Origin of the sequence: Arthrobacter sp. zg-Y919 (assembly GCF_030142045.1) — a bacterium.
In the GTDB taxonomy this organism is placed as follows: domain Bacteria; phylum Actinomycetota; class Actinomycetes; order Actinomycetales; family Micrococcaceae; genus Arthrobacter_B.
Genome location: NZ_CP126242.1, coordinates 1541848 through 2003220 on the forward strand (window position 1 = coordinate 1541848; position 461373 = coordinate 2003220).

The 461373-nt window shown below is 66.1% G+C and carries 409 protein-coding genes, 9 tRNA genes, 3 rRNA genes, 2 pseudogenes and 2 riboswitches (1 of these 425 only partly in view); of the genes and pseudogenes, 161 read left to right on the top strand and 262 right to left on the bottom strand.

Going from position 1 to position 461373, the window contains the following annotated elements:
• Positions 1–263: the 5' end (the start) of a heme o synthase gene (locus QNO10_RS07315; RefSeq protein ID WP_283995878.1), read on the bottom strand. The gene continues 676 nt to the left of window position 1, outside the view; the window shows 263 of its 939 coding nt (coding positions 1–263); its start codon is at positions 261–263; the stop codon falls past the left edge of the window.
• Positions 264–723: 460 nt separating this feature from the next.
• Here QNO10_RS07315 and tkt point away from each other — a divergent pair, with 460 nt between their 5' ends.
• Genes tkt through pgl form a run of 6 tightly spaced genes read left to right on the top strand, consistent with a single transcriptional unit; the run spans position 724 to position 8985 of the window.
• Entirely contained in the window at positions 724–2913 is a 2190-nt protein-coding gene (gene tkt, locus QNO10_RS07320) for a transketolase (protein WP_229948278.1), read from the top strand.
• Positions 2914–2939: 26 nt separating this feature from the next.
• The gene (gene tal / locus QNO10_RS07325; RefSeq protein WP_229948276.1) at positions 2940–4055 is read left to right on the top strand and encodes a transaldolase; all 1116 of its coding nucleotides are present in this window, start codon (positions 2940–2942) and stop codon (positions 4053–4055) included.
• A gap of 6 nt (positions 4056–4061) precedes the next feature.
• Positions 4062–5690 (top strand): phosphoglucose isomerase-related protein, encoded by a 1629-nt coding sequence (locus QNO10_RS07330; RefSeq protein ID WP_229948274.1) that lies wholly within the window; start codon positions 4062–4064, stop codon positions 5688–5690.
• A complete protein-coding gene (zwf, locus tag QNO10_RS07335; RefSeq protein ID WP_229948272.1) occupies positions 5691–7235 on the top strand; it encodes a glucose-6-phosphate dehydrogenase in 1545 nt (514 codons plus the stop codon).
• Positions 7232–8167 (top strand): glucose-6-phosphate dehydrogenase assembly protein OpcA, encoded by a 936-nt coding sequence (locus QNO10_RS07340; RefSeq protein WP_229948270.1) that lies wholly within the window; start codon positions 7232–7234, stop codon positions 8165–8167. Before zwf ends, QNO10_RS07340 begins: the two co-directional genes overlap by 4 nt.
• On the top strand, positions 8164–8985 hold the full coding sequence (gene pgl, locus QNO10_RS07345) for a 6-phosphogluconolactonase (protein ID WP_229948267.1): 822 nt from the start codon (positions 8164–8166) through the stop codon (positions 8983–8985). Before QNO10_RS07340 ends, pgl begins: the two co-directional genes overlap by 4 nt.
• Positions 8986–9093: 108 nt before the next feature.
• Here pgl and secG read toward each other — a convergent pair whose 3' ends face one another.
• The 9 genes from secG to uvrC form a co-directional block, all read right to left on the bottom strand.
• Entirely contained in the window at positions 9094–9345 is a 252-nt protein-coding gene (gene secG / locus QNO10_RS07350) for a preprotein translocase subunit SecG (protein ID WP_227921719.1), read from the bottom strand.
• A gap of 61 nt (positions 9346–9406) precedes the next feature.
• The gene (gene tpiA / locus QNO10_RS07355; protein ID WP_229948264.1) at positions 9407–10222 is read right to left on the bottom strand and encodes a triose-phosphate isomerase; all 816 of its coding nucleotides are present in this window, start codon (positions 10220–10222) and stop codon (positions 9407–9409) included.
• A 100-nt stretch (positions 10223–10322) separates the two neighbouring features.
• Positions 10323–11549 carry a phosphoglycerate kinase gene (locus tag QNO10_RS07360; RefSeq protein WP_229948262.1) on the bottom strand — a complete coding sequence of 409 codons (1227 nt, stop codon included), beginning with the start codon at positions 11547–11549 and terminating at the stop codon, positions 10323–10325.
• Between the two features lie 22 nt (positions 11550–11571).
• Positions 11572–12576 (bottom strand): type I glyceraldehyde-3-phosphate dehydrogenase, encoded by a 1005-nt coding sequence (gap, locus tag QNO10_RS07365; protein WP_229948259.1) that lies wholly within the window; start codon positions 12574–12576, stop codon positions 11572–11574.
• Between the two features lie 239 nt (positions 12577–12815).
• The gene (locus tag QNO10_RS07370; RefSeq protein WP_229948256.1) at positions 12816–13442 is read right to left on the bottom strand and encodes a superoxide dismutase; all 627 of its coding nucleotides are present in this window, start codon (positions 13440–13442) and stop codon (positions 12816–12818) included.
• A 125-nt stretch (positions 13443–13567) separates the two neighbouring features.
• On the bottom strand, positions 13568–14548 hold the full coding sequence (gene whiA / locus QNO10_RS07375; protein WP_229948254.1) for a DNA-binding protein WhiA: 981 nt from the start codon (positions 14546–14548) through the stop codon (positions 13568–13570).
• Between the two features lie 10 nt (positions 14549–14558).
• Positions 14559–15581: a gluconeogenesis factor YvcK family protein gene (locus tag QNO10_RS07380; RefSeq protein WP_229948250.1), complete on the bottom strand. Its 1023-nt coding sequence runs from the start codon at positions 15579–15581 to the stop codon at positions 14559–14561.
• A complete protein-coding gene (gene rapZ, locus QNO10_RS07385) occupies positions 15581–16480 on the bottom strand; it encodes an RNase adapter RapZ (protein ID WP_229948248.1) in 900 nt (299 codons plus the stop codon). The genes QNO10_RS07380 and rapZ overlap by 1 nt, the downstream gene beginning before the upstream one ends.
• A gap of 81 nt (positions 16481–16561) precedes the next feature.
• The gene (uvrC, locus tag QNO10_RS07390) at positions 16562–18568 is read right to left on the bottom strand and encodes an excinuclease ABC subunit UvrC (protein WP_229948245.1); all 2007 of its coding nucleotides are present in this window, start codon (positions 18566–18568) and stop codon (positions 16562–16564) included.
• Between the two features lie 120 nt (positions 18569–18688).
• On the opposite strand from uvrC, the gene QNO10_RS07395 reads away from it, so the two are divergent.
• Both QNO10_RS07395 and QNO10_RS07400 read left to right on the top strand, forming a co-directional pair.
• Complete coding sequence (locus QNO10_RS07395; protein WP_229948242.1) at positions 18689–20416, top strand: SNIPE associated domain-containing protein; 1728 nt, start codon at positions 18689–18691, stop codon at positions 20414–20416.
• Between the two features lie 281 nt (positions 20417–20697).
• On the top strand, positions 20698–21759 hold the full coding sequence (locus tag QNO10_RS07400; RefSeq protein WP_231707487.1) for a DUF2510 domain-containing protein: 1062 nt from the start codon (positions 20698–20700) through the stop codon (positions 21757–21759).
• A gap of 44 nt (positions 21760–21803) precedes the next feature.
• Here QNO10_RS07400 and QNO10_RS07405 read toward each other — a convergent pair whose 3' ends face one another.
• The 7 genes from QNO10_RS07405 to QNO10_RS07435 form a co-directional block, all read right to left on the bottom strand.
• On the bottom strand, positions 21804–22472 hold the full coding sequence (locus QNO10_RS07405; RefSeq protein ID WP_229948236.1) for a lysophospholipid acyltransferase family protein: 669 nt from the start codon (positions 22470–22472) through the stop codon (positions 21804–21806).
• Positions 22459–23157 carry an HAD hydrolase-like protein gene (locus tag QNO10_RS07410; protein ID WP_229948234.1) on the bottom strand — a complete coding sequence of 233 codons (699 nt, stop codon included), beginning with the start codon at positions 23155–23157 and terminating at the stop codon, positions 22459–22461. The genes QNO10_RS07405 and QNO10_RS07410 overlap by 14 nt, the downstream gene beginning before the upstream one ends.
• 155 nt (positions 23158–23312) lie before the next feature.
• Positions 23313–26216: an excinuclease ABC subunit UvrA gene (gene uvrA, locus QNO10_RS07415; RefSeq protein WP_229948232.1), complete on the bottom strand. Its 2904-nt coding sequence runs from the start codon at positions 26214–26216 to the stop codon at positions 23313–23315.
• A 101-nt stretch (positions 26217–26317) separates the two neighbouring features.
• Positions 26318–26965, bottom strand: coding sequence for a hypothetical protein (locus QNO10_RS07420; protein ID WP_229948231.1), 648 nt, complete (start codon positions 26963–26965; stop codon positions 26318–26320).
• Positions 26966–27173: 208 nt separating this feature from the next.
• Positions 27174–27590 carry a GntR family transcriptional regulator gene (locus QNO10_RS07425; RefSeq protein WP_229948230.1) on the bottom strand — a complete coding sequence of 139 codons (417 nt, stop codon included), beginning with the start codon at positions 27588–27590 and terminating at the stop codon, positions 27174–27176.
• Between the two features lie 9 nt (positions 27591–27599).
• On the bottom strand, positions 27600–29594 hold the full coding sequence (locus QNO10_RS07430; protein WP_229948228.1) for an ABC transporter ATP-binding protein: 1995 nt from the start codon (positions 29592–29594) through the stop codon (positions 27600–27602).
• Positions 29591–31324, bottom strand: coding sequence for an ABC transporter ATP-binding protein (locus tag QNO10_RS07435; protein WP_229948226.1), 1734 nt, complete (start codon positions 31322–31324; stop codon positions 29591–29593). The genes QNO10_RS07430 and QNO10_RS07435 overlap by 4 nt, the downstream gene beginning before the upstream one ends.
• Positions 31325–31396: 72 nt before the next feature.
• On the opposite strand from QNO10_RS07435, the gene QNO10_RS07440 reads away from it, so the two are divergent.
• Together QNO10_RS07440 and QNO10_RS07445 are read left to right on the top strand one after the other, a co-directional pair.
• Complete coding sequence (locus tag QNO10_RS07440; RefSeq protein ID WP_229948224.1) at positions 31397–32035, top strand: MBL fold metallo-hydrolase; 639 nt, start codon at positions 31397–31399, stop codon at positions 32033–32035.
• 87 nt (positions 32036–32122) lie between these two features.
• On the top strand, positions 32123–33538 hold the full coding sequence (locus QNO10_RS07445; RefSeq protein WP_229948222.1) for an APC family permease: 1416 nt from the start codon (positions 32123–32125) through the stop codon (positions 33536–33538).
• On the opposite strand, the gene QNO10_RS07450 is transcribed toward QNO10_RS07445, so the two are convergent.
• Positions 33513–34292: a trans-aconitate 2-methyltransferase gene (locus QNO10_RS07450; RefSeq protein WP_229948220.1), complete on the bottom strand. Its 780-nt coding sequence runs from the start codon at positions 34290–34292 to the stop codon at positions 33513–33515. The two genes, QNO10_RS07445 and QNO10_RS07450, sit on opposite strands and share 26 nt — an antisense overlap.
• Positions 34293–34367: 75 nt before the next feature.
• Between QNO10_RS07450 and QNO10_RS07455 the strand changes: the two genes are divergently transcribed.
• The 3 genes from QNO10_RS07455 to QNO10_RS07465 are packed head-to-tail and all read left to right on the top strand — an operon-like array spanning position 34368 to position 38744.
• Positions 34368–36908: a DEAD/DEAH box helicase gene (locus QNO10_RS07455; protein WP_229948218.1), complete on the top strand. Its 2541-nt coding sequence runs from the start codon at positions 34368–34370 to the stop codon at positions 36906–36908.
• Between the two features lie 10 nt (positions 36909–36918).
• Entirely contained in the window at positions 36919–37431 is a 513-nt protein-coding gene (locus QNO10_RS07460; protein ID WP_229948214.1) for a GNAT family N-acetyltransferase, read from the top strand.
• The gene (locus tag QNO10_RS07465; RefSeq protein WP_229948212.1) at positions 37428–38744 is read left to right on the top strand and encodes an alpha/beta fold hydrolase; all 1317 of its coding nucleotides are present in this window, start codon (positions 37428–37430) and stop codon (positions 38742–38744) included. Before QNO10_RS07460 ends, QNO10_RS07465 begins: the two co-directional genes overlap by 4 nt.
• A 54-nt stretch (positions 38745–38798) precedes the next feature.
• On the opposite strand, the gene QNO10_RS07470 is transcribed toward QNO10_RS07465, so the two are convergent.
• The 4 genes from QNO10_RS07470 to coaE form a co-directional block, all read right to left on the bottom strand.
• Positions 38799–38981, bottom strand: a complete 183-nt coding sequence (locus tag QNO10_RS07470; RefSeq protein WP_229948210.1) for a hypothetical protein — start codon at positions 38979–38981, stop codon at positions 38799–38801.
• The gene (locus tag QNO10_RS07475) at positions 38944–39408 is read right to left on the bottom strand and encodes a hypothetical protein (protein WP_229948207.1); all 465 of its coding nucleotides are present in this window, start codon (positions 39406–39408) and stop codon (positions 38944–38946) included. Before QNO10_RS07475 ends, QNO10_RS07470 begins: the two co-directional genes overlap by 38 nt.
• 48 nt (positions 39409–39456) lie before the next feature.
• Positions 39457–41535 carry an excinuclease ABC subunit UvrB gene (uvrB, locus tag QNO10_RS07480; RefSeq protein WP_229948205.1) on the bottom strand — a complete coding sequence of 693 codons (2079 nt, stop codon included), beginning with the start codon at positions 41533–41535 and terminating at the stop codon, positions 39457–39459.
• 83 nt (positions 41536–41618) lie between these two features.
• A complete protein-coding gene (gene coaE, locus QNO10_RS07485; RefSeq protein WP_331460329.1) occupies positions 41619–42239 on the bottom strand; it encodes a dephospho-CoA kinase in 621 nt (206 codons plus the stop codon).
• A 56-nt stretch (positions 42240–42295) separates the two neighbouring features.
• On the opposite strand from coaE, the gene QNO10_RS07490 reads away from it, so the two are divergent.
• The 7 genes from QNO10_RS07490 to QNO10_RS07520 all read left to right on the top strand — a co-directional run bounded on the left by QNO10_RS07490 (position 42296) and on the right by QNO10_RS07520 (position 50244).
• Positions 42296–42973: an IMPACT family protein gene (locus QNO10_RS07490; protein ID WP_229948203.1), complete on the top strand. Its 678-nt coding sequence runs from the start codon at positions 42296–42298 to the stop codon at positions 42971–42973.
• Positions 42966–44144: a class I SAM-dependent methyltransferase gene (locus QNO10_RS07495; protein WP_229948201.1), complete on the top strand. Its 1179-nt coding sequence runs from the start codon at positions 42966–42968 to the stop codon at positions 44142–44144. The genes QNO10_RS07490 and QNO10_RS07495 overlap by 8 nt, the downstream gene beginning before the upstream one ends.
• A gap of 301 nt (positions 44145–44445) precedes the next feature.
• Positions 44446–45705, top strand: coding sequence for an ABC transporter substrate-binding protein (locus tag QNO10_RS07500; protein ID WP_229948898.1), 1260 nt, complete (start codon positions 44446–44448; stop codon positions 45703–45705).
• 64 nt (positions 45706–45769) lie between these two features.
• The gene (locus tag QNO10_RS07505) at positions 45770–46774 is read left to right on the top strand and encodes a carbohydrate ABC transporter permease (protein WP_229948199.1); all 1005 of its coding nucleotides are present in this window, start codon (positions 45770–45772) and stop codon (positions 46772–46774) included.
• Positions 46775–46815: 41 nt separating this feature from the next.
• Positions 46816–47703, top strand: a complete 888-nt coding sequence (locus QNO10_RS07510; RefSeq protein ID WP_442860254.1) for a carbohydrate ABC transporter permease — start codon at positions 46816–46818, stop codon at positions 47701–47703.
• Positions 47703–49160 (top strand): GH1 family beta-glucosidase, encoded by a 1458-nt coding sequence (locus QNO10_RS07515; protein WP_229948197.1) that lies wholly within the window; start codon positions 47703–47705, stop codon positions 49158–49160. The genes QNO10_RS07510 and QNO10_RS07515 overlap by 1 nt, the downstream gene beginning before the upstream one ends.
• 70 nt (positions 49161–49230) lie before the next feature.
• Positions 49231–50244 carry a LacI family DNA-binding transcriptional regulator gene (locus QNO10_RS07520; RefSeq protein ID WP_229948194.1) on the top strand — a complete coding sequence of 338 codons (1014 nt, stop codon included), beginning with the start codon at positions 49231–49233 and terminating at the stop codon, positions 50242–50244.
• 137 nt (positions 50245–50381) lie between these two features.
• Here QNO10_RS07520 and rpsA read toward each other — a convergent pair whose 3' ends face one another.
• The 3 genes from rpsA to polA all read right to left on the bottom strand — a co-directional run bounded on the left by rpsA (position 50382) and on the right by polA (position 56113).
• On the bottom strand, positions 50382–51854 hold the full coding sequence (gene rpsA, locus QNO10_RS07525; protein WP_229948192.1) for a 30S ribosomal protein S1: 1473 nt from the start codon (positions 51852–51854) through the stop codon (positions 50382–50384).
• A 267-nt stretch (positions 51855–52121) separates the two neighbouring features.
• Positions 52122–53444 (bottom strand): GNAT family N-acetyltransferase, encoded by a 1323-nt coding sequence (locus QNO10_RS07530; RefSeq protein WP_229948190.1) that lies wholly within the window; start codon positions 53442–53444, stop codon positions 52122–52124.
• A 35-nt stretch (positions 53445–53479) separates the two neighbouring features.
• Positions 53480–56113, bottom strand: a complete 2634-nt coding sequence (gene polA, locus QNO10_RS07535; protein WP_229948894.1) for a DNA polymerase I — start codon at positions 56111–56113, stop codon at positions 53480–53482.
• Between the two features lie 202 nt (positions 56114–56315).
• Between polA and QNO10_RS07540 the strand changes: the two genes are divergently transcribed.
• The gene (locus tag QNO10_RS07540; RefSeq protein ID WP_229948188.1) at positions 56316–56804 is read left to right on the top strand and encodes a hotdog fold thioesterase; all 489 of its coding nucleotides are present in this window, start codon (positions 56316–56318) and stop codon (positions 56802–56804) included.
• On the opposite strand, the gene QNO10_RS07545 is transcribed toward QNO10_RS07540, so the two are convergent.
• On the bottom strand, positions 56801–57316 hold the full coding sequence (locus QNO10_RS07545) for a dihydrofolate reductase family protein (RefSeq protein ID WP_229948186.1): 516 nt from the start codon (positions 57314–57316) through the stop codon (positions 56801–56803). The genes QNO10_RS07540 and QNO10_RS07545 overlap by 4 nt on opposite strands.
• A gap of 188 nt (positions 57317–57504) precedes the next feature.
• Between QNO10_RS07545 and QNO10_RS07550 the strand changes: the two genes are divergently transcribed.
• Positions 57505–58578, top strand: a complete 1074-nt coding sequence (locus tag QNO10_RS07550; protein WP_229948891.1) for an alkene reductase — start codon at positions 57505–57507, stop codon at positions 58576–58578.
• Positions 58579–58646: 68 nt separating this feature from the next.
• On the opposite strand, the gene QNO10_RS07555 is transcribed toward QNO10_RS07550, so the two are convergent.
• From QNO10_RS07555 to QNO10_RS07570, 4 genes are all read right to left on the bottom strand, one after another.
• Positions 58647–58889 carry a hypothetical protein gene (locus QNO10_RS07555; RefSeq protein ID WP_231707466.1) on the bottom strand — a complete coding sequence of 81 codons (243 nt, stop codon included), beginning with the start codon at positions 58887–58889 and terminating at the stop codon, positions 58647–58649.
• On the bottom strand, positions 58886–60175 hold the full coding sequence (locus QNO10_RS07560) for an inorganic phosphate transporter (protein WP_229948184.1): 1290 nt from the start codon (positions 60173–60175) through the stop codon (positions 58886–58888). Before QNO10_RS07560 ends, QNO10_RS07555 begins: the two co-directional genes overlap by 4 nt.
• A 163-nt stretch (positions 60176–60338) precedes the next feature.
• A complete protein-coding gene (locus QNO10_RS07565) occupies positions 60339–62348 on the bottom strand; it encodes an MFS transporter (protein WP_229948182.1) in 2010 nt (669 codons plus the stop codon).
• Between the two features lie 35 nt (positions 62349–62383).
• Positions 62384–62794, bottom strand: a complete 411-nt coding sequence (locus QNO10_RS07570; protein WP_229948180.1) for an Hsp20/alpha crystallin family protein — start codon at positions 62792–62794, stop codon at positions 62384–62386.
• Between the two features lie 336 nt (positions 62795–63130).
• On the opposite strand from QNO10_RS07570, the gene gad reads away from it, so the two are divergent.
• The 3 genes from gad to glsA are packed head-to-tail and all read left to right on the top strand — an operon-like array spanning position 63131 to position 67202.
• Complete coding sequence (gene gad / locus QNO10_RS07575; RefSeq protein WP_229948178.1) at positions 63131–64510, top strand: glutamate decarboxylase; 1380 nt, start codon at positions 63131–63133, stop codon at positions 64508–64510.
• A 38-nt stretch (positions 64511–64548) separates the two neighbouring features.
• Positions 64549–66255 (top strand): glutamine/gamma-aminobutyrate antiporter GadC, encoded by a 1707-nt coding sequence (gadC, locus tag QNO10_RS07580; RefSeq protein WP_229948175.1) that lies wholly within the window; start codon positions 64549–64551, stop codon positions 66253–66255.
• A complete protein-coding gene (glsA, locus tag QNO10_RS07585) occupies positions 66252–67202 on the top strand; it encodes a glutaminase A (protein WP_229948173.1) in 951 nt (316 codons plus the stop codon). The genes gadC and glsA overlap by 4 nt, the downstream gene beginning before the upstream one ends.
• Here glsA and QNO10_RS07590 read toward each other — a convergent pair whose 3' ends face one another.
• From QNO10_RS07590 to QNO10_RS07600, 3 genes are read right to left on the bottom strand one after another with little or no spacing between them, the layout of a single operon-like run.
• Positions 67203–67958 carry an IclR family transcriptional regulator domain-containing protein gene (locus tag QNO10_RS07590; protein WP_229948171.1) on the bottom strand — a complete coding sequence of 252 codons (756 nt, stop codon included), beginning with the start codon at positions 67956–67958 and terminating at the stop codon, positions 67203–67205.
• Complete coding sequence (locus tag QNO10_RS07595; protein ID WP_229948169.1) at positions 67959–69845, bottom strand: bifunctional sugar phosphate isomerase/epimerase/4-hydroxyphenylpyruvate dioxygenase family protein; 1887 nt, start codon at positions 69843–69845, stop codon at positions 67959–67961. It lies immediately after the preceding gene.
• A gap of 18 nt (positions 69846–69863) precedes the next feature.
• Positions 69864–70736 carry a shikimate dehydrogenase gene (locus QNO10_RS07600; RefSeq protein WP_229948168.1) on the bottom strand — a complete coding sequence of 291 codons (873 nt, stop codon included), beginning with the start codon at positions 70734–70736 and terminating at the stop codon, positions 69864–69866.
• A gap of 284 nt (positions 70737–71020) precedes the next feature.
• On the opposite strand from QNO10_RS07600, the gene QNO10_RS07605 reads away from it, so the two are divergent.
• Positions 71021–72367, top strand: a complete 1347-nt coding sequence (locus QNO10_RS07605; protein ID WP_229948165.1) for an MFS transporter — start codon at positions 71021–71023, stop codon at positions 72365–72367.
• Positions 72368–72442: 75 nt separating this feature from the next.
• On the opposite strand, the gene QNO10_RS07610 is transcribed toward QNO10_RS07605, so the two are convergent.
• The gene (locus QNO10_RS07610; RefSeq protein WP_229948163.1) at positions 72443–74101 is read right to left on the bottom strand and encodes an ABC1 kinase family protein; all 1659 of its coding nucleotides are present in this window, start codon (positions 74099–74101) and stop codon (positions 72443–72445) included.
• A 197-nt stretch (positions 74102–74298) separates the two neighbouring features.
• Between QNO10_RS07610 and QNO10_RS07615 the strand changes: the two genes are divergently transcribed.
• Entirely contained in the window at positions 74299–76608 is a 2310-nt protein-coding gene (locus QNO10_RS07615) for a glycoside hydrolase family 3 C-terminal domain-containing protein (protein ID WP_229948161.1), read from the top strand.
• Here the strand turns inward: QNO10_RS07615 and QNO10_RS07620 are convergent.
• Complete coding sequence (locus tag QNO10_RS07620; RefSeq protein WP_284162171.1) at positions 76605–77672, bottom strand: glycosyltransferase family protein; 1068 nt, start codon at positions 77670–77672, stop codon at positions 76605–76607. The two genes, QNO10_RS07615 and QNO10_RS07620, sit on opposite strands and share 4 nt — an antisense overlap.
• A gap of 126 nt (positions 77673–77798) precedes the next feature.
• On the opposite strand from QNO10_RS07620, the gene QNO10_RS07625 reads away from it, so the two are divergent.
• Positions 77799–78704, top strand: coding sequence for a glycosyltransferase family 2 protein (locus QNO10_RS07625; RefSeq protein WP_229948155.1), 906 nt, complete (start codon positions 77799–77801; stop codon positions 78702–78704).
• On the opposite strand, the gene QNO10_RS07630 is transcribed toward QNO10_RS07625, so the two are convergent.
• The 9 genes from QNO10_RS07630 to QNO10_RS07670 all read right to left on the bottom strand — a co-directional run bounded on the left by QNO10_RS07630 (position 78688) and on the right by QNO10_RS07670 (position 89298).
• A complete protein-coding gene (locus QNO10_RS07630) occupies positions 78688–79812 on the bottom strand; it encodes a glycosyltransferase (protein ID WP_229948153.1) in 1125 nt (374 codons plus the stop codon). The two genes, QNO10_RS07625 and QNO10_RS07630, sit on opposite strands and share 17 nt — an antisense overlap.
• A gap of 10 nt (positions 79813–79822) precedes the next feature.
• The gene (locus tag QNO10_RS07635) at positions 79823–80974 is read right to left on the bottom strand and encodes a glycosyltransferase (RefSeq protein WP_229948152.1); all 1152 of its coding nucleotides are present in this window, start codon (positions 80972–80974) and stop codon (positions 79823–79825) included.
• Between the two features lie 76 nt (positions 80975–81050).
• A complete protein-coding gene (locus tag QNO10_RS07640) occupies positions 81051–81500 on the bottom strand; it encodes an acyl-CoA thioesterase (RefSeq protein WP_229948151.1) in 450 nt (149 codons plus the stop codon).
• A gap of 115 nt (positions 81501–81615) precedes the next feature.
• Positions 81616–82392 (bottom strand): hypothetical protein, encoded by a 777-nt coding sequence (locus QNO10_RS07645; protein ID WP_229948150.1) that lies wholly within the window; start codon positions 82390–82392, stop codon positions 81616–81618.
• A 14-nt stretch (positions 82393–82406) separates the two neighbouring features.
• Positions 82407–83969 (bottom strand): DUF4389 domain-containing protein, encoded by a 1563-nt coding sequence (locus tag QNO10_RS07650; protein ID WP_229948149.1) that lies wholly within the window; start codon positions 83967–83969, stop codon positions 82407–82409.
• Positions 83970–84006: 37 nt separating this feature from the next.
• On the bottom strand, positions 84007–85407 hold the full coding sequence (lpdA, locus tag QNO10_RS07655) for a dihydrolipoyl dehydrogenase (RefSeq protein ID WP_229948148.1): 1401 nt from the start codon (positions 85405–85407) through the stop codon (positions 84007–84009).
• A gap of 96 nt (positions 85408–85503) precedes the next feature.
• Positions 85504–87021 (bottom strand): carboxylesterase/lipase family protein, encoded by a 1518-nt coding sequence (locus tag QNO10_RS07660; RefSeq protein WP_229948147.1) that lies wholly within the window; start codon positions 87019–87021, stop codon positions 85504–85506.
• Between the two features lie 143 nt (positions 87022–87164).
• Positions 87165–87392, bottom strand: coding sequence for a hypothetical protein (locus tag QNO10_RS07665; RefSeq protein ID WP_229948145.1), 228 nt, complete (start codon positions 87390–87392; stop codon positions 87165–87167).
• A 268-nt stretch (positions 87393–87660) separates the two neighbouring features.
• A complete protein-coding gene (locus QNO10_RS07670; RefSeq protein WP_229948143.1) occupies positions 87661–89298 on the bottom strand; it encodes an ABC-F family ATP-binding cassette domain-containing protein in 1638 nt (545 codons plus the stop codon).
• 85 nt (positions 89299–89383) lie between these two features.
• Between QNO10_RS07670 and QNO10_RS07675 the strand changes: the two genes are divergently transcribed.
• Positions 89384–90271, top strand: coding sequence for an arginase family protein (locus QNO10_RS07675; protein WP_229948141.1), 888 nt, complete (start codon positions 89384–89386; stop codon positions 90269–90271).
• A gap of 17 nt (positions 90272–90288) precedes the next feature.
• On the opposite strand, the gene QNO10_RS07680 is transcribed toward QNO10_RS07675, so the two are convergent.
• Positions 90289–91806: a carboxylesterase/lipase family protein gene (locus QNO10_RS07680; protein WP_229948139.1), complete on the bottom strand. Its 1518-nt coding sequence runs from the start codon at positions 91804–91806 to the stop codon at positions 90289–90291.
• Between the two features lie 190 nt (positions 91807–91996).
• On the opposite strand from QNO10_RS07680, the gene QNO10_RS07685 reads away from it, so the two are divergent.
• Together QNO10_RS07685 and QNO10_RS07690 are read left to right on the top strand one after the other, a co-directional pair.
• The gene (locus tag QNO10_RS07685) at positions 91997–92650 is read left to right on the top strand and encodes an SDR family oxidoreductase (RefSeq protein ID WP_229948138.1); all 654 of its coding nucleotides are present in this window, start codon (positions 91997–91999) and stop codon (positions 92648–92650) included.
• Positions 92651–92721: 71 nt separating this feature from the next.
• Entirely contained in the window at positions 92722–93561 is an 840-nt protein-coding gene (locus tag QNO10_RS07690; protein ID WP_229948136.1) for an SDR family oxidoreductase, read from the top strand.
• Positions 93562–93640: 79 nt separating this feature from the next.
• Here the strand turns inward: QNO10_RS07690 and QNO10_RS07695 are convergent, their stop codons facing one another.
• Positions 93641–94423, bottom strand: a complete 783-nt coding sequence (locus QNO10_RS07695) for a lysophospholipid acyltransferase family protein (protein WP_229948134.1) — start codon at positions 94421–94423, stop codon at positions 93641–93643.
• Between the two features lie 198 nt (positions 94424–94621).
• Here QNO10_RS07695 and QNO10_RS07700 point away from each other — a divergent pair, with 198 nt between their 5' ends.
• Complete coding sequence (locus QNO10_RS07700; RefSeq protein ID WP_331460328.1) at positions 94622–95578, top strand: alpha/beta fold hydrolase; 957 nt, start codon at positions 94622–94624, stop codon at positions 95576–95578.
• Here QNO10_RS07700 and QNO10_RS07705 read toward each other — a convergent pair.
• A complete protein-coding gene (locus QNO10_RS07705; RefSeq protein ID WP_229948132.1) occupies positions 95538–96302 on the bottom strand; it encodes a glycosyltransferase family A protein in 765 nt (254 codons plus the stop codon). The genes QNO10_RS07700 and QNO10_RS07705 overlap by 41 nt on opposite strands.
• A 224-nt stretch (positions 96303–96526) precedes the next feature.
• Between QNO10_RS07705 and QNO10_RS07710 the strand changes: the two genes are divergently transcribed.
• Both QNO10_RS07710 and QNO10_RS07715 read left to right on the top strand, forming a co-directional pair.
• On the top strand, positions 96527–97579 hold the full coding sequence (locus QNO10_RS07710; RefSeq protein ID WP_229948130.1) for a YeeE/YedE family protein: 1053 nt from the start codon (positions 96527–96529) through the stop codon (positions 97577–97579).
• 46 nt (positions 97580–97625) lie between these two features.
• Complete coding sequence (locus QNO10_RS07715) at positions 97626–97853, top strand: sulfurtransferase TusA family protein (protein ID WP_229948129.1); 228 nt, start codon at positions 97626–97628, stop codon at positions 97851–97853.
• 34 nt (positions 97854–97887) lie between these two features.
• Here the strand turns inward: QNO10_RS07715 and ligD are convergent, their stop codons facing one another.
• Entirely contained in the window at positions 97888–98910 is a 1023-nt protein-coding gene (gene ligD / locus QNO10_RS07720; protein ID WP_229948128.1) for a non-homologous end-joining DNA ligase, read from the bottom strand.
• Between the two features lie 47 nt (positions 98911–98957).
• Positions 98958–100178 carry an MFS transporter gene (locus QNO10_RS07725; RefSeq protein WP_229948126.1) on the bottom strand — a complete coding sequence of 407 codons (1221 nt, stop codon included), beginning with the start codon at positions 100176–100178 and terminating at the stop codon, positions 98958–98960.
• Between the two features lie 321 nt (positions 100179–100499).
• Positions 100500–100647: riboswitch (cyclic di-AMP (ydaO/yuaA leader) on the top strand.
• A gap of 4 nt (positions 100648–100651) precedes the next feature.
• Between QNO10_RS07725 and QNO10_RS07730 the strand changes: the two genes are divergently transcribed.
• Complete coding sequence (locus QNO10_RS07730; protein ID WP_229948124.1) at positions 100652–101542, top strand: LysM peptidoglycan-binding domain-containing protein; 891 nt, start codon at positions 100652–100654, stop codon at positions 101540–101542.
• A gap of 142 nt (positions 101543–101684) precedes the next feature.
• Here the strand turns inward: QNO10_RS07730 and QNO10_RS07735 are convergent, their stop codons facing one another.
• The 6 genes from QNO10_RS07735 to QNO10_RS07760 all read right to left on the bottom strand — a co-directional run bounded on the left by QNO10_RS07735 (position 101685) and on the right by QNO10_RS07760 (position 109624).
• On the bottom strand, positions 101685–102359 hold the full coding sequence (locus QNO10_RS07735) for a response regulator (protein ID WP_229948121.1): 675 nt from the start codon (positions 102357–102359) through the stop codon (positions 101685–101687).
• On the bottom strand, positions 102356–104890 hold the full coding sequence (locus tag QNO10_RS07740; RefSeq protein ID WP_229948119.1) for an ATP-binding protein: 2535 nt from the start codon (positions 104888–104890) through the stop codon (positions 102356–102358). The genes QNO10_RS07735 and QNO10_RS07740 overlap by 4 nt, the downstream gene beginning before the upstream one ends.
• Positions 104891–104893: 3 nt before the next feature.
• Positions 104894–105502, bottom strand: a complete 609-nt coding sequence (gene kdpC, locus QNO10_RS07745; RefSeq protein ID WP_229948117.1) for a potassium-transporting ATPase subunit KdpC — start codon at positions 105500–105502, stop codon at positions 104894–104896.
• Between the two features lie 66 nt (positions 105503–105568).
• Positions 105569–107725, bottom strand: coding sequence for a potassium-transporting ATPase subunit KdpB (gene kdpB, locus QNO10_RS07750; protein ID WP_229948115.1), 2157 nt, complete (start codon positions 107723–107725; stop codon positions 105569–105571).
• 2 nt (positions 107726–107727) lie between these two features.
• Positions 107728–109389, bottom strand: coding sequence for a potassium-transporting ATPase subunit KdpA (kdpA, locus tag QNO10_RS07755; RefSeq protein ID WP_229948112.1), 1662 nt, complete (start codon positions 109387–109389; stop codon positions 107728–107730).
• A gap of 85 nt (positions 109390–109474) precedes the next feature.
• On the bottom strand, positions 109475–109624 hold the full coding sequence (locus QNO10_RS07760; protein WP_229948110.1) for a hypothetical protein: 150 nt from the start codon (positions 109622–109624) through the stop codon (positions 109475–109477).
• 169 nt (positions 109625–109793) lie between these two features.
• Here QNO10_RS07760 and QNO10_RS07765 point away from each other — a divergent pair, with 169 nt between their 5' ends.
• The gene (locus QNO10_RS07765; RefSeq protein WP_229948108.1) at positions 109794–110513 is read left to right on the top strand and encodes a TetR/AcrR family transcriptional regulator; all 720 of its coding nucleotides are present in this window, start codon (positions 109794–109796) and stop codon (positions 110511–110513) included.
• Entirely contained in the window at positions 110497–111246 is a 750-nt protein-coding gene (locus QNO10_RS07770) for an SDR family NAD(P)-dependent oxidoreductase (RefSeq protein ID WP_229948106.1), read from the top strand. The genes QNO10_RS07765 and QNO10_RS07770 overlap by 17 nt, the downstream gene beginning before the upstream one ends.
• Here the strand turns inward: QNO10_RS07770 and QNO10_RS07775 are convergent.
• The 5 genes from QNO10_RS07775 to QNO10_RS07795 form a co-directional block, all read right to left on the bottom strand.
• Positions 111243–112610 (bottom strand): alpha-amylase family glycosyl hydrolase, encoded by a 1368-nt coding sequence (locus QNO10_RS07775; protein ID WP_229948104.1) that lies wholly within the window; start codon positions 112608–112610, stop codon positions 111243–111245. The two genes, QNO10_RS07770 and QNO10_RS07775, sit on opposite strands and share 4 nt — an antisense overlap.
• 137 nt (positions 112611–112747) lie before the next feature.
• Positions 112748–114838, bottom strand: coding sequence for a transglycosylase domain-containing protein (locus QNO10_RS07780; RefSeq protein WP_229948102.1), 2091 nt, complete (start codon positions 114836–114838; stop codon positions 112748–112750).
• Positions 114839–115025: 187 nt separating this feature from the next.
• Entirely contained in the window at positions 115026–115553 is a 528-nt protein-coding gene (locus QNO10_RS07785) for an ester cyclase (protein WP_229948100.1), read from the bottom strand.
• A gap of 299 nt (positions 115554–115852) precedes the next feature.
• Positions 115853–117484 (bottom strand): ribonuclease J, encoded by a 1632-nt coding sequence (locus QNO10_RS07790; protein WP_229948089.1) that lies wholly within the window; start codon positions 117482–117484, stop codon positions 115853–115855.
• 277 nt (positions 117485–117761) lie between these two features.
• Positions 117762–117995: a zinc-ribbon domain-containing protein gene (locus QNO10_RS07795; RefSeq protein ID WP_229948087.1), complete on the bottom strand. Its 234-nt coding sequence runs from the start codon at positions 117993–117995 to the stop codon at positions 117762–117764.
• A gap of 96 nt (positions 117996–118091) precedes the next feature.
• Between QNO10_RS07795 and QNO10_RS07800 the strand changes: the two genes are divergently transcribed.
• The 5 genes from QNO10_RS07800 to QNO10_RS07820 all read left to right on the top strand — a co-directional run bounded on the left by QNO10_RS07800 (position 118092) and on the right by QNO10_RS07820 (position 124634).
• Positions 118092–119057 carry a glycosyltransferase family 2 protein gene (locus QNO10_RS07800; protein ID WP_229948085.1) on the top strand — a complete coding sequence of 322 codons (966 nt, stop codon included), beginning with the start codon at positions 118092–118094 and terminating at the stop codon, positions 119055–119057.
• Between the two features lie 312 nt (positions 119058–119369).
• Entirely contained in the window at positions 119370–120899 is a 1530-nt protein-coding gene (locus QNO10_RS07805; RefSeq protein ID WP_229948083.1) for an HNH endonuclease, read from the top strand.
• 82 nt (positions 120900–120981) lie between these two features.
• The gene (locus QNO10_RS07810) at positions 120982–121602 is read left to right on the top strand and encodes an L-threonylcarbamoyladenylate synthase (RefSeq protein ID WP_229948081.1); all 621 of its coding nucleotides are present in this window, start codon (positions 120982–120984) and stop codon (positions 121600–121602) included.
• Between the two features lie 110 nt (positions 121603–121712).
• Entirely contained in the window at positions 121713–124040 is a 2328-nt protein-coding gene (locus QNO10_RS07815; RefSeq protein ID WP_229948079.1) for an alkaline phosphatase, read from the top strand.
• 48 nt (positions 124041–124088) lie between these two features.
• Entirely contained in the window at positions 124089–124634 is a 546-nt protein-coding gene (locus tag QNO10_RS07820) for an SRPBCC family protein (protein WP_229948077.1), read from the top strand.
• Here the strand turns inward: QNO10_RS07820 and QNO10_RS07825 are convergent.
• The 5 genes from QNO10_RS07825 to QNO10_RS07845 form a co-directional block, all read right to left on the bottom strand.
• Positions 124583–125314, bottom strand: a complete 732-nt coding sequence (locus QNO10_RS07825; protein ID WP_229948075.1) for a YqjF family protein — start codon at positions 125312–125314, stop codon at positions 124583–124585. The two genes, QNO10_RS07820 and QNO10_RS07825, sit on opposite strands and share 52 nt — an antisense overlap.
• A 38-nt stretch (positions 125315–125352) precedes the next feature.
• Complete coding sequence (locus QNO10_RS07830; RefSeq protein WP_229948073.1) at positions 125353–126657, bottom strand: cation:proton antiporter; 1305 nt, start codon at positions 126655–126657, stop codon at positions 125353–125355.
• A gap of 63 nt (positions 126658–126720) precedes the next feature.
• The gene (locus QNO10_RS07835; protein WP_229948071.1) at positions 126721–128310 is read right to left on the bottom strand and encodes an ABC-F family ATP-binding cassette domain-containing protein; all 1590 of its coding nucleotides are present in this window, start codon (positions 128308–128310) and stop codon (positions 126721–126723) included.
• A 103-nt stretch (positions 128311–128413) separates the two neighbouring features.
• Positions 128414–128698: a hypothetical protein gene (locus tag QNO10_RS07840; RefSeq protein WP_229948069.1), complete on the bottom strand. Its 285-nt coding sequence runs from the start codon at positions 128696–128698 to the stop codon at positions 128414–128416.
• A gap of 128 nt (positions 128699–128826) precedes the next feature.
• A complete protein-coding gene (locus QNO10_RS07845; protein WP_229948067.1) occupies positions 128827–129279 on the bottom strand; it encodes a Fur family transcriptional regulator in 453 nt (150 codons plus the stop codon).
• Between the two features lie 176 nt (positions 129280–129455).
• Between QNO10_RS07845 and QNO10_RS07850 the strand changes: the two genes are divergently transcribed.
• From QNO10_RS07850 to QNO10_RS07865, 4 genes are all read left to right on the top strand, one after another.
• Entirely contained in the window at positions 129456–130058 is a 603-nt protein-coding gene (locus QNO10_RS07850; protein ID WP_229948065.1) for a maleylpyruvate isomerase family mycothiol-dependent enzyme, read from the top strand.
• Between the two features lie 47 nt (positions 130059–130105).
• The gene (locus QNO10_RS07855) at positions 130106–130570 is read left to right on the top strand and encodes a GatB/YqeY domain-containing protein (RefSeq protein WP_229948063.1); all 465 of its coding nucleotides are present in this window, start codon (positions 130106–130108) and stop codon (positions 130568–130570) included.
• Positions 130571–130638: 68 nt separating this feature from the next.
• Entirely contained in the window at positions 130639–131229 is a 591-nt protein-coding gene (locus QNO10_RS07860; protein WP_229948060.1) for a TetR/AcrR family transcriptional regulator, read from the top strand.
• A 66-nt stretch (positions 131230–131295) separates the two neighbouring features.
• Complete coding sequence (locus QNO10_RS07865; protein WP_229948058.1) at positions 131296–132117, top strand: SMP-30/gluconolactonase/LRE family protein; 822 nt, start codon at positions 131296–131298, stop codon at positions 132115–132117.
• A 38-nt stretch (positions 132118–132155) separates the two neighbouring features.
• Here QNO10_RS07865 and QNO10_RS07870 read toward each other — a convergent pair whose 3' ends face one another.
• The gene (locus QNO10_RS07870) at positions 132156–133385 is read right to left on the bottom strand and encodes an acyl-CoA dehydrogenase family protein (protein ID WP_229948055.1); all 1230 of its coding nucleotides are present in this window, start codon (positions 133383–133385) and stop codon (positions 132156–132158) included.
• A gap of 133 nt (positions 133386–133518) precedes the next feature.
• On the opposite strand from QNO10_RS07870, the gene QNO10_RS07875 reads away from it, so the two are divergent.
• Positions 133519–134055 carry a GNAT family N-acetyltransferase gene (locus QNO10_RS07875; RefSeq protein ID WP_229948053.1) on the top strand — a complete coding sequence of 179 codons (537 nt, stop codon included), beginning with the start codon at positions 133519–133521 and terminating at the stop codon, positions 134053–134055.
• A gap of 7 nt (positions 134056–134062) precedes the next feature.
• Here the strand turns inward: QNO10_RS07875 and QNO10_RS07880 are convergent, their stop codons facing one another.
• Positions 134063–135502: an MDR family MFS transporter gene (locus QNO10_RS07880; RefSeq protein ID WP_229948097.1), complete on the bottom strand. Its 1440-nt coding sequence runs from the start codon at positions 135500–135502 to the stop codon at positions 134063–134065.
• A gap of 66 nt (positions 135503–135568) precedes the next feature.
• Between QNO10_RS07880 and QNO10_RS07885 the strand changes: the two genes are divergently transcribed.
• Positions 135569–135736 carry a hypothetical protein gene (locus tag QNO10_RS07885; RefSeq protein WP_229948051.1) on the top strand — a complete coding sequence of 56 codons (168 nt, stop codon included), beginning with the start codon at positions 135569–135571 and terminating at the stop codon, positions 135734–135736.
• A gap of 19 nt (positions 135737–135755) precedes the next feature.
• Here the strand turns inward: QNO10_RS07885 and QNO10_RS07890 are convergent, their stop codons facing one another.
• The gene (locus tag QNO10_RS07890) at positions 135756–136082 is read right to left on the bottom strand and encodes a hypothetical protein (protein WP_229948049.1); all 327 of its coding nucleotides are present in this window, start codon (positions 136080–136082) and stop codon (positions 135756–135758) included.
• An 11-nt stretch (positions 136083–136093) separates the two neighbouring features.
• Complete coding sequence (locus tag QNO10_RS07895; protein WP_229948046.1) at positions 136094–137674, bottom strand: Na+/H+ antiporter; 1581 nt, start codon at positions 137672–137674, stop codon at positions 136094–136096.
• A 400-nt stretch (positions 137675–138074) separates the two neighbouring features.
• Between QNO10_RS07895 and QNO10_RS07900 the strand changes: the two genes are divergently transcribed.
• Entirely contained in the window at positions 138075–139247 is a 1173-nt protein-coding gene (locus QNO10_RS07900; protein ID WP_229948043.1) for a cupin domain-containing protein, read from the top strand.
• 56 nt (positions 139248–139303) lie between these two features.
• On the opposite strand, the gene hrpB is transcribed toward QNO10_RS07900, so the two are convergent.
• Positions 139304–141934: an ATP-dependent helicase HrpB gene (hrpB, locus tag QNO10_RS07905; RefSeq protein ID WP_229948039.1), complete on the bottom strand. Its 2631-nt coding sequence runs from the start codon at positions 141932–141934 to the stop codon at positions 139304–139306.
• 83 nt (positions 141935–142017) lie between these two features.
• Between hrpB and QNO10_RS07910 the strand changes: the two genes are divergently transcribed.
• Positions 142018–142509 carry a CarD family transcriptional regulator gene (locus QNO10_RS07910; protein WP_229948037.1) on the top strand — a complete coding sequence of 164 codons (492 nt, stop codon included), beginning with the start codon at positions 142018–142020 and terminating at the stop codon, positions 142507–142509.
• Between the two features lie 85 nt (positions 142510–142594).
• Here the strand turns inward: QNO10_RS07910 and QNO10_RS07915 are convergent, their stop codons facing one another.
• Positions 142595–144376: a glycerol-3-phosphate dehydrogenase/oxidase gene (locus QNO10_RS07915; RefSeq protein WP_442860247.1), complete on the bottom strand. Its 1782-nt coding sequence runs from the start codon at positions 144374–144376 to the stop codon at positions 142595–142597.
• A gap of 204 nt (positions 144377–144580) precedes the next feature.
• Between QNO10_RS07915 and QNO10_RS07920 the strand changes: the two genes are divergently transcribed.
• Positions 144581–145489, top strand: coding sequence for a sugar-binding transcriptional regulator (locus QNO10_RS07920; protein WP_229948093.1), 909 nt, complete (start codon positions 144581–144583; stop codon positions 145487–145489).
• A gap of 48 nt (positions 145490–145537) precedes the next feature.
• Complete coding sequence (locus tag QNO10_RS07925; protein ID WP_229948036.1) at positions 145538–146095, top strand: DUF4334 domain-containing protein; 558 nt, start codon at positions 145538–145540, stop codon at positions 146093–146095.
• Positions 146096–146168: 73 nt separating this feature from the next.
• Here QNO10_RS07925 and QNO10_RS07930 read toward each other — a convergent pair whose 3' ends face one another.
• The 13 genes from QNO10_RS07930 to QNO10_RS07990 all read right to left on the bottom strand — a co-directional run bounded on the left by QNO10_RS07930 (position 146169) and on the right by QNO10_RS07990 (position 159996).
• Positions 146169–147158 carry an HNH endonuclease signature motif containing protein gene (locus QNO10_RS07930; RefSeq protein ID WP_349665748.1) on the bottom strand — a complete coding sequence of 330 codons (990 nt, stop codon included), beginning with the start codon at positions 147156–147158 and terminating at the stop codon, positions 146169–146171.
• Between the two features lie 787 nt (positions 147159–147945).
• Complete coding sequence (locus QNO10_RS07935; protein ID WP_229948035.1) at positions 147946–148341, bottom strand: hypothetical protein; 396 nt, start codon at positions 148339–148341, stop codon at positions 147946–147948.
• A gap of 76 nt (positions 148342–148417) precedes the next feature.
• Complete coding sequence (locus QNO10_RS07940; protein WP_229948033.1) at positions 148418–149245, bottom strand: SDR family NAD(P)-dependent oxidoreductase; 828 nt, start codon at positions 149243–149245, stop codon at positions 148418–148420.
• 72 nt (positions 149246–149317) lie between these two features.
• On the bottom strand, positions 149318–150259 hold the full coding sequence (sigJ, locus tag QNO10_RS07945) for an RNA polymerase sigma factor SigJ (RefSeq protein ID WP_229948031.1): 942 nt from the start codon (positions 150257–150259) through the stop codon (positions 149318–149320).
• Positions 150199–151353, bottom strand: coding sequence for an NAD(P)/FAD-dependent oxidoreductase (locus QNO10_RS07950; RefSeq protein ID WP_229948028.1), 1155 nt, complete (start codon positions 151351–151353; stop codon positions 150199–150201). The genes sigJ and QNO10_RS07950 overlap by 61 nt, the downstream gene beginning before the upstream one ends.
• An 85-nt stretch (positions 151354–151438) precedes the next feature.
• Positions 151439–151756 carry a transcriptional regulator gene (locus QNO10_RS07955; RefSeq protein WP_229948026.1) on the bottom strand — a complete coding sequence of 106 codons (318 nt, stop codon included), beginning with the start codon at positions 151754–151756 and terminating at the stop codon, positions 151439–151441.
• Positions 151749–152225 carry a hypothetical protein gene (locus tag QNO10_RS07960; RefSeq protein ID WP_229948022.1) on the bottom strand — a complete coding sequence of 159 codons (477 nt, stop codon included), beginning with the start codon at positions 152223–152225 and terminating at the stop codon, positions 151749–151751. Before QNO10_RS07960 ends, QNO10_RS07955 begins: the two co-directional genes overlap by 8 nt.
• Positions 152226–152273: 48 nt before the next feature.
• Positions 152274–153011 carry a M15 family metallopeptidase gene (locus tag QNO10_RS07965; RefSeq protein ID WP_229948020.1) on the bottom strand — a complete coding sequence of 246 codons (738 nt, stop codon included), beginning with the start codon at positions 153009–153011 and terminating at the stop codon, positions 152274–152276.
• 75 nt (positions 153012–153086) lie between these two features.
• Positions 153087–154100: a galactofuranose ABC transporter, permease protein YjfF gene (yjfF, locus tag QNO10_RS07970; RefSeq protein ID WP_229948018.1), complete on the bottom strand. Its 1014-nt coding sequence runs from the start codon at positions 154098–154100 to the stop codon at positions 153087–153089.
• A complete protein-coding gene (locus tag QNO10_RS07975; RefSeq protein WP_229948016.1) occupies positions 154100–155131 on the bottom strand; it encodes an ABC transporter permease in 1032 nt (343 codons plus the stop codon). Before QNO10_RS07975 ends, yjfF begins: the two co-directional genes overlap by 1 nt.
• The gene (locus QNO10_RS07980) at positions 155128–156651 is read right to left on the bottom strand and encodes a sugar ABC transporter ATP-binding protein (RefSeq protein WP_229948015.1); all 1524 of its coding nucleotides are present in this window, start codon (positions 156649–156651) and stop codon (positions 155128–155130) included. The genes QNO10_RS07975 and QNO10_RS07980 overlap by 4 nt, the downstream gene beginning before the upstream one ends.
• Before the next feature lie 2 nt (positions 156652–156653).
• On the bottom strand, positions 156654–157616 hold the full coding sequence (locus QNO10_RS07985) for an ABC transporter substrate-binding protein (protein ID WP_229948013.1): 963 nt from the start codon (positions 157614–157616) through the stop codon (positions 156654–156656).
• Between the two features lie 202 nt (positions 157617–157818).
• Entirely contained in the window at positions 157819–159996 is a 2178-nt protein-coding gene (locus QNO10_RS07990; RefSeq protein ID WP_229947975.1) for an ABC transporter permease, read from the bottom strand.
• Positions 159997–160153: 157 nt separating this feature from the next.
• Here QNO10_RS07990 and QNO10_RS07995 point away from each other — a divergent pair, with 157 nt between their 5' ends.
• Positions 160154–160816, top strand: a complete 663-nt coding sequence (locus QNO10_RS07995; RefSeq protein WP_229947973.1) for a TetR/AcrR family transcriptional regulator — start codon at positions 160154–160156, stop codon at positions 160814–160816.
• On the opposite strand, the gene QNO10_RS08000 is transcribed toward QNO10_RS07995, so the two are convergent.
• On the bottom strand, positions 160813–161787 hold the full coding sequence (locus QNO10_RS08000) for an NAD(P)/FAD-dependent oxidoreductase (RefSeq protein WP_229947972.1): 975 nt from the start codon (positions 161785–161787) through the stop codon (positions 160813–160815). The two genes, QNO10_RS07995 and QNO10_RS08000, sit on opposite strands and share 4 nt — an antisense overlap.
• A gap of 161 nt (positions 161788–161948) precedes the next feature.
• Here QNO10_RS08000 and QNO10_RS08005 point away from each other — a divergent pair, with 161 nt between their 5' ends.
• Positions 161949–162533: a helix-turn-helix domain-containing protein gene (locus QNO10_RS08005; RefSeq protein WP_229947971.1), complete on the top strand. Its 585-nt coding sequence runs from the start codon at positions 161949–161951 to the stop codon at positions 162531–162533.
• A gap of 22 nt (positions 162534–162555) precedes the next feature.
• Here the strand turns inward: QNO10_RS08005 and QNO10_RS08010 are convergent, their stop codons facing one another.
• From QNO10_RS08010 to QNO10_RS08020, 3 genes are all read right to left on the bottom strand, one after another.
• Complete coding sequence (locus QNO10_RS08010; RefSeq protein ID WP_229947970.1) at positions 162556–163968, bottom strand: YhgE/Pip domain-containing protein; 1413 nt, start codon at positions 163966–163968, stop codon at positions 162556–162558.
• Positions 163969–164244: 276 nt separating this feature from the next.
• Complete coding sequence (locus QNO10_RS08015; RefSeq protein ID WP_229947969.1) at positions 164245–164715, bottom strand: NUDIX hydrolase; 471 nt, start codon at positions 164713–164715, stop codon at positions 164245–164247.
• Entirely contained in the window at positions 164712–165188 is a 477-nt protein-coding gene (locus QNO10_RS08020) for an NUDIX hydrolase (RefSeq protein ID WP_229947966.1), read from the bottom strand. Before QNO10_RS08020 ends, QNO10_RS08015 begins: the two co-directional genes overlap by 4 nt.
• A 116-nt stretch (positions 165189–165304) precedes the next feature.
• On the opposite strand from QNO10_RS08020, the gene QNO10_RS08025 reads away from it, so the two are divergent.
• On the top strand, positions 165305–166243 hold the full coding sequence (locus QNO10_RS08025) for a 5'-3' exonuclease (RefSeq protein WP_229947964.1): 939 nt from the start codon (positions 165305–165307) through the stop codon (positions 166241–166243).
• Positions 166244–166301: 58 nt separating this feature from the next.
• Here the strand turns inward: QNO10_RS08025 and QNO10_RS08030 are convergent.
• Positions 166302–166386 (bottom strand) — tRNA-Leu (locus tag QNO10_RS08030).
• A 124-nt stretch (positions 166387–166510) separates the two neighbouring features.
• On the opposite strand from QNO10_RS08030, the gene QNO10_RS08035 reads away from it, so the two are divergent.
• Positions 166511–167155 carry an ANTAR domain-containing response regulator gene (locus QNO10_RS08035; protein WP_283995876.1) on the top strand — a complete coding sequence of 215 codons (645 nt, stop codon included), beginning with the start codon at positions 166511–166513 and terminating at the stop codon, positions 167153–167155.
• 92 nt (positions 167156–167247) lie between these two features.
• Here QNO10_RS08035 and pyk read toward each other — a convergent pair whose 3' ends face one another.
• The 15 genes from pyk to hisI all read right to left on the bottom strand — a co-directional run bounded on the left by pyk (position 167248) and on the right by hisI (position 184838).
• Complete coding sequence (pyk, locus tag QNO10_RS08040) at positions 167248–168759, bottom strand: pyruvate kinase (protein ID WP_229947962.1); 1512 nt, start codon at positions 168757–168759, stop codon at positions 167248–167250.
• Positions 168760–168841: 82 nt separating this feature from the next.
• On the bottom strand, positions 168842–169600 hold the full coding sequence (locus QNO10_RS08045; protein WP_229947960.1) for an ABC transporter permease: 759 nt from the start codon (positions 169598–169600) through the stop codon (positions 168842–168844).
• On the bottom strand, positions 169597–170418 hold the full coding sequence (locus tag QNO10_RS08050) for an ABC transporter ATP-binding protein (RefSeq protein WP_229947958.1): 822 nt from the start codon (positions 170416–170418) through the stop codon (positions 169597–169599). The genes QNO10_RS08045 and QNO10_RS08050 overlap by 4 nt, the downstream gene beginning before the upstream one ends.
• A gap of 21 nt (positions 170419–170439) precedes the next feature.
• Positions 170440–170802 (bottom strand): DUF1048 domain-containing protein, encoded by a 363-nt coding sequence (locus QNO10_RS08055; RefSeq protein ID WP_229947956.1) that lies wholly within the window; start codon positions 170800–170802, stop codon positions 170440–170442.
• Positions 170802–171155: a PadR family transcriptional regulator gene (locus QNO10_RS08060; protein ID WP_229947954.1), complete on the bottom strand. Its 354-nt coding sequence runs from the start codon at positions 171153–171155 to the stop codon at positions 170802–170804. The genes QNO10_RS08055 and QNO10_RS08060 overlap by 1 nt, the downstream gene beginning before the upstream one ends.
• A 167-nt stretch (positions 171156–171322) precedes the next feature.
• Positions 171323–172780 carry a glutamate synthase subunit beta gene (locus tag QNO10_RS08065; RefSeq protein ID WP_229947951.1) on the bottom strand — a complete coding sequence of 486 codons (1458 nt, stop codon included), beginning with the start codon at positions 172778–172780 and terminating at the stop codon, positions 171323–171325.
• Positions 172773–177362 carry a glutamate synthase large subunit gene (gene gltB / locus QNO10_RS08070; protein WP_229947950.1) on the bottom strand — a complete coding sequence of 1530 codons (4590 nt, stop codon included), beginning with the start codon at positions 177360–177362 and terminating at the stop codon, positions 172773–172775. Before gltB ends, QNO10_RS08065 begins: the two co-directional genes overlap by 8 nt.
• Before the next feature lie 262 nt (positions 177363–177624).
• Entirely contained in the window at positions 177625–178659 is a 1035-nt protein-coding gene (gene lgt / locus QNO10_RS08075; protein WP_229947947.1) for a prolipoprotein diacylglyceryl transferase, read from the bottom strand.
• Positions 178656–179465 carry a tryptophan synthase subunit alpha gene (trpA, locus tag QNO10_RS08080; protein ID WP_229947945.1) on the bottom strand — a complete coding sequence of 270 codons (810 nt, stop codon included), beginning with the start codon at positions 179463–179465 and terminating at the stop codon, positions 178656–178658. Before trpA ends, lgt begins: the two co-directional genes overlap by 4 nt.
• Positions 179462–180820, bottom strand: a complete 1359-nt coding sequence (gene trpB, locus QNO10_RS08085) for a tryptophan synthase subunit beta (protein ID WP_229947943.1) — start codon at positions 180818–180820, stop codon at positions 179462–179464. Before trpB ends, trpA begins: the two co-directional genes overlap by 4 nt.
• A 65-nt stretch (positions 180821–180885) precedes the next feature.
• On the bottom strand, positions 180886–181722 hold the full coding sequence (gene trpC / locus QNO10_RS08090; RefSeq protein WP_229947942.1) for an indole-3-glycerol phosphate synthase TrpC: 837 nt from the start codon (positions 181720–181722) through the stop codon (positions 180886–180888).
• Positions 181723–182013: an HGxxPAAW family protein gene (locus tag QNO10_RS08095; RefSeq protein WP_229947941.1), complete on the bottom strand. Its 291-nt coding sequence runs from the start codon at positions 182011–182013 to the stop codon at positions 181723–181725.
• Positions 182014–182123: 110 nt separating this feature from the next.
• The gene (locus QNO10_RS08100) at positions 182124–182819 is read right to left on the bottom strand and encodes a Trp biosynthesis-associated membrane protein (RefSeq protein ID WP_229947940.1); all 696 of its coding nucleotides are present in this window, start codon (positions 182817–182819) and stop codon (positions 182124–182126) included.
• Positions 182816–184417, bottom strand: a complete 1602-nt coding sequence (locus tag QNO10_RS08105; protein ID WP_229947939.1) for an anthranilate synthase component I — start codon at positions 184415–184417, stop codon at positions 182816–182818. The genes QNO10_RS08100 and QNO10_RS08105 overlap by 4 nt, the downstream gene beginning before the upstream one ends.
• A 40-nt stretch (positions 184418–184457) precedes the next feature.
• Positions 184458–184838 (bottom strand): phosphoribosyl-AMP cyclohydrolase, encoded by a 381-nt coding sequence (hisI, locus tag QNO10_RS08110; RefSeq protein WP_229947938.1) that lies wholly within the window; start codon positions 184836–184838, stop codon positions 184458–184460.
• A 100-nt stretch (positions 184839–184938) separates the two neighbouring features.
• Between hisI and QNO10_RS08115 the strand changes: the two genes are divergently transcribed.
• Complete coding sequence (locus QNO10_RS08115) at positions 184939–185583, top strand: TIGR03085 family metal-binding protein (RefSeq protein WP_229948005.1); 645 nt, start codon at positions 184939–184941, stop codon at positions 185581–185583.
• A gap of 203 nt (positions 185584–185786) precedes the next feature.
• On the opposite strand, the gene QNO10_RS08120 is transcribed toward QNO10_RS08115, so the two are convergent.
• The 3 genes from QNO10_RS08120 to QNO10_RS08130 form a co-directional block, all read right to left on the bottom strand.
• Positions 185787–186806 carry a DUF808 domain-containing protein gene (locus QNO10_RS08120; protein ID WP_229947937.1) on the bottom strand — a complete coding sequence of 340 codons (1020 nt, stop codon included), beginning with the start codon at positions 186804–186806 and terminating at the stop codon, positions 185787–185789.
• A 236-nt stretch (positions 186807–187042) separates the two neighbouring features.
• The gene (locus QNO10_RS08125) at positions 187043–188083 is read right to left on the bottom strand and encodes an NAD(P)-dependent alcohol dehydrogenase (protein WP_229947935.1); all 1041 of its coding nucleotides are present in this window, start codon (positions 188081–188083) and stop codon (positions 187043–187045) included.
• A 113-nt stretch (positions 188084–188196) separates the two neighbouring features.
• Complete coding sequence (locus QNO10_RS08130; protein ID WP_229947933.1) at positions 188197–189390, bottom strand: MFS transporter; 1194 nt, start codon at positions 189388–189390, stop codon at positions 188197–188199.
• A gap of 131 nt (positions 189391–189521) precedes the next feature.
• Between QNO10_RS08130 and QNO10_RS08135 the strand changes: the two genes are divergently transcribed.
• Positions 189522–190016, top strand: a complete 495-nt coding sequence (locus QNO10_RS08135; RefSeq protein ID WP_229947929.1) for a hypothetical protein — start codon at positions 189522–189524, stop codon at positions 190014–190016.
• A gap of 62 nt (positions 190017–190078) precedes the next feature.
• Here QNO10_RS08135 and QNO10_RS08140 read toward each other — a convergent pair whose 3' ends face one another.
• The 5 genes from QNO10_RS08140 to QNO10_RS08160 form a co-directional block, all read right to left on the bottom strand.
• Entirely contained in the window at positions 190079–190459 is a 381-nt protein-coding gene (locus QNO10_RS08140) for a VOC family protein (RefSeq protein WP_229947927.1), read from the bottom strand.
• A 44-nt stretch (positions 190460–190503) separates the two neighbouring features.
• Positions 190504–190989 (bottom strand): GNAT family N-acetyltransferase, encoded by a 486-nt coding sequence (locus tag QNO10_RS08145; protein WP_229947925.1) that lies wholly within the window; start codon positions 190987–190989, stop codon positions 190504–190506.
• 115 nt (positions 190990–191104) lie between these two features.
• Positions 191105–191875, bottom strand: a complete 771-nt coding sequence (gene hisF / locus QNO10_RS08150) for an imidazole glycerol phosphate synthase subunit HisF (protein ID WP_229947922.1) — start codon at positions 191873–191875, stop codon at positions 191105–191107.
• Positions 191876–191887: 12 nt separating this feature from the next.
• Positions 191888–192730, bottom strand: coding sequence for an ATP phosphoribosyltransferase (gene hisG, locus QNO10_RS08155; RefSeq protein ID WP_229947920.1), 843 nt, complete (start codon positions 192728–192730; stop codon positions 191888–191890).
• A gap of 95 nt (positions 192731–192825) precedes the next feature.
• Positions 192826–193089, bottom strand: a complete 264-nt coding sequence (locus QNO10_RS08160; RefSeq protein ID WP_152218540.1) for a phosphoribosyl-ATP diphosphatase — start codon at positions 193087–193089, stop codon at positions 192826–192828.
• A 438-nt stretch (positions 193090–193527) separates the two neighbouring features.
• On the opposite strand from QNO10_RS08160, the gene QNO10_RS08165 reads away from it, so the two are divergent.
• From QNO10_RS08165 to QNO10_RS08180, 4 genes and pseudogenes are all read left to right on the top strand, one after another.
• A complete protein-coding gene (locus tag QNO10_RS08165; RefSeq protein WP_229947918.1) occupies positions 193528–195348 on the top strand; it encodes a DUF262 domain-containing protein in 1821 nt (606 codons plus the stop codon).
• Between the two features lie 130 nt (positions 195349–195478).
• Positions 195479–195716, top strand: a pseudogene (locus tag QNO10_RS08170) (helix-turn-helix domain-containing protein); the annotation flags it as partial.
• A 210-nt stretch (positions 195717–195926) separates the two neighbouring features.
• Positions 195927–196334, top strand: a complete 408-nt coding sequence (locus QNO10_RS08175) for a YciI family protein (RefSeq protein WP_229947916.1) — start codon at positions 195927–195929, stop codon at positions 196332–196334.
• Between the two features lie 6 nt (positions 196335–196340).
• On the top strand, positions 196341–197510 hold the full coding sequence (locus tag QNO10_RS08180; RefSeq protein ID WP_229947914.1) for an RNA polymerase sigma factor: 1170 nt from the start codon (positions 196341–196343) through the stop codon (positions 197508–197510).
• 6 nt (positions 197511–197516) lie between these two features.
• On the opposite strand, the gene QNO10_RS08185 is transcribed toward QNO10_RS08180, so the two are convergent.
• A complete protein-coding gene (locus QNO10_RS08185; RefSeq protein WP_229947913.1) occupies positions 197517–197789 on the bottom strand; it encodes a hypothetical protein in 273 nt (90 codons plus the stop codon).
• Between the two features lie 260 nt (positions 197790–198049).
• Here QNO10_RS08185 and QNO10_RS08190 point away from each other — a divergent pair, with 260 nt between their 5' ends.
• Genes QNO10_RS08190 through QNO10_RS08200 form a run of 3 tightly spaced genes read left to right on the top strand, consistent with a single transcriptional unit; the run spans position 198050 to position 199740 of the window.
• Complete coding sequence (locus QNO10_RS08190) at positions 198050–198619, top strand: hypothetical protein (protein WP_229947911.1); 570 nt, start codon at positions 198050–198052, stop codon at positions 198617–198619.
• A 53-nt stretch (positions 198620–198672) separates the two neighbouring features.
• Positions 198673–199179: a hypothetical protein gene (locus QNO10_RS08195; protein WP_229947909.1), complete on the top strand. Its 507-nt coding sequence runs from the start codon at positions 198673–198675 to the stop codon at positions 199177–199179.
• On the top strand, positions 199180–199740 hold the full coding sequence (locus QNO10_RS08200; RefSeq protein ID WP_229947907.1) for an RES family NAD+ phosphorylase: 561 nt from the start codon (positions 199180–199182) through the stop codon (positions 199738–199740).
• 17 nt (positions 199741–199757) lie between these two features.
• Here the strand turns inward: QNO10_RS08200 and QNO10_RS08205 are convergent, their stop codons facing one another.
• Together QNO10_RS08205 and QNO10_RS08210 are read right to left on the bottom strand one after the other, a co-directional pair.
• A complete protein-coding gene (locus QNO10_RS08205; RefSeq protein WP_229947904.1) occupies positions 199758–199997 on the bottom strand; it encodes a helix-turn-helix domain-containing protein in 240 nt (79 codons plus the stop codon).
• Complete coding sequence (locus QNO10_RS08210; RefSeq protein WP_229947902.1) at positions 199997–200632, bottom strand: hypothetical protein; 636 nt, start codon at positions 200630–200632, stop codon at positions 199997–199999. The genes QNO10_RS08205 and QNO10_RS08210 overlap by 1 nt, the downstream gene beginning before the upstream one ends.
• Before the next feature lie 168 nt (positions 200633–200800).
• On the opposite strand from QNO10_RS08210, the gene QNO10_RS08215 reads away from it, so the two are divergent.
• A complete protein-coding gene (locus tag QNO10_RS08215; protein WP_229947900.1) occupies positions 200801–201106 on the top strand; it encodes a hypothetical protein in 306 nt (101 codons plus the stop codon).
• A gap of 151 nt (positions 201107–201257) precedes the next feature.
• On the opposite strand, the gene QNO10_RS08220 is transcribed toward QNO10_RS08215, so the two are convergent.
• The 4 genes from QNO10_RS08220 to QNO10_RS08235 form a co-directional block, all read right to left on the bottom strand.
• Positions 201258–201563, bottom strand: coding sequence for an EthD family reductase (locus QNO10_RS08220; RefSeq protein ID WP_229947898.1), 306 nt, complete (start codon positions 201561–201563; stop codon positions 201258–201260).
• Positions 201564–201630: 67 nt separating this feature from the next.
• Positions 201631–203070: a dihydrolipoyl dehydrogenase family protein gene (locus QNO10_RS08225; RefSeq protein WP_229947895.1), complete on the bottom strand. Its 1440-nt coding sequence runs from the start codon at positions 203068–203070 to the stop codon at positions 201631–201633.
• Positions 203067–203627: a hypothetical protein gene (locus QNO10_RS08230; protein WP_229947893.1), complete on the bottom strand. Its 561-nt coding sequence runs from the start codon at positions 203625–203627 to the stop codon at positions 203067–203069. The genes QNO10_RS08225 and QNO10_RS08230 overlap by 4 nt, the downstream gene beginning before the upstream one ends.
• Before the next feature lie 55 nt (positions 203628–203682).
• A complete protein-coding gene (locus QNO10_RS08235) occupies positions 203683–204435 on the bottom strand; it encodes an alpha/beta hydrolase (RefSeq protein ID WP_229947882.1) in 753 nt (250 codons plus the stop codon).
• A 141-nt stretch (positions 204436–204576) separates the two neighbouring features.
• Here QNO10_RS08235 and QNO10_RS08240 point away from each other — a divergent pair, with 141 nt between their 5' ends.
• Positions 204577–205149, top strand: coding sequence for a TetR/AcrR family transcriptional regulator (locus QNO10_RS08240; RefSeq protein WP_229947880.1), 573 nt, complete (start codon positions 204577–204579; stop codon positions 205147–205149).
• A gap of 78 nt (positions 205150–205227) precedes the next feature.
• On the opposite strand, the gene QNO10_RS08245 is transcribed toward QNO10_RS08240, so the two are convergent.
• Positions 205228–206322: an NAD(P)-dependent alcohol dehydrogenase gene (locus QNO10_RS08245; protein WP_229947877.1), complete on the bottom strand. Its 1095-nt coding sequence runs from the start codon at positions 206320–206322 to the stop codon at positions 205228–205230.
• A gap of 192 nt (positions 206323–206514) precedes the next feature.
• On the opposite strand from QNO10_RS08245, the gene QNO10_RS08250 reads away from it, so the two are divergent.
• The gene (locus tag QNO10_RS08250) at positions 206515–207537 is read left to right on the top strand and encodes an NADPH:quinone reductase (RefSeq protein ID WP_229947875.1); all 1023 of its coding nucleotides are present in this window, start codon (positions 206515–206517) and stop codon (positions 207535–207537) included.
• A 71-nt stretch (positions 207538–207608) separates the two neighbouring features.
• Here QNO10_RS08250 and QNO10_RS08255 read toward each other — a convergent pair whose 3' ends face one another.
• The 3 genes from QNO10_RS08255 to QNO10_RS08265 form a co-directional block, all read right to left on the bottom strand.
• Positions 207609–208175: a hypothetical protein gene (locus tag QNO10_RS08255; protein ID WP_229947872.1), complete on the bottom strand. Its 567-nt coding sequence runs from the start codon at positions 208173–208175 to the stop codon at positions 207609–207611.
• 136 nt (positions 208176–208311) lie between these two features.
• Positions 208312–209160 (bottom strand): MerR family transcriptional regulator, encoded by an 849-nt coding sequence (locus QNO10_RS08260; RefSeq protein WP_229947870.1) that lies wholly within the window; start codon positions 209158–209160, stop codon positions 208312–208314.
• 162 nt (positions 209161–209322) lie between these two features.
• Complete coding sequence (locus QNO10_RS08265; protein ID WP_229947869.1) at positions 209323–210183, bottom strand: alpha/beta fold hydrolase; 861 nt, start codon at positions 210181–210183, stop codon at positions 209323–209325.
• Between the two features lie 83 nt (positions 210184–210266).
• Between QNO10_RS08265 and QNO10_RS08270 the strand changes: the two genes are divergently transcribed.
• The gene (locus QNO10_RS08270) at positions 210267–210773 is read left to right on the top strand and encodes a CGNR zinc finger domain-containing protein (RefSeq protein ID WP_229947865.1); all 507 of its coding nucleotides are present in this window, start codon (positions 210267–210269) and stop codon (positions 210771–210773) included.
• 137 nt (positions 210774–210910) lie between these two features.
• On the opposite strand, the gene QNO10_RS08275 is transcribed toward QNO10_RS08270, so the two are convergent.
• From QNO10_RS08275 to arsB, 5 genes are read right to left on the bottom strand one after another with little or no spacing between them, the layout of a single operon-like run.
• Positions 210911–211228, bottom strand: coding sequence for a DMT family transporter (locus QNO10_RS08275; RefSeq protein ID WP_229947864.1), 318 nt, complete (start codon positions 211226–211228; stop codon positions 210911–210913).
• Entirely contained in the window at positions 211228–211584 is a 357-nt protein-coding gene (locus tag QNO10_RS08280) for a DMT family transporter (protein WP_229947861.1), read from the bottom strand. Before QNO10_RS08280 ends, QNO10_RS08275 begins: the two co-directional genes overlap by 1 nt.
• Before the next feature lie 55 nt (positions 211585–211639).
• Positions 211640–213193 (bottom strand): FAD-dependent oxidoreductase, encoded by a 1554-nt coding sequence (locus tag QNO10_RS08285; RefSeq protein WP_229947859.1) that lies wholly within the window; start codon positions 213191–213193, stop codon positions 211640–211642.
• 18 nt (positions 213194–213211) lie between these two features.
• Entirely contained in the window at positions 213212–213628 is a 417-nt protein-coding gene (locus QNO10_RS08290) for an arsenate reductase ArsC (RefSeq protein ID WP_229947856.1), read from the bottom strand.
• Entirely contained in the window at positions 213625–214737 is a 1113-nt protein-coding gene (arsB, locus tag QNO10_RS08295) for an ACR3 family arsenite efflux transporter (RefSeq protein ID WP_283995875.1), read from the bottom strand. The genes QNO10_RS08290 and arsB overlap by 4 nt, the downstream gene beginning before the upstream one ends.
• A gap of 126 nt (positions 214738–214863) precedes the next feature.
• Between arsB and QNO10_RS08300 the strand changes: the two genes are divergently transcribed.
• Entirely contained in the window at positions 214864–215214 is a 351-nt protein-coding gene (locus QNO10_RS08300) for an ArsR/SmtB family transcription factor (RefSeq protein ID WP_229947854.1), read from the top strand.
• Positions 215215–215219: 5 nt separating this feature from the next.
• On the top strand, positions 215220–215753 hold the full coding sequence (locus tag QNO10_RS08305) for a GNAT family N-acetyltransferase (protein WP_229947851.1): 534 nt from the start codon (positions 215220–215222) through the stop codon (positions 215751–215753).
• A gap of 61 nt (positions 215754–215814) precedes the next feature.
• Here the strand turns inward: QNO10_RS08305 and QNO10_RS08310 are convergent, their stop codons facing one another.
• From QNO10_RS08310 to QNO10_RS08360, 11 genes are all read right to left on the bottom strand, one after another.
• Complete coding sequence (locus QNO10_RS08310) at positions 215815–217128, bottom strand: SGNH/GDSL hydrolase family protein (protein ID WP_229947850.1); 1314 nt, start codon at positions 217126–217128, stop codon at positions 215815–215817.
• A 91-nt stretch (positions 217129–217219) separates the two neighbouring features.
• The gene (locus QNO10_RS08315) at positions 217220–218314 is read right to left on the bottom strand and encodes a DNA alkylation repair protein (protein ID WP_229947849.1); all 1095 of its coding nucleotides are present in this window, start codon (positions 218312–218314) and stop codon (positions 217220–217222) included.
• A 48-nt stretch (positions 218315–218362) separates the two neighbouring features.
• Positions 218363–218770 carry a DUF1801 domain-containing protein gene (locus tag QNO10_RS08320; RefSeq protein WP_229947848.1) on the bottom strand — a complete coding sequence of 136 codons (408 nt, stop codon included), beginning with the start codon at positions 218768–218770 and terminating at the stop codon, positions 218363–218365.
• A 35-nt stretch (positions 218771–218805) separates the two neighbouring features.
• Complete coding sequence (pnuC, locus tag QNO10_RS08325; RefSeq protein WP_229947845.1) at positions 218806–219489, bottom strand: nicotinamide riboside transporter PnuC; 684 nt, start codon at positions 219487–219489, stop codon at positions 218806–218808.
• A gap of 133 nt (positions 219490–219622) precedes the next feature.
• Positions 219623–219768: riboswitch (FMN riboswitch) on the bottom strand.
• Positions 219769–219777: 9 nt separating this feature from the next.
• Positions 219778–220446, bottom strand: coding sequence for a ribulose-phosphate 3-epimerase (rpe, locus tag QNO10_RS08330; RefSeq protein WP_229947841.1), 669 nt, complete (start codon positions 220444–220446; stop codon positions 219778–219780).
• 11 nt (positions 220447–220457) lie between these two features.
• Positions 220458–221960, bottom strand: a complete 1503-nt coding sequence (locus tag QNO10_RS08335; RefSeq protein ID WP_229947838.1) for an RsmB/NOP family class I SAM-dependent RNA methyltransferase — start codon at positions 221958–221960, stop codon at positions 220458–220460.
• Positions 221957–222892, bottom strand: coding sequence for a methionyl-tRNA formyltransferase (gene fmt, locus QNO10_RS08340; protein ID WP_229947835.1), 936 nt, complete (start codon positions 222890–222892; stop codon positions 221957–221959). Before fmt ends, QNO10_RS08335 begins: the two co-directional genes overlap by 4 nt.
• 5 nt (positions 222893–222897) lie before the next feature.
• Entirely contained in the window at positions 222898–223500 is a 603-nt protein-coding gene (def, locus tag QNO10_RS08345) for a peptide deformylase (protein ID WP_229947832.1), read from the bottom strand.
• 73 nt (positions 223501–223573) lie between these two features.
• On the bottom strand, positions 223574–224530 hold the full coding sequence (locus QNO10_RS08350; RefSeq protein ID WP_229947830.1) for a PD-(D/E)XK nuclease family protein: 957 nt from the start codon (positions 224528–224530) through the stop codon (positions 223574–223576).
• 88 nt (positions 224531–224618) lie between these two features.
• Complete coding sequence (locus QNO10_RS08355) at positions 224619–225284, bottom strand: MBL fold metallo-hydrolase (protein ID WP_229947828.1); 666 nt, start codon at positions 225282–225284, stop codon at positions 224619–224621.
• A gap of 140 nt (positions 225285–225424) precedes the next feature.
• A tRNA-Val gene (locus QNO10_RS08360) sits at positions 225425–225499 on the bottom strand.
• Positions 225500–225724: 225 nt separating this feature from the next.
• Between QNO10_RS08360 and QNO10_RS08365 the strand changes: the two genes are divergently transcribed.
• The 8 genes from QNO10_RS08365 (at position 225725) to QNO10_RS08400 (ending at position 228115) form a co-directional block, all read left to right on the top strand.
• A tRNA-Gly gene (locus tag QNO10_RS08365) sits at positions 225725–225798 on the top strand.
• A gap of 68 nt (positions 225799–225866) precedes the next feature.
• A tRNA-Cys gene (locus QNO10_RS08370) sits at positions 225867–225940 on the top strand.
• A 34-nt stretch (positions 225941–225974) separates the two neighbouring features.
• Positions 225975–226046 (top strand) — tRNA-Val (locus QNO10_RS08375).
• A 28-nt stretch (positions 226047–226074) separates the two neighbouring features.
• A tRNA-Gly gene (locus QNO10_RS08380) sits at positions 226075–226148 on the top strand.
• Between the two features lie 56 nt (positions 226149–226204).
• Positions 226205–226276: transfer RNA gene (locus QNO10_RS08385), tRNA-Val, on the top strand.
• A gap of 25 nt (positions 226277–226301) precedes the next feature.
• Positions 226302–226375 (top strand) — tRNA-Gly (locus QNO10_RS08390).
• 302 nt (positions 226376–226677) lie between these two features.
• A complete protein-coding gene (locus QNO10_RS08395; protein WP_229947826.1) occupies positions 226678–226959 on the top strand; it encodes a hypothetical protein in 282 nt (93 codons plus the stop codon).
• 178 nt (positions 226960–227137) lie between these two features.
• Positions 227138–228115, top strand: coding sequence for a GNAT family N-acetyltransferase (locus QNO10_RS08400; protein WP_229947824.1), 978 nt, complete (start codon positions 227138–227140; stop codon positions 228113–228115).
• Here the strand turns inward: QNO10_RS08400 and QNO10_RS08405 are convergent.
• From QNO10_RS08405 to QNO10_RS08415, 3 genes are all read right to left on the bottom strand, one after another.
• On the bottom strand, positions 228105–228602 hold the full coding sequence (locus tag QNO10_RS08405) for an SRPBCC domain-containing protein (protein ID WP_229947822.1): 498 nt from the start codon (positions 228600–228602) through the stop codon (positions 228105–228107). The genes QNO10_RS08400 and QNO10_RS08405 overlap by 11 nt on opposite strands.
• A gap of 86 nt (positions 228603–228688) precedes the next feature.
• A complete protein-coding gene (locus tag QNO10_RS08410) occupies positions 228689–229273 on the bottom strand; it encodes a DUF8817 family protein (RefSeq protein ID WP_229947820.1) in 585 nt (194 codons plus the stop codon).
• Between the two features lie 48 nt (positions 229274–229321).
• Positions 229322–229843, bottom strand: a complete 522-nt coding sequence (locus QNO10_RS08415) for a hypothetical protein (protein ID WP_229947818.1) — start codon at positions 229841–229843, stop codon at positions 229322–229324.
• Positions 229844–229913: 70 nt separating this feature from the next.
• Between QNO10_RS08415 and QNO10_RS08420 the strand changes: the two genes are divergently transcribed.
• The 3 genes from QNO10_RS08420 (at position 229914) to QNO10_RS08430 (ending at position 232624) form a co-directional block, all read left to right on the top strand.
• A complete protein-coding gene (locus QNO10_RS08420; protein ID WP_229947816.1) occupies positions 229914–230771 on the top strand; it encodes an SDR family oxidoreductase in 858 nt (285 codons plus the stop codon).
• Between the two features lie 215 nt (positions 230772–230986).
• Positions 230987–232264 carry a ScyD/ScyE family protein gene (locus QNO10_RS08425; protein ID WP_229947814.1) on the top strand — a complete coding sequence of 426 codons (1278 nt, stop codon included), beginning with the start codon at positions 230987–230989 and terminating at the stop codon, positions 232262–232264.
• 105 nt (positions 232265–232369) lie between these two features.
• The gene (locus tag QNO10_RS08430; RefSeq protein ID WP_229947812.1) at positions 232370–232624 is read left to right on the top strand and encodes an antitoxin; all 255 of its coding nucleotides are present in this window, start codon (positions 232370–232372) and stop codon (positions 232622–232624) included.
• A gap of 80 nt (positions 232625–232704) precedes the next feature.
• On the opposite strand, the gene zapE is transcribed toward QNO10_RS08430, so the two are convergent.
• The gene (gene zapE, locus QNO10_RS08435; protein WP_229947809.1) at positions 232705–233742 is read right to left on the bottom strand and encodes a cell division protein ZapE; all 1038 of its coding nucleotides are present in this window, start codon (positions 233740–233742) and stop codon (positions 232705–232707) included.
• A 575-nt stretch (positions 233743–234317) separates the two neighbouring features.
• Entirely contained in the window at positions 234318–235967 is a 1650-nt protein-coding gene (locus tag QNO10_RS08440; RefSeq protein ID WP_229947807.1) for an HNH endonuclease, read from the bottom strand.
• Positions 235968–236316: 349 nt separating this feature from the next.
• Between QNO10_RS08440 and QNO10_RS08445 the strand changes: the two genes are divergently transcribed.
• From QNO10_RS08445 to ybaK, 3 genes are read left to right on the top strand one after another with little or no spacing between them, the layout of a single operon-like run.
• Entirely contained in the window at positions 236317–237216 is a 900-nt protein-coding gene (locus QNO10_RS08445) for a sulfurtransferase (protein WP_229947805.1), read from the top strand.
• Positions 237217–237246: 30 nt separating this feature from the next.
• A complete protein-coding gene (locus tag QNO10_RS08450; RefSeq protein WP_229947803.1) occupies positions 237247–237711 on the top strand; it encodes a SufE family protein in 465 nt (154 codons plus the stop codon).
• Between the two features lie 52 nt (positions 237712–237763).
• Positions 237764–238273 (top strand): Cys-tRNA(Pro) deacylase, encoded by a 510-nt coding sequence (gene ybaK, locus QNO10_RS08455; RefSeq protein WP_229947801.1) that lies wholly within the window; start codon positions 237764–237766, stop codon positions 238271–238273.
• A gap of 48 nt (positions 238274–238321) precedes the next feature.
• Here ybaK and QNO10_RS08460 read toward each other — a convergent pair whose 3' ends face one another.
• Entirely contained in the window at positions 238322–239050 is a 729-nt protein-coding gene (locus QNO10_RS08460) for a class I SAM-dependent methyltransferase (RefSeq protein ID WP_229947799.1), read from the bottom strand.
• A 432-nt stretch (positions 239051–239482) separates the two neighbouring features.
• On the opposite strand from QNO10_RS08460, the gene QNO10_RS08465 reads away from it, so the two are divergent.
• Together QNO10_RS08465 and QNO10_RS08470 are read left to right on the top strand one after the other, a co-directional pair.
• Positions 239483–239695 carry a hypothetical protein gene (locus QNO10_RS08465; protein ID WP_229947797.1) on the top strand — a complete coding sequence of 71 codons (213 nt, stop codon included), beginning with the start codon at positions 239483–239485 and terminating at the stop codon, positions 239693–239695.
• Between the two features lie 139 nt (positions 239696–239834).
• Positions 239835–240578 carry a CPBP family intramembrane glutamic endopeptidase gene (locus QNO10_RS08470; RefSeq protein WP_229947794.1) on the top strand — a complete coding sequence of 248 codons (744 nt, stop codon included), beginning with the start codon at positions 239835–239837 and terminating at the stop codon, positions 240576–240578.
• A gap of 21 nt (positions 240579–240599) precedes the next feature.
• Here QNO10_RS08470 and QNO10_RS08475 read toward each other — a convergent pair whose 3' ends face one another.
• Positions 240600–241862 carry an alpha/beta hydrolase family protein gene (locus QNO10_RS08475; protein ID WP_229947791.1) on the bottom strand — a complete coding sequence of 421 codons (1263 nt, stop codon included), beginning with the start codon at positions 241860–241862 and terminating at the stop codon, positions 240600–240602.
• Positions 241863–241956: 94 nt separating this feature from the next.
• Here QNO10_RS08475 and QNO10_RS08480 point away from each other — a divergent pair, with 94 nt between their 5' ends.
• The 13 genes from QNO10_RS08480 (at position 241957) to QNO10_RS08540 (ending at position 251844) form a co-directional block, all read left to right on the top strand.
• Positions 241957–242448 carry a putative universal stress family protein gene (locus QNO10_RS08480; protein WP_229947789.1) on the top strand — a complete coding sequence of 164 codons (492 nt, stop codon included), beginning with the start codon at positions 241957–241959 and terminating at the stop codon, positions 242446–242448.
• Positions 242449–242462: 14 nt separating this feature from the next.
• Complete coding sequence (gene msrB / locus QNO10_RS08485; RefSeq protein WP_229947786.1) at positions 242463–242909, top strand: peptide-methionine (R)-S-oxide reductase MsrB; 447 nt, start codon at positions 242463–242465, stop codon at positions 242907–242909.
• Positions 242910–242915: 6 nt separating this feature from the next.
• Entirely contained in the window at positions 242916–243464 is a 549-nt protein-coding gene (locus QNO10_RS08490; RefSeq protein ID WP_229947785.1) for a flavin reductase family protein, read from the top strand.
• Between the two features lie 158 nt (positions 243465–243622).
• Positions 243623–243943 (top strand): ferritin family protein, encoded by a 321-nt coding sequence (locus tag QNO10_RS08495; protein WP_229947784.1) that lies wholly within the window; start codon positions 243623–243625, stop codon positions 243941–243943.
• Between the two features lie 37 nt (positions 243944–243980).
• Complete coding sequence (locus tag QNO10_RS08500; RefSeq protein ID WP_229947783.1) at positions 243981–244424, top strand: hypothetical protein; 444 nt, start codon at positions 243981–243983, stop codon at positions 244422–244424.
• Complete coding sequence (locus QNO10_RS08505; protein ID WP_229947782.1) at positions 244424–245413, top strand: hypothetical protein; 990 nt, start codon at positions 244424–244426, stop codon at positions 245411–245413. Before QNO10_RS08500 ends, QNO10_RS08505 begins: the two co-directional genes overlap by 1 nt.
• Positions 245400–246719 (top strand): V-type ATPase 116kDa subunit family protein, encoded by a 1320-nt coding sequence (locus tag QNO10_RS08510; protein ID WP_229947781.1) that lies wholly within the window; start codon positions 245400–245402, stop codon positions 246717–246719. Before QNO10_RS08505 ends, QNO10_RS08510 begins: the two co-directional genes overlap by 14 nt.
• On the top strand, positions 246716–247168 hold the full coding sequence (locus QNO10_RS08515) for an ATP synthase subunit C (protein ID WP_229947780.1): 453 nt from the start codon (positions 246716–246718) through the stop codon (positions 247166–247168). Before QNO10_RS08510 ends, QNO10_RS08515 begins: the two co-directional genes overlap by 4 nt.
• Positions 247165–247398: a hypothetical protein gene (locus tag QNO10_RS08520; protein WP_229947778.1), complete on the top strand. Its 234-nt coding sequence runs from the start codon at positions 247165–247167 to the stop codon at positions 247396–247398. The genes QNO10_RS08515 and QNO10_RS08520 overlap by 4 nt, the downstream gene beginning before the upstream one ends.
• Positions 247395–247922 carry a V-type ATP synthase subunit E family protein gene (locus tag QNO10_RS08525; RefSeq protein ID WP_229947776.1) on the top strand — a complete coding sequence of 176 codons (528 nt, stop codon included), beginning with the start codon at positions 247395–247397 and terminating at the stop codon, positions 247920–247922. The genes QNO10_RS08520 and QNO10_RS08525 overlap by 4 nt, the downstream gene beginning before the upstream one ends.
• Entirely contained in the window at positions 247907–249748 is a 1842-nt protein-coding gene (locus QNO10_RS08530; protein ID WP_231707409.1) for a V-type ATP synthase subunit A, read from the top strand. The genes QNO10_RS08525 and QNO10_RS08530 overlap by 16 nt, the downstream gene beginning before the upstream one ends.
• Entirely contained in the window at positions 249741–251147 is a 1407-nt protein-coding gene (locus QNO10_RS08535; RefSeq protein ID WP_229947773.1) for a V-type ATP synthase subunit B, read from the top strand. The genes QNO10_RS08530 and QNO10_RS08535 overlap by 8 nt, the downstream gene beginning before the upstream one ends.
• Before the next feature lie 97 nt (positions 251148–251244).
• Complete coding sequence (locus QNO10_RS08540) at positions 251245–251844, top strand: V-type ATP synthase subunit D (protein ID WP_229947772.1); 600 nt, start codon at positions 251245–251247, stop codon at positions 251842–251844.
• A gap of 122 nt (positions 251845–251966) precedes the next feature.
• On the opposite strand, the gene QNO10_RS08545 is transcribed toward QNO10_RS08540, so the two are convergent.
• Complete coding sequence (locus QNO10_RS08545; protein ID WP_229947770.1) at positions 251967–253133, bottom strand: acetyl-CoA C-acetyltransferase; 1167 nt, start codon at positions 253131–253133, stop codon at positions 251967–251969.
• Between the two features lie 313 nt (positions 253134–253446).
• On the opposite strand from QNO10_RS08545, the gene QNO10_RS08550 reads away from it, so the two are divergent.
• From QNO10_RS08550 to QNO10_RS08585, 8 genes are all read left to right on the top strand, one after another.
• On the top strand, positions 253447–255078 hold the full coding sequence (locus QNO10_RS08550) for a peptide chain release factor 3 (protein ID WP_229947768.1): 1632 nt from the start codon (positions 253447–253449) through the stop codon (positions 255076–255078).
• 704 nt (positions 255079–255782) lie between these two features.
• Positions 255783–257192 carry a DUF6421 family protein gene (locus tag QNO10_RS08555; RefSeq protein WP_229947766.1) on the top strand — a complete coding sequence of 470 codons (1410 nt, stop codon included), beginning with the start codon at positions 255783–255785 and terminating at the stop codon, positions 257190–257192.
• The gene (locus QNO10_RS08560; RefSeq protein WP_229947764.1) at positions 257189–257956 is read left to right on the top strand and encodes an SDR family oxidoreductase; all 768 of its coding nucleotides are present in this window, start codon (positions 257189–257191) and stop codon (positions 257954–257956) included. The genes QNO10_RS08555 and QNO10_RS08560 overlap by 4 nt, the downstream gene beginning before the upstream one ends.
• 35 nt (positions 257957–257991) lie before the next feature.
• The gene (locus QNO10_RS08565) at positions 257992–259074 is read left to right on the top strand and encodes a threonine aldolase family protein (protein WP_229947762.1); all 1083 of its coding nucleotides are present in this window, start codon (positions 257992–257994) and stop codon (positions 259072–259074) included.
• Between the two features lie 122 nt (positions 259075–259196).
• On the top strand, positions 259197–259820 hold the full coding sequence (locus tag QNO10_RS08570; protein ID WP_229948002.1) for a DUF3000 domain-containing protein: 624 nt from the start codon (positions 259197–259199) through the stop codon (positions 259818–259820).
• A gap of 82 nt (positions 259821–259902) precedes the next feature.
• Positions 259903–261240 carry an HRDC domain-containing protein gene (locus QNO10_RS08575; protein ID WP_229947760.1) on the top strand — a complete coding sequence of 446 codons (1338 nt, stop codon included), beginning with the start codon at positions 259903–259905 and terminating at the stop codon, positions 261238–261240.
• A gap of 137 nt (positions 261241–261377) precedes the next feature.
• On the top strand, positions 261378–261914 hold the full coding sequence (locus QNO10_RS08580) for a GNAT family N-acetyltransferase (RefSeq protein WP_229947759.1): 537 nt from the start codon (positions 261378–261380) through the stop codon (positions 261912–261914).
• Positions 261915–262024: 110 nt separating this feature from the next.
• Positions 262025–262258: a hypothetical protein gene (locus QNO10_RS08585; RefSeq protein ID WP_229947757.1), complete on the top strand. Its 234-nt coding sequence runs from the start codon at positions 262025–262027 to the stop codon at positions 262256–262258.
• A gap of 129 nt (positions 262259–262387) precedes the next feature.
• Here QNO10_RS08585 and QNO10_RS08590 read toward each other — a convergent pair whose 3' ends face one another.
• Together QNO10_RS08590 and QNO10_RS08595 are read right to left on the bottom strand one after the other, a co-directional pair.
• The gene (locus QNO10_RS08590) at positions 262388–262657 is read right to left on the bottom strand and encodes a GlsB/YeaQ/YmgE family stress response membrane protein (RefSeq protein ID WP_229947755.1); all 270 of its coding nucleotides are present in this window, start codon (positions 262655–262657) and stop codon (positions 262388–262390) included.
• 204 nt (positions 262658–262861) lie between these two features.
• A complete protein-coding gene (locus tag QNO10_RS08595) occupies positions 262862–264655 on the bottom strand; it encodes a bifunctional metallophosphatase/5'-nucleotidase (protein ID WP_229947752.1) in 1794 nt (597 codons plus the stop codon).
• Positions 264656–264859: 204 nt separating this feature from the next.
• On the opposite strand from QNO10_RS08595, the gene QNO10_RS08600 reads away from it, so the two are divergent.
• Positions 264860–266680: an immune inhibitor A domain-containing protein gene (locus QNO10_RS08600; RefSeq protein ID WP_229947751.1), complete on the top strand. Its 1821-nt coding sequence runs from the start codon at positions 264860–264862 to the stop codon at positions 266678–266680.
• A gap of 206 nt (positions 266681–266886) precedes the next feature.
• Here the strand turns inward: QNO10_RS08600 and QNO10_RS08605 are convergent, their stop codons facing one another.
• Both QNO10_RS08605 and QNO10_RS08610 read right to left on the bottom strand, forming a co-directional pair.
• On the bottom strand, positions 266887–267408 hold the full coding sequence (locus QNO10_RS08605; RefSeq protein ID WP_229947750.1) for a GNAT family N-acetyltransferase: 522 nt from the start codon (positions 267406–267408) through the stop codon (positions 266887–266889).
• Between the two features lie 9 nt (positions 267409–267417).
• Positions 267418–267966 carry a GNAT family N-acetyltransferase gene (locus QNO10_RS08610; RefSeq protein WP_229947746.1) on the bottom strand — a complete coding sequence of 183 codons (549 nt, stop codon included), beginning with the start codon at positions 267964–267966 and terminating at the stop codon, positions 267418–267420.
• A 293-nt stretch (positions 267967–268259) separates the two neighbouring features.
• On the opposite strand from QNO10_RS08610, the gene QNO10_RS08615 reads away from it, so the two are divergent.
• A complete protein-coding gene (locus QNO10_RS08615) occupies positions 268260–268811 on the top strand; it encodes a hypothetical protein (protein ID WP_229947738.1) in 552 nt (183 codons plus the stop codon).
• Positions 268812–268867: 56 nt separating this feature from the next.
• Complete coding sequence (locus QNO10_RS08620; protein WP_229947736.1) at positions 268868–269326, top strand: PGPGW domain-containing protein; 459 nt, start codon at positions 268868–268870, stop codon at positions 269324–269326.
• 41 nt (positions 269327–269367) lie between these two features.
• Here the strand turns inward: QNO10_RS08620 and uvrA (QNO10_RS08625) are convergent, their stop codons facing one another.
• Both uvrA (QNO10_RS08625) and QNO10_RS08630 read right to left on the bottom strand, forming a co-directional pair.
• On the bottom strand, positions 269368–271893 hold the full coding sequence (gene uvrA, locus QNO10_RS08625; RefSeq protein ID WP_229947734.1) for an excinuclease ABC subunit UvrA: 2526 nt from the start codon (positions 271891–271893) through the stop codon (positions 269368–269370).
• Positions 271894–271903: 10 nt separating this feature from the next.
• Complete coding sequence (locus QNO10_RS08630; RefSeq protein WP_229947731.1) at positions 271904–272923, bottom strand: alpha/beta hydrolase fold domain-containing protein; 1020 nt, start codon at positions 272921–272923, stop codon at positions 271904–271906.
• A gap of 214 nt (positions 272924–273137) precedes the next feature.
• Here QNO10_RS08630 and QNO10_RS08635 point away from each other — a divergent pair, with 214 nt between their 5' ends.
• The 4 genes from QNO10_RS08635 (at position 273138) to QNO10_RS08650 (ending at position 277254) form a co-directional block, all read left to right on the top strand.
• Positions 273138–274352 (top strand): thiolase family protein, encoded by a 1215-nt coding sequence (locus tag QNO10_RS08635; RefSeq protein WP_442860246.1) that lies wholly within the window; start codon positions 273138–273140, stop codon positions 274350–274352.
• Entirely contained in the window at positions 274352–276487 is a 2136-nt protein-coding gene (locus QNO10_RS08640; protein ID WP_229947727.1) for a 3-hydroxyacyl-CoA dehydrogenase NAD-binding domain-containing protein, read from the top strand. The genes QNO10_RS08635 and QNO10_RS08640 overlap by 1 nt, the downstream gene beginning before the upstream one ends.
• 215 nt (positions 276488–276702) lie before the next feature.
• Positions 276703–276939 (top strand): hypothetical protein, encoded by a 237-nt coding sequence (locus tag QNO10_RS08645; RefSeq protein ID WP_229947725.1) that lies wholly within the window; start codon positions 276703–276705, stop codon positions 276937–276939.
• Positions 276940–276963: 24 nt separating this feature from the next.
• Positions 276964–277254, top strand: a complete 291-nt coding sequence (locus tag QNO10_RS08650) for a DUF4287 domain-containing protein (RefSeq protein WP_229947722.1) — start codon at positions 276964–276966, stop codon at positions 277252–277254.
• Positions 277255–277565: 311 nt separating this feature from the next.
• Here the strand turns inward: QNO10_RS08650 and QNO10_RS08655 are convergent, their stop codons facing one another.
• The 6 genes from QNO10_RS08655 to QNO10_RS08680 form a co-directional block, all read right to left on the bottom strand.
• On the bottom strand, positions 277566–278543 hold the full coding sequence (locus QNO10_RS08655) for an aldo/keto reductase (RefSeq protein ID WP_229947720.1): 978 nt from the start codon (positions 278541–278543) through the stop codon (positions 277566–277568).
• A 145-nt stretch (positions 278544–278688) separates the two neighbouring features.
• Positions 278689–279003, bottom strand: a complete 315-nt coding sequence (locus QNO10_RS08660; RefSeq protein WP_229947718.1) for a hypothetical protein — start codon at positions 279001–279003, stop codon at positions 278689–278691.
• A gap of 49 nt (positions 279004–279052) precedes the next feature.
• Positions 279053–279910, bottom strand: a complete 858-nt coding sequence (locus QNO10_RS08665) for an SDR family oxidoreductase (protein ID WP_229947715.1) — start codon at positions 279908–279910, stop codon at positions 279053–279055.
• Positions 279911–279956: 46 nt separating this feature from the next.
• A complete protein-coding gene (gene dxs / locus QNO10_RS08670; protein WP_229947713.1) occupies positions 279957–281930 on the bottom strand; it encodes a 1-deoxy-D-xylulose-5-phosphate synthase in 1974 nt (657 codons plus the stop codon).
• Positions 281931–282101: 171 nt separating this feature from the next.
• Positions 282102–284927 (bottom strand): aconitate hydratase, encoded by a 2826-nt coding sequence (locus QNO10_RS08675; protein ID WP_229947711.1) that lies wholly within the window; start codon positions 284925–284927, stop codon positions 282102–282104.
• A gap of 321 nt (positions 284928–285248) precedes the next feature.
• Positions 285249–286538 (bottom strand): class I SAM-dependent RNA methyltransferase, encoded by a 1290-nt coding sequence (locus tag QNO10_RS08680; RefSeq protein ID WP_229947709.1) that lies wholly within the window; start codon positions 286536–286538, stop codon positions 285249–285251.
• 199 nt (positions 286539–286737) lie between these two features.
• Between QNO10_RS08680 and QNO10_RS08685 the strand changes: the two genes are divergently transcribed.
• Complete coding sequence (locus tag QNO10_RS08685; protein WP_229947707.1) at positions 286738–287412, top strand: potassium channel family protein; 675 nt, start codon at positions 286738–286740, stop codon at positions 287410–287412.
• Complete coding sequence (locus tag QNO10_RS08690) at positions 287409–288197, top strand: potassium channel family protein (RefSeq protein ID WP_229947705.1); 789 nt, start codon at positions 287409–287411, stop codon at positions 288195–288197. Before QNO10_RS08685 ends, QNO10_RS08690 begins: the two co-directional genes overlap by 4 nt.
• Here QNO10_RS08690 and QNO10_RS08695 read toward each other — a convergent pair.
• The 4 genes from QNO10_RS08695 to dut all read right to left on the bottom strand — a co-directional run bounded on the left by QNO10_RS08695 (position 288092) and on the right by dut (position 290489).
• The gene (locus QNO10_RS08695) at positions 288092–288823 is read right to left on the bottom strand and encodes a DUF3159 domain-containing protein (protein ID WP_229947703.1); all 732 of its coding nucleotides are present in this window, start codon (positions 288821–288823) and stop codon (positions 288092–288094) included. The genes QNO10_RS08690 and QNO10_RS08695 overlap by 106 nt on opposite strands.
• Entirely contained in the window at positions 288820–289161 is a 342-nt protein-coding gene (locus QNO10_RS08700) for a single stranded DNA-binding domain-containing protein (RefSeq protein ID WP_229947701.1), read from the bottom strand. Before QNO10_RS08700 ends, QNO10_RS08695 begins: the two co-directional genes overlap by 4 nt.
• Before the next feature lie 3 nt (positions 289162–289164).
• The gene (locus tag QNO10_RS08705) at positions 289165–289905 is read right to left on the bottom strand and encodes a DUF3710 domain-containing protein (RefSeq protein WP_229947699.1); all 741 of its coding nucleotides are present in this window, start codon (positions 289903–289905) and stop codon (positions 289165–289167) included.
• A gap of 89 nt (positions 289906–289994) precedes the next feature.
• The gene (gene dut / locus QNO10_RS08710) at positions 289995–290489 is read right to left on the bottom strand and encodes a dUTP diphosphatase (protein WP_229948001.1); all 495 of its coding nucleotides are present in this window, start codon (positions 290487–290489) and stop codon (positions 289995–289997) included.
• 216 nt (positions 290490–290705) lie between these two features.
• Here dut and QNO10_RS08715 point away from each other — a divergent pair, with 216 nt between their 5' ends.
• Positions 290706–291176, top strand: a complete 471-nt coding sequence (locus tag QNO10_RS08715) for a DUF3093 domain-containing protein (protein WP_229947697.1) — start codon at positions 290706–290708, stop codon at positions 291174–291176.
• A gap of 1 nt (position 291177) precedes the next feature.
• Here QNO10_RS08715 and QNO10_RS08720 read toward each other — a convergent pair whose 3' ends face one another.
• Complete coding sequence (locus QNO10_RS08720) at positions 291178–291477, bottom strand: DUF4193 domain-containing protein (RefSeq protein WP_229947694.1); 300 nt, start codon at positions 291475–291477, stop codon at positions 291178–291180.
• Between the two features lie 314 nt (positions 291478–291791).
• Between QNO10_RS08720 and sepH the strand changes: the two genes are divergently transcribed.
• Together sepH and QNO10_RS08730 are read left to right on the top strand one after the other, a co-directional pair.
• Positions 291792–293108, top strand: coding sequence for a septation protein SepH (gene sepH, locus QNO10_RS08725; RefSeq protein WP_229947690.1), 1317 nt, complete (start codon positions 291792–291794; stop codon positions 293106–293108).
• 122 nt (positions 293109–293230) lie between these two features.
• Positions 293231–293956 carry an NADPH-dependent F420 reductase gene (locus QNO10_RS08730; protein WP_229947688.1) on the top strand — a complete coding sequence of 242 codons (726 nt, stop codon included), beginning with the start codon at positions 293231–293233 and terminating at the stop codon, positions 293954–293956.
• Between the two features lie 13 nt (positions 293957–293969).
• Here the strand turns inward: QNO10_RS08730 and QNO10_RS08735 are convergent, their stop codons facing one another.
• The 4 genes from QNO10_RS08735 to QNO10_RS08750 all read right to left on the bottom strand — a co-directional run bounded on the left by QNO10_RS08735 (position 293970) and on the right by QNO10_RS08750 (position 299433).
• Positions 293970–294794: a thymidine kinase gene (locus QNO10_RS08735; RefSeq protein ID WP_229947686.1), complete on the bottom strand. Its 825-nt coding sequence runs from the start codon at positions 294792–294794 to the stop codon at positions 293970–293972.
• Between the two features lie 2 nt (positions 294795–294796).
• Positions 294797–296029, bottom strand: a complete 1233-nt coding sequence (locus tag QNO10_RS08740) for an alkaline phosphatase family protein (protein ID WP_229947684.1) — start codon at positions 296027–296029, stop codon at positions 294797–294799.
• Positions 296010–296684: a DUF5998 family protein gene (locus QNO10_RS08745; protein ID WP_229947682.1), complete on the bottom strand. Its 675-nt coding sequence runs from the start codon at positions 296682–296684 to the stop codon at positions 296010–296012. Before QNO10_RS08745 ends, QNO10_RS08740 begins: the two co-directional genes overlap by 20 nt.
• Before the next feature lie 61 nt (positions 296685–296745).
• A complete protein-coding gene (locus tag QNO10_RS08750; protein ID WP_229947681.1) occupies positions 296746–299433 on the bottom strand; it encodes a bifunctional acetate--CoA ligase family protein/GNAT family N-acetyltransferase in 2688 nt (895 codons plus the stop codon).
• Between the two features lie 154 nt (positions 299434–299587).
• Here QNO10_RS08750 and QNO10_RS08755 point away from each other — a divergent pair, with 154 nt between their 5' ends.
• On the top strand, positions 299588–302086 hold the full coding sequence (locus tag QNO10_RS08755) for a DNA gyrase/topoisomerase IV subunit A (protein WP_229947679.1): 2499 nt from the start codon (positions 299588–299590) through the stop codon (positions 302084–302086).
• Positions 302087–302194: 108 nt separating this feature from the next.
• On the opposite strand, the gene QNO10_RS08760 is transcribed toward QNO10_RS08755, so the two are convergent.
• The 3 genes from QNO10_RS08760 to QNO10_RS08770 are packed head-to-tail and all read right to left on the bottom strand — an operon-like array spanning position 302195 to position 305225.
• Complete coding sequence (locus tag QNO10_RS08760; RefSeq protein ID WP_229947678.1) at positions 302195–304501, bottom strand: heavy metal translocating P-type ATPase; 2307 nt, start codon at positions 304499–304501, stop codon at positions 302195–302197.
• 60 nt (positions 304502–304561) lie between these two features.
• Complete coding sequence (locus QNO10_RS08765) at positions 304562–304786, bottom strand: heavy-metal-associated domain-containing protein (protein ID WP_229947677.1); 225 nt, start codon at positions 304784–304786, stop codon at positions 304562–304564.
• A gap of 58 nt (positions 304787–304844) precedes the next feature.
• Positions 304845–305225 carry a metal-sensitive transcriptional regulator gene (locus QNO10_RS08770; RefSeq protein WP_229947676.1) on the bottom strand — a complete coding sequence of 127 codons (381 nt, stop codon included), beginning with the start codon at positions 305223–305225 and terminating at the stop codon, positions 304845–304847.
• Between the two features lie 118 nt (positions 305226–305343).
• On the opposite strand from QNO10_RS08770, the gene QNO10_RS08775 reads away from it, so the two are divergent.
• Positions 305344–306039, top strand: a complete 696-nt coding sequence (locus tag QNO10_RS08775) for a metal-dependent transcriptional regulator (protein WP_229947674.1) — start codon at positions 305344–305346, stop codon at positions 306037–306039.
• A 27-nt stretch (positions 306040–306066) separates the two neighbouring features.
• Here QNO10_RS08775 and QNO10_RS08780 read toward each other — a convergent pair whose 3' ends face one another.
• The 4 genes from QNO10_RS08780 to QNO10_RS08795 form a co-directional block, all read right to left on the bottom strand.
• Positions 306067–307059, bottom strand: coding sequence for a GNAT family N-acetyltransferase (locus QNO10_RS08780; protein ID WP_229947669.1), 993 nt, complete (start codon positions 307057–307059; stop codon positions 306067–306069).
• 9 nt (positions 307060–307068) lie between these two features.
• The gene (cydD, locus tag QNO10_RS08785) at positions 307069–310506 is read right to left on the bottom strand and encodes a thiol reductant ABC exporter subunit CydD (RefSeq protein WP_229947667.1); all 3438 of its coding nucleotides are present in this window, start codon (positions 310504–310506) and stop codon (positions 307069–307071) included.
• Complete coding sequence (cydB, locus tag QNO10_RS08790; protein WP_229947665.1) at positions 310503–311519, bottom strand: cytochrome d ubiquinol oxidase subunit II; 1017 nt, start codon at positions 311517–311519, stop codon at positions 310503–310505. Before cydB ends, cydD begins: the two co-directional genes overlap by 4 nt.
• Positions 311520–311618: 99 nt before the next feature.
• A complete protein-coding gene (locus tag QNO10_RS08795) occupies positions 311619–313220 on the bottom strand; it encodes a cytochrome ubiquinol oxidase subunit I (protein WP_229947663.1) in 1602 nt (533 codons plus the stop codon).
• A 183-nt stretch (positions 313221–313403) separates the two neighbouring features.
• On the opposite strand from QNO10_RS08795, the gene QNO10_RS08800 reads away from it, so the two are divergent.
• Both QNO10_RS08800 and QNO10_RS08805 read left to right on the top strand, forming a co-directional pair.
• On the top strand, positions 313404–313769 hold the full coding sequence (locus QNO10_RS08800) for a BlaI/MecI/CopY family transcriptional regulator (RefSeq protein ID WP_229947661.1): 366 nt from the start codon (positions 313404–313406) through the stop codon (positions 313767–313769).
• A gap of 14 nt (positions 313770–313783) precedes the next feature.
• The gene (locus tag QNO10_RS08805; RefSeq protein ID WP_229947659.1) at positions 313784–314743 is read left to right on the top strand and encodes a M56 family metallopeptidase; all 960 of its coding nucleotides are present in this window, start codon (positions 313784–313786) and stop codon (positions 314741–314743) included.
• A 42-nt stretch (positions 314744–314785) separates the two neighbouring features.
• Here the strand turns inward: QNO10_RS08805 and QNO10_RS08810 are convergent, their stop codons facing one another.
• Entirely contained in the window at positions 314786–316897 is a 2112-nt protein-coding gene (locus QNO10_RS08810) for a DNA gyrase/topoisomerase IV subunit B (protein WP_229947656.1), read from the bottom strand.
• Positions 316898–317134: 237 nt separating this feature from the next.
• Here QNO10_RS08810 and QNO10_RS08815 point away from each other — a divergent pair, with 237 nt between their 5' ends.
• Complete coding sequence (locus QNO10_RS08815; protein ID WP_229947654.1) at positions 317135–317356, top strand: DUF7455 domain-containing protein; 222 nt, start codon at positions 317135–317137, stop codon at positions 317354–317356.
• 267 nt (positions 317357–317623) lie between these two features.
• Here QNO10_RS08815 and QNO10_RS08820 read toward each other — a convergent pair whose 3' ends face one another.
• From QNO10_RS08820 to QNO10_RS08845, 6 genes are all read right to left on the bottom strand, one after another.
• Positions 317624–318910, bottom strand: a complete 1287-nt coding sequence (locus QNO10_RS08820; protein WP_229947652.1) for an RNA polymerase sigma factor — start codon at positions 318908–318910, stop codon at positions 317624–317626.
• A 249-nt stretch (positions 318911–319159) separates the two neighbouring features.
• The gene (locus QNO10_RS08825) at positions 319160–320467 is read right to left on the bottom strand and encodes a DUF4192 domain-containing protein (protein WP_229947650.1); all 1308 of its coding nucleotides are present in this window, start codon (positions 320465–320467) and stop codon (positions 319160–319162) included.
• 155 nt (positions 320468–320622) lie between these two features.
• Entirely contained in the window at positions 320623–321378 is a 756-nt protein-coding gene (locus tag QNO10_RS08830; protein ID WP_229947647.1) for an ABC transporter permease, read from the bottom strand.
• A gap of 10 nt (positions 321379–321388) precedes the next feature.
• Positions 321389–322147 carry an ABC transporter ATP-binding protein gene (locus QNO10_RS08835; protein ID WP_229947644.1) on the bottom strand — a complete coding sequence of 253 codons (759 nt, stop codon included), beginning with the start codon at positions 322145–322147 and terminating at the stop codon, positions 321389–321391.
• Positions 322148–322205: 58 nt separating this feature from the next.
• Positions 322206–323543: an MFS transporter gene (locus QNO10_RS08840; RefSeq protein WP_229947642.1), complete on the bottom strand. Its 1338-nt coding sequence runs from the start codon at positions 323541–323543 to the stop codon at positions 322206–322208.
• Positions 323544–323582: 39 nt separating this feature from the next.
• The gene (locus QNO10_RS08845; protein ID WP_229947640.1) at positions 323583–324641 is read right to left on the bottom strand and encodes a proteasome assembly chaperone family protein; all 1059 of its coding nucleotides are present in this window, start codon (positions 324639–324641) and stop codon (positions 323583–323585) included.
• A gap of 234 nt (positions 324642–324875) precedes the next feature.
• Here QNO10_RS08845 and QNO10_RS08850 point away from each other — a divergent pair, with 234 nt between their 5' ends.
• The 5 genes from QNO10_RS08850 to QNO10_RS08870 all read left to right on the top strand — a co-directional run bounded on the left by QNO10_RS08850 (position 324876) and on the right by QNO10_RS08870 (position 330922).
• On the top strand, positions 324876–326405 hold the full coding sequence (locus QNO10_RS08850) for a leucyl aminopeptidase (protein ID WP_229947635.1): 1530 nt from the start codon (positions 324876–324878) through the stop codon (positions 326403–326405).
• Between the two features lie 189 nt (positions 326406–326594).
• Positions 326595–327977, top strand: coding sequence for a dihydrolipoyl dehydrogenase (lpdA, locus tag QNO10_RS08855; protein ID WP_229947634.1), 1383 nt, complete (start codon positions 326595–326597; stop codon positions 327975–327977).
• A gap of 122 nt (positions 327978–328099) precedes the next feature.
• Positions 328100–329884, top strand: a complete 1785-nt coding sequence (gene sucB / locus QNO10_RS08860; RefSeq protein WP_229947632.1) for a 2-oxoglutarate dehydrogenase, E2 component, dihydrolipoamide succinyltransferase — start codon at positions 328100–328102, stop codon at positions 329882–329884.
• Between the two features lie 179 nt (positions 329885–330063).
• Complete coding sequence (locus QNO10_RS08865; protein ID WP_229947630.1) at positions 330064–330411, top strand: hypothetical protein; 348 nt, start codon at positions 330064–330066, stop codon at positions 330409–330411.
• A gap of 82 nt (positions 330412–330493) precedes the next feature.
• Complete coding sequence (locus tag QNO10_RS08870; RefSeq protein ID WP_229947629.1) at positions 330494–330922, top strand: OsmC family protein; 429 nt, start codon at positions 330494–330496, stop codon at positions 330920–330922.
• A gap of 81 nt (positions 330923–331003) precedes the next feature.
• Here the strand turns inward: QNO10_RS08870 and QNO10_RS08875 are convergent, their stop codons facing one another.
• Both QNO10_RS08875 and QNO10_RS08880 read right to left on the bottom strand, forming a co-directional pair.
• On the bottom strand, positions 331004–334579 hold the full coding sequence (locus QNO10_RS08875; protein ID WP_229947626.1) for a S41 family peptidase: 3576 nt from the start codon (positions 334577–334579) through the stop codon (positions 331004–331006).
• A gap of 48 nt (positions 334580–334627) precedes the next feature.
• Positions 334628–336301: a serine/threonine-protein kinase gene (locus QNO10_RS08880; protein ID WP_229947624.1), complete on the bottom strand. Its 1674-nt coding sequence runs from the start codon at positions 336299–336301 to the stop codon at positions 334628–334630.
• 188 nt (positions 336302–336489) lie between these two features.
• Between QNO10_RS08880 and lipB the strand changes: the two genes are divergently transcribed.
• The 3 genes from lipB (at position 336490) to QNO10_RS08895 (ending at position 339083) form a co-directional block, all read left to right on the top strand.
• Positions 336490–337218 carry a lipoyl(octanoyl) transferase LipB gene (lipB, locus tag QNO10_RS08885; protein ID WP_229947622.1) on the top strand — a complete coding sequence of 243 codons (729 nt, stop codon included), beginning with the start codon at positions 336490–336492 and terminating at the stop codon, positions 337216–337218.
• Positions 337215–338219 carry a lipoyl synthase gene (lipA, locus tag QNO10_RS08890; protein ID WP_229947620.1) on the top strand — a complete coding sequence of 335 codons (1005 nt, stop codon included), beginning with the start codon at positions 337215–337217 and terminating at the stop codon, positions 338217–338219. Before lipB ends, lipA begins: the two co-directional genes overlap by 4 nt.
• 111 nt (positions 338220–338330) lie before the next feature.
• The gene (locus QNO10_RS08895; RefSeq protein WP_229947618.1) at positions 338331–339083 is read left to right on the top strand and encodes a DUF4191 domain-containing protein; all 753 of its coding nucleotides are present in this window, start codon (positions 338331–338333) and stop codon (positions 339081–339083) included.
• A gap of 119 nt (positions 339084–339202) precedes the next feature.
• On the opposite strand, the gene QNO10_RS08900 is transcribed toward QNO10_RS08895, so the two are convergent.
• Both QNO10_RS08900 and QNO10_RS08905 read right to left on the bottom strand, forming a co-directional pair.
• Positions 339203–340225 carry a Rossmann-fold NAD(P)-binding domain-containing protein gene (locus QNO10_RS08900; protein ID WP_229947616.1) on the bottom strand — a complete coding sequence of 341 codons (1023 nt, stop codon included), beginning with the start codon at positions 340223–340225 and terminating at the stop codon, positions 339203–339205.
• Between the two features lie 38 nt (positions 340226–340263).
• Positions 340264–340704: an RDD family protein gene (locus tag QNO10_RS08905; RefSeq protein ID WP_229947615.1), complete on the bottom strand. Its 441-nt coding sequence runs from the start codon at positions 340702–340704 to the stop codon at positions 340264–340266.
• Between the two features lie 246 nt (positions 340705–340950).
• Between QNO10_RS08905 and glnA the strand changes: the two genes are divergently transcribed.
• Both glnA and QNO10_RS08915 read left to right on the top strand, forming a co-directional pair.
• A complete protein-coding gene (gene glnA / locus QNO10_RS08910; RefSeq protein WP_229947613.1) occupies positions 340951–342375 on the top strand; it encodes a type I glutamate--ammonia ligase in 1425 nt (474 codons plus the stop codon).
• A 167-nt stretch (positions 342376–342542) separates the two neighbouring features.
• Complete coding sequence (locus QNO10_RS08915; protein WP_331460327.1) at positions 342543–343025, top strand: tetratricopeptide repeat protein; 483 nt, start codon at positions 342543–342545, stop codon at positions 343023–343025.
• Positions 343026–343098: 73 nt separating this feature from the next.
• Here the strand turns inward: QNO10_RS08915 and QNO10_RS08920 are convergent, their stop codons facing one another.
• A complete protein-coding gene (locus QNO10_RS08920) occupies positions 343099–343752 on the bottom strand; it encodes a hypothetical protein (RefSeq protein ID WP_229947609.1) in 654 nt (217 codons plus the stop codon).
• A 118-nt stretch (positions 343753–343870) separates the two neighbouring features.
• On the bottom strand, positions 343871–344047 hold the full coding sequence (locus tag QNO10_RS08925) for a hypothetical protein (protein ID WP_229947607.1): 177 nt from the start codon (positions 344045–344047) through the stop codon (positions 343871–343873).
• Positions 344048–344323: 276 nt separating this feature from the next.
• Between QNO10_RS08925 and QNO10_RS08930 the strand changes: the two genes are divergently transcribed.
• Together QNO10_RS08930 and QNO10_RS08935 are read left to right on the top strand one after the other, a co-directional pair.
• Entirely contained in the window at positions 344324–344995 is a 672-nt protein-coding gene (locus QNO10_RS08930) for an alpha/beta hydrolase family protein (RefSeq protein WP_229947605.1), read from the top strand.
• Between the two features lie 56 nt (positions 344996–345051).
• Positions 345052–345933 carry an alpha/beta hydrolase fold domain-containing protein gene (locus QNO10_RS08935; protein WP_229947603.1) on the top strand — a complete coding sequence of 294 codons (882 nt, stop codon included), beginning with the start codon at positions 345052–345054 and terminating at the stop codon, positions 345931–345933.
• A gap of 139 nt (positions 345934–346072) precedes the next feature.
• Here QNO10_RS08935 and QNO10_RS08940 read toward each other — a convergent pair whose 3' ends face one another.
• From QNO10_RS08940 to QNO10_RS08965, 6 genes are all read right to left on the bottom strand, one after another.
• A complete protein-coding gene (locus QNO10_RS08940; RefSeq protein ID WP_229947601.1) occupies positions 346073–347596 on the bottom strand; it encodes an HNH endonuclease in 1524 nt (507 codons plus the stop codon).
• A gap of 531 nt (positions 347597–348127) precedes the next feature.
• Positions 348128–348859 (bottom strand): NUDIX hydrolase, encoded by a 732-nt coding sequence (locus QNO10_RS08945; RefSeq protein WP_229947600.1) that lies wholly within the window; start codon positions 348857–348859, stop codon positions 348128–348130.
• 55 nt (positions 348860–348914) lie between these two features.
• Complete coding sequence (locus tag QNO10_RS08950; RefSeq protein WP_229947598.1) at positions 348915–349643, bottom strand: amino acid ABC transporter ATP-binding protein; 729 nt, start codon at positions 349641–349643, stop codon at positions 348915–348917.
• Entirely contained in the window at positions 349640–351100 is a 1461-nt protein-coding gene (locus QNO10_RS08955; RefSeq protein WP_229947595.1) for an amino acid ABC transporter substrate-binding protein/permease, read from the bottom strand. Before QNO10_RS08955 ends, QNO10_RS08950 begins: the two co-directional genes overlap by 4 nt.
• Positions 351101–351210: 110 nt before the next feature.
• Positions 351211–354225, bottom strand: a complete 3015-nt coding sequence (locus QNO10_RS08960) for a bifunctional [glutamine synthetase] adenylyltransferase/[glutamine synthetase]-adenylyl-L-tyrosine phosphorylase (RefSeq protein ID WP_229947997.1) — start codon at positions 354223–354225, stop codon at positions 351211–351213.
• 25 nt (positions 354226–354250) lie between these two features.
• Positions 354251–355591 (bottom strand): glutamine synthetase family protein, encoded by a 1341-nt coding sequence (locus tag QNO10_RS08965; RefSeq protein ID WP_229947593.1) that lies wholly within the window; start codon positions 355589–355591, stop codon positions 354251–354253.
• A gap of 165 nt (positions 355592–355756) precedes the next feature.
• Here QNO10_RS08965 and panB point away from each other — a divergent pair, with 165 nt between their 5' ends.
• The gene (gene panB / locus QNO10_RS08970) at positions 355757–356623 is read left to right on the top strand and encodes a 3-methyl-2-oxobutanoate hydroxymethyltransferase (RefSeq protein WP_229947591.1); all 867 of its coding nucleotides are present in this window, start codon (positions 355757–355759) and stop codon (positions 356621–356623) included.
• A 52-nt stretch (positions 356624–356675) separates the two neighbouring features.
• Here panB and QNO10_RS08975 read toward each other — a convergent pair whose 3' ends face one another.
• Positions 356676–356840, bottom strand: a complete 165-nt coding sequence (locus QNO10_RS08975; protein WP_229947589.1) for an SPOR domain-containing protein — start codon at positions 356838–356840, stop codon at positions 356676–356678.
• A gap of 87 nt (positions 356841–356927) precedes the next feature.
• On the opposite strand from QNO10_RS08975, the gene map reads away from it, so the two are divergent.
• Both map and ppgK read left to right on the top strand, forming a co-directional pair.
• Positions 356928–357806, top strand: a complete 879-nt coding sequence (map, locus tag QNO10_RS08980; protein WP_229947587.1) for a type I methionyl aminopeptidase — start codon at positions 356928–356930, stop codon at positions 357804–357806.
• Between the two features lie 37 nt (positions 357807–357843).
• Complete coding sequence (gene ppgK, locus QNO10_RS08985) at positions 357844–358647, top strand: polyphosphate--glucose phosphotransferase (protein ID WP_229947585.1); 804 nt, start codon at positions 357844–357846, stop codon at positions 358645–358647.
• Positions 358648–358737: 90 nt separating this feature from the next.
• Here ppgK and nrdR read toward each other — a convergent pair whose 3' ends face one another.
• The 3 genes from nrdR to QNO10_RS09000 form a co-directional block, all read right to left on the bottom strand.
• A complete protein-coding gene (nrdR, locus tag QNO10_RS08990) occupies positions 358738–359238 on the bottom strand; it encodes a transcriptional regulator NrdR (RefSeq protein WP_229947575.1) in 501 nt (166 codons plus the stop codon).
• A 135-nt stretch (positions 359239–359373) separates the two neighbouring features.
• A complete protein-coding gene (gene hisD, locus QNO10_RS08995) occupies positions 359374–360723 on the bottom strand; it encodes a histidinol dehydrogenase (protein ID WP_229947572.1) in 1350 nt (449 codons plus the stop codon).
• 51 nt (positions 360724–360774) lie between these two features.
• Complete coding sequence (locus QNO10_RS09000; protein WP_229947570.1) at positions 360775–361413, bottom strand: TetR/AcrR family transcriptional regulator; 639 nt, start codon at positions 361411–361413, stop codon at positions 360775–360777.
• 122 nt (positions 361414–361535) lie between these two features.
• On the opposite strand from QNO10_RS09000, the gene QNO10_RS09005 reads away from it, so the two are divergent.
• Positions 361536–363038 (top strand): YhgE/Pip domain-containing protein, encoded by a 1503-nt coding sequence (locus QNO10_RS09005; protein ID WP_229947568.1) that lies wholly within the window; start codon positions 361536–361538, stop codon positions 363036–363038.
• A 12-nt stretch (positions 363039–363050) separates the two neighbouring features.
• Here QNO10_RS09005 and dnaE read toward each other — a convergent pair whose 3' ends face one another.
• The 23 genes from dnaE to dinB form a co-directional block, all read right to left on the bottom strand.
• Entirely contained in the window at positions 363051–366590 is a 3540-nt protein-coding gene (dnaE, locus tag QNO10_RS09010) for a DNA polymerase III subunit alpha (RefSeq protein ID WP_283995873.1), read from the bottom strand.
• Positions 366591–366661: 71 nt separating this feature from the next.
• A complete protein-coding gene (locus QNO10_RS09015; RefSeq protein WP_229947567.1) occupies positions 366662–367597 on the bottom strand; it encodes an RluA family pseudouridine synthase in 936 nt (311 codons plus the stop codon).
• A complete protein-coding gene (gene lspA / locus QNO10_RS09020; protein ID WP_229947565.1) occupies positions 367594–368181 on the bottom strand; it encodes a signal peptidase II in 588 nt (195 codons plus the stop codon). The genes QNO10_RS09015 and lspA overlap by 4 nt, the downstream gene beginning before the upstream one ends.
• A gap of 219 nt (positions 368182–368400) precedes the next feature.
• Positions 368401–369057, bottom strand: a complete 657-nt coding sequence (locus QNO10_RS09025) for a DivIVA domain-containing protein (protein ID WP_229947564.1) — start codon at positions 369055–369057, stop codon at positions 368401–368403.
• 156 nt (positions 369058–369213) lie between these two features.
• Positions 369214–369504 (bottom strand): YggT family protein, encoded by a 291-nt coding sequence (locus QNO10_RS09030; RefSeq protein ID WP_227922585.1) that lies wholly within the window; start codon positions 369502–369504, stop codon positions 369214–369216.
• A gap of 64 nt (positions 369505–369568) precedes the next feature.
• A complete protein-coding gene (locus QNO10_RS09035) occupies positions 369569–370099 on the bottom strand; it encodes a cell division protein SepF (protein WP_229947561.1) in 531 nt (176 codons plus the stop codon).
• A gap of 95 nt (positions 370100–370194) precedes the next feature.
• Positions 370195–370941: a YggS family pyridoxal phosphate-dependent enzyme gene (locus QNO10_RS09040; RefSeq protein WP_229947559.1), complete on the bottom strand. Its 747-nt coding sequence runs from the start codon at positions 370939–370941 to the stop codon at positions 370195–370197.
• Positions 370942–371017: 76 nt separating this feature from the next.
• The gene (locus QNO10_RS09045; protein WP_331460326.1) at positions 371018–371737 is read right to left on the bottom strand and encodes a purine nucleoside phosphorylase YfiH/LACC1 family protein; all 720 of its coding nucleotides are present in this window, start codon (positions 371735–371737) and stop codon (positions 371018–371020) included.
• Positions 371738–371792: 55 nt separating this feature from the next.
• Positions 371793–372989, bottom strand: a complete 1197-nt coding sequence (gene ftsZ, locus QNO10_RS09050) for a cell division protein FtsZ (protein ID WP_229947558.1) — start codon at positions 372987–372989, stop codon at positions 371793–371795.
• Positions 372990–373381: 392 nt separating this feature from the next.
• Entirely contained in the window at positions 373382–374545 is a 1164-nt protein-coding gene (locus QNO10_RS09055; protein WP_229947556.1) for a cell division protein FtsQ/DivIB, read from the bottom strand.
• Positions 374535–375968 (bottom strand): UDP-N-acetylmuramate--L-alanine ligase, encoded by a 1434-nt coding sequence (gene murC / locus QNO10_RS09060; RefSeq protein WP_229947554.1) that lies wholly within the window; start codon positions 375966–375968, stop codon positions 374535–374537. Before murC ends, QNO10_RS09055 begins: the two co-directional genes overlap by 11 nt.
• Positions 375965–377074, bottom strand: a complete 1110-nt coding sequence (gene murG / locus QNO10_RS09065) for an undecaprenyldiphospho-muramoylpentapeptide beta-N-acetylglucosaminyltransferase (RefSeq protein WP_229947552.1) — start codon at positions 377072–377074, stop codon at positions 375965–375967. The genes murC and murG overlap by 4 nt, the downstream gene beginning before the upstream one ends.
• Positions 377071–378444: a putative lipid II flippase FtsW gene (ftsW, locus tag QNO10_RS09070; protein WP_229947550.1), complete on the bottom strand. Its 1374-nt coding sequence runs from the start codon at positions 378442–378444 to the stop codon at positions 377071–377073. Before ftsW ends, murG begins: the two co-directional genes overlap by 4 nt.
• A 1-nt stretch (position 378445) precedes the next feature.
• Positions 378446–380011: a UDP-N-acetylmuramoyl-L-alanine--D-glutamate ligase gene (gene murD / locus QNO10_RS09075; protein ID WP_442860243.1), complete on the bottom strand. Its 1566-nt coding sequence runs from the start codon at positions 380009–380011 to the stop codon at positions 378446–378448.
• Entirely contained in the window at positions 379993–381096 is a 1104-nt protein-coding gene (gene mraY, locus QNO10_RS09080) for a phospho-N-acetylmuramoyl-pentapeptide-transferase (RefSeq protein ID WP_229947546.1), read from the bottom strand. Before mraY ends, murD begins: the two co-directional genes overlap by 19 nt.
• Positions 381093–382595, bottom strand: a complete 1503-nt coding sequence (locus QNO10_RS09085) for a UDP-N-acetylmuramoyl-tripeptide--D-alanyl-D-alanine ligase (protein ID WP_229947544.1) — start codon at positions 382593–382595, stop codon at positions 381093–381095. Before QNO10_RS09085 ends, mraY begins: the two co-directional genes overlap by 4 nt.
• A 6-nt stretch (positions 382596–382601) precedes the next feature.
• Positions 382602–384227 (bottom strand): UDP-N-acetylmuramoyl-L-alanyl-D-glutamate--2,6-diaminopimelate ligase, encoded by a 1626-nt coding sequence (locus QNO10_RS09090; RefSeq protein WP_442860245.1) that lies wholly within the window; start codon positions 384225–384227, stop codon positions 382602–382604.
• A 22-nt stretch (positions 384228–384249) separates the two neighbouring features.
• Positions 384250–386031 carry a peptidoglycan D,D-transpeptidase FtsI family protein gene (locus tag QNO10_RS09095; RefSeq protein WP_229947541.1) on the bottom strand — a complete coding sequence of 594 codons (1782 nt, stop codon included), beginning with the start codon at positions 386029–386031 and terminating at the stop codon, positions 384250–384252.
• A 46-nt stretch (positions 386032–386077) separates the two neighbouring features.
• A complete protein-coding gene (gene ftsL / locus QNO10_RS09100; RefSeq protein WP_229947539.1) occupies positions 386078–386824 on the bottom strand; it encodes a cell division protein FtsL in 747 nt (248 codons plus the stop codon).
• The gene (rsmH, locus tag QNO10_RS09105) at positions 386824–387822 is read right to left on the bottom strand and encodes a 16S rRNA (cytosine(1402)-N(4))-methyltransferase RsmH (RefSeq protein ID WP_229947537.1); all 999 of its coding nucleotides are present in this window, start codon (positions 387820–387822) and stop codon (positions 386824–386826) included. Before rsmH ends, ftsL begins: the two co-directional genes overlap by 1 nt.
• Before the next feature lie 188 nt (positions 387823–388010).
• Positions 388011–388442, bottom strand: a complete 432-nt coding sequence (gene mraZ, locus QNO10_RS09110) for a division/cell wall cluster transcriptional repressor MraZ (protein WP_229947991.1) — start codon at positions 388440–388442, stop codon at positions 388011–388013.
• Positions 388443–388747: 305 nt separating this feature from the next.
• Positions 388748–389122: an SCO2097 family morphological protein gene (locus QNO10_RS09115; protein WP_229947536.1), complete on the bottom strand. Its 375-nt coding sequence runs from the start codon at positions 389120–389122 to the stop codon at positions 388748–388750.
• A gap of 141 nt (positions 389123–389263) precedes the next feature.
• Positions 389264–390559, bottom strand: coding sequence for a DNA polymerase IV (gene dinB, locus QNO10_RS09120; protein WP_283995871.1), 1296 nt, complete (start codon positions 390557–390559; stop codon positions 389264–389266).
• Between the two features lie 143 nt (positions 390560–390702).
• On the opposite strand from dinB, the gene QNO10_RS09125 reads away from it, so the two are divergent.
• Positions 390703–391203, top strand: a complete 501-nt coding sequence (locus tag QNO10_RS09125) for a hypothetical protein (RefSeq protein WP_229947534.1) — start codon at positions 390703–390705, stop codon at positions 391201–391203.
• A gap of 41 nt (positions 391204–391244) precedes the next feature.
• The gene (locus QNO10_RS09130; protein ID WP_229947987.1) at positions 391245–392306 is read left to right on the top strand and encodes a polyprenyl synthetase family protein; all 1062 of its coding nucleotides are present in this window, start codon (positions 391245–391247) and stop codon (positions 392304–392306) included.
• 95 nt (positions 392307–392401) lie between these two features.
• Here QNO10_RS09130 and QNO10_RS09135 read toward each other — a convergent pair whose 3' ends face one another.
• A complete protein-coding gene (locus QNO10_RS09135) occupies positions 392402–392755 on the bottom strand; it encodes an Rv2175c family DNA-binding protein (RefSeq protein ID WP_229947532.1) in 354 nt (117 codons plus the stop codon).
• 258 nt (positions 392756–393013) lie between these two features.
• Here QNO10_RS09135 and QNO10_RS09140 point away from each other — a divergent pair, with 258 nt between their 5' ends.
• Both QNO10_RS09140 and QNO10_RS09145 read left to right on the top strand, forming a co-directional pair.
• Positions 393014–394384, top strand: a complete 1371-nt coding sequence (locus tag QNO10_RS09140; RefSeq protein WP_229947529.1) for a LysM peptidoglycan-binding domain-containing protein — start codon at positions 393014–393016, stop codon at positions 394382–394384.
• Positions 394385–394480: 96 nt separating this feature from the next.
• Entirely contained in the window at positions 394481–396622 is a 2142-nt protein-coding gene (locus QNO10_RS09145) for a Stk1 family PASTA domain-containing Ser/Thr kinase (protein ID WP_284162183.1), read from the top strand.
• A 49-nt stretch (positions 396623–396671) separates the two neighbouring features.
• Here QNO10_RS09145 and QNO10_RS09150 read toward each other — a convergent pair whose 3' ends face one another.
• Entirely contained in the window at positions 396672–398033 is a 1362-nt protein-coding gene (locus tag QNO10_RS09150; protein ID WP_229947983.1) for a class II 3-deoxy-7-phosphoheptulonate synthase, read from the bottom strand.
• Between the two features lie 562 nt (positions 398034–398595).
• Positions 398596–399276, bottom strand: a pseudogene (locus tag QNO10_RS09155) (lysophospholipid acyltransferase family protein); the annotation flags it as partial.
• Between the two features lie 167 nt (positions 399277–399443).
• Here QNO10_RS09155 and QNO10_RS09160 point away from each other — a divergent pair.
• Both QNO10_RS09160 and QNO10_RS09165 read left to right on the top strand, forming a co-directional pair.
• On the top strand, positions 399444–400208 hold the full coding sequence (locus QNO10_RS09160; RefSeq protein ID WP_229947528.1) for an alpha/beta hydrolase: 765 nt from the start codon (positions 399444–399446) through the stop codon (positions 400206–400208).
• Positions 400205–400747 carry a hypothetical protein gene (locus tag QNO10_RS09165; RefSeq protein ID WP_229947527.1) on the top strand — a complete coding sequence of 181 codons (543 nt, stop codon included), beginning with the start codon at positions 400205–400207 and terminating at the stop codon, positions 400745–400747. Before QNO10_RS09160 ends, QNO10_RS09165 begins: the two co-directional genes overlap by 4 nt.
• Before the next feature lie 25 nt (positions 400748–400772).
• On the opposite strand, the gene QNO10_RS09170 is transcribed toward QNO10_RS09165, so the two are convergent.
• The gene (locus QNO10_RS09170; protein WP_229947981.1) at positions 400773–401753 is read right to left on the bottom strand and encodes an ROK family glucokinase; all 981 of its coding nucleotides are present in this window, start codon (positions 401751–401753) and stop codon (positions 400773–400775) included.
• Positions 401754–401988: 235 nt separating this feature from the next.
• On the opposite strand from QNO10_RS09170, the gene QNO10_RS09175 reads away from it, so the two are divergent.
• A complete protein-coding gene (locus QNO10_RS09175) occupies positions 401989–403797 on the top strand; it encodes an AMP-dependent synthetase/ligase (RefSeq protein WP_229947524.1) in 1809 nt (602 codons plus the stop codon).
• Positions 403798–403840: 43 nt separating this feature from the next.
• Here QNO10_RS09175 and QNO10_RS09180 read toward each other — a convergent pair whose 3' ends face one another.
• Both QNO10_RS09180 and QNO10_RS09185 read right to left on the bottom strand, forming a co-directional pair.
• Positions 403841–405268, bottom strand: a complete 1428-nt coding sequence (locus tag QNO10_RS09180) for a mycothione reductase (RefSeq protein ID WP_229947521.1) — start codon at positions 405266–405268, stop codon at positions 403841–403843.
• 60 nt (positions 405269–405328) lie between these two features.
• Positions 405329–408727, bottom strand: coding sequence for a pyruvate carboxylase (locus tag QNO10_RS09185; protein ID WP_229947520.1), 3399 nt, complete (start codon positions 408725–408727; stop codon positions 405329–405331).
• A gap of 255 nt (positions 408728–408982) precedes the next feature.
• Here QNO10_RS09185 and QNO10_RS09190 point away from each other — a divergent pair, with 255 nt between their 5' ends.
• The gene (locus QNO10_RS09190) at positions 408983–409825 is read left to right on the top strand and encodes a ParA family protein (protein WP_229947519.1); all 843 of its coding nucleotides are present in this window, start codon (positions 408983–408985) and stop codon (positions 409823–409825) included.
• A gap of 80 nt (positions 409826–409905) precedes the next feature.
• Here QNO10_RS09190 and QNO10_RS09195 read toward each other — a convergent pair whose 3' ends face one another.
• From QNO10_RS09195 to erm, 5 genes are all read right to left on the bottom strand, one after another.
• Complete coding sequence (locus QNO10_RS09195; RefSeq protein WP_283995870.1) at positions 409906–410493, bottom strand: MerR family transcriptional regulator; 588 nt, start codon at positions 410491–410493, stop codon at positions 409906–409908.
• 190 nt (positions 410494–410683) lie between these two features.
• A complete protein-coding gene (locus tag QNO10_RS09200; protein WP_229947518.1) occupies positions 410684–411178 on the bottom strand; it encodes a bifunctional nuclease family protein in 495 nt (164 codons plus the stop codon).
• A 1-nt stretch (position 411179) separates the two neighbouring features.
• On the bottom strand, positions 411180–411929 hold the full coding sequence (gene ftsR, locus QNO10_RS09205; protein ID WP_229947517.1) for a transcriptional regulator FtsR: 750 nt from the start codon (positions 411927–411929) through the stop codon (positions 411180–411182).
• Positions 411930–411966: 37 nt separating this feature from the next.
• A complete protein-coding gene (locus QNO10_RS09210; protein WP_229947516.1) occupies positions 411967–412437 on the bottom strand; it encodes an FHA domain-containing protein in 471 nt (156 codons plus the stop codon).
• Positions 412438–412637: 200 nt separating this feature from the next.
• Positions 412638–413453 (bottom strand): 23S ribosomal RNA methyltransferase Erm, encoded by an 816-nt coding sequence (gene erm / locus QNO10_RS09215; RefSeq protein WP_229947515.1) that lies wholly within the window; start codon positions 413451–413453, stop codon positions 412638–412640.
• A 448-nt stretch (positions 413454–413901) separates the two neighbouring features.
• On the opposite strand from erm, the gene QNO10_RS09220 reads away from it, so the two are divergent.
• Positions 413902–414750, top strand: coding sequence for a hypothetical protein (locus QNO10_RS09220; RefSeq protein WP_229947514.1), 849 nt, complete (start codon positions 413902–413904; stop codon positions 414748–414750).
• A gap of 36 nt (positions 414751–414786) precedes the next feature.
• On the opposite strand, the gene QNO10_RS09225 is transcribed toward QNO10_RS09220, so the two are convergent.
• Both QNO10_RS09225 and QNO10_RS09230 read right to left on the bottom strand, forming a co-directional pair.
• A complete protein-coding gene (locus tag QNO10_RS09225) occupies positions 414787–415203 on the bottom strand; it encodes a VOC family protein (protein WP_229947511.1) in 417 nt (138 codons plus the stop codon).
• On the bottom strand, positions 415193–415882 hold the full coding sequence (locus tag QNO10_RS09230) for a dihydrofolate reductase family protein (RefSeq protein ID WP_229947509.1): 690 nt from the start codon (positions 415880–415882) through the stop codon (positions 415193–415195). Before QNO10_RS09230 ends, QNO10_RS09225 begins: the two co-directional genes overlap by 11 nt.
• A 166-nt stretch (positions 415883–416048) precedes the next feature.
• Between QNO10_RS09230 and QNO10_RS09235 the strand changes: the two genes are divergently transcribed.
• The gene (locus QNO10_RS09235; protein WP_229947507.1) at positions 416049–416627 is read left to right on the top strand and encodes a GNAT family N-acetyltransferase; all 579 of its coding nucleotides are present in this window, start codon (positions 416049–416051) and stop codon (positions 416625–416627) included.
• On the opposite strand, the gene QNO10_RS09240 is transcribed toward QNO10_RS09235, so the two are convergent.
• Positions 416624–417766 (bottom strand): PQQ-dependent sugar dehydrogenase, encoded by a 1143-nt coding sequence (locus QNO10_RS09240; protein WP_229947505.1) that lies wholly within the window; start codon positions 417764–417766, stop codon positions 416624–416626. The two genes, QNO10_RS09235 and QNO10_RS09240, sit on opposite strands and share 4 nt — an antisense overlap.
• A gap of 170 nt (positions 417767–417936) precedes the next feature.
• Between QNO10_RS09240 and QNO10_RS09245 the strand changes: the two genes are divergently transcribed.
• On the top strand, positions 417937–418458 hold the full coding sequence (locus QNO10_RS09245; protein ID WP_229947504.1) for an alpha/beta fold hydrolase: 522 nt from the start codon (positions 417937–417939) through the stop codon (positions 418456–418458).
• 16 nt (positions 418459–418474) lie between these two features.
• Here the strand turns inward: QNO10_RS09245 and QNO10_RS09250 are convergent, their stop codons facing one another.
• The gene (locus QNO10_RS09250; protein ID WP_229947502.1) at positions 418475–421201 is read right to left on the bottom strand and encodes an ATP-binding protein; all 2727 of its coding nucleotides are present in this window, start codon (positions 421199–421201) and stop codon (positions 418475–418477) included.
• A gap of 275 nt (positions 421202–421476) precedes the next feature.
• Here QNO10_RS09250 and QNO10_RS09255 point away from each other — a divergent pair, with 275 nt between their 5' ends.
• Positions 421477–422061: a small multidrug efflux protein gene (locus tag QNO10_RS09255; RefSeq protein ID WP_229947500.1), complete on the top strand. Its 585-nt coding sequence runs from the start codon at positions 421477–421479 to the stop codon at positions 422059–422061.
• A gap of 89 nt (positions 422062–422150) precedes the next feature.
• Complete coding sequence (locus QNO10_RS09260; RefSeq protein WP_229947497.1) at positions 422151–422792, top strand: hypothetical protein; 642 nt, start codon at positions 422151–422153, stop codon at positions 422790–422792.
• Positions 422793–422887: 95 nt separating this feature from the next.
• Here QNO10_RS09260 and QNO10_RS09265 read toward each other — a convergent pair.
• From QNO10_RS09265 to QNO10_RS09305, 9 genes are all read right to left on the bottom strand, one after another.
• Positions 422888–422961 (bottom strand) — tRNA-Pro (locus tag QNO10_RS09265).
• Between the two features lie 317 nt (positions 422962–423278).
• A complete protein-coding gene (der, locus tag QNO10_RS09270; protein ID WP_229947495.1) occupies positions 423279–424841 on the bottom strand; it encodes a ribosome biogenesis GTPase Der in 1563 nt (520 codons plus the stop codon).
• A 169-nt stretch (positions 424842–425010) separates the two neighbouring features.
• Positions 425011–425712 carry a (d)CMP kinase gene (gene cmk, locus QNO10_RS09275; protein WP_229947493.1) on the bottom strand — a complete coding sequence of 234 codons (702 nt, stop codon included), beginning with the start codon at positions 425710–425712 and terminating at the stop codon, positions 425011–425013.
• Positions 425709–426818: a prephenate dehydrogenase gene (locus tag QNO10_RS09280; RefSeq protein ID WP_229947491.1), complete on the bottom strand. Its 1110-nt coding sequence runs from the start codon at positions 426816–426818 to the stop codon at positions 425709–425711. Before QNO10_RS09280 ends, cmk begins: the two co-directional genes overlap by 4 nt.
• 3 nt (positions 426819–426821) lie before the next feature.
• On the bottom strand, positions 426822–428021 hold the full coding sequence (locus QNO10_RS09285) for a pseudouridine synthase (protein ID WP_229947489.1): 1200 nt from the start codon (positions 428019–428021) through the stop codon (positions 426822–426824).
• Between the two features lie 24 nt (positions 428022–428045).
• Entirely contained in the window at positions 428046–428687 is a 642-nt protein-coding gene (gene scpB, locus QNO10_RS09290; RefSeq protein ID WP_229947488.1) for an SMC-Scp complex subunit ScpB, read from the bottom strand.
• Positions 428684–429664 (bottom strand): segregation and condensation protein A, encoded by a 981-nt coding sequence (locus QNO10_RS09295; RefSeq protein WP_442860242.1) that lies wholly within the window; start codon positions 429662–429664, stop codon positions 428684–428686. Before QNO10_RS09295 ends, scpB begins: the two co-directional genes overlap by 4 nt.
• Positions 429642–430535 (bottom strand): ParA family protein, encoded by an 894-nt coding sequence (locus QNO10_RS09300; RefSeq protein ID WP_229947486.1) that lies wholly within the window; start codon positions 430533–430535, stop codon positions 429642–429644. Before QNO10_RS09300 ends, QNO10_RS09295 begins: the two co-directional genes overlap by 23 nt.
• A 279-nt stretch (positions 430536–430814) precedes the next feature.
• A complete protein-coding gene (locus QNO10_RS09305; RefSeq protein WP_229947484.1) occupies positions 430815–432242 on the bottom strand; it encodes a cation:dicarboxylate symporter family transporter in 1428 nt (475 codons plus the stop codon).
• Between the two features lie 133 nt (positions 432243–432375).
• Here QNO10_RS09305 and QNO10_RS09310 point away from each other — a divergent pair, with 133 nt between their 5' ends.
• Positions 432376–433995: a sensor histidine kinase gene (locus tag QNO10_RS09310; protein ID WP_229947482.1), complete on the top strand. Its 1620-nt coding sequence runs from the start codon at positions 432376–432378 to the stop codon at positions 433993–433995.
• Positions 433992–434717: a response regulator gene (locus tag QNO10_RS09315; protein ID WP_229947480.1), complete on the top strand. Its 726-nt coding sequence runs from the start codon at positions 433992–433994 to the stop codon at positions 434715–434717. The genes QNO10_RS09310 and QNO10_RS09315 overlap by 4 nt, the downstream gene beginning before the upstream one ends.
• A gap of 19 nt (positions 434718–434736) precedes the next feature.
• On the opposite strand, the gene QNO10_RS09320 is transcribed toward QNO10_RS09315, so the two are convergent.
• Entirely contained in the window at positions 434737–436653 is a 1917-nt protein-coding gene (locus QNO10_RS09320) for an AMP-binding protein (RefSeq protein WP_229947477.1), read from the bottom strand.
• Between the two features lie 94 nt (positions 436654–436747).
• Complete coding sequence (locus tag QNO10_RS09325) at positions 436748–436888, bottom strand: hypothetical protein (RefSeq protein WP_229947473.1); 141 nt, start codon at positions 436886–436888, stop codon at positions 436748–436750.
• Positions 436889–437100: 212 nt separating this feature from the next.
• Here QNO10_RS09325 and QNO10_RS09330 point away from each other — a divergent pair, with 212 nt between their 5' ends.
• Genes QNO10_RS09330 through QNO10_RS09345 form a run of 4 tightly spaced genes read left to right on the top strand, consistent with a single transcriptional unit; the run spans position 437101 to position 441377 of the window.
• Positions 437101–437781, top strand: coding sequence for a GntR family transcriptional regulator (locus QNO10_RS09330; RefSeq protein ID WP_229947471.1), 681 nt, complete (start codon positions 437101–437103; stop codon positions 437779–437781).
• Positions 437778–439295: an MmgE/PrpD family protein gene (locus tag QNO10_RS09335; protein WP_229947469.1), complete on the top strand. Its 1518-nt coding sequence runs from the start codon at positions 437778–437780 to the stop codon at positions 439293–439295. The genes QNO10_RS09330 and QNO10_RS09335 overlap by 4 nt, the downstream gene beginning before the upstream one ends.
• Positions 439296–440201, top strand: coding sequence for a methylisocitrate lyase (gene prpB / locus QNO10_RS09340; protein ID WP_229947466.1), 906 nt, complete (start codon positions 439296–439298; stop codon positions 440199–440201).
• Positions 440202–440243: 42 nt separating this feature from the next.
• The gene (locus QNO10_RS09345; RefSeq protein WP_229947464.1) at positions 440244–441377 is read left to right on the top strand and encodes a bifunctional 2-methylcitrate synthase/citrate synthase; all 1134 of its coding nucleotides are present in this window, start codon (positions 440244–440246) and stop codon (positions 441375–441377) included.
• A gap of 65 nt (positions 441378–441442) precedes the next feature.
• On the opposite strand, the gene QNO10_RS09350 is transcribed toward QNO10_RS09345, so the two are convergent.
• From QNO10_RS09350 to QNO10_RS09395, 10 genes are all read right to left on the bottom strand, one after another.
• Positions 441443–441940 carry an 8-oxo-dGTP diphosphatase gene (locus tag QNO10_RS09350; protein ID WP_283995869.1) on the bottom strand — a complete coding sequence of 166 codons (498 nt, stop codon included), beginning with the start codon at positions 441938–441940 and terminating at the stop codon, positions 441443–441445.
• Positions 441940–442902, bottom strand: a complete 963-nt coding sequence (gene xerD / locus QNO10_RS09355) for a site-specific tyrosine recombinase XerD (RefSeq protein ID WP_229947977.1) — start codon at positions 442900–442902, stop codon at positions 441940–441942. Before xerD ends, QNO10_RS09350 begins: the two co-directional genes overlap by 1 nt.
• Before the next feature lie 308 nt (positions 442903–443210).
• Positions 443211–443879 carry an NUDIX domain-containing protein gene (locus QNO10_RS09360; RefSeq protein WP_229947460.1) on the bottom strand — a complete coding sequence of 223 codons (669 nt, stop codon included), beginning with the start codon at positions 443877–443879 and terminating at the stop codon, positions 443211–443213.
• Between the two features lie 4 nt (positions 443880–443883).
• Positions 443884–445578 (bottom strand): CTP synthase, encoded by a 1695-nt coding sequence (gene pyrG, locus QNO10_RS09365; protein WP_283995868.1) that lies wholly within the window; start codon positions 445576–445578, stop codon positions 443884–443886.
• 46 nt (positions 445579–445624) lie between these two features.
• Positions 445625–447346 carry a DNA repair protein RecN gene (recN, locus tag QNO10_RS09370; protein WP_229947456.1) on the bottom strand — a complete coding sequence of 574 codons (1722 nt, stop codon included), beginning with the start codon at positions 447344–447346 and terminating at the stop codon, positions 445625–445627.
• Positions 447343–448401, bottom strand: coding sequence for an NAD kinase (locus tag QNO10_RS09375; protein ID WP_229947454.1), 1059 nt, complete (start codon positions 448399–448401; stop codon positions 447343–447345). The genes recN and QNO10_RS09375 overlap by 4 nt, the downstream gene beginning before the upstream one ends.
• Positions 448402–448453: 52 nt before the next feature.
• Positions 448454–449314 (bottom strand): TlyA family RNA methyltransferase, encoded by an 861-nt coding sequence (locus QNO10_RS09380; protein ID WP_229947453.1) that lies wholly within the window; start codon positions 449312–449314, stop codon positions 448454–448456.
• A 2-nt stretch (positions 449315–449316) separates the two neighbouring features.
• A complete protein-coding gene (locus QNO10_RS09385; RefSeq protein WP_229947452.1) occupies positions 449317–449565 on the bottom strand; it encodes a hypothetical protein in 249 nt (82 codons plus the stop codon).
• A gap of 63 nt (positions 449566–449628) precedes the next feature.
• On the bottom strand, positions 449629–450630 hold the full coding sequence (locus QNO10_RS09390) for an HAD-IIA family hydrolase (RefSeq protein WP_229947451.1): 1002 nt from the start codon (positions 450628–450630) through the stop codon (positions 449629–449631).
• Complete coding sequence (locus QNO10_RS09395; protein WP_229947450.1) at positions 450620–451456, bottom strand: tetratricopeptide repeat protein; 837 nt, start codon at positions 451454–451456, stop codon at positions 450620–450622. Before QNO10_RS09395 ends, QNO10_RS09390 begins: the two co-directional genes overlap by 11 nt.
• 213 nt (positions 451457–451669) lie before the next feature.
• Here QNO10_RS09395 and QNO10_RS09400 point away from each other — a divergent pair, with 213 nt between their 5' ends.
• Complete coding sequence (locus QNO10_RS09400) at positions 451670–452611, top strand: hypothetical protein (protein WP_229947449.1); 942 nt, start codon at positions 451670–451672, stop codon at positions 452609–452611.
• Positions 452612–453193: 582 nt separating this feature from the next.
• Here QNO10_RS09400 and rrf read toward each other — a convergent pair.
• The 5 genes from rrf to QNO10_RS09425 form a co-directional block, all read right to left on the bottom strand.
• Positions 453194–453310, bottom strand: a 5S ribosomal RNA gene (gene rrf, locus QNO10_RS09405).
• Between the two features lie 275 nt (positions 453311–453585).
• Positions 453586–456720: ribosomal RNA gene (locus QNO10_RS09410) — 23S ribosomal RNA — on the bottom strand.
• A 518-nt stretch (positions 456721–457238) separates the two neighbouring features.
• A 16S ribosomal RNA gene (locus QNO10_RS09415) occupies positions 457239–458765 on the bottom strand.
• Together the 16S, 23S and 5S rRNA genes form the textbook arrangement of a ribosomal RNA operon.
• 648 nt (positions 458766–459413) lie before the next feature.
• Positions 459414–460208, bottom strand: coding sequence for an MBL fold metallo-hydrolase (locus tag QNO10_RS09420; protein WP_229950834.1), 795 nt, complete (start codon positions 460206–460208; stop codon positions 459414–459416).
• Between the two features lie 6 nt (positions 460209–460214).
• Complete coding sequence (locus QNO10_RS09425) at positions 460215–461321, bottom strand: branched-chain amino acid aminotransferase (RefSeq protein ID WP_229950832.1); 1107 nt, start codon at positions 461319–461321, stop codon at positions 460215–460217.
• Between the last annotated feature and the right edge of the window lie 52 nt (positions 461322–461373).

Genomic DNA, 461373 nt, shown 5'->3' on the forward strand with positions numbered 1-461373 from the left:
CGCTTCATGAGCTTGTCCATGTCGCGGTCGATGTAGCAGTTGAAGGCACCTGCGCTGCCTGCAGCAAGGGCACCGCCGACCATCGTGGCCAGGATCAGGCCCAGGGACGGAAGTCCCTGCTCGGCGAAGATCATGGTGGGCAGGGTGGTCACGAGCAGGAGTTCGATGACGCGCGGTTTGGTGAGCGCCACGTAAGCCCGGACCTTGCGGCCCGCCGTCATCTTCCCCGTGTGGACCGGGGACTCGGCATGCTGGGTAGTCACGAAGCGATCACTTTATCCAATCTGGAACGAAAAAGTCCGTCCTCATCATAACCTCTATCGGCTGTAGAAATCGAAGCATGGAATACGCATGGGCGCATCCGTCTCTACTCAGTCCCCGCCGCCCCCGCACACAGGTGGACAACCTGCGGCCAGGGCGGCAGGAAGCAGGCTTAGACGATAAGGTTGGAAGTGAGCTGTCCCGCAGGCGATAACCCAGCAATAACCTGCCAATATCACTGCCGGACGGGAAAAGTAACAAGCACTATGTAAGCAGTATCCGCGGCTCTGCTGTGGAATGCGGAACAAGTTATGCCGTGAACGCGGTATGGATTTGCGTCTGCCGTTGGTTGTAGTGGTAAAGGAACCGGACGCACCCCGTTCACGGGGGCATCCGGGCATGTCCGGCAGCTGTATGGCGCCGGTTATCTGCAGAGAGAGGGGCCCGGTAAACGTGCCACATATGGAAGAGCAAGAACTGATCTGGACCGAGACCGACCGCAAGGCAGTGGACACCGTCCGTGTCCTCGCAGCCGACGCCGTCGAAAAGGTCGGCAACGGCCACCCCGGCACGGCCATGAGCCTGGCCCCGGCCGCCTACCTTCTATTCCAGAAGGTCATGCGCCATGATCCGTCCGATCCGCAGTGGATCGGACGCGACCGCTTCGTCCTGTCCCCCGGGCACACTTCCCTGACCCTGTACATTGAGCTCTTCCTCTCCGGCTACGGCCTGGAACTCGAAGACCTGCAGTCCCTGCGTACCTGGGGTTCCAAGACTCCCGGCCACCCGGAATACCGCCACACCGACGGCGTCGAAATCACCACCGGACCGCTGGGCCAGGGCCTTGCCTCCTCCGTCGGCTTCGCGTTTGCCCAGCGCCGGCTGCGCGGCCTCCTGGACGCCGACGCCGCCGAGGGCACCAGCCCGTTCGACCACACCATCTGGGTCATTGCGTCCGACGGCGACCTCCAGGAAGGCGTCACGGCCGAGGCTTCCTCGCTGGCCGGCCACCAGGAACTCGGCAACCTCGTGGTGATTTACGACGAGAACCACATCTCGATCGAAGACGACACCGACATTGCCTTCACCGAAGACGTGCTGAAGCGCTACGAAGCCTACGGCTGGCACACCCAGCGGGTGGACTGGACCAAGACCGGCGACTACGTCGAAGACGTCCACGAGCTGTACAACGCCCTGATGGCGGCCAAGGCCGAAACGAACCGGCCCTCGATCATCTCCCTGCGCACCATCATCGGCTGGCCTGCACCCAACAAGCAGAACACCGGCAAGATCCACGGCTCCGCCCTGGGCACCGACGAAGTGGCAGCACTGAAGGAAACGCTGGGCTTCGACCCGGCCAAGAACTTCGACGTCGACCCCGAGGTCCTCGAGCACGCCCGGCAGGCAGTAGCCCGCGGCGCCGAGGCCCACCAGAAGTGGAACGAAGGCTTCAAGGCCTGGGAAGAAGCCAACACCGAAGGCTCCGCCCTGCTGGCCCGCCTCGAAAAGGGCGAGCTCCCCGAGGGCTGGGAAGCATCGCTGCCCGTCTTCGAAGCCGGCAAGGACATGTCCACCCGTGCCGCGTCCGGCAAGGTCCTCTCCGCCATCGGCCCGGCACTGCCGGAACTCTGGGGCGGCTCCGCCGACCTCGCCGAGTCCAACAACACCACCATCGAAGGATCGCCCTCCTTCATTCCCGCCGGGAAGCAGACCAACGCCTGGTCCGGCAACCCGTACGGCCGCGTGCTGCACTTCGGCATCCGCGAACACGCCGCGGCGTCGATCGTCAACGGCATCACGATGCACAGCAACACCCGGGCCTTCTCCGGTACGTTCCTGATCTTCAGCGACTACCAGCGCCCGGCCATCCGCCTCGGCGCCCTGATGGGCGTCCCTGCCATCTATGTCTGGACCCACGACTCCATCGGCCTGGGCGAAGACGGACCCACCCACCAGCCGGTGGAACAGCTGGCCTCCCTCCGCGCGATCCCGGGGCTCGACGTCGTCCGCCCGGGTGACGCGAACGAGGTGGCCGTCGCTTGGCGGACCATCCTGGAGAACACCGAGAACCCGGCCGGCATTGTGCTCACCCGCCAGAACATCCCCACCTACGCCCGTGGCGAGGGTGCGGCCACGGCCACCGAGTTCGGTTCCGCCGAAGGGGCGGCACGCGGCGGTTACATCCTCGCCGAAGCCGTCCGCGACGGCAGCGTCGTTACCCCGGACGTCATCCTGGTCGGCACCGGCTCCGAGGTGCAGCTTGCTGTTGAGGCCCGCGAAGCCCTCGCCGCCGAAGGCGTAGCTGCCCGCGTGGTCTCGATGCCGAGCATCGAATGGTTCAACAAGCAGGACAAGGAATACCGCGAGTCCGTCCTGCCGAAGGACATCCGCGCCCGGGTTTCCGTCGAAGCGGGCATTGCCCTCGGCTGGCGCGAGATCGTCGGCGACGCCGGCCGCAGCGTCTCCCTGGAGCACTTCGGCGCATCGGCCGACTACAAGACACTGTTCCGCGAATTCGGCATCACCGCCGACGCCGTGGCCCAGGCTGCGCGCGACTCCCTCGCCGCTGCCGGCGGCAACGGATCCGCCCCCGACGGCACCACCGGCGCCGCTTCCGGAGCGCAGTCCACCGAGACCGGCGACCAGCAGTAACCCCCTGATCTAAAGGAGCATCACCAATGACTTCCACTCCCACAGCCCGGCTTTCCGAAGCCGGTGTCTCCATCTGGCTGGACGACCTCTCCCGCGAACGGATTGTCTCCGGTTCGCTGAAGAAGCTCATCGATGAGCGGAACGTGGTCGGTGTGACCACGAACCCGAGCATCTTCGCCGCAGCACTGGCCAACGGCGCGTCCTACGCCGCCCAGGTGCAGCAGCTCTCGCGCTCGGGCGCCGACGTCGACAAGTCCGTCTTCGAAATCACGACCGACGACGTCATCCAGGCCTGCGACCTCTTCGCACCGGTCTACGAGGCCACCAACGGCGTCGACGGCCGCGTCTCCATCGAGGTTGATCCGCGTCTCTCGCGCGACACCCAGGGCACCATCAACGAGGCGAAGGAACTCTTCGACAAGGTTGGCCGCGCCAACGTCCTGATCAAGATTCCCGCCACGCAGGAAGGCCTGCCGGCGATCACCGCCACGCTGGCCGCCGGCATCAGCGTCAACGTGACCCTGATCTTCTCCCTCGAGCGCTACCGCGAGGTCATCAACGCGTACATGCTCGGCATTGAGCAGGCGAAGGAAAACGGGCACGACCTCTCCACCATCCACTCGGTGGCTTCCTTCTTCGTCTCCCGCGTGGACGCCGAGATCGACAAGCGTCTCGACGCCATCGGCTCCGACGAGGCTCAGGGCCTGAAGGGCAAGGCCGGTCTCGCCAACGCCCGCCTGGCCTACCAGGTCTTCGAAGAGCAGTTCGCCTCCGAACGCTGGCAGGTACTCGGCGCCGCCGGAGCCAACGCACAGCGTCCGCTCTGGGCCTCCACCGGCGTCAAGGACCCGGCCCTGCCGGACACCCTGTACGTCACGGGCCTCGTAGCACCGAACTCGGTGAACACCATGCCGGAGAAGACGCTGGAAGCCACTGCGGACCACGGCGAAGTCACCGGTGACACCATCACCGGCACGTACGCCGAGTCCAACACCGTCCTGGACCAGCTCGACGGCCTGGGCATCTCCTACAACGACGTTGTGGAGCAGCTGGAGACCGAAGGCCTCGAAAAGTTCGTGGTCAGCTGGGGCGAACTCCTCCAGACCGTTCAGAACGCGCTGGATACCGCGAAAGAGGCATAGGAAAAAATGACCACACTGTCCTTTGAAGCAGCCGGAGCGGCAGGCGCTGCCGTCGATGCCAAGGTGCCCGAACTCGTGGGAGATGAAGTTGCCTCCCGCCTCGTGGCACAGGACCCCACCCTGTGGGGACCCGATGCCGAAGCCGAGGCGTCGATACGCCTGGGCTGGCTCAATCCCGGGGAAAGCTCCCGGCCGCTCGTGGGACAGATCGCGGCGCTTCGGGAAGAGCTCGCCGCCGAGTCAGTGACCCGCGTGGTCCTGGCCGGCATGGGCGGCTCTTCCCTGGCGCCCGAGGTCATTACCCGCTCCGCGGGTGTGGATCTGACCGTGCTGGATTCCACCGATCCCGACGTCGTCGCCGCAGCACTGGGCGACCGGCTGGCCGAAACCGTCATCGTGGTGAGCTCGAAGTCTGGCTCCACCGTGGAGACGGATTCACAGCGCCGGGTCTTCGAACAGGCCTTCACCGACGCCGGCATCGACGCCAAGTCCCGCATCGTGGTCGTCACCGATCCGGGGTCGCCGCTCGAGGCGGCAGCCCGGGAAGCCGGCTACCGCGCCGTCTTCAACGCCGACCCGAACGTGGGCGGCCGCTATTCCGCCCTGACCGCGTTTGGACTGGTGCCCTCGGGCCTGGCCGGCGCGGACATCGAGTCCCTGTTGGACGACGCGGAGCTGACCGCCGAAATGCTGCGGGACGACGCGCCCGACAATATCGGCCTGCAGCTCGGGGCGGCCCTTGGCGGCACTGAACCGCTGCGCAACAAGATCGTGATCGTGGACGAAGGCTCCGGATTGGCCGGCTTCCCCGACTGGGCCGAACAGCTGATCGCCGAATCCACCGGCAAGCTCGGCACGGGCCTGCTGCCCGTCGCCGTCGAGCCCGGCGCCCCGGAAATGACGTCCGGTGCCGGTGACGTGCTGACCGTACGGATTGTTCCCGTCGACTCGGAGATCATCCCCGAGGGAGACCAGGTAGTCGTTTCCGGCAGCCTGGGCAGCTCGATGATGCTCTGGGAATTCGCCACTGCGGTGGCCGGACGGCTGCTGAACATCAACCCGTTCGACCAGCCCGACGTCGAGGCTGCGAAGAAGGCAGCACGTGGCCTCCTGGACGCCACTCCGGAGCCGACGGAACCGTCCTTCGTCGACGGCTCCGTCGAGGTGCGCGGACCGGCCGACCTGCTCGGCACCGCCCATACCCTCCGCGGCGCCCTTGCCGCGCTTCTCCGGCACCTGGGCCCGGACGGCTACGTCAGCGTCCAGGCATACCTTGACCGCTTCCGGCAGGCCGGACTCGCGGACATCCGCCCCGAGCTCGCCACGGCCACCGGCCGTCCCGTCACGTTCGGCTGGGGACCGCGCTTCCTGCACTCCACCGGCCAGTTCCACAAGGGCGGACCGGCGCAGGGCGTGTACCTGCAGATCACCGGCAAGCCGGGCGAGGATGTCACGATCCCCGACCGGCCGTTTACCTTCGGCGAACTCATCAGCGCCCAGGCCGCCGGTGACGCCACCGTCCTCGCAGACCAGGGCCGTCCGGTCCTGCGGCTGCACCTGCTCAACCGGGACGAGGGAGTCCGCGAAATCGCGAACGTTGTCCGTGCCCTTGCCACGGACGGAAGCGGGGACTAAATGGCCGGTGAGGAAAAGGCCGGAACAGGCAACCCGCTCCGGGATCCGCGCGACCGCCGGCTGAGCCGGATCGCCGGACCCTCTTCCCTGGTGATTTTCGGAGTCACTGGAGACCTGGCCCGAAAGAAGCTCATTCCGGCCGTCTACGACCTTGCCAACCGCGGCCTGCTTCCTCCCAGCTTCTCACTGGTTGGATTCGGCCGCCGGCCCTGGAGCGACGAGGATTTCGCTGCGCAGGTCAAGGAATCGGTGCAGGCCCATGCACGGACCGATTTCAGCGAGGGCGTCTGGAAGCAGCTGGCCGAAGGCATCCGGTTTGTCGAGGGAGGCTTTGACAGCGATGAGGCCTTCGAAAACCTGAAAAAGACTCTCGAAGACCTGGATGAACAGCGTGGAACCCGGGGCAACCATGCGTTCTACCTCTCGGTTCCGCCCAAGTCGTTCGAGCAGGTCTGCCAGCAGCTCTCCGAGCACGGGCTGGCCAAGACCTCAGAGGGCAAATGGCGGCGGGTGGTGATTGAAAAGCCGTTCGGCCACGACCTCGCTTCGGCACGGGAACTGAACAATGTGGTGGAGTCCGTCTTCCCGGCCGACTCGGTGTTCCGCATCGACCACTACCTGGGCAAGGAAACCGTCCAGAACATCCTGGCACTGCGCTTCGCCAATCAGCTGTTTGAGCCCATTTGGAACGCCAACTACGTGGACCACGTGCAGATCACCATGGCCGAGGACATCGGCATCGGTGGCCGCGCCGGGTATTACGACGGCGTGGGCGCCGCCCGCGACGTCATCCAGAACCACCTGCTGCAGCTGCTGGCGCTGACCGCCATGGAAGAACCCATCTCCTTCAACGCGGAGCACCTCCGCGCCGAAAAGGAGAAGGTGCTGGCAGCCGTCCGACTGCCGGAGGACCTCTCCCGCAGCTCCGCCCGCGGCCAGTACACGGGCGGCTGGCAGGGCGGCGAAAAGGTGACCGGCTTCCTGGAGGAGGAAGGCTTCAACCCCGAGTCGAAGACCGAAACCTTCGCCGCCGTCCGCCTGGACATCAATACCCGCCGCTGGGCAGGCGTGCCGTTCTACCTCCGCGCCGGGAAACGGCTCGGCCGCCGCGTCACCGAAATCGCCGTCGTTTTCAAGCGCTCCCCCAACCTGCTGTTCCGGGAACACAACGAAGATGACTTCGGGCAGAACGCCGTCGTCATCCGGGTGCAGCCCGACGAAGGAGCCACCATCCGCTTCGGCTCCAAGGTGCCCGGCACCCAGATGGAAGTGCGGGACGTGTCCATGGACTTCGGTTACGGACATTCCTTCACCGAGTCCAGTCCCGAAGCCTATGAACGGCTCATCCTCGACGTACTGCTGGGTGAGCCGCCGCTCTTCCCACGCCACCAGGAAGTGGAGCTGTCCTGGAAGATCGTGGATCCGTTCGAGGAATACTGGGCATCGCTCGACTCCCAGCCGGAACCGTACGCCCCCGGAAGCTGGGGACCTGACTCGGCGAATGAGCTCCTCGCCCAAGATGGAAGGACATGGAGAAGGCCGTGATAGTAGACCTGCCGGGCACCACCACCTCCAAGGTGTCCAAGGAAATTGTTGCCATGCGCGAAATGGGTGGGGTCGTGACCCTCGGGCGTGTGCTCACCCTCGTCGTGGATACCCAGCCGGACTTTGTGGAAGAGGCCATTGCCGCCGCCAACGAAGCCAGCCGCGAACATCCCTGCCGGATCATCGTGCTGGCCGAGGGCAGCCCGGACGATGAGACGCGCCTTGACGCACAGATCCGGGTGGGCGGCGACGCCGGTGCCTCCGAGGTGATTGTCCTGTCCGGGCACGGAGAACTGGCCGGCGAAAGCGAGTCCCTGGTGTCCGCCCTGCTGCTGCCCGACGCTCCGATCGTTGCCTGGTGGCCGCATGGGGTTCCGGAGGATCCGGCGAAGACACCGCTGGGCGCAATTGCACACCGGCGGATCACCGACGCCGCAACCGAAGATGACCCTAAAAAGGCCCTGCTCGGGCTGGCCGACTCCTATGCGGCCGGCGACACGGACCTGAGCTGGACCCGGCTGACCAACTGGCGGGTGCAGCTGGCTGCAGTGCTGGACGGTGGAGCCGCAGCCCAGGTCGAGTCCGTCGTCGTTGAAGGCGCCTCGGATTCGGCCAGTACCTTCCTGCTGGCGGCCTGGCTGAAAAAAGCTCTGGACGTACCCCTGGAAATCATCGAAGGGGAAGCGGGAACGGGCATCCACCGGGTAGTGTTTAGGCGCCGGGACGGAGAGGTCGAACTGTCCCGGCCTGACCAGGTCACCGCCCATCTGCGGCAGCCCGGGCAGCCGAAGCAGCAGATTTCCCTCCCGCGGCGGACCCTGCGTGACTGCCTGGCCGAGGAACTCCGCCGGTTGGATCCGGACGAGGTTTTCGGAGAAGTACTTACTGAGGGACTGGCGGCATGCCTGTCCCAGGAAGGGGCGCACGCATGACGCACTCCCCCAACGGCGTCAGCATCCATCCGGATCCGCAGGCACTCGTCGCGGCGACGGCTGCCCGCCTGATCACCAAGCTCGTGGATGTCCAGAGCCGGCGCGGGGAGGCCACCGTGGTGCTGACCGGTGGAACGGTGGGCATCGCGACGCTGGAAGCCGTGACGGCCAACCCCGCGCGCACTGCCGTTGACTGGACGCGCGTGAACTTCTGGTGGGGGGATGAACGGTTCCTTCCCGCCGGCCACCCGGAGCTGAACTCCGTGCAGGCACGGAAGGCCATGCTCGAACCGCTCGGCGTTCCGGCCGCACGGATCCATGCGTGCGCGACAGCCGACGACGTCGCTTCCGTCGAGGACGCAGCCGCGGACTATGCCACGCGGCTGGCCGAGGCCGCTGCCGACGAGCACCTTGCCCGCGGATTCGAGTCCGTAGACCCGCGGCTCCCCCGCTTTGACGTGCTCCTGCTGGGCGTGGGACCGGACGCGCACATCGCATCGCTGTTCCCGGAAACCCCGGGCGTCCGCACCACCGGGCAGACCACCGTCGCGGTCCGGGATGCTCCCAAGCCTCCCCCGGAGCGGATCTCCTTGACGCTGGAAAGCATTACCACGGCCGCTGAAGTCTGGCTGGGCGTTGCTGGCAAAGACAAGGCAGGCGCCGTCGGCCTGGCGCTGGCCGGGGCCGGCGAGATCCAGGTTCCGGCAGCGGGCGCACGCGGCAGGACCAAGACCCGGTGGCTGATTGATCAGGCCGCAGCCTCACAGCTGTCCCAGCGGCTCTTCGCCTCCGAAGACACCGAGGCCGAAGACGCGTAGTCCCGGCCCGGTCAGCGGCTAAACCCCGCTAAACCCGGTCAAAAGGAAAGACCCCCGGAAAATCCGGGGGTCTTTCCTTTTAAGGAGTTTTCGGTGGCTCCTGAGGGGCTACGCTTCGCCGGCGAAGCGCTGGATCAGTCCAAGCGCCACGATGACGACACCCCAGGAAATGGCCAGCGCCACGGTGAAGCGGTTCAGGTTCTTTTCGGCAACACCCGAGGAGCCCAGGCTGCTGGTCATGCCGCCGCCGAACATGTCCGACATACCGCCGCCGCGGCCCTTGTGGAGCAGGATCAGCAGCGTCAGCAGCAGGCTCGTGATGGCAAGGAGGACCAGCAGGACGATCTTCAGAATTTCCACTTACGGCCTTTCGGGTGACTCATGGACTGGAGACGCCGCTGCGGCGCGCTTCAGCTGCAGGTCAGTCAGTCACCAGGTGTTGTTCGAACCTGACAATATTAGCAAATTCGCCCACATCCAAACTGGCGCCGCCCACGAGCACGCCGTCTACGTCCCGTTCACCCAGAATGCTGGCAGCATTCGCCGCCTTGACGGAGCCGCCGTACAGCAGGCGCGTCTTGGCTGCCACGGAGTCATCGTAAAGATCAGCTATCTCGGCACGGATCGCCGCGCACATTTCCTGCGCATCTTCGGGGCCGGCAACTTCGCCGGTGCCGATGGCCCAGACGGGTTCGTAGGCGATGACGAGGCTGGAAACCTGTTCGGCGTCCAGGCCTGCAAGGCCCCCGCGGACCTGCTCCAGGGTGTGCGGCACGTGGTCCCCGGCCTGCCGTACTTCAAGGCCCTCGCCGACGCAGAGGATGGGGACCAGGTTGTTACGGTAGGCGGCCTTGAGCTTTTCATTCAGCAGTTCATCGCTCTCACCGTGCACGGACCGGCGTTCGCTGTGGCCCACCAGGACGTAGCTGCAGCCGAGCTTCGAGAGGAACTGGCCCGAGATATCACCCGTGTAGGCACCGGAATCCTTCGGGGAAAGATCCTGCGCCCCGTATTCCACCTTCAGCTTGTCCCCCGCCACCAGCGTCTGCGTGCTGCGCAGATCGGTGAACGGCGGGAAAACCACCACCTCCACCCGGCCGTAGTCATGGCGGGCATCGCTGAGCGTCCACGCCAGCTTCTGCAGGAGGGTGATGCCCTGGACATGGTCCATGTTCATTTTCCAGTTGCCGGCGATCAGGGGTGTGCGGTCGAACTTGCCGTTCGTGGAGGTGGTCATGGTTGCTCCGGTTTCTTGCTAGTGTGCACCGGCCGTGCCGGCCGGGAGGAATGGGACAGACACGTGCGGGCCCGCTGGGCAGCGGACCCGCACGGGGTTACTACTTGTCGAGGACGGTCAGGCCCGGGAGGGCTTTGCCTTCCAGGTATTCGAGGCTCGCGCCGCCACCCGTGGAAATGTGGCCGAAGTCGGCTTCCGAGAAGCCGAGCTTCCGGACGGCTGCAGCGGAATCGCCGCCGCCGACCACACTGAAGCCGCTGGACTCCTTCAAGGCCTGGGCAACGGCACGGGTGCCGTTGGCAAAGGCTTCGAACTCAAACACGCCCATGGGGCCGTTCCAGAAGATGGTCCTGCCGCCGCGGATCCGCTCGGCGAACGCAGCCGCGGAATCGGGACCGATGTCCAGGCCGAGCCCGGAGGCGCCGAACCGGCCGTTCTCCATCGCGTCGGCCGGAACGGTCTCCACATCCGCGTCCGCTGCGAACTTATCCGCCACCACAATGTCGGTGGGCAGGACGAATTCGCAGCCGACCTCCTTTGCCCGGGACAGGTACCCCTTCACGTTTTCGATCTGGTCCGTCTCGAGCAGGGAGGCACCGACGTTGTGGCCCTGGGCAGCCAGGAACGTAAAGACCATGCCGCCGCCCACCAGCAGATAGTCCGCGCGGTCCATCAGGTTCTCGATCACGGCCAGCTTGTCGGACACCTTGGAACCGCCCAGTACCACCACATAGGGCTTCTCCGGGTTCTCGGTGAGGCGCTTGAGCACCTCAACCTCGGTGTGGACCAGGCCGCCCTCATAGGCCGGCAGTACCTCGGCGATGTCGTACACGCTGGCGTGCCTGCGGTGCACGGCACCGAAAGCATCGTCAACGTAGGCACCGTTGTCACCGGTCAGGGCTGCCAGCTCCCCTGCCAGCGCCTGGCGTTCGCCGTCGTCCTTGGAGGTTTCGCGGGCGTCGAAGCGGATGTTCTGCAGCACCAGGACGGACCCGGCGGCCAGCGAACCGGCCAGTTCGCGGGCACTGTCCCCCACCACATCGGAGGCGAACTCCACCGGGAAGGCGGAGAGTTCGTCAAGGCGGTCGACGGCGGGACGCAGCGAGTACTTCTCGTCCGGCGCGCCCTTGGGGCGTCCGAGGTGGGCCATCACAATGACCTTTGCCCCGTGCTCCACGAGGGTCTGCAGGGTGGGGATCGATGCCCTGATGCGTCCGTCATCGGTAACCCGGCCGTCATCCAGCGGTACGTTCAAGTCCGAGCGGACCAGGACGTATCTGCCGTCGACGCCGTCACTGATCAGGTCGGGGAGAGTTTTGACAGTCATTTCTACCTTCGGGTGCGGTCGGTTAAAGCTTGGAGGCGACGAGTTTGGTGAGGTCAACCAGGCGGCAGGAGTAGCCCCACTCGTTGTCGTACCAGCCCACGACCTTCACCTGGTTCCCCATAACGCGGGTCAGGCCGGAGTCGAAGATGCACGAGGCTGGGTCGGTGACGATGTCGGAGGAGACAATCGGCTCGTCGGTGTAGCGCAGGATGCCTGCCAGCGGTCCGCTGCCCGCGGTCTTGTAGACCTCGTTGATCTGTTCCACCGTGGCTTCCTTGGAAACCGTCACGGTGAGGTCGGTGACCGAACCGGTGGGCACCGGAACACGCAGCGCGAAGCCGTCCAGCTTGCCGTCGAGGGCCGGCAGGACCAGGCCGATGGCCTTGGCAGCCCCGGTGGTGGTCGGCACGATGTTGAGGGCCGCTGCGCGGGCACGGCGGAGGTCGCGGTGCGGGCCGTCCTGCAGGTTCTGGTCCGCGGTGTACGCGTGAACGGTGGTCATCAGGCCGCGTTCAATGCCGAACGCCTCGTGCAGGACCATGGCCAGCGGGCCCAGGCAGTTGGTGGTGCAGGAGGCGTTGGAGATGATGTTGTGCGACGCGGGGTCGTAGTCGCCGTCGTTGACACCCATCACCACGGTGAGGTCCGCGCCCTTGCCCGGCGCGGAGATCAGGACCTTCTTGGCACCGGCATCGATGTGCTTTTTGGCGTCTTCGGCCTTGGTGAAGAATCCGGTGGACTCAATCACGATGTCCACGCCAAGGTCGGCCCAGGGAAGGTTCGAGGGGTCCCGCTCGGCGAGGACCCGGATGGTCTTGCCGCCAACAATAATGTTGCCCTCGCGTACTTCGACGTCGGCGCCCAGGCGGCCGGTCACGGAATCGTATTTGAGGAGGTGGGCGAGGGTTTCGGGACTGGTGAGGTCATTGACGGCGACGATGTCGAGGTCGGCGTTCTGCTCCAGGGCCGCCCGGAAGTAGTTGCGGCCGATACGTCCGAATCCGTTGATTCCAACACGAGTAGTCACTGTTCTGTCTCCTTGAGCTAGGGGTTCAATCGAGAGCTGTGTGACCTCAGGGTTAGAAGCCACCGGACTAACTGCGGCCTGACACTTCCGCTCGGGAATACCTTCCAGCCGCGGGACCGTGGCCCCGTCCCGCCGGTGCCGGAAAGCACCGGACGGGACCGGACCTACGGAATTTATCTTACGCGTCACGGTCTCCGTAGGGACCGGGTGCCCGCACAATTCGGCGGGCTGCCGTGTGACTAAGCGGGGACGATGAGGCCCTTGGCGCCGGTGCGGGCAGCATCGAAACGGGCGGCGACGTCGGCCCAGTTCACGATGTTCCACCACGCCTTGACGTAGTCGCCCTTCACGTTGGCGTAGTCCAGGTAGTAGGAGTGCTCCCACATGTCGAGCATCAGCAGCGGGATGGTGCCCACGGGAACGTTGCCCTGCTGATCGTAGAGCTGCTCGATGACGAGGTTCTTGCCCAGCGGCTCGTAGGCCAGGATGGACCAGCCGGAGCCCTGGATGGAGTTCGCAACAGCGGTGAACTGGCCACGGAAACCGTCGAAGGAACCGAAGAACTCATCGATTGCCGCCGCCAGTTCGCCTTCGGGCTTGTCGCCGCCGTCCGGGGACATGTTGTTCCAGAAGATGCTGTGGTTGGTGTGGCCGCCCAGGTGGAAGGCCAGGTCCTTGGAGAGCTTGCCGATGGTGCCGAACTCACCCTTTTCGCGTGCCTCGGCCATCTGGGCCAGGGCGGTGTTGGCGCCGGCCACGTACGTAGCGTGGTGCTTGTCGTGGTGCAGCTCCATGATGCGTGCGGAAATGTGCGGCTCAAGGGCCGCGTAATCGTACGGCAGTTCCGGCAGTGTGTATTCGTTCACGAAAATCCTCCGTTGGTGTCGGATCAATGTTCCGGACGGAATTTCCATCCGGAAACTCATCGTGCCGCCAAAAGGCAGCAGGCTTAGTCCATCCTATGCAATTACGCTATTGATCCAACATTGCGCTATTCATCCAGCATCTCTGGAGTCACGCTGGACTCGGTACCAGGAATGCCGAGCTCCGCAGCCCGCTTGTCCGCCATGGCGAGCAGCCGGCGGATCCGGCCGGCGATTGCATCCTTGGTCATGGGCGGGTCGGCCAGGTGGCCCAACTCGTCCAAGCTGGCCTGCTTATGGGCAACCCGCAGCTCACCGGCGTAGCGGAGGTGCTCCGGAACGTCCTCGCCGAGGATCTCCAGGGCGCGGTCCACGCGGGCACCGGCGGCAACGGCCGCCTGTGCGGAGCGCCGAAGGTTCGCGTCGTCGAAATTGGCCAGCCGGTTGGCGGTGGCGCGGACTTCCTTGCGCATCCGGCGCTCTTCCCAGACCATCAGCGCATCATGGGCGCCCATCCGGGTGAGCAGGGCTGCGATGGTGTCGCCGTCGCGGATAACCACGCGGTCCACGCCGCGGACCTCACGGGCCTTGGCCGCGATGCCGATCCGGCGGGCGGAGCCCACCAGTGCCAGGGCTGCCTCCGGCCCGGGGCAGGTGACTTCCAGGGAGGAGGAACGCCCGGGCTCCGTGAGGGAGCCATGGGCGAGGAAGGCACCACGCCAGACCGCCTCGGCGTCGGCCGCCGAACCGTTAACCACCACGGAGGGCAGGCCGCGCACGGGACGGCCGCGGGCATCCAGCAGGCCCGTCTGCCGGGCAAGGGACTCGCCGTCCTTGACCACTCGCACCACGTACCGGTTGCCGCGGCGCAATCCACCGCCGGACACCACAATGATGTCGCTGGCGTGGCCGTAGACCTCGGCAATGGCCGCACGGAGCCGGCGCGCCGTCGACGCGAGGTCCACCTCGGCTTCGATGACTATGCGTCCGGAAATGATGTGCAGGCCGCCGGCAAAACGCAGCATCGCCGACACCTCGGCCTTGCGGACTGAGGATTTCTTCACGTCCAGACGTGAAAGTTCCTCTTTTACTGCTGCGGTTAACGCCACAAAAACACTCCTAATTCTCCCCAAATATGTCGTGGAAGGCGGTTGCGAGGCGGAGCGGATCATGGATCGGACGCCCCGACGCTGCCCCCACCTTACCGAAGACCGGGCGGCCGCCCATTTCGGCGACCGCGTCCCCGAAGGCTGCCTTGTCCGCCACCACTGACGGATCCACCAGTACTGCGTCCACCTTGAACTCCGGTGCGTAGCGGCGGATCACCGCCAGGTGGTCCACCGCACTCATCCCCGAAGTTTCCGTTGTTTCGTTGCTGAGGTTCATGGTCAGGCAGCGCTTGGCGGACGTGGCGCACAGGGCGTCCCGCAGCTGCGGGAGCATCAGGTGCGGCAGCACGGACGTGTACCAGGACCCGGGCCCCAGGACCACCCAGTCTGCCCGGTTGATGGCTTCCAGGGCAGCCGGGCAGGCCGGCGCGTCAACGGGGAGCAGCCGGACGTCGGAGACGTTGCTGCGGGCCCCTGCAGCGGCGAGGCTGGCCTGGCCGCTCACGGTTTCCAGCACGCTGCCGGCAGCCGTGCGGCGCAGGACGTCGCCTTCGATGGTCAGTGGAAGCGTGGACATCGGCAGCACCTGGCCCCGGGCGCCCAGCAGGGCACCCGCCCATTGGAGTCCGGCCACCGGATCACCCAGCAGCTCCCAGAGCGTCACGATCAGCAGGTTGCCCAGGGCATGGTCGTCCAGGGACCCTTCGACGCCGGGCTGGGAGCGGAACCGGTGCTGCATAACGTCGCGCCAGGTGCGCCCCCAGTCGGTGTCGTCGCAGAGCGCGGCCAGGGCCATCCGGAGGTCTCCGGGCGGAAGGACGCCCAGTTCCCGCCGCAGGCGGCCGGAGGAGCCGCCGTCGTCGGCAACGGTCACGACGGCGGTGAGATCGGAGGTGAGCAGGCGGAGGGCAGAGAGGGACGCGGACAGGCCGTGTCCGCCGCCCAGCGCGACGATCGCTCCTGCCTTACCCCCGCTCTCCCGTCCGCCCTTGCCCTCGGGAATCAGGGGCAGCGGTCCGGTGAGGAAGGACATTACTCGCGCCCCAGATCCCTGTGGTGCGAGCTGACCGTCACGTGGGGAAGCTGGTCGAGGCGCTTGGCGAGCTCCTCAGTGACCGCCACGGAACGGTGCTTGCCGCCGGTGCAGCCGACGGCAATCGTGGCGTAGTGCTTGTTTTCCCGGCGGTAGCCGTCAATGACGGGCTCCAGCGCCTCCACGTAGCGGTCCAGGAACTCTGCGGTGCCCTTCGCCTGGAGGACGTAGTCGCGGACATCCTCGTCCAGGCCGGTGTGCGGGCGCAGCTGCGGGACCCAGTGCGGATTGGGGATGAACCGGACATCGGCAACGTAGTTCGCGTCCACGGGCAGCCCGTACTTGAACCCGAAACTCATAACGTTCAGGCGCAGTACGATGGGGCCGGATTCGGTGAACAGCTCCGTGACGGTGGTGGCCAGGGCGTGGACATTCAGTTTGGAGGTGTCCACCACGACGTCGGAGGACTCCCGGAGTTCCTTCAGGACCTCACGCTCGGCGGCGATACCGTCCAGGATGCTGCCGTCCCCCTGCAGCGGATGCGGGCGGCGGCCCTGCTCGAAGCGGCGGACCAGCGTGGAATCATCGGCGTCCAGGAACAGCAGCCGGTAGGTGACGCCTGCGGTGCGCAGGTTCCGCAGGGCTTCGCGGATGTCCTGGAACAGTTCCTTGCTCCGGACATCGATCACCACGGCAAGCTTGGGAATGGACTGCGGCATGCGGGAGACCAGCTCCGTCAGGGTGCCCAGCATCAGCGGTGGAAGGTTCTCGACGACGTACCAGCCGTGGTCCTCCAGCGCATTGGCCGCGGTGCTGCGGCCCGCACCGGACATCCCGGTCACTACGAGTAGTTCGGACTCTTCCGGTTTGACTACGGCCAAGCCATCCTCGTGCGTCATTGCTGTGATCCCATCCTGATTGCCCTTGCTGCCTGGAAATTCGCGGCGGTTTCCCGCCGACACGCCGGTTTCCAAGCGTAACTAAGTTTCCAGGATTTCGCCGGTGGTCATATTGACCGCCGGAACCCCTGCCATATCCTTATCGGCCAGCCTGCTGCGCAGGTTAGCGGCCATGGCCGGTCCGATGCCCGGAACCTCCTGGAGTTCCGCCTCGGTGGCGGCACGCAGTTTCTTCACCGAACCGAAGTGTTTGAGCAGGGCCTGCCGCTTGGACGGGCCCAGTCCGGGCACATCGTCCAGCAGTGACGCGGTCATGGATTTGCCCCGTTTCTGCCGGTGGAATGTGATGGCAAAGCGGTGGGCCTCGTCCCGGACCCGCTGGAGCAGGAACAGTGCCTCGGAGGCACGCGGGAGAATCACCGGGAAATCGCTGTCCGGGACCCAGACCTCCTCCAGCCGCTTGGCGAGTCCGACGACCTGCACGTCGGTGATGCCCAGGTCTGCAAGGGCCTTCGACGCCGCCGCGACCTGCGGCTGGCCACCGTCGACCACGACGAGGTTCGGCGGGTAGGCGAACTTGGCCTTGGGCGCCGGCGTCAGGGTATCCGTCAAGGGCTGGATATCGCCGTCCCCGCCGCGCTCGTCCGGCAGGTCCACCGGAGCGTCGGGATCGGCGGCCGGGTCGGCGTTTTCGGCGAGGTAGTTGCGGAAGCGCCGTGAAATGACGTTGTACATCGAGGACGTGTCGTCGCGGGCGGCGTCGCCCGTGATGGAGAACTTGCGGTAATCCGACTTCTTCGGCAGCCCGTCCTCGGCCACGACCATGGAGGCGACCACGTTGGTGCCCTGCACATGGGAAATGTCATAGCACTCAATGCGCAGCGGCGGTGAGGGCAGGTCCAGTGCTTCCTGGAGTTCCTGCAGCGCCGCGGACCGGGTGGTGATGTCACCGGCGCGGCGGCTCTTGTGCAGCCGCAGGGCGTCCGCGGCGTTGCGGGCCACGGTCTCCATCAGGGCTTTTTTGTCCCCGCGCATCGGTACGCGGATGTCCACCCGGCTGCCGCGCAGTCCACTCAGCCATTCGGCCAATTCCTCGGCGTCCGGCGGCAGCACCGGCACCAGGACCTGGCGGGGAATCCGGTCGGCCGAGTTGACCTCGCCGTAGACCTGCTGGATCAGGTGTTCCACGAGGTCCGAGGTGTCGTTGTCTTCGACCTTTTCCACGACCCAGCCGCGCTGGCCGCGGATCCGGCCGCCCCGCACGTGGAACACCTGCGCGGAAGCTTCCAGTTCGTCTTCCTCCAGGGCGAAAATGTCCGCGTCCGTGTCTTCGCTGAGCACCACGTTGTTGCGTTCAAACACCTTCCGCAGGGCGGAGATGTCGTCCCGGAGCCGGGCAGCGGTTTCGTAGTCCAGCTCGGCGACGGCGGCCTGCATCTCCTTCTCCAGCCCGGAGATGAAGCGCTTGCCCTCCCCTGCCATGAAGTCGCACAGTTCGGCGGCCAGCTCGCGGTGTCCCTCAGGGCTGATGCGTCCCACGCAGGGCGCGGAGCACTTGTCGATGTAGCCCAGGAGGCAGGGCCGGCCGGTGCGTTCAGCACGTTTGAACACGCCGCTGCTGCAGGTGCGGACGGGGAAAACGCGGAGCAGGGTGTCCAGGGTTTCGCGGATGGCCTTGGCCGGATAGAACGGTCCGAAGTAGCGGGTGTCCTTGCGCCGGTCCCCACGCATAACCTGCGCACGGGGGTACTTCTCCCCCATGGTCACGGCGAGATACGGGTAGGACTTGTCGTCCCGGAACATGATGTTGAACCGGGGGTTGAATTCCTTGATCCAGGTGTACTCCAGCTGCAGGGCTTCGAGTTCGGTCCCGACCACGGTCCATTCGACACCGGCGGCGGTGTGCACCATGGCCCGGGTTTTGGGCAGCAGCCCGCGCGGGTTGGCGAAATAGGAGTTCAGGCGGGAGCGGAGGTTCTTTGCCTTGCCCACATAGATGACCCGGCCGTGTTCGTCCCGGAAGCGGTACACGCCGGGAGCCGTGGGGATCTCCCCTGTTTTCGGCCGGTAGGTTGCTGGATCTGCCACTTCTCCATCCTACGTTCGCCTTTACCCCGCCCCGGACGGAGGCGCGGGTTTTCGCGTGCCGCTGAAACGGGGTACGCTGCCCCAGCATTTTTTGTCGGAAGTCCGTTATATGGTCCTTCTATGCCCCATGTTTCGCTGCCCAAAGGGGCAAATGCCCTCATCGCGTCGCCTGTTCACCGCGGACTCCGGATGGAGCTTCATTGGACGGCGCAGTCCGGCACCCAGGAGGTAGACCTGTTCATCCTCCTTCTGGATGCCGACGGGCGGGTAGCTACCAACGCGGACATTGTCTTTTATAACCAGCCAGATTATTTGGGCGGTGTTGCCCGATATCTTGGGAGAAGCGATACCGCAACCGGGCATGCGCACAAAGCGGAGATTTTTCTTGACCGCCTTCCCGAGGAAATCCATACCATTGCGGTGGCGGGTGCCTTGGATTCTGAAGAGTCTCGATTGGGTGGCCTGTCTTCCCTGGAGCTCACACTGTCTGCAGACTCTGGAAACCTGTTCAGCATCCCATGTGAGGGTTTATCCACCGAGCGCGTTGCCGTTGCGGGTGAAATCTACCGGCGTAACGGAGAGTGGAAGGTCCGCTCGGTATCGCAAGGGTGGGCTGGAGGTCTCCCGGATCTGCTCAGGCACCACGGGGCGGTCCTTAATGACGGCTCAGCGGATGAGAAAACGTCCGTTGCTGGTTCGGGGGTGGGGAATCCGCGGGCTTCCGTTCCTGAGGCGGATGCCGCGGGGCTCGCGCACCTTCAGGACCTGAACCACCAAATTCGTGAGCGGGAAGCCGTCTTGGCGGAGCTTGAGTCGCGGATAGTTGAAACACGTGAGATCAACCTGCTGCAGGACCTGGGTATCTACGACTTCGCCCATCCGCTTGAGGACGCTGTCCAGTACAAGGACCGCTTGTCCCAGCTGAGGGTTTCCATCAAAGAAGTTGTGAAAGAACGGGCGGTCACCGGGGCTACAAATTGGGCGGTCAACGGGGACATCAAAAAGGGTGCACAGATGGTAAGGGAACAGTGCAAGCTGATGTTGAGGGCCTACAACGCCGAAGCAGACAACTGCGTACGTACCGTCCGTGCTCACTCGCTTGAAGCTAATACGTCACGGCTTGAACGTGCCAAAACGTCCATTGAAAAACTCGGGAAAAGCATGGCGATTGCGATCACCGACGACTATCACCGGCTGCGACTGGATGAGTTGAAGCTGACTGCTGATTACCACGCGAAGGTAGCCGCTGAACGTGAAACGCAGCGTGCCCTAAGGGAGGAAGCGCGGGAGCAGGAAAAGGTGGAGAAGGAGCTGCAGAAGGCTCGCGACAAGATGGAGCAGGAGCGTGACAAGTACCTTGCAGCCCTGGCCATCGCGGTCGACAGCGGTGAACCCGACGCCGTCGCCGCCATGCAACAATTCGTCGAGGAAGCGGAGGCCAAGCTTCGTGACATTGAAAACCGTCAAGCCAACGTGCGCACGGGTTATGTCTACGTCATCTCCAATCTTGGCGCCTTTGGGGACCGCATAGTGAAAATCGGAATGACCCGGAGGCTCGAGCCCACGGAACGCATTCGAGAACTCAGTGGCGCCGGCGTACCGTTCCTCTACGATATCCATGTCCTTTTTTTCAGTGAGGACGCGGCGGCTCTGGAGGCCCAGCTCCATCGGGAATTCGAGTCCCGGCGGGTTAATAAAGTCAACCTCAGACGTGAGTTCTTCTATGCTTCCCCTGCCGAAGTCAAAGAAGCGGTCAAACGGCTGGTGGGCGTAACCACTTTGGAATTCAAGGAAGAATCGGAAGCCAGTGAGTTCAGGCTCAGCCTGTCGCTAATGGAAGGTGTGTAGTGGGATTTAAGAAGAGCACGTCGATCAGACTGATGCCGGGGGTCACCGTGCGGGTTTCCAACGCGGGTGTCAGTGCCTATGCAGGGCGGACAAAGGTGGCTGGAACATCTGCGTCGCCAAAAAGGCCTGCCGCCCGGACCGCCCCTCGCCGCAACCCTGCGCCGGCTCCCGCGACCCGGCCTGCGCCTGCGCCTAAACCCGGCTTGCTGGCTCCGAAGGAAGAGAAGGCACTTTATGCCTACGCAATCTCCCAGCAGGCGCCCGGCCTTGATCCCCAAGTGATGCAGCATCCCGTGTACGGACATGCCGCCGCAGCAGTACTGGGACTCCAGCAGTTTCGAGCCGGTAATGACGAGGCCTGCGCGGCGCAGCTGCGGAGCGCGATCCACGGCCCGGCACCGATTGAATCCAACCCGTTCGTCCTCAAATACCTGTCCGGATTCATTTACGACTTGGAGATCGCCGGCGGGGTGGTTGTGAGCCTGCCGTTGACGAACGCCGCGTTGACGTTGGTCCTGGCTGAAGCTCTGCAGGCGTTGCAGAGGGATACTGAAGCAATCCAGTATGTCGAACAGTTGGATCCGACCTACCCTGCATTGCTCAGCCTCACCGAGCTCTATTCTGACCGGCAGGACTGGGATGAGATTCTGCGTCTGACGGACCGCGTGCCCGTAGATTCCGAAGTCACCGCCCTGCTGGCCATCTTGAGATCCCAGGCTCACCTCGAACTCGGTCAGCTGGTCGCAGCAAAGGAGTGTTTGAAAGCACTGACGGCGAGTAAGAAGTACTCCGAAAATATTCGGTTCAAAGCCTTGGTGCACCGTTCCAATATCAGTCTGGCAGAGAAGGCCTATGGGCGGGCTGTCGCAGATCTGGAGAAGATCCTGGCTGAGAATTCCCAGGTGCCGGGAATCCGTGAAGCGATCGCTGAAATCAATCAGGAAAAACTTGATGCCGAAAGGCAAAAGGTTAATGCTGCAGCGGAAAAAGCTGCCGAGGCACAGCGCCTTCGCGACCAAAAAGCTGCCGAGGCACAGCGCCTTCGCGACCAAAAAGCCGCTGAGGCAGAACGCCGGCGTGAAGAAAAAGCCGCTGACGCGCAGCGCCTTCGAGCCGAAAAATCAGCCGCGAAGCTTGCTCAAAATAACGCGCCGCTGATTCAGACCGGAGTGATCAGCCTGAGCGACGACGGTGCGGATGCACCCCCGGAAGACCGGGCCTCGAATACAGCGAGCAAACCAACAACGAAATCACCCGGCTTTTACCCTGATCCAGAAGGAGTGGCGCCCTTCCGCTACTGGGACGGTGACTCCTGGACCTCCCGGGTGCGCATGACGCAGTAGCCCGGGCAGGCCTAGGATCCTCACAGCGCAACGCAGCCTTGCGCCTACCCCTCGGGGCGGCTGCGGTTGTAGCTGTCGGCCCGCTCCTGGCCGCTCAGTTCCGCAATGGCATCCATAACTCGGTCGGTGGCCTGCCTGCGGGCGGGTAGGGCGTGCTCCGGGCCGGTCTTCTGGAAATACAGCGGCTGCCCGACTTTAAGGGTGAAATGTCCGGGCTTTACCGTTTTCCGTCCGGCCGGCTGCAGCTTCTCCGTGCCGATCAGCCCGACCGGCACCACCGGCGCCCCGGAAGTGAGGGCAAGCCAGCCGACGCCGGTCCGGCCGCGGTACAGCAGCCCGTCGCGTGAGCGGGTGCCTTCCGGGTAGATGCCGACCCCGCCGCCGTCCTCCAGGATGTCCAGCAGGGTCTTGAGGGCGGCGACGCTGGCCGCCTGCTGGTCGCGCTGCACCGGAATGGATCCCACGCCCTCGAAGAAACTCTTCATGGCCAGCCCCTTCAGGCCGGTGCCGGTGAAGTATTCCGCCTTGGCGAAGAACCCCACGCGCCGCGGCAGCAGCGCCTGGACCAGGACACTGTCCAGGAAGGACAGGTGGTTGCAGGCCACGATGAACGGGCCGCGGACCGGGACGTGTTCGAGTCCGGTCACGGTGGGACGGCACAGTCCGGCGACAAGGCCGCGGGTGCTTGCACGGGTCAGGTTATACAGAACCATTCAGGGCCGCTCCGTTCCGTGCGTAGCCCAGCACTGCGTCCACGAGTTCCTCCGCGGTGTCGACGACGGCGGCTGCCCCCGCCGCCTGCAGCTCACCCTCGGCGGCGAAGCCCCAGGAGACGCCAATGCATCCGAGACCGTTGGCCGCCGCACCCTCGACATCGTGCCGCCGGTCCCCGATCATCACGGCACGGTCGTAGGAATCCGCATGCCGGTCGAGGGCCGCCCGGATGATGCTCCGCTTCCCGTCCAGGGCGGCTGCCGCCTGCTCATCGGCCGGTGAGCCGTGCACGGAGCCGAAAAGGTTGCCCATGCCCTGAACTTCCAGCAGCTCCACGGCGAGGTGCTCTGGTTTCTGGGTCGCGACAGCGACGGTCATGTCCCTGCGCAGCAGTTCCACTGCCCGCTGGATGCCGGGATAGGGCCGGCTCTGTGCCATCCCGGACTCCCGGTAGCCCTGCCGGTAGTGCCGGATGACGGCTTCAAGACGGTCGCCGGGCACGCGTGCGATGTCCCGCAGGGAGGTCACCAGCGAAGGGCCCACCATGCGCTGCAGATCCGCCTCCGGGGGCACCGGCAGGCCGCAGGCGGCCAGCGCGGAACTGATACCGCCGGTGATGGCACCCGCCGGATCAACCAGCGTTCCATCGAGATCGAAAAGCACCAAGGTCCGGGGAGAAGTCACGGGCCTTAGTTTGGCATACCGGAGCAGGCTTAGGGAAAAAGATATACGCGCCCAAGAATATGTTCTGATGCCGGGGCGGCAAATATGCCCGGATCCGGAATACACGAAGGCCGGCGCCCGACCCCGGAGGGGCAGACACCGGCCTTCACCTGTTTCTACGGGTTCAGGATCTCCGCGAGGAACGTTGCGGTGTGGCTCCCCTCGACCTTGGCGACCTTCTCCGGGGTGCCCGAAGCGACCACCTTGCCGCCGCCGGTACCACCGTCGGGGCCGAGGTCGATGATCCAGTCGGCGCTCTTGATCACGTCGAGGTTGTGCTCGATGGTGATCACTGTGTTGCCCTTGTCCACCAGGCCCTGCAGGACTTCCAGCAGCTTGCGGACATCCTCGAAGTGCAGGCCCGTGGTGGGCTCGTCCAGGACGTAGATACTGCGGCCGTTGGACCGCTTCTGCAGCTCGCTGGCGAGCTTCACGCGCTGTGCTTCGCCGCCGGAGAGCGTGGTGGCCGGCTGGCCCAGCCGGACGTAGCCCAGGCCCACGTCCACCAGGGTGTTCAGGTGCCGGGAAATGGGACCGAAGGCGGCGAAGAACTCCGCGGCTTCCTCGATCGGCATGTCCAGCACTTCGGCAATGTTCTTGCCCTTGTAGTGCACTTCCATGGTTTCCCGGTTGAACCGGGCGCCGTGGCAGACCTCGCAGGGCACATACACGTCGGGGAGGAAGTTCATCTCGATCTTCAGCGTGCCGTCGCCGTGGCAGGCTTCGCAGCGGCCGCCCTTGACGTTGAAGGAGAAACGGCCCGGCAGGTAGCCCCGCACCTTCGCCTCGTTGGTCTCGGCGAAGAGCTTGCGGATGTGGTCCCAGACGCCGGTGTAGGTGGCGGGGTTGGACCGTGGGGTACGTCCGATGGGGCTCTGGTCCACGTGGATGACCTTGTCCAGCTGCTCCAGGCCCTCCACGCGGGTGTGCCGGCCGGCCACGTGCTTGGCGCCGTTGAGCTTGTTCGCCATCGTCTTGTAGAGGATGTCGTTGATCAGCGTGGACTTGCCCGACCCGCTGACGCCGGTGACGGCGGTGAAGACGCCCAGCGGGACGTCCACGTTCAGGTTCTGCAGGTTGTTTTCCCGGGCGCCCACGATCTTCAGCTGGCGTGACTTGTCCACCTTGCGCCGCTTCGCCGGGATCTCGATCTTCTTCCGGCCGGAGAGGTACGCACCGGTGATGGAGCGTTCGTTGGTGAGCAGCTCGGCCAACGGGCCGGAGTGCACCACCTCGCCGCCGCGCTCACCGGCGCCGGGGCCGACGTCGACAATCCAGTCCGCTTCCTGGATGGTGTCCTCATCGTGTTCGACGACGATCAGGGTATTGCCCAGGCTGCGCAGCCGGATCAGGGTGTCGATCAGGCGCCGGTTGTCCTTCTGGTGCAGGCCGATCGACGGCTCATCCAGGACGTAGAGCACGCCCACGAGTCCCGAACCGATCTGCGTGGCCAGGCGGATGCGCTGGGCCTCTCCGCCGGACAGTGTGGCGGCCGGGCGGTTCAGGCTCAGGTATTCCAGGCCGACGTCGAGCAGGAAGGTCAGGCGGGCCTGGATCTCCTTGAGCACCTGGTTGGCGATCTGCGCTTCGCGTCCGGTGAGGACCAGGGTGTTGAGGAAGTCCGCGGCTTCGCGCAGCGGCAGGGCGCTGATCTCGGCGATGTTGCGGCCGTTGATCAGCACGGACAGGGACGCGGGGTTCAGCCGCGCTCCCCCACATTCGGGGCAGGCAATTTCCCGCATGTACTCTTCGTACCGGTCGCGGGCGTGGTCCGATTCGGTTTCCCCGTGCTTGCGGTGGATGTACTGGATGACGCCTTCGAAGCCGGTGCTGTATTTGCGTTCGCGGCCGAAGCGGTTGCGGTACTGGACCACCACCTTATGGTCCTTGCCGTTGAGCACGGCCTCCCGGACCTTGGGGGTCAGCTTCTTCCACGGCGTATCCATGGAGAAGCCCATGTCCTTGGACAGGCCCTCGAGCAGCCGGTTCCAGTATTCGGTGGTGGCGGTGCCCAGCGACCAGGGGGCGATGGCGCCTTCGGCCAGGGACTTGGAGGGGTCCGGAACGATCAGGTCCTCATCCACCTCCAGCCGGGAGCCGATGCCGGTGCAGACCGGGCAGGCACCGAACGGGTTGTTGAAGGAGAAGGACCGCGGCTCGATTTCGTCGATGGCCAGCGGGTGCTCGTTCGGGCAGGCCAGATTCTCGGAGAAGGTGCGGGTACGCTCGCTGCTGTCTTCGGGCAGGTCCACGAAGTCGACGACCACGCGGCCGTCGGCCAGGCCGAGGCCGGTTTCCACGGAGTCCGTGAGGCGCTGCCGGATGCCGTCCTTGGCCACCAGGCGGTCCACAACCACTTCAATGTTGTGCTTGTACTGCTTGCCCAGCTTCGGCGGATCGGAGAGCTGGATCTGCTTACCGTCCACCCGGGCACGGGAGTAGCCCTTGGCGGCGAGCTCCTTGAACAGGTCGACGAACTCGCCCTTCCGGCCGCGGACCACCGGGGCAAGGATCTGGAAGCGGGTGCCCTCTTCCAGTTCGAGGAGCTGGTCCACGATCTGCTGAGGTGTCTGCCTGCTGACAGGCTCGCCGCAGACCGGGCAGAAGGGACGGCCCACACGGGCCCAGAGCAGGCGCATGTAGTCGTGGATCTCGGTGATGGTGCCCACCGTGGACCGGGGGTTCTTGCTGGTGGACTTCTGGTCGATCGAGACCGCGGGCGAGAGGCCCTCGATGAAGTCGACGTCGGGCTTATCCACCTGGCCCAGGAACATGCGGGCGTAGGCGGACAGCGACTCGACGTACCGCCGCTGGCCTTCGGCGAAGATCGTGTCGAATGCGAGGGAGGATTTACCCGAGCCGGACAGGCCGGTGAACACGATCATGGCGTCCCGCGGCAGGTCCAGGTCGACGTTGCGGAGGTTGTGCTCGCGCGCGCCTTTCACTACCAGGCGGGATAGGTCATTGGCTTTATGCGGCACGAACGTGGTGTCCGCCGTCGGAAGAGTCGATTTAGGCACGTTTTCCACTGTAGTTCAAACGCCCATTCGAAAAAGTATTCGACCCCCCGGGTTTCGCCGCGGGCGAAGCGCCAGCCGGTCCGGCGCGTTGCGCATTCGTACTAGCGGTTTACGCAGTAGCGCACGTAGTAGTAGATGGCCCCTCCATTGCGCCAAGCCGTGGCATCGATGAGCTTCTCCAAACGGCCCACCTTGTCCTCCGCCGCCGTCAGGATGCGGCGTGGAAGACGGCCGACATCCGCAAAGTGGTTCGCCCATGCAAGCGAGGAACCGGCAAATTCGACGGCTGCCGTCAACTGTTCCCGCACGCCTTCCTCGGTGGCCGCGCCATAGGGTGATGCTGCGAGCAATTCCTGTGCCTTCGCACGGTCAGCTGCATCACTGTTCATGACCTCGGCAAAAACCGAACACACGGTATCCCTCAGAACAGTCTCTGTGGCGTCGTCCATGTGTTTTACCAAATACTCGGGGGGCGTTATCTCCCGCCGCCAGGAGGCCCGCATAATCTGCAGTGTCTCCTCGCGGAACGTGGAGGTCCACCCCTCCGGTACCGCGATTTGTCTGGCAAGTGCATTCAAAACGGCGGAACGCTGCGTTGCGGCCTCAACCACTGCACGCTCTTCGGCGCTAAGTCCGGACTGCTCGATCTCCCGAAGGAGATCGTCAAGCCGCTGACTGGCAGTTCTCAATTCTGCGGGACCAGCGGCAGCATGTATCGCCTGTAAGGCATCGTCCGAGGTGTTTCTCACGGCACCTAAATTCGAGATCCCGCCGCAGCTGGCTCCTCCGCTGCTAAACAAGACCAGGACAGCCAGAACCGCAGTCTGTACGCGGGTGGACCGTTTCGGAGTCGAATCCATGGCGCATCACCTCTCGACGATGGCCGTTGGCTTACACCTCGGATCCCCGATTGTCTACAGAATCAGCGACACTTTCGCCGCCGCCAGGGTCACGAAGCTAGTGCAGCGCCGCCCGCAGGAAGGACACGGCCTCGTCCTCGGAGACGCCGTTGGCCCGGACTGATCTGGCATACACTGCGGCAGCTGCGGCCACCCGGCTGCGGCCGCTGTCGCCGCCCGCCGCGACAACCGTGCCGGCGCGGGACCGGGTGGTGACCACCTGCGCCTGCTCCAGTTCACGGTAGGCCTTGGCCACTGTGTTCACTGCCAGGCCGAGGTGTCCGGCCAGCGTACGGACCGGAGGCAGCCGCGTGCCGACGGCGAGGCTGCCGTCATTCACGCCGTCCAGGATCTGCAGGCGCAGCTGTTCGTAAGGCGGAACCGAGCTGGAGGCGTCTATCCGGACCTCAGCCAGTACGCCCGCGTCGTTGCCTGCGGAGGTTGCTTCGGTTCCTGGGTGTGTGTCAGGCGTCATGCTGCAATGCTAATGCCCGGCCGGGTCGGCAGGTGCAGCCGGGTCCGCCTCCGCGGCTCCCGAATCCGCTTCCCGTTCCCTGTCAGGTTCAGCATCAGGGCCCGCGAACTGGGAGCGGTACAGCCCGGCGTAGAAGCCTTCGGCCGCCAACAGCGCTTCGTGCATTCCCTGCTCAACGATCTGCCCGTCCCGGACCACCAGGATCAGGTCGGCGTCGCGGATGGTGGAGAGCCGGTGGGCGATGACGAAACTCGTGCGGTCCTGCCGGAGCGCATTCATGGCGAGGCGGATGGCGATTTCCGTCCGGGTATCCACGGAGCTGGTGGCCTCGTCCAGGACCAGGATGGAAGGGTCCGAAAGCCAGGCCCGGGCAATGGTCAGCAGCTGCCGCTGGCCCTGGCTCAGCGCGCCGCCGTCGTAGCCGAGCACGGTGTCGTAGCCCTCGGGCAGGGACCGGACAAAGTGGTCCACATGGGTGGCCTGTGCAGCCTGGACGATTTGCTCCTCCGTGGCGTCCGGCGCGCCGTAGGCCAGGTTCTCCCGGACCGTCCCCTCGAACAGCCAGGCGTCCTGGAGCACCATGCCGATATGGCTGCGCAGTTCCTCGCGGTTGAGCCGGGCAATGTCGACGCCGTCGATGGTGATGCGGCCGGCGTCGACCTCGTAGAAACGCATCAGGAGGTTGACGAGGGTGGTCTTGCCTGCGCCCGTGGGCCCAACAATGGCCACCGTCTGCCCCGGCTCGGCCGTGAAGGACAGATGACGGATCAGCGGGGCGTCGGGGCTGTAATCGAAGGAGACGTCCTCGAAGGCGACCCGTCCCCGCACGGCCGGAAGATGTTCGGGACGGTCCGGGTCCGGTGCTTGTTCCTTGGCGTCCAGGAGGGCGAAGACGCGTTCGGCGGAGGCGACGCCGGACTGGAGCATGTTGATCAGCCCGCCCAGCTGGCCCAGCGGCTGGCTGAACTGGCGGCTGTACTGGACAAAGGCCTGCACACCGCCGATGGACAGCTGCCCACTGGCCACCTGCAGGCCGCCCACCACGGCCACCGCGACGTAGTTCAGGTTCGAAATGAACATCATCGCCGGCATGATGATGCCGGAGACAAACTGGGCACGGAAGGCGGAGCGGTACAACCGGTTGTTGGCGGGAGCGAAGCCTTCAATCACCCGCTCCTGCTGGCCGAAGGCCTTCACCACGTCCTGTCCGGTGAACATTTCCTCGATGTAGCCGTTCACCTCGCCGGTGGACTTCCACTGGGTCTTGAACTCCGCCTGCGAGCGCCGGGCAATGAGTACCGTCACGAGGGCGGAGACGGGCACGGTGACCACGGCGATCAATGCCAGTAACGGTGAAATGGACACCATCATGGCCAGCACGCCGATGATGGTCAGGACCGAGGTGAGGATCTGGGTCAGGCTCTGCGAGAGGGTCTGGGCCAGGTTGTCGATGTCGTTGGTGACGCGGCTCAGGACGTCCCCGCGTGACTGCTGCTGGAAGTGGGACATGGGCAGGCGGAACAGTTTGCCGTCCACGTCGCGGCGCAGCCGGTACATGGCGTTCTGCACAATGCGTGCGGTCACGCGTGCCTGGAACCAGCCGAAGGCGAAGGCCGCCAGGTAGATCGCCAGTACGCCCAGCAGGATTGCGCCGAGCCGGGCGAAGTCCAGTCCCTGGCCGGGGATGACGTCCATGGCGGCAAGCATGTCCGCCAGTTCCCGCTCCCCCGAGTTCCGCAGGGCCTGTACCTGGGCGTCCTTCGACATTCCGGCCGGCAGCGTCTGCCCGATGAACCCGTCGAAGATGACGTTGGTGGCTTCCCCGAGGATGCGGGGCGCACTGACGGCGAGCGCCACGGAAACGACGGCGGCCACCAGCACTGCCGCCACCCGTAACCGGTCCGGTGCCATCAGCCGCAGGATCCGGCGGACACTGCCGGCGAAGTTTTCCGGTTTCGCCGCCGCAGCCGCACCGGGTCTGCCCCGTAGCCCCGGGGTACTCATGCGACTTCCTCCGCGGTCAGCTGTGAGGCGACGATCTCCCGGTAGGTATCCGAGGCGGACATCAGCTCGTTATGGGTTCCCTGCCCAACGATGCGCCCCTCTTCCAGCACGATGATCCGGGCGGCGTCGGTAATGGTGTTCACCCGCTGCGCCACGACTATCACCGTGGCGCCCCGGGTCTGCGGTCGAAGTGCTGCGCGCAGCCGGGCGTCGGTGGCGAAGTCCAGGGCGGAGAAGCTGTCGTCGAAGAGGTAGATGGAGGGGCGGACCACGAGGGCCCGGGCAATGGCCAGGCGCTGGCGCTGTCCCCCGGAGAAGTTACTCCCGCCCTGTTCCACCTGGTGTGCCAGTCCCCCCTCCGCAGCCCGGACGAAGTCTGCCGCCTGCGCGGTTTCCAGGGCCGCCCAGAGTTCGGCGTCCGTCGCCTCCGGACGGCCGAAGCGCAGGTTCGAGGCAATAGTGCCGCTGAAGAGGTACGCCCGCTGCGGCACCAGTCCGATGCCGCGGCGCAGCGAGGAGAGGGTGACACCGGCAATGTCCTGTCCATCCACGGCGATGCTGCCGGACGTGGCGTCGAGCAGCCGCGGGACCAGGTTGAGCAGTGTGGTCTTCCCTGCCCCGGTGGAACCGATAATGGCCGTGGTTTCCCCCGGCAGCGCCTCGAAGCTGACGTTGAAGAGCACCGGGTCCTCGGCGCCCGGGTAGCTGTAGCCGACGTCGGAGAAGGTGAGCCGGCCGCCGTCGTACGCGAGCGCCCGGGCATCAGGCGCGTCGGAGACACTGGTGCGGGTATCCAGCACCTCGAAGATCCGTTCGGCGCAGACCGCAGCCCGGGGCAGCATCATGATCATGAACATGGACATCATGACGGCCATCAGGATCTGCATGATGTAGGCGATGAACGCGGTCAGTGCGCCGATCTGCATCTGGCCGGCATCGATCCGGGAGGCGCCGAACCACATCACTGCGACCGTGGCGAGGTTGGCCACCAGCATGGCGGCGGGAAACAGCAGCGCCAGCAGCTGGCTGACCCGCAGCTGCGTGGAGGTGAGGTCCTTATTCGCGCCGTCGAACCGGGCCTCCTCGGACCGCTCCCGGATGAAGGCCCGGATCACGCTGATCCCCATGATCTGTTCCCGCAGTACCGAGTTGACCCGGTCGATCTGCCGCTGCGCCCGCCGGAACAGGGGAATCAGCCGCCGCAGCACCAGCCCGATGACCAGGAACAGGACCGGCAGGATGAGCAGCAGGATCCCGGAGAGTGGAATGTCCTGGTTCAACGCCAGCAGTACCCCGCCCACTCCCATGATCGGTGCCGAAACCATCATGGTGAACGTCATCAGCAGGGTCATCTGCACCTGCTGCACGTCATTGGTGGTCCGGGTGATCAGCGAGGGAGGCCCGAACAACCCGACTTCCCGGGAGGAGAAGGTTTCGACGTTGGTGAACAGTGCCGCACGGATGTTGCGTCCAACGCTCATGGCCACCCGCGACGCGAGATAGGTGGCCGTCACGGCACACAGGACCTGGGCTGCCGTGACGGCGAGCATCCACCCGCCCACCTCCATAATCACGCCGGTGTCCCCCGTCACGACGCCGCGGTCAATGATGTCGGCGTTCAGGGTGGGCAGGTAGAGCGTGGCGACGGTCTGCAGCAGCTGCAGGAGGACGACGGCGGCCACGGGGACTTTATAGGTTGCCAGGTTTTCCCGGACCAGCCTCAGGAGCATCCTTGCAAGGTACGCCCGTCCGCGGGCGCAGACAATAGACCCGCCCTGGAGCCGCCTCGCTAGACTGGCCCGATGGAGGATCTGGAGAACATCACTATCCGCAGCGTGTCCGTCAGCGAAATGGACAACAACGTGTACCTGCTCACCGGGAAGGCATCCGGCGCGCAGGTACTGATCGACGCCGCCGCAGACTTCCCCGCCATCGAACGGCTGCTGGCCGAAGGAGCGCAGGATGCAGCGGTTCCGGCGAAGCTGGAGCTGGTCATCACCACGCACAGCCACTGGGACCATGTGCGGGCGCTCGCCGAAACGGTGGCCGCCACCGGGGCACGGACCGCCGCCGGCACTGCGGATATCCCCGACATTGAGGTTCCCACCCTCGTGGCGCTGGATCACGGCGATAAGGGCACATTCCCCGATTTCGAGCTGGAGGCTATCGCCCTGCGCGGGCATACACCGGGCTCCATTGCCATCCTCTACCGGGATCCGCACAGTCCGGCCCACCTGTTTACGGGCGATTCACTCTTCCCCGGCGGCCTGGGCAACACGCAGAAGGACCCGGAACGCTTTGCGCAGCTCTACCGCGACGTATTCGAACGTGTGTTCGATTATCTGCCGGATGACACCGTGGTGCACCCCGGCCACGGCGCCGGCACCACCCTCGGTGCCGAGCGGCCGCACCTGCGGGAATGGAAAGAGCGCGGCTGGTAGCACCGGCCCGCCGGTTTCATTGACCGGTGCCGGGTACGGCCCTACGCTCCAAAGGGGGCCTGCCGGACCGGATGAGAGCGGGTAGCCGTGGCCAGACCATCACCGTCACCAAAGCCGCAGTACCCGGAGCCAACGCAGATCGGGCTCGTGGCCTGCGTGGCCTTCGGAGTCGGCACCACGGTGGGAGGAGGCGTCTTCACCCTCTCCGGAACCGCCGTCAACCTGGCCGGTCCGGGTGCCGTGGCCAGCTACATCCTTGCCGGCGCCGTCATGTGCCTGTGCGCTCTGTCCTTCATTGTGGTCTCCACCCGCGCCGGGGAGGGTGAATCCGGGTATGCGCCGGTCGGGACCATCCTCGGCCCGTTCTGGCGGTTCATCGTGATGTGGGCGTTTTATCTCAACGGCGCCACCATCATTGCCTACCTGACCGTTTCCTTTGGCGACTATCTCTCCGAGTACTTCCTGCCCGCGGCCGGGACACTGCTGCTGGCGCTCGCCGCCACCGTCCTGGTGACCGCGCTGAACCTGGGGCCGACGGCGGTGGTGGCCAGGGCGGAAACCTGGATTGTCGGCATCAAGCTGGCCCTGCTGGTGCTGTTTTCCGTCTGGGGCCTGCTCCAGCTTCGGCTCCCCCAGCTGGAGCGTCCGCTGCCCGAGGGGGCAGGCGGCGTGTTTTCCGCCGCCGCCCTTCTGTTCACGGCCTATACCGGCTTCAACGTCATTACGAATATGGCCGGATCGGTCAAAGACCCCCGCAGGACGGTGCCGCGCGCCATCATGCTGACCATCCTGGTCTCCGGGCTTGTGTATCTGGGTACGGTGCTGGCCATGACCGCCAGCGGCATCACCAGGTTCACTTCCACCGGTGTCTCGCAGGCAGCCGAGATTGTGATGGGTGCCTGGGGTGGGCTGCTGGTGGCCTTCGCGGCGTGCCTGTCGACGCTCTCCGGCGCCAATGCAAACGTCCTGGGCGCGTCGGAGATCATGCTCCGCATGGTTGCCCGCGGCGATGTGCCGCCGGTGCTTGGGCGCCATACGCGCCGCGGGCATCCGTACGTGAGCGTCCTGCTGCTCGGGATCATCACGGTGCTGCTGGTGGTCCTGAACGACACCACCTTCGTGGTTTCCGTCGCCAATGTTGCGGCGATCATCGCCATGGTGGTGGTCAGCGTTGCGGCGGCAGTACTAGGACACCGGAAATGGCCCGGAGAAGGTGCCCGGCTCCCACTGGGTCCGGCAGTCCCGGTCCTGGCTGCCGTGGCTGCCGCCGCCCAGCTGCCGTCCCTCGACCCGGCAGCCCTGGCCACGGGCTTCCTGCTGACCGGACTGGGTGCCGCCCTCTACTTCGCGAGGCACGTCCAGCGCGGCGGGGCCGGCACCCAGCTGCACGCCAACAGGCAGATCGACAGCCTTGGCACACCGCTGATGTCCGCGGTCCGCCGCAGGCCAAACCCCCGGCGGACCGGAGGCCCGGACCTCAGCCGGCCTTCCGGCCCACCATAAACAGGCGCCGGAACGGGAACACGGTTCCCCAGGCGTGCTGCGGGTAGGCCGCGCGCAGCAGTTCCGCGTAGTCGGCTTCGAAGGCGGCGAAGTCCCCGGCGGACAGGGCATCGATGACCGGACGCAGTGCCGTTCCCCGGACCCATTCCAGGACCGCGTTGTCGCCGGCCAGGACCTGGGAGTAGCTGGTTTCCCAGACATCCGCCTCGAACCCGGCTGCTGTCATCAAAGCCAGATAGTCCGCCGGCTCGTCCACGGCGTCGGCATGGCGCAGCACCCCGTCCAGCTTCGGTGCCCACGCGGCCCTCGCCGCCAGCTCCCGCATCAGCACATGGGAGGGTGCGGAGAAGTTGCCCGGGACCTGCACGGCCAGCCAGGCGCCGTCGTCGAGCTGTGCAGCCCATCTCCGCAGGAGATCCTGGTGACCCGGCACCCACTGCAGTGCGGCGTTGGACACCACCACGTCCGTGCCGGGCGCCGGTTCCCAGTCCTCGATCCTGCCCTGCACGAAGCCCAGGTTCGCCGGGGCACCCTCCATGGCGAGCGCGCCGTCGATCATCTCCTGGGAGGAGTCAAGGCCGAGAACCTCTGCCTGCGGCCAGCGGGCGGCGAGCGCCGCGGTCAGGACACCCGTGCCGCAGCCGAGGTCCACCACCCGCGCCGGAGATTCCGCCGCCACCCGGGCGGTGAGGTCGAAGAACGGGCGGTCGCGGTGGGAGGAGAACTGCGTGTACTTATCCGGGTCCCATTTCATGCCCCGAGCCTACCGGGGAGGTGGAAGCACCCTGCGGAAAACGGCAACGGCGCGGGCCGATAGTCTGGTATGGACATGAAACTTCTTGAACAGCTTGCCTCCGGCCCGTCCAGCACCCGCACCGTCGATCCCGATGAGACCTACACGTCCTTCCTGGAATGGGTCGAGAGCCGGGGCATGTCGCTGTACCCGGCGCAGGACGAGGCAGTGATGGAGCTGGTGACGGGCAACAACGTCATCCTCGCCACTCCCACCGGCTCCGGTAAGTCGATGGTGGCCATCGCAGCGCATTTCCATGCCATGGCGCACGACGAGCGCAGCTACTACACCGCCCCGATCAAGGCCTTGGTCTCGGAAAAGTTCTTCGCCCTGTGCGAGATCTTCGGCGCCGAGAACGTCGGCATGGTCACCGGCGACTCCTCGGTGAACAAGGACGCCCCGATCATCTGCTGCACCGCGGAGATCCTGGCCAACATCGCCCTGCGCGAGGGAGCGGACGCGGACCTGGGCACCGTCATCATGGACGAGTTCCACTTCTACTCCGATCCGCAGCGCGGCTGGGCCTGGCAGGTCCCGCTCCTGGAGCTGCCGCAGGCACAGTTCCTGCTGATGTCCGCCACCCTGGGTGACATGACCCGGATCGCGAACGAGCTCAGCGAACTCACCAACCGGGACACCGTCACCGTCTCCTCCGTGCAGCGTCCCATCCCGCTGCACTATTACTACGTGGAAACCCCGGTGCAGGAATCCCTCGAGGAACTCCTGGAGACCAAGCAGGTGCCCGTCTACGTGGTGCACTTCAGCCAGATCGAAGCCATTGACCGGGCGCAGGCACTGATGAGCATCAACGTCTGCACGCGGGAGGAAAAGGACCGGATCGCAGAGCTGATCGCCGGCTTCCGGTTTGCCCCCGGCTTCGGCAAGACCCTGAACCGGCTGGTCCGGCACGGCATCGGCGTGCACCACGCCGGCATGCTGCCCAAGTACCGGCGCCTGGTGGAACAGCTGGCCCAGGCCGGGCTGCTGAAGGTCATCTGCGGCACCGACACCCTGGGCGTGGGCATCAACGTGCCCATCCGCACCGTGCTGATCACGGCCCTGTCCAAGTACGACGGCACCCGCACCCGGCCCCTGAAGGTCCGGGAGTTCCATCAGATCGCCGGACGCGCGGGGCGGGCCGGGTACGACACGGCCGGGACCGTCGTCGTGCAGGCACCGGAACACGTGATCGAAAACGTCAAGGCCATGGCCAAGGCGCACGCGAAGTTCGGCGACGACCAGAAGAAGCTGCGCCAGGTGGTGAAGAAGAAGCCGCAGGCCGGTTTTGTCTCCTGGGGCAAGCCCAGCTTCGAGAAGCTGGTGGACGGCACCCCGGAGCCGCTGACCTCCAGCTTCAACATCACCCACTCCATGCTGCTGAACCTGCTGGAGCGCCCGGGCGATCCGTTTACCGCGGCCAAGAAGCTGTTGACCAACAACCATGAGAGCCGCGCCTCGCAGCTGGCCCTGATGAAGAAGGCCCTCAGTATCTACCGGGAGCTGAAGACCGCCGGCATTGTCGAGGTACTGCCGGAGCCCGACGCCGACGGCCGCACCGTCCGCCTGAAAGTGCACCTGCAGCCGAACTTTGCGCTGAACCAGCCGCTGTCTCCTTTTGCCATGGCCTCCCTGGAGATCCTGGATCCGGACAGCCCGTCCTACGCCCTGGACGTGGTGTCGGTGATCGAGGCGATCATGGAGAAACCGCGCCAGGTCCTCTCCGCCCAGGAGAAGAAGGCACGGGGCGAAGCCATCGCCGCCATGAAGTCGCAGGGCATCGAGTACGACGAGCGGATGGCCCTGCTGGAGGAGGTCACCTACCCGCAGCCGCTGGCGGAGCTGCTGGAGCAGTCCTTCGAGGTCTACCGCTCCGGTGCCCCGTGGCTCGGCGAATTCGAACTCAGCCCCAAGTCGATTGTGCGCGACATGTACGAGCGGGCCATGAGCTTCGGCGAGTACGTGCAGTTCTACTCACTGGCCCGCTCCGAAGGCGTGCTGCTGCGCTACCTGTCGGACACCTATAAGGCGCTGCTGCACACCGTTCCGCCGGAGCGGCTGCGCGAGGACCTCCAGGACATCATCGAATGGCTCGGCGAACTGGTCCGCCAGACCGACTCCTCGCTGCTGGACGAATGGGAAGAGCTCACCAACGGCGTCAACCCCGATGCCTCGAACGAACCGGTTCTCCCGCCGGTGCCCGACCGGTTGACCACCAATGTGCGGGCCTTCCGGGTCATGGTCCGCAACGAGATGTTCTCGCGGGTGAAGCTCTTCGCCGATGAGGATGACCGTGCCCTTGGGGAGCTCGACGGCGACGCCGGCTGGGACGCCGACCGCTGGGCGGAGGTCCTGGACGCCTACTTCGAAGAGCACGAAGACATTGACGACGGCCCCGACGGCCGCGGACCCAACCTGCTGATCATCAAGGAACTGCCCGGAAAATGGGAAGTCCGGCAGATCTTCAAGGACCCGGCCAACCACCTGGACTGGGGCATCACCGCGGAGGTGGACCTGGCCGCGTCTGACGAGGCGGGGAGCCCCGTCATCAAGGTGATCACCGCAGGCCGGCTGGATTAGGGTGGAGCCCATGCAGATCCGTCCCGCACGCCGGGAAGACGTTCCCGTCATCCTCGAGCTGATCCATGACCTGGCCATCTACGAGAAGGAGCCGCACGCGGTAAAGAACACCGTGGAGGCCCTGGAGGCGAACCTTTTCGGGGAGCACCCGGCTATCTTCGCCCATGTGGCCGAGGAGCGTGGAACGGTTCAGGGGTTTGCCCTCTGGTTCCTGAACTACTCCACCTGGGAGGGTGTGCACGGCATCTACCTGGAAGACCTCTACGTCCGTCCCGAGGCACGGGCAAGGGGCATCGGCAAGGCGCTGCTGCGGACTTTGGCGGAAACCGCCGTCGAGCGCGGCTACGCCCGGGTGGAGTGGTGCGTACTGAACTGGAACGAGCCGTCCATCCGCTTCTACAAGTCCCTCGGCGCCCTGCCGCAGGATGACTGGACCACCTTCCGGCTTACCGGCGGGGCGCTCGCCTCCTTTGGCGGCGCAGCAGAAACCGCCAACACAGCGGGAACGGAGGCGTCCGCATGAGTGTCCCGCACACCGCTTCGGCGCCCTATGACGTCCGCGGCATGCTGGTCACGGACCACCGCTTCACGGTCCCCCTGGACCATGCCGTGCCCGATGGCGGAAGCATCACCGTTTTTGCCCGCGAATACAGCGACGCAGAGCTGCCTGCCGGTGAGGTCGAGGACCTGCCGTGGCTGCTGTACCTGCAGGGCGGACCGGGCGGTAAGGGAAACCGGCTGCTGCAGTTCGGCGGCTGGACCAAGGCCGCAGCCAAGCACTTCCGCGTCCTCATGCTGGACCAGCGCGGTACCGGCCTCTCCACCCCCGCAGACCGCCAGACCCTTCCGCTGCGCGGGGACGCCGCTGCGCAGGCCGCATATCTCGCCCATTTCCGGGCGGACTCGATCGTGGCGGACGCCGAGCTCATCCGGGAGGCCCTCGGATCCGGACCGTGGAGCACCTACGGGCAAAGCTACGGTGGATTCTGTACGCTGACCTACTTGTCCTTCGCCCCAGAGGGACTGCGCGAATGCCTGGTGACCGGCGGGCTGGCACCGCTGGCCGGTCCCGCCGACCGGGTGTACGAGGCCACCTTCCGCCGGGTGGCCGCCCGCAACGCCGAGTACTTCTCCCGCTACCCGGAGGACCGGGAGCTCACCACCCGGATTGCCCGGCACCTGGAATCCGTACCGGAATACCTTCCCTCCGGGGAACGCCTGAGCGTCCGGCGCTTCCAGATGGCCGGCTCCTATCTGGGCGGCAACACCCGGGTGGACGGGCTGCATTACCTGCTGCAGGAAGCCTTTGTCCCCACCCCGGATGGGGAACGGCTTTCCGACACCTTCCTGGAATCGGTGCACGGGCTGGTCAGCCGGGCCGCAAATCCGCTGTACGCGGTGCTGCACGAGTCCATTTACGCCCAGGGGCAGGCCACCAACTGGGCCGCCGAACGCGTGCTGCAGTCCTTCCCCGCGTTTGAACCCACGGCACCCGAGCCGCTGTACACCGGTGAAATGGTTTACCCCTGGTACTTCGACGAGGACCCGGCGCTGGTTCCGCTGCGGGACACCGCCGAGCTGCTGGCGCGGAAAGCCGACTGGGGACCGCTGTACGACGCAGGGCAGCTGGCACGCAACACCGTGCCCGTGGCTGCCGCCGTTTACACGGACGATATTTATGTTGACCGGGACCTGTCGCTGGAGACCGCGGAAGCCGTCCGTGGACTGCAGGTCTGGGAAAGCGCCGACTTCCACCACGACGGTATTGCCGACGACGGCGAGGCCATTTTTGGGCGCCTGCTTGATATGGTCCGCGGCCAGGACACGCAGCAGTAAAAAAGGCAGGTCCCCGGCGTTTGCCGGGGACCTGCCTCGATGTCTTTGCGGCCGCTACAGCGGACGGTCAGCGAGTTTCCGCACCCATTCCGGGGTCGGCTTGCCGAGCTTGCGGTCGGTGGTGAGCCGGAGCCGTGCGGCGCGGATCTGCACCCGTTCGCGGTCACGGTCGTCGCGTTCAGCCTTGTCGGCGGGGGTCTTACCTCCGCGTGCCAGCGGCAGTGCTGCTGTTGTCATCGTCGGCCTCCTCCATTCCGGGTGCGCTCGTGATGGTTTCATTCTGGCTCATATCGCCGTTCGAGTCCACTATCGCCGTCAGCGGCCGCGCCCACGCAATGCTGATGATGGCCGCTTCCTCGGCCCCGGCGAGGTCGCTCTGGGCCAGCAGGTCCAGCACACCCAGGCCGGTTTCCTGCCGCCGGGGGTCGTCGGACAGGGAAGCCTCGATGGCCCACTGCGCCCTGGTCCACCATTCCGACCGCTGGTCGGCCTTCCGGCGCTGCTCCAGCGTCTTCCACCCCACGAAGAAGGTCAGGGCACCGGCCAGCAGGACGGCCAGGGGGCCGAGGGCAGCAACGATGTCCCACCAGGAGGTGGCACTCTCTGCCGGAAGCGCCTCAAGCGCCGGTGCTGCCGGCGGGACCGGCGGGGAGGTGAACTGCATGGTCCCACCGTAGCGCCGGCCACCGACATTTCCCGTGCCCGGACGTGCCTAGGCGTGCCCGGCGGACTGCATCTGCCGGAGTTCCTTCTTCAGGTCCCCCACCTCGTCGCGGAGGCGGGCAGCCAATTCGAACTGCAGCTCCGCGGCAGCGGCGTGCATCTGCTCGGTCATGGACGCAATCAGCGTGGTGAGGTCTTCCGCAGGAGCAGCGGCAAGGCCGTCCTTCCGGACCCCCTTGCCCTTGCCCTTCGTCTTCTGCTTGGCCGCCTCTGCCAGGAGGGCCTTGGTGTCGGCGTCCTCGCGGGCCAGCTGGTCGGTGATGTCCGCGATCTTCTTGCGCAGCGGCTGCGGGTCCACGCCGTGCTTCTTGTTGTACGCGACCTGGATCTCCCGCCGGCGGTTGGTCTCGTCAATGGCCTTGGCCATCGAGTCGGTAATCCGGTCCGCGTACATGTGCACCTCGCCGGACACGTTTCGGGCCGCACGGCCGATGGTCTGGATCAGCGAGGTGGAGGACCGCAGGAAGCCCTCCTTGTCGGCGTCGAGGATGCTCACCAGCGACACCTCGGGAAGGTCCAGGCCCTCACGGAGCAGGTTAATGCCGACCAGCACGTCGAAGGTGCCCATCCGCAGTTCGCGGAGCAGTTCCACGCGGCGCAGGGTGTCGACGTCGGAGTGCAGGTATTCCACCTTGACCCCGTGCTCCAGGAGGTAGCCGGTCAGGTCCTCGGCCATGCGCTTGGTCAGCGTGGTCACCAGGACGCGCTCGTCCCGCTCGGTGCGGGTGCGGATCTCCCCCAGCAGGTCATCGATCTGGCCCTTGCTGGGCTTCACGACCACCTGCGGGTCCACCAGGCCGGTGGGGCGGATGATCTGTTCCACGTAGCCGTCCGACTTGGACAGCTCGTATTTGCCCGGGGTGGCGGACATGTACACGGTCTGGCCGATCCGTTCCAGGAACTCGTCCCACTTCAGCGGCCGGTTGTCCATGGCGGAGGGCAGCCGGAAACCGTGGTCCACCAGGGTCCGCTTACGGGACATGTCGCCTTCGTACATGGCGCCGATCTGCGGGATGGTGACGTGGGATTCGTCCACCACCAGCAGGAAGTCGTCCGGGAAGTAGTCCAGCAGGCAGTGCGGGGCAGTGCCCGGCCCACGGCCGTCGATATGCCGCGAGTAGTTCTCGATGCCGTTGCAGAAGCCCATCTGCTGCATCATTTCCAGGTCATAGGTGGTGCGCATCCGCAGCCGCTGGGCTTCCACCAGCTTGTTCTGCGATTCCAGCTCCTTCAGCCGCACCTGCAGCTCATCCTCGATCTGCCGGATGGCCCGGTGCATCCGGTCCTCGCCGGCCACGTAGTGCGACGCCGGGAAAACGTACATTTCGTTCTCTTCGTGGATGACGTCCCCGGTCAGCGGATGCAGCGTGTAGATGTTCTCGATCTCGTCGCCGAAGAACTCGACACGGATGGCGTTTTCCTCGTACATCGGGATGATCTCGACGGTGTCGCCGCGCACGCGGAAGGTTCCGCGGTGGAAGTCCATGTCATTGCGGACGTACTGCATGGCTACGAACCGGCGCAGCAGGTCGTCACGGTTCATCTGCTGCCCGCGGCGCAGGGTCACCATCGCCTCGATGTACTCTTCCGGGGTGCCCAGCCCGTAGATGCAGGACACCGTTGCCACCACGATCACGTCCCGGCGCGTCAGCAGCGCGTTCGTGGCCGAGTGGCGCAGGCGCTCAACTTCCTCATTGATCGAGGAGTCCTTCTCAATGAAGGTGTCTGTCTGCGGGACGTACGCTTCCGGCTGGTAGTAGTCGTAGTAGGAGACGAAGTACTCCACCGCGTTGTTGGGCAGCAGCTCGCGGAACTCATTGGCCAGCTGCGCGGCCAGGGTCTTGTTCTGCACCATCACCAGCGTGGGCCGCTGCACCTGCTCGACGAGCCAGGCCGCCGTCGCGCTCTTACCGGTACCGGTGGCACCGAGGAGGACTATGTCCTTCTCGCCGGCGTTGATCCGCTCGGCCAGTTCCTTGATGGCGGTGGGCTGGTCACCGGCGGGCTTGTAGTCACTAATGACCTCAAACGGTGCCACTACTCTCTTGATGTCCTGCGCAAGACTCATGCCTATAAAACTACTCCGCTCCACGGACAGCCACGGTCCGCTTTGCTAGGGGCTGAACGCGGAATAAGGCTGCTGTCCGGGTTCTACTGCGCAGCCTGCGTCCGGGCCTCGTTCATCGGCACCAGCCGGGTCTCCCAGAGTTCCCGTACGGCGGCGGCCAGTTCCCGCGGAGTGCCGGTGTTGTGCAGTACGACGTCGGCCGCCTCGGCCCGCTGTTCCGGTGAGGCCTGCGCGGCGATCCGGGCCCGTGCGGCGTCCGGTTCCATTCCCCGGTTGCGGACCATGCGTTCGAGCCGGGCCTCCTCGGGGGCCTCGACCACGAGGACAAAATCGAAGTTCTCCGCCTGTCCGGTCTCCACCAGCAGGGGAATGTCCTGGACCAGGATCCCGTCGGACGGCACCTCGGCTGCCAGTTCGGCGGCACGGGCGCGGACCAGAGGATGGACGATGCCGTTCAGCACCTCCCGGCGTCCGGCGTCGGCGAAGACGACGGCGGCCAGCGCCGGCCGGTCCAGGGATCCATCCGCGGACAGAATGCCCGGGCCGAACGCGTCGACGACGGCGGCAAGACCGGGTGTTCCCGGCTCCACCACTTCACGGGCCAGCGCATCCGCATCCACCAGCACGGCACCGCACTCCTGGAGCGTCCGGGCCACCAGGGATTTTCCGGCAGCGATCCCGCCGGTGAGTCCAACCTTGAGCATGCCCCCAGCCTACCGCTGCCGCAAAGGACGGCGGCGGCGGCCACTAGAATGGACAGGTGAGCGATATTGACGCGGCGGCGGGGCGCTACACCACCATCGCTGCCGAGCACCGCTCCGAACTCGACATCAAGCGCTCACGCTTCATCACGGTGCTCCGGCGCACTGAGACCGAAGAAGAGGCGCGCTCCCTGGTGGCGGACCTGCGCCGCGAATTCCACGACGCCCGGCACCACTGCAGCGCGTTCGTGCTGGGACCGGGACGGGAAATCCAGCGCTCGAACGACGACGGCGAACCCTCCGGCACGGCCGGCATCCCGATGCTGGAAGCGCTGACCAAGCGCGAAACCTTTTCCGGGGCCACCGATCTCAGCGACATCACCGCGGTGACCGTGCGTTACTTCGGCGGCATCCTGCTCGGCGCCGGCGGACTGGTGCGCGCCTACTCCGAGTCTGTCTCCTCCGCCCTCTCCGGTGCTCCCCTGCTCCTCCGCCGCCGGATGCGGCTGTACGGCATTCCCGCGGGACACTCCGCGGCGGGCCGCCTGGAAAACGAGCTCCGGACTGCGGGCGTCAGCGTGCTGGGCACGGATTATTCGGCCGCCGGAGCATCCATCCGGGTGGCCCTGCCGGACATCCCCGACGCGCTGGATGCCTTCCACGCCCGGCTCGCATCACTGACCGCCGGAGCCTCCGATCCGGTCCCCCTAGGAACAGAATGGATTGACCGTGACTGACCCAGCACCGGGCGGGACCAAATTCGATGTTGCCCGCCTCCGCCGCCGGCCCGATGTGGAGGCCCCCAATCTGCAGGCGTGGGACGCTGCGGACCTCCTCCTGCTCGACACCGCCGCAGCGGACCTCTCGGCGGCAGCACTGGCGACGAACCCCGGGCAGCCCGGCGTCGCTGTCATCGGTGATTCCTACGGCGCGCTGACGCTCGGCGCCGCAGCCCGCCACGGGCTTCGTGGACTCCGGGTCCACCAGGATCCGCTGAGCGGCGAGCAGGCACTGGATGCCAACGCCGCGGACCTGGGACTGCCGGGGGTTTACACCCATCATCCCCTGGCCGCTCCGCTGGTCGACGGCGCCCGGGTAGTGCTGCTGCGGCTCCCCCGGTCATTGGCCGCATTGGAGGCGATCGCCGCCCTGATCGCCGGGCATGCCGCTCCGGACGTCGCGGTGTACGCCGGCGGGCGGGTCAAGCACATGACCACTGCCATGAACGATGTCCTGGCGCGCTACTTCGGAACGGTCACGGCAGGGCTGGGCCGGCAGAAGTCGCGGGTGCTGACAGCCTCCGCACCGCTGCCCCGGGACCGGCGTCCCGCAGACCGGTTCCCGGTGTCCCAGCGGCACGACGTCGGCCTGGCCCGGCCGCTCGAGCTCCAGGCGTACGGTGCCGCCTTCGGCGGCGCGGCACTGGATCCCGGCACGCGGTTCCTGCTGCCCCATCTGGCCTCCGCCCGCGCTGTGGACCATGCCGTGGATCTGGGCTGCGGCACCGGAGCGATAGCTGCGTACCTTGCCCTGACCCGCCCGGGACTCCGGGTGCTGGCGACGGACCAGTCGGCGGCAGCCGCAGCCTCCGCCGCCCGCACCCTGGAGGCCAACGGTGTGGCGGACCGCGCCGTCGTCACCCGGGCCGATGCGCTGGGCCCACTCCCCGACAGTTCCGAACAGCTCATTGTCCTCAACCCGCCCTTCCACATCGGCGCCGCCGTCTACGCAGGCATCGCCTTGAAGCTTTTCGCCGATGCCGGGCGCGTCCTTGAGCCCGGCGGGGAACTCTGGACGGTCTGGAACAGCCACCTCATGTACAAGCCCGCCTTGACCCGGCTTGTCGGCCCGACACGCGAGGTGGCCCGCAACCCGAAATTCACGGTGACCGTGAGCACGAGGCGCTAAGGTACCACCGGCAGGGCACGTCCGGCCGGGCGTGCGGGAATCTCCAGAGAGCGCTCTCTTGACAGTGGCGCACATCACACCTAGCCTGAAGTCGACGTCGAGAGAGCGCTCTCTCAGTCTCGGCTCCCTCTCGCTGGAAGTCCGCTGTTCCCCATCTCCCGCTTATGTCGGATCTAGCCATCAAAGCAGTCGGCACGGTCTACCAACCGGGACTATTACCGCTTTACCCACACACAAAGGAGTGACCGTGAAGAATTTCCGACATCCCGCGGCGGCGATTGCAGGTGCCGCAGTTGTGGCCATGCTGGCCGTAGGCTGCGGCGGCGGCGACAGCGAAGCCGCAAGCGAAGACAATCCCCTCGAACTGACCGTCACCACTTTCGGAACGTTCGGCTATGACGATCTCTATGCCGAATACGAGGAAGCCAACCCCGGCATCGACATCAAGGCGAACAATATCGACCGCGGTGCCAATGCGCAGACCGATCTCTTCACCAAGCTGGCTGCCGGTTCCGGCGTCAGCGACGTGGTCGCCCTCGAGGAAGGCTGGCTCGGCGCGGTCATGGACGTCTCCGAGGAGTTCGTGGACCTCAAGGAGTACGGCGCCGAGGACATCAAGGACAACTGGGTGGACTGGAAGTACAAGCAGGGCACCGACTCAGAAGGCCGCGTCATCGGCTACGGAACCGACATCGGCCCGCAGGGCCTGTGCTACAACGGCAAGCTTTTCGAAGCCGCCGGCATGCCCAGTGACCGCGAGTCCGTAGCGGAACTCTTCGGCGGAGACGACGCCACGTGGGACACCTACTTCGAGCTTGGTAAGCAGTACAACGAGAAGACCGGCCAGGCCTGGTACGACCAGTCCGGCTTTGTCTGGAACTCCATGGTGAACCAGATGGAGGAGGGCTACTACACCAAAGACGGTGAACTGAACATCGAGGGCAACGACGCGATGAAGGAGCAGTTCCTGCAGCTTGCCGCCGGTACCCAGGCCGGCCTTTCGGCCAACGAAACCAAGTGGGACTGGGGCACCGGCAAGGCCTTCACCGACGGCTCCTTCGCCACCTTCGTCTGCCCGGGCTGGATGCTGGGCACCATCCAGGAACAGCTGGAGTCGGCCGGCGGCGGCGAGGATTCGGGCTGGGACTTTGCCGACGTCTTCCCCGGTGGCGCCTCCAACTGGGGCGGCGCGTTCCTTGCCGTTCCTGAAACCTCCGAGCACAAGGAAGAAGCAGCGGCGCTGGCAGCTTGGCTCACTGCTCCGGAGCAGCAGGTGAAGCAGTCCGCGGCAGCGAACAACTTCCCGAGCACCATCGAAGCGCAGGAGCAGCTGGCCGAGGAAGCCACGCCGAATCCCATGTTCAATAACGCTCCCACCGGAGCCATCCTGGCTAACCGGGCCGAAGGCGTGGTTGCCCAGTTCAAGGGCCCGGACGATTCGGTCATCCAGGAAAAGGTCTTCGGCGTAGCCCTGACCCAGCTTGATGCGGGCAAGGTCGACGGCGAAGGTGCCTGGAAGGAAGCAGTTCAACTCCTGAACGAGCTGGTCGTCAAGGACTAGCACCTATCGGAACGCGGGGCCCCCGGGATTCCGGGGGCCCCCCGGATGGACTGTGAGAATCGATATGACCGTAACCGTCAAGCCTCCCGCTGCTGCAGCGCCGCCTGAGCAAAAGACCAAACTTACCTTTCGGCAGCGGCTCAACGTCTGGGACGTCAAAGCCTCCCCCTACTTGTACATTTCGCCGTTTTTCCTGCTCTTCGCCCTCGTGGGCCTGTTTCCCCTGGTCTACACGTTCTGGGTTTCGCTGCACGACTGGCACCTCCTGAAAGGGCAGGGCGACTTTGTCGGCCTGGGAAACTTCGCCGAGGTCCTCCGGGACCGCTTCTTCTGGAATTCGCTGTTCAACACGATAAGCATCTTCCTGCTCTCCGCAATTCCGCAGCTGGTCGGCGCACTCGTGATCGCCGCTGTCCTGGACCAGAACATCCGCGCCAAGACGTTTTGGCGCATGAGCATCCTGCTCCCCTACGTGGTCACACCCGTGGCCGTAGCCCTGATCTTCACGAACATGTTCAACGAGCAGCACGGGCTCATCAACAGCGTGCTGGGCAACTTCGGTATTGATCCGATCATGTGGCGGACGGAAACCCTTCCGAGCCATATTGCCGTGGCCTCCATGGTCAACTGGCGGTGGACGGGCTACAACGCCCTGATCCTCCTGGCAGCCATGCAGGCAGTCCCGCGCGACATTTACGAATCCGCCGCAATCGACGGTGCCGGAGCCATCCGCCGGTTCTTCAGCATCACCCTCCCGAGTATCCGCCCGACCATGATCTTCGTGGTCATCACCTCCACCATCGGCGGCCTGCAGATCTTCACGGAGCCGCGCCTCTTCGACCCGACGTACGCCGGCGGACCGGAGCGGGAATTCCAGACCACCGTCCTTTACCTGTGGGAAATGGCGTTCCAGCGGCAGGACTTCGGTGCAGCGTCGGCTATCGCCTGGCTGCTGTTCCTGATCATCATTCTTTTCGGAATCCTCAATCTGCTGCTGTCCCGGCGGATCGCGTCATCCGAGGCCAGGCGGTCCCGCCGCCGGCCGGCAGCTGAAGGGAAGCACCAGTGAGCATCGCCCAGCAGAAAAACGCCGCCGCCGGGGCACCCGGCGTGGCCGCCACCGGGACCGCGTCCCGGGAACCACGCCGCGGACCGGCGCTGCGGCACCGCATTTTCGGAAACGGCCTCCGCCCTGGATACCTGACCTACGGGCTGCTGCTCGCGTTCTTCATCGGTTCCTCGTATCCGTTGTGGTGGTCCGCCGTCGTCGGCAGCCGGAGCAATGCGGCGCTGAGCCTGAAATGGCCGCCGCTGCTCCCGGGCGGAAACTTCTGGACCAACGTGGCCGAAGTGATCGACTCCATTCCGTTCTGGACCGCCCTGTGGAACAGCGTGCTGATTTCCACCATCATCACCGTTTCAGTGGTGACGTTCTCCACGTTGGCCGGCTACGCATTCGCGAAGCTCCGGTTCCGCGGGAACAACGGGCTGATGATTGCCGTGGTGGCGACCATGGCGATCCCCACCCAGCTCGGAATCATTCCGCTGTTTATGCTCATGCGGACCTTCGGGTGGACCGGTGAAATCGGCGCGGTGATCGTCCCGACGCTCGTTACGGCCTTCGGTGTGTTCTTCATGCGCCAATACCTCGTGGACGTCATCCCGGACGAGCTGATCGAATCGGCCCGGATGGACGGGGCCAACATGATCAAGACCTTCTGGCATGTGGCACTGCCGGCGGCGAGGCCAGCCATGGCGATCCTCGGCCTCTTTACATTCATGTCCGCCTGGACGGACTTCCTGTGGCCGCTGCTGGTGCTGGACGCCGGCAACCCCACCCTCCAGACGGCACTCAGCCAGCTGCAGTCCAACCGGTACACGGACTACTCCGTGGTGCTGACCGGTGCCGTACTGGCAACCATTCCCCTGCTCATCCTTTTCGCAGTGGCAGGCAAACAACTTATATCCGGAATTATGCAGGGAGCAGTGAAGGGCTAATGACGATCAACACCCCGGAGTGGACCAATTTCCCGGCTGGCTTTATCTGGGGATCCGCCACTGCGGCAGCCCAGGTTGAAGGCGCGGCACTGGAGGACGGCAAGGAAGATTCTGTCTGGGATGCCTTTGCCCGCGTCCCCGGCAACGTTCGAAACGCGGATACCCCGGCAACGGCAGTGGACCATTACCACCGGATGCCCGCCGACGTCGCCCTGATGAAGGACCTGGGGCTGGACTCCTACCGGTTCTCCACCAGCTGGGCACGGGTTCGCCCGGGCGACCGCGGCACCAATGCCAAGGGGCTGGATTTCTACTCCCGGCTGGTGGACGAACTGCTGGGCGCGGGAATCCTGCCCTGGCTCACCCTTTACCACTGGGACCTTCCGCAGGCCCTGGAAGAAAAGGGCGGCTGGGCCAACCGCGACACTGCCTACCGTTTCGCCGAATATGCGAATGATGTCTACTCCGCCCTGGGCGACCGGGTCCAGCACTGGACCACGTTCAATGAGCCCTTCTGCTCTTCGCTGCTGGGCTACGGCTCCGGGGTCCATGCTCCAGGCCGGCAGGAACCACGCGCGGCCATCGCTGCGGTACACCACCAGCACCTTGCCCACGGCCTCGCCGTGGCCGAACTCCGCAGCCGGGGCGCCCAGCAGCTGGGCATCACCTTGAACCTGAGCAACTCGATCCCCCGTAATCCCTCCGATCCGGTGGACCTGGAAGCGGCCCGGCTCTTTGATTCGCTGCAGAACCGGATTTTCCTGGACCCCATCCTCCGCGGTGCCTATCCGGAGGATTCGCTGAAGGACCTTGAGCCCTTCGGCCTGGCCGAGGTCATCGAGCCGGGAGACCTGGACATCATCTCCGCCCCCATCGACTTCCTCGGCGTGAACCACTATCACGATGACCTCATCAGCGGCCATCCGGACACCTCGGGATCCGACGGCCACTCGGGCGGGTCCGGCCGGAAGGCTGTGTCCCCGTGGATCGGCGCCGAGCACATCACGTTCCCGAGCCGGGGCCTGCCCCGTACTGCCATGGACTGGGAGGTCAACCCCGACGGGCTGCGCACGCTCCTGCTCCGTCTGGGTGAGGAGTACCCGGCGCTGCCGCCGCTGTACATCACCGAAAACGGGGCGGCTTACGACGACGTCGTCAGCGCGGACGGCAGCGTGCCGGACGCCGAACGCACCGGGTTCATCCTGGACCACATCAACGCGGTGGGGCAGGCCATCGACGCCGGTGCTGACGTCCGCGGCTACTTCGTGTGGTCGCTGATGGACAACTTTGAGTGGTCCTGGGGATACAGCAGGCGTTTCGGCATTGTCCGGGTCGACTATGACACCCAGGAACGTACCGTCAAGGACAGCGGCCATGCGTACAGCCGGGTGATTGCCGCCGCCAAGCGTACGGGTATCCAGCCGCTTGAAACAGCATCGACCGTGCCGGTTGTCTGACTGGCCGTAAACTGGGTTCCGGCCGGCATTTTCCGCCGTCTGGAACCGAACGCAGCACAGGGAGACAAGAATGAGCGCTGACGCGGGGAGGTCGGCCCCCACTCTGGAAATGGTGGCGGCCTTGGCGGGAGTGTCCCGTGCCACGGTCTCCCGCGTGGTCAACGGAGCCCAGTCCGTCGCTCCGCACCTCGCCGAGTCCGTCGAGGAAGCCGTCCGCGCCCTCAACTATGTGCCTAACCGGGCCGCCCGGACCCTGGCCAGCAGGAGAACCCATACGGTGACCCTGCTGGTCCCGGAGTCCACGTCAAAGGTCTTCGCGGATCCGTTCTTCGCCACAGTCGTGGAAGGAGTGGCCCGGTACCTGAACACCACCGAATACGTGCTCAACATCGTCACGTCCTCCGAGTCGGACCCGGATAAGACACGCCGCTATCTGATGGGCGGCAACGTGGACGGCGTGCTTGTGGTGTCCCACCACAGTGGAGACCATTCCTGGGCACGTCTGGCACGTTCCCTGCCGGTCGTGTTCGCCGGACGGCCGCTGGTGGATGCGGAAGACAGCTATTTCGTGGAGGTCGACAACGAGGAGGGCGCGACGGCGGCCACGGCGCGTCTCGTGGAAGGCGGCCGCCGCCATATTGCGACCATCGCCGGACCGCAGGACATGCCCCCGGGGGTCGACCGGCTGGCCGGCTGGCGGGCAGCCCTGGCGTCGGGAGGCCTCAACGACGCCCTGGTGGAAGTCGGCGACTTCACCGTGGCTTCGGGGGCGGCTGCCATGCGGCGCCTGCTGGACCGCGGCAAACCCATCGATGGGATTTTCGCTGCCAACGACCAGATGGCAGCCGGTGCGTACTCCGTCATCAAGGAACGGGGCCTGCGCATCCCGGAGGACATCGCCGTCGTCGGCTTTGATGACGATTACTATGCGACCACCGTCAGCCCGGCCCTGACCACCATCCACCATCCCATCTCTGCCCTGGGCGAGAAGATGGCTGAGCTGCTGGTGGAGCTGATTGAGGGCCGGCCGGCAGCACGCGTCTACCGGCTGCCCACCTCGCTGGTGGTCCGGGACTCCGCCTAGCAGGACACAGCGCCTGCGGGACAAGGCACAGCGTCTGCCAGACACTGCACAGCAAAAAGCGGACCCCCACCGAAGTGGAGGTCCGCTTTTTTGGCGGTTACCTGAGCCGGAGAACCGGGCTCAGGAGCCGGCGGGAATTAGTTTCCCGTGAGCTTTTCGCGCAGTGCAGCCAGTGCTTCGTCGGAAGCCAGCGTGCCGGCACCCGTCTCGGCAACGGCCGGCTCGGAGGAGTAGCTCGTCGAAGCGGACTCGGACGTATCCGAAGCAGCTGCGATGTCCTCGGAAGCGTGCTGTGCAACCTGCTTCTTGTGGGCTTCCCAACGGGCCTGGGCGTCAGCGTACTGCTGCTCCCAAGCGGCGCGCTGGGTCTCGTAGCCTTCGAGCCACTCGTTGGACTCGGGGTCGAAGCCCTCCGGGTACTTGTAGTTGCCGGCTTCGTCGTACTCTGCGGCCATGCCGTACAGAGCGGGATCGAATTCGGTGCCCTCGGGATCGACGCCCTCGTTGGCCTGCTTCAGGGACAGCGAGATGCGGCGGCGCTCAAGATCGATGTCGATGACCTTGACGAACAGTTCGTCTCCAACGGAGACAACCTGCTCGGCGAGCTCCACGTGGCGGACTGCCAGCTCGGAGATGTGGACCAGGCCTTCGATGCCGTCTTCGACGCGTACGAACGCACCGAACGGAACGAGCTTGGTGACCTTACCCGGAACAACCTGGCCGAGGGCGTGGGTGCGGGCGAAGGTCTGCCACGGATCTTCCTGCGTAGCCTTCAGCGACAGGGAGACACGCTCGCGGTCGAGGTCAACTTCCAGAACCTCAACGGTGACTTCCTGGCCAACTTCGACAACCTCGGAGGGGTGGTCGATGTGCTTCCAGGACAGCTCGGAAACGTGGACGAGGCCGTCTACGCCGCCAAGGTCCACGAATGCACCGAAGTTGACGATGGAGGAAACAACGCCCGGACGAACCTGGCCCTTTTCCAGCTTGTTGAGGAACGTGGAACGAACCTCGGACTGGGTCTGCTCGAGCCAGGCACGGCGGGACAGAACAACGTTGTTGCGGTTCTTGTCCAGCTCGATGATCTTGGCTTCGATCTGCTGACCGATGTACGGAGCCAGGTCGCGGACGCGACGCATCTCCACGAGGGATGCCGGCAGGAAGCCGCGCAGCCCGATGTCGAGGATAAGACCACCCTTGACAACCTCGATGACGGTACCGGTAACGACGCCGTCTTCTTCCTTGACCTTCTCGATGTCGCCCCAGGCACGCTCGTACTGTGCGCGCTTCTTGGAGAGGATCAGACGGCCTTCTTTGTCTTCCTTGGTGAGCACCAGGGCTTCGACCTGATCGCCAACGGAGACAACGTCTCCGGGATCAACGTCGTGCTTGATGGAAAGCTCGCGGGAAGGGATGACACCCTCGGTCTTGTAACCGATGTCGAGCAGGACCTCGTCGCGGTCAACCTTGACAACGGTACCTTCGACGAGATCGCCGTCATTGAAGTACTTGATCGTTGCGTCAATCGCGGCGAGGAAGTCCTCGGCAGTACCGATGTCGTTGATGGCGACCTGCGGGGTACCGGACTTCTCGTTGGTGGTGATGGTCATGTAGTTGGGACTCCGATGTGGAAGTTGTTTTGTATTCCGGACTGGTTTCCACTAACCGGCGGGTTTATCCGCAGGCAAGATACTTGCCCAAGTCATTGACGAAGGCATGTAGATGCCTGCGACGAACAGCTTGTTTGCCCGGAGATGGACAGGATTGGTAATAACTTGCGCTATTACGCGCCCGATCAGTCTAGCCGGACGCGCCAACGCAGGTCAAAGGGAACGGCTGCCCGGCGTGCGGAAAATACCCGGACGGCGCTGCCGCGGTCAGAAATGTGTGCTGCAGTACGGTGCAGGCCCGGCGGCAAAGAGTTCGTCGAGGACCGTCAGTGCGTCTTCGGAGGCCCGCACTCCCCCGGCGGCCGCCAGCGTCCGCCCCGTGACCGCCCCCAGATAGAGGGAGCCGAGTGCCGCGGCGTCCAGCTCCACCCGCCGATGGCCGGTGTCCTCCGCCGCTCCCAGCGGACGCACACGTCCGGCGCCGCCGCGGACCTCCAGCAGCCAGGCACCGCCCGCGAACCCGAGGGGATCCACGACGTCGAGCACCACCGCGCCATCCCCCGCGTAGCCCCGGGCTTCCAGCGCCGCCTTCGGATCCAGGACCCGAAGCCACAGCACGTCCTCCACGGAGGTGACCTTGTACCGCCGCCGGTCCGCAAGCATCCACGGCAGCGGATCCTCCACCGGAGCCACCCCGAAGGTCAACCGCTCCACCAGGTCAATGGATCCAAGGTAACGCCATAGCTCGCGGTAGGCCTCGTCGCTCGCCGCCACCAGGTCGGTGATGCGCATGGTGTGTGGGTCCGTGCGCCAGCCCAGCGACTTGTACGCGGCGTAGCCGTCCGGCACACCGTCGGCGTTGTACCGGATCACCCCGCGCAGCGCTTTGTCTGGTTCGCTGCTTTCCTCGCTCCAGGTGCCGGAGGCCCGCAACGCGTACCCGTGCTGCCGGCCCAGGGCCCCGAGGGTCCGGTCCAGGTGGGTGGAGAAGATTTCCGGGGCCAGCGCCAGAAGTTTGCCGCTGTCGGCAACGGCAACCGTTCCCCGCGGCGGTGCGGTGAACTCCAGGCCGCCGCGGGTGTCCAGCTCGACGGCGGCGGTGGAGCTGGCGGCGCCGAAGCCGAACCGCCCGTAGATGGTCGCTTCGGATGCGGTCAGGGCAGCCAGCGCGAACCCTCCCTGCTTGGCAGCTGCCAGGTCCGAAGTGATCATCCGGCGAAGGATTCCGCGCCGGCGGTGCGTGGGCCGGACGGTGACCATGGTGATCAGGTGCGCGGGCAGCAGCGCCCGGCCGCCGACATTAAGCCGGTTGGCCATGGACGCATAGGTAGCCACGGGCATGGCCGGATCCGAAGCGTACTCCGGTGCCTCGTCGTCATAGACCGCGGTCAGGGTGCGCCCGTCCCGCCGGTACGCGTCCACCATCCCCGGCAGATGCCCGGGATCGGCACGTTCCTCGTGGAAGCCCAGCTTGACTGCCTCGAACCAGTTGCGGGTCCGGGAATCCGCGGCCGCGGGATCAGCCGGGTCCAGCCCGGGCGCAAACGAATCCATCCGCAGGCCGTCCGCGGCAGTGCTGTCCGTACCCATGCTTCCCCCTTGTTTTCCTGCTGAACGCCGTGGTGCTAGTGCCCGGCCTCGTGCCAGCTAATGCCCTCGCCGACGGAGACGTCCAGAGGAACCGACAAATCGGCCGCTGCGCCCATCTGCTCCCGCACGAGCTTCTCCACCGCGTCCCGCTCGCCGGCCGCGATTTCGAGGACCAGTTCATCATGGACCTGCAGCAGCATCCGGGATTTGAGGCCCTGTGCCTTCAGCTCCGCGTCCACCCCAAGCATGGCCTTCTTGATGATGTCCGCAGCGGAGCCCTGGATGGGTGCGTTGAGCGCGGCGCGTTCGGCCATTTCACGCAGCTGCCGGTTGTCGCTGGACAGGTCCGGCAGGTAGCGCCGGCGGCCCTCGATGGTGGAGGTGAAGCCGTCCTTGCGGGCCTGCTCGACGACGCCCTGCAGGTAGTCCCGCACGGCGCCGAACCGTTCGAAGTAGTCGCGGATCAGGGTGCGGGCCTCGTCCACCGGGATGGCCAGCTGCTTGGAGAGGCCGAACGAACTCAGTCCGTAGACCAGGCCGTAGGACATGGCCTTCACCTTGGAGCGCATGGCGCTGGTGACGTCTTCGGGAGCGACATTAAACACGTGTGAACCAACAAAGCGGTGTAGGTCCTCGCCCGCTTTGAAGGCGGAGATCAGGCCCTCGTCGCCGGAAAGGTGCGCCATGATCCGCATTTCAATCTGCGAGTAGTCGGCGGTCAGCAGCGAGTCGTAGCCCTCGCCCACCACAAACACTTCGCGGATGCGCCGGCCCTCTTCGGAGCGGATCGGGATGTTCTGCAGGTTGGGATTGATCGAGGACAGGCGGCCGGTGGCGGCGACGGTCTGCGCGTACGTGGTGTGGATGCGTCCGTCGTCGGCCACTGACTTCCGCAGCCCTTCCACGGTGGAGCGCAGTTTCGACGCGTCACGGAAGGCCAGCAGCTGCTCCAGGAACGGGTGCCCGGTCTTGACGATCAGGTCCGTCAGCGCATCGGCGTCGGTGGAGTAGCCGGTCTTGATCTTTTTGGTCTTCGGGAGGCCGAGCTCGTCAAAGAGGACCACCTGCAGCTGCTTAGGGGACCCAAGGTTGATCTCCTTGCCGATGATCCGGAACGCCTCGTCGCTGGCGTGGGTGATGGTGGCGCTGAAATCGTCCAGCAGCCGGTCCAGCTTCTCCATGGACACGGCAATCCCGGCAAGCTCCATCTCCGCCAGGACTTCCGACAGCGGCAGCTCCAGCCCACCGAGCAGCTGGTTGGCACCCCGCTCCACGAGCTGGCCCGCGAAATGCTCGCTGAGGCGCAGGGCCGCGAAGGCCTTGGACACTGCGGGCGTGGCTGCGTCTTCATCGCCGAGGGAAAGCTCGAGCTGGTTGCTGGCGGCCGCGGCGGGAACGATGTTCATCCGCAGGTGGTACTGGGCCAGGTCCGCCAGTTCGTAGCTGCGGCGGTCCGGCTGGATGAGGTAGCCGGAGATGGCGGTGTCGTCCACTTCCCCGGCCAGGTGCAGCCCGCGGGCGGCGAGGGACTTGTAGGCCTCCTTGAAGTCATGCACGACCTTGGGCGCGTCCCGATCCGACAGCCACGCGGCAAGGACCTGCTCCGCCTCGGCGTCGAGCTCGGTCAGCGGTACATAGGCTGCCGCGGCATCAGTCACCAGTGCCAGGCCGACGACGTCGCGCGCTCCGGCTGCGCCCTCGGTGACCAGCTGCACCGCTGTGCGTGCCTGGTTGGTGCCACGGAACCAGGCGTCGAGGTCCTTGGCGCCGGTGATCACGCTGTGGGGCGGCGCTGCAACTTCGGCGTGGGCGGCGCTTTCCCCTTCCTCTTCTCCGTAGACGTCGAAGAGGCGCTTGCGCAGCGCGTTGAACTGCAGGGCGTCGAAGAGTTCTTCGATCGCTTCCCGGTCGGGCCGCTGCGCCGCCATGGCGTCCAGGTCAACCGGCAGGTCGAGATCGCGCAGCAGCCGGTTCAAGCGGCGGTTCCGTTTGACGTCCTCGATGTTCTCGCGCAGGGAATCGCCGACCTTGCCCTTGATGGAGTCCAGGTTTTCGAGGATGCCCTCAAGGCCGCCGTACAGCTTGATCCACTTCGCGGCCGTCTTGGGGCCGACGCCGGGAACGCCGGGCAGGTTATCGGCGCTCTCGCCCACCAGGGCGGCGAGGTCGGAATACTTGTCCGGGGGAACCAGGTACTTGGCCTCGACAGCCGCGGCGTCCATGCGCGGCAGGTCGGAGACACCCTTCTTGGGATAGAACACGGTGACGTGGTCATCCACCAGCTGGAAGGCGTCGCGGTCGCCGGACACCACCATGACGTCCCAGTTCCGGGCGGAGGCCTTCTCGGCCAGTGTGGCCAGGATGTCGTCGGCTTCGTAGCCGTCCATGGACAGGGTGGGGATGCGCATGGCTTCCATGACCTTGATGATGAGGTCCACCTGGCCGTGGAATTCCTCCGGGGTCTTGTTCCGGCCGCCCTTGTACTCGGTGTATTCCTCGGAGCGGAAGGTAGGCGTGTCCAGGTCGAAGGCCACGGCAACGTGCGTGGGCTTTTCCTCTTTGATGAGGTTGATCAGCATGGAAGTGAATCCGTACACCGCGTTGGTGTGCTGGCCCGTATCGGTGGAGAAGTTTTCGGCCGGCAGGGCATAGAAGGCCCGGAATGCCATGGAGTGGCCGTCAATGACCAGCAGGCGGTTGTGTCCCCCGGCATTCACGGTTCCCAGGGACGCTGCGGCTGTCCCTGCAGGGGCCGCCTCCCCTTCGGGGGTAATACCCTTCCCGGCGCTTTCCGTGCTGTCATCTGTCTCGCTCTTAAGGGGGGCCGCGGCCAGTTTGGTAGATTCACTCACAGATGCAAGCCTAGTTGCCATGAGCGAGATTTTCACGCCGGGCTCCGGCGGCCACGAGGCGGATGCCGGACCCTATAAGCAGGAACTTATCGACGCCGGTGTCCCGGAGGAGATGCACGCCTGGCTGTCCGCGCACGGCGTGGGCCGGCTGGTGGCGAAGATGGGCATCCGTTTCCTGGAGATGTCGGCGGACCGGCTGGTGGCCACCATGCCGGTGGAAGGCAACGAGCAGGTGGCCGGCATCCTGCACGGCGGGGCGCACCTGGTCCTCGCCGAGACCCTCGGCTCCTTCGGCGCCGGAATGCACGCCGGTCCCGGCCGGCACGCCGTCGGGATTGAAATCGGCGCCACGCACCACCGTTCGGCTTCCTCGGGCCTCGTGACCGGGACGGCCACAGCCGTGCACCTGGGCAACACACTCACCACCCACGAAGTGGTGATGACTGATGACCAGGGCCGCAGGCTGTCCACGGCCCGGATCACGAACATGATCCGGGACTCCCGCTAGTCCCGGCCGAATCCGTAGCAGAGCCGTACGCTGCCGTCGGCGGACGGGGCCGCGCTCAGCAGCAGCGCCGGCCGGGCCGCTGCCAGGGGCAGCAGGGGGCGGCCGCTGCCCAGCAGGACGGGATGCACCACCAGGCGCAGCTCGTCCAGCAGGCCCTGGTGCAGGTACTGTCCGGCAAGGTCCGCACCCCGCAGCCAAATGTCCCCGCCGCTGGCCGAGCTGGAGATGTCCGCCGCGAATTCGGCCACGGGTCCGCGCACGAACATGATGTCGGCGCCGGGTATGCCGGGGAATTCGTGGTGCGTGTACACCCAGACCGGACCGGGCGGGCAGTCCCACGCGCCGCGGTCCGCTGCCTGGCGCCGCAGCCGCGCATAGGTGCCGGCACCCATCACGACGGCGCCCGCATTCGCCGGTGATTCGGCCACCGGGAATCCGCTGTGCCCGCCGGCGGCCTCATCGGCCGTGAACCCATCAAGGGAAACCGAGGCGTAATAGACAGTCCGGACCATGCGGCCATGGTAGCCAGCCTCCGGTCCCAGAGGTATGGGCTGCGCCACAGTCGGTGCCTCCGGCGGAATAGGTTAGGTGGGCTCCGGGTTGCCGCCTACAGAACCACACTGCCGCTGTTTCCCCGCTCCTGCGGGCCTGGACAGCGGCGAACTAGAGGAAGAGTTACTTAGTGAACCTGTTTTCCCCGATGACCGCCGGCAGCTTTGAGCTGTCCAACCGCCTTGTGATGGCTCCCCTGACCCGCCAGCGCGCCGGACGCGACGGAATTCCCGGGCCGATGATGGTTGAGCACTACAGCCAGCGCGCGTCCCTGGGCCTCATTGTCAGCGAGGGCACCTACCCCTGCCGCCAGGGCCAGGGCTTCCCCGGCCAGCCCGGCCTGGTCGATCCCGAGCAGTTGGAAGGCTGGCGGAAGGTCACCGACGCCGTGCACGACGCCGGCGGACGGATCGTTGCACAGGTCATGCACGCGGGCCGGGTGACGCACCCGAACATCAACGGCGGCCAGGACCTGGTGGCACCGAGCGCCATCGCGGTGGACGGTATGTCGCATACCTACGACGGCAAGCAGACCTACACGGTGCCCCGCGCACTGGAAACCGCGGAACTGGCTTCGGCCACCGCGGACTTTGTGCGCGCCTCCCGGGCAGCTGTCGACGCCGGGTTCGACGGCGTGGAACTGCACGGTGCCAACGGCTACCTCCTGCACGAGTTCCTCTCCCCGGCGACGAACCAGCGCACGGACAACTACGGCGGCAGCCCGGAGAACCGCGCCAGGTTCGTCATTGAAACGATTACCGCTGTGGCCGCCGAGATCGGTGCCGACCGCGTTGGCCTGCGCATCTCGCCCGAGCACAACGTCCAGGACTGCCTCGAAATGGATGCGGAGGACGTGCTTGCCACCTACGGCGCCCTCCTCGATGCCGTGGCTCCCCTGGGCCTCGCGTACCTGAGCATCCTGCACCGCGATCCGGCCGGCGATCTGGTCCAGGCCCTGCGCACCCGCTTCGGCGGCAAGGTGCTGCTGAACACCGGCTTCGGTCCCCTCACCACCCGTGAGGAAGCCCTGGCCATCATGGACGACGGACTTGGAGACGGCGTCGTCGTTGGCCGGCCGGCCATCGCCAACCCGGACCTGGTGCGCCGCTGGCAGGAAGACCTGCCGCTGAACACGCCGGACGCCGCGACGTTCTACTCGTTCGGGCCCGAAGGCTACACGGACTACCCGTTCTACGCTCCTGAAGCCGCGTCGCAGAACTAGGCTCCACCAACGTCAAAGGCCCGCAGGATCAAATGATCCTGCGGGCCTTTTTTGCCGGAGCTGAACTATTAGCCGTGCAGCGCCGGAACGATCAGGTAGATGCCGAACAGTACCGCTACCGCGCTCAGTGCGAAGCAGGTGTATGCGCCGGCTTTGGCCAGGGCGACTCGGTTGCGCGGGGTGGAAGCGGTATCCGCATCGAGCGAGACCGCGTACAGCCGAACCCCGAACGAATAGATGCAGACCACGGTCAGTGCGGCGAGCAGTGTGACACCGAAGACCGTCAGGTAGTCCATCCAGTGGATGTTCATTTGGAACCTTCCTTGACCTTGGCGGCGTAGCTGCTGCCGCCCTTGCCGGAGTTGCCGTTCTTGCCGTTCTTGTTGTTCTTGCCGGAGTTGCTGTTCTTGCCCTTGCGGGTGTTCTTGCCGCGGCGCTTCTTGATGCGGACAACTTCGCCGGCGTTTTCAATGTCGCTGACCGCGTTGTCGTGGTTCACCGGGCTGCGGCGGGACCACAGGAACATGCCGAGAATGGTGAGGGTGCCGATGATGCTGATTGCAACCACACCTGCAGTGCCGATGGACGCGATGAGGGCCGCGATGGCGCCCATAGCGGCGGCGGCAGGAAGCGTGAGGAGCCAGCCGGCGCCGACCTTACCGGCCGTGCCCCAACGGACCTCGGCGCCCTTGCGGCCCAGGCCCGAACCGATCACGGAGCCGGAGGCCACCTGTGTGGTGGACAGTGCGAAGCCCAGGTGGGATGACGCCAGGATGGCAGCGGCCGTACTAGTTTCGGCAGCGAAGCCCTGTGCCGGCTTGACCTCGGTCAGGCCCGTTCCCATGGTGCGGATTATGCGCCAGCCACCGGCGTAGGTTCCGGCGGCAATGGCAATGGCACAGGAAGCGACCACCCAGAACGCGGGGCCGGTTCCGGAGGTCTGCAGGCCGCCGGCAACCAGGACAAGGGTGATCACACCCATGGTCTTCTGGGCGTCGTTCGTGCCGTGCGCCAGAGCCACCAGGGAGGAGGAGAAGATCTGGGCGTAGCGGAAGCCGCCGCGCTTGCGGGGCAGTTTGCTGCCTGAATCGGGATCGTGCCGGCGGGTGATCCGGTACGCCAGCTTGGTGGCGAGGTAGGCCACGAACAGGGCGATGCACGGCGCGATCAGCGCGGGCAGGACCACCTTGGACATCAGCACGGAGTAATCCACCGAACCGAATCCGGCACCGACGATGGCGGCACCGATAAGGCCGCCGAACAGGGCGTGGGAGGAACTGCTCGGCAGTCCCCGCAGCCAGGTGATCAGGTTCCAGATAACTGCACCCATCAGGCCGGCGAAGATCATGACCGGGGTGATCTGGATCCCGCCCTCACCTTCCTTGATGAGTCCGCCGGAAATGGTTTTGGCTACCTCCGTGGAGAGGAAAGCACCCACCAGGTTAAGCACGGCCGCCAGTGCGACGGCGGTTTTTGGTTTGATGGCACCGGTGGCGATGGGGGTAGCCATCGCGTTGGCGGTGTCATGAAAACCGTTGGTGAAGTCGAAGAATAGTGCTAGCGCGATCACCAGCGCGACCATGAGGGTGAGGTCCACCAAATACCCTATCTAAAGACGAGGAAAAGAATCCGCGCAGCGGGTCATACCTCGGCACGTAAAACTGCCGACGCCCGCGTTACGCCAGATTGATCGTATGCGCTGGGGCAGGCGCGGACCAAAGCGGCGGATGTGCCCTTAATCTCGCCCGCGGCGGGAGAGGTCAGATCCTTATCCCGGTGCGCGGCTCCCGGCCCCCGAGATCGACGTCGACCACGGCGTCCGGCACGGGCAGAACCACCCGGCGGCTGTGCGTGGTTTGTCCGTCCGGCTCGAGGACACTGAGGATATAGATGCCGGGTCCGGGCAGTGCCAGCTCGTAGTTGCCTCCGCTGTCCGACCGGGCGGATGCGGAGGTTGCCCCTCCCGGCCGGACCAGGATCACGAGTGCGTTGGCCACGGCCCTGCCGGCGTGCCGGACGCGGCCGGTGAGAAGCAGGGGCCGGCGAAAGTGGATGTCATGGGTTACGGAAGCACGGGGGAAGGTAACCGCTTCGGAAACCGGCTGCCAGCGGACGTGGCTGGCGACCATAACGTAGCGTCCGTCTCGCGGAAGCAGGACAGCGTACCGGCCGTCGTCGTCGGCCCGGTCCCAGTCCACCGGCCGTCCGTCACTGTCGACAACGGTGACGGTCCCCCGGTCCACAGGCCTGCCGTCGGTTGCTGCGATCAGCCGTCCGCTGACCATGATCTCCCGCTTTTCTTCCGCCCTCTGCAGCTGCCGCCCGCCGGGAACGGCGTAGAGGTCCGGATGGGTGGCCTCGTGCCTGCGGGAGGGCGGGATCAGGCAGGCTACGCCGGTGGCAGCCAGGGCGGCGAAGCCGGCCAGCACGAAAATGGTCCGAAAGGCATCCAGGCCGGGAAAGGTGGTCCCGGAGACCGTCACCGTCAGCGAGGCGAGGATTGTTGCCACAACGGCGCTGCAGGTGGAGGTGCCGACGGAGCGCAGCAGGGTATTGAGGCCGTTCGCCGCCGCCGTGTCCGTCAGCGGAACGTTGCTCATGATGATGGTCGGCATGGCCGCCATGGAGATTGCCGTGCCGGTCGAGACGATCACCGCTCCGACAATAACTTCGGTTACCGAACCGACGAAGAGGAACCGTGCCAGGTAGCCGGCAGCCATCACGGCGCAGCCCGTCGCCAGGGTTGCCCTGGCCCCGAACATATTGGTGATCCGGGCGGAAACCGGAGCAGCCGCCACCATCGCCAGCCCTGACGGGATCATGGTTAATCCGGCCGTGAGCACGCTCAGGCCGAAGCCGTAGCCGGTCTCGCCCGACAGCTGCAGCTGCTGCGTGGTGACCAGCATGTTGGCGTACATCGAAAACCCGACCAGGACGGCTCCGATATTGGTCAGCAGCACCGGGCGGCGGGCGGAGGTCCTCAGGTCCACCAGGGGCTGGCCGTTACGCAGCTCTGCGGGGAACCACAGAGCAAAGGCAACGGCCGCGGCGGCAAACAGGCCGAGGACCGGATAACTGGTCCAGCCCCAGACTCCGCCCTTGGTAATGGCCAGCAGCACCGCCGTCATCCCTGCGGACAGCAGCACGGCCCCGGCGTAGTCAAACCGTGCAGGGGCACGGACGTTCGATTCCGGGACAAACACGACGACGGCGGCTATCAACACAACGCCGACAACCCCCACCACCCAGAACGTGGCCTGCCACCCCAGCCGTTCGTAGACCAGCCCTGCAAGGGGAAGGCCCAGGGCGCTGCCGATCCCGAAGCTGGCGCTCATCAACGCAACCGCTCCGGCGATCTTCTGCTGCGGCAGGGCGTCCCGGAGGATGCTGATTCCCACCGGAATCACGGCGCCGGCTGAACCCTGCAGGCCACGGCCAACCAGCGCCCAGGTGAACGTTCCCCCGATCGAGGCCGTGAAGGCGCCGGCAACCATCAGGACCATGGCCACCAGGAGCATCCGGCGTTTCCCGTACATGTCCGCCAGGCGGGAAATAATGGGTGTGGCCACCGCTGCGGAGAGCAGCGTGACAGTCACCAGCCAGGACACGTCATCAGTGGTGACACCGAAAATCCGGGGATATTCCGGAAGCAGCGGAACCACCGACGTCTTTTCGAGCGAGACCACAATCCCGCCGCATCCCAGGGTGGCAACCATCAGCCAGTCCGGGAATCTCCTCGTGCTCCCGCGTTCAGCGGGAGAGACAACCATGCCGGTCCCTGGTGCCCGTGGAGCCGAAGGCGGCCCTAGCCCCGCGAGATGGGAACCTTGGTTGACGTCGGTCCCACCTCGGGGACGGGCACGCGGATCTCCAGGACGCCGTCGTTGTAGGTTGCGGTGACGGAGTCCTGGCTGGCACCGGCAGGCAGCGCTATCTCACGGGTGAATGACCCGTAGCGGAACTCGGAACGGTATCCATGCCGTCCCTTGTGCTCCGTTTGTTCCTTCCGCTCCCCCTTGATGTGCAGGACACCGTCGCTGACCGTGACGTCCAGGTCCTGCTCGGGGTTGATGTTGGGCAGTTCTGCCCGGATGACCATGTTGGGTCCGTCCTGGTATTCCTCGACAGGGAAGGCCGGAACCTCCCAGTCCCCTTCGAAGAATTTCCGGACCTGGTCCGGCAGTTCAAAACGCTCGCGTCGTGCAAGGGAAGCCATGGATATCTCCTTGTCTATTGCCCGGTCCGGCGGCTTGGTGGCGGCCGTAGTGGTGGCTCGACCTGATTGGAGCGGCCGGGGCGCGTGGCGGAACAAACGGTGCCGCAAGGGTACGTCCGCTGCCCCGCGTTCCTCAATGGAAGACCGGTGGAACCCGGGCCGCGGGCAGGCTTTCCCGCTGTTTTGTCACCGGTCCCGTCGATCGGAGCCTCAAGCCTAGTCATGGATTTTGGCCGCGCGTATAGTTTTTCCTGCGCGCAGCCCGATGAGGATTCCGACCGCCGTTCACTACGGCCTGATGCCGGATGGCACACCGCCGATGAGAGGCTTCCAAAAATGGCGCAGAATAATTTCGATTCCCTTTCCGTAAACCCCCTTTTTGCCCGGCCGGGCGAGGAAACGGCCGCCCCAAAGTATCGGTTGAATGAGGGCGAAATGCTGCCGGAAACGGCGTACCAGATTGTCCACGACGAAACCATGCTGGATGGCAACGCCCGGCTGAACCTGGCAACCTTTGTCAGCACCTGGATGGACGACCACGCGAACCGGCTCTACAGCGAAACGTTCGACAAGAACATGATCGATAAGGACGAATACCCCCAGACTGCACAGATCGAGCAGAACTGCTGGCAGATTCTGGCCGACGTGTGGCATGCGCCGTCCCCCCGGGAAACCATCGGCACCTCGACCGTCGGTTCCTCCGAAGCCTGCATGCTGGGCGGACTGGCGTTTAAGCGGCTCTGGCAGCACCGGCGCCGCAGCGAGGGAAAACCCACGGACAAGCCGAACCTCGTGATGAGTTCAGCCGTACAGGTGTGCTGGGAGAAGTTCTGCAACTACTTCGACGTCGAGCCGCGGCTGGTGCCCATCAGCGAGGAGCACAAGTGCCTGGACGGCTTCGGGCTGGAAAACTACGTTGACGAAAACACCATCGGCGTCGTTGCCATCATGGGAGTGACCTATACCGGCATGTACGAGCCGGTGAAGGACATCGCCGCCAAGCTCGACGAGATCCAGTCCTCCACCGGCCTGGACATTCCCATCCACGTGGACGGGGCCTCCGGCGCCATGATCGCCCCGTTCATCCAGCAGGACCTGGAATGGGATTTCCGGCTGGAACGGGTGCACTCCATCAGCACCTCCGGGCATAAGTACGGCCTGGTCTATCCGGGTCTCGGCTGGGTGGTCTGGCGGGAACGGCAGTGGCTGCCGGAAGACCTCATCTTCTACGTCAGCTATCTCGGCGGGGACATGCCCACCTTCGCACTGAACTTCTCCCGTCCCGGCGCGCAGGTTGTCCTCCAGTTCTACTTGTTCCTCCGCCTGGGCCGGGACGGCTATGCCAGGATCCAGCAGGCCTGCCAGGACGTGGCGCTCCACCTTTCCAGTGCGATCGCAGGGATGGGTCCCTTTGAACTGTGGAATGACGGGTCGGACATCCCGGTTTTCGCGTGGCGGCTGAAGGAAGGCCATACGGACAAGTGGAACCTGTATGACCTGGCGGAACGGCTCCGCACGAGGGGCTGGCTGGTGCCTGCCTATCCCCTGCCGGATGACCTCTCGAACCTCACCGTGGAACGGATCGTCGTCCGCAACGGGCTGAGCCTGGACCTGGCCGAAAAACTGCTGGCGGATATCCGCCGGGAAACGGCGTATCTGGAACGGCTGAGCTCCCCGATGCCCCGCGAAACGGAGCAACCCGGCTTCCATCACTAAGGAAGCCCGGGTTCCATCACTAAGAGGAGGTGGGTGGAATGAGCGATTCGAGAGCAGCAAATTCCGGTTCGTCAGGAACTGACCGGTCAAGGGCCACATCAAAGCAAAAGGCACAGATCACCATCGGCGCCCTGGCAGTAATGAATATCGTGGCTGTGGTCAGCCTCCGGGGGCTTCCATCGGAGGCCGAGTACGGGCTGAGTTCCATCTTCTACTACGTCCTTGCAGCCGTCCTGTTCCTGATTCCGGTTTCCATCGTGGCCGCCGAACTGGCTACGGGGTGGCCGGAAACAGGAGGGGTGTTCCGCTGGGTCGGTGAGGCATTCGGCCCACGCTGGGCCTTCCTGGCCATGTTCATGCTGTTCATCGAGGTCACCATCTGGTTCCCCACGGTGCTGACGTTCGGCGCGGTGTCGCTGGCGTATACCGGGGAAAACCAGAATCTGGACGCCCAGCTCGCCGGAAATAAGCTGTTCGTCCTCGCGGTGGTCCTGGTGGTGTACTGGCTGGCCACGTTTATCGCCTTCCGCGGCGCGAAGGCCTTCTCGCGGGTGAGCCAGTGGGGCGGCATCATCGGCACCATCATCCCGGCGGTGATTTTGATCGTGCTCGGTTTTGCCTATTTCTTTGCGGGGAATACCCCGCAGATCCAGATGGGCTGGGGCGAACTGCTTCCTGACTTCGGCAACTTCTCGAACGTGGTGCTTGCCGCATCGATTTTCCTGTTCTACGCCGGCATGGAAATGAACGCCATCCACGTGAAAGAGGTCAAGAACCCCACCCGCGACTACCCGATTGCCGTGCTGACCGCGGCGGCCGGGACCGTCCTGATCTTTGTGCTGGGAACACTGGCCATCGCGTTCGTGGTGCCCCAGGCCGACATCAACCTCACCCAGAGCCTGTTGACCTCCTACAACGACATGTTCGAATGGGCGGGCATCGGCTGGGCAGGCCCGGTAGTGGCTTTTATGCTGCTGATCGGTGTGCTCGCGGGTGTGGTGACCTGGGTGGCAGGTCCGTCCACCGGCATGCTTGCCGTGGCGAAGGCAGGCTACCTGCCCCGCTTCTGGCAGCACACCAACAAGAACGGAATGGGCACCCACATCCTGTTCTTCCAGGCCTTCATGGTCACCGCACTGGGCCTGACCTACGTAGTGCTGCCCTCGGTCCAGGCCGCCTACCAGATCCTGAGCCAGCTGACGGTGATCCTGTACCTCATCATGTACATGCTGATGTTCGCTGCCGCGATCTACCTGCGCTACAGCCAGCCGAACCGGCCGCGGCCCTACCGGGTGCCGGGCGGCGACGTCGGGATGTGGATCATCGGCGGTGTCGGATTCCTCGGTTCGCTGATGGCATTTGCCTTCAGCTTCATCCCGCCCGACCAGATTCAGGTCGGCTCCCCGGCAGTGTATGTCGGCATCCTCGTGGGTGGAGCTGTGGTCATGGTGATCCTGCCGTTCCTTATCTATGCGTTCCGCAAGCCGCATTGGCGGGACCCGGGCAGCGAGTTCGTTCCATTCACCTGGCAGATTGAACATACGCATCCAGGGACGGTCACCGAGTCCGGCATTTCCACCGAGCAGCTGACCCGGGAAGCGGAATCCTCCGGTTTCCCGGTGACGTATTCGCACGACGACGGCGGCGGGCCCGCGGAACCTGCAGCGGTCCAGGGCGCCCGCCCGGCGGCCTCTTCGGCCGGCAAACCCGGCAAAGGATCCAGGGGCGGGAGCTCAGCAGTATGAAATTGGATCCTTCGGCAATCGACGCGGCCGTCCAGACGGCGTACGCGGACCACCGGACTGACTCCGGCGGCAGGAACGCGGACTATATCCCGTATCTCGCGTCGGTGAATCCCGACCTGTTCGGTGTATGCGCCATGACGGCGGATGGGCGCCTGTTCGAAGCCGGGGACACGGGTTTCGAGTTCGCCCTGGAGTCCATCTCCAAGGTGTTCTCGATGGCCTGGGCCATGGAAAAGGTGGGGCTGGCGGCCTTCCAGGAAAAGGTGGGTGCGGATCCCACCGGGGAGCCGTTCAACTCAGTCATCTCGGTTGCGCTCCACGGCAACACCCCGGTCTCGCCCCTGGTCAACGCAGGGGCGATGTCCACCGTGTCGCTGATCCCAGGCGACAGTGCCGAGGACAGGTGGGAGGCGATCCTGCAGGTCCAGAGTGCTTTTGCCGGCCGGCGGATCCATCTGAGCGACGAGGTGAACGAATCCGAGCAGTCGACCAATTTCCACAACCGGGCCATTGCCTGGCTGCTGTACTCGGGCGGCACCATGTACTCGGATCCGATGGAAGCCTGTGACGTGTATACCCGGCAGTGTTCCACCCTGGTCACCGCCCGGGACCTGGCCGCGATGGGAGCAACCATCGCGAACCGGGGCGTGAATCCCCTCAGCGGCGACCGGGTGGTCCAGCCCGGACACATCCCCGCGATGCTCGCAGAGATCACGATGGAGGGGATGTACACAGCATCCGGCGACTGGGCCTACCGCGTGGGGCTGCCGGCCAAGAGCGGTGTGGGCGGCGGCATCCTGGCGGTGATGCCTGGAAAACTGGCCATTGCCGGATTTGCGCCACCGCTGGATCCCGTGGGTAACAGCGTCAAGGCGCAGCGGGCCGTAGCTCAGATTGCCGGCATGCTCGGGCTGAGCATCTACAAAGCCAGCGAGTACAGCGACTAGCTAGCCTAGGTCGCGGCCTATCCGGTCTGCGGCGGCCCGCAGCGGCGGGACCACCGTCTCCTGGACACGTTCCGAGCTGTGCAGCTGCAGCGATACATTTGCAGCCGCCACCACGGTGCCGTCGCCGCTGCGGACGGGAACGGCCACGCCCCGCAGGCCGTCCTCCAGCTCATCGGCCACCCGTGACCAGCCCTGCTCGCCGGCGTCGCGCACCGCCGACCGCAGTTCCTCCACGGTACGAACGGTGTGCGCGGTGTAGGGCTGGAGTACCACCGTGCTGAAATAGGCCTCCTGTTCCGGCTCTGGCAGGGACGCCAGGAGCACCCTGCCCATGGAAGTGGCCCAGGCTGGGAAACGCGTCCCCACGTTCACCGCCACGCGCACCAGCCGGGCAGAGGTGATCCGCGAAACGTAAACGACGTCGGCTCCGTCCAGGATGCACAGCGACGTCGTCTCGCCCAGGTCCGTGGAAAGTTGTTTCAGGTGCGGCTCGGCTGCGTGCGGCAGCGAAAGGTGCGCCAGGAACGACGAGCCGATGTCCAGGGTGCGCGGTGCCAGCCGGAACGTGGTCCCGTCGAAGCCGAGATAGCCGAGGTCCCGGAGCGTGAGGAGAAACCGGCGCGAGGCGGCCCGGCTGATCCCGGCGGCAGCGGCCGCCGAGCTGACCGTATGCTCGGGCACGTTCAGCGTGAAGGCGCCCAGCACGGCGAAGGCCTTCTCGACTGATTTGACGTAGTACCCGGCGGCCTCCTCCACTTAGCGCACCTTCGGTTTCGCTTCCCCCCGGGAAGCCAGGTACTGGGAGGCCAGCCGGACGGGTGCATTGGGCGCACCGTAGCCTTCGTAGCCGCCTCGGCGCTCCACGACTTCGAAGAACACGTTACCTACCGTCCCCGTGTAGAAGTGCAGGAATTCGCCGTCGCCGTCGCGGTCATAGAGCAGGTTCAAGTCCTGCAGTTCGGCCAGGAAGTCCGGATCGAGACGGAAACGGGCAGCCAGGTCCTCGTAGTAATTGGCCGGCACCGGCAGGAACCTCAGCCCCCGCTCGACGGCCTGGCGGGCCGTGGCGACCAGGTCGGTGGAGGTGAAAGCAACATGCTGGGGGTACTCCGCGCCGCCGGGTTCCGATTCCACAATCAACGGAGCGATGTTCAATGCCAGGCGTACCCCGCCGTCGGCGCTTCGCATCACCTGGCTGCGGACCAGGCCCATGGGGCTGGGGACCTCCTGCGAGGCGATCGGTGTGAGGGACAGGGTGGACTCATAGAAGAGCACCGCCTCGTCGAAGTGCTGCCACGGCTGGGACAGGTTGATGTGGTCGATGGCCGAAACCAGGGGCTGCGCCGCGGGCCCGGAGCTTTCCCCGTGGCCGGCCGGGGCTGCCGGGCCGAACTCATCCGCCCAGGCAGCCGTGCCGTCGGCCGTGGCTTCGCAGAGGAAGATTTCCGTGGAGTCGGGGGCGAACACTGCCTGCAGCACCTGTTCGTCCGCCTGGCTGCGCCGGCTCACCGGACGGGCGCGCAGCTGCACCGCCCGTGAGGCTGCGGCCTGCGGGTCCTGCACATCCAGGCCCAGCGCGGAAATACCCGGCTCCATGCCGCCGGCCTGCTGGCCGTTGATGATGACCCGCGCGGAGCCGGAGGTCCACAGCTGCACGGGTTTGGTCCGGTGCCGTCCGGCGAAGGTGAAGCCGAGCTGATGCAGGATCGCAGAGACCGTATCCGGGCTTTCGGCTTTCACCTCGGCGAAGTTGAACCCGGTGGGCTCGGCAACGCCGGGGAGCGTGGCCAGGGACATCGGGTAGCGCGTCCCGCCGTCGTGCTCGCCGAGGTACGACGATGTCCGCTCCTCCAGCCAGATCAGGGAACGCATGGCATCCACGGCCGTCCGGTCCTCGGCCGTCTGCCGGAACACGTCGTTGAAGATCTCCAGCGAAACCGGTCCGTCGTAGCCGCTGCGGACCAGGTGGGCCATGAACCGGACCAGGTCGAAAGCACCCTCGCCGGGAAAGACGCGGTAGTGCCGGCTCCAGGACAGGACGTCCAGGGAAAGCTCCGGCGCATCCGCCAGCTGGACGAAGAAGATCTTCTCTGCGGGGATCTTCTCGATCGCTGCGGGATCCCAGCCGCGGGAAAGGATGTGGAAACTGTCCAGGCAGGTACCGATCTGCGGATGGTCGGCCAGGTCCACGATGCGCTGGGCATGCTCGAAGTCGTTGACGTACTTTCCCCAGGCAAGGGCCTCATAGGCAACCTTCACCCCGTAGCCCGCCGCCAGCTCCCCCAGCCGGCGCAGCTGGGCGGCCACCACGGCGTCGTCATCAAGCGTCGCCGTGGCGACGTTGCTGCACAGGAGCATGGTGTCGATGCCCAGCCGGTTCATCAGCTCGAACTTCGCCCGGGCGCGGGCGAGATTGGCCTCCAGCTGGGGATCCTCGACGCCCTCGAAGTCACGGAACGGCTGGTACAGGTCAAGGGTCAGGCCCAGTCCGGCAGCGAGGCTGCGGATCTGCTCCGGGCTGGACGGCGACACCAGAAGATCCGGCTCGAAGATTTCGATGCCGTCAAAACCCGCATCCGCGCAGGCGCGCATCTTCTCTTCGAGCGTGCCGCTCAGGCAGACAGTGGCAATTGAGGTACGCATGGCGCTCCGGTCCCGGCCTCAGCGGCCCTGTTCGATCAGTTCGTGGAAGTGCGCAAGCATCCGTCCGGCGTCGGGCCGGATGCCGGTAATCAGTTCAAAGGCGTCTACGGCCTGGCCCACGGCCATGCGTCCGCCGTCGAGCACCGGGCAGCCCAGGGCGCGGGCGCCACGGATCAGCTCCGTTTCGACCGGACGGTATACGACGTCGGCCACCCACTGGGAAGGGCTGAGCAGGTCGAGGTCCACGGCGAGGCCGGGGTGGGAGTGCATTCCGACGGGGGTGGCATGCACCAGCCCGTCAGCGTCCGGAAGGGCTGCGGGCAGGTCCGCGGGCGTACCGGCGGTGATCAGTTGTTCCGGGAAAAGTGCAGACAGGGCCGCAGCGCGTTCGGCTGCGCGCAGCGGGTCCAGGTCCAGCAGGGTCAGCTTGGCCGTACCCGCCTTGAGCAGGGCATACGCCACGGCAGCACCCGCGCCGCCCACGCCCAGCTGCACCACCGAGCCCAGCGCGGCGTCCGGAAGCCCACCGGCCAGCGCACCGCCGAAGCCGGAAAAATCGGTGTTGTGTCCGATGAACCTGCCGTCCCGGATCAGGACCGTATTGACCGCCCCCAGCCGGGCGGCGTCGTCGGACACCTCATCCAGTTCGGAAAGGACCAATTGCTTGCAGGGGTGGGTAACGTTGAAGGCGTTGAAGCCCAGGTCCCGTCCCCAGCGCAGCAGCGCTCCAACATCGGAGCCCGGGCGGCCCAGCAGTGTGAGGTCGATCGGCCGGTAGATGTACCGCAGTCCCTGGTGGTCGGCTTCCCGCTCATGCATAGGAGGGGTGAGAGACGCCGTGATTCCTTCCCCGATCAATCCAACAATGAACGATTCCTCGGTGCCACTCATGGGGCGGTTCCTTCCGGTGCTTGCAGGGTGCGGGACCGGATCTTCGAACACTGCTGCGGACTTGCGTCACAGCTTGCCGGACCTTTTGCTGTGGGCTACATTACTTCAAGTGTACGGACAATGCACACGCGTTCGTATTCCGCACACAGCCTGGCCGGCGTGCAGCAGAACCCCCACCTCCACGCCGGGTCCAGCACATACCGCCGCCCCGGAATAACCCCGTGGACCGGCTCCACAGCCCAGACAGACCCCCCACCCGCAACGCCCACGTCAGGAGAGATGCAATGGACGCATCCGCCACCGCTGGACCAGCAACGGGCAAGACCCCGCGCAAGGCCGCCACTGCCAGCTTTATGGGCAGTGCCGTCGAGTACTACGACTTCTTCATTTTCGGTTCCGCCGCCGCGCTGATTTTCCCCCGCGTGTTTTTCCCGGATGCCGACACCCAGGCCAGCGTTATGTCGCTCGCCACCTTCGGGTTCGCCTACATTGCCCGGCCCGTTGGCGCCGTCATCCTCGGACATTTCGGTGACCGGGTGGGCCGCCAAAAGGTCCTCATGTTCACCCTCCTGCTGATGGGCGGGTCCACCTTCCTGATCGGCTGCCTGCCGGACTTCAACACGATCGGCTGGTGGGCCCCGGTCCTGCTGGTCTTCTGCCGCCTGATGCAGGGACTCTCCGCCGCCGGCGAGCAGGCCGGTGCCAGTTCCATGACCCTGGAACACGCACCGGACAACCGCCGCTCGTTCTTCACCTCCTGGACACTGACCGGAACGCAGGGCGGGCAGATCCTTGCCGCCCTGGTCTTCATTCCCGTTGTGGCCCTGCCGGACGATATCAAGTACGGCATCGGCTGGCGCATCCCGTTCTGGCTCAGTGCCGTGGTTGTCATCGTCACGTACTTCATCCGCCGTTCGCTGCATGAAACCCCCACCTTTACGGAGGCGAAGGAACGCAACGAAATCGCCAAGCTGCCGGTGGGTGTCCTGCTCAAGGACCACTGGCGCGACGTGCTGCGCGTCATCTGCTGCGCCTTCATCGCGGCCGTCTCCACCGTGTACGGAACCCTCGCCATCAAGTACGGCACCGAGGTGGGCAACGTGGATGCCAACATTACGCTGTGGCTCGTGGTCGCCGGCAACGTCTTTGCACTGTTCACGCAGCCCCTGTTCGGCCGGCTGGCCGACCGGATCGGACGCCGTCCGGTCTTCATCTACGGTGCGGTTTCAAGCGCGGTGATCATGCCGTTCTACCTGCTGTCCATGGAATCCGGTAACACGCTGCTGCAGTTCGCCCTCTCCGTGGCCGTCTTCTCCTGCGGCTACGCGGCGGCGAACGCCGTCTGGCCGTCCTTCTACGGAGAGATGTTCAGCGCCAAGGTCCGGTTCTCCGGCCTGGCCATCGGCACGCAGCTCGGCTTCCTGATGGCCGGTTTTGCGCCGTCCATTGTTGCCGCAATCGGCGGGCTGGAACCCGGGGGCTGGGTGGTGACCAGCATGTTCACCGGTGCCATCTGCGCCATCGCCGCGATTTCCGCCCTCACCGCCAAGGAAACCGCGCACACTCCGACGGCGGAACTGGGCCTTGGCCTGGCCAAGACCGTCGCTCCCGTACGGCCGGCACAGGCCTAGCAGTGTAGGCACCGGCAGTACGCGTCATCTCCGGGTCCGGGGCGGGAACTTTCCCGCCCCGGACCTGTCTCCGCTTCACATGCCACGCAGGCGGGCCCGGCGCGATGTCCAGGCAATGTATCCGCCCAAGGCGCCGGTTGACGCCAGCCCGGCACTCATCAACGGCGCCTGCCACGATTTCCAGCGGGAGGAATCGCCCAGGGTCAGCTCCCCCACTCCCCGGATAAATGCGGACGCGAAGATGGCCGCCACCAGCCGGTTTCCCACCCGCTCAAACCGTTGAACCAGCGGCAACAGCTCCTCGGCCCGGATATGGACCTCCACACCCTCGAAATCCAGGGTGTTGATCAGGCGGCGCACCTGCTCCGGCAGCTCCGCACCCAGCTCCAGGACCTCCGTACCCGCCCGGCCGATTCTGCGGGCATACTTCACCGGATTGAGCTGCTGCAACGCCATCCGCCGTGCGTACGGGCCCAGTGTCGGTCCCAGCCGGAAGTTGGGATCCAATACCTCGCCCATGCCTTCGGTCATGATCAGCATCCTCAGCAGCAGCGCCATCTCCCGCGGAAGCTGGATGTGGTGCGCGCGCAGGATGCCCAGTCCGGTGCTGATGATGGTTCCCACCGGCGCGGTGCCCAGGTCCTTGCCCGAATACAGCCGGATCAGCGGCCCCAGGTCCATCCTGAGCTTCACCCGGTCCACCCTCCGCCCGGAAGCGTTCATCCGCACCAGCGCATTGGTGATCCGCTCCGGGTCCTTCCGGACAATGCCAATGAACAGCGCGGAGAGCTGGCTGCGCAGTTTCTCGTCAACCTCCCCCACCATGCCGAAGTCGATCAGCCCCACACGCCCGCCGGGCTCCACGAACAGGTTCCCGGGGTGCGGATCGGCATGGAAAAACCCGTCATCGAAAACCATCTTCATTTCAACGCGCGCCGCGGCCACCGCGAGTGCCGGGCGGTCGATCCCGGCGGCGTCGAGCGCGGGGATATCGGTGACCTTCATTCCCCCCAGCCGGTCCATCGTCAGGACACGGGACGTGGTGTAGTCCCAGTACACGCCGGGGATGGTAATCGCCGCGTCGTCTTCGAAGTTGGCCTGGAAGCGGTCCGCGTTGCGTCCTTCCTGGAGGTAGTCCAGCTCGGAGCGCAGGGTGGCGGCGAATTCATCCATCAGTCCGGTGAGGTCGTAGTCCCGGGCTGCTTCCCAGCGTTTAGAGGCCGCGTTGGCAAGGTTCTGCAGGATTTCCAGGTCCTGGTCCACTTGGGCGGCGATGCCGGGCCGGCGTACCTTGACCACCACCTCGGTGCCGCCTTTCAGGGTGGCGGCGTAGACCTGCCCGATCGAAGCACTCGCCATCACGGTCGTGTCGAAGGACCGGAAAACTTCCAGCGGGTCTCCGCCCAGTTCCTGCCGCAGCTCGTCCGAGATCTGCGCCCAGGGCACCGCCTCGGCGTCGTCCTGCAGCTTCGCCAGTTCCCGCTGGTAGTCCGGAGGAAGCAGGTCCGGGCGGGTGGAGAGCAGCTGGCCAATCTTCACATAGGTGGGTCCGAGCTCCTCGAGGGCAGTGCGCAGATACTGGGGACGGGTACGGGGACGCCCGGCAGGCTCCGGACCCTGCTGGCGGCGGAACGGCAGCCTGCCCTCAAGGCCGAGGGCGGACACCAGGAAGCCCAAGCCGTTGCGGTAGAGGATTTCGGCGATCTGCCGGTAACGGTCCAGCTGGCTGATCATTCGTCTGCTCCGTCCACGGGAGGCCCGGCGTCTGCGCTGCGCTTCGTTACCGAAACACTAGCGGCAGGGCGTGTTCCGCGGACAGGGCCGGGCACTGGGGGACGGCACTGGGGGACGTCACTGGGGCATGGCACAGGCAGCGGTTCAAGCACCGGTGCTCTTCCGGGAGGTGCAGCCGGACCCCTAGACTCCGCCACATGCCAACGTCCATGCCTCACCAGCCGCCCGGTTCCGTGCAGCGGGAGCGGGTATCCGCCATCCCGCCGGCCGATAAACCCGTCCTACTCTCCGGGGCGTCCTTCTGGACCACGGCCGCTGCCCCGGCAGCGGGGCTGCGTTCCCTGGTCCTCGCGGACGGGCCGCACGGGATCCGGCGGCCCCGCAGCGACACCGAACCGGGAATCGGCGACGCCCTGCCGGCCACCTGCTTCCCGGCGGAATGCCTGACGGCCTGTTCCTGGGACCCGGAACTCCTGGCCCGCCTCGGCACGGCGACCGCGAAGGAAGCCGCCGCCGCGCACGTCGACGTCGTCCTGGGACCCGGGCTGAACATCAAGCGCACTCCCCTGTGCGGCCGCAACTTCGAATACTTCTCAGAAGACCCGTTGCTGGCCGGCACGTTGGGGGCGGCCTGGGTCCGCGCCCTCCAGGCCGAAGGCGTAGCGGCCTGCCCCAAGCACTTCGCTGCGAACAACCAGGAAGCGGACCGGATGCGCATCGATGTGTCCGTGGATGAACGCACCCTGCACGAGATTTACCTGCCGGCCTTCGAAACAGTGGTCCGCACCGCGCATCCATGGACCCTGATGGCTGCCTACAACAAGGTCAACGGCATCCACGCCGCCGAAAATGCCTGGCTCCTGGAGACCGTGCTGCGCAGTGACTGGGGGTTCGACGGCCTGGTCGTGTCCGACTGGGGTGCCGTCACCGACCGAGCGGCCGCGCTCGACGCCGGACTGGACCTGGAAATGCCCGCAAGTTCCGGCCTGGGGCCGGCCGAACTGAAGGCGGGCCTCGAGGCAGGCACCGTCAATGGGGAGATGATTGATGCTTCCCTTGCGAGGCTGCTGCAGCTGGCTGACCGCACTTCTTCTCCGCGGGGCGGAACAGCGGACGCGGCGGAGCACCATGAACTGGCGCGCGGGGCAGCTGCGGAGTCCATGGTGCTGCTGAAGAACGACGGCGGAATCCTTCCGTTCTCCCCAGGGCTCCGTTTGGCCGTGGTGGGCGAACTTGCCCGCACTCCCCGGTATCAGGGCTCCGGCTCCTCCCAGGTCACCCCCACCCGGGTCAGCGTGCCGCTCGATGCCCTCGTGGAGCGGACCGCCGCGGCCGTCTTCGCCGCCGCGTACCGGCTGGACGGCACACCCGATCCGCAGCTCGTGGCCGAAGCGGAGACCGCAGCCTCGACGGCAGACGCGGTGGTGTTCTTCCTTGGCCTGACCGAAGCTGAGGAGTCCGAAGGCTTCGACCGCCCCGATCTGTCCCTCCCGGCCAACCAGCTGGCGGCGCTTCGGGCAGTAACGGCAGCGAACCCCTGGACCGTTGTGGTCCTGTTCAACGGAGGCGCAGTCGAGACCGGCTGGGCCTCGCAGGTTCCAGCCGTACTGGAAGCCTGGCTGCCGGGACAGGCCGGCGGCGAAGCCCTCGCGGACGTCCTGCTGGGCGGGGTGAACCCGTCCGGCAAGCTCGCCGAGACCTTTCCGCAGCGGATTGAAGACACACCGGCGTTCGGAAACTACCCCGGCGAGGCCGGCACGGTCCGCTACGGGGAAGGCGTGCTGGTGGGCTACCGGTGGTACGACGCGCGGGCCATCGAACCGGCCTTCCCCTTCGGCCACGGACTGTCCTACACCAGCTTCGAGTACAGCAACCTGGACCTGCACGTGGCGGACACCGGGACGGGGCCGGCCCTGTCCGTAGCCGCGACCCTGACGAACACCGGCACCCGGGCCGGAGCCGAAGTCCTGCAGGTGTACTCGGGCGGACCGGACGGACCCGCCGTCCGGCCACCGCGCGAGCTGCGGGGATTCCGCAAGGTGTTCCTGGAGCCCGGAGCGTCGGCCACGGTGTCCCTGGCCGTGCCGTTGGGGGCGCTGGCGAGGTTCGACCCGGCAGGGCACCGCTGGATGACCGACGCCGGAACCTGCCGGATCGACGTCGGCTCCTCCTCACGGGACATCCGGCTGAGCGGAACCGTCGATCTGCCCGGCACCGGCACTGCTACCACGGCTCGGCTGACCCTGGATTCCACCGTGACGGAATGGCTGGCGCATCCGCTGGGCAGGGAACTCCTGGGTGGGCTGGCCGGCGGCGGCACGGAGGGCGGCACGGAAGAAACATCCGGGGCGGGCGGCCTGGCCGCGGCGCTGGCGCTGATGGGAAGCCTGCCCCTGCGGCGGCTGGCACGGTTTCCCGGCAGCCCGCTGACCCCGGACCGGCTGCACGCCGTGGAACAGGCACTGCGGAAGGCCGGACCGGCCCCCGGAGGAGAAGCGCCGGGCTAGGCGGAGAGCAGGGAACGGTAGAGCTCTTCGTGGGCCGCAGCTACCTGCCGGCGCTCGGCGGTCCGCTCCTCCCGGCTCATTCCCGGCCAGTGCCGGGAAGCGTGCACCTGCTTGAGCGCAGTGGCCAGGGACTGGGCGTCCAGTCCGTCCTCGTCGTGGATAAATTCGGTGACTGCGGCGCGCTGCTGGGCGTAAAAGCCGCAGGATGGAGCCAGCACGTTCGTGCCGAGGTCGGTGCATGCCTCCAGCCAGCCCGAGTGGGTGCCGAAGCGGTACGGCAGGACGGAGACATCCAGGCTGGAGAGGTAGTCCCACAGCTGCGGTTCATCGAAGTAGTCCCGGACCTCCAGCTCCAGCCGTCCGGCCGCCGCCGCGTCCGTCAGCCAGCGGTGCAGCTCCGGACGGTATTTGTCCCCGCTGGGCGTGAGGATGTCCGGGTGCCCGTTGACCTGCAGCACGGCCCCGGGAAGCTGCTCCACGGCGTCGAGCAGGTCCGGCAGGACCGCTCCGTCCATCATGTTCGGGCGCAGGCTCTTCAGGTGGATCCCCACGCGGAACTCTTCGCGGGGACCCGCTGCAAGCCGCAGGGATTGGCGCCGTTCCAGCTCGTCAAGCGGAACGACGTGGGGGTGCGGCAGCACCTGCGGCCGGCGGCCCCACCGGCGCGAGACGGCGTCGGCGGCACCGGGGGTGAGGGTAATGAGTCCAACAGCGGCGGGAATGAGGACATCCAGCTGCGCGTCGTGTGCAACCGGAGTGAGGTGGTGCGGGTTGCGCAGATCGTGCACCGTGTAGACCAGCGGCTTTCCCTGGGCCTTCAACTCCGCCGTGACGGCCCGCAGGTCCTCCGGCGAAATGGCGTCGAAGCCGAAATGGATATGCATCAGGTCGAAACTGTCCGCGTTCTTCCGGATCCAGTCGGCATCCAGCATGACCGGGGGCCACCATTTTGCCTCCGTGGACTGGCCGGGGTTGAGGGGGTCGGGGTCGGCGAGCCGCGCCACGGTCTGCGGTTCACCGGGGACGGCCCCTGTGTGCCGGATATAGACCTGGCTGTGCGGCACGGAGGCCACCCTGATAATTGAAGCCTCCGCCGTACCCACGCATCCTCCTGATCAGCCCGAAAACTGTCTTCAGTATACTTAGTATTTTGGTGCCTCCGCGAAGGGCGCCTCAGGCGGAAGGGAACAATGCAGCCGCAGCACACCGGCTCCGATCCGGCATTCTCGGTACTCATCATCAGTTCGGGCCGGGATATCCACCTGGCCAATGCGGTCCGTGGAATCTGCCGCTCCACCCGCCTGCCGGCTGAAATCGTGGTCTGCTACATGGACCAGCCCGCGGCCGTTCCTCCTGCCAGCGACGTGCCGCTGCGGGTGGTCCATGTGTCCGGCGGCGCCGGCGCACCGCTCCCCCTGGGCGCCGCCCGCAATGAAGCTGCCGCCGCCGCCCGGTCCGGCACGCTGGTCTTCCTTGACGTGGACTGCATTCCCGCCGCGGACATGTTCGACCAGCTGCTGGCCGACCTGGACCGGACCGGCGGACTGGTGATGGCCGCACCCCGGTACCTCACGGCCGACGCCGGTGTGCAGGACTGGACGTCCGGCGGCGGCGACAGCGTCCTGTACCGGGATTCGGTGCCGCACCACGCCCGTGCCGCCCTGGCACCGGCGCCGGGGGAAGCGGCAATCGCCTCGGAGGAGTATGCCTTGTTCTGGTCGCTGGGGTTTGCCGTGCACCGGGATACGTACGGGCGGATCGGCGGCTTCGACGAATCCTTTGCCGGCTACGGGGGCGAGGACACGGACTTCGCCTTTACCGCCCGGCGCAAGGCCGTTCCGCTGGCATTCTCCGCAGCCACCATGTTCCACCAGCACCACGGCGTGCACCGTCCGCCGCTGCAGCATCTGGAATCCATCGTGGTCAACGCGGTGGCGTTCCGGCGTAAATGGGGCGGCTGGCCGATGACCGGCTGGCTTGAGGCCTTTGCCAGCGCGGGCTACGTGGACTGGGACCGCGACGGTGAAGACCTGCACCTGCTCCGCGTGCCCGGACCAGCGGAGCTGGCTGCGGCCCGGGTCAACGAGCCGTACTGAAATCCGCGCTGCCGGGAGACGCCTGCATCGGCGCTTCACCGCCCGGCGCTTCCCCGCCCGACACCGCAGAGTCCACGGCAGCAAGGAAGCAGTCCCGGAACCGGTCCGAGGAAACCAGCAGTGTCCGTGCCAGCAGTTCCGGATCCGTACTGCGCAGGTCCTCCAGTGTTGCTTCCCAGTTCTCCACGGCGGTGAAGCCCGGTGCGGAGGCAGCACCCGCCGCCGCCAGCGACTCGGCGAAGACCGCCTGTTCCCGGAACGGCCGGGTCTCAGGGATCAGCAGGACCGGGCGCCGGGCGGCCGCCGCGGCGGCCACGGCGTTATGCCCGGCGGATGTCACCACCACGTCCGCGGCGGCCAGCCGTGGACCCGGGTCCGCCACGACGCCCATCAGCTCGACGTTCGAGGGAAGCCGCTGGGGTACCCCGGCGGTGTGGCCCATCACTTCCCACTGCCATCCGGGGGTGCTGCGGGCGGCCTCAAGGACGTCCCCCAGCTCCACCCCGGTGCCGCCGAGTGAGGTCTGCACCGCCACGGTCCGCGCACGGACCGGGAAGCTGCCCGCGGCCGGAGCAGTGTCCGGCGCCAGCATGCCAAGGTAGGAACTCTTGGCGCCGTAGGCCTGCAGGTGCGCCGGGTCTTCGATCGACTCGGGGAAATAGGCGAGCAACCCGTGAACGGAATCGTAGGCCAGCCGGTGCGGCAGGTCCGTCCGGTCCCCGTGCATCCTGCGGTGGATCACGGGGTAGCCGGCCAGCCGGGCAAAAACGGCTGTCTCCACCGACACGTCCACCACCACCACGTCCGGGGCGAACTCTTCCCAGAGCCGGTGCAGCTGCGCAAACCGTGCCTGCAGGGCTGGGCCAGGCGGCGCGTAGTGCAGGAACTCCCCGGGTCCCGCGGGATACGGGCCACGCTGGCCGACGTCGGGCGGCAGCGCAGCGAACCGCGCCCCGCCGGGGAGCCGGGGAACGCCCCCGGGTGGAACGGTGCCGGTGACGAGCAGGTCCACTGCGCCGAGGCGGGCGATGTTGGCGGCATGGCGCAGATGGCCCGTGCCATGGTGGTGGGCGTAGTAGGCGACGCGGGGCAAGCGGGAGGCGGGCACTGGCGGATTCCTACGGTATGAGGGCGGCGTCGGGCATGGCTGGCTGCGACGGCAGGCCATCCGGGTCCAGCAGGGAACGGATCTGGTCCTCGTAGGCACCAACCATGGCGGCGGCGCTGAAGCGGGCCGCGGATCTGCGCACGCCGTCCCGGTCAATGCGCCGCGCCTCGGTGATGGCCGCAGCCAGGGCGTCCGGGCCAAGGCCCTCGGCCAGCCGGCCGCCGTCGGCGTCGATGATCTCCGGCATGGCCCCCAATGGCAGGGCAGCGACCGGGGTGCCGCATGCCATCGCCTCCAGGGCGGTGAGTCCGAACGGCTCGGACCAGACCGGCGAGGCAATGAAAACCTCGCCGGAGCCCAGGAAGCCAGCAAGGTTCCGGTGGTCAAGGTGGCCAACGTGATGGACTCCCCGGCCCAGGTGCGGGGCGACGCTGCGCTCAAAGTACTTTTCATCGCTGACCGGACCGGCGAAGTGCAGTTCCATGCCGGCCATCCGTGCGGCGTCGATGGCGATGTGCAGGCCCTTCTCGGGAGTAACGCGCCCGGCCCAGACTGCGGTGCCCGGGCGCCGGGGCGTGCCGGCGGGCCAGTCGGCCAGTCGGATGCCGTTGTGGATGACCTGGAGGTTCGGCAGATGAGCGGACCAGCCGGTTGCGTTGCGCGCTGAGACGCTGACGAAGCGGTGCAGGGGTGAAAGCGGCGCACGCCCGTCCTCGACGGCGTCGATAATCCAGGGCAGCGGCGGGGTGTGGAGGATGGTCAGCAGAGGAAGGTCCGCCAGCTCGAGATAGGGCAGCAGGCTTAACGAATTGTTCACCACGATGTCGAAGTCCCCCGTCCGCACAGCGGCGACGGCCCTGCCGAGAGCGTCGTCCAGCGTCTGCTGCTGGCGGCGCATCTGTTCCGGGGCCAGCCCGCGCTGAAATTCGAAGGACCGCCCAAGAACATCCACTACCCGGCCGCGGGACTCGGAGCCTGCCTTGCCGAAAAGCGTCACGTCGTGGCCACGCGAGGCGAACTCATCCGCCATCAACGACGTATGCATTTCGAGCCCGCCCAGGAACGGGCTGGAAATCGGATGGTGGAGATGGGCCAGGATTGCTATGCGCAGTGGCTCCCCCTCCGCCGCGTGCCCCTGCGGCAGGGGGAAGTTCTGACTCATAAGAATAAGTATGCCTTGAATCCCTCCCCCGGACCGGAAAAGGTCCCGGGGGGGGCGGGCAGGCGCTGCGGCCGGATCAGCCCGCGAAAGGCTCGGCGCCGAAAGGCACCGGAGGGATGTGGTGGGAAGGCAGCCGGTCCCGGTCGTAGCTGATGCTGGTGTAGCCGTGCGGGACGGGTTTGCCGTTCTCATCCAGGTTGACGAACACGATCTTGTCGATTGTCAGGATGCTGCGGCGGGTGATCATGTTGCGTACCTCGGCCTGCATGGTGAGGGAGGTTCGGCCGAACTTGGTGGCGGTGAGCCCCATTTCAATCAGGTCGCCCTGCACCGCGGAACTGACGAAGTTGATCTCCGACATGAATTTGGTGACCACCCGTCCGTTACCCATCTGCAGGATGGCGTACACGGTGGCTTCTTCGTCGATCCAGCGCAGCAGGCTGCCGCCGAACAGGGTTCCGTTGGCGTTCAGGTCTTCCGGCCGGACCCATTTGCGGGTATGGAAATTGATGTTCTCAAGGGGCATATCTTCAGCTTATCCACAGCCTTTCGGGCAATCCGTCCGTTCTGCGGATGCCTTGCTCACAGACCCCTGTTAGGTCCCTGACCCTGGCGTGATGCCGCTCCCTCCGGGCCTGGGCTCAGTCGGGTGCCTCATTGACGGTGTCGCCGAGGGCTGTGACATCGCCGTCCGCCGGGACCTGCAGCGCCTCGATGGTCCTGGATTCCACCAGGTCCGCGATAAGCGCGGCCGGGCCGCCTACCAGCGTTGAATCCAGGTCGATTTCCGTCGCGAGGAACCAGGCCGCGTCGGCCGGCCACAGCAGGTTCGGGCTCTGGAGTGGATCCCAGCCGTTCCGCTCCTGCCACCCCCTGCCGGCAAAGACGGAGAGGTCCGCCTGGAACAACAGGTAGCCGCGCAGGGGCAGCTGGAGCCGGGCAGCGGTGCCGCCGGCGTCGATGAAGGCGGCCTGCACGCTGCCCGTGACCCAGCCGTAGCCGTCCCACAGGCCCGCGGTGCACCTCTCCGGCGCCGGTGTGTGTGCGCCGAGGATACGGACCACCTCGGCCAGGGTCCCGGAAGGCATTGACCCCACCAGCGGGTCCTCATACTGCCACCCCGGCTCGTTCGAAACCGGATTGCGGTAACCGGCCAGGATGGACGCCCATTGCATCAGCGGGTGTGGAACCGCTCCGCGGACCTCGGCGAGTTCCTGCCAGCGCATGGTGCGGGAATCGACCGTCGCGGGACCGTCCTGCTGCCAGCCCATCAGCTGCGCGTGGATCGGATGGAAGATGCGCGCATATGCCTCGAACCCCTCCGGCACCGTGCCCGAGACGGTTCCCGCCTGGGCCAGCCGTCCGGCAATCCAGAGACCTGACTGCGGGTCGGCAAGCGGCCCCTCCAACCTCGTCATGCGGCCAGTATGCCCTACCCGGCTTCGCTGCGGGGGTGCCCGCGGTTAGCCGGACCCCCCGTCCAGTCGCCGGCCTGCAGGTCGCGGGCATCCACCGGCCCCTGGTCCAGCCGGAACGGCGGGTATTCGTCCCGCATCAGCGCCGTATACGCCAGCACCCGGTAGGCCCAGCGCCTCAGGCCCATGATGAAGTCGAAGAGCGGACGCGGGTAGCGCCCCGTGAACAGCAGCACCGCGGCGGCCACGAGGACCAAAAGGCCGATCAGGGAAATGCCCGCCGTCCATCCCCCGACGGACTGCGGCCCTTCCGTCCAGTCGGTCCAGCCGGTCCCGTACACCGGGTCATCCCACCCGCCGCCGACACTCCGCTCCCAGCCGCCGAACGGTCCCGCCTGCCGCACGACGACGTAGCCGCCGCCGGTGAAGGCGCCCACGATCAGCGCGTGCGGGATGACCAGCAGCCACCACTTCACCAGCACCAGCCCGCGGGAGAGCCGTTCGGGGTATGCGACGTCGAAGTCCGCCGGATAGTCCGTGCGCTCCAAGGTGAACGGCGGATACCGGTCCGTACCGAGCACCTGGGTGGCATAGAACCCCACCCGCCAGCTCCAGCGGATCACCCCCACGTTGAAGTCGAACAGGGCCCGCGGATAACGGGCGGTGAACAGCACGGCGAAGCCGGCTATGACCGTCGCCACGCAGAACGCGGTCCACAGAAAAACGAGCAGGAAGTAATGCGGTACCGCCAGCAGCCACTTCACCAGCCACAACCAGCGGGACAGCCCTGGGTCCAGCTCGCCGTAGAGCTTCGCCGGATAGGGCACGGGAACCGAGGCCGGGGCGGGAGCTGGACGAGGAGGCTTCGCGTAACCATAGGGGCCGTGCCCGCCCTCGGGCCCGGCATAACCGCCGGCCGGTCCTCCCGGCTGGTTCCGCCCGGTGAGGATGCCCGCGAGGATCAGTGCGGTTCCGCCAAGCACCAGGACTGCCGCGGCAATCAGCAGCGACCAGGCGAACGGCCCTACGAGGTCCGACCGGACGCCTGCCTGCAGCTCGGCCGTGACCTGCGGCGCGGCGTCGGCGTTCATCACGACGACGGTCCACTCGCCCTGCTGCAGGGGCCACTCAATCTCCCGGGTCCCGGTTCCGGCGGAGGATGCCGCCCAGAAGTCCTGCTCGCCCGGAGGCGCCGGTGTGGCTGTCCCGGGCAGCTCCCGGTAGTCCGCGGCAAACGGGTCGAACCTCACGTCCTCGAGCTCCGTATGGGCCACTCCGGCGAGATACCGTTCGACGTCGGCCTCCGGCCCGATCCCGAGGAACAACTCTCCATTGGGATTGGTTCCGCGCAGCTGCACCGAGGCCACGTTGTCCTCCGCGGTGACGCCGGGGCTGACCTCGATGCTTTCGCTGGTCATTGCGTAGGAGCCGACGCTGTAGGTCTCTTCCGGAACCGAGAGGTAGCCTCCGCGCTGGGCGGCCGCGAGGAGACCGAGAGCGGCTGCACCTGCGGCGGCACAGAGCCCGGCAAGGACCAGCAGGGAGCCGATGACGATCAGGATAATTCTGCCTGGCTTCATCGCAGTGCCCTCCGCTCGTGGACCCCCTTGGATAACGCTAGAAGTTAATCATGTGGCCGGTCAGTCCATGGAAGGCTTCCTGCAGCGCCTCACTCAGCGTGGGGTGGGTATGCACGTTGCGTGCTAGCTCGTGGGCAGTCAGGTCCCATTTCTGCGCCAGCGTCAGTTCAGGCAGCAGCTCGGAGACGTCCGGTCCAATGAGATGACCGCCCAGCAGCTCCAGATGCTCCTTGTCAGCTACGAGCTTCACGAAGCCCACCGGTTCGCCCAGGCCGTGCGCCTTGCCGTTGGCAGTGAACGGGAAGGTACTGACCACCACGTCGTGCCCTTCGTCGCGGGCCTGCTGTTCGGTGAGGCCGAAGCTTGCCACCTGAGGCTGGCAGAAGGTGGCCCGCGGCATCATGCGGTAGTCACCCAGCGGCAGGGTTTCCGCCTTGCCGATGGTTTCAGCCGCCACCACCCCCATGGCTTCAGCAACGTGGGCGAGCTGCAGCTTGGCAGTAATGTCGCCGATGGCGTAAATGTGCGGGACATTGGTGCGCATGTAGTCGTCAATGCCGATGGCACCGCGTTCGGTCAGCTGCACCCCGGTCTTCTCCAGGCCGTAGCCCTCGGTGCGCGGGGCAAAGCCGATGGACATCATCACCCGGTCGGCCTCGATGCTGCCCTGCCGGCCGTCCTTGTCCGTGTAGGTCACGGTGACGGAAGACCCGTTGTCCTTGACCGTTTCCACCTTTGTGGAGGTGAGGATGGGAATACCGAGCTTCTTGTACTGCTTGGTGATTTCCTTCGAGACGTCCGCGTCCTCGTTCGGCAGTGCCCGGTCCAGGAACTCGATGATGGTCACGTCCACACCGTAGCTGCGGTGCACGTAGCCGAACTCCATGCCGATGGCACCGGCACCGACAATCACGATCTTCTTCGGCAGGTCCCGGTCCATGATCTGGGCCTCATACGTCACCACGTTCCGGCTCAGCTCGACGCCGGGCAGGAGGCGTACATAGGTACCGGTGGCGATGATCGCGTTGTCGAAGGTGAGGGTCTCGCTGCCGCCCCTGGACAGGTCCACCTCGAGCGTGTGGTCGTCGGCGAAGACGCCGTGGCCGTCGTATTCGGTGATCTTGTTTTTCTTCATCAGGAAGTGGACGCCCTTGACCCGGCCGTCAGCCACCTGGCGGCTGCGGTCAAAGGCAGCCCCGAAATCGAAGCTGACCTCGCCGGTCATTCCGAACGTCTTTGCCTGGTTGGTGAAAATCTGGGCCAGCTCCGCATTGCGCAGCAGTGCTTTGGAGGGAATGCAGCCCACGTTGAGGCAGACCCCGCCCCAGTACTTCTCCTCCACTATTGCTGTCTTCAAACCCAGCTGGGCCGCGCGGATGGCTGCCACATATCCGCCCGGTCCGGCTCCGAGGACCACGACGTCGTAATGTTCGCTCATGCTGTCCAACTCTCCTTGCCTGGGGGTGCGGGAAAATCAAAAGCCGGCTTAAGGCTCTCACGCAGCTGCCGCTGGCGGCACCCGTGCCGGGAAGGATCAGATGTAGCCCCGGTAGCCGGACCAGGCAAGCCTGCGTTCCGGGAACGGATCGGAAACGATCCGGTCCAGTTTGTCGAAGACGCGGGTATGCCGGTGGAGTCCGTCGTATGCCGGCCAGTCGCTCCCGGGGTGGGAATGCCAGGCAAGGCTCAGCAGCGACCCCTGGTACCGGCGGGACAGTGCCTTGATTTCACCGGCACCGCCCAGCAGGGTCAGCGCCCGGGCAGTCCGGGTTTCGGTATCCCCGAACATCACGGGCACGTCGAAGGAGTGGGTGGCACCGAACCCCAGGAGGTTCATCATCGGCGTCGCATAGTCGTAGCGGTACATCCAGGTGGGAGCGACCAGCGAGTGTCCTTCGGCAACCATCTGGCTCGGATACCAGAACACCAGGTCGCCGCTGATGTCCACGGACCGTTGCCGGGACGGATATCCCGGATACGCGGCCACCACGCGGTCCCTGGCCTGCGGGTCGGTACCGGCGAACATCTTCTCGATCCGGACAACGGAGGACGGCAGGATATTGGAGATCTTCGCGAAGAGGGCACCCTCCCGGGCCATGGTGCCCAGCACCAGGGGAACCGGGTTGGACTCCCCGGCAAGGAAGGCATCGACGGGATGCCGGGGCAGGAAGCCGCCGTCGATCACCGGCGAGACACTGAGTGATCCTGGCTGTTTAACCGGACCGATCTTCGTGGTCAGTTTCCGGGTCGCATTGACCAGCTTCGCCGCGGGCATGGTGGTCAATGCTTCCGCAGCATCGGCGGGCGGAACACCGAGAATCTCCAGCAGGTCCGCTGCCCACGCCGCGTGCAGGGCAGGAGAATAGGCGGCGGACGGCGCCGGACTCTGCGCATAGGCCTGGTGGAACAGGTGCCGTGCAGACGGGACGCACATCAGCGACGTGACAGCGAGACCGCCGGCGGATTCGCCGAACAGGGTGACGTTGTGCGGGTCTCCCCCAAAGGCTTCGATGTTCTGCTGCACCCATTCCAGAGCGGCCACCTGGTCCCGCAGGCCCATATTGACGTCGAACGGACGCCCGGGCGTGGAGTACGCCCGGAAGTCCATAAAGCCCAGGGCGCCGATGCGGTAGTTCAGCGAAACATAGATGACTCCGCCGTCGCGGACGAGATTGGTGCCCCGGTATGTCGGCTCGGCGGAGGATCCCGAGCTGAACGCCCCGCCGTAGAGGTAGACCAGGACCGGCAGCAACCCGTCCGGGGGTTCCAGCGGGGCAGAGACGTTGAGGGTCAGGCAATCCTCATCCATGGCAACCCTGCGCCGGGTTCCGGTGAGGCTTGGTGCCTTGGACTGCGGCGGGACCGCACCAAAGGAACCGGCGTCGCGGATACCGGTCCAACTGCCGGGGGGCCGGGGTGCCCGGAGACGAAGTCCGCCGACCGGCGGGGCCGCATAGGGAATGCCGCGCCAGGTCCGGACCCCCGAATCAATGATTCCCTGCACAAGACCATTGCCGGTTTCAACCACGAGTGACGCAACGTCGATAGCCACGATGAACTCTTTTCGGCCGGGGAAGGACTCCCCCGCGACTACCTACGATAGGCGCGCCCCAAGGCCCCCACCAGATGCGGGGCCGGTTGCCGGCGGCCCGGCTTCAAGTTTCGAGCCAGCCGCTGTGTTGCGGGAGTTGTACCTTACGCGGCGGCGACAAGCCGGCGGCGTGACCCTGCGCTGCGGCGTCCGTGAACGGCACGGCCGGCGCCACTGGTCAGCCGGCGGTGCAGAACCGCTTCCCGGAGGCACAGGCCGGCAACTGCGGCGACGTTGAGGGCAATCTTTGTGCCGGTTGACCAATCGGTTCCCACACACAGCATCCAGACCAGGATCAGGACCGGCAGGTCCGCGGACCTCAGCGCCTTCACTTGGCGGTTCCGATGCGCCCGAACAGGCGGAAAGCGGTGCGCGCATGCGGCACCGGTGTTGCTCCGCGGCCACGGCGGCCGCCGTGTGCAGAGGCTGCGCTGCAGCCGAGGTTTCCAATCCATGGAGCCATGAGGACACTTCTTCCGTGAAATCGTCCGAGACCTGCGTTCCGCACCTCCCAAGGATGCGGTACTGGGTACTTTTGTATCACATCCGGCGCGAAACAGGTGTGTCGGAGCCGGCCTTTGTCCGGGAAGCAGGCGTACCCTACCCCGCCTCGACCCTCCCGCCGGCCACTTTCCACCGGGTGTCGAGCCGTACGTTTTCCAGCAGGCGCCGGTCATGCGATACCAGCAGCAGGGCTCCTTCGTAGCTTTCCAACGCCTCCTCAAGCTGCTCGATGGCGGGCAGGTCCAAGTGGTTGGTGGGCTCGTCGAGGACCAGGAGGTTCACTCCCCGGGCCTTCAGCAGTGCCAGCGAAGCGCGGGTACGCTCCCCGGGAGACAGCGCATCGACACGGCTTCCAACCTGGTCGGCCTTGAGCCCGAACTTGGCCAGCAGGGTGCGGACCTCCGCGGACGAGAGGTCCGGAACGGCCGCCTCAAAGGCGTCCCCCAGCGGCAAATGGGCCGGGAGCTGGCCGCGGCCCTGGTCGATTTCCCCCACGGCCACAGAGGCGCCCAGGGAGGCGGTGCCGGCGTCGGGCACCTCACGCCCGAGCAGCAGCCGCAGCAGCGTGGACTTGCCGGCGCCGTTGGGGCCGGTGATGCCGATCCGTTCCCCGGCGTTCACCTGGACCGACACGGGTCCCAGCGTAAAACCGCCCTTGGTGAGGACGGCGTCGTTCAGGGTGGACACCACTGAACTGGACCGGGGTGCGGATCCGATGCTCAGCTGCAGCTGCCACTCCTTGCGTGGTTCCTCCACCTCGTCCAGGCGGGCGATGCGTGATTCCATCTGGCGGACTTTCCGCGCCTGCTTTTCCGAAGACTCGGTGCTGGCCTTGCGCCGGATCTTGTCGTTGTCAGGATTCTTCTTCATGGCGTTGCGCACGCCCTGCGAACTCCATTCCCGGGTGGTCCGGGCACGGGAGACCAGATCCGCCTTCTTGTCCGCGAACTCGTCGTAAGCCTCCCGGGCATGCCGGCGGGCGACGGCGCGTTCCTCCAGATACGCCTCGTATCCGCCGTCGTAAACCGCCACGCTGTTCTGCGCCAGGTCCAGTTCCACCACGGTGGTCACGCAGCGGGCGAGGAATTCGCGGTCGTGGGACACCAGCACAACGCCGCCGCGCAGCCCGCGGACAAACTGTTCCAGGCGAGCCAGGCCGTCCAGGTCGAGGTCATTGGTGGGTTCGTCGAGCAGCACAATATCGAAGCGGCTCAGCAGCAGGGCGGCCAGCGCCACCCGGGCCGCCTGCCCGCCGGAGAGCCCCACCATCTCCATATCCATGCCAAGCTGCAGTCCGAGGTCCGCCAGCACGGCTGGAGCCCGGTCCTCGAGGTCGGCCGCACCGGAGGCAAGCCACCGGTCCAGTGCGGCAGCATAGGTGTCATCCGCTCCGGGAAGTCCGGAGCCCAGGGCTTCCGCCGCTGCTTCCATAGCCTCCGTGGCTGCCGCGGAACCGGTGCGCCGGGCCAGGTATCCGCCCACCGTCTCGCCGGCCAGCCGTTCGTGTTCCTGCGGCAGCCAGCCCACAAAGGCATCGGCCGGGGAAGTGCTGACCGTTCCGGCCTGCGGCTCCGCAGCTCCGGCAAGCAGCCGCAGCAGTGTCGATTTTCCGGCACCGTTGGCTCCCACCACGCCCACGACGTCGCCGGGCGCGACGGTCAGCGACAAATGTTCAAAGAGGGTGCGGTGCGCATGGCCGCCGGAGAGGTCCCGGGCGACGAGGGTTGCAGTCATTCCTCCATTCTATTTTGTGCCCGCCCCTGTTTTGGCCCGGCGGCCGGGCGGTAAGGTGGCATCCCCGCCGCACCAAAGGACGATCATGACCTCCATGCATCCCTCCGGCCCCGGAGCCCTCCGGCTGGTCTTTCCGCAGTGGCAGGGTGCTGCCGGCGCCGGCACCGTGGGTTCCCTGCCTGCCGGGCAGCCACACCAGACCCAGCTCTCCTACCATCTCGGTCCGGCCCTGCTCGAGCTGCTCTCCCCCGGACACGACGGGCCCACCGCCTATGTTCCGGTCAGCACCGACACCGAGTCCGTGGAGACGGTGAACGGCATATACGCCCGGGACGCGGTGCTGCGCCAGCTTCGGGCGGGTGTCCGCCTGGTGCAGGAGGCGGATCCCGAATCCGTAGTCACCTTCGGCGGGGAATGTTCTGTAAGCGTGGCGCCGTTCAGCTATCTCGCGGCCCGGTACGGTGCGGATCTGGCGGTGTTGTGGGTGGACGCGCATCCGGACACCGGTCTTCCCGGGGACAGCTACACAGGGTTCCGGTCCATGTCGCTGGCCACCCTTGCCGGCGAGGGGGACGCGGAGTTCCTGGCCGCACTGCCTGCCGTGGTGCCGCCCGCGAACATCCTCCACGTGGGCCTGCAGGACTGGCAGGACCCGGGCATCGCGACCAAGCGGCGGCTGGGCATTGCCAGTGTGGGCATTACCGACACCCCGGAGGATACCCGCCGGATCCTGGACTGGCTGGCCCTGACCGGTGCCAGCAAACTGGCCGTGCACGTGGACCTGGATGTGCTGGACCGCCGGGACTTCACCGGGGCGACGGGCAACGGAACGCGCGGTGTACGGGTTCCGGACCTGCTGCGGATCATCGACGCCGTGGGGGAAGCCGGGGAAATAGTGGGACTCTCCCTAGCCCAGCACGCGCCGTTGGAACTCCTGCGCCTGGGCGGACTGCTGCGGGACCTGCCGGTCTGAGGCGGCATGCCTCGGCTTCAGCGGTAACCGCGGTACCCGTTCCACGCCTGCCGCCGGATCCGGTGCGGATCCTGGACCACCCGGTCGGTGCTGTCGAAGATCTTGGTGGTCCGGGTCCCGGTATCGTAGGCCGGCCACAGGCCCGGCGATCCCGTACGGGCGAAGCGCAGCAGCGCCCCGCTGAAACGGTGTCCAAGTGAAACCGCCGTACGCTTCCCGCCCAGCAGGGTCTGGAACCTGCCCAGGCTGGTTTCGAAGTTTCCGAATGCCGCCGGGATGTCCATGCCGTGGGTGGCGCCAAGCCCCAGCAGGTTCGCGGACCGGGCAGCGTAGTCGAACCGGTAGGACCATGTGGGTGCATAGGCGGAGTGCGCCTCTGCAACCTGGACACTGGGCAGCCAGAAGACCACGTCGCCGCCAACGTCGACGGCAGCGCGTTTGGACGGGTAGCCGGGGTAGGCGGCAAGGACCTGGTCCTTCAGCCCGGGTTCGGTGCGGGAAAACATCCGGTCGATCCGCTCCTGGGTAGTGGGGAGGATATCCAGCATCCGGTCGAACAGGGCACCCTCGCGGTGGGTGGTGCCGATGACCAGCGGAATCCGGTGGGCCCTGCCGGCCCGGAAGGCATCGATGGGGTGCTGCGGCAGGAAATCGCCGTCGACCACCGGAGCTACTGCCCGGGCGCCCGGCTCGGTCTCAGGGGCGATTTTCCGCGTCAGCCGGTTGACGGCCTCCACCAGGCGCCGCGGCGGCAGGGTGGACAGTGCCTCCCCCGCCCCGGCTTCCGGAACGCCCAGCAGCTCCATCAGGGTGGCGGCCCATTTCTCCGGCAGCTCCGGACCATAGGCGGTGGCCGGTGCCGAGCTTTGCACGAAGGCCTTGTGGAACAGACCCTCCGCAGCGGGAACACACATCAGCGCAGTGATCGACATGGCTCCGGCTGACTCACCGAACACGGTGACGTTGCCCGGGTCCCCGCCGAAACGGGCGATATTACGCTGGACCCACCGCAGGGCGGCCACCTGGTCCGCCAACCCGGTATTGACATCGAAAGGCCGTTCCGGGGTGGAGTACCGGCGGAAATCCATGAAGCCCAGGGCACCCAGCCGGTAGTTCATGCAGACGTAGACCACGTCCCCGCGCTCCACGAGGCCCCGGCCGTTATAGGCGGAGGAGGAAGCGGCCCCGGTGGTGAAGCCGCCGCCGTAGAAATACACCAGGACGGGCCGCGGCGGGGCCTTCTCCAGCGGCGCAGTGACGTTGATGGTCAGGCAGTCCTCGTCCATGGGCGCTTTCCGCCCCGCACCAACGGATGGGAGAGCGCCTTCCTGCGGAGGAACCGGACCGTATCGGCTGGCATCCCGCTCGTCCGTCCAGGGATGCACTGGCTGCGGCAGCCGAAGCCTCAGCGCGCCGGTGGGTGGGGCAGCGTAGGGGATGCCGCGCCAGGCCCGTACCCCGTCCACAACTATCCCCCGCACCGGGCCGTCCGTTGTCTCCACCACGAGGTCCGGCTGAACCGTAGATGCTGCCACAGTGTTCCTTCCCAGGAGGGTTTTGCGCGCCCAGCGCGATCATAAGCACGCCCCGGATGCCGCCGCCATAGTCCGGGCCGCTATTGGCCTGCAACCGCTAAGCCGTCGGCGGACGAGTAGGCCGGAACAGGGCAAACATTCGACAGCATGCTTATGGTGGAAGGACAGTCATCAACGTAAGGAGTGTCGTATGTCCCGCATCGCCATCATCGGAGGACACGGAAAAGTCGCGCAGCACCTGGCACGCCGGCTGACCGGCAACGGCCACAGCGTCACCTCGCTCTTCCGCAACCCCGACCACGCAGCCGAAGTTGAACAGACCGGTGCAGAAGCGGTCGTCGCCGACGTCGAAAACCTCTCCACCGAACAGATCACCGAACTGCTCCGCGGCCACGACGCCGTCGTCTGGAGCGCCGGGGCGGGAGGCGGCACACCCGAGCGCACCTTTGCCGTGGACCGTGACGCCGCCATCCGCTCCATGGACGCCGCCGAAGCAGCCGGCGCGGGCCGCTACGTGATGGTCTCCTACTTCGGTGCCGGTAAGGATCATGGTGTCCCCGAAGACGACGGCTTCTTTGCCTACGCCGAGGCCAAGGCCGACGCCGATGAGCACCTCCGTGCCAGCGGCCTGGACTGGACGATCCTCGGTCCCAGTGCCCTGACCCTTGATCCCGGCACGGGCCGGATTGAAACCGGCGACGGTGTGGAAGGCGGATCCGTTTCGCGCGAGGACGTTGCCCATGTGGCCGCCGAAGTACTCGGGCGTCCCAACACCATCCGCAAGACCATTGAATTCAACAACGGTCCGACGCCGGTCGCCGAGGCCCTGGATTCGCTGGCCTAGGCACCCGCCCGGAGCCGGCAACGCACCGGCAGGTATCCCGTGTCCCCCACCATGACAAGCAAAGGAATCCAATGACCCAGCCGGAACAGCAGCAGGAAGTCCCCGGAACCCAGGCAGCCATGACACCGGTTCCCGACTGCGGCGAAGAGACCTACCGCGGCAGTGGCAAGCTCCAGGGCAAGACCGCGGTAATCACCGGCGGTGACAGCGGCATCGGGCGCGCCGTAGCCATTGCCTACGCGAGGGAAGGCGCCGACGTCGTAATCTCCTACCTGAGTGAGGACGGGGACGCGCGTGACACGGCACGCCTGGTGGAAGATGCCGGCCGCAAAGCCGTCCTGGTCCGGGGCGACCTGGACACCGCCGGGCAGTGCCGGAAGGTCATCAGCACCGCCGTCGAAGAGTTCGGCAAGGTGGACATCCTGATCCACAACGCCGCATTCCAGATGGACCGCGAAACGATCGAGGAGATCCCGGACGAGGAGTGGGAGTACACCTTCAAGGTGAACATCAACGCAATGTTCTTCCTGGTGAAGGCCGCACTGCCGCACATGGCGTCCGGTTCCTCGATCATCGGCACCTCATCGGTGAACTCGGACATGCCGGTTCCCACCCTTGCGCCGTACTCGGCAACGAAGTCCGCCATCGCGAACTTCTCCGCCAGCCTGTCCCAGCTGCTGGGCGAGCGTGGTATCCGGGTCAACAGCGTTGCTCCCGGACCCATCTGGACACCGCTGATCCCGGCCACCATGCCTGCGGACAAGGTGGCTTCGTTCGGCACCGACACCCCGCTGGGCCGGCCGGGCCAGCCCGCCGAACTGGCACCGGCCTACGTACTGCTGGCCTCGGATGACGGCAGCTACATTTCCGGAGCCCGGATTGCCGTGACCGGCGGCAACCCGATTCTCTAACCCGGGTCCGTGACATGCCAACGGCAGCCGCACCTGCGGCTGCCGTTGGCTTTTCGTGCTTGCTCGGGGTTGGGCAAGGCTAGCCCGTGATTTTGTACTTTTCGCGGTCAGCGGCGTCCAGGACCTGCTGCTCTTCAACGGTCATGGCAGTGCCGCCGCGGCTGCGCGGCATCCACCAGGCACCCGGCTCCGGGGTGACCGGGTAGGTGTCGATGCAGTAGTCGATTCCCTCCTGCAGTTCCTCCTGCAGGCGCCGGGTCTCTTCCACCACGTCCGCATCTGCGTCCACCCGGATCATTTCCCCTACGTGCACACGCACCGGGTTTTTCCAGGCGGCCTTGACGCTCAGGCCGTGCCCGCGGGTGAGCATGCGGTGGCCGCCCCAGACAGATACCGGGATGATCGGCACGCCAGCCTCTGCCGCCATGCGCACCGCGCCGGTCTTCAACTGCCGGACGGTGAAGCTCCGGCTGACGCCTGCCTCGGGCAGGACAGCCAGGTAATCGCCCCCACGCAGTTTCTCCACTGACTCCTTGTAGGCGGCTGCTCCATCGGCACGGTCCACGACGATGTGCTCGCACCAGTCGCAGACGGCCTTCACGAAGGTTTTCTTAGTGGCCTTCTTCGTCACCAGGAAGCGCATGTGGACCTTCAGCCTGCGCCACATCAGGAGCTCGGCGAACGCGAAGTCCAGGTAGCCGAAGTGCGTGATGGCAACCACTGCGCCCTTGCCGGGAACCACGGTGCGGTTGAGGCCGCGGATCTCTTCGTCCGCCGGGAGGTTCCCGAGGCCGGAGGGAATCACGGGAACGCGGAAGAGGGCCCGTGCAGTGAGGCCCGTAAATACGATTCCTCGGTACACGAATTTGTTAGGGGAACGCTTTGCGGGCAACGTCGGCTCCTGAGTTTTGGGGGGATTCGGGGCAGGCAGGGAAATTCTACCGCGGCTGCGCCCGGGCATAGGACGCACCGCTGCACCATGGAGTGACTTGGCCCGTCCGGGCACCCGGAGCGGCGGGAACAGCAGACGCCGCCCGTTTTGACGGCTATCTTTTGAGCCATGGTGATGCGCGGCAGGTTTGCGGGCAGGGGGTCTCCCGGCAGGCTGCCTGCCGGACCGGTGCCGGCAGCGGACTCCGCCGTGGACCCCGCCGCCGCCCGCGATGCGGAACTGGGCGACGTCGACTGGTCCACACTCCCTGCCGGGTCCGTCCGGAAGTGGTTCCAGGCGCCCAGCGGTCCCCTCGCTGCCGTGGGCATGGGAGACCCCGGCAACCCTGCGGTGGTGCTTGTGCCGGGAGCCATGGGATCGAAGGAGGATTTTTCGCTGATGCTGCCGGAACTCGCGGCGGCAGGGTATTTCGCCTTCAGCTTCGACCTCGCCGGCCAGTACGAATCCGCCGGCGCCGGGCCCGAAAACCTCCGGCCGCCGCGGCGCAGGTATGACTACGATCTGTTCACGGCCGATCTGGTCTCGGTACTGTCCGCGTACGGCCCGGCCCATGTGGTCGGCTACTCATTTGCCGGCGTCGTCGCCCAGCTTGCCCTGCTGGAGCGGCCGGAACTGTTCCGCAGCATCACGCTCCTGGGCTGCCCACCGCGGGGCGGGCAGAGTTTCCGCGGCGTGCGCCGGATTGGCTGGGCCGCACCTCTGGTGGGCGACCGGATCAGTGCCGACCTGATCGTCTGGGGCGTGCAGCGCAATTTCATCGGGGCCCCGCCCGGGCGGATGGGATTCGTTTCCCACCGGTTCACCCTCACACGGAAGGACGCGGTCCGCGACATGGTGGGGCTGATGCGTCATGCGCCGGACCTGCGCGCTGCACTGGGACAGGCCACCGTGCCCAAGTTCGTTGCCGTGGGTGAGCATGACGTCTGGCCGCTGCGCCTGCACCGCGAATTCGCGGACAGCATCGGGGCGGTCTTTGCCGCCTACGGCAGCGGACACAGCCCCAGCGAGGAATCCCCGTACCAGTTCACGCGTGATCTCCTGCGCCTGTACGGTTCCGCTGCCTGAAGCTGCGTTTCCGTTCCCTTCGGCGCCGGCACGGCGGCTCCTGCGCAAAGTCGATCCTGAACGTGGTGTACGCCATGGCCACCCTGCGTCCCAGCCCACGCCAGGTGTTAAAGGGCCGTGCGGATACCCCCACCCGCAGCTCGGGATCCCAGCAGACACCCATTCCGGGGCGGAGCTGGTAGCTGAGGTCCAGGTCGTCATGGACACGTGGATCCCCGCGGTGCACCCGGCCGCTGAGGCGCTTCCACATGCTGCGGTGGAGACCGAAATTGGAACCGAACAGCGGCGGGTGCCCCATCAGCAGGGTCATGGACCACCGGTAGCCGCCGATGTAGAGCGTCTCCGCTATCCACTTGATGACGGGCCCGGAGCCGTAGAACTCCCCCGGCCCGGTGACGGCCGTGTCCTCACCACAGGACTCCAGGTCCGTTTCCAGCCGCTCCAGCCAGTCCGGCGGCGGCACCGAATCGGCGTCCAGCCGGGCCAACCAGTTCCCACCGGCCTCGTCGAGACCGCGGAACGTGGCGGCGGCAACTCCCACCTCGGGCTCGTATACCCGCCGGACACCCGCCACACGGCAGACGGACGCGGTCTCGTCGGTGCTGGCGTTGTCCACTACGAGTACTTCATCGGGAACCCGGGTCTGCACTGACAGTGCCCGGAGGCAGGCGGCGAGCATCACGGCGTCGTTATGGGCGGGGATCACCACTGAAATAGTCGACATCGCGTCCTGGCTGCCGGTTGTCCGCTGCCCTCCCATCCTGCCACCGGGTGACGCCCGGGGGCCATGGGACGGGAACGGCCCGGCGTCCAACCGGCCGTCATTCGGCTTAACCCGCGGACATGCGGGGCCACATTCCTTGGGGGCCGGAAACCGCCCCGGCTAGCGTTGCTCAACTGCGGCACGTTGCCGCGGCATCTTTTCTTTTCTCTTGAGGAGCAGTATCAATGCTTATTTCAGGCCTGCTGGTCGGGCTGGCGCTGGGGTTCGTTATGCAGCGGGGCCGCTTCTGCGTCACCGGCGCCTTCAGGGATGTCTGGGTTACACGCAATACCCGCTGGCTGACCGCGTTCCTGGTAGTCGTGGCTGTGCAGAGCGTAGGGGTCTTCGCCCTGGACGCGGCCGGGGTTATTTCCCTTGAAGCCAACGCGTTCCCGTGGCTTGCCACCATCGTGGGCGGCTTCATTTTCGGCTTCGCCATTATCCTGGCCGGCGGCTGCGCCACCGGAACCTACTACCGGGCCGGCGAAGGCCTGGTCGGCAGCTGGCTCGCCCTGATTTCCTACGCATTGTTCGCGGCAATCATGAAGACCGGTCCGCTGGCCGGCTTCAACACCGCAATGCGGTCCGTCACCGTGGAGCAGAGCAACTTCTATTCGGTGCTGGGGGTTTCGCCCTGGCTGCTGGTGGCGGTCCTCGTGGCTGCCGTTGCCCTGGCCGTCCGCCACCACCTGGCCAAGCCGAAGTTCGCCATGGCGTCCCTTCCGGCGTCGAAAACCGGCCTGGCGCACCTCCTGTTCGAAAAGCCGTGGAATGCCTTCGCGACCGCCGTCGTCATCGGCCTGATTGCCATCATTGCCTGGCCGCTGAGCTGGGCCACCGGGCGTGAAGACGGCCTGGGCATCACCACGCCGTCCTCGAAGCTGGTCAGCTACCTGGTGACCGGCGATGCGGAGCTCGTGGACTGGGGCGTGTACCTGGTGATCGGCATCCTGCTCGGGTCCTTCATCGCCGCCAAGGGCAGCGGCGAATTCCGGGTCCGGGTGCCCGACGCCGCCACGGCAGTGAAGAGCCTGGGCGGCGGCGCCCTGATGGGTATCGGCGCTGCACTGGCCGGCGGCTGCACCATCGGCAACGCCATGGTGCAGACCGCCCAGTTCACCTTCCAGGGCTGGACGGCGCTGATCTTCATGATCCTCGGCACCGGCGTCGCGGCGAAGCTGACCATCATGAACCGCCGTCCGGCGGCCGCCGCGCCGCGCATCCCCGCCGGCGTCTAATCCCCTCCCCTTCCCCCCACAAAAGATAGAAAAGGAAACACACCACATGGCACAGGTCACCCTGGAAACCAACGGTTCCGTCTGCCCCTTCCCGCTCGTGGAGGCCAAGCAGGCCATGACCACGCTCACCACCGGCGATGAACTCGTGATCCACTTCGACTGCACCCAGGCGACGGATGCCATTCCGCGCTGGGCAGCGGAGAGCGGCTACCCGGTCACGGATTTCTCCAAGCGCGGTCCGGCGGAGTGGTCGATCACGGTGCAGAAGGCCTGACACAGCTGTAACCGCCGCACCGCCGCAACCCGGCCTAGTCCTTGCGGCGGGCCCGGCTGGGCTGGACGCGGGGCGGCTCCCCCGGCATTTTCGGGTAGTCCGGCGGGAAGGGCAGCTCGCCGAGGCCGCTGGCCAGGTCCCGTTCCCACCAGCCGAGCAGGACGTCGATGGATCCCGGCGCGGCGGACATGTCCGCCCACGGGTCCCCCACAGTGCGCAGCCGTTCCGGGACGGTGGCAATGGTGAAGTCGGCCGGGTGCACCCGTTCCAGTTCCTCCCAGGTGATGGGACAGGAAACGGGTGCATCCGGCAACGCCCGCGGGCTGTACGCGCCGGCCATGGTGCGGTCCCGGTTGGCCTGGTTGAAGTCCACGAACACCCGGGTGCCGCGTTCCTCCTTCCACCAGGCAGTGGTGACCTTGTCCGGCATCCGGCGTTCCACTTCCCGGGCCGCGGCAATCACCGCATGCCGGACATCCAGGAACTCGTACTCCGGCCGGATCGGCGCAAAGAGGTGGATGCCCCGGTTCCCCGATGTTTTGATGAAGGCGTCCAGTCCTGCCTCCGCCAGAATGGACCGCAGCTCCTGGGCCGGCCGGACGGCATCGTCAAAATCCGTTCCCGGCTGCGGATCCAGGTCGATGCGCAGCTGGTCAGGGTTGTCGGTGTCTTCGGCCCGGGACGGCCACGGATGGAACACCACCGTGTTCATCTGGGCCGCCCACACCGCCGCGGCTGGCTCATCCAGCACCACCTGCGGATGGGACCGGGCGCTGGGATATTTCACGGTGACTGAGCGCATCCAGTCCGGCATGCCGCGCGGAGGGTTCTTGGAAAAGAAGACCTCCCCGCCGACGCCTTCGGGGAAGCGCTCCAGTGAGACCGGGCGGCCGCCGTTGGCGCGGATGAAAGCCTCACCGACTTCGGCGAGGTAGCGGGCCAGATCCAGTTTGGTGATTCCCGGTTCCGGCCAAATCACCCGGCCGGGGCTGGAGATGCGCACCTGCCGCTCTCCCTCCGGGCCGGGGACGGTCAGGGTGGTTTCCTCGCGTGCCATGGGTCTGCTTTCCCTCAACGGTGACGTGTGGGAAAGAGGCTACCGTGTCAGGCCGCGGGAACGCCTGCGGCCGGTTCCACCGCTGCACCGGGCCGGTAGTTTTTCCGGCCGTGCACCAGGTGATAGAGCCCGGTGGAAGCCAGTAGGACGGCGGCCAGCACCCAGTACATGCCGTGGAATCCGGTCAGCGGCAGGAGCAACCCCAGCAGGAGCGGGCCGAGCCCGACACCGGCGTCCATCAGGATGAAGAAGGTGGACGTTGCCAGGCCGATCCGGGTCGGCGCTGCCATCGTGACGGCGATGGCCTGGGCACACGGCATCAGAGCGCCGAAGCCGAAGCCCACAAACACACCGGCCAGGGCCAGCACCGTGTCGTTGGGTGCATAGGCGAGCAGAGCCATCCCGGCGGCGAAGGACACGAGGGTCGGGTACACCACGGCGTTGTCGCCGTGCCGGTCCTGGAGGCGTCCCACAAACAGACGGGAGACCAGCACAACGACGGCGTAAACCACGAAGAACAGGCTGGCACCCAGCACCAGCCCCTCGCTCTGCGCATAGGAGTTGAGGAAGGAAAGGATGCCCGCGTAGGCGGCACCGGCAATGAACATGACCGAGGCAATGGCCAGCGCGGCCGGGTCAATGATGTCCGTCAGGTGCATCCGCCACTTGGTCTTTTGCTCCTCGGGTGTGGGCGTGCGCTCGGGCAGGCGGAGCACCAGGGACAGGACCAGTGCGACGGCGGCGCAGCCGGCGGCGAACAGGAACAGGGCGCGGTAGCTCACGGAGTCCACCAGCATCACGGCCAGGAACGGCCCCACGGCGGTTGCCAAGGTAGTCGAGATCCCGAAATAACCGGTGCCTTCCCCGCGCCGGTTCGCGGGAATAAGTCCCATGACGGAGGCGGACAGGCTCGTGCTGGCCGCACCAAACGCGGCACCGTGCAGGATCCGGACCGTCAGCAGCAGGGCCAGGTTCGAGGCCGGGACGTACAGCAGCGACGCCACGACGAACACCGCGAGGCTGGCCACCAGCAGGCGGCGGCGGCCGACGAAGTCCAGGAACTTGCCGGCAAACACCCGAGCCACCAGGGCGCCGAGGACGAAGGATCCGGACGCGAATCCGGCGGCTCCGTCAGAGGCGGAGAATTCCTTCACTGTGTAGAGCGCCATGGTGGTCATCAGCAGATAAAAGACCATCGAAATAAAGAGGTTGGTGATGATCGCCAGGACAAATCCCTTGGACCATAACTTCTGACCGCTGCCAGCCACTGCGTACTCCTGTTGCTCGGAACCCCGCCTCCAAGATTGGAAGGCTGCCTAACAACCTTACGCGCTTCCGCCCCCCACGGAAAATCGGATCCGGCCCAGACGAGGCCGGTCCGGAAAGCCCCGTGACCCACGGTGAAACAGTGCCCGGAGTGGCCTGCGAGGCGAAAAAGTGCTAGCACACCGCGGCCCCGCACACACCCCCGCGAGAAGCTGATCACACAATGGTTATCCAACCGTAACTATCTTGTACGGTTATTCCCATGCCGCTTTCTGATGCGGCTCCCCCGGGCTTGTTACCTAGCTCTGCCGCTGGTCCGGGGTCCACAGAACGCACCACCACGGCAGGGGCGGGGGAACCATTTACGGGTTCCTTGTGAACCCTTGGGGTTAAGCCGACCGGATGATCCGGCGGCCGGGTGACTCCCATCCGAATCCGACAGCTCACCTCGCAGGTATCGGGAGAGGTTATTCAAATGACTTTCAACAAGACTCAGGGCCGTCACCGCGCCGAGAACACCAGCGCACGGACCACCATCGCACAGGCCGTTGCAGGCCGCGGCCGCACCTTCGGCAGCACCGCTGCTGTAGTTGTCGCCGGCTCCGGCATCATGCTGGGCATGGCCGCACCGGCTTCCGCCGGCGTTGTCGCCAACGACACCTACACCCCGGTGCAGGCCGCACCGGTTGCAGCAGCCCCGGTTGCCGCAGCTCCGGTTGCAGCAGCTCCGGTTGCAGCTCCGGCCGCCGCTGCCGCCACCCACACCGTGGTCTCCGGTGACACGCTGGGCCAGATCTCCGCCGCTTACGGCGTAGGCCTGGATACCGTTCTTTCCCTGAACGGCCTCTCCCTGGCGTCCGTTATCTACCCGGGCGACGTTGTAACCCTGGCCGGCGAAGCCGCTCCGGCCGCCGCTGCTGCCCCCGTTGCCGCTGCCGCCCCCGCTGCAGCCTACGCACCGGCCGCAGCCGCACCGGCAGCATCCGCTGCCAACACCGGCGTTATCAGCACGCAGTCCGCTTCGATTACCCCGGCAGCCAGTGGCACCAACGCCATCATGCTCGCCTCGGCGCAGTCGCAGCTGGGCGCAGCCCAGGACTGCACCGTACTGGTTGAGGTTGCCCTGCGCGCAGCCGGCCACTCCGTGGGTGACCTCGGTCCGGCACAGCTGGCAGCATACGGCACCCAGGTCTCCACCCCGGAGCCCGGTGACATCGCCTACTACGCCGACGGCGGCATGGGCCTGGCCCACATTGCCATCTACATCGGCAACGGCCAGGCCATCCACAGCGGCTGGAACGGCAGCGAGACCGTCGTTCAGTCCGCGAACGTCGGCTCCGGCCCCGTGTTCTACCGTGTTGCGTAAGGCTTCCTAGCCCCAACGCATCCCACAGTGAGCGTCCGTCCCCTACCGGGGCCGGGCGCTCACTGCTTTAAGCCGGACCGGCCTGCGGTTCTGGCACCAGGCACATCACGGCACGTCCGGCACATCAGGCACGTCAGGCACGTCACGGCACAAACCGGTACCCCATGCCGTGCTCGGTGAGCAGGTGCACCGGTGCGGCCGGGTCGCTCTCCAGTTTGCGCCGAAGCTGCCCGATGTAGAGGCGCAGATACCCGGAGTCGGTCGTGCCTGGCCCCCAGACGTTGGTCAGCAGCGTCTGCTGGGTCACCAGCATCCCCGGATGGGCCAGCAGCTCGGACAGGAACCGCCATTCCGTCGGGGTCAAGCGGATATCAGAGCCGTCGTCGACCCGCGCAATGCGGTGCCCGGCAAGGTCCACGCGCACCGGGCCGAAGGTGATTTCGCTTGGCCCCGCTGCCGCCGGTGAGCGGCGGGACAGCGCCCTGATCCGGGCCAGCAGTTCCTCCGTCGAGAAGGGCTTGGTGACGTAGTCGTCCGCGCCAAGATCGAGTGCGCGCACCTTGTCCGCCGGATCGATCCGGCCCGACACCACCAGGATGGGAACCGCGCTCCAGCCGCGGACGGCCTCAATGACATCCATCCCGCTCAGCCCGGGCATACCCAGGTCCAGGACCAGCAGGTCCGGATGGGTGTCCACGGCCTTGCGGATGGCTGCGCTGCCGCTCTCCGCCGTCACCACCTCATACCCGTAGGCGCTCAGGGTGATCCGCAGCGCACGCAGGATCTGCACGTCGTCGTCGGCGATCAGGATCTTCATCCGGCCACCGCCGGGGACCGCTGTCCGCCCGCGGGAACACGGCGGTTGGCGGCCGGCAGCGAGAGGACCATGGTCAGTCCGCCGCCGGGTGTGTCTTCGGTATCCAGTGTTCCGCCCATTCCTTCCGTGAATCCCTTGGCCAAGGCCAGGCCCAGACCCAGCCCGGTTGAGTTGTCGGTATCCCCCAGCCGCTGGAAGGGGACGAAAATCTCTCCCCGCCGCTGCTCCGGAACGCCGGGTCCCGAGTCTATGACGCGGATCTCCACCCGTCCGGCAAACTCGCTGACGCTCAAGACGGATTTCGTTCCGGGCGGGCTGAAGCGCACCGCGTTGGCCAGCAGGTTGACCAGTACGCGCTGCAGCAGCACCGGATCAGCCAGAACCACCCGGGGCGACGTGGGAATTTCCAGTTCCACTTCCGCCGGTCCAAGTTCCAGTTCCTCCAGTGCGGGCAGGACAGCATCGGCAACGTTCAGCGGCTCGAGGCTCACCCCCACGACACCGGCCTGGAGCCTGCTGACATCCAGCAGGCTGGTGACCAGGCCGGAAAGGGAAGCCAGCGATTCCTCGGCCGTGGCCAGCAGTTCGCTGCGGTCCTTTTCGGACCATGTGACGTCCGTTGCCCGCAGCCCGGTGACGGCGGCGGTTGCGGCGGTCAGCGGCCGGCGGAGGTCATGCCCGACGGCGGCCAGCAGGGCCGTGCGGACCTTGTCCGCCTCGGCCAGGGAACCGAGTCCCCTGGCGGTTTCGGTCAGGTCCCGGTGCTCCAGGGCTGCCTCCAGCTGGGCGGTGATGACGGCCAGCAGGCGCCGGTCGGAGGCAGCCAGTTCCCGCCCCCACAGTTCCAGGAAACACTGCTCCCCCACGGGCAGGCGGGTGAAGGCCGGGTCTTCGGGAGAGACCTCCGCAGGCCACTCGCCTTCGGAATACAGGTCCTTGCCGTCGCACCGCATGCGGGCGGCACTGACGTTGAAGGCCTCGCGCGTCCGCCCCACCAGGGCGGCCAGGGCATCTTCGCCGCGGAGCACGCTGCCGGCCACCGATGCCAGCAGTTCGGATTCCGACGCCGACCGGCGGGCGGTGCGGGCGCGCCGGGCGGCGGCATCAACAACGTAACTGACAAGCATCGCGTTGACCACGTAGAGGCTCAGCGCCAGCATGTGCGACGGCGTGGCCACCGTCACCGTGTAGAGCGGCTGGATGAAGAAGAAGTCCAGGGTCAGGCCGGAGAGCAGGGCCGCGAACAATGCCGGCCAGATGCCGCCGACCAGTGCCACCAGGATGACCAGCAGCTGGTAGCTCAGCACGTCGCCGGTGATGGTTTCCGCGCTGCGGGCCGAAACCAGCGCCGCAGTGAGCAGCGGACCGCCCACCAGGGCGAAGGCAAAACCCAGCACCCGCCGGCGCACCGAGAGTGCGCTGCCGAAATGCGGGAGTACCAGGGTCCGGGCGGCAGCGGAGTGCGAGACCATATGCACGTCGATGTCCCCGGACTCCCGGATGACGGTGGCACCGATGCCCTGGCCCGAGAACAGGGCGGCGATCCGGGGGCGTCGGCTGACTCCCACCACCAGCTGGGTGGCATTCACTCCGCGGGCAAACTCCACCAGTGCCTGCGGCACGTCGTTGCCCACCACCTGATGGAAGGTGCCGCCGAGTTTCTCCACCAGGATCCGCTGCGCGGCCAGTTCCCCCGGCTCGGGTCCGCGCAGCCCGTCGGCTCCGGACACATGGACGGCCAGGAGCTTGCCGCCCGCGGACCGGGCGGCGATCCGCGCTCCGCGGCGCAGCAGCGTCCGGCCCTCGGGACCGCCGGTGAGCGCCACGACCACGCGCTCCCGGGCCTCCCACTTACTGCTGATGCCATGCTCGGCGCGGTAGCGGTTCAGGGCCGAGTCCACCTCGTCGGCGAGCCAGAGCAGCGCGAGTTCGCGCAGGGCGGTCAGGTTGCCCAGCCGGAAGTAGTTGGACAGGGCGGCGTCCACCCGTTCGGCGGGGTAGATCACCCCGTCGGCCAGGCGTCCGCGCAGGGACTGCGGCGTGAGGTCCACCAGCTCCACCTGTTCGGCCCCGCGCAGGACGGCGTCCGGCACGGTTTCGGCCTGCAGGGTGCCTGTGATCTGCTCGATCACGTCATTGAGTGAGTCGATGTGCTGGATGTTCACGGTGGACAGGACGTTGATCCCGGCGTCGAGCAGGGCCTGCACGTCCTGCCACCGTTTTTCGTGTTTGAGTCCCGGCACGTTGGTATGGGCGAGCTCGTCCACCAGCGCGTATTCGGGCGCCCGGGCCAGCACCGCGTTCAGATCAAGTTCCTGGAGTTCCAGCCCGCGGTGCTGCAGGGTGGTGCGCGGGACGGTCTCCAGGCCATCGGCCATGGCGGCCGTCCCGGCTCGCCCGTGGGTTTCCACCAGTGCGACGACGACGTCGGATCCTTCATCCCGGAGGCGGCGTCCCTCTTCGAGCATGGCGTAGGTCTTGCCTACACCGGGCGCCGCTCCCAGGAATACCCTCAGTTGTCCTCGCGTCATGGACTAAGTGTCCAGCTCGGCCAGCGAAATGTTCAAAAGCAACACGTTGACGGTGCTGTTCCCCAGGATTCCCGCCGACGGCGCCTGCGTGGCGTCGTCGACCAGGGCAGAAACCTGCGCCGGGTCCAGGCCGCGTTCGGTGGCCACCCGGTTCACCTGCAGCCGGGCATATTCCGGGCTGATGTGCGGGTCCAGTCCCGACCCCGAGGTGGTCACGGCGTCGGCCGGAACATCCTCCGGAGCCACGCCTTCCAGCTCACCCACGGCTGCCCGGCGCTCCGCTATGGCGGCGGCCAGGTCCTCATTCAACGGACCCAGGTTGGAACCGCTGGATGCTCCGCCGTCGTAGCCGTCACCGGCCGCGGACGGGCGGGACTGGAACCACTGCGGCAGGGGCGCGCCGTCGGCGTCCGTGAAGGACTGCCCGATGAGCTTGGAGCCGACCTCGGTTCCGCCGCTGCTGACCATGGAGCCGTTGGCACGGCCGTGCAGTGCTGCCTGGCCGATTCCGGCCACTGCCAGCGGATACACCACGCCCAGGAGGAGCGTGAGCACCGCCAGGGCCCGGATCGAGACACCAAGTTGGCGCATGCTGCTGCGGACGGGGTTCATTTCCTGCTCCTAGTGCTGGGGATGCTGCGTTCGATGAGGTTGAGGATCCGGATAGTGGCCGCCATGTCAGAACCCCGGAATAAGGCTGATCAGCAGGTCGATGAGCTTGATGCCGATGAACGGTGCAATCACACCGCCCACGCCGTAGATCAGCAGGTTCCGGCTGAGCACCGACGACGAGCCGGCGGCACGGTACTTCACGCCGCGCAGGGCCAGCGGAATCAGCACCACGATGATCAACGCGTTGAAGATCACCGCAGAGAGGATGGCCGACGCCGGCGAATGCAGCTGCATCAGGTTCAGTGCCGCCAGGCCCGGGAAGACGCCCACGAACATGGCCGGGATGATCGCGAAGTACTTGGCGATGTCATTGGCAATCGAGAACGTGGTCAGCGCACCGCGGGTGATGAGCAGCTGCTTGCCGATGCCGACAATGTCGATCAGCTTGGTGGGATCCGAATCCAGGTCCACCATGTTGCCGGCTTCCTTGGCCGCGGAGGTTCCCGTGTTCATGGCCACGCCGACGTCGGCCTGGGCCAGCGCCGGGGCATCGTTCGTTCCGTCGCCGGTCATGGCCACCAGATGTCCGCCGGCCTGTTCGCGGCGGATCAGGGCCATCTTGTCCTCCGGCGTGGCTTCGGCCAGGAAGTCGTCCACGCCTGCTTCGGCCGCGATGGCCTTGGCGGTGTAGGGGTTGTCGCCGGTGATCATGACAGTACGGATGCCCATGGCGCGCAGCTGCGTGAAGCGCTCCTTCAGCCCCTCCTTGACCACGTCCTTGAGGTGGATGACCCCCAGGACCCGGGTGCCGCCGTCGGCGTCGCGGACCGCCACCAGCAGCGGGGTGCCGCCGCCGGTGGAGATTTTCTTCACCTGTTCCTCGACGGCGATCAGGACGTCGACGTCGATGCCGCCGGCTTCGGCGGTCCAGTCCAGGATGGCTGCTGAAGCTCCCTTGCGGATCTTCGCCCCGTCCGGGAAGTCCATACCGCTCATCCGGGTCTGCGCCGTAAAGGGCACGCTGACCGAGCCGGCCGGGGGCTCCGGGCGGCAGCCCTCCGAAGCGGCCAGGTCCACGATGGACTTGCCCTCCGGAGTGGGGTCCCCGAAGGAGGACAGGACGGCAGCATCAATCAGGTCAGTGCTTTCCGTGCCGTTGATCGGGATGAATCCGGCGGCCTGGCGGTTGCCGTACGTGATGGTGCCCGTCTTATCCAGCAGCAGCGTGGTGACGTCGCCGGCGGCCTCGACGGCACGGCCGGACATGGCCAGCACGTTGCGCTGGACCAACCGGTCCATGCCGGCGATGCCGATAGCGGACAGCAACGCACCGATGGTCGTCGGGATCAGGCAGACCAGCAGTGCCACCAGGACGGGGATGCTCACGGTGGCGGACGAGTAGCTGGCCAGCGGGTTCAGGGTCAGCACCACCACCACGAAGATCAGCGAGAGGGTGGCCAGCAGGATGTTCAGCGCGATCTCGTTGGGGGTCTTCTGCCGGGCGGCGCCTTCAACGAGCCGGATCATCCGGTCCACGAAGGTTTCACCCGGTTTGCTGGTGATCCGGACGACGATCCGGTCCGAAAGGACACGGGTGCCGCCGGTGACGGCCGACCGGTCGCCGCCGGATTCGCGGACCACCGGGGCGGATTCGCCGGTGATCGCTGATTCGTCGACCGACGCAATGCCGTCGATGATGTCGCCGTCACCGGGAATGATCTGTCCGGCCTCAACCACCACGACGTCGTCCAGTGCCAGTTCGGCCGAGGGTACTTCGCTCACGGTCGCTGTGAGGGCGGCGGAATCCCGGTCTGCGTCATAGCCGTCCACCCGGTAGGCGGTGGTGGTGGCGCGGCTGTTGCGCAGGCTGGCTGCCTGCGCCTTACCGCGGCCCTCGGCCACCGATTCGGCGAGGTTGGCGAAAATGACGGTGGCCCAGAGCCAGCCCGCAATCAGCCAGGAAAAGGCGCCCGGGACGGGGGTGCCGCCCGAGTCCTGGGGACCGCCGAGGAAGGGTTCCGCGATGGCGATCGCGGTGATCAGGACGGCACCCACTTCGACAATGAACATCACCGGGGTGCGGACCATCAGCCGCGGATCCATTTTCCGGAAGGCTCCGGGCAGGGCGGCGGCCAGCGAGCCCGCAGTGATACCGCGGGCGGCCGGGGCCGGAGCTGAAGCCGGTGCCTCGCTGGGTTCCAGGGGTTTGGTAAGTGTGGACATGGTTATTGCAGTCCTTCCGCCAGGGGACCCAGCGCGAGTACGGGAAAGAAGGTGAGGGCAGTCACGATGACTGTGACGCCGCACAGCAGCGTCACTGACTGGAGCCGGTGGGTCGGCAGGGTGCCGGCCGAGGCCGGGACCTTGCCCTGCTCGGCGAATGCTCCGGCCAGGGCGATCACGAAGACCATCGGCAGGAAGCGTCCCACGAGCATCGCCACGCCCAGTGCGGTGTTCAGCCACGGGGTGTTGGCCGTGAGTCCGGCGAAGGCGGACCCGTTGTTGTTCGCCGCGGAGGTGAAGGCGTACAGGACCTCGCTGAAGCCGTGGAGTCCGGTGTTCAGGATGGAGGTGCCCTCGATGTCGGCCCGGATGCCCGGGACCGCGAAGCTCAGCGCGGTCCCCACCAGGACCAGGGTCGGCATGGTGAGGATGTAGAGGCTGGCGAGCTTGATTTCCTTGGGCCCGATCTTTTTGCCGAGGTATTCCGGGGTGCGTCCCACCAGGAGCCCGGCCACGAAGGCGGTGATGATTGCAAGGATCAGCATGCCGTAGAGGCCCGAACCGACACCGCCGGGCGCCACTTCGCCGAGCATCATGTTCAGCATTGCCATCATGCCGCCCAGCGGACTGAAGCTGTCATGCATGGCGTTCACCGCACCGGTGGACGTCAGCGTGCTGGTGGAGCCGAAGAGCGTCGAGGCGGCAATGCCGTACCGCTGCTCCTTGCCCTCCATTGAACCTGCGGTCCCGTCTGCGGCACCGAACTCGAAGGCGGTCATGGCCGCGAGTGAAACGGTGAAGATACCGGCCATGGCGGCCAGGATGGCGTAGCCCTGCCGGCGGTCCCCCACCATGGTGCCGAAGGTCCGGGGCAGGCTGAACGGGATAACCAGCATCAGGAAGATTTCCACCAGGTTGGTCCACCCGCTGGGGTTTTCGAACGGGTGGGCGGAGTTGGCGTTGAAGAAGCCGCCGCCGTTGGTGCCCAGCAGCTTGATGGCTTCCTGGGAGGCCACCGGACCGCCGGGAACCGTGGAGGTTCCGCCGATCAGGGTGGTGACGGAGGTGAAGCCGTTGAAATTCTGGATCACACCGCCGATCAGCAGCACCAAAGCAGCCACGAAGGCACCCGGCAGCAGCAGCCGCAGGACACCGCGGGTCAGGTCGACCCAGAAGTTGCCGATGGTGGAGGAGTTACGGCCGGCCAGCCCGCGGACCAGGGCCACGGCCACGGCCAGGCCAACGGCTGCCGAAAGGAAGTTCTGCACTGCCAGTCCGGCCATCTGCACCGCGTAACCCATGGTCACTTCGGGCGAATAGGACTGCCAGTTGGTGTTGGCGACGAAGGATGCCGCAGTGTTGAAGGACAGGGCTTCCGGCACGGCGGGGAGGCCGAGCGAGCCGGGCAGCAGGTGCTGGATCCGCTGCAGCAGGTAGAGCAGGAACATGCTGGCCCCGGAGAACACCAGGACGCCGCGCAGGTAGCTTTGCCAGGCCTGGGCGGAGGAACCGTCCACCCCGATCAGGCGGTAGAAGCCGCGTTCCACGCTGAGGTGCTTCTCCGAGGAGTACAACCGGGCCATGTAGTCGCCAAGCGGGCGGTACACCAGGGCCAGCAGGACGACCAGGCTGATGACCTGGGCCGCCGTTACCCACCCGCCCATCAGAACCGCTCCGGCCGGGCAAGAGCTGCGAGGAGATAGAACACCGCGGCTACGCCGAGGCAGAGCGCAAGGACGTTGAAGAAGATCAAAGCTTTTCCACCGCCCCGGCCATCAGGACAAACGCGGCGAAGAGCGCCACGAAGCCAACCACAAAAATTACGTCGAGCACAGGAATTGCCCCCAGCTGGATCTTTCGTACCGCCGTCCGGCAGCACGGGCACACCTTGTGCCGCATTCGATTAGATGCCCTCGCCGAGGCCCCGAATGCCATCCTCACGCTTTCCTCACGTCCCGGCGGTAAACCCTTACGGAATGCCCATGCCTGCGGGTCCCGGCATCCCGTCCCCTGCAGCGGAACCGACGGGTATACACTGTAAACTGCCTATCCGTCCGAAGGGACCGTCATGACCCGGAATACTCCGCTTCACCCGTCCGCCATCGCCGCCGCCGCGGTCCGCATCGCGGACACCGACGGCCTCGACGCCGTCTCCATGCGGCGGGTGGCTGGAGAATTCGGTGTTTCCGCAATGGCCCTCTACCGCCATGTCTCCGACCGGCGGGACCTGCTGCTGCTGATGGCTGACGCAGCCACTGCCGACCACGCCCTCCTGCCGGACCACGACCTCGGCTGGCAGGAGACATTGCAGCACTTCGCCGATGCCCAGTGGCGTGCCTTTTCCGCACATCCCTGGCTGCTGCGCATCGTCCTCACGCCGCGCCGCCTCGTGAACATGGCAACCCCCGCAGAGGTGGAGCTCGTGCTGTCCCGGCTGAAGGCCGCCGGGCTGGACCAGGAGCAGGGCTTCGACTGCCTGCTGGGAATCTCCGCGGCGGTGATCGGTACGGCATCCATCACCGCGGCAGCGAATCACGGGGTTCCGGAACCGGAGGGGGCTGCGGCCGACGGAACACCGGGTCATGCCCTCTGGGGGGCCGACGGCGTGGCGGCCCACCCGCAGGCCGCCCGGTTCCAGGACCAGGGCATCAGCCGCACCACCTCACGCCGGTCCCTCGACTTCTTCGTCGCGAACTTCATTGCCGGCGTCGAACAGGGCCTCAACAAAGCTCCGGGCGCCCCAATCCGCCCGGTTTCACGGAAGGAAGAAAATGAAACTCAGCAATAAGACCGCCATCATCACCGGCGGGGCCGGCGGAATCGGCCAGGGCATTGTCCGGCGGTTCCTCGCAGAAGGCGCCAACGTCGCCGTGGTGGATATCGACCAGGCGCAGGGCGACAAGCTCCTGGCCGACCTCGAGGGCAAGGGCGGGGTCATTTTCATCGCCAAGGACATCTCGAAGCCGGAGAACGCCGAAGCCATCGTGGCCGAAACCGTGGAGCGCTTCGGCGGCCTGGACATCCTGGTCAACAACGCGCATGCCTCCAAGCAGGCACCCATCATGGAAACCACGCCGGAGATCTGGGACCTGTCCTTCAACACGGGCACCATGGCAACCTTCCACCTGATGCGCGCGGCGTATCCGGAACTGAAGAAGACCCGCGGCAGCATCATCAACTTCGGTTCAGGTGCCGGCATCAAGGGCCTGCCGAACCAGGTCGCCTACGCCGCGGCGAAGGAAGCCATCCGGGCCATCTCCCGCACCGCCGCCAACGAGTGGGCTGCGGACGGCATCCGCGTGAACGTGGTCTCGCCGGTCGCCCTTACGCCGGGCATCGTGCAGTGGAGCAAGGCCTTCCCGGAGGCTTACCAGGAAGTCGTTGACGGCGTCCCGCTGGGCCGCCTGGGCGATCCCGAAACAGACATTGCCCCCATCGTGGTCTTCCTGGCCAGCGAGGATTCGCAGTACCTGACCGGCCAGACCCTCATGGCCGACGGCGGCACCATCAAGCTGTACTAACCGGCAGCGGCGGCTGGGCCAAGAACGGCCCAGCCCAACGCCGGCAGCGTCAGCCGCCCGCCCTGGACGTCCAGCCCGCCCGCGCCGGACAGGACGTCCCGGGCGGCGGCCGGCACCTGCACGGTGACCGATGTGTCAGCAAGGTTCATCGCCGTGAACAGTGAGTGGCCGCCGTCGTACACCTCATAGACCAGCTGCTCATTACTCAGCGAATGCACCCGGGTGCGGGCCGCATGCACCCAATGGTGCCGCCGCCGCAGCCCGATCAGCTCCTGATGCAGGGCGTACAGCGGCTGCCCGACCGCCGAGAGATCCTCCGGCGACGCGGGGAAGGACGGCCGGATGTCGTCGTCTCCCCCGGCACGGTCCTCCTTGATCCCCCGGTAGCCCTGCTCGTCGCCGTAATAGACCACCGGGGTGCCCGGCAGGGTGAACAGCAGCACCAGCGCATGGGCAAGCCGGCCCGAGTCCCCCAGCCGACTGGCGATGCGGGTGACGTCATGGTTGCCGATGAACGTCAGCGGCACGAAGGTGTCCAGGAAGGTGTTGTGCCGCTCGAGCGCAGCCGACAGCTCAAAGAAATTCGCCTCCGCGAGCGAGCTCCAGACCGCCTTCCACAACTCATACTGGGTGACCGAGTCCAGGTGCCCGGCAACCACGTCCGCCGGATAGTCGCCGTGGATGTACTCCCCCACGAAGTACGCATCGGGGAACTCGGAGCGGACGTTGTCCAGCACGGCGGCCCAGAACGACGACGGCACTGCGTAGGCGGCATCAAGGCGCCACCCGTCGGCTCCGCGGCGCAGCCAGTGCTTAATCACGTCAGCCACGAAGTCCACCACGGCGGGTGCGTTATGGTTCAGCGCAACGAGGTGGTGGTGGCCCTCGAAATCCGCGTACTCGGGTTCGGTCCCGGGAGTCCAGGTATCCGGCCAGGAGAATCGAAACCAGTCCGCCGTCGGCGCGTCCGGTCCCTGTTCCAGCGCCTGCCGGAACGGCGCAAAGAAGCGGCCGGTGTGGTTGAAGACGCCGTCCAGGAGGACCCGGATGCCGCGGGCGTGGGCCTGCGCAATGAGTTCGTCGAAGTCGGCGTCGTCCCCGAGCCGCGGATCGATCCGGTAATAGTCCGTGGTGTCATAGCCGTGGGTTTCAGAGGCAAACACCGGTCCGAGCGCGAGGCCGGAGGCACCCATTTCCACGAGGTAATCGAGCCACGGCAGCAGCCGGGTCAATCCGTGGCGATCCATGGGTGTGCCGGGGAGTGGGTCTGGAAGCGGGTCGGGAAGCGCAGCCTTTTCCGCTCCGGCGAACCCCAGCGGGTAGACCTGCCACCACACCACGTGCTGGACCCAATCGGGTGTCATCGGATTCTTCCCTTCGCGCTGCGTCCTGGTCTCTCCCAGTCTGCCATCAGCACGCTTAGCGTCGTAAATCCCCGCTGACGCTAGTCCCGCCGGTACCCGCCCTGTCCGGGAACGTGGAGACTGTGGCGACCATGGCGCTAGAGCATGCGGTTCGGAACGGCGGGGAACGCCTTCGCGTCGTAGAGCTTGGCGACGGCGGCCATGTAGTCGGTCCACTGCGCACCAGCGATGGCGGAGCCGTCCACGTAGGAGCGGGTGACACCGTTAATCGACTGATTGTTCAGCGAGGAGTAGGAGTTCCAGTTGCCCACCCACGAGGCCGTGGAGATGCCGGTGGTGTAGCCCACCGTCCAGGTCTGCTCGGACATGTCCGTGGTGCCGGTCTTCGCCGCAGCCGGCACACCGATGGGATGGATGCTGCCGGGTGAACCCTCCACCAGCTTCTGCAGCGGCTGCGTCACGGCAGCGGCCACGTCTGCGTCGATGGCCTGGGTGCATTCCCCACCGGGAACGTCATAGGCGTTGCCCCGGCCATCCGTGACCTCCGTCAGTGCCGTCGGCTCGCAGTACGTGCCGCCGCTGGCGAAGGTGGCGTAGGCGGAGGCCATGGTCAGCGGAGCGACTTCCTGGCCGCCGAGCACGAAGGAGGGGCTGGTGACTTCCAGCGGTTCCCCGTCCACTGCCCGGTGGACGCCCATATCGGTGGCCGTGTCCCGGATGTCGCACAGGTCCAGCTGCGCGGCCTGTGCAACGGTGGCGGTGTTGACGGACTGGGTGAGGCCCTCCGCCACGGTCATTTTCTTCTCAAAGCCCTCGGAGGCGTTCTTGAATTTCCACTCGTCGAATTCGGCGTTGGCGCCGAGGCAGCTGGCTTTCCATTTGAAGCCGGCGGGGTAGGACGTCCGGGTGGCGTCGATGGTGTCGTTGAGGCCGCGGCCTGAGGCCAGCCAGGCCGCCGTCGTGAACGGCTTCATGGTGGACCCGGGCTGGAAGCCGTAGGGGGTGCCGCCCATGTCCGCGTCGACGTTGAAGTTCAGTTGGGTTTTGCCCTTGCCCAGTTCCGGGGTGTACTCCGTGTTTTGGGCCATGGCCAGGATCTTGCCGGTGCCCGGTTCCACGGAAACGATTGCGGAACCTGCCCCGGATGCGTCTCCCACCGGAACCTGGGCTTCGATTTGTTTCTGGGCCTGCGACTGCAGCCGCGAGTCGAGCGTGGTCCGGATGGTCAGGCCGCCCCGGGCCAGGAGCTTGGCGCGTTCTTCGACGTCGGCGCCGAAGGCCTCGGACTGCAATACCGTCTGCTCCACGTAGCTGCAGAAGTACTGGGCCATCTCGGCTCCCGTGCACCCCGACGTTACGTTCTGCGGGTTCAGGTCCAGCCCGGAGGCCACGGCCTGGTCGTATTCGGCCTGGGTGAGCTTGCCGTTCTTCAGCATGGCCGCGAGGACGGTGTCCCTGCGGTCCTTCGTGCCTTCGGGGTTGGTGAAGGGGTTGTAGTGGCTGGGCGACTGCACCATGCCGGCCAGCATGGCTGACTGTGCCGGAGTCAGGTCTGCGGCGGTCACGCCGAAGAAGCTGTGTGCCGCGGCCTCCACGCCGTAGGTCTGTCCGCCGAAGAGGACAATATTCAGGTAGCCCTCAAGGATCTCTTCCTTGGTGTACTCCTTTTCCACGGCGACGGCGAGCTTGGCTTCGCGGAGCTTGTCCCCCAGGTCCTTGGTGCCGCTGATGGTCAGGTCGCTGCCGCCCTTGCCGTCGGCCATATCCCGGCTGATCAGCACGTTGTTCACGTACTGCATGGTCAGGGTGGAGGCGCCCTGCGTATCCGAACCGGCGGCGTTGGAGGCAACGGCGCGGGCCACACCCGTGAAGTCGATGCCGTTGTGCTCGAAGAAGCGGGCGTCCTCGATGGAGACAATGGCATCCTGCATGCTCTGCGACATTTCGTCCAGCTTCACCGGTACCCGGTTCTGCGAGTAGAACGTAGCCAGCAACACGCCGTCGGCGCTGTAGATCTTCGAGCCCTCGTCCAGGGGACCGGTTTCCAGCTCATCGGGCAGCTGGTCCAGTACGCCCACGGCCATGTCGGTTCCCGTGGCAGCCACTGCGGCCATGGGGATCAGGGTGCTGGCGGCAAGCACGCCGGCGAGCAGGCTGACGAGGAAGAACGCGACCAACCGTCCGGGCACGGAGAGTCGCTCGAAGAATGAGGGTTTGGGGGGACGCATCCGATTAATTTAGCGACACTGCCTGTGAAGGGTCTTGACCGTAAAGAGCGCCGCGGGTATAAGCCCGGATCTATGCATGGCCCAGCGGTCCTGGAAATTCCGCGTCGTTGCAGGGATCTGCACGTGCCGCGGGTCTCCATGACGAGGCCTGCGGCGGGTCCGGCCCGCACTGCAGCCGAGAACAAAATCACACCAAACCGGCACCCTTTGGGCTTACCCCGGGTAGGTCTCCGGGGTTCCCTCCGGGGGCGGCCAGGGGGTTGTCCACGGGGGCGGCCCCGGGGCGGAGCCGGGCCAGCACGCCTGTCTGCTGCAGCAGTGAGAACCGGTCCGGCACACCCCAGTGCTCGGTGATCCGCCCGTCAACCACCGTGGCAATATCCACTACGGTCAGCTCAACCGCCTTACCGCTCGGCGGGCCGAAAAACGGTCCCGTGTTGGTGCCCCGCCCGTAGAAGCGGACCCAGGCCGTGTTGCCCCGGGTGGCCCAGTCCTCGAGGTCGTAGTGCAGGTCCGGCATGGCTTCGTGGACCTGCGTGATGGCCTTCTTCACGTGGGCTATCGCCTCGGCTCCGCGGCCCTCGAGTCCAAACTGATGCTCAATCAGGTCCGGGGAGCACAACTCGTCCACTAGGTCTGTGTTCCCCCGGGCGAATCCCTCGAACAGGATCCGCCGCAGCACGTGCACTCCCTCGGGCAGGTCTTCTGCGTCCATGACGGGCTCCTCGCATCCGTGCGGCATTCCTTCCGACCATACGGCGGGGCCGCGCAGGGAAAAAGGCGCGAAGGGCAAACCAGTGCGGCGGCAGCGGCTGCGGGGTCGGCTGAGGGGTCGGCTGAGGGATCGGCTGTGGGGTCGGCTGAGGGGCCGCAAGCTCCTGCCGGGACGAACAAAGGAGGGGCCGCCGTCGAACAAACGACGGCGGCCCCTCCTGTGTAGCTGTACTGCGGTACTAGCTGTACTGCTGCTGGCTACCTGTACCGCTGGCTGGCTAGTACCGCAGCGACGGCGCTTTAGGCGTCGACAACAATGGCCGTGATGGCCGGGGTGCGGTTGTAGAAGCGGCGCATCCAGTTGGCGACGGCGCGCTCAATCACGTCTTCGAGCTCCTCGCCCTTCGGTCCGCGGCCGGTGGCGGCGTTGGCCAGGGCCTTCTCCACCGCTTCCTCCGCCTTGCGCAGGTCCTCGGACTTGACGGTGAAGCCCTTGGTGAAGAACTCAGCCGGCTCGGCGATGGTGCCGGTGTCGGCATCGACCAGGGCCAGCACCGTTACGGCGCCTTCCTCGGCCAGCTGCATGCGTTCCTTCAGGGTTTCCTCGGTGGTGTGGCCGACGCTGTCGCCATCCACGAAGACCAGGTCCACCTGGTGCTTGCCGGAGATCGTGGCACGGCCGCGGCGCAGGTCGACGGTCATGCCGTTCTCCGCGATGACCACGTCGCGGGGATCCATTCCGGTCGCCTCTGCGATGGCTCCGTTGGCCTTGAGGTGGCGCCATTCGCCGTGCACCGGCATCACGTTGCGCGGCTTGACGATGTTGTAGCAGTAGGCGAGTTCGCCGGCGCTGGCGTGGCCGGAGACGTGCACCTTGGCATTGCCCTTGTGCACCACGTTGGCGCCGATCTTGGTCAGGTTGTTGATGATGCCGTAAATGGCATTCTCATTACCCGGGATCAGCGAGCTGGCCATCAACACCGTGTCACCCTCGTGGATGCGGATCTGGTGGTCCTTGTTGGCCATGCGGGACAGGGCAGCCATGGGCTCGCCCTGCGAACCGGTGCAGATCAGCACCACCTTGTGGTCATCGGTGCGCTGCAGCGACTTGAAGTCCACCAGGATGCCCTTGGGGATGTTCAGGTAGCCCAGTTCCTCGGCGATGGTCATGTTGCGGATCATCGAGCGGCCCACGAAGGAGACCTTGCGGTTGTAGCGCGATGCCGCGTCGATGACCTGCTGGATGCGGTGGATGTGGCTGGCGAAGCTGGAAACGATGATGCGGCGCGGCGCGGTGCGGAACACCGTGTCGATGGCCGGGGCCAGTTCCTTTTCCGAGGCCATGAAGCCGGGAACCTCGGCGTTGGTGGAGTCGGTGAGGAACAGGTCCACGCCTTCCACGCCGAGCCGGGCGAAGCCGGTGAGGTCGGTGATGCGGCGGTCCAGCGGGAACTGGTCCATCTTGAAGTCGCCGGTGTGCAGCGCCATGCCGGCGGCCGTGCGGATGGCGATGGCCAGGCCGTCCGGGATGGAGTGGTTCACGGCAAGGAACTCAAGGTCGAAGCCGCCGATGGTGCGGCGGTCGCCTTCCTTGACCTGGATCAGCTTGGGCTTGATCCGGTGTTCCTTGAGCTTGGCTTCGATGAAGGCCAGGGTCAGCTTGGAGCCGACGATGGGGATGTCGGAGCGCTCGCGCAGCAGGTAGGGCACGCCGCCGATGTGGTCTTCGTGGCCGTGCGTCAGGACGACGGCGACGACGTCCTGCAGACGGTCGCGGATGGCGGTGAAGTCAGGCAGGATCAGGTTTACGCCCGGGTGTTCTTCTTCGGGGAAGAGCACGCCGCAGTCAACGATCAGCAGTTTGCCGTCGAATTCGAAAACGGTCATGTTCCTGCCGATTTCGCCAAGGCCGCCGAGGTTCATGACACGCATGGTTCCCTTGGCTAGTTCCCGGGGGGCTTTCAGGACGGCAGGTGTTCTATTCACGGATGATGGTTCTTTCGTTGGGGATCAATTACAAAGGTGGAACGGCAGCCGTACGGCGGCATTCCGGAAGTCTGTGGTGCGGCCAGAACAGGGCCGGCAGCTGTTGTGCTTCTTTCATTCTATTGACTTTTCCGGCGCGCCGGGGACACCGGGCTCTTCGGGAGAGTCTCGGACGGGTCCGGAGGGGGTTCCTGGACCGCTTTCCAAGCAGGTCAGCGGTGCATCAGGCCCGCTGAAGGGCCGCCTTCTGCGACCGGGAAATTCCGGTGCTTTGGCCGCAGTTGGAGCAGGTGAAGGCGTAGCGGCGGCTGGTTGTGAGCACGGGGATGAAGAACAGCGTCAGCCGGTTGGCCCGCTCCTCTACCTGCTGCTGGGCATAGGCACCGCAGTACTGACAGGTGGCCGGACGCGAAAAGAGAGTACGGAGGACGGTCTTGAATCCGATGAGGACGAACATCCATCCACTGTACGTCGCGGCGGAAGGCCGCGGCATGGGGACACGCGGGCTTTACTAAGCTTGCTTAGGACTGGGGGTGCTGGATACGTTTCGCGCATGGAATTCCGCCATCCGCAGCCCGGGTACCTGCTGCCGCTGAAGTGGACCGACGACGCCGGCCTCGAAGAGCTCGCGAAGTACCTGGAACAGCTGTGCGCACATCTGCGGGTCCTGGTGGTGGACGGCTCCGACGAGGAACGGTACGCAGCACATGCGCAGGCCTTCCCAGCTGCCGTGCGCCATTGCCGGCCCCAACACCCCGAGTGCCGGAACGGCAAAGTCAGCGGCGTCCTCACCGGCGTCGACATGGCTGAGACTGAGATCCTCATCATCGCGGACGACGACGTCCGGTACACGCTGCCGCAGCTGGAACGGATCCACACCCTGTTGGGGGACGCCGACGTCGTCCGCCCACAGAACTACTTCCCCTCCCCCATGCCGTGGCACGCCCGCTGGGACACCGGCCGGACCTTACTGAACCGTGCGTTCGGTGCGGACTACCCGGGGACGCTGGCGGTGCGGACTGCGGTGCTGCGGCGGACGGGCGGTTACAGCGGGGATGCATTATTCGAAAACCTTGAGCTCCTGCGGACTGTCCGGGCTGCCGGTGGGCGCGAGGTGCGCGCTAATGACCTGTTCATTGCCCGGATCCCCGCCTCTACGCGCCACTTTCTCCGTCAGCGGGTGCGCCAGGCCTACGACGATATGGCCCAGCCGCTGCGGTTGGCTGCCGAGTTGTCCCTGCTGCCCGCCCTGGTGTGGGGCGCGCGGAGGCCGCGGCGCCTGATTGCGCTCGCTGCTGCCGCTATGGGTACAGCGGAATACGGACGCAGGCGCGACGGCGGACGTCAGGTGTTCGGGCCGACATCGGCCCTGTGGGCTCCCCTGTGGCTGGTTGAACGGGCGTTGGGTGTCTGGGTTGCCGTGCACTGGCGGCTGCGCGGCGGGGTGCCGTATTCCGGTACGAGGCTGAAGATCGCCGCACACTCGGTGCGTTGGATCCGGCGGTCACTTGGGGACTGACCGCAGGGCTGGACCTGGTGGGGCTGGTGTCCGCGAGCGCCGCCAGGGTGGGGTTGGGTCAGCGGGCGCCGCGAGGGTGGGGCTGGTGACCGCAGGGCTGAACCGGGGAGCGCCGCGAGGTTGGGGCTGGTGTCCGCAGGGCTCGGCCGGGTGCGGCTTGGTGTCCGCGAGCGCCGCGAGGTTGGATGGATTCTCTGGTTTCCGTGCCCATACCGTCGGCTACAGCCATGCACCCTTCCCACCTAAAAACAGGTAGTACTTCGGGTAGATATCGTCTTCCTCTGCCTGTTGGCAGCCGATAAACTCGAACACATGTTCGAATATCCCGCGCATGAACCTGATCCCCATGGGCCTCGCCCCCATGGACGCCGTCAGCATGAAAGCGAATCCGGCGCGGCCCCTTCCGGGATCAGCAGCGCCCTGGTGAACACCTGGGTTGAGGTACTTGCAGACCAGAACGGCGCCGAACCGGCCCAGCGGGCTGACACGGAACTCATCGACCGGATTCGTGCCCTCGAGGAGTTGAAGGCTGCGGCGTCGGCCGCGCAGGCCCGGGCAGCTGCCGCATTTGATGCCTCGCAGCGGAGGAAGCAGGCCCAGGGTGGACTGCCGGCGAACAAGCAGGGCTGGGGTGTGGCCTCACAGATAGCCTTGGCCCGGAGGGAGTCAGCCAACCGCGGTGGGCGCCTGCTGGGGTTCGCCCATGCGTTGGTGCAGGAGATGCCGTGCACCCTCCATGCCCTAAGCAACGGGAAGATCAGCGAATGGCGGGCGACGCTGCTTGTGCGCGAGACCGCCTGCCTGAGTGTGGAAGACCGGCAGCGGGTGGATCGGGAAGTGGCTGGAGACCTGGAGGTGCTGGAAACCCTGGGAGACCGGCAGATTATTTCCCGCGCCAGGGCTGCGGCCTACCGGCTGGATCCACAGGCCGCTGTGAACCGGGCGGCCAAGGCTGCGTCCGAACGTTTCGTCTCCTGCCGTCCAGCCCCGGACACCATGACCTACCTGACCGGGCTTCTCCCGGTAAGCCAGGGCGTAGGGGTATACGCTGCCCTGTCGCGGGAGGCAGACCGGCTGACGACTGCCGGAGACGGCCGTACACGGGGACAGATCATGGCGGACACCCTCGTCCAACGGATCACGGGCAAGGTAAACGCGGACGAGATGAACGTCGAGGTCCAGCTCGTTATGACCGACCTGGCCCTGCTGGCCGCCGACTCCGAACCGGCACTGGTCCCCGGATATGGTCCCGTTCCGGCACAGTGGGCAAGGGACCTGGTCCGGCGCAGGAATTCCCGAGGCGGCAGCACCAACAATTCCGAACTGACGAACGATCCAGGTGCAGGCAAACGAGCCCAGACGTGGGTCCGGCGGCTCTACACTGCTCCCGAATCCGGCGAGCTGGCCGCAATGGACTCCCGGGCACGGTTGTTCCCTCCATCCGTCGCCCGATTCATCGCCGCCCGGGACCAAACCTGCCGGATGCCGTGGTGTGGTGCCCCTATTCGCAACTTCGACCACATCCGCCGGCACAGTCAGGGTGGTCCCACCAGCGTGATGAACGGGCAGGGGCTGTGCGAGGCCTGCAACCAGGCCAAGGAAGCACCGGGTTGGTCGGCCACCGTCGTAAAGCCGCCCGGGGCAGCAGGAGCAGCGGGTAGAGCGGGAACAGCAGGAGCAGCGGGAAGAGCGGGGCATACCGTCGAGACCTCCACGCCTACGGGACACACCTACCGTTCCACGGCGCCGCCAATGGTTGGGGCACCCTATGAGGCCGGTTCCTCAGCTGACGAAGGGACCATGGTTGAAAGAATCATCGCCGACGTCATCTGGGCGGCTTAGGAGTCGGCCTGGGTTGGCTTAGGCGCTCGCCGACCTGTCCCCGTCAGTCCCGGTCAGCGAGCGCCAACGGTAGGCTGTGGGGATGGCCAGATACTTTGACGTACACCCGGAAAACCCGCAGCCGAGGGCCATCGGCCAGATTGTGAACCTGCTCGAATCCGGCGGCTTGATCGCCTACCCCACTGACTCCTGCTACGCACTGGGCGTGCAGCTGGGGAACCGTGAAGGGCTGGAACGCATCCGGCAGATCCGTCAGCTGGACGACAAACACCACTTCACCTTGGTGTGCCACAACTTCGCCCAGCTCGGCCAGTTCGTACAGCTGGATAACTCCGTGTTCCGCAGCATCAAGGCCGCAACTCCCGGCAGTTACACCTTCATCCTTCCGGCGGTCAAGGAAGTCCCCAAGTGGCTGCTCCACCCCAAGAAGCGGACGGTCGGCGTACGCATCCCGGACAACATCGTGGTCCAGTCGATCCTGGAGGGCCTCGGCGAACCGCTGCTCTCCAGCACGCTGCTGCTACCCGGCGACGAGGACCCGATGACTCAGGGCTGGGAGATCAAGGAGCGGCTGGACCATCAGGTGGACGCCGTGATCGATTCCGGCTTCTGCGGCCCGGACCCCACCACCGTCATCGATTTCTCCGGGGATACCCCGGAGATCGTCCGTCGCGGCACAGGTGATCCGACGCCCTTCGAGTAACCACAGCGGTCCGGGGTCTTTATCGATTCCTGCGGTTGACTGTCCCCGCGCACGCGCAGAGTCTGACACGCGTCAGGGGGGCCACGGCTAGTCACTCGCAGGGAATCCACATGAAAAAGACGGTTAAGGCAGTATCGACGGCGCTACTGAGTGCCTGTGTCCTGGCAGGATGCGGCATCGGAACCGGGCTTCCGGGGACAGGCGGCGGGACCGGACATCCCACCGCCTCCCCCGGGCCTACGACTTCACCACCCACACCCACCGCTTCCCCCACCAACTCCCCCACAGGCACACCCACACCGACCGGGACCCAGACGCCCACACCGACACCGACACCGACACCCCCGGATGATGGTGGCGACGACGACGGCGACGGCGACGCCGTGAACGTCATCCTCATGGTGGGTGACGGCATGGGCACGGCCCAGCGGGACGCCATCCGGCTGGCCTCGGTGGGCCTGACCGGAGAACTGGCTATGGACTCGTTGCCCGAAGTAGGCCGGGTGCACACCAACTCAGCGGATCCAGAGACCTTCATTACCGATTCCGCGGCTGCCGCCACCTCCATGGCCACAGGAGTAAAGACCTACAACGGCGCCATTGGGGTGGACCTTGCGCAGCAGCCTGTGTCCACGGCCCTGGAAGTCGCGGAACGGCTCGGGAAATCCTCCGGCCTGGTCACCACCAGCCAGGTCACCGACGCGACCCCCGCAGCCTTCGGATCCCACGTACTGGACCGGAACGAGCAGAGCGCCATCGCAGCCCAGTTCCTGCGCAGTTCCCACCCCGAAGTGATCCTCGGCGGCGGAGAGGACTACTGGTACCCGGCGGGCAACCCGGGCAGGTACCCCGATAACCCAGCAGAGGATGAATCCGAGGAGAGCGCCGGCACCGAGGGCAACCTCGTGGAAGAGGCACAGGAACAGGGGTACGAATACGTCTGGGACCTGCCCGGGCTGGAGGCAGCGGAGGGCGATATGCTGCTCGGGCTTTTCGCCAACGAGGAAATGTTCCAGTACGGCGACGACATTGATGACGCCTACGACCCCGCCGTGCCGCTGACCGAGATGACCCGCAAGGCCATCGATGTCCTGGACAACAACCAGGAGGACAACGGCTTCTTCCTCATGGTGGAGGAAGAAGGAACCGATGCGATGAGCCACGTCAATAACGGCGCCTTGACCATTGAGTCCGGTATCGAATTCGACCGGTCCGTGGCCCTGGCGAAGGAGTACGCCGAGCAGGACGGAAACACCCTGCTGATCACGGTGGGCGACCACGAGACCGGCGGCATGTCCATCGAACCGCTGGGCGATGATTCCAATCCGGACAGCCCGGTGCAGGAAGGCCCGTTCGACGTCGCCAATTCCGACCAGCAGTTCCAGATCGACTGGACCACCGGCGGCCACACAGGCGACGACGTGCCACTGACCGCGATGGGTCCGGGCTCGGAAATGCTGACCGGCGTGTACGAAAACACCCGCATCTTCGACGTCATGGTGTCTGTGATGCGTTCCGGAACGGACCGCGACTTCGACCTCCAGGCCCACCGCGGCGGACGTGGCGAAGTGACGGAGGAATCCCTTGCCGCCTTCGCCCACTCGCTGGAACTCGGCGTGACCACCCTGGAACTCGATGCGGTCCTCACCGAGGACGAACGGGTGATTGTTTGGCATGACGACCTCATCCTGGCCACAAAGTGCGCCGACACTGCCCCGGCAACCGCCGGCGATGCGGAATTCCCGTATGTGGGTGACCGCGTAGCGGACCTGACCCTGGCGCAGGTGCAGACCCTGGACTGCGGCTACGCCCAGCTGCCGGGCTACCCGGAGCAGGACGTGGCGGAGGGCAACCGGATCGCCGAGTTGAGCGACGTCTATGACCTCGCCCGCGAGTACCGTGCCCGCCGGATCCACTTCAATGTCGAAACGAAGGTGGAAGAGGGCCTGCCCGGCGGACCGCGCAGCGTGGCCCTCACCGAAGCGGTAGTGGACGTGGTGCGCGACTCCGGCCGGGAACGCCGCACCACCATCCAGTCCTTCGACTGGTCCACCCTGAATCTGGTGGACCGGATCGCCCCGGAGCTGACACTCGTAGCCCTCGCCAGCACCGCGCAGGACCTCGGCGTCGGCCAACCGGGCGCCGCCCCGCAACTGGGAGGTATCGACATTGATGACTTCGGCGGTGACGTTGCCTGGGCCGCGGCTGCCCAGGGCTACGACGTCATCTCGCCGATCTTCACCACCGTCACCGCGGAACTTGTACAGAGCGCCCATAACCGCGGCCTGACCGTCATCCCCTGGACGGTCAATGAGGTGGCGGACATGCACCGCCTGATCGACCTGGGGGTGGACGGCATCATCACCGACTACCCCACGAGGCTGCGCGCGGTGCTGGCCGAGCGGGGGTTTGAGCTCCCCCGCCCCTACCAGCGCTAACCGCCCCCTCTTTTTCGACCCCGGGGGCACTGATGGCATGCTGAAGGGATGCCCGGTCTCTATGTGCTTCCTTCCAGCTGGCTGCTGAACGCGCCCCCGGAGTCGGTCTGGGAGATCGTCGCCAGCCCGGATATGAGCTGGCCGCGGTGGTGGCCCGGCTGCACACTCCAGGACCTGGCTACGGACACCGCGTCCGCAGATCCAACAGCACAGCTGCTGGCCACCACCGTCCGCCTGCAGTTCCGCGCCTCCCTGGGTTACCGGCTGTCCATCACCATTAAGCCCACCACCGCTGTCCAGCCCAAGATCATTGAGTTCGACGCCGGCGGAGACTTGGTGGGCACCGGCCGGATCCGGTTGTTCCCGGTCGCGGCCCCGGAAGCCGGCATGCCGGCCGAGCAGACCCGGATGGACATCGACTGGAAGGTCCGCCCCACCCTGCGCTGGATGCGGATACTGACCCCGGTGGCCCGGCCGGCGTTTACCGCCGCCCATGCGCTGCTGATGAAGCAGGGCGAACGGGGCCTGTGCCGGGAGCTGGCTCAGGCAACGCGCCGGGGCCTGCCAAACAGGGTCCGCACCCCCGCCGAATAATGCACTGTGTCCGGCGGACCTTCCACGGGAAGCCCGGCGGCCGGCACCAGCTCGTCGTGGAGGTGGGTCAGCCGGGCCGGATGCAGCGGCCACGGCCGGTGCGAGATGGGAATAAACACTGTCCTGCCCGCCAGGACGGCGTGCAGTCCGAACCGCGCGGTCAGCAGGATGGACAGGTCATCGTCAGCCTGCCGGGCCTCATCCGGAACCACGGCGAAGGACGAGCGGGCCTGCCGGCCGAACCGCTCGACGTCGTACCCAAGGGCCCAGCCGGACCGCGTGGGGCGGCAGAGGGACCAGACGTACGGGATATGCAGTGCGCGGGCGGCCAGTACCGGGACGAGCCGGGAGGCGTCCAGGCTCAGGAACAGCACCCCGCGGCTTCCGTCGCGGCCGCGTGAATACAGGCGCACGTTGACCTCGGTGAAGGAACCGAAAAAGGGAACCGGGACCCCGGCAATCCCGGTCTCCGGCGCCCGGAAGCCAATGAGTCCCACCCAGGTGGAGCCGTGGAACACGTCGGGCTCGACACCTGGCGGCATATACGGGGCAGCCAGGGACGGATCAATGCGCCAGTGCAGGAAGACAGCCGCGGACCAGGTCTGGGCCATGAGCACGGGCGGGGTTACCCGTGGTCCGGCAGGCCAGGGATTACGGCTGCCGTGGACGTGCGCATCCATGGCGTCAACGTAACAGCGCCCCCGCCGGGCGGAAAGGGCTAGACCGCTGTGTCCGGCCGTTCTTCGCCGAAGCGTTCCACGGCTGTCTTCTTCCGGATCCGGTCCAGCCGGTTGATCAGCGGCGCCGCCGTAATTCCGTGCAGCACGATCGACGACGCCACCACCAGGCCGAGCAGTCCCCAAAGCTGTTCCGCTCCGTCGAAGTGTCCCTTGCCCAGTGCGTAGCCCAGGTAGTACAGGGAGCCGATCCCGCGGACGCCGAAGAAGGCAATGGCCATCCGTTCGCGGGGGCCCGGCTTGCCGCCCAGCAGCCCCAGCCATCCGGCGAGGGGTCGGACAACGAGCAGGAATGCGGCGGCGACCACGACTTCGCGCCAGCCGACGCCGGACAGCAGTCCGCGGGCAATGGCCCCGCCGAGCAGCAGGAGTAGGACGACGGTCAGCAGGCGCTCCAGCTGCTCAACGTAACTGTGCAGCACCCGGTGGTAACCATGCGTCCGTTCCGCGGTGCGGATGGTGACTGCACAGACAAAGACAGCCACAAAACCGTAGCCGTCCAGCATTTCCGTGACTCCATAGGCAAGGAAGGTGGCCGCCAGGGCCACAAAGCCCTCGGAATGGTTGGACAGGCGGATGCTTTCCAACGGTGCGGAGAAGAAGAGCCGGCTCAGGACCTTGCCGGTAAGGAATCCGAGGAGGACGCCCATCCCGATCCGCCAGAAGACATCCACGGCAATCCAGTGCGGGAACCAATCCGACGGTGCGGTCCCGACCAGGCTCATGCCGATGGCGAGGTAGACGAAGGGGAAAGCCAGGCCGTCGTTCAGTCCGGCTTCGGAGGTCAGGCCAAAGCGCACCTCGTCCTCGGCTTCGCCTTCGGAGTCCTCCTCCTCGTCGTCGGCCGGTTCGCCTACCTGGACCTCGGAGGCGAGGACCGGATCGGTCGGGGCCAGGGCGGCTGCCAGCAGGATGGCCGCCGCGAGCCCGACGCCGAGGACCCAGAGATTCAGCAGGGTCAGGCCCAGCAGGCTCAGCGGCATGGCAATGCCCAGCATCCGCCAGGTGGTGGACCACCGCCGCCACCCCAACGGACGGTCCAGGGCCAGGCCCGCACCCATCAGCGAAATGATCACGCACACCTCGGTCAGGTGCGTGGTGAATTCTCCATAGCGCACCGGATCCGGGTCGGGCAGGTCCTTCAGGAGGCTGAACGCGAGGATCCCCGCCCCAAGGAACACCATGGGCATGGAAACCGGCACGTTGCGCAGCACCTTGGGCAGCACGGCGGCAAGGAAGACTGCAAGGCCGGCTGCGGAGAATACGAGGCTGGGTCCGTCAAACACCCCCCGACAGTACCGGCGGACCAGGCGCCCCAACAGGTGCCGCGCCGAATCCGCGTTGGCGCCTTAGGCCTCGCGGATGTCGACCTGCCCCGGCTGTGCCCCCTCGGCGCCGAACACCAGCCACCGGGTGGCGATCTTTTCGGTGAAGAACCGGTCATGGCTGACCACAATGACGGCTCCGGGGAAATGCAGCAGGGCGCGTTCCATGACCTGCGTGCTGGACATGTCCAGGTGGTTCGTGGGCTCGTCCAGCAGCAGGACCGGCGCACCGGAAAGCAGGCACTGGGCCATGGCCACCCGGGCACGCTGCCCGCCGGAGAGATTACCGATCTTGGAGGTCAGGTCCGCTTCGGAGAACTGGAACATGGTCAGGAACCGGTTCACGGATTTTTTCGTGGCGCTGAACGCCAGGGATCCCGGCAGCGAGTTCACCGCATGGGTGACGGTATCGGCGTCGTCGAGCTCGGCCAGCATTTGGTTGTAGGAAACCATGGCTGGCCCCTTGGGCCAGGTGACATCGCCGGAGTCCGGCTTTTCCTCGCCGGTAAGCACGCGCAGCAGTGTGGTCTTGCCGCTGCCGTTCGTGCCCGTGACGGCGATGCGGTCGCCTTTGTTGACTTCGAAGCTCAGGTCCTCGAAGAGCACCTTGTCCCCGTAGGACTTGGACACGCCGCGGACCCGGCCCAGGACGTCCTTCACATGCAGTCCGTCATAGATGCCGGTGATGATCTCGTCCACCGGACGCGGCGCACGGGATTTCTTGATCCGGGCCAGCTGGGTGCTCAGCCGTCCACCGGCCTTGGCTGCCTCGCGCCGGTCCGCAATGCCTTCGGCTTCAAACGCCAGCAGCTCCGCCTCGTGGACAAACTGCGCCTGGAGGTTCTTCAGCCGGAACTGCTTCTGCACCACGTACTCGGCGAAGTTGCCCGGGTACTCGTGCAGGTGGAAGTTCTCCACTTCCACGATGCGGGTAACGACGGCGTCCAGGAACTTCCGGTCGTGCGAAACGATGATCGCCGCACCCCGGAAGTCGCGGAACCATCCCTCTAGCCATTCGACGCCGGCAACGTCCAGGTAGTTGGTCGGTTCATCGAGCAGGAGGACGTCAGGCTGTTCGAGCAGGATTTTTGCCAGGGCGGCGCGGTTCCGCCAGCCGCCGGACAGGGCGTCGATGGGGCAGACGCGGTGTGCGTCGGTGAAACCGAGCGTGGTGAGCACCGAATCGATGCGGCGCGGGTAGTCCCAGCCGTCCAGGCGGTCCATGGTCTCGAACAGTTCCGACTGGCGCCGGATCAGCCGGTCCATTTCCTTGTCGGCCGGACCGGAGGCAATGGTTTCGTCAATGCCGGCCAGCTCGGCCTCGACGTCCTTGATCTCCGTGAAGACGGAGTCCAGGACGTCCGCGATGCTGGCCTGTCCATCCAGTTCCGAGAACTGGGAGAAGTAGCCGATCTTCACACCCGGTTCCACCGTCACCGTGCCGGAATCGGGCTGCACCTGGTCCAGGACGAGTTTCAGGATGGTGGACTTACCGGAGCCGTTCCGGCCGATCAGGCCGATCCGGTCCTTGGGTTCGAGCCGCAGGAAGGCTTCACGCAGGACCTGCTTGTTCTCGAAGGAAGTGTTGACGTCCTGCAGCCGGATCAGGCTCATGGTGTCCTCTCAAAGGGGTTGGTTTTCCTCGCCCCGCGGGACAACGACCACTCATCCTACCGGCTGGCTGCAGCCGGCCGGCCTAGCTGTGGTGCGGCGTCGCCTAGCTGCAGAAGGTGTAGCTGCCCTCGGTGCGGCGGTTGGTGTAGCTGGAGGTGTCGACGTAGCTGCCCAGGGTGCGGGGACGGGTGACGGCGCGGCGGCCCGTGGAGACGTAGGTTCCCTCGGCGCGCAGGGTTCCCTGCGGGTGGTCGTAGCGGGTGGTGTAGCTGCCGCGGGGACGGGGCAGGGCTGCCGGAGCAGCAGCTGCGGACTGTACAGCCGGGGTACGGCCGGTGGACACGTTGTGCGTGGGGGCGGCGGCGGTTCGGTTGATCAAGGTGGTCATGGTGTCTCCTCAGTTGACGCTAGCGGTGAGACTCGGGCCACGGCGGCATGGTTTTGGGCAGCGTTGAGCCCGGTTTGGTATGTCGCCGTTGAATGGTGCCCGCCTGGGGTGTGGGCGGTGGTGCGCTCCTAGCGGGCGGAGGAATCCGCCTGCTGTGCGCAGGTGCTGCAGATGCCGCTGAAGGTTACTTCCGCGGCCAGGATGGTAAAGCCGGAATCGTCTGATGGGGTCAGGCACGGTGCCTGGCCGATCACGCAGTCGACGTCCTTGATCGCTCCACAGCGGATGCAGACCAGATGGTGGTGGTTGTCCCCCACCCTCGACTCGTACAGTGCCGGCGAACCCGGGGGCTCAACGCGGCGGGCCAGTCCAGCCTCGGTGAAGGCGGACAGGATGCCGTAGACGGCCTGGGCGGAAATGCCCGGCAGTTCCGATCGAACGGAAGCCAGGAGGCTGTCGGCGCTGGAGTGCGGCGCCTGCTGCAGTGCTGCCAGGACGGCAACCCGCTGTGACGTGGACTTCAGCCCCGCTGACCGGATGTCTCCGGCCAGGGTTTGTGCTGTATCCGCCGCTTCCTGCATAACAAAAAGCCTAACAGTTGTTTTGATTGCCTCAAGACAACTAGGGCCCTTTTGGGCTGTGATTCCGGACGCTGTAATTCCCTACACTGTGATAGCCGCCGCGCAACGCCATTGACGCCGGCGAATCCCCCTTAGTTCCCTTGGGTACCGAATGCTTAGCAACAAAAGGAGCCGGAATGCGGAAGTCTTCAGCAGCAGTTTGGGACGTTGTACGTGCCGAGCGGCGGCGCCTCGCCGCGGACCTGGCCCCGCTGCCTGCCGAACAGTGGGAGGTACCCTCGCTCTGTCCCGGGTGGAGCGTCCACGACGTCCTCGCCCACCTTGTGGATACGGCACGCACCGGCAAGATCGGGTTCGTCCGCGGCATGGTTGGCGCACGTCTTGATTTCGACCGCATGAACCACCGCGGGGTCCTCCGGGAAAAGCGTCAGGACCCGCAGGACACCCTGCGCGCACTGAGGGACGTGTCGGAACTGACCCGGACGCCGCCGGCCAACCTGGCCACCCGGCTCGTCGAGGCAATCGTGCACGGCGAGGACATCCGCCGGCCCCTCGGCCTCAGCGGAAGCTATCCGGAACCCGCTGTGCTCCGGGCCCTTGCCTACCAGCTCCGCACCCCGGGCGCTTTTGGCGGAGGGCGTGAGCGGGCGGCGGGGCTGCGGCTGGTCGACCGCCGCACCGGGACTGCGTGGGGTACCGGCACGACGGTCGAAGCCGATGCATTGGACCTGCTGCTCGCCGTGTCCGGGCGCCCCGTGGAGCCCGTCCTGCCCACATAGGGGACGATGGGGAGGGAAAGCACCACATCACCGTAAGGACGAGGACCATGGGCACTTTGAAGGAACAGCTGCAGTCGGACATGAAGACCCACATGAAAGCGGGCAACCGGACGGCGCTGACTACCGTGCGCAATGTGCTGGGCGAAATCACCACCCGGGAGAAGTCGGGCAAGACGCCGGTGGAGCTCGACGACGTACAGGTCGTCTCCCTGCTGCAGAAAGAAGCCGCCAAACGGCGTGACACCGCAAAGATCTATACGGAGGCCGGCGAAGCTGACCGCGCCGCCGCCGAGGTCGCCGAGGCCGAGATCATCGAAGCCTACCTGCCCGCTCCCCTGACCCGGGCCGACGTCGAAACCATTGTGGACGAGGCCATCGCTGACCTGCGGGCCGATGGCGAAGAACCCACGATGCGGCAGATGGGACAGGTCATGAAGCCGGTAACCGCCAAGGTGGCAGGCCGTTTTGACGGCAAGGCAGTGAGCGAAATCGTGCGGTCCCGCCTGGCCTGACCGGAGCGCGGCACCCCACTGTTACTCTGGTTGCTGAACGCTCATTCTGCCCACCATCGGAGGTACAGGTGCCTGCAACCGGCACGGGCCAGCGCCTGTTGGATTCCGCCACGGAAGCCTTCGCAGCCAAGGGGTTCCACGGCACCACCACCCGGGACATTGCGACGGCGGCCGGGGTCACCCCGGGCGCCGTCTATGTGCACCACCGCTCCAAGGAAGAGCTGCTGTTCAGCATTTCGCTGCACGGGCACGAGCGCACCCTGGCCCTGGTCCGCTCCGGTGCCGCATCAAGCAGCGATCCCGTGCAGCAGATTGAAACCATGGTCCGCGACTTCGTTCAGTGGCAGGCGGCCAACCGTACTAAGTCCAGCGTGGTGAACTTCGAGCTGGCCGCCCTTACGGAGGACCACCGCGCCGAGGTGCTGAAGATCCGCCGGGCTGTCGACGCGGAGTTCCGGGCCGTCGTCGACCGCGGACGGCAGGAAGGCCGGTTCGACGTCGAGGACACCGGACTTGCGGTCCTGGCCCTGCTTTCCCTCTGCGTGGATGTAGCGCGCTGGTACCGCGGCGACGGCCGGCTGACCGCTGCCGGCATCGGCCTGCACCACAGCCGGCTTGCTTTGCGGATGCTGGGCGCCGTGCCGGCGCAGTCGTCCTGACACACCTGTTGTAAGCCGGGGGCCGGCGGCATACTGGAAGCCGGACCCTCTGGATCGAGGTACAGCATGGCGGAACTGACAACACTGGTGAGTGGAATCGGCATGGGTGAATCGGCCCGCTGGCATGCCGGTGAACTCTGGTTCGCGGACTGGACGGCGGGAACTATCTCGGCGCTGGACTCTGGCGGCAACGTCCGGCGGGTATCGGCCGTGCCGTCGTTCCCCATCAGTTTCGACTGGCTGCCGGACGGACGGATGGTTGTGGTCTCCGGAACGGACGGCACCGTCCTGCTGGAGGTACCCAATGCCGGGCTGGTCCCGCACACGGACCTGGCGGGGATCTCGGACTATCCGTGGAACGAAATTGCCGTGCATCCCTCCGGCAACATCTACGTCAACGGCATTGGCTATGACTATTCCAGTGCCGCGCAGGCCAGCGGCATCATTGCGCTCATCCGGCCGGACGGCTCCGTGGACCAGGTGGCGGACGGCCTGGCATTCCCCAACGGCATGCTCGTTTCCGACGACGGCGGCACACTGGTGGTCGCCGAGTCCAACGCCGGCCGCCTGGCGTCCTTTGCTATCAGCGGCGACGGCAGCCTCACGCCCGACGGGGAGTGGGCGGGGGTCTCCGGCAGCGCGCCGGACGGCATCTGCTGGGACGGCGCGGGCGGGATCTGGTTCGCCGAGGTCCCCGGCGAACGCTGCGTCCACGTCCGGGAAGGGGGAACCGTACTCGATACGGTCCAGCTGGACCGCGGCTGCTTCTCCTGTGCCACCGGCGGCGAGGACGGCGGCCTGCTGTTTATGATGGCCGCCCAGTGGCCCGAGGTGCTGGACCCCGAAGCCGGCAATACCGGCCAGGTGCTGGGGCTGCGGGTCCGCTAGCCCCTGCACCTGTCCGTTACTGCCACTTCAAGCCACTGCTAGGCGAACGCGGACAGGCCCGTGATGTGGCGGCCCAGGATCAAGGACTGCATGGAGTCGGTGCCCTCATAGGTGAACACCACCTCCATGTCGGTCAGGTGCCGGGCCACGTGGTTTTCCAGGAGCAGGCCGTTGCCGCCCATAATGTCGCGGGCCTCCGAGCAGACCCAGCGGCCCTGCCGGGCGGCGAACATCTTGGCCATCGACGCCATGGGTCCGGTCATCTTCCCCTGGTCGCCGAGCTCGTTGAGGCGGAAGCAGGTCAGCTTGATCGCGGTGACCTGCGCAAGCATGTTCGCCAGCTTGTTCTGCACCAGCTGGAACCCGGCAATGGGCCGGCCGAACTGCATCCGGTCCTTGGCATAGGCCACGGCAATCTCGTACGCGGCCACCGCATGTCCGAGCGCTTCCCAGGCGACTCCCCCGCGGGTCGCGGCCAGCACCTTGTTGACGTCCTTGAATGAGTTGCAGTTGGCGAGGCGGTTTTCGGCGGGAATGCGGAGGTCCTCGATGACGATGTCCGGCTGCAGGACCGCCCGCTTGCCGATCTTGCCCGTGATCACGTCAGCCCGGTAGCCGGCGGGGTGGTTGCCGTCGGCGTCCTTTTCCATCACGAAGGCCTTGACTGCGCCGTCGGCTTCGTCGCGGGCATAGATGATCACGATGTCGGCGAAGCTGGCGTTGCCGATCCACCGCTTGTTGCCGTTGAGCACGTACGAATCACCGTCGCGGCGGGCGCTGGTTTCGAGGGACACCGAATCGGATCCGTGGCTGGGCTCCGTGAGGGCGAACGCACCGATTTTCTCGAACCTCGCCATGGCCGGCAGCCAGCGCTGTTTCTGCTCCTCGCTGCCCAGCATGTCGATGCTGCCCATGGCCAGGCCGGAGTGCACACCGAAGAACGTGTTGATGGAACCGTCGCCCCGGGCAAGTTCGGCAGCCGCGGTGGAGGCGGCCATGCGGCTCATGCCCGGGCAGCCGTACCCCTTGATCGTGCCGCCGGCAATGTTCAGTGCCGCCAGCTTGGGCACCAACTCGTACGGAACCTCGGCCCGCTCCCAGTAGTCGTTGATGACCGGCAGCAGATCGTTGTCGACGAACGCCCGGACACGATCCCGCACGTCACGGGCCTCGTCGTCCAGGAGTTCATCGAGGAGGTAGAGGTCGGCGTCGACGTCGGCCACCGCGGTGGGGTCGAAGGCCGGGCGCGCGGATTGGGTGACGGTCATGGAGACTCCTGACGGAAGGACTAACTAATCGTTCAGTTAGTATGACCCCCGTCACACCGTCGGTCAATGGGGGCACGTCTCCCCCGGCGGGTTGAGCCGTGGCGGGGATCTTCCTTCTGCGATGATCTTCCCCATGACGGACTTTCGCCTGGCCTGGCTGACCACACCGGAAATGGTCGACAGCCGGCTGCAGGTACAGCTCCGCAGGTGCTGGTACGAAGTGGCCAATGCCGGTGGTGCCGTAGGCTTCCCGTTCCTTCCGGTGCCGGAAGAGCAGGTCCTTTCGGCCGTGGACTCACTGGTCAGGTCTCTCGGGGAACCCGAGAACCGCCTCCTGGTTGCCACAGTTGAGCGCAGGCTGGCCGGATGGCTGCTCCTGGCGGGTAATGCCGGGGCTTTGACCGCACACTGGGCGCGGATCTCCCGGCTGCAGACCGCACTTCCGTTCCGCGGAGCCGGGATCGGGCGCGCGCTGATGTCGGAAGCCGCCCGGGCAGCGGCGGAGGACTTTGGCCTGGAACAGCTGCATCTTGAAGCACGCGGCGGCGTGGGCCTGGAAGACTTTTACCGTTCCAGCGGCTGGCAGGAGGTGGGCCGCCGCCGGGATGCGCTACGGCTTCCCGGCGGCGACCGTGACGAGGTGCTGATGTCCCTGTCGCTGACCTCCTGAGACGGTCCTAGTGGATGGCCACGCCTTCGGGCAGCTCGTTGGTGGGACGGCGGACGAAGAACGCCGCCGCGACAGCCACCAGTGAAACAACGGCTCCCCAGAAGAACGCCGTGTGGACGCCCGAAGCGGCAGCGGAGACCGCTGACGCGCCGTCGGCCAGGGCCGCCGTCGTACCCGTGGTCATCAGCGTGACGAAGACGGCGGTGCCCGCAGCGCCGGCAAGCTGCTGGAGCGTGTTGATGATCGCGCTGCCGTGGGAGTAGAGCGACTTATCCAGCGAGCCCAGGGCCGAGGTGAACAGCGGGGTGAAGATGAACCCCAGCCCGGCATTGAGCAGGCAGTGCAGCAGGATGACCAGGCCGACGGGGGTTTCATCGGTCAGCAGGGTCATCCCCCACAGGGCGCCGCTGAGCACCAGTGCCCCGGGGATCACGAGCGGACGGGGTCCGAAACGGTCAAAGAGGTTGCCGACGATCGGCGAAAGGATGGCCATCACGGCACCGCCGGGAAGCAGCAGCAGCCCGGTGGAGAGCGTGTCCAGTCCCAGGACGTTCTGCAGGTAGAGGGGCAGGACAATCAGGCAGCCGAAGAGCGCCATCATGGACACCAGAACCATAACGATGGCCACAACAAAGGGCTTGCTGGTGAACGTGCGCAGGTCCATCAGGGCACGGTCGGTGCGCTGGAGCACCAGCTGGCGCAGTACGAAACCGGCCATGGCCAGGACGCCGGCGGTCAGCGGGATCCACAGCGGCATCAGTTCCTTGCCCTGGGCTGCCTCACCGATGCTGCTCAGGCCGAAGATCAGGCCGCCGAAGGCGAAGGTGGACAGCACGATGGAGAGCACGTCGAACGGCACGCGCTTGGTCTCGGTGAGGTTCCGGATCTTCAGCCCGCCCAGGCCCAGGGACAGCAGGGCAATGGGCAGGACGAGCCAGAACATCCAGCGCCAGTCCAGGGCGTTGAGGATGATGCCGGAAACCGTGGGGCCGATGGCCGGCGCCACCGCGATGACGATGGAAATGGTGCCCATCATCTGGCCGCGGCGGTGGGCCGGAACGGCGTTCAGGACGGTGGTCATCAGCAGCGGCAGCATGATGGCGGTGCCGCTGGCCTGGATGATCCGGCCGCCCAGCAGGGTGCCGAACCCCGGGGCAAGCGCCGCGAGCAGGGTTCCGGCGCTGAACAGCGACATGGCGGTCAGGAACAGGCCGCGCATGGAAAAGCGCTGGAGCAGGAAGCCCGTGGCGGGGATGACCACGGCCATGGTCAGCATGAAACCGGTGGTGAGCCACTGGGCGGTTCCGGCAGTAATGTTCAGATCCGCCATAAGCCTTGGCAGGGCGACGCTCATAATCGTTTCGTTCAGGATGACGACGAACGAGGAAACGAGCAGGATGCCGATGACGGTTTTGGTGCGGGGATCCAATGTGGCCGGAGCCGGCACCTTCTTGGAGCGCCGGGAGGTTCCGGCCGTAGGAACGGGTTGTGCGGAGGAGTCGATACTCAAGGAGTGGAAGTCCTATTCATGGTGCGCGGGCGCCGCAGCAGTTTCGGGCGGCGCGGGGACGGTCGGCACTTCAGCGGGCCCGGCCTGCAATCCTATGCGGTGGCCGACGGCGGCCGGGATCCACCTGTCCGTTTGTCCGGCGTGTTCGACCCGAAATTCGCCAAGCGCTGAACCGCGGACCGGCTGCAGGCTAGAACCCGGTGACCAGGAGTCCAAACCCCAGCACGAACAGCACCACCATCGCGCATCCACCGGCGATGGTGGCGGCAGCGGTGAGCACCAGCACCACCCAGGGTCGCTGGAACCGGTTGCGCAGCCAGTCAAAGAACAGCGGGGCGGACAGCAGCAGCATCACCGCTGAGCCCAGGATCAGGGCCAGCAGCACCGTCGCCTGAACCGTCTCCGGGAAAATCCACAGCTGCAGGACGACGACGGAGACGGCCAGTACCGCGGCCGCGGCCGACTGCACCAGCCAGGCAACGGCAAGATGCGGCCAGGATTCCACACTGTTGCTCATGCAGAGGAAGTCTAGTGCCGTTCGGGGTGGTCCATGGTGACGGTGCGGAGATCCAGGCGGCGCAGCACCCGGTCCACGGCCTCCGGATCCATGCCGCGCTGCCGGCGGGCCTCGAGCACCTCCCGGCGGGCGGCGTCCATGGCTTCGCGCTGGACCACGTCCATGATCTCCAGGGTCGCCTTCCGGTCCAGCATCTTCTGCGAGTCGTCTTCTTCATCGCTCTGGAGCATGGAGTGCAGCGAGGCCATCCGCTTGGCCAGGGTGGCACGGCGGTCCGGCGGCAGCTGCTGGATGGCGGCCGACCGCTTCATCGTTTCGACGGCAACCCGTTCGGCCCGGAGCGCGAGTTCGCGTTCCATCCGGTCCGTCTCTTTGTGGTCATCCGGCAGCTTCAGGGCGCGCATCAGCCACGGGAGCGTCAATCCCGGCAGCACCAGGGTCACTATGAGGACCGCGCAGGCGCAGGCTACGACGAAGTTGCGTCCGGGCAGGGCGTCACCGGCGAGCGTGGTGCCCGGCAGTGCGAGGGCAAGCGCCAGGGTCGCCAAACCGCGCATACCGCACCAGGAGAGGACCAGGACTTCTTTCAGGGAGCCCGGCACATGGTTCTTTTCCGTACCGCCCATCCGGTAGATCGCCATCATCCACAGGAACCTGACCACAAGCACGGACGCGCACACGGCAAGGATTCCGGGGATGTAGCTCAGCAGTTCGGTTCCTTCGGCCTTGATGATGTACCGCATTTCGATTCCCACCAGGCCGAATGCCGCACCGGTAGTCAGCAGCTCCACGACGTCCCAGAAGGCCGTGCGGGTGAGGCGTTCCTCGGAATCCTGCGGGCGGGCCCGTCGGCCAAGTTCCAGTGCGGTAACAACGACGGCGACCACTCCGGAGAAGTGCACCTCTTCGGCGAGCAGGTAAACGGCAAAGGGAGCGACGAGCGTGGCGGCCGACCGGGCCACCATATTCGGCACGAACCGGTTCAGGCTGCCCACGACCCATGCCATGGCCAGACCGAGCACCACGGCACCGGCGGAGGCGAGGAGGAAGTCGGGCACCACATCCCAGCCCACGTGCCCGCCGCTGGTGCTCGCGGCGACGGCGGCCTGGAAGATGACAATGGCAATGGCGTCGTTGAAGAGGCCCTCCGTCTGCAGCACGGTGATCAGCCGCCGCGGCATCCGGACCTTCCGGGCGACTGCCTCCACTGCCACCGGATCGGGTGGTGCGACCATGGCGCCCAGGGCAATCGCGGCCGGAAGCCCGAGCGCCGGCACCAGGGCCCAGGAAACGCCGGCCACCACAGCCACCGTGACTGCCACCAATGCCACCGCCAGCAGCACCAGGGAACGCCAGCGCAGGCGGAAAACAGACCAGGAGCTGCGCTGCGCGGCTGCGAAGAGCAGCGGCGGAAGGAACAGGGGAAGGATCAGGTCCGGGTTGATGTGCACTTCGGGAATGATCGGCAGGAAAGCGATGAGCGCCGAGGAAATCAGCATCAGTACGGGGTACGGGAGCCGGATGCGTTCGCCGATCCCGGCGGCCAGGACCGTTCCAAAAAGCAGTCCGATCAGGAGTATCAGGAAATCCACCGGATCAGCCGTCTGCTCGGGGCTTGCTTCGGACTGACCGCGCCGCGTTTTCCATTGTGCCTGCCCCTGCTTCCGTGCGGATTCGTAAGTATTTCGTTAATTATTGCATTGAGTGCATCTAGCTGGGGGTAGCTCTGCACTGCGGGCGCGGCACGGCGCATCCTCCGGGGTGCGACGGGATTCATATGGAAAGGTCAGCGGGATCACGGAAAACCGGGAACCCGTAGGCCTCCTCCCGCACCCGAAAACCCGGTAAAATCGGACAGAGGTTTTCTGCGTCCAAGCCACTCCGGTGGCCAAGCGATAAAGGGCACGCCCTGCGGTGAATTGAGTTGAAGGTACCTGGTTCCGACCTTGCTGCATTGACCCCTCCGGCCACCCGGAAGGAGGTTCCGCGCTCATGACTTCCGTGTACGGATTGGTCAGGGAAACCCGTAACCCGGCAGCTGCGATGAAGGCATCGACGGACCCTGCCGCAACATATCCCGACCGGCAGCACGGTCAAGACAACCGGCAGAAGCCACCTTCCGCTACAGGTGCCGTGATCGCCTGGGATCCCGATGATCTGCCTGGAGCCCTTGATCGGCTCATTTCCGCCCACCCCGGCCATTTCTCCCACCCCGAAGCGCTGCCGGTGCGGCCTGTCCCCTTCCGGATGCATCTTCTGGACGCTGATGTTCCCAAGCCGATCCAGCTGCACCCCCGGCCGGACCAGGCCTTGGCGGGCTTTGTCCGTGAACAGACCCGCGGGGTCCCCTTGAACGCCGGGAACCGGAACTATAAGGACCGCTACGCGAAATTCGAGGTGGCGGTCGCACTCACACCCCTTCGCGTACTGTCCGGAGAGCGCAGCAGGGAAGAACTGAGGGTTATTGCCGACGGGGCGGACCTTCCATGGCTTCACGCCCTATTGACGTTCCGGCACGAGACGCCGGTGCATGCCCTGCTCCGCATGGAGTCTTCCGAGATTGCCCGTGCGCTTCGGGAAACCGAGGCTGCCATGGCCGGCGTGGCGGACGCCGTCGGTCCCGTCGCAGACGTTGCTGCCGTCTTCCGCCGGCTTGCGCCGCTTTTCCCGGGCGACCGCGGCATTCTCATAGCCATCTGCATGAACCTCATCAAGCTGGATCCCGGGCAGGCAATGGTTACCCCCGCCGGTTGCCTCCACTCTTATCTGTCCGGGCAGGCGATGGTGGTTATGGGCCTCTCGGACAATGCCCTGAAGGCAGGACTAACCAAGGATTATGTGGATATTGCGGAGCTGCAGCAGGTTCTGGGAGACGGCCAGACCGGCCCCGCACCCCTTCCAGTGGAACGCATGGACGAGTTCCAGGAGAACATTCCGCTCTGGAGTGAGGATCTGGGCCTGCGGCGTGCCGTGGTCGACGGCACAGCCGCAGCCATCCCCCTGGAGCGGTTCACCGTTGTCCTCACCGCGCTGGGCGACGCACGGGTGACGGTGGGCGATGTCAGCACCGATCTGGAACAGGGCGCCAGCATGCTCTACCTGGGCGACCCGACGACGGCGACCGTCGACGGGCACGCGCAAATCTTCATCGCTTCCCGGAGCTGAGGGCCCTGGAACGGCGCCTCGCTGCCGGCGCTGGTGCAGGGCAGCTACATCCGGACCTACATCCGGGCTTTCGTCCGGGCGGTGGCTTTCGCCGACCAGGGATCCTCGGGCCACGGGTGCCTGGGGTACCGGCCCCGCATTTCCGCCCGGACCTGGGCATAGGGTCCGGACCAGAAGGACGCCAGGTCGCCGGTGACGGCCAGGGGCCGACCCGCCGGGGACAGCAGATGGAAAAGCACCGGCACGCGGCCTTCCACCAGGCGTGGTGTTTCGGCCCAGCCGAAGCACTCCTGCAGCTTGACCGCCACCACCGGCCGGCCGCCGTCGTCCCCCGCCTCCGGGTAGTCGATGCGTATCCGTGAACCGCTGGGCACCTCCAGCCGCTCCGGCACAAGCTCACCCAGCCGCGAAGCGTCCGGCCAGGGCAGCAGCCGCCGCAGAGGTTCCAGGAGGTCGACGCTGCCGACGGACGCTCCGCGGGCCAGCGCATCCAGTTCCGGCCCCATCCAGTCCTGCATCCGGGCCAGCAGCGCAGCCTCACTGACATCCGGCCACGGCTCCCCCAGTTCCCGGTGGAGCAGGGCCAGCCGACGGCGCAGGGCGTCCGCCCCGGAGGAGAAGCCAATCAGGCCGAGCCCCCGTGCCGTCAGGGCACGGGCGACGGCGGCGCGTCCTTCCTCGGCGGACGGGCGGACCGGGGTGGAGCCCAGGAGAACCGCCCCGAGGCGGTGGTCCCGCCGGGCCGTGACCCGGCCGCCGGCGAAGTCGGCCTCCACCAGGTCCGTGACGAGGTGTTCGGCGGCGGCCTCCGCGGTAGCCAGTGTCAGCGGTGCGGCGGAACGGATCACGGCACCGGTCCCGGCGGCGTCGCGCCCTTCCGCCCGCGTGACGTCAGCGACGGCAAGCCACTCCTGACCGGTGAGGGAACTGCCCGCGGGCAGGCCGGCACGGGTTCCGGAGGTGAGCAGGTAACGCTCCTGGCCCGAACCGGGAACACGCCGCGCAACCCGGTCCGGGAACGCCAGGGCAATGACGTATCCGAGGGCTTCGCCGTTTGAAACTCCCGCCACGGCCGGCGCGGTTCCCTTCTCCCGGCGGGCCAGCTGCTCCAGCCGCCGCGCGTCTTCGGACCAGCGCCGCTCCCCCGGTTCGCGTCCGGCCCGCATTCCGGCGAGCAGGCGGGTGAGGTCGGCTCCGGGTGCACGGTTATCCCCCGAGAGCAGCGCGACCGCCTCAGCCGCCGTCCGGGCGCCCACCGCACCTGCGCCGTCGAGCAGCGCCCGCGCAAGCCGTGGATCCGCGGGGATACGGGCGAGGATCCTGCCCCGTTCGGTCGCCAGTCCCTGCGCGTCCACGGCGCCGAGTCCCTGCAGCACCGTGACGGCGTCGCGCATGGCGGCCGACGGCGGCGCGTCGGGAAGCGGCAGGCCTTCGCCGCCGGGCGAACCCCAGCAGGCCAGCACCAGCGCCGCGGCGGTGAGGTCGGCGACGGCGATTTCCGGCGTCTGGTGTGCGGGCGCTGCTCCGTAGGCCCGGTCGTCGTAGCAACGCACCACCGTGCCCGGACCGAGGCGGGCCGCGCGGCCGGCGCGCTGTTGTGCGGAGGCACGGGAACAGGACACAGTGACCAGCCCGGACATCGCGCGGGCGGCATCCCGGCGCGGCTCGCGGGCCAGTCCCGAGTCGACCACGAGCCGGACGCCCGGCACGGTCAGGGAGGACTCGGCCAGCGACGTCGACACAATGATCCGTGCGGGCTCACCATGACCCCGGCCGGAGACGGCCCGGTCCTGTTGGGCCGGAGGAATCTGTCCGTGCAGCTCCAGCACTTCGGTTCCGGACGGGACCCGGGACCGCAGCCGGTCCGCAACAACCAACACTTCCCGTGCCCCGGGCACAAACACCAGGGCGTCGATACTTGGATCGCCGGCCGCGGCCCGGGAATGGGCTGCCGCTGCGGTGTCCGCCACGTGGTCGAGGAACCCGCGGGTCACGCCGCGTTCGTCGAACCGGGGTACCGGAGCGGGTGCCCAGACGGTCTCCAGCGGGTGGAGCGCCGAAGGGCAGCCGATGACGGGGGCCGGTCCACCGCCGTCGGGCGCGCCGATCAGGGCAGCGAAGCGCGGTGCGTCCAGGGTCGCGGACATGGCGACCAGGGTCAGGTCTTCGCGCAGCTGCCGGACCTCGGTGAGCATGCCCAGCAATAGGTCGGTTTCCAGCCCGCGTTCGTGGACCTCGTCCAGGATGACTGCATCCACGTCCTCCAGGCCCGGATCGGCCAGCAGGCGGCGCAGCAGGATTCCCGGCGTCACGAACTCGACCAGTGTTTCCGGACCGGTGCGGCTTTCACCCCGGACCGTATAACCGATCCGCCCGCCGAGGGCACTGCCGTCCAAGGCTGCCAGCCGGCGGGCGGCGGAACGGACGGCTACGCGGCGGGGCTGGGTGACCACCACCCGGGGCTGCGTGCTGCTGCGTGCCAGCACATCGGCGACGAGCGGAGGGACCAGCGTGGTCTTGCCGGTTCCCGGGGGTGCCTGCACGACGGCGGTCCCGGCGCCGCCTGCGCCGGCCAGTACCGCGGCCAGCTCTTCAACCGATTCGGCGAACACCAGTCCGGCACCGATGACCGCCAGGTCGAAGGGATGGCGGAGGCCGGTTGCGGGCAGGGAGGCCGGAGAAGTCACTCTTCCATTCTGCCCCGGCGCGAACGCGGTAAAATAATAGAAGTCGCCGCACCCCTGCCCTTCCGCTTCCTTGGAGGTAGCAGTTGCCATTTTCCGAAGGCCAGATCCTGGTCCACCCCCATCACGGCCCCGCCGTTGTCAGCTCGTTCCAAACCCATCCGCGCCTGCAGAAAAACTGCATTGTCCTCGAGGTCCAGTCCTCCCACCTGATGGTGTGGGTGCCCGTTGACCAGGTGGACCATGTCGGCCTGCGTCCCGTCCTGGACCGGACCGGGCTCGACGCACTGTTCGGCATCCTGCGCGCTCCGGCGGATAAAGAGGATGCCCAGTGGTCCCGCCGGTACAAGGACAACACCGAGAAGCTTGCCACCGGTGATCCGATGGTGATTGCCGCCGTCGTCCGCAACCTGATGCTCCGTGACGCCGACCGCGGTCTCTCGCAGGCCGAGCGGGAGATGCTCCGCCATGCCCGCAGGCCGCTGCTGACCGAAATATCCCTGTCTCTCGGGCTCACCGAGGTCGAAGCCGGCGCGAAGCTGGACGCCGTCTGGGCACCGACCACCGCGGTCGCCTAGCTCAGCCGTTCCCTCAGGGTCAGAACAGCAGAGGGCGGACACCTTATCGGTGTCCGCCCTCTGCTGCCGTTGTCTTACTCCGGTACTAGGAAGCCAGCGCCGGGATCTTCATGCCGTGCATGGTGACCAGCAGGTTGTGGGCGAACTCGACCTGGCGGCGCTTCTCGGCGTCGTCCCAGCCCAGCTGCGGAGCCAGCAGGTCCGCCAGTTCGGTCAGCATGGCCTCGGTGACCAGGCCGCGGAAGGCCAGTGAGGTGCGGCGGATTAGGATGTCGGCGAGCTGGGTGATCTGCTCGTTCTCCACCATGTAGGTGAGCTCACGGGTGCTGAGTTCGCTGGTGGAGGCCAGCAGCTGGTCCCCGCCCTGGGACAGGAAGTCCAGGACGTCGACGGCGCGGGTGCCGTAACGGGTCAGCAGGACGCGGACGCGGTCGCGGTCGGCCACGTCCGAGGCCGTGCGGTTGACCCACAGGCGCTCTTCAGCCTCGGTGCGCGGGAAGTCCTTGCCGCCGCCGATCTGCAGTTCCGCCGTCGTCGTCTTGCGCGGCATGCCCAGGGCGGTCATCGCCTCGGTAGCCAGCGTCTCTGACAGGGCGCGGAAAGTGGTCCACTTGCCGCCGACCAGGGACAGGCTGGTGACGTTCCGGCCGCCGCGGTTGTCCGTGCGCTTTTCCACGCGGTAGTCGCGGGACACGAAGCCGGGCTGCGTGTCGTCGTGCTTGGGCAGCGGGCGGACACCCGAGAAGGTGTAGACAATGTGGTCGCGGCGCACGTCGACGGTCGGGAACACGTGGGCGATGAGTTCGAAGAAGTACTCGATCTCTTCGTCGGTGCAGACGGACGCTTCGTTGATGTCGGCGTCGATGTCCGTGGTGCCGACCAGGACGCGGTCGCCCATCGGGTAGATCAGGACGATGCGGCCGTCGGTGTGCTCGAAGAACATTTCACGGCCGGAGCAGGCTTCCAGCAGTTCCGGGTGGTCCAGGACGATGTGCGAGCCCTTGGTGCCGCCCATGAAGCTGGTGCGCTTGCCGAAGGAATCGTTGGTCTCGTCAACCCAGGCGCCGGTGGCGTTGATAACGACGTCGGCGTCGAAGACGAACTCTTCACCGGTGACCTCGTCGCGCAGCACGGTGCCGCCCTCGGTGGTGCCGACGGCGCTGACGTAGTTGCTGGCGCGGGACTGCGGGTTGGCTTCGAGGCCGTCCCGGAGCACGTCCAGGGTGAGGCGCTCGGGGTTGTGGACCGAGGCGTCAAAGTACGTGGCGGTGTACTTGACGTCCGGGCGCAGCTTCGGCAGTTCCTGCAGGGACTTCTTCTTGCCGACGAAGTTGTGCTTGGGGGCCACGCGGCCGCCGCGGGAGAAGAAGTCGTACATGAGCAGGCCGGCCTTGATCAGCACGGCGCCGCGCTCGGTGTGCTTGCCCTGCTTGTGCGTCAGGAAGCGCAGGGGCGCAGCGGTGATGCCCGAGAAGGTGGTGGTGATCGGGATGGTGGTCTGCAGCGGCTTGACGTAATGCGGAGCCAGGCGGAGCAGCGCGTTGCGCTCGACGACGGATTCGTGCACGAGGCGGAACTCGCCGTTTTCCAGGTAGCGGATGCCGCCGTGGATCATGTGGGAGGACGCACCCGAGGCGCCCTGGCAGTAATCCCCGCGCTCCACGAGGGCTACGTCCACGCCCTGCAGGGACAGGTCCCGGAAGGTGCCGACGCCGTTGATGCCGCCGCCGATGATCAGCACCGAGGCCTTGGGCCGGTCCTTCAACTGCTGTACCACCGGACGGGTCCGGGCGGCGCTGGTTTCCTTGCTGGGGTTCACGGAATTGTCCACGTATCTCTCCAAACGCTTCTGTGGCTGCGTTGCCATATCTACTCAATGGTCGAAGCCGGCCGGCCGCCGGACCGAACCAATGCACATACGTGCAGCCTGCGATAATGAATTCATGGAGTACGCAACGGTGTCGATGGACAGCGAATGAACATTGGTGTCAGTGGCAGGTCCGCGGACGGCTTCGGAGCGGGGGCGGGCGAGAAGGAGAGCCGGGACCGTGACGCCCTCCGGGCCGCGCAGATGTACTACCTGCAAAGCCTGACCATGGAGGCGATTGCGCGGGAACTGCGGATCTCCCGTTCCACGGTCTCCCGCCTGTTGTCCTACGCGCGCAGTACGGGTCTGGTCCGGATCGAGATCCGCAATCCGTCGGACCGGGCTCCCGCGCTGGAACAGGAAATCGCCTCCCGCTTCGGCATCCAGGTGCATGTGGTTCCCATGGCCGAAACCGTCTCCCCCGCCCAGGCGCTGCAGCGCGTCGCGGTGCAGGCAGCGCACCTGATTGGGCCGCTCATCGACTCCGATGCGATCATCGGCGTCGCGTGGGGTTCCACGCTGACGGCCGTAAGCCAGCACCTTCCGGTCAAGAACACCCATGACAGCACCATTGTGCAGATGAACGGCGCGGGAAATTTCCGCACCTCCGGCATCACGTACGCCAGTGAAATCCTGCAGCGTTTTGGGCATGCCTACGGCGCCCGGGTGGTCCAGTTCCCCGTCCCGGCGTTCTTCGACCACGCCGAAACCAAGGAAGCAATGTGGCGGGAACGCCCGGTGAAACGGGTGCTGGACCTGCAGGCCCGGATGAACACCGCCATTTTCGGGGTCGGTTCCATGGAGGCGGGTGTGCCCAGCCACGTCTACAACGGTGCCTACCTCGACGAAGAGGACCTGAACGAGCTGGTGGCCGAGGGTGTGGTGGGCGACGTCGCCACCATGTTCTACCGTGCCGACGGCACCTGGGACGGGATCAAGCTCAACTACCGAAGCACAGGCCCGGATCTGTCCTCGCTGCGGGAGATCCCCCGCCGGATCTGTGTGGTGGCCGGCGAAACCAAAACCACCAGCCTGCTGGGGGCCCTGCGTGCAGGACTGGTGACGGACCTGATCCTGGACGAGAATTCTGCCAGGCGGCTCGTGTCCTCCTAGCTCGCGTCGTCGCAGGACTGCACGCACACCCGGATGAGGGAGGGAACCTTGGACCCCACTGCTGACCCCACTTCTGCGCAGCTTCGGCTGCAGGAGCTGCAGCTCGGAACCGATGCCGGGACTGCCCTGGCGTTCTTTGATTCCCTGCCGCCGGTCCAGGTGCCGGAGCTGTTCGGCTCCTGGCGGGGCAGCGAAGTGCCCACCGGGCACCGGCTGGACGGGCTCCTGGAACCCTTGGGCTGGTATGGGAAACGGTTCGACGGCGCGGAGGAGGTCTTCCCGCTGGTCGTCTCCGGAGCCGGAGGTGGCGTGTTCAACGTGAATCCGGCGCTGGTGCCGCTTGCTGCCGTCCTGCGCTTTGGCCCGTTGCTGCGGAAGCCTGGGCTGCAGGCGGCTGTTCATCCTGCCTTGCGGCTGGCGCGGACCCGCCGGCCCGGCGCCCGGCTGCGGATGACCGAGTACCGCGGAGTGTTGAGCGCAGCCATGATCTACGACGCCCTGCCGGTCCTGGATGTGTTCCGCCGGGTCGACGACGGGACTGTGCTGGGCGCGATGGACCTGCGTGGTCCCGGGGCACCGTTCTTCTTCGCGCTGCACAGGGGCTAGCTGGGCTGCACGTTTCTTGACGGCAAGTCCCGCCACAGTTGTTCGCCTGGATGCCGGTTTTGTCGGCGTGGGATCAGAACGGCGGTGCGGCTTCCGCACGCGATCCGGTGCCTTGGGGGTCGTTCTGTCGGGAATCCTCTCGCTCCCAAGACATGCCCCAGCCCGGTTTCGGACGTGCCAGGTCCAGGTCCAGGAGAGGTTCAGTGCGGTAGATCCTTCCGGTCGGCGAGGTCCACTCCATGACCCCTGGTGTGGGTTGGCAGGCTTTCCAGTACCCGAGTGTCTTGAACCGGTGATGCCGGCGGCAGAGGTGTTCCAGGTTTCCGTGGTCGGTGGGGCCACCCTTCGCCCAGTCGATGGTGTGGTCAATGTCCGAAACCGCCGTGTTGACCCTGCACCCGGGGAACCGGCAGGTTCCGTCACGGGCCCGAAGCCAGCGCCGGAGCCCGGCAGGTACTTTTCGCCGCCGCCCAACCCCGAGGATCTCCCCGGTGTGCGGGTCCTGGGCGAGTCCGGTCCAGCCGGCGGCGTTGCGGGCCAGTCTCCGGGCCGCTTCGGCGCTGATCGGTCCGTACCCGTGGAGTTCGGCGGGCTGGTCGTCGGCTCCGAAGAGAGTCTCGGCGTTGATCAGCACCATGATTTCCGCCCGCGGGATGATTCCCTCGTCCGGTCCTGCAACACTACCGCCGTCGCCGTACTCTTCTGCCGCTGCACCTGCCCGGTTCGCTCCGCCCGTATTTCTGACCCGGGTGGAGCCGAGGCCGCCCATCAGCAGCTGCGCCAGAATGTCGGCCCTCAGCTGATCACTTGTCCGTGAATCCCCTCCGGCCTGCTCACCCCGCGCCGCAGTGCTGAGAGCGGTGTAAATCTGCTGCGCTTCCGCGGCCCGTAAATGCGCCGACAGGCACGACATGCCGTCCTCCTCCCTGTCCAGGGTGACCATGCGCTGCTCGAAGGCGGTCAGGTGCCTTTTGCTGACAGTCTCCGGGAATTTCTTTTCGCGCAGCCGTCGCGCCTTGGCCGAGAACTGTGCCCGCGTTTGACCTTCGGCAGCCTTCAGCAGCCTTCAGCAGGTCAGCTTCGAACCCGGAGAGTTTCGAGGCGGGAATGTTCTGGCACTGATCCAGGACCACCTGGGCATGCTGGTAGGAGAACCGTCCGTCTTCCAGGCCGGAAAGTGTGGCGGTATGGGCGCCGCACAGCTGGCCGGCCTCACTCAGCAGCCGCTCACCTGTCATCTGCGGAACCCTCAGAATGGCGGCGCATTCCGAAGCAGCGAGGCTAAAAGCTATCCCGGGTTTATCCCGCTCCGACGCGTCGAAGAAGCTATCCCGGAACAGTTCCTCCATCCGATTGAGCAGGCGGACCTGCAGCGCCTGCCCCCAGGAAATCAGGTGCTCCACCCGGGACAGGGCTTCCGCGACGGCGGAATCGTCGAAGGACTCGAGGTTCTGCAGTGCCAGAGTCCCGGTGAAACCGTCCAGGTACCCGTTTGCTGGATTCCCGGCTTCGGAGGCACCGGCATCAGCGGCCACGGATGGTTCGCCGTCCAGCTCCGCCCGGTAAACCGACAACGTACAGGCCGCACGCGGCGCATCCGATTCACCCGTCATGCCTTCTGGCTGGTGGTCGTCACTGCCTGGTTTTTCGGTTGTCCGTCCGGTATTCCCGACCTGATCCATAGCCCAAAGATTTCATCCGGCACTGACATTTCAGGCCTCCAAACAGGCTTAAACGGTGCCTCCGAGGACACTGAAAATACCCGTCTTTCTGGGTCTACTACCTGCCCTCATCGCGCTGCCCGGCTACACCGCACGCACCCCGTTACCCTGCGCCTATTGGCGGGGCACCTACTGGCAGACCTGCGTTCCCGGCTCCACCGCTATGGTTTCAATGACCTTGCCTGTGGCGGTGTCGATCACTACTACCGAATCGGCGGGCCAGCTTTCGTCGGGGACGGGCTGGTAGCCGACGTCGGACACATCGGTGGCCTTGCCGGCGTCGTTCCGGCTGCGGTTGAAGGCATCAATGGTTTTCCCGGTGTTTGTATCCACAGTCACCGTCTCCTCCGGCAGGTCGGCGTTATCACCGGACACCGGAGTGGAATTCCACCAGCCCTCGTAACCGCCGACGCAACCGGCCTGTTCCTCCCCGCCTTGCCCGCTTTGCCCGCTGTGCCCGCTGCCGCCGCATCCGGACAGCAGACCGCCCAGTACCAGCAGACCTGCAACCGCCGTCTTCTTCATGTGCCAGCCTCTCCCCCAGTGATTCGGGAGCAGCCTAGCAGTACCCTCGCCGCCTCATCCGGCCAACCGCCACCGGTCATTCAGCCAGCATCGCCACCGAACGGTTCCACAGCCCAAGGGCCAGCGCCGCGTCCCCGGCCTGCTTGTTGGGCTTGGCCACCTTGCTCCGGACAAAGTACTTGCCGGTCGGATAGTCCGTTCCGGGGGTTCCCTCCGCCAGGAACACCAGCGTCCGGGCGCCCTTTTCCGGCGTCGGGAGAAGCCTGCGCAGCAGCGGTGACTGGTAGACCGCCCGCATTGCCGAGCCTTCCGCATTGGAGAAGCTCGACCCGATCACTCCCGGGTGGAAGGCGGTGGAAGTTGCACCATGCGAACGGTACCGGCGGTCAAACTCCTCCGTAAACAGGATCTGCTCCAGCTTGGCGTTCCCATACGCCTTGCTGGGGTTGTACCCGTTTTCATTTTCCAGATCGTCCAGATCCACGTTGCCGAACAAGCGGTTGGCCATGCTGGAAGTGTTGATCACTGTGCCCTTGGACTCAAGGAGCCGGTCTGTGAGTAGCTGGGTGAGCAGGAACGGCGCCAGGTAGTTCACCTGGAACGTCATCTCGTGTCCGTCCTCCGTGACCTGGCGGACGTTGCCGAAAACCGCTCCGGCGTTATTGGCCAGGACATCAATGTGCGGGTAGCGCTGGAGCAGTTCCGAGGCCAGGGTACGTACACTGCCCAGGTCCGCGAAGTCGGCCAGGAAGTACTCGCCGCCCGTGTCCCTGGCGACGGCGGCGGTCTTCTCCGGGGACCGCCCCACCAGCACCACGTGATGCCCGTCTTGGGTGAGCCGTCTTGCAGCGGCCGCACCGATTCCGTCACTGGCACCGGTGATCACGATGGTTTTGGGAGACACGAAATCCTGCTTTCCTCAGAGTGCGGCCGGTGGCGGCAACACCGTTCCACCTTAGCTGCGCATGCCGCGGATTTACCCCTGTAGCCGGACCAGCTTGTCCGGATTGCGAACCGCGTACACCGCCTGTACCCGGCCATCGGCCAGTTCCAGTTGGAAGACGGTGGTCACCGCGCCGTCCTCCCGGAACGCGACGGCGGGCAGCCCGTTGAGCTCGACGAATTTCGGGACGGCTCCGGCTCCGTACTTGTCCGCCAGCCCGATCATCAGGCGCGCCACCTTCTCCGGACCGTAGACCGGCCGCAGTGCGGCACTGACCTTGCCGCCGCCGTCGGACACGAGAACCACGTCCGGAGCCAGCACGTCCAGCAGCGACTGCACCTGCCCGGTCATGGTGGCGGCCAGGAAACGTTCGACGGCGGCGCGGTGCTCCCCGGTATCCGGCACACTCCTGGGCGTTCCGGACCGAAGGCGGGTCCGTGCCCGGTGAACCGTCTGCCGCACGGCGGGCTCGCCCATCTCGAGGGACGCGGCTATTTCCGGGTAACCAAAGTCGAAGACCTCGTGCAGGATAAACGCGGCGCGCTCGGGACCACTCAGGGTCTGCAGCAGCACCAGCATGGCCGTCGACACCTCGCTGGCCGTCAGGGCCGCCGCCTCAGGATCCATTGCCAGCCGGGCCGGACCGGTAGGCAGAGGCTCGGGCAGCCACTCGCCCGGATAGTCTTCCCGCCGCCGGGATGCGGCGCGGAGCGAATTCAGTGCCTGGCGGGAGGCCGTGCGGGCCAGGTAGGCCCGTGGGTTTTCCACCGGAACATCCACCGCCCGCCAGCGCAGATAGGTTTCCTGCACCACGTCCTCGGCATCCGCCACGGTGCCGAGGACGTCGTAGGCAATGGTGAAGACCATGCCGCGGTGCCTCAGGAATTCGGTGTCGCGGCCTGGCCGCACACCGGTCAGCTGCGGGTCATCGGTGCGGGAGCCGCCGTCGTCGCCGCCTGCGGACCTGTTGGCCATGTGTACGCTCCGCTCCGTTTGGCTTCACCGCGGATCCAGCGCAGTGTCATCCGGCAGATGATTTCCTTCTGGACGGCCGCCGTCCTGCCGTGCAGGTGGAAGCGGGTCGGAGAATCGTCGGCAGACAGGAACTGGACCGCCCCGTCACTGCGGCCCAGACTAATGCACAGGCCGCGGAATCCGCTGTCGTGCCGCACTCCCGCCGTTCCGTCCAGGGCCCGGAGGATGTTTCCTGCCGCGTCGGCCCCCATGGGCAGGGCAGCCGCACAGCACATCCGCAGGTAGTCGTAGAACGGGTCGTCAATCACCCCGGCATCGCCGGCTCCGTAAATACGGTCCTGGCCGCGTACCCGCAGCGTCGAATCAAGGCACAGGCGCCCGCCGTCGTTCACCGGAAGCCCGCTTGCCGCAGCCAGCCCTGGCACGGCGAACCCGGCGCACCAGAGGACGACGTCGGCGCCCAGGCCGGTGCGCACGTCCCCGTCCGCACGGACCGGCGTTCCACTGTGCAGTTCCACTCCGGCCCGGCGCAGGCTCTTCTCCACGGACCGGCGGGTCTGTGTGCCCAGCCGCGGCGCGATGGGCTCCGCGCTGTGCAGGCTGACGCGGAGCCGGCCATGGGTCCGGGCTGTCTCGGCGGCCGTCTCCACGGCGGTCAACCCGCCGCCGACCACTGCTACGCGGGCCCCGGCAGGCAGCGCTGCGAGTTGGCCCCGTGCCGCCGTCGCTCCTTGGAGTTGTTCCATGCGCACGGCGCCGTCCGGTGCCGCCGCGGCGGCAGAGCCCACGGCGTACACCAGGTAGTCGTAGGCCAGCGTTCGGCCGTCGGCCAGCTGCACGGTCCGTTCCGCCGGCCGGATCCGTACTGCCCGGCCGGTAACCCGGTGAACGGCCGGATGCAGGAGGGAATCGAAATCGACTGTGGCATCCGGGCGGGTTCCGGCCGCGTATTCGTGCAGCCGGATGCGCTCAACGAACCTTTGGTCCGGGGTGGCCAGGACGACGTCGAGCCCCGGCCTGCCGCTGCCGGCGAGCCGGTTGGCCGCCATAACCCCTGCGTATCCCCCGCCCAGAATGACTGCTGTGGTACCCATGAGCGCACTCCCTGATGTCCGTCACTTCCGGCTTCCACGCCGGCTGCACATAGGACACCGCCCGGGGCGGGTTTGTGACCGGCTCTCACTCCGGTCGGCCGGCCGCCAGGCCCGCAATCTCCTGCAGGGCCAGCACATGGGCGTCGAAGCTCGAGCGACCGGCCGGGGTGAGGGCCACCCACGTGATCCGGCGGGCGTCCCGGCGGGCCGGCGACGTCGTCTTGGCAAGGCGCACGTAGCCGGCGTCGCCCAGCACCTTCAGCTGCTTAGAGAGGGTGGCGTCGGAAATGCCGAGGGTGTCCCGGAGCACGGCAAAGTCCATCTGCTCCACCGGACGCAGCAGCCCGCAGATGCGCAGGCGCGTCGGTGGATGCACCACTTCGTCGAACCGGGGCTTAGGCATGCGGCAGGCACGCCGCACGCAGGTGGCGGACTGCGGCCCGGTAGGCAACGCCGGCGAGCCAGGTCACCAGCAGGAAGGCCGTAAGGCTGGTGAGCGTTACTGCCCAGGCGAGATCCAGCGACACCAGGGCCAGACTCACGGAAAACAGAACCAGGCAGAGCAGCACCCCCATGCTGATGGCTCCGATGGCCGGGGCACCCAAGCTGCCGAATTTCACTCCGGCGTTCCGCTGGATCAGGTGCAGGAGGACGAACAGCAGTGCTACAAGCATCCAGGTCCAGGTCGGCGTTTCGTAATTGGCACCGGGATTGGTGTCCGCGGCGGACGCCACCCAGCACGCGGCCAGCGCGCCAACCCCCGCCAGCAGTGTCCGGGGTTCAGCAGCGGAAGACACAAGTGTCCCGCGGTCAGTCGAGAGCATCCGGAGGCGGTCGGCAGCCTCAGTTGATTCCGTGAAGTTACTTTCCATGATGGAAAGAGTATTGACCGCCTCTGCCGGTGTCAACGGAACGGAAACCTACGGCACGGGCTCCACTGCATTCTTCCCAGGCGCGGAGGACGGTGCGGCGCCCGGTGGCTCATACAGTCCGGCGTACTCCTCGAGCGTGATCCCGGCGCCGTGGATTTTTCCGGCCGCGTCCGGACCTACGTACCGCAGGTGCCAGGGCTCATAGGCGTAGCCGGTAATGTGCTCGGCGCCGGCCGGATAACGGATAATGAAGCCGTACCGCTGGGCATTGGCAGCCGCCCACGCGCCTGGTGCGGTCCCTTCAAAACAGGCCTTTAGCGAGCATTCCCCGCCGGAAGCACCGATATCCACGGCCAGTCCGGTCTGGTGCTCACTCTGCCCGGGCAGGGCCGAGATCGACTCCGCCACTTCCGTGCCGTACCGCCCGGTATAGGCATCGTGCAGCCGGGCCTGGGATTCGGCAGTACGGAAGCCGCTGACGGCGGTGATGGCGACGCCGGAGGCTTCGGCGTCGCGGGCCATCTGGGCAAATGCTTCAGCGGCTTCCTGGCGAAGGGAAATCCCGCCGGTTTCGATCAGCACCGCGGGCACATAGCCGGGATCACCGAGCGGGCGCTGTTTGTTCACCACCACGGACACACTGCCCGGGGAATCGAAGTCCTGGGCGGTACTGGTGGTCCCGGCATACACGGAGACGGGCTGGTCAAGATGAAAGAGGTACGCCAGCAGACCGAGGCACACGCAGCCGAGGATGGCGATGTGCGTGGTGATGTGCTGACGCGGCATGGTGGTTCCCTCCCCGGACTACCTTCCCATAGGCCGGTTCAGTCCGGGAGGACCGACGCGGATCTTTCCCAGCGCCTACGCCAGCTTGGTTTTCCGCGAGAAGATTTTCTGCAGCAGGATGAACAGCAGCAGCAGGACGCCAATGACAATCCGCGTCCACCAGGAACTCAGGGTCCCCTGGTAGGAGATGAACGTCTGCACAATGCCCAGCACAAGCACCCCGGCAAGGGACCCGATGACGTACCCGTAGCCGCCGGTCAGGAGTGTTCCCCCGACCACCACTGCAGCGATCGCGTCCAGCTCCATCCCCGTGGCGGCAAGGCTGTAGCCGGACAGGCTGTAGAAGGAAAAGAGGATGCCCGCGGTTGCCGAACAGAACCCACTGACCGTGTAGACGAGCACCTTGGTCCGGGGCACCGCCAGCCCCATCAGCCGTGCCGAGGCCTCTCCCCCGCCGATCGCGTACACGGTCCTGCCAAAGCGCGTCTGGTGCAGCACGTAAAACGCACCGGCCACGAATAGCAGGGCAATGAGCACTCCGGGCGAGATGAACATATTTCCCGGCAGCCGGATGCGGGCCTGCGCCATGGAGGTGAAAAACGGATCGGTAACCGTGATCGCGTCGAGGCTGATCACGTAGCAGAGACCGCGGGCCAGAAACAGGCCGGCAAGGGTGACAATAAAGGGCTGGATTTCGAAGACCTGGATCACCAGGCCCATCAACAGCCCCAAGACGGCGCCGGTCAGCAGCACTAGACCGATCACGGCAAACGGGTTCCAGCCCGCCTGCAGCAGGGCCGCGGCGATCATCATGGACAGTGCGACGACGGACCCCACGGACAGGTCGATGCCGCCGGTCAGGATCACGAACGTCATCCCGACGGCGAGCACGATCAGGAAGGTGTTGTCGATCAGCAGGTTCAGGAACACCTGCCCGGAGAAGAAGCCCGGATAAATCACGGATCCCGCGGCAAACATCACGAAGAACAGCACGATCGTTGCAACGGTCGGTGCGTATTTGGCCTTCCCCTGCAGGAGGCCGCTGCGCTTCCGCGTGGCAGGGGTGGACGGGCTGGTCAGGACTGACATCAGGCGGCCGCCTTGGTTGCAGGACGTGCCGGGGCAGGTTGCCTGCGTTGCCGCAGCAGCGTCCGGGCCTTCGGCGATTGAAGCAGGCACACCAGGATGACCACGAGTGCCTTGAAGACCAGGGTCACCTCGGGCGGAATGCCGAGCGTGTAGACGGTGGTGGTGAGTGTCTGGATGATCAGCGCGCCGATCAGGGTGCCCACGAGGCTGTAGCGCCCTCCGGCCAACGAGGTGCCCCCGATGACGACGGCGAGGATGGCGTCCATCTCGATGAAGAGTCCGGCGTTGTTCGCATCCGCTGCGGTGACGTTCGAGCTGATCATCAAACCGGCGACGGCGGCGCAGAAGCCGCTGAACACGTAGACAATCCAGAGGATCCGGCGGGCGCTGACGCCGGCCAGCCGGCTTGCCACGGGGTTGATACCTACGGACTCGATGAGTGTTCCCAGTGCGGTCCACCGGGTCAGCAGCGCGGCGCCGGCGAAGGCCAGGGCGGCAATCAGGATCGAGATGGGCAGCGTGAGGAAGTATCCTGCGCCGATGGCGTGGAAGGACTCGTTGGACACAGAAATGATCTGGCCGTCCGTCACGAGCTGGGCCAGACCTCGGCCCGCAGTCATCAGCACCAGCGTGGCAATGATCGGCTGGATGCCGATCGCGGAGACCAGGAACCCGTTCCAGGCACCCAGCGCCAGCCCCGCCCCCACCGCAATGGCCACGGCGGTTGCCGCGGTCGCGAAGGAACCCGGGTTGTCGGAGTTGTAGATGTAGGTGCAGGACACAGCGCCGGCAATGGCCGCCACGGCGCCCACCGAGAGGTCGATGCCGCGGGAAGCGATCACGAGCGTCATGCCGAGGGCGATCAGGAGCGTGGGGGCGCCGTTGCGCAGGATGTCGATCAGGCTGCCATAGAGGTGTCCATCCTGAAGCCGGACCACCAGGAAGTCGCTGCGGAAACCCTGGTTGAGCAGCAGCAACAGGACCAGCGCGAGGACGGGCCACATCAGCCGGTGCCTCAGAACGCCGGTCATTCGCCCGTCCCGGCAATGATCGTCATAACATCCTCCATGCTGACTCCCTGGTTGGGTAGATCCGCCACCATCTCACGGTCCTTCAGGACAGCAAGGTGATCGCTGAGGCGCAGCACTTCCTCGAGTTCCGCGGAAATGAAGACGATCGACATGCCGTCGTCGGCCAGGCTGCTGATATACGTCTGGATCTGAGTCTTGGCGCCGATGTCGATGCCGCGGGTGGGTTCGTCCAGGATGAGCAGTGCCGGGTTGGTGATCAGCCAGCGGGCAAGGAGCACCTTCTGCTGGTTGCCGCCGCTGAGGTTCCGGACCAGCGCCTCCTTGTTTGCGGGCCGGATGTCCAGCGTCTGGATGAACTCTTCGGCCAGCTGGTCCTGGAGGTGGCGGGGCACCCGTCTCAGCCATCCGTTCCGCGCCTGCATCGCGAGGACCATGTTGTCCTTCACGGAGAGGTCACCCACCAGCCCTTCCTCCTTCCGGTTTTCCGAGGAGAAGCCGATGCCCTGCTCGATGGCGGTGCGGGGGTTCCGCAGGGACCGCGCCGCACCCCGGATCCGCAGTTCCCCCTGGTCTGCACGGTCGGCACCGAAAAGCAGCCGCGCCGTTTCGGTCCGCCCGGATCCCAGCAGGCCGGCGAGGCCGAGGATCTGTCCCGGACCGATCGAGACGGTGATGTTCTCCACTGATCCTTTCCGTCCCAGGTGCTCGGCCTCCAGCAGGGGCGCACTGCCCGGAGCGCCTGCCGTGTGCCGGGTGTCCCCGCGGTCCAGCTCCTCGAGGACTTCCAGGTCCTTGCCGATCATTTTCTGGATCAGGCCCATGCGGGGAAGTTCCGCGGTGCGGTATTCCCCCACGAGTTTCCCGTTACGGAGCACCGTCATGCGGTCGGAGATGGCGTACACCTGCTCCAGGAAGTGGGAGACGAACAGCACCGCCACCCCGCGGTCCCGGAGCGACCGGATCACTCCGAAAAGCTGCTGCACCTCGTCAGCGTCCAGGCTGGAGGTGGGCTCATCGAGGACGAGGACCTTAGCGTCCACCTGGACGGAGCGGGCAATGGCCACCAGTTGCTGGACCGCTATCGAGTGCGTGGATAGCACGGACCCGGGATCCAGGTGTCCCAGCTGCAGCTGCGCCAACACAGCGCGGGCCTTGCGCCGGACCTGCTTCCACTGGATATGGCCGAACCTGCGGGGTTCGCGTCCCAGCAGGATGTTCTCCTCCACCGTAAGGTTCGGGCACAGGTTGACCTCCTGGTAGACCGTGCTGATCCCCGCTTCCTGGGCTGCCGCCGGGGACGCGAACACGGCGGGACGGCCCATCACGGTGACGGAACCGCCGTCGGTCCGGTGGACACCGGTAAGCGCTTTGACCAGGGTGGATTTTCCGGCCCCGTTTTCCCCCATGAGGGCGTGGACTTCCCCGGGAAACAGCCGGAAGTCCACGCCGTCGAGGGCTTTGACACCAGGGAAAGCAACGGTGATGCCGTGCATCTCCACCACCGGCGAGCTCTGGTCCATGGTCAGTACTTGCGGGTGGGCAGGGCTTCCTTCGCCTGCTCGGGGGTGAAGGACGTTTCTTCGGTCACCACGCGGGCCGGGACCTCTTCGCCGTTCACCACCTTCTCGGCGATATCCATCAACTGTTCGCCGAGGAGCGGATTGCACTCGACAATGAAGTTGATTTTCCCGTCCGCCAGGGCGGTCATGCCGTCTTTGACCGCATCCACCGTGATGATCTTGATGTCCTCGCCGGGCACCATGCCCGCCGCCTCAATCGCTTCGATGGCGCCCAGGCCCATGTCGTCGTTATGGGCGTAGACCACGTCAATGTCCGGAGTGTTTTTCAGGAAGGCCTCCATCACCTGCTTGCCGCCGCTGCGGGTGAAGTCCCCCGTCTGGGACTGCACGATCTGCAGGTCCGGGTCCGCGGCGATGGCAGCCTCGAAGCCTTCCTTCCGGTCAAGCGCCGGAGCGGCGCCGGTGGTCCCCTGCAGTTCCACGATGTTCACCGGGCCGTCGGTGGCCGCACTGTCCTCCACGAGCCACTCACCGGCCTTCTTGCCTTCCTCCACGAAGTCCGAGCCCAGGAACGCGGTGTAGAGGGAGGTGTCTTTGGAATCGATGGCACGGTCCGTAAGGATCACGGGGATGCCAGCGTCTTTGGCCTCCTTCAGCACGGTGTCCCAGCCGGATTCAACCACCGGAGAGAAGGCGATGACGTCCACCTGCTGCTGGATGTAGGAGCGGATCGCCTTGATCTGGTTCTCCTGCTTTTGCTGGGCATCGGTGAATTTCAGGTCGACGCCGGCGGCTTTCGCCGCGTCCTGCACATCCTTGGTGTTGGCTGTCCGCCAGCCGCTCTCCGCGCCTACCTGGGCAAAACCCATGGTGATGCCGTCCTCCGCGCCTCCGCCGGCGTCGGACCCCGATCCGCCGCCGCCGCAGGCAGAGAGGGCGAGGGCTGAAACCGCCAGGCCTGTCATTAGGGATTTCCGAAACACTGCTGCCTCCTGGAATTCGGACCGCAGCCAGGACAACGCACCCTCATCGCTGCGCGGGCACCGTGCCCTGGCTGCATAGTGACCGTTCACATTCCGTCGGTCAAGCGAGTTTTCGCGGATTTCTCGTTCCACCCGTGGGCCGCTGCAGTGCAGCGGCCCACGGGCGGATGTGCTTCGGTACCGGTCAGGCTCCGGCGGAAACCAATGCCGGCTCCGGCCGTGCAGCGGCACCTGCCCCGGTGTCCACCGGATGCGCCTCGGTGCGCGGCGGCTTGAAGTGGTCAATAACGGTGACCACCGCCAGCGAGGCTGCACCCCAGATGCCAAGGGTCAGCAGGTGGGACCAGAGGGTGTCCGAACCGAAGTAGAGAATCGAGCGGATCGATTCGACCGCCGCCGGCATGGGCAGCACTCCGTGCAGGAAGCGGAAGATTTCCGGCTCCATGTAGATGGACATTGCCGCGCCGGAGGCCGGCACGCCAAGGAACATCAGGATGCCGATCACCGGAAGGATGGCGAGCATCCCCATGAACCGTTCGAACACGGCAGTGAACATGGCCATGCAGAAGATCGCAACAGCACCGGCTCCCCAAAGCGGGAGGAAGTGCCCGTCGATGGCCCCGACGAACACGTCGGCGATGACCCAGAGGAACGCCGACATGCCGACGGCCCACGCGGCAACAATCGGGAGCAGCCTACGCAGCGGTCGGCTGGCCGGAGCCGCCGTCGAACCAACCACAATGATCATAAAGCCGGCCATGATCCAGCCCATGGCCAGGTACATCGTGGCCATGCCCATGGAGTCCGAGTCCTTCAGCGGGGCCACGTTGTCGGAGGCCATTTCCATTTGCTGGCCTGCGGACACCTGGCCGAACACCGAGGTGAGGACCTGCTGCTGGCTTATGCCCGCTGCCTGGTTGGTGATGAGTGTCGCGGTGGGGTTTTCGGCCGAAGGCAGCACGTAGGCGCCGACCACCGTCCGGTCCTGCACCTGGCCGCGTGCGTCGTCGGCGTTATCCATCGGATGCAGATCGAACAGCCCGGACATGTTTTCGTCCAGGCCGGACACGGCCTGTTCCGCCTGTTCGGCAGTGGCGCCGACGACGGCGACCGGCATGTCCCGCGGCGTGGGCTCGTACATGGCGCCCAGCATGAAGGACAGCATCATGGTCACCATGGCCAGCGGGAAGAAGGCCAGGGTGCCGTAGCGCCAGCGGCGGCGCTTCGGGCGGGGGCCGCCGTGCAGCGACGCGACGTTGATCGCCGGCGGAGCCGCATTCGGCTTGCGGCGGCGTTTGACGGCGTCGAGGACGAGGGTGAGCAGCAGCGCCGCCACGGCCCCGATGACCAGTACGAGCAGGTGGGGGCCCGCCCCGTTACCGTCGAAGTACAGGTACGAACGCAGCGATTCGCCGGTGGCGGCCGCGGGCAGGAAGCTGTGGAGGTACGGGTAGAGGCCCGGCATGGTGTGCACGGACATGCTCATGTTGGACGCCGGAACGCCCAGCACCATGAGGAACAGCATGCCGGCCAAAACGGCCATCGGGCCGAGGATCCGGGTGAGGAACAGCTGGACGCTGCCGACGGCGAACACGGTCAGCCAGGAGACGCCCAGCACGGCGGCGGAGTGTCCCTCGACGACGCCGAGCATCGGACCCGTGACGGCCCAGACCAGGCCGGCAATCAGTGCGGCCCAACCGGCCAGCAGGGGAACGAAGCGGCGGAAGCGGAGCAGCTCGGGCGAGTTGGAGAGCACCAGGCTCAGGGGCATGTAACCGGCCAGCATCAGGGCGGTGGTCAGGAACATTGCACCCAGGCCGGCCATGTCGTGGTCGGGCAGCGGGGCAAGGTCCTCGGACTGCAGGGTCAGGCCCTGGCTAAGCACCTGCGGGGCAAGCAGCGCCGTCACGGTACTGGACTGCGACGCGCCGGCAGCACTGGCGGTGTAGAGGGTCGCGGCGGAGCCATCCACGGCCACTGCTCCGGAGACCTCGCGGTCCAGGACCAGCCGGCGTGCGTCCTCGGCGGTATCAACTACCCGTACCTCAACGGCGTCGGGGTCGGAGGACTCGAGGGAATCAGCGAAGCGTTCCGCCTGAGCAGCGGATCCGCTGACGGCGATGGGCAGGTCGTTGGGCGTGGGCGCATGCATTGCGGCGAGGTAGCCGCCCACCAGCATGGAAACCATCAGGAAAGGCATCAGGAACATGGCCACGTAGCGGCCGATCTTCTCTGCCTTTGCGCGCTTTGCGGCAGCTGCGTCAAGATCCGTGGTGCCCGTCTCCGGTGCCTCGGTTTCTCGTGTCGGATCCGTATCCGTATCCGGCGGAGAGCCTGGGGATGTCGGGGAAGTACTGGTCAAGGACGTGCTCCTGTAGCTGAATTCACGAGTGGTGGTGCGAAGTGCGCGTCGACGCGGTTGCCGAGGCGGGGTCTGTGGGGCCAACTCGTCAAAATTACGCCATGTGGCGTAAATTAGGTAATCGAAGCCGCAGGAATGCCGACACAAGGGAACACGCATGGGACAGCACGGGGCGAAAGCACGCGAGACGCTGCTCGATGCCGCCGAGGAGCTTTTTGCCCGCTACGGCATCGACGCTGTGTCCAACCGGCGCATCGCCGAGCATGCAGGGACGGCCAACCATTCCGCCGTCGCGTACCACTTCGGCGGCCGGGACGAACTACTCGAGGCGCTGGTCACCCGCCATCTCGAGGACACCCACCGGCGCCGCGCGGTGCTCACCGACCAGCTGGGCGACGACGCCGGCCTCCACGACCTGCTGGCCTGCCTGATCCTGCCCTGGGTGGACCACCTCGCATCCCTGCCGGTGCCGAGCTGGCGGGCCCGGTTCCTGCACCAGATGCGTGCGGTGCCTTCCATGAAGGCCCTCTTGAACCGCACGGCCATCGCCAACCGCGGCACCGAAGACCTGCTCCGCCGGACTGCTGCCGCCGTCGGCGAACTCCCGACCACCGTCCTGCACGGCCGGTCGTGGATCCTGGGCAACATGACCACCGCCACCTGCGCCGAGTATGAGGCGCGGGTCCAGGACGGAGCCGAGACCGCGAACTGGACCGGGGTGGGCTACTTCCTCATCGATTCCTGTGCCGGAATGCTGTCCGCCCCGGTAACGCATCCCGGAAACTTCATCACGCAGCCCTCGCCCGTCTACCTCCTCTAGGGCTGGGCCCGCCGCGAAAGGGATGCCTCCACGGCACGTTCCGTTTCTTCAGCAATCAGGTCGGCGTTGATGGCGGCTCCCGCCGCAAGTCCCGCGGCTGCTGCACCGATCACCTGCATCATGGGGACCACCATGTTTCCGGCCGCATAGACCCCGGGAACGGTGGTGGCCCCCGTCGGATCCGCCGCCGGCACCGCCGTTCCGATGATCTGCTCCCCCACGAACTGTTCCACCGGTTTGATACCCAGGTCCGCCAGATAAGCGGCGCGGGCATGCACCGGAGCAGCGATCACGAGTGCCTGCCGCTGCACTGCCTCGCCCGAGGCCAGGCGCAGTCCGGTGAGCCGGGACTCTCCCTCCACTGCCGTGACTTCACCGGCAACTACCCGGATGCCGCGGGCCGCCAGCTGCTGTGCCTGCGCGCCGCCCGGCTCCCCGGAGGTATGCAGGAACAACACAATGTCCTCACTCCACTGCCGCCACATCAGGGCCTGGTGCACGCCCGTCTCCAGGTCCCGGGCCAGAATCCCAATCGGCCGGTCCTGGACTTCCCATCCATGGCAGTACGGACAGTGCAGCACATCCTTCCCCCAGTACCGCGCCAGTCCCGGAATGTCCGGCAGGACATCCCGTGCCCCCGAAGCGGCCAGCACCCGGCGGGCCAGCAGGGATCCGCCGTCGGCCAGGGATACCAGGAACCTTCCGTCGTCGTCGCGGGTTACCGTGCTGACCGTTCCCTCCAGCACGACGGCGCCGTAGCCGGTGATCTCGGCGCGTCCGACGGCGGTGAGTTCCGACGGCGGGGTCCCTTCCCGGCCGATGTAATTGTGCACGCCGCCGGCCGGGGCATTGCGTGGGTCTCCGGAGTCAACCACCGCTACTGACCGGCGGGCACGGGCGAGATTCAAGGCCCCGCTCAACCCGGCCGCGGAGCCACCAACCACTACTACGTCATATTCGCCATTCGTCATGTCCGGTCCTTCCATGCGGCCCGGGACCGTCACCCGGAGCTCTTCCGCCAGTCTGGGTTGGACGCCTTCGGACGGGCAATCATTTTTGCCGGTCCGGCAACTAATGCGTGCATCCGCAGCTGGAACCCCTGCTGCCGCCTGCGTGCCGTAGGTTTACTTCCATGAGCGAGAAACCCCTGTCCGGCGTAGGACCGCGGCTGCGCTCCCTGCGGTCACAGCGCCGCGTTACGCTCTCCAACCTCTCCGAGACCACCGGCATCTCCGTCAGCACGCTTTCCCGGCTCGAGTCGGGCCAGCGGCGTCCAACACTGGAGCTGCTCATGCCGCTGGCGCAGACCTATGGGGTGACCCTCGACGAGCTGGTGGACGCTCCGGCCACGGGCGATCCCCGGGTACATATGCGTCCCATCCGCCGTCACGGGGCACTCATCATTCCCCTGACCGAAAAGGCCAGCGGGGTTGGTGCCTACAAATACATCCTGCCGGCGACGGATAAGCCCGCCACCCCGGATCCACGCACCCACGAGGGCTATGAATGGCTCTACGTCCTCAGCGGTAAGCTGCGGCTCGTCCTCGGCGACGAGGAACTCATCCTGGTCCCCGGCGAAGCAGCAGAGTTCAGCACCCGGCTGCCGCATTGGATGGGAAATGCCACCGCCGAGGCGGTCGAGTTCATCGCCCTTTTCGGACCCCAGGGTGAGCGGGCACACCTCCGGGCGCGCCCGGCGCCGCGCCCCCGCACCTAGGGTCTGCCCCTGTCGTCCAACATCAGGACGTGACCGGTTCCGGGACCAGCTCCGCCCGGCGGCGGCCGAACCTCCGGTCGTAGAGCACCGAGAAGACCATGGCGACCACAACTGCTATCAGGATGAGAATAAGCATGCCGACAATCCCGCTCTGCACGCCGGCGTCGGCCTGGGCATCGAAGTACAGGACCGCCCGGTTTGCCGTGGTCATGTGGTAGAGCGGCTCGCCGGGGGCAATAAACCTGAAGAACCCAGGCAGCGCTTCCAGCGGCACCACGCCGCTGGCGGCGGGCAGGCCCATAAACACCACGTAGATCAGTGAGAGGACCATGCCTATGCTGCCGAACATGGTGATCAGCGCGGTGGTCACCGCGGAGACCGTGACAATGGACAGCCACGTTGTGAGGAAGAACCAGCCGCCGTGCGGGATGGGCATTCCTACGGCGGAGGCCACCCACATCATCAGCCCCGCCGTGGGCAGCGCCCCCAGAACCACGATGCCCCACTTGATCAGATAGGTTTTCCAGCGCGCCGGCTGCATCCGCGGACCCAGCGCGAAGCGCGGTCCCATTTCCACCGGTGCTACCCCGAGCCGCGAATCGACCAGGAAATGGATGGCCACGGAACCGCTGACTCCCACCACCATCAGCAGCACGGAATAGAAGAACGCTCCCATGCCGAGCGCAGCGCCTTCCGGCGGGGTTTCATAGGCGGTGGTGGTGACAGAGATAGGTTCGCGCAGCAGGTCGGCAGCGGTGCCGTCCACCGTGGGTGCCAGCTGCTGCTGCGCCTGCTCCGGCAGGCCCAGCGGCGCCAGTTCGCGTTGTTGTTCCGCCCGGGCTTCGCCCTGCGCCGCCTCCGCAGCCGAGGTCAGCTGCTCCCCCAGCCCGGTGTTCGCCCGTTCAAGCGCCGCGTCGACGGCGGACGTCGCCAGGCTGCTGGCCAGCGGCCCCGCCTGTGGATTCGTGTAGACGGTGATGGATGGGCGTGTGACCTCGGCGCCGCTGAGGGCGCCGGTCACCAGTCCCAGCGCATCGGCGGAAAAGGACTCCGGGATAACGACGGCGGCATGGATCTGTCCATTGCGCAGCTGTTCCTCAGCCTCGTCCGGGGACAGGACCCGGAGGTCGATTTCGTCCGACTCGGAGAAGCCCTGCTGCATCTGGCCGGTGATGTTCTGCCCGAGGTTCTGCGGGCTGCCGCCGTTGGCCGGCGTCGCACCGCGGTCCTCATTCACCACTGCCAGCGGAAAGTTCCGAAGGTGGTCGCCCGGGCTGCCAAGTCCACCAATGTAGAGGGCGGTGCCGGCGCCGCCCAGCAGCAAAAGCACCAGCAGCGGCAGCAGCCAGAACCGGGGTGACAGGAAGGTGCCCGGGCTTATGGCGCGTTCGGGCTCCCGCTGCGGGGAACGTTCCGTGGACGCATGTGCGGGCATGGACCGACCTCCCGGCTGGGCCTGAATGCGGATTCGTCTTACCGTTCGAGGTTAGCCGCCGGAGTGGAGCCGCGGATATAGCCGCGCGCCTGATCGGGGGCATGGCAGGAAGACTGCCCTTGACGTTGCCGCGGCGTCAGGTGCACACACGGCATCCCACACATTGGTGCCAATGATTCGGCTGAGGTCACACCTTGCTCACCAGCCACGGACTGCGGGATCCTGTGCGCCGGGTTCAGCTTGCTGGCACCCAGGACCTCCTGGACCAGCCCGGCCCTAGTGCTCCCGCTCCCCGACCAGCCGCACCAGTGCATCCAGCACCTGCGCCTGTCCCTTCACCAGCTTGATACGGGCAACCGGTTCCGGAAACCAGCCGGCCCGGTCGATCTCCGGATACTCCCGCATCTTGCCCGATCCCCGCGGCCATTCCAGTTCGAACATGTTGCTGGCAATCCGCTCCGGAGCAAAGTCCGCCTCCGCGGCATACACCGTGACGGTTTTCTGGGCGGACTGCCGGTAGCTGCCCAGCAGCTCATACTCGGCGGCCGGAGCCGGCGTCCCCATTTCCTCGGCGAACTCCCGCAGCGCCGCAGCCAGTGGTTCCTCCTCCGGCAGGTACTCACCCTTGGGGATGGACCACCCATGCTCATCCTTCCGCGCCCAAAATGGCCCGCCCATATGGCCGATCCACACCTCGAGGCCTTCCGTACCCCACCGGTAAATCAGAATGCCTGCACTGGTAATCACTGCCGCCCCACAAAGGCGTCAGCGAACCCGAACGTGAGAATCGGCGGCATCCCGTCCCGCAGCCGGTCGAAGATATACCTTTCATGCGGCACGACGTCGGCCGGCAGCTCATCCAGCGGGAACCATTCCAGCCGGGCCGCCTTGCCTGGTTCCATGATGCGGGGTTCCCCCTGCCACGCACTGCAAAGGAAGAAGAAGTCCACCCGCTCATCCACGGGGTTCCCGCCGCCGTTCGTCCGGTGCATGGACGTCAGGGGAACGACGTCGGCGGGCGCCACCATGATGCCCAGCTCCTCCCGCGCCTCCCGCACGGCGGCTTCCACCGCCGACTCCCCCGTCTCCACGTGGCCGGCGGCCGCCGTCGCCCAGTAGCCGTCCATATACCCGGTTCCCTGCCGAAGCTGCAGCAGCACCCGGTCGCCGGCGCGGAAAAGGAGATAGCTGGCAGGCACAACTCGGAACCGGTCGGTCAATGGAATTCGACTCCTAGATGGGAAATCCTTGATGGGAAACACTGAGGCTCCAGCCTAACCGGGCCGGACCCGGCTTTAGCTGCCCATCGGCGTGCCATCCGTGGCAGGATCGGCCTATGACCCAGCGCCTGATGCTCCTCGACACCGCGTCACTGTACTTCCGTGCCTTCTACGGCGTTCCGGACACCATCCGCCGGTCCGACGGCACGCCGGTGAACGCCGTGCGCGGCCTGCTGGACATGATCGCCCGGCTCACCGCCGACTATGAAGCCACCCACCTGATCGCGTGCTGGGATGACGACTGGCGGCCGCAGTGGCGGGTGGACCTGCTTCCCACGTACAAGGCGCACCGGGTTGCCGAAGAAGTCACCGGAAACCCCGACGTCGAAACGGTGCCCGATCCACTCGAAGCCCAGATCCCGATGATCCGCCGGACGCTGGAACTGGCGGGCATCGCCGTCGTCGGCGCCGCGGAGCACGAGGCCGACGACGTGATCGGCACCTACGCGTCCACCGCCTCCATGCCGGTCGACGTCGTCACCGGTGACCGGGACCTGTTCCAGGTCATTGACGATGAGCGGGATGTCCGCGTCATCTACACCGCCCGCGGCATGAAGAACCTGGATGTCATGACCGATGCATCGGTGGTGGCCAAATACAAGGTGCTGCCCGGGCAGTACGCGGACTACGCGACCCTGCGGGGCGATGCCTCCGATGGCCTGCCGGGGGTGTCCGGGATCGGCGAGAAGACGGCGTCCTCACTGCTGGCCGAATACGGCACCCTCGATTCCCTGCTGGAAGCGGCGGAGGACCCGGACAGCGGGCTCGCGGGTCCGGTGCGTTCCAAGCTGGCCAAGGCCGCGGATTATCTGGCGGCCGCACCGACAGTGGTGAAGGTGGTCCGGGATCTGGATCTGCCCTCACCCAAGAAGGCCGGCGCCCAGCTGCACGCGGTTACCGGCAAGCAACGCACCGAACTGGAACGTCTCGCCGGTGACTGGAACCTGGGCGGGTCCGTCAAGCGGCTGCTGGACTCGTTTGACCGGTACGCCTAGCCGGTACAAAGAAAGGCACCCCGGGTCCGCAGACCTGGGGTGCCTTTGAAGCTTAGACTGGTGCCCGAAGTGGGACTCGAACCCACACACCTCTCGATACTGCATTTTGAGTGCAGCGCGTCTGCCAATTCCGCCATTCGGGCGTGCCCTGGGTCACTAAGCACGAGTACTTACCGTGTTGGGCGCAAAACAACTCTACATGCGGATACGCTGATTGTGTGAACTGTCGGTCTGCCGGCAGGAGAGACCGTATCTGAGGAGCCATCTGTGTCTGAGTCCACCGAGTCCGCGCCTGCCGCGTGGACCAACGCCGCGTCCGCCAACACCGCGCCGTCCAACAGCCCGGCCCGCCGTGTACTCGTCGCCGAGGACGAGACACTGATCCGCCTGGACATTGTCGAGATCCTCACCGGCGAGGGATACGACGTCGTCGGCGAAGCAGACAACGGCGAGAAAGCCGTCCAGCTGGCGCACGAACTGAAGCCGGATCTGGTCCTCATGGACGTCAAGATGCCGCTCATGGACGGCATCACCGCCGCCGAGCAGATCGTCAAGGCCCGCATTGCCCCCGTGGTGCTGCTGACCGCGTTCAGCCAGAAGGAACTGGTGGAGCGCGCCCGCGAGGCCGGCGCCATGGCCTACGTGGTCAAGCCCTTCACGCCGGCGGACCTGATTCCGGCCATCGAAATCGCCCTCTCCCGCCACGAGGAAATCCAGGCCCTCGAAGCCGAGGTCACCGACCTGAAGGAACAGTTCGCCACCCGCAAGCTGGTGGAGCGCGCCAAGTCGCTGCTGACCACCAAGATGGGCCTCACCGAGCCCGAGGCTTTCCGCTGGATCCAGAAGACCTCCATGGACCGCCGGCTGAGCATGCGCGAAGTCGCCGAGACCATCATCAACCAGGTCAACTAGGTTCCGCTGGCTGGCTGAACACAGGAAAAGGTCCCGTCCACTTGGACGGGACCTTTCCTGTTGATGCAGGGAAATGCGGGGAAAGCCGGAACCTAGATGGCCTTGGCCTGGCCCTTCTTGCTTTCCTTGACCGGCCACGGGCCGACCTTTTCCTTGACCCGCTCCTGGCCTTCAGCAGGCTGGCCGGCGTCGGCAATGTCGCCTACGCGGTGCACCTTGATGCTGTTGGTGGAGCCGGCCTGTCCGGGAGGCGAACCGGCAGCGATGACCACCAGGTCGTTGTCTTCCACCAGGCCCTCTTCCAGCAGGGTGCGGTCCACCTGGGCGGTCATCTGATCGGTGTGCTCGGCGAACTCGACCAGCATGGGTGCCACGCCCCAGAACAGGGTCATGTAGCGGTAGGTCGCCTCCACGGGGGTGAAAGCGAACACCGGCTTGGACGGGCGCAGACGGGACAGGCGGCGTGCGGAGTCTCCGGACTGGGTGAAGGTACAGATGTACTTGGCGTCCAGCTGATCGGAGATCTCCACTGCGGCACGGGTGATGGCGCCGCCGCGGGTCCGCGGCTTCGAGCCCAGCGGAGGAACCCGGTTCAGGCCGTGCTGCTCGGTGGACTCGATAATCCGGGCCATGGTTTCGACGGTCTCAATGGCGTACTTGCCCACGGAGGTTTCGCCGGAAAGCATCACCGCGTCCGCGCCGTCGAGGACGGCGTTGGCGCAGTCGGAAGCCTCTGCGCGGGTGGGGCGGGGGTTGTCGATCATGGATTCGAGGACCTGGGTGGCCACGATGACGGGCTTGGCCCAGCGGCGTGCCAGTTCAACGGCGTTCTTCTGCACGATCGGGACCTCTTCGAGCGGCAGCTCGACACCCAGGTCGCCACGGGCAACCATGATGGAGTCGAAAGCGTCGATGATCTCTTCGAGGTTCTCCACGGCCTGCGGCTTTTCGATCTTGGCGATGACCGGCACGCGCCGGCCTTCCTCGTCCATGATCTCGTGCACGCGGGTGATGTCCCCGGCGTTGCGGACGAAGGACAGGGCAACCATGTCCACGCCGCGGCGCATGGCCCAGCGGAGGTCGTCCTCATCCTTTTCGCTCAGTGCCGGAACGTTCACGGCAACACCGGGCAGGTTGATGCCCTTGTTGTTGGACACCTTGCCCGGAACCACTACTTCGGTGACAACATTGTTAGCGGTCACCTCCACGGCACGGAGCTTGACCTTGCCGTCGTCGATCAGCAGGAAGTCGCCCACGTTTACGTCCCCGGGCAGGCCCTTGTACGTGGTGGAGCAGATGTCCTTGGTACCGGGAATGTCATCCGTGGTGATGGTGAAGGTATCGCCCACGTTCAGGAAGTGGGGTTCCTCGGTGAACCGGCCGAGCCGGATCTTGGGGCCCTGGAGGTCGGCGAAGATGCCCACGGGCATCCCCAGCTCGGCGGAGGCCTTGCGCACGTTCTCATACGTGGCGTTGTGTACGGAGTGGTCGCCGTGGCTCATGTTCATACGGGCGACATTCACGCCCGCGCGAAGAACCGCTACGGTATTTTCGTAGCTGGCGATCGCTGGTCCAAAAGTGGCAACAATCTTTGCGCGTCTCATAGTTCCAGCCTAGTCTCCCTCAGCTGTTTGCGCATGGCGCAGGGCACGCGGCGCTCGTCACGGCGGTTTCCCGTGACCTGGATCAACCCACCCGACGCCGGTAGACGGTGGTTGCGACGGCGTAGCCGACACCGAGGATGCCGACCAGCCAGAGAAGCGCCACCCAGGAACCGCTGCCCACGGGCTCCTGGGCCAGCAGCGCGCGGAGGGTGTCCACTATGGAGGTCACGGGCTGGTTCTCGGCAAACCAGGCCACCGGGGCCGGCATCGTACTGGTGGGGACAAACGCGGAGCTGATGAACGGCAGGAAAATCAGCGGGTAACTGAACGCGCTGGCGCCGTCGACGGTCTTGGCCGTCAGTCCCGCGATCACTGCCAGCCAGGTCAGCGCCAGGGTGAACAGGACCAGGATGCCGAGGACGGCGAGCCAGGCGGCCGGCGAGGCGCCCGTGCGGAAACCCGCAATCAGTGCCACACCAATCACCAACGCAAGCGACACCAGGTTCGCCGTCACCGAGGTCAGGACGTGGCCCCACAGCACCCCCGACCGGGCGATCGGCATCGACTGGAAACGCTCAAATATGCCGCCCTGCCGGTCGAGGAACAGCCGGTAGGCCGTGTAGGCGACACCTGAGGCGACGGTGATCAGCAGGATGCCGGGCAGAGTGTAGTTGATGTAGGACTCCCCCGACTCGGTGCTGATGGCACCGCCGAAAACGTAGACAAACATCAGCATCAGCGCGATCGGAGTCACCGCCGTCGTGATGATGGTGTCGGGGCTGCGCAGGACGTGCCGCAGGGAGCGGCCCGTCAGGGCCCGGGTATCGCTGAGGACAGTCATGAGCTTTGCCTTTTCTCCCGGGCGGCCGTGCCGCCGCCAAGGGCATCCGAGTCCGTACCGCCCACCAGGGCGAGGAAGATGTCCTCCAGGGACGGTTGTTTTGTGATGTACTCCGCTGTGGCCGGCGGGAGGAGCTGCTGCAGTTCGGCCAGGGTGCCGTTTTGGATGATGGTGCCCTCGTGCAGGATCCCGATGCGGTCCGCCAACTGTTCCGCCTCGTCGAGATACTGCGTGGTGAGCAGCACCGTCGTCCCGCCGTCGGCCAGGTCACGGATGGTTTGCCACACTTCGTTGCGTGACTGGGGGTCCAGGCCCGCGGTCGGCTCGTCGAGGAAGATGATGTCCGGTTCCCCGATCAGGCTCATGGCAATGTCGAGGCGGCGGCGCATACCCCCCGAATAGGTTCCCGCCCGGCGGTTTCCGGCCTCCGTGAGGGCAAAGCGGGCGAGCATCCCGTCGGCAATCCCGGCTGGATTCTTCCGGTGCCGGAGTTTCGCGATGAGGACCAGGTTTTCCGGTCCCGTAAGCACTTCATCGACGGCGGCGAACTGGCCGGTCAGGCTGATGGACCGGCGCACGTCGGCGGGGGCCGCGGCGACGTCGAAGCCGGCGACTGCCGCCGTCCCTGCGTCGGCCTTCAGCAAGGTCGAAAGGATCCGTACCAAGGTGGTTTTTCCGGCTCCGTTGGAGCCCAGCAGTGCGAAGATGCTGCCGGTGCTCACGTCAAAATCGACGCCGCGCAGCACCTGCAGGTCCCGAAAAGACTTCTCGATGCCCTGTACCCGGATGGCGGGTTCGAGGGTGGAGGTGGTACTCATATCCGGTCTCCTTCCCGGTGTTCACATCTCTTTGGCAGACCGGTCGATGGTCTCGACGAGGCGCTTCCGCTCCTTGTTGATCCACTGGCCGTCCGCATAGTTCGCGATAAAGGCCTCCGCGAATTCCACCGGATCCTCTCCAACGACGCTGCGGATCGGCGTGCCGTCGACGGCGGCACGCTCGAAAAGGTCAGCGAGGTCTTCGAGCATCTGGATGTAGACGTCCCCCTTGGCTATCGGTGCCGCGTACATGAAGTAGCGTTCCAGGCCATCCATCGCGGTCCGGTATCCGGTGGGCAGCTGGTCCTTGCGCTGTTTGAACCGGCGCCAGCGCCTCTTGTCCTCAAACGGTCCGGTGACGAGCTCAATCCATTTGGCGGCCATCATTCCCCTCCTTGGTCCTGCGGGTGTTCGACGTGATGACGGAGTTCTTCGATCCGTGTGGCCAGGAAGCTCCAGGACCCCCAGAACTCCTGGAGATACCCCGTCCCCTGGGCATTCAGCGTGTAGACCTTGCGCGGCGGCCCCTTTTCGGACGGCACCTTCTCGACGTCGACCAGGCCCCGTTTCTCGATCCGGACCAGGAGCGCGTAGACGGTGCCCTCGGCGATGTCGGTGAAACCCTGTTCGCGCAGCCGCGCAGTGATGTCGTAGCCGTAGGCCGGCGAGGCGGCGATGACCGCAAGGACAATCCCTTCCAGGGTGCCCTTCAGCATCTCCGTCATCTGCTTGCCCATAACTCCGCCGTACCTGCCTGTTCGGTGTCTGCTTCGGTGCTGCTGCCAGCTACTCAGCGACGCTAGCTACCAGTAGACAGTAACACTAAGTACCGCGCTCGCAAGGGGTTCCGGGAAATAAAAAAGCAGGCGCCGGACAGTGTCCGGCGCCTGCTGGGGCTGGTGCCCTAAAGTACAGTGATGGCCCGGTCGGTCGGTGCCACCGGCGCGGGCAGCCGGGTGCTGCCCATCAGCCACTGGTCGACGGCGGCGGCCGCTGCCCGTCCTTCGGCGATGGCCCACACAATCAGCGACTGTCCCCGACCGGCGTCGCCCGCGGCAAAGACACCCGGAGTGCCGGTCATGTAGTACCCGTCGCGGACCACGTTGCCGCGCTCGTCGAACTCCGCAGACACCTGATCCGCCAGACCGGCGGGCTCGGGTCCGGTGAAGCCCAGGGACAGGAACACCAGGTCCGCCGGGATGATCCGCTCGGTGCCGGCCTTCGGCAGCCGCTTACCGTCCACGAATTCGGTCTCGGCCACCTTCACCCCGGTGAGTTTGCCGTTCTCCCCCACGAACTCCACCGTGGAGGCCAGGAACGTGCGTTCCCCGCCTTCCTCGTGCGCGCTGGCCATTTCGAACAGGGTCGGGTACATCGGCCACGGCTGGTGTGCGGCCCGCTCGGCGGGCGGCTGCTGGCCGATCGCCAGCGTGGTCACCGAGGCGGCCTGCTGGCGGTGCGCGGTGCCGAGGCAGTCCGCACCGGTATCGCCGCCGCCCAGGATCACCACGTGCTTGCCTTCGGCGGTGATCTGGTTCCGGACGCTGTCCCCCGCCACGGCGCGGTTGGACTGCACCAGGTAGTCCATCGCGAAATGGACGCCGGAGAGTTCCCGTCCGGGGATGGGCAGGTCGCGCGGCACGGTGGCGCCGGTGGCAATCACCACGGCGTCGTAGCGGCGGCGCAGCTGTTCCCAGCTGATGTCCTTACCCACCTCGACGCCGGTGCGGAAACGGGTGCCCTCGGCGCGCATCTGCTCCAGCCGGCGGTCCACCTGGATCTTTTCCATCTTGAAATCCGGAATGCCGTAGCGCAGCAGCCCGCCGATGCGGTCATCCCGCTCGTACACGGCCACGGTGTGTCCGGCACGGGTGAGCTGCTGGGCGGCGGCCAGCCCGGCGGGGCCGGAGCCGACGACGGCGATGGTGCGGTCGGTCAGGCGCTCCGGCGGGTGCGGAGTCACCCAGCCTTCACCCCAGGCTTCGTCAATGATGGATACCTCCACCTGCTTGATGGTGACCGGCGGCTGGTTGATGCCCAGCACGCAGGACGCCTCGCAGGGGGCCGGGCAGAGCCGGCCGGTGAACTCGGGGAAGTTGTTCGTGGCGTGCAGCCGCTCAATGGCTTCGGCGCCCTTGTCCCGCCACATCAGGTCATTCCACTCCGGAATGAGGTTGCCCAGCGGGCAGCCCTGATGGCAGAACGGGATGCCGCAGTCCATGCAGCGGCCGGCCTGTGCCTGAAGCACACCCTTTTCCTGCGCTTCATAGACTTCCTTGTAGTCCATGATGCGCACCGGCACCGGCCGCCGCGGCTGCGTTTCCCGCTCGCGTACCTTCAAGAATCCGCGTGGGTCAGCCACCGGTAACCTCCAAAATCTTGTTCCAGGCCTCGGCGCCGTCGGGATCGAGTCCCGCTTCGGCGGCGGAGGCGCGGGCGCCGAGCACTGCGGCGTAGTCCCGCGGCAGCACCTTGGTAATGCGGGACGCGGTGTCCTCGAAGCTTTCCAGCATCTTCTGGGCCAGGTCCGAGCCGGTCTCCTCGAGATGCCGGACCAGCAGTCCGCGGACAATGTCGATATCCTCGGCGTCCGGCTCAACGAGCAGCAGCTCGCCGCGTTCCAGGGACTCCTTGTTGACGTTGGCCGGTTCCAGGTCCACCACAAACGCGGTGCCGCCGGACATACCGGCGCCGAAGTTCCGGCCCGTGCGGCCCAGGATCAGGGCCTGCCCGCCGGTCATGTATTCGCAGCCGTGGTCGCCGATGCCTTCCACAACGGCGGTGGCCCCGGAGTTGCGGACCAGGAAGCGTTCACCCACCTGGCCGCTGAGGAACATCTCGCCGCTGGTGGCGCCGTAGCCGATCACGTTGCCCGCAATGACATTGCGCTCGGCGGCGAAGACGTTCGCGCGGTCCGGACGGACGATGATCCGTCCGCCGGAAAGGCCCTTGCCCACATAGTCGTTGGAATCGCCGAACAGCCGCAGGGTGATCCCGGCGGGCAGGAAGGCCCCGAGGGACTGCCCGGCCTGGCCGGTGAGGGTGACGTCGATGGTGTCGGGAGCGAGGGTGTCCACCCCGAAGGTCTTGGTGACGGTATGCCCGAGCATGGTGCCCACGGAGCGGTCGGTGTTGACCACGTCGAGGGCAATCCGGACCGGCGCACGGTTCTGCAGCGCGTCGGCGCTCATCTCGATGAGGCGATTGTCGAAGTGCTGGTCCAGTTCGTGGTTCTGCGGCACCATGTTCCGCAGCGGCGCCCCGGGGTCCACCTCGGGTCCGCGCAGGATCGGTTCCAGGTCCAGGCCGTCGGCCTTCCAGTGGTCGATGGCCGCGGCGGTATCCAGCAGTTCGGTGCGGCCAATGGCCTCTTCCAGGGTGCGGAATCCCAGTTCGGCGAGGATCTCGCGGATCTCCTCGGCAATGAACTCGAAGAAGTTGACCACGAACTCCGGCTTGCCGGAGAAGCGTGCCCGCAGTTCGGGGTTCTGCGTGGCCACACCCACGGGACAGGTGTCCAGGTGGCAGACCCGCATCATGATGCAGCCGGAGACCACCAGGGGCGCGGTGGCGAAACCGAACTCCTCCCCGCCCAGCAGTGCGGCCATCACGACGTCGCGCCCGGTCTTGAGCTGGCCGTCCACCTGGACCACCACGCGGTCCCGCAGTCCGTTGAGCATCAGGGTCTGCTGGGTTTCGGCCAGGCCGAGTTCCCACGGAGCCCCCGCGTGCTTGAGCGAGTTCAGCGGCGAGGCGCCCGTGCCGCCGTCGTGCCCGGAGACCAGTACGACGTCGGCCTTTGCCTTGGTCACGCCGGCCGCCACGGTGCCGATCCCGGCTTCGGAGACCAGCTTCACGTGCACCCGGGCACCGGGGTTGGAGCGCTTGAGGTCGTAGATCAGCTGGGCGAGGTCCTCGATGGAGTAAATATCGTGGTGCGGCGGCGGTGAGATGAGCCCGACGCCGGGCGTGGAGTGCCGCGTGCGGGCCACCCAGGGGTAGACCTTCTGCGCCATGAGCTGGCCGCCCTCGCCGGGCTTGGCGCCCTGGGCCATTTTGATCTGGATGTCCTGGGCGTTGGTCAGGTACAGGCTGGTGACTCCGAACCGTCCGGAGGCCACCTGCTTAATGGCCGAGCTCCGCTCCGGGTCCAGCAGCCGCTCCGGGTCTTCGCCGCCCTCGCCGGTGTTGGACTTGGCGCCCAGGCGGTTCATCGCGATGGCCAGTGTTTCGTGGGCTTCCTGGGAAATGGAGCCGTAGCTCATGGCACCGGTGGAGAAGCGCTTCACGATGCTGGAGACGGGCTCCACCTCGTCCAGCGGCACGGGGGTACGGTCCCCGGTGCGGAAGTCGAGCAGTCCGCGCAGGGTCATGAGGTTCTTCGACTGGTCATTGACGCCGGAGGTGTAGGCCTTGAACACGTCGTACCGCCGTTCGCGGGTGGCGTGCTGCAGCCGGAAGACCGTCTCGGGGTTGAACAGGTGCGGCGGGCCTTCGCGCCGCCACTGGTATTCGCCGCCGTTGTCCAGCGCGCGGTGCGGCTCCTCCACGCCGTCGCTCGGGTACGCCTCGGCGTGCCGGGCGGCGGCTTCGGCGGCGATGACGTCCAGGCCGACGCCGCCCAGCTGGGTCTGGGTGCCGTGGAAGAACTCGTCCACCAGTTCCTGGCCCAGGCCGAGCGCTTCGAAGGTCTGCGCGCCGCAGTAGGAGGCGACGGTGGAGATGCCCATCTTGGACATGATCTTCAGGACACCCTTGCCGAGTCCCTTGATCAGGTTGCCCACCGCCTGTTCACCGGTCACGCCGGTGATGTCGCCGTTGCGGACGAGTTCCTCGCAGCTTTCCATGGCCAGGTACGGGTTCACGGCGGAGGCACCGTAGCCGATCAGCGCCGCCACGTGGTGGACTTCGCGGACGTCGCCGGCCTCCACCAGCACGGAGATCTTGGTGCGGTTGGCGCTCTTGAGCAGGTGGTTGTGCACGGCGGAGAGCAGCAGCAGCGACGGGATGGGCGCCCACTGGGCGTTGGAATCCCGGTCCGAGAGCACGATGTACTGCACCCCGCGGTTCACGGCGCCGGAGACCTTTTCGCAGATCTCGCTGATCCTGGCGCGCAGTTCGCCCTCGCCGCCTTCGGGACGGTAGAGGCCGCGGACCTTCAAGGCGATCCGGTCGCCGTCGTCGTCGGTGAGGTTGGCGATCTTGGCGAGCTCGTCGTTGTTGATTACCGGGAATTTCAGGGCAACCTGGCTGGTCTTCACCTGCTTCAGGGACAGCAGGTTGCCGTTGGGTCCAATTGACGCCTGCATGGAGGTGACCAGTTCCTCGCGGATGGAGTCCAGCGGCGGGTTGGTCACCTGGGCAAAGGACTGCACAAAGTAGTCAAAGAGCAGCCGGGGACGCTTGGAAAGCACGGCGATGGGGGTATCGGAGCCCATGGCGCCCAGCGGTTCGGCACCGGTCCGGGCCATCGGGCCCAGCAGGATGCGCAGTTCCTCCTGTGTGTAGCCGAAGGTGCGCTGGCGGCGGTTGATGGATGCCTTGGTGTGCAGCACATGCTCGCGCTCGGGCAGCTCCTCCAGGCGGACCTGGTTTTCCTTTACCCAGTCGGCCCACGGATTAGCGGCGGCAACCTCGGCCTTGATCTCGTCGTCCTCGATCAACCGGCCTTCGTCGGTGTCCACCAGGAACATCTTGCCCGGCGAGACACGGCCCTTGCGGACCACCTTTGCGGGGTCGATGTCCACCACGCCCACCTCGGAAGCCAGGACCACCAGGCCGTCATCGGTCACCCAGTAGCGGGCCGGACGCAGTCCGTTGCGGTCCAGCACCGCCCCCACGGAGACGCCGTCGGTGAAGGACACGGCGGCGGGCCCGTCCCACGGTTCCATAAGCATGGAGTGGTACTGGTAGAACGCCCGGCGGGCCGGGTCCATGGTGGCGTGGTTCTCCCAGGCCTCCGGGATCATCATCATGATCGCGTGGGTGATGGGCCGGCCGGAGAGCATCAGCAGTTCGGCCACTTCGTCGAAGGACGCGGAGTCTGACGCACCGGGAGTGCAGATGGGGAAGAGTTCCTCCGGGGTCTGCCCCAGCAGCGGGTTCTTCATCTGGGACTGCCGGGCACGCATCCAGTTCCGGTTGCCCTTGACGGTGTTGATCTCGCCGTTGTGGGCGATGGCGCGGAACGGCTGGGCCAGCGGCCAGGACGGGAACGTGTTGGTGGAGAAGCGCGAGTGGACAATACCCAGGCGGGTCTTGAACCGGGGGTCGGACAGGTCCGGGAAGAACGGTTCCAGCTGCGCGGTGGTGACCATGCCCTTGTAGACCATGGTTTTTGAGGACAGCGAAGGGAAATAGACGCCGAACTTGTTTTGGGAACGCTTCCGGACACGGAAAGCCCTGGCATCCAGGTCCTCGGCGCCGGTGCCCTCCTCGGGGGCCAGGAACACCTGCACGAAGTAGGGCATGCAGGCACGGGACATGGCGCCCACCAGGTCCGCCACGATGGGGACCTCGCGCCAGCCCAGCACACGCAGTCCCTCGCTGGCGGCAATCATTTCGACGCCGCCGCGGGCGGTCTGCTGCTCGCGGTCTTCGGTGGGCAGGAACGCGGTGCCGACGGCGTAGCCTCCGGCGGCGGGAAGCTCGAAGTCCACTACGGCGCGGAAGAATTCGTCCGGGACCTGGGTGAGGAGGCCGGCACCGTCGCCCGTGCCTTCATCGGCACCCACGGCTCCGCGGTGCTCAAGGTTGCGCAGGGCCACGAGGGCAGCCTGGACAATTTCGTGTGTGGGTTCGCGGCGCAGGGTGGCAATGACGGCCAGGCCGCAGGCGTCCTTTTCGTTCCCGGCGCGGTACAGGCCGGAGTCCTCCGGCAACGCGGCGAAGCGGACGAAGGGTGACACCACGGTGTCGGTGGATGCAGACAGGGAATCAGTCATAAGAAGTGAGTCCTTCCCCCTTGTAGAGCGTTGGGAGGGGACAGTGCTGGCCCCTGCGGAAATCCCCGGGGGGACGCTCCGCGGCGTTGATTGATTTTACGGCTCACTTCAGCCCGGTAACACCGGAAAAACATTTCCGGTTTACGAGGAATCCTCGGGTGCCGTTAACCGCCGCTTTCCGGAGGGGTGTCCCGGTGCTGCAGCTGCCTGGCGCCACGCCTATGTGGCCCTGCCTGCAGCGCCGGGAGGGTAACCCGGAGGGTCAGGCAGAGGGTCCGTTGTGTTTGGACCGGTCGGGGACGGAATCCCCGGTTTTTGTCTCTGCGAGATTAGCACGCACCGGGCGTTCAGTTGATGCAGATTCCGCATTTCCGGCTTGTGTTTCGTTCTTGTTATCCGCGGTGGTAATACCGCTTTCCGGTGCGGGTTCGTGGCCCGGGAGGTAAAGCGAACCCTCCCCGCCCTTGCGGGCCTTCAAAGTCAGGTAAATGAAGATCGCCACGGAGGCAACCAGGATCAGCAGGCTGGTCCACACATTGAGGCGTTGTGTGACGCCGAGCAGCGTAATCATTTCGGCGTCGTCAATGCGCAGCAGCTCGATCCAGAGCCGGCCGGCGGTGTAGTACGCGGCGTAGATCCAGAACAGGCGCCCGCCGCGGAGCCGGAACCGGCGGTCCAGGAGCAGGAGCAGGGCGACGCCGGCGAGGTTCCACAGCGACTCGTAGAGGAATGTGGGGTGGAAGGTGGTTCCGGGGGCGGCGCCTTCGGGGAAGTTCGCGTTGTCCGCGTCGATTTCCAGGCCCCAGGGTTGGTCCGTCTCGGAGCCGAAGAGTTCCTGGTTGAACCAGTTGCCCCAGCGGCCCACGGCCTGGGCCAGGAGCAAACCGGGGGCACCGGCGTCGGCGAAGGTGGAGAGCTTGATGCCTGCACGGCGGCAGCCGATCCAGGCGCCCACGGCACCGAGGGCCACCGCGCCCCAGATTCCCAGGCCGCCGCGCCAGATCTGCGGAATCAGGGACAGGTCACCGTCCGCACCGAAGTACGCGTCGGGTGAGGAGATGACGTGGTAGAGCCGGCCGCCGATGATGCCGAACGGGATGGCCCAGATGGAAATGTCCCAGACCGCGTCCGCGTCCAGGCCGCGGGCCTTCCAGCGCCGGGCGGTGAGCCACAGGGCCAGCACAATGCCTGCCAGGATGCACAGCGCGTACGCGTGGATGGTCAGCGGACCCAGCGAGAAACTGCTGAAATCGGCGGACGGGCTGGGGATGCTCGCAGGCACCGGGATCAGGTTCATTTGCTGGCTTTCGGTGTTCCGGAACTCAGGTCACGGGTAAGGGCGGCGACGGCGTCCGTGCCGCCGTCGCGCAGGGCCGCCACCAGGGCGGTCCCCACGATAACACCGTCGGCGTAGGCGCCGATCTCGCGGACGTGTTCGGCGCGCGAGACTCCCAGCCCGACGCAGACCCGCTCCGCGCCGGCGGCACGGGCGGAGCTGACCACGTCCTGGGCGGCGTCACTGACGCTGTCCCGGGCACCGGTGACGCCCATGATCGACACGGCGTAGACGAAGCCGCGGCTCGCGGCGACGGTGCTCTTCATCCGGGCCGGGGTGGAGGACGGAGCCACGAGGAACACGCGGTCCAGGCCGTACTTGTCGGAGGCCTCCAGCCATTCGGAGGCTTCATCCGGAACCAGGTCCGGGGTGATCAGTCCGGCTCCCCCGGCTTCGGCCAGGCGGCCGGAGAATTCGTCCACGCCCATCCGCACCACGGGGTTCCAGTAGGTCATGACGAGTACAGCTGCGTCGGTGGCGGCGGTGATGCCGGCGACGACGTCGAACACCTGGGCCACGCGGAAGCCGTCCGCGAGGGCCTGGGTGGTGGCGGCCTGGATCACGGCGCCGTCCATCACCGGGTCGGAATACGGGATGCCGATTTCGATCAGGTCCGCACCGTTTTCCGCCAGGGCGATGCCGGCGGCGATGGTGGCTTCGACGGTGGGGTATCCGGCGGGCAGGTAGCCGATCAGCGCGGCACGGCCTTCGGCGGCCGCACGGTCAATGGCGGCCGCGGACTTGCTCTGCGGTCCCTCGGTGCTCACAGCTGTTCCCCTTCTTTGCCGATCTCGGCTTCGGCTGAACGCTCGTCCAGCAGGTTGAACCATTCGGCGGCGGTTGCCACGTCCTTGTCGCCGCGTCCGGAGAGGTTCACCAGCACGATCCTCCCGGAAACATTTCCGTCGGGGCCGGCCTCGGCGGCCATCCGCTGCCCCACCTTGATGGCACCGGCAAGGGCGTGGGCGGACTCGATCGCGGGGATGATGCCTTCGGTGCGGCACAACAGCTGGAAGGCGTCCATCGCTTCCGCGTCGGTGATCGGCTCGTAGCTGACCCGGCCGATGTCCGCCAGATGCGCGTGCTCGGGACCGACGCCGGGGTAGTCCAGGCCTGCGGAGATGGAATGCGACTCGATGGTCTGGCCGTCGTCGTCCTGCATCAGGTAGGACCGGGCGCCGTGCAGCACGCCGGGCCGGCCCAGGGTGATGGTGGCTGCGTGGCGGCCGGTTTCGACGCCGTCGCCGCCGGCCTCGAAGCCGTAGATCTTCACAGACGGATCGTCCAGGAAGCCGTGGAAGATGCCGATGGCGTTGGAGCCGCCGCCGATGCAGGCACAGACTGCGTCGGGCAGCCGGCCGGCCTGGTCCAGCATCTGCGCGCGGGCCTCTTCGCCGATCACTTCATGGAAGTAGCGGACCATGGCCGGGAACGGGTGGGCGCCGGCGGCGGTGCCGAGCAGGTAGTGGGTGTTGTCCACGTTGGCCACCCAGTCCCGCAGCGCCTCGTTGATGGCGTCCTTGAGTGTCTGCGAACCGTTGGTCACCGGGATGACCTTTGCGCCGAGCAGTTCCATCCGGGCGACGTTGAGGGCCTGCCGGCGGCAGTCTTCGGCGCCCATGTAGACCACGCATTCCAGTCCGAGCAGGGCCGCGGCGGTGGCGCTGGCCACGCCGTGCTGGCCGGCGCCGGTCTCGGCAATTACGCGGGTCTTGCCCATGCGCTTGGCCAGCAGGGCCTGGCCCAGGACGTTGTTGATCTTGTGCGAGCCGGTGTGGTTGAGGTCTTCCCGCTTGAGGAAGATCCGCACTCCTCCCGCGTGCTCGGAGAAGCGCTTGGCCTCGGTCAGCAGGGACGGGCGGCCGGAGTAGTTCTTGTTGAGGTCGGCCACCTGGGCAGTGAACTCAGGATCGGCCTTGGCCTTCTCGAAAGTGTCTTCCAGCTCGTCCAGTGCCGCGATCAGGGACTCGGGCATCCACCGGCCGCCGTATTCGCCGAAGTACGGACCGGCGGCGTGCCGCAGGGAGGCGTCTCCCCCGTTCAGGAACGCCTCGGTGACGCTGCCGCTTCCGGTTTCCGCGGCAGCACCGGCTGCCTGTGCCTGTTCCGACTTGCCGATCATGGGCTTTGTGTCCTGTCCTGCTTGAGCCCGGGCCGTTCCTGCCCGGGCAGGGAGTGTGCTGGAGGTCAGCCTGCGCCGTTGTGCCGTGCGCGGGCGGCAATCGCCTTGGCGCCGACGGCGGTGAACTCGCCGATGGTTTCAGCCGGGGAAGCGTGCTTCACGAGGGCCTCGCCCACAAGTACGGCGTTGGCTCCGTGCGAGGCGTAATGCTCGACGTCGGCGGCGTCGCGGACACCGGATTCGGCAACCACCACGGGGCCTGCGGGAATGCCGCCGGCAAGCGAAGCGAAAACCGAGCGGTCGACGTCGAGCGTCTTGAGGTTGCGGACGTTGATGCCGATGATGCGTGCGCCCAGGGCAACTGCCCGGTCCACTTCTTCGGCGGTGTGCGTCTCTACGAGGGCATTCATGCCCAGGTCATGCGTGAGGTCCAGGAACCGGCGCAGCTGTCCGTCGTCCAGTGCCGCGGCGATGAGCAGGATCAGGTCGGCGCCGTGGGCACGTGCTTCCCAGATCTGGTACTCGTCAACGGTGAAGTCCTTGCGGAGCACGGGGATGTCCACGGCGGCGCGGACGGCGTCGAGGTCCGCCAGGGACCCCTTAAACCGGCGCTGTTCGGTGAGGACGCTGATGACGGCGGCTCCCCCGCGTGCATAGGCGGCTGCAAGGGAGGCGGGGTCGGCGATGTCGGCGAGTTCCCCCTTGGAGGGGCTGCTGCGCTTGACCTCGGCGATCACGCCCAGCCCGGTGCGCACCTTAGCGGTTCCACCCAGCGCCGCATAGGCGTCGAGCGGTGCCGGTGCCTGCTGCGCCTGCTGGCGGACCTGCTCAAACGACACACTTTGCCGGCGTTCGGAGAGATCCTCCCGGACGCCGGCAATGATGTCGTCGAGAACGCTCACTCAGTGGCTGCTGTTCTTCAGCTTCGATCCGTTGACGCCGTAGCCTGCCTTGCGCATGATGAAGCCGACCAGCAGGCCGATCAGCATCACGGCAATGCCGGCAAAGAAGCCGATGTAGCTGGCCATAACGTAGGCAACGGAAGACACTGCGGCGCCGACAATCATAATCAGCACGCAGGTCCAGGCTGCGGGGGTGTTGCCGTGCCCGATGGTTTCATCATGGATGCTGGCGTGGCTTTCGCCCTCGTTTTCCTGGCCGGCTTCCAGGTGCTGTTCGGTGTTTGTGCTCATGGTGAATCTCCTCTTAACGAATCTGGTTTCCATTCTGCCATTACTGGACGGAAACCCTTTCACATATTGCGCCGGGTGTTCGGCGGAATGTGCTGGCTTTGTGGGTGAACCTACTTGTGGTCGGTGGGATCTTCGCCGCGGGTCAACCGGTCCCAGCTGTCGATTTCGTCAATCGGGGGGCCTGCTGCCGGCTTCTTGCCGGCATCCGTGGTGCCTGCGGTGCCGGTCGCTGCGGCAGTGCCGGGGGTTCCGGCGTCGGAGGTTCCGGCGTCACTGGAGTCGGAGTCCGGCGTGCCGGCCTCGGCGGTCGGAGCGTAGCGGCGCGACGTCGTCCAGTACCTCCCTGCCAGCGCAAGCCAGATACCGGCGAGGGCGATCAGTATGCCGGCTACCAGGGCGGCGTAGGGCATGGGGGTCAGTTCGGCCACGGTGCCTTCCGCAGAGCTGACGCCGATGGCCTTGCCGATGGCCCCGGCGGCTCCCTGGAGCGGGTCGCTGATGATCCGGTAGCTGGCGGTAGCAACGCCGACGCCGGCCACCACGATGATGACGGCGATGATCCAGCGGGCAATACGCCCGGCGATGGCAGCGGCCAGGGCGGCGGCCACGCCCACCACGGCAAACGCGGTGACGGCGGTGGCGGCATCGCTGCCGGAGACGGCGACGTCCGGGGTTGCCACGGTCGCGGCGGGCAGGGTGACGTTCAGCCAGGTGCGGGTGGTGGTGCCGAAGGCCAGGGCCGCCAGCAGGACGGTCCCCATGATGACTGTTGCCTTGCGGCCCCAGCGGGGGGTGGTGGTGCTCACTTGTCTGCTTCCTGTGGGGTGGTGCCGGCGTCGTTGGTGGTGCCCGCGGTGGTGGTGCCGGCCGCGGTGACTGTCTCCAAGGCTGCGGCGAGGAGGGCTGCGCGCAGCGGTGCGGCCGCCTTGTTGACGGTTTCCTGCGCCTCGGCTTCGAGGTCTGAATCATTGACGATGCCGCCGCCGGCCTGGACATAGGCCTTGCCGTCACGCAGCAGGGCGGACCGGATGGCGATGGCCATGTCCATGTCGCCGGCAAAGTCGAGGTAGCCCACTACCCCGCCGTAAATGCCGCGGCGGTGCGGTTCCACCTCGTCAAGCAGGCGCAGGGCACGGGGCTTCGGGGCGCCGGAGAGCGTGCCGGCAGGGAACGTTGCGGCCAGCACGTCATAGGCCGTGGCGGCGTCCGCCAGCCGGCCGACGACGGTGGAGACCAGGTGCATGATGTGGCTGAAGCGCTCCACCTCCATGAACTGGGTGACGTCGATGCTGCCGGGCCGGCAGACCTTGGAGAGGTCGTTGCGGGCCAGGTCCACCAGCATCAGGTGCTCGGCCCGTTCCTTTTCATCCTTCAGCAGCTCCTCGGCCAGCGCCCGGTCCAGTTCGGAGGTCTTGCCGCGCGGACGGGAGCCGGCAATCGGGTGCGTGATCACGTCGCGGCCGGTGACGGTCACGAGGGCCTCCGGGGAGGAGCCGACCACGTTGAACGGGTTGCCGTGCGCGTCCTCGAAGTTGAAGAGGTACATGTATGGGCTCGGATTGGTGGTGCGCAGTATCCGGTAGACGTCCAGTGCTTCGGCCCGGCATTCGGCCTCGAAGCGCCGGGAGATGACCACCTGGAACACCTCGCCGTCCACGATCGCCTGCTTGCCGCGCTGGACGGCGCGGGTGTATTCGGGCTTGGGCCAGCTTTCCTTCACGTTGGCGGAAACGTCGACAGTGGTGCCCGGGGCCAGCACGGAAACAGCCTGAGGCGTGGGGGCGGCGAGCCGGCCGAGCATCGAGCGGACGCGGGCGACGGCGTCGTGCCAGGCCTCATCCACGCGCTCATCGGAGCCGTCGAAGTTGATGGCGTTGGCCACGAGGGTGACGGTGCCGTCGCTGTTGTCGTGGATGGCCATGTCGGAAACCAGGTTCATGGCGATCTCGGGCAGGTCCAGGTCATCGGCGGGCGGGTTGGGCAGCTTCTCCCAGTGCCGGACCGTTTCCCAGCCGACAAAGCCGACCATCCCGGAGGTGAACGGGGGCAGCTCCTCGAACCGTTCGGTGGCCAGCAGGTCCACCGTGCGGGACAGCGCCTCCACCGGGCTGCCGTCCAGCGGCACACCGACAGGCGGGGAGCCGAGCCAGTGCGCCTGCCCGTCGAGCGTGGTCAAGGTGGCCCGGGACCGGGCACCGATAAAGGAGTAGCGGGACCAGACGCCGCCGGACGCCGCCGACTCCATCAGGAAGGTGCCGGGCTCGCCGTTGGTGAGCTTGCGGTAAATGCCGATGGGCGTGTGGGCGTCAGCCAGCACGGTGAGGCGTACGGGGATCACCCGGCGGTCGGCCGCGAGGGCCCGGAACTCGTCGAGGCCGGGGCGGATGCTTCCTAGATCCTGCATGTTCGTCCTGCTTCTCCCCTGCGGGTTGGAGGGTGGATTTTCACTCGGCGCCGACGACGGCGGCCAGGTCGCGGCCATCGAAGCAGGTCCGGGTGCCGGTATGGCAGGCCGCGCCTACCTGGTCGACGCGGACCAGCAGGGCGTCGCCGTCGCAGTCCACCGCCACGGACTTCACCCACTGCACGTGCCCGGAGGTGTCCCCCTTACGCCAGTATTCCTGCCGTGAGCGGGACCAGAAGGTCACCCGGCCCGTGGTCAGGGTACGGTGCAGGGCTTCATCGTCCATCCACCCGAGCATCAGCACCTCATTGGTGTCGTACTGCTGGACGACGGCGGCCACCAGCCCGGCGTCGTCGCGCTTGAGCGAGGCGGCAAGCTCGGGATCGAGGTGCGGATTCTGGGGGGAAGGTGTGGGAAGCATCGCTACCGATTCTACTGCCCGGCGCTAAGTCGCATCCGCTCGTGTGATTTCGGGCTGTTGGACCGCAAAAACAGGGGGTTCCGTGCTAGTTTCAGCAGTGATGCATTATGTAGAACCGTCCCGTGAAGTCCTGGCCGAAACGTTACTCGCAGCCGGACCCCATGCGCCCACGCTTTGCGAGGGGTGGCAGACCAAGGAGCTCGCAGCTCACCTGTACCTGCGCGAGCACCGGATGGGTGCTGCCCTCGGCACGTTCATCAAGCCGCTGGCCTCCCGAACGGACAAGGCCCTGGCGGAGTTGGCGCAGAAAGCGTCCACCACGGAAAGCTACAACAAGCTGGTCCGCGCGTTCCGTGCCGGTCCGCCCCGCTTCTCCCCCATGCACCTGAAACAGGTGGACAACAGCGCCAACCTCAGTGAGTACTTTGTGCACACCGAGGACATCCGCCGGGCCTCGGACCGCTGGGCTCCGCGGGCGCTGGATTCCGACTACTCCGATGCGTTGTGGGCCGAGCTGATCAAGCGTGCGGCCATCCTGTACCGCGGCGTGGACCTGGGCATTGTGCTGGTCCGGCCGGACGGCCCCCGGCATGTGGCCAAGCGCGCTCCGGTCTCGGTCGCCATTGTCGGCGAACCCTGCGAGCTGCTGCTGCACGCCCACGGCCGCACCAAGCATGCCCTGGTGATGTACGAGGGCCAGCCGGACGCCGTCGCGCTGCTGGAAAGCGCCGAGATCGGGCTTTAGGTTTTCTCTCTTTTGGAAGGGCGTTCCGCTTTGCGGGGCGCCCTTCCTGCTTCCCGGGCCCGTTGCCTGGGCTGTAGCCCGGATCCGGGAAGACCCCGCAACAACAAAGGGCGCCCCACCAAACGGTGAAGCGCCCTTTGTAGTGGACAGCTAAGAATTAGATAGTCGCCGCATCAATGACGAACCGGTAGCGAAGTCCGGGGTTAGCCCGCGGGGTCGACGTCGGGTTTCCCCGAACCGTGCCCGGCTGCTGCCGCCCTGGCCTCACCGTCTTCATGTCCGTCCTTCTTGCCGAACGGCAGGACCTTCTTCAGCGGGTGCAGAACGGCCATAACAACCAGCCCCCACGCCAGTCCCACCACTGCCGAGCAGAGCGTGTTGACGAGCCAGCCGAGGAAACCGCCCACAACAGCAATACCGGCTACCGGATGTTCAAGGGCGTGGACCAGGTCGTACGGTGCGTGCCAGCCGAGGTCGGAGACACCGACGAGCATGATGTGGCCGCCCACCCACAGCATGGCGACGGTTCCGACCAAGGTGATGGCTGTCAGCACGGCGGGCATGCCCTTCACCAGCAGTCCGCCGAGGCGCTGGGAGCCTGCCGATTCCTTCCTGGCGAGATGCAGGCCGATGTCGTCCATTTTGACGATCAACCCCACAGCCCCGTACACGAGGATGGTGATGGCAATGGCCACGACCACGAGGATGGCCGCCCGGACCCAGATGGACGCATCACCCACCTCGTTCATAGAGATGACCATGATCTCGCAGGACAGGATGAAGTCGGTGGTGATGGCTCCCTTGACCACCTTGGACTCGGCGTCGGGCCCCCGCTCTACCGCCGGCGCCTCCTTGTCCTCGTGGTGGCCGAAGAACTTGTGCCAGACCTTCTCCGCGCCCTCGTAGCAGAGGTACGTGCCGCCCAGCATAAGAATGAACGGGATCACTCCCGGAATGAAGGCACTGATCAGCAGCAGTGCCGGCAGGATGATCAGCAGCTTGTTCCGGAGCGAACCCCAGAAGATGCGTTTGATCATCGGCAGTTCACGGGACGGGTCGGCACCGGAGACGTACTGCGGGGTTACGGCGGCATCATCGATGACGACGCCGGCGGCCTTGGCTCCCGCTTTCGCGGCGCCCGCCGCGATGTCGTCCACCGAGGCGGCGGCTATGCGCGCCAGCGCAGCGACGTCGTCCAGCAGGGCGACGAGCCCGCCGCTCACAGTGCGGCTCCATGCTGGTGTGGGACGGGCAGGTGCTCACGGAGGGCGCCCCTCAGGCGCAGAATTGGCATGTGCCCAATTATAAGCGGGCAGTGACGACGGCGGTTTACGCCGGCTTTGCACGGATGGTGTTTCCTCCGGGACAGCACCCCCGTTGCTCGCACCAAACCTGGCTCTGCTTTAACGCAGAAAACGCCCCGCCAAACGGAGGGGCGCCTCTACTGTCAACTAACGGATTAGATAGTCGCCGCGTCAATGACGAACCGGTAGCGGACGTCGGACTTCAGCACGCGCTCGTAGGCGGTGTTGATGTCCTCGGCCTTGATCAGCTCAATCTCCGGAGCAATATCGTGTTCGGCGCAGAAGTCCAGCATTTCCTGCGTTTCGCGGATACCGCCGATGTTGGAGGCAGCGTAGGAGCGCCGCTTGCTCATCAGGGTGAAGACGGAGATCGGCAGGGCCTCGGGCGGGGCACCCACGCTGACCATGGTGCCGTCCAGGCGCAGCAGCGACAGGTACTGCTGCAGGTCGATCGGCGCGCTGACCGTGTTGATGATCAGGTCGAAGGTGTTCGCGAGCTTCTCGAAGGTGCTCTCGTCGCTGGTGGCGTAGTAGTGCTCGGCACCGAAACGCAGGCCGTCTTCCTGCTTGCTCAGCGTCTGGGACAGCACAGTGACCTCGGCGCCCATGGCCACGGCGATCTTCACGGCCATGTGGCCGAGTCCGCCCATGCCGACGACGGCGACCCGCTTGCCCGGTCCCGCATTCCAGTGTGCGAGGGGCGAGTAGGTGGTGATGCCGGCGCAGAGCAGCGGAGCAGCTGCTTCATACGGGATGCTCTCCGGAACGCGGAGCACGAAGCCGTCATTAACCACTACGGAGGTGGCGTAGCCGCCCTGCGTGATGGTGCCGTCGCGGTCCTTGCTGGCGTAGGTGCCGACGTTGCCGTTCAGGCAGTAGTTCTCCATACCCGCCTGGCAGTTTTCGCATTCGCCGCAGGAGTTGACCATGCAGCCCACACCTACGCGGTCGCCGACCTTGTGGGTGGTGACGTCGGTGCCGACCTCTGCAACGGTGCCCACGATTTCGTGGCCGACAACCTGCGGGTACGCAATGGGTCCCCATTCGCCGCGGACGGTGTGGATGTCCGAGTGGCAGACACCGGCGTAGGCAATATCGATGAGGACGTCATGCGGGCCGACCTCGCGGCGTTCGATCGTGGTGGGAACCAGCGGATCGGTGGCGGAGGTGGCTGCGTAAGCGCGTGCGGTGGTCATAAATCTCCAAGCTGTGGGGGAACAGTGCCGTAGGGCGGCGCTTCCAGTACAAGGCGGCACCGGCGTCGTTTATTTCCTGACGGGGGCGACGACGGCGGCGGAAGGGGCCCCGGCTAGCCCGCCACCGGGGCGGGCCGGGTGCCCAGCCGCCGGTAGATGACGCCGATCACTCCGCAGGCCAGGTAGGCCGCGCCGATGCACAGCCACCCCGCCAGGAAGCCGCCGGAGTACTGCAGCAGCAGGCCCATGGCCAGCGGCCCCAGCGCGAACCCGGAGTACATGCCCAGCGATACCGCTCCGGACGCTGCGCCCACCCGTTCCCGGGGCACCTCCCGGAGCACTCCGGCCATCACCACCACGTTCACGCCCAGCACGGAGGCGCCGTGGAAGACGACGCCGGCCCACAGCAGCGCGGGCACCCCGGTCTGTCCGGCGGCAAGGAGCAGTGCCGCACCGCAGACCGCACCGGCAGCCAGGATGAGCAGCAGCGTGGAGGCGCGGACGCCGTCGGCCATCCGTCGTCCCCAGAGCACCCGCGAACCCACGCCGACGACGCCGGCTGCCGCCGCGGTGGCGCCGCCCATCAGCAGTGAGAAGCCGATCTCCCGCTGGGCGAACAGCGGCAGGTAGACGTTGGTGGCCTGCATGCCGGCTCCGGAAAACAGGGCGAAGGCTGCCAGCAGCCAGACCGGGGCGGGGAACTTCCGGTCCACGGATCCGCGGGGTTTTTCCGCTGCCGGGAGCCGTGGTTCGGCGGGAAGCCGGTGCCACGCGTAGGCGAGCAGCAGGCCCAGGACGAGGGCCGCGCCGACGGCGGCTCCGCGCCACCCGGCGACCAGGGCGGCTGCCGGGAAGAAGAGGCTGGAAAACAGCTGGCTGGCCTGCACCCCGGACTGCTTGACGCCCATCCAGCCGGGCCGTTTGCCCGGTTCCACCGCGTTGATGATGATCCGGTTGGTGGTGGGATTGGAGATGGCCTGGGCCGGACCCGAGAGCAGGACGGCGGCCAGCAGCCACAGGTAGTTCCCGGACAGGGCCGTGCAGCACAGGGCCAGGGCTGTGCCGCCGAAGATGAGCAGCAGCTGGGACCGGGTGCTGATGCGGTCGCTCAGCCGTCCCAGCCACATGGACGCCACCGCGGCGCCCGCGAAGCAGGTGGCGGCGAGCAGGCCGAACTGCGCCTCGCTGATCCCCAGGTCCGCCATGATCAGCGTGCTGGTGGCGGAGAGCCCGTAGTTCATCACCGGGCCGGCGCCCATGGCGCAGACCAGGACAAACAGCAGGCCGGGGCCGGCGGTGGAGCGCACGCGTTTTCCTTTCGAGAAGCAACAGGGACCATTGTGGCCCTTGAACGCGAAAGTTACCGAGTGCGACAGCCGGGCGCCCGGATATCATTGGTGGGCACCCGCCCCACTTAGATGCAAGGAACCCGAACCCGTTGAACAAGAAATCACTCAAGGATGACGGCTTCACCGGTTTCCGGCCCATCGACGGTCTGGATATCAACCGGATCCCGCAGCGTCAGGGCATTTTCGCCGTGCTGCGGCCCGAGGGGTTCGAACCGCGGTTCCTCAAGGAAAGCACGGCCGGGGTGTTCAAAAAGAAGAAGCCAACCCTCTCCCGGGATGAGCTCGCCGCCGAGTGGGTGGACGATGCCGACGTGCTGTTTCTCGGTAAGGCCAGCGCCGGCAGCCAGGGCAACCGCGGTCTGCGACGGCAGATCTCCGAATTCGTGGACTTCGGCAGGGGAAAGCCGCCGGGGCACTGGGAGGGCCGGCTGATCTGGCAGCTGCTCGATGCAGAGGATCTTCTGGTGGCGTGGAAGGAACTGCCGCCCGACGCGCTCAACCCGGCCCTCGCAAAGTACCAGGCGGAGTTTGTCCGTTTATACGGCAGGCTGCCCTTCGCTAACCTCGTCCAGGCCCGCGGTTAGGTGCCATTGGCGTTGCTGGGGTGTCGTTGAGCCTCGGCCAGCATGGTGTCACGGCGGTGCTGTTACTCGTTGGGGGCTCTATCAGTCCATATGCCGAAGGACACCCCACATGAATCATGGAACGTTGCGAACCAGCGGTCATCGCCGCCGAGATCAGTTCTGCTTCGTTCGACTTGGCCACCGAGCTCTCGGACGCGTGAGAGGAAGCCTTCGAGGTCATCAGTTTCGAAGTAGACCCGGGTTCCGGCCGAAGGCACTGTTCCTGCGGCTGCGCGCTGAAGACCGCCAATTCCCGACTCGCCACTTCTGATGATCCAGTAGCTCGCGTCGAGCTCTGAATCCTCGAAAGCGGGGGCGAACGTCCAACCTTGGAGATCGCAATGGAACGACATGAACTTCTCGGGTGCTTCGGTCTCGACTTCCCACCAGACGATGTTCATCATGGGGGAATGCTGGCGGACGGTTGACCCGTCCAATCGCTTATGCGTCACCCCAGCAATACCCGCTGATCCCCTTCGGCAGGGCTGAGCATCTTGCTGAACAGCACATATTCGCCGTCCTGGCCCGTGGTTTCATAGCCCGAGCCCTGGTAGAGCAGGCGTGCCTGGTTGCTTCGGTAGACGCCGAGTTCCACCGCGCGGGCTCCGCTTGAGCTGATTCTCTGCTCGAACGCATCCAGGAGCAGCCGTCCGAGTCCTTGGCGGCGGTGGCTGTCGAGGACACTGATCGAGACCAGGGTTGCGGTGTCACCATCGACCCTTCCCATCACGTACCCGAGCGGGTGCCCATCGGCGTCAACACAGAAGAGCGTGTAGGGAAGGCAGTCGATCCAGAGTTCGAGGTTCTGGTCGAGAACTGTCAGCCACCCCTGGAGCGCATGCGGCTCGATGGTCTCCATGTACTCGCGCTCCTGGCGGAGGATGAACGGCAGATCGCTTACGTCGGCGAGCCGAAGGTGTGTTGGCGTAGTCATGGACGTGAGCATGCCACATTCATCCGCGCTCACAGTGGAAGACGGGGCGCGCTGACGCCCGTCTTCCGCCTGCAGTCGCAAGGTTCGGAACCGCTCGGAGCGGTTCCGGGAACCGCTAGCGGACGTCGAACCCCGCGTCGCGGATGGCCTGCTTGACCTGGTGGATCGCGTCGTCCGGGCCGAAGTGGAACACGGACGCGGCCAGGACGGCGTCGGCCCCGGCGATCACGGCGGCCGGGAAGTGCTCCGGCTTGCCGGCTCCGCCCGAGGCGATCAGCGGCACGTCCACAGCAGCACGGACGGCCCGGATCATCTCAATGTCGAAGCCCTCACGGGTGCCGTCGGCGTCGATCGAGTTCAGCAGAATCTCCCCCACGCCGCGGTCGGCGGCTTCCTTCGCCCAGGCGACGGCGTCGATCCCGGTGCCGGTGCGCCCGCCGTGGGTGGTGACCTCGAAGCCCGACGGCGTGGCGCCGTCGTGCGTGCGCCTCGCGTCCACGGAGAGCGTCAGCACCTGCGAACCGAAGTGCCGGGTGATTTCGTCAATCACGTCGGGGCGGGCGACGGCGGCGGTGTTGATCGAGGCCTTGTCCGCGCCGTAGCGCAGCAGCCGGTCCACGTCCGCGATGGAGCGCACTCCCCCGCCGACGGTCAGCGGAATGAAGACCTCTTCGGCGGTGCGGGCAACGACTTCGAACGTGGTGTCGCGGTTGCCGGAGGAGGCGGTGACGTCGAGGAAGGTCAGTTCGTCGGCGCCGGCACGGTCATACCGGTGGGCGAGCTCCACCGGATCGCCGGCGTCGCGCAGGCCTTCGAAGTTGATCCCCTTGACCACCCGGCCGGCGTCGACGTCCAGGCAGGGGATGACGCGGATGGCAACACTCATGGCGTGTCTCCCCTAGATCCGGCAGGCGTGGATGCTGCTGACCAGGATGGCGCGGGCGCCGATGTCGTAGAGCTCGTCCATGATCCGATTGGTGTCCGACTTCTTGATCATGGAACGCACTGCCACCCAGTCGCTGTTCTGCAGCGGAGAGACGGTGGGCGATTCCAGGCCAGGTGTCAGCGCGGCGGCCTCGTCCACGAGGTCCTTGCGGACGTCGTAGTCCATCATCACGTACTGCCGCGCGACCAGGACACCGCGCAGTCGGCGGATCAGCACGTCGACGCCGGCGGGGCTGGCACCCTTGCGGCCGATCAGTACGGCCTCCGACTTCAGGATCGGTTCGCCGAAGATTTCCATCCCGGCGGCCCGCAGGGTGGTGCCGGTTTCGACGACGTCGGCAATCGCGTCCGCGACGCCGAGGCGCACGGAGGATTCCACGGCACCGTCAAGTCGGACCACGGAGGCGTTGATGCCGCGGTCGGACAGGTAGGAGCGCAGCAGGCCGTCGTAGCTGGTGGCCAGGCGCTTGCCTTCGAGCTGGTCGATGGAGGAGAAGTCCCCCACCGGGCCGGCGAAACGGAAGGTGGAGGCACCGAAGCCGAGGTTCATCAGTTCTTCGGCGTCCACCTGCGCGTCCAGGAACAGGTCGCGGCCGGTGATGCCGACGTCGAGCGTTCCAGCGCCCACGTACACGGCGATGTCGCGGGGGCGGAGGAAGAAGAATTCGACGTCGTTATCGGGGTCCACCATGACCAGTTCGCGCGTGTCGCGGCGCTGGCGGTAGCCCGCCTCGTTGAGCATGGCGGAGGCGGATTCGGACAGGGCACCCTTGTTGGGTACGGCTACACGGAGCATGGGAGCATCTTTCGCTGGAAGTTCGTCACTGCAAGTTGGTCACTGCATAGGGAGTGGTTCGACCGGCGGGCCACACGCTGAAGATCAGCGCGCGGCTAGAGATGCTTGTAGACGTCCTGCAGGGTCAGGCCTTTAGCGAGCATCAGGACCTGGAGGTGGTACAGCAGCTGGGAAATTTCTTCGGCGCATTCGGCATCGGATTCGTATTCGGCGGCCATCCACACTTCGGCGGCCTCCTCAACAACCTTCTTACCGATGCCATGCACGCCCGACTCGAATTCGGCCACGGTGCGTGACCCGGCGGGGCGGTCCTGAACTTTCTGGCTCAGCTCGGCAAAGAGGTCTTCGAAGGTTTTCACAGTGCCAAGGGTACGCTGTGGGGCTGGTTGGGGCGGAATCGTGGGGTGGGGTGTGACAAGTGGGAAGCGGCGTCATGCTGCGGACACACCAAGACAACAATGCTCCCCCGCCGCCCTTGGAACGATGCAGACATACTTCATTGCCAAACATAGGGATTGCGCGAGAAGCGTGAACGTCTTAGGTTCCGAATCTGCGCCATACCGGCATAAATGATCCCACTTCGAGTCCACGCATGTCACCGTCACCCAGCCGCAAAAGTTCGCTTGCAAGTAACACAACCTTCAAACGACGCCAATGCTCCCCGTTGCTCGGATTTGTTCATGTGATGTTGTACGCTCTACCAGAATGAGACACGAAACATGCTTAGCTTAATGCATTATCTAGATAAGCAATGAAGAGCATGTAAGGCGCATCGATAAACAAGGGGAACCGGTTTCTTGAATACTGAACTGCCAAAAATCGTAGTCGGGGCCAAGACTTTCCAGGACTGTTTCAGCGATTGTATATACGAGGTCCCTAAATTCCAGCGCCCGTACTCTTGGGAAAAAGAACAGCTACAGGATTACTGGACAGACGTTATAGGCGCTCGAGGGGACTTATTCTTCGGAACAATCGTCACCTGGGTTTCAACGAAAAGAGACCTGTTCCGTGACACTTACTCGCTAATCGACGGACAGCAACGCCTCACAACCAGCGCCATTGCTCTTTCGGTGGTTCGGGACGCTTTGGATGCTATGGCTGAAGGTATCACTGACAATAAAGGCTCTACTAATTCAACTCAACGTATGGCTAAGAACCTTGCGACCGCATCGCAGCGCTACCTGGTTGCCGAAGACGATTATGGTGAAGAGTTCGCGATCGTAATCCGCCCCGAATCAATGTTCTGGGACGTGATTCAGAAGCCAAATACGATCCCGTCGAATGCCCAATGGGACGAAAGTGCACGCCGGATTGGACAGGCGCGCGCCTTCTTTGAGCAGAAAATTGGAGAGTCGCTGACCGAAGCAGAGACAGAACAGGATGCGCTTGATCGTCTAACTGAAATACGGAGTAGCATTCTGAGGGCCAGGCTCATTCAAGTCGAGCTTCAGAAGGAAGAAGATGCGTTTCTTATCTTCGAAACCCTAAATACGCGGGGGGCTGATCTTCAACTCCGGGATTTGGTAAAGAACGATCTCGTTAGAGGCATCAGTACAAACCGACAGGATCGAAATAACGTTGTTCAACGCTGGGAATCGATCATGAACCACGTGGTAGCAACGGACTCTGCAATTGACGCTGCGGATAGCTTCATATGGCAGTCGTGGAACTCGCGCCGGGAGGCCGTTCGACAAAATGAACTCTATAAGTCTCTCCGAAACATACTTAAAACTGACCCCGAGAAGCATCTGACATATTTGAGCGAGCTGGAAGTCGACGCTCGGACATTCACGTTCCTTGAAGGAAATAGCGTAAACTTTCCTGCCGAAGTTCGCGGCACTCGGAGCGCCTTATCGATTCCCGCGGTGCAAGACAGTCTTGTTGCATTAAACGTATTTAATGTGTCGGTAGCTAACTCAGCCGTAATGGCACTCATCAGAGTATACGACTCCACACGTTTCATATCCAGAAAGAGCCTTATAAATACTCTGCGGGCAATCGAAAACTTTCATTTCCAGTTTACGCAGTTAGCATCGAGCTCCTCCACCGGCGGGACGAGACAGAGATATAATACATTTGCTGTTCAGCTGGAGAGAGCCCGCTCTACGGCCACCGCAACTCTTGCCATCAACGGGCTTATTGAACGTTTACGCGAAAGCACTCCTGACGCGGTAAAACTCACGTCTGCGTTCGAGAAACTTTTTTATGCGCCGTCGCTTCGACTCAACCAAAGCCAAAAGAAGCGTGGTCGGCAAGACGTTATTAGGTACGTACTTCTAACACTCGCACGGCACGACAATACCGTGGCAAGATCGCGAACAACGTCCGACTGGACTATAGAACACATCCGCCCTCAGGCGGGTGCCGAAGCAAACATAAATGATCCTGCCTTTTCAATAGGCAATTTGACCCTGCTAACCAGCGCCGCCAATGGTAACGTAGCGGATGGAAACTTTGCCGCGAAACGCGAGAAACTTCGGACAGCGTCAGCTCTGAAGGACCCAGTTTTGGAGAGCTGGATAGACGATGCAGGAGTCGTGGAGTTGAGCGACGAAGCAATCGCTCACCGCGCTGCGTCTTTAGCCCGCCACGCTATCAGTTCGGTGTGGGCCATTTGATAGATAACTGAGGCTGAGCTAGTTGTACCGACCGCGGGATTTAGTGACATCCACGGCGAGGCACAGCGACATAAGAAAAACCTCCGGGTGAGGTGCAGCTTGTCTAGAGCACACCACCCGGAGGTCTTCAATGTCCCGAACCAATGCCATATTCACTCACGCTCGAGGTCATCTGTTCCTGGCACGCTGCGTCATGGAAGACCATGGGTCTTTACGGCGGGCAGCTGTACGCTTCCGGGTCTCTGCCACAACGGCAGCCCGGTGGGCGGCGCGTTCCGTGAACTGGGCTCCGCGGGCATGGCAGACCGTTTCCAGCTGCCGCCCGCAGCCCGGGCCGGGTCGGCAGCCGGACTGAACGGCGGATCATCCCCAGTTCGTCAGCAGACAGTCGGCCGTGTCCCTAACGTTTACGTCAATACAGCTAGTCCTGTTGGCCGGCTAATCTAATTCCACCTTCGTGCTCTCCTACAGTTGTCCCGTCCATGTCGAAATCCCCACCCCCGTTCCGTCCCAGCAGTGACACAGCCACAATGGCCGTGTCGTGGGGGAACAGTTGCAGGAGAACAAGGGAGACCGTCATGGCGAAGTATCTATTGCTCAAGCATTACCGCGGCGCACCGGAAGCGCTCAACAACGTCCCGATGGACCAGTGGACACCGGACGAAGTCACAGCCCACATGCAGTTCATGACGGACTTCGCCGAACGTCTGCAGGCCAACGGCGAATACGTCGAGGGCCAGGCGCTCTCCCCCGAAGGAGCCTTCGTGCGGTACGACGGCGAGGGCCGGCCCCCGGTGACTGACGGACCGTTCGCCGAAACCAAGGACCTGATCGCGGGCTGGTTCGCCATCGACGTGGACGACTATGACCGCGCCGTCGCCCTGGCCGGAGAACTGTCCGCCGCGCCGGCCGCCGGCGGGAAGCCGCTGCACGAGTGGATCGAGGTCCGTCCGTTCCTAGCCGCGCCCGTCACGATCACGGAATAACCTCCCGTGGAGGAAAGCCAGCTGCGGGTCCTCACCCCGCAGGTCATCGCCGTCCTCGTCCGCCGCGGAGCCGACTTCGCCGCGGCCGAGGACGCGGTGCAGGACGCCCTGCTCGAAGCCCTGCGTACCTGGCCAACGACTTCGCCCCGGGATCCGAAGGGCTGGCTGGTCACCGCCGCGTGGCGGAAGTTCCTGGACGCCATCCGCGCGGAGACGTCCCGCCGTCGTCGTGAGCTAAAAACCGACGCCGAACCCGCGCCCGGCGTCGTCGGCTCCACCGATGACACGCTGCAGCTGTATTTCCTCTGCGCCCACCCGTCGCTGTCCCCGTCCTCAGCGGTCGCGTTGACTCTGCGGGCCGTGGGCGGGCTGACCACCCGGCAGATCGCCGCCGCGTATCTGGTGGGCGAGGCCACCATGGCCCAGCGCATCAGCCGGGCCAAACGGACCATCGCCGGAGTCCGATTGAATACAGTCCGCTTCGATACGCCCGGGGACGTCGCGACCGTGCTGCGCGTCCTGTATCTGGTCTTCAACGAGGGCTACTCGGGCGACGTCGACCTCGCCGCCGAAGCCATCCGGCTCACCCGCCAGCTGGCCGCCGCCGTCGACCATCCCGAGGTGCAGGGACTGCTGGCGCTCATGCTGCTGCACCACGCCCGCCGTCCCGCACGGACCGACGACGGCGGCCGGCTGATCCCGCTGGCACGGCAGGACCGCGGCCGCTGGGATACCCGACTGATCACCGAAGGAATAGGCATCCTGCAGCGGGCGCTGGCCCGTGACCGGCTCGGTGAATACCAGACCCAGGCCGCCGTCGCCGCCCTGCACGCGGACGCCCAGAAGCCGGAGGACACCGACTGGCCGCAGATCGTGCAGTGGTACGACGAGCTGGTCCGGCTCACGGACAGTCCGGTCGCGAGACTGAACCGGGCCGTCGCCGTCGGCGAGGCGGACGGGGCACGCGCCGGCCTGGCCGCCCTGGCTGAACTGGACCCGTCACTCCCCCGGCACACCGCGGCGCGGGCGTACCTCCACGAGAAGAACGGCGACGCCGGACAGGCCGCAAGGCTCTATGCCGAAGCCGCCCTGCTGGCACCGAACCTGGCCGAACGCGAGCACCTCACCCTGCAGGCCGCCCGGCTTAATGCTCCTCATGGGAACCGCCATCCTTAACTGTTCTTAGGTGTCCCCCTGCATCCGAGCCAGTTCGGCTTGAACACGCCGGTCCGAAACGGCAGGACGGCGGGTGTAAATGGGAATCCCCCACGCGACTGCGGCGATGAGTATCCCCAGGATCGGCCATGCCGGCCAGAAATAGCCACCCGGCGTCGTGAAGTACCAGATGGCTATCTGGACGGCGGCGAGAACTATCCAGAGCCCGACCACCCCCTTGTAGACCGTTTTCGCAATGACGCGCCGACGCGCGATCTCATAGTTGTCCGGTGTCGACATGGCGTTGTCTCCCTCTCGTATTGGGCTTGTCCACTCATTGCGGCCGTCACGCGTAGTCAAAAGGCTGACTCGGACGATCTATTGGAGACGCTACGCACCCTGGCATTCCGCAGCCAGGGCCTTGTTGAGCCGGGGGCCTGACGGGACCACCCCTTGCACTACCGTCCCCGGCCTCCGCGTAGCCCCGGCTGGGCGCATAAACCGGCAGGTCGGTAAAGTTTTTGATGGCCAGATCCCCCGCACCGAGAGTAAGACCCCACATGAGCAAGCACGCAGCCCCCGAATGCCCCGAGCCGACGCCGGTCCCCCACCCCGAACGCACGGTCACCGTGTGGGAGGACGGCGTGGAACTGAACTTCACCTTCGCCGACTGCATGAAGTACCACGGCCCGGGTTTCCCCGGCGGCGTCGCGCATGCCTTCGCAGCGCTCGGCCGGGCGCTGCCGGAGCTTGCCGCCCGCACCCCGGACGGCCGCGTCGAGCGCCGCGCCATCCGGATCCGCACTCCCTTCGGCGGGCCCGGCGGCCGGGACGCCTTCGAGCTCGTCACCCGCGCGGTCACCGGCGACCGGTTCGCCGTACTGCCGGAACTCGCCCGGCCCGAGCGCGGCAACACCCTGGCCCGCTACGTGTTCGAAATCAGCGCCGGGGACGCCACCGTCACGTGCGTGCTCCGGGACGAAGGCATCGTCGCGGGCGAATTCATCGAACTGACCGCCAAGCCGGACAAGACTGCCGCCGAGCTGGCCCATCTGGAGGTCCTCAAGCGCGAGATGCGGGACCGGATCCTCGAGCGCGACCCGGAGATGGTCTACGACCTGGAGGGCTGACTCCGAAACACATAACCCTTGCTTGGGAACAACCAAACACTTACTGTTGGGTTATGAGTGCAGCAGTAGAGGACTTTACCGGCACGGTACGTATCGGCGGCCTGGACGTCGAGATTCACAAAGGGCGCGGTGTCCTCCCGAAAGGAACCTCCGTAGTTAGTTCCGGGCGACCAAAGCGCCCGCGCAAGCCGGCCGGCCGCAACGTGCAGGTGAAGGCGATCAGGGACGTTGACGCGTATGGCCCACAGGCGGTAGCGAGCAGGGTGGTGGAGGCATTGGGTAATAACGTCACCGCTAAGCTCCTGGCTGTTTCTCAGGACCGGCCTGGCCGCTGGATCGCCGGTGTCGACCGCCCGTCCGAGACCAACCGCGCCAAGCTTGCTGATCTGGATACACTGGTTGGCCATTTGCTGACCACCTTTACCCCCGACCAGGCGGCACTGTGGCTCGAGGGCAGCGACCCTTTCCTACGGGCGCGGCCCATCGACGTCTTCACGCAGGAGGGGCCAGCCAGGCTTATTGACGCGATGAAGTCCTACGAGCAGGGCGCATTCGCCTAAATGGAGTTCTACCGCGTCCTGAACTGGGATCCTTCGGCTACGGATGCCAGTGAGAACGGGCATCCTCTGTTCGTGTGGCCGGACCAGGGTAACGGCAGGGTGGACGATCCTACCCGGGACTATCTGGTGCTGTACGTAGGCTCCCACCCCGAAGCGGCTGTCGCGGAAGCACTGGGGCGGTTTCCGATATGGAAACCGGCGGTGCTGGATGTTCCGCGTGCTGCACCAGCTGGCAGCCGGAAAGCTCTTGTGAAATATGTGGGTACACCAAGGCTGCTTGATCTGGATGACCCTGGCGTTCTTCTGGATCTCGGTCTCCGGCCCAGCCAAATCGTCACGCGCGAATACGCGGTAACGCAACAATGGTCACGCACTATCTTTGAGACCAATCAACACGACGGCGTCTCCTGGTGGTCCTTTTACGGATCCCAATGGGCTTCGATCGGTCTATGGGATTGGACATCCCTGTCCGTGGAAGGCGACCCGGAGATCCTCACCCTCGACCATCCCGCTGTGGAAGCTGCTGCGGCCGAAATCGTTCGGACGATCCCGCCCAGATAACGTGGCATTCCTCGTCGTCATTGCCCGGACGCCCGTCCGCGCACAGTCACTAAGAGATCGCCCACCTGGCAGTCCAAGGCATTGCAGATGGCGGTCAGGGTGGAGAACCGGATGGCCTTGGCCCGGTCATTCTTGAGCACCGACAGATTCACGAGGCTGACTCCGACCTGCCGGCTCAGTTCCGTCAGCGTCATGCCCCGCACTTCCAGAAGCTCGTCGAGCCGGCAGTGGATGTTCGAGGAATCATCCGCCGGCATTAGACCAGGCCGTCCGTATCCTGCTGAATCCGGCGACCGTATTGGAAAACCCCCGCAACCAGTATCAGGACGAGGCTAAGGACCAGCGGCCAAGGGCTCAGCGTGCCCTCAAAGAGGACCATTTCGTCGCCCGCCTGCCGCTCCATAACAACCAGGTCCGCCACGCGGGGCAACGCGATTCCGTAGAGGCCCTGGCTAAACGTCCCTACCAGCAGCAAGACGATACCGCAGGCACCGATGATCCTCACGGACACCGCGGTGAACAGGACCGCGCTGCGGAGCCGATAGGCCAACAGGAATATCAATGCCTGGACGGCGAGCACACCTGCCTGGCGCAGCGCTGAAGAGCAAGCCAGTAGCGCTGCAGGACCGGAAGGAAGAGCGGGAACCGTAGCCATCAGTGTTGTGTAGTGCCCCGTCACGCCGGCGCTCAGCCCGTCCACGCTCTGGTCCCGTGCGCTGACCGGAAGCTCCAGCGTCACCGGGCCCGTGAAGTACCCGGCGATTTCGAAGATTGAAAAGGCAGTGCTGACGACCGCGGCCAATGCCGCCACAATCATGAATACGGTCGCGTCCGTTCGCGAAACGATTCTCTTTTCGCCTGCCCGGGCGCCGGTGTCTTTCATCAGCTTCATGGTCCCCCATATCGACTTTCGTTATTACCGATTGTCGATAACCTACACGGTTCCGGCGTCAGTGGCACCCCCTGCAGTCTCACTCTCGCCGTCCAACCCGGCGGACGTTAGGCTCCTGCCCCTGGGACCGGGCGGATTGGGAAGCCCGCCATCTTCGGAAGGACCTCCATGAGTACTGTGCGGACATGGCGGGGCCTTGTGCGCAGCCATGACCTTGAGACATACGCCGAATACGTTCGGGAAACCGGGATCAACGAATACCGCGCCACGGCCGGCAACCTCGGCGCCTGGATTCTCACCCGCAGCCTGGACGGGGACCGCAGCGAGATTGTCACCGTCTCGCTGTGGGTATCGCTCGATGCGATTCGCGCCTTCGCGGGCGCCGACGTCGGCCGCGCCGTCTTCTATCCCGAGGACGACCGCTTCCTGCTGGAGCGTGACCACACGGTGTCGCACTATTCTCTCGCGGACTAGCGGGCGGCTAACGGTTCACGGATCCGGCGCTGATATTGCCTTTGGCCGGAACTGCCGGACCCGTTTAAAAGCCGATGCCCGTGTTCCGGTGAGGGAACACGGGCATCGACACCAAGTGAATCCGGGTCAAAAGCAGGCAACAGTCCGCCGCCTAGCCCTCTTCCACCTCCGAAAACAAGCCCATGAACGTGGTCTTGGTCGCCGTCAGCTGACCGAAGAGGTCACCCGCGGCGGGGGTGGTCACCGCAGCCGAGGCGTCCTCGTAGCTGTCGAAGTACAGGTCAAGGGTCCGGTGGGCAGGAGTGGGAGAACCGTCCTCCTTCGGCCAGACCTTTCCGGCCTCGTACCGGCGCAGCTTCGGAAGCTGCTTGGCACTGTCGGCGATGCCTTTGTAGGCAGCCTCAAAGGCCTCGGGGTCTGCGGGATTGTTGATAACAAGCGTGATCTTGGTGCTCATAGCGGTCTTTCCTTTCGAGGGATCGTGGTGAAGGTGGTAGAAGTTTCCGTGCGGGCCGGGCGGTTGTCTACCGTCCTGCGGTTTCCAGCAGCCGGAGCCAGATTTCGCTGACCGTGGGATAAGCCGGCACCGCGTGCCAAAGCCGGTCAAGAGGTACTTCCCCGGCGATGGCGATGGTTGCGGCGTGCACCAGCTCGGTCACGTCGGGTCCGACGGCGGTGAACCCGACGATCGTGTTGGTGTCCTCGTTGATGACGATGCCTGCGCGGCCGGCATAACCGTCGGCATGCAGGGAGGCACCGGCGACGGTTCCCAGGTCGTACTCCACCGAACGGACCCGGAGTCCGGCGGCAGTGGCGCCCGCCAGGGTGAGTCCGGCGGAGGCGATCTCAGGGTCGGTGAAGATGACCTGCGGAACGGCCCGGACGTCGGCGGTGGCCGCATGCCGGCCCCACGCGAAGTCTTCGACCGGGGCGCCGGTTGCCCGTGCCACGATTGCATCGCCCGCGGCCCGGGCCTGGTACTTGCCCTGGTGGGTGAGCAGCGCCCGCCCGTTGACGTCGCCCGCGGCGTACAGCCACCCGCCGTCGAGCACGGCTCCCCCGGGCCCGGTCACCCGCAGGGTCTCGTCAACGTTCAGCCAGCCGGAGGCTGCGAGCCCGAGGTGTTCGAGCCCGAGGCCGCCGGTGTTGGGCCGGCGCCCCGTGGCCACGAGGACCTCGTCCGCGCTGATGACCTCGCCGCCTGCCAGTGCAATCTGCACGGTTCCGCCGGCATCCCGGGTGACCTGGGTGGGACTGGCGCCCGTCATCACCCGCACGCCGTTGCTCTCGAGCGAGGCAATAACGTGCCCGGCGGCGTACGGCTCGACCCGTGGGAGGACGCCGTCGCGCGCGATGAGCGTCACCGCCGCTCCCAGTGCACTGAAGGCGGTGGCCATTTCCGTACCGACAACACCGCCGCCGATGATCGCGAGCCGCTCCGGAATCTTCTTCACCGACACCGCCTCCCGGCTGGTCCAGGGAGCAGCGTCCGCCAGCCCCGGGATCGGCGGAACCGCCGCACTGGTGCCGGTGGCGACGACGACGGCGTGCCGTGCCGTTAGGGTGCTGACGGTGCCGTCCCGACCGGTGACTTCCACGGTCCGCGGGGCGCTGATGCGCCCGTGGCCGCGGACCAGCCCGATGCCGGCCTGCTGCAACCAGGCGACCTGGCCGTCGTCGTTCCAGTCCGAGGCGAACCGGTCACGCCGTGCCAGCACGGCGTCGACGTCGAGTTCCCCCGTCACCGCGGCGGCGGCACCGGGCAGCTGCCGGACGGCCCGGAGTGCGGCCGCGTCCCGCAGCAGTGCCTTCGTGGGCATGCACGCCCAGTAGGAGCACTCCCCGCCGACGAGCTCGGATTCCACGATCACGGCGCTCAGCCCACCGGTGACGATGCGGTCGGCGACGTTCTCCCCGACCGGTCCGGCCCCGATGATGATGACGTCTGCAGTAGTCCCGGTCATTTTGCGCCTGCCTTCGCGATACGCCGCAGCCGGATTGCCGAGAGCAGGAAGAAGATACCGCCGAGGGTGGCGTAGCCGGCGACGCCGGTGAGGGACGCCGAAGATCCGCCGGACATCAGGATGAACCCGGTGCCGGCGAGGGTGGAGATGCCGCCGCTGAGGATCATCGGCCACTGTCCGCCCATCCGCAGGCGGCTAATGGCTACGGCGAGCTGGACGGCACCGGCGGTGACGGCCCAGACACCCCACACGACCAGCACTGCGGGCACTCCCGAGGTGACCGCCACACCGAGGGCGACGGCGGTCAGCAGACTGAGCGCCATGTTTACCAGGAGCAGCGGTCCCGGCCGGGTGGCACGGGAGGCGCGGTGGTCGACGACGGCAGCCCCGACGTCGAACAGCGGGTAGAGGACGAGCAGGGCGATGCTGACCGGGCCGAGAGTGGAGGCGGTCAGCGCAATGAGGACTGCCCAGACGATGGCAAATCCGAAGCGGACGAAGTACAGCTTCTGAAGGGCCGGCGCGATGGCCGGCGGGTTCTGCGTGAGGGTGGTCATGATGTTCGTTGTTCCGTTCTGTTGTGAAGTGTTTGTGTGGGAAGTGTTTGTGGGGTCAGCGGACATGTACCGGCGTCGCGGCCTGGACGATGAGTCCGGTGACGGTCGAGGGAAGGCTGACCATGACGGCGTGGGATGCCTCGACCTCGATGACGGCCGCGTTGGTACGGCCGGCCATCATCCGCTGCACGTCCGGGTCGATGGCCCGGTCCGCGGTGGTGACCAGTACGTAGGCAGGCACGGTGCGGAAGGCCTCACGGGTGATCGGTTCCGCGACCGCACGTATGTTTGCCGGACGCTGGATGATGCCGAGGACGCCAGCGGTGAGCTCGTCGACGTCGGCGGCGAACGCCTCGCGGAAGCCTTCCGGACTGATGTGCACTTCAGGTCCGCTCGGCGTCTCGACTGTCACCAGGGGCAGCGGGGTCGAAGATTGTGCGGCCAGCTGGCCGACGGTCTCCCCCGCGGCGGGGATGAAGGCCGCGACGTAGACGAGGGCCCGTATGTCGAAGGCACTCGTATCGATATTCGTGATGATGGCGCCGCCGTACGAATGGCCGACAAGCACCACGGGACCGTCGATCGCCGCCAGGTAGCTGGCAACGTAGGCCGTGTCGTGTTCCACGCCCCGCAGCGGGTTCGCAATGGCCCGGACCGGGAATCCTGCAAACCGGAGCCCGCTGATCACCGGCTCCCAGCTGGAGGAATCGGCCCATGCACCGTGCACCAGCACGATGGTCGGCAAGTCGGAGGTTGGCACGGTTTCGAAATCGGTGGTGGTCCCCACTAGGGGTGAATTGTTCAACATGTGGGTTGTCCTTTCGTTGGAGGTGAAGCCCGGCGGTCCGTGAGCGGCCCGTCGGGCCGGTGGTAGAATGACTAGTCACTCTACTTCGAAGGACTGTAATCTGGATTACAGAGGCACGCAAGAGCAATGGGAAGGAAATTTATGGCGGAGGCTGTGAAGGTATCGATGAGGGAACGCCTCGTCGAAGCCGCGACTGAGCTGTTCTACGCCGAGGGGCTGCGGGCGGTCAGCGTCGACAAGGTAATTGACCGCGCCGGCACGACGAAAGTGACCTTCTACCGGCATTTCAAAAGCAAGGACGACCTGGTGGTGGCCCACCTGGAACGCCGGGCAAAAATTGAGCGTGAGGGAATCGGCGCTGCAATGGAACACGCCGGCGGTGACACCGACAAAACCTTGCAGCTTATCGCGGGCCAATTAGGCACCATGTCCTGTGAGCCCGGATTCCGCGGGTGCCCCTTCATCAACGCCGCGGCCGAATACCCGGACTCCGCCAGCGCGGTCCGTAAAACCATCAGGGACCACCGCGAATGGTGTAAGGCTGCGTTCGCTGAAATCGCCAGTCCCCTGGCTCCCGCCGACCCGAAGGCGGTGGCCGAGGATCTGATGCTTCTTCGCGACGGGGCAATGGTCGCCGGCTACCTGGACGACGACGGCGACGCACTTGCCGCATCCTTCCTGCGCAGCTGCCGCGCCGTCATCAAGGCCGGCTAGCCGCGGGTAATTCCGGAAGGGGTCCCGCACGGGCGGCCCGGCGTCGGTGCGCCTCGAGGCTGCCGGCTTCGAGGCGGCTTATTGCCCCGCTTCATTTGCCGGAAGTGTCGCCGTGTCGATAACGAAGCGGTACCGCACATCGGACGCAAGCACCCGCCCGTAGGCATCGTTGATGGCGTCGGCGGCTATGAGTTCGATCTCGGGCGCGATGCCGTGCTCGGCGCAGAAGTCCAGCATGTCCTGGGTCTCCCGGATACTGCCAATGCCCGTGCCGGCGAATGAGCGCCGGTTGCTGCACAGCGTGTACACCTCTATCGGCAGGACCTCCGTCGGCGCACCGATGTTCACCATGGTTCCGTCGAGGGCGAGCAGCAAGAGGTAGGCATTCAGGTCGATCTTCGCACTCACCGTGTTGATGATGAGATCAAAAGTGTTGGCGAGCGTATCGAATGTGGCCGGGTCGCTCGTGGCGTAGTAGTGCTCAGCACCGAACCGCAGACCATCCTCCTGCTTGCTAAGCGAGTGCGAGAAAACGGTGACTTCCGCGCCCATGGCATGCGCCATCTTTACCGCCATGTGGCCGAGTCCGCCCATCCCAATGACGGCCACCTTCTTGCCTGGGCCGGCATTCCAGTGCGCAAGTGGTGAATAGGTCGTAATGCCGGCGCACAAGAGGGGCGCGGCCGCTGCGTAAGGGATGCTCTGCGGAACACTCAGCACGAAGTCCTCCACCACTACAACGTGCGTCGAGTATCCGCCCTGGGTGATCGTCCCGTCGCGGTCCACCGCACCGTAGGTAGCGGTGCTGCCGTTAAGGCAGTACTGCTCGGCACCTGCGCGGCAATTGGCGCACTCACGGCAGGAATTGACGAGGCACCCCACGCCAACGCGGTCGCCCACTTGGTGCAGTGTGACGTCTGCGCCGATTTCACTGACGACCCCTACGATCTCGTGGCCCACTGTCAGCGGATACTGCACCGGTCCCCAGTCACCCCGGACAGTGTGTATGTCTGAATGGCAGATGCCCACATAGGCGATCTCGATGAGCACGTCTTTTGCGCCAACACTGCGACGCTCAATCGTGGTTGCGACAAGCGGTTCGGTGGCAGATGTCGCAGCGTAGGCACTAACGGTCCGGGTCTGGCGAGCCTCAACCTCAAACGGTAAAACCATGGCAAGCTCCTCAAGAAACGAGTTGATTACGTGATGTGGCGATAACTCGGGGCAGGGTCGGGACCGGTCAGTCGCGAATCTACTGAGCCCTCAAAGCTTCAGCCAGTGCCCCCGCAGGCCGGGGTACTGGCAGACCCCCCCCTTTCGGCCGCTCCCGGGAATAGAAACCGGGCACGGTTTCTTCTACTCCCCATGAAAGCAATCGTTTACTCCAGCACCGGTGACTCCTCCGTCCTCTCGCTCGTAGACCGGGAAGCAGCCGCTCCCGGCCCCGGCGAAGTCCGGGTCCGCATCACGGTCTCCGGCGTGAACCCGACCGATTGGAAGGCCCGTGCCGGTGCGGGCATTGCCTTCCCCGAGGTGGTGCCGAACCAGGACGGAGCCGGCGTCGTCGATGCGGTAGGCGAAGGTGTCACCGACCTGCGGACGGGCGACCGGGTGTGGGTGTACCTCGCAGCCCATGGACGTCCCACAGGAACCGCCCAGGAGTTCGCCGTTCTGCCGGCCGACCGCGCGGTGCGGCTTCCGGAGGGGATCGGATTTGATGTGGCCGCCAGCCTCGGCGTACCCGCGATGACCGCCCACCGTGCCCTGACCGTCCATGAGGACGGCCCCGCCCGGCTCGCACCGGGAGCCCTTGCCGGACGCATGGTCCTGGTGCAGGGTGGCGCCGGTGCCGTTGGGCACGCCGCCATCCAGCTTGCCGTCTGGGCGGGCGCCACCGTCATCGCCACCGTGAGCAGTGACGCCAAGGCCGAGCTGGCCCGGGCCGCCGGGGCCCACCACATCGTCCGTTACCCCGATGATGCGGAGGCCGACCGCATCCGCGAGATCGCCCCGGACGGCGTCGACCAGATTGTCGAGGTGTCCCCCGGCCAGAACGCTGCGCTGGATGTGGACGTCATCGCCAACCACGGCAGCATCGCCTACTACGCCAACAACAACGGCGAGGAGTTCACGGCACCTATCGTTGCGAGCTTCGCGAAGAATGTCCGCTGGCAGGGTGTGCTGATCTACACGGTGGGTTCCGCTGCGCAGCATGCAGCAGCGGAGGACATCACCGCCGCACTGCAGGACGGCGCCCTGCCCGTGGGGAAATCCGCCGGACTCCCCCTCACTTGGTTCCCGCTCGAGGAAACTGCCGCCGCGCACGACGCCGTCGAGAACGGCACCACCGGCAAGGTCCTCATCCGCGTGGCTGACGAAACGGCCTAAGCACCGCCGCAGCTGTCGTTACCGGTCGCTGCCGGTCCAGGTTCCCACCCGGACCGGCAGCAACGCGTCAGCTATTTGAGCGAGTATCCGCCGGTCGGGGTCACAGTGTAGATTCCCACGGTGCCGGAGCCGCCCTGCGCCATGATGGACCTAGACCGCACCTTCACCTCGAAGCTGCCGTCACCCAGGTCGAAAACGTCATACATCAGGTCCGGGCTGTTCTGCAGAGAGTCCGCGACGATTTGTTGGGCCCCGTCGGCGGTCACCAGCTCCAGCATGGGCCAGGCGGCTGCCTCCTCGGGCGACACACCGGCTTTGATCAGGTCCTCCCGGCTCTGCCCCGGGCTCAACGGCTGGGGGTTGACGACGCCGGTCTGTGCCGGTGCCGGAGCGGCTTCCACCGGCGCTGTGGAGGGTTCAGGTGTGACCGACACCGTGGGGGAAGGTGTGAGAGACGCCGTCGGGCGCGGCGTGGCGCTCTTCGACGGGCTCGCTGCGGCCGTGGCGGCCTGCTCCTTCGGCTGGCCCGTGCTGCACCCCGCCAGTCCGAGGGACAGTGTCAGCGCCACCGTCAGCCCGCCTCTAAACGTGTGTATGTGTCCAATACCCATATCGATTCCCCGGATCGTTGAAGTCATTAGATCACCTTCCCAGCCACCCTAGAGGGCGTGCGCTGGGTCACACAAATGAGCCGGACACGAGACAGGCGTGCGTACGTCTGCCGGCGCACACCCGGCTCACGGCGCGGCGTCGACCACCGACGTACTGACCGACTTAGGAAGCGGGTAACTCGTGGGCGGCAAGTTCCTGGACCAGTTCCATGCAACGCAGGCGGGCCGGAGAGAAGTCGTAGGGCATCATTCCAACGGCCTCGACGAGGCTCACACACTTTTCCCCTCTGTCAGTGCCCTGGCCGGCTTCATTTTCACCTTCGCCCTCACCTTCATCAGCGGTAGCGGGGTGCAATGCCTCCCAGGAGTCGAAGAGCTCTTCGTCGCTCTGCGCCAGGCCGGAGTCCTCGATGACGGCCTGCAGCACCAGTTCGAAGGCGTGCCGTTTGTCAGCCACCTGCGCCACGAGGGGGTCGTCGACAGCGATCGTGTCATCGAGAGCCTCTTCGGCGGCATCAACGCGGTCGGATTCCTCGCGCAGACCCGGGTGGGTGGCCAAGGCGACGTACCTGCCGGCATTGACGGCCGCACCGAGCGCGCCGAAGATCCGCTCCATGACCAGCAGATTGTCCAGGTCCGCCTGGCGCAGCGAGCCCTCGGGCAGGCCCTTGAGACGGCTGGTGACGAAGTCGGAGAGCAGGCTCATCCTGCCTTCTGGGGTGCGCATGCGCTGTACAACAGCGACGCTATGGTCGTTGTCGGCACCGGCAGGAGCCCTGCCGGCGAAGGCGTCACGGATGTCATCCAAGGCGATCCCGGCGTCGGCCATCTTCTGGATCCACAGCAGCCGGATCATCTCTTCATGGCCGTAGCGGCGGTCGCCACTGTCCCGTTCGGGCACGGGGAGCAGGCCAATCTCCTCGTAGTGACGGATGGCCTGCGGCGTGGTGCCGAGGAATGATGCAGCGTCACTGATCGTTACCTGACGCGGCGAGCTAAAGGGAGAGAGCATGAGCTGGGCCTTTCCTTACCGGGACAGGACGTGAGTCCACCGGAGCATATAACGCTACGGAAGGTGCAACCCTAAATATCTCACCGGGTTACGGCCCGTACATTTGAGGCTCGCCCGTGATTACACCCGTGACGTCGTTGTCATGCTTCCCGGCGCCGCCGGTCAGAACCCTGACCGCCAGTCGAGGATGATGCCCGCAACCTCATCGAGGTGAGACTCGAGGAGGAAGTGGCCGCCGTCCAGCAATTCCACCCGGGCCTTCGGGACGTCCTGAAGGAACGCCTGCGCTCCGGCGGGACCGAAGATCTCATCGTTCGCTCCCCAAACGGCAAGCACCGGAACCTGGGTGGACCGCAGCCATTCATGGACGGCTGGATACAGTGCCCGGTTGGTGTGATAGTCACCGAAGAGCGCCAACTGGGCCTCATCGACGCCGGGGCGGGCCAGGAGCGCCAGATCGTGCTCCCAGGCGTCCGGGTCCACGGTGGTGGGATCGGGGACGCCATGCTTGTACTGCCATTCAACTGCCTCACGGCTAAGCGCTGGGCGCAGGGCCGCCTTGTTTTCCGGGGAAGGGTCCGCGCCGTAGGCCCAGATGGGGGCCCAGAAGTCCGGCACAAAACCCTCTTCGTAGGCGTTGCCGTTTTGCGAGATCACCCCTTCCACCGCTGCCGGGTTGGCCAGCGCCAGCCGCCAGGCGATCGGGGCGCCGTAGTCCTGGGTATAGACCGTGTAGGCGTCCACGCCGATTTCCAGCAGGAAACCGTGCGTTACATCCGCCAGTGAGGCAAAGGTGTAGGAGAACTCATCGGCTGACGGCGCGGCGGATCGGCCAAAACCGATGGCGTCCGGTGCGATGGCCCGGTATTCCCCGGCGAGCCTGGGGATGAGGTGGCGGAACATGTGTGAACTTGTGGGATATCCGTGCAGGAGCAGCAGCACCGGGGCATCCACGGTGCCGGCCTCGCGGTAAAACACGTCTAGGCCGTTGACGGAAACAGTGCGGTGATGGACGGTAACCATGGACTAACCCCTATCATTGGTTTTACTGGTTACGTGGACGCTACCATGGAAACCTTGCCGTGCACCCGCGTGAAAGGAACCCGATGCTCGAGGATGAAGACCTGCTGCTGGCGGTGCTCAACAGCGCACCCGTCGTCGCCGGCCGCCCCACCGACGAGCTGTCCGGCATATCAGGCAGGGAGCTTGCTGCGCAGTATGGGGGTACCGGTTCGCCGTCCGAGCTTGCACGTCTGCGGCGGATGCGGGAGTGCCTGCAGGACGCGGTCCGGGGGTCCGGGGACGCACTGTCCCGCCTCTCATCGGCACTCGGTGACGGGGTCCTGGTCCCCCGGGTCACTCCGCAGGGACTCCGCTGGGAAGTGCGTGCACCGGAGGAGGAGCGCCTAGCCTTCTGTGCGGCACTTGCCTGGTCCCGCGTGGTCCAGGAATATCCCGGCCGTCTCCGGGCCTGTGCCAACGGCGAGTGCAACCTGTTCCTTATTGACAGGAGCAGGCCGGGCACCGCCAAGTGGTGTTCCATGGCAGTCTGCGGCAACCGGATGAAGGCCCGCACCCATGCCGGGCGCCAGCGGGCGGCCGCGGAGCGGTAGCCGAAGTCTCGGGCGGACCCTGCCTTAGAAATGCAGGCGGACCACCTGCAGGCCGGTGCCGAAGTGTTCGTCGACGGCAGCGAGCAGGGCTAACCCGAAACCTACTGCGGCTGCCGCCGGACCGATCCTACTGTCGGTCAGCGGCCGGCGCCGAGTTCGATAAGCAGAACGCCGCCGGCAATAAGAACTATTCCCAGACCCATCAGCCAGGTGAAGGGCTCCTTGAACAGGACCTTGCCGAGGACGGCGGTCAGGGCAACGCCGGCCGCCGCCCAGATCCCGTAGGCGACGCCCAACGGCAGGCCGTTGGCGAGGGTGAGAGTGAGCATGACGAACGCAACCACGTAGCCGACGGCGACCCCGCCGTACCAGCGCCTGCGGTCGACGGCGAGGCGGAGACAGACGGTGCCGGCTACTTCGAAGACGATCGCGCCGATCAGGAATAAGTAGGCCATTACGCCGTATCGGCTTTCTTATGCGCCGCTTGGGACCCAAGTTCTACGCACAGCACCCCGGCGACGACCACGGCGATACCTATACCCATCAGGAGAGTGAGCGGCTCTCCGAAGACGAGCAGGGAGCCGATTGCGGTCAATGCGACACCGCTTGCTCCCCAGACGCCGTAAGCGACACCCAAGGCCATGCCGGTGCGCAGTACGACGGCGAGCAGGACAAAAGAGCCGAGATAACCAGCCGCCACCACGGCGTAGAGACCGGGACGGTCCAGCGCTCCCTTGAGCGAGAGCGACGCCGTCACTTCGGCCAGGATGGCTGCGGACAGAAGCAGCCACCCTTTCGCGCTGTTGCTCATCTAATGGTTCCTTCGGTGACGACGTGTGGTGGGACCTACGGCATGGTATCCGGAGTTAGTTCCCCTGTTCTGAGGAGCGACCGTGTTCCAGATCCGTCGGGATGCCGAGGAACGCAGGTTCCGGCGCCGCGCAGCAGGAGTCAGCAGCCGGCGCAGCTTCCGCCTCCGGAGCTCCGCAGCAGGAGGCAGCTTCCAGTGCCGCAGGTTCCGGCGCCGGAGACCCGCAGCAGGAGTCAGCCGCAGCAACCGCAGCAGCTGCCGGTTCCGGAGTCCCGCAGCAGGACACCTCTCCCTGATCAGCAGCACCGTCGGCGTCGCAGCCGGCCACCGTGTCGCAGCTGCCACCCAGGTCCGTGGAGCAGACCCCGGTTTCGGGCAGGACCAGCTGGACGTCGTCGGCCGCCTGCTGGTCCCCGGCCAGTGCTGCGGCAATGGAGCGGACCTGCTCGTAGCCGGTGGCCATCAGGAATGTGGGTGCCCGGCCGTAGGACTTCATGCCGGTGATGTAGAAGTCCTTGTCCGGGTGGGACAGCATCCGGGCACCGTGCGGTGTCACGGTGCCGCAGCTGTGGAATTCCGGATCGATGAGCGGACCGAGCGCCCGCGGTGCTTCCACGGCCGGGTCAAGATCGAGCCGGACTTCGCGCAGCATGTCCAGGTTGGGGCGGAAGCCGGTGGCCGGAACCAGCAGGTCCACGTCCAGCTGCGTCTCCCCGCACGGGGTAGTCGCGACGACGGTCAAGGAGTCGGCGCTCTTGAACCCGGTGATGGTGAACGAGGTGTGCAGTTCGATGCGGCCGTCCTCGACCAGGGTTCGCAGCCGGCTGCCGAGCGCGCCGCGGGCGGGCAGTCCGTCGAGGTCGCCGCCGCCGTACACGCCTGCCGCCGAGGACCGGCGGATGGCCCAGCTGATTCGGGTGTCCGGTTCCTGCTCGGCCAGCTCCCCCAGTGCCAGAAGCGTGTTCGCTGCCGAATGGCCGGCACCGACTACCAGCACGTGCTTGCCGGCGAACCGGGCACGTTCCCGGCCGGTAACATCCGGCAGCGGAGCGGTGATAAACCCTTCGCCGTACGCTTCGGCCTCCCCCGGTGCTGCGAGTCCGGCCGTGCCCAGCGGGTTGGGAGTGTTCCAGGTGCCGGATGCGTCGATCACGGCGCGCACCCGGTGATCGGCAGTTGTGCCGTCGGAGTTGCGGACGCGGACCAGGAACGGGGTGGTGTCCCGTCCGCCGGTATGGGTCTTGTCCAGGCCTTCCCGGCTGACGGCAACAACTTCGCTGTTGGTGTGGAGGGCGCTGCGGATGGCGGGGACCGCGGCCAGCGGCAACAGGTACTGCTCGAGGAGTTCCGCGCCTGTGGGCAGCGTGTCAGCGTCGGGTTCCTGCCAGCCGGTGCCCGTGAGCAGGCGGCGGGCGGCGGCGTCGACGTCGTACTGCCAGGGCGAGAACAGCCGGACATGCCCCCAGGCGCGGACGGCCGAGGCAGGTGCATCCCCGGCTTCGAAGATGACCGGTGTCAGTCCGCGTTCGAGCAGGTGCGCGGCGGCGGCCAGTCCGACGGGACCGGAGCCGATGACGGCGACGGGAAGCTGGGAGAGTTCGGTGTTCATGTGAAGGATCCTCGGGTGTTACCGGGCCGGCAGGAGGTCGGCGATGAGTGCGGTGATGCGGGCCTTGATGTCGTCGCGGATGGGACGGACGGCGGCCACGCCCTGGCCGGCCGGGTCGTCGAGCTTCCAGTCCTCGTAACGCTTGCCGGGGAAGATCGGGCAGGCGTCGCCGCAGCCCATGGTGATGACGACGTCGGACTCCTTCACCGCCTCGGTGGTCAGGACCTTGGGCAGCTCGGCGGACATGTCGATGCCCTCCTCGGCCATGGCTTCCACGGCGGCGGGGTTGACCGAGTCGGCGGGCGCGGAGCCGGCGGAACGGACTTCGATCCGTCCCTCGCCCAGGGTTCGCAGGTACGCGGCGGCCATCTGTGACCGGCCGGCGTTGTGTACGCAGACGAACAGGACGGAGGGCTTGGTTTCGGGAGTGCTCATCGGTTCATCTTTTCTGGAGAGGTGGGGACGGCGGGTGCGGCTGCAGGCCAGAACTTCTTCTGCGCCCAGAGGGCGGCGTAGACCAGGGCAACCAGGACAGGAACTTCGATCAGGGGTCCGACGACGCCGGCCAGGGCCTGCCCGGAGGTGACGCCGTAGGTGCCGATCGCCACGGCGATGGCCAGTTCGAAGTTGTTGCCGGCGGCGGTGAAGGCCAGCGTGGTGGTGCGGGGATACCCCATCTTCAGGATCCTGCCGAGGAGCATTCCGGCGCCGAACACCACCAGGAAGTAGACCAGCAGCGGCAGGGCGATGCGGACGACGTCGAGCGGGTTCGAGGTGATCTCGTCCCCCTGCAGGGCAAACAGCAGCACGATGGTGAACAGCAGGCCGTAGAGCGCCCACGGGCCCAGCTTCGGCAGGAACGTTCCCTCGTACCAGTCGCGGCCCTTCGCCTTTTCGCCAAGGGTGCGGGTGAGGAAGCCGGCCAGCAGCGGGATGCCCAGGAAGATCAGGACGCTGGCCGTGATCGCCCAGAAGGAGAACCCGGCGCTGGTGGTTTCCAATCCCAGCCAGCCGGGCAGGACCTGCAGGTAGAACCAGCCCAGCGCGCCGAAGGCCAGGACCTGGAACACGGAGTTGATGGCCACCAGCACGGCGGCGGCTTCGCGGTCGCCGCAGGCGAGGTCGTTCCAGATCATCACCATGGCAATGCAGCGGGCCAGCCCCACAATGATCAGTCCGGTGCGGTACTCCGGCAGGTCCGGCAGGAAGATCCAGGCCAGGGCGAACATAAACGCGGGGGCGGCGACCCAGTTAAGGACCAGCGAGGTGATCATCAGCCTGCGGTCAGCGACCACCCGGTGCGTTTCGTCGTAGCGGACCTTCGCCAGCACCGGATACATCATGACCAGCAGTCCGACGGCGATGGGCAGCGACACGTTGGAGATCCTCACCGAGTCCAGCGCGGGACCGATGCCGGGAACCAGCCTGCCCAGCAGCAGGCCGGCGGCCATCGCGGCGAGGATCCAGACCGGAAGGAACCGGTCCAGGGTGGACAGCCGGGCGGTGACCTGGCCGGTCTGGGGTGGTGCGGTGGACGTGCTCACAAAGCTCCTCGGCTGCGACAGTGGCAGGACATCGACAGGGCGCCCGACATTGACGAATATCGATATCTTTCGGATTCGAGTATCCCGGCATATATCGATGCCTGTCAATCTGTGCATAATGGGTTGGTGACCACTGCACTGACAGTTCCCGCTCCGGCCGTTGAGGCCTGCTGCACCCCGCTGACCTCCGAGGCATTGAGCCTTGAAGACGCGCAGCGGTTCGCCCAGCTGCTCAAGGCCGTGGCCGAGCCGACCCGGCTGCGTCTGGTTTCGCTGATCGCCGCCCAAGAGAACAAGGAAGCCTGCGTCTGCGATCTCACCGAGCCCATCGGGCTGGGCCAGCCGACGGTCTCCCACCATCTGAAAATCCTGGTCGACGCCGGTATCCTTCACCGCGAGAAGCGCGGCGTCTGGGCCTACTACTCCATCGTTCCGGGCGCATTGGAGCGCGCGGCTGCGGTTCTGTCGCCGCGGTAAACAGCATGCCTGCGGCGGTGAAGGGCGCTCCACCAGTCGTCCGCCCTTTGCTGGCGTCGGACTGGCCGGCGGTCCGCACGATCTACGCGGCCGGCATCGCGGCCGGCCAGGCCACCTTTGAAGACAAGGTCCCCGGTTGGGAGGCCTTTGATTCGGCGCATCTACCCGGACTTCGGCTCGTTGCCGAAGCCGGCAATGAGATTCTGGGTTGGGCCGCTGCCTCCCCCGTTTCCCCACGTGCTGCCTACCGGGGCGTCGTCGAACAGTCTGTCTACGTTGCCCCCGCAGCCCAGGGCCGCGGGATCGGCAGGCTCCTGCTGCACGCACTGGTAGCGTCCGCCGAGAACTCGGGGATCTGGACGCTCCAGTGCAGCATCTTCCCTGAGAACACGGTTAGCCTCGCCCTGCACATCGCCGAGGGTTTTCGACTGGTCGGCAGGCGGGAACGTGTGGCAAAGATGATGCACGGACCGCATGCCGGCGAATGGCGGGACACCCTGTTCCTGGAACGGCGCAGCGGCATCGTCGGAACCGACTGAATCGGACGACCAACAGTGCGGGCTGGGGCTACCCTTCCGGATGGCCCCTGCTGTTGGATTGCTATCGGCTGCAGATGTCCTGAAGGTTGACTGCTGCCGCCATGGCCGCGTAGCCCGCGTCATTGGGATGCAGGTGGTCACCCGGATCGAACCGGGGCTTGAGCCGGCTGGGGTCTGCCGGGTCCCGGACCACGGCGTCGAAATCGATGACCGCATCGAATTCCCCGGATGTACGGATCCAGAAGTTCACGGCCTGGCGGTCCTGCTCACCCGCGGTGTTGTACTTGCGGGCGCCGCCAAAGGGGGTCAGCGTGGCACCGACCACCCGGATGCCCTGGTCGTGGGCGCGTTGGGTGAATTGCCGGTAAACGGCGATCAGCGAGGCAGGATCCAGTGCTCCGGATGTCCGGGCGATGTCATTGATCCCCTCAAGGAGGACCACGCTCCGCACGCCGGTCTGGTCAAGCACGTCATCTTCGAAACGTGCCAATGCCGAGATTCCTGCGGTACCGGTGTCCTCCAGTACACGGTTGCCGCTGATCCCGGAATTGAGCACGCCGCACTGCAGCGCTTCGGGCCGCCGGAGTAGCCGGTCGGCAACCTGGTCCGGGTACCGGAGGTTGGCATCATCGGATGAGGCGTATCCGTCAGTGATCGAGTCGCCGAAGAAGACCACCGAACCGAGCGCATTCGAACTCGTGTCCACTCCCGCCAAGAAGTAGCGTGACGTGTCCAGGGCTTCGTAGGCATCCGCCGGGCGGGAGGTGGCATCTCCATCTGCGCGGTACGACGTCGCCAGTCCGAGGCTGTGGATTGATGCCGGTCCCGTGGGTCCGGGTAGGTACAGGCTCACCGATAGGTCGGAATCGCTTTCCACCGGCAGCTGCACGGGATCCGAGACCCATTCGGCGCCGGCCGGAATGCTTACTGATGTGGCACCGCCGAAGGTCACCTGGCGTAACTGGTCCGGGTCCGGGTCCTCTGCTGCGGTTCCGGGAGATACGGCAGCGGAGCCGATCACCAACGCGGTGGTGCCGAAATCGTTACTGATCCGGAGGCGCAGGCTGTCTCCTCCCACGGACAAATGAGTTGTTTGCCTAAGCGTGGTGTCGGTGAACCCCGCCCCGGAAATGGTGCCTGCGGCGCCCGCCGGGGTCATCGCAGCAGCCCAGCTGCCTATCCATGGTGCTGTGGGTGCCGATCCCCGCGTACCGCGTTCCGGTGCCACGGCGTGGGCGCCGGCATCACCACCGGAAGTTGCCTCCGGGCCGGAACGATTTTCCGTGGCCGCCAGGGCAACTGGGACGCTCAGTGCAGCCGTCAAAAGGCCGGCCAGCATGAGCACGAAGCTGGACCGGGTAGTTGGGTGTCTCACTTCTGCATTTCCTTCGTGCTCATTCTCCTGGTGGCGGGTGCCAGGCGTGTAGTCACGTTAGCATCAGGAATTCCTGGCCAGGCGCGAACCCCTACAGCACCACCTCAAACTCGAGGCGGTCGTGTCGGATGCCGTTCACCTGCACTTCCAGGGCGTGGATGCCAGCATAGTGCCGGCGGGTGGTCATCTGCCGGAAGCCGTGCCGGCCGCGCAGCTGCCGGGACTCCCCGGGCTCCAGGGACACCGCGGTCAGTTTGAAGACCTTCTCCGCCGTGGATCCGTTCGCCTTGACGTAGTGCACTGCGTAATCGACTGACAGCCGGGCCGGAGCGTCGCCGGTATTCGTCAGGACAAAGTTGAAGGCGAGCTCGCCGGGCAGGGCCAGAACGGAGGTTTCCGTCCGCAGCCCGGTGACGCTTACCTGCGCCGGCGTGAACCCCATCAGTTCCAGGGCCCGCGGATTGCCCTTTTTGACCAGGGTCCGCAGGCTGCGCCGGACCACCCAGGTGCTGCCGGGCGTGCCGGTCTGCTGCCAGCGTGCGGCTGCTTCAAGGACCAGCTCCGGCGCGTGCCGGGCCAGATCGTTGGTGTGGTTCGCTACCGACCGGCGGACGTATTCGGACTCGTCGTTGTGCATCGCATCCAGCAGCGGCAGCGTCGCCCCTGACGTGGCGAGCAGCAACGGCACCCGGACAGCCCACGGCAGGTAGGGCCGGGTTCCTTCGCTGGCCAGCCGGCGCACGTGTTCGTTGGGATGGTTTGTCCAGGTCTGCATGATCGCCAGTGCCCGTTCGTGATCGGCCTGCAGCAGCCGGCGGATGGCGAACTCGCTGGTCAGCCGCGGAGTCAGTTCCGCGAGCAGGGCCAGGGCATCGTCGAAGGCCTGGGTGCCGCCGTCGTCCAGCGCCAAAGTGACAGCCGCCTCGGTGACCGGCCACAGCGCCCAGCCCGTAAACGTCGGATCCTCCAGCGCGGCACGGAATGCCGTTGCGGCGGCCGGATAGGTGCCCAGCGCGCGAACGAGCGCGTGTGCGACGACGTCGGTCCGGCCGCGCAGCGACAGCGGTTCCAGCTGGGTCCGGGCGGCCAGCACTCCGTCCCAGACGACACCGGGTGCCGCGGCTGCCAGTGCCTCGGACAGAACTTTGACCTCGTTCGACCCCAGCAGGTCATCCATCGCGCCCATGGTGCTCCCCCGTTACTTTGATGCCCGCATCGATGAGTGATCCTTTGGCTAGGTTCCGCTGGTTTCCCCGGTAACGCGCCGGTAGGACTCGGCAATGATCCCTCCGAGGACGTCAAGGTCCACCTTGCCCAGGTCCTTGATGTAAAGGCAACCGGCACCGGTCGTATGGTCACCGAGCCGCGACAGCTGCTCGGTGTACGGGTCCACACCATCAGGAAGGTAAACCGTGGTGGCGCTCCTGCGCGGCGAGAATGCCGCCGCTCCGGCATCCCCCTCGCGCCCACTGGCATATTTGTAGTGGTAGCTGCCGAAGCCAACAATCGACGGCCCCCACATGGCCGGCTGCTCTCCGGTGATCCGCGTCATCAGAGCGACCAGTGTCCGGGCGTCGCGCCGGCGCACGGGTGACGCCACACCGTCGATGAAGCGGCTGACGCTGGTGTTTGTTGGTTCCATGATGTGGCTCCTCGTCGAAGTGCCGGCCGCCAGATCTACCGCGTCCGCGGGTCCGGCATCAGGACTTCCACCTGCGGTTTTTCATTCCGCTTGGCCTTCCACCAGACAAAGAAGCCAGCCAGGGTGAAGCCCCCGTAGAAGAGGTACATAAAGGCGGTGGCGTAGTAGCCGGCGCTGAAGAGCAGCGGCACGCCGACAATGTCCACGGCCACCCAGATGAGCCAGAACTCGACCCAACCTTTGGCCATGCCGTAGGTGGCGAGCAGTGATCCGACGAAGGTCCAGGCATCCGCCCATACCGGTTCATAGGAACCCAGCCGGGCGAAGACAGGCGTCAGGGCAACGGTGCCCAGCAGCATGATGACCACCAGTCCGATCCGTTCCCGGCCGGAGGCCCACTGCGGCGTCACGGCCGCGCCGCCGCTGGTCTTGCTTTGCTGCCAGCGCCGCCAGCCGTAAATCGACACGGCAATGAACATGATCTGCCGTCCGGCCTGCCCCAGCAGGGTGGCCGTATCCGCACCGCCGAACATGGAGCCCAGGAAGACGGTCAGCAGGAGCAGGTTACCCAGGATGCCGATCGGCCAGGCCCAGACTTTGCGGCGCATGCCGCCTAGGGCGCTGAGCAGCCCGAAGATGTTGCCGACTAGTTCGCGCACCAGCAGTGAGCTCTCGCCCACCGGAATCTGTGCTTCAAAGAGCCACCGTAGAAAATCCATGTCGTCCTATCCCTCAGCGGGTGCTCCGGGGGTACGACAGTACGGTGCGTCGCCGGGGTACGACCGGTCCGAGGGGTCACCCCTGGAAAGAGGGACCTCGAAGGGTCGGCAAAGCCGGCGGAACAACAAACTGCACGTGCTTCTCCCATCCAGACTTTAACTGTCGGTATCGGAATTTCACCGATTCAACCGAACCGCTTCCCCGAGGTTTTCGGATCGGCAGTGCGGGTCGCGGACTATAACCGCCGGTTCGGAATTACACCGACCCCGGAGCACGTTTGTTGCTAACTATTCTTGCACAGCCGCTTCGGCCTGCGCGCGCAGTTTGCGGATAGCGTCATTGGGATCACCCGAGCCGTACACGGCCGATCCGGCCACGAACACGTTCGCACCCGCCTCCGCTGCCCGTTCGATGGTTTCCGGCGAGATGCCGCCGTCCACCTGGATCGCCAGCGGCAGCCCGGAGCCGCGGACGGCCTCCGCGGCCCGGCGGATCTTGGGCAGTGTGATGTCGAGGAACTTCTGTCCGCCGAAGCCGGGCTCCACCGTCATGATCAGCAGCATGTCCAGCTCGGGCAGCATGTCCAGGTACGGCTCCACCGGGGTGGCCGGGCGCAGCGCCATGCCGGCCTTGGCGCCGCGGTCCCGCAGCTCGCGGGCGAGCTTGACCGGCGCCGCCGACGCCTCCACATGGAAGGTCACTGACGCAAGGCCGGCCTCCGCGTACAGCGGCGCCCAGCGGTCGACGTCGGCGATCATCAGGTGCGCATCCAACGGCAGCGCGGACACCTGCTGGATCCGTTCCACCACGGGCAGCCCGATGGTCAGGTTCGGCACGAAGTGGTTGTCCATCACGTCCACGTGCACGGCGTCCGCCGCGCTGATCCGCTGCAGCTCGGCTTCGAGGTTCACGAAGTCGGCGGAGAGGATGCTCGGGTTAATGCAGCACTTGCTCACGAAGGTTTCTCCTAGATTTTGCGGCGGATCAGCGCCAGGAACATGGCGTCGGTGGCGTGGATATGCGGCCAGAGCTGGGCGGTGGATTCATGCCCGGCTTCCAGCGCACCGGGCAGGCTGGCCGCGTCCAGTGCCGCTCCGGCGTCGAGCAGTTCCAGGTCGTTGCGCTTCCGCATCACATCGGCGACGACGGCGGTGGTCTCCGCGGGGTGCGGCGAGCACGTCACGTAGGCCACCACTCCCCCGGGTTTGACGGCGTCCACGGCGGTGGTGAGCAGTTCGCGCTGCAGGATGCCGAGTTCGCCGACGTCGGTTGGCTGGCGGCGCCAGCGGGATTCCGGGCGGCGGCGCAGGGCGCCGAGGCCGGTGCAGGGAGCGTCGACGAGGATCCGGTCGAAGGTTTCCGGGTAGTCCTCGGCGATGGTGCGGCCGTCGCCGGTGCGGACGTTCCAGGTTTCCCCGGGGACGGCGTCCAGGGCCTGGCGGACGAGCTGCGCACGGTGCGGGGCGGGTTCGTTGGCCAGCAGCACGGCGCCCTGCTCGTGGGCGAGGGCGGCCAGCAGGGCAGCCTTGCCGCCTGGGCCGGCGCACATGTCCAGCCACTTCTCCACGCCGTCTTCGTCAATCGAATCACCGTTGAGGTCCACCTCGGCAAGTGCGCGGGCCACCAGCTGCGAGCCCGCGTCCTGCACCCGTGTGGTGCCGGCGCGGACCGAGTCGAGGCGGCCGACGTCGCCGGCGGAGAACAGTGCGGAGTCCTTCACGAGTTCGCCGTCAACGGCACCGGCGGCGCGGGCCTCGTCGAGGTCGCCGAGGCCGGGCAGCGCAACCAGGTTCACCACGGGCGCGTCGTTGTCGGCGCGCAGCAGATCGGTGATCTCCTCGACGCTGCGGCCGTGCGCCACCAGGGACTGGCGCAGGGCACGGACAATCCACTCCGGATGTGAGTGCTCGATGGCGGAGCGCCGAACCGCGTCCGTTTCCCCTTCAGTAAGAAGTTCCACCCACTCGTCCAGGCTGCGGGCTGCGACCTTGCGCAGCACGGCATTGATCAGGGCGGACGGCCCGGCACCGATGACGGCGCGGGCCAGGCCCACCGTCTGATCCAGGGCTGCGTGGGCAGGTACGCGCATGGCCAGCAGCTGATGCGTGCCGATCCTCAGGGCGTCGAGGACGGCGGGGTCCAGGCGTTCCAGCGGGCGGTCCACGCACTTGGCGAGGATGGCGTCATAGGTGCCCTGGCCGCGCAGTGCGCCGTAGGCCAGTTCGGTGGCGAACCCGGCGTCACGCTTATCCAGCCGGTGCTTGCGGATGCTCTTGGGCAGCACCAGGTTGGCATAGGCGTCGTCGCCGGAGACGGCACGGAGCACTTCGAAGGCGACGAGCCGGGCCGGGTCCGCGGCACGGGTGCGCTGGCCGGGGGCTGCTGCGGTGCGGGTCTTGACGGCGGCGCGGCGGCGTTCGTGGCCCTTGTCGTTGCGGTGTTTGTTGGGTTGGTCGGGCTGGGGGGTCATTCGAAGACCACGTCCTCACGGTTGGCGAGGCCGCGGGCCCAGTCGGCCCCCGGCATCATTTTCTTGCCTGCGGGCTGGACACGCAGCAGTTCGAGTCCGTGTGAGCCGGTGCCCACGACGGCGGCGGCGTCCCCGCCGCCGGTGAAGCGGACCTGGCCGGGGCGCAGGTCGGTGACGTCGGAGCGCAGCCTGGCGGCACCGATCTTGAACCGGGCGCCGTCCCAGGTGGTCCACGCACCGGGTTCGGGGGTGACGCCGTTGATGCGGCGGCGGATGGCCAGGGCGGGCTGCTGCCAGTCCACGCGGGCATCGTCGATGCTGAGCTTGGGAGCCAGCGTGATGTCACCCTGCTGCGGCACCGGCACCGCTGCGCCGGCGTCGACCGCACTGAGCGTCTGTGCGAGCAGTACCGCACCGGAGTGTGAGAGGCGTTCGAGCAGGTCGCCGCTGGTGTCCTCCGGCCGCACCATTTCGGTGAGCGTGCCGTAGACCGGGCCGGTGTCCAACCCGGTTTCGAGCAGGAAAGTGGACGCGCCGGTGATGTCGTCGCCGGCAATGACCGCGTGCTGCACCGGGGCGGCGCCGCGCCAGGCGGGCAGCAGCGAGAAGTGCAGGTTGATCCAGCCGTGTTTCGGCACGGTGAGGGCGCGGGCCGGAACCAGGGCGCCGTACGCAACGATCGCGGCGACGTCGGGCTCCAGCGCCGTGATGGCCGCGATGGCCTCATCGTCCACCTTCGCGGCGCGGATCACCGGCAGGCCCAGTTCCTGGGCGCGGGCAGCCACCGGCGAGGGGGTCAGGACCTTCTTACGTCCCAGCGGGGCGTCCGGACGGGTGAGAACGCCGACGACGTCGAACCCGGCCTCCAGCAGCGCATCCAGTGAGGGCACGGCGACCGCAGGGGTGCCGGCAAACAGGACTCGAAGTGCCACGGGCCCTACGCCCCGGCCGGAGTGCCGAAGGAGCCCTTGCCGGCCGTGGCCTGGCCGAAGGTCCCGAAGCTGGAGCCCACGCTCTGGGCGCGCTGGGCGATGGTGCGGTCCGCGATCGCATCATATTCGCGCTGGCGGATGGCGCGCAGCGCATCCTTGCGGTCCTCGCCCTCGAGCCGGTCGATATAGAGCGAACCGTTCAGGTGGTCAGTTTCGTGCTGGAAGCAGCGGGCGAGCATCCCTTCGCCCTCGATGCTGATCGGGTTGCCGTGCAGGTCGACGCCGGTGACGCGCGCCCAGCGGTAGCGCGGTGCCGGGTAGCCGAGGCCAGGGATGGACAGGCAGCCCTCAAGCTGGTCCGGCTGGCGGTCATCGCTCAGTTCCAGGACGGGATTAACGACGTGGCCTGACTGGCCGTCCACCCGGTAGGTGAAGACCCGCAGGCTGACGCCGACCTGTGGTGCTGCCAGTCCGGCACCTTCCACGTCCTCCATGGTTTCCTCCATGTCCGCTACCAGCTTCGCCAGTTCGGGGCCGAAGTCGGTCACGTCTTCGGCGCGGGTCCGCAGGACCGGGTCGCCGAGCGTGCGGATATTCAGGATGGCCATCGGGGGTTCGTTCCTCACTGTTGCTGCATGGGATCGAATCCAGTCTAGTTGGCTCCGCCGCCCACCGGGACGATCAGCGCTGGGGAGCGCCGGACGGGACGGAAGTCTGCTGGTCCGGGGACGGCTGCTCCGGGGCCGGCGCGTCCTGGTTGGGTGCCGGCGCTTCTGGCACCGGTGCTGCGTGCGAGCCCACCGGAGGCGGCGGCACGGGCAGCAACGCACGCCCGGCTGAGACGGCGTCGATGTTGGTCTGCCAGACCCGGCGCAGGGCGCAGAACTTGAACCAGTGCTGGGGCAGCACATCCGGGTTGGCCCGCATGGGCCGTACTTCGGTCTGGCCGACGGCAACGCCCAGCAGCAGCGGGGACTGACCGTATGCCCAGGGCTCCCAGGTGCCGGCACCGGCGTCGACCAGCGATTCCTGCGCCTTCATCCCCGCGACCAGCTGCATAACCACCTTGTCGTCCAGCTGCTTGACCTGGCCGTCGCGGTCGGTGTTCTTGGTCTTGTAGTCGATGAGGCACAGCCGTCCACCGATCCGTGCCACGAGGTCCAGCGTGCCGGCGTAGCCCAGTTCGGCGTTCCACACCGTGATCTCAGGCGCGATGGGCTGGACGTCGTAGAGCTTCCACCATTCGTCGAACCGGTCCGCGAACTGGTGTTCTCCGCGGGCAGCCAGTTCCTCACGCGCACGTTCGACTTCATGCGGACGGTCCAGGGCCCGGAGTGCCACCTGCTCACAGTAGAAGTGCACCCGGGTGCCCCGCTGGGCGGCGGCGTCGCGGTAGCGTTCGGAGGCCGAGGAGGCTTCCTTCACCACGGACCGCAGCTGCGAGGGACTGCCAAGGGCGGCGGTGAGCTTCGGATCCTTGACGACGGCGGAGGCCGCCATGTAGCTGTGCCAACCGTCCAGGGAGGTGGACCCCTGCGAGATTACGGTCGTGATGGACGGGACCGTCGGCGGCTCCGAGAGGGACCGCGAGTACATCCGTCCGTATTCGGTAGCGTGGGCCAATGCTGGTTCAGTCATGTTTCCAGTCTGCCACCCGGCGGCGACACTCCGGGTGCAGGGCTGCCGGGACGGACCTTGTGTCCGGGCCGCCTCATGCAGCCGGCCTTTACCGTGTGCCCCCGGACCGAATGCGGCTGATCACTGCGTCCACCCGGCTCCGGATCTCCGCCCTGCTGCCGGCCAGTCCGTACGGGGGGCCGTCGTCGGTGGTTCCCCACGGTACAAGGACATCGAAATCGAGCTCACGGACCAGCGCCAGGCTATTGAGGTAGGCCTGCCGCAGCGAGGGGTCCAGGACCACGGCCTTCCATTCGCCGTGCTCAATCCAGAGGAAATCTCCGGTGAAGAGGAAGCGACCGTTACCGCTGTCCCATAAATAGGTGGCGGTGCCGGCTGTGTGGCCCGGTGTCGGAATCACTTCCAGGTCGCCGTCAATCATTTGCCGGTCCTCGAACACGGCGGCTACCTCCATGGCGGCAGCCACCTCGGTCCGGTCACCGGCGTGCACATAGACCGGAACATCCAGCCCGGGAGCGCCGTACATGGCTTCATGGGCGTGATTGATCAGCAGCCGTCCTGCGCCGCCCAGTTCCCCGATGGCTTGATGCGCGCTGCCGATCCCGGGCGAGTTGTAGATGATGACGTTGCCCGCGGGCCGTTGGAGGACATAGGAACGCAGCAGCACATTGTCTTGATAGGGCAGGCGGGCAGTTGGCGTGGCCAGCAGGCCCTCCAGGGGGTTTGCCAGCTGGCTGGTCTCCGGCTGCGGCATCGCGCCCCTTCCTCCCGGTGGTGTCCAGTGGTCCACGTTTCTGTTCCAACTGCACAGCATGCGCCTGCCGGACAGGATACGGAAGCGCCCCAGACACAGAAAGGCCGCCACCTTCCCGTAGGGAAAGTGACGGCCTGTGCTGGTGGGCGATACTGGGTTCGAACCAGTGACCTCTTCGGTGTGAACGAAGCGCGCTACCACTGCGCCAATCGCCCTTCTTTGCCAGATCCTTTTGCTGGATCCAGCTGGTGTACCCGAAAGCACTCCAACGTCTAAAGATGCTAGCCCACATCCTGCACGACTCCAAACCAGTGCGGAACCCCGGGACCGATTGGACGAACCCGCAAACGTCCTATAGAGTTTTTCTTCGTTGGAAAGCGGGGGTTCGCCTCGGAAAGCGCAAGCAATCCGGGGTCAAAAGCTCCCTGCATGATCAACATGCGGACGTAGCTCAGCTGGCTAGAGCACCACCTTGCCAAGGTGGATGTCGCGGGTTCGAATCCCGTCGTCCGCTCGCAAGTCACTGTACAAGCCGCTCCTGGTTTTCTGGGTCGGTTCTCCAAAGCTTTATGCGGCGGTTACGGTGGGGTGGCCGAGAGGCGAGGCAGCGGCCTGCAAAGCCGTATACGCGGGTTCGAATCCCGTCCCCACCTCCACAGTGGTAAGCAGTATGGCAAGACCCATTTATGGGCGCGATTGGCGCAGCGGTAGCGCGCTTCCCTGACACGGAAGAGGTCACTGGTTCGATCCCAGTATCGCGCACGAACAGTACTGTTTCAGTGCTTTTCTTGCGGACGTAGCTCAGCTGGCTAGAGCACCACCTTGCCAAGGTGGATGTCGCGGGTTCGAATCCCGTCGTCCGCTCTCCCTTCTGCTTATGGTTTTCCAGGATTCGTCCTGAACGGGCCGAGCAGTTTAGGGCGCGATTGGCGCAGCGGTAGCGCGCTTCCCTGACACGGAAGAGGTCACTGGTTCGATCCCAGTATCGCGCACGGACAGTTTCGACTGTTTACATTTGCGGACGTAGCTCAGCTGGCTAGAGCACCACCTTGCCAAGGTGGATGTCGCGGGTTCGAATCCCGTCGTCCGCTCTCCCCCGGTCCTGGTGGCCGATCTGGAAGGAACAGGTTTTTACCTGTTCCTTCTTTTGTTTAACTCCGTTTTGTCCTGACACCTCCGCTTTGTGGCAATCCCTCCGGCGCGCAGTGCAGGGATTGCCACAAAGCGGAGGAATTGCGGCTTGAGCACGGACGCCAATGGCAATACTAAGTTTGCTTATTAGCTGTCCCATAGATAAAGTGTCTCCAGTAAAGAAAAAGTCGACATGGTTCAGTAGCGGAATCAAAGTTGCATGGCCAATAGGCCGCTCGTACCACTACATGAGGAGAACCACATGACTACGCAGACTCACAATGATCACTCGAACACCACTGTTCGCAACGCCAACGACATCAAGGTGTCGACGCGCACGCTCGAATTCGCCGTTTACGTTCTGGCCGTCATCGCCACGATCATCACGGCTGCTGTTGTTGGCGACAATGCCAGCGAAAACGGTCTGGATGCATTCAACGCCGCACAGGCCATGCAGTACATCACCTTCCTCACGGTCGGTCTGATGGTTGCCCGCGGCCTGGCCAAGTCCGGCCACCGTGGACACAACAACCACAACGCGTAACCAGCGTTTCCCGGCCTTGTGCCGGACATTGATTCAGGCGCGGCACCTTTGGGTGCCGTGCCTGAATTGTTTAACCGCAGCCGCCCGGCGGAGCGGCGTTTACGGCATTCGGGACCTTTTCTCGAATCCGCCGATGCTAATACCGGCTTATATCCTCGCGGGTCCTAAAGTGTGTCTTATGCAAATTTGCCCTCTGGACCTTCATGATGACGTTGTGATGGCCGATGCCTACCGCATTGAATGCGCGGCAACGCAAAGCGTCCGAACCGGCTGGACTCCCCTCGTCAAGGAAGCCCGGTTCCTGGCGTGGCGAACTCCGAATGGGTGGCGGAACCATGTGATCGGAGCATGGCACGGGACCACCCTGCTTGGCTTCGCGGCCGGCATGAATTCAGCCGATACCCCGGACACCACCTGGATATTCGTTTGGGTCGATCCTGCCCACCAAAACGCCGGGGTTGGGTCCGCGTTGGCGCGTGCGGCCGAAGACGCCAGCCCGACGTCGACCACGAGGTTCGTGGCAAGTGCTTACCGTTCCACCCCAGCCGAAATCGACGCGTTCACTCGAAACTTCGCTTGCCCTCTGGGCTACTCTCCGGCAACCACCGAAACCGTTGTGGAATTGGTTCTCCGCGACAGCCAGCTTGCCGGCCCGACGACGGCGCCCGGTTACGAAATCTCCACCTACGTCAATGGCGTCCCGGAGCACTTCCGTGAACAGGTGGGGCAGATCAAGGGCCTGGTTGATGCCGAGGCGCCAAACGGAGAGCTCGGCTGGGGCGAGACCACGGTATCGCCGGAGGAATATGCCGAGGAGATGAACCTCTGGGTCGCCCAAGGGTCCACGGTGTTTGAGTCGATCGCCGTGGACGAAGCTGGAAATGTTGCGGCATGGACCTGCCTGGTGGCGGCCGCCGATCCCGAACGGCCGGCGCAGATTGAAGGAACGCTTGTGGTCTCCGCCCACCGCGGCCACGGTCTCGGAGCAGCCGTGAAGCTGGCGTCGCTGCAGCGTGCTTCTGAGACGGGCAATGTCTCCAAGGTCCGGACCAGCAGCGATGACCGGAATGTGTGGATGCGCTCCATCAACACCAGGATGGGTTTCACGCCGGTCGAAACGGAGATCATCCTGCAGAAGGCAACCGTCACGGCGTAGCGGTATCCGCTGTCAGGTGGGCGGCATACATCTTCTCGAAAGTGGCATGCAGGGACCAGAACTGGGAGGCGGGTATGGCGGTACCCGCGACGGCGGCTTCCATATACGTCAGGTGCGTAATCCAGCCGGGACCGTAGGAATCGACGAGGGTCCCGAGATCGTGATGCGCGAAGTTCATCACGGTCCCTGTATCGGTGCCGCGAAGCTGGATGACGATGCGCGATTCGGGTTCCTCCGGGAACTCCCAAGACATGGCCAGCTTACGAGGGCGGTCCATATCAGTGATGACGCTCCTGGACAGATAGCCTCCGCCATGGTCCACAGAGACCATCCCGCGCGGCCTGACGTCGCATTCGGTTGGCCGGCCCAGCCATTGGGACAAGAGGGCGGCGTCAGTAAATCCTGCCCAGACGGCCTGTGCCGGCGCGGGAAACGCCCAGGAAATCAGAAGTGTTCCGTCGGCAGTTGATACAGAGGTGAGCGGCATGGCCACGATTGTGGCACACCTGTGGATGTCCATTCCGCTCCGGTCCTGCGTGTCACGAACCGGACTGCGCCCCGGGGTTTATCCGGCTACAGCATCCGTTCTTCCAGCTCGGCCAGGAACCCGCGGGCAGCGGACATTCCGGGGTCCGCTGCATCGGCTCGACGGATGGCGCCCGAGAGGATCTTTGCGGCCTGGGCCGTATCGCCCTTGCTGTCAGCGAGGACTACGGCGTTGTCCAGGCTCCGGCCAAGCGGCGAGGACTCTGCCTTAGCCTGCGGAACCGGCCCTTCATTCATGATTCGGATCCAGTTCCCCGCCGGATCAATCAGACTGAATCCGGTCCTGCCATCGGCGTTTGCGCGTGGGCGCGGGCGGGTGATGCGCGGATAACCGGAGACCGGGAGCCGCCCGTAGGCGGTCTTCAGACCTGCAGCGAAAGCTTCGAAAAGGGATCCAGTGTCTGCCACCAGGATGCCGCAGGTGCTGTGTGATTCCTCGGCACGGTGCCCCTCCAGCCCGTAGTAGTGCAGCGGAAAACCATATCCTTCCACTGCGACATAAGGGTTGGGCTTGGTCTGCCGGTACCGGATCTGAAAGCCCAGTGCGGAGAAGAAGGCAGACATCTCGTCGATATCCGTGCACGGAAGCATCGGAATGACCTGCGGAGGCATGCCCATATTGTGCGCCGCCGCGCAGCCAGCGGACAGGGCTGCAGCAAACTACTGTGGATCAGACCCCGGGAGTGAACGAACCACGTCGTTGTAGACCCGGGACAGTTCCCGGTGACCCGGGCCGAGCTGCAGCACGGGTGCCACGGTGACGTGGCCATACAGCTCAATCATCGTCTCTCCTACACACCAAACGGCGGAGCGGTTTCCCTGCCTGGTTTCCTCCAGCGGAACTCCGTACGCGTCGATCAATCCCTGCCGGACGTCCTCGTATCCGGGAAGCACCTGCGGTCCGGGGTAGAAAAAGAAGTTGAGTGAAAACAGGCGTCCTTTCAAAGCGGCCCACGAACCGTTTTCCATCTCGATACCGGGCATTGTCAGGTTGCCCTCTGTCGATGGTTCCACCAGATCACCCGGCCGCGGCGGCAGGGGCATGCATCCGATACCCGCAAGGTACTCCCCCAAACCGCCCGGATCCTCCGGCCAGGTCTGTCCCACCACCTTGCCCACCAGTTCCACGATGAAGTCAGGGTTCGGGTCGAGAAGGACCTCGGTGGCTGCTGTTTCGTCCATGCCCGTACTGTATGTCTGCAATGCCTGCAGACGCACCATGTTCGCCGGGCCCGGTTGAAAGGAACCTTCCATGACTATTGCCATCTTCGGCGCCACCGGGCAGCTCGGCGGCCTCACAATCGACGTACTGATCAGACGCGGAACCGCGCCGGGCAACATCCTTGCCCTGGGCCGGAACCAGGATCGACTGACTGAACTCGCGGACCACGGCCTGCGCACCGCTCGGGTCGACCTCGACGATGCCGCCACCCTAGCCGGTGTGCTGGACGGCGTCGAAAAGGTATTCCTCATTTCGATGAACGAACCGGGACGCCGGGTTGCGCAGCATACCAACGCCGTCGAAGCGGCGCGGACCGCAGGCGTCCGGCAGCTGGTCTACACCTCAGTACTTGAGGCGCCGACGACGGTTCTCGCCCTCGCACCCGAGCATCGGGCCACCGAGGAACTGATTTCCGCATCGGGTATCCCGGCGACGTTCCTCCGCCACGGCTGGTACACGGAGAACCACCGGCAGGAGTTCGACGTCGCCCGCCAAACCGGCGTCGTCGCCAATAGTGTTGGTGGAGGGCGTATTGCCAGCGCTCCGCGACGCGACTATGCCGAAGCCGCAGCCGTCGTGCTCAGCACCCCCGGCCACGAAGGCGAAGCGTATGAACTGTCCGGGGACACCGGCTGGACCTACACGGAGTTCGCGGCTGCCGCACAGGAGATCCTCGGGACCCCCGTCCGCTATGAGGTCCTCACTCCGGAGCAAGAACAGAAGCAGCTGATCGGCCTCGGACTTGATGAAGGAACCGCAGGATTCCTCGGCATGCTCAACGCCAACATGCGCGACGGTGCGTTGGCTCCGGCGACGGGTGAGTTGTCCAAGCTGATCGGCAGGCCCACCGAGCCGCTGATTGAAACTATGCGTTCCTGGATGCCCTGAGGGATACCCCCGCACGAGGTCTCCATACTCGCTTCGGGGCCTCCCCAACTACTTGGTTTTTCTGCACGCCGACGTCGTTCATGTGAAGAAACTACGTGGTCGCCGAACCCGGCCGATCCTAGGCTCAGAATGCCTCGGCCGGGGGCGTGGCGGGAACCATGGGAGGCCTCGAGGCGAGTCTCGCATTGCACACCACCAATGCTGAGGAGATCACAGTGAAGAAATCATCACCCGTACTCGCCGTCCTCGCGGCTACGGCAGCCCTGGGGTTGGCGGCCGCACCTGCGTCCGCCGGCGGCCGGCACCACACACCGTCACCATCCCCCGTACCTGTTGCCGGGGAGGTGACCATGGTCGCCGACAGCCTGGTCAGCCCCCTGAGTTTCGCCGTCGGACGCGGCGGCACCCTCGACGTCGCCCAGTCCTTTATTGGACTCCTGACCCGCATCACCGACGACGGCGAACCGGAGGTCATCGCGGCGGCGCCCGAAGGCTATGGGACGGCCTCTGTTTCCCGCACGCGCGGCACCACCTACTACACCGTGGGCACCGGCGCAGGCACGAACGATCCGGCGGCGAACATCACGCTGCTTCAGTCGGTTGACCAGGACGGCACCATCCAAACCGTCGCCGACATCTCCGCCTTTGAATACGCCGAGAACCCGGACAGCATCAACACGTACGGATTCGAACAGGCGCTTCCCGCCGAATGCGCGGCACAGCTGCCGCCGGGTATCGGGGCATCCCCCTACACCGGCCTGCCCGACTCGAACCCGGTGGCTTCCCTTCCCGGTTTCGGCGGCATCATCGTTGCCGATGCGGGAATGAACGCCCTCATCCAGGTGGGCGACGACGGCGCCATCGAGACTGTCGCGGTGCTGCCGCCGGTGCCGCTCACCATTACCGCCGACACGGCCGCGGCCTTCGGATTGCCGGCATGCACTGCGGGACTGACCTACAACCTGGAACCGGTGCCGACCGACGTCGAACGCGGCCCGGACGGCGCGCTGTACGTGACGTCGCTGCCGGGCGGCCCGGAAGGGACAACACCGGGGGCGGTTTTCCGGGTTGATGATTCCACGGGTGAGTCGGAACTGGTGGCCACAGGGTTTGCCGGGGCCACCGGACTGGCAGTGAACGACAACGGCGACATCTTTGTCGCAGAGCTGTTCGGCAGCCGGATCTCGGTTGTGCCTGCAGGTTCGGACACCCCCGAACTCTTCCTTGAGGTTAATCAGCCGGCCGCACTGGAATTGCGTGGCGATGCGCTGTACGCCTCGGTGGATGCCCTGGTCGGCGGGACCCCGCCAGAGCCAGGCACTGAGGAACCGCCTACTCAGGAGCCCCCGGAGCCCCCGGAGCCGCCGGCCGAGCCGGAGCCGTTGACGGGGAGCAGCATCATCCGGATTTCCCTCGACGACAACTGCGGCGGGTACCACCACGGCGGCGGACATTCCGGAAACGGCCTGGGGGATGACGGCTCCGGAGAATAAGCCGATATGCCCGCAGAGAAAAAACCTTTCCTCCACCCCCTTACGGGACCTACGATGGATGCGAACGGGAAACGAGCGGGTTTCCCCTGTGAAAGGAGGTGATCCGTGTCTGTATTTGACGAGCTCAAGGGCAGGGCCGGTGAGCTGAAGGAAAAGGCCAGCGGATTTGTCGGACAGAATGCCGACAAGATCAAGGGCGGCATCGACCAGGCAGGCAACTTCGTCGACCAGAAGACGGGTCGCAAGTACTCCAGCAAGATCGATGGTTTCCAGAGCAAGGCCTCCGAGGCGGTTGATAAGACCAACCGCAACCGCGAGCCGGGTACCGGCAACGGTCCCGGGCAGACGCCTCCGGCCTAACCAGCCCCAAGAGCACGACAAAGAAGCACCGGTCCCGCCGTGAGGCGGCACCGGTGCTTCCGTCGCTTAAGTGGGTAGTGCTAGGACTCTTCGCCGGTCTGGCCTTCGCGGGCCAGTGCGGTCAGGCGGGAAACGGCGCGGAAGTACTTCTTCATGTAGCCTCCGGCCATCATTTCCTTCGTGAACAGCTGGTCGAACGGCACGCCGCTGGCCAGGATCGGCACGTCCTTGTCGTACAGCCGGTCTGCAAGGACCACAAAGCGCAGCGCCACGGACTGCTCGGTGATGGTCTGCACGTTGTGCCAGGCCACGGCGTCCACGCCGTCAATCATCTGGCGGTACCGGCTCGGGTGGACCTGCGAGAGGTGGTTGATGAGTTCGGAGAAGTCGTCCACGGCGACGGTCCGGCCGGAGAACTCGGTTTCCATCCGCGCCTCGAGTTCCCCGTCGGCCAGCGGCTGCGGGGACTCGGGCAGCCCGCGGTGGCGGTAGTCCTCGCCGTCGATGCGGACGACGTCGAACTGGTCGGCCAGGACCTGGATCTCGCGCTGGAAGTCGACGGCGGCAAAGCGGCCTTCGCCGAGGGAACCAGGCAGGGTGTTGGACGTGGCGGCGAGCTTGACGCCGGCGTCGGCCAGTTCCCGCATCAGGCGGGACATCAGCACGGTGTCGCCCGGATCGTCGAGCTCGAATTCGTCAATGCAGACCAGCTTGTAGGCGCTCAGCGCGTCCACGGTTTTGCGGAAGGACAGGGCACCGACGAGGTTGGTGTATTCCACGAACGTGCCGAACGCCTTGGGCCCTTCCACCGCATGCCAGAGGGAGGCCAGCAGGTGGGTCTTGCCGACACCGAAGCCACCGTCCAGGTAGAACCCGGCCTTGGTTTCGGGCTTCCTGCCGCCGAAGAACTTCCGCAGGCCACTGGGCTCGGGTACGTCGACGTCGGCCGCGAAGGAACGCATCGCGGAGACGGCTTTGGCCTGTGAGGGCTGCGCCGGATCGGGACGGTAGGAATCAAAGGAGACGCTGCCGAACCGGGGTGAGGGGAAGAATCCCTGCAGCAGTTCATCCACCGATACCTGGGGAGTCCGTTCTGTCAGGTGCTCGAGTTGTGCCACTGCGCGCTTTTCCGTCCGTTTAGTGCCTGCGTCCGACATCAAACGTGCCGGATCTGCGGCGTTCTGCCGCCCTCGCAACGATACGCCAACGGGTCCGGGAATCCGGAAACGCTGCCGGTGGACCGGGGCGGGTCTGCGGTTCATAGTCGGAGTATGAGGCTGTGGGAAACAACCGTACGGTCCGGGCAGTATTCGCCGGAAGAGCGGGCCTTGATGGCTCTGGAGTTTAGTACTGCCACAGCGTCCATGAGCGCCGGCATCCTCCTGGCACTGCGCCCCGACGGCGCATTTCTACATTCCGCTCCGTACGTGCTGCGGCGTACCCCGTTTTCCGACTGGCGGCTTCCCGGTCTGCTCCTTGCCGCGGGTTGCGGCAGCGGTTACCTGACCGCCGGGCTGCTGCATCTGCGGCGTAACCGAGCGGCCCGGCGTGTTTCCGTGGCCGCCGGGCTTGCGCTCATCGGTCTGGAAGCGTGGGAAATGGCCTTCATTGAGTATCAGCTGCTGGAGCTGGTGCTCTCCGGGGTCGGAGCCGCCGTCGTCGTGCTGGCGCTGCGCCTTCCGAGGGGAACGGGTCAGAACGGCGGCACCCGTTCCTGCAGTGATCCCTTCACCTCAGGCTCCTCCTGTTTCGCTCGGGTGGCATTCATACCCCGACCTGATGCCGATACGGCAGTGTCCAGTTCCAGGAAGGGCTCGGTCCGGTAGACCCTCCCGGTCGGTGAGGTCCACTCGATCACCCCGGGCGTCGGTTGGCAGGCTTTCCAGTAGCCCAGGGTCTTGAACCGGTGATGCCGCCGGCACAGGTGTTCCAGGTTTCCGTGGTCGGTGGGACCGCCTTTTGCCCAGTCGATCGTGTGGTCGATGTCCGAGCTTGCGGTGCTGACCCGGCAGCCCGGGAACCGGCAGGTCCCGTCCCGGGCTCGGAGCCAACGGCGTAGTCCGGCTGGGACTTTTCTCCGCCTTCCCACCCCGAGGATTTCCCCGGTCCGCGGATCCTGGGCCAGTCCGGTCCAGCCTGCCGCGTTGCGGGCCAATCGGCGGGCGGCTTCTGCGCTGATAGGTCCGTAGCCGTGCAGTTCTGCCGGCCGGTCGTCGGCGCCGAAGAGGGTTTCGGCGTTGATGAGGACCATGATTTCCGCCCGGGGCACGGCAGTGGCTTCATCACTGTTGGTCGTGCCGGCTGGGGCCGCGTCGTGGTCAACGCCGATCATGTCTCCCCCGTTCGTCCCTCCTCCAGGCGGTGACCCGAAGCCGCCGTTACGCGGCGAGCCGAGACCGCCCATCAGCAGCTGCGCCAGGATGTCGGCCCGCAGCTGATCCGCAGTCCTCGGATCCCCGTCCGCTTGCTCTCCCCGCGCTGCGGTAGTCAGGGTCGTGTAGATCTGCTGGGCTTCTTCCGCCCGCAGATGAGCCGACAGGCAGGACATGCCATCCTCTTCACGATCCAGAGTGACCTTGCGCTGCTCGAACGCGGTGAGGTGCCTTTTCGCGATCGTGTCCGGATACTGTTTCTCCCGCAGCCGCCGGGCCTTGGCGGACAACTGCGCCCGGGTCTGCCCCTCGGCGGCCTTGAGCAGGCTGGCTTCGAATTCCGGCAGCGCATCAGCGGGAAGGTTCTCACACTGGTCCAGGACGACCTGCGCGTGGGCGTAGCTGAACCGTCCTTCCTCCATACCGGCCAGCGTGGCGGAATGGGTGTTGCAGAGGGTGCCCGCTTCGAACATCAACCGCTGGGCGGTGACCTGCGGAACGTTCAGAATGGCCGCGCATTCGGACGCTGCAACGCTGAACGCCATCCCCGGCTCGACCCGCCCCGAACCCGCGGAGAAGCGGTTCCGGAAGATCTCCTCCATCCGGTCCATCAGACGGGCCTGCTGCGCCTGCGCCCAGGAAATGAGGTGTGCCATCCTGCCCAGGGCTTCACCGGCCATGTCCTCGTCGAAAGCTTCGAGGTTTTGCAAAGCCAACACCCCGGTGAAACCGTCCGGGTACGCAGGATCGCGGCTGGGGTCCGCGTCAGCGGCAGGCTCAGCGGTGGCGGCGTCGGCAGGACCGGCGGCGGCAGGCTCAGCGGCGTCGACGTCTGCTTCCCCGGCACCTAAGTCGGCCCGGAACACCGACAACGTGCAGGACACCTCGGCCTGACCACCCGGCTCGTCCGGCTGGTGGTCTTCGCTGCCTGGCTCTTCGGTTGTCGGTTCGGTATTCCCGAGCTGATCCATACCTCAGGATTTCATCCCGCACTGACATTTTGGGGTCCAAAAACAGGCCCAAACGGGCCGGTCAGAAACCTTCAAATACGCGTCTTTCGAGGCGGACTACTTGCACGGAAATCCGGTACGTCGCACGGTCTCAGCCGGCTCCAGAGACGTGAAGTCGAGGCCAGGTTCCGCTCCGGATGCCAGCGCCCCGGAGCCCCCCGGACCAGCACCACCGCGATGGCCGCCCAGGCCTGCCACGGATAACAGCATGACCTCGTAAGCCTCCGGGCCCCAGCCCGTGGAAGTTTTCCGTCGCCGTCGTCGTTAGGCTAGTAAGAAGCCCGATTTCCGAGGAAAGAAGTTTGTACGTATGTCGATCACCGCTGACAGCAACCCCAAGTTCGCCGCCTACGCCCACCCGGAACGCCTGGTCTCCACTCAGTGGCTGGCCGAACACCTGGACGCGGAGAACCTGGTGGTCCTTGAATCCAACGAGGACATCCTGCTGTACGAAACGGGGCACATCCCGGGCGCCCGGAAGATCGACTGGCACACCGACCTCAACGACGCCGATACCCGCGACTTCGTGGACGGCGAGGCCTTCGCCCGGCTGATGGCCCGCAAGGGCATCACCCGCGACTCCACCGTGGTCATCTACGGCGACAAGAGCAACTGGTGGGCAGCCTACGCCCTGTGGGTGTTCACCCTCTTCGGCCACGAAGACGTACGGCTGCTCGACGGCGGCCGCGACAAGTGGGTTGCGGAAGAACGCCCGTTCACCACGGACAAGGTCTCTGTAGAACCCACTGACTACCCGGTGGTGGAGCGCAACGACGAGAAGATCCGCGCCTTCCTGCCCGACGTCGTCGGGCACCTGGGCAAGGGACCGCTGATCGACGTCCGCTCCCCCGCCGAGTACACCGGCGAACGCACCCACATGCCGGACTACATGGACGAGGGTGCCATGAAGGGCGGGCACATCCCCACCGCGAAGTCCGTTCCGTGGAGCAAGGCCGCCGCCGAAGACGGCACCTTCCGTGGGCGCGAGGAACTCGAGGCGCTCTACAAGGACGACGCCGGCCTGAAGGAGGGCGACGACGTCGTGGCCTACTGCCGCATCGGCGAACGTTCCAGCCACACTTGGTTTGTGCTCAAGCACCTGCTCGGCTTCGAGTCCGTCCGCAACTATGACGGGTCATGGACCGAGTGGGGCAACGCCGTACGCGTCCCGATTGCCCGCGGTGAAGAACCCGGCAACGCCCCCAGCTGATCGTCCCCCGCTTCACAGAGAGATTTACGCATGACTGCCACACCCGAAACCTCCGTCCCGGACTCACTGGCGGAGATCATCGACGATTTCCAGGCGATGGAGGAATCCGACCGCCTGGAACTGCTGCTGGAATTCTCCCGCAGCCTGCCGGACCTGCCTGCCGAAATCGCCGACCGGCCCGAGCTGCTGGAGCAGGTGGTGGAATGCCAGTCGCCGGTCTTCCTCAGCCTGGACGTGGACGACTCCCCCGAGCACCTCGTCACCCTGTTCTTCAAGGCCCCGCCGGAAGCGCCCACCACCCGCGGGTTTGCCAGCGTGCTGTACGAAGGCCTGAACGGGCTGCCGGCCGCCGATATCCTCGCGGTCCCGGCCGATGTTCCTGACCGTCTGGGCCTCACCCGGGCCATCACCCCGCTGCGCATGCGGGGAATGTCAGCCATGCTGGGACGCATCAAGCGCCGGCTCGCCCAGCACGAAAAGCTTTCACAGGGATAACTTTCGGCGCGGGACCAGATCCGGGCCAGGCTCGGGACCTTAGGAGGCAGCCATGTCAGGGAACCGCGACAAGCATTCAGGCAAAAGCGCGACGCCGGCCATCCGGGTGTTGGACGAAGCCGGAGTCTCCTACACGGTGCATCACTATGAGCACGACGCCGCTGCGCCGTCGTACGGACTGGAAGCCGCCGAGAAACTCGGCCTGCCGCCCGAAACGGTCTACAAAACGTTGATGGTGGATCTGGGCGGGCACCTGGCAGTGGCCATGGTTCCGGTGGCCCTCAACCTAGACCTGAAGAAGTTCGCCTCGCTGATGGGGGCGCGCAAAGCCGTCATGGCGGACCGGCGGGATGCGGAACGGCGCACCGGATACATGGTGGGCGGCATTTCCCCGCTGGGACAGAAACACTCCTCCCCCGCCGGAATTGATTCGCCGGTGGAGCTGCTGGACACCGTGTATGTGTCGGGCGGGCGGCGGGGGCTGCAGATCGGGCTGTCGCCGTTTGACCTGATCCGGCTCACCCACGCCGTGGCAGCACCGATCGGTACGGCGCCTGCCTAGCGGGTGGTTCATACGGCGGCGTTACGTTCCTGCTGCTCGCTCAGTGCTTCAGTGCTTCCGAAGGTGGTGCAGCGCGTAGCCGTAGCTGAGCCGGACGCGCTGCGGATCGGAGCTTAGCCAGTGGTCCGCAGTCCCGTTCGGGAACTCCATGCTGATGACATCAACCAGATCCTGCGGCTGATCGAAGGTCCAGCTGCTCATGACGAGAGATGTTGAGGCACCCTTCTCCGCCCACCAGTTTTTGATGTAGTCGCCCTCGCCTTGGTGGGCCGATGCGTCCGCGGCCTTCAGCAATCCCGCAAACTCGCCGTCGCGCTGATCGTTGTCGATGACCACCAGCGAGCCACCCGGACGCAGCACCCGCAGGACTTCCTCCAACCCTGCCGTGCAGTCGTTCTGCGGTGCGGGAAAAAAGTACGCGAACCGGGCGTGGACAACGTCAACGGAAGCGTCCGGCAGCGGAATATGTTCGGCCGATCCGTGCAGGACCTCGGCTCCGCCGGGCCGCGCACGGGCAGCGGCGAGCAGCTCCGGATCGGGCTCGACGCCGATGACCGTATCGGCGAGCTCGGCATAGCGCGGCAGCCAGAAGCCGGTGCCGCAGCCGAGGTCGAGAAGGGTCCGGCCCGCCCACGGTGCCAGGTGCTTAAGTGCTGCCCAGACCACGCCTTCGCGGTCCAGCGCCTGATTCTCGATCTCATACAGCTCAGGATGTGAGCCCTGGTTCCAGGCCCGGAAGAAGTCCTCCGGCACTGCGGTTTCCTGTTGATCCGGCATTTTGTCCCCCTAAGCGTCTTCGTGCGCCTTTAACCTACGCTGTGCCGGGAGGGGTTTCGTGCCGGGAGGGGTTTCGTGCCGGGAGGGGTTTCGTGCCGGGAGGGGTTTCGTGCCGGCCGGGGTTTCGTGTCGGGCGGGGTTCTGTGTCAGGCGGGGAATGGCAGCCGAGGCCCTGTCCTGGGTCCATCTTCTGTTCTGACCCGGGGCATGCCGGGATTTCCCTGCAGTTTGTCCGATTTCCCCAAACCGGTGAGCAAGACAGCCGTAAAAAGAATCGCTGGAACATGTTTGCCGGACGCCGCAGATCACTGGCAGGATAAACCAACGCCGAAACCCGAACCGATGACAAACTGCACCATCACAGAGACAGGCTGCGGCGGGACATGCGGTGGCGGCGCCAACAAGGGGGAACAGACAGTGGAGGGACGAACAGTGAGAAGACGCCGTCAGCTCTGGTTTGCAGCGGCCGCACTCTGCGTCGGGTTGGCCATAGCCATTTTCGCGGGCCGCACCATGCTCATCGACATGTTCAGCAACGGAGTGCTGTACCGGATGATTCTCCTCTCCGGATACCTCCTCCTGGCCGGCGCCGCGGGTAGTCTGACCCGGGCGTTCACTGTCGACGACTCCGAGGCCCTCGGCTAGGCACACTGACTAGGCCCACTGCCTAGGCGTAAACCCACGGGCCGGCGCGGATCGCTTTCCGCGCGGATCCAGACACGAACCCGACACTCGTCCAACACGCACCAGCTATCCAGCACCGTTACCGCCACCGGGGGAATCTTTGTCAGTACTGTCAGCCACCGAAGCACGCCCGCCAACACACCAGGAGCCCGTAGTCTCTCTGGGTCAGGCCGCCTGGGCGTCGATGTTCGTCGCCCTGTACATTCTGGCGGCCTCCGCTGCCTTGGTCGCGCTGGGGCTCTCCGGCGTCGTCGACTTCACCCTTGAGTCACTTCTCGCAGCTGCCCTTGGCTCCGTCACGGCCGCAGCGATGCTGGGACTGTACGTCCATCTGTTCCGCCGCAACTCGCTGACACTGGGGGACCTTGGTTTCCGCCGGCCCGGACTCCGCATACTCCACCTGCTGTGGCAGATCCCGGGGACGATCATCGTCTGCATGCTGGCGCAGGGCCTGACCCTCGGGCTGCTGTCCCTCACCGACTTCGATACGGCTACTGCGCGGTCCACCAGCGATCCGCTCGAAGATATCGGCGGGCTCTCCACTCCGCTGATCGTCGCAGTGGTGCTTGTCATCTCGGTCCTGACGCCGCTGTGGGAGGAAGTCCTGTTCCGCGGCGCCATCCTTGACGGGCTCTCCGGCCGCTTCCGGCCCTTTGCCGCCGTCGTGCTGTCCGCAGCAGTCTTCGCTGCGGTACATCTGGTTCTGGTGGGCTTCGCCTATCTGTTTCTGCTGGGTATTGCGCTGGCCCTGCTGCGGCGGTTCCACCGGAATATCTGGGCCCCAATGCTGCTCCACGCGGCAAACAACGCCCTTGTCACCCTCGTGGTGCTTACCGCCATTTAGCTATCTGCAGGCGCCAACCCGTTACTCCGCGTCGACCCGATGCTCGGAGGGATGCCGGGTGCGGCCCAGGGCATCGTTCAGCCAGCCCAGCACCACACGCTCCCACCGCTCGGAATCCACGTTGTATTCCTTGGTGTGCCCGGCCTTGGTGAACGGCTCGAAGGTAATGACGTCCGGGTTTTTCTCCGCCAGTTCCGCCGACGGCCCGTACGGCACAAAGTCGTCGTCCTTGCTGTGCAGGATGAGCGTGGGGATCCTGATTTCCTCCGCGCGGGTCACCCAGTCCATGCTCTTCAGGTCCAGCGGAGCGGCCAGCCCGGTCAGGGCGCGGCCGGCAGCGTTGGAGATCAGCCACTGGCCCAGACGTCCGGCCTGCGCCGGAATCCGGTTGACCCGGGCATGGTGGGCCAGCACATCCACCCAGTTGATCACCGGACCGTCCAGCACCATGGCGCGGATGTACCGGCGCAGCGGCGAACGGTCCGCAGCCTGCAGGCTGATCGCCCCGCCCATGGACCAGCCAAACAGCACCACGTCCTGGGCACCGTGTTCCAGTGCGTACCGGATGGCCGCCTCCACGTCCTGCCATTCGGTCAGGCCCAGCCCGTACCGGCCGTCGGACGCGTAGGGGGCCTCGCCGTCGTTCCGGTAGGAAATCAGCAGGCTGGTGAGACCGGACTCGCGGGCGGTGCGCACGGCGCGCAGGCATTCGGTGCGCCGGGCCCCGCGTCCGTGGACCATGATCGCCCAGGTCTCGGCGCCGGGTGCACGCACCAGCCACGCCGGAGCGGTGCCGTTCTCGACCGGGATCTCGACTTCTTCTTCCGGAAGCCCGACGGCGGCGGGCGAAGGATAGATCGAGCCGCTCCACCAGCCGCGCCGCGCCTTGGCCAGGTCGCCGCTGTACACCTCTTCCACATCCCGCTGGACGGTGCCCTCACGCGGTACGTAGGAGCGGATGGCACCAATCCGGGCGTGCCCTTCGCCGTTGTCGAAGTACAGGCTGTACGTTCCTTCAACCGTGGTGTCTGCATTTGCCGGCAGGATCACCTGCCGGCCGTGCTCGCTCCCGGTGACCGCCAGGATCTCCAGATTGGCGTCCCTGTGGCGGGCCGGGGTGACCACCTGGCGCGCGAAGTAAATGCCGAGACCGGAGGCCGCCGCCACAAGCGCAGTGGATGCGGCAGCGCCAACACCGGCACCAAACGCCGTCCACCGGACCCACGGAACCGAAAGGACGGGAGCGGCACCGGCGGATGCATCAGAAGGAACGGAGATAGCCATACAACATTTTTACCGGATGGGCAGCGGGTCCGTGTAACGGCAGGCCGGTGGGCCGTGGCTGGTGTGCCGGGACGGGCGTACTAGGCTGGTGCGCATGACTTCGACAATTGTGGTGCTGACGGAAGAATCGCTGGGTAGCCGCGACATTGAGAACCTGCTGGCCCTGGCCGGCGAGAACCCCACCCATTACGAGGTGCTGGTTCCTGCCGATCCGGGCCGCAACCTGCTGGTGGACGTGCTGGACAACCTCAGCCTGCTGGATTTTGCCGAGGCCTTCCGGAACCTCACCGGCGGCCGGCCCTCCAAGGCCGAGGAAGTGAAGGAGGCGGTGACCTCGCTTGCGGACTCGCTGGAGCAGCTTTCCGCAGCAGGCCTGGACGCGACGGGCACGGTGACCGGTGAAGACCCGGTGGCCGCCGTCGTCGAAACCGCCAAGCGCACCAACGCGGACCAGGTTGTCGTCATCACCACCCCGCACGCCATTGAGGACACCTTCGGCACCGACTGGGCGAACGAGGCACAGGACCGTCTGGGCGTGCCCGTGCTGCACCTGTACAGCGGCTCGGGATTTATTGGCGACTCTTAAGCGTTGACGCGGATATGACTACCGAAGAAAACACCGGAACCGTTCCCGTCCAGAAGTCCGATGAGCAGTGGCGCGAGGAACTGACTCCGCAGGAGTACGCGGTGCTGCGCAAGGCGGGCACCGAACGCCCCTACACGGGCGAGTACTGGGACACCAAGACCGCCGGCGTCTACCAGTGCCGCGCCTGCGGAAGCGACCTGTTTACCAGCAGCGAGAAGTTTGATTCGCACTGCGGCTGGCCGTCCTTCTTCGCACCGCTCGCCGAGGGCAAGGTGCGCTACCTGCATGACCGCAGCATGGGCATGGACCGGGTTGAGGTCCGCTGCGCCAACTGCGATTCTCACATGGGCCACCTGTTCGAGGGCGAAGGTTTCGATACGCCCACCGACCAGCGCTTCTGCATCAACTCCATCTCCGTGAAGCTGGTCCCCCAGGACGCCTCCGCCGCCACCGCGGAGTAGGAATCCATGGAGCACGGAGTATTTCCCGGGGAAAGCGTCGCCGGGCCGGATGTCCCGGACGAGGTCATTGACCGGTACCGGGAGCTGAGCGCGGACATCGCGTCCGGCGTCGGCGTGGTGTCCACACGGCTGCGCGGACGCGATTACGCGGCCACCGTCAGTGGGTTCCTCTCCGTCTCCTATGATCCGCCGACCCTCCTCGTGAGCCTGTACGCCGAGGCACGCATCGCGGAGGCAGTGCTCGACGCCGGCAGCTGGGTCCTGAGCCTGCTGCCGGCCCGGCTGCGGGGCACCGCCAATTGGCTTGCCAGTCCCGGATCGCCCCTCGAGGGGCTGCTGAATCAGGTCGACTACGGCCGCGCGCCGGAGACCGGCGCCGCCGTCATCGAGGATTCCATCGCCTGGTTCGAGGTCCGCACCACGCAGGTCATGACGGCGGCAACCCACCAGCTGATCGTGGGTGAGGTGGTGTCCATGGGCAGGCGCGCGGACGCCGACGACGAATCGGACCCCCTGCTGCACTTCGCCTCCGCCTACGCCCGGCTGGGCCGCTGACCCGTACCCCTGCGGCCCGCCGGGCTTGCGCCGCATACCCCCGGTTGCCGCCCGGAACCATTGTTTCCGCAGCGTGCCCCACGTAACGTCGAAGGACGGGGGAAACGTTCCGCAGCCGCCTGGACCGCGGGACCATCACCGGTCTTCAGGAGATGCAAATGGCCACAGACCAGTACCATGAGCCACCTTCCGAACTTCCCGCAGAAACCCGGACGTTTGCACGCATGTGTGCCAGCCTCGCCGAGGAAGCCGAGGCGATCGGCTGGTACGTCCAGCGGATGGCAGTGGAGCCCGACGCCGAGTCGCGGGCCATCATGCTCGATTCGCTGGGCGAGGAATTCAAGCACTTCAGCATGGAACTCGAATTCCTGCTGCGCCGCACGCCTCTCTGGAGGGAAATCGCCCAAGGCATCCTCTTCACCGACGGCGACGTAGTCCGGCACGGCGAGGCCTCGGAGGCTGAAGCCACCGGCGAGTAGCTGCACCCAATCTTTCCTCCGCTCAGGGAGGTGCCGCATGGCACGCAACAGCCTGCTGGACCGTTTCCGTCCCGTTGGAGCCCCCGGCCCGGCCGGTCCTGCCGGGGTGCCGGCCCTCGACGACGAAGGGCCCGCCGCCGAACTGATCCCCGTCTTCGAAGCCCTCGATCCCGCGATCAGCGAAGCCAGCGGGCGGACCGATGCGGCAGCAGCCCATGCCCAGCAGACCGTTGCCGCCGCCCGCCGGCAGGCCGCGGCCCTCGTGGAGCAGGCCCGGATGGACAGTGCCGCCGTCCGGGCAGAAGCCGCGGACCAGGTCTCCGCAGCAGCCGCACGCGAGGATGAGCAGCTGCTCGCCGATGCCCGGGCGGAGGCACAGACCCTTCGGAGCCGGGGCGAATCCCGCGTTCCCGAGCTTGCTTCCGCCATTGTCGCGGACCTGGTGCAGGACCTCCTGGGCCGCGGAACGGACACCGGCTGATGCGCGCCGACTGGGTGGCACCCTCAGTCCGGGCACGGTCCATGGCACAGCGGCGGGTTGGGGCCGGTACGTGCCGGAACCTTGCTGAACTGCCGGACCTGCCCGCTGCCGTGGAGACCTTGGACGGGTCCCTGTATGCCGGGGAGCTTTCCTCCGCCCGCACCTTGGACTCGGCACAGCAGGCCACCCGGACCACCGTGCTGTGGCAGCTGCGGGTCCTGGCCGGCTGGCTGCCCGCCGGCGGAACGCAGCTTATCCGCGCCGCCGCCGCACGGTTTGAAGCGGACAACATAGTCGCCCTTGCCGCCGCACTGCAGGCGGATGCCGCGCCTGCAACACCTGCCGGCGCTGCCGCGTCTGCCGGAGCTGCCGGCACCGGGACACCGGCCGTTTCCTCCCCCGCCCCCGCCTTCGACCTGGGCGGACTGGCGACAGCCTGGCCGCGGCTGCGTACCGCCGACTCCCCCGAAACGCTGCAGGCCATGCTTGCCTCCTCGCCCTGGGGCGAAGCCGGGCAGGCACCGGCCCTCCCGGATCTGCTCACCGCCGTCTGGCTTCGGCGTCTTGCCTCCGCCGCCCCCGCAGCGCGCCCCTGGGCCGTTGCAGGAGCGGTGCTGCTGGCCGCCCGCCTGCTGCTGGTGGACGCCGCACGGCCGCCGGAACGGCTGGTGTCCCTGCTGCGCCCGCTGATCGGCACGGGATGGACCGAGGCCGGCTCCCTGCCGGAACTGACGCAGGCGCTGAGCCCTGCCGCCGGCCAGGTCCTGGCCGAGGTGCAGGATCCGCAGGAACTGTGGCAGGCCGAGGCCCGGCTTGCGGTCCGCGTGGAGGCGGACGGCTTCGATCTGCTGCGGGCTGGACTGCCCGGACCGGACGTGGTGCTCGGCGCGATGGCTGTCCTGGCGGTGGACGCCTGGCGGGTCCGGGCGGCGCTGGCCGCCGCCGCAGCCGGTACCGGAAGAAGCGAGGTGCTCGATGCCGTGGCGTGAAACCCTGAGCCCGGTCCGGATGGAGCGCATTGCCCTGGTCTGCCCGGCCGATGCCCGCCGTCCCGTCCTGGCGGAGGTGGCTGCCAGTGCCGCCGTCGAACTGGATCTGCCCTACGAGCCCGGCGACGGTCCCGACGAGCTGGACCGCGCGGCGGATGCCGCCGTCGTGCACGGTCCCGTCGCAGCACTGGTGGGCTGGTCCCCTACCCGTGAGCTCCCCGGCCTGCGCAAGGCCCTGGAACCGCACGGCGCCTCCGCCGTTCCGCTGCGGCGTCCGCGCGGAGTGCAGCCGCCCACCCAGCTGACCGGCGACGAACGGCGCCGGCCGCGGCTGTCCCGGCTCCTCGTGGACACGTACACCACGGTGCCGTATGCGGACCTCGATCCGGCGCGGATAGCCGCGGTGGCGTACGTGGTGATGTTCGGGATGATGTTCGGCGACGCCGGGCAGGGGGCGCTGCTGGTGATCGCCGGACTGCTGGTCCGCTTCCTTCCGGTTCCGTGGCTGGAGCGTTACCGCCGGACCTGGCTCTTCATCACCGGGGCGGGCGCGGCCGCGGTGTTCTTCGGCGTGCTGTACGGCGAGTTCTTCGGTCCCACCCATGTGCTGCCGGTGCTGTGGCTGGAACCGCTCGAGGAACCCATCCCGCTCATCGTTGCCGCCCTGGTCCTCGGGGCGGTGCTGCTGGCCGGGTCCTATGTGCTCGGTACCATCAACCGGGTCCGGGAGGGCGGCTGGGCCTATGCCCTGTACGCCCGCTCGGGGCTGGCCGGGGCGCTGCTGTTCGCCGCGATCGGGCTGGTCGCGTGGGGGCTGCTGGCCGGGAGCCCGGTGATCCTGGTGGCCGCCGGGACCGCGGCGCTCATTGCCCTGGTTTTTATCTTCATCGGCCTGTTCGTGGAATCCGGCGGCGGTCCCACCGGCGGACTGCAGGCCACCGTGGAGCTGGTCGACACCGTCGTGCAGCTCGCGTCCAACCTGGTGTCCTTTACCCGCCTGGCCGCGTTCGGCCTCACCCATGCCGCCCTGATGATGGTGGTCTGGCAGGCCACCACCGCGATCTGGGAACCGGGCTGGCGGATCATTCCGGCCATCCTGATGTTTGTGCTGGGCAATGTGCTCACGTTCGCCCTGGAAGGCCTCGTCGCCGGCATCCAAGCCCTGCGGCTGGAGTACTACGAACTGTTCTCCCGTGTTTTTACCGAGGAGGGACGCCGTTTCCGGCCCTGGGCACCCGACCTCGGCGCCGAAACGGGCACTGCCGCCGCCTCCGCGCTTCCCCCTGTTGAAAGGCATCTGCCGTGAATCCCTGGTTTGCCGTCCTTCCGCTGGTCCTCGTCCTTACTGTCGTGCTGGCCGGAGGAGCGCTGGCCCTGATCCGGCGCCGCCGCCGGACGGGCGTCCGGGCGTTGCTGGGATTGAACGCCGTCCTCATGGCCGGCGCCCTGGCGCTGCTGGTCTCCGCCCTGAACGCGGCCCCTGCGACGGCTGACGGAGGTGCCGCCGCCACCGCCGTGGCTGCTGCCACCGACGGGAGCGACAGCAGCGGGGCGGCGTTGATCGGAGCCGCCATCGCCGTCGCCGGATCCTCCATCGGTGCGGCAATAGCCGTCGCCTACACCGGCTCCGCTGCCCTGGCGGCGATGAGTGAACGCCCGGAGATCTTCGGGCGGGCGATGGTGGTGGTGGGCCTGGCCGAAGGCATCGCCATTTACGGGCTGATCATCTCCATCATCCTCATCGGCCAGGCATGAGCCGCCGGGAAGGAACCGTGGCCGCGCTCGGCAGCCCGGCCCTGCTCCAGGGATACCGGCTGGCAGGGGCGGTGCTGTATCCGGCCTCCGGCGAAGCGGACGTGCGGGCCGTCTGGCGCGGGCTGCCCGACTCCGTGTGCGTCGTGCTCCTGACTCCCGGCGCCGCGGCGGACCTCGGCGTCGAACTCGCCGATCCGTCGTCGCCCCTCACCGTGGTGCTGCCATCATGACCCGGTTGCCGCAGGGCGCCGATGCCACCCTGGACCCGGTCCGGCAGGCACTGGAGCGGGACGCAGAGACGGCAGCGGCCCGGTCCGAGGCCGACGCCCAACGGCAGGCCGCAGACATTTTGGGCCGCGCCCAGGCGGAGGCGGACACCATCCGCCGCACCGCCCAGCGCGAGGGTGCCGAAGCAGCCCGCGCCGACGCCGTTGCCTCCTCCGCCCGTGCCCGTCGTCAGGCGCGCCGGACGGTGCTTTCCGAGCAGGAGCACCTCCGGTCGCTGCTGGCCTCAGAGGTGCAGGAGCAGGTGCGTGAAGTGCGGCGGGACCCCCGCTATCCCCAGATCCTGCGGCGGTTGACCGCCCAGGCGGACCGGGTCCTCGGACCCATGGCGTCGGTGACCGAAAGTTACAAGGGCGGCGTGACCGGCACCGCAGGCTCCCGGCGGCTGGACCTGTCCCTGCCCACCCTGGCCGGGCAGGCGCTGGAGGACCACTCCGGGGAGGTGCGTGAGCTATGGGAGCACGCGTGAGGCCCCCGGAGGCCGCCGCTTCAAAGGCGACGGCACAGGCAGGCACGGCACAAAACAGCACGCCGCAGGGTGGCACCGGCAAAATAACCCGGGTGAACGGACCCCTCGTGGAAATCAGCGGACTGCCGGGATTGTCCATGCTCGAGGTGGTCAACATCGGCCCCGACGGCATTGCCGCGCAGGCGGTCTCCATCAACGGCGACGAAGCCACCCTGCAGGCGTACGAATACACCGGCGGACTGAAGGCGGGCGACCCGGCCGAACGGACCGGGCACCAGCTCTCCGGGCTGCTGGGACCTGGACTGCTGGGCACGGTCTTCGACGGCCTGCTGCGCCCGCTTACCTCCGCTCCCCTGTGGCTGACGCAGGAACGGCAGTCTTCCGCGGAGGACCCGGCCGTGCTGGACACCCGGTGGGAGTTCGCCCCGTCGGTCACCGTTGGGGACAATGTGCGTGCCGGCCAGGTGCTGGGCACCGTCCCCGGAGTGGGGACCATCGAGTTCCGGGTCCTGGCACCGCCGTCGGTCTCTGGGGAAGTCACCTGGGTGGCCGAGGGCAAGGTCCGGCCGCTGGACCCGGTGGCCCGGATCGGGGGCGTGGAGGTACCCCTGGCGCAGCGCTGGCCGGTACACCGTCCCCGGCCCTTCGGCGAGCGCATCACCGATCTGGCGCCGCTGCAGACCGGACAGCGGGTGCTGGATCTGCTCTTCCCCGTTCCCCGCGGTGCGGCGGCGGCGGTCCCCGGCGGCTTCGGCACCGGCAAGACCCTGACCCTGCAGCAGATCGCCAAGTGGTCCGACGCCGATGTGATTGTCTACGTAGGCTGCGGCGAGCGCGGCAACGAGATGGCCGACGTACTGGAGGGGCTCTCCGGATTGGACGATCCCCGCACCGGCGGCAAGCTCATCGACCGGACCGTCATCATCGCCAACACCTCCAACATGCCGATGATGGCCCGGGAGGCGTCCATTGCCACCGGCGTCACCGTGGCCGAGTTCTTCCGGGACATGGGCTACGACGCCGTGGTGATTGCCGATTCCACCTCCCGCTGGGCTGAAGCGCTGCGCGAGTTCGCCAACCGCAACGGTGACCTCCCCGCCGAGGAAGGCTACCCGGCCTCCCTCGCCAGTGAACTGGCCGCGTTCTACGAGCGTGCCGCCCGGGTCCGCACCCTGGGCGGGGCGACGGCGTCGGTCACCGTGATCGGGGCGGTCTCCCCTCCCGGCGGTGACATGAGCGAGCCGGTCACCACGGGCACCCAGCGTTTTGTCCGCTCCCTGTGGCTGCTGGACCGGGACCTTGCCTATTCCCGGCACTACCCTGCGGTCAGCTGGCGGGGTTCGTTCTCCCGGGATGCCGAGTCCCTGGGCCGCTGGTACTCCGCCCACGGGGATCCGGAGTGGGCACAGCGCCGGGCGCGCGCCTCACTGCTGCTGTCCGAGGCGGACCGGCTCACCGCCCTGGCGGAAATCATCGGCGCAGCCTCCCTCCCCGGGCATGAACAGATGGTGCTGCTGGGCGGGCGGCTAATACGCGACGGGGTGTTGCTGCAGAATGCGCTCAGCCCCAATGACGGCTACAGCTCCGCGGGCAAGGGTGCCGCCCTGCTGCAGACGATGCTGGACGTGGTCGAGACCTGCCAGACACTGGTGGCGCGCGGCGTGCCGCCGGCCGACGTCGAGCGTTATGACTTCTCCCCCGTCCTCCGCCTGCGGGAGGACACCGGGCCCACCGATGCTGACGGCGTCCGCGAGCGCGGCCGGGCGTTTGTGCGCCGGCTTACCGAGACACTGGACCAGCCAACGACCGGAGACGCCAATGGCTAGCGGAAACCGGGCGCAGGTAGGCCACAGCGACGTACGGGAACTGCGCGGACCGCTGCTGGTCCTCGGAGACACCGAGGGGGTGGGCTGGGACGAGTTCGCCACGGTCGACGTCGACGGCGGTCCGCAGCGGCACGGGCTGGTGCTGGAGGTCGACGGCGACGAAACGACCCTGCAGGTGCTTGAAGGCACTGAGGGCATGGCGCTGGGCGGAGTGGAGGTCCGGTTCCAGGGCAGGCCTCTGGCGGTACCGGTGGGCACCGGCTGGCTCGGCCGGGTCTGCAACGGTCGCGGTGAGCCGCTCGACGGCGGTCCACCCGTCACGGCTGACCATGTTTCCCCGGTAGGCGGCTGGCCCCTAAACCCCGTCTACCGGGAGCCGCCCCAGGATCCGGTGATTACCGGCGTCTCCGTGGTGGATGCCCTGACCACCCTGGTCCGGGGGCAGAAGCTGCCGATCTTCTCCATCCCCGGGCTGCCGCATCTGACCCTGGCCACGCAGATCGCCGCGCAGGCCACCGCTTCCTCCGGACGGGCGTTCCGGGTGGTCTTCGCGGCCATGGGCATGACCCACGCTGACATCGCCTATATCCGGGACCGGCTGGAGGAACGCTCCGCAGCCGGTGAGCTGGTGCTGCTGCTCAATGCCGCCGACGATCCGGTGATTGAACGCATCCTCACCCCGCGGATCGCCCTCACCATCGCCGAGTCCCTGGCGTACGACGACGGCTCGGACGTGCTGGTGGTGATGTCGGATATGACCAGCTATGCCGAGGCCGTACGCGAGGTCTCCGCCGCACGCCGGGAAATCCCTGCCCGGCGCGGCTACCCCGGCTACTTGTACAGCGACCTGGCGACTCTCTACGAACGCTGCGGCCGCGTCCGCGGGCGGGAAGGATCGGTGACCGTTGTGCCGGTGCTGACCATGCCCGCCGGGGACATCACCCACCCCGTGCCGGACCTCACCGGCTACATCACCGAGGGACAGGTGGTGCTCGACGGCGACATCGACGCCCGCGGGATCTACCCGCCGGTGGACGTGCTCTCCTCCCTCTCCCGCCTGATGCGCAGCGGCGCCGGGCGGGGACGCACCCGGGAGGACCACCTCGACGTCGCAGCGCAGATTCTGTCCGCCATGGCCCGTGCCCGCTCTGCCTCGGAACTCGCTGAACTAGTGGGTGCGGCGGCCCTGAGCGACACCGACAAGGCCTACATCGAGTTCCGGACCGTCGTGGAGCGGGAACTGCTCAACCAGGGGCGTGACGAGCTGCGCAGCCTGGAGCAGACACTGGACCTGGCCTGGCAGGCCCTGTCCCTGCTGCCGCGCCGGGAACTGACCATGCTGTCCTCCGAGTTCCTGGACCGGTATCTGCCCGGTTCGGGCGGCGGGGCGGGGATGTGAGCGGGTTCGTGAGCTGGCTCGTGGGAGGGCGTTTGAGCGGGCGTTTGAGCGGGCGTTTGAGCGGGCGTTTGAGCTGGCTCGTGGGAGGAACGCAACCGTGAGCGGGTTCCGGTCCGGCGGCAGCCGCGCCGAGCGGGCCGAGGTGCAGCGCAGGCTCGCCACGGCCCGGCGGGGTGCGGAACTGCTGGAACGGAAGCAGCGCATCCTGCAGGCGGCCATCGACGGGCTACGGGAGCAGGCCGAGGCTGGGACCCGGACGTGGGAAACCGCTGCCGGTGCGGCTGCGGTTTGGCTGCAGCGCAGTACCGGGCTGGACGGTGCGGACCGGCTGCTGGCGGCGTCGCCGTCGGACGCTGCGGTCGCCGTCGTGCAGTGGGGCGGGGCCATGGGTATTTCCTATCCCGAGGCGGCGTCCTGCACAGTGCCGTCCGCTCCACCCGCTGGCGGCAGCTCGGCCCTCGCCTATGCGGCCTCGGCGCACCGGGCCGCATTGGAAGCGGCGGTGTCCGCAGCGGCCGGGCAGCGTGCGCTGCTGCTGGTCTCGGAGGAACTGGCCGCCACCCGTACCCGGCAGCGGGCGGTGGAAAACCGGTGGATCCCCCGGCTGGAGGAACAGCTGACCGCCATCGAGCGCCGGATCGCCGAGCAGGAGCTGGAGGAGAGCCTGCGGCTGCGCTGGGCTGCAGGGCTGATGTGAGGCGGGAGGCTTCCCGTTTCAGCAATCGATTCAGCACGATTTACCGTTTTTGCGGCCGGAAATCGGTAAATTGTGCTGAATCGATGCGGAACGCGCCGTCGTGAAGGTCCCCGGAACCCCGCCTACAGCCGGAAGCCCTCGTCGAGGCGCTCGATGATGGTGACGTTGGCCTGGCCGCCGCCCTCGCACATGGTCTGCAGCCCGTAGCGGCCGCCGGTGCGCTCGAGCTCGTGCAGCAGGGTGGTCATGATCCGGGCACCCGTGGCACCGATCGGATGGCCCAGCGCGATGCCGCCGCCGTTGACGTTCACCTTGTCCATGTCGACGCCGAGTTCCCGCTGCCAGGCCAGCACCACGGAGGCGAAGGCCTCGTTGATTTCGAGCAGGTCCATGTCCCCGATACTCATCCCGGTGCGCTTCAGCGCATGCCGGGTGGCTTCGATGGGGGCGCTGAGCATCATGACGGGATCATCGCCGCGGGCGGAAATCGAGTGGATCCGGGCGCGGGGCTTCAGCCCGTAGCGGCGCACCGCGTCTTCGGACGCCACCAGCAGCACGGCGGCGGCATCGGAAATCTGCGACGACGTGGCCGCGGTCAGGGACCCGCCCTCCGCCAGCGGTGCCAGGGTGGCGATCTTTGCACGGTTCGGGTCGCGGGGACCCTCGTCCGCGGTGACGCCGTTCATCGGCAGGATTTCCCGGTCGAAGCGGCCCCCGGCCTGCGCGGCAATGGCGCGGACGTGGGATTCGACGGCGAAGTCCTCCATCTCCTCACGCGTCAGGCCCCACTGCTTCACCATCATTTCCGCCCCGATGAACTGGGAGATCTGCTGGTCTCCGTAACGCTTTTCCCAACCCACGGAGCCGGCAAACGGGTTCGGGAAACCAAGCTCCTTGGCTGCGGAGTTCGCGAAGGACAGCGGCACGGAGGACATGCTCTGCACCCCGCCGGCAATCACCAGGTCGCTGGTTCCGCTCATGACGGCCTGCGCGGCATAGGACACAGCCTGCTGCCCGGAGCCGCACTGGCGCTCCACGGTGGTGCCGGGGACCCGTTCGGACAGTCCGGCGGCGAGCCAGGAGGTGCGGGCGATATCCATGGCCTGCGGTCCCACCTGGTCAATGGCACCGAGGATGACCTCGTCGTACTCCTCGGAGTCGATCCCAGCGCGCCGGACCGTTTCGGCGATCACGTGCGCGGCGAGGTCGGCAGGGTGGACCTTGCTCAGGCCCCCGTTGCGCTTGCCGACGGGAGTGCGGACGGCGTCGATGATGAACGCTTCAGCCATGGTGGCGGGCCTTTCGTCGTTGTAAGGCAGTCTGGTTCCAGGTCTTTGGACCCGGGTGCGGCACCCGGTGCCGGAGGCACGTGCCGTGCACCACAATAGGCGCTCCAGCCGGGCCGGTCACCAGACCGCTGGTATGTGTCCAACCGCGCCGCCTTCCCTCTCTGCAGTACCCGGCGACGACGGCGGCACCCCCGTCCGGGCGCCCGGCGGCTGACGGGTAGAATGAAAAAGCTGTGTTCTGAGCAGCCGGCTGCCGGGTACCACGCAGTTCCACCCACCAGCAGTTCCACCACCAGAGTCTGAAAGCAGCGGAGTGTCCCAACAGGTTTCCACCCCCGTCAGCGCCACCGCCACCAAAGAGATCGTCAAGGAGTCCGCCCGACGGCGTACCTTTGCCGTCATCTCGCACCCCGACGCCGGTAAGTCCACGCTCACCGAAGCGCTGGCCCTGCACGCCCGGGTGATCGGCACGGCCGGTGCCACCAACGGCAAGGAAAACCGCCGCGAAACGGTGTCCGACTGGATGCAGATGGAAAAGGACCGCGGCATCTCCATCAGCTCCACGGCCCTGCAGTTCGCCTACGGCGACACTGTCATCAACCTGCTGGACACCCCCGGCCACGCCGACTTCTCCGAGGACACCTACCGCGTCCTCGCCGCCGTGGACTGTGCCGTCATGCTGGTGGACGCCGCCAAGGGCCTGGAAACCCAGACCATGAAGCTCTTCGAGGTCTGCCGCTCCCGGAACCTGCCCATCATCACCGTCATCAACAAGTGGGACCGGCCCGGCCTGGACCCGCTGGCCCTGATGGATGAGATCACCGAACGCACCGGCCTCGAGCCCATGCCGCTGACCTGGGCCGTGGGCATTGCCGGCGATTTCCGCGGCGTCTGGGACCTGCAGAAGGACGAATACGTCCACTTCGAACGGCAGAACTCCGGCGCTTCGCTCGCCAAGGAAGAGCACTTCACCCCCGAGCAGGCCGTGGAGCGCGAAGGCGACGTCTGGACCGATTCGCTGGACGAAGCCGAACTGGTCATTGACGGCCGTGAATTCGACCGCAACAAGTTCCTGGACGCCAAGGCGACGCCGATCCTGTTTTCCTCCGCTGCCTTGAACTTCGGCGTCAAGCAGATCCTGGATGCCCTGGTGGACCTGGCGCCGTCGGCCACGGCACGCGAAGACAAGGACGGCGGCCTCCGCCCGGTCGAGGCACCGTTCTCCGGATTCGTGTTCAAGGTGCAGGCCGGCATGAACAAGGCCCACCGCGACCACGTGGCGTTCATCCGTGTCTGCTCCGGCATCTTCGAACGCGGCATGGTGGTCACGCACTCCAACACCGGCAAGACCTTCGCCACCAAGTACGCCCAGCACCTGTTCGGCCGCGAACGCGAAGTCATCGACCAGGCGTATCCGGGCGACGTCGTCGGGCTGGTCAACGCCTCCGCCCTGCGGGTGGGCGACAGCCTCTATGTCGAGGAACCGGTGGAATACCCGCCCATCCCGTTCTTCTCCCCCGAACACTTCCGCGTGGCACGGTCCCAGGACCCCAGCCGGTACAAGCAGTTCCGGCGCGGCATCGACCAGCTCGAGCACGAGGGCATCATCCAGGTGCTTCGCTCGGACCGGCGCGGCGATCAGGCTCCGGTGCTGGCCGCCGTCGGCCCGATGCAGTTCGAAGTGGTCGAGGACCGCATGACGCAGGACTTCAACGCGCCCATGCGTTACGAGCAGCTCTCCTACTCACTGGCCCGGCTCACCACCGCCGACGCCGCGGAGATCCTCAGTAACGTGCACGGCGCGGAAGTGCTGGTAAGGACCGACGGCGCCTACGTGGCCGTCTTCAACGATGTCTGGGCGCTGCGCCGGGTCGAGAAGAACCACCCGGAGATCAGCCTGACCGTCATCGGCACCGAGTCCCCGAACAGCAGCCGCGGGTACTAGGGCCTGCATCCCGGCAGAACACTTAGGTCAGTGCAGAAGATCAGTGCAGAAGAACCGAACAGATTCCGCATTCCGCACACGGTTAGGTACCTAACTTCGCTAGCCTGTCCGCATGACATGCAAAGGGATAGCGGTTGGCGCGGTTCTTTTGGCTGCCTCACTGCTAACGACGGGATGCGGGGGCGGTGCGGCCGCGCCGCCGGCTGACCCGGCCGGGACCGTGAAACCCGCACCAGGGGTCCAGCCTGCCCCGCAGATCGAGTGTCCGAGCGCCGCGGACACGGCACCGGCTGCGCAGGTGGAGGTCGTAGAGCCCGTGCCTGCGGGCCAGTCTGCCGCTCCGGATCAGCCTGTCCCTCCGAACGAGGCCGGCCCCGAAGCAACACCGGTTGACCCCGATCCCTGCGGGCTGAGCACGTCGCACTCCGCAGGGCCTGACGAGACGGGGTACTGGACGCAGGAACGCATGGACAGCGCCACCGCAGCGCCGATGCCCATTGAGGGCGAGCCCCGGAGATGAGCCACTCATCCGTCGCAGCACAGCAGAACTGTGGGAGTGACCGCGATCACCCTGTGCCGAGCATAAGCAGTCCTAATCAGTTGCAGGTTTTCCGGTAAGCATTAGGAATTCGTGAGTATGCTGGCGGCACAACTCCGCCAGCCGCCCCAGCGTCACAGGGGAAGGCCCGTTCCGGAAGGCAACCATGTCCTCCTCTGTTTCCGCATCCCTTTCCCGCCCGGTTTTCGCCCCAGTTCCCGCGGATGCCCGCCCCGCAGAAACGGAAGCGTGGGCTGCACTCAAACAGGCAGCCGTGGACCTGCAGCCCCTGCAGAACAAGAACGGTTCCGTGGATCCCGGACACCGCGCCGAGGCAGCCGGACTGATCGGAACCATCACCGCCGCGGTCACGGCCCTTGCCCCGGCCTTCCCGCACGACGCCGAGTACCTCCGCCTGGTGGTGGAAGACTTTGAACGCTGGGTGGACACCGGCCTGGAGACCGAGCCCGACTTCCTCGATTCCCTGCTGGCCTTTTCCCCGCAGCAGCACCGCACCAACGGACTGGCCCATCTGGTGGTGTTCCCCATGTACACCCAGAACGGCAGTTCCAACCGCCTCGTGGAGGCCGTACTGATCGAGGTCATCTGGCCCGAGTTTGTGGCCGAACTCGAAGCCGGAGAATACTCCAACAAGCTGTTCGTCCCCATCCGCTTCCTGGACTTCACCCCCGGCTACGACACCAATTCCGCAGTGCTTTTCCCTGAAACCGTCGCCGTCCGCGAAACCCCCGCCTTCACCTGGGGCGCCATCTTTGCCGACCGTGAAGCGGCCCGCTTCCGCCGGGCCCTGTCCGCCGCCGCGGACATCACCTCGCTGCAGCTGCCCGCCGAAGCCGCGGAACTGCTGCAGGACCAGCAGCTCACCGAGGAAACCTTCATCATGTGGGACCTCATCCACGACCGCACCCACATGCGCGGGGACCTGCCCTTCGATCCGTTCATGATCAAGCAGCGCATGCCCTACTTCCTCTACTCGCTGGAGGAACTGCGCTGTGATCTCACCGCCTTCCGCGAAGCCGTGAAGATCCAGCATGACGAGGACGCCCCGGAAGACACCCGCCGGCACGCGCGGCTGGTCCAGTACGCAGTCATCTTTGACCGCATTTTCCGCTTTGCCATCACCGGGAGCCGGGTGCGCAACTACGACGGCCTGGGTGGCCAGCTGCTCTTCGCCTGGATGCACCAGAACCACGTCCTGCACTGGACCGATGGGAAGCTGAGCATCGACTGGGAGGAAACGGCCGACGTCGTCGTCCGCCTCGGTGCGGAAATCGAGGACCTGTACTGGCGCTCCATTGACCGGCCCAAGACCGCCCACTGGCTGGCGGCCTACGATCTGGTAGCCGGAACGCTGACGCCGAACCCGGCTTCGGTCTGGGCCCAGGGACCGCAGGCACTGCCGCTGGACGGCCCGCCGCGCGGCCTTACCGACCAGGTGCTCGACGACGAGTTCCCGCTGTCCATGTTCTATGAGGCCCTGTCCAAGAAGATGGCACCGGTCATTGAATCCACCGCCGGAATCACCGGCACCAGGACGGGAGGCGTCCCCGAATGAGCGCAGAAGTCCGCACCGCGGCAGACACAGCCGCGCTGGCGGGCCGGACGGTCCTCGTGGCCGGTGCCGGAAGCCCCTCGGGCACCGCCGTCTGCGCAGCCCTCGGGGCGGCGGGCGCCAAGGTGGTGGCGGTCGGCCGCGACGCCGCGCGCCTGGAGAAGACACTGGCCCGCCCGGACGACGCCGATCTGCGCACCTGCGACCTCAGCGACGCCCGAGAGGTGGCGGCCCTGGCGGACGGCCTGCAGGAAACCTACGGCGGAATCGACGGCGTGATCCACCTGGTGGGCGGCTGGCGGGCCGGAACGGGCATCACCTCCCAGACCGAGGAGGACTGGGACTTCCTGGAGACCAACATCCTGCACACGCTGCGCAACGTGAGCCGCAGCTTCTACGGCCAGCTCGCGGCGTCCCCGGACGGCCGGCTGGCGATCGTTTCCTCCACGGCCGTGGACTCTCCCACCGCCGCGGGTGCCGGATACGCCGCTGCCAAGGCCGCCGCGGAAACCTGGGTCCGGGCGGTGGCCGCGGGGTTCCACGGCGCCCAGTCCGGGCGGAAGGACACCCCGGAACCGCAGCACTCGGCCGCCGCCGTTTTCGTGGTCAAGGCGCTGGTGGACGCCGAGCAGCGTGCCGCCGCCCCGGAGCGCAGGTTCCCGGGGTACACCGATGTCACAGACCTGGCCGCCGCCGTCGTCCGGCTCTTCCAGCAGGACGCCGCAGAGGTCAACGGGCAGCGGATTTCCCTCGTCCCCGCGAAGTGACCTGAACTACACCGAGGTAAGAGATACTAGGAACCGTGACTGACATTCTCCCCCTGCACGACACCGCTATTAAGGCTTTTGCCTCCGATAACTACTCCGGCGTCCATCCGGAAATCCTCGCCGCACTCACCGCCGCGAACCAGGGCCACCAGGTTGCCTACGGCGAAGATGTCTACACCGCGAAGCTGCGCGAGGTCCTGACCGACCAGTTCGGCCACTCCATCCGTGCATTCCCGGTGTTCAACGGCACCGGTGCCAACGTCATCGCGCTGCAGTCGCTGCTGCCCCGCTGGGGCGCGGTCATCTGCCCGACGACGGCGCACATCAACGTGGACGAGAACGGCGCTCCCGAGCGGGTCGGCGGCATGAAGCTGCTGGGCATCCCGACCGAGGACGGCAAACTCACTCCCGAACTGATCGACCGCGAGGCGTGGGGCTGGGGCGACGAGCACCGGGCCCAGCCGCTGGCCGTCTCCATCACCCAGTCCACCGAGCTCGGCACGCTCTACACCGTGGACGAGATCACCGCGATTGCGGACCACATCCACGCCCGCGGCATGAAGCTGCACATGGACGGCGCCCGGCTGGGTAACGCCGCCGCGGCGCTGGGCGTCTCGTTCAAGGAAATGACCGCCGACGCCGGCGTGGACATCCTCTCCCTGGGCGGCACAAAGAACGGGATGATGTACGGCGAATGCATCATCACCTTCAATCCGGAGGCCTCCCCCGGGCTGGACTACCTGCGCAAGATGAACATGCAGCTGGCTTCCAAGATGCGGTTCATTTCCGCCCAGTTCGTCACGCTCTACGGCACCGACCTGTGGGAGCGCTCGGCCTCGCACGCCAATGCCATGGCCACCCGGCTGCGTGCCGCCGTCGAGAAGATCGACGGCGTGGAAATCACCCAGCCCACGCAGGTCAACGCTGTCTTCGCCAAACTGCCGGCCGGCGTCGCTGACCGCCTGCGCGGGGACTTCCGGTTCTATGACTGGGACCTGTCCACCGGCGAGGTGCGGTGGATGTGCACCTTCGATACTTCCGAGGATGATGTCGATGCCTTTGCCGCTGCCATCGCCCGTGAAGTCGCGGCGGATCCGGCGCCGCTGGCCGCCCACTGACCCCTCGTTGCCGGCCGTCCGTCCGCAGCCGCGTGACGGACGGCGGGTAACGAAACGGTCACGGCGGCGAGCCTGCCCTGCCCGCCGTGTTCCCCAGGCCATAGTCTGCGGAGGTGAGTGCAATAGGTGACCTGTCCCAGGTGCCCCCGGATTTCCTGACCGCCCTCGGCGCCCTGCGCCGGGCAGCCTGCCGGGCCGAGTTGAAGCTTGAAGAGATCCCGGCACCCACCCGCCTGGCACCGTATGCCGTTTCCCTCGGCGCGGAGGTCCTGGCCCCCGGCCCCGCCGGCCCCGGAAGCCTCCACGGCCCCGCGGCCCTGCAGGTCCCCGAACAGCTCGAGCTGGCCACCGGCCGGTTCATCCTGCTGCACGATCCGGCCGGTTCACAGGTCTGGAACGGCACCTTCCGCATCGTCACGTACATCCGCGCCGAACTGGAACCGGACATGGGCAACGACCAGCTTCTCGGCTCGGTGGCCTGGACGTGGCTGGTGGAGGCACTGGAGCAGCACGGCGCCCGCCATTCCATGGCCGGCGGCACCGCCACCCGCGTGCTCTCGGAAAGCTACGGCACCCTCGAAGGCCGGGACGACTCCATCGACATTGAACTCCGCGCATCCTGGACCCCGGCCGACGCCGATGTGCAGTCGCATCTGGAGGCCTGGTCGGACATGGTGTGCACCTTCGCCGGCCTGCCCCCGCTGCCCGACGGCGTCACACCCCTTCCCGGGCGGCGCCGCAGTTAGGCGCGGAACCGCACCCTGCGGCTGCCCGGGCACCGATGGCGCTGTCTGCGGCAACGGTCTTCCTCGGTAGAATGGAATCCTTATGACCGCGCACATACCCGGCAAGACCGAAAATCCATCCAGCACCGCCCCGGCCGACGCCGAAGAGACGCCGGAGCCACAGCCCATTCCGATGCTGGAGATGCCGCGGGACGGCGTGCCGCTGGTCATCGATTCCCAGCGCGGCCTCGAGCGGGCAGCCGCCGCCCTGGCCGCCGGCACCGGACCTGCAGGCGTCGATGCCGAACGCGCCTCCGGGTTCCGCTACGGACAGCGTGCCATGCTGGTCCAGATCCGGCGCGAAGGTTCCGGCACATGGCTTATTGATCCCGAAGCGTTCGACGACCTGCGGATCATCAATGATGCCCTGGGCGGCGTCGAATGGATCCTGCACGCCGCCACACAGGACCTGCCCTGCCTTTCAGCGCTCGGCATGTGGCCGGACAAGCTCTTCGACACCGAACTTGCCGCCCGGCTGGCCGGACTGCCGCGTGTGGGTTTGGCCGCCGTTATCGAGAGCCTGCTGGGCTTCTCGCTGGCCAAGGAACACTCGGCCGCCGACTGGTCCACCCGGCCCCTTCCCGAGCCGTGGCTGCGGTACGCCGCGCTCGACGTCGAGGTCCTCGCCGAGCTCCGCATCGAACTGATCCGCGTCCTTGACGAGGCGGGGAAACTCGAACTTGCCGAAGAGGAATTCGAAGCCATCCGAACCGCTCCGCCGGCACCGCCGCGGGTCGATCCGTGGCGCCGCACCTCCGGAATGCACCAGCTCCGGGACCGCCGCCAGCTTGCTGCGGTACGGGAGCTGTGGACCGAACGCGAGCACCTGGCTGAACTGCGGGACACCGCACCCGGCCGGCTGATTCCCGACTCGGCCATCGTTGCGGCGGCCCGGGCCATGCCCACCACCGTGCCGCAGCTGCTGAAGACCCCCGGGTTCCACGGCCGCGCCGCGCAGAAGGAAGCACCGCGCTGGCTGCGCTGCATCTCCGCCGCACGCTCCACCGGCGACCTGCCCCCGCTGCACATCCCCACCCATGCCCCGCCGCCCCCGCGCGTCTGGGCCAAGAACGATCCCGCCGCTGCGGCCCGGCTGCAGACTGCCAAGCCGCGGCTGACCGCCCTCGCGGAGAAGTTGAACCTGCCGCTGGAGAACCTGCTCACCCCCGACCACCTGCGGCGCCTCGCCTGGCGTCCGCCGGCCGAAATCAACCTGGATACGGTTGGTGCGGCGCTGCGCGCACTCGGCGCCCGGGAATGGCAGATCGAGCAGACCGCCGCCGTCCTCACCGTCGCCTTCCTGGATCCTGATCCGCTGGAGGACAAGCCGGCGGAGGACCGGCCGGCCCGGGAACAGCCAGCGGGCGGGCGTCGCCGGTAGTTCCTGTTCCACCTTCGAGCAGTCGACCCCGGCAACTACACCCGGTTGAAGGCGGCCCGAATAAGCGTTTCCGGCGGCCTGGCACTCTAGAAGGCCCGGAGGGTTGGGCCGGCCGTTGGGCGGGGCAATAATGGGGGATGCCACTTCTCACATCGACCCCTGACACCCTGCAGGTGGGACGGTTTGCCCTCCATATCGTGACATCCCAGGACTGGCCCCTGGAGCAGTCGCTGTCGATGGACGACGACGTCATCCGGTGGACCCTGTTCCCGCCGCACCTCAGCGACGAGCTGGCACGGTACCGGATGACACGGGCCGAAGAGGCCCGCGGGGAGAGTCTGCTGGCCCGGTACACCGTGTGGGACGGCGGGGATGTGCTGGGTACGGCCGGGATTTCCGCCACCGTGGACGGGACACCGGAACTGTTTTACGCACTCCTGCCTTCCGGGCGCGGACGGGGAGCCGCCACGGCCGCCACACGCGGTCTGAGCGACTGGGCGCTGGCCAACGGCTTTCCTCGAGTGGCGCTGCGCACCATTTACGGGAACACCCTGAGTGAAGCCGTCGCCCGGCGCGCACGGTTCCGCCCGGTGAGGACCGAGCAGCAGCGCCAGCGCGGGAGCATGGTCAAGATGCTCTACTGGACCCGGTCGGCCCGTGACGCAGCCCGGTAGGTGCACATGCCAGGAGCGCGGGCCGGTCAGCTTTACATAGGGAAGCTGACCGGCTAGGTTGGAACTCCCTTGGTTTAGACGTGGGCCTGGGTTCCTAAGTTAGGACTCTCATGACCCAACGTCCCATTGTCTCCGTCGATGTTTTCCCTGATCTGTCCACGATGACGGTCAGCACACTCGAGTCCCTGTCCGATCAGGCGTTTATCCAACTCGAAGATGGCCCCGTTGTTGAAGGACTCCTCGGCTTCTATTTGTCCGTCCAGACAGAACTTGAAGACCGCCAGTCCCCCGCCGAGCCGCACGGGATTCACCGCCAGACTTCATCGGAGCCCGTTCCCGTCTAAAGCACGGCGCTGGTGCCGGTCCTGTTCACTGGTCCGGTTGAAACATGGTCCGGTTGGAACAGCCCCCTAAACAAAAACGTCCCGGTACTCCATGACGGAGTACCGGGACGGTTCGGTTAATCGGCCGGGTTAGCGGCGGACCTGGTTGCCCTTGCCGCGGCCGGCAACTCCTTCGGCGACACCGATCAGCAGGACCGACGCGATCACGGCGACGATGAATCCAACCACGTTGAGTTCCCAGATGTCTCCGGTGCCCAGCAGATTGGCGATGACTCCGCCGATCACGGAGCCGACGAGGCCAAGCAGCAGGGTGGCCACAATGCCCAGGTTCTGGCGGCCCGGCTTAATCAGCCGTGCCAGTGCGCCGATAATGAGGCCTGCAACGATAAATCCGATCATGGTTCTGTTCCCTTCATAACGGTGAATGCGGAAAGCGCGGAGCTCCGCAGGTTCCTGTCTGCCATCAATCCTAGACGGAGACACACCGATTTCCCTAAGCCTGCTGTCTAATCCGGCGTGCCGGGCCGGGATAGCCGGCGGCTTTCGGCCGGCCGTCCCGGCCAGCGGGCAGGCTCTCCCGGCCAGCGGGCAGGGTGGATACCGTTATTCGAAGACGGGTACTCCGTTCCGCACCAAACGCCAGTCGTTTTCAGCGAAGTCGGCCGGATCCACGGTCCCCTCGGCCACCACGTAGTCAATGAGCAGCTGGCGGATTTCCGTCTGCTGGTTCACCAGTACCGGAGCCGTGCTGATGTGCGGGAAGTTGCCGCCGCCGGACTGCCGGTAGTTGTTGGTCGCCACGGCGAACCGCTGGGCCGGATCCACCGGCGCCCCGTTGAAGCTCAGGTTGACTATCCGCTCCCCCACGGGCCGGCTGATATCGATGTCGTAGGAGACGCCGGACATCATGTCGTAGTTGTAGTCGGGGGTACCGTTCGCATTGGTCAGCGTGGCGGGATCCACGGGGACACCCGGGGCGGTCTGGTTGAAGTACTTCGCCGAGTACTCCAGATAGTCCTTGACCTGGGCGCCGGTCATTTCCACGCCGAAGAGGGTGTTCGGGAAGACGTACAAACCGGCCAGGTCGCGGATGGTGACCGGACCGGCCGGGATTTCCGCGGTCCTGCTGAACGGTGCCACCAGCGAAAGAACCGGCAGGTCGGCGTTGGGGCCGCCGTCGAGCGCCCTGTCCACCGCCTGGGCCTGGACGGAATTCACGAAGTCCATAACGGCGGTGTCGCGGTAACGGGATTCCTCCGCAGGCATTGACTCGGTGGCGGTGCCGACCGGCGTATTCACATAGTCGATGACGCGCTGGTGCTGCTCGGCAACCAGCTTGGAGACCACGGGGTCGGCCTCAACGGTGTTGGCGTTCAGGAGCGACGACGACGCCGACACCACGTCCCACTGTCCGCGCACCTTGGCCAGTTCGAAGTCCATCACGGACAGCCGCATACCCCAGTTCAGCGGCTCGGTCAGCAGGACCTGCTCGCCGGTGGTCTTGTTGGCCACGAAACGCTCCGGGATTTCCTGGTGCGCATGGCCCACCAGAATGGCATCAATGCCGGGCACGGTTTCCGCCAGCTGGGTGGACGCGTTTTCCAGGGGCAGGTCGTCGCCATAGGAGGAGGTGCCGGAGGTTCCGGAATGCGAGCTGACCACCACGACGTCGGCACCGCGGGCCTTCATCTCCGGTACGTACTTCTGTGCCTGCTCCACGATGCCGGGGAATTCGAGTTTTCCATCAACATTGTTCTTGTCCCAGATCGCCACCCCGGGATTGGTGAGGCCCAGGATTCCGACCTTTACGGGTTTGTTGCCCTTGGTCTTCACTGTCTTGATGATGTACGGGGTGAACGCCGGTTTGTCCGTTGCGGAATCCACCGCGTTTGCTCCGAGCAGCGGGAAGTCCAGCTGGTCCTCGAACTTCCGCAGCAGCTCCAGGCCGTAATTGAATTCGTGGTTTCCCAACGCGGCGGCGTCGTAGTCCATGGAATTCATGGCCGCGGCCATGGGATGGATTTCCCCGGTTTCGGTGATCGGCTCCGTATTGGCGAAGTAGTCGGTCAGGGAAGTGCCTTGGATCGTGTCGCCGGCGTCGATCAGCATCGTCGACTCCGGGCCCCGGTCTGCACGGACCGAGTCAACCAGGGTCGAAACCTTGGCCAGTCCGACGTCGTTGTGGGCGGCGTCGTCATACTCGGCGTCGTTGAAATAGTCCCAGTTCTCGATGTAGCCGTGCATGTCGGAGGTACCCATCACCGTGACCCTGGTTTTCTGGTCCTTGCCGGCGTGCTCCGGCGGTGCGGCGGCCGCCGGTGTCATCGACACGAGTGTTACTGCCACGGCGGCGGTGACTGCGGTGGCAGCTCCCCGGCGCCGGGCGGATGAATGCATCAATCTCAACAACTCCTCATAGTGCGGAAAATGTGACCTTAGGCACCCTTACAGGGTAAACGACCGTTCCGGAAGACCCCGGTGGATTACTGCTGCATCTTTTCTTCACATTCGACCAACACCGGCATGTCCTCCCCCACCGGGGACCGGCAAAACGTAACGTAGCGCCACCTCACCCGCATTTTTTCGTTCTAAGGGGAAGCCTTGAAAATCGAAAACAGGCACCGGAGTTTCCGGTCCGCATTGGTGCTCGCCATTGGCAGTGCCGTTGTCCTTTCCCCGGTCGCGGCTGTCGCCGCCCCGGCCAAGCCAGTGCAGGCGCCCGGAGCGTTCTCCGGTGCACCGGGAGCCGAGGGGAACGCCGCCAAAGCCGACGACCGTTCCGATCCGGCAGCCGATGAGCGGCGCCAGCTGAACCAGCAGGCCATCGAAAAGGTGATCCGCGGCGAAGCGCCCGTCCAGGCCAAGGGCGGTTCCAAGTCCGTGCAGGTGGCCCCGGGCCAGTGGGCCGAATACGGGCTGGAGGACAGCGACCAGATCCTGTCCTTCCTCATCGACTTCGGCGACCAGGTGGATCCGCGCTTCCCGGCTGCAGGGCCGGGACCCCAGCACAACGAGATCCCCCAGCCCAACCGTGCCGTAGACAACTCCACTTACTGGGAGCCGGACTTTGACCGGCAGCATTACCTGGACATGTTCTTCGATCCGCAGGAAGAGTCGCTGAAGACCCTGTATGAGGAAATGTCCAGCGGCCGCTACACCGTTGACGGCGATGTCAGCGACTGGGTCACGGTCCCCTACAACTCCGCCAGCTACGGTGAAACCGAGAGCCAGGAGGACATGACCCGCTTCGTGCAGGACGCGGCCGACGCCTGGTACGACGCGCAGATCGCTGCCGGAAAGAGTCCTGCGGAGATTGACGCCTACCTGGCCGGGTTCGACCAGTGGGACCGTTACGACTACAACAACAACGGCAACTTCGATGAAGCCGACGGCTACATCGACCACTTCCAGGCCATCCACGCGGGTGAAGGCGAGGAAGCCGGCGCTCCGACGTCGACCATCTGGGCACACCGCTGGTCCGTGGGACAGGCGGGCACCGGCACGCAGGGGCCGGGCACCAACCCGTTCGGTGGTATCCGGATCGGCGACTCGAAGGTCTGGATCCGGGACTACACCACGGAGCCGGAAAACGGCGGACTGGGCGTCTTCGCCCATGAGTACGCCCACGACCTCGGACTTCCGGACCTCTACGACACCAGCGGCGGGGAGAACAGCACCGGCTTCTGGACGCTGATGAGTTCCGGTTCCTGGCTGGGCCACGGCAACGGCACCATCGGCACCACACCCAACCACATGGGGGCCTGGGAAAAGCTGCAGCTCGGCTGGCTGGATTACGATACGGCCGCTGCGGGTGCGAAATCCACGCACAAGCTCGGCCCGTCCTACCATGCCACCAAGAAGCAGCAGGCACTGGTGGTCACGCTGCCCCGGGATGCCGCCGGCAACGGCCGCTACTACATCGCGGAGAACCGGCAGTACATGAGCTACGACGACACCCTGCGCACCGGTCCGTACAACTTTGGCTGGGCACTCAGCGCCCCGGACCGGGTGGAGCATTACCCATACCAGGATGGGCTGCTCGTGACCTACTGGAACGCCGGACAGCGGAACAACAATACCCAGCAGCATCCCGGTGCGGGCCTGGTCCTGCCTGTGGATTCACATCCGCAGACACTCCGGTGGTCCGACGGCACTATTGCGCGCAACCGGATCCAGAGCTTCGATGCCACCTTCGGCAAGGAAGCCACGGATCCGATTTCCCTGCACCGTGAAACTGCGGCCGGGATGACCACCCTCCAGGCACCGGCCCGTCCCGGCGTCCCGGTCTTCGATGACACCAATCCGAACGCCTACTACGACCCGGCCAATCCGCAGGCCAGCGTAGTGGTGGCGGGGACGGGCACGAAGATTACCGTCGTGAACAGTAATCCGAAGGGCATGATGACTGTTCGGGTGAACTAGGGACTGGTTCCTTGGCTTGGCCCGCCTTCGGGGACTGGCTCCGGCGGCAACGAAATTCCAGAGCTCGCAGAGCTCGCTTGGAATATTAAAGCCGCCTCCGCCAGGCCCCTACGGCTAACGCGGCAGCGTCACCGCACGCACAAAAGAAAAGGCAGGTCCCCGGGATTGTCCGGGGCCCTGCCTTTTCGTTGCCGTCGTGTCCGTCCTTAAAGCGTTGTGGTGAAGTCATCCCAGAATTCTTCGCCGTCGGCGTTGAGACGGCCGGTTGACGTGAGGCCGAGGTTGCGGGCGACCGAAGCCGAGGCAATGTTTTCCGGATGGATGAATGCCGTGATCCGGACCGACGGTACGCGGTGCCGCAGCCAGGTGACCATTGCGCGGGCCGCCTCGGTGGCAGCACCCCGTCCCTGGAACGCATCACCCACCACCCACGCAACGGCCGCCGTCGCCCCGTCCGGTTCCACTGAGGCCTGGACAAATCCGATACTTCTGCCCTGTTCACGGATAATCCAGTTAAGCCACGCCTCACGGCCGTCCGGTGAGACTCCAGGAGCTTGTGCCGCGTACCGCTTCTGCAGCTCCTGAGCTGTCGGTGCCTGGCCGCCGATGTACTTGTAAATGGCCGTGCCGGCCAGCACCTTCACCATTTCCGCCGCATGGTGCACATCCAAAGGCTCCAGCGTGAAGCGATCGGTGCTGATCGGAGCGGCGCGGAGGAGACCCGTCATCGCCGCCGTCTAAAGGATCCGTTGGAAGAGAAGGTGGTCCTGCCACTTCCCGGCGATGCGGAGGTAGTCCGGTGCCATGCCTATCCGCTCAAAGCCGGAACGGGAAAGGACCTTCTGCGACGCGGCGTTGTCCAACAGGGTGGCGGCCTGGACCCGGTGCAGTCCCAGTTCGCTGCGGGACAGTTCCACGACGGCGGCCACCGCGGCTGTGCCGATCCCCCGGCCCGCGTAGTCGCCGTCGACCCAGTACCCAAGGTTGGCCGACTGGAAGGGACCCCCAACTATCCCGGTAAGGGTAATCGTGCCGATGATCCGCTCCTCGTGGACCAGGACCCAGGGAACCTCCGTACCCGCTGCATGCTGGACGAGCTTTGCCCGCAGAACCTCACGCTGGCCCGCGGGGGTGAAGAACGTGTCCTCCCGGAGTGGTTCCCAAGGCGCCAGATAGCTCCTGTTCCGCTGGTACGCGGCGGCGAGGGCATCGGCGTCGGACAGGTCCGCGGTCTTGAGGCGGACGCCGTGCAGCAACTGGGTGGCGGGGAACGGTTCGCTAAGCACGCTTCAGGGTAGCGCCACTGTTCCCGGTCACAGCTAAAGCGGCTACGGCCGCGCGTCGCTTCTGGATCTCTTCTCGGAGCGGCGGAAGGATTACCTGGCCGCGGACCCAAGCTCCCGGAGTCCTGAAGCAAGGATCTCCGTCAGCACGGACGCATAGGTGCCGTCCGCGGGCGGAGGCCGAGGTTCGAGGGTGCCGAAAGCAGTGCAATCATCGCATCAGTGTGCCACCGTCCGCTCCAGATGTGCCCACCTAAACCCGTCGGCTAGGGTGGGCCGGGACGAAGGGTGTGCACATGATCATCACCGAGTTTCCAAGGGACCTTCTGATGACCGGGGCGATTTTCGGTGTGGCCGCGTTTATGTGGGCGGGGTGGGCTCAGGAGCGTCCGCCGGAGCATTGGAGTTGGCGCGTCGTCCTCGGCGTCCTGGGACTAGGCGGTGCCGTACTGGCAGCCCTCACGATCCCCGCAGTGGTGAGCAACTGGACCCAGCCCACTGCAATTGTTTTCGGTGGGCCGGCCTTCGCCTGGTACGTTGCCGTGTTCTGGCTGGAAGTCGCCGCGATGGTCATCCTCGTCGTCCTGGCGTCGCGCAGGAAGCGCAGCGACCTCACCGCACCGCTGATCCTCGCCGTCGTGGGCATCCACTTTATCCCGCTGTCATGGGTATTTATGCAGCCGGTCTTAGTCGTCGCCGGTGCCGTTCTGACCGCCGCCGCGGTCGTTGCGGCCCTTGTGCCGGACCGCGCCGCGGCGCGCAGCTTCTGGTGTGGCCTGCCCGGCAGCGGGACCCTGCTTATCGGCGGAGCGGCGTGCGCGGCAGCCGGGTTCGGCGCACTGGGTTAACGACCGCTGGAGATCCGGCGCGGCTAACTCGCAGGTTCGCGTGGAAGACTTGCCGGATGATGACGACGGAACAGATCCCGCCATGGCTGCGCCGCACCGGCATTGAGGTGGCGGGGTGGTCCCTGGTCGTTCTGGGCCTGGCTGCCCTGGTACTCCCCGGGCCCGGATTGCTGATGGTTGTTGCCGGGCTGGCTGTGCTGTCCCTGCGCTATCACTGGGCACACCGCTGGCTGCATCCGGTCAAGGAACGTGCCTTCCGGGCAGCCGCCCAGCAAGTGCAGACCGTGCCGCGGATCATCGCCACCGTCTGCGGCGGTCTGCTTGTGATCGCGGCCGGCGTGATCTGGGGGCTCTGGCGGCAGGTGCCAAACTGGTGGCCCCTGCAGGATTCCTGGTGGCTGCCCGGCGGCTGGGTCACTGGTGGGACCCTTATCGGGTCCGGCTGCATCGGCCTGGCACTGATCGTCTACAGCTACATACGCTTCCGCGGCCCGGGCTCGTCCCCGCACAGCTAAGCGGCGCCCCTTCCGTTTAATGCGAAGTGCGCTGCCGGTGCTTACCGAAGCTGCTTGAGCGCGGCCGAAAGATACGGTGCCGTCCGGCTGGCGTCGCAGGCCGCGACGTCGTCGGCGGTGCCGGCGCAGATAATCCGGCCGCCTTCCTCGCCGCCGGAGGGTCCCATGTCGATGACCCAGTCCGCGGACGCAACCACGTTCATGGAATGCTCCACCACCACCACGGTGTTTCCGGCATCCACCAGCCGGTTCAGCTGGCGCAGCAGCAGCTGCACGTCCTGCGGGTGCAGGCCGGTGGTCGGCTCGTCCAGCAGGAACAGTGTGGAGCCGCGGCGGGCGCGCTGCAGTTCGGTGGCAAGCTTGATCCGCTGTGCCTCGCCGCCGGAGAGTTCGGTGGCGGGCTGGCCCAGGCGGAGGTAACCCAGCCCGACGTCGAGCAGCGTCTGCAGGCTCCGCGACGCCGCCGGCACATCGGCCAGGAACTCGGCTGCGGTCTCCACCCGCATTCCGAGCACATCGGCGATGCTCTTGCCGCGGTAGGTGACTTCGAGGGTTTCCTCGTTGTAGCGGGCGCCGTGGCAGACCGGGCACGGCCCGTAGGTGCCGGGCAGGAACAGGAGTTCGACGGCGAGGAAACCTTCGCCCTGGCAGGTCTCGCAGCGGCCGCCGGTCACGTTGAAGGAGAACCGGCCGGCGTTGTAGCCGCGGGCGCGGGCTTCGTCGGTGCCGGCGTAGAGCTTACGGACGGCGTCGAAGAGGCCGGTGTAGGTGGCCAGGTTGGAGCGCGGGGTGCGGCCGATGGGCCGCTGGTCCACCCGGACCAGCCGGTCCAGGTGCTCCAGTCCGGCGATGCTGCGTACATGCGCCCCGGGGTCGGTGTCTTCGGGTGCCTCGGGGTCCTCGGGTTCGGTCGGCACGCCGTTAATCTGGCGGCCCACGGTTTCGGCCAGGACCTGGCTGACCAGGGTGGACTTGCCGGAGCCGGACACACCGGTGACCGCAGTGAAGACGCCCAACGGAATCTCGGCGTCCAGGCCGCGCAGGTTGTGCCGGGTGATGCCCTTCAGGCTCAGCCACTGGTCGGGGGTGCGCCGGGCGGGCTTCGCCGTCTCCGCTTCCCCGAACAGGAACGGACGGGTGGCGCTCTCCTCGACCTCGGCCAGGCCCTCGACCGGCCCGCTGTAGAGCACGGTTCCGCCGCCGTCGCCGGCCTGCGGACCTACGTCGACGATCCATTCGGCGCTGCGCACCACGTCCATGTTGTGCTCCACGACGAACACGGAGTTGCCGGCCTCCTTGAGTTCCTGCAGCACGGTCAGCAGCGGCTCGGCGTCGGCCGGGTGCAGCCCCGCGGAGGGCTCGTCCAGAACGTAGATGACTCCGAACAGGCCCGAGCGCAGCTGCGTGGCGATGCGCAGGCGCTGCATTTCCCCGGGAGAGAGGGTAGGCGTGGCCCGGGAGAGGCTCAGATAGCCCAGTCCCAGTCCGATCAGCACCTCCAACCGGCCCAGCAGGTCCCGGGTGATGGTCACGGCCACTTCGGTGTCTTCGTTCGACGCCGCGGCGCGGGAGGCGGTGCCCGCCGACTTCAGTTCCGCCGTCGGCCGGATGATCTCGGCCAGCTCCGCCAGCGTGGCTCCGTTCAGCTCGGCGATGTTCCGGCCGGCGAACGTCACCGCGAGGGCCTCGGGGCGCAGGCCTGCTCCCCCGCACACCGGGCACGGGCCGGAAACCATATAGGCCAGGACGCGTTCGCGCATCTGGGCGCTGCCCGAATCGGCGAGCGTGTGCATGACGTAGCTCTTGGCGCTCCAGAACCGTCCCTTGTACGGTTTGGCCACGCGGTCACGCTGCGGGGTAATCATCACCACCGGCTGTTCTTCGGTGAACAGGATCCAGTCGCGGTCCTTCCTGGACAGCTTGTTCCAGGGCACATCGACGTCGTAGCCGAGCTGGATGAGGATGTCGCGCAGGTTCTTGCCCTGCCAGGCGCCGGGCCAGGCCGCAATGGCACCGTCCCGGATGCTGAGGCTGGGATCGGGAACCAGGGAGTCCTCGGTGACGGTGTGGGCGATACCGAGTCCGGAACACTCGCGGCAGGCGCCGGCGGCAGTGTTGGGCGAGAACGCATCGGAGTCGAGGCTGCCCGGTTCGGCGTCGGCCGGATAGGTGCCGCCGCGGGAGAAGAGCATCCGCATGGAATTGGAAAGAGTGGTGAGCGTGCCGACGGTGGAGCGCGAGCTGGGGGCTCCACGGCGCTGCTGGAGTGCGACGGCGGGCGGCAGGCCGGCGATTTCCTCCACCTTCGGGTTGGACCCCTGGGCCAGCAGCCGGCGTGCGTACGGGGCCACCGACTCGAAGTAGCGGCGCTGCGCCTCGGCGTAGATGGTGCCGAAGGCCAGCGAGGATTTACCGGAACCGGACACCCCGGTGAAGGCGACAATCGCGTCGCGCGGGATGTCGACGTCGACATTGCGCAGGTTGTTCTCCTGCGCTCCGCGGACGCGCACCATGCCGCTGGCGTGCAGATTAGGGGCAGATTCCGGGGAAGTTTTCGCGCTACTCATCATCTTTAGGTTACCGAGGCTTCCCCCGCGGAGCTAAACGGTAAGCCTGCTTTCCGCCACGAGCGTGAGCTGCCGCCTTTGGGACCCTGCCTTTCTTTCCCGGGACAGTACTGCCCAGCCGGGCGCCGTAGCGGATGAGCAGTGCATTTCCCGCCTCAAGGGCCGCCGGCGACACGGTATCCAGCGTCAGGAAGCCGTGGACGAGGCCGGCGTGGGGAACGTACTCGACGTCCCCTCCTGCCGCAGCCAGCGCATCGGCCAGCAGCTTTCCCTCGTCCCGCAGGGGATCGTGTTCGGCAGTAGCCAGAATGGTTGGCACTGCCGACGCTGGGCCAGGGACGGAGAATCCGTGCACCGGGCTGAACTCCGCCAAGGCCCCGGGCGAGGGATCCGGAACCCATTGGGAGAGGTAAAAGGACAGGTCCCGCACCGACAACCCCCATCCTTCGCCCTTGGCCCGGGCGCTGGGCAGGCTGAGGGTCAGATCGGCATTCGGATAGGCCAGGAACAGCAGCACCGGCTGGGACGGCGTGCCGGCCAGCCGGCGCGCTGCGAGAAACGCAATGAGTCCCCCGGAACTGTCGCCGGCCAGACCGGTACCCGGCAGCACCGGCCCCAGCTCTCCCGGTCCTCCGGCCACCCAGGCCAGCACCGCAGCGACGTCGTCCACCGCTGCCGGGGCCGGATGCTCGGGCGCCAGCCGGTAATCCACAGCGAGAACGGCTGTTCCGGCCAGCAGGGCCAGCCGCCGGCACAGCCGGTCGTGTGATTCCAGGCCGCCGAACACAAATCCCCCGCCGTGGACAAACACCGTCACGGGCTGGGGCTCTGTGCTGGAGCGGTACAGCCGGCACGGCACCGGAACGTGCGAGGGAACCAGCACGTCCCGCACCTGGTCCACATCGGGACCGGCCGGACGTGGACGCGGCAGGCGCAGCTGCCGGATCCGTTCCAGTGACGGCTCCTCCGCCTCACCGCGGCGGACCTCCTGCAGCCAGGCGGCCAGCTGGGGATCGGCGACAGTATCCATCGGGCCAACCTAGCACCGGGTTTCTCGAACAGCGGTATGTCGGTAGGGTCGGTGCGGGGACACAGCGTGACCCAGGACATAGCGGGTTCCTGCGCTGCCGTCCCCGGCGTCCTTGCGGCCTATGTTACTCACGAGTAACATCGAGCCGGACGTAGTTCCGTTTCATATCTCAAAGAGGAGTAAGTACGTGAGCCCACAAAGCCGATCGCGGCAGATCAGGGACGTAGTTTTCGTTGACGGAGTGCGGACCCCGTTCGGCAAAGCCGGCGAAAAGGGTATCTACGCCGGCATGCGGGCTGATGACCTGGTGGTCAAGTGCATCCGCGAGCTGATGCGCCGCAACCCCTCCCTTCCTCCGGAACGCATTGACGAAGTGGCCATTGCCGCCACCACCCAGTCCGGCGACCAGGGCATGACCATCGGGCGCACCGCCGCACTCCTGGCCGGCCTGCCGCGCACCGTGCCCGGCTTCGCCATCGACCGCATGTGCGCCGGCGCCATGACGGCCGTGACCACCACCGCTTCCGGCATCGGCTTCGGCGCCTACGACGTCGTCATCGCCGGCGGCGTGGAGCACATGGGCAACCACCCGATGGGCAAGGACGCCGATCCGAACCCGCGCTTCATGACCGAGCGTCTGGTGGACCCCGCTGCCCTGAACATGGGCAACACCGCCGAGAACCTGCACGACCGGTTCCCGCACATCACCAAGGACCGCACTGACGCGTACGCCGCCGCCAGCCAGGAGAAGCTGGCCAAGGCCTACGCCGGCAACTCCATCCAGCCGGACCTGGTGCCCGTGGCCACGAAGAAGCCCGGCACGGGCTGGACCCTGAACACCGTGGATGAGCCCCCGCGGCCCGGCACCACCGTCGAGGACCTCGCGCAGCTGCGCACTCCGTTCCGTGCACACGGCCGGGTCACCGCCGGCAACGCCGCAGGCCTGAACGACGGCGCCACCACGGCGCTGCTGGCCTCCGCCGAAGCAGCCGAGGAACTTGGCCTGGGCGTCAAGATGCGCCTGGTCGGCTACGCCTTCGCCGGCGTCGAGCCCGAGGTCATGGGCTACGGCCCGGTCCCCGCCACCGAGAAGGTGCTGGAGCAGACCGGACTGTCCATCGAAGACATCGGCCTGTTTGAAATCAACGAGGCGTTCGCCATCCAGGTGCTGGCCTTCCTGGACCACTTCGGCATCGCCGACGACGATCCCCGTGTGAACCGCTACGGCGGCGCAATCGCCGTCGGCCACCCGCTGGCCTCCTCGGGCGTACGCCTGATGAACCAGCTGGCCCGCCAGTTCGAGGAAGACCCGACCGTCCGCTACGGCATGACCACCATGTGCATTGGCCTGGGCATGGGCGCGACCGTCATCTGGGAAAACCCGAACCACCCCGACTACAACACCGATTCCACGGAGGCCACGAAGTAATGTCTGCTCCTGACTACCAGCGCCTCGCGGGACTGTTCCCCACCGAGGTCGTCACCCACTCCTACGTCTCCGACATCCAGCTGCCGGGCAACCAGGGCACCTTTGCGCTGATCACCCTGGACAACGACGTCGACCATTCCCGTCCCACCACGCTCGGGCCCAACACCCTGCTGGAGCTGGGAACGAAGCTCGACGAGCTCAAGGCCCGCGCGGACCGCGGCGAGATCGTCGGCGTCGGCGTCACCGGCAAGCCGTTCTACCTGGTTGCCGGCGCGGACCTTTCGGCCGTGAAGTCGATCTCCGAGTATGAAGACGGCGTGGCAATGGCCCACCTCGGCCACGACGTCTACGCCAAGCTCGGCAACCTGGGCGTCCCCAGCTTCGCGTTCATCAACGGCGTTGCCCTCGGCGGCGGCCTCGAGATCGCCCTGCAGTCCGACTACCGCACCGTGTCCACCGGCGCCGGCGCGCTCTCGCTGCCGGAAGCCTTCATCGGCCTGGTACCCGGCTGGGGCGGCGTTTACCTGCTGCCGCGCCTCATCGGTCCCGAGAACGCCGTGAAGGTGATGATCGAGAACCCGCTGAGCAACAACCGGACGCTTTCCGGCAAGGCCGCCTTCGATTTGGGTATCGCCGATGCGTTGTTTGAACCGGCGGATTTCCTGGAGCAGTCCCTCGCCTGGGCCTCCCGCGTGATCAGCGGCCAGGAGCAGGTAGCCCGGCCCAACGCCGTCGAACCCGCCGACGCCGGCGATGCGTGGGACGCCGCCGTCGCCAAGGGGCGTGCCTTTGTGGAGGCCAAGACCTCCAACGCGGCCCCCGCTCCGGCCCTGGTCCTGGACCTGCTTGAAAAGGGCAAGACCTGGACCCGGGAGGAATCCCGTGACGCCGAGTGCAAAGCCCTGGCCGAACTGATGCAGACCCCGCAGTTCCGCTCCACGGTCTATGCGTTCCTGGACCTGGTCCAGAAGCGCGGCAAGCGTCCGGCCGGTGCGCCGGATAAGAAGCTGGCGCGCCCGGTCACCAAGGTGGGCGTCGTCGGCGCCGGCCTGATGGCCAGCCAGCTGGCCCTGCTCTTCGCCCGCCAGCTCAAGGTGCCCGTCGTCATGACGGACATCGACCAGGCGCGCGTGGACAAGGGCGTGGGCTACGTGCACGCCGAGGTGGATAAGCTCCTGGCCAAGAAGCGCATCTCCCCCGACGCCGCCAACCGCACCAAGGCCCTGGTTACCGGCTCGGTGTCCAAGGAAGCGTTCTCCGACGCCGACTTCGTCATTGAGGCCGTGTTCGAGGAAATTTCCGTGAAGAAGCAGGTGTTCGCCGAGGTGGAGGCTGTGGTCTCCCCCGAGTGCATCCTGGCCACCAACACCTCGTCGCTCTCCGTCACCGAAATGGCGGCGGACCTGCAGCACCCCGAGCGTGTGGTGGGCTTCCACTTCTTCAACCCGGTGGCCGTGATGCCGCTGCTGGAAATCGTGCGTGCGCCCAAAACCGACGACGCCGTGCTGGCCACCGCGTTTGTGCTGGCCAAGCAGCTGAAGAAGACCGCCGTGCTGGTCAAGGATGCCGCCGCGTTCGTGGTGAACCGCATCCTGGGCCGCATGTTCGGCGAGATCACCATGGTCTTCGACGAGGGCACCGACGCCGCCACGGCGGACAACGCGCTGCGCCCGATGGGCCTGCCGATGTCTCCGTTCACCCTGCTTGCCCTCGTGGGCCTGCCGGTGGGCCAGCACGTGCAGGAATCCCTGCATTCGGCCTTCGGTGAGCGGTTCTGGCTCTCGAAGAACTCGCAGAAGATCATCGACGCCGGCATCAAGTCCCTGTGGCAGAAGGACGAGAACGGCAACGCCTACATCCCCGAAGAAACCCTGGCGATGCTGGACTTCGGCACCACGCCTTCCACCTCCGAGGAAGTCCTGCGCCGCACGCAGGATGCCCTGGCCGAGGAAATCGGACTCATGCTCGAAGAAGGCGTCGTGGCAGGTCCCGAGGACATCGACCTGTGCATGATTCTCGGTGCCGGCTGGCCGATGCACCTGGGCGGCATCACGCCGTACCTGGACCGCGTCGGTGCATCCGAGCGCGTGAACGGCAAGAAGTTCCATGAGGCGGCTGTGGCTGCACCGGCCTAGCCAGTAGCCTCAGGTTCTGCCCGCGCCGGGCGGACCGGAACGGCGGCAACGAAAATCCTTTGCTCGCAGAGCTCGCAAGGATTATTAAAGCCGCCTAACCCGGTCCGTCCGGCGCGTCCGTTAACCGCCAGGCGCGCCTCGGTTTTCCGCTGCAGTTGCCTGTGCATTTTCCGTCGGGTCTGGAAAGGGTGCAGCGCCCGCGCTAATCTCCCTGCATGAGTCTGGAGCCGGCGTGGTCGCAGAATCGTGCCAAGCGGATGGTTGTGCTCATGCTCAGCGCAGGCGTCTCCTTGTGGCTGGTTCTTCTCTTACCGTTCGACGAGCCATGGAACTGGCTGTTGGTAGGTCTTTTCCTGGCATTGGCAGCGGCTTTCATCAGGCTGGCTGCACTCTTTGTCCTGCAGCAGCGGAACGATTCCTGGCGCGACCACAAAAGGGACGCCGGCGGTTAGCCATCAAGACTTAAGGAGAACTAGATGTCCTTCCAGGCCTATCTTGATGCCATCGAAGAAAAAACGGGACTAACTCCCCGCCAACTCGTGGATATCGCCGAAACAAAAGGTTTCACCGGCGGAAACGTCAAAGCTGCGGAAGTCCTTGAATGGCTCAAGACCGACTACGCCATCGGACGCGGACACGGGATGGCCCTGGTCCATGTCATAAAGAACGGCCCTCAAATAGACACGAAACACGTCGGCACCACGGGAACGCACCGGGACGACTCGGACACCCTGTGGCTGGACGGCAAAGCAACCAATCCCGCCTAAGCTTCCCTGCCCTTGAACCTTTCGGCGCCTGAGCACCTGGAGGGTCCAGTGCGTCCGGTATCCGGAGGCTCTGAAGGGTGAGGTGAGGGGTGTCGGCGAGTCTAGAGGGTGCGGAGGGCCCGGAGGGTCCGGGTGACGGAGGGTCCCGAGGCGCCGGAGGGTCCGGGTTAGGCGGCTTTAATAATCCGAGCGAGCTCCTGCGAGCTCGGATTTTCGTTGCCGCCGTTCCGGACCCACCGGCGCACCCAAGGCGACGGACCGCCGTTCCGGACCCTCCGCCGCACCCAAGGCGACGCACCGTTGCGACGGGCCTAGAACAAAGCAACCTTCGGCGTCCGCGGGAAGATCCGGTCCAGTTCTTCGAGGTCCTTCTCCGACGGCACCCAGGCAACGGCCTCAGCGTTCTGCTGCACCTGCTCCACCTTCGTCGCCCCCGCAATCACCGAGGCGACCGACGGCTGCGCTGCGAGCCAGGAGAACGCCACCTGTACCTCGGTCAATCCGCGCTCGGAGGCGAAGCGGCCAAACTCGGCCAGCTGCTCCATGTCGGCGTTCTCCAGCAGGTTCTTCCGCGAGTGGGTCAGCCGGCTGCCCTCTGGCGCCTGGCCGCTGCTGTACTTGCCGGTGAGCAGCCCGTTGGCCAGTGGGAAGTAGGGCAGCAGACCGAGCCCGTAGGCCTCGGCAGCGGGAGTGACTTCCAGCTCGGCCCGGCGGTCCAGCAGGTTGTAGTGGTTCTGCGCGGAGATGAACGGGGTGTATCCGCCCATGCGGGCCGTGAACTCTGCTTCGGCAATCTGCCAGCCCGTACGGTTGGAATGGCCGACGTAGCGGACCTTGCCGCTGGTCACCAGATCATCCAGGGCGGCGAGGGTTTCCTCGATCGGGGTCAGCGGATCCGGGGTGTGGAACTGGTACAGGTCAATCCAGTCCGTGTTCAGGCGGCGCAGGGAGGCCTCCGCAGCCTTGACGATGTACCGGCGGGAACCGCGGGCCCCGAAGTCGGCGCCGTTGACGCCCTGCATGTCCATCCCGAACTTGGTTGCCAGCACAATGTCATCGCGCCGGGTGCCCAGCGCCTTGCCCAGCATTTCCTCGCTCAGCCCAGGGGTGCGCCCGTAGGTATCGGCGACGTCGAACAGGGTGATGCCGGCGTCGACCGCAGCATGGACGACGGCGTCGGTGCCCTCCTGCGACTCAGTGGGCGTGCCGGGACGGCCCAGGTTGTTGCAGCCCAGACCGACCGTGGACACGGTCAGGCCGGAATTTCCGAGTCTGTTGTATGAAGTCATGGAAGCTACGCTACTCCGGCCAGGCGGGGGCACCGGACTTCCTCCCTCTTTGGGAAGAATCCACCAGTTTGGGAAATCCCTGCCACTACGCAGCGGCGCCTTTTCCCAAACTGGCAGCAAAACCGCGGTCCGGCAGCAGAAAGCCCTACCCCGGAAGCGTCCCCAGGGTGCTGTTGGGTCCCGGAGCCTTGTCGGTCTCGAGGATGTACTGAATGGGAATGGAACCGGTAGGCAGCAGGCCGGTGTAGACCTGTTCACTGCGCCGGCGTTCCTCTTCGATTCCCTCGCCCTGGACCGCGGCGGAGAACGCCTGCATCGCAGCAGGTTCCACCCCCTGCTGTTCACTCCAGACGATGTACATGCCGTAGAGGTCGGCCACGGGGGTCACTTCGTCATCCAGGTCGCCAACGGTGCATTCGGTGAGAAACCGTTGGACGTCCGGCAGTATGTCCTGAGCCATACTTTGACCCTAGCCCCTGCTCCGGATGCGCGGCAGTCCCCCCGGGACCTTACTTGGTTGCCCGCTGCAGGTAATCCTCAAAACCCAGCGGAGCAATGCCGGTGAGACGCTCGATATCCGGGCTGACCGGCGCCAGCTGCCCGGCGGCGATGGCGTGGTAACTGCTGGTCCAGGCTTCAGCCTGCCAGCGGGCGGCACCGGCCTTCATCCGCGAGGCAATGGCTTCATCGTAGGTTTCCGATTCGTAGCGCACCGGTCTTCCGGTCACTCTGGCCAGGATGCCGGCAACATCCCCCATGGTCAGCTCCGCTGGTCCGGTCAGGGTGTACGTACGGTCCCGGTGAGGCTCCGGGTCAAGCAGGATCCGCGCGGCGGTCCGGGCAATATCGATGCGTGCCACGGGGGCGAACCGGCCTTCCCCCGCCGGACCCCGGATGACGCCGTCGGGCTGGACGAAGGTGGGCAGCACATCCTGGTAGAGGCAGTCGCGCAGGAAAGTATGTGCGAGCCCCTCCCGGGAGGAGATGTACTCCTCGGTCGCGGCATGGTCGCGGGCAAGGGTAAAGACGGCCTCGGCCGAGGCCCCCATAAAGGATGTGTACACAATGTGCTCCACCCCGGCCTCGACGGCGGCATCCACGAAGGTGCACTGGTCCTCGACCCGGTGGGGGCTTTCCGCGGCGGACACCATAAACAGCGTGTGCACCCCGCGCAGCGCGCTGACCGCCTGCGGCCGGTCCAGATAGGACGCCGCAAAGACGGGGGTGTCCGGCAGCTCGGGCAGCCGGGCAGTGCGCCGTGCAAGCAGCCGCTGCCGGACCCCGGCCTCCGCTAGGAGCCGGGCGACGGCGCCGCCCAGGGCGCCGGTCGCTCCGGTGACGGCAAGGGCAGGAACGTTATCCGCCATGGTTACACCCCTTCAACGGCGGCCCGCGCCGGCGGGCCTGGCGCGGCTACTGGATTTTGGGTACCTGACCCGTCGGTATGTCGGAGCCGGGCAGGGGCCGGGCAAACGGCACCTTGGTACCCAGGACCTGGGCGACGACGTCGTTGGCGATCTGCCGGGCGGTCAGTCCCACCCGCTCCAGCACCTCGCTGCGGCTGCCGTGGTCCAGGAATTCTGCCGGGAGACCTACCTCGTTCAGTGCGGTGTCGACGCCTGCGGACCGCATTTCCTGCCGGATCCGCGAGCCGACGCCGCCGGCACGCACACCGTCCTCGATCACGATGACGATCCGATGGTCGGCGGCGATATCGATGATGGACCGCGGCACCGGCAGCACCCAGCGCGGGTCCACCACGGTGGAGCTGATGCCCTGGTCCCCCAGCCGGCCGGCGACGTCGAGGGCAATATCCGCCATGGCGCCCACACTGACGATCAGCACGTCGTTGGAGCTGTCCCCGGCGGGACGGCGGGCCAGGATGTCCACACCGTCGGAGGTCCGCTCCTCGGCGTCGATGTCGCGGCCCACGGTGCCCTTGGAGAACCGCACCACACTGGGCGCATCGGAGATGGCTACGGCTTCGCGCAGTTCCTCCTTCAGCCGGGTGGCGTCGCGCGGAGCGGCCAGGTGCAGTCCGGGAACGATCTGCAGCATGGACATGTCCCACATGCCGTGGTGGCTGGCGCCGTCCGGACCGGTGACACCGGCACGGTCCAGCACAATCGTGACGCCGGCCTTGTGGAGGGCAACATCCATCAGCAGCTGGTCAAAGGCGCGGTTCAGGAACGTGGCGTAGAGCGCCACCACCGGGTGCAGCCCGCCGAAGGCCATGCCCGCGGCGGAGGTGAGGGCGTGCTGCTCGGCAATGCCGACGTCGATCACGCGGTCCGGGTGCCGCTCGGCGAACCGGTGCAGACCCACGGGAATGAGCATCGCGCCGGTGATTCCGACAATGTCGGACCGTTCGTCCGCGATGTCGGCGATTTCCGTAGCGAACACGGACGTCCAGGATTCCTTGCCGCCCGGTGCCACCGGGGCGCCGGTTTCGGGATCGATGATGCCTACGGCATGGAACTGGTCCGCCTCGTGGGCACGGGCCGGAGCGTAGCCGCGGCCCTTCTCGGTCATCGCGTGCACAATCACGGGGCCGGCATAGTTCTTGGCCTTCTGCAGTGCGCGTTCGACGGCGTCGATGTCGTGTCCGTCGATCGGTCCCACGTACTTCATGCCGAGGTCCTCGAACAGGCCCTGCGGCGTCCACCAGTCCTTGATGCCCTTCTTGGCAGCGTGCAGGCTCCGGTAGGCGAACCGGCCGGCCGGGCCGCCCTGCTGCAGGCGGTGGCGCCACCACCCGAGGGTGTTTTCGTACGCGTGGTGGGTACGCACCGCGTCAATGGTGGGACGCAGGGAGGCCAGGTAGTCCGCCACGCCGCCGATGGTCGGGGCGTAGGAGCGGCCGTTGTCATTGACCACGATCACCACGCGGCGCCGCTGGTCAGCGGCAATATTGTTCAGTGCTTCCCAGGCCATACCGCCGGTCAGGGCACCGTCGCCGACCATAACCACGGTGTACCGGTCGCCTTCGCCGTTGAGCTGGCGGGCCCGGGAGATGCCGTCCGCCCAGGAGAGGGAGGAGGAAGCGTGGGAACTCTCGACGATGTCGTGGACCGATTCCGCGCGCGAGGGATAGCCGGACATGCCGCCCTGCTGGCGCAGCGTGGCGAAGTCCTGGCGCCCGGTGAGGATCTTGTGCACGTAGGACTGGTGCCCGGTGTCGAAGACGATGCTGTCCCGCGGGGAATCAAAGACCCGGTGGATGCCCATGGTCAGTTCCACCACGCCCAGGTTCGGGCCCAGGTGTCCGCCGGTCTGTGCAACGTTGGTGATCAGGAATGAACGGATCTCTTCAGCAAGACGCTTTAGCTGGGTCAGCGAAAGCCTGCTGAGGTCCCGAGGATCCCGGATTGTTTCCAGAAGTCCCAACAGGGTGCCTCCCTTGAGTCGTAATCGGCGGCACTGCACACCGTCGCAATGGATTAACTCTAACGCGCGGCGTGCGCTGCGCGGTTCCTACCCAACGCTTCAGGGCCCCGTTTCCCCTCCTCCGCCCTCTGGACGGATCGGGGAAACGGAGCCCTGAACGTGGTGCGTTTACTACTTTGCGGAGATCTGGCGCAGTACGTACTGCAGGATGCCGCCGTTGCGGTAGTAGTCGGCTTCGCCCGGCGTATCGATGCGGAGGACCGCATCGAACGTGATGGCTTCGCCGTTTTCGGGGGTGGCCGTGACCCGGACGGTCTTGGGCGTGGTCCCGTTGTTCAGTTCGGTGACGCCTTCAACGGAGAAGGTTTCCGTACCGGTGAGGCCCAGCGACTCGGCGTTGACGCCGGCCGGGTACTGCAGCGGAAGGACGCCCATGCCGATGAGGTTGGAGCGGTGGATACGCTCGTAGCTCTCGGCGATGACGGCCTTGACGCCCAGCAGTGCGGTGCCCTTGGCTGCCCAGTCACGCGAGGAACCGGATCCGTATTCCTTGCCGGCCAGGACAACCAGCGGAGTGCCGGCGGCCTGGTAGTTCATCGCGGCATCGTAAACGGCAGCCTGCGGTGCGTCGGCCTGGCTGAAGTCACGGGTGAAACCGCCTTCAACGCCGTCGAGCAGCTGGTTCTTGATGCGGATGTTGGCGAAGGTGCCGCGGATCATGACTTCGTGGTTGCCACGGCGGGAGCCGTAGGAGTTGAAGTCCTTGCGGGCCACACCGTGCTCCAGCAGGTACTTGCCCGCAGGAGTGTCGGACTTGAAGGAGCCGGCCGGGGAGATGTGGTCGGTGGTGACCGAGTCGCCCAGCTTCAGCAGCACGCGTGCGCCGGAGATGTCCGAGACGGGTTCCGGCTCGGCCTTCATGCCCTCGAAGTACGGGGGCTTCCGGACGTACGTGGACTCCGCATCCCACTCGAAGGTCGCACCCTCGGGAGTGGGCAGGGACTGCCAGCGCTCGTCGCCTTCGAAGATGGTGTTGTAGCTGTCGCTGAACATCTTCTGGTCGATGGAGGCATCGATGATCTGCTGGACCTCGACCGGGTTCGGCCAGATGTCCTTGAGGTAGATGTCGTGTCCGGCTTCGTCCTGGCCCAGCGGGTCATTCTCGAAGTCGAAGTCCATGGTGCCGGCCAGGGCGTAGGCGACTACCAGCGGCGGGGAGGCCAGGTAGTTCATCTTCACGTCCGGGTTGATGCGGCCTTCGAAGTTACGGTTGCCCGAGAGCACCGCGGTGACCGCGAGGTCTGCTTCGTTGATCGCTTCGGAGATTTCCTCTTCGAGGGGACCGGAGTTACCGATGCAGGTGGCGCAGCCGTAGCCGACTACGAAGAAGCCGAGCTTCTCGAGGTACGGAATCAGGCCGGACTTCTCGTAGTAGTCCGTGACGACCTTCGAGCCCGGGGCGACGGAGGTCTTGACCCACGGCTTGGACGCCAGGCCCTTGTCCACCGCGTTGCGGGCCAGCACTGCGGCGGCCATCATCACGGAGGGGTTGGACGTGTTGGTGCAGGAGGTGATCGAAGCGATCGTCACTGCGCCGTGGTCCAGGTCGAACGTGCGGCCGTCCGCCATGGTGACCGGCACGGAGTTCGTGGCGCGGTGGGCGGGAGCATCCGCCTCGGCAACCAGGTCGTGCTCGTGGTCTTCAACCGTGGTGGCGTTCGCGTTGAACGAGGGGGCGTCGGAGGCCGGGAAGGTCTCTTCCAGCGTCTCGTCGACGGTGCCGTTCTTGGCTTCAACGGTTTCGTGGACGTAGTTCTTCAGGTCATTGCGGAACTGCGTCTTGGCGTTGGTCAGTTCCACACGGTCCTGGGGACGCTTCGGGCCTGCGATGGAGGAAACCACCGTGGACAGGTCCAGTTCCAGGTACTCGGAGTACTTGATCTCCTTGGACGGATCGTGCCAGAGGCCCTGTTCCTTGGCGTAGGCCTCAACGAGATCCACGTTCTCTTCGGAGCGGCCCGTGAGGCGCAGGTATTCGAGCGTCACGTCGTCGATCGGGAAGATCGCCGCAGTGGAACCGAATTCCGGGCTCATGTTGCCGATGGTGGCGCGGTTGGCCAGCGGAACTGCGCCGACGCCTTCACCGTAGAACTCCACGAACTTGCCGACCACGCCGTGCTTGCGCAGCATTTCGGTGATCGTCAGGACGACGTCGGTTGCCGTGGCACCGGCGGGGATCTCGCCGGTCAGCTTGAAGCCGACGACGCGCGGGATCAGCATGGAGACGGGCTGGCCGAGCATTGCTGCTTCGGCCTCAATGCCGCCAACGCCCCAGCCGAGCACACCCAGGCCGTTGACCATGGTGGTGTGGGAGTCGGTGCCGACGCAGGTGTCGGGGTAGGCACGCAGGACGCCGTCAACTTCACGGGTCATGACGGTACGGGCCAGGTACTCGATGTTGACCTGGTGCACAATGCCCATTCCCGGGGGAACGACCTTGAAGTCGTCGAAGGCCGTCTGGCCCCACCGGAGGAACTGGTACCGCTCGCCGTTGCGCTGGTACTCAATCTCCATGTTGCGCTCGAGGGCGCCCGAGTTGCCGAAGGCATCGATCTGCACGGAGTGGTCAATGACCATTTCGGCAGGTGCCAGGGGGTTCACGCGCTTGGGGTCGCCGCCGAGATCGGCAACGGCCTCACGCATGGTGGCCAGGTCGACGATGCAGGGTACGCCGGTGAAGTCCTGCATGATCACCCGTGCCGGGGTGAACTGGATTTCGGTGCTGGGCTCTGCGTCCGCATCCCACTGCGCCAGGGCGCGTACGTGGTCCGCGGTGATGTTCGCACCGTCTTCGGTGCGGAGCAGGTTCTCCAGCAGGACCTTGAGGCTGAACGGAAGGCTCTGGGCGCCTTCGACGGAATTCAGCCGGAAAATTTCATACTCGGAACCTTTGACGTCTAAGACGCCCTTGGATCCGAAGCTGTCCACATTAGTCATAACAGGACTCCTCTCGCCACCTTGTTATCTTTGTCCAGGTCACAACTGCCCGCCAGTTAGGTTTCCCTAAGAGTCGGACAAAAGGGGCGGCAAGGAAACCGGTGGTTCATTTCCCGCCGACACAGGCCCCCTGCCTGGGCAATGATTCCCCCGAAAGTGGAAAACTCCCCGGAAACTCCCCCGTAAAAGGCGCAGGACTGGACAACTGCCTCCCATCCTAGCCTTTACAGGGGCGCCCGGAGGAGATATGGGCCACGACGCGTCGTGACGGGGATCCCGGGACGCCCTGCCGGGCGGCGCCGGGACCCCGACGGCGGCCGGCTAGCGCTTCCGCAGGACGGCGAAGGACTCCATGTGGTGGGTGTGCGGATACAGGTCGAACACCCGCAGGGTGTCCATTTCCCACCCGGCGCTGCGGAAATAGCCCAGGTCACGGGAGAAGGACGCGGGATCGCAGGACACATAGCCGACCACCCGGGGCGCGGCAGCATCGATCTGCTCCACCACTGTCTTTCCGGCTCCGACCCGCGGCGGATCCAGGAGCACGACGTCGAGGTCCCCGGCATCGCGGAGCATCTTGTCCACCCGGCCCTGGCTGATCTGCACCTGGGGTGCGGCGAAGAGGTTCTTGCGGGCATCGCGGCTGGCGCCCGGGGAACCTTCCACCGAGAGCACACGGCCGGATTCACCGGCTGCCGCCGCCAGGGGTGCCGTGAACAGCCCGGCACCGGCGTAGAGGTCCGCCACGGATTCCCCGGACTGCACGTCCAGGCCCTCGAGGACCGCGCCGGCCAGGGTCTGCGGGGCCGAACGGTGGATCTGCCAGAACCCGGCACCGGTCACCCGGTAGTCGTGGCCCAGGACCGTTTCCTGCACCCAGGTCCGTCCCTTCAACCGGGTGAGCTCATGGCTTTCCGGATCCCAGGCGGCCACGGACATGCCGTCGGGCAGGGACCCGGCGATCCGGGCCGGCACCCGCGGATGGGTTCCCGGCGCAGGGATCAGCAGGACCAGGGGCGGGCCGCCCACCGCCGGAGCAGCTATCTCCACACGGTCGATACCGGTGAAATCCGCCTCCCACAGCCGCAGGGCGTTGATCGAATCGGTGGCCAAGGGCATCGCCTCGACCGGAATCAGCTCATCTGAGCGGTGGGCATGCATCGCCAGCCGACCGCTGGGTGCCACGGTGAAACTGACCCGCGTACGCCAGCCCAGGCCATCGGCGCTTTCGTCCGCGGCAGGTTCAACCTCGGGAACCAGGTCTGTGCCGCCTAGGCGCTGCAGCTGCTCCGCGAAGACCTCTGCCTTGAGGCGGCGCTGGACCGGCAGGTCGATGTGGCCGAACTCGGCCCCACCCACGGGCAGCTTGCCGCGGGCCGCGGCGCGCAGGGCGTCCGCGTCCTTCCAGAAATGCTCCCGGCGTCCCTCGGCGGCTTCGAGGACTTCCACAACGTCTCCCCGCCAGAACTTGGCGTCTTCGCCGGACTCGGTAAGCCGGACCCGGACCCGCTCCCCCGGGAGGCCGTGCCGGACAAACACGACGCGTCCTTCGTGCCGGGCTACAAAATGGCCGCCGTGGGCCGGGGCACCGATGGTGAGTTCAATCGTCATGGGGGTGCAGTACTTCCTTCAAAGGGACCTAAAAGTCCATCTCACCACGAGAGCGGAGCCCGGTGCTATTTGGGCCGCCGTCAGGACTAAGCTGGCGTTGATTGTTTTTTAGGTACGGGCAGGCAGAACCGGCCCGGTACGGCCGGTCCCCCGGCACGGCAATCAACTACAGGACCAAACCGAAACCGAGGTAGGGCAGTTGGCCCATTACGTGATCATGGGGTGCGGGCGCGTCGGCGTCAGCCTCGCGCATACCCTGGATAATGCCGGCCATTCGGTCGCCATCATCGACCAGGACGAGCGGGCTTTCCGCCGGCTCCGGCAGACGTTCACCGGACGAAAGGTGACCGGCGTCGGCTTTGACCGCGAGACGCTGAAGGCGGCGGGCATCGAAGAGGCGTACGCCTTCGCCGCTGTGTCCAGCGGTGACAACTCCAACATCCTGGCCACCCGGGTGGCCCGCGAAACCTTCCACGTCGGCCACGTCGTCGCACGCATCTACGATCCGGGACGCGCGGAAATCTACCAGCGCCTCGGTATTCCCACGGTCGCCGCCGTGCGGTGGAGCGCCGACCAGGTGCTGCGCAGGATCCTGCCCGAGCAGAGCATCAACGGTGACTTCCGCGAATCCTCCGGCCGGCTGATCCTCGGTGAGCTGTCCCTGCATGAAGGCTGGCTGGGCCGCTCGCTGGGAAGCATCGAGACCGCAGCGGGTGTCCGGATTGCCTACATCACCCGGTTCGGGGAAGGAATCCTCCCGCGCCCGGACAGCAGCTATCAGGAAGGTGATGTCCTGCACGCCATGATGTCCGTGGACCGCACAGCCGAAATCAGCAAGATCCTGTCCAAGGAACCAGCCAAGGAGTCCCTGTGAAAGTTGTGATTGCCGGCGCCGGCAGCGTGGGATCGTCCATTGCCAAGGAGCTGTTGGGCCACGGCCACGATGTGCTGCTGATTGATGAGAAACCCGAATGTGTGGGCCGCAGCGGCCTGCGCGGAGCGCGGTGGCTCATCGGCGACGCGTGCGAGCTGACCACGTTGAAGGACGCGCTCCTGGAGGAGGCCGACGTCGTGGTTTCAGCCACCGGCGATGACAAGGTCAACCTTGTGGTCTCGCTGCTGGCGAAAAGCGAATTCGGCGTGGCGCGGACGGTGGGCCGCGTCAACAATCCCAAGAACGACTGGATGTTCAACGATTCCTGGGGTGTGGACGTAGCCGTGAACACGCCGCGCCTGATGACGGCACTGGTGGAGGAAGCCGTGGAAATCGGCGACCTGGTCCGGCTGCTGACCCTTCAGACGGGTGTGTCTTCGATGGTGGAGTTCACTGTTCCTACGGACTCGCACCTGACGGGCCGGACCCTGGGTTCCATCGACTGGCCCCTGGATGCCACGGTGGTTGCGATCCTGCGGGACGACGCCCCGATCACGCCCAGCAACGACGACGTCGTGGAGCCGGGAGACGAGCTGTTCTTCATCACCACCATCGCCGCCGAAGACGAGCTGCGGGCGGTCCTGTCCCCCGCGGCCGCCGAGGCGACCGCGAACGCGCGTCAGGACTCCGGCGGGGCCGTGGAAGCCGAACCTGTGGAACCGGCGGCCGGCACAATGGCCGAAGGCTTGGAAACCACCCATGCCAGCCAGAGTCCGAGCGCGTAGAGCGGAACACCCATGGCCAGGCGCATGGTGCCCAGCGCTGCGACATTGCCCGCCAGGTAGAGCGGAAGCTGGACGGCCAGGCGCAGGGCAAAGACCGCCACAATGATCCAGCTGGCCCACGTGTAGGCGCGCAGCCGCACGGGCACGGTACGCCATTCCAGGTTTTCGCCGCGGATGAAACCGAACAGCAGGCCGGCGACGGGCCATTTCACCGCGATGGAGACCAGGAACGCCAGGATGTACGCGCCGTTCACGTAGAACCCGGGAACGAAGAACGTGGCCCCGTCGCCACTGCGCAGCGCCACGAAGGCGCAGATGGCGACCCCGGCCACTCCCGTCAGGGACTGCATCAGGGGACGCCGCTGAACGAGGTTGGCCACCGAGAAGACGGCAGCGGCTGCCACGGCTGCTCCGAGCGCGAGGTTCAGCTCCGCCCCGACGGTGTAAAGCAGGGTGAACAGCAGCCCGGGAACGATCGCCTCGGCCAGTCCACGGACCCCGCCCACGGACTTGAGCACGTCGATCTGTCCGTCGTCACGGCGTTCGACGCCGGATCTGGCGGCGTACTGCCCGGCCAGCTGGTTCAGGTCCGGCTGGCCGTCGTCCGGCTGCTGGGGTGTGCTCATGCGTCGGCCTCCGGGCGTCCAATGATTTCGTATCGCGGGTTAAAGATCGTGGGCCGGCCGTCGACGTCCGAGACCATGCCTTCGAAGGCCAGATAGGTGCCGGCTTCGATTCCCGGCACCCGCCGCTGTCCTACCCAGACCAGCCGCACCTTGGGCCGCGGGGCCAGCGGGTTTTCGCGGTACGCGGCCATCGAGTCCTCCACGACGGCGGTGAACCGGGGCGGGTCGTTGGCCGGCACCACGGTGATGGCCGAAACATAGCCGCGGCAGTAGGCCCGGCCGCGTCCGGGCAGGGTCTTGATGCTGGCGCTGTGGGTGGAAGCGGATGGTGCTGGCACAACCTAGCCGATCGTCGTGATTTCAGGGCCGCGCTCCGGCGCGGCCGGCTTTGCGGTGTCCTTGGCACGCGGGAGCGGGGACGCGTCGCGGGGCAGCCGCAGCTGCAGCAGGTCACGCGGCGGCAGGGGCTGCTCGCCCCGGACCACAACCACATTGCGGAAGACTTCCTCCAGCGGACCGGCGGCATCCGGGTTCATCGCTGCCGGACCGCCGAACACGCCGCGCAGGAACCAGCGGGGACCGTCGACACCAACGAAGCGGGCCACACGGTATCCCTTGGACCCGTCCTGGGCCTGGGCCGGAACCTTGGCCAGCAGCTCGGTGCCGAAAGTGCCGGTGAGTTCGTCCACGGTGCCGCCCTGGGAGCCGACCGATGTGCCGATCTGCTCACGGATGTCGTCCCAGAGGGTCTCCGAACGCGGGGCGGCGAAAGCCTGCAGCTGGAGGCTGGACCCTTCCAGGTCCAGGGTCACGGCAACCACGCGTTGGGTCTTCTCCTCGACTTCCAGCCGCAGCTGCAGGCCCTGGGAGGCTGCAATCCGGAGTGCGCCCAGATCAACGTAGCCCTCCTCGGAGGGACGCTCACTCAGATCGTAGGGACCGCCTGCGGCCGGAGCCTGCACGGCGCCACCGGCGTCACTGGCGGAGCCGGTCTCTGCCGTGGATGTCTCACCGGCGGTTTCCGCAGCTGTTTCCACAGCTGCGTCCTCTGCCTTGGATTTCTTACGGCGCCCAAATGCCATAACCAGGTTCCTTCTCTCTCATCTGCAAGTTCTTAGTATGGCCGCCGGCTGCTGCCGGCCGTCCGGATACCCGGACGGCGTAAAGCGGGTCAGGCCGGAACGGCGGTGAATCCACCGGTGGATCCGAACCCGCCGGCGCCGCGGACGGAATCCGGCAGCTCGTCCACGGGAACAAATTCAGCGGTTTCCACCCGCTGGATCACCAGCTGGGCAATCCGGTCGCCGCGCTGCAGGGTCACCGGCTGCGTGAGGTCGGTGTTGATCAGGGTGACGGAAATTTCCCCGCGGTAGCCCGCGTCCACGGTGCCGGGCGCATTCACGATGCTCACCCCGTGCTTGGTGGCCAGTCCGGACCGGGGATGTACGAACGCTGCGTAGCCGAAAGGCAGAGCAAGCGAAACACCGGTGGGAATCAGTTGGCGTTCCCCCGGAGCAAGGGTGAAATCGATCCGGGAGCGGAGGTCCGCTCCGGCATCGCCGGGGTGCGCGTACGACGGCGGTTCCAGGCCGTCGTCGAGCATTTTGAGCTGTACCTTCAGGGTTGTCCCTGCACCTTGCACCAGTTTCTCCGGTTTCCATTTGATTCATAGATGGCCAACTGCTGCAGCCGGGGCGGCTGCTCGCGCTGTCTGGCATTCGGGGGTGCCATTCGGGGGTGGCATTCGGGCGGGCGGAGCCGCCGGGGCCGGCCCCCGGCCAACCCACCACACTTTAGCGCGTTTTCCTGTACGGGAGCCGGGCTGCGTGGTACCGGCACGGCGCGGGATGAAAGAAGCTGCCAAAGGTGAAAAGCTGGAGGTATGTCATCCCCTTCTGCAAAGAGCTCCGCCGACACCGTGGTGTACAGCGAACGCCTCACGCCTTCCTTCGGAATCTGGTTCATTGCGGCCGCACTTGCCGCCGCCTGCATTCTGGTCTTTATACCCATCAGTGTCGGAGCCGGCATCACCGCGGCCGTCGTCGCCGCGCTCATCCTGGCCGTGCTGCTGGTGATCTCCACTCCCCTGATCCGGGTCACCCCTGACACCCTGCAGGTGGGCCGGGCGCAGATCGAGCGCCGCTTCATCGGCAAGGTCGAAGCCTTCCGCGGCGAAGACGCCACCATGCAGCGCGGTCCCGGACTCAACGCCACCGCCTACATGTGCATCCGGGGCTGGATTTCGCCGGTCGTCCGCATCGAAATCACCGACCCGGCGGACCGCACGCCGTACTGGCTCACGTCCACCCGCCGGCCCGAGAAGCTGGTCGAAGCACTCACTTCCGGCCGCTGACCTACCCCCTGCAGTCCACGCAGTAAAGCATTCCGTCTTTTTCCAGGGCTATCTGTGAACGGTGCCGGACCAGGAAACAGGAGGCACACGTGAATTCGTCCGCCTGTGCAGGGAGGATGCGCACCAGCACCTCCTCGGTGGAGAGGTCCGCGCCAGGCAGCTCGTACCCGTCGGCGGCCTCCGCCTCGTCCTCGTCCACCACCGCGGACTGCGGGTCGTGACGCCGGGTCCGGAGCGCCGCTACCGGCTCCTCGCCGGCCTCTTCCTCGGTCTTGCGGGGGGCGTCATAATCCGTCGCCATAATGTCTTGTCTCGCCGTCCGGTTGTCGGGTCTTCGCTGCTGTCAGGGCCCTTGCGGCGGACCGGCTGCCCGGACCCGCATCATGACCCGCACATAGCAACGCCACGGATACCTGTTTTGTGCCCGTAACGCAGAGATTTTTACCTACCCCACGTCAAAAAGCGAACCGGACCCAGTTCGGACACGCGTTTGGTCCCGCGGATGATGTCCCGCCGGGCCTTCCAAAACCGCCACACCCGGGCAAAGCTTAGGTTTTCACCGCTGGGGATGGCATTGTTTCAAGAAGGAATTGCTATCGGGTGGAGGACTTTTTGATGCAGGATCTACGGCTGGTGGGTGTCCATGAAGGTGGCGAACATCTGCTGTTAAGCGGCAAGGGCGGGGAAACCTTCCGCCTTCGGATTGACGAAGCCCTCCGGGTGGCGGCCTCGCGTCCCACACACCGGTCCGCGCCGCAGGCTGCTCCGTCAGCAGGCGCCGGCATGAGCCCGCGGGATATCCAGGCCCGGATCCGCTCCGGTGCCAGCGCAGAAGAGGTGGCCGAACTTTCCGGCCACGACCTTGCCCACATCCGCCGCTACGAGGGTCCGGTCCTCGCCGAACGCGAATACGTCGCAGGGCAGGCCCGGGCCGTGGAAGTGGCAGCCCCGATGTCCGCCACCAACGACGGCTACCGCAGCACCTTCGGGGAGAACCCGGTAAACCTCGGGGACATGGTGATCCACCGGCTGCGCTCATTCGGTGTGGACCCGGATTCCGTCGAGTGGGACGCCTGGCGCCGCCCGGACGGCACCTGGGAAGTTGTGGCCCGCTTCGCGTTGACCGAGAAATCCCGCGTCGCCATCGGCGAAGAACCGCCCGCCCGCTGGATTTTCAGCCCGCTGCGCAAGAGCGTCACCAACACCAACCGCTGGGCACAGGTGCTCAGCGAACTGGAACCGCTGGACACCCCCGTGCCCACCCGCCGGCTCACCGCCGTCGCGGACCGCGTCTTCGATTTCGAAGCCGAAGGCGGCGCACCTGACACGGACGGGATCCTCGACGTCCTGAGGTCACGGCGCGGCCAGCGGCTGGGCAGCGACGAAGACGGCGACGACGCACTGGCGAGCCTGCTCTCCAAGGGCACCGTTCCTGCGGCACACCCGCGGGACGGCAGCGCCGACACAGACGAAGAGGATGCCAAGCGTCCGCGTACCGGCCGGCTTACCCTTGCACCGTCCGTCGACTCCACGGACACCGAGGACCCGGTTGATCCGGTGGCCCTTCCCGGAAGCGTGACCCAGACCCGCGAAATCAGCGTGCTGGCCCGTCCGTTCCGCCGCCGTCCGGCACGCACAGAGGAGCCGGCTGCCGCCGACGAGCCCGCTGCCGATCTGCCGGCAGACCCCGGGCCCGAGGTTGCGGAGGAAGCAGCACCTGTTGAACCGGCATCCACCGCACGGAAGAACGCCGGGCGCGATTTCCCCTGGGACCGCCTCCCCAACGGTGGACGGGGCCAGCGGCCGGAGGACGCCGACGCCGATAAGGGCGAAGCCAAGGATGAGGGCTCGCAGGAACGGCGCTCCATCAAACCGAAGCGCTCCTCGGTTCCCTCGTGGGACGAGATTGTCTTCGGCACCAAGGGCGACTAGCTCCTGCCATCGACGGGGGTCCTGCCGGGCCCGGGTCCCGGGAGGACTCTGGTTGAGTAGTCAAACTGTTCATATGGTGCTTGATGTACGCAGTACATCCACCGGAACAGGGAGTATCACCCGTGACCACCATCGGCATTCTTGGCGCCGGCCAGGCGGGAAGCACACTTGCCCGCGCGGCGATCGCAGCCGGTTATGACATCGTCATTGCCAACTCGCGGGGACCGGCGACACTGAAGGGACTCGTCAGTGAGCTGGGCCCGCGGGCGCGCGCCGCAAGCGCGGCCGATGCGGCGGAGGCAGGGGCCTTCGCGTTCACTGCTTTCCCGTACTCGCCCTCCGACCGGCTTCCGGTTCAGGAACTTGCGGGAAAGGTCGTGATCGACAACAACAATTACATGGTCTGGCGGGACGGAAACTATCCCGAGGTCGACTCGGGCCGCAAAACCATTCATGAGCTGCGCCAGGAGCAACTGCCGGACTCAAAGGTCGCCAAGGCGTTCTCGCACATCCAGTTCCACGAGCGTTTCTCCCTCAGGGTCCCCAGTGACGCGCTGCCGGGCCTGTTCCGCCTGGCGAGGCCGGCCGGAGCGCCGGACCGAAAGGCGTTGGTCGTCTCGAGCAACTACCCCGACGCCGTCGAGCTGGTGACCCGGTTCTACGACGATCTTGGGTTCGACGCCGTCGACAACAGTCCCTTGAGTGAATCGTGGCGCAGTGCGCCCGGCACCCCCATGTGGCGCCACCATGTCGACGGACAAAGCCGCGCCGAACTCATCCACAACCTGCAGTTGGCCCAGCGGATCGAAAGCCGGCTCAAGGAACGGTCTGCCTATCGCCCCGGCTGAACGCGCTGGGCGCCTAAAGCGGGAACCGCTCCGCCGTGGATTCCACGGAGCACACCGGCCCCTGGGCCTGCTCGAGGGCAGCCGCCTGCTGCGCCGTAACCCTGCGCATATAGTGCCGGCGGCAGAGCGTCTCATAGCCGACTACGGGTCCTGCGGCCTCCGTGCCCGCCGGGGATCCAGTGCCTTCGGCACCCATCAGGTCGCCGGCGTCGAACAAGGGCTGATCGTCGAATAAGGGCCGGTCCTCGAACAAGGGCTCATGCTCAACCGGAGGGTGGCCGGTTTCGGCGGCGGCTGCAGGGGTGCGGGACTCGACGTCCCCCACCACCACCTGGTCCCCCTCGGTCACCATCACGCCGTCGACGGTCCGCGCGTTGTGGGTCGCCCGCCGGCCGCACCAGCACAGGGCCCGCACCTGGAGGACCTCCATGCGGTCTGCGAGTTCCACGAGGCGCTGCGAGCCGGGGAAGAGCCGCGTCCTGAAGTCGGAGGTGATGCCGAAGGCAAACACGTCAATGTCCATTTCGTCCACGATGGAGGCCAGCTGCTCGACCTGTTCGGCGCTGTAGAACTGTGCCTCATCGCAGATGACGTAGTCCACGTTGTGCCCGGATTCCCCGCAGGTCCGTACCTCGGCCCAGAAATCCGTGTCATCACGGACTTCGACGGCCGGAGTCTGCAGTCCGAGGCGGCTGGAAATCATCGATTCCCCTGCGCGGTCATTGCGGCTGAACAGGATCCCGCCGCGCCCGCGGGCACTGTGGTTGTAGTCCATCTGGAGTGCGAGCGTCGACTTGCCGCAGTCCATGGTGCCGGAGAAAAAGACCAGTTCGGCCATGGCTACTTCCCGCCCTGCGTCGTGGAGGACTTGTTTTTACGTTGTTCGGGCTGCGCGAGGACGAGCAGGGGAACCTCGCACTCCGCACGCGTCAGGGAACCGTGCTGGCCCGTGACGTCCAGTGCCGTGGCGGCGACCCTGCGGGTGTCGAACAGGGCAATGGGCTCGCGCGCGGCAATCATCAGGTCACCAATGCGGGGCAGCACGGCAGCGTCCACCCCGGGCCCGAAATAGCCGGCCTGGACGGCTTCGTCCCGGGTGAAAACCCAGGCCCGGGTGCCATAGGCGGCCTGCCACGCGGCCTTAAGCCGGTCAAGCGCACCGGAGCCTGCATCCGGTTGCAGATACAGGTGAACCATCCGCGGCTCCCCCGCCGTATGCCGGACCCCGTCGATCAGTGCCGGCTGCGTGCTGAAGTCGAACCGCTGCGTCACTGGAACGTCCACCATGCCGTGGTCCGCGGTCAGGAGCACCAGGGTGCCGGCCGGTACCCGGGCCACGAGCCGTTTCAGGGCACTGTCGAGTTCTTCCAGCTCGTTGCCCCACTCCGTAGAGGCCGCGCCGTACCGGTGCCCGGCCTTGTCCAGCTCGTTCCAGTACAGGTACATAAGCATGCTGTCCGCGCCGGCCAGGGCGTCGACGGCGGCGGATACCCGGGCGTGCACACCGGTCGCCGGGATGAACGTGCCGCCCCGGAGCGCGGCACGGGTCAGCGGCGACTCGGCGAACCGGGGAAGGCTGACCGTGGCGACCGGAAGGTGTTCAGCGGCCTTCTCGAGGATGGTGGGATAGGGCTGCCACTTCAACGGATCGACTCCTGCATCCCAGGACCCGAGCATGTTGACCACTTTGTCCTGTTCAGGATCCAGGACGTCGTAGCCCACCAGTCCGTGCCGGCCGGGGGCAAGCCCGGTGCCCAGGGATGCCAGTGACGCCACGGTGGTGGTGGGGAAGGACGCGCTGAGGGTGCGGGCGGTGGGCAGGAAACCCTTGAGGAACGGGGCGTGGCCCGCACGCTTCCGAAGCAGTGAAAGGCCCAGCCCGTCCACCATAACCACGCAGACCCGGCGGGCTGCGGGCAGGGAGAGCCGGTTTTCATAGCCCGGCACACCCAGCACCGCCGCAGCGCTGGACAGCACGTCGGCTACGGAACGGTTTCCATAGGCCGGCGCGGCGGGCAGGGATTCAGGGACGGAGGGGATTGCTGCCACGGTGTCAGCGCTGCGGGTGGGCACGGTTGAAGCGTCCCCCGATGCCGGGCATGCGCTGGCGGGGATCACCGCCGTCCACCGGCCGGGGAACCGCAGTGGTATCGGTGTTGACCTTGCGCAGGGCGCGGGCGAAAGCCTTCGCGTTCTGCACCGCCTGCGCGCCGTCCGCTTCCGCACTGACGCGGAGCACAATGTCCTCCTGTGCAATGTTTCCGGTGTAGCCGTGGTCCGCGTCGCACTGCGGATCCGCACAGCCGGCCGGACCCATGTCCAGGCGCTGTCCGCCGGACCAGGCGATGGCGAGGGTCATTTCACGCGCCGGGTCGGACGGCTTGTAGTTCTGCGGCTGCGCATACATGTACCCGAGCACCACCGAGCGGATCTGCGTCACGGGTACGGACTCGGTGGAGACCTGCGCCATCATCTGCTCACCGGCGTCGTCGAGCTGCTGGTCATCCACGTGTGTGATCACCAGCATGTCCTCGGTCAGGACCAGGACGGTGATGTGGCGGTGCACCTCGGTACGCTCAAAATGCGTTTCAAGGTGGATCAGGTGGGAAAGCGGTTCGCGTCCGTCCAGGGCATCGTGGACCACGTCGGCCAAAAGCGTCGGATAGAAGCCTGCCCGTTCCATGGAGGCGTCAAGACTGCGGCGTTCAGCGGAAAGTAACGGCGACATGGTTCCAGTTTCCCCCAGACCGCCCCTTCATGCCTAAATGGCGCGCGGGTGGACCAGCAGATCAGTCTCGCATTGCCCGCCGGGCACTGTCGGTACGCCGCTGCGGGTGGCCCAGCCGGATGTCGGCACTCAGTACCGTCACGCCGCCGGCCGACACCAGGACCGGGTTGATTTCGATCAGGGCAATCTGCGGGTGCTGGTCCTTGAGGACAGCCAGCCGGGCGATCAGGTCCTCCAGCCCCGCTATGTCGGCTTCGGGCAGGCCCTGGTAGCCGAGCAGTTTCGCGGCGGCGCGGGGAGTGCGCACCAGATCGGAAATGTCGCGGTCCGTCAGCGGCGGCACACCGTGCGCCCAGTCGTCCAGCAGGGCGGTCGCGTCGCCGGCAAGGCCGAAGGAGATCACCGGACCCAGCAGTGGATCTTCGATGGCGCGGATCCGGCAGCCCTGCCCGCTGACAGCCATGGACTGGACCTCCATGGCGAAGTCGCCATAACGCTGCAGCGCCTGGTGCATCTGTTCGATATTGGTCCGCAGCGCCTCGGGGGTGGCGATGTTCAGCCGCACCCCGCCAAGATCCAGGCGGTGGCGCAGGTGCCCGTCCCGGGTCTTCACCGCAACGGGCCAGCCCAGCAGGTCTGCGGCGGCCACGGCTTCGTCAGGTGTGTCGAAACCGACCGCGGGCAGTACGGTGACGCCGTAGAACTCCAGCAGCTTGGCCGTCTGCTCCGGGTCCAGCCGGGTCAGGGTGTCCCCTTCCACGCTGTCCATCAGTGATTCGATCCAGGCGTTTGCTCCCTCGGAGTCCACGCCGGCCGGTTCAACGAAGCTGCCGTGGTCCCGGTTGGCCCATTCGGTGTAGCGCACCACTGCCGCCAGGGCGGTGACTGCTGCTCCGGGGCTGCTGAAGCATGGCAGGCCTCCCCCTGGAAGATCGGGGTCGGCGGCAAGCAGGCCCTCGACGTGGGCCCGGGGATCCACGATGCCGGTAAAGGCCGCAACCAGCGGCTTGCCGGTTGCCTGCACGCATTCAGCCAGGGCCGCCGCTATCGCTTCGGTCCGCAGTCCCGGCGCCGGGAGGATCGCGACGACGCCGGCGTCCACGGCGTCGTCGGACAGTACCTCGGTGACCGTACGGCGCAGCTGCGGCAGGGCGACGCTCATGCCCGTGTCCAGGGCCAGATCCGTCTCCAGGCGGGTGATGTCCAGGTCGAGCCCGGTGCACGCATCGGCCAGGACCCGGCCCAGCGCTGCCGAATTGCTGAACACGGCCACCCGGCGTCCGCGCGGCAGCGGCTGGCTGACGGCAATCTGGGCCACGTCGATCAGCTGTTCGTTGGTGCTCACCCGGATGACGCCGGATTGGCGCAGCATCGCGTCCAGTGCACCGGGAGGCGCCTGCGTGGTCCGCACGGCGTGGCCCGGCGGAAGCTGGAGCCCGGTGACGTCCGACTTGGCGACAATGACCGGTTTGGTACGGGCCAGCCGGCGGGCCAGCCGGGAGAACTTACGCGGGTTGCCCACCGACTCGAGGTACATCGCGACAACCCGCGTATCGGCGTCGTCCTCCCAGTACTGCATGGCGTCATTGCCGGAGACATCGGCCCGGTTGCCCGCGGAGATGGTGGAGGACAAGCCGAGGGCACGTCGCTGGGCGGTGGCGTACAGCAGCACGCCGATGGCAGCCGACTGGCTGAACAGCCCCAGTCCCCCGCGCTTGGGCAGGGCCGGCGCCATGGAAGCGTTCAGGGACACATCCGGCCGCGTGTTGATCAGGCCCAGCGACGCCGGCCCGACCACCCGCATGCCGTGCGCGCGGGCCCGGCGGACCAGGTCACGCTGCCGGGCCAGGCCCTCGGGTCCCTTAGGGCCGAAGCCCGCGGTGACCACCAGCAGGGCCTTCACACCCGCTGCGGCGCATTCATCCGCTACTTCGAGGACCTGCCCGTACGGGACGGCAATAACGGCCAGCTGGACGGTTTCCGGCACATCGGCGATCCGGCTGTAGGAGATCATGCCGGCCAGTTCGAAGGCTTCCGGATTGATGGCATACACCGAACCCTTGAAGCCGCCTTCGATGATGTGTTCCAGGAGCTGGTACCCCACCGAACCCCATTCGCGGCTGGCACCGATGACGGCGATAGACGACGGCGAGAGCAGGTCCGCGACGCTGCGGGCCTCGGCCCGGTGCTCGCGGGCTTCCATGACCGCCAGCGACTTCTCCGTGGGGTCGATATTGAAGTCCAGGGCGATCACGCCGTCGTCAAAGTGCCGTCGGACCTCGTACCCGGCGTCCGCGAACACGTCGATCATCTTGCGGTTTTCGGGCAGCACCTCGGCGGAGAAGCGGCGGATGCCGTTTTCCCGGGCGGCGGCGGCAAGGTGTTCCAGCAGGATGGACCCCAGTCCGCGGCCCTGGTGGTCGTCGGAAATGTTGAAGGCGACCTCAGCTTCGGTGGGATCGTCCAGGCGGTCGTAGCGGCCGATGCCGATAATTTCGTCACCTATGGTGATGACAAAGGCCACACGGTTCCGGTAATCGACGTTGGTGAAGCGCTCCAGCTCCTTGTTGGTGAGCTTAGCCTTGTAAGTGAAGAACCGGAGATAGATGGAGCTCTGTGACTGCCGCATATGGAACGCCTGCAGCGCCTGTGCATCCGAGGGGGAAACGGGCCGCAGATGGCCCGTGCCTCCGTCACGCAACACGACGTCGGCTTCCCAATATTCGGGGTAATGTCCCTGCTCCACCATAGACTCAGAGTAGTGGGCATTCTTCCCCAGAGTCATCTGCCCACTCCGTACTGCGTTATCCAATACTGCGTGATTCCGTACTGCGTGAGCCAGTACTGCGCGATCCACTACTGTGTGATTCAGTTCCCTACCACTGCGAGGACCCGACAACAGCATGGCCCGGCGCCAATCCGTCTCCAAGTCCGTACCCGGCGAAGTGATCGCCGAGAACATCATCGACATAGACGTCACCACCGAGATGGAAGGCTCCTTCCTGGAGTACGCCTATTCGGTGATCTACTCGCGTGCCCTCCCCGATGCGCGCGATGGGCTCAAGCCTGTCCAGCGGCGCATCCTGTACATGATGTCCGACATGGGGCTGCGCCCCGACCGCGGGCATGTGAAGTCCGCCCGCGTGGTGGGCGAGGTGATGGGCAAGCTGCACCCCCACGGAGACACGGCCATTTACGACGCCATGGTGCGCATGGCCCAGGACTGGGCGCTGCGGCTGCCGCTGATTGACGGACACGGCAACTTCGGCTCGCTCGACGACGGCCCGGCCGCCGCCCGCTATACCGAGGCACGGCTGGCGGCGCCCGCCCTGTCCATGACGGACCACCTGGACGAAGACGTAGTGGACTTCGTTCCGAACTATGACAACCAGCTCCAGCAGCCCGAAGTACTGCCCGCGGCTTTCCCCAACCTGCTGGTCAACGGCACCACCGGCATTGCCGTGGGTATGGCCACCAACATGGCCCCGCACAACCTGGGCGAGGTGATTGCCGCCACGCAGCACCTGATCGCCAATCCCGACGCCGGCCTGGACGAGCTGATGCGTTTTATCCCGGGACCCGACCTGCCGACCGGCGGGCGCATTGTGGGCCTGGACGGCATCCGCGATGCCTATGCCACCGGCCGTGGCTCGTTCAAGACACGCGCCAAGGTGGAGGTGGAGCAGCTCACCGCACGCCGCACCGGCCTGGTGGTCACCGAACTGCCCTACATGGTCGGCCCGGAAAAGGTCATCGAAAAAATCAAGGACGCAGTGACGTCCAAGAAGCTGCAGGGCATCTCCGACATTGTGGACCTGACGGACCGCAGCCACGGGCTGCGCCTGGTGATTGAGCTGAAGAACGGCTTCAATCCCAACGCCGTGCTGGCCCAGCTGTACAAGTTCACCCCCATCGAGGATTCCTTCGGCATCAACAACGTCACCCTGGTGGACGGCCAGCCCCGGACCCTGGGCCTGGTCGAGCTGCTGCAGGTCTACGTCGCGCACCGCCTGGGCGTGGTCCGCCGCCGCACCGCCTACCGGCTGGGACGCAAGAAGGACCGGCTGCACCTGGTCGAAGGCCTGCTGATCGCCATTGTGGATATCGACGAGGTCATCCAGATCATCCGGTCCTCGGATGAAACCGCCCAGGCACGGGAACGGCTGATGGCGGTCTACGACCTGACCGAAATCCAGGCCAGCCACATCCTCGAGCTGCGCCTGCGGCAGCTGACCAAATACTCCCGCATCGAGCTTGAAAAGGAACAGGACGAGCTGCGGAAAGCCATCGAGGAGCTTGAGGCCATCCTGGGCTCGGAACAGCGGCTGCGTGCCCTGGTGTCCTCGGAACTGGGCGAAGTGGCCGCAAAGTACGCCACGCCGCGGCGCACGGTCCTGCTTGAATCGGAAGCCGCCGCTCCCCTGAAGGGCGCTGCGGTAACCGCCGCAGCCGGAGCTGCCGGCAAGGGCGCCAAGGCGGTCCTGCCGCTGGAAATCGCGGACGATCCCTGCTGGGCCATCCTGTCCGCCTCGGGCCAGGTGGCCCGCACGTCGGACCAGGAACCGCTGGTCGAAGGCGGGCAGCGGGTCCGCCACGACGTGTTCCGTTCGGTGGTGAAGACCACCGCGCGCGGAGAGATCGGCGCACTCACCTCCTCGGGCCGGATGATCCGGATTTCCGTCCTGGACCTCCCTGCCCTGCCCCCGACCGCCGGACTGCCCAACCTTGCCGGCGGCGTCCCGGTCAAGGACTTCATGACCCTGGGCAAGGGCGAGAAGCTGGTCGGACTCGTCCCGCTGAACGCCGTGCTGGCCATTGGCACCCGGAACGGAGTGGTCAAGCGGGTCAACCCCGATTACCCCCTCAACCGGGATGACTGGGAAGCCATCACGCTCAAGCCCAAGGACGAGGTGATCGGGGTGTCCGTCGCCGCCGAGGAGACGGATGAGCTGGTCTTCATCACCCGCTCCGCGCAGCTGCTGCACTTCCCTGCCTCCACGGTCCGTGCGCAGGGCCGCACGGCGGGTGGCGTGGCCGGGATCAAGCTGGCGGCCGATGACGCCGCGGTGTTCTTCGGTACCGTGGCCGCTGACGATCCGGACGCCGTCGTCGTCACCGTTTCCACCACCACCGAGGCGCTGCCGGGCACGCCCGGCGGGTCGGTGAAGGTCACGCCGTTCGCCGAGTACCCGGCGAAGGGCCGCGCCACGGCGGGTGTCCGGGCACACCGGTTCCTGAAGGGTGAGGATTCCCTCGCGGTGGCCTGGGCCGGGCACGGTCCGGCCAAGGCCTCGGCCGCCAACGGCGTGGCCCGGGCACTGCCCACCGAGCACGGACGCCGGGACGGATCCGGTGTGCCGCTGGCCAACGCGGTGGACAGCGTGGGGCCAAGCCTGGGCTGACAGCCCACCTGGGTTTAACGGGGCCGGGCCGGTCCGCGGAGCGTTACGCTCCGCGGCCCGGCCCGGTTTTTTGTCTATTTGTTGGACGGACTACTGGCCGAAACTGCGCTATTTGCCGAAATTGCGCAGCCGCAGGGAGTTGCCCACCACCAGCACCGAGCTCGCCGCCATGGCGGCGCCGGCGATCATCGGGTTAAGCAGCCCGAACGCTGCCACCGGGATGCCCACCGCGTTGTAGAAAAACGCCCAGAACAGGTTGGTCTTAATGGTCGCCAGCGTCCGCCGGGAGAGTTCGACGGCGGTGGCCACCTGCCCCAGGCTGCTGCCCATCACGGTCAGGTCAGCTGCTTCCATGGCGACGTCGGTGCCCGATCCCATGGCAATGCCCAGGTCCGCCTGTGCCAGTGCGGCGGCGTCGTTCACGCCGTCACCTGCCATCGCCACGGTGCGGCCCTGAGCCTGGAGCCGCCGGACGGCGTCGACCTTCCCTTCGGGACGGACATCGGCCAGCACATCCTCCGCCGGAATCCCGACCTGTTCCGCGACCTGGGCGGCCACCACCGCGTTGTCCCCGGTCAGCAGCACCGGGTGCAGACCCAGGCTGCGGAACCGTGCGATGGCTGCCTCGGAGCCCTCCTTAATGGTGTCCTGCAGGCTGATGATGGCCACGGCACGGTTATCGACCGCCACCAGGACGGCAGTGGCTCCCGTTTCCTGCTCTTTCCGCAGTGCGGCGTAGGCAGTGTCCGGCAGGTCAACCCCGTTCTCGTCCAGCCAGGCCGGACGTCCGGCAACAATGAGATGTCCCTCGACGGTGCCGCGGACTCCCCCGCCCGGAGCCGAATCAAACCCGGTAACCGGTGCCGTACCCGGCCCGGACCGGGCGGACGCGGCAACGGCCCGGGCAATGGGGTGCTCCCCCGCGTCTTCCACCGAGCCGGCCAGGCGCAGCAGGCCGTCCGCGGAGAAGTCCGCTGCAGCACTATCCAACAGCCGGATCCGGGCCACGGACAGCCGGCCCGAGGTGATGGTGCCGGTCTTGTCCAGCACAATGGTGTCCACCGTGCGGGTGTCCTCCAGCACCTGGGCGCCCTTGATGAGGATGCCCAACTGCGCGCCGCGGCCCGTTCCGGTCAGCAGGCCCACCGGGGTGGCGAGGCCGAGGGCACAGGGGCAGGCAATGACCAGCACCGTGACGGCGGCGGTGAAGGCTGCCTGCAGGTCACCGGTCAGGACCATCCACAACACAAAGGTCAGGACGGCGATCCCGAGTACCACCGGAACAAAGACGGCACTGATCCGGTCCGCAAGCCGCGCGATCGGGGCCTTGGAAGATTGGGCGTCACTGACCAGGCGGCCCATCTGCGCCAGGGTCGTCTCGCTGCCGACCCTTGTGGCCCGCACCAGCAGCCGGCCGGAGGTGTTGATCGTGGCCCCCGTGACCGGGCTGTCCACGTCCACCTCCACGGGCAGGGATTCCCCGGTGATCAGGGAAGCGTCCACTGCGGAACGGCCCTCCACCACCACGCCGTCAGCCGGGATCTTTCCCCCGGGACGGACAACGAAAACCTCACCCACTGCCAGCCGGTCCGCCGGAATGCGGATTTCCTGCCCGTCCCGCAGTACCGTTGCGTCCTTTGCGCCCAGATTCAGCAGGGCCTTCAGCGCATCCGTGGCCTTGGTTTTGGCGTTGGCCTCCAGATAGCGGCCCAGCAGCAGGAAGGTGACCACCACCGAGGCGACCTCGAAGTACAGGTGCGGGTCCGAGCCCATGCCCGGATCCGCGGTGAGGCCCGGGTCCACAGCCAGCTGGCCTACCGAGAAGAGGTAGGACGCAGCGACGCCGAGGGAAACCAGGGTGTCCATTGTGGAAGCGAGGTGCCGTGCGTTGATGGCCGCAGCCCGGTGGAAGGGCCAGGCGGACCAGGTCACCACGGGCAGGGCGAGCAGGGCGGCCACCCATCCCCAGTTCGGGAACCCAAGGGCGGGAACCATGGAGATCAGCAGGACCGGAACGCTCAGGACGGCAGCGAGGATCAGCCGGGGCCGAAGCTGCGCTGCGGTTCCGCCGTGGGACAGGTGGTCCTCGTGGGACATTGTGTTGCCGTGGTGCATTTGGTCCTGATGGGAGTGGTCCCCGTGGGGCATGCCGGCACCATGCCCGTGCTGCAGGGCGGCGGTGCGGCGTTTCACCTTAGCGGTGTACCCGGCGGCATTCACCGCGTCTACGATCTGCTGGTCCGTCACCGATGCAGGCACAGTGACCTGGGCACTTTCCAGCGGGAGGTTGACCGCCGCATGCACGCCGTCGATCTTTCCGAGTTTGCGTTCCACCCGCGCAACACAGGAAGCGCAGGTCATCCCCTGGATCTCGAGGTCAACTGCCCTGTGGTCCGCTTCTTCGCGAGTGTCCATCGTGGTTCCCTCCATTACTTTCTGTCCGTAGTCCGCACCGGGGCCGCTTCCACGCACCGGCTAGGCGTCGGCGTCGACCACCAGATAGCCGGCCTCAGCTACTGCTTCTCCGAGTTCAGCCGCCGTCAGGCTTCGGCTCGCGGTGACGGTCGCGGTGGAGATGCCCCCGGCGTTCAGGTCAACCGAAACACTGTTGACGCCGTCGAGCGCCTCGATTTCCTCGGTCACCGAGGCGACGCAGTGTCCGCAGGTCATTCCGGAAATGTTCAGCGTGGTGGTTTCCATGTTTTTAGTTCTTCCTCTGGTTTGGATGAATCGGATGCCGGGTGCCGGGTGCCGGGTGCTAGCGCAGCAGCCGGCCGATGGCGTCGGCGGCTTCCTGGACCTTTGCCGTGACAATCTCGGGGTTGCCCGTCCGTTCGGATTCCTGCGCCGCGTCTACCATGCAGTGCGACATGTGATCCTGGACCAGCCCCAGGCTGACCGCGTGCAGCGCCTTGTTGATGGCGGCGACCTGGGTGAGGATGTCGATGCAGTATTTGTCCTCTTCGACCATGCGGGCGATACCCCGCACCTGTCCCTCGATCCGGCGCAGCCGGCGGAGGTAGGCGTCTTTATCAGATGTGTAGCCATGCGGCCCGTCGTGGGATTCCACGGGTTCCGGAACGTTCTGTGTCACTGCGCCGTTCTGCGTCACTGCGCCGTTCTGTGTCACTGAGTCCATTGCCTCTGCTCCTGTCCTTGGCTGCCTCCAAGTTATACCCGGCCGGGGTATCGTTTCAAGTACCCCTAGGGGGTATTTATTCCCGAAGTGGCGGTGTTCTGCCAGTAAGGTGGAGTCCGTGGCGCACAGTGAACTCTCGACAGCAAGCCAGGACTACCTCAAGGTCATCTGGACCGCACAGGAATGGACCGATGAGCCCCTGACCGTGTCCGCGCTGTCGGCGCACATGGGCTTCTCGCCGTCGTCGGTCTCCGAGGCCGTGAAGAAGCTGACCGGCCAGGGCCTGGTGACGCACGCGCGCTACGGATCCATTGCGCTGACGGATGCAGGCCAAAAAGCCGCTGTGGGCATGGTGCGCCGCCACCGCCTGATTGAAACGTTCCTGGTCCAGTACCTGGGCTACGGCTGGGACGAGGTCCATGACGAGGCGGAGCATCTGGAACATGCCGTCTCGGACAAAATGGTTGATGCACTGGCTGAGCGCCTCGGCCATCCGGTCCGCGACCCGCATGGCGATCCGATTCCCGCCGGCGACGGGAGTTTCCCCGTGCTGGACGCCTTCCGGTTGAGCCGCTGCGAGCCCGGCACGCGGGGCCTGGTGGCCCGCGTTTCGGACAACGACCCCGATCTGCTGCGCTACATTGCCGGCCTGGGCCTTCACCTGGACACCGTGGTATCGGTGGTGCAGCGCCAACCCTATGCAGGCACGATCACCATCGAAGCCGGCGGCCGCACCCTGGACCTTGGCCTGCCCGCAGCGGAAGCCATCTGGATCCTGCCCGCCGCCGATGCAGTGGTGCCTTCGTCCCGTTAGGGGACGTGCCTGTTCCTGTTTCTGTCCCTAGAGCACCGTCTTGTCGAAGACCACTTCCCGGTGCGTGGGCCGGTAGCCCAGGCTTTCGTACAGGCCCAGGGCACCGGAGGGGTTCTCCGTGTCGACGCCCAGGGTGGCGTTGTCCATGCCGCCGTTGCGGAAGCGCCGCATTGCCTCGCGCAGCATGGCCGGAGCCAGTTTCCGGCCCCGCCAGTCCCGCCGGACGCCAAGGAGCATGGTGTAGCCCTCCTTGTAGCCGTGGATGTCCTTGCTCTCCGGATCAAAGCTGGCCAACTGGTAGGCGGCCACTTCACCGGAGGCGGTGTCGATGACGGCAAAGCTCCATTTCGGCCGGAACTGCGGATGGTCCACGGTGAATCCCCAGCGCTCCTTGTTGCGGGGCTCGCTGCCCCAGTGGTCCCGGAACGCCTCATTATGGGCCCGCCGCACGGCGTCGGAAATCTCCGCATCGAAGGTCCGGAACTCCATTCCCTCCGGCAGCTCCGCGTCCGGCAGGTCGCCTGCCAGCGGCCGGGTCATCTCGGTGAAGTACCGGACCACTTCCGCCCCCTCGGACTGCAGCAGTGCCACTTGTGAGGCATTGGATTCCTCTGCGTAGGTACGCAGGACACCATGCTTCCGGTGTTCGGTCAGCAGCCGCTGGCGCAGCCGGGTTTCCTGCCAGCGGTAGACCTGCGCGCCGATGCCGCGGCGCCGCCACTGCGGATCCACGCCGCCGAAGCCGGAGCCGGTTTCGGAACCGGGGTTCAGGGCGATCCGGCCGTAGGCGCGGGCGGTCCCGGCCTTATCCAGTCCGATCAGGGTGTCCTGCGCAGGGTCTCCAGAGGTGGTTTCCAGCGCCTGTTCCAGATCGCGGCGGTCCTCCACCCATGCCGGTTTGTCGGCGTCCGCCATCCGCCGGATCAGCGCATGCCAGGCGTCGACGTCGTCGTCCGCAATGGACCGCCAGCGGAGGCCGGTTTCCGGCCCGGGAAGCACAGGTGGGGAGGGCGTCTGCATCCACCCACCCTAGGACATCAGCACCGCTCCCAGTGAGACCTCCCGCTCACACCAGGCGGCATCGGCCGGATTATGCGTAACCACCACGACGGCCTTGCCGGCCAGACCCGATTTCAGGTCCGCCATCAGCTGCGCTCCTGCTTCCGCGTCCAGATGGGCCGTGGGTTCATCGAGCAGGACGACGTCGGCTTCCGAAAGCAGTGCCCGGGCGACGGCGAGCCGTTGGCGCTGGCCGCCCGAGAGGAAATGACCGCCCGCCCCGATCGGAGTATCGAGCCCTTCCGGCAGTGTGTCGAACAGCGGCCCCAGCCCGACGGCGCGGAGGGATCCAATCATTTCCGCTTCGGTCGGGGCGAGTGCACGGTCCCGGGCCAGGAGCAGATTGCCGCGCAGGCTCGAGTCGAAGAGATGCGCCTCCTGGGGGCACCACGCCATCCGGCGGGCGGCGGGCGGCAGTGTCCCGGCGGGGACACCGTTGATGAGGTAGGAGCCGCTGCGCGGCGGCAGGAAGCCCAGCAGGACGCCCAACAGGGTGGATTTGCCGCTACCGGAGGGGCCGGTGACGGCCACCCACTCCCCTGCCGCGACGTGCAGGTCCACTCCAGTCAGCACGTCCTCGGGTGCGCCGGGATAGCGGTAGCGGATGCCGGTCAGCTGCAGGTCCTCCACCTTGCCGAACCGCTTCCGGGCCGCGGTTTCCTCCGCAGTGTCATCGGCGGCAACCTCCTCGCTGCCCAGGTCGGGCAGCACCTTGTCGCCCAGGGTGCGCCACGCGGTGAACTGCTGGATGGAGCCGTTGACCGCAACAAAAGGTTCGATCAGCGCGAGCTGGACCAGGACGACGACGGCGGCCACGGTGGCGTGTGATCCCTGCGAGGCACTGAGCATGTAGAGCGCGGCGAGGGAGCAGGCCAAGGCCGTGACGGCGTTGGCGAGGCCCTGTGCCCAGGCGCTGCGGCGGACCGCCTTGGCAGCAGCGGCTTCGAATTCCTCCTGCCGGGCCAGGACCGGTCCGGAACTGGCATTGGCTTCCAGATCCTGTGCGGCCGTGAGCAGGCGGGCCATCGAGGACATGGACCGGGCCTGCAGGTTTACCGTGGCGGCGCGGGCCGCGGAGTCGGCAAGCAGGGCCAGCAGCGGGGCAACAACCATTCCCACTACGCAGAGTGTCACCTGCACTGCCAGGCCTTCCGGGACCAGCAGCCAGGTCACCACGCAGGCGCCGGCGGCGGTCAACAGCCCGGTTAAGGGCGCAAAGACCACCCGGGGCGCAATGTCCCGCAGTTCGTCCACGTCACCCACCAGGCGTTCCAGGGCACCGGAGCCGCGGGCCACCCGGCGCCAGCCCTCGGGCCGCTGCAGCAGTCCGTTCCACAGCCGTACCCGCAGCACGTTGGTGGCACGGAAGACGGCGTCGTGCAGGGACAGCCGCTCCAGGTAGCGCAGCAGGGCGCGGCCGATGCCGAAGAACCGCACGCCCACAATCGCCATGAGCAGGTACAGGATGGGCGGCTGCTCGGATGCCCGCACAATCAGCCAGGCGGACAGCGCCGTCAGGGCGACGGCGAACATGGTGGCGCCGGTGCCCAGCACCAAGGCAAGGACAAACTGTTTGCTCCAGGGCTTCAGCACCAGGAGGTTCTTCCAGAGGGGCTGATGAACGCGCTGGTCCGCGGCGGCTGTCCGCGTGCCGGGCGCGCCGCCGCCCGCGCCCACACCGGCATGCACCGGCTCGACGCCGCCGGCAGCCGGAACTGCTGCCGGGGCCATCCCGGCCGGGTCCGCTGCTGCAGCGTGTTTTCCCCGAACCCGGCCCTGGGGTCCGGCGGCGGAAGTCTCGACGGGGATAACGACGTCGGCGATCGCCGCGGTGGCGGCATCATGGGCAACCATCAGCACGGTGACCGTGCCCCGGAGCCGGGAAAGTGCGGCCCGGACCGACGAGGCACTTTGCGCATCGAGGTGCGCCGTGGGTTCGTCCGCGAGCAGGATCCGGACCTCGGGACGGGCGGCGATCCGGGCCAGCGCACGCGCCACAGCCACCCGGCGCTGCTCCCCGGGGCTCAGGTCCCCGGCGGCGGCATCCAAAAGGTGGACGGCATGGATCTGTTCCAGTGCGGCCCGGGCGGCGGCGCGGCCCGGGCTTTCGCCGGCGTCCCATCCTCCGGCAGTGCCGCTCCCGGCAGCCGGGAAGCCCGCGTAGAGGGCGATCTCCTCCGCAACGGTGTCCTCGACCAGCACGGGATGCTGCGGGATCCAGGCCTGCGAGGCAGGGCCGATCCCGTTGACGGAACCGGCCAGCCGGGTGTCGCCGCCGTCGCGGCGCAGACCGGCCAGGACCTCAAGGACGGACGTTTTTCCTGCACCGCTCGGTCCGGTCAGCGCGGCGATGGTCCCTGCGGGCACCGTGAAACTGAGGTTCTCCACCGCCGGCTGCGGCCGTCCCTCGTACGTGATGGTCAGGTCCCGGACCTGCAGCTCCACACTTCCGGTATCCACTGCCAGCGGCCGGGCTTCGGGCGCCTTCAGTACCGCATTGGTCCGGTTCAATGCCTCGAGGCCGTCCTCACTGGCGTGGTGGGCGGTGCCCAGGTCGCGCAGCGGCTGGTAGCACTCGGGCGCCAGGATCAGTGCCAGCAGCCCCAGTTCCAGCGGCATGCCGCCGTGCACCAGCCGGACACCGATGAACACGGCCACCAGCGCCACCGAGATGGTGGCAATCAGTTCCAGGGCCAGCGAGGACATAAACGCCACCCGCAGGGTCGCCAGGGTGGTGACCCGGTAGCGGTCGGCCACGTCCCGCAGTGCCCGGGTCTGTGCCCGGGCCCGGCCCAGGCCCACCAGCACGGGCAGGCCCCTGGCCAGTTCAAGCATGTTGTCCGAGAGCCGGTTCAGTGCGTCCACGGCGGCTTCGGTCTTGTCCTCGGTGTGCAGGCCGATCAGGATCATAAACACCGGGATAAGGGGAACGGTCAGCACGATCGTGACTGCACTGACCCAGTCTGCGGCCAGGATGCGGGCTCCCACCAGCAGGGGCACGACGGCGCAGGTCACCAGGGCGGGCAGGTACTTGGAGTAGTAGTTGTCCAGTCCATCCAGGCCGCGCGTCAGCAAAACGCTCAGCGCGCCGCTGCCCATCCCCGGGACCGTGCCGCCGTCGGCCAGCACCCGAACGGACAGCTGACGGCGCAGCTCGTCCTTGACACCCGCGGCCGCCCGCTGAGCCACCGTGTCCTGGCCCCAGACGGCTACGGAGCGCAGCACGGCGCCCGCGGCACCGAGGAGGAACACCCGGTTCCAGTCGGGCCCGCCGGCTGCCAGTCCGGCGATGCCGCCGGCCACGGCATCGGCCAGCAGGACCAGTCCCGCGGCCTTGACGGCGGCAAGCAGCCCGAGGAGGTACAGCGCCCGGCGGCTGGTGGCGCTGACCGGCAGTACCGGTTTCACTGGTTCTTGAAGCTGTGGGGGGCGGGGATTGCCTCGGCGGAGACCCGCTTACGGAACACCCAATAGGTCCAGCCCTGGTACAGCACCACCACCGGCAGGCCGAACAAGGCTACCCAGCTCATGACCTTCAGGGCGTAGGGCGAGGCGGACGCATTTTCCACCGTCAGATTCCAGGCGGCATCGAGCGTGGAGGGCAGTACCACGGGGTACATGGAGGCGAAGATGGTCGCTGCTCCGGCCACCAGGAAGACGCCGAGGCTGATGAAGCCCAGACCCTCACGGCCCCGCCGCACGTAGATCCAGGCCAGGAGGGCTCCCACCACCGCAATCACCAGCAGGGGCAGCGTCCCAACCTTGGCATTCATGAACTGCACAATGATGGCCCACGCCGCCAGCGGCAGGATGCCGACGGGCAGCCAGCGCAGCACGATGCGCCGGGCACGGTCCCGGATCTCTCCGTCGGTCTTGAGCATCAGGAAGACACACGCATGGATCAGGCAGAAAGCCACCACGGCGACTCCGCCCAGAACTGCGTACGGAGTCAGCCAGGCAAACGCCCCGCCCACCCGGTCGCCGTTCTCGTTCAGCGGTAGTCCGGTGGTGGTCAGGCCAAGTGCGGCGCCGACGCCGAAGGCGGCCGTGAACGCACCTAGGGCATGGGCCCAGTCCCAGCGGTTGCGCCAGCTGTCGCTGTCATGCTTGCCGCGGTATTCGATGGAGACGGCCCGGAAGATGAGTCCGAGCAGGACGAAGACCAGCGGGATATACAGAGCGGAGAACAACGAGGCGTACCACAGGGGGAAGGCCGCGAAAGTCATCGCGCCGACCGTGATCAGCCAGACTTCATTGCCGTCCCACACCGGGCCGATGGTGTTGAGCAGCACCCGGCGGTCCTTCTCATTGCGGGCCATCAGCTTCAAGAGCATGCCCACCCCCAGGTCGAATCCCTCCAGGAAGAGGTAACCGACCCAGAGGAACGCAATCACAATGAACCAGAAAAGCGGTAGCGACATTACTTTCAGAGCTCCAGAAATGCCGGCAGCCGGCAGGTTGCAGGGTGTTCGGACAGGATCCGGAGGGTCGCCGTATGCACGGTTCCCCTCCGGAGAATCTCAGTAGGCGAAGTCGAGGACATCGTCCTTCTTCTTTCCGGGGCTGCCGTCCGGGTCGCCGCCGGCCGAATCGAGGCCGCCTGTGCCGCCGTCGTCGTTGCCCAGCAGATCCGGCATCGCTGCCGGGACGCCGCCGCGGACGAACTTGAACAGCAGCCGCACCTCCACGATCAGCAGGGCCAGGTAGACCAGCGTGAAGGTGATGACGGAGAACAGCAGCTCCCCCAGGCTCACGCCGGGCGAGACGGCTGCCGCGGTGAACATAAACACACCGTCGGAACCGGTGGGGTTCGGGGCCACCACGAACGGCTGGCGGCCCATTTCGGTGAAGATCCAGCCCGCGGAGTTGGCACCGAAGGGCGCCAGGATGCCGAACACAGCAAGGCGCATCAGCCACTTGGATTCAGGAACCGTGCCCTTGCGGACCACCCAGAGGGCGAAGGCTGCCGCGACGGCGGCGATGCCGCCGAAGCCGATCATGATGCGGAAGCCCCAGTAGGTCACGGCGAAGTTCGGCGTGTAGTCGATTTCGGCACCGGAGTTGACGCCGTACATCTCGTTGTCCGGAAGGTGGGTGCCGTAGGCGTCCTGGTACTGCTCCAGCAGGGTGTTGACGCCCCGGATTTCGGTGTCGAAGTCTCCGTTGGCGAGGAAGGACAGCATGCCCGGAATCTCGATCAGGGTGTCCACGTCCTCGCAGTCCGCCGCGCCGGGATCACCGATGGACAGCACGGAGAAGGATGTCCCGTCATGGCACGCGGCCTCCGCGGCGGCCATCTTCATGGGCTGCTGCTCGAACATCAGCTTGCCCTGCAGGTCACCGCTGACAGCGACGCCGGCAAAGGAGATCATGGCGACGACGGCACCGATGCGCAGGGACCGCAGCCACACTGCATGGTCGGTCTTGTCGCGGCCGATCGCGGCGTTTTCGCCCACCACCACGTTGCCCTTGGCATCCACGGTGTCAATGCCGTCGCGGCGCCGCTTCCAGAGGTGGTACCAGGCAATGCCGAGCAGGAATCCGCCGGCAACGGCAAAGGCACCGAAGATAGTGTGCGGGAACGCGACGAGCAGGGTGTTGTTGGTCAGGACGGCCCAGATGTCGTTCATGACGGGACGGCCATCCACCATTTCCACGCCCACGGGGTGCTGCATCCAGGAGTTCGCGGCGAGGATGAAGTAGGCCGAGAGCATGGAGGCCAGGGTGGTGATCCACAGGCACGCCAGATGGATCTTCGGCGGCAGGCGTTTCCAGCCGAAGATCCAGAGTCCGAGGAACACCGATTCGGTGAAGAAGGCCAGCAGGGACTCCAGCGCCAGCGGGGCGCCGAAGACGTCGCCGACGAAGCGGCTGTATTCACTCCAGGCCATGCCGAACTGGAACTCCTGGACCAGGCCCGTGGCCAGGCCGAGGATGAAGTTGATCAGGAACAGCTTGCCCCAGAACTTCGTCATTCGGAGGTACTGCTCTTTGCCGGTGCGCACCCAGGCGGTCTGCATGGTTGCCACCACGATCCCCAGCCCAATGGTCAGCGGGACCATGAGGAAGTGGTAGACGGTTGTGATGCCGAACTGCCACCGGGCGATATCCAGTGCTTCCACGCTTATGTCCTTCGGCTTGAGGAACGACTTCTACGCCACGTAGAATTCCTTACTTCTACACAGCGTAGAACAACTCCCGTAAGATTTCTACGTGATGTAGAACAATCCTCGGGAACGCGCTATATTAGTAAGTCTGGACCCGATCCAAGGGTCCGCCGGGGTCTCGATGAAAAAAGGATGCACATGGCAACGCTCGGTGAGCTGGAACGCGCAATGATGGATCTGCTGTGGGAATCAAACGAAGCAGCCACGGCCAATGAGCTCCGCGAGAAACTGGCCCAGCGTGAGGACTCCGCCGACGGCAAGGGCCTGGCGGTCACCACCGTGCTGACTGTTCTGTCCCGGCTGGAGAAGAAGTCCCTGGTCCAGCGTGAGCGTGACATTCGCCCCCACCGCTACCGTGCCGTGACCAGCCGCGCCGAACACACGGCCGAACTCATGCATGAAGCCCTTGGAACTGCGAATGACCGGGAAGCCGTGCTGGCCCGGTTCGTCGGCTCCGTCTCCGACACCGAGGCACAAATGCTGCGCAGGCTGCTCGGCGCCTAGCACCGGCACCCCGGGTGTTCTGGGCCTCCTACGCACTGGCTGCGCTGGCGATTGTGCTGGCGTGGCCCGTTCCGGTTCTTCTTTCGCGGGCGCAATGGCCCGCGCGCTCCCCCTTTACGGCCATGGTCCTGTGGCAGGCGATAGCCCTCGCGGGCGGCCTGTCGATGATCGGGGCCATGCTTACCTGGGGCCTTGAACCACTGGGCAACAACCTGCTGGCCGGTCTGCACGGACTCTGGCGCATCCTTCTGGAGGGCGCTCCGGCCAGCACCCTGGGACTGGTCCACGTCTTTGCCCTCAGCGCGGCGACGCTCCTGAGCATCCATCTGGTGTTCACCCTGCTGCTGACGTACTACCGCATCCTGCGTGGCCGGCACCGGCACCGGGACATGCTCAACCTGCTCAGTTCCCCTTCGGCGGATACTCCTGCCACGCTGGTCATCCAGCATCCGACACCGGTGGCCTACTGCCTGCCCGGCGGCGCACGTTCGGTGACCGTGCTCTCCGACGGGCTGCTGAATATGCTCTCCAAGGATGAGCTTTCCGCAGTGCTGACCCATGAACGGGCCCACCTGGCCCAGCACCACCACCTCCTGCTGTGGGCCTTCGCAGCCTGGCGTGCGGCCCTTCCGTGGCTGCCGACGTCGCTGCTGGCCCAGCGCTCGGTCAACGAACTCATTGAAATGCTCGCCGACGACGAGGCGCTGGCGAAGGTGGACCGGATGACCCTCGTCCGCGCGGTGGCCATCGTCGGCTCGGGTTCCCCGGCACCGGACACTTCAGGTCCCGCACAGCCCCTGGCCTTGGGCAGCCCGGAGGGAACCGAACCGCTGGGCACTGCAGGCCGGCTCAGCCGGCTGCTGACACCGCAGCCGCCGCTGCCCCGCTGGCAGCAGTGGGGCGTACTGTGCCTCTCGGTCCTGCTGCTCGCCGTACCCACCACACTGCTGATGGCTCCGGGTCTCTTGGATTAGCACTGCCTGCTGGATGCGCCGAGCTTGACCCCGGCACGACCGTCAGGCGTCGATCCGGTCCCGGTCCAGCATGGCGGCGCCGGCGATGATGAAGTCCTTGCGGGGCGCCACGTCGCTGCCCATCAGCAGCTCGAATGCCTGCTCGGCTGCGGCCGCCTCGGAGATCCGGACCCGGCGCAGGGTGCGGTGGCGCGGGTCCATGGTGGTTTCAGCCAGCTGGCCGGCGTCCATTTCGCCCAGGCCCTTGTACCGCTGGATCGGCTCCTTGTAGCGCTTTCCTTCCTTCTCCAGGCGGTCCAGCACCTGGTGCAGCTCCTTTTCGCTGTAGGTGTAGACCATCTCGTTGCTCTTCGAGCCCGCGTTGATGACTTCCACGCGGTGCAGCGGCGGCACCGCGGCGTAGACCCGCCCCGCATCGACCAGCGGCCGCATGTAACGGAAGAACAGCGTGAGGAGCAGGGTGCGGATGTGGGCACCGTCGACGTCGGCGTCGGTCATGAAGATGACCTTGCCGTAGCGGGCGGCGTCCAGCTGGAAGCTGCGGCCGGAGCCTGCGCCGACCACCTGGATCAGGGCGGCGCACTCGGCGTTGGACAGCATGTCCGCGACGGAAGCTTTCTGCACGTTGAGGATCTTGCCGCGGATCGGCAGCAGCGCCTGGTAGTCCGAGGAGCGGGCGAGCTTGGCGGTGCCGAGCGCGCTGTCGCCCTCCACGATGAACAGTTCCGACCGTTCCTGGTCATCGATCCGGCAGTCCGCCAGCTTGGCGGGCATGGTGGAGGTTTCCAGGGCGTTCTTCCGCCGCTGGGTCTCCTTGTGCACGCGGGCGGAGATACGGGACTTCATCTCCGCCACCACCTTTTCCAGCAGCTGCGAGGACTGAGCCTTGTCAGCACGGGCGGTGGAGTTCAACCGGGCGGTGATCTCCTTCTCCACGACCTTGCTCACGATGGCACGTACGGCGGAGGTGCCGAGGATTTCCTTGGTCTGGCCCTCGAACTGGGGTTCGGCGAGGCGGACGGTCAGCACCGCGGTCAGCCCGGCGAAAACGTCGTCCTTTTCGATCTTGTCGTTGCCTGCCTTGAGCTTGCGGGCATTGGCTTCGATGACCTTGCGGAACGTCTTCAGCAGGCCCTGTTCGAACCCGGTCTGGTGCGTTCCACCCTTGGGCGTGGCAATGATGTTCACGAAAGAGCGGATGGTCGTTTCGTAGCCGATCCCCCAGCGCAGGGCGATATCCACCTCGGCCTCGCGCTCAATTTCGGTGATCCGGCTGTGCCCGTTCTCATCCAGCACCGGCACGGATTCCTTGAACTTTCCGGAGCCGTGCAGCCGCCAGATGTCGGTCACCGCGGCGTCGGCGGCCAGGTACTCGACGAACTCGCCGATGCCGCCGTCGTGGTGGAAGACCTCCTCCACCGGGCCGTTTTCCCCCGGGGTTCCGGGCAGGCGGCGTTCGTCGCGCAGCGTGATCCGCAGGCCGGGCACCAGGAAGGACGTCTGGCGGGCGCGGGCCTGCAGCTCGGTGTAGGAGAACTTTGCGTCCGGGGTGAAGATCTGCCGGTCGGCCCAGTAGCGGATCCGGGTACCGGTGACGCCGCGCTTGGCCTTGCCGACAACTTCCAGCCGCGAACTGTCCAGGAACGGAGAGAACTTGGCCTCGGGGCCGGGCTTCCGTCCGGTGTCGTCGAAATGCCCGGGCTCGCCGCGGCGGAAGGCCATCTGGTAGGTCTTGCCTGCACGGTCCACCTGGACGTCGAGGCGGGAGGACAGTGCGTTGACCACGCTGGCGCCCACGCCGTGCAGCCCGCCCGAGGCGGCGTAGGATCCGCCGCCGAACTTGCCGCCTGCGTGCAGCTTGGTGAACACCACTTCGACGCCGGACAACCCGGTTTTCGGTTCGATATCCACCGGGATGCCGCGTCCGTCGTCGTGGATTTCCACTGAACCGTCCGGGTGCAGGATGACCTTGATGCTCTGTCCGAAGCCAGCCAGCGCTTCGTCGACCGAATTGTCGATGATCTCCCACAGGCAATGCATCAGGCCGCGTGAGTCGGTGGACCCGATATACATGCCGGGACGCTTGCGGACGGCCTCCAGCCCTTCCAGTACGGAAAGGTGCCGGGCAGTGTAATCAGAACTAGGGGGCGCCACGTGTGTTGAAACTCCTTGGTGCCGGCTCTTATGCCGGTAGGGATATCCGGAACAATCAGGAACTCCTCCTAGGTTAATCCCCGGCGGTGACACTTTGGCCCAACGACTCAGCCGGGTGAGTCTGGCCACATAGCCTGCCGCGATGGGTACGCGTAGAGCGAAAGGCGGCCCAACCTGCACGGGACGGGGTGTCAAAGGTGGTTATATGAAGTATCAACACCCTTGAGGAGGCAACTCATGACAGCAGCAGTAGCAACCCGTGAGCTGAACAGCCTGGACCGCTGCGACCGTTGCGGCGCACAGGCATATGTACGTGCAGTACTGGAATCCTCCGGTGGGGAACTGCTTTTCTGCGGGCACCACGCACGGGCGGTCGAGGCAAACCTCCGTCCGCTCACCTCGGAATGGCAGGACGAGACGTCACGCCTGAACGAGAAGGCACCCGTCCCTGCAGAGTAAACAGGCCGTGACCTGTAGGCGCCACGGAGTAACGTCCGCTTGCGACGCCGCGTACCAAGCTTGAAGTAATCCCCTTCCGGGTCGGAAGGGGATTTCTTTTTGCCTCCCGGGGCCAGGAGCGTGGGTCTGGATACAGCCGCTCCCGGGTAGACGACGGCACTCCGGACATTAAGCACCCCGGACATACAACAGGCCGGACATACAACAGCACCCCGTCCGCCGAAGCGGAACGGGGTGCAATTGGCGGATTCAACCAGCCGGGCGGTCCTAGTCCAGGTAATCCCGCAGGACCTGGGACCGGGACGGGTGGCGCAGCTTGGACATGGTCTTGGATTCGATCTGGCGGATACGTTCACGGGTGACCCCGTAAACCTTTCCGATTTCATCCAAGGTCTTCGGCTGGCCGTCGGTGAGGCCGAAACGCATCGCCACGACGCCGGCTTCGCGCTCGGAGAGGGTGTCCAGCACCGAGTGCAGCTGCTCCTGGAGCAGCGTGAAGCTCACGGCATCAGCGGGGACAACGGCTTCGGAGTCCTCAATGAGGTCACCGAACTCGGAGTCGCCGTCTTCACCCAGCGGGGTGTGCAGGGAGATCGGTTCGCGGCCGTACTTCTGGACCTCGACAACCTTTTCGGGTGTCATGTCCAGTTCCAGTGCCAGCTCTTCGGGAGCGGGCTCGCGGCCCAGGTCCTGGAGCATCTGGCGTTGGACGCGTGCCAGCTTGTTGATGACTTCCACCATGTGCACCGGGATACGGATGGTGCGGGCCTGGTCCGCCATGGCGCGGGTGATGGCCTGGCGGATCCACCAGGTGGCGTACGTGGAGAACTTGAAGCCCTTGGTGTAGTCGAACTTCTCCACGGCGCGGATGAGGCCCAGGTTGCCTTCCTGGATCAGGTCCAGGAAGAGCATGCCGCGGCCGGTGTAGCGCTTGGCCAGGGACACGACGAGGCGAAGGTTCGCTTCGAGCAGGTGGTTCTTGGCACGCTTGCCGTCGTGGGAAACCCACTGCAGCTCGCGCTTGAGCTTGGGATCCATGTCCGGATCGGCTGCGAGCTTCTCTTCGGCGTACAGGCCGGCTTCGATCCGCAGTGCGAGGTCGACTTCCTGCTCTGCATTCAGCAGGGCGACCTTGCCGATCTGCTTCAGGTAGTCCTTGACCGGGTCCGCCGTGGCGCCGGCGGATACGACCTGCTGGGCAGGTGCGTCGTCATCGTCGGCGTCCGAGTACACGAAACCGGATCCCGTGGGTGCTGCTGCGGCATCTCCGGCTTCGGCGGCATCTGCATCGGGCTCGGCCTCGTTGGCCTCGACCTCTTCATCGACCTCGGGCTTGGCAGCCTTGGCGGTCTTGGCAGCGATCTTTCGTCCGGCTGCGGTGGTGCCGGCCTTCGCCGGAGCCTTCCGGGCCGCCGGCTTGCGGGCCGTCTTAGCGGCGGTCTTTTCGCCGGAAGCGGCCTCCTTCGCGGCAGCCGCGGACGGGGCCTCAGTTGCGGCAGTGCGCTTATTTGCAGTGTCAGTCTCTTCGACTGCAGTTGTCTTTCTCGGCGACACAGAAAACCTTTCATACGGCGGGTTGTGGCGCCGCCAATGGGGGCAACACCACTATGACCCTGTCAAGTCCGTGCTTCTATCCAAGTGTTTCGGTTAGGTCTGTTCCTGGTAGAACACACCGTGCCGGTGATTTGTTCCGCTGGCCACAGGGACTGGCAGTTCAAAGGACACTTGATACACGAACCCGACCGGGTCTCGGTTCCCATTGTCGCACGTTTTCCCTTCCACTACAGCACGGCTTCGCCTCCTTCACCCGTCCCGGTTCCCGGGCCAGGATCCCTCACGTGTGCGGGCCCAGTCGGGAAGGACGCCGGTGCCGAGCAGTTCACGCAGCAGCAGCGCGAGGCGGTATCCGGGGCACGCCTCGAGTGCGCGCTCCAGGTAGACGTGGGCCCGGGAGCCTCTCCCCCGGGCCCATTCGATCCAGGCAAGGAGTGAGAGCAATCCCGCCCTCACATCGCCCTCGGCTGCGGGCACCAGATCGGTGAACACTGCATGGGCACGGTCCAGCCGGGCCCAGTCCGGGGCGGAAGGTCCCCGTCCCACCAGCAGGCTGCGGAAATCCGCGGCTGCATGCCTTCGGGGGCGTGGCAGCAGGGGCACGGCCCCGGACTCCGCGGGGAACGCATCCCGGGGTGCACCACCGGGCCGCACAGGTGGATGGTCCTGCCGCCGGAGCATGCCGTTTGCTTCCGCACCCTCCAGTGCCGGGCCTTTCCCTACAGCGGCCAGGACCAGCAGCGCATCCCGGATTCCGCGGTCCCCTAGGCTGGCCAGAAGGAATCCTGTGCCTTCGGGATCACTGTGCAGCCGGTCTCCGTGCGGACTGCCAGGAGTGGGTCCGCCTGCAGGGGGTGCGCCGCCGGCAGGGGCGGCGGCACCGAAACAGTCCGACCATGCCTCCAAAGTGGCTTGGAACTGTTCGCGTTCACACCACTGCCCGGCCAGCTGCTCCACGAAGCGGGCCTGTGCTGCGGCCACCTCCTGTTGATTGGTCCACTGCCCTGGGAAGGACTCTCCCACCGCCCGTTCAATCGACGCCGCGAAAGCGCTGCCGCGGTAGACCAGTTCGGTATTCAACCTGCTGTCGGCTATCCGTGACCGCGGCGTGCCGGGCCACGGGCAGCAGTCCGTCCGGGTGCAGAAATAATCCCGCCAGGTCTCCGGACCCACCAGCCAGCCGTCCTGCAGCGGAACACCCGCCGCGGCAAGTTCTTTCTCCAGCCTGCGGACCAGCGGCCTGTACGGCGGGTGCGCCGGATCCCGCCACGGCGCCTCCGTGTACATGGCCATCAGCACGCCGTCGGCCTCCGTATCGGACGCCAGGAACCTGGCGGCAGTGGCTGCATACGCACCGTTCGTCCCGCTCTTCGCTGCGGCCCCAGGCGGCAGGTCAACACGCAGTGTGGCGCCGACCCGGCCGCCGCACAAGGCCAGGAACACCAGCGAGCTGCGGGGCTCAAAGCCCAGCGTGTGCGGGATCAGGCTGAGGATGTCCTCCGGGGCGTTGACGCGGTAGGGGTTGCGCGGGGTGCCGTCAGCCGGTTCTGTGCTCATGGCCCAAGGTTTCCCGGATGCAGGCGCCCGGAACAGCTCCGCTCCGTTGGCTGTGCGTCCGGCGCTGATGGAGCCGCACATTCGGCGGCAGTGGAGGACGGGTGGGACCGGTCAGGCGCCATGCCAAAGCGCTGCGCCAGCCGGCGGCGGAACGCTCACCTCCAGCGGAAGACCCTGGCAGCCAGTGCAGCGCAGATAACGGTCCAGCCAAGCATGACCAGGAAGGGCGCCACGGTGAGGCTTCCTCCGTACCAGGCCGCGGTCAGTGCCTGGGTCATGGAGCCGAGGGGGCTGAAGGCCGCGATCTGCCGGATACCGTCGGGCATCAGCGGTCCCGGTGTCCACAGTCCGGCAGTGAACATACACAGCATGAAGACCACGAACCCGATGCCGTAGGCATTCTGGGCCGTCCCCGCCAGGGCGGCGATCACAGAGCCCACGGCCATCATGGCGGCCGCGCCGCAGACCAGGACGAGCACCACAACGCCGGGGCTTTCCGGCATCAGGCTGCCAAACACCAACCGTGAAACCAGGACCGCGGCAGCCACCGCAGCGGCGAGCGACACGGCGCTCACAATCCACTGGGCGAAGAGGATCCGGTTTGCCCCGACAGGCGTCACGCCCAGGCGGCGCAGGACGCCGGTCTCCCGGTAGCCGCTGATCGCGGATGGATAGTTGGTGACGGCCACGCTGGCCAGGGCGACGGCAATGGACAACGGCACGAGAAGGTCAATCAGGCGGAGGTTGGCATAAACGGGATCGCTGCCTCCCATCGGGACCCGGGTGCCGGGAATGATGAAGCCCTGCAGCAGCAGGATCGCCGAGGGCAGCACCAGTGCCATGAAAATGCTTACCGGGTTGCGCAGATACAGTGTGGCCTCAGCCCGCGTCAGTGCTCCCAGCGCCCGCATGCTCTTCCCTTCACTCTGCTGCCGGCTGCTCGATGAACGCCAGATACGCATCCTCGAGGGCGCCGGCCCCGTCGGCACCGGCACCGGTAACGGCAAGCAGTTCCGCCGGAGTGCCCACGAACCGTGTCCGGCCGGCGTCGATGATTGCCAGGCGGTCGCACAGGCGCTCGACGTCGTCAAGGTAGTGGGTCACGAGCACCACCGTGATGCCGCTGTCCTTCACCTGCTGAACCAGCTGCCGGACATCGCGCCGGCCCTGGGGGTCGAGTCCGGTGGTCAGCTCGTCGAAGACCACCACGTCAGGGTTGCCAATGAGTGCGAGGGCAATCGAGAGCCGCTGCTTCTGCCCGCCCGAAAGACTGCCAAAAGGACGCTTACGGTGCTTCTCCAGCCCGACCGTCCGCAGCAGTTCCGGGACGTCCGCGGGGGTGGGGTAGAACGCGGCGAACAAGCGCAGCGCTTCCCCTACACGGAGGGCGGGAGGAAGCGCCGTGGACTGGAGCTGGTAGCCGACGCGGCCGCGCACCGTTGCCCGGTCCTTCGCGGGATCCACTCCCAATACCTCGATCCGGCCGCCGTCGGGCCGCAGCGCGCCGGCTACGCATTCGACCGTCGTCGTTTTGCCGGCGCCGTTGGGACCGAGGATTCCGAAGGTTTCACCCGCCTGGATCGAGAACGTGACGTCCGCCAGGGCAACAACGTCCCGGAATGTCTTGGAGAGTCCACTCGCGCTTACCACCGTGCCGGTGGGCGCCTGTGCCCTGGTCATGCGGATCATTCTGGCGGCGGTGCCGAACAGGGTCAAGGGTGCCCGGCGGTGTGCGCGGCTAAGGGTTTTCCGGCCTCCGGCGTTCCTCGCGGCGGCGCTGCCGTTCGCGTGCCAGCGCGGCGCGGAGCGGCGGCAGCGGCGATCCTTCGTCCGCCAGCCGCGAACGGATCGTGGCGCGGGTCCGCAGGATCCCCACCACGCCCACTGCCATCACGGCGAACTGCACGGACAGGGCGATCCGGAAGGAGTCCAGGGCGTACAGATCGCCGCCCGAGAACCCACTGTTGTTCAGCACGTCCAGCACCACCCCGATCAGGTACATGCTGACCAGGGACGCGATGAAGCCGCCGATATTGACGATCCCCGTGGCAGTGCCCAGACGGGAGCTGGGGTTGTAGGTCCTGGCGAAGTCGAAGCCGATCATGGAGCCGGGACCGCCGATGGCCAGCAGCGCCACCAGGAGCACCAGCAGCCACAGCGGCGCCGGTCCGGGATACAGCAGGACGGCGGCCCATCCGGCTGCCATGGCGGCGGCAATCAGGAGCACCATGGTGGAGCGGCGCAACGGGTGCCGGCCCACCCACGAGCCCATCCACGGACCGCAGACAATGGCCACGACCACGAAGAAGGTCATCAGGCCGGACGCAACGGCGGAGGAGACTCCTTCGGCACTGACGAGATACGGGAATCCCCACATCATGACGAATACCGTGCCGGGGAACTGCACGGTGTAGTGCGTCCACATGCCCAGCCTGGTTCCGGGCTGGGCGAAGGCCTGCGCCAGGGAGGTGCCGGTCTGCCGCAGGGGCAACGGCACGGGGGCTTCACCGCCGGCGGGCCGGTTCCGTACACACGCCAGGACCAGGACCAGCGCGAGGAGGGACAGGGACGCAGCAGACAGGAACGCCGTGCTCCAGCCGAAGCGGTGCAGCACAAAGGCAAAGGGAATGGCACTGGCAATCTGCCCCAGCTGCCCAACGATGCCGGTGTACTGGGTCAGGACAGGGATCCGCCTGCCGGAGAACCAGGCGGGCAGCAGACGCAGCACGGAAATAAAGGTCAGCGCGTCACCCGCGCCGACCAGGGAGCGCCCAAGGATGCCGGCACCTACGGATTCGGCGCCTGCCAGCTGGAGCTGGCCGGCAAGCATCAGCGCCGCCCCTCCGGCGATCAGCAGCCGGGGACCGAACCGGTCCACCAGCACGCCCACGGGTATCTGGAGCCCGGCGTAGACCAGGAGCTGCACCACCGTAAAGATGGACAGGATGGACGCCGTCGCGGAAAAGCGCTCGGTGGCTTCGATGCCGGCCACGCCGAACGTCGTGCGCTGGGTCACCGCCACCATGTAGGCGAAAACGCCGACGCCCCAGACGATCCAGGCCCGGGTTCCGTTCACTGGTGCGCCTGCCCCGGGCGGGGGCCGTTAGGTGCGGCCTCAGCCCGGGCCGGGCCGCCCGTCGTCGCTGCCGTGGCCTTCAACCGTGCCCTCGGTGGCATCTGGTGCAATCTCCTGATCTGTTGTACCGCTCGCCGGGGTGGCTGCGGGGCCGTGCTGGTTTTCCGGCCAGAGCGCCTCCGATTCCTCTTCGGCCTGCGGGCTGGCCAGATAGGCCTCCACCGCAGCTCCGATTTCTTCGGCGTCCGCCAGCTCGTCATTATCCTTGACCAGCAGGGAGCGCAGCACGGTGCTTTCGGTGTATTGGTCGTAGCGCTTCTCCAGCGTGGCCACCACGCCCTTGACCTCCGCCGACGCCTCCACCTGTTCGGCTATCTGGCGCTCCACGTCGCGGCCGACCTCGCGGAGCCGGTCGGTGGGCAGCACCAGCGAGGCCGCGGCACCGAGGTACTCGAGGCCGGCGACGGCGGCAGGCGGGAACTCCGCCTCGGCAAGGTAATGCGGGACATGCACCACGTGCCCGACGACGTCGACCCCGGCCTCGACGAGGCGCAGTTCCAGGACGTGCCCGACGGCGGCCTGCACCTGTGCGATCGGGGTCCAGGAGCTGATCCCCTCGATCAGGTCGGGCCGGTTGCCGTGCGCGGTCACACCGATGGGACGCGTATGCGGAACGGGCATCGGAATGGAGTGGACCCAGCTGACGAGGGTCACTTCGAAGGCCTTCACCAGGTGCAGCACGGCGGCCGTGAAGCGTTCCCACTGCAGGTCGGGCTCGAAGCCGGTCAGGAACAGGAACGGCTCCCCCAGCCCGTCATACATCCGGTGCAGTTCAAGCCGCGGCGGCTCATAGTCGCTGAGGTGGTCCTCCACGAAGGAAATCTGCGGCCGGCGGCTGCGGTAGTCAATGAGCTGGTCGGCGTCGAAGGTGGCCACCAGATCATGGTCCAGGGCGTCGAAAAGTTCATCCCGGATCTGGCTGACCACATGGCCGGCCTCGCCAAAGCCGGTGAACCCGGCCAGCATCGTCAGGCCGGTGAGGTCCCCGGATTCCGCGACCTCCGGATTCAGATTAAACAGGGTCAACGGATCGAGCATGTCTTACCCCTCCCGGGAACTCATCGCGTGCGCTCTTGGCACAGGACGGTATCCACCGGTGGTCCGGCTGCTTTTAACCGCTGCTGTGCCCTTACTCAAGGGTAAACGCACGGACAGGCCGGTTTCATTCCACGGCCGGCGCGGACGGCCGCAACGATGCGGCGCGGGGGCGTTCAGAGACTACGATCGGTGGAATAAGCGCAAAGCAACACAGAAACGTGAGGAAGCAGCTTCGTGAACAAAGCCAGTGAACCCAGCCTGTCGGCCGTATCCCGGGACGGACGGAAGGTCTCCGCCAGTGCCCTCGTGATCGGCGTCGGCCAGACACCCGAGGGTCCCGTCCTGATTGAGAGCCCGCTTTCCCCCAAGGCGTCTGCTGCGCTGGCCGCTTCACTGCCGCTGCTCGGCGTCACCGGCGCAGCCGATGAAGTCCACCGCCTGCCCGGACTTCCCGAGGTCGACGCCGAGATGCTGGTCCTCACCGGCCTGGGTCCGGTTTCAGCCGGCGTGGCCCTGACCGAGGAATCCCTCCGCCGCGCTGCGGGTTCGGCCGTCCGCCAAATTGCCGGCACCACTTCCGTGGCCCTCGCCCTCCCGGCCGGCACGGTGGCCGACGCCGCCGCCGTCGCCGAGGGTGCCCTGCTGGGTGCCTACAGCTTCACCGAACACCGCAGTGCCGCCACGGTGGACAAGGTTCCCGCGCCGGTCGCCGAAATCACGGTTATTACTGCAGCCGCGGATGAGAAGGCACTCCGGCCCGCTCTGGAGCGCGCCCGTATCCTCGGGCGTGCCGTGAACGCCACCCGCACCCTCGTCAACCAGCCGCCGAGCCACCTCTACCCGGAAACCTTCGCAGCTGCTGCCAAGGACCTGGCCAAGTCGCTGCCGGTGAAGGTCACGGTCATGGATGAAAAGAAGCTTGAACGTGAAGGCTTCGGCGGAATCCTCGGCGTGGGCAAGGGCTCGGCCCGTCCCCCGCGCCTCGTAAAGCTCGAATACGCGCCGCTGCGGTCCAAGGTCAAGCTGGCCCTCGTCGGCAAGGGCATCACCTTTGACTCCGGTGGACTGTCCCTGAAGCCTGCCGCCGGCATGCAGGCCATGAAGTCGGACATGGGCGGCGCCGCCGTCGTGCTGAACGCGCTGCTGGCCATCGCTGAACTGGGGCTCCCCATCAAGGTGACCTCATGGCTCTGCATTGCGGAGAATATGCCTTCCGGCACCGCCCAGCGCCCCTCCGACGTAATGACCACCTACGGCGGACGTACCGTTGAGGTCCTGAACACCGACGCCGAGGGACGGCTGGTGATGGCTGATGGCCTGGTCGCCGCCAGCGAGGAAGCCCCCGACGCAATCATCGACGTGGCCACCCTGACCGGCGCCCAGATGATCGCCCTGGGCAACCGCGTTTCCGCGGTCATGGGTGAAGAAGGGGTCCGCGACGCCGTCAAGGCAGCAGCGGACCGCGCCGGCGAGCTGTTCTGGCCCATGCCGATCCCGGAAGAGCTGCGCGCGAGCCTGGACTCGCAGGTGGCCGACATCGCCAACCACGGGGAGCGTTTCGGCGGCATGATGACCGCCGCCACCTTCCTGCGCGAATTTGTCGGGGAAGTCAACGGAACCAAGATCCCGTGGGCACACCTGGACATTGCGGGACCGGCCTTCAACGAAGGCTCTCCCTACGGCTACACGCCGAAGGAAGGCACCGGCGTCGCTGTCCGCACTCTGGTGGCCTACGCGGAAGACGTCGTGGCCCGCGCCTCATAGCATCGAATCCGGTTCCGTGAAACGGAACTGACGGTTGTGGCAGGTGTTTCTCATTACACTTCGCCCCCTACTGCCTGTGTCCAAGTGGATGCTGGTGGTAGGGGGCGATAGGGTGAGGACTGATCACAAACGCCCAATAACTCATCGGCGCGCAAGGGCGCGTCAACGAATACGCGAGGGAGCGTCCAAGTGGCCGATAAGGCAGCTGCGCAAGAGTTCGACATCCTGATCCTCGGCGGAGGCAGCGGCGGCTACGCCGCGGCACTGCGCTCCGTGGAGTTGGGATTCTCCGTAGGCCTCATTGAAAAGGGAAAGCTGGGCGGCACCTGCCTCCACAACGGCTGCATCCCCACCAAGGCGCTGCTGCACTCCGCCGAAATCGCGGAGAACGCCAAGACGGCCTCGAAGTACGGCATCAACGCCACCTTCGACTCCATCGACATGACCGCAGTGAACGCCTACAAGGACAACATCATTGCGGGCAAGTTCCGCGGCCTCCAGGGCCTGATCAAGTCCAAGGGCATCACCGTCATCGAGGGCGAAGGCAAGCTCACCAGTGAAAAGACCATTGAGGTCAACGGCGAGACCTACACCGGCAAGAACATCATCCTGGCCACCGGCTCCTACTCCCGTTCACTGCCGGGACTGGAAATCGGCGGCAAGGTCATCACCTCGGACCAGGCCCTGCAGATGGACACCGTACCCAAGAGCGCGGTCATCCTCGGCGGCGGCGTTATCGGCGTCGAATTCGCTTCGGTCTGGAACTCCTTCGGTGTGGACGTCACCATTGTTGAGGGCCTGCCCTCCCTGGTCCCGAACGAAGACGCAGCGATCATTAAGCAGCTGGAACGCGCCTACAAGAAGCGCGGCATCAAGTTCAGCACCGGCATCTTCTTCGACAACGTCCAGCAGAACGACGACGGCGTCGTCGTCACGCTGGCCGACGGCAAGACCTTCGAAGCCGACCTGCTGCTCGTGGCCGTGGGCCGCGGCCCCGTCACCGCCAACCTGGGCTACGAAGAAGCCGGCCTCACCATGGACCGCGGCTTCGTTATCACCAACGACCGCCTGCACACCGGCGTCGGCAACATCTACGCCGTGGGCGACATCGTCCCCGGCCTGCAGCTGGCCCACCGCGGCTTCCAGCAGGGCATCTTCGTTGCCGAGGAAATCGCCGGCCTGAAGCCGGTGGTCGTCGACGACGTCAACATTCCCAAGGTCACCTACTGCGAGCCGGAAATCGCCTCGGTCGGCCTGACCGAAGCCAAGGCCAAGGACAAGCTGGGTGCCGAGAACGTCGAGGTCCAGGAATACAACCTGGCCGGCAACGGAAAGACCTCCATCCTCGGTTCCTCCGGCCTCATCAAGATGGTGCGCGAGAAGGACGGCCCCATCGTGGGCGTCCACATGATCGGCGGCCGCATCGGCGAGCAGATCGGCGAAGCCCAGCTGATCGTCAACTGGGAGGCGTACCCTGAGGATATTGCCAGCTTGATCCACGCGCACCCGACCCAGAACGAGGCGTTGGGCGAGGCTGCGATGGCCCTGGCCGGCAAGCCCCTTCACGGTTAATAGCTCAAGATTCACTCCCCGCGGCCGCCTCCGGATTAACCGGAAGCGGCCGCGGGAAATCATCACCAGCACCAGCGGCACGGCTGGTCACAAAAGATCTAACAAGGAGAAACGGGGACAATATGTCTGAAACCGTGAACTTACCAGCCCTTGGTGAAAGCGTCACCGAAGGCACCGTCACCCGCTGGCTGAAGAACGTGGGCGACCGCGTCGAGGTCGACGAGCCCCTGCTCGAGGTATCCACCGACAAGGTCGACACCGAGATCCCCTCCCCCGTGGCCGGCGTGATCGAGGAAATCCTCGTGGCCGAAGACGAAACCGCCGAGGTCGGTGCAGCACTCGTGCGCATCGGCGACGGTTCCGGGTCCGGCGAACAGCAGGACGACGGCGGCAGTGCCGCCAACCAGGAAGCTCCCGCAGAGGAAGCTCCGGCTGAAGAGGCTCCGGCCCCGGCTGCTGAAGAGGCTCCGGCCGCCGAAGAAGCTCCCGCTGCTGAATCCGGCTCCGGTGAAGGCACCGAAGTGACCCTCCCCGCCCTGGGCGAGTCCGTCACCGAAGGTACCGTCACCCGCTGGCTCAAGGCAGTGGGCGACGACGTCGAAATGGACGAGCCGCTGCTGGAGGTGTCCACCGACAAGGTCGACACCGAGATCCCCTCCCCCGTGGCCGGCAAGCTGCTGGAAATCCGGGTCAACGAAGATGACACCGCCGAGGTTGGCTCCGTGCTGGCTGTTATCGGTTCCGGTGCTTCGGCACCCGCCAAGGCAGAGCCGAAGAGTGCCGAGCCCGTAGCGGCCGCCTCGAAGGACGAGCGCGAAGCTCCGGCCGTTGAGCCGGAAAAGCAGGAAGCCCCCAAGGCTGAAGCCCCGAAGGAGGAGGCTCCCAAGCAGGAAGCCCCCAAGGCCGAGGCTCCGAAGCAGGAAGCTCCCAAGCAGGAAGCATCCAGCGGTTCCAACGACGGCGGCACCTACGTCACTCCGTTGGTGCGCAAGCTCGCCAACGAGCACGGTGTTGACCTCTCCAGCATCAAGGGTTCCGGCGTTGCCGGCCGCATCCGCAAGCAGGATGTGCTCGAAGCCGCCGAGGCCAAGAAGGCCGCCTCGCAGCAGCCGGCAGCAGCCGCTCCCGCAGCCGCAGCCTCCGAGAAGGCAGCGCCGGCAAGGATCAGCGAAGCCAGCGCCAAGCTGCGCGGCACCACGGTCAAGGCACCCCGCATCCGCCAGACCATCGCGCGCCGCATGCGCGAGTCCCTGGAGGAGTCGGCACAGCTGACTCAGGTCCACGAGGTCGACATGACCCGCATCGCGGCCCTGCGCCAGAAGGCCAAGGGCAGCTTCCAGCAGCAGAACGGCGCGAAGCTGACCTTCCTGCCGTTCATCGCCAAGGCAGTTGTCGAGGGCCTGAAGCAGCACCCGGTCCTCAACGCCTCCTACGACAACGAGACGCAGGAGATCACGTACCACGACTCCGAGCACCTCGCCATTGCCGTGGATACCGAGAAGGGCCTGCTGGTTCCGGTCATCAACGACGCCGGTGACCTCAACATCACCGGTCTCGCCAAGAAGATCGCCGACGTCGGCAGCCGGACCCGCAACAACAAGATCGGCCCCGACGAGCTCTCCGGCGGTACGTTCACCATCACGAACATCGGCAGCGTCGGCGCGCTCTTCGATACGCCGATCATCAACCAGCCGCAGGTCGGCATCCTGGGCACCGGCGCGATCGTCAAGCGTCCCATGGTTGTCACCGATGCCGAGGGCAATGACAACATCGCCATCCGTTCGATGATGTACCTCTCCCTGACGTACGACCACCGCCTGGTGGACGGCGCCGATGCAGGCCGCTTCCTGCAGACGCTGAAGGCACGCCTTGAAGAAGGCAACTTCGAGGCCGAACTGGGACTGTAGTTCCGGATCTGCCAACGCAGGGCGCTCTCCCGTTTCAGGGAGGGCGCCCTGCGTCATTTCCTGGGCTGATCCTCCGGGATGGCGGACCCTCCGGAACTTTCTCTACATGTTGTAGAAAAGTTACCCCATCCGGTGGCCCTTCCCCCGAGTTGCCGACTTCCAGTCGGTAAACTAGCGCTATGGACTTCCTTCACAACTTCCTTGTCTTCCTGCACATCCTCGGCGCAGCCATCATTGTCGGCATCTGGTTTGCCCGCATTAAGAACCCGACAGTGCTGCCCGGCCAGTTCCACGCAGCGCTGCTGCAGCTGGTCACCGGCCTGGCGTTGGTGGCGGTCAACGAGATGGGCGACGGCGACGTCAACCACCTGAAGGTAGGCATCAAGCTGCTGATCACCCTGGTAATTGCCGTACTGGCCTTCATTGGACAGCGCCGCTACAAGAAGGACGAGCCGGTTTCCTCCGGACTGGCCAATGGTGTGGGCATCCTCGCGGTCGTCAACATTGCCGTAGCCACTATGTGGTAGTCCGCACAACAGCGGAAATAGGATGGGATGGTGCGCCGGCTTGTTGCCGGCCCCCGTCCCATCACTGCTTAAGGAGACCCCCATGGCTACAGTCCGTTCAGCCCATACCGTCTGGAATGGCGACCTCTTCAACGGCAAGGGAGATGTCACCCTCGACTCCTCCGGACTCGGCACCTACGACGTCACGTGGAAGGCGCGCGCCGAAGAAGCCAACGGCAAGACCAGCCCCGAGGAACTGATCGCCGCAGCCCACTCGGCCTGCTTCTCCATGGCCTTCAGCAACGCCCTGGCCGAGGCCGGCAAGACTGCCGAGCGGATCGAGACGTCCGCCGATGTGACCTTCGTTCCGGGCACGGGCATCACCGGCAGCCACCTCAAGGTCACCGCCGTCGTACCGGGACTGACGGCAGAGCAGTTTGACGAGATTGCCGAGTCGGCTAAGACCGGCTGCCCCGTGTCACAGGCCCTCACCGGCATCGACATCGCCATGGACGCCACACTGGAGTCATAGGTCCACGTTCAACCCCGCCACACACAGAAACGGCCCGATCCGCTGATCGGGCCGTTTCTGCGTGCTGGTACTGCTTCTCCCCTAGTGCCGGTTGTCCCGGTTTGCTCCGTCCGGCCCGGCCCCCGCGCTGACGGGTGTAGGCAGCGACGGATCCCCGTCTTCCTGCCGGTCCTGGGGCCGGTGCGGCAGAGGAGCGGGCTGGAGGCTGCGGTATCCCCCGAGCGCCGGCGGCTCGTCAGTGGGCAGCTCGGACTGCATTTCCCGCAGGATCCCTACACCGTGCTCCAGCTGCGGGTCATCTCCGGCCACATACGCGTGAGGCGGGAAAGCCACCTCAATGTCCGGTTCCACTCCCCGGTTCTCCACGCCCCAGCCTGCGCCGCCCGTGAACCAGTAGGCGTACCGCGGCTGGTTCACTGCAGTTCCATCCACGAGGGTGAAGCGTCCGTCGATTCCGACGACGCCGCCCCAGGTGCGGGTGCCCACTACCGGCCCGATGCCGCGCAGCTTCGACACCTGCGTGACAATGTCGCCGTCGGACCCGGCAAACTCATCCGTCAAGATCACCACAGGACCACGGGGAGCGTGTGCCGGGTACGGGGTGGGCGTGCCGCCGCGCGGGGTGCTCCACGCAGTGACCTTCCGGCCAATCAGCTCCGCGACGAGCTGGGAGGTGTGTCCCCCACGGTTCCGCCGCACGTCAACCACCAGGGCCCGCAGGGACGCCTCCTGGTCCAGGTCCCGGTGCAGCTGGGACCAGCCGTTGGCCATCATGTCGGGAATATGCAGATACCCGAACTCTCCGTTGGAGGCTTCCCGCACGATCCGGCGGTTGGCACTGACCCAGTTCTGGTACCGCAGGCGTTCCTCGCTGCGCAGCGGAACGACGGCGATCCGCCGCTGCTCCGGTGCGCCGTCGTCGGCAGTGGACACCACCGTCAGTTCCACGGTCCGGCCGGCGGCGCCGGCAAGCAGGACAGCAGGTCCCTCGTTGGCCGGAACCGGCTGCCCGTCCACCGCGGCGATGATGTCGCCCACGTGCACATCGGCACCCGGAGCGCTCAGCGGAGACGTGGCCTCGGGATCGGAGGACTCGGCTCCCAGAATCCGGACGACTTCCCAGCCGCCGGCGCCGGGACGCAGGTCGGCGCCGAGGAAACCCTGCCCGCCCGATCCCGGTTCGGTTACGGGAACGGGATTTACGTAGGCATGGGACGTGCCGAGCTCTCCGTGCATTTCCCAGAGCAGGTCCACCAGGTCGTCATGGCTGCCCAGGTTTTCCACCAGAGGCCGGTACCGGGTGTGGACACCTTCCCAGTCGAGTCCGCCCATGTCCGGTGCCCAGAAGAAGTCACGCTGCAGGCGCCAGGCTTCGTCAAAGGCCTGGCCCCACACCTTGACCGGATCGATCCGGACGCGGATGCGCTCCAGCTCCACCCGTACGCTGTCGGCGGAGTCCTCCTCCACCCGTGCAGCCGCCGGAACCATCCGGACGCTGCCCTGGTGGCGCAGCACCACCTTGGTGCCGTCGCCGCTGACTTCGAAATCGTCCAGCGCCGGAACCAGGACGGAGACATCCTTCTTCTCCAGGTCAAAGCGCTCAAGCCGTGCTGCCGGATCCCGGTCGGCGGCCGAGGCCCGGCCGTCGCCGGTGACACCGTAGATGTCCGATGCCTGCCACAGCAGGGCTCCCTCGGCGCTCCGAAGCTTCGTGTAGCGGCCCTGGGGAACGGGGACGGCGATCAGGCGGTCACCGATCCGGTCGGCGTCAACGCGTACCTCCGGTGCCGCGCCTGCAGCGTCGTCCGTGTCGGTTTCCGGCTTAGCCGTATCTTCGGACGCGGCTGTAGCCACGAAGGTTCCGGATACCGAGGGGCCGAACGGCGAGGGTGTTCCGGCGGCCAGCGCCACTAGGAAAGGCTTGGTGGAGGACGGGAAGCTCAGGTCGAACCGGTGGGTGTCGTATACCGGATCGAAGCTGCGCTCGGAGAGGAAGGCAAGATACCGGCCGTCGGTGGTGAAGGACGGGTCGTGGTCATTGAACCGGCCGTCGGTTACGTCGACCACCGGTGCCTCCGTGTCCCGCACGGACCGCAGCCGGATCCGTGACCGTCCTTCGGCGCTGGAGGGTTCCGCCCATGCCAGCCACTGGGAGTCCGGCGAGAAGGCCATCTGGTCGACGGCTCCAAACTCCGACGAAGTGACGGGGAACAGCTCGGCCGTTGCCACCTCGAGGACAAACACTTCACCGTATTCGGTGGACACACCTACACGCTGTCCATCCGGGCTGGGGACCATCTCGCTGACACGGGTGGGCCGGTCGAACCCAATCCGGACCAGGCCGTTGCCGGCGGAGGTTTCCTGGGCTTCGGCATCCACCGGAGCGGTGCTTCCGCGCTGGGACGAATCCCCGGATCCGTTCTCCTCGCTGGCCGGAACAGCAACACCGGAGGCCGACACCGGGCTGGGCAGAACCAGCCCGTTGTTGCCTGCGTCCATGGCGGGCGTTCCGGCCACGGAGATTCCCTCGGCGGGAGTGGCAGCCGGGCTACCGGACACCAGGACAACGTCAGCGAAGACGTCCTTGATGTAGATAGCTTCCTCGCCGTGGTGGTCCGCCACGAATACCGCACGCGACCCATCCAGGGGCCGGCCGAGGCGGCTGCGCACGGCCGAATCGGCTTCGATCACACGGGACGGTCCATCGCGGTGGGTCAGCCAGTGCAAAGTACCGTGGCTTTCCACGATGCTCGCGGTTCCCCGGGCGTCCGGAACGGCTGCCTGCAGGTGTTTTGCGACGTTCAGCGCACGGGGGCGACGCGCAGTTCCGGCCGATGCCAGAGCGATGTCCAGCGGCTGGGCTTCGGCATCCAGCGAAGGCAGGAGCCAGATGCGTCCCGCCGATTCGAACACGATCCGCTGGCCGTCAGAGGACGCGTGCCGGACGTAGAACCCTTCGAAGTCCGTATGCCGGCGGAGGTCTTCGCCCTGGGGCGTGACCGAGTAGAGGTTGCCGTAGCCTTCGTGATCCGAAAGGAAAACGACCCGGCCGTCAATCCACATTGGATCCGACAGGTTCCCGTCCAATTCTGGAACCAACCGGAGGAATTCTCCGTTGCCGTCCGCGTCAATCCAGAGCTTCCCGGCGGTGCCGCCGCGGTAGCGCTTCCACCACGCCTGCTCCCGGGTCAGCATGCTGCCAATCACCATCGGGCGTTCATCGCCGACGGACGGGCCTTCCGCGATGGTCTCCACCGGGCCGTACGGGAGCTTGACCGGCGCCGCACCGTCCAGCGGGACTGCGAAGGCCCAGCGCAGCCGGTTGTCCTCCTGCTCCACCGAGCAGGTGGCAATGACCTGTCCGGCGGAGTTGAATCCCTTCATACGCGTGCTCTGGCTGCCCCAGAAGGTCAGCTGCCGGAAGTCTCCGCCGTCAACGTCGGCCGTGACGATTTCAGGTGCACCACCTTGGACCACCTGCCAGGCAAGGCGGCTGCCGTCCGGGGAGAACTTCGGGCTGCGTGCGGGCAGCTGCATGGCGGAAACCCGCCAGGCACGGCCGCCCGTGACGGGTGCCATCCAGACATCGTCTTCAGCGACGAAGGTGACGAGGTTCCCGTGCAGATCGGGGTAACGAAGGTACGAAGTTGGACTCATGGATTGATCCTATCTTTCGCCACCGACTTGTCTGCGTAGCAACGTGCCTCACGAGGGGGCCACAACGCTGCTGATCCGCCACGTTCCCTCAACTCTCACCAGCACCAACAGCACTTCCTGCTCCTGCGCCGGCATCTGCTGCAGCACCGCACCGGCCCTGTCCACCTGCCGGTAGGGGGCAACCTTAGTGTGGACCCGGAGTTCCGCGTCTGCTGTCCCGTCCGGAGCTGCCTGATCAAGCACTGACACTTCCATGACCAGTCCGTCGAGGGTATGGCCGGCCGCCGACAACTTCCCGATCTGTTCCCGGTCGGCCAGTAGGGCTTCGGACCCTGGAGCATCAACATCATTCAGGAGCGCCGGGTCTGCCGTTCTGAACGCCCTGCTCCGAAGCTCGGCGAGCGCCGGCAGCGCCTGTGCCGCGTCCTCTGCCTTGGTTTCCGCCCTGAGCGTTTCGACGGTTTTTGTGGACGCAGCTGTTCCAGCTGCAACGGGGCCGGGTGAAGCAGAACCGGATGTTGCAGGGCTGGATCCTGCAGGGCTTGATGCAGCAGCACCGCCGAATCGAAGGAGGTCCGGGGCTGCGAGCGCTATCCCGGCAAGTATCAGTACCAGTGCAACCACTCCTGTCGCGGCAACAGGCAAGACACGGCTGCCGGAGACGTTCCGGTCCCGCCGTCGCCGCCCGGCCGGTGGAGCCTCCTGCTGCCGGCTCACAGCCTGACGTCCACTTGCCTGACGTCCAATTGCCTGGCCTCGCATCGCCTGCCGTCTGATGCCGGCCCGTCCCGTAACGCCACGCCCTACCGCCGTAGGCCTGTGCCACCACCTCCTCCGCCGTCCGGTGCCGGAACCAGCGGAGCCAGTCCGGCGGGTCAGCAGCTGAGGACGAACGTCCGGATGGACAGCAGCTACGAGGTCCACCGGCAGTGCGGGGGCACCACGGTAGGCGGCGGCTGCAAATTCATCAGCAGTAGGCCGCTGGCCGGGGTCCTCCGCCAATCCCGCCTCCAGCAGGGCCGGCAAGTCCCTGCCTACCCCGGGAACCAGGATCGAAAGCGGCGGCCGGTCACGGCTGGGTGGGGGAACCCGTCCAGTCAGCAGGAACCAGCCCACGGCGGCCAAGGCATACACGTCGCCCGCTGTTCCCAGTCCGCTGCCCGTTCCGTCGTCGCTCTCGGGCGCATGGAAACCCGGGGTCCCCTGCCGCGACGCACCGGACTCACCCAGTAGCCGCCCTGATCCAAAGTCGGCCAACAGCGGCCTGCCCTCGGACGCAAAGAGGATGTTTCCGGGAGACACGTCCCCATGTGCCGTGCCCCGGGCGTGGAGGTAATCCAACGCAGCGGCGATCCCCACGAGCACCGTGACCGCTTCACCGGGCAGGACCGGCCCCCGTGCCGCCACCAGCCCTGCTGCACTACCGCCGGGTGCGTACCCAGTGAGGAGGCCAGCCCCTTGATCGGTTTCAACGACGCCGTGCAGCTTCAACAGGTGCGGATGCTCCAGTCGGGCATGGATGTTCACCTCCCGCCTGGCTTCAAAGGCATTCATCGAGTTCCCCTGCCCTGCTGCTGGGACCTTCAGCGCGAACGATGCGCCGTCGTCGTCCCGGACCAGCCAGACGGCGCCGCTTCCGCCCACTCCCAGCAGCCGGACCACCCGGTAGCCGAGCACCTCCGGGGCAGGAGGCGCAGGGACGCCGCCAGCATCTGCAGGCATTTCGGAAGCTTCGCTGGAGCGGGCAGGGTCCGGTGTTGTGTCCATGGGAGCAAAGTCTTAACCTCCGCCGGAGCTCCTCGGCGGTTTTCCACAAGGTAGTGGACCTATGGGGAGTGCCGGAAACACTCCTGCCGGGCTGGCCGTCGAGTGTGGTCCACATCACGCCAGTGGGGGTCTAGGCTAGCCCCATGGCTTTGGAGTTCACCCGCGTAGGCCTGGCTCCGCACTACGTGGATTATTCAGCAGGCTGGGATCTCCAGCAGCAGCTGCACCGGCAGGTACTTGAGGGCAGGACGCCCAACACAGTGCTGCTGCTTGAGCACACTTCCGTCTACACGGCGGGGCGCCGCACCGAGCCGCACGAACGGCCTTTCGACGGCACACCGGTGATCAACGTAGACCGGGGTGGGAAGCTGACCTGGCACGGGCCGGGTCAGCTGGTCGGCTATCCGATCGTGAAGCTCGCCGATCCATCCTCGATCAAGGCATATGTCGCCGTCCTGGAAGCCGCAGTGATCAGCGTGCTGCAGGGATACGGGATTGCCGGCGTCCGGGTCGAGGGGCGCTCCGGTGTCTGGGTCCGCGGCGACGGGAAACCGTTCGGAGTGCCGGACCGCAAAATCGCTGCGGTGGGGATCCGGGTCCATCAGGGAGTCACGATGCACGGATTCTCCCTGAACTGCAGTAACGATCCCGCACCCTACAGCCAGATCGTCGCCTGCGGCATCACCGACGCCGGAACCACCTCGATCAGCGCGGAGACGGGCACAGCGGTGTCTCCGGCCGACGTCGTCGGGCAGGTGGAAGCCGCACTCGCCGCCCGTGAGTCGGACCTGACCGGCACCATCCCACCGAAGACCCCCTCCGGCGCCGGCGCCATCCCTGCCGCCAGCCGGCCGAAAGGAGCCCTGCTGTGACCCTCGCCCCTGAAGGACGGCGCCTGCTGCGCATCGAACAGCGCAACGCTGCCGTACCGGTGGAACGCAAGCCCGAATGGATCAAGGCCAAAGTCAATATGGGCCCTGAGTATGTTGAGCTGAAGAAGCAGGTGAAGAAGGAAGGCCTGCACACTGTCTGCGAAGAAGCGGGCTGCCCCAACATTTTCGAATGCTGGGAGGACCGCGAAGCCACCTTCCTGATCGGCGGGTCCGAATGCACCCGGCGCTGCGACTTCTGCCAGATCGACACCGGCAAGCCCTCGCCGCTGGACCTGATGGAACCCACCAAGGTGGCCCGCTCGGTGCAGCAGATGAACCTTCGCTATGCCACGGTCACCGGAGTGGCCCGGGACGACCTCGCAGACGAAGGCGTGTGGCTCTATGCCGAAACCATCCGCAAGATCCACGAGCTCAACCCCGGCACCGGCGTCGAAATCCTGATTCCCGACTTTTCCGGGAAAGTGGAGCACATCATCGACATTTGTGAAGCCCGCCCCGAGGTCTTCGCCCACAATGTGGAGACCGTGCCCCGCCTGTTCAAGCGGATCCGCCCCGCCTTCCGGTATGAACGCTCCCTGGACGTCATTACGCAGGGGCAGAACATGGGTATGGTCACCAAATCCAACCTGATCCTTGGCATGGGTGAAACCCGTGCGGAAATCTCCGGAGCGCTGAAGGATCTGCGCGACTCCGGCTGTGACCTCATCACCATCACCCAGTACCTGCGGCCCAGCGAACGCCACCTGCCCGTGGACCGCTGGGTCAAGCCGCAGGAATTCGTCGAAATCAGTACGGAAGCGGAGGAACTGGGCTTCCTGGGTGTGATGAGCGGACCGCTGGTGCGGTCCTCCTACCGTGCCGGGCGACTGTGGGCCGGCGCCATGCGCCGCAAGGGCCTGGAGCTGCCTCCGCAGCTGGCGCATATCGAGGATTCCGGGTCCACTTACCAGGAAGCTTCGTCCATTCTGGCCCGCCGGTGACTGCGGTCCTGCGTCCCCCGATACGGCATGGACACCACTGCGTGCCCCGCTTCCTGCCTGACAGTGCAACCTTCCTGACCCCACGCCCGCATCACGTAGAATGAACTCATTATGGCCAAAAGCACTGATTCAGACGCATCCCAGAGCGCCCGCAAAGGCGTCTTTTCCCGCAAGCCGAAGGGGGAAAAGAAGCCCAAGAAGCAAGGGCGCATGAAGCAGATCGCCGAGGTCTTCAAGATGACCCGGCGGAACGATCCGAGCGTCGTCTGGCTGATGATCGGCGCGTTCCTCGGCATTATCGCCGTGGGCCTGCTGATCGGCTTCCTGATCGACAACTGGATCACGATGCTCATCATCGCCATCCCCCTCGGCCTGCTTGCCGCCGTGTTCATCCTGTCCCGCCGCGCCGAACGCGCCGCGTTCTCGCAGATCGAAGGCCAGCCGGGTGCTTCCGGCGCAGCCCTCAGCGTCCTGCGCCGCGGCTGGATCCTCGAGGAACAGCCTGTGGCAGTGAACCCGCGCACCCAGGAAGCTGTCTTCCGGGCCATCGGGCGTCCCGGCATTGTCCTGGTCACCGAGGGCTCCCCCGCCCGTGCCAAGGCGCTGGCCGACAGCGAACGCCGGAAGATGAGCCGCATTGTGCCCAAGGTTCCGGTCACGGTCATCCAGACCGGCCGCGGCGAAGGACAGGTGCCGCTGTCCAAGGTCGCCACCACGGCCAAGAAGCTGCCGAAGGAACTGACCAAGCAGGAAGTCGCCACCGTCAACAAGCGGCTCTCCGCCCTGGGCACCCGGTTGCCGATCCCCAAGGGCATCGACCCGTACCGTGCCCGCCCGGACCGCAAGGCCACCCGCGGACGCTAGTCCCTAACCAAAAGGGCCCCTTTCGAGGGGCCCTTTTGTTTTGCCCTGCTACTTACCGGACAGGGCCGCACCCGCAGCGTCCAGCAGGGCCAGCAGCTCGCTCTCTTCGGCCTGTCCTGCTACTTACCGGACAGGCCCGCGCCCACCGCGTCCAGCAGGGCCAGCAGCTCGCTCTCTTCGGCCTGCGTGAGTCCTGCTCCACGGGGACGTGCGACGCCGGCAGCTTCCTCCCAGGCGAGGGTATCGGCGAGCGTCTGCCGCAGCGGCCGCAGCTGCAGTCCAGCCTGGCGCGCCCGGGCATTGGACCGGGCGTTCATGCCGTGCCAGTCCGGATCCTCCAGCCACAGCGTCAGCGAGCGGGGGCCGGACCACTCATTCACATCCTGTTCGCGGAGCCAACGTGCCGGAGCCGGGACGGCAACAGCCGCCACGCCGGGTGGTCCCGCCACCGCCGCCGCCGCCTCAAGATGCTCCGCGAACGGCACCGTATCCCCCACTGCGTTGAACACGCCGGCGGTCCGTTCCTCTGCCACCTGCACGAGCCACTGCGCCAGGTCGCGGACATCAATGAGCTGCGTAGGCTGGCGCGGCACGTCGGGCACGAGGACACGCCCTCCCCGGGCGAACCGCAGCGGCCAGTATCCGCTGCGCCCGGAGCTGTCGCCCGGCCCGCCGATGAGTCCGGACCGGACTATCGCGCGGGAACCGGAACCAAAGCCTTCAGTAACAGCCTGCTCGCACGCAACCTTGGCAGGGCCGTAGTTTTCCATGCTGCCCATGACGTCGTCCGTGAGGGGTGCCAACAGTGCGGCGTCTTCGTCCTGGCCCCATTCCCGTTGGCTGGCATACACGTTTCCGGTGGAGACAAAGACATAGAAGTCCGCGGCAGCGCCTAGGCCGCGGACGGCACGGCGTACCTGTCCGGGCTGTCGGGAAACGTCGATGACCGCATCCCAGTGCCGGTCAGCGGCCGCTGCGAGTCCGTCGTCGGCGTCGCGGTCTATCTGAAGGAAGGCGACCCCGGCCGGCGGCTTCCCCGACGTTCCACGGGCAGCGCAGGTTACTTCGTGGCCGGCAGACACGGCAGCGGCGGCGGTCTGGTGGCCGAGCCAGGCGGTTCCGCCCAATATCAGGAGTTTCATACCTGGAATCTGCCAGATTCAGGGGCGGGTTGGAAAGCCTAGTGTTTTACCTTCACCAGGACGGTGCCCAGTGCCCGGTCGTGCAGGCCGCGCTGGTCGGCGTCGAACACCACTGCGGGAATCACCAGGCACAGCAGCAGCGTGCGGACAACCGCTGCGGGAATCCCGGCGGCGCGGCCGTCCATTTTCTGCACCTGGAGGCTGAAGATCCGGTGTCCGATGCTGTAGCCGAGCAGGCTGATCAGCAGGATCTGTTCGACGGCGAAAATTGCCAGGATAGCGAAGTCGTCACCGCCGAAAAGCCAGTAGGCAATGAGGGAAGCAATGGCCCAGTCAATGAGCAGGGCGCCCAGGCGCGGGCCCACACGCGCGATGGATCCGGGACCGGTACGCGGCCTGCCGAGGTGTTTACCCGGCCACGTACTCTCATCGGAGGGAGGGCCTTCCAGCCAGGAACCTATATCGCTTCTATCGACCACGGTTAAAGACTACCCGGGTGGCTGGGGCACAAATGAACCCCTTATTATCGCTGCCCCCACCTGTTGCGGATAGGGTGGAAGGGAGACCATCGACTGCGTAACGTACCGGAAACACACGTGTCACCGCCGGGAAACCGGATCCCTTTAGGGTCAAGGGGACGCGCCGGACGGTCAAAGGCCCGGCGCCAGCCAGGTCTTGCAGCCCGAGGTCTTCCATCCAAACAGTTGTATAGGAGCACATAAACGATGTTCAAGAACGCGGACGAAGTCCTCAGGTTCATCGCTGACGAGCAAGTGAAGTTCGTCGACATCCGATTCACCGACGTTCCCGGAGTGCAGCAGCACTTCAACGTGCCGGCCAAAACCGTAGATGCCGATTTCTTCGTCAACGGTCAGCTGTTCGACGGCTCATCCATCCGCGGCTTCCAGGGCATTGCAGAGTCCGACATGCAGCTCATCCCGGATGTGACGACGGCGTTTATCGATCCCTTCCGCATGGAGAAGACCCTTGCGCTGAACTTCTCGATCGTGAACCCGCGTACCGGCGAGCCGTACCACCGCGATCCCCGCGGTGTTGCCGAGCGCGCCGAGGCCTACCTCGCCTCCACCGGGATTGCCGACACGGCCTTCTTTGGTTCGGAAGCCGAGTTCTACATCTTCGACAACGTCCAGTACGAGTCCTCCCCCCGGGGCAGCTTCTACAAGGTTGATTCCATCGAGGCTCCGTGGAACAGCGGCCGCGAGGAAGAGGGCGGCAACCTGGGCAACAAGACCCCGTACAAGGGCGGCTACTTCCCCGTGGCCCCCGTGGACAAGCAGGCTGACCTGCGCGACGCGATCAGCGTGGAGCTGGACAACGTGGGCCTCGAAGTCGAACGCGCGCACCACGAAGTGGGCGGTGCCGGTCAGGCCGAGATCAACTACAAGTTCACCACCCTGACGCACGCGGCCGACGATCTGCAGAAGTTCAAGTACATCGTCAAGAACGTTGCCGATTCCTGGGGCAAGTCCGCTACCTTCATGCCGAAGCCCATCTTCGGTGACAACGGTTCGGGCATGCACTGCCACCAGTCCCTGTGGAACGGTGGCGAACCGCTGTTCTATGACGAGAAGGGCTACGCCGGTCTCTCGGACCTGGCCCGCTGGTACATCGGCGGCCTGCTCAAGCACGCCTCCGCGGTCCTCGCCTTCACCAACCCGACGGTCAACTCCTACCGCCGCCTGGTCAAGGGCTTCGAAGCTCCCGTGAACATGGTCTACTCGCAGGGCAACCGCTCGGCCGCCATCCGAATCCCGATCACGGGTTCCAACCCGAAGGCCAAGCGCCTGGAGTTCCGTGCTCCGGATCCCTCCTCCAACCCGTACCTGGCGTTCTCCGCACAGCTGATGGCGGGCCTGGACGGCATCAAGAACCGCATCGAGCCGGCGGATCCGATCGACAAGGACCTCTACGAGCTGCCGCCCGAAGAGGCCCAGCACATCCAGAAGGCTCCGGCGTCGCTCGAAGAGGCACTGGTTGCCCTGGAGAACGACAATGAGTTCCTGCAGGCCGGCGGTGTGTTCACCCAGGACATGATCGACAGCTGGATCTCCTACAAGCGCGAATTCGAAATCCTGCCGCTCGCGATGCGCCCGAACCCGTACGAATACGAGCTCTACTACGGCGTATAACCCGCTTCTGCGGCCCGGCGTCGGTTACCCGGCGTCCGGTCCGCAGTAAGTCCCGGTAGAACAGGAAGGGCCCCGTCAGCGGTTTTGACGGGGCCCTTCCTGCTGCCGGTGTAGGGGCCCGACGGTGCGCCCACAGGACCTTGCGGTGACTGTGGAAGAATCCCTGCATGATGGACAACTGGGAAACCCGGGTGCAGGAGTTTTGGGCACAGGCTGATGACACAGACCCCGCCACAACTCTGCGCAGCATGAAAGCACTCGTCGACGAGCAGCCGGATGGGGATGCCGCGGCCCTGTTTGAATGGGCTTCTGTTCATGACTTCCTCGGGCAGGAGGCAGAAGCGATCCCGTTGTACCGCCTAGCTCTCGACGCCGGCCTGGACGATAGAAGACGCATTCAGGCACTTATTCAACTTGCCAGCTCGCTACGCAACGTGGGCGAGTCCGAGGCTGCCATCCAAGTCCTCGAGGGTGTGGAGGAAAACAACGTCGCAGGGGATGCACATCGTGCCTTTCTCGCCCTTGCGCTTTTCGACGCCGGTCGGCAGGATCAGGCTCTCCGTGTTGCCCTCGAGGCCCTGGCCAAGACCCTCCCCCTCTATCGGCGGGCCGTCACCGGGTACGCCGCAGAGCTCCTCACGAGCGGCTGACGTTATCCAAAAAGTGCCGCCGAGGAACACTTTGAAGACCGGAACCAGGCGGCCACACTTTGGACATATCCCGCTACAAATTCACGCCGTCGGGAAGCTCTGGGGCGTCGAACTTCTGCCGGTCGCATTCGGCTTTCAGCTGCGGGTAGGTGTCCGCGATCAGGTCCAGAATGCGGTTGCGGACCACCAGGTAGGCTTCACCGACTCCCACCACGCCCTTGAATTCCTTGAGCTCTTCTTCATAGGACGTCTGTTGGTGCCGCAGGTAGTTGACGGTCAGCCGGTTCAGCCGTGACGGCGCCGTCGACAGGCTGGCCGGGGACTGCTTACCGCGAAGACGGCCGTTGAAATGCTCGATGGCCTTGCGCTGCATCGACTCCCACGGCTCAGGAACGATCCGCAGTTCCAGCGACTCGGCCACTGCGACTGCCGCCTTCTTCTTCACCAGTGCGCGTTCACGGGCCGCCAGCTGCCGGTTACGGGAGGCTTCCCTAGCCTTTTGGTACTCCGGGGTGGCTTCGATGGCTTCGACGCGTTCCAGTGCGTAGAGCTTCATCGGGGCGGCTTTGCGGGAAAACGGGTTCCGGGCGGTCTTGTCCGGTTCGGGCAGAAAGGTCTTGATCTGCCCGTCGGTCCAGCCCCGGTCCTTCTTCAGGTCATTGGCGATGAGCATGCCCTCGCTGTTGGCCGGCTTGGGACGCGGTGGATGGTGTTTGCCTCTGGGCACGGTGCTCCTGCGGATGTGGAAGTGGTGTCTACCTATTCTAGGAGAGCACCGGTCCGGGCCCGGAAACGGAAAACGCCGCCATTCCCGGGTGGGAACGACGGCGGAGACTTCTTCTACGTTAGGCGGTTGCTTCGGCAGTGACCTGGCTCGCGGCCGGTTCTGCGTTCAGCATGGCGATCTCGGCTGCCGATACTCCCCCGGCAACGAGCGCGCATCCGGCGGCAATAGCCGTGATCTGTGCGGTGAATCGTGAAGTGGTGGTCCTGGTACGCGTTACAGCGACGTGCTTCAACATATAGCTTGATGCTCCCTTCGAGAGGCATGGGGTAGCACTCCGGGCACAACAAATGGATGTGCCGCAATGCGGTGGCTTCTGTGCCGGAGTGGTGGTGTTGCGGTTCGTCGCCCAAGGCGGACCGCGGATTTCAGGAGAGGCTGCGCTTGGTGCACGTACTCGTTGCGGGTACTGGCTGCGCTTATGGGGCCTTCAGATCCTGTCCGCTATCCAGTCTAGTGGTATTACCTTCTAGGCTCAAGGGGTGCGGGTCCGATCTGGCGTACGTTTGAACACATGCCAATTGAACACACGGACCTTGCCATCCCGGTCGGCGAGGGGACCGTATCCGCCGTACTGTCCCGTCCTTCCGACCCCGACGTGACCATCGTCGTCGCCCACGGTGCCGGGGCCGGAATGGAGCACCCTTTCCTCACCGGGTTCACCGGCGCGCTGAACGACGGCGGAGCGGCCACGCTGCGCTTCAACTTCCCCTACCGGGAGGCGGGTAAGAAGTTTCCGGATCGGGCACCCGCGGCTGTTGCAGCGTGGAAAGCCGTCATGGAGGCGGTGGAGGCGCGTCATGACGGCGCGCCGGTCTGGGCGTGCGGCAAGTCATTCGGCGGCCGGATGGCGTCCATGGCGGTGGCGGACGGCATGCCGGCGGCCGGACTGGTGTACCTGGGCTATCCGCTGCATCCGCCGGGCAAGCCGGAGAAGCTGCGCGACGAGCACTTGTACGGCCTCACCCTGCCGATGCTGTTCCTGCAGGGCACACGTGACACTTTTGCGTTGCCCGGCGAACTGGAACCGGTAGCTGAGCGGATTGGCCCCAACGCGCACGTCCAGCGGATTGAGGGCGGCAATCATTCGTTTGAGGTCCGCGGGCAGAAGCGTACGCCCGATGCCATCGGCGCCGGGCTCGCTGAACCGGTGCTGGACTTTATCCGAAGCAGCGCGAAGCCGTGAGCGGGGCGTTGCCCGACGACGGTGCGGGCCGGGAGGAAAGGACGGCCAGTCTACGGATGCGGCTGTTGACGCCGTATCTGCGGTTGACCCGGAAGCCCCTGACAGCCACGGCGGAACGCACCAGCGCCAGGCTCGGTTCGGCGAAGCGGGCTGCACGGCCACCCCGCCGTCTCCTGCGGACGTTCCAGGTGGAGCAGCACAGTATCGACGGGTTCTCCTGCTATTCAGTGGCGCCGCGTCCGGGCGCCTCGTCTGGGGACGCGTCGTCCTCCGCAGTGCTGTACCTCCATGGCGGTTCGTACATCAGCCCGATCAGCACCTGGCACTGGCGGTTCATCTCCCGGCTTGCGGCTGCCGGACACCGTGTGGAGGTTCCGCTGTACGGTCTGGCGCCCGCGTACAACCACCGGGAGGCTGCCCTGCTCCTGGCCAAGGTGTACCGCCGGCTGCTGGACGACATCGCTCCTGAGCGCGTGACCTTTATGGGTGATTCAGCCGGTGGCGGTCTGGCACTGGCTTTTGCGCAGCAGCTAGCTGAATATTCTCTGCCTCAGCCGCGGCGTTTGGTTCTGCTGTCCCCTTGGGTGGACGTGGCCATGGAGAATCCCGAGCTTGCGGCAGTGGAGGCAGTGGACCCGTGGCTGAGCCGTGCAGGCCTTCGTGTTGCGGCCCGGGCGTGGGCAGCCGGGGACGATCTGGCTGATCCCCGCGTGAGTCCCATCAACGGTCCGATGTCGGGGCTGCCGACGACCGATGTGTTCGTCGGAACCCACGATCTGCCTTATCCGGATGTGCTCCGGCTGCAAAGCCTGATGAGGGCTGCGGGGTCCCCGGTATCGCTGCACGTCGCCGACGGCGCAGTCCATGTATACCCGCTGCTTCCCGTGCCCGAGGGCAGGGCTGCGCAGAAGGTGATTCTGGAGCTGTTGCGTTCCTGATTGCCGGTCCTGGTTGACCGGTCCTGGTTGCCGGTCCTGGTTGACCGGTCCTCCTGGCTTAACAGGGCGCACCGGTTCCCCCGCCTTGCTGGTTTTCGGCAGCCGGCCCTTCTCCACTGAGAACCAGCCCAAGCTGGTCCTAGAAGGGAGGTGGAGTTCCGGCCCACGCCTGCTCCGCCTTATCCCCTTTGGCATCGGAATCGATGAGATGAGTTTCGATAGAGGCGCTTCCAGCGAAATCCCTGCTGTGCAGATATGCCTGCGTCTGGTAGACGCGTCCCATCGGGGACGTCCACTCGATGAGTCCCGGTGCAGGCTGGCGGGCCTTCCACAACCCCACGGTCTTGAGCCGGTGGTGCTTCCGGCACAGGTGCGCCAGGTTCCCGTGGCCCGTAGAACCTCCTTCGGCCCACGGCACCGTATGGTCGATTTCGCAGTTCGCCGCAGCCACACCGCACCCCGGGAACCTGCAGGTCCCGTCACGGGCCTGCAACCAGCGTTTGAGCGCCTGCGGGATCCTCCGCTGTCGGCCCACCGCCAGGATCTCCCCGTCTCCGTCCTGCAAGAGTCCTGTCCACCGGCCGGTATTCCGCAACAGCTCCCGGGCCACGTCGGCACCGACGGGACCGTAACCGTTCAATTCCGCCGGCGCGTCCGAAAGACCCAGCAGTGATTCGGCCGAGATCAGCACCATCACTTCCGCCCGCAGCCCCTGGCCCGCCCACTCTTGTTCAGTTACAGGTGCTGGCGCCGACCCCAGTCCTTGTCCTGACTGTCCTGCTGGTGCCGGTGCTGGTGCTGGCGCTGACCCCTTCCTGGGCAGGGTGCCCCGCTCCGTCCCCGGCATGGCAGGTGCCGCAACGGAACGGGTCGGTTGGCCAGTCAAGGCGGAAACCAGAACATCGGCACGCAGCTGGTCCAAGGTCCGCCCATCCCCCGCAGCCTGCTCTCCCCGGGCGCAGGAGGTCAGCCCGTTGAAGATTCCGTGCGCGGCAGCAGCAGGTAGAAAAGCCGAAAGGACACCGATCCCGTCCGGCATGTCTTCCACCCACACCCGCCGCTCCCTATGAGCAGTCCGGTGGCGCTCCGGTATGGTCTCCGGGAACATTCCCTCCCGCATCCGACGGGCGGTCCGGTCGAACTGCGGGCCGGTCTTCCCCGGTGCCAGAGGCAGCAGTCTGGCCTCCAGCAGTTTCCCGTCCTCCGGCCGCAGGCCGCTGGTCTGCTCCACGACAGTGCGTGCCCTGCGGTAGTCGATGACACCGCGTTCCAGCTCTGACAAGGTCTCAGTGCACCGGGTGCTCAACTGCTCGGAATCCGCTACCAGCCGCTGCGCGGCAAGACCGGTCAGGCCCAGCAGGGCGCCAACCTCGGCCGCCGTGGCCCGCAGAATCCACTCGCCGGAGCCTTGCACCTCTGCAGAAGTGCCGCTCCCCGGCGTAGCGAGGTCAGGATACGGAGACTTGCCCAGGTTCACTGCGGTGAGTTCCATCAGCCGGTGCACAGTACGTGCCTGTTGCGCTTGAGCCCACGAGACCAAGGCACCGAGACGCTCCAGAACCTGCAATGCCGCTTCCTGGCCCAGTCCTGCGGGCTCCTGAAGCGAGAGCATGCCCATCAATCCCGCCGGCAGAACCGTGCCGTCCGCCGGAACGTCACTCATAGACACACAGAACACCCCCGGCAACGCCAGCGGATCCTGCTCTGTCCAGTGGGATCCTGCTTCGTGAGCCCTGGCGTCTGTCCGGCCGGGCCGTGAGCGCGCGCCGGAACGACCATCAGCTGACGATCGTCGAGCGTAGCGTGCGTAACGCGTGGAGGGCTGTTCCATAAGGTCATTCCACCAGCCCACTTTCCGACCAAATGCGTGCCCGGACCAAATGTGGACAACGCCAGCTGCACGTTCCATCGGGCGAACGTGTGGAGGAATAGTGGAAGGTGCTCGATTGCCCCAGCTCCGGGACTCCTCAGCCGTTAATGCTCAACAGATGGAGCATCCTGGGCCTCCCAGCCGCCAAGCCGCCAAGCCAGCGAGCCAGCCCAGCCCAGCCACGAGCCACCGTGCCGCCAAGCCAGCGAGCCAGCCCAGCCACCCAGCCACCCAGCCAGCCAGCGAGCCAGCGAGCCAGCGAGCCAGCGGAAGGGGAAATGGAGAGCAAGCTCACGGGCCAATCCCTACCCCCACCGCACCCGGCTACTCAGTCCGCTCGTAGCGCCAGGACGTTTTCTCCATCACCAGCCGGTGCCGCCCCGGCCCGGCAGCACCGGCGGATTCTCCGGCAGCACCGTCGTACTCCCCGTCGCCCTCCCAGACCAGGACCGCAGCGGGTTCATGTCCGGCGAGAGGCCGGGTCCGGAAGGTTTCGGGCTCCGTCCCCGCGATCCGGGCAAGGGCTGCATCGGCAGACGCATCGGCGGCCAGCGAGTGCAGCGTGACCCAGGTAGGCGGCACCAGCTGCATCAGCCCGTTGCGGTGCCGGTCCAATGCCTCGGACGGGGAAAGCCAAAGGTAGTTGAGCAGCTCCCCCGGGTTGAGCCGCACCGCTCCGGCGGGAGCTTTCGCCGCAAAGAACCAGGTCTGGTAGCGCCGGGGAATGTTCGAGGGCGGAATCCAGCAGGACAGCGGCACCAGGTCCTCCGGCCGCAGCACCAGCCCTGTCTCCTCCTCGGTCTCACGGACACCGGCACGGCGTGCCGCTTCCGCCTCGCCGCCGCCGTCGTCCCCGCCGCCGCCGTCGTCCTCGCCGCCGCCTTCAGCGACACTGCCGCCGTCGGCCCGGTCCTCCGGATCCACCCGCCCGCCGGGGAACACCCAGGCACCGCCGAAGGAACCGGCCGTGGGCCGTTCCAGCAGCAGCACCTCGGGTCCGGCGCCGGAATCCCTCAGCAGTACGACAGTGGCCGCCGTACCGGTCAGTTCGCTCATGTGCAGAGCATAACGAATACCGTCGGCGGCCACTCTAATAAGGGGCAGTGAAGGGCTAGAGCACCTTGGCCAGGAAGTCCTGCAGCCGGGGAGCCTGGGGACTGCCGAAGAGCAGTTCAGGGGTATTTTCCTCGACAATGTGGCCGTCGGCCATAAAGATCACGCGGTCAGCCACTTCGCGGGCGAAGCCCATTTCGTGGGTGACCACCACCATGGTCATACCTTCCCGGGCGAGGTCGCGGATAACCTGCAGCACTTCGCCCACCATTTCGGGGTCGAGGGCCGAGGTGGCCTCGTCGAAGAGCATGATGTCCGGCTGCATGGCCAGCGCACGGGCAATCGCCACGCGCTGCTTCTGGCCGCCGGAAAGCTGCGCCGGACGGGCGTTGGCCTTGTCGGACAGTCCCACCCGTTCCAGCAGTGCGAGGGCGGTCTTCCGGACCTCCGCCTTGGGTGCCTTCTTCAGCTGCACCGGGGCCAGCATGATGTTGTCCAGCACGGTCATGTGCGGGAACAGGTTGAAGTGCTGGAACACCATTCCGATGTGCTGGCGCACCTCGTTCAGGTTCACCTTGGGATCGGTGAGGTCGAAGTCATCAACCTTGACGGTGCCGCCCGTGATGTCTTCGAGCTTGTTCAGGCAGCGCAGGAACGTGGACTTGCCGGAGCCGGAGGGACCGATGACGCAGACCACTTCGCCCTCGGCGACGCTGACGTCCAGGCCCTTGAGGACCTCGTTGGATCCGTAGGACTTCCGCAGACCAATGGTTTGGATCTTGCTCACTTGTTAAACCTCTTATCCAGGACGTCCGCCAGCTTGGTCAGCAGCGTAATGACGATGAAGTACAGGGCAGCCACAATGAGGAGAACCTCGGCAGTCCGAAAGTTCACCGCGTAGATCTGCTGGCCCTGGTAGGTCAGCTCCGCGAAACCGATGACGGCTAGCAGGGAGGTGTCCTTCAAGGTAATGACGAACTGGTTGATGAAAGAAGGCGTCATGATCTTGATGGCCTGCGGAATGATGACCTTCTGCATCGTCTTTCCATAGCCCAGGCCCAGGCTGCGTGCTGCTTCCATCTGGCCGGGGTCCACGGACTGGATGCCGCCGCGGACAATCTCGGTCATGTAGGCGCCTGCGTTCAGGCTCAGGGTCAGCACACCGGCCGTGAGGACGTCCACCGGCTGGCCAATGATCTGCGGCAGGCCGAAGTAGAAGAAGAACGCCTGGACCAGGACCGGGGTGCCGCGGAAGATGCTCACGTAAACAGTGGCGATCCCTCGCAGGATCTTCGACGATCCCACCTTCAGGAAGCCGAAGAACACACCCAGGATGAGGGCGAAGAGCAGCGACAGCGCGGTGGCCAGCAGGGTCAGGCCCATGCCCTTGGCGAACGCGGGACCGTTGTCGGTAATCAGGGACCAGAAGCTGGAGTCCTTGGCGCCGGACTCCAGGTAGGTGTCCAGGATCTCGTCGTATTCGCCGCTTTCCTTCAGGTCGGCCAGGCCGTCGTTGAAGGCGGTAAGCAGCTCAGGGTTGGCACCCTTGTTGACCGCGAAGCCGTAGGAACTGCCGGCTTCCTTGTCGGTCACGGTCTTCAGGCCGTTGCCGGAAGCGACGCCGTAGGCCAGCACGGGGTAGTCATCAAACACGGCAACGGAACCGCCGGCTTTAACGTCGTCGTACATCTGGGCGGACTGCGCAAAGGCGACCACTTCGAAGCCGTACTGGTCCTTGATGGACTCGGCGAAGGTCTGGCCTTCGGTGCCGGTCTTGACCGCTACGCGCTTGCCGCGCAGGTCCTCGTACCCGGTAACGTCGTCGTTGTTCTCCGCGACGGCCATCTGGATGCCGGACTCGAAGTACGGGTCCGAGAAGTCGAAGACCTGACGGCGCTCGTCCGTGATGGACATACCGGCGATGACGCCGTCCACCTGGTTGGACTGCAGCGACTGCAGTGCCGCGTCAAAGCCGAGGGACTGGATTTCGACATTGAAGCCCTCCTCCTCGGCGATCGCGTTGAGAAGATCCATATCGATGCCGACAAGTTCGCCGTTTTCACGGAACTCGAACGGTGCGAACGTGGTGTCGGTGCCGACGACGAAGGTCTCGCCCTCGACGCCGTCCGCTGCGACTGCTCCGGCCGCAGGAATCCCCAGCAGCAAAGCCAGGGTTGCGAGGAAGGTGGTCAGCGGTACGGCCAGTTTAGCCGGGCCCTTTAAGGCCCGTTTGCCACTAAGCAAAGTAAACGTCTCCTAGCTCTTTCACTGCGGCCCACGCCGCAAATGCCCTCATAGAGACTACCTAGCGCAGTGGCAATGCAACGAACTGGAAAGGCCCTCAGGAGCGTGACCTAGGTCCCGTATCCGTAGAAGTAGCGTTCGAAAACGGCCCGGGCATGCCGGGTGAGCTTGAGGTAGTCCTCCTCAAGATCTCCGCCCTGACCTGCACCGTAACCGCACCAGCGGGCCACGGCGTCCAGTTCACGGCGGGAGGAGGGCAGCACGTCGGGGTTCCGTCCGCCCCGGATAACGTTTCCGCTTCGGACCCGGCTGGCCAGGAGCCAGGCCTGCCGCAGCGTATCGACGTCGACGGCGGGAAGCAGCCCCGCCGCCTCGATCGCGTCCAGGGCGGGAAGGGTGGACGTCGTGCGCATTTCGGGCACCCGCCGGGCATGCTGCAGCTGCAGCAGCTGGACAAGCCACTCGACGTCGCTGAGCCCGCCGCGTCCAAGTTTGAGCTGCCGCGAGGGGTCGGCGCCCCGGGGCAGGCGTTCGGCCTCCACCCGGGCCTTGATCCGGCGGATCTCCCGCACGTCCTTTTCCGTGGCCTCCTCCGGGTAGCGCACCGGGTCGACCAGGGCCATGAACTCCTCACCCAGGGCATCGCTGCCCGCCATCGGACGCGCCCTCAAAAGGGCCTGGGACTCCCAGATCAGCGACCACCGCTCGTAGTAGCCGCGGTAGGACTCCAGGCTGCGCACCAGCGGCCCCTGCCGTCCCTCGGGGCGCAGGCCGGCGTCGAGCACCAGGGTGCGCTCGGCCAGGACGGCCGGGGTGCACGGCTGCTGCAGGAAGGTGGAGATCTGGGAGACGATCTTCTCCGCCTGGGCCTGGGCCGCCGACGGGTCGACGCCGGGCAGCGGGCGGTGGACATACATCACGTCCGCGTCGGAGCCGTAGCCGATCTCCCGTCCACCCTGCCGGCCCATGGCAACCACCAGCAGGTCGGTGAGTTTCCCGCCGCTGTCGAACACCTCGGACTCGGCGACGTGCAGGGCTCCCAGTACGGCGGCCCGGTCGGCATCCGCCAGGGCGCGGCCGACCTCCTGCTGGCTGAGCAGGCCGGCACTGTCGGCAATGGCAATGCGCAGCATCTCCCGCCGCCGGATCAGCCGGATCAGCCGCATGGCTTCGCCGGGGCGGGGGTGGCGGGACATCTTCGACTGGATTTCCTGCCACTGGGTGTCGAAGGGCACGGGTGCCAGTTCCTTGTCCGAGGCCAGCCAGGCGGTGGATTCCGGCGAAACCTCGAGCAGGTCGGTAATGAACCGGCTGGACGACAGGATCGAGCACAGCCGCTCCCCCGCTGCTGAGGAATCGCGCAGCATCCCCAGGTACCAGTGCGTATCGCCCAGGTTTTCGCTGAGCCGCCGGAAACCCAGCAGACCGGCGTCGGGGTCCACGCCGTCGGCCAGCCAGGCGAGCAGCACTGGAAGCAGCTGCCGTTGCAGCGCTGCCCGCCTGCTTACCCCTACTGTGAGGGCTTCGATGTGGCGCATCGCACCCTTGGGGTCCGCATAGCCCAGTGCCGCGAGGCGTGCCTGGGCCGCCTCGGGGGTCAGCCGGACCTCGTCCGCGCTGAGGTTCGACGCCGTGCTCAGCAGCGGCCGGTAGAAAATGCTTTCGTGCAGCCGCCGCACCAGCCGTTTGGTGCGCTGCCACTGCTCCCGGAGGCGTTCCGCGCTGGGCCGTTCCGGGGACAGGGAACCGGCGCTGGACTTGGCCAGTGCCCGCAGCGCCTCTTCGTTCTCGGGCATCAGGTGGGTACGGCGCATGTGCACCATCTGGATCCGGTGCTCGAGCACCCGCAGGTAGCGGTAGGACGTGTCCAGTTCCCCGGCGTCGGTCCGTCCGATGTAGCCCGCGTCGCTGAGGGCCGCGATGGCAGCAGTGGTGGTGCGCACGCGCAGCGTTTCGTCCACCCGGCCGTGCACCAGCTGCAGCAGCTGGACGGTGAACTCGACGTCGCGCAGCCCGCCGCTGCCGAGCTTCAGCTGCCGTGCCTCTTCATGGGCGGGAATATTGTCCGTGACCCGGCGGCGCATGGCCTGCACCGATTCGACGAATCCATCACGTTCGGAACTGGTCCAGATCAAGGGAGCAACGGCTTCTTCGTAGCGCCGTCCCAGCTCCCGGTCTCCGGCCATGGCCCGGGCCTTCAGCAGTGCCTGGAACTCCCAGCTGTGCGCCCACCGCTGGTAATAGTTCAAGTAGGAGTCCAGGGTCCGCACCAACGGGCCGTCCTTGCCCTCCGGGCGCAGGTTGGTATCCACTTCCCAGAGCGGGGGCTCCGGTGCCGAGGCGTTGATGGCCCGGGAAATACCGGCAGCCAGCGCGGTCCCGACCGCGGAGGCCCGGTCTTCCGGCAGGCCGGAGGACTCGATCACGTACATAACGTCCACGTCGGAGATGTAGTTCAGCTCCTGGGCGCCGGCCTTGCCCATGCCGATGACCGCGAGGCGGACAGCGGAGATCTCCTCCGCCGGATAGCTGACCGCCAGCTCCGCACGGGAGACTGCAAGGGCCGCCTCCAGTGCTGCGCCGGCAAGGTCGGCGAGCTCGCGCCCGGCCGCCGGAAGGTAGTCGGTGGGCGACGCCGCCCCGAGGTCCCGCACCGCCAGATCCAGCAGGTGACGGCGGTACCGGGACCGCAGCGCCACGTAGGCCTCCGTGCCCGTCAGTCCGGCCACGGGTGCGGCGCCGGTGCCTGCATGCACGGCATCCAGCAGCGAGGCGCGCAGGGTCGGCTCGTCGGTGCTTCCCGGTTCGGCCCGCAGCTGCCGGTGCAGCACCCCGACATCCTCGGGATGGCGCATCAGGAATTCCGCCAGGGCCTCGGAGGCACCCAGCAGGCGGAACAGGGCTTCGCTTTGTTCGGCACCGGCGTTCACCAGTTCCACCAGCTCCGGGGCACGCCCGATCAGGCGCACCAGGGACTGGAGCGCGAGATCCGGATCGGCCGAGAAGTTGAACCCGGCAAACAGGGCATCCTCGTCCACGGCTTCCAGTTCCGCGGCGGCCAGGAAACGCGTGCTTTTTTCCAGGTCGCGGAAACCTGTGGCGATCAGCCGTCGGGTCAGGCTCATCGGTACCTCCGTCACGGGGACTCCCCTAGAGGATGCCCAGGTTCTTCTGCAGCTCGAACCGGGTCACCTGCTGGCGGTATTCGTTCCAGTCGGCGCGCTTGTTGCGCAGGAAGTTCTCGAACACCTGCTCACCCAGGATGTCGGCCACCAGCTCCGAGTCCTCCATCACGCGGACCGCGTCATGCAGTGACGCCGGCAGCGGATCGTGGCCCATGGCGCGGCGTTCGGCGGCGCTCAGGCTCTCGATGTCGTCTTCGGCGCCCGGCGGCAGCTCGTAACCTTCTTCGATGCCCTTCAGCCCTGCACCGAGGAGCACGGCGTAGGACAGGTACGGGTTGGCCGCGGAGTCGATGCCGCGGTATTCGATGCGGGCGGACTGCCCCTTGTTCGGCTTGTACAGCGGCACCCGCAGCAGGGCGGACCGGTTGTTGTGTCCCCAGGACAGGTAGCTGGGCGCTTCTCCGCCGCCCCAGAGCCGCTTGTAGGAGTTCACGAACTGGTTGGTGACGGCGGTGAATTCCGGAGCGTGCCGCAGGATGCCCGCCATGAACTGGCGTGCGGTGGTGGAGAGCTGGAACTCGGCACCGGCCTGGAAGAAGGCGTTGCTGTCACCCTCGAAGAGGGAGAAGTGGGTGTGCATGCCGGAGCCGGGGTGGTGCGAGAAGGGTTTGGGCATAAAGCTCGCGTAGCAGTTGGTCATCAACGCGACTTCCTTGACCACTGTGCGGAAGGTCATGATGTTGTCCGCGGTCTGCAGGGCGTCGGCGTAGCGCAGATCGATCTCGTTCTGGCCCGGACCGGCTTCGTGGTGGCTGAACTCCACGGAAATGCCGACGGCCTCCAACATGGACACTGCCGTGCGGCGGAAGTCCTGGGCCACCCCGCCCGGAACGTGGTCGAAGTAGCCTGCCTGGTCCACGGGAACGGGCTGGCCGTCTTCGCCGAGCTCGTCCGACTTCAGCAGGTAGAACTCGATCTCGGGGTGGGTGTAACAGGTGAAGCCCATGTCCGCGGCCTTGGCCAGCTGGCGCTTGAGCACGTTCCGCGGATCGGCAGCCGAGGGCTGTCCGTCCGGGGTGAGGATGTCGCAGAACATCCGTGAGGTCTGCTCCTCGTCGCCGCGCCAGGGCAGGATCTGGAAGGTGGAGGGGTCCGGCTGGGCCAGCAGGTCCGATTCGAAGATCCGGGCCAGGCCCTCGATCGAGGAACCGTCAAAGCCCAGCCCCTCCTCAAAGGCGCCTTCGACTTCAGCAGGGGCCAGCGCCACGGATTTCAGCTGGCCGACGACGTCGGTAAACCACAACCGCACAAACCGGACATCGCGCTCCTCGATGGTGCGCAGAACGAATTCCTGCTGGCGGTTCATCCTTACCTTCTTTCCTGTACCCGGGGGCAGACGTGTGAAACCCTCTTCACTCTACCCACGCGGAGAGGATTTCGGCTCCAGCCGCGGACCGTGACGTGGCTGGGCGACGCCGGACGTCATCCGTCCGGCAGGCCGACGGGCAGCGTTCTTTAGTAGGCTCGGAACATGACCAGTGCCGAACAGCCCCCTCCGTACGCCGCAGCCTCCACGGACCCTTCCGTTCCCGCAGCACCGGCGCTGAAGAAAATCCGCATTTCACACCTGCAGCAGCTGAAGGACACCGGCGGCCGGTTCGCCATGCTGACCGCCTACGACCAGTACGCCGCCGGCATCTTCGACGAGGCAGGCATCGAGGTGCTGCTGGTCGGCGATTCCGCCGCGAACAACGTGATGGGCCATGCCACCACGCTGCCCATCACCATGGACGAGATGATCGTCTTCGCGCGTTCAGTCACGGCCGGCGCGTCACACGCCCTGGTGGTCTGCGACCTGCCCTTCGGCTCCTACGAGGTCTCCCCCGCCCAGGCGATCGAATCCTCGGTCCGGCTGATGAAGGAAGGCCTGGTGCATGCGGTGAAGATGGAAGGCGGCCGGCACTACGTTGACCATGTCCGGGCCATGACCGCCGCCGGCATCCCGGTGATGGCGCACATCGGCTTTACTCCACAGGCAGAGCACGCCCTCGGCGGCTACAAGGTGCAGGGCCGGGGCGACGCCGGGGCGGAGGTGGTCCGGGACGCCGAGGCCCTCGCCGAAGCCGGCGCGTTCTGCGTCCTGATGGAGATGGTTCCCGCCGACGTCGCCGCAGAGGTCGACGCCGCTGTCCGGGTCCCGACCATCGGCATTGGTGCGGGCAACGCCACCACGGGCCAGGTGCTGGTCTGGCAGGACATGGCCGGACTGCGCGGCGGAAAGCAGCCGCGTTTCGTCAAAGCGTTCGCGGACCTGCGGACCGAGCTGTCCCGGGCGGCAAAGGAGTACGCGGACGAGGTCCGCAGTGGTTCCTTCCCCGGCCCGGAACACAGCTTCTAGGAATCCCGCCCGGCTCCCGGGCAGCCGTTGAGGGCACGCGCGGACGCGGCTCCTAGTTGTCTTCGTCCGCGTCCCAGGCCTTGTTCCGTGCCTGCACCTTCTGCAGCGCCAGCTCGGCTTCCTCCCGGGTGGGGTACGGCCCCAGCAGCTTGGTCCAGTCCGACTGCGGGCCTTCCTCCACCTGGTGGGTCACTACGTTGAACCAGAAATCGGCCATGGGGTCCTCCTGTTGACGTGGGGTGTGCCGGCACCGTGCCGGACGGCTCGTCCCGCCGTCGGGCGGGCTGGCGATAAGATCGATGGTATGCCCCAGAAACTTGCCACCGCACCCGCTGGACACCTCACACCGGGAAGCGTGAGCCCCCGCCGGCCCGTGCCGGCGTCGATCCCCCGTCCCGAATACGTGGACAAGAAGGCGCCCGCACCGTTCACCGGGTCCGAGGTGAAGTCGCCGGAAACGATCGAAAAGATCCGGACCGCGAGCAAGGTCGCCGCCCAGGCCATCGTCGAGGTCGGCCGGCACATCACCCCCGGCGTCACCACCGATGAGCTGGACCGGATCGGCCACGAGTTCCTGCTGGACCACCATGCCTACCCGTCCACGCTGGGCTACCGCGGCTTCCCGAAGTCCCTGTGCTCTTCCGTGAACGAGGTCATCTGCCACGGCATTCCGGACACCACCGTCCTTGCCGACGGCGACATCATCAACATCGACATCACCGCGTACATGGACGGCGTGCACGGCGACACCAACTGGACCTTCCTCGTGGGAGACGTCGACGACGAGTCACGGCTCCTCGTGGAGCGCACCCAGGAATCCCTGCGCCGGGCCATCAAGGCCGTTGCCCCGGGCCGGGAAATCAACGTCATTGGCCGTACCATCGAGTCCTACGCCAAGCGTTTCGGCTACGGCGTGGTCCGGGACTTCACCGGCCACGGCGTCGGCGAAGCCTTCCACACCGGCCTGATCATCCCGCATTACGACGCCGCGCCCGCCTACAGCAGGCTGATTGAACCGGGAATGGTGTTTACGATTGAACCTATGCTCACACTTGGCACCATCGAGTGGGACATGTGGGATGACAATTGGACAGTCCTGACCAAGGACCGCAAACGCACTGCACAGTTCGAGCACACCCTGCTCGTTACTGATGACGGCGCCGAAGTTCTGACCCTTCCCTGATCCGCTGACCCGAGCTCAGAACTACTACTGGAGAATCATGGCCAAGAAGCATAAGTCCGACAAACACGTCGACGCCGTCATCGGAATTGATATCGGGGGCACGGGCATCAAGGGCGGCATAGTCGACCTGGCCAAGGGCAAGCTGATTGGCGACCGTTTCCGCATTCCCACCCCGCAGCCCGCCACCCCCGAAGCCGTTGCCGGCGTCGTGGCAGAGATCGTGGCCGAACTGTCCGCCCGGCCCGGCGGCCCCGGCCCGGAGGTCCCTGTGGGCGTCACGTTCCCGGCCATCATCTCCCACGGCATCGCCCGCTCGGCTGCCAACGTGGATAACAGCTGGATCGACACGGACGTTGACACCCTGCTCACCAAGGCGCTTGGGCGCGATGTGCAGGTGATGAACGACGCCGACGCCGCCGGCCTGGCGGAGGCCCGCTACGGCGCCGGCCGCGAGGTGGACGGCACCGTCCTGGTGATCACCCTGGGCACGGGCATCGGCTCGGCCCTGATCTACAAGGGCCTGCTGGTTCCCAACGCAGAGCTCGGCCACCTGGAAATCGACGGGCACGACGCCGAGACCAAGGCTTCCGCCTCAGCCCGGGAACGCGACGGCATCAGCTGGGAGGAATACGCCGAACGGCTCCAGCGCTATTTCTCGCACGTGGAGTTCCTCTTCTCCCCCGATCTGTTCGTGATCGGCGGCGGAATCTCCAAGCGCAGCGAGGACTTCCTCCCGCTGCTGAACCTGCGCACTCCGCTGGTCACCGCCAACCTGAAGAACAACGCGGGCATTGTCGGGGCCGCCCTTCAGGCAGCCATGCACTTCAAGTACCTCAAGTAGCCGGTCAGACCGCAAAAGCGGCGGAAGGGTTTCCTTCCGCCGCTTTTGCAATGTCTGGTACAGGTACGGCAGTGCTCCAGCCGCAGTGGCCTACTGGGCGGTCAGCGGCCGCTGGGTACCGGACGGCACCCGGCTGGAGCTTTCCCGGGCTTCCGCCCGCAGCTTCCCGATCGCCGTCTCAAAATCTTCGAGGGACTCGAAGGACTGGTACACGCTCGCAAACCGCAGGTACGCCACCTGGTCCAGCTTCTGCAGCGGAGTGAGGATGGCCAGCCCGACCTCGTGGGCATCGATCTCTGCCACGCCGCTGGCCCTGATGGTCTCTTCCACTTCCTGCGCGAGCATGGCCAGGTCATCCTCGCTGACCGGGCGGCCCTGGCAGGCCTTCCGCGCACCGTTGATCACCTTGCTGCGGCTGAAGGGTTCGCCCACCCCGGAACGCTTGATCACGCTCAGGCTGGTGGTCTCCACAGTGGAGAAACGGCGTCCGCACTGTGGACACTGCCGGCGGCGGCGGATGGCCGATCCGTCGTCGGCCAGGCGGCTGTCGACGACGCGGGAATCAGCGTTGCGGCAAAACGGACAGTACATATCCCGTCCTTTCGCGAAGGGGCCTTATGGTGCTCTCACTATAGGGCCCGCACTGCCCCAATACCAAGCGTGGAACCACAACATGTAGTACTCGTCGGTACTACATGTAGGTAGTCCACGTTCCGCCTGCCTCAGTTATTCGAAGCGGATACTGACTGCGTCCCCGTGGGCGGGCAGGTCCTCGGCACGGGAGAGGGCCACAATGTCGCCGCTGACTTCCTCCAACGCTTCGCGGTTGTAGCTGACCACCTGGATGGCACGCATGAAGGTGGTCACGTTCAGTCCGGAAGAGAACGCCGCGGTTCCGCCCGTGGGCAGCACGTGGTTGGAGCCGGCGCAGTAATCGCCCAGGCTGACGGGGCTGTAATCCCCCACGAAAATGGCTCCGGCGCTGCGGATCCGCGCCGCCACCGCTTCGGCGTCGGCTGTCTGGATTTCCAGGTGCTCGGCGGCGTAGGCGTCGCACACAGCTATGCCCTGTTCCAGTCCGTCCACGAGGATTACGCCGGACTGTGTGCCGGAAAGCGCCGTTCGTACTCGTTCGCTGTGCTTGGTGTCCGCAACCTGGCGTCCCAGTTCCACCCGGACGGCCGCGGCAAGCTGCTCCGATGCCGTGACGAGGACAGAACCGGCGTTCGGATCGTGCTCGGCCTGGCTGACCAGGTCCGCTGCCACCAGCCGCGGGTCCGCAGTTTCGTCGGCGAGGACCATGATCTCGGTGGGACCGGCCTCCGAATCAATACCGACAACACCCTTCACCAGGCGCTTGGCAGTCGCGACAAACACGTTTCCGGGACCGGTGACTACATCCACGGGCAGGATCGCCGCATTGTCTCCGTCGGCCGCCACACCGTAGGCAAAGGCGGCAACAGCCTGCGCGCCGCCCACCGCGTACACCTCGTCAATTCCCAGCAGTTTTGCCGCAGCCAGGATGGTGGGGTGGGGCAACCCGCCGAATTCCTTCTGCGGCGGGGAGGCAAGGGCGAGGGACTCGACACCGGCCGCCTGCGCCGGCACCACGTTCATCACCACCGACGACGGGTACACCGCCAGGCCGCCGGGGACGTAAAGCCCCACGCGGGACACCGGCATCCAGCGGTGGGTCAGCACCGCACCGGGACGGATTTCCACCCGGGCGTCGGCAGGGCGCTGTGCCTGCGCAAAGATCCGGGTCCGTTCGATCGCCGTTTCGAGCGCGGCCCGGACGGCCGGGTCCAGCTTTTCCAGTGCCGAGTCCAGTGCTTCGGCGGGAACCCGGACCTGTTCCTGGGCCACGCCGTCGAACCGCTGCGCCAGTTCCGTCAATGCGGTGAATCCCCGGGTGCGGACGTCGGTGATGATCGCCGTAACGGCATCAGACGCGGAGTCGAAGGACGCCTGGGCCCGCGGCATGGCACCCTTGAGCCCGGCCGGGCTCAAATGCCGGCCGCGCAGATCGATGGTGCGGAAGGATTCGAAAGCTGCTTCGGGGCTGGAGGATTTCACGTCTTCCAGTCTACCCAAGCCCTCTTCGGGCGTTCACGGCGAGTACCCGCGTTACGGCTGCGAATGAGGCCTGGGACGGGTGAAGTTCTGCCACGCGATGGCTGCGAGGTTCAACTGGGCCGGTTGCGCGTCGCCTCCGGCAATCTGCTCGTTCAGCCGCCCGTCGTAAAGCGCCAGCAGTGACCGGGCCAGTTCCGAGACATCGACCGTAAATTCCGTGTCCTGCGCCTCGGCGACCCGGATCAGGGCAGCGGTCACAGCCTCCGACAGGACAGCCCGCTGGTCGGCGACCACGGTGCGCACGCGCTCAGACCTCCGGGCGGCCAGCAGGAGCTCCAGCCGCACGGCATGCCACACGGTGTCGGACGTAAAATCCGCCATGCCTTCGAGGGTGTGCTCGATGACGGCTGTGGGTTCCAGCCCACCGGGGCGAAGCCAGTGGTCCAGCTGCCGGTTGAGCCGTTCAGCCAACTGCCGGGCGTGGTCTTCGTACATAGCCAGCGCCAGTTCCGTTTTCGAGGCGAAGTTGCTGTAAAAAGCACCCCTGGTGAAGCCCGCCGCGGCGCACAGCTCCTCGACGCTGGCACCCTCAAGGCCCCGCTCCGCAAAGACCGCAGCCGAAGTGGCCAGCAGGCGGCTTCTCGTCGCCGTCCTCGACCTTTTGGCGGGTTCGGCTTCAACGGGCCCCATGGTGGTCCTCTCTCCGGCAGTGCATCTCCTCACGATACATGGGTGTATCGTCATGGAAGTCAATACACGAGTGTATCCAAGTCGTTAGTGTATCCAAGTCGTCCGTTAGAGGATCTGCCCGCATGTCCACCTCCACACCAACGCGTCCCCGCCACGCCGCCCGCCCGGAGGGCGGGCCCCCGGTCTCCCCGTACCGGTCCCCCATGTTCTGGCTGCTTCCCATCCTGGTGGTTGTCCTCCTGGCGGCCATCGGGACCGGACTCTATATGGGTGGGCTCGCCAATCCGACGGCACACCTGAAGGACTTCCCGGTTGCCGTGGTTAACGAGGACGCCGGCACGGACCCTGCCGCCGAAAACGCTCCGCAGAATCTGGGCCGGGAGATCGTGGACGGCTTTGCTGACCGGGCTGCGGAAGGGGACACGCTGGACCTGCGGATCCTCTCCTGGGCGGACGCCCGGGAGCAGCTCGAGAACGGCGAGGTGTACGCTGCCGTGGTCATCCCCGAGACGTTCTCCGCGGACGCCGCAGGACTGGTCTCCGGAGCGCTGACCGTGGAGCCAACCGCCCGCCCCGACATCACCGTCTACACCGACCCGAAGGCCGGTGCACTGGCCGCACGCCTGGCGGCCGGCATCATCGAACCCGGGTTGAAGGAAGCCAGCACCTCCCTGGGGGAACAGCTCAGCAGCGCCGCGGAGGATGCCGAAGTCCAGGCGCGGGCCCTGGTGGAGCAGCAACTGGCCGCATCCCAGGATGACCAGGCCCGCCGGACGCTGGAAGCTGCCACCCAGGCAGGCCCGGCCACCGAGGCCTTTGCGCGGCAGCTCACCCAGCAGCAGGCCGGGACACCGGCCCAGCTGGCGGACAAGCTGGCCCCCACGGTCAGTGCTTCCTCCACCCTGCTGCTGCAGGATCCGGTGCACATCACCTCGGCCACCTATCACCAGGTGGAAGAAGGCACGGCCCTGGGAATGGGCTCGTTCTACTACGCCATCCTGCTCCTGGTCCTGGGGCTGACCGGTTCCATTGGCGTTAATCTCCTGGTCGACGGGCGGCTGGGGATCACACCCCTGGAAATAGGGCCGCAGTTCCTCCAGGCCCGGCGCACCACACCCTCCCGCTGGATGACCATGCTGGTCAAGTGGGGAATCTTTGTTACTGCGGCGGCACCCGCGGCAGGCGTGGTGATGTGGGTGGCCTCCGCGGCCGATGTTCCCCTGCCCAACGGGGGCACGCTGTTCCTGGTCAGCTGGCTGGCCATGTCTGCTGTTTCGGCGGCGGTGTTTACCCTGCTGACCCTCTTTGGCAATGCGGGCCTGCTGGTTTCCATGATCTACCTGGTGCTTATGGGCCTGCCCTCGTCCGGGGCAGTGGTGCCGGTCGAGGCCCTGCCCGGATTCTTCCGGGCGATCGCCCCCTGGGAACCCCTGCACCACATAGCCACAGCCGTCCGCAGCGTCCTGTACTTCGGGTCGGGGACCAATACCGGGCTGGGCGCCGATGTGCTGGCCCTGACCGTCATCCTGGTGGTCTCGCTGCTTGTCGGCATCCTGACGGGCGCCGCCTATGACCGGTTCTTTGGCCGCCGCGGGGCCAAGGCAACCGGCGTGGCAGCGGCCTGACCGGGCCCCGCCCTACACGTCCAGGCAGGCCGGCCCCAGCAGCACCTTCAGGTCGCCGAACAGGGACGGAGTGGGGTTGACCCGCATATCCACGCCCAGCTTCATCACTTCCACCGTGCGGGATCCGTTGAGCCGGATCTGCACCTCGGAGGTGCCCGGATGTGTCCGGAGCACGTCACCCAGCTGGGTCACCACGGTTTCGGTCGCCTTGTAGGTGGCCATGGAGATGACCACCGGACCGGAATGGCCCTCGCTGAGGTCGGGAACGGTGAGTTCCTGCGCGTTCAGCGTCACGGCGCCGTCGTCCCGGCGCTGCAGCCGGCCGCGGACCACCACGATCAGGTCCTCGGCCAGTACCGCGGCAATCGGTCCGTAGACCTGGCCGAAGAACATGACCTCCATGGAGCCTGCCAGGTCCTCGATTTCACAGCGTGCATACGCGTTGCCGCTGTTCTTGGCAATCCTGCGCTGCAGCGAGGTGATCATGCCCGCAATGGTGACGATGGCGCCGTCGGCCGGGCCGTCCTCCCCCACGATGTTGGTGATCGACGAGTCCGCGTGCTGGCTGAGGATGCCTTCCAGGCCCTGCAGCGGATGGTCCGAGACATACAGGCCAAGCATGTCCCGCTCGAAGGAGAGCTTGTCCTTCTTCTCCCACTCCGGCAGGTCCGGGATGTCGATACTGATCGAGTCCTCCGGCTCCTGGTCGGAAATGGCGGCGAACAGGTCGAACTGGCCCACAGCCTCGTTGCGCTTGAGCACCACCACGGAGTCGATGGCTTCTTCGTGGATCATTGCCAGCGGGCGGCGGGCATGGCCCATCGAGTCGAAGGCGCCGGCCTTGATCAGGGACTCGATGGTGCGCTTGTTGCACACCACCGCCGGAACCTTCATCAGGAAGTCCTTGAAGTTGGTGTAGGCACCCTTCTCTTCCCGGGCCGCCACCATCGCCTGCACCACGTTGGTGCCGACGTTGCGGATAGCGCCCATGCCGAAGCGGATGTCCTTGCCCACAGGGGTGAAGTTCACCGAGGACTCGTTCACGTCCGGCGGCAGCACCGTAATGCCCATCTTGCGGCATTCATTCAGGTACAGGGCGAGCTTGTCCTTGTCATCACCCACGGAGGTGAGCAGGGCCGCCATGTATTCGGCCGGATACTGGGCCTTCAGGTAGGCGGTCCAGTAGGAGACGACGCCGTAGGCCGCGGAGTGCGCCTTGTTGAAGGCGTAGTCGGAGAAGGGCAGCAGGATGTCCCAGAGCGCCTTGATGGCCGCTTCGGAGTAGCCGCGGTCCACCATGCCCTGGTGGAAACCGGCGTACTGCTTATCCAGCTCCGATTTCTTCTTCTTGCCCATGGCACGGCGGAGGATATCTGCCTGGCCCAGGCTGAACCCCGCCACCTTCTGGGCGATGGCCATCACCTGCTCCTGATAGACAATCAGGCCGTAGGTGGTGTTCAGGATTTCCGCGAGCGGTTCCTCGAGCTCCGGGTGGATCGGGGTGATTTCCTGCTGGCCGGTCTTGCGCAGGGCGTAGTTCGTGTGCGAGTTCGCACCCATGGGACCCGGCCGGTACAGGGCGATGACAGCGGAGATGTCTTCAAAGTTATCCGGACGCATGCTCTTGAGCAGCGACCGCATAGGCCCGCCGTCGAGCTGGAAGACGCCCAGCGTGTCACCGCTGGCAAGGAGGTCGTAGGCTTCCTTCAAATCCAGCGGCAGGTCTTCCAGGACCAGGTCCTCGCCGCGGTTGTTCTTGATGTTCTCCACCGCGTCGGAGACGATCGTCAGGTTCCGCAGGCCGAGGAAGTCCATCTTGATCAGCCCCAGGCCTTCGCAGGTGGGGTAATCGAACTGCGTGATGACCTGGCCGTCCTGCTCGCGGCGCATGATCGGGATGATGTCGATCAGCGGATCGGAGGACATGATCACGCCGGCGGCGTGCACGCCCCACTGGCGCTTCAGGCCTTCAAGCCCCAGAGCGGTCTCGAACACACGCTGGGAATCCGGGTCGGTGCGCAGCAGTTCGCGCAGCTCCTCGGCCTCCCCGTAGCGCTTGGCTTCCTTGTTGTGCACGTCGGCCAGGGACAGGCCTTTGCCCATCACGTCCGGCGGCATCGCCTTGGTCAGGCGTTCTCCGACCGAGAAGGGGTACCCCATCACGCGGGAGGAGTCCTTCAGGGCCTGCTTGGCCTTGATGGTGCCGTAGGTGACGATCATGGCAACGCGCTCGTCGCCGTACTTCTCTGTCACGTAGTGGATCACTTCGGAGCGGCGCCGATCATCGAAGTCGACGTCGAAGTCAGGCATGGACACGCGGTCCGGGTTCAGGAAGCGCTCGAAGATCAGGCCGTGCTGCAGCGGGTCCAGGTCCGTGATGCCCATCGCGTAGGCAGCCATTGAGCCGGCACCGGAGCCACGGCCCGGGCCGACCCGGATGCCGTTCTTCTTCGCCCAGTTGATGAAGTCGGCCACCACCAGGAAGTAGCCGGGAAAGCCCATCTGGACGATAATGCCGACCTCATAGTTGGCACGCTTGCGCACGTCGTCGGAGATGCCGCCCGGGTAGCGGCGCTGCAGGCCCGCTTCGACCTCCTTGACGAACCAGGACTCCTCGTTCTCACCCTCCGGAGTCGGAAAGCGCGGCATGTAGTTGGCCTTGGTGTTGAACTCGACGTCGCAGCGCTCGGCGATGAGCAGGGTGTTGTCGCAGGCGTCCGGGTGGTCGCGGAAGATGGCCCGCATTTCGTCCGGGGACTTGAGGTAGAACTCGTCGGCGTCGAACTTGAACCGTTTGGGGTCGGCCAGCGAGGAGCCGGACTGCACGCACAGCAGCGCCGCATGCGCGGAGGCGTCTTCGGCGTGGGTGTAGTGCAGGTCGTTGGTGGCCACCAGTGGCAGCTGCAGCTCGCGGGCCAGCTTGATCAGGTCCGCCTGCACGTTCCGCTCGATGTCCAGCCCGTGGTCCATCAGCTCGCAGAAGAAGTTTTCCTTGCCAAAGATGTCGCGGAAGTCCGATGCCGCCTGGACGGCCTCCCGGTACAGTCCCAGGCGCAGCTTGGTCTGGACTTCGCCGGAGGGGCAGCCGGTGGTGGCAATCAGGCCCTTGCCGTAGGTCTGCAGGAGGTCCCGGTCCATGCGCGGCTTGTAGAGGTAGCCTTCGAGCGAGGCCAGGGAGGACATCCGGAAGAGGTTGTGCATCCCCTCGGTGCTCTCGGCCCACATGGTCATGTGGGTGTAGGCGCCGGCACCGGACACGTCGTTGCGGCCGCCGTCGCCCCACTTCACACGCGTCTTGTCCGCGCGGGCGGTACCCGGGGTGAGGTAGGCCTCCACGCCGATGATCGGCTTGATGCCGGCGCCGCGGGCCTTGTTCCAGAAGTCGAAGGCGCCGAACACAAAACCGTGGTCGGTGGTTGCCAGGGCATTCATGCCCAGCTCGTCGGCGTGGCTGAACAGATCCGTCAGCCGGGCAGCCCCGTCGAGCATCGAATATTCGGTGTGGTTGTGAAGATGGACAAACGATTTCGACGTACTAGTTGCTGAAGCCACCAGTACATTCTAGGCCCCCGGGCGCGGCGTGTCGGACGCCGCCGCGCCGGGTGCGGTCCCCCTGGAAGGGCCTAGACCTCGCCGCTGCGCAGAGCGTCGACGGCGTACTGCAGGTCCTGCGGGTACTCGCTGACGAACTCGACATATTCCCCCGTGGCGGGGTGGGTGAAGCCCAGTTTCCGGGCGTGCAGCCACTGGCGGGTGAGCCCCAGCTCGGCCGCCAGCTTCGCGTCGGCACCGTAGGTGAGGTCTCCCGCACAGGGGTGCCGCAGGGCCGAGAAGTGGACGCGGATCTGGTGTGTGCGTCCCGTCTCCAGGTGCACTTCCACCAGCGAAGCCTTCCCGAAGGCCTCCAGCACCTCGTAGTGGGTCACCGATGGACGGCCGCCCTCGACGACGGCAAACCGCCAGTCGTAGCCCGGGTGCCGGCCGATCGGGGCGTCAATAGTGCCCTTCAGCGGATCGGGCAGTCCCTGGACCACTGCGTGGTACATCTTGTCGACGGTGCGTTCCTTGAACGCCTGCTTCAGCAGCGTGTAGGCATGCTCGGTCTTGGCAACCACCATGACTCCGGACGTGCCGACGTCGAGCCGGTGGACAATGCCCTGGCGCTCAGGGGCGCCGGAAGTGGAGATCCGGTAACCGGCAGCGGCCAGCGCGCCGACCACTGTGGGACCAACCCATCCGGGTGAGGGATGCGCAGCTACCCCGACGGGCTTGTCGATAACCACGAAGTGTTCATCGTCCGCCAGGATCAGCAGGTCGTCGACAGGCTCGACGACGACGGCCAGCGGGTCGCGCTGCTCCGGCACGTCCGCGGTGATTTCCTGTCCGGCATGCAGTTTGTCGGACTTGGACAGCACCCGGCCGCCGGAACTGAAGTAACCGTCGGCGCACCAGGTGGCGGCGGTGTTACGGGAAACGTCCAGCAGCCCGGCGAGAACGGCATCGGCACGCTTGCCGTCTGCTTCTTCGGGGACCGCGAACACGGCATGCAGTTCATTCATCGTGCTTCCCCTCCATCGTGCTGCTTCACTTCTGTGCGTGTGGACGGCGTGCGTACGCCGTCCATACCGATGCCGCGCAGGGTCAGCAGGCAGACCAGGATGACGCCGCTGACTACGCAGGAATCGGCGATGTTGAAGATGGCGAAGTTCGGGAAGGCGATGAAGTCCACTACGTGGCCCTGCCCGAAGGACGGTTCGCGGAAGAGCCGGTCGGTTAGGTTGCCGAGGGCACCGCCGAGCACCAGGCCCAGGGCGGTGGCCCAGGCGAGGGACCGCAGGCGGAACATCAGATAGACCAGGAACCCGGCAACCAGCACCATGATGATCGTGAAGACCCAGGTGTAGTCGGTGCCGATGGAAAACGCAGCCCCGGGATTGCGGATGAAGTGCCAGCGCAGAACGGGCGGCAGGACGTCGGTCACCTGCCCCTCGGTCATGGTGCGGACAACCCACATCTTGGTGAGCTGGTCGGCGACGACGGCGGCAACCGCCAGCGCGAGCATGGTGTACGCGGAGGTGCTCCTCCGGGCGCGGCCGCGCTCGGCGCCGGCGCTGCCCGGTGTCTGCGGTGAGGAAGTGGTCATGGTGCTTTCGTGATCTGGTGCCTGCCCGATTCATCGTGCAGGCAAGATGGAACAAAAACCAAGGGCCGGCGGCCGGGGTTACCCGGCCACCGGCCCTTGGTGAGTTATACGGTATTGCTACCTTATCCCTACTTTACTTCTACTCTGCTTCTGCTTTTTCCTACTTGACGACTCTGTTAGTGCCAATCCAGTAGTTCAGGTCCAGGACCATCGGCGCAATTACGCGTCTGCGGTCTCCGAAGCGACAGAACCGCGTGCATCCAGGTCACGCAGCTGGCCTTCGATGTAAGCCTTCAGGCGTGAACGGTAGTCGCGCTCGAATCCGCGGAGCTGCTCAACCTTGCGCTCCAGGACAGCCTTCTGCTGCTCCAGGGTGCTGAGGATCTTGCGGCTCTTCTCCTGGGCGTCGCTGACGAGGCCGCTGGCTTCGATCTGTGCTTCCGCAATGATCTTGTCGCGCTGCTCAACGCCGGCACCAACGTAGTCATCGTGCATCTTCTGGGCCATGGCCAGGATGCCGGCTGCGCTCTCAGTGCTGTTGCCGTTGGAAGCTGCGAGGGGCTCCGGCTTGTGCTCGACCGGCGCCGGACGCTCTTCGACGCGCGGAGCTTCGACCTTCGGCTCCGGCTTCGGCTCCTCGCGGACCTGCTCGGTCTTCGGGGCAGCTGCCACCGGGGCGGGGACCGAGTTGGAGGAGGACCCGCCGGCCGCGGCGTCAGCCAGCTGGCGGCGGAGGTCTTCGTTTTCGGAGTTCAGCCGGCGCAGTTCCACCACGATCTCGTCGAGGAAGTCATCGACTTCGTCCTGGTCATAGCCTTCCCGGAATTTGGTCGGCTGGAACCGCTTGTTGACAACATCTTCTGGCGTCAGAGCCATCTGGTCACCTCATACTGGATTATAAGATTCGCCTGCGAGTCAAGCAGGCGGTTCTACGTAGAGAAATACGGACATACAAAATGTGGGGTTGTATTCGCTTTCACACTATATCGTTTGGGTTCCGAAAACTAACCGGACCCCAGCGGCGCCTGACTGCTAGCGCGCGACGCCGACGACAATCTGCGTGAGTATCGATACGAGGATAAACAGCACGAGGAAGGCCAGGTCCAGCGCCACGCCGCCAAGCCGCAGCGGCGGGATGATGCGCCTGAACAACCGCACCGGGGGGTCGGTGACACCGTACACGCCTGTGGCGAGCACGAGGGCCGGTCCCTTGGGCCGCCACTGCCGGGCAAACATCTGCACGGCGTCGTACACGATCCGCAGGATGAGTGCGAGCTGGAAAAGCACCAGCACCAAATACACCAGTGGAAGAATGATATTCACGCGCAGGGTTTCATTTCCGGAAGTCGGTCGGCAGCTCCCGCGGCCCGTTGATACGGGCCTTGGGTTAGCTCTGGTTAAAGAAAGTGGCTTGCGATTCGCTGATCTTCTTGTCGTCGCCCAGGACTTCAACATAGGAAGGCGACAGCAGGAAGACCTTGTTGGTCACACGCTCAATGCTACCGCGCAGGCCGAAGACAAGGCCCGCGGAGAAGTCGACGAGCCGCTTGGCATCCGCCTCCCCCATGTCGGTGACGTTCATGATGACGGGGATGCCGTCACGGAAGCTTTCACCGATGAGCTTGGCGTCATTGTAGGAACGGGGGTGGACGGTGGTGATCTGACGCAGGCCGGACACGTCCTCACGGGACGACGGTGCGCGCTTGATGGGTGTCACGGGTGCGCGGTACTCCTCCACTGCATTGCGGACGACGGGGGCGGGAACAGCCTCCGGTGCCTCCTCGTCGGGCTCATGGATGGGAGCATAATCTTCCTCCCGGGCAGGAGCTTCCCGCAGCTGCCGCTGTTCGGACTCGTAGTGCTCGTCACCATCGGCGAGCCCAAGGTAAATCATTGTCCTGCGCATTGCGCCAGCCATGGTTGCTCCTCTAATCCTTCAACGCCTAGCTGCCCATTACTGTACTGATACTGCACGGTGCTGCGCGGCGGCTGTGTGGTGTTTGTACTTCGACGCTACCGTACCGGCGGGCGCGCGCCCAGAACATCGGACCCGATTCTCAGGTGTGTCGCTCCGTGGGCGACCGCGGCTTCCAGGTCCGAACTCATGCCGGCCGAAATGCTCCGGGCATCCGGGTATTGGCGCTGCAGCTGCGCCGAGAGCTGCTGCAGCCGGCCGAAGGCTTCCCCGGCGTCTGCGCCGAGCGGCGCCACGGCCATCAGGCCGGTGAGCACCAGTCCGTTTGTGGCGGCTACGGCCTCGGCCAGCCGGGGCAGGTCCCCGGGGTCGGCTCCCCCGCGCCCGGGATCTGCTGCCCGTGCAGCCTCGGGGCGCAGGTCCACCTGGAGGAAGCACGAGAGGTCCGCGCGGGGGGCGGCGCCGTCGTCTTCCCGGCGCCGCTGCTCCGCGGCCATCGCCTTGCCGAGTGCGCCGATCAGGGAGGCGCGGTCCACCGAGTGCACGGCGGCGGCATAGCGGACCACGGACTTGGCCTTATTGGACTGCAGCTGGCCAATAAAGTGCCAGTTCAGGTCCAGCTGCGCCAGGGCGGCCGCTTTCGCCGCGGCTTCCTGGTCCTTGTTCTCACCGACATCCCGCACGCCGAGCCGGGCCAGGATCTCGACGTCGGACGCTGGAAAGTACTTGGTGACCACTATCAGGTGCGGCTCGGCTGATTGCCGTGCGGCGGAAGCAATGCGGCTGCGGACGTGCTGCAGCCGGTCCCGCAGCTCTTCCGCCCGGGAGGGAGTTGTTGGAGTCATGGTTATTCCATTATCCCTGCCGGCTCGATCCTGCCGCTCCACGCTGCAGCTCCATCATTCCGCTCTGCGGCCGGGATCACGGACGCTGCCAGACCACGCCGGCGAGCCGCCCGGTGGACGGGTCCCTCCGGTGGGAAAACAGCTGCTCATTCTCCAGCGTGCAGCCGGCTATCCGTTCCACGGCCACGCCAAGGCCGGCCAGCTGCGCCTCCGCCCCGGCCGGAAGGTCCAGGGCGGGGGTACCGCTGCGGGTGGTTGCCGCCGTCGACGGCAGCAGGGCTGCAGCTTCCGACTGCATGGCTGCCGGAACCTCGTAGCACTCTCCACAGACACAGGGGCCTATCCAGGCGCGGATACCGGCGCCGCCCGCAGCCTCGATCCGCTCGACCGCCGCAGGCAGGATGTTGTCCAGCAGGCCGCGGCGGCCGGCATGCACCGCCGCAGTCACCGGGTTTCCATCCGGACGGATACCGGCCAAAAGGACCGGCACACAGTCTGCGACCATCACCGCCAGGGGCGCACTGCCGTCCACACTGATCAACCCGTCCGCGGTGGGCGCCGTGCCGGCCGTGCCTGGCTCGGCGATGACCGCTGAGTGGACCTGGTTCATGAAGCGCAGGGAACCGGCCTGGACGCCCATCACCGACTCAAGCTCTGCCCGGCGGCGCAGGACAGCCTGCGGATCATCCCCCACATGCAAAGCGAGGTTGCCCGCAGATGTGTTGGTGAAGCCCACCCACAGGTTGTCGCCAACCTGCCGGTGCCACCAAAACATCCGGGACAACCCCTCTGTCATGCTCAGCTGTTCTTACTCTGCTGGTCTTGCTCTGCTGTTCTGCCTATCCGGCGTCCTACTTCAGGAAGTCCGGCACGTCCAGGTCATCCGGGCGGCCGGTGGAAAGATCGGACTCCACCACTGCCGGAAGATCGATGTCAAAGCCTGCATCGGCGGGGACGTCACTGTGCTGGTGCGACCGCTGCGACCAGGCCGACAGGCCTGCGGACGCCGGAGCAGCAGCTGCGAAGCCGCCTGCGGCCGGTGCGGAGGACGGCGGGGTGGCCGGCTCTGCGGGCTTGTGCGAGACCGGCTGCGAGGTGACATCCACCTGGTCGAAGCCCGCTGCGATGACCGTGACGCGTGCTTCGTCGCCCAGGGCATCGTCAATGACGGCGCCGAAGATGATGTTGGCTTCGGGGTGGGCCACTTCCTGGACCAGGCGTGCGGCCTCGTTGATCTCGAACAGGCCGAGGTCGGAGCCGCCCTGGATGGAGAGCAGCACGCCGTGTGCGCCGTCGATCGAGGCTTCGAGCAGAGGTGAGGCTATTGCCAGTTCTGCAGCCTTGACCGCACGGTCCTCGCCGCGTGCCGAACCGATACCCATGAGCGCCGAACCGGCACCCTGCATCACGGACTTGACGTCCGCGAAGTCAAGGTTGATCAGACCCGGGGTGGTGATGAGGTCGGTGATGCCCTGGACACCGGAGAGCAGGACCTGGTCCGCGGAGCGGAAGGCATCCAGCATCGACACATTGCGGTCGCTGATGGAAAGCAGGCGGTCATTCGGGATGACGATAAGCGTGTCGACTTCGTCGCGCAGCGTATCGATGCCCGACTCGGCCTGGTTTGAGCGCCGGCGGCCTTCGAAGGTGAAGGGGCGGGTGACGACGCCGATGGTGAGGGCACCCAGGGAGCGGGCAATCCGGGCGACGACGGGAGCGCCGCCGGTACCCGTTCCGCCACCTTCGCCGGCGGTCACGAAGACCATGTCGGCGCCGCGGAGGACTTCCTCGATTTCTTCGGCGTGGTCCTCGGCGGCCTTGCGGCCCACCTCGGGATCAGCGCCGGCGCCCAGTCCGCGGGTGAGCTCGCGTCCGACGTCAAGCTTGACGTCGGCGTCGCTCATGAGCAGAGCCTGCGCATCCGTGTTGATGGCGATGAACTCCACGCCGCGGAGGCCTACATCGATCATCCGGTTTACGGCGTTCACGCCACCGCCGCCGATGCCGACGACCTTGATGACGGCCAAGTAATTCTGCGGTGCTGCCACGTCCTGTGTCCCTTGTTCGAATCTGTGCAACTTGATGTTTTCTGCAACTGCTTGTTTCTGCTGCAACTGCCTGCGTTCTGCAGCTGCGTGTGTCCTGCGAACCGGTCTGCCTTCAACCGGTTCCCGGCCGCCGACACCCCCGCGGTTTCCAGCGGAATCCCGGAGATTCCCGCTGGAGGCCAGGCCGAAAACCTTGAACCGACAAAACCCTAACCCTCAACTTGAGGGTTATAGTTATGTCAAGTAATCCATTACTTGAGACGCTATGGGGGTTCCGCTGCTTCCGCAAATACCGGCCCCGCGTGTCGGAGGATTCTTTCCCCGCAACCCTGTGATGTCATCCATGACGGCCCGTCGATATGCCTGTGGATATCCCCGGTGGATATGCCCGGTCACCGCGTGACCGGCCGGTCGGGAGTGCTCACATCATAGACCGCCACCGGAGGATCTGTTGGCTTCATTTTCAGGAGCGCCTCGAGTACCCGCGCCTTTGCCTCGTTGGCATCGGCACTCCCCCAGAATACCGTCTGCCCGCTGTTGAGCTTCAGTTCCACCGAGTCCACGGTCTGCGCGGAAGCGTTCTCCAACCGGGCAAGAACCTCGGGCGGCAGCGCCGCCAGAACGGCCGTAATGCTCGGGAAAACGTTGGCATTGACTGCCTCGCTCCCACCCGCAATCAGCGGAAGCGCTACTGCGGCGCGGTCCGCAGCCATGGCCAGGTGCCGGCCCTCCTCGTCGATGAGGACATGGGTCCCGCCTTCCTGAAGCACGGCAACCGGAACACGTTCGGTGATCGACACCACCAGGGTGGACGGCGGCTGGGCGGCCACCTCGATTCCGGCTATCTCCGGACGGTACTTCAGCAGGTTCTCCACATCCGCGTCCGAGATGGTGGGCAGGGTCTGCCCCTTCAACGGCTCCAATGCCGCTTCGGCCTGATCCCGCGGCAGCAGGGAGGTTCCCTCGACCACCACGGTCTTCAGTGCCAGTGCGGGCGAAAAGAAGAGCAGCACAAAAAACAGCACTGTGACCAACAACGCGGAGCCCACCGTAATCCAGGCAACCCTGCGCCTCCGCCGGCGCGGCGGCTCGGGAAATGCCAGGACAGTTCCAGCCGTGCCGCCCCGGCCACTCCCGGCGACGTCGGCTCCGGTGCTCTTGGCAGCGGCAGGCTTGGTGACTGCAGTCTTGCCCGCAGCCTTGCCAGCAGATTTAGCAGCAGCGGGCTTCGCAGCGGCAGCCTTCTTCGCAGACGTTCCAGCGGACTTGGTTCCCGCAGCAGCCCTGCCCGCCGACGCTCCCCCAGCCGCCTTCGCACCGGCTGCCTTGGACGCGGCATCCTTCTCCCCTGCGGCCTTGGTTCCGGCTGCCTTGGTTCCGGCGGCCTTCGTTCCGGCGGCCTTGGTTCCGGCCGCCTTGGTCCCGGCACCATCCGAACGTCCCGCCGGCTTTACGGCAGGCGTACCCGCGCTCCCGGCAGGCTGGTCTTCCGGATCCAGGGCACGGGTAGCCGTAATGATGTCCTCATCGCCGCTGGACCGCTTCCTACCGGCCATCGGAGGCTTTCCCGGCAGGGGTGGCCGTGCGGGCCGGTGCGGCGGCCAGGCGGGCAACCAGCTCGGCCCCCAGCGCCGTAACGTCGCCGGCACCTACCGTGAGGATGATGTCTCCGGCAGCGGCGCCGTCGGCTACGCGTGCCACGGCCTCACCGGGACTCCCGGCATAGCCGCCGGGGGTGTTCAGGCGGGACGTGATCAGTTCGCTGGTCACGCCTTCGATGGGGTCTTCCCGGGCCGGATAGATGTCCAGGACGGTGGCGGTATCCGCCAGATCCAGGGCAGCGGCAAACTCGGCCGCGAAGCTGCGCGTCCGGCTGAAGAGGTGCGGCTGGAACAAGACGTGCACCCGGTGTCCGCCGGCGACGGTGCGCGCGGCTTTCAGGGCTGCGTTCACCTCGGTGGGGTGGTGCGCGTAGTCGTCGAAGACCTGCACACCGCGGGCGGTCCCCCGGGATTCGAACCGCCGGGCGGCACCGGAGAAGGTGCCCAGTCCCGCCGCGGCGGTCTGCGGATCCACACCCAGTTCCAGGGCGACGGCAAAGGCGGCAGCGGCGTTGAGGATGTTGTGCGTGCCGGGTACCTGCAGGACAAGCTCGGCTTCGGCTCCGCGGCCGTCCACCGTGTAGTGCAGGATGCTGGCCGACCCCGCGCCGGCCGGCCGCGTATCCGATACGCGGACATCCGCACCGTCCGCGTAGCCGTAGGTGGCCACGCGCACTCCCGGAGAGCGTTCCACGAGGCTGACCGCACCGGCGTCGTCGGCGCAGGCAATGAGGAGACCGTCCGCCGGCAGCAGCGCAGCGAAGGCATCAAAGGAGGCGAAGACCGCTTCCTCCGTGCCGTAGTGGTCCAGGTGGTCCGCCTCGACATTGGTGACCACGCTGATCCGCGGGGTGTAGTTCAGGAAGGAGCCGTCGGACTCGTCGGCTTCGGCCACGAAAACCTGGCCGGTTCCGTGTGCGGCGTTGACTCCGAGCGCGGCAACATCCCCGCCGATGGCGAAGGACGGATCCAGGCCGGCTTCACGAAGCATCACGGTAACCATGGCCGTGGTGGTTGTCTTGCCGTGCGTACCGGCCACAGCCACCAGGTCCTGCTCCCCCATGGCGGCGGAAAGCGCTACGGAACGGTGGATGACCCGCAGGCCCCGGGAACGAGCCTCGGCAAGTTCCGGGTTCTGTTCGCGGATGGCTGTCGAGACCACTACGGTATCCGCGTCCGCAACATGGCCGGCGTCGTGCCCCACGAAGACGGTGGCACCCAGTTCCTCGAGGGCACGCAGTCCCGGAGAGTCCTTGGAGTCCGAGCCGGAGACCGGAATGCCCTGGGCCAGCAGCACCCTGGCGACGGCGGACATGCCGGCACCGCCGAGTCCGATGAAGTGGACCTGTCCCAGATCGCCTGGATTCAGCCGGTTCATGCCTTAGCCCCATCGCTTGCTTCGAGGATGAATGCAGCCATCCGCTGGTCCGCGTCACGGATGCCCAGCGCCGCCGATGCTTCCGCCATTGCTTCCAGTGCGGGCGCGTCGGCCAGCAAAGGTATCAGCCTGTCGGAAATCCACTCGGCTGTGAAGAGGGAATCTGAAACCGTCAGTGCCCCGCCGGCTGCCACCAGGGCTTCGGCGTTGAGGGCCTGCTCGCCGTTGCCGTGCGGCAGCGGAACCAGGACGGCGGGAAGACCCACTGCACTGATTTCGCAGACCGTTCCTGCCCCGGAACGGGCCAGCAGCAGGTCGGCAGCCGCGTAGGCCTGTTCCATGCCGTCCACGTACTCCACCTGGGTGTAGCCGCGCGCCGCGATCTGCTTCCCGTCCGCGTCCACCAGGGACTTGCCGCGGCCCGTGATGTGGAGGGTCTGGATACCGGCCGCTGCCAGCGCCGGGAGGGCATGCTCGACGGCCCGGTTGATGCTCGCAGCGCCGGAGGAGCCGCCGGTCACCACCAGTGTGGGGCGGTCCTGCTCGAGTCCCAGCGCCGACCGTGCCGTGCTCCGGGCCGCCGCGCGGTCCAGTGAGGAAATTTCCCTGCGCATCGGCATGCCCACCCAGGTGGCCCGGGGCAGGCGGGTGGATTCGAAGGCGACGCCGGTCACGGCAGCGAACCGGGCACCTACCCGGTTGGCCAGCCCGGGACGGGCGTTGGCTTCATGCACGATCACGGGAAGCGAGCGGCGGCGGGCTGCCAGGTACACGGGCGTGGAGACGTAGCCGCCCACACCCACGACGACGTCGGCCTGCGCGGAGTCCAGGATCTCTCCTGCCTGCCGGACGGCGCGTACCAGCCGGCCGGGCAGCTTCGCCAGGTCCCCGGAGGGACGGCGCGGCATGGGGACCCGGTCAATGGTGGCCAGCTCATAACCCGCTGCCGGAACCAGCCGGGTTTCCATTCCGGAGGCGGTGCCCACCACGGTGATGCGGGCATCGGGGCGGCGGGCCCTAACGGCGTCGGCAATGGCCAGGAGGGGGCTGATGTGCCCGGCTGTGCCGCCTCCGGCCAGGACTACGGACAGGGGATGCTGCGTCATGGAGCTGTTGATTCACTTTCAGGGATTTTGCGGGCAAAGGAAAGCAGGACGCCGACGGCGGCAAGCGTGAAGGTCAGGGAGGACCCGCCGTAGGAAATGAACGGCAGCGGAACGCCGATGACCGGCAGCAGCCCGGTGACCATGGCAATGTTGACTGAGGCCTGGCCGATGATCCAGACCAGGACCGCGCCGCAGACGATGCGGATGAACGGATCGGTGTGGCGCATGGTGACCCGGACCGTGGCGACGGCAAGGACGGCAAAGAGGCTGACCACCACAAGCGTCCCCAGCAGGCCGAACTCTTCACCGATGATGGCGAAGATGAAGTCGTTGTGGGCTTCGGGGATCCAGTTCCATTTCTGCCGGCTCTGCCCGATGCCCACCCCCAGCCACCCGCCGGAAGCCAAGGCATACATGCCGGCGTTGGCCTGATCGCAGAGGCCCGTGGTGCAGTCAAGCTTCAGCCAGGCGCTGATCCGGCTGGACCGGTTGCTGCTGACCAAGGACATCAGTACCGCACCGGCGGCTGCTCCGCCGGCGAGGACACCCAGGAACCGCAGCGGAGCTCCGGCGAAGAACAGGGCTGCGACCATGATCATGCCCATCACGATCACCGTGCCAAGGTCGCTTCCCAGCATGACCAGCAGGATCAGGATTCCGCCGCCCGGAACCACGGGGATGAGCGCGTGCTTCCACTCGTTGATCAGCCGTCCCTTGCGGGAGAGCACGGCGGCGAACCAAATAGCCATGGCCAGCTTTGCCGCCTCCGACGGCTGACCCGTGATGGGACCGATCTCGATCCAGTTCTTGTTGCCGTTGACTTCCTTACCGATCGCCAGCACCAGGATGAGCAGGAAAATGGCAAACCCGTACAGCGGCCAGGCCAGGAAACGGTACTGGGAAGGCCCCAGCCGCGAGAGTCCCAGCATCGCCACAACGCCTACGGCGGCGAACATGGACTGCTTCAGGAACAGGTCGAAGGTCGTCGCCGCTCCGGCGTCGCTTCCGGCTGCGGCGGCGATGGACTCCACCGACGACGCCGAAAGCACCATCATGAGGCCGATGGCCGTCAGTGCCAGGGTGGCGCCGAGGATCGTGTAATAGCTGGAGCCGGTGGCGCGGCGGCCGCTCCCCTCGAGGAAAACGAGGAAGCGTTCAAGGCGCGACGCCGGTTTGCCCGTGGAAGCAGCGGCGTCCGGGTCTGCGGCTGCGGATTTCCCGGCGGGCTTTGCGGTGGCTGGCTTACCGGCTGGCTTACCGGCGGCCGGGCCGGCTTTCGCTGTCACCGCGCCCGTCCCGGTGGCGCCGGTGGCCGCAGGGTTCCGGCGCAGAACCGGTTTGCGCTTGCTGCCGGTGGGCGTGGTGACCAATCTAGGGCTCCTTTGGAGTCTGTGCCTGTCCCGGTGCCTGCTGTTCACTCACATACCCTGCAACGGCTTCGATAAAAGCCTCGCCGCGGTGGGCATAGGAAGTGAACTGGTCCATGGACGCTGCTGCCGGCGCCATCAGCACGGTGTCTCCTGCTTCGGCCACTTCGGCCGCCGCAGCCACGGCCCGGACCATGATCTCTTCGGCGCTGGTGACGGGTGCCGCCAACTGCTGTTTTCCAGTTTGCTCCCCCAGTGCGTGGAGAACCGGCACATCGGGGGCGTGTTGCGCCAGCGCGGCCTGGAGATCGGCGCTGTCGGCACCGATCAGCACGACGGCCTTGAGCCGGCCGCGGTGTTCGGTCACCAGATCGTCATAACTGACGCCTTTGGAGAGGCCCCCGGCAATCCAGACAACGCTGGTGAAGGCAGCCAGCGACGCCGAGGCGGCGTGCGGGTTGGTGGCCTTCGAGTCATTGACCCAGAGAACGTCATTGAGGTGGGCCACGGGCTGGATCCGGTGGTCGCCGGGTGAGTAGGCGCGCAGCCCGTCGCGGACCGCTGCCGGTTCGACGCCGTAGGCACGCACCAGCGCGGCGGCGGCCAGCGCATTGGCCACCATATGCCGGGGAGCGTACTCCCCCAGGTCCGTCATGGCCGCCAGTTCGGCGGCGGAATCCTTGCGCTGCTCGATGAAGGCGCGGTCCACGAGCAGTCCTTCGACCACTCCCACCATGCTGACCGCCGGCACGCCGGTGGTGAAACCGACCGCCCGGCAGCCTTCCACAACGTCGGCTTCCTCGACCATGTGCTCGGTCTCGTACTGTTCGGCGTTGTAGATGCAGGCAACCTGCGTGTTTTCGTAGATCTTGGCCTTGTCGGCCACGTAGGCCTCGTAGGACCCGTGCCAGTCGACATGGTCCTCGGCAATGTTGAGGCACACGCTGGCCAGCGGGGACATGGAGTAGGTCCAGTGCAGCTGGAAGCTGGAGAGCTCCACTGCAATGGCGTCGTAGCCTTCCGGATCCCGGATGGCGTCCAGGATCGGGGTCCCCACGTTGCCTGCCGCGATGGCACGCAGCCCGGCGGCGCGGAGCATGCTTTCAGTCATGGAGACGGTGGTGGTCTTGCCGTTCGTTCCGGTGATGGCCAGCCATTGGGCGGTCTTGCGGCCCTCGCGGATGCGTACCCGCCAGGCCAGTTCGACGTCTCCCCAGACCGGAATGTCCGCTGCCGCGGCGGCGGCCAGGACCGGGTGGGTGGGCCGGAAGCCGGGAGACGTCACGACAAGGTCGGGGGCGGCGCCGTCGACCTGCGGAAGCGTGGCCACGGCGTCGCTTCCGAGCAGGATGTCGGCTGCACCGACGATCCGGAGGGTGTCGGCCTTGGCGCGGTTTTCCGCGGTGTCCCTGGCATCAACAACGACAACCCGGGCACCGAGTTCAATCAGGGTATCCGCCGCGGAAAACCCGGAGAGGCCGATGCCGGTGACGACGACGCGCAGGCCCGCCCAGTCAGCGTCCCAGGTGGTCAGTTCGGCCAGTGGAGCGCTCAACTTCCCACCACCCATTCGGCGTAGAAGATGCCCAGGGCCACGGCGACGCAGAGGCCTGCGATGATCCAGAACCGGACCACCACGGTGACCTCGGCCCAGCCCTTGAGTTCAAAGTGGTGCTGCAGCGGTGCCATCTTGAAGACGCGCTTACCGCCGCTGAGCTTGAAGTAGCCCACCTGGATGATGACCGAAAGGGTGATGATCACGAACAGGCCGGCCAGGATGATCAGCAGCAGTTCGGTCCGGGAGAGGATGGCGAAGGCCGCGATGGCGCCGCCGATCGCCAGGGAGCCGGTATCGCCCATGAAGATCTTCGCGGGTGAGGTGTTCCACCAGAGGAAACCGATGAGGGCTCCGGCCATGGTGCCGGCCAGCAGGGCAAGATCCATCGGGTCGCGGACTTCGTAGCAGACGCCTTCTGCGCCGGGTGAGCCGCAGCTCTGGTTGTACTGCCAGATCCCGATCAGGAAGTAGGCGCCGAACACCAGCACGGATGCACCCGCAGCCAGCCCGTCGAGTCCATCGGCCAGGTTCACGCCGTTGGTGGTGCCGGTGATGATGATCAGGGACCAGATCACAAACAGCACCGCGCCGAGCACGGCGCCCGCGAAGGCAAAGTCGACGCCGGTGTCCCGGATGAAGGAGACCGCCGTCGACGCCGGAGTCCGTCCCTCACTGTTGGGGAACTGCAGGGCCAGCACGGCGAAGGTAATACCCACGGCGGCCTGCAGGATGATTTTTGCCTTGGCATTCAGGCCCAGGCTGCGCTGCTTGGAAATCTTGGTGTAGTCGTCGATGAAACCGACCATCCCCATGCCCACGGTGAGGAGCAGGACCAGCAGTCCCGACGCCGTCGGGCTGAAGGTTCCGAAGCCCAGCATGCCGCTGATCAGGTGGGTGAGGAAATATGCGGCAACCACGGAGGCCACAATGACGGCACCGCCCATGGTGGGCGTGCCGCGCTTGGTGTGGTGCGAGGTGGGGCCGTCGTCGCGGACAAACTGGCCGTAGCCCTTCCGCACCAGGAAACGGATGAACAGGGGTGTTCCGGCAAAGGCAAAGACCAGAGCCAGCGAAGACCCTACAAGCAGGGAGATCACAGGTTGTCTCCGGTCCTTTCGGTACGCGCCGGCGTGGACGCCGGATCAGTTACTGCGGACGGTGGTACAGGGGACAAGGCTATCCGATCGCCGAGGTAGCGCAGGGCCGCCCCGTTGGAGGATTTGAACAGGACAAGGTCGCCGGGGGCCAGGGATTCCTGGAGGATGCGCTCGGCGTCCTCCGCCGTCTCCACAAAGGTGGATTCTTCTCCCCAGGAACCTTCCATGACCGCGCCGGTATGCATGGCACGGGCACCGGTGCCCACAACAATGAGTTTGGAAATATTCAACCGGACCGCGTAGCGCCCGATGGCGTCGTGCTCGGTGACAGCGTCCTCGCCCAGCTCCAGCATTTCTCCGAGCACGGCCCAGGTGCGCCGTTCCCGGCCCAGTTCGGCCAGGGTGCGCAGGGCTGCACGCATGGATTCGGGGTTGGCGTTGTAGGCATCGTTGATCACGGTGACGCCGTCGGCGCGGTCGGTCCGTTCCATGCGCCAGCGGCTCGCTGCGGCGCGGCCGGACAGGCCTGCGGCAATCTGCTCCCCCGGGATGCCGGCCGCGTAGGCGGCGGCAGCGGCGGCCAGCAGGTTCGCCGTGTGGTGGGCTCCGATGAGTCCGGAACGGATCTCGTGCCGGCTGCCGTCGGGCAGCAGCAGTGTGAAGACGGGACGGCCCTCGGCGTCGGTCCGGGCATCGAGCGCGCGGACGGCGTTCTTTGCCCCGTGTGCGGCCTCGGGAGACGAGGTGAAGTACAGGACCGGAGCTTCGGTGCGGTCGGCCATGGCGGCAACCCGCACGTCGTCAGCGTTCAGGATGGCTGTGCCGTTGGCAGGCAGCGATTCAACGAGTTCGCCCTTGGCGACGGCGATGTTCTCCACGCCGCCGAACTCACCGGCATGTGCGGAGCCGACAAACAGGACAACCCCGATGTCCGGCTTCACCATGTCCGCGAGGTAGCGGATGTGCCCGATTCCGGTGGCACCCATTTCCATCACCAGATAGCGGGTGCCGTATCCGGCGGTGAATACGGTCAGCGGAAGACCCACCTCGCCGTTGTAGGAACCCACCGGTGCGACGGTGGGGCCCGCCTCGGTCAGGACGCCGGCCAGCAGGTCCTTGGTGGTGGTCTTTCCGGCCGAGCCGGTGATCCCGATGACGGTCAGTTCACCGTGGGCGCGGAGCCGGCGGACGATCTCCGCGGCCAGCATGCCCATGGCAGCAACGACGTCCGGAACCATCACGGCCGGGTAGAGCCCGCCGTCGTCGTCGGACACCGGCCGTTCCACGAGCGCCAGCATGGCGCCGCGGGCAAAGGCAGCGCCCACAAAGAGGTGGCCGTCGGAGTTCTCTCCTGGCTTGGCGATGAAGAGCGTGCCCTGCACGGCAACGCGTGAATCCGTGGTGGCCGAAGTCACGACGAGACCGGGAGTCTGCGCGGCCGGGCCGATCAGCCCGCCGCCTGTAATTGCCGCTATTTCGGCTGCATTAAGTTCAATCATGACGATTTAGGACTCTACCCCGTCGCTGGAAAGGGCAGTGAATCCGTATCTTGTCAAAGCCTGCCGCAGTTCCACGCGGTCATCGAGGGCAAGGTTCTCCCCCATCACTTCCTGCCAGACTTCGTGTCCGCGGCCGGCCACCAGGACCGTGTCCTGCGGGCGTGCCAGTTCCACGGCGCGGTCGATCGCTGCGGCCCGGGGTGCCACTTCTTCGATGACGCACGGCAGGCCTTCGCCGGATTTGGCGGCTTCGGCGCCGCGCAGCACGTCGGCCCGGATGGCGGCCGCGTCCTCGCCGTGCGGGTCATCGTCGGTGACTACGACGACGTCGGCCAGGCGGGCCGCGATGGCCCCCATCAGCGGGCGCTTGGTCTGGTCCCGCTCACCGGTGGCACCGAAGACGACGATCACCCGGGCGTCGCCGCCCGGACGGCGCACGGACGCGAGGGTGCGGGTCAGCGCATCGGGGTTGTGGGCGAAATCAACTATGGCTGCCGGCTCCTCGCCGATCAGCTGCATGCGGCCGGGCACCTCGACCGTGAACGGGTCGTGTTCCGCCAACGCGCGCTGGACGGTATCCGTTGGTACGCCGGAGGCCAGCACCATCACGGTGGCCAGTGCGGCGTTGGACACATTGAAGGTGCCGGGCAGGGCGGTGGAGACCCGCAGCTGCTCCCCTTCGGGGCCGCGGAGCGTAAAGGAGTGTCCGAGTCCGCGGGGCTCAACGTCCGTGACGGACCAGTCAGCGCTGCGGCCGGTGCCGTCGGTGGCCAGGGTCAGGACGGGTACCCCCGCCCGGGCTGCCATCTTCGCTCCCCAGTCATCGTCCACCGTGACGACGGCCCGGCGGGCGCGGTCCGGCTGGAACAGTGCTGCCTTGGCGGCAAAGTACTCCTCCATGGATCCGTGCAGGTCCAGGTGGTCCTGGGTCAGGTTCGTGAACCCGGCGACGTCGAAGCGGACGCCGTCCACGCGGCGGTACGTGATCGCGTGGGAGGACACCTCCATCGTCGCCGCGTCCAGGTTCCGCTCACGCATCAGGGCCAGCAGCCCATGCACCTGCGGCGACTCGGGCGTGGTCAGCACGCTGGGAATGGCTTCTCCGCCGGCGAGGATCTCGATCGTGCCGATCAGTCCGGTGGTACGCCCCAGCGCCTGCAGGAGCGAGTTCACGAAGTAGGAGGTGGTGGTTTTGCCGTTGGTACCCGTGATCCCGAACAGGGTGGGCCGGGGCCCCTCCGCGGGAACGCTGTTGAAGACGGCAGCGGCCAGCGGACCCACCAGCCGGCGGACCTCCCCGGCAACGAAGACTGGAATATGCAGGCCGGACAGATGCGCCAGCCCTGCCTCGTCGGTCAGGACCGCCGACGCTCCGGCGGCTTCGGCCGCACCTGCGAAGCGTGCGCCGTGGTGCCGGGCACCGGCAACGCCCACATACAGGTCGCCGGGGAGCACCTCACGGGAATTGATGGTGAGTCCCGTGAGCTCCGTATCCCAGGCTGCTTCCGCCGTGCCTGCGGCAGGTGCAACGTCCCGCAGCTGCGCAGGCAGTGCCTGCACCGCGGCGCGCACGGTCACCGGATCAACGGCACCGGGGCGGAGACCGGATCCGGTGGGCTGGTTTTCACTTATTGGCACTTCAATGCTCCAGGAATTAGTACTCAATGGGGTAGGTCACAGGCTGACCGGTGGAGGGCGGGACGTTGTTGCTGACGAGCGTCTGCTCCATGACCTTCTGGAAGGACTGGCCCGGAATGATGTAGTAGAGGTCGCCCTGGGGCCGCTGGAGGGTCACCACAACCACGTACTTCGGATCGTCCATGGGTGCAATACCAGCATAAGAGAGGGTGGAGCCTGAATAGCCGCCGTTGGGACCGGGGGCTTCAGCCGTACCGGTCTTGGAACCGACCCGGTACTGCTTCAACTCCCCTGTCTTGCCGGAGCCGTCCTTGGTGACCGTTTCCATCATGTGCTGGACCTGCTCCGCAGTGTCCTCGGAGACCACCCGCGTACCCGGTTCCTTTTCCACCGGCTGCTCGGTGCCGTCCTCGGTGATGACAGAGTCGATGATGCTCGGCTGGATGCGCACGCCGTCGTTGGCAATGGTCTGGTAGACGCTTGCCGTATGCAGCGCTGTCTGTGTCAGGCCCTGGCCGAAGAGAACGGTGTACTGCTGCCGTCCGTCCCAGGCGTCGGGTTCCGGCAGCAGGCCAGCGGTCTCACCGTTCAGCCCGACGTTCAGCGGCTGGCCGATCCCGAACTTCCGGAGCCAGTCGTACCGCTCCTGCGGCGTCAGCTGCTGCCCGACCATCACCGTTCCGGTGTTCATGGACTTTGCCAGCACACCGGCCACGGTCATGTGGACGGTCCCGTGCGGAACGGCGTCCTTGAAGGTCTGGCCGTCAACGGTGTAGGTGGGTTCGATCTCCAGCCGTGTTTCGGGGGTGGTGAGACCCTGCTCAATGGCGGCCGCCATGGTGATGACCTTGGTGGTGGAACCGGGCTCGAAGAAGTCGGTGACGGACCGCGCCTTGCGGGACTCCGCCGGTGTTGCCCCGGGGTTGTTCGGATCCACCGTGGTGGATTCCGCCAGGGCAATCACGCGTGCCGTGTCCGCCTCCATCACAACGATGTTGCCCCACTCGGCTTCGTATTCCTCCACCTGCGCCGCAATGGTCTGCTGGGCGAACCACTGGAGATCCTGGTCGATGCTCAGCTTGATGGACTCTCCGTCGTGGACGGGTACGTCCTCGTTGGTGGCGTACGGGATGCGGATGCCGTCACCGCCGATTTCGTAGGTCTTGCTCCCTGCTTCGCCGGCGAGGATTTCGTCCTGCGTCAGTTCGAGGCCTTCCTGGGCGCCCTCCGTGCCGAGGAAGCCCACGATCGATCCGGCCACTGAGCCCGAAGGGTAGGTCCGCAGGGTGGTCCGGTCCGCGTAGATTCCCGGGAACTTGACGGCCAGGACTTTTTCCTTGGTTTCGGGGGTGACCGTCTTGGCCACAAAGTTGAAGCCCTTATCGCCCAGCAGTGCCGAGCGCAGGGTACCCGTGTCCTGGCCGAGGATCACCGAGAGTTCCTCGAAGGCCTGGTCGAAGGTGACCTCCTGGAGTTTGCCTTCGGCGTCGCGGCGCTTGAACTTCTCGTCGATGTCCTGGGACAGCCGCTGGTCCACCACAATGTCGAACCGCTCAACGCTTCGGGCCAGGTAGTTGCCCTTGGAATCGAGGATGCTTCCCCGCAGCGCCGGTACCGAAACGGTGACGAGCCGGTTGTCCACGGCGCTCTGCGCCATGCCGTCCGGGTCCAGTGCCTGCACATGGAAAAGCTTCAGCCCCAGGATGGTCAGCACTGCCAGGGCTAGGATCAGTCCGGCGCGCAGCCGCCCGGTAACGATGGCCACCCTGTGGTTGTCCGGGCCGGATGTTTGTGCCACAACGTGTCCTCGATTATGCCTAAAATTCGATGCCTGTCGGCCTGGATCAGTTTCCGCTTCGCTGTACCGGTGCGGGGATGGTGCCGCCGTTCAGTTCCGCTTCTGAGTTTTCCTCCGGGGCTGCCTCAGGGGCTGCCTCGGGGGCGGCCTCCGGTGCCGGTGCCTCCACCGGGGCGGGGGGCATGGCTGCTGCCGCTGCACGTGCAGCGGCTTCTTCCTGCTCCTCGACCGCCCTCACCGTATCCCGGGGTTCCTCCGCAGCCACGGACGGCGCGGGCATAATCGGCTGTGTCAAAACACTCGGCGCACCGATCAGCAGCTTCGCGGGATCGCCTTCCTTGGCTGCTTCCGGGCTGCCTGTTACGGCCAGGGTCTTGAGGTCGATCGTGCCGAAGCTGGGTGAGGAAACCATTCCCAGCTTCACGGCCGCGGCGGCCAGCACCTGGGGTGCCTGGTGGTTTTCGATTTCCTGGGTCAGGGCTTCGTTGCGCTGGGCCAGTTCGGCTTTCTCGCCCTGCAGCTGCACAAGCTCGTACTGTCCGCTGGATACCGAAATGTTGAGCAGCAACACCGAGGCCAGACCCAGCACGAGGGCGGCAAAGCAGAAAACGGCGAAGGGGGCGCGACGGCGGCGGGCCGCGGCGGGGACCAGCGACAACGGAGTGCGCCGCCGGACAGCGGGGGCCTCCTGCGGCGCGGCCGTATCCCAGTCCAGGGCACGCGCAGCGTTGCCCTCGAAGGCCGGTGCGGCAGCTCCGGTGCGGAAGCGGGCCGGAGGCCGAAGTTCACTCATTATTTCCTGGTCCCGTCCATGGGTTTGCGGATTCGTTCTACTGCGCGGAGCTTGGCGGAGGCTGCCCGGGGATTCTCTGCGATTTCCTCGTCCGTGGGCACCTCGGTGCCCTTGGTCAACCGCTTGAGCTGGGCCTTGTGTTGTTCAAGTTCAACGGGGAATCCCTTGGGCGCAGAGGACTGTGCACCAGCCGCGAAGACGCCCTTGACGATTTTGTCTTCCAGCGAGTGGTAGGACATCACCACGACGCGGCCGCCCATGTTGAGCACTGACAACGACGCCGGTATGGCCCGTTCGAGGACATCCAGCTCCTCGTTGACCTCGATGCGCAGGGCCTGGAAGGTCCGCTTGGCCGGGTGCCCACCGGTCCGTGCGGCTGCCGCCGGAACGACGCCCCGGATGGCCTCGACGAGTTCGCCGGTGGTGGTGAAGGGCTTTGCGGCGCGTGCCGCGACAATGGCCGAGGCAATGCGTCCTGCGAACTTTTCCTCGCCCCATTTACGGATAATGCCGACCAGCTCGGCTTCGCCGTAAGTGTTGACGACGTCTGCAGCGGTGCGTCCGCGGGTGGTGTCCATCCGCATGTCCAGGGGTGCGTCGTAGGAGTATGCGAAGCCCCGGTCACGCTCATCGAGCTGGAGCGAGGAAACGCCCAGATCGAACAAGGCGCCGTCGATGCCGTCGAAGCCAAGGTCGGTCACGACGTCCGCAATCTCGTCGTACACCGCGTGGACCAGGTCGATGCGGTCCGCGAAGGGCTCCAGCCGCTTACCGGCCAGTGCCAGGGCCTGACGGTCCCGGTCAATTCCGATCACGTGAAGCTGGGGGAAACGCTGCAGCATGGCTTCGCTGTGCCCGCCCATGCCCAAGGTGGCGTCCACCACCACGGCGCGGCCATGCTCTGCAACAGCGCGTTCGATGGAAGGAGCCAGTAAATTGATGCAGCGGTCGCGCAGCACCGGAACATGCCGTTCCTCGGTGGGGCGCTCTTCGCTCATCTGAGGCTTCCTTCCGTTCATTATGTTGTCTGCCCTGCAGCCGGTTCTTGAATCAGACCCCCATCCGCGCCTCACCGCTGCGTTCCCGCCTGGCTCCGGGGAAGGGAAGCCAGGTGGACCGCGGTGGGGCGGCGGGAGATCTCATCCAAGACCCGGCCCCGCCTGGGCCTGGTCATGTATTGGTACTGCTAGAAAATTCCGGGAATCGCGTCTTCGTCAGTTTCCGAGAACGCGGTTTCCTGTTCCGCCAAGTAGTTCTGCCAAGCGGTTGCATCCCAGATCTCAGCGCGGGTGCCGGCACCAATCACCACCAGCTCGCGTCCGAGTCCTGCGTACGACCTCAGTGCCGGAGGAATGGTTACCCGGCCCTGCTTGTCTGGAACTTCGTCAGAGGCTCCCGAGAGAAAGACCCGAATGTAATCCCGCGCCTGGCGGGAGGAAAGTGGAGCTTCCCGCATCTGGTCGTGGACCCGTTCGAATTCCTTCTGGCTGAAGACGTAGATGCAGTGCTCCTGGCCCCTGGTCAAGACCAGGCCGTCGGCCAGTTCCTCGCGGAACTTGGCCGGCAGGATCAGCCTTCCCTTCTCATCGAGGCGCGGTGAATGCGTTCCTAGGAACATCACGCACCGCCCTGTCTGATTCGGGGAAAACCCCTCGAGTACCGCCCCTACCCTCTTATGTCCCCCACTTTACTCCACTTCCCTCCACAGTCAACGCTTTCGCCGCCCGGATTCCGGGCGCGTCGGTTTCGAAAACCGCAGGCTGGTGCGGATCGGGCCGGGTGGGGAGAAGTGGAGGGATCACGGCGTCGGACATTCACCGGGGAAAGGAGTCCGAGCACGCCCGGAAACAAAACCGGACACAAAAAAGGACCCGTCGAAACGGATCCGTTTTTGGAGCTGTTAAGCCCGGTGGGGCAGCCTGTCTACGGCTGGTCGCGTTTGCGCTCTTCCCACTTGTTCTCCAGGTTGTTCATAAAGCCGCGCTGCGAACTGGACTCGCGTTCCTTGCGCCCGTCTGCGGCTTTGGGTGGAGTCTTCCGGCCGCGGGTGGTTGCGTAGTAGACCCCTGCCCCCATGATAAGGAATCCCAGGACACCGACCGGGATGCCCGCTTCCGTTATTCCCAGCAGCAGCACCGCCAATCCCGCAATGGCCAGCAACGCGCCGAGGACTATGCGCCTCGTCGAGATCCCACGGCCAGCGGACGTCGCCATTGAGTTCGCGAATTTCGGATCTTCGGCGTGTAGTTGCTGCTCCAGTTGATCCAGCAAGCGCTGTTCGTGTTCCGACAGTGCCATTGCTGCCTCCTTGCCGTCCGGTTGTGCCCCTGTAAACCAACCAACGAACGTATAGCGCCGAATGTTCCCCGCGCGGGCCCGCTGCTGCTTTGCACTTAGTCCAAGGATAGGTGGCAACCCGTCCGCACGAAAGCGGCCCGTCTACGTATTGGGCCGGGTACGCCCGCCGCCTGCCCCAGGAGGCGGACCCGCATCGGAAGATAAGCCCGGCAGCTGGTCCGGTTCCGTCGGGGACTTCCGCTGGGACGGGGCGATGAGCCGCGCGGGCATCACTCCAAGTTCACCGAAGCGCCGGTTGATCCGGTCCAGTGCATCCTCGGCCGAGCGCCAGCTGTCTTCCCGCCCGTCCAGGGTCAGCTGCATCGACGCGCCCTCGGCGGACTCAAGCTGTTCCGCCCGCAGTCCAATCAGCCGAACACTCTGGGGCCGCGGCCCCAGGGCCGTCAGCAAACCCTTGGCAGTCTCATAGATCATCTGCGCGCTGTCGACCGGCTCGCGCAGCGTACGCGTCCGGGTGAGCGTAGTGAAGTCGGCGTAGCGGAGCTTCAGGGAGACCGACCTGCACTGGAGGCCCGCCGCCCGCAGCCGGACCGCGCTGCGGTGTGCAAGGCGAAGCAGTTCCGTATGCAGCACCTCATCGTCGCTGACGTCGGAGGCGAAGGTTTCTTCGGCACCGATGCTTTTCTCCCGCCGAACCGGAGTCACCGTCCGGGAATCCCGGCCCCAGGACAGCTCATAGACGTGGTCCCCCACTGCCCCGAGCAGCCGGCGGAGCACCGAAGGCGGAGTATTCGCGACGTCCGCCACCGTAGCGATGCCGACCCTGGCCATCACCTCGCGGGTTTTGGCGCCAACGCCCCAGAGGGCGGAAACATCAAGGGTATGGAGGAACTCCACGGTCTGTTCCTTGGGGACCAGCAACAACCCGTTGGGCTTGCACCTGGTGGACGCAATCTTCGCCACGAACTTGGTGGCGGCAATGCCGACGCTCGCCGTCATGCCCAGTTCAGCAGCCACCCGCTTCCGGATGAGCTCTCCGATGACGCGCGGTGGACCGAGCCTGCGCATGGACCCCGCAATATCGAGGAACGCCTCGTCAACGCTCAGCTGTTCAACCAGCGGGGTGATGGATTCGAAGATCTGCATCAGCTGGCCGGAATACGTCCGGTAGACGTCCTGGTGCGGCTCCAGGACCACTGCCTGCGGGCACTGCCTGCGGGCAACTGCCATAGGCATGGCGGAGCGCACGCCGTACCGCCTCGCTTCATAGGATGCCGACAGAACCACGGAGCGGCCGCCCAGCCCGCCCACGATGACAGGCTTGCCGATCAGGTCCGGGCGCTTCAGCAGCTCGACGGAGACATAAAAGGCATCCATGTCCACGTGCATTATGGTGCAGTCGCGGTTGCCGCTGCCGGCGTCGGGACCATTACTCACTCCCTTATCGTAGCCAGCCCCGCCCCCTTACCGCGCCCCCGTTGGAAGCCCGGTTCTTCGGAGCCCTAACCATCCCCGTGGAACCGGGTCCGGTTCCCCTAGACTGGGTGGCAGGACCCTGCCCCCCACCGATGTGGAACACGATGAAAAAGACCCTCACGACGCTCTCTGCCGCGGCCCTGATCCTGGCAGCCACTGGATGCACCACCGGCACGGAGGAAGGCGGCGACTTCCCTTCCACCGCCGGTTCGCCTGCGGCCTCGTCCGCTGCCTCCGGGACGGCAGGCTCCCCCACGGCGTCGCCCGTTGCCCTCGCCGAGGGGTTCCCCTCCAACCTCATCCCGGTTATGGAGGGTTCGGATCTCCTTTCAAGCACGGTCGACCGCAGCGGCGCCACCCTCACCGCCGTCCTGGTCGAGTCTTCGGACGCACCAGCCGCCGAGATCCTCGCCTTCTACGACGCCAAACTCGTCGCACAGGGTTTCACGGCCGCTGAGGCCGCACCGGGGTCCCCCGCTTCCCGGGACTACGTCCGCACCGGGAGCGGCGAACCGGAAACGGTAAACATCACCACCGTGGCAAAGGACGGAGGCAAGGCAACGGTGACAGTCGGCGCCTCAGTCCTCGCAGAAACGGTGAAGTAGCCGTGCCAGCCACTCCGCTCGAATCCGCACAGCAGGAACAGATGGCGTACCGCGGCCTGCTTGCCGCCGAGCTAGAAGATTTCCTGGCAGTCCAGGGAGACGTCCTGACCGGGGTTTCCCCGGAAGCACAGCCGCTGCTGGAGGCCGTTCATAACCTGGCCCGCGGCGGCAAGCGGCTCCGCGCACTTCTCGCCTATTGGGGCTGGCGCGGCGCCGGGGGTAACGCGCTGGATCCGGAAGCCGTCCGGGCGGGGGTGGCACTGGAACTGTTCCAGACCGCCGCACTGATCCACGACGACATTATTGACCGGTCCGACACGCGCAGGGGCGGTCCGAGCGTCCACCGCACGTTCGCCCTGGCACACGCCCAGTTCCAGTGGCATCTGGACGGACCCCACTTCGGTTCCTCCGCTGGCATCCTTGCCGGCGATCTGTGCCTGTCCCTCAGCGAGGAAATGTTCTCGGCCGTCGGCCCGAGGGCAGCGCACGGCACCGAGGCTCGGCGGATCTTCAACCGGATGCGCACCGAGGTCATGGCTGGGCAGTACCTGGACATCCGGGAAGAGGTGGCAGGCCCCGGCTACGATCCCGAGCACGCCGTCGTGCGGGCTCTGAACATCCTCCGCTACAAATCCGCCAAGTACACGACTGAGCACCCCCTGGGTCTGGGTGGCGCCCTGGCCGGCGCGGACGCGGAACTCCTCTCCGGATATTCCCGCTTCTCCCTCCCGCTGGGTGAAGCGTTCCAGCTGCGCGACGACGTCCTGGGTGTATTCGGAGATCCACTCACCACAGGCAAGCCGGCCGGAGACGATCTGCGCGAAGGGAAGCGGACGGTCCTGATCGCCTATGCATTGTCCGGTGGCGGCGAGAACGTCCGGAAGGAGATGACGGCCCTGCTCGGGGATCCAGACCTGGACGACGACGGCGTGGAACACCTTCGCGGGATCATTGTGGATACCGGGGCGCTGGCGGCAACCGAAAAACTCATCGCGCAGCATACGGACGCAGCGTTCTCTGCTCTCTCCGCGCTTCAGGTGGACGATATCTCCCGGGCCGCCCTGGATGCGCTGGCCCACTCGGCCGTCAAACGCAGCGCCTAGCCGATCCGGCCCCGGCGCCTGAAGACCCGTAGAGAAAGAGGGAGCCGGCCGTCATGGACGGCCAGCTCCCTCTTTATCAGTGCGGGTGGATACTGCTACCAGCCCAGCGCCTGGGCGCGGCGGCGGATCTCTGTCTTGCGTCCCTCACGGAGCGCGTCCACGGGGCGGCCCGGCAGGGTGTCGTCCGCCGTAAAGAGCCAGCGGATCATTTCCTCGTCGTGGTAGCCGGCGTCGTCGAGCACCGAAATGGTGCCCTTCAGACTGTCCAGGACGGATCCATCGGCGATAAAGGCAGCGGGGATGCTGCGGATCTTCCGCTCGCCGAGGCGCACAGCCACCAGGGCGCGCTCCTCCAGCAGGCTATGCACCTTGTTAATAGGGAGATCAAGTTGTTCAGCCACATCGGGCAGGGTCAGCCAGTCGGAAACGAGTTCCTCGAGTTCATTCACCCTTCAAGGGTGCCACGTCCGGGGCGCCGCGGGCCACTTGGCCGTTCGGCAACCGAACTGAAACACAAAATGACCTACTCAGGTATTGTGCCGCTGCCTGCTTAGTGTAAATTCACATGAGTACCTTAAATCACATGAGTAACTAACGCATCAGTAGTAACAGAAACAACATAAGTAACACCTGTCCCATTACTTGTTTTTAATCCAAAGGATTTGCGGTAAAGGCCGCGGCCATCACAGATGAGGAAACATCACCATATGAACGCTCAGTCGACAACGGGAACGCCAGCGGCGCGTCCCGGTTCCACCGGAATGCCGCGCAAGCTGAGCGTTGCCGCCACGACCGCTGCCATTCCTGCAGTGATGATCTCCGCTCTGGCCTTCGCCGAGCCCGCCGACGCCGCCCCCGCGGCACCGCAGAACTCCCTGTTCCCCCAGCTTCCCCTTCAGGCGATCAAGAACCTGAACACCGGGGCGGCCACCGGTGTCACCGCTTCCCAGCTGGCCACCCAGGTTCCGGCAACTCTGCCGGCCGAGTCTTCGGTTCCCACCACCCACCGGATCGTTTCCGGCGACACGGTCACGTCGATTGCCGCACAGTACGGACTTTCCGTGACGGAACTGCTGCGGGTGAACAACCTGCAGGCGACGTCGCTGATCTTCGCGGGAGACGACCTGCGCCTGAGCGGTGCCTCCGCTGATTCCACTGCGCCTGCCGCGCCCGCTCCGGGCGCCTCCGCCGGAACCTACACCGTTGTGTCCGGGGATACCCTGGGTGCCATTGCCGCCAAGCACGGCGTCAGCCTCTCCAGTGTCCTTGCAGCCAATGGACTGACCCTCACCTCCGTCATCTACCCGGGCCAGACCGTCCGGGTCGACGGCCAGACTCCTGCAGCCGCTCCCGCAGCTCCGGCAGCTCCGGCAGCCGTGCAGACCGCAGCCGGCACCGAAGGCGGCTACACGGTTGTTGCCGGCGACACGCTCGGTGCCATCGCGGCCAAGCACGGCGTCAGCCTCTCCGGCATCCTTGCCGCCAATGGCCTGTCTCTGACCTCGGTGATCCACCCCGGCCAGAAGATCAGCATTGACGGCAGCACCGTCAGTGTCACGTCCTCCGCACCCGTGGCCGCCGCGCCTACGGACCTGGTGCCCAGCACGTTCCTGCACTACACCTACCCCGAGCACACGGTGGCCGGCGCCAACCTCAACAAGCAGACGCTCAATTCGCTGCCGGTTCCCGGCCGCGCCCAGATGCAGCAGATCGTTGCTGACACCGCAGTGCAGATGGGTGTTGACCCGGCGCTGGCCCAGGCCTTCGCCTTCCAGGAGTCCGGCTTCGACCAGCGCGCCGTCTCCCCCGCAAATGCCATCGGCACCATGCAGGTCATTCCCTCCTCCGGCGAATGGGCCTCCCAGCTGGTAGGCCGCCAGCTGAACCTGCTCGATCCCTACGACAACGCCACCGCAGGCGTAGCGATCATCAGTGCGCTCCTGCGCAGCAGCGACACTATGGAGGACGCCATCGCGTCCTACTACCAGGGCCAGTACTCCGTCAGCACCCACGGCATGTTCTCAGACACACGCGCCTACGTGAGTTCGGTGCTTGCCCACCGGGCCTCCTTCCAGTAGCCACGGCAGCAACAGAGTGCAGCTGAAGGGTCCGGATCGGGTGTCGATCCGGACCCTTCCGCATCCCGCCATTAGGATCAAATAGTGCATGAGCCCGTGAAAGACTCCCTCGTTGAGACGCTGGTAGACGACCGTTACTTCGTCAGGTCCCTGGTGGCGCGCGGCGGGATGTCCACCGTTTACCTCGCTACCGACCGCCGCCTGGACCGCGATGTGGCGCTGAAGGTGCTGTACCCGCACCTCGCTGCGGACCGTGGCTTCCTGCGCCGATTCGAGAGTGAAGCCAAGTCCGCCGCCCGCCTGTCCCACCCGCACGTCGTCGGCGTCCTGGACCAGGGCATCACCGACAGCCTGGCCTACCTCGTGATGGAATACGTGCCCGGGCGGACTCTGCGGGGACTGCTGGACGAGCGCGGCACACTGTCGCCGCGCCTGGCCCTGGCCCTGCTCGATGCAGTGGTGGAAGGGCTGGCCGCCGCCCACGACGCCGGATTGGTCCACCGTGACGTCAAGCCGGAGAACGTGCTCCTCGCGGACAACGGCCGGATCAAGATCGCCGACTTCGGGCTGGCCCGCGCGGTTTCCACCAATACCAATACCGGAACCCTGGTTGGCACCGTCGCCTATCTGGCACCCGAACTTGTCACTGCAGGCGGCGCGGATGAACGCAGTGACGTCTATTCCGCCGGCATCATGCTCTATGAAATGCTCACCGGGCGCCAGCCGTATACCGGGGATGCGCCCATCCAGGTGGCCTTCGCGCATGTCCACTCCACGGTGCCCGCCCCGTCGGTCCTCTGCCCCGGGCTGGCCGAGGACCTGGACGAGCTGGTCCGCTGGTGTACGGCCAAGGATCCCGAGGAACGCCCGGTCAACGGCCGTGCACTGCTGGGCGAGCTGCGGCATATCCGGTCGTCGCTGAATGACGCGGAGCTGGATTACCGCTGTGCGTCCGGCCCGGCCGGCAGGAAGGCCCCAACCGGTGCACCGACAGAGTCGCTGGCCGGCGCCACGGAGGTCCTGGCCGCAGCCGGTGCCGCCACGAGCGTCATCGAAACCTCTTCACTGCGCCCGGATGCTGGCCAGGGTAATGCCACGGAGGTCATCCGGCGCGGCGGCAACGACACTACCGTTTTCCCCGCCGGCGGACTCGGAACCGGCAACCACGGTGATGCCGACGATGCCGACGGGGATTACGACGACGACGATGACCGGGACGATGATCACGGCGACGACGGCGACCTCAGCCCCGCTGCCCGCCGGCGCCTGGCGAAGCGGGACGAGCGCGACCGGCTCAGGCAGAGCGACCGTGAAGCCCACCGCCCCCAGGTATCCCTCCGCAGCGGCAAGCCACGCCGCCGGGGCATCCTCCTTGCCGTGCTTCTGACAGTCCTGCTTGCTGCCGTTGCCTATGCCGGCTGGTTCTTCGGTGCCGGACCCGGTGCCCTTGTCTCCATCCCGGACGTGAGCAACGTGTCCGCCCAGGAGGCCGGCACGCAGCTGGGCGATGCGGGGCTGAACTACACCACCGACGAGGTGTTTGATGAAGTAGTGGCGGCTGGGCTGGCGGTGGGGACGGACCCCGCAGCCACCCAGGAGGTCCGTCGGTTCCGGCCCGTGACGCTGCTTGTTTCCAAGGGGCCTCAGATGTTCTCCGTACCCAACCTGGCACAGCGGACCATCGAGGCTGCCGAGTCCGACCTTCGGGACGCGGAGCTCGTGCTGGGCGCGGTCACCGAGGAATTCAGCGAAAGTGTTGCCGCCGGAAACATCATCAGCCAACAGCCGCTGCCCGATGAGCAGCTGCGGCTGGGCACCCCGGTGGATGTCACGGTTTCCAAGGGACCCGCACCCGTTGAAGTTCCGCTGGTGACCGGCCTGGCCGAGGCCGCCGCCGTGGACGCAGTCGAAGCCGCCGGGCTCGCGGCCGCCGTCGCCCCGGAACAGGTCAACAGCGTTTCCGTTCCCAAGGGTGCGGTGGTTGCCCAGACCCCCGCCTCCGGCCTGTTGGAGCGGGGAGGGACAGTCACGCTGACCATCTCCCTGGGCCCGCGGATGGTCGAGGTTCCGAACTACGTGGGGCAACGTGCCGAAGTGGCCCGGGAAGACCTCGAGAGCCGCGGGTTCACCGTGGAAGTGGAGAACCTGCTCGGCGGGCTGCTGGGCCTGGTCCGGGACCAGGAGCCGGGCGCGGGCACCGCACCCGAAGGCTCCACCATTGTCCTCAAGGTGGTCTAGGAGGGCAGCAGCGGTCCCGGCAGGAACCCTTTTCCCGCCGGGAAGTCCGTTATTCCCGGCGGGACAGCGCCCCGGCCACCAGGAATGCCATCTCCAGGGACTGCATATGGTTCAGCCGCGGGTCGCAGACGGATTCGTAGCCTTCCACGAAAGCGTCCTGGTCAACGGGATCCGCTCCGCCCAAACACTCGGCGACGTCGTCACCCGTCATTTCCACGTGCAGTCCACCGGGGAATGTGCCCAGTGAGTCGTGCACTTCGAAGAAACCGCGCACCTCGTCCATCACGTCGTCGAAGTTGCGCGTCTTGTAGCCGTTCGGGGATGTGACGGTGTTTCCGTGCATGGGATCGGTGACCCACAGTACCTGGGCACCTGTCGCCGTCACCTTCTCCACCAGGGAGGGAAGCTTCTCGCGGATGTTCCGGGCCCCCATGCGGGTGATGAAGGTCAGCCGTCCGGGTTCCCGGTTGGGGTCCAGCTTCTCGATCAGGGCCAGGGCGTCTTCGGCGCCCGTGTTCGGGCCGAGTTTCACGCCGATGGGATTGCGCACCCGGGACAGGAAATCCACGTGCGCGGAATCCAGGTCCCGGGTCCGCTCCCCAATCCACAGGAAGTGCCCGGAGGTGTCGTACGGCTGGCCCGTGCGGGAGTCCACCCGGGTCAGGGCACGTTCGTAGTCGAGCAGCAGTGCCTCATGGCTGGCGAAGAACTCGACGCGCTTCAGCGCCTCGAAATCCGCTCCGCAGGCATCCATGAACCGGACGGCGCGGTCGATCTCCCGGGCCAGGGATTCATAACGGGAGTGCGCCGGATTGGATGTAAATCCCTTGTTCCAGTGGTGCACCAGCCGAAGGTCGGCGAACCCGCCCTGGGTGAAGGCACGGATGAGGTTCAGGGTGGAAGCGGACGTATGGTACGCCCGTACCATCCGGGCAGGGTCGTGCCGACGGGACTCGGGGGTGAAGTCAAAGCCGTTGACCATATCGCCGCGGTAGGCGGGCAGGGTGACGCCGTTGCGGGTTTCCTCGTTGGATGAGCGGGGCTTGGCGAATTGACCGGCCATCCGGCCCATCTTGATCACCGGGACGGAGGCGCCGTAGGTCAGGACCACGGCCATCTGCAGCAGCGTCCGGACGCGGGCGCTGATCTTATCCGCGGTGGCTGCCTCGAAGGTCTCGGCACAGTCCCCGCCCTGCAGCAGGAAGGCACGGCCCTGTGCGGCCTCCGCGAGGCGGCTGCGGAGCACGTCCACCTCACCGGCGAATACCAGCGGGGGCACCATCGAAAGTTCGGCAATGGCTGCGTCATATCCCGGATCGTCCCGCCAGGACGGCTGCTGGGAGATGGGCAGGGAACGCCAGGTGTCCAGTTCGGGGTGGGCCGCGGACGTCGCCGCTGCACCCGAGAGCATGGTCGGGATGGTCGCGCCAGTTACAGGTGTGTCAGTCACGGCTTAAGCGTACTTGCTCCCCCGATGACACAAACAGGACCGTAACAATCACGCGCCCGGCACGAAACACGGGCACAGGGAGGAGTCCGGGGTGACCCGGATGTCCGAGGTTTCCCAGGGTGCCCTAGGCGGTATGGGAACGCTGGTCGGCGCTGCCGCCGTCGTCCGTGGATGCGGCATCGACGGCACCCGCGGCGGCCCGCCGGCGGCGGGACAGCATGCGGCGCTTGCTTCCGGCATTCGGGACGGCCGCTTCAGCGATGCCTGCCTCAGCTGTGCCTGACTCAGCCGCGCCTGACTCAGCCGCGCCTGTTTCATCCGTGCGTGCGGCCCGCTTCCGGGGCCTGCCCTTGGCCGCCTTGCCCTTGGCCGCCTTACCGATGATGGTCACGGTACCGGGACGTTTGTCCCCGTCCCCGGCGGGCAACGCACCGGGCGCATCGGCGGTTCCGTCCTGCGCTCCGGCGGAAGGAGCGGGAAGACGCACGGCGGCACCGCGGGCCTGGGCAGCCTTGCCGCCCTTGCGTGCAGCCAGCTTTTCCTTGACGGTGCTGGCGTACACGTCCACGTATTCCTGGCCCGAGAGCCGCATGAGTTCATACATGATCTCGTCGGTGACGGACCGCTGGATGAAACGGTCATTCTCCAGTCCGGCGTACCGCGAGAAGTCCAGCGGTTCGCCGACGATAATGCCGATCCGGCGGATATTGGGGATCCGCCGGCCGATCGGCTGGACCTTGTCGGTGCCGATCATGGCGACGGGAATGACGGGCACACCGGTGGAAAGCACCAGCTTGGCAACACCGGTCTTACCTCGGTAGAGGCGCCCGTCGGGGCTGCGTGTGCCTTCAGGGTAGATACCCAGCAGTCCACCGTTCTCCAGAACGTCGACGCCGGCCTTGAGCGAGCTGGCCGAGGCGGCACCGCCGGAACGGTCCATGGGCAGCTGGTTGGCGAGGCGGAAAAACGTCGCTGTGAGCTTTCCTTTAATACCCTTGCCATTGAAATAGTCGCTCTTCGCCAGGAAGCTCACCGGGCGGGGCACCGCCAGCGGAAGGAAGATGGAATCGGAGAAGGAAAGGTGATTGCTCACCAGGACGGCAGGCCCGGATTCGGGGATGTTATCCATTCCCTTGACCCAGGGCCGAAAGAGAAGATTTACCACCGGCCCGATGAATATCGTCTTCATCACCCAATAGAACACGCGGCTTGATCTCCTGTCCGGACAAGACAATTACGAGGGACCCGTTTGGTTCCCCGACTCTACTGTATGCGTGCTCGTCCCCGCTGGTGAATTTCCGCGCACCACGGCTGCCGGCAGTTTGCCGCGTCCAGGGTCCAAAAAGGGTCCTCTAATGCAACCATAGACATATGACTTCCCTCCCGGGCACTGCTGCCTTCTCGTCTGAAGGGCACGGGCCCAATGCAGGCGTAGGCGTGCTCCTAAGCCACGGTTTCACAGGTTCTCCGGTGAGCATGGCGGCTTGGGCACGCTACCTCGCCGACCGCGGCTACGCGGTGAGCCTGCCGCTGCTGCCCGGCCACGGAACCACCTGGCAGGATCTGGCGCGGACACCGTGGCAGCGCTGGTACGAGGAGTACGAGGGCGCCTATTTCTCCCTGCGGGAGCGGACCAACTGTGTGGTGTCGGCCGGCCTCTCCATGGGAGGCACGCTCGCCCTGCGTCTGGCCGCGCGCCAGCCGGTGGCCGGCGTGGCCGTCGTTAACCCGGGTCTGACATTCTCGGACCCCCGGGCACGCTACGCCGGCGTGCTCAAGTACGTGCTGAAATCAGCTCCCTCCATCGGCAATAACATCCGGCTCGAAGGCCAGGATGAGGGTGCCTATACCCGGACCCCGGTGCGGGCGGTGCACCAGCTCGCCAGGCTCTTCCGGGAGACCACCCGTTCCCTGCCGGACGTTACCGCCCCGGTGCTGGCGTTCCGGTCCCGGTTGGACGCGGTGGTGCCCGAATCCAGCATGGACGTGCTGCGCAGCAGGCTCCTCAACGCCGACCTTGAGGTAGTGCCGCTGGAAAACAGCTATCACGTGGCCACGATGGACCACGATGCGCCGCTGATCTTTGACCGGTCCCACGAATTCATTCAGCGCGTCAGCTCCGGGGTGCGGGCATGAGCGAACGCGAACCCGAGAATAACAAGTCCACCGACGAGGAAGCCTGGCTGGACCTGGTGGACCGCCTGGAACATATGGACGCCAGCGAGCCCGTGCGTCCACCGCAGGCCCAGCCGGGCGGCATCCCTGACGCCAGCGGGGACGCCGGCAACGCGGACACCGGCCCGCAGCAGCGCGGCGGATCCGGAGCCGGGCAGGCGCCGCCGTCCCCGGTGGAACGGACCCGGGACATCTTCGCCAACCAGCCGCTGGCAGCAGGCGGGCCGCGGGACTATGCGGCAGCGGAGGACGAGGACGACGACGGCAGCTTCGTTCCGCCCGAGCCGCCGCCGCTCGGCACCGGGGAACCCCTGGTGGTGCTGGGCTGGCTGGGCACGCTGGCAGGTCCGCTGCTGCTGCTGCTCTTCGCAATGTTCTGGCGCGACGCCCCGCTGGCAGTCATTCTGGGAACGGTCGCCGTCTTCGCGGGATCGGCGGGCTACCTGCTTTTCCGGCTGCCCCAGCACCGTGATGACGGCGACGACGGCGCGGCCGTCTAGGCGCAGCGCCCTCCAGAACCGCCGCTCACCGGCGGGCGGCAATCCGCGACAGGTCCGCGGCGCCGATCAGCCCGGCGGCCGGCCCCAGGGCCGCACGCTCCATCCTTGCCGCGGGGCGGAAGCCGCGTCCGGTCAGGTTCCGGGCAAAGGACCGCCGCGCCGGTTCGAGCAGCAGGTCGCCGGCATCGCTCAGGCCGCCGCCGATCACGAACATCCCCGGGTCCAGGGCCGCGGCCAGGTTGGCCAGCCCCAGCCCGAGCCACTGCCCCACCTCGTCAAGCAGTTCAATGCTGGCAGGATCGCCCTCGAGGGCCAGACGGGTGACGACGGCGCCGGTCACCTCATCCGCGTTGCCGCCTACCGCCCGGAGCAGTTCCTGGGCGACCGGCGAATTCGCCGCCGCAAGCTCCCGGGCTTCCCGCCCCAGGGCGTTGCCCGACGCGTATTGTTCCCAGCACCCACGGTTGCCGCATTCGCAGCGGTGGCCACCGGGCATGATGATCTGGTGCCCGAATTCCCCGGCCACACCGAACCGTCCGCGCTCCAGACGGCCGTCGAGCACCATCGCTCCGCCGATTCCAGTGCCGAGGGTGACGCAGACCATCCGGCTCTCCCCCGCACCCACTCCGAACCGGTATTCCGCCCAGGCGGCGCCGTCGGCGTCGTTGACCAGGAAAACCCGGCGGCGCAGCAGCCGCTCCAGGTTTTCGCGGAGGGGTTCGTTGCGCCAGGCCAGGTGCGGGCTGAACAGCACGGTGCCGCCGGCGAGGTCCATCCACCCGGCTGCTCCGATCCCCACGGACCACACATGGTGATCCACCGAAAGTTCACGCACCAGGTCGACGATCACCGCCTCGACTTCCCGGGGATCCTGTCCCGGCGTCGAGCGGCGTGCCTGCTTCAGGACACGGCCGTCCCCGTCGACCAGCCCCGCGGCTACTTTTGTTCCGCCGATATCGATGCCGATGGCCAGACCGCGCCGCCGCATGCGGTTGGACAGCCGCATGGGCCGGCGGTTCGGGAACGGCTCGGTGGCTGCAAGCCGGCGCTGCAGGCGGGTGGAACCGGGCCGGGGAACGGGTGCTGGGTTAACGGAACGCATAAGAAACCTATTCTAAGGAAACGGCAAGAGCAGCGACGCGTTCGTTATCTATCCGCAAGGTTACCGGCGGGTACGAAAATGTGATCTACGTTATAGGCTGACAGTGCCTACGGGCCCACCGGATATCAAAGGAGCTATCGTGCGAGAATTCAGCGTTCCAGTCCTGGCGGAGTCCCCGCCGCAGACAAACATCACCACCATGCTGCTCGACCAGGCAGCCAAGCCCAGCAACCCCGCCCTCTTCGCCGTCCGGAAGGACGACGGTGAATGGGAGCGGATCAAAGCCACCGAGTTCACCAAGGACGTCCGCGCACTGGCCAAGGGCTTCATGGCCAGCGGTATCAAGGCAGGCGACCGGGTAGCCATCATGTCCCGGACCCGGTACGAATGGACCCTCGTGGACTTCGCACTCTGGTTCGCCGGCGCCGTATCGGTACCTGTCTACGAGACGTCGTCCCCGTCCCAGGTTGCCTGGATCCTCAGCGACTCCGGTGCGGCCGGCATTGTGGTGGAGGCCGCCCGGCACGAGAACATCGTCCGCACGGCCGCAGCCGACGAAGACCTTTCCCAGGTCGACAACGTGTGGCAGATCGACGGCGGCGGGCTCGACACCCTGCGTTCCGCGGGCACCTCGATCAGTGACGAAGATCTCGAGGCCCGCCGTTCCACGGCGCAGATGACAGACCTCGCAACCATCATTTACACCTCCGGCACCACCGGCAAGCCGAAGGGCTGCGAACTCACGCACGCCAACTTCGTCGATGTGTCCCGGAACTCCGAGCTGGCAGAGCCCGAAGTTGCCACCGAAGGCTCGCAGACCATCATGTTCCTGCCCCTGGCACACGTCCTCGCCCGCTTCATTTCCGTGCTTTGCGTGGCCACCGGCGCCACCGTGGCACACACCCCCGACGTCAAGAACCTGCTGCCGGACCTGCAGAGCTTCAAGCCCAGCTTCATCCTCGTGGTTCCCCGCGTCCTCGAGAAGGTCTTCAACGCCTCCATGCTGAAGGCCGAAGACGGCGGCAAGGGCAAGATCTTCCACGCCGGTGTCGCGACCGCCGTCGCCTGGTCGAAGGCGAAGCAGGAGGGCAAGGTTCCGTTGAGCCTCACCCTGAAGCACGCCCTCTTCGACCGCCTCCTCTACGGGAAGATCCGCGAGGCCATGGGCGGCAACGTCAAGTACGCCGTCTCCGGCGGTGCCCCCCTGGGCGAACGGCTGGGCCATTTCTTCCACGGCATCGGCCTGCTGGTGCTCGAAGGCTACGGCCTGACCGAAACCACCGCCCCGCTGACCACCAACACTCCGCAGCTGGTCAAGCTGGGCACGGTGGGCGCCCCGCTTCCCGGCAACAGCGTGAAGATCGCGGACGACGGCGAGATCCTCGCCAAGGGCATCAGCGTGATGAAGGGCTACTACAAGCGCCCCGAGCTGATGAACGAAACCTTCACCGACGGCTGGTTCCACACCGGCGACATCGGTGAACTCGACTCCGACGGTTTCCTCAAGATCACCGGCCGGAAGAAGGAAATCATCGTCACGGCCGGCGGCAAGAACGTGGTGCCCTCCCAACTCGAGGACTCGATCCGCGCCGACTCGATCGTCTCCCAGTGCGTTGTGGTCGGGGACCAGAAACCGTTTATCTCGGCCCTGATCACCATCGACGAAGACGCCCTCCCGGGCTGGCTGGAACGCCATAAGCTGCCGGCCACCATGACGGTGACCGAGGTCGCCAAGACCGACGAGCTGCAGAAGGAGCTTCAGGCACTGGTGGACCGGGCCAACAAGAAGGTGTCCTCCGCAGAGGCCATCAAGAAGTTCCGCGTCGTCCCGACGGACTTCACCGAGACCAGCGGACACCTGACGCCGTCACTGAAGATCAAGCGCGCCCAGGTGCTGCGCGACTTCTCCGACGTCATCGACGACATCTACAGCGGACAGCGCGTCTAAGGCACAGCCGGCCCGCGTCCTGAGCCGGGCGGGAACCCCTCTGCTAGAGGCGGTTCCTGCCCGGCTTTTCCTTTGTCTTCAGGGAAAGCAGTGCATTTTCGACAACTTCCGTCAGTGCCGGATGGATCCAGTACTGACCGCGGGCCATGGTGGCGGCATCCAGCCCGAATTCCATCGCCTGGACCAGCGGCTGGATCAGCATGGAGGCCTCATGGCCCATGATGTGGGCACCCAGGAGCCTGCCGGTCTCCCGCTCGGCCAGGAGCTTCACGAAACCGGTGGTGTCCTCCATCGCCCAGCCGTACGCCGTCGATCCGTATTCCTGGACCGCGAGGGCCAGCTCCACGCCGCGGGACCGCGTATCCGCGATCGCCTCATTCTCGGTCATCCCCACGCTTGCGATCTGCGGACTGCTGAAGACCGCCGCAGGAACGAAGCGGTGGTCCATGGCACGCAGGTCTTCGGGGTGCACCAGGTTGTGCGCCACCACCCGCGCCTCGTGGTTGGCCACATGCTTGAGCTGGTACGGGCTGCTGATGTCCCCCAGCGCCCAGAGTCCCGGTACGGGTGTCCCGGAAGCGAAGACGCGGCCGTAGCGGTCCACCGCCAGGCGGCCGTCCCCGGTGACGTCGAAGCCGGCCACGTCCACGCCCAGACGGTCGGTGTTCGGCGTCCGGCCGGTCGCCGCGAGCACCAGGTCCACGTCCACTGCCTGCTCGCCGGCCGGGCCGGAGAGTACGGCGCGCACCGAACCGTCCCCGTTTTCCACCAGTGAGTCCACGGTGGTGTTCAACTGCAGGTCCCACTCCTTGGAGGCTTCGGCCGTGAAGCGTTCGGACAGTGTTGCATCCAGGGAACGCAGCATCTCCCCCGAGCGCACGGCCACGGTGACATCCGAGCCGAAGGCCGAGAAAACGAACCCGAACTCGGCCGCAATGTACCCGCCTCCGATGATCAGTACCCGCGCCGGCAGCTCGTCGATGCGCATCACCGTGTCCGACGTATGGACCTGGGGCAGGTCCATCCCTGGAATATCGGGCAGGACGGGCCGCGACCCGGCGGCCACCACAATCTCATCTGCCGTGATCTTCTCCCCCGACGCTGTCGTGAGGGCGTGGGGGGAGGTGAAGCGGACGTTTTCGCTGATGAGCGTGACGTTCTCCAACTCCTCGTCCCGGTAGCGTCGCCCGCCCTCGGAAATGGCGTCGATGCGGCCGAAGACACGGTCCCGGATGTCCCGCCACCGCACGCCTGCGGAGACCGAATCCACGCCCAGCCGCGCGCCGTCGGCCGCGGCGGCGGCGAGCTGGGCGGGATAGACGAACATCTTGGTGGGGATGCAGCCGACGTTCAGGCACGTTCCTCCAAACGTGCCGCCGTCGATGACCGCTACCTTTTTGCCGTCCCAGTCCGGGGTGATGAGCGAGTTGCCGGAGCCGGAACCGATGATGGCCAGATCGAAGTGAGTCACGCCTTCAGTCTATGCAGTCATCCCCCGGGGACCTCGTTGCGGCTGTCCCCGGGACCCCACCTACTTGGGTGCGATCACGAGCAGGAGGTCTCCGCCCTGCACCTGTTCCACCCGGGAAATGGCAACCCGCTGCACCGTTCCGGCGACCGGGGCCGTAATCGACGCCTCCATTTTCATGGCTTCGATCGTGGCGACCGTTTCCCCCGCGGCTACCTCCGCCCCCTCCTTGGCGGTGACCGTGACGGCGCCGGCGAAGGGCGCCGCGACCTGCCCGGCCTCGGTCGGATCGGCCCGTTCCGCCGCCTTGGTGGAGCTTTCGATGCTGCGGTCCCGCACTGCGACGGGCCGCATCTGGCCGTTCAGGGTGGTCATGACGGTGCGCATGCCCTTGTCGTCGGGTTCGGACACCGCGTCCAGTGCCACGATCAGCCGCACACCCTTTTCCAGTTCAACAATGTGCTCTTCCCCGCGGCGCAGGCCGTACAGGTAGTCGCGGGTCTCGAGCACCGAGACGTCTCCGTAGGTTTCCCGGACGGTCGCGAATTCCTTTGCCGGGCCCGCGAAGAGCAGCCGGTTGAGGGTTTCCTGCCGGGTGGCGGAATCGGCGTGCAGGCCGGCCTTGTCCACTTCGGACAGTTCGACGTCGCGCGGCTTGATCGTGCGTCCCTGCAGCGCCTTGGTCCGGAAGGGTTCCGGCCAGCCGCCGGGCGGGTCCCCGAGTTCGCCGCTGAGGAAGCCGATCACCGAGTCCGGGATGTCGTAGTTCTGCGGATTCTCTTCGAAGTCTTCCGGCGAGACGTTGGTCCCTACGAGCTGGAGGGCGAGGTCGCCCACCACCTTCGACGACGGCGTGACCTTCACCAGGCGGCCCAGGATCCGGTCCGCGGCGGTGTACATGTCCTCGATGGCTTCAAAGCGCTCCCCCAGTCCCAGGGCGATGGCCTGCTGGCGGAGGTTGGACAGCTGGCCGCCGGGGATTTCATGGCGGTAGACGCGGCCGGTGGGGCCGGCCAGGCCGGATTCGAACGGTGCGTAGACGCGGCGTACCGCTTCCCAGTAAGGCTCCAGTGCGCCAACGGCGTCCAGGCTGATACCGGTGTCCCGCTCGGTGTTGGTCAGCGCGGCGACCAGCGAGGACATGGACGGCTGGCTGGTGGTGCCGGCCAGCGGGGAACTGGCGACGTCCACCGCATCCACTCCCGCGTCGGCGGCGGCCAGCAAAGTGGCCAGCTGGCCGCCCGCGGTGTCATGCGTGTGCAGGTGCACCGGCAGGTCGAAACGCTCCCGCAGTGCTGAGACCAGCTTGGCCGCTGCGGCGGGGCGCAGCAGCCCTGCCATGTCCTTGATGGCCAGGATGTGCGCGCCGGCGTCCACCATCCGCTGTGCGAGGTCCAGGTAGTAATCCAGCGTGTACAGGTCCTCGTTAGGGTTCAGCATGTCCCCCGTGTAGCAAAGCGCCACTTCGGCCACGGCCGTGCCGGTCTTACGGACCGCGCGGATAGCGGGCTCCATCTGGGAGACGTCGTTCAGCGCGTCGAAGATGCGGAAGATATCGACGCCGGTGGCCGCGGCCTCCTCCACGAACGCTTCGGTGACCTCCGTGGGATACGGCGTGTACCCCACGGTGTTGCGTCCACGCAGCAGCATCTGGATGCAGATATTGGGCAGCTGGTGCCGCAGCGTTGCGAGGCGCTCCCAAGGGTCTTCACCCAGGAAGCGCAGGGCGACGTCGTAGGTGGCACCGCCCCAGGCCTCCACGGAAAGCAGTTCCGGGGTGAGTGCAGCCACCGCCGGCGCCGCCACGGCCAGGTCCTTGGTCCGTACCCGGGTGGCCAGCAGGGACTGATGGGCATCACGGAAGGTGGTATCCGTGACCGCCAGTTCGGTCCGCTGCCGCAGGTCCGCGGCGAAGCCCTCCGGACCCAGCTCAAGCAACCGCTGCCGCGAACCTGCGACGGGCTCCGGCAGGTCCGCAGGCAGTTTCTCCGCCGGGTCGATGTGGGCCACGGGATCGCCGTAGGGCTTGTTGACCGTCACATCGGCCAGCCAGTTGAGCAACTTGGTTCCCCGGTCGGCCGAGCCGCGCGCATTGAGCAGTTCGGGGCGTTCCTCAATGAAGGACGTGGCCACGTCACCCGCCACGAAGTCCGGATCGTCCAGCACGGCCTGCAGGAAGGAGATATTGGTGGCAACACCGCGGATGCGGAATTCCGCCAGCGCCCGGCGGGCACGGTTAACCGCCACCGGATACGTGCGGCCGCGGCAGGTCAGCTTGACCAGCAACGAGTCGAAGTGCGGGCTGATTTCGGCGCCCGCGTAGACCGTGCCGCCGTCGAGCCGGACCCCGGCACCGCCGGCCGAGCGGTAGGCGGTGATACGGCCAACGTCGGGACGGAACCCGTTTGCAGGGTCCTCGGTGGTGATCCGGCACTGCAGAGCTGCGCCGCGGATCTGCAGTTCATCCTGCTTCAGGCCAAGATCGGCCAGGTTCTCCCCCGCGGCGATCCGCAGCTGGGACTGGACAATGTCCACGTCGGTGATTTCCTCGGTGACCGTGTGCTCCACCTGGACCCGGGGGTTCATTTCGATGAAGACGTGCTGGCCGGCGCGTTCACCCACGGTGTCCACCAGGAACTCCACCGTCCCGGCATTGACATAGTTCAGCGCCTTGGCGAATTTCACCGCATCCCGGTACAGCGCCTGCCGGATGTCCTCATCCAGGTTCGGGGCGGGGGCAATTTCGACGACCTTCTGGTGCCGCCGCTGCAGCGAGCAGTCCCGCTCGAAGAGGTGCACAATGTTGCCTTCGGCGTCCGCGAGGATCTGCACCTCGATGTGGCGGGGCCGCAAAACCGCCTGCTCGAGGAACACCGTGGCATCGCCGAAGGCCGTTTCGGCCTCCCGCATGGCCGCCTGCAGCGCCTCGGGGAGCTTATCGGGGGTGTCCACCCTCCGCATGCCGCGTCCGCCGCCGCCGGCGACTGCCTTGACGAAGATGGGGAAGCCAATGTCCTCCGCCTCGGCGAGCAGCTTTTCGACGTCGGCACTTGGCTCCGTGGAACGCAGCACCGGAATGCCCGCCTTACGGGCGGCATTCAGGGCATGGACCTTGTGCCCGGCCAACTCCAGGATGTCCGCAGCGGGACCTACAAAGGTGATGCCGGCGTCGGCGGCCGCGCGGGCCAGCTGCGCGTTTTCGGACAGGAAACCGTAACCGGGGTAGATGGCGTCGCAGCCGGATTCCAACGCCACACGGATAATCTCGTCCACATCCAGATACGCCCGTACCGGGTGTCCCTCTTCCCCGATCAGATAGGCCTCATCAGCCTTCTGGCGGTGGAATGAATTACGGTCCTCGTGGGGAAACACGGCTACGGTCTTCGCGCCGAGTTCGTACGCGGCGCGGAACGCGCGGATGGCTATTTCGCCCCGGTTCGCTACCAATATCTTCGAGAACATGGGTCTCCTGCGTCGATTACGGATTCGGGGCACCTGGGAGGGATGCCGCCATTAACGGATTGCAGCGACGGGCCACGGGCATCGCCGTCGCCCGCCGGGAGGCGGAGTCGGGGCTTGCCGTGTTGGACATCACAGTGGCACCAGTCTAAGCGCCACCCCTGTAAAAGCACGCTGCCAAGGTAACCGGCGTCCGTCACATAGAATGAGTCTGCAGCGTCCAGTGATCCCTAGACACGTTAGGTTTTGGTTCAACAAGTGCAAGTAGTGAGCATCAGCAGCCTGAAGGGCGGCGTGGGCAAGACCTCCGTCACCCTGGGTCTGGCATCCGCCGCGCTGGCCGCAGGCATTCCGACGCTCGTCGTGGACCTGGACCCGCATGCCGATGCCACGACCGGCCTGGGCGTCAGCGCAGGCAACCAGCTCGGCATCGGTGAGATGCTGCGCAGCCCCCGGCGGATTCAACTGTCGGACCACGTGGTGCCGGCCGGCTGGGTGGCCAACGCCCGGCGCCTCGCCAGGGATTCCGGCGGGAAGAAGCCGGTACTGGACGTTGCCATGGGTTCGGCCTACTCGGGCATCTACGACCGCCCTGACCTGGGCAAGCGTGACCTGCGGCGCCTGACCAGCCTGCTCTCCCGGGTCACCGGGTACGGGCTGGTCCTCATCGACTGCCCACCGTCGCTCAACGGCCTGACCCGCATGGCGTGGACCGCCAGCAACCGCGTGCTCCTGGTGGCGGAGCCGGGACTGTTCTCCGTCGCCGGCACCGAGCGCACCATGCGGGCCCTCGAATTGTTCCGTGAGGAATTCGCCCCGAATCTGGCGCCCGCTGGCATCATTGCGAACCGGGTCCGTCCCAGCTCCAACGAGCATGTGTTCCGGCTTGCCGAAATGAAGCAGATGTTCGGTGACCTGCTGCTCTCGCCAAACGTTGCCGAACAGGCGAACTGGCAGCAGATCCAGGGTGCCGCCCATTCGGTGCACCACTGGCCGGGCGAATCCGCCAAGCAGGCGGCTGGAACCTTTGACGCGCTGATCAAGAACCTGATGGATACCGGCAGCGTCCGCAACCGCGTGATGCGCCGCCCGGTCGCCTAGTTCCGGCACCGGATACTAAAAGAAGGGCATCCCCGCGGGGATGCCCTTCTTTTGTGCTGTCTTGGTGCCCGGTCTGACTGCTAGCTGATCTTCCGCGCGATACGGCGCTGGCTCAGTTCGTCACCGGGGAATTCATGCTCATTGACGTGCTCACTGGGCAGCTGCGCGAGGCTGCCCTCGACCTCTCGCCAGACGCGGCCCACGGCGATGCCGAAGACGCCCTGGCCGCCCTGCACCAGGTCGATAACCTCGTCAGCCGACGTGCACTCGTAGACGCTGGCGCCGTCGCTCATCAAGGTGATCTGTGCCAAGTCCTCGACACCGCGTTCGCGCAGGTGTTCGACGGCGGTCCGGATCTGCTGGAGCGATACGCCGGTGTCCAGCAGCCGCTTGACGACCTTCAGGACCAGGATGTCGCGGAAGCTGTAGAGACGCTGCGTACCGGACCCGGTAGCGCCGCGTACGGCGGGCTCGACCAGTCCGGTGCGGGCCCAGTAATCCAGCTGCCGGTAGGTAATCCCGGCAGCCTTGCAGGCTGTGGGGCCACGGTAGCCTGCATCTTCGTCAAGAAGAGGCAGATCCTCGGTGAACAGCAAGCCCTGGGCACTCTGGGAAGAAATGCTCCCCAGCGCCACGGCAGGTTCGCCGGCATCGCCTTTCGGACTCACGTGTGCCTCCTAGTAATGGTTCCCGTGGGGGTCGGCACTGGCCGAGCTGTCAGGGCTTCTTCAGTGTGCCCCGAGAACTCCCCCGGTGCAATGGGAACTCTATTCTTCGACGTTAGAACCGACGGGCACCAAGGTCAAAGACGCCGGAACTTTTTCGCAGGCGTGTCGGCTGCCGCGGCCGACGGGCGGGCTAGCGTTCGAAGTCTTCAGGCTCGACGTCGGCCAGGAACTCCCGGAACTGGCGCATCTCCTGCTCGGCGTTGTCCTGTTCCTCTTCGTTTTCCGGGTCGGCATCGGCGATCCGCACACCCGCCTGGTTGAGGACCTCGTCGGCGCAGTAGATGGGGCACGGGATGCGCAGGGCTACCGCAATGGCGTCGGAGGCACGCGAGTTAACCGCTGTGCCGTCCTCGAAGACAATCTCCGCATGGAAAACCGTGTCCTCTACGGAGATCAACCGGACGAAGGTGACTTCACGCTTGAGCGCGTGGATCAGGTTGACCAGCAGATCATGCGTCATGGGCCGCGGCGGTACGATTCCCTGCTGCACGAAGGCGATGGCACTGGCTTCCGGGGCGCCGATCCAGATGGGCAGGTGCCGTTCACCTTCGATTTCCTTAAGCAGGACCAGCGGCTGGTTGGACGGGAGTTCTATCCGCACGCCCACAACTTCCACTTCCTGCATGTCAGCCCTCCATCCGCGCGATTTGGCCATGTACCAGGGCGCTGTGCAGGCTCAGGCAAAGGTCGCTGATTTCCCGCGCGGTCTCGGCTGCGCGGGCCTTCGAGGCGACGTCCCGGCGGGATGCGACGGGGGCAACCACGCGTTCCACCAGCCCCAGCTCGCGGTCCGCAGCGGCGCGGAAGGGGCGGAGATGGCGGGGCTCAATGCCGTGCGCCTCCAGCTGCACGCAGGCCTTGGCCACCTTCAGTGCGTGTTCGTCATAGTTGTCATCAGCGGCGCTGATCAGCCCGTAGCTGACCAGGCTGTGCACCAGATCGGTGCTGGCCCCGGATTCCTGCACGAGTTCGGTGAAGGTAAGGGTCCGGGCCCGGGCGCGGGCGGAAAGCTCGCCGGCGAGCTGGTCCGACACCACGCGCGGTGCCAGGGACATGCCGCCGGGCAGGGATTCGGGCCGCTCGCCCCGGTCAATCGCATCCAGGTAGTCCTTGATGACTTTCAGGGGCAGGTACTGGTCCCGCTGGAGCGCAAGCACGAAGCGGAGGCGTTCGACGTCGGCCGTACTGTACTTGCGGTAGCCCGCGGCCGTGCGCTGCGGCGTCACCAGACCCTTTTCCTCGAGGAAACGGATCTTGGACGCGCTGATGGCGGGGAACTCTCCACTCAGCTCGCTGAGGACCTCGCCGATATTCAGCACCCTGCCGCGCAGCCGTTCCGGTCCGGTGGTGCGCCTGACGGGCTGTGATGCTGACATGTCTACTACCTTATCTGCCCTACGCCGGGGCCTGTGCCTAGTTTCCGGCGGATGCGGGGCGGGCAGCGTAAAAAGTGAGCCGGAACTTGCCGATCTGCACTTCACTGCCGGTGCGCAGCAGCACGCTGTCCACGCGGTCATGGTTGACGTATGTGCCGTTCAGGCTCATCGAATCCACGACTCGGAAGCCCTCGGGGCTGCGGCGGAACTCAACATGCTTGCGCGAAACGGTGACGTCATCGAGGAAAACATCGGCGTTGGGGTGCCGTCCGGCGGTGGTGACGTCCTGGTCCAGCAGGAACCGTGCACCCGCGTTCGGGCCACTGTGGGCGATCAGCAGAGCAGACCGCGCCGGAAGCGCGGCGACAGCAGCCCGCTCATCCGGGGTCAGCTTCGGCTCCACCGAATCAGTGTCGGAGAGTGGGGGAAGACTTATGGATGTGGTGTCTTCCGCGCTGGGTGCCCTTCGGCCGCCCGTTTGTTCGGCGTTGTACTGCTCGCCCGCCATGTGCAATTTCCTCCCCAAAAAGAAAACTGATCAGCCAAAATGCCTGGCTGATCCGGTTCCGATGACTGATTCTGCCTTACCTGCTGTATCAGCCTACCCGTTACCGGCCCGGTGCGGCACTGGTTTACAGGTAGTGCTTGCCGGTTCGTCACCTGCCGGGCAATTCTGCGTTCCACCCACCTGCCCCGACCGGACGCAATTCATTTCCGCGATGGCTGGATTCCAGCTCTGCCGGACCGGGAATTCTCCTGCACAGCCCGGACCGCCGCCCACAGATATGGCCACTGCTCGGGTGTAATGTCCCGCGGCAGCGCACGCACCGGTAGGCCACAACCGGCCAGCACGGCCCGGGCAGTCCGGGCCGATCCCAGGGACCGGCCGAGGATCTCCCCCAGTCCGGCGCCGGGCCCGGTAAACAGCCGGCGAACAAACTGTTCGTAGGCATTCCGGTCCTCCGGGTCCAGAAGCGGAACGGGGCGGCGCTGGACGCTGATGACGCCGCCGTCAACGGCCGGGCTGGGCCGGAATCCTGCCGCCGGCACCCGGCCCTGGAGGATGAAGTCGAACCACGGCGCGGTCTGGGCCGTCAGGAGGGTTCCGCCGCCCACGCCGGCCCGTTTGCGTGCAACCTCCCACTGGGTCAGCAGGACTGACTGGGACCAGGTGCCCGTGCTGAACAGGCGCCGCAGGATCGGTGTGGTCAGGTGGAACGGAATGTTACCCACGACCACCGGCCGGTCGAACGGGACAGCCAAGGCGTCGGCCTGCCGTACCTGCACGGAGGGAAGCCGCTGCTGCAGCCGCCGCACACAGCGGAGATCCAGGTCAATGGCCAGCAGGTCGCGGCCAAGGGCTGCAAGCGGCCGCGTCAGGGCGCCGTCTCCGGCACCAAGTTCGAGGATGCTTCCGCCGCCTGAGGACCGGACAAGCTCAAGGACCAGGCGGATGGTGGGTTGGTGGATCAGGAAATTCTGGCCGAGCTCATGCCGGCCGCCAAACGGGGTTCTCGCTTCCACGCGGGTTCCAATCGCTGCAATTGGAGCACCCTCAGGCGTATGTGCCTCCCGGGTGCCTGGCATCCGGAACGACGGCGCGCGTACGGCTTGCGGTACTGCGTGCGGTTCTGCGCGCCGTCAGCGGCGGCGGTTGCGCACAAAGAACCCGCAGCTCAAAGCGCGGGTGGAAGCCATGGAGGTGGAAGTCATAGGAAGGAGGATACGGCGGCAGATTCGCCGATTCCAGAGGGAACAGGCTGTTTCCGGAATACCACGTGGGATGGGCGGCAACCGGCCCCTGGGAGCGGGGCCGGCTGCCGCCCATCTGCTTTCGAGACGCTCTTTCCGAAAGTGCGGCTGTTTCTATGATTCGTGAATGCCGCGGCGACGCGTGAAGTACACGCCGGCTGCACCAGCAACAAGAAGCCCTCCAGCACCCAGCAGGACAAGCGAGGTGCCGGACGCACCGGTGTCCACCAAGCCGGAGTTCGCGGGATTGGAGGCTGCTCCGGTCCGCATGCACGGCGGTGTGGTGGTCACGGCCTGGATCAGGGTTACCCCGTATTCAGCCTCGGTCGAAGTGGGTGTCGGAGTCTCGGTGTGTGTCGGGGTGTGTGTCGGGGTATCCGTCGGAGTCCAGGTGTGCGTCGGCTTGCCCGTCTTCGTCGGCGACGCGGTATGCGACGGCTTGCCCGTCTTCGTCGGCGACGCGGTATGCGACGGCTTGCCCGTTTTCGTCGGCGACGCGGTATGCGACGGCTTGCCCGTTTTCGTCGGCGACGCGGTATGCGACGGCTTGCCCGTTTTCGTCGGCGACGCGGTATGCGACGGCTTGCCCGTCTTCGTCGGCGACGCGGTATGCGACGGCTTGCCCGTCTTCGTCGGAGTCGGCGTGGCCGTGGAGGTTTCCGTCGGAGTCGGCGTGGCCGTCGTAGTTTCCGTGGGCGTCGACGTCGGTGTCGGCGTGGTCGAAGGAGTTTCAGTCGGCGTCTCTGTTGGGGTCGGAGTCGGGGTCATCCGGCACGTGGGCGTAGGCGTAGGGTCGGACACCGACAGGAGTACACCGGATTCCATCGGGGCCGCAGCGCCCAGCCGAAGAGAAGTGGCCGGAACGTGCGCTGCAGCCGTCGGGGCGGAGGCCAGGGATCCCACGAGGGTAAAAGCTGCCGCCAGGCTGCAGATCGAAGTGGTAGCTGTGGCATTTACAAGGCGTTTTTTCTGCATGCGGAGGACGTTCACAGCCTGTTTTGTTCACCGCAAGCGTAATGGGGGCCTCCCCCGCCCCGACCTTCTCAGGAGCGCGGATACCCTCAGGTAATTTCATGCCGTGTCACAAGTACCCGTTCGGTGCTGGTCAGGTGTCTGCCATCCATTGGACCAGTTGAATGATCAGGCCGTTCGGATCACGGTACTGCGCAAACCTCTCGCCCCAGGGCTCCGTCTCCGGGGGTGTGACCACGTCCACACCGCCGGCGAGGAACTGTTGATGGACTTCGTCGAGATTGTCCACCACGTGTACCAGCAGCAGGCCTTCACGGGCACGGCCGGCGACCTCGGGTGGCTGGAATGTCGCGAGGCCGGTGCGGAGGAAAACAAGGTTCGATCCCCCGCCGGGATGCCGGAGCGAGACAAAGCCGTCGCTTTCCATTTCCACGGCGTAACCCAGGTGCCTGATGAGGAAACCGGCCGAGGCTTCCGGAACGGGGACGTTCAGGGAGATTGCGAAAGAGGTTACTTTGATGTCCGTCAGGGTTCCTTTCTCATCCTTCATGGCTGCGGGGCCGCCCCTCTTCCTCTTTGGCCAACTGGATATGCACGACACTCCCACTGGGGGTTAGGTCGATGGGCCGGTAGGACGGGATGCGTCCATCCGGCCGGGCGAGGTCCTCCAACAGCCGCTCGCCGCTTCCCAGCAGGACCGGCACCATAACGAGGTGGATGCGGTCAATGAGTCCGGCGCGCAGGTACTGGCGGACGGTGTCTGCTCCACCGCCAACCAGCACATCCAGACCGTCGGCGGCCACCAGGGCACAATCCCTGGCTTCCCCGATCCCTCCGGTAATGAAGTGGAAGGTGGTGCCGCCGTCCATCTCCACGGAATCCCGCGGATGGTTCGTCAGGACAAACACGGGGTGGTGGTATGGCGGATTCCCGCCCCACCACCCGTTCCACGCGTCGCTGCTTTCCCATGGACCGCGGACGGGGCCGAACATATTCCGTCCCATGATGGTGGCGCCGATTCCGTCGAAATGGCTGCGGACAAAAAGATCATTGATTCCTTCACCCGTCCCGTCCAAACCCTCACGTTCCGAAAAGGTGCGGGTGGCGATCATCCATTCATGGAGGCGTTCCCCTCCGGTTCCAAGCGGGTTGGACAGGCTCTGGTCCGGCCCGGCACTGTACCCGTCCAGGGACACTGAGAAGCCGCGGACATGCAGTTGCTGGTTCATGGTGCTTCCTTTACCTGGGGGCTGGCCGCGGGTGCCGCATGGCCCGGAGCCGGGGCACTGCTGTGTCACTTCAGCCGCGTTGCTTCCGCTGCCTGGATCGGCAGGTTACGGTACGGGAATCCACGCCGTCACCGTATGGGCGCGCTGCGCCGCAGGGAGCCGAAAAATGATCGAGGTCCACCCGGCCACCGCCGACCGGTTCGGCGACGTGGCCGCCGTCCTGGCACCAAGGAACCCCGGGGCCCAGGCGTGCTGGTGCCTGAGTTACCGTCTGCCGACGCCGGAGTTCAGAGCGCTGGCTGGCCCCGATCAGCAGGCCCGGCTTCGCCGGTATGCGGAGGAGGGAACCCCTCCCGGCGTCGTCGCCTATATCGACCATGAACCTGCGGGCTGGTGTTCGGTGAGCCCGCGCACCAGCTATCACAGGCTGCGGACCTCCCGCACCATCCCCACTGTCGATGAGGTACCGGTGTGGAGCATTGTGTGTCTGGTCATCCGGCCCCAGTTCCGCCGGCAGGGGCTGGCTCGGCACCTGCTCGAAGGCGCGGTCGACTATGCCCGTTCATCGGGAGCTCCGGCGCTGGAGGCCTACCCCATCGACGCCGACGGCGGCCGGATCAGTTCCTCTCTCGCTTATGTCGGCACTACCGGGCTGTTTGAAGCTGCCGGATTCGAGCGGGTGGTGGAGACGGCGTCGAAATCCGGCGGGAAGACCCGGTGGCTGATGCGGAGAAGCCTGGCCTAGTCCACGTCCATCCGCAGAATCCGGTCGTCCTCCGGTGTTGGCTGCCCGCGGCCGTCAGTGTTGTTCGTCAGGATCCAGGCGCTGCCATCCGGAGCGTTGACGACGTCGCGCAGCCGCCCGTACTCACCCGTCAGATACTCCGTGGAGGTGCCGAGGTCGCTGAGCGGCACCTCCACCAGCCGTTCCCCCCGCAGGTTGGCGATGAGGAGAGAGTTCCCCGCCACGGCGATGCCGCTCGGGCTGGCTGCACCCGGTGTCCACTGCTGAACCGGGTCCGTGAAGCCTTCCTCGCCGGCAATCCCTTCGACCTCCGGCCAGCCGTAGTTCCCGCCGGCCTCGATGACGTTGAGCTCGTCCCAGGTGTTCTGTCCGAACTCGCTCGCGTAGAGGGTGCCGTTACTGTCCCAGGCGATGCCCTGCGGATTGCGGTGCCCGTAGCTGTAGACCAGAGTTCCGGGGAACGGGTTGTCCGGGGGCTCGGCGCCGTCCGGCGTCATCCGCAGGATCTTGCCGGAGAGCGACTCCAGGTCCTGGGCGCTGTCCCGGTTCCCGGCGTCGCCCGTGGTGGCGTAAAGCAGGCCGTCGGGGCCGAACGCAATGCGGCCTCCGTTGTGGACCGGGCCAGCGGGGATCCCGTCGAGGATGGTTTCCGCTTCGCCCAGTTCCAAAGACCCGGGTTCGCCGGTGATCGAGCGGCGCTCGATCCGGTTCTCGCCGCCCGCAGTCAGATAGGTATACAGGTAGCCGTCCTGGACGGCGATGCCGAGAAGCCCGCCCTCTCCCCTGCCGGCTGCGCCATCGATGGTGCCGATCCCGCGCGCGTTGCCGCCGGCGTCGAGCTCCAAAACGCGGGCCGAGTCCCGCTCACTGACCAGTGGGGTGCCCTCGTGGAACGCGATGGACCATGGGGCGTCGAGCCCGGTGGCGAGGACTTCCGGGACAGCGGCCCCGACAGACACCATGGACTGTGGGGGTGAGACGGAAATCGGAGGTTCCGGTCCCGGCCTGTCTGCGCTGCAGCCAGCAACCGCAGCCAGCGCGACGGCGACAGCTGAGAGACCGGCCGACCGGCGTCGTGCCCTGTCGCATGACCGGACCGTGCCCGCGGCCCAGCCGATATCTATACCCTCAGTCCTCATGGAGTCCTTTCCTGCCGGGGCCCTCATGCCAATTCGAGGGACGAGGCTAACAGGGCCGGACCCTGGAGTCAGCCCCTTGACCTCCGGGCGGGCGGGCGGCCAAGCTCGATTGCAAGGACAGTTCCGCTTTCAAGCCCCACCAGGCCTTGCAATGGAATCCGGGAGAACGCATGGAGATCCTCTTTGTCCATGGGGCCGGTGGCTGGGAGGACGACCAGCCTCTGGCCGAAGAGCTGCATGTGCACCTTGGCGTGCCGGTCTCGGCGCCGCGCTTCCCCGATGAGGACATGTCGGCAGCAGCTTGGCGGAGCGAGCTTGAACGGCAGCTAAGCGGTCTCGGGCCTGAACTGGTGATCGTCGGCCATTCCTTCGGGGCCTCGATGGCGCTGCTGCACCTGACCGAGGAATTTACGGGTTCTCCCCCACAGGGGCTGGCCCTCCTGGCCATGCCTTTCTGGGGTTCGGAGGGCTGGCAGGCGGAGTACTCCCTGCCCGCCGACGCGGAACTGCCAACGGGCTTCCCTGTCTGGCTCCACCATTGCCGCGACGACGACGTCGTCCCCTTCGATCATCTGGACCGGCACGCGGCGCGGCTGCCGCAGGCCCAGGTCCGCCGCCACGGGTCGGGCGGGCACCAGTTCGAGGGACGGATGGCGGCAGTCGCCGAGGATGTGTCGGCGGTCAACGGCTAATCGCCAGGCACGGCTCTCAGCGAAGGGACAGCTCGCGGAGCTGGCGGCGCGAGGTGACGCCCATCTTGCGGAAGATGTTGCGGAGGTGGGCATCAATCGTGCGTGGGCTGAGAAAGAGCTCCGTGGCCACTTCGCGGGAGGTTGCACCGGTGGCCACCAGCCGGGCGATGTGCATCTCGTGGGCGGTGAGGGAATCGGCCGGCTGGGCGCTTCGCTTGCGGGGGTGCTCACCGGTGGCACGCAGTTCCCGGGCGGCGCGGGCGGCGAACGCCTCTGCGCCCATATCCAACAGCATCCCGTGTGCGGTGCGGAGCTGTTCGCGGGCGTCCTGGCGACGGCCCTCGCGGCGGAGCCACTCGCCGTAGACGAGGTGGGTGCGGGCGAGGTGGGCGGCCATCCGGCAGCGTCCGAGCTGCTCTATGGCTTCACGGTAGCTTTCCTCTGCCTTCGGCCCGGCACTGGTCAGGGCACGTGCACGTGCCGCCAGCCCGAGCCCCCAAGGGGTGCCGCTGGCGAGGGCCCGTGTGCTGAGCTGCTCCAGCGCTTCGGCCGCGCTATCCTGCCGGCCGGAACGGCAGGCCGCTTCGATGAATTCGGAGTGGGCCATGTTGTTGAACCGCCACGCTTCGGAGTCGTAGGCCCGTTTCCCAGCGGCATAGGCCGCAGGGTAATCACCGAGACCGTTGTGCAGCACGGACATGGCGTACTGCGTCAAGGATTCTTCGGTGCCGTGCGCTGGTCCGGCGGCCTTCCGGACAATGGCCGCGTGGGCCTCGGCGGTCTCGGTTGGATGGCCGCGCCAAGCGGAGAGGACGAGCTGGGCGTGGAGCAAAGGCACAGCCCCGGTCGCCGCCGCGGATGCATTCTGCTCGGCGGCCCGGGCGATCTCACCGGAGAGGACCAGCATGATGGACTGGCCAAGAAGCGCGGCAGGGAGCGTGGCCAGAGCGCCGGCCTCCCTCGTCACTCGGACATTGCGGATGGCCAACGAGCGAAGTGACTCGTCGTCGAACACTGACATCGCAGTTCGGATGGCGAGCCACCCCCAGCGGCAGCCGTTGGCGCCGTCCACCGTGTCAGCGTCCGGCTCATGAACGAAGGCCTCCAACGCCCTCCGCCGCCCGGGCACGCCGGCCGCGTACCCCTGCGTGAACGTTTCAACCAACCCATCGAGCAACAGATCCACCGGCCTCTGCGGCCATGTAGGAGTGGGCGCCGCCCGGGCGGCCTCGGCAACTTCCGGTATGCTGCGGCCCCGGACGAAGTTGCCGGTGACAATCGCCGCTTCGAGCGCATGAAGATAGGTCTCGCGGGACAGCGCCGCATCCTGCGGGGCGAGGCTCCTGGCTGCGTGCAGCAGCATTCCCCCGCCGATACTGTCCCGGACGAGATGAAACGCGATCCGGGCACGCAGCAGTTCGAGGCGCGCCTGCTGCAAGGGATCGAGCGGACCGGCCGCAGCGATCTTCAGCAGCTCCGAGGCGTCCGCACCAGCCTCGTGCTTGTCCTGCGCGGCCTCCAGCGCCCGGCTCGCGCGGGCGGCAGGGTCAGGGGTCAGTCTGGCCGCATGCTCCATGAATGCCGCCGCGGCGGCAACCCCGCCGCGGGCACGCGCCCGGTCTGCTGACCGCACCAGCCCAGCGGCGGCGTCCTCGTCGGTGCCCAGCACGGCCTGAGCCCGGTGCCAGGCGCGGCGGTCGGGGTCGACGTCCGGATCGATGGCAGCGGCCAGCGCGTCGTGCGCACGGCGACGCTCCAGCGGGACGGCGGACCGAAGCACAGCCGAACGCACCAGCGGATGGCGGAACCTCACCCGTGTATCAATCTCCAGGAGTCCGGCGGCCTCTGCGGGCGCGGCAGACTCGCCGGCGATCCCCAGGTGCGCGGCCGCACGCCACAGCAGCGCCACCTCGCCGGTAGGATCGGCCGCGGCAACCAGCAGCAATAGTCGAGTAGGTGCCGGCAGGCTGTCCGCGCGGCGCCGAAAGGTGTCCTCGATGCGGTGCGTGATGCCCGGCACCGGCTCGAATCCGCCGACCACCCACGCCGCCGGCGCGCTTCGGGCCAGCTCCAGCAGCGCGAGAGGGTTCCCGTGCGCCTCTGCGACGACATGCTCACGCATCCCGTCGTCCAGGGGTACGTAGTCGGCTGCTGCCAGCAGCTCCCGCGCGTCGGCCTCGTCGAGCCCACCCAAGCGTACAACGGGTATGCCGTCGAACCCGCGCACATCGCGGTCGGTGGGATCCCGCAGGGTGAACACCAGTGCCATCGGCTCGGCGGCGACCCGTCGTGCCACAAATGTGAGGACCTGAGCCGACGCCTCGTCCAGCCACTGCGCATCGTCAACGAGGCACAGAAGGGGTCCTTCCTCAGCGGCCTCGGCCAGCAGGTTGAGAGTGGCCAGCCCAATCAGGAACCGATCCGGCACTGCACCGCTTTGCTGCCCGAACGCCACACCCAGAGCGGTCTGCTGCGGCTCGGGCAGGGCACCCATGCGGTCCAGCAGGGGTGCGCACAACTGATGCAGGCCACCAAAAGCGAACTGTGTTTCGCACTCCACCCCGACCGAGGACACCACCCGGAACCCCGAGGCATCAGCCCTGCCGCGGGCGTACTCGAGCAGCGCCGTCTTACCGATACCGGCTTCCCCATGCACAACGAGTGCCCCGCTCAGTCCCGCCCGCGCCTGCGAGAGAAGGTCATCGACCGCTGCGCGCTCCGCGGCTCGGCCCAGAAAGTCCACCAGTGTCGCTCCCTTCACAGTATGACGGCACCCTATTAGACAACTTTCACCTACGCAACGAAGTAGCTCCGCCCCAGCGGGTAGGCAGGAACCGGCGGAAAGGCAGGGGCTTCCACCGACGCGAAGGCACCGCCACCGGTGCCAATCTGAAGGCACGCCTGCAGGTGCAGGCAAAGCAGTACGGTCCAGCCCAGACCGGAGAACACGGTTTCTGCTGGGGACAGTTTCGCAAATCGCACGCACCCACGACCCACACTAGAAAGAGGCCCCGAGCCATGAACCCCATTCAAGAACTGATCATCAACTTCCAGGAACTTGCGGCCCAAGTGCCCGAGATCATCCGGCCCCTCATCGTGATGCTCGCCGGGGCTGTCCCCTTCATCGAGACTGAAGGCGCCTCCATTATCGGCATCCTCGGCGGCCTTCACCCTATCGTTGCCGGCATCGCCGGCGCGGTCGGCAATTTCCTGAGCGTTGTGCTCGTGGTGCTCTTCACATCGCGGGCCCGCACGGCCGTCACTAACCAGAAGAAAGGAGGCGTCGCGGCGGCTCGGAGCATGGAGCGCGTGCCGGCAGGTCTGGGTTACGAGGGTGCTGCTGCGATAGAAGAGACGGCGCCGGCCAAGCCTGTATCTAAGGGGCGCCAGCGCTTCATGAAGTGGCTCGTCCGCTTCGGTGTCCCCGGGGCAAGCATCCTCGGTCCCCTTGCAATTCCGACCCAGTTCACATCCGTCATCCTCGTCGCCAGCGGAACCCCCCGTGGCTGGGTGCTGCTCTGGCAAGGGGTGGCGATCGTCCTGTGGTCGGCTGTGGCCACAGTGTCGTTCTGGGCCGCCCTCACCTTCGTCGTCGGGGTCTGAGTCACATGAAAGTACGGATCGACGATCCATCGGAGGAACGTAGCCGCGCTGGCAGGGCTGCTCCAAAGAAGCGATTCCGGGAGGAAAAAGTGACACCCAAACAAACGCTGGAACCCGGAGACGGCCATAGGCTTCCGCGCTATCGATGGTGGCAGCTCTTCTCGCGTTCCCTCTTCCATCTGCATCTCACGGGCGAGGACGGTGCACCGGAGACCTGGTCAGTAGACGTCCGGCACGGGGGCGATTCGGACGGCGAAGTGCGCGCGCAGCTTTACCTCGACGGGGTCAACCAGGCCGGATCGAAACTTCCGGCAGTGTTCGCAGTGCCGGGTGGGGCCATCGAGGTCGAGGTCAGCATCTTCGGGCTCAGGCGCAGCCACTACGTGAGGCACGACGGGTCCGAGCGGCAACTTGTGCCCGATCCCGCCTCGGGCGAAGGACTGCGCGCCCACCTGGAACGAACCAACCCTGCGCTGAGCCGCACCGTTGGTATCGTTTCGGCCAGCGTACTCGTGGTCGCGCTCGTGCTCGGCGTTCCGCAGATCATCGAGCAGATCATGCAGCTTCCGCCCATCGCGGAGAGCATCGGCACGTTCTCCAGCCCGTTCCAGCTTCCGGCAGCCGCGAACTTCACGCTGCTGCTGGCAACGCTGGCAGCGAGCACCGAGCGCGCACTCCGGCTGCGCTACAACTGGGTCCTCGACGGCGGCTTCCTTGAGGGTGGTGACTAGAACAGGTGCCGGGCTCTGCGGCAGGCTCAGCCCGGCACTGCACCCGCTTTAAACGACAAAAGCCTGACGAAACTTACGTTTCATCAGGCTTACCGTCGGGTTGACAGGATTTGAACCTGCGACCCCTTGACCCCCAGTCAAGTGCGCTACCAAGCTGCGCCACAACCCGCAGTTCCCCCGGAATCCCTTCCGGCCGAACTACCTCAAATACCTTACACCACAACCGGATGTTCCGCCGCATCGGGGGTCGTGTGCTCGGCCACGTCAGGGCACGGAGGGCCCTAGCCGGCATGGCTGTACAGATAATGGGCTCAATTCCCCTCGGACCGGCATGACTGTACAGATAATGGACCTTTCGCGGCCGGATAACCCCGTTACCTGTACAGCGATGAGCTTCCGGCAGGGTTCCGGCTATGAAGAACGCAGAAACCCCGGCCCCGCTTCCCCGAAAAGGGAGAGCAGGACCGGGGCACGTCATGCTGACGCTTAGCGCTTGCTGTTCTTGCCGCGCTTCTCGCGGACACGCATGTTGACCTCGATGGGCGTTCCTTCGAAGCCGAACGTTTCGCGCAGGCGGCGGGTGATGAAGCGGCGGTAGCCGGGATCCAGGAAGCCGGTGGTGAACAGCACGAACTTCGGCGGGCGGGAGGACGCCTGCGTGCCGAAGAGGATACGGGGCTGCTTTCCGCCGCGCACGGGGTGCGGGTGGGCGGCAACCAGCTCGCCCAGGAAGGCGTTGAGCTTGCCGGTGGGGATGCGCTTGTCCCAGTTCTCCAGTGCCGTATCAAGCGCCGGAACCAGCCGGTCCTTGTGCCAGCCGGTCTTGGCCGAGATGTTCACGTGCGGAGCCCATTCGACGTGAGCCAGGTCCCGCTCGATCTCGATCTTGAGGTAGCGGCGGCGCTCTTCGTCGAGAAGGTCCCACTTGTTGAAGGCGAGAACCAGCGCGCGGCCGGATTCGATGGCCAGCTGCAGGATGCGGACATCCTGCTCACTGAGGACTTCATCCACGGCGAGGAGCACGACGGCGACCTCGGCCTTTTCCAGGGCAGCCTGGGTACGCAGCGAAGCGTAGAAGTCGGCACCCTGGGCCATGTGCTGGCGGCGGCGGATGCCGGCGGTGTCGACGAAGCGCCAGGTGCGGCCGCCGAGTTCGATCATTTCGTCCACCGGGTCACGGGTGGTGCCGGCGGTGTCATCAACAACCACACGCTCGGAACCGGCCAGCTTGTTCAGCAGCGAGGACTTGCCCACGTTCGGGCGGCCGATCAGGGCGATGCGGCGCGGGCCGCCGGAGCGGTCCAGTCCACCGTAGGCGGAGTACTCGGGCAGCACGTCGAGGACGGCGTCGAGCATATCGCCGGTGCCGCGGCCGTGCAGCGCCGAGACGGGGTACGGCTCGCCGAAGCCCAGGCCCCAGAGGGAGGACGCATCGGCTTCGTTCTGGATGTCGTCCACCTTGTTGGCGACGACGACGACGGGCTTGCCCTTGCCGCGCAGCATCCGCACCACGGCTTCATCCGTTGCGGTGATGCCGACGGTCGCGTCAACCACGAGCATGACGGCGTCGGCGTGGTCGACGGCGATTTCGGCCTGGTCGGCAACCCGGCGGTGGATGCCGCGGGCGTCGTGCTCCCAGCCGCCGGTGTCCACCAGGGTGAAGTTCACGCCGTTCCAGGTTGCCGGGTAGGACACGCGGTCACGGGTGACACCGGGGGTGTCTTCGACGACGGCCTCGCGGCGGCCGAGGATACGGTTCACCAGGGTGGACTTGCCCACGTTCGGGCGCCCAACAATGGCGACCACGGGATCCTGGCGGACCGGTGCGTCTTCGTCGTATTCTTCGAAGCCGCCGGCAAGCAGCGCAGCGTCTTCTTCATCAAGTTCGTAGTCGTCGAGACCGGCGCGGAGGGAGCGGGCGCGTATATCGGCCTCGTCGTCGTCCATTGCCGCCAGGCGCTCGTCGATCGAGTCCACTCCGGACGGGATGTACTCGTCCGTGGAGATCCCGTCACCGGCGGTGTCGTCGTTGAGAGGTTTTCCGTTCATTGAATTGCTTTCTTTCCGTTGAGGTCTGCAGCACTGCGTACAGGCCGTCGCCGGACGTTCAGCCCGGTAAGTGTGAGGGAGGGTCCTTGCGGCGTTGCCGCCGAATGCCCTCCTCCCATTGAAACACGGGCAGGTGCCCGTAGTTGGTGCCGGGTCCCCCGGCAGGGAGTTAGTGGGTACTGCTGAAAACCACGTCAAGCACCGCCGAGACGGTCTCTTCGAAGTCCAGGTCCGAGGAATCGATGGTGGTGACGCCGTCGGCGGCCTGCTGGAAATCCACCACGGTGGAATCCTTGGCATCGCGGACCAAGACCTGTTCCTTCAGGGCCGCAGCGGTCTGCGTGCCGCCGAGCTGGATGCCGCGGCGGCGGAGCCGGGCTTCCTCGCTGGCGGTGAGCAGGATCCGGACCTCGGCGTGCGGGGCCACCACGGTGGTGATGTCCCGGCCTTCGGCCACGATCCGCAGCCCGGAGTCCCGGATCAGCTGCTGCTGGCGGCGGACCAGCTCGGCGCGGGCACCCAGCGTGGTCGCGACGGCGCTGACCGAGGAGGAAACGGCCGGTTCACGGATGGCCTCAGTGACGTCCCGCCCGCTGACGCGGACCCATTCCTCATTCGGGGACAGACTCAGGGCGATGTCCGCGTTTTCGGCGGCAGCTTCAACGGCCACCGAATCCGTCAGGTCAATCCCCGCTTCCATGCAGGAGAGGGTGACCGCACGGTACATGGCACCGGTGTCGAGGTAGGCGGCATGCAGGCGGCGTGCCACTTCACGGCTGATGCTGGACTTGCCGGAACCTGACGGTCCGTCAATGGCCACAACCAGCGGCTTGCCCAGCCGGAACTGGGCCGGATTCACGTTAGAACTCACTGCACTACCTTCCACCCGCGGGCGCTTAATTCAGTAACAAGGTCATTCACCCGGCCGGGCAGGACGGAGATTTCCGCCCGCCCCACCTGCCGGCCGGAGGCATGCTCCAGCCGGAGGTCCTCCAGGTTCACGCCGATCTCACCAATCTCGGTGAGCAGCCGCGCGATCTGGCCGGGAGTGTCATCCACCAGCACGGTGAAGGACACAAAGGTCTGCGCCGGGCCGCCGTGCTTGCCCGGAATCCGGGCCTGCCCGGCGTTGCCTTCGGCAATGAGCTGCGCCATGTCCAGGCGCGCGCCGTCGGCCACCGGATCCTCGAGGGTACGGATCAGCCGGTTCAGGTCCTCGCGGACCCCGTGCAGGATCGGCACCAGCCGCCCCGCGTTTCCGCTGAGGATCTGCACCCAGAGATTCGGATCGCTGGCGGCAATCCGGGTGACGTCCCGCAGGCCGTTGCCGGCGAGGCCCAGTGCCTGCGGCGGGGTTTCCTGCAGCCGGCTGGCCACCAGGGAAGCCATTACCTGCGGCAGGTGCGAGGTCAGCGCGACCGACGCGTCGTGGTCCTCGGCGGACATCCGGGACACCACGGCGCCCAGATCGAACGCGAGGGCCTCGGCCCGGCGCACGGCCTCCGGGGCCGCTTCCGGCGGCGGGCAGATGACCCAGGGCATGCCGTTGAACAGTTCCGCGCGTGCGGCCACCGGCCCGGATTTCTCCCGGCCCGCCATCGGGTGGGTGCCCACGTAACGGCTGAGCTCGGCGTCGTACTCCCGCAGGTCGGTAAGGACAGCCGACTTCACGCTGGCAATATCAATGACGACGGCGGCCGGCCAGTCCTTCAGCGCTGCAGCCACCAGGGACGCAGTGACATCCGGCGGAGCGGCAACCACCACGAGCGACGGGTCGAATCCCTGGCGGGAAACGCTCAGGAGCCGCCCGGCACCGATGTCCCGGGCCACAGCCTCTGTCGAGGGAGACAGGTCCGAGAGCACGACATCGATGCCGCGGGCACGGAGCCCCAGGCCGATGCTCGTGCCCAGCAGACCCGTGCCGATGATCAGCACGGATCCGGACAGGTGGGTGCCCCCGTCAGCGGCAGCGGCCATTGGCTAGAGTCCTACTGAAGCGAGGAGGTGTCCAACCTCACCGCGGCCCAGGACGCGGATGCTGCCCTGGCGCTGGTCGCCCAGGCGGATCGGGCCGATCTGGGTGCGCACGAGGCGCTCGACCGGGTGCCCGACGGCGTCGAACAGGCGGCGGACGATGCGGTTGCGGCCCGAGTGCAGAATGACCTCGACCAGGAGGTGACCCGGGGTGGAGTCGACCAGTTTGAAGGAATCGACCTTCGCGAAGCCGTCTTCGAGCTCGATGCCTTCACGCATCTGCGCACCGACGCCCTGGCCCATCGGGCCGCGGACCTGGACGAGGTAGGTCTTGGGCACTTCGTAGGAAGGGTGGGTGAGACGGTTGGTCAGCTCGCCGTCGTTGGTCAGCAGCAGCAGGCCTTCGGTCTCGTTGTCCAGGCGGCCAACGTGGAACAGGCGCTCGTTCTTGCTGGTGGCCTTGAGGAAGTCACTGATGCAGGGCCGGCCCTCGGGGTCTTCCATGGTGGAGATGACGCCGCGGGGCTTGTTGAAGACGTAGTACTTCTGGGATTCATCCAGCTGCAGGCGCATGCCGTCCACGTGGATGGCGACAGTGGCCGGATCAACGCGGACTCCGAGCTCGGTGACGACCTGGCCGTCAACCTCCACACGGCCTTCGGCGATCATTTCCTCGCACACCCGGCGGGAGGCGACACCGGCGCTGGCCATGACCTTCTGCAGGCGGATGCCTTCGGGGTTGTGCTGTTCCGAAATCACCGGCTTGGCGGGGCGGCGGGTGGCCGACCGGCGCACGGGACCCAGGTTCTGGCCAAAGCGCTCGTTCCGGAAGGCACGGTCACCGCTCTTGCGCTGGCCTGCCTGCGGGCCGCCGAACTTACCGGCACCGGACTTGGCGCCCGACTTCGGTGCACCACCGGTTTTGGGGGCACCGGTCCGGGCACCATTGGGCTTGCTGTCGCCGAACGCCTTCACGGCGTCGGACTTGAACTTCTCTGGACGGGCGGCCTCCGGGCTGACGGGCCGGTAGCCGTTGGCGCGGTCTTCGCCGGGCTTCAGGCCCGACGCCGAACGGGGGCCGCCGGTGCGGTTGGAGGAAGGCTTGGAGCCGCGGCCGAAGCCTTTGCCGCCGGCGGGGCCACCGGCACTGCGTCCGCCGCCGCGCGGGGTATTGCGGCCGGATCCGGAACGGGGTGCTGGGGTCATGAGTAAGTCCTTTGGGTGTAGCGGTTAATAAGTAGTGTCTTCAAATTCGGCCAGGTTTTCCAGCCCGGGCAGGTGCGGTGCAATCTGCGGAAGTTCGTCGAGGCTGCCCAGACCGAGCCGTTCCAGGAAGTACGGCGTGGTCCGGTACAGCAGCGAACCGGTTTCCGGTTCGGTGCCGGCGTCGACGATCAATCCACGCTGAACCAGCGTGCGGACCACCGAATCGACGTTTACTCCCCGGATCGCGGAGACCCGGGCCCGGGAGACGGGCTGCCGATAGGCAATCACCGCCAGTGTTTCCAGTGCGGCCTGCGACAGCCGTGCACTCTGGCCTTCCAGTACAAACTTCGACACAACGGGCGCATAGTCAGCGCGGGAAAAAATCCGCCATCCGCCTGCTACGTCGCGGAGTTCAAAACCACGCGGTGCGCCCTCGGGTCCACCCCCAGTATAGCCGTCATACTCCTGCTGCAGTTCCGTGAGGGCAGCGAGCACTTCCGTCTCCGGGACGCCGATCACCGAGGCCAGCAGTGCCGGGGCGGCAGGTTCATCCACCACCATCAGCACCGCCTCCACAGCGGCCTTCACGCCGCCGGGCAGTGAGGCCGCATCTACGGCACCATCCCCGCCGCTCTGGTCAGTCCCAACAACCGGCTCCGCCGTCATGCTTGGTCCCCTTCGGTAACGCTGTCTGTCTCGCTGTCGTATTCGTCCACGCCGCCGGTCAGTCCGGCAGCCGCATCCGCATCCCCGGTCCAGGTAATCAGCAGTTCGCCCAGCGGAGTTTCCTGTTCAAAGCTGACTGACCCGTCGCGGAACATTTCCAGCAGCGCCAGGAACCGGGCCACCGCAACCGGACCGTCGGCGTCGGACACCAGAGTCCCGAATGTTGCCGCTCCGTTCCCCGCCAGCCGTTCGGCAAGGATCAGGGCCTGTTCGCGGACGCTGGTCTTGGGTGCGTGCAGGTGTTCCAGGCCCACCGTAGGGGGCTGTTCATCCCGGGGCTGCAGGGCGCGGGCGGCCAGGTCGGCAAATTGCTGAGGGGTGGTGCGCCAGATCAGTTCCGGCAGCATCGCCGCGAAGTGCGGATCCAGGGAGACCTGGCGGGGGAAACGCTGCGCCTCTTCGGCCAGCCGCTCCCCCATCTGCCGGGCCATTTCCCGAAACGCCTTGTACTGCAGCAGGCGGGCGAACAGCAGGTCGCGGGCCTCGAGCAGGGCTACGTCTTCCTCGTCCTCGACGTCACCGCTCGGCAGGAGCCGCGCGGCCTTGAGGTCCAGGAGGGTGGCCGCAATGACCAGGAATTCGCTGGCCTCGTCCAGGGCAACTTCGGGGCCGGTTCCGAAAAGCTCCCGGATGTAGCCCAGGAACTCATCGGTGACGGCGGCGAGGGCTATCTCGGTAATGTCCAGCTCGTGCTTGGAGATCAGTCCCAGCAGCACCTCGAAGGGACCGGTGAAGTTCGTCAGGCGGACTTCAAACCCGGCGCGCGGCTCCTGCGAACCGGAATCCTGCGGGTCCGGCTTCCCCGTGCCGGGCCCCGATTTTGGGGTCGCCGGTTGAGACGACCCCGCCTTCGGGGAGCCCGACCTCGGGGACCCCGGCCCCGCGTGCGCCGGTTTAGGGCGCGCCGCCGCGGGCAATCAGTTCCTTGGCGAGGCGGCGGTAGGAGTCGGCGCCCGGGTGGTTGCCGGCGTACGTGGTGATCGGTTCGGCCGCCACAGTGGCATCGGCGAACTTGATGGTCCGCTTGATGACTGTTTCGAAGACCTTGTCGCCGAAGGCTTCCACCAGGCGGGAAATGACTTCGCGGCTGTGCAGGGTGCGGGCGTCGTACATGGTCGCCAGGACGCCGTCCACCTGCAGCCCGGGGTTGAGCCGGTCCTGGACCTTCTCGATGGTCTCCACCAGCAGCGCAACGGCGCGCAGGGCGAAGAACTCACAGATCAGCGGGATGATGACGCCGTGGGCTGCCGTCAGTGCGTTGACGGTCAGCAGGCCCAGGGACGGCTGGCAGTCGATGAGGATGACGTCGTAGTCGTCCGACACCCGGCGCAGTGCCCGTTCGAGCACCTGCTCGCGGGCCACTTCGTTCACCAGCTGGACCTCGGCCGCGGAAAGGTCGATGTTGGCTGGCAGCAGGTGGATGTTCTCGATGGAGGTTTCGTGGATGGCCTCGCGGATATCCACCTTGCGGTCCATCAGCACGTTGTAGACGGTCAGGTCCAGTTCGTGCGGGTTGGCACCCATTCCGGCGGACAGGGCACCCTGCGGGTCAAAATCGACCAGCAGTACGCGGCGGCCGGCCTCTGCAAGGGCAGCGCCCAGGTTGATGGTGGAGGTGGTCTTACCGACCCCGCCCTTCTGGTTCACCATCGCGATGATCCGGGCAGGACCATGGGACGTGAGGACGGGAGGTTCAGGGAATACCGTCAGGGGACGTCCGGTAGGGCCCATCGCCGAATCGGTTGCGGTTGCGTCCTGCAGAGTTGATGAACTCTGATCGCTGCTCACGTATAAATCCACGCTTCCGTATCTAGCTGTGCTGCGGGCTGTCAGTGACAACGTTACAGCCGCGCAACGGTGTTCCGCGCGAATCGGGGCCCCGGCGCCCGGCGAGCCTTGACGCTCAAGTAGAAGTCGAACCTTTGGCGCGGACTGCAATCGGCGGCGAAGGATGTCCCGCCAAAGAACGGCACCCCGGCACCCAAGCTTGGTTCGACAGAAAGAACGCGCCCCGCCTTACCCGGCGGAGCGCGTTCTTCGGTAGTGCTTTGCAGTTAGGCCTGGCGGTTAGTGCCGGGCCTCTCCGGTGGAACCGCCCACTGCGGAACTTCCGGCGGGGCTGGGCACCGAAGCGGCGAGTTCGGCGGACTCCGCCGTCTGGCGCGGTTCGTCAGTGCCGGCGTCGACGTTCATGCTCGCCTCGTCGAAGGGCCGTTCGCGGTCCAGGACCGCGGTGACCTGGTCCTTGTCGATTTCCTTGGTCCAGGTGCCGATCAGCACGGTGGCGACAGCGTTGCCGGTGAAGTTGGTCAGGGCACGGGCTTCGGACATGAAGCGGTCGATGCCCACAATCAGGCCCACGCCCTCGATCAGGTCGGGACGGTGCGACTGCAGGCCGCCGGCCAGGGTGGCCAGGCCTGCGCCGGTGACGCCTGCGGCGCCCTTTGACGCGATGATCATGAAGACCAGCAGGGAAATCTGCTCCCCCAGTTCCAACGGCTTGCCCATGGCCGAGGCGACGAACAGTGCCGCCATGGTCAGGTAGATGGCGGTTCCATCGAGGTTGAAGGAGTAACCGGTGGGGACCGTGACACCGACAACCGGCTTGGAGATACCAAGGTGTTCCATCTTCGCGATCAGGCGCGGCAGGGCCACTTCCGAGGACGACGTGGAGAAGATCAGCAGGTATTCGCGTCCCAGGTACCGCATCAGCTTGAAGATGCTGACGCCGGTCACCAGTTTCAGCAGGCCGCCCAGGATGACGACGATGAAGAGGATGCAGGTGATGTAGAAGGCGACCATCAGGGTTGCCATGCTCACGATTGCCTGGATGCCGGTTTCGCCGACGACGGCGGAAATGGCACCGAAGGCGCCGATGGGCGCCAGCCACATGATCATCATGAGGATGCGGAAGACCAGGGCCTGGATGTAGCCGATGCCCTTGAGTACGGGAGCTCCGGCAGTACCCATCTTCTGCAGCGCGAAGCCGACCAGCAGGGCAACAAAGAGGGTCTGCAGGATGCTTTCACCGGTAAGGGAAGCCAGCAGCGTGGTGGGGATGATGCTCAGCAGGAAGCCGGTCATTCCCTCTGACTCTTCGGGAGCTGACGGCGCGGCGTCACCCGACGCCTGCAGGTCCAGTCCCTCACCCGGGTGGATCAGGTTGCCGACCACGAGCCCGATGGCGAGGGCGAAGGTGGACATGATGATGAAGTAGCCCAGCGCCAGACCGCCGACTTTGCCGACCGTGGCGGCTTTGGCAATTGATCCGATGCCTAGGACAATGGTGCAGAAGATGACCGGGGCGATCATCATCTTGATCAGGTTGATGAACCCGGTCCCGAGGGGCTTCAGGGACTTGGCGAACTCCGGGGCCAGCAGTCCGAGTACGGCACCGAGGACAACCGCCGCAATGACGGCGATGTAGAGGAAATGTGTTCTGTCCCGCTTGGGGCTCTTCGGTGAGCCCTCGGAGGGATGTGCGGCAGCTGCCATGACGGACTCCTTGTCGAGTTTTTTATCGACTCCAATCTTCCATCAGCAGTGTGATGCCAGTCACTCTTGTGTTCATACTGTTCTCAACACAACTCCTAACGCAGTCGTAACGAATCGCAATCAAAGGACGAAAGTGCACCGTGGCACCCTGGCCGGCCGGTTGTTCCTGGCCCAGCTCGTCTTCATCCTGTGCACCTCGGGCGGAATAGCCTGGGGTTTGTACCAGCAGGCCGAGGAGAGCACCTACGAGGAGACCGGTCAGCGGATGCTGGCCGTGGCTGGAACCGTTGCCGCCAGCAGCACGGTCCGCACCGCTGTCGACTCCCCCGAGCCCGCCCTGCAGGACTACGCGCGTGAGGTGATGGACCGCGTGGGCATCGATTTCCTGACGATCATGGATACCGACCGCACGAGGTTCACGCACCGGAACCCGGAGCAGATCGGTAAGGCCTACATCGGCTCCGTGGACCAGGCCCTGGCCGGGGAGAGCTTCACGGAGACCTACACGGGCACCCTGGGCCCCTCGGTCCGCGCCATCACACCGGTGTACGACGACGCCGGCAACGTCACCGCGCTCGTCGCCGCCGGCATCACCGTGGACCGGGTAGGCATTGCCCGGGATGCACGGCTTCCGGAACTGTTTGCCATTGATGCGGCGGCCCTGGCCCTCAGTGCGGTGGGCTCCTACGTGCTGAGCCGCTATCTGCGCCGTGCCACCCGGGGGCTGCGCCCCGCGGAGCTGACGCAGCTGTACGCCTTTTACGATGCGGCCCTGCACTCGGTGCGCGAGGGCCTGGTGCTGCTGAACGACCGCGGACAGCTGGTGCTCTACAACGATGAAGCCGCCGTCCTCCTCGGCCTGCCGCCGGCAGGCACAGCAGCGCCGGGGCAGGAGCTGCCGGATTTGCCCGGCCCGCTCGCATCCCTGCTGCGCTCGGGCCGGAATGCCCGCGAGGAAATCCACCTCACCGGCGAGCGCATCCTGGTGGTCAACCAGTCCGCGGCGGTATCCGCAGGACCGCACGGCAGGCGTTTCGGTACCGTCACTACGCTGCGGGACCATACCGACGTCGAATCCCTCACCGGCGAGCTGGCCTCCATGCGCACGCTGGCCGATGCCCTGAGCGCCCAGGCCCACGAGCATGCCAACCGGGTGCACACGCTGGCGTCCCTGATTGAGCTGGGCCGCAGTGACGAAGCACTGCGGTTCGCCACGGCCGATCTGGAACAATCCCAGCAGCTCGCCGACGAGGTTCTGGCGTCGGTGGAGGAACCGGCGGTAACCGCCCTGCTGATGGGCAAGGCCGCCCAGGCCCGCGAGCGCGGCATTGCGCTGGACATAGTGGTGGAATCCGGGACGGAACGGTTCAGCGGGGCCGGAGTGCCACCGGTGGAACTGGTCACGATCATCGGCAACCTGCTCGATAACGCCTTCGACGCCGCGGAGCACTCGGTGGTCCTGCAGCTGGGTTGTGGTGACGGCCAGCTGCTGATCGACGTGCAGGACGACGGCCCCGGCGTGGATCCCTCAATACTCGAACATATATTCGAACAGGGTTTCAGCACCAAGGAATTGGCGGAAGGCCGGCTGCGCACCGGCCGCGGGATCGGACTGGCCCTGGTGCGCCAGGCTGTGACGCGGCTTGGCGGCAGCATCCGGGTGCTGGGTGGGCCCGGTGCCTGCTTCAGTGTGGAGCTGCCCGTTCCGGCGCAGGCTCCCGCTCCCGCTCCCCTGGCGGAGGTAACCCCATGAGCGGATATTCCCCCGGTTCCGACGTCGGCGTGCTGGTGGTCGAGGATGAGGAGATTCCCGCAGAGGCGCACGCAGAGTATGTCCGCCGGGTGCCGGGATTCCGGCTGGCAGGTATCGCCCGCACGGGCGCCGAGGCCCTGGAGGCACTCAAGGCCGCCGAATCTGCCCCGTCAGGCAGCGAAGCGGAGATCGGTCTGGTCCTGTTGGACATGAACCTGCCGGATCTGCACGGCCTGGACCTGCTGCGCCGGATCCGCGGGGCAGGACTGCCCGTGGACGTCATCGCCATCACCGCGGTCCGGGACCTGGCAGTGGTCCGCAGTGCCATGTCCGGCGGCATCGTCCAGTACCTCATCAAGCCGTTTACGTTTTCGGCGTTCAGCACCAAGCTGACCGCCTATGCCGAGTACCGGCGCCGGGTGGCACAGCAGGCGGCGTCCACCACGCAAAACGAAGTGGACAACGCCTTTGCGGCCCTGCGTCCTGCCGTCCCCGCTCCCTTACCCAAGGGACTGTCCGGGGAGACACTAGCCGCCGTCGCGGATCTGCTCAAGCGCGCCCGGGCGCCGCTGTCCGCAGCCGAAGCGGCGGAGGCGCTGGCGATGTCCCGGATCACCACGCGCCGCTACCTGGAGTATCTGGCGGACCAGCAGTCGGTGCTGCGCTCGCCGAGGTACGGCACCCGGGGCCGGCCGGAGCTGGAATACAGCTGGCGCCGGTAGGACCGGCTGGAGGCTGCCGCTAGGGAACCGGCCGCAGCACCGTCGCCAGGGCCTCAAGCACAGCGGGATCCTCAATGGTGGAGGGCACGGTGTGCGGAACGCCGTCGGCGATCTGGCGCATGGTCTTGCGCAGCACCTTCCCGGACCGGGTCTTGGGCAGCGCGTCCACCACGAACACTTCCTTGAAGTCCGCCACCGGGCCGATCTGCGAGCGCACGAGCTCGACCAGCTCGGCACGCAGCACCGCGGCGTCGATCTCCATGCCGGCCTTGAGCACCACGTAGCCGGAGGGGCGCTGGCCCTTGACCGGATCCGCGATGCCGATCACCGCCGCCTCGGCGACCGCAGGGTGGGAGCCGACGGCCTGTTCCATGGCGCCGGTGGAGAGCCGGTGCCCGGACACGTTGATGACGTCATCGGTGCGGCCCATCACGAACACGTAGCCGTCCTCGTCCACGTAGCCGGAGTCCCCCGTGGCGTAGTAGCCGTCAAAGACGTCCAGATAGGCCGCACGGTAACGCTCGTCGCTGCCCCACAGGGTCCGGACGGTACCGGGCGGGAGCGGCAGCTCGAGGGCAATGTTGCCCTCGGTGCCCGCCGGTACCTGCTTTCCGTCCGGCCCCAGGATCCGCACGGTGAATCCCGGCACCGGAACGGTGGGCGACCCGGCTTTGACCGGCAGCTCCTCCAGGCCCACGGGGTTGGCACAGATGGCCCACCCGGTTTCGGTCTGCCACCAGTGGTCGATTACCGGCACACCCAGTGCGGTCCCCGCCCACTCCAGCGTGGCCGGGTCCAGGCGCTCGCCGGCGGCAAAGAGGTGCCGCAGCCGGGACAGGTCGTAGCGACCGGGTTCGACGGCGTCGGGGTCCGCCTTCCGGATGGCCCGCAGCGCGGTGGGCGCAGTGAAGAGGACGTCGACGCCGTGCTCGGCTGCCACCCGCCAGAAGGCTCCGGCGTCCGGGGTGCCCACGGGTTTGCCTTCGTACAGCACAGTGGTGGCGCCGGCGATCAGCGGGCCGTAGACGATGTAGGAATGCCCGACCACCCAACCGACGTCGGAAGCCGTCCACATCACCTGCCCCGGACCGATCCCGTAGATGTTCTCCATGGACCACGCCATCGCCACGGCATGGGACCCGTTGTCCCGCACCACCCCCTTGGGTGCGCCGGTGGTGCCGGAGGTGTAGAGGATGTACAGCGGATCGGTGGCGGCCACGGGCACCGGTCCGGCGGGGTCTGCGTCGGCGGCGAGCGCGGCCCAGTCATGCCAGGCTGCGCCGCCGGTACCGTCAAACTCCTCCCGGGTGGAGGTGAAGCCGGTCCGTTCGGCCACGACGACGGCGGCCACCCGGTGTGCGGCGATTTCCAGGGCCTCGGCGACGGCTGGCAGGTATTCGACGGCCCGTTTGGGTTCGAGCCCGCCGCTGGCCGTCACGATGACCGTGGGACCGGCGTCGTCGATCCGGGCCGCAAGCTCCCGCGGCGCGAAACCCCCGAAGACCACGGAGTGGACCGCGCCCAGCCGGGCGGTGGCCAGCATGGCGATGACGGCCTCGGGAATCATCGGCAGGTAAATGACCACCCGGTCCCCCGGCCCGACACCTTGGCCGCGCAGCACCCCGGCGAAGCGTTCGGTTTCCGTCAGCAGCTCGCTGTAGGTGTAGGTGCGGCTGGTGCCGAGCATGGCGGAGTCATAGACCAGTGCTGCAGTGTCTCCGCGGCCGGCCGCCACGTGCCGGTCCAGGGCGTTGAAGGAGGTATTGAGCTCCGCGTCCGGATACCAGGAGTACAGCGGAGCGTTGGCGTCCTCCAGGGCGCGGGACGGCGGCTTCTCCCAGTCCACCAGCGCGGCGGCGGCCAGCCAGAACCCCTCGGGGTCGGTGCTGCTGCGGGCGTAGGCCTGTTCATAGGCTCCAGCGGTCTGCGCGTCCATGAATCCTCCTTGATCCGGCGTGGTACGCGCCATCGTACTAGGGGCATGGACGCGGGGCCTTCTGGAACGCAGATGTATGTGGGGAGAAAATCTCCTAAAGTCCAGCAGCTTCTTCGTCGGTCAACTCAATCTCCTGACCGTTGTCGCCCACCCAGCGGTACGGCTGCTGCCCAGCTGCCGCGTCAACTCGTTTGATGAGTGTGTAGGTCGCGCCGTCTTGAATCTTTATCTCCATGGCCGAGAGGCTACTCCATCCGGCGGCCGCCCGCCGCAGGCCCGAATCCAGTGGGCAGGCAGCGGCGGCCGGCCGCGGAACAGCGGAGCATCCAGGGAGAGTCTGTATACAAGACCACGGTTGAGAGGCGCCAATGTGACCGCGGATACGCTTTGAGCCCCACTCGTGTATACACTGTGGAGAACGTGACGCAGATATCAAGGAGGCGCACCATGCGGGCAAGTGACCGCGCATACGCCGCCCTGCGGCAGGACATCGTGGACTGGAAGCTGACCCCCGGGACCGTGCTGGGTGAAGTGGAGCAGTCCGAACGCCTGGGTGTTTCCCGCACTCCCCTGCGGGAAGCACTGAGCCGCCTGAGTGCTGACGGGCTGGCCGCCCCGCACAGCGGACGCGGCGTCGTCGTTACGGGCATCTCCCTCGACACTGTCTCCGAGCTCTTTGAACTGCGCCAGGCCCTGGAATGCAAAAGTGCAGCCCTGGCGGCGGTGCGCGGGCAGGCATCGGTTTTCCACGGGCTGGTATCCCGGTTCCGTTCCGCCGGCAGCCTGATCAGCACCGACGACCAGCAGAACCGCAGCCGGTACTACGAGCTGGTGGCCGAGCTGGACTCCGCCATCGATGCCGCAGCCGCCAACTCGTATCTGACCCAGGCCCTGGGCAACGTACGCCTGCACCTGGCCCGGGTGCGCCGCCTGGCCAAGGACAATCCCGAACGGCTGCTGGAAACCGCCGGCGAACACGCCACCATTGCCGCAGCCGTTGCCAGCGGGGACCCGGACCTGGCGAGCGCGTCCGTCTCGGTCCACCTGCACAAAAGTCTTGAACACCTCCGATCCGCCCGGATCGCTTCCCCTGACAGCACCATCCCCGAGAAAAGGACCACCCCTTGAACCTGAACAAAGTCCGCGTCTACCGCAGCGACGAAAAACTGGCCCGCGAAGACCAGCTGGCGTACAAGATCGCCAAGGTAGCGGCCGATCCCGTAGAGGTCACCGAAGACGTCACGGACATGGTCATCAACCGCATCATCGACAACGCCTCCGTGGCCATCGCCTCCCTGAACCGGGCTCCGATCGTTGCCGCCCGCGCCCAGGCGCTGTCCTTCTCCCCCTCCGCCCACGGCAAGGGTGCCTCTGTCTTCGGCGTCCTCGCCAAGACCTCCCCCGAATGGGCCGCCTGGGCCAACGGCGTGGCCGTGCGCGAACTCGACTACCACGACACCTTCCTCGCCGCGGAGTACTCCCACCCCGGCGACAACATTCCGCCCGTCCTCGCCGTCGCACAGCACACCGGCGCCTCCGGTAGGGACCTGATCCGCGGCATCGCCACCGGCTACGAGATCCAGGTCAACCTGGCCAAGGCCATCTGCCTGCACAAGCACAAGATCGACCACGTGGCCCACCTCGGCCCGTCCGCCGCCGCCGGCATCGGCACGCTGCTGGGGCTCGACGTCGACACCATCTTCCAGGCCGTCGGCCAGGCCCTGCACACCACCACGGCCACCCGCCAGTCCCGCAAGGGCGAGATCTCCACCTGGAAGGCGCACGCCCCGGCCTTCGCCGGCAAGATGGCCGTCGAGGCCGTGGACCGGGCCATGCGCGGCCAGACCTCCCCCACCCCCATCTACGAAGGTGAAGACGGGGTCATTGCCTGGATGCTCGACGGCCCCGAGGCCGCCTACGAAGTGCCGCTGCCCGAAGCCGGCGAAGCCAAGCGCGCCATCCTGGACACCTACACCAAGGAACACTCCGCCGAGTACCAGGCCCAGGCCTGGATCGACCTGGCCCGGAAGATTCATGGCGAGCACCCCGAAGCTGCGGATCCGGCGAACGTGGAAAGCGTCCTCATCGCCACCTCGCACCACACCCATTACGTGATCGGCTCCGGCGCCAACGATCCGCAGAAGTACGATCCCACCGCCTCGCGCGAGACCCTGGACCACTCGATCCCGTATATCTTCACCGTCGCACTGCAGGACGGCGCCTGGCACCACGTGGACTCCTACTCCCCCGAACGCGCCGGCCGGCCAGACACCGTGGAGCTGTGGCACAAGGTCACCACCGTGGAGGATCCGGAGTGGACCCGCCGCTACCACTCGCTGGACATCAGCGAGAAGGCCTTCGGCGGCAAGGTGACCATCGTCCTGACTGACGGGACCGTCATCACCGACGAAATCGCCGTCGCCGACGCCCACCCGCTCGGCGCCAAGCCGTTCACCCGGGAGCAGTACATCACCAAGTTCCGCACCCTGGCCGAGGGCCTGGTATCGGCCGAGGAAGTCGAACGCTTCCTCGCCACCGTCCAGCGGCTGCCCGAACTGGCCGCGGGACAGCTGGACCAGCTGAACATCAACGCCGCAGAGGGCGTCATCAACCCCGCCGCCGCACCGAAGGGACTCTTCTAGATGCTGTACTCCTCCGTAACCCCCGAGGCCAAGCGGGTTGCCTTCCGCGAAGGACTGGCCTCCGGCACCCTGCAGCAGTTCCCGGGTGCATTCAACCCGCTCTCGGCCCGCCTGATCGAGGAGAAAGGGTTCGACGGCGTCTACATTTCCGGCGCCGTCCTGGCCAATGACCTCGGCCTGCCGGATATCGGCCTGACCACGCTCACCGAGGTGGCCACCCGCGCCGGCCAGATTGCCCGGATGACCAACCTGCCGGCCATCGTGGACGCGGACACCGGGTTCGGCGAACCGATGAACGTGGCCCGCACCATCCAGGAACTCGAAAATGCCGGCCTGGCCGGCTGCCACATTGAGGACCAGTTCAACCCCAAGCGCTGCGGACACCTGGACGGCAAGAACGTGGTGGACACCGACACCGCGGTCAAGCGGATCCGCGCCGCAGCCGATGCCCGCCGGGATCCGAACTTCCTGATCATGGCACGCACCGACATCCGCGCCGTGGACGGCCTGGAAGCGGCACAGGACCGGGCACGCGCCCTGGTCGACGCCGGCGCGGACGCCATCTTCCCGGAGGCCATGAAGTCCCTCGAGGAGTTCGCGGCCATCCGTGCCGCCGTCGACGTGCCGATCCTGGCGAACATGACCGAGTTCGGCAAGAGCGACCTGTTCACCTACGACGAGCTGGCCTCGGCAGGCGTGAACATGGTGATCTACCCGGTGACCCTGCTGCGCAGCGCCATGGGCGCCGCCGAGCGCACCCTGGAGACCATCAAGGCGCACGGCACCCAGCAGGCCGATGTGCCGAACATGCTCACACGTGCGCGTTTGTATGAACTGGTGGATTATGAGGCGTACAACCAGTTCGACACGTCCGTTTTCAACTTCCAGGTCCCGGGCACCCGCTAGGACCCGCTCCGCATTTCCTGCACGACGAAGGAGTCAGCAACAATGACAGACACCCAGATCCACAAGGGCCTGGCGGGGGTACTCGTAGACACCACCCGCGTTTCCAAGGTCAACCCGGAAACCAACTCCCTGCTCTACCGCGGCTACCCGGTCCAGGAACTGGCCGCCCGCTGCAGCTTCGAAGAGGTGGCCTACCTGCTGTGGAACGGGGAGCTGCCCACTGAGGAGCAGCTCGCCGAATTCACGGAGGGGGAACGCAGCCAGCGTGCCCTCACCCCCGAGCTGAAGGCCGTCATTGACGCGCTGCCCGTGACCTGCCACCCGATGGATGTGTGCCGTACCGCGGCATCGGTCCTGGGTGCGTCCCATGCGCAGGCCGGGGATTCCTCGGTCCAGGCCAACATGGACAAGGCGGTCAGCCTCTTCGCTGCCATGCCCGCCGTCGTCGCCTATGACCAGCGCCGCCGCCGCGGCGAGGACGTCGTGGATCCGCGCGATGACCTGGACTACTCGGCGAACTTCCTTTGGATGACCTTCGGCGAGGAAGCCGCTCCCGAGGTAGTCGAGGCGTTCAACGTGTCGATGATCCTGTACGCGGAGCACTCCTTCAACGCGTCCACCTTCACCGCCCGGGTAATCACCTCCACGCTCTCCGACCTGCACTCGGCCGTGACCGGTGCCATCGGTGCGCTCAAGGGCCCGCTTCACGGCGGCGCCAACGAAGCGGTCATGCACACGTTCGCCGAGATCACCGAGAGCGCGGCGGGCGGCGACGTCGCAGCCCACGCAGCGGCCTGGCTGGACGAGGCGCTGGCAGAGAAGAAGAAGATCATGGGCTTCGGCCACCGGGTCTACAAGAACGGCGATTCCCGGGTGCCGACCATGAAGGCGTCCCTGGACAACATGGTCAAGCACTACGACCGTCCGGACATGGGTGAGCTCTACACTGCCCTGGAATCGGCCATGGGTGAGCGCAAGAACATCCTGCCGAACCTGGATTACCCGGCCGGTCCCGTGTACCACCTGATGGGTTTTGACACGCTCACCTTCACGCCGCTGTTCGTGGCCGCGCGGATCACCGGGTGGACGGCGCACATCATGGAGCAGCTCGAAGCCAACTCCCTGATCCGGCCGCTGAGCGAATACAACGGAGCCGAGGAGCGGCACCTGCCGTAACCGCAGCATTCCCAGGGGCCGTCTTCGGAGTTTTCGCGAAGGCGGCCCCTTTGCGTTCGGTGCAGCTAGGAAAAGACGACGCTGGCGACGTTGACGTTGTCGTCCGCGATGGTGATCACGGCGTTGAAACAGTCGCCGGCCAGGAGGCGCGGCATCCAGTGGGCCGAGTCCGCCCACATCTGCGGGTACGGGATGGCGGTTACTGGATACCAGGCCGGAAGGATCTCGTCTGTCTCCACTGGTTCGCCGTCCCAGCGGGACGTTGTGAAGAGGACGGTGGACATGTCCAGGCCGGGCTGGGCCGGGAAGATCCACTCGATGGTGCCGGCCCGCTGCAGATCCGCTTCACGGACGATGACGCCGGACTCCTCCTCCACCTCGCGCACCGCGGCCTGCTCGGGGGTTTCTCCGGCTTCAATGTGCCCGCCGAGCGTCACCACACGGCCAAGGCCGAAGCCGGTTTTCTTCATTCCCATAAGCACCTGCCGCCCATCCGCCGTCTCCCGGAACAGGAAACAGAGGACAACCGGGGCAGCCCGGTACGGTGCTGCGGGTACGGCCACTACAGTGCCCGCGGGTGGGCCGCGGCGTAGACCTCGCGCAGGGTCTCGGCCGTCACCAGCGTGTAGACCTGGGTGGTGGTCACCGAGGCATGGCCCAGCAGTTCCTGGACCACGCGCACGTCGGCGCCGCCTTCGAGCAGGTGCGTGGCGAACGAATGCCGCAGCGTGTGCGGTGAAACGTCCCGGCCGATATCGGCCTTCTCGGCGGCGTTCTTCAGGATGGTCCAGGCGCTTTGCCGTGACAGGCGTCCGCCCCGGGCATTCAGGAACAGGGCGGGGGTGCCCTTGCCCTTGGCCGAGGCCGCCGGGCGTCCGCGCACCAGGTATTCGTCCAGGGCGCGGGCAGCATAGGACCCCAGCGGGACCAGCCGCTCCTTGGACCCCTTGCCGAACAGGCGGACGACATCCGGTCCCTTGGCGGGAATGCGTTCCAGGGACAGGTCATCCACGTCCAGGCCCACGGCCTCGCTGATGCGCGCTCCCGTGGAATACAGGAATTCGAGCAGGGCACGGTCGCGCAGCCCGGAGGGGTTGTCCAGGGAGACCGCTTCCAGGATCCGGGTGACCTCGTTGACGCTGATGGCCTTCGGCAGGCGCTTGCCGGGCATGGGTGGGTGTACGTCCGACGCCGGATCGGCCGCGGTCATACCTTCGAGCGCCCAGAAGCGGTGCAGTCCGCGCACCGCCACGATGGTGCGGGCGGCGGACCGGACGCTCAGCGCCGAGGCGCCGTCGGACCCTTCGGAAATCGACTGGGCAAACGCCGTGACATCGTGCCGGGAGATGCGGGAAATGTCCTCCACTCCCCTGGCGTCCAGGAAACGGGCATAGCGCAGCAGGTCCCGGCGGTAGGCGTCGAGCGTATTGACCGCCAGACCGCGTTCCACGGCCATGTGCTGCAGGTAGCTGCCGATGGCCCGGCCTGCAGGTGTGGAACGGAGTTCATCCGCCGCGGATTTCATGGTTGCGGCGCGGGAGCGGGCCGGTGCTGCGCTTCCAGCCGCGGCCTTCGACCTGCGTTTGGGTGCGGGCTCCGGCACCGCGTCAGGCGGGGTAGCCGGTGCCGCCGAGTCCTGGACTGCGGGCTCCGGCGTAGCGGGCTGCTGGACGGAGCCGGTGCGGTCCAGCTCGGCCAGGTCGGCGTCGCGCAGCCGGCGGGCTTCTTCCGAGTCCAGATCAAGCTTGAGGGTGGGGTTCAGGCCGGGCAGCTTAATGGCAATGGTGTCATTGTTCGTCGAGCCGCCATCAGCGTCAGCGCTGGGCATTGGTTCTAGCGCACCGGGCCGTTGGCCCAGGTGGAGTGCTGGGAGTGGTGTTCCGGCCAGGGGGCATCAGCCGGCCGCAGGTCACGGAACCCGTTGCCGCGGGCGACGGCGGCAGCCAGGACGGCGGCTACGGCGGAGGGGCTGTGCATACGTCCCTGCAGGGCTGCCTGTACGGCCTCGTCCAGATCCACCCATGCCGTGGTGATTTCGGCTTCCTCGTGGGTCCGGGTGTGCCGGTCCGCCTCGGGGACCTCGGAAATGCCGCGGGCCAGGTAAATGCGCAGGGCTTCCCGGGAGGAGCCGGGCGAGAGGAACAGGTCCGTGAGGACGTTCCACTCCGACGCCACCAGGTCGGCCTCCTCCGCGAGTTCGCGGGCGGCACCGACCTGGAAGTCTTCACCGTCCACGTCGAGCAGCCCGGCCGGGATTTCCCACAGGGTCATCCGGACCGGATGCCGGTACTGGTTGATCAAAAGCACCTGTCCGGCGTCGTTCATGGCCAGGATGGCCACCGCGCCGGGGTGGGCGATGTAGTCACGGACCAGGGGTTCGCCGTCGTCGGTCAGGAGGAATTTCTCCTTGACCACGTCCCACACCGGACCGCTGTAAACCGTTTCCGATTCCAGCAGCGGGCGTGGGCTTTGTTCGTCAGCGAACCCCTCGGTCCGTGCCACGGGGCTAGGCCTTGCCGCTCTGGTGGTCCAGGGCAGCCTTGACGAGTCCGGCGAAGAGCGGGTGCGGACGGGTCGGGCGGGAGCTGAGCTCCGGGTGTGCCTGCGTGGAGACGTAGTACGGGTGCACGTCGGCGGGAAGCTCGACGAACTCCACCAGGCCGCCGTCGGTGGTGGTTCCGGAGAACACCAGGCCGGCATCGGCGATCTGGTCGCGGTACTGGTTGTTGACCTCGTAGCGGTGGCGGTGGCGCTCGGCCACCTCCGTCTTGCCGTAGGTCTTGGCAACCACGGATTCCGGTTCCAGCTTCGCGTCCCACAGGCCCAGGCGCATGGTGCCGCCCATGTCGCCGCCGCCGGCAACAATGTCCTTCTGCTCCGCCATGGTGGCGATGACCGGGAACCGGGTATCCGGTTCGAACTCGGAGGAGGAAGCACCTTCGAGGCCCACCACGTTCCGGGCGTACTCAATGACCATGCACTGCAGGCCAAGGCACAGGCCGAGGGTCGGAAGCTTGTTCTCCCGGGCGTAGGTCAGCGCGCCCAGCTTGCCTTCGAGGCCGCGGATACCGAAACCGCCGGGCACGCAGATGGCATCCGCGCCGGCCAGGGCCTTGGCCGCACCCTCAGGGGTGTCGCAGTCATCCGAGGGAACCCAGCGGATGTTGACCTTGGTCTGGTTGGCGAAGCCGCCGGCACGCAGCGCCTCCGTGACGGACAGGTAAGCGTCCGGCAGGTCCACGTACTTGCCCACGAGGGCAATGTCCACGTGGTGCTTGGGGTTGTGCACGGATTCAAGCAGGCGGTCCCACTTGGTCCAGTTGACGTCCTTGAACTTCAGGTCCAGGTGCTGGACGATGTACGCGTCCAGGCCCTGGGAGTGAAGGGTCTTCGGGATGTCGTAGATGCTCGGGGCATCCGGGCAGCCGATTACGGCATCAACATCGACGTCGCACATGCGGCCGATCTTGTTGCGCATGGCGTCGGGCACCGGACGGTCGGAGCGGATGACGATGGCGTCCGGCTGGATACCGATGGACCGCAGGGCAGCCACGGAGTGCTGCGTCGGCTTGGTCTTCAGTTCCTGGGACGGACCGATGTACGGCACGAGGGACACATGCAGGAAGAAGACGTTGCTGCGGCCGATGTCCTGGCGGACCTGGCGGGCCGCTTCGAGGAACGGCTGGGACTCGATGTCGCCCACCGTGCCGCCGATTTCGGTAATGATGACGTCGGGGGTCTTCTTCGCCTCGGAGGGCAGGCGCATCCGGCGCTTGATCTCGTCGGTGATGTGCGGAATGACCTGGACCGTGTCGCCGAGGTATTCGCCGCGGCGTTCCTTGGCGATAACCGTCGAGTACACCTGGCCGGTGGTCACATTGGCGGAGCCATCGAGGCTCTCGTCAAGGAACCGCTCATAGTGCCCGATGTCGAGGTCGGTCTCGGCACCGTCGTCGGTCACGAAGACTTCACCGTGCTGGAAGGGGTTCATTGTGCCCGGATCCACATTCAAATAGGGATCGAGCTTTTGCATGGTCACCGCTATGCCGCGCGACCTCAACAAATGGCCGAGACTTGACGCTGTCAGTCCCTTACCGAGTGAGGACGCCACGCCACCGGTGACGAAGATGTGTTTGGTCGTAGAAGACGACTTGGGAAACCTGGAATTTGATCGCTGCACCACGGAGTTCGAGCCTATCACCTTTTGTCGTTTCGGGTTTGTCCTGCGTCTGGGTTCTTTCGGAACATCACTGGAGATGCCCCGCCGAATCCAATAATTCCTCGGCGTGGGCACGGGCCGACGCCGAGTCCTCCTGCCCTGCGAGCATCCGGGCGAGTTCCTTGATGCGCTCCTCCTGGCCCAGCACCCGGACATCGCTGGCCGTGACGCCGGTACCGTCGTCGGTGGACGTGGAAGTCTTGATCACGCGGATGTGATGGTCGGCAAACGCCGCCACCTGGGGCAGGTGGGTTACCACGATCACCTGCACATGCTTTGCCAGCATGGCGAGCCGGCGGCCGATTTCGACGGCGGCCTTGCCGCCGACGCCTGCATCCACCTCGTCGAAGATGAACGTGGGCACCGGGTCCACTGCTGCCAGGACCACTTCGATCGCCAGCATAACGCGGGAAAGTTCGCCGCCTGAGGCACCCTTGCCCAGGGGCCGGGCCGGAGCGCCGGGATGCGGTGCGAGCAGGAAGGAAATGCTGTCGGCACCGTGCGGTCCCGGCTCACCGGTCGGTTCCACCTCGATGACCAGATTGGCGTCCTTCATGGCCAGCGCCGTCAGTTCGTCGCTGACCCGCTGCGCGAGTTCTGCTGCGGCATCGGTACGGAGTTTGGTCAGGGCCGCTCCCCGGGTGGCCAGGCGTTCGGCGAGGACGCCTATTTCCGCTTCGAGGGCGTCGATCCGGGAGTCGTCGGAGCTGAGTTCGGCCAGCCGCTTGGCGCTTTCGCCGCTCCACTCCAGGACCCCGTCGATCGAAGGGGCATACTTGCGGACCAGTCCCGCCAGATCGGCGCGGCGGGATTCCACTTCCGCGAGCCGTTCAGGTCCTTCGGAGTCCAGGGAGGCTCCGTAGCTGGCCAGCTCGGTGGCTATGTCTGCGAGGATGTACCCCACCTCGGCCAGCCGCTGTCCGGACGCGGCCAGGGCCGGGTCATGCTCCCCTGCGGACTCCAGCTGGCGTTTGGCGGCGTCCACCAGCGAGGTGGCGTCGCCGCCGTCGGCAAAGTCGTCGGCGATCAGGGCCGCATGGGCACTCACCGCGGCGGTGCGCAGCTCCTCGAGGTTGCTCAGGCGCATGGCCTCCGCCTTGAGGGAGTCGTCCTCCCCCGGCTGTGGATCCACCGCCTCGATTTCCTCCAGCGCGGCGGTCAGGTACTCGGCTTCCCGGAGCCGGTCCCGGGCCTGGTCCCGGAGTTCCGACAGCTCCTTGGCCGCGGCGCGCCAGCGGGCGTAGTCCTCACGGTAGGCACCGAGTTCGGCGGCCAGCGGGGCACCTGCGTACTTGTCCAGTGCCTCCCGCTGGGCCGCGGCACTCTTGAGGCGCAGCTGATCGGTCTGGCCGTGGACCACCACGAGGTGCTCGCCCACTTCCGCCAGGACGCCTACCGGGGCGGACCGTCCGCCCACGTGTGCACGGCTGCGTCCGTCGGCATTGACCGTACGGACCAGCGTCAGTTCGGCCGCGCCGTCGTACTCTTCAAGCTCCGCTCCCGCTTCGCCCGCGCGGACCGCCGCAGGGCTCCGCGGATCCACGTGCACGAGCGCCTCAGCGACGGCGGACTTCGCACCGATGCGCACGGCGCCGGCGTCTGACCGGGCACCTAGGAGCAGTCCCAGGGCGGTGATCACCATCGTTTTGCCGGCACCGGTTTCACCGGTCACCACCGTGAAGCCTGGGCCCAGGTCCAGTGTGGCGTCGGTGATGACACCGAGGTCCCTGATCCGGATTTCCTCAATCATGCGACAAAGCCTCCGCTGTCCGAAACCGCTGTGTCACCGGTTGATGTGCCGGCAGCTTCCGGGCTGCCGGTTACTGCACCGTTGCCGGCGGAATCCGCGTTCCGGTCCCCCGGCCCCGGTATGGAGCTGAGCTGGGTTCCGGCAGTGGTCGCCGGGGCCGGACCGCGCCACCCATGGGTGGGGAGCTGGAACTTGCGCACCAGTCGTTCTGAGAAAGGTGTCAGGTGGGTGCGTGCCAGGCGGACCGGAGTCTTGGAGCGGGTCACTTCCACCCGGGAGCCCGGGGGCAGGTCGATGCTGCGCCGGCCGTCGCACCACAGCACTCCGGCGGCGTCCGTACGGGTCAGGATCTCCACGGCCAGCACCGAGGTGGGCGATACCACCAGCGGCTTGGCGAACAGGGCGTGGGCGCTGATGGGCGCCAGCAGCAGGGCTTCAACCTCCGGCCAGACCACCGGGCCGCCAGCGGAGAAGGCGTAGGCGGTGGAGCCGGTGGGTGTTGCCAGCACAACGCCGTCGCATCCGAACGAGCTGATGGGGCGGGCATCCACCTCGATGACCACTTCCAGCATCCGCTGGCGGTCGGCCTTTTCGACGGCGGCCTCGTTGAGGGCCCAGGTGCGGGCCAGGAGTTCGCCGCCGTGCCAGACCTTGACGTCGATGGTCATGCGTTCTTCGACGGTGTAGGCGCGTTCAACCACCCAGTGCACAGTCTGTGCCAGGTCGGCGCGTTCGCTCTCGGCCAGGAAGCCCACATGGCCGAGGTTGACCCCAAGCAGTGGAACATTCGTTCCGCGCACCAGTTCGGCTGCCCGCAGGATGGTGCCGTCCCCGCCAAGGACCATGCCCAGGTCCACCTCATCCAGCGCGACGTCTTCATCGAGGATCTCGGTGGGTGCCGTCAGCACTCCGTATTCGGCCTGGATGTCTTCAAGGTCACGCCGCCGCATGACCGGAACCAGTCCCGAGGAATGAAGCTGGGTGCAGGCCTCCTGGGCAGCGGTCATGGCGGCCCGTCGTCCGGTGTGGGCCAGGACCAGTATCCGTCTGCTCATCTGCGTCTTCATCCTCTTCATCCTCCGGGTGGTGCCTGCGGCATACCCATCGTCAGTCTTCTACCGCCGGCAACCGGTCCGCAAACCCGGCGAACGCTTCATCCACCAGCCTGGCGGCGGCGTCTTCGGCCGGAGTTCCCTCACCGTGCCCCGTTTCCGCAGGCCTTCCGGGTACGGGGCCGGGGACCTGCAGCCACATAAAGAACTCCACGTTGCCGTTCTGGCCGGGAAGCGGGCTCGGGGCAATGCCGCCGATCTCCAGGCCGGCAGCCATGGCGGCCGTCGCCACCGAGGCCACGGCAGACCGGTGCCGGGCCGGATCGGTAACCACTCCGGTCCGGTCCAGCTTCTCACGGCCCACCTCGAACTGGGGTTTCACCATGAGCAGGAGGCTGCCGCCCGGGCGGGTGGCAGCAGCCAGCGGTCCCACCACCTTGGTCAGGGAGATGAATGAAAGATCCGCGACCGTGAGATCGACGGTGCCACCTATGTCCTCCGGGTCCAGGTAACGGACGTTCATCCCCTCGTAGACGCTGACCCTGGGATCCCGCCGAAGCGCTTCCACGAGTTGTCCGTGCCCGACGTCGACGGCGGCGACATGCGTGGCACCAGCGCGGAGCAGGACGTCGGTGAACCCTCCGGTGGAGGCCCCGGCGTCCAGGCAGCGCAGTCCGACCGGGTTAACGGCGGGGAACGCCGCGAGGGCACCGGCGAGTTTGTGGCCGGCGCGGCTGACGTAGTCGGGCAGACCGTCGTCGAGCACTTCCAGCCGTTCGCCGGCGTCCACCGGAGCCGAGGGCTTGGCGGCGGGCTTTCCGGCGCGCAGGACCCGTCCTGCGGCGATCAGCTTTGCTGCCTGGGTGCGCGAGCGTGCCAGCCCGCGCGTGACGAGTTCCTGGTCGAGTCGTGGCATGCCTAGTCTGCTGTCCGGGGGAAGATTCCGGGTACCGGCGCGGGGACAGCATGCCCAGCTTTCGGCTCAGTATTCGGCTCAGTGTTCAGCTCGGTGAGCAGCGCGTCATGCAGTCCTGCGTAAACGGCCGCATGGCCGGCCACGGGCTGGGCCGCCAGCGGAGGCAGGACATCGAGGAGGGAGTCAACGGCGGCATCATCCGTGGTGGCCGGAGCCTGCGGCCATGGCTGTGCCGGCTGGGATTCAGGCATGTGTCTTCCTCCTGCGGTTGCATGCGGGATGCATTGATAACGGGTGGATCTTCTCTATGAAGCCTAGCTGCGGCCGGTGACAGTCCAGCGGATCTCCGGGGTAAGCGCCGCTGCGGCGTCCGGCCGGGCTGCCCACCATGCGGCACAGCCGGCACGCCAGCTGTCCAGGTCCGAGGAATCCCCGGCTATCACGACGACGGTGTCCTCCACCCAGGCCAGTGCCTGGCCGCAGCGGTATTTTCCAGCCTCGGGAACGGGCACCGGATACGGTTCGAAAAGCGCCGCCAGGTTCTCGATGAGGTAGACCGGCCGCTCCGGTTTCCGCGCCGCCAGTGCAGTCAACGGAGTGTCGACGCCGGTGAGCACCAGTGCGGTGTCAAAGCCGGCGTTGGTTCCGCCCAGGATGTCGGTGTCCAGCCGGTCCCCCACCACAAGCGGACGGTGGACGTCGAGGTGCCGTGCCGCCGTCGTAAACAGTGGCGCCTCCGGCTTGCCTGCGACGAAGGGAACCCGGCCCGTGGCTGCGCCGACTGCAGCCACCAGCGTGCCGTTGCCGGGCGCGATGCCGCGGGCCTGCGGGATGGACAGGTCCGTGTTGGTGGCCACCCACACGGCTCCGCGTCCGACGGCGAATGCGGCTTCGGCCAGATCGGCCCATCCCAGGGATGGGTCGAAGCCCTGGATGACGGCGTCGGGCGCGTCATCCGCCGAGTAGACCCGCACCAGTCCCTGGGCCTCGACGGCGGCAGCCAGGGTTGCGCTGCCGGTCACCAGCACCTTGGCCCCCGCGGGAACCTTGGAAGCCAGCAGTTCCGCCCCCGCCTGCGCGGACCCGAAGACATTTTCCGCCGTGGCGGGTGCTCCGAGTTCGCGCAGGTGTGCCGCAACCGTCTCCGAAGAGCGTGAGGCGTTGTTGGTGACGTAGGCCAGCTGGACCGATACATCGGCCAGCCGGTCCAGCGCCTCCACGGCCCCCGGTATCGCGTGCGGTCCGGCGTAGACCACGCCGTCCAGGTCGGAAAAGACCGCGTCGTAGCCGGAGACCAGTGAAGGGTTAGTCGTCAAGACGCTGCGGCCCCGTCTCATCGGCGTCTTCGCGGGCAGTTTCCTCGTCGTCGTCGTCGTAATTGAAATCGGACACTACGACTTCCACGGCCTCGCCGTCGTCATTTACGTCGCTGTCTTCGGTGAGGAGGCCTTCCTGCTCATCCGTGGGAAGCGCGTCCACCTCTTCATTTGGATCGAGGTTGTCCTTCGGAGCCTCTTCGGCGGGTGCGAAGTACGCGCCGGAGCGGTCCTCACGGGCCTCGGGACGACGCTTGGGACGTTCCTCTTCCTCAGGCACGAGGTCGAAGATTTCCGGCTCCGCAAAGTCGCCGAAGCCCAGGGCTTCGTCAGCGCGCAGGGCCTGCTTCTGCCACTTCTGCGCTTCCTCGCTGCGGCCGGCAACTTCCAGCGCGTCGGCGTAGGCACGGAAGAGGCGCGGGCTGTAGGAGAAGGCCCGGTTACGGTCCAGCTGCGGGATTTCCAGTGCTGCAACAGCGGCATCAAACTGACCCATGTCCATCCGGGCACCCGAGACGACGATGGCCAGATCCACCTGTCCGGCAGTATCCAGGTCCTTGGCGTCATCGGACCGGGCCATGTCCAGGGCCTTTTCCGGATGGCCCAGACCGCGTTCGCAGTCGGCCATCATCGGCAGGTAGGCATTGGAACCGCTGATCCGGCGGTAGGTGCGGAACTCACGCAGCGCCTCACCGAAGTGCTCGGCTGCGTAGGCGGTCAGGCCGACAGCCTCGCGGACCACTGCCATGCGTCCGCCACGACGGCTCGCGGCAAGGGCGTGCTGGAATGCCAGCTCCGGTTCGTCGTCAATCAGGCGGCCTGCCATCACCAGGTGCTTGGCAACCCACTCGCTGTTGACTTCCTCCAGGTTGCGCAGCTGGGCGCGGGTGACCTTGTCCAGTTCCTGCCCGGTGACGTCCTCATCGATTTCCGGTGAACGCTCACGGTCGGGGCGGTTGGCGCTACGCAGGTCCTTGGCGTTGCGGGGCCGAGCTGCGGCCGGGGCATCGTCACGGCGGAAAGACGGGCGGTCCGAACCGTGTTCGGGCCGGTCGCCGCGGGGCGGACGGCTGTCACGCTGCGGACGGCTGTCACGCTGCGGACGGCGGTCACGCTGCGGACGGCGGTCATCGCCACCGAAGGACGGCCTACGGTCGCCGCGGTCGCCGAAGGGCTTACGCTCACCGCTGCGCTCCGAGAAAGGCTTACGCTCACCATCACGCTGCGGACGATCATCACGCGAGAACGGCTTACGATCCCCACGGTCGCCAAAGGGCTTACGCTCACCATCACGGGCCGGACGACGGTCATCGCCACCGAAGGACGGTTTACGGTCCCCACGGTCACCGAAGGACTTACGCTCACCATCACGGGCCGGACGGCTGTCACGCTGCGGACGATCATCACGCGAGAACGGCTTACGATCCCCACGGTCACCGAAGGACTTACGCTCACCATCACGGGCCGGACGGCTGTCACGCTGCGGACGATCATCACGCGAGAACGGCTTACGATCCCCACGGTCGCCAAAGGGCTTACGCTCACCATCACGGGCCGGACGACGGTCGTCGCCACCGAAGGACGGTTTACGGTCCCCACGGTCACCGAACGGCTTACGCTCACCATCACGCGGCGGACGGCTGTCACGCTGCGGACGATCATCACGCGAGAACGGCTTACGATCCCCACGGTCACCGAAGGACTTACGCTCACCATCACGCGGCGGACGACGGTCATCGGCGCCGCGGCTGGCGCGGTCATTTCGCTCCGCACGAACCCCGAACGACGGACGACTGTCCCCATCACGGGCGGGACGACGGTCATCGCCACCGAACGACGGCTTGCGATCGCCACGGTCGCCGAAAGGCTTCCGCTCACCGCTGCGCTCGGTGAACGGCTTGCGCTCACCATCACGGGCGGGGCGGCGGTCGTCGCTGCCACGGGCGGGACGATCGCCGAAAGCGGGCTTGCGGTCCTTTGAAAACGGCTTGCGCTCCGAGGAGGCCCCCCGGTCGCCGAAAGACTTCCGTTCGCCGTCGCGTGCGGGCCGGCCGCCAAAGGAGGGCTTGCGGTCTTCGAACCGCTTGGGAGCGTTGCGGTCGTTCGTCGCGGGGCGTCCGCGGTCGTCGCGCCGGTCTGACGAGCTGCCGCTGGAAGAATTGCTTCCTTCGCCGCCGCGGTGATCCCTGTTATTTTGCTCTGACATGCTGCTGAGTTCCTCTCGTCGTGAGCCGACCAACGGAATTACTGCAGTCGCTCGTCACTATGTACCTGTAATGAAGATGTAAAAGTCATGGGAGGCGGTCGCGCCTCAGGGTAATTCTAGTGCAGTGGCAGTCCAGGTGCCGATTCAACAGGGGATCAAAGCGGTCCGATGCAGGTGAGTCTCGACACCACGGGCACCTGAGCGGCCCCAACTCAGGACGTTCGAACGCCCGACGGCGGCCAAAGGAACCGGCCAGCAGCTCCCCGAAGGTCAGGCCCGCCCGGGCTATGCCCGGTGGGTTAAAGAGGAAGAGCCCGTACCAGCACTGGTACGGGCTCATCCTGTTATTCAAATATTGTCCGGCGGTGACCTACTCTCCCACATCCTCCCGGATGCAGTACCATCGGCGCTGTGGGTCTTAGCTTCCGGGTTCGGAATGGGACCGGGCGTTTCCCCCACGCTATGACCGCCGTAACCCTGCTACCCGCACCCCCGCAAAGCGGGGTGGGGAAATCTCTGGTTACAGCACGTCCCGGAACCCCTATCACGCCAAAAGACGCTGCAAGGGTGCCGGCAGTGCGGTAAAAAAGGTGAACCAACCCCCGGACAAGGGGGTGGGTTCGTGTTCCAGGTACAGCAACAACACGGGTTGTTGTCCGGGAACCACATAGTGGACGCAAGCAGCATGATCTTCAACACCCTTTATACTTTGACGGACCGTTTGAAGTCGTGTCCGTCCAGGTGTTGTTGTGGTGTAAGTTATCGGCCTATTAGTACCGGTCAGCTTCACGGGTCTTTAGTCCCCGCTTCCACATCCGGCCTATCAACCCAGTGGTCTGGCTGGGGGCCTCTCACACACAAGGTGTATGGAAATCTCATCTCGAAGCGGGCTTCCCGCTTAGATGCTTTCAGCGGTTATCCCATCCGAACGTAGCTAATCAGCGGTGCACTTGGCAGTACAACTGACACACCAGAGGTTCGTCCGTCCCGGTCCTCTCGTACTAAGGACAGCCCTTCTCAAATTTCCTGCGCGCGCAGCGGATAGGGACCGAACTGTCTCACGACGTTCTAAACCCAGCTCGCGTACCGCTTTAATGGGCGAACAGCCCAACCCTTGGGACCTACTCCAGCCCCAGGATGCGACGAGCCGACATCGAGGTGCCAAACCATGCCGTCGATATGGACTCTTGGGCAAGATCAGCCTGTTATCCCCGAGGTACCTTTTATCCGTTGAGCGACGGCCATTCCACAATGTACCGCCGGATCACTAGTCCCGACTTTCGTCCCTGCTCGAGATGTCTCTCTCACAGTCAAGCTCCCTTGTGCACTTACACTCGACACCTGATTGCCAACCAGGCTGAGGGAACCTTTGGGCGCCTCCGTTACTCTTTAGGAGGCAACCGCCCCAGTTAAACTACCCATCAGGCACTGTCCCTGACCCGGATTACGGGCCGAAGTTAGATATCCAGTATGACCAGAGTGGTATTTCAACGATGACTCCACCCGAACTGGCGTCCGGGTCTCACAGTCTCCCACCTATCCTACACAAGCCACACCGAACACCAATACCAAACTATAGTAAAGGTCTCGGGGTCTTTCCGTCCTGCTGCGCGTAACGAGCATCTTTACTCGTACTGCAATTTCGCCGAGTTTATGGTTGAGACAGCGGGGAAGTCGTTACTCCATTCGTGCAGGTCGGAACTTACCCGACAAGGAATTTCGCTACCTTAGGATGGTTATAGTTACCACCGCCGTTTACTGGGGCTTAAATTCCCAGCTTCGCCCGTAAGGGCTAACCGGTCCTCTTAACCTTCCAGCACCGGGCAGGAGTCAGTCCGTATACATCGTCTTGCGACTTCGCACGGACCTGTGTTTTTAGTAAACAGTCGCTTCCCCCTGGTCTCTGCGGCCCCGATCCCCTCCGGACAGCAAGTGTCCATCAAGGTTGGGGCCCCCCTTCTCCCGAAGTTACGGGGGCATTTTGCCGAGTTCCTTAACCATAATTCTCTCGATCGCCTTAGTATTCTCTACCTGATCACCTGTGTCGGTTTGGGGTACGGGCGGCTGGAACCTCGCGCCGATGCTTTTCTAGGCAGCATAGGATCACCGGATCCCCCCGTGAGGGGGTCCCGTCGGATCTCAGGTTCGTCATCCAAGACACCGTGACGGATTTACCTATCACGGACCCTACGTCCTTAGACCAGGTCTACCATCGCCTGGCCCGGCTACCTTCCTGCGTCACACCTGTTAATACGCTTACCTCCCAGGATCAGGTCCCGTGCTCGGCCAAAACCCTCACACCACAAGGGTGATCGGGCAGGCTCCGGACGGTTAGTGTCCCCTGCTTGGTATGGGCGGTTCTTCGCCGGTACGGGAATATCAACCCGTTGTCCATCGACTACGCCTGTCGGCCTCGCCTTAGGTCCCGACTTACCCAGGGCAGATTAGCTTGACCCTGGAACCCTTGATCATTCGGCGGACGGGTTTCTCACCCGTCTTTCGCTACTCATGCCTGCATTCTCACTCGTGTAGGCTCCACCGCTGGTTTCCACCGCGGCTTCACTGCCCACACGACGCTCCCCTACCACTCCAGACGACTGAACCACGAAGGCTTATCTAATATCTGAAATCCACAACTTCGGCGGTGTACTTGAGCCCCGCTACATTGTCGGCGCGGAATCACTTGACCAGTGAGCTATTACGCACTCTTTCAAGGGTGGCTGCTTCTAAGCCAACCTCCTGGTTGTCTGGGCAACTCCACATCCTTTCCCACTTAGCACACGCTTAGGGGCCTTAGTTGGTGGTCTGGGCTGTTTCCCTCTCGACTATGAAGCTTATCCCCCACAGTCTCACTGCTGCGCTCTCACTTACCGGCATTCGGAGTTTGGCTGACGTCAGTAACCTTGTAGGGCCCATTAGCCATCCAGTAGCTCTACCTCCGGTAAGAAACACGCAACGCTGCACCTAAATGCATTTCGGGGAGAACCAGCTATCACGGAGTTTGATTGGCCTTTCACCCCTACCCACAGCTCATCCCCTCCATTTTCAACTGAAGTGGGTTCGGTCCTCCACGACGTCTTACCGTCGCTTCAACCTGGCCATGGGTAGATCACTCCGCTTCGGGTCTAGATCACGCCACTGCATCGCCCTATTCAGACTCGCTTTCGCTACGGCTTCCCCTCACGGGTTAACCTCGCGACGTAACACTAACTCGCAGGCTCATTCTTCAAAAGGCACGCTGTCACAGCTACAAGGCTGCTCCAACGGTTTGTAGGCACACGGTTTCAGGTACTATTTCACTCCCCTCCCGGGGTACTTTTCACCTTTCCCTCACGGTACTTGTCCGCTATCGGTCATCAGGGAGTATTTAGGCTTACCAGGTGGTCCTGGCAGATTCGCACGGGATTTCTCGGGCCCCGTGCTACTTGGGATCCTCTCCAAGCGGCAGCATACATTCCGGTTACGGGGCTAACACCCTCTACGGCCTGGCTTTCAAACCAGTTCACCTATGCACCTGCACTCACTTCACCGATCCGGCAGAATCGGTACGGAAAGTCCCGCAACCCCAGTGATGCAACGCCCGCCGGCTATCACACACCACTGGTTTAGCCTCTTCCGCGTTCGCTCGCCACTACTAACGGAATCACTGTTGTTTTCTCTTCCTGTGGGTACTGAGATGTTTCACTTCCCCACGTTCCCTCCACGCACCCTATGTGTTCAGATGCGGGTCACCCGGTCACTCGCGCGCCGGGCGGGGTTTCCCCATTCGGACATCCTGGGATCAAAGTTCGGTTATCAACTCCCCCAGGCTTATCGCAGATTCCTACGTCCTTCTTCGGCTCCTGATGCCAAGGCATCCACCGTGTGCCCTTAAAAACTTGACCACTAAGATCAATTTATTATCGCTATCGAGAAAACCACGGTCTCACCAGGCACCCGCGAAGGGCACCCGGATCTACCAGGTTTTTCTGAAATTGCACTTAATATTTTAAGATGCTCGCGTCCACTATGTAGTTCTCAAACAACAACCCCGTCACACCCGTCCCCGCACCGGACAACCCCGCAAAGGGTGTCAGTGATACGGTTCCGGCCTGCGCAGGAACAAACAGAAACAAACCAGGTTACCCGCAACCCCCGCCCCGAAGGGAAGGACATGCGGGTGCCTGTTGCTTCAGGACCCAACAGTGTGCCAAACGACTAACCGGACCCACACGGTAACAGGAGGTTTTCCAGGAACCCCGAAGGGAACGTACTGGCCTCTGAAACCGGCATGCCGGCGCCTATCCATTGATATTCCACCCTTGAGCACCCACCGGAGAACATATGTCTCCGATATGGGCATCTCCTGCAGGGCACACCACCCACACTGTGGAAGGCAATGCCACCCTGAGGTGCTCCTTAGAAAGGAGGTGATCCAGCCGCACCTTCCGGTACGGCTACCTTGTTACGACTTAGTCCCAATCGCCGGTCCCACCTTCGACGGCTCCCTCCCCAAGGGGTTAGGCCACCGGCTTCGGGTGTTACCAACTTTCGTGACTTGACGGGCGGTGTGTACAAGGCCCGGGAACGTATTCACCGCAGCGTTGCTGATCTGCGATTACTAGCGACTCCAACTTCATGAGGTCGAGTTGCAGACCTCAATCCGAACTGAGACCGGCTTTTTGGGATTAGCTCCACCTCACAGTATCGCAACCCTTTGTACCGGCCATTGTAGCATGCGTGAAGCCCAAGACATAAGGGGCATGATGATTTGACGTCGTCCCCACCTTCCTCCGAGTTGACCCCGGCAGTCTCCTATGAGTCCCCGCCATAACGCGCTGGCAACATAGAACGAGGGTTGCGCTCGTTGCGGGACTTAACCCAACATCTCACGACACGAGCTGACGACAACCATGCACCACCTGTAAACCGGCCACAAGTGGGGGACCTGTTTCCAGGCCTTTCCGGTTCATGTCAAGCCTTGGTAAGGTTCTTCGCGTTGCATCGAATTAATCCGCATGCTCCGCCGCTTGTGCGGGCCCCCGTCAATTCCTTTGAGTTTTAGCCTTGCGGCCGTACTCCCCAGGCGGGGCACTTAATGCGTTAGCTACGGCGCGGAAAACGTGGAATGTCCCCCACACCTAGTGCCCAACGTTTACGGCATGGACTACCAGGGTATCTAATCCTGTTCGCTCCCCATGCTTTCGCTCCTCAGCGTCAGTTAATGCCCAGAGACCTGCCTTCGCCATCGGTGTTCCTCCTGATATCTGCGCATTTCACCGCTACACCAGGAATTCCAGTCTCCCCTACATCACTCTAGTCTGCCCGTACCCACTGCAGACCCGGGGTTGAGCCCCGGGCTTTCACAGCAGACGCGACAAACCGCCTACGAGCTCTTTACGCCCAATAATTCCGGATAACGCTTGCGCCCTACGTATTACCGCGGCTGCTGGCACGTAGTTAGCCGGCGCTTCTTCTGCAGGTACCGTCACTTTCGCTTCTTCCCTGCTGAAAGAGGTTTACAACCCGAAGGCATTCGTCCCTCACGCGGCGTCGCTGCATCAGGCTTCCGCCCATTGTGCAATATTCCCCACTGCTGCCTCCCGTAGGAGTCTGGGCCGTGTCTCAGTCCCAGTGTGGCCGGTCACCCTCTCAGGCCGGCTACCCGTCGTCGCCTTGGTGGGCCATTACCCCAACCAACAAGCTGATAGGCCGCGAGTCCATCCAAAACCGCATAAAGCTTTCCACGGACCGCCATGCGGTGGTCCGTTGTATCCGGTATTAGACCCGGTTTCCCAGGCTTATCCCGAAGTCAGGGGCAGGTTACTCACGTGTTACTCACCCGTTCGCCACTAATCATTCTGTGCAAGCACAGAAGTCATCGTTCGACTTGCATGTGTTAAGCACGCCGCCAGCGTTCATCCTGAGCCAGGATCAAACTCTCCGTAAATGTGTTACAGACACAGTCCGGGGACCAAGGAAAATTGGTCGTCCGTCCTGCACTAAATTCGAAACCGGCTAAAAAAACCGTCCCATACCCACGGGGTGGGCGGAAACGGCCTGTTCAACCAATCAATATAAATAAATTGGTATCAATAAACTTGGCACACTATTGAGTTCTCAAACAACAGACGCAATCCGAAAATACTCGGGAAAACAAATGTTTTCCTTTTCTTCTTCGCTGCAATGTTTATATATCTTATTCCATTCCGGCGTTTTCCGCAATTCGCGGTATCCGTGATCCGGACCACCGTGAAAAGCGTTTCCGCCGTTCCGGACCCAGCACTTACCGGAGTCTTTTCCACCGTCCCCGTGAAGGGCGCACTGGTTGGACTCTGTTTTGTGATGGGGTTTGGCCGCCATGCTCGGGCGCTTTTCCAGCGTCCCGGCCGCGGCGACTCATGCAACTTTACACACCGGCTCCGGTCCTTGCAAACCGGATCGAGGTGATCCGCCGCACAACCTCCGGGCCCTTTGAGGAGTCCCGGTCCGGCGGCCGATAGCTTTATTTTAGGACTCCCCCGTGTGCTCGATGCAAGCCCCTGGAGGGTTGTCCTCGTCACTGTCCGGCCCGGTGCCGGCTGCTCCGATGTCCGGGTTAACCCTCGCCGCGGAGATAAGCCAGCTGCGCGGCCACCGACAGTTCCGCGGCCCGGCGGACATTCGCCGGCACATCTGAGTAGACCAGATCGGCTATGACTCCTGCCCCGGCGTCCGGTCCGGCCTCATGCAAGGCAGACCGGATCTGCTCCAGTCGCTCTTCACGGTGGTCGCGGTAGGTCAGGACGAGTGAACTGAGATCCGGCTGGACCGGTCCGTGCCCGGGCAGCACCACTGCCGGCCCAAGTCCGGAGAGCATATCCAACGTCCGCAGGTAATCGTCGAGGGTTCCGTCCGGGAAGTCCAGCACTGTGGTGCCCCGGCCCAGAATGGTGTCCCCCGTCAGGACGGAGCCGTTGGCGCCGTCGTCGGGAAGCAAAAAGCAGACCGAATCCGAAGTGTGGCCGGGCGCTGCCAGCACCCGGATGTCCACGCCGGCAGCGGAAATCTCTTCATCCGCCGTCAACGGGCTTCCTGCCACACAGAAGGCGGGATCGAATGCCCGCACGGGAGCGCCGGTCAGTTCGGCGAAGCGCCGGCTTGCCTCCGTGTGGTCGGCGTGCCGGTGGGTAATAAGCACCAGCTCGACCGTGCCGGCTTCCGCCAGGGCCCGCAGGTGCCCCTCATCCTGTGGACCCGGGTCCACCACCACTGTGCTTTCGGAACCGGGAGCAGCCACAACGTAGCTGTTGGTCCCGTCCAGCGACATGGGTCCCGGGTTCGGCGCGAGGCGTACGCGGGTCAGGTCGCTGCTGCGGACCAGTCCGGAGTCCGGAAGGTAGGTGGTGGACATGGGCACCTAGGCCAGGCGGGTCAGCCAGCCGTGGGTATCCTCCACGGTGCCGGTCTGGATGCCGAGCAGCTGCTCGCGGATGGACATGGTCACTTCGCCCGGCTTGGCATCGGCAGAGCCAATCACCTCGTCCTCGGACTTGAGCTGGCCGATCGGAGTGATGACGGCGGCCGTGCCGCAGGCGAAGACCTCCGTGATATCGCCGGAAGCAATGCCTTCGCGCCATTCGTCCAGGGTGATCTTGCGTTCCTGGACGTCCATGCCCCGGTCGCGGCCCAGCTGCAGCACCGACGAGCGGGTGATGCCGTGCAGGATGGTGCCGGACAGGGCGGGAGTCACCAGGCGGCCGTCCTTGAAGACGAAGAACACGTTCATGCCGCCCAGCTCTTCAACGGCGTTGTCATTGAACTCGTCCAGGAACAGGACCTGCTTGCAGCCGTTCGCTTCGCCTTCCATCTGGGCAATCAGCGACGCCGCGTAGTTGCCGCCGCACTTGGCTTCACCGGTGCCGCCGCGGCCTGCACGGGCGTACTTGGTGGAGAGCCAGATGGAGACCGGTTTCAGTTCCCCGCCGAAGTAGTTTCCGGCCGGGGAAGCAATGACGCGGTAGGAGACCTCGCGGGCGGGACGCACACCGAGGAAGGGTTCAGTGGCAATCATGAACGGCCGCAGGTACAGGGCGGCACCTTCTCCGTCCGGAATCCATTCCTTATCCAGGGCCACCAGCTGGCGGATGGACTCCAGGAACAGTTCCTCGGGCAGCTCCGGCAGGGCAAGCCGGCGGGCGGAAAGGTTCAGACGGGCGGCGTTGGCTTCCGGACGGAAACTCACCACCGATCCATCCGCGTGGCGGTAGACCTTCAGTCCCTCGAAAATCTCCTGGCCGTAGTGCAGTACGCCGGCGGCCGGGTCAATCGAAATGGGGCCGTAGGGCTCGATGCGGGCGTTCTGCCATTCCTGCTCCCCCGACTCCCCCGCCTTCCAGTCAATGACGGCGGTGTGGTCGGTGAAGTAGTCGCCGAAACCGGGATTCGCCAGGATGGCGGCCCGCTCGGCGGCGGACTTGGGACTGGTGGAAAGCTCCTGGGAAAATTCCAGTGCGCTGACGGTCATGATTCCTCCACTGTGAACGGCAAAAACCCGTTCTATGACTACTTATTGGCTA

Coding starts and splice junctions, on each gene's coding strand:
- QNO10_RS08585 (WP_229947757.1), top strand. CDS start 262,025: ATGACCCAACGTCCCATTGTCTCCGTCGATGTTTTCCCTGATCTGTCC.
- QNO10_RS07870 (WP_229948055.1), bottom strand. CDS start 133,385: ATGACCGTCACCCAATCCGCGCGCCCGGCCTTCGACCCCACCGCGGTG.
- sepH (WP_229947690.1), top strand. CDS start 291,792: ATGCAGGATCTACGGCTGGTGGGTGTCCATGAAGGTGGCGAACATCTG.
- QNO10_RS08215 (WP_229947900.1), top strand. CDS start 200,801: ATGAGTACTGTGCGGACATGGCGGGGCCTTGTGCGCAGCCATGACCTT.
- QNO10_RS07770 (WP_229948106.1), top strand. CDS start 110,497: ATGAAACTCAGCAATAAGACCGCCATCATCACCGGCGGGGCCGGCGGA.
- kdpC (WP_229948117.1), bottom strand. CDS start 105,502: ATGAACCCCGTCCGCAGCAGCATGCGCCAACTTGGTGTCTCGATCCGG.
- QNO10_RS07605 (WP_229948165.1), top strand. CDS start 71,021: ATGGACGCATCCGCCACCGCTGGACCAGCAACGGGCAAGACCCCGCGC.
- QNO10_RS08765 (WP_229947677.1), bottom strand. CDS start 304,786: ATGGAAACCACCACGCTGAACATTTCCGGAATGACCTGCGGACACTGC.
- scpB (WP_229947488.1), bottom strand. CDS start 428,687: ATGACGGCGGAGCCGGTTGTTGGGACTGACCAGAGCGGCGGGGATGGT.
- QNO10_RS08440 (WP_229947807.1), bottom strand. CDS start 235,967: ATGGATCAGCTCGGGAATACCGAACCGACAACCGAAGAGCCAGGCAGC.
- QNO10_RS08200 (WP_229947907.1), top strand. CDS start 199,180: ATGGAGTTCTACCGCGTCCTGAACTGGGATCCTTCGGCTACGGATGCC.
- QNO10_RS08715 (WP_229947697.1), top strand. CDS start 290,706: ATGTCATCCCCTTCTGCAAAGAGCTCCGCCGACACCGTGGTGTACAGC.
- QNO10_RS09325 (WP_229947473.1), bottom strand. CDS start 436,888: ATGGAGATAAAGATTCAAGACGGCGCGACCTACACACTCATCAAACGA.
- QNO10_RS08760 (WP_229947678.1), bottom strand. CDS start 304,501: ATGGACACTCGCGAAGAAGCGGACCACAGGGCAGTTGACCTCGAGATC.
- QNO10_RS07625 (WP_229948155.1), top strand. CDS start 77,799: ATGCAGCCGCAGCACACCGGCTCCGATCCGGCATTCTCGGTACTCATC.
- QNO10_RS08835 (WP_229947644.1), bottom strand. CDS start 322,147: ATGACCAGGGCACAGGCGCCCACCGGCACGGTGGTAAGCGCGAGTGGA.
- QNO10_RS07670 (WP_229948143.1), bottom strand. CDS start 89,298: ATGACTGCAACCCTCGTCGCCCGGGACCTCTCCGGCGGCCATGCGCAC.
- QNO10_RS08630 (WP_229947731.1), bottom strand. CDS start 272,923: ATGGATACTGTCGCCGATCCCCAGCTGGCCGCCTGGCTGCAGGAGGTC.
- QNO10_RS09200 (WP_229947518.1), bottom strand. CDS start 411,178: ATGCAGGAAGTGGAAGTTGTGGGCGTGCGGATAGAACTCCCGTCCAAC.
- lgt (WP_229947947.1), bottom strand. CDS start 178,659: ATGAACCTGATCCCGGTGCCTGCGAGCATCCCCAGCCCGTCCGCCGAT.
- QNO10_RS08615 (WP_229947738.1), top strand. CDS start 268,260: ATGATCATCACCGAGTTTCCAAGGGACCTTCTGATGACCGGGGCGATT.
- QNO10_RS07595 (WP_229948169.1), bottom strand. CDS start 69,845: ATGCGTACCTCAATTGCCACTGTCTGCCTGAGCGGCACGCTCGAAGAG.
- QNO10_RS09240 (WP_229947505.1), bottom strand. CDS start 417,766: ATGAGGACTGAGGGTATAGATATCGGCTGGGCCGCGGGCACGGTCCGG.
- QNO10_RS07395 (WP_229948242.1), top strand. CDS start 18,689: ATGCCCCATGTTTCGCTGCCCAAAGGGGCAAATGCCCTCATCGCGTCG.
- QNO10_RS09385 (WP_229947452.1), bottom strand. CDS start 449,565: ATGCCTGAATCCCAGCCGGCACAGCCATGGCCGCAGGCTCCGGCCACC.
- QNO10_RS09115 (WP_229947536.1), bottom strand. CDS start 389,122: ATGGCACTGTCGGAACACGAACAGCGCTTGCTGGATCAACTGGAGCAG.
- QNO10_RS08500 (WP_229947783.1), top strand. CDS start 243,981: ATGGCACGCAACAGCCTGCTGGACCGTTTCCGTCCCGTTGGAGCCCCC.
- QNO10_RS08265 (WP_229947869.1), bottom strand. CDS start 210,183: ATGGTTACCGTCCATCACCGCACTGTTTCCGTCAACGGCCTAGACGTG.
- QNO10_RS08140 (WP_229947927.1), bottom strand. CDS start 190,459: ATGATGAACATCGTCTGGTGGGAAGTCGAGACCGAAGCACCCGAGAAG.
- hisI (WP_229947938.1), bottom strand. CDS start 184,838: ATGCTTCCCACACCTTCCCCCCAGAATCCGCACCTCGATCCCGAGCTT.
- QNO10_RS07850 (WP_229948065.1), top strand. CDS start 129,456: ATGCGGAAGTCTTCAGCAGCAGTTTGGGACGTTGTACGTGCCGAGCGG.
- QNO10_RS08745 (WP_229947682.1), bottom strand. CDS start 296,684: ATGTCGCCGTTACTTTCCGCTGAACGCCGCAGTCTTGACGCCTCCATG.
- QNO10_RS08490 (WP_229947785.1), top strand. CDS start 242,916: ATGGAGCACGGAGTATTTCCCGGGGAAAGCGTCGCCGGGCCGGATGTC.
- QNO10_RS09230 (WP_229947509.1), bottom strand. CDS start 415,882: ATGAACCAGCAACTGCATGTCCGCGGCTTCTCAGTGTCCCTGGACGGG.
- QNO10_RS07650 (WP_229948149.1), bottom strand. CDS start 83,969: ATGAAGCCAGGCAGAATTATCCTGATCGTCATCGGCTCCCTGCTGGTC.
- QNO10_RS08675 (WP_229947711.1), bottom strand. CDS start 284,927: ATGACTAATGTGGACAGCTTCGGATCCAAGGGCGTCTTAGACGTCAAA.
- QNO10_RS08660 (WP_229947718.1), bottom strand. CDS start 279,003: ATGGCTCAGGACATACTGCCGGACGTCCAACGGTTTCTCACCGAATGC.
- gad (WP_229948178.1), top strand. CDS start 63,131: ATGGCGCAGAATAATTTCGATTCCCTTTCCGTAAACCCCCTTTTTGCC.
- QNO10_RS08235 (WP_229947882.1), bottom strand. CDS start 204,435: ATGTTGAACAATTCACCCCTAGTGGGGACCACCACCGATTTCGAAACC.
- xerD (WP_229947977.1), bottom strand. CDS start 442,902: ATGAAATCCGCGGCGGATGAACTCCGTTCCACACCTGCAGGCCGGGCC.
- QNO10_RS08240 (WP_229947880.1), top strand. CDS start 204,577: ATGGCGGAGGCTGTGAAGGTATCGATGAGGGAACGCCTCGTCGAAGCC.
- QNO10_RS08605 (WP_229947750.1), bottom strand. CDS start 267,408: ATGACGGGTCTCCTCCGCGCCGCTCCGATCAGCACCGATCGCTTCACG.
- cydB (WP_229947665.1), bottom strand. CDS start 311,519: ATGTCGCTACCGCTTTTCTGGTTCATTGTGATTGCGTTCCTCTGGGTC.
- QNO10_RS08320 (WP_229947848.1), bottom strand. CDS start 218,770: ATGGAACCAACAAACACCAGCGTCAGCCGCTTCATCGACGGTGTGGCG.
- QNO10_RS07530 (WP_229948190.1), bottom strand. CDS start 53,444: ATGGGTACGGACAGCACTGCCGCGGACGGCCTGCGGATGGATTCGTTT.
- QNO10_RS08930 (WP_229947605.1), top strand. CDS start 344,324: ATGCCAATTGAACACACGGACCTTGCCATCCCGGTCGGCGAGGGGACC.
- QNO10_RS09045 (WP_331460326.1), bottom strand. CDS start 371,737: ATGACAGAGGGGTTGTCCCGGATGTTTTGGTGGCACCGGCAGGTTGGC.
- QNO10_RS09035 (WP_229947561.1), bottom strand. CDS start 370,099: ATGGCTGGCGCAATGCGCAGGACAATGATTTACCTTGGGCTCGCCGAT.
- gltB (WP_229947950.1), bottom strand. CDS start 177,362: ATGACTGATTCCCTGTCTGCATCCACCGACACCGTGGTGTCACCCTTC.
- QNO10_RS08230 (WP_229947893.1), bottom strand. CDS start 203,627: ATGACCACCCTCACGCAGAACCCGCCGGCCATCGCGCCGGCCCTTCAG.
- QNO10_RS09330 (WP_229947471.1), top strand. CDS start 437,101: ATGCGGGCAAGTGACCGCGCATACGCCGCCCTGCGGCAGGACATCGTG.
- ftsL (WP_229947539.1), bottom strand. CDS start 386,824: ATGAGTGAACTTCGGCCTCCGGCCCGCTTCCGCACCGGAGCTGCCGCA.
- lipB (WP_229947622.1), top strand. CDS start 336,490: ATGGCTTTGGAGTTCACCCGCGTAGGCCTGGCTCCGCACTACGTGGAT.
- QNO10_RS08125 (WP_229947935.1), bottom strand. CDS start 188,083: ATGACCACCGCACGCGCTTACGCAGCCACCTCCGCCACCGATCCGCTG.
- QNO10_RS09420 (WP_229950834.1), bottom strand. CDS start 460,208: ATGTCCACCACCTACCTTCCGGACTCCGGACTGGTCCGCAGCAGCGAC.
- QNO10_RS08250 (WP_229947875.1), top strand. CDS start 206,515: ATGAAAGCAATCGTTTACTCCAGCACCGGTGACTCCTCCGTCCTCTCG.
- QNO10_RS08650 (WP_229947722.1), top strand. CDS start 276,964: ATGTCCTTCCAGGCCTATCTTGATGCCATCGAAGAAAAAACGGGACTA.
- QNO10_RS08115 (WP_229948005.1), top strand. CDS start 184,939: ATGCATTATGTAGAACCGTCCCGTGAAGTCCTGGCCGAAACGTTACTC.
- QNO10_RS08870 (WP_229947629.1), top strand. CDS start 330,494: ATGGCTACAGTCCGTTCAGCCCATACCGTCTGGAATGGCGACCTCTTC.
- gadC (WP_229948175.1), top strand. CDS start 64,549: ATGAGCGATTCGAGAGCAGCAAATTCCGGTTCGTCAGGAACTGACCGG.
- QNO10_RS08800 (WP_229947661.1), top strand. CDS start 313,404: ATGGCAACGCTCGGTGAGCTGGAACGCGCAATGATGGATCTGCTGTGG.
- QNO10_RS09225 (WP_229947511.1), bottom strand. CDS start 415,203: ATGAAGGATGAGAAAGGAACCCTGACGGACATCAAAGTAACCTCTTTC.
- glnA (WP_229947613.1), top strand. CDS start 340,951: ATGTTCAAGAACGCGGACGAAGTCCTCAGGTTCATCGCTGACGAGCAA.
- QNO10_RS07435 (WP_229948226.1), bottom strand. CDS start 31,324: ATGCTCCTGAGGCTGGTCCGGGAAAACCTGGCAACCTATAAAGTCCCC.
- QNO10_RS09185 (WP_229947520.1), bottom strand. CDS start 408,727: ATGTTCTCGAAGATATTGGTAGCGAACCGGGGCGAAATAGCCATCCGC.
- QNO10_RS08175 (WP_229947916.1), top strand. CDS start 195,927: ATGGCGAAGTATCTATTGCTCAAGCATTACCGCGGCGCACCGGAAGCG.
- QNO10_RS08010 (WP_229947970.1), bottom strand. CDS start 163,968: ATGCCCGCACATGCGTCCACGGAACGTTCCCCGCAGCGGGAGCCCGAA.
- prpB (WP_229947466.1), top strand. CDS start 439,296: ATGCTGTACTCCTCCGTAACCCCCGAGGCCAAGCGGGTTGCCTTCCGC.
- QNO10_RS09150 (WP_229947983.1), bottom strand. CDS start 398,033: ATGCTCTCGGGTGCAGCGGCGACGTCCGCGGCCCACCCCGAACTGGAC.
- QNO10_RS08915 (WP_331460327.1), top strand. CDS start 342,543: ATGATGGACAACTGGGAAACCCGGGTGCAGGAGTTTTGGGCACAGGCT.
- QNO10_RS08770 (WP_229947676.1), bottom strand. CDS start 305,225: ATGGACTCAGTGACACAGAACGGCGCAGTGACGCAGAACGGCGCAGTG.
- QNO10_RS07805 (WP_229948083.1), top strand. CDS start 119,370: ATGTTCGAATATCCCGCGCATGAACCTGATCCCCATGGGCCTCGCCCC.
- QNO10_RS08590 (WP_229947755.1), bottom strand. CDS start 262,657: ATGATCGGATTTATCGTTGCAGGCCTCATTATCGGCGCACTGGCACGG.
- QNO10_RS08415 (WP_229947818.1), bottom strand. CDS start 229,843: ATGGACGAAACAGCAGCCACCGAGGTCCTTCTCGACCCGAACCCTGAC.
- QNO10_RS07965 (WP_229948020.1), bottom strand. CDS start 153,011: ATGCCGCGTCAGCACATCACCACGCACATCGCCATCCTCGGCTGCGTG.
- QNO10_RS07790 (WP_229948089.1), bottom strand. CDS start 117,484: ATGCGTGTCATGAACCTCGGCGGCCTTGGCGAAATCGGCAGGAACATG.
- QNO10_RS08410 (WP_229947820.1), bottom strand. CDS start 229,273: ATGCCTCCGCAGGTCATTCCGATGCTTCCGTGCACGGATATCGACGAG.
- QNO10_RS07555 (WP_231707466.1), bottom strand. CDS start 58,889: ATGAACATCCACTGGATGGACTACCTGACGGTCTTCGGTGTCACACTG.
- panB (WP_229947591.1), top strand. CDS start 355,757: ATGACCAGTGCCGAACAGCCCCCTCCGTACGCCGCAGCCTCCACGGAC.
- QNO10_RS07600 (WP_229948168.1), bottom strand. CDS start 70,736: ATGAGTGGCACCGAGGAATCGTTCATTGTTGGATTGATCGGGGAAGGA.
- QNO10_RS08575 (WP_229947760.1), top strand. CDS start 259,903: ATGACCGCGCACATACCCGGCAAGACCGAAAATCCATCCAGCACCGCC.
- QNO10_RS07810 (WP_229948081.1), top strand. CDS start 120,982: ATGGCCAGATACTTTGACGTACACCCGGAAAACCCGCAGCCGAGGGCC.
- QNO10_RS08335 (WP_229947838.1), bottom strand. CDS start 221,960: ATGACCCCCCAGCCCGACCAACCCAACAAACACCGCAACGACAAGGGC.
- QNO10_RS07330 (WP_229948274.1), top strand. CDS start 4,062: ATGACCACACTGTCCTTTGAAGCAGCCGGAGCGGCAGGCGCTGCCGTC.
- QNO10_RS08665 (WP_229947715.1), bottom strand. CDS start 279,910: ATGGCGGATAACGTTCCTGCCCTTGCCGTCACCGGAGCGACCGGCGCC.
- QNO10_RS07540 (WP_229948188.1), top strand. CDS start 56,316: ATGAGCGAGATTTTCACGCCGGGCTCCGGCGGCCACGAGGCGGATGCC.
- QNO10_RS08880 (WP_229947624.1), bottom strand. CDS start 336,301: ATGCCTGCAGATGCTGGCGGCGTCCCTGCGCCTCCTGCCCCGGAGGTG.
- QNO10_RS07640 (WP_229948151.1), bottom strand. CDS start 81,500: ATGCCCCTTGAGAACATCAATTTCCATACCCGCAAATGGGTCCGGCCG.
- QNO10_RS08050 (WP_229947958.1), bottom strand. CDS start 170,418: ATGAGTACCACCTCCACCCTCGAACCCGCCATCCGGGTACAGGGCATC.
- polA (WP_229948894.1), bottom strand. CDS start 56,113: ATGGCATTCCGGGCCTTCTATGCCCTGCCGGCCGAAAACTTCTCCACC.
- QNO10_RS09160 (WP_229947528.1), top strand. CDS start 399,444: ATGACTTCCCTCCCGGGCACTGCTGCCTTCTCGTCTGAAGGGCACGGG.
- QNO10_RS08190 (WP_229947911.1), top strand. CDS start 198,050: ATGAGCAAGCACGCAGCCCCCGAATGCCCCGAGCCGACGCCGGTCCCC.
- ligD (WP_229948128.1), bottom strand. CDS start 98,910: ATGGCACGCGAGGAAACCACCCTGACCGTCCCCGGCCCGGAGGGAGAG.
- QNO10_RS08060 (WP_229947954.1), bottom strand. CDS start 171,155: ATGGGCAAGCAGATGACGGAGATGCTGAAGGGCACCCTGGAAGGGATT.
- QNO10_RS07780 (WP_229948102.1), bottom strand. CDS start 114,838: ATGCGTCCCCCCAAACCCTCATTCTTCGAGCGACTCTCCGTGCCCGGA.
- der (WP_229947495.1), bottom strand. CDS start 424,841: ATGAACGGAAAACCTCTCAACGACGACACCGCCGGTGACGGGATCTCC.
- QNO10_RS08005 (WP_229947971.1), top strand. CDS start 161,949: ATGAGCGAGAAACCCCTGTCCGGCGTAGGACCGCGGCTGCGCTCCCTG.
- QNO10_RS08045 (WP_229947960.1), bottom strand. CDS start 169,600: ATGACTGTCCTCAGCGATACCCGGGCCCTGACGGGCCGCTCCCTGCGG.
- QNO10_RS08210 (WP_229947902.1), bottom strand. CDS start 200,632: ATGAAGCTGATGAAAGACACCGGCGCCCGGGCAGGCGAAAAGAGAATC.
- QNO10_RS08830 (WP_229947647.1), bottom strand. CDS start 321,378: ATGCGGGCGCTGGGAGCACTGACGCGGGCTGAGGCCACACTGTATCTG.
- QNO10_RS08865 (WP_229947630.1), top strand. CDS start 330,064: ATGGACTTCCTTCACAACTTCCTTGTCTTCCTGCACATCCTCGGCGCA.
- kdpB (WP_229948115.1), bottom strand. CDS start 107,725: ATGTCCACACTTACCAAACCCCTGGAACCCAGCGAGGCACCGGCTTCA.
- QNO10_RS07570 (WP_229948180.1), bottom strand. CDS start 62,794: ATGGCTTCCCTTGCACGACGCGAGCGTTTTGAACTGCCGGACCAGGTC.
- QNO10_RS08875 (WP_229947626.1), bottom strand. CDS start 334,579: ATGAGTCCAACTTCGTACCTTCGTTACCCCGATCTGCACGGGAACCTC.
- QNO10_RS08315 (WP_229947849.1), bottom strand. CDS start 218,314: ATGGGCGCGATGGATGACCTGCTGGGGTCGAACGAGGTCAAAGTTCTG.
- QNO10_RS09425 (WP_229950832.1), bottom strand. CDS start 461,321: ATGACCGTCAGCGCACTGGAATTTTCCCAGGAGCTTTCCACCAGTCCC.
- QNO10_RS08275 (WP_229947864.1), bottom strand. CDS start 211,228: ATGGCCTACTTATTCCTGATCGGCGCGATCGTCTTCGAAGTAGCCGGC.
- QNO10_RS07845 (WP_229948067.1), bottom strand. CDS start 129,279: ATGCAGGAAGCGGCGGATACAGCACAAACCCTGGCCGGAGACATCCGG.
- QNO10_RS07950 (WP_229948028.1), bottom strand. CDS start 151,353: ATGGGTACCACAGCAGTCATTCTGGGCGGGGGATACGCAGGGGTTATG.
- nrdR (WP_229947575.1), bottom strand. CDS start 359,238: ATGTACTGTCCGTTTTGCCGCAACGCTGATTCCCGCGTCGTCGACAGC.
- QNO10_RS08185 (WP_229947913.1), bottom strand. CDS start 197,789: ATGTCGACACCGGACAACTATGAGATCGCGCGTCGGCGCGTCATTGCG.
- QNO10_RS07700 (WP_331460328.1), top strand. CDS start 94,622: ATGGTGATGCGCGGCAGGTTTGCGGGCAGGGGGTCTCCCGGCAGGCTG.
- QNO10_RS07645 (WP_229948150.1), bottom strand. CDS start 82,392: ATGACGAGGTTGGAGGGGCCGCTTGCCGACCCGCAGTCAGGTCTCTGG.
- uvrB (WP_229948205.1), bottom strand. CDS start 41,535: ATGAGTCTTGCGCAGGACATCAAGAGAGTAGTGGCACCGTTTGAGGTC.
- recN (WP_229947456.1), bottom strand. CDS start 447,346: ATGATTGAGGAAATCCGGATCAGGGACCTCGGTGTCATCACCGACGCC.
- QNO10_RS08000 (WP_229947972.1), bottom strand. CDS start 161,787: ATGACGAATGGCGAATATGACGTAGTAGTGGTTGGTGGCTCCGCGGCC.
- lspA (WP_229947565.1), bottom strand. CDS start 368,181: ATGACCACTTCCTCACCGCAGACACCGGGCAGCGCCGGCGCCGAGCGC.
- QNO10_RS09165 (WP_229947527.1), top strand. CDS start 400,205: ATGAGCGAACGCGAACCCGAGAATAACAAGTCCACCGACGAGGAAGCC.
- QNO10_RS07840 (WP_229948069.1), bottom strand. CDS start 128,698: ATGACCACCTTGATCAACCGAACCGCCGCCGCCCCCACGCACAACGTG.
- QNO10_RS08450 (WP_229947803.1), top strand. CDS start 237,247: ATGACTGCCACACCCGAAACCTCCGTCCCGGACTCACTGGCGGAGATC.
- QNO10_RS08750 (WP_229947681.1), bottom strand. CDS start 299,433: ATGGTGGAGCAGGGACATTACCCCGAATATTGGGAAGCCGACGTCGTG.
- QNO10_RS07995 (WP_229947973.1), top strand. CDS start 160,154: ATGGGACAGCACGGGGCGAAAGCACGCGAGACGCTGCTCGATGCCGCC.
- QNO10_RS09085 (WP_229947544.1), bottom strand. CDS start 382,595: ATGATTGAACTTAATGCAGCCGAAATAGCGGCAATTACAGGCGGCGGG.
- QNO10_RS09040 (WP_229947559.1), bottom strand. CDS start 370,941: ATGACTCCAACAACTCCCTCCCGGGCGGAAGAGCTGCGGGACCGGCTG.
- kdpA (WP_229948112.1), bottom strand. CDS start 109,389: ATGGGCGGGTGGGTAACGGCGGCCCAGGTCATCAGCCTGGTCGTCCTG.
- QNO10_RS09125 (WP_229947534.1), top strand. CDS start 390,703: ATGAAAAAGACCCTCACGACGCTCTCTGCCGCGGCCCTGATCCTGGCA.
- QNO10_RS09130 (WP_229947987.1), top strand. CDS start 391,245: ATGGCGTACCGCGGCCTGCTTGCCGCCGAGCTAGAAGATTTCCTGGCA.
- QNO10_RS07890 (WP_229948049.1), bottom strand. CDS start 136,082: ATGAGCAACAGTGTGGAATCCTGGCCGCATCTTGCCGTTGCCTGGCTG.
- QNO10_RS07820 (WP_229948077.1), top strand. CDS start 124,089: ATGCCCGGTCTCTATGTGCTTCCTTCCAGCTGGCTGCTGAACGCGCCC.
- lpdA (WP_229948148.1), bottom strand. CDS start 85,407: ATGAGCGAACATTACGACGTCGTGGTCCTCGGAGCCGGACCGGGCGGA.
- QNO10_RS07740 (WP_229948119.1), bottom strand. CDS start 104,890: ATGACGCGAGGACAACTGAGGGTATTCCTGGGAGCGGCGCCCGGTGTA.
- QNO10_RS07710 (WP_229948130.1), top strand. CDS start 96,527: ATGCTTATTTCAGGCCTGCTGGTCGGGCTGGCGCTGGGGTTCGTTATG.
- QNO10_RS07980 (WP_229948015.1), bottom strand. CDS start 156,651: ATGGACCAGAGCTCGCCGGTGGTGGAGATGCACGGCATCACCGTTGCT.
- QNO10_RS07450 (WP_229948220.1), bottom strand. CDS start 34,292: ATGAAATGGGACCCGGATAAGTACACGCAGTTCTCCTCCCACCGCGAC.
- QNO10_RS07475 (WP_229948207.1), bottom strand. CDS start 39,408: ATGCAGTTCACCTCCCCGCCGGTCCCGCCGGCAGCACCGGCGCTTGAG.
- QNO10_RS07635 (WP_229948152.1), bottom strand. CDS start 80,974: ATGAGTCAGAACTTCCCCCTGCCGCAGGGGCACGCGGCGGAGGGGGAG.
- QNO10_RS07875 (WP_229948053.1), top strand. CDS start 133,519: ATGACGGACTTTCGCCTGGCCTGGCTGACCACACCGGAAATGGTCGAC.
- yjfF (WP_229948018.1), bottom strand. CDS start 154,100: ATGTCAGTCCTGACCAGCCCGTCCACCCCTGCCACGCGGAAGCGCAGC.
- sigJ (WP_229948031.1), bottom strand. CDS start 150,259: ATGGCCAACAGGTCCGCAGGCGGCGACGACGGCGGCTCCCGCACCGAT.
- hisF (WP_229947922.1), bottom strand. CDS start 191,875: ATGAGTGTTGCCATCCGCGTCATCCCCTGCCTGGACGTCGACGCCGGC.
- QNO10_RS08395 (WP_229947826.1), top strand. CDS start 226,678: ATGACTACGCAGACTCACAATGATCACTCGAACACCACTGTTCGCAAC.
- QNO10_RS08480 (WP_229947789.1), top strand. CDS start 241,957: ATGACTTCGACAATTGTGGTGCTGACGGAAGAATCGCTGGGTAGCCGC.
- QNO10_RS08505 (WP_229947782.1), top strand. CDS start 244,424: ATGCGCGCCGACTGGGTGGCACCCTCAGTCCGGGCACGGTCCATGGCA.
- murD (WP_442860243.1), bottom strand. CDS start 380,011: ATGGGTGGTGGGAAGTTGAGCGCTCCACTGGCCGAACTGACCACCTGG.
- QNO10_RS08645 (WP_229947725.1), top strand. CDS start 276,703: ATGAGTCTGGAGCCGGCGTGGTCGCAGAATCGTGCCAAGCGGATGGTT.
- QNO10_RS08445 (WP_229947805.1), top strand. CDS start 236,317: ATGTCGATCACCGCTGACAGCAACCCCAAGTTCGCCGCCTACGCCCAC.
- QNO10_RS09255 (WP_229947500.1), top strand. CDS start 421,477: ATGAACCCCATTCAAGAACTGATCATCAACTTCCAGGAACTTGCGGCC.
- QNO10_RS07735 (WP_229948121.1), bottom strand. CDS start 102,359: ATGAAGATCCTGATCGCCGACGACGACGTGCAGATCCTGCGTGCGCTG.
- QNO10_RS07360 (WP_229948262.1), bottom strand. CDS start 11,549: ATGACTGTCAAAACTCTCCCCGACCTGATCAGTGACGGCGTCGACGGC.
- QNO10_RS07610 (WP_229948163.1), bottom strand. CDS start 74,101: ATGATCAGCCAGCTGGACCGTTACCGGCAGATCGCCGAAATCCTCTAC.
- QNO10_RS09320 (WP_229947477.1), bottom strand. CDS start 436,653: ATGGACGCGCAGACCGCTGGAGCCTATGAACAGGCCTACGCCCGCAGC.
- QNO10_RS09345 (WP_229947464.1), top strand. CDS start 440,244: ATGACAGACACCCAGATCCACAAGGGCCTGGCGGGGGTACTCGTAGAC.
- QNO10_RS07855 (WP_229948063.1), top strand. CDS start 130,106: ATGGGCACTTTGAAGGAACAGCTGCAGTCGGACATGAAGACCCACATG.
- QNO10_RS08525 (WP_229947776.1), top strand. CDS start 247,395: ATGACCCGGTTGCCGCAGGGCGCCGATGCCACCCTGGACCCGGTCCGG.
- QNO10_RS08965 (WP_229947593.1), bottom strand. CDS start 355,591: ATGAACCGCCAGCAGGAATTCGTTCTGCGCACCATCGAGGAGCGCGAT.
- QNO10_RS07760 (WP_229948110.1), bottom strand. CDS start 109,624: ATGCGGCACAAGGTGTGCCCGTGCTGCCGGACGGCGGTACGAAAGATC.
- QNO10_RS08510 (WP_229947781.1), top strand. CDS start 245,400: ATGCCGTGGCGTGAAACCCTGAGCCCGGTCCGGATGGAGCGCATTGCC.
- QNO10_RS09285 (WP_229947489.1), bottom strand. CDS start 428,021: ATGACCCCAGCACCCCGTTCCGGATCCGGCCGCAATACCCCGCGCGGC.
- QNO10_RS07440 (WP_229948224.1), top strand. CDS start 31,397: ATGGAGGATCTGGAGAACATCACTATCCGCAGCGTGTCCGTCAGCGAA.
- pyk (WP_229947962.1), bottom strand. CDS start 168,759: ATGAGACGCGCAAAGATTGTTGCCACTTTTGGACCAGCGATCGCCAGC.
- QNO10_RS07465 (WP_229948212.1), top strand. CDS start 37,428: ATGAGTGTCCCGCACACCGCTTCGGCGCCCTATGACGTCCGCGGCATG.
- QNO10_RS07955 (WP_229948026.1), bottom strand. CDS start 151,756: ATGCCTAAGCCCCGGTTCGACGAAGTGGTGCATCCACCGACGCGCCTG.
- glsA (WP_229948173.1), top strand. CDS start 66,252: ATGAAATTGGATCCTTCGGCAATCGACGCGGCCGTCCAGACGGCGTAC.
- QNO10_RS07785 (WP_229948100.1), bottom strand. CDS start 115,553: ATGGACGCAGAAGACCTGCCCGAGGGAGTGCACGTGCTGCGGCGGATC.
- ppgK (WP_229947585.1), top strand. CDS start 357,844: ATGGCCAAGAAGCATAAGTCCGACAAACACGTCGACGCCGTCATCGGA.
- QNO10_RS08895 (WP_229947618.1), top strand. CDS start 338,331: ATGGCCAAAAGCACTGATTCAGACGCATCCCAGAGCGCCCGCAAAGGC.
- QNO10_RS08520 (WP_229947778.1), top strand. CDS start 247,165: ATGAGCCGCCGGGAAGGAACCGTGGCCGCGCTCGGCAGCCCGGCCCTG.
- QNO10_RS08695 (WP_229947703.1), bottom strand. CDS start 288,823: ATGAGCACACCCCAGCAGCCGGACGACGGCCAGCCGGACCTGAACCAG.
- QNO10_RS08580 (WP_229947759.1), top strand. CDS start 261,378: ATGCCACTTCTCACATCGACCCCTGACACCCTGCAGGTGGGACGGTTT.
- QNO10_RS09375 (WP_229947454.1), bottom strand. CDS start 448,401: ATGAGCAGACGGATACTGGTCCTGGCCCACACCGGACGACGGGCCGCC.
- QNO10_RS08350 (WP_229947830.1), bottom strand. CDS start 224,530: ATGACTGAACCAGCATTGGCCCACGCTACCGAATACGGACGGATGTAC.
- QNO10_RS07675 (WP_229948141.1), top strand. CDS start 89,384: ATGACCTCCATGCATCCCTCCGGCCCCGGAGCCCTCCGGCTGGTCTTT.
- pnuC (WP_229947845.1), bottom strand. CDS start 219,489: ATGGATTTTCTACGGTGGCTCTTTGAAGCACAGATTCCGGTGGGCGAG.
- QNO10_RS09235 (WP_229947507.1), top strand. CDS start 416,049: ATGATCGAGGTCCACCCGGCCACCGCCGACCGGTTCGGCGACGTGGCC.
- QNO10_RS07515 (WP_229948197.1), top strand. CDS start 47,703: ATGACGATCAACACCCCGGAGTGGACCAATTTCCCGGCTGGCTTTATC.
- QNO10_RS07975 (WP_229948016.1), bottom strand. CDS start 155,131: ATGACCGGCGTTCTGAGGCACCGGCTGATGTGGCCCGTCCTCGCGCTG.
- QNO10_RS08495 (WP_229947784.1), top strand. CDS start 243,623: ATGGCCACAGACCAGTACCATGAGCCACCTTCCGAACTTCCCGCAGAA.
- murC (WP_229947554.1), bottom strand. CDS start 375,968: ATGAACCGGCTGAATCCAGGCGATCTGGGACAGGTCCACTTCATCGGA.
- QNO10_RS09280 (WP_229947491.1), bottom strand. CDS start 426,818: ATGGCCGCTGCCGCTGACGGGGGCACCCACCTGTCCGGATCCGTGCTG.
- def (WP_229947832.1), bottom strand. CDS start 223,500: ATGGCCATCCTGAATATCCGCACGCTCGGCGACCCGGTCCTGCGGACC.
- QNO10_RS08460 (WP_229947799.1), bottom strand. CDS start 239,050: ATGCCGGATCAACAGGAAACCGCAGTGCCGGAGGACTTCTTCCGGGCC.
- QNO10_RS09140 (WP_229947529.1), top strand. CDS start 393,014: ATGAACGCTCAGTCGACAACGGGAACGCCAGCGGCGCGTCCCGGTTCC.
- QNO10_RS08815 (WP_229947654.1), top strand. CDS start 317,135: ATGACAGCAGCAGTAGCAACCCGTGAGCTGAACAGCCTGGACCGCTGC.
- QNO10_RS09025 (WP_229947564.1), bottom strand. CDS start 369,057: ATGGCTCTGACGCCAGAAGATGTTGTCAACAAGCGGTTCCAGCCGACC.
- coaE (WP_331460329.1), bottom strand. CDS start 42,239: ATGCTCAAGGTTGGACTCACCGGCGGGATCGCTGCCGGAAAATCCCTG.
- QNO10_RS09315 (WP_229947480.1), top strand. CDS start 433,992: ATGAGCGGATATTCCCCCGGTTCCGACGTCGGCGTGCTGGTGGTCGAG.
- QNO10_RS07865 (WP_229948058.1), top strand. CDS start 131,296: ATGGCGGAACTGACAACACTGGTGAGTGGAATCGGCATGGGTGAATCG.
- QNO10_RS07705 (WP_229948132.1), bottom strand. CDS start 96,302: ATGTCGACTATTTCAGTGGTGATCCCCGCCCATAACGACGCCGTGATG.
- QNO10_RS07795 (WP_229948087.1), bottom strand. CDS start 117,995: ATGTTCGTCCTCATCGGATTCAAGACCGTCCTCCGTACTCTCTTTTCG.
- QNO10_RS07985 (WP_229948013.1), bottom strand. CDS start 157,616: ATGACAGGCCTGGCGGTTTCAGCCCTCGCCCTCTCTGCCTGCGGCGGC.
- QNO10_RS08945 (WP_229947600.1), bottom strand. CDS start 348,859: ATGAGCGAACTGACCGGTACGGCGGCCACTGTCGTACTGCTGAGGGAT.
- QNO10_RS08535 (WP_229947773.1), top strand. CDS start 249,741: ATGGCTAGCGGAAACCGGGCGCAGGTAGGCCACAGCGACGTACGGGAA.
- QNO10_RS09055 (WP_229947556.1), bottom strand. CDS start 374,545: ATGGCCGGTAGGAAGCGGTCCAGCGGCGATGAGGACATCATTACGGCT.
- QNO10_RS07425 (WP_229948230.1), bottom strand. CDS start 27,590: ATGACGCCTGACACACACCCAGGAACCGAAGCAACCTCCGCAGGCAAC.
- QNO10_RS09245 (WP_229947504.1), top strand. CDS start 417,937: ATGGAGATCCTCTTTGTCCATGGGGCCGGTGGCTGGGAGGACGACCAG.
- QNO10_RS09000 (WP_229947570.1), bottom strand. CDS start 361,413: ATGGGGCCCGTTGAAGCCGAACCCGCCAAAAGGTCGAGGACGGCGACG.
- QNO10_RS08025 (WP_229947964.1), top strand. CDS start 165,305: ATGACCCAGCGCCTGATGCTCCTCGACACCGCGTCACTGTACTTCCGT.
- tkt (WP_229948278.1), top strand. CDS start 724: ATGGAAGAGCAAGAACTGATCTGGACCGAGACCGACCGCAAGGCAGTG.
- rapZ (WP_229948248.1), bottom strand. CDS start 16,480: ATGACGCACGAGGATGGCTTGGCCGTAGTCAAACCGGAAGAGTCCGAA.
- QNO10_RS08255 (WP_229947872.1), bottom strand. CDS start 208,175: ATGACTTCAACGATCCGGGGAATCGATATGGGTATTGGACACATACAC.
- QNO10_RS07915 (WP_442860247.1), bottom strand. CDS start 144,376: ATGGCAACGCAGCCACAGAAGCGTTTGGAGAGATACGTGGACAATTCC.
- QNO10_RS08055 (WP_229947956.1), bottom strand. CDS start 170,802: ATGGCCGCCAAATGGATTGAGCTCGTCACCGGACCGTTTGAGGACAAG.
- ybaK (WP_229947801.1), top strand. CDS start 237,764: ATGTCAGGGAACCGCGACAAGCATTCAGGCAAAAGCGCGACGCCGGCC.
- QNO10_RS09170 (WP_229947981.1), bottom strand. CDS start 401,753: ATGCGGCTGTCCAACCGCATGCGGCGGCGCGGTCTGGCCATCGGCATC.
- QNO10_RS08560 (WP_229947764.1), top strand. CDS start 257,189: ATGAGCGCAGAAGTCCGCACCGCGGCAGACACAGCCGCGCTGGCGGGC.
- QNO10_RS07920 (WP_229948093.1), top strand. CDS start 144,581: ATGTACTACCTGCAAAGCCTGACCATGGAGGCGATTGCGCGGGAACTG.
- QNO10_RS07460 (WP_229948214.1), top strand. CDS start 36,919: ATGCAGATCCGTCCCGCACGCCGGGAAGACGTTCCCGTCATCCTCGAG.
- QNO10_RS08720 (WP_229947694.1), bottom strand. CDS start 291,477: ATGGCGACGGATTATGACGCCCCCCGCAAGACCGAGGAAGAGGCCGGC.
- QNO10_RS08825 (WP_229947650.1), bottom strand. CDS start 320,467: ATGAGCACAGAACCGGCTGACGGCACCCCGCGCAACCCCTACCGCGTC.
- QNO10_RS08105 (WP_229947939.1), bottom strand. CDS start 184,417: ATGCAGGATCTAGGAAGCATCCGCCCCGGCCTCGACGAGTTCCGGGCC.
- QNO10_RS08220 (WP_229947898.1), bottom strand. CDS start 201,563: ATGAGCACCAAGATCACGCTTGTTATCAACAATCCCGCAGACCCCGAG.
- QNO10_RS07815 (WP_229948079.1), top strand. CDS start 121,713: ATGAAAAAGACGGTTAAGGCAGTATCGACGGCGCTACTGAGTGCCTGT.
- QNO10_RS07505 (WP_229948199.1), top strand. CDS start 45,770: ATGACCGTAACCGTCAAGCCTCCCGCTGCTGCAGCGCCGCCTGAGCAA.
- QNO10_RS08900 (WP_229947616.1), bottom strand. CDS start 340,225: ATGAAACTCCTGATATTGGGCGGAACCGCCTGGCTCGGCCACCAGACC.
- mraZ (WP_229947991.1), bottom strand. CDS start 388,442: ATGTTCCTAGGAACGCATTCACCGCGCCTCGATGAGAAGGGAAGGCTG.
- tpiA (WP_229948264.1), bottom strand. CDS start 10,222: ATGACCACCTCCACGAACGGCAAGTTCGACCGCACACCCCTGATCGCC.
- QNO10_RS08845 (WP_229947640.1), bottom strand. CDS start 324,641: ATGCTCGATCCGTTGACCCTGTTTAATCTGAATCCGGAGGTCGCGGAA.
- QNO10_RS07730 (WP_229948124.1), top strand. CDS start 100,652: ATGACTTTCAACAAGACTCAGGGCCGTCACCGCGCCGAGAACACCAGC.
- QNO10_RS07455 (WP_229948218.1), top strand. CDS start 34,368: ATGAAACTTCTTGAACAGCTTGCCTCCGGCCCGTCCAGCACCCGCACC.
- QNO10_RS08735 (WP_229947686.1), bottom strand. CDS start 294,794: ATGGCCGAACTGGTCTTTTTCTCCGGCACCATGGACTGCGGCAAGTCG.
- QNO10_RS09305 (WP_229947484.1), bottom strand. CDS start 432,242: ATGGCAGCTGCCGCACATCCCTCCGAGGGCTCACCGAAGAGCCCCAAG.
- QNO10_RS07825 (WP_229948075.1), bottom strand. CDS start 125,314: ATGGATGCGCACGTCCACGGCAGCCGTAATCCCTGGCCTGCCGGACCA.
- tal (WP_229948276.1), top strand. CDS start 2,940: ATGACTTCCACTCCCACAGCCCGGCTTTCCGAAGCCGGTGTCTCCATC.
- QNO10_RS08925 (WP_229947607.1), bottom strand. CDS start 344,047: ATGTTGAAGCACGTCGCTGTAACGCGTACCAGGACCACCACTTCACGA.
- QNO10_RS08290 (WP_229947856.1), bottom strand. CDS start 213,628: ATGAGCACTCCCGAAACCAAGCCCTCCGTCCTGTTCGTCTGCGTACAC.
- QNO10_RS08405 (WP_229947822.1), bottom strand. CDS start 228,602: ATGCCGCTCACCTCTGTATCAACTGCCGACGGAACACTTCTGATTTCC.
- QNO10_RS07615 (WP_229948161.1), top strand. CDS start 74,299: ATGCCAACGTCCATGCCTCACCAGCCGCCCGGTTCCGTGCAGCGGGAG.
- QNO10_RS07550 (WP_229948891.1), top strand. CDS start 57,505: ATGACCGCCGGCAGCTTTGAGCTGTCCAACCGCCTTGTGATGGCTCCC.
- QNO10_RS07470 (WP_229948210.1), bottom strand. CDS start 38,981: ATGACAACAGCAGCACTGCCGCTGGCACGCGGAGGTAAGACCCCCGCC.
- QNO10_RS07500 (WP_229948898.1), top strand. CDS start 44,446: ATGCTGGCCGTAGGCTGCGGCGGCGGCGACAGCGAAGCCGCAAGCGAA.
- ftsR (WP_229947517.1), bottom strand. CDS start 411,929: ATGTCAGCATCACAGCCCGTCAGGCGCACCACCGGACCGGAACGGCTG.
- QNO10_RS08680 (WP_229947709.1), bottom strand. CDS start 286,538: ATGACGATTGAACTCACCATCGGTGCCCCGGCCCACGGCGGCCATTTT.
- QNO10_RS07775 (WP_229948104.1), bottom strand. CDS start 112,610: ATGACACCCGATTGGGTCCAGCACGTGGTGTGGTGGCAGGTCTACCCG.
- hisG (WP_229947920.1), bottom strand. CDS start 192,730: ATGCTCCGTGTAGCCGTACCCAACAAGGGTGCCCTGTCCGAATCCGCC.
- map (WP_229947587.1), top strand. CDS start 356,928: ATGCCCCAGAAACTTGCCACCGCACCCGCTGGACACCTCACACCGGGA.
- QNO10_RS08305 (WP_229947851.1), top strand. CDS start 215,220: ATGCCTGCGGCGGTGAAGGGCGCTCCACCAGTCGTCCGCCCTTTGCTG.
- QNO10_RS08205 (WP_229947904.1), bottom strand. CDS start 199,997: ATGCCGGCGGATGATTCCTCGAACATCCACTGCCGGCTCGACGAGCTT.
- QNO10_RS07545 (WP_229948186.1), bottom strand. CDS start 57,316: ATGGTCCGGACTGTCTATTACGCCTCGGTTTCCCTTGATGGGTTCACG.
- QNO10_RS08475 (WP_229947791.1), bottom strand. CDS start 241,862: ATGGCTATCTCCGTTCCTTCTGATGCATCCGCCGGTGCCGCTCCCGTC.
- QNO10_RS07405 (WP_229948236.1), bottom strand. CDS start 22,472: ATGGTTCTGTATAACCTGACCCGTGCAAGCACCCGCGGCCTTGTCGCC.
- QNO10_RS07800 (WP_229948085.1), top strand. CDS start 118,092: ATGGAATTCCGCCATCCGCAGCCCGGGTACCTGCTGCCGCTGAAGTGG.
- QNO10_RS08640 (WP_229947727.1), top strand. CDS start 274,352: ATGTCTGCTCCTGACTACCAGCGCCTCGCGGGACTGTTCCCCACCGAG.
- QNO10_RS08400 (WP_229947824.1), top strand. CDS start 227,138: ATGCAAATTTGCCCTCTGGACCTTCATGATGACGTTGTGATGGCCGAT.
- msrB (WP_229947786.1), top strand. CDS start 242,463: ATGACTACCGAAGAAAACACCGGAACCGTTCCCGTCCAGAAGTCCGAT.
- QNO10_RS08245 (WP_229947877.1), bottom strand. CDS start 206,322: ATGGTTTTACCGTTTGAGGTTGAGGCTCGCCAGACCCGGACCGTTAGT.
- QNO10_RS07430 (WP_229948228.1), bottom strand. CDS start 29,594: ATGAGTACCCCGGGGCTACGGGGCAGACCCGGTGCGGCTGCGGCGGCG.
- QNO10_RS08755 (WP_229947679.1), top strand. CDS start 299,588: ATGGCCCGGCGCCAATCCGTCTCCAAGTCCGTACCCGGCGAAGTGATC.
- QNO10_RS07935 (WP_229948035.1), bottom strand. CDS start 148,341: ATGAAGAAGACGGCGGTTGCAGGTCTGCTGGTACTGGGCGGTCTGCTG.
- QNO10_RS08620 (WP_229947736.1), top strand. CDS start 268,868: ATGATGACGACGGAACAGATCCCGCCATGGCTGCGCCGCACCGGCATT.
- QNO10_RS08975 (WP_229947589.1), bottom strand. CDS start 356,840: ATGGCCGATTTCTGGTTCAACGTAGTGACCCACCAGGTGGAGGAAGGC.
- QNO10_RS08355 (WP_229947828.1), bottom strand. CDS start 225,284: ATGCCGCAGCCGGAGACCAGCCAGCTGGCAAACCCCCTGGAGGGCCTG.
- QNO10_RS09210 (WP_229947516.1), bottom strand. CDS start 412,437: ATGGCGGGCGAGCAGTACAACGCCGAACAAACGGGCGGCCGAAGGGCA.
- QNO10_RS08545 (WP_229947770.1), bottom strand. CDS start 253,133: ATGGCTGAAGCGTTCATCATCGACGCCGTCCGCACTCCCGTCGGCAAG.
- QNO10_RS07900 (WP_229948043.1), top strand. CDS start 138,075: ATGACTTCCGTGTACGGATTGGTCAGGGAAACCCGTAACCCGGCAGCT.
- QNO10_RS07565 (WP_229948182.1), bottom strand. CDS start 62,348: ATGGTTGTCTCTCCCGCTGAACGCGGGAGCACGAGGAGATTCCCGGAC.
- QNO10_RS07835 (WP_229948071.1), bottom strand. CDS start 128,310: ATGAGCCTGATCCGGCTGCAGGACGTCAACACTTCCTTCGAGAACAAG.
- QNO10_RS08555 (WP_229947766.1), top strand. CDS start 255,783: ATGTCCTCCTCTGTTTCCGCATCCCTTTCCCGCCCGGTTTTCGCCCCA.
- QNO10_RS07685 (WP_229948138.1), top strand. CDS start 91,997: ATGTCCCGCATCGCCATCATCGGAGGACACGGAAAAGTCGCGCAGCAC.
- QNO10_RS07715 (WP_229948129.1), top strand. CDS start 97,626: ATGGCACAGGTCACCCTGGAAACCAACGGTTCCGTCTGCCCCTTCCCG.
- QNO10_RS08420 (WP_229947816.1), top strand. CDS start 229,914: ATGACTATTGCCATCTTCGGCGCCACCGGGCAGCTCGGCGGCCTCACA.
- QNO10_RS08780 (WP_229947669.1), bottom strand. CDS start 307,059: ATGCAGACGCCCTCCCCACCTGTGCTTCCCGGGCCGGAAACCGGCCTC.
- QNO10_RS08145 (WP_229947925.1), bottom strand. CDS start 190,989: ATGACTACGCCAACACACCTTCGGCTCGCCGACGTAAGCGATCTGCCG.
- QNO10_RS08285 (WP_229947859.1), bottom strand. CDS start 213,193: ATGAACACCGAACTCTCCCAGCTTCCCGTCGCCGTCATCGGCTCCGGT.
- rsmH (WP_229947537.1), bottom strand. CDS start 387,822: ATGAGCGAAGAGCGCCCCACCGAGGAACGGCATGTTCCGGTGCTGCGC.
- sucB (WP_229947632.1), top strand. CDS start 328,100: ATGTCTGAAACCGTGAACTTACCAGCCCTTGGTGAAAGCGTCACCGAA.
- QNO10_RS08935 (WP_229947603.1), top strand. CDS start 345,052: ATGCGGCTGTTGACGCCGTATCTGCGGTTGACCCGGAAGCCCCTGACA.
- QNO10_RS08940 (WP_229947601.1), bottom strand. CDS start 347,596: ATGAGTGACGTTCCGGCGGACGGCACGGTTCTGCCGGCGGGATTGATG.
- QNO10_RS08095 (WP_229947941.1), bottom strand. CDS start 182,013: ATGAGCACAAACACCGAACAGCACCTGGAAGCCGGCCAGGAAAACGAG.
- QNO10_RS08195 (WP_229947909.1), top strand. CDS start 198,673: ATGAGTGCAGCAGTAGAGGACTTTACCGGCACGGTACGTATCGGCGGC.
- uvrA (WP_229947734.1), bottom strand. CDS start 271,893: ATGAGTAGCGCGAAAACTTCCCCGGAATCTGCCCCTAATCTGCACGCC.
- QNO10_RS07765 (WP_229948108.1), top strand. CDS start 109,794: ATGACCCGGAATACTCCGCTTCACCCGTCCGCCATCGCCGCCGCCGCG.
- QNO10_RS09395 (WP_229947450.1), bottom strand. CDS start 451,456: ATGGCAGGCCGCCTGATTGACGACGAACCGGAGCTGGCATTCCAGCAC.
- QNO10_RS08260 (WP_229947870.1), bottom strand. CDS start 209,160: ATGCTCTCTCCCTTTAGCTCGCCGCGTCAGGTAACGATCAGTGACGCT.
- QNO10_RS07400 (WP_231707487.1), top strand. CDS start 20,698: ATGCAGCATCCCGTGTACGGACATGCCGCCGCAGCAGTACTGGGACTC.
- QNO10_RS08530 (WP_231707409.1), top strand. CDS start 247,907: ATGGGAGCACGCGTGAGGCCCCCGGAGGCCGCCGCTTCAAAGGCGACG.
- murG (WP_229947552.1), bottom strand. CDS start 377,074: ATGACGCAGCATCCCCTGTCCGTAGTCCTGGCCGGAGGCGGCACAGCC.
- QNO10_RS07690 (WP_229948136.1), top strand. CDS start 92,722: ATGACCCAGCCGGAACAGCAGCAGGAAGTCCCCGGAACCCAGGCAGCC.
- QNO10_RS09015 (WP_229947567.1), bottom strand. CDS start 367,597: ATGAATGAACTGCATGCCGTGTTCGCGGTCCCCGAAGAAGCAGACGGC.
- QNO10_RS08595 (WP_229947752.1), bottom strand. CDS start 264,655: ATGCATTCATCCGCCCGGCGCCGGGGAGCTGCCACCGCAGTCACCGCC.
- rpsA (WP_229948192.1), bottom strand. CDS start 51,854: ATGACCATCACCACCAACGAGAAGTCCGGTACCCCGCAGGTCGCCATC.
- QNO10_RS08270 (WP_229947865.1), top strand. CDS start 210,267: ATGCTCGAGGATGAAGACCTGCTGCTGGCGGTGCTCAACAGCGCACCC.
- QNO10_RS09380 (WP_229947453.1), bottom strand. CDS start 449,314: ATGCCACGACTCGACCAGGAACTCGTCACGCGCGGGCTGGCACGCTCG.
- pgl (WP_229948267.1), top strand. CDS start 8,164: ATGACGCACTCCCCCAACGGCGTCAGCATCCATCCGGATCCGCAGGCA.
- QNO10_RS07520 (WP_229948194.1), top strand. CDS start 49,231: ATGAGCGCTGACGCGGGGAGGTCGGCCCCCACTCTGGAAATGGTGGCG.
- QNO10_RS07960 (WP_229948022.1), bottom strand. CDS start 152,225: ATGGAAAGTAACTTCACGGAATCAACTGAGGCTGCCGACCGCCTCCGG.
- QNO10_RS08960 (WP_229947997.1), bottom strand. CDS start 354,225: ATGAGCCTGACCCGACGGCTGATCGCCACAGGTTTCCGCGACCTGGAA.
- QNO10_RS09005 (WP_229947568.1), top strand. CDS start 361,536: ATGTCCACCTCCACACCAACGCGTCCCCGCCACGCCGCCCGCCCGGAG.
- QNO10_RS08225 (WP_229947895.1), bottom strand. CDS start 203,070: ATGACCGGGACTACTGCAGACGTCATCATCATCGGGGCCGGACCGGTC.
- zwf (WP_229948272.1), top strand. CDS start 5,691: ATGGCCGGTGAGGAAAAGGCCGGAACAGGCAACCCGCTCCGGGATCCG.
- trpB (WP_229947943.1), bottom strand. CDS start 180,820: ATGATCGGCAAGTCGGAACAGGCACAGGCAGCCGGTGCTGCCGCGGAA.
- QNO10_RS08705 (WP_229947699.1), bottom strand. CDS start 289,905: ATGGCATTTGGGCGCCGTAAGAAATCCAAGGCAGAGGACGCAGCTGTG.
- QNO10_RS08655 (WP_229947720.1), bottom strand. CDS start 278,543: ATGACTTCATACAACAGACTCGGAAATTCCGGCCTGACCGTGTCCACG.
- QNO10_RS08280 (WP_229947861.1), bottom strand. CDS start 211,584: ATGAGCAACAGCGCGAAAGGGTGGCTGCTTCTGTCCGCAGCCATCCTG.
- QNO10_RS07380 (WP_229948250.1), bottom strand. CDS start 15,581: ATGTCCTTCCTCACCGGACCGCTGCCCCTGATTCCCGAGGGCAAGGGC.